The sequence below is a fragment of the Rhodococcus rhodochrous genome (assembly GCF_014854695.1).
In the GTDB taxonomy this organism is placed as follows: domain Bacteria; phylum Actinomycetota; class Actinomycetes; order Mycobacteriales; family Mycobacteriaceae; genus Rhodococcus.
Window position 1 is genome coordinate 1,485,593 of sequence record NZ_CP027557.1, and the last position, 461,373, is coordinate 1,946,965.

Sequence of the window (461,373 nt, forward strand, 5' to 3'; positions counted from 1 at the left end):
CGGGGGGACGGTGAGAACGCTCCGCTCTTCGTGGTGGACGGGAAGCCCGCGTCCGTTCCGCTGCGCGATCTGCCGGCCGTGGCCCGCAAACTCGTGGCGCACTTCGCCGACAACGTGGCTCCGTGTTCGCTCCGACCGGGGGAATCACTGCGCGGCGACGTCACCGAGGTCACCGTGCGCTGCCTGCGCATCGCAATTCATCTCCTCGACTCCGGAGAACTGCCGTCCGACGCGGAGCTCGCCGACCTGCGCAGCAGCGCCGCGCAGTGGGCCCGCGCCGGGTTCCGGCTCGAGTACATGCTCCGGATCTACCACGAAGGCATCCGCCTCGGTTGGGAGCTGGTCACCGATCGGGCCCGGGAGGGCGACGTCTCCTCCGTCGCCGACGCGTCCCGCCTGTGGATGGCCCTGCTCGAGAAGGTCACCGTCGCCGCGACCACCGGTTTCGTCGCCGAACTCGACGCCATCCGCCGCGAACGCGACGTCGCCGCGCAGGAACTGGTCACCGCGCTGCTGAGCGGGCAGGACGCCGCGGCGGTCGCGCAGCGCTCCGGGCTGGTGCTCGCCGACACCTACACCGTGCTCGCGGTCTCGCTCACCCGGCATCCCGACGAACGCAATCCGCACGTGCGGCCGGAGGTCGTCGCGCGGCGCACCCTGCGGCGGGTCGAGACCGAACTCGAAGCGATCTGCGAGGGTCGCCATCTCGCGATGCTCGGTCCCGAGGGCGGCACCGTCCTGCTCCCCGAATCACCCACGACCGAGGCGATCGAAGAGTTCCGGCAGCGCATCGAGACCGTCGCGGGGGTGTCCGTCACGATCGCTCTCGTCCACGCTCCCGTCCGGGAGGTGCCCACCGCCGCGAAGCAGGCCCACGAGCTGCTCGATCTCGTGCGACGGCTCGGCCGTCCGGTCGGGGCCTACGGCATGAAGGATCTGGCCCTCGAATACCAGCTCACCCGGCCCGGACCGGCACGCCGCCACCTCGCGCGCGTACTCGACCCACTCGACGAATCACCCGAACTCGTCGAGACGCTGGAAACGCACATCGCCCACGACCTCAGTCGTCAGCTCACGGCCAAGACCTTGCACGTCCACGCGAACACCGTCGACTACCGGCTCAAGCGGGTCGCGCAACTCACCGGCTTCGACCCCACCCGGCCCTCCGGTCTGCGGCAACTGCAGGCGGCGCTGATCGCTCGACGACTCGAACTGGAGAGCTCCGAACAGGGCTGATATCGCACCGGATTCGGCTTCCCGAGGTCTGTCGGTCTATATCATCGGTCTCGGGCGACCGAGGGGCGTCACCCGGAGTGAACGCGAGGGGGCCGACGCATGGCGGGGGAATCCGAACCGTCCGAGTCGGATCCGCCGAGCCGTCGTGGCGGCGCGCGTGGGGGTGCACGGCCGGACAGGAGTCGGCAGGGCAGGGGTCGTGCGCGCTGGCTCGTCGTTGCCGCGATCCTCGTCCTCGCGGCCGGATCCGTCGCCTTCCTCGTCGTGGAGGGGCAGAGCGGGTGCGACGACTCCGAGCACTACACCGTGGCGGTCACCGCGGACCTCGCACCCGTGATCGAGGAGATCGCGGTATCCGGATGCACCGAATTCGAGGTCGTCGAACAGGAACCGGGCGAGGTGTCGGCGCGACTGGCGACCGACGACGTTCCCGACCTGTGGCTCCCGGCGGGCGGTTGGTGGGCGTCGTGGGCGGGTGAGACCGCTACCGGCCCGGTGCGCACGGTGTCGACCCCTCTCGCCACCACGCCGCTCGTGATCGCGGGCGCGCCGGGCACCGTCGAACCGGCGGCCGACTGGCAGGAGGCCCTGTCCGATCCGGATCTCGTCTTCGGCAACCCACTGCGCTCCGGCCCGGCGGCGGGAGCCATCCGCGCGGTGCTGGCGGAGGCCGCCGACGACCCCGTCGCGATGGGCACCGTCCGTCCCGTCATGGCGCCGCTCGCCGAGCGGGAGGGGGTCCGCGACGAGGAGGTGCCCACCGGATCGACGCTGCTCGAGGAGACCGTCGCGAACGGCGGGACGGTGGTGAGCACCGAACAGCAGGTCGAGGCCTATCGCAGCGTCCACGAACGCGAACTGGGCATCGAGGTACCCGCCACCGGGACGCTGCTCGTGGACTATCCGGTGATCGTGACCGCGCGGGGGGAGAGACACGACGCCGCGGCGGCCGCCGCGACCGCGCTGACCGACGCGCTGCACACCTCCGAAGGGCTCGACAGGCTGGCCCGTCACGGCTTCCGGGGCGGAGGCGGACGGCCCCTGCCCGACGACCGCGGTGTGGGCGCGGTGCCGGTGCTCGAACTCGACGACGAGACCGTCGCCGAGGAAGCGATGAATGTGTGGGCGTTGCAGGCCCTTCCCGTGCGCACCGTGTTCGCGGTGGACGTCTCCGCTTCGATGAACCGCAATCTCGGCGACGAGAGCCGGATCGAACTGGTCCGACGCGCCGCGACCGCCGCCAACGAGGTCCTGCCCGGGAACGTCTCGGCCGGCCTGTGGTTCTTCGGCGGCAGAGTGAGCGACTATGCCACCTTGCCGAACGACCGCGCCGAACCCTCGGGGGACTACATCATGGCGGCCCCGATCCGGCGCTTCGATGCCGTGGTGGACGGCGGGACCCATCGCGACCGGCTCACCGCGCTCGTCGCGCAGATGGCCGGCACGGCCGACGAGACCACCGCGCTCTACGACACGATCCTCGCGGCCTTCCGGTACGTGCAGGACAGCTACGACCCGCGAGCGGCCAACAGTGTCGTCGTGGTGACCGATGGTGCCGACGACGGCTCCGAGATCTCGAAGGACGAACTGCTCGCCGTCCTCTCGAACGAGAACGATCCGTCCAGGCCGGTCCGGATCGTGACGATCGGACTCGGCGAGGACGTCGACACCACGACCCTCGAGCAGATCGCTGCGGCGACCGGAGGGGTGAACTACCGGACGAGCGATCCGCTCGACATCACCGAGCTCGTGCTCACTGCGCTGGCCGATCGGACGGGTGGCTGACGGCCGTCCTGTCGTGGGTGCGGTGCCAGATCAGGCCGAGCGCCGTGATGATCAGGAACAGCACGAAGGTCGACGCGAGCTGGACCCGGGCCGCGCTGTCGGACAGCATCAGCACGATGAAGCCGATGAGCATCGCGAGCGTGAACCAGCTGAGATAGGGGAACAGCCACATGCGCAGGCGAATGGTGCCCTCGCGCTCGAACTTGCGACGCAACCGCAGATGCGAGACGACGATGAACAGCCAGATCGCGATGAGCGCCGATCCGACGGCGTTGAGCAGGATCCCGAGAATGGTGTCGGGCAGCAACCAGTTGAGCCATACGCTGACGAAGCCGAAGAACACCGAGACGAGCACCGCGTTGCGGGGCACTCCGTGGTGGGTGAGCTTGCTGAGCCAGGCCGGGCCGTCGCCGCCGCGCGCCAGCGAGTAGGCCATGCGGGAGGTGCCGTAGACGTTGGCGTTGAACGCCGACAGCAGCGCGATCACCACGACGAGTTCCATGAAGCCGGACGCGTAGGGGAGGCCGGCGATGTCGAGCACCGAGACGAACGGGGACGTCTCGCCGCTCGCCGCGGTCCACGGCAGCACGAGCACCATGATCGAGATCGACCCGAGGTAGAAGATCGAGATACGCCAGACGACGCTGCGCACGGCGGTCGCGATGGACCGTTCCGGGTCCTTCGATTCGGCCGCGGCGATCGTGACGATCTCGATGCCGCCGAACGCGAAGGCCACCGCGAGCAGGCCGGCCGCGATGCCGGCGATGCCGTTGGGCGCGAAACCGTCGCCGTCGCCGAGCAGGTGCGTGGTGCCGACGGGTTCGGTGCCGGGGAGCAGGCCGAACACGAGCAGGATACCGATCACCAGGAACCCGAGGATGACCGCGACCTTCAGGGCCGCGAACCAGAACTCGAATTCACCGAAGTTGGCGACCCGCGCGAGGTTGACCACCGCGAAGAAGGTGACGAACACCAGCGCGACCACCCATTGGGGTACGCCCGGTAGCCACGACTGCACGATCGCGGAGGCGCCGGTGATCTCGACACCGAGCACCATGATCAGCATGAACCAGTACAACCAACCCATGCTGAATCCGGCCCAGCGGCCGATTCCGATGCGTGCGTAGTGGGAGAACGAACCGCTCACCGGCAGCGCGGCACCCATCTCGCCGAGCATGCGCATCACGAAGATGATCATCACGCCGGCGAGCAGGTACGACACGATGATGGCCGGACCGGCGGCGGCGATACCCACTCCGGAACCGAGGAACAGGCCCGCGCCGATGGCGGAGCCGAGTCCCATCATGGTCAGATGACGGACCTTCAGGCCGCTCCCGAGATGTTCGACCTCGGAAGCCGGCCGCTGGGTTTCACTCACAGTTTCTCGGTTCCGAATCTGTCGTGGGGTGCAGAGCTAGTCGTTGGCGTGCAGAGCCGCGTTCAGTTCGACTCCGCTGCCCTTGTTCGGCACGACCTCGACCGCGCCGCTCACCGAGTTGCGTCGCAGCAGGAGGTTGGACGCGCCGCTGAGGGTCGCGGCCTTGACGACGGTGCCGTCCGGGCCGGTGACCTTGGTGCCGGCGGTGACGTACAGGCCGGCCTCGACGATGCAGTCGTCCCCGAGCGAGATGCCCACGCCCGCGTTCGCGCCGAGCAGGCAGCGCTTGCCGACGGAGATGACCTCCTTGCCACCACCGGAGAGGGTGCCCATGATCGAGGCGCCGCCACCGATGTCGGAACCGTCGTCGACGACGACACCCGCGGAGATGCGGCCCTCGACCATCGAGTTGCCGAGCGTGCCGGCGTTGAAGTTGACGAAGCCCTCGTGCATGACGGTGGTGCCGGACGCGAGGTGCGCGCCGAGGCGGACGCGGTCGGCGTCGGCGATGCGGACACCGGCGGGAACGACGTAGTCGACCATGCGGGGGAACTTGTCGACACCGAAGACGGTCACCGGTCCGCGGATGCGCAGACGCGAGCGCACGGTCTCGAAGTTCTCGAGCGAGCACGGGCCGTAGTTGGTCCACACGACGTTCGCGAGCAGACCGAAGATGCCGTCGAGGTTGAGTCCGTGCGGCTGGACGAGACGGTGCGACAGCAGGTGCAGGCGCAGGTAGGCGTCGTGAGTGTCGACGGGCGGCTTCGACAGGTCTGCGATATCGGTGCGCACCACGACCTGCTGGACCTCGCGCGCCTCGTCGTGACCGGCGAGCAGGGCGAGATCGGACGGGATGTCCGTACCCTCGAGTCGCGTGGTTCCGGTCTCGCTCGGCTCGCCGAGGGCGGGTGCCGGGTACCACGTGTCGAGGACGGTCCCGTCCTCCGTGATGTTCGCGATGCCTACTGCTGATGCTCCGTGTGCACTCACGGGTGAGAAGCGTACGCGAGGCGGTCCTGCGCCTGTGTCCCCCCTGAGAAAATCGTGTGCGGGGTCTGAGGGACGGACGCGTTTCGTATCGTGCAGGTATGCCCGTACCGCAGCTGGACCTGCACGCCGACCCCGTCGAACTGACCGCCGCGCTCGTCGACATCCCGAGCGTGTCGCAGGACGAGACGCTCATCGCCGACGCCGTGGAAGTGGCCCTGCGGGAGCAGACCGACGGCTTCGAGATCGTGCGCAACGGCAACTGTGTCCTGGCGCGGACGAACCGCGGGCTCGGCAGCCGCGTGATGCTCGCCGGCCACCTCGACACCGTCCCGATCGCCGACAACGTGCCGTCGCGGCGCGACGGCGACCTGCTGTGGGGCTGCGGCACCTCCGACATGAAGGCCGGCGACGCCGTCTTCCTGCACCTCGCAGCGACCGTCACCGATCCCGCTCACGACCTGACGATCGTGATGTACGACTGCGAGGAGATCGCGGCCGCGTACAACGGGCTCGGCCGGATCGAGACCGAACTGCGCGACTGGCTCGACGCGGACGTCGCGATCCTCGGCGAACCTACCTCGGGTGAGATCGAGGCCGGTTGCCAGGGCACCCTGCGGGTGCGCATCACGACCGACGGCGTGCGGGCACATTCGGCGCGCTCCTGGCTCGGCGACAACGCGATCCACAAGCTCGCTCCCGTGCTCGACCGTCTGGCCCGCTACGAGGCACGGTCGGTCGACATCGACGGCTGTGTGTACCGGGAAGGACTGTCGGCCGTGCGCATCGAGGGCGGTGTCGCCGGGAACGTGGTGCCCGACGCCGCTGCGCTCGACGTGAACTTCCGGTTCGCCCCGGATCGCAGCCCCGACGACGCACTCGCGCACGTCCGCGAGGTCTTCGACGGTCTCGCGATCTCGATGGAACTCACCGACATGTCGCCCGGCGCGCTGCCCGGACTGTCGAACCCGGCCGCGGCCGCGCTCGTCGAGGCCGCCGGCGGGAAGTTCCGGGCCAAGTACGGCTGGACCGACGTCTCGCGGTTCGCCGCGCTGGGGATTCCGGCCGTCAACTACGGGCCGGGCGACCCGAACCTCGCGCACAAGCGCGACGAGCACGTCGAGGTCGGTCGGATCACCGAGGTGACCTCCGTTCTGCGCTCCTACCTCACCCGATAACGTGACCGCCATGTCCGGCGACAACTCCTCCTCCGAACGTGGCTCCCGGCGCGAGGTCGTGCACCAGGGTCCGGTGCAACTGCGTGGTTCTCTCGCCCGCGAGGCGACGACGATGGACCAGCGGCTGCTCGATCGCCGCGGCCCGTCCGACTGGGTGCACACCGATCCGTGGCGTGTACTGCGGATCCAGAGCGAGTTCGTCGAAGGCTTCGGTGCGCTCGCCGAGGTGCCCCGCGCCGTCACCGTCTTCGGATCGGCACGCACCCCGGCCGGTCACGAGGAGTACGAGATCGGCCGCGAGCTCGGCGCCGCACTCGTCCACGCCGGATACGCCGTCGTCACCGGTGGCGGCCCGGGCGCGATGGAGGCGGCCAACCGCGGTGCCAGCGAGGCCGGGGGACTGTCGATCGGACTGGGGATCGAGCTGCCCTTCGAGCAGGGCCTCAACGAGTGGGTCGATCTCGGACTGAACTTCCGGTACTTCTTCGCGCGCAAGACGATGTTCGTGAAGTACTCGCAGGCGTTCGTGTGCCTGCCCGGCGGTTTCGGGACGCTCGACGAGCTGTTCGAGGCACTGACCCTCGTGCAGACCCGCAAGATCACGCAGTTCCCCATCGTGCTGTTCGGTTCGGAGTACTGGAACGGCCTGGTGGGATGGTTGCGCGAGACCCTGGTCCGCGGCGGCAAGATCTCGCCCGCCGATCTCGACCTCCTCTTCGTCACCGACAGCGTCGAGGAGACGGTGGACATCATCCTCGAGGCGCATCGCGGCGAGGACGAGAACGAACTGTACGGAAACGGGAGTGGATGGTGACCGAAGCTCTGTCGGTCTGTGTGTACTGCGCGTCGGGCCCTGTCGACCAGAAGTTCCTCGAACTCGCCGCCGCGGTCGGCACCGAGATCGGCCGACGGGGCTGGCAGCTGGTCTCCGGCGGCGGCAACGTGTCGATGATGGGCGCGGTCGCCGACGCGGCCCGCGCGGCGGGGGCGCACACGATCGGGGTCATTCCCAAGGCGCTCGTGCACCGCGAGGTCGCGGACGTCGACGCCGACGAGCTGATCGTCACCGAGACGATGCGCGAGCGCAAACGCATCATGGAGGACCGCGCCGACGCCTTCCTGACCCTGCCCGGCGGCATCGGAACCCTCGAGGAACTGTTCGAGACGTGGACCGCGGGGTATCTCGGTATGCATGACAAGCCGGTGGTCCTGCTCGATCCCACGGGGCACTTCGACGGCCTGCTCGGCTGGCTCGGATCGATGGTCGACACCGGTTTCGTCGCGCAACGCGCACTCGACGGTCTCGCGGTCACCACCGACCTCGCCGATGCGCTCGACCGGTGCGCTGCGCCGTACGCGGCGGTCTGAGGTGTTCCACTTCGGCGCGCGCTTATCTACTCTTCGGTAAGTTCGGGGGAACGCCATGGGTGTCGCCCGAGCGAGCCCGCCCGTCCCCGACGTCGCCGTGAGGAAATGTGTCGTGACCACTCGATCCGATCGAGACAATGCCCCCGTCGTGTCCCTGCCCGGACTCGTCTCGAAACTGCCCCGGATGGCCCCCGATCTCCCCATCGTGTTGCGCGGAGCAGTCGGGATGACCCGGAAGCCGACCGCCCGCGAGACGATCGGGTCGGTCTTCCAGAAGCTCGCCGAGCGTCACCCGGAGCGGCCCTTCATCCGGTTCGAGGGCGCCACCATCGGGTACGGCGAGGCCAACGCTCGGGTCAACCGGTACGCAGCGGTGCTCGCCGATCGCGGTGTCGGCAAGGGCGACGTCGTCGGCATCCTCATGGGCAACCGGCCCGAGACCCTGCTGGTCGCGCTGGCCGCGGTCAAGCTCGGCGCGGCCGCCGGCATGCTCAACATCAACCAGCGTGGTGAGGTGCTCGAGCACAGCCTGTCGCTGCTCGACAGCGCCGCCCTCGTGATCGGGGAGGAGTGCGAGGAGGCCGTCGACTCCCTCGGCGGCGAACCGCAGGCCCGCACCGTGCTGCGCTTCGACGAACTCGACACCGCCGCCCGCGACGCCGACGCGTCGAATCCCGCCGTCACCGAGGACCTGCGGGCGTCCGAGACGGCCTACTACATCTTCACCTCCGGCACGACAGGACTGCCGAAGGCCAGCCGCATGACGCACTTCCGGTGGCTGAAGTCGATGTCGGGCCTCGGCAGTCTCGGTGTGCGCCTGCGCCGCACCGACGTCCTGTACTCCTGCCTGCCGCTCTACCACAACAACGCTCTGACGGTCGCGTTGTCCTCGGTGCTCGCTGCCGGGGCCACCTTCGGGCTCGGCCGGAAGTTCTCGGCGTCCAACTTCTGGGACGACGCGGAGCGCAACGGCGCCACGGCCTTCATCTACATCGGTGAGATCTGCCGCTACCTGCTCAACCAGCCGCCGCGGGAGGACGACGCCGATCACGGGATCCGCCTGGCCGTCGGCAACGGTCTGCGTGCCGAACTGTGGGACGAGTTCACCGAACGCTTCGGCATCGACCGCGTCGCGGAGTTCTACGGCGCCAGCGAATGCAACATCGCCTTCATCAACGCGCTCGACCAGAAGCGCACCGCCGGCATCTGCCCGCTGCCCTACGCCGTCGTCGACTACGACCCCGATTCCGGGCAGGCGCGCCGCGGTGACGACGGCCGTCTGAAGAAGGTCGGCAAGGGCGAGGTCGGACTGCTCCTCGCGAAGGTCACCTCCCGCGCGCCCTTCGACGGATACACCGATCCCGAGGCCACCGAGAAGAAGCTGCTGCGCGACGCGTTCTCCGACGGCGACGTCTGGTTCGACACCGGCGATCTCGTCCGCGACCAGGGCTGGATGCACGTCGCGTTCGTCGACCGGCTCGGCGACACCTTCCGGTGGAAGGGCGAGAACGTCGCGACCACGCAGGTCGAGGCCGCGGTGTCGTCACACGAGACGGTCGCCGAGGTCGTCGTCTACGGCGTCGAGGTCGACGGGGCCGACGGCCGCGCCGGGATGGCCGCGATCACCCTGAAGGAGGGCGCCGAGCTCGACGGAGCGGCGCTCGCGAAGTCGCTGCACGACGCGTTGCCGGACTACGCGGTCCCGCTCTTCGTCCGCATCGTCGACGAGCTCGAGTACACGACGACCTTCAAGAGCCGGAAGGTCGATCTGCGCAAGCAGGGCTACTCCGAGACCGGTGAGGACGAGGTGTACGTGCTCGCGAGTCGCAGCGAGGGCTACCGGCCGATCTTCGACGGCTTCGTCGACGGCATCGCGCGGGGAGAATTGCCCGCTCGCTGAGCATGTCAGGATGGGATCATGAGCGGCCCCGCGACCGATGTCGACGAGCAGACCCCCGTGACCCGTCCCGGTCCGGCACCGTCCACCCTGTGCGGGCGCCCCGTCGCCACCGACCGGGCGCTCGTGATGGCGATCGTCAACCGCACCCCGGACTCGTTCTACGACCGGGGAGCGACCTTCGAGGACGACGCAGCGCTCGCCGCCGTCGACCGCGCGGTGGCCGAGGGTGCCGACCTCGTCGACATCGGCGGGGTGAAGGCCGGGCCGGGTGAGGTCGTCGACAGCGACGAGGAGATCCGGCGCGTCGTGCCGTTCGTCGCCGCCATCCGCGAGCGGTATCCGGATGTGCTCATCAGCGTCGACACCTGGCGCAGCGAGGTCGCGCGTCGCGCCGTGGGCGAGGGCGCCGATCTGATCAACGACACGTGGGCCGGTGCCGATCCCGAGCTCGTCGCGGTCGCCGCCGAGCTCGGGGCCGGCATCGTCTGCTCCCACACCGGCGGTGCCGTCCCGCGCACCCGGCCGCACCGTGTGCGGTACACCGACATCGTCGGGGAGGTGGTCGCGGAGGTCGTCGCCGCCGCGGACGCCGCCGCCCGCGCCGGCGTTGCGAGCGACTCGATCCTCATCGATCCGACCCACGATTTCGGAAAGAACACCCATCACGGACTCGCTCTGTTGCGGCACGTGGACGTTCTTGTAAAAACCGGGTGGCCTGTGCTTATGGCGCTGAGCAACAAGGACTTCGTGGGGGAGACTCTGGGAGTCGAACTCGCCGACCGGTTGGAGGGCACATTGGCAGCGACAGCTCTGGCCGCAGCGGCCGGCGCACGGATGTTCCGGGTACACGAGGTGGCAGCCACACGTCGGGTGGTCGACATGGTCGCGGCGATCGCGGGCACACGCCCGCCGGCGCGCACGGTGAGGGGGTTGGCATGAGTGCACCTGTACGCACGTGGAACGAGGCCAACAGCTGGGATCGGCCCGCCTGGGCGATCGACGAGCTGATCGCGGCCAAGGCCGGCCGCACGGTGACCGTGGTGTTGCCCGCCCTCAACGAGGAGGAGACCGTCGCGGGAGTGATCGACACGATCCACCCGCTGCTCGGCGGTCTCGTGGACGAATTGGTGGTCCTCGATTCGGGTTCCACCGACGAAACCGCCTCCCGGGCGCGGGCGGCGGGTGCCCGCGTCATGTCCAGGGAGGAGGCGGTACCGGGCATCGAACCGGTCCCGGGCAAGGGCGAGGTGCTGTGGCGGTCGCTCGCCGCGACCTCCGGCGACCTCATCGCCTTCGTCGACTCCGATCTGATCGATCCCGATCCGGCCTTCGTGCCGAAACTGCTCGGGCCCCTGCTGCTCGGCGACGGTGTGCACCTCGTCAAGGGGTACTACCGGCGTCCCCTGCGCACCGGTGGTGGCGAGGACGCCCACGGTGGTGGCCGCGTCACCGAGCTCGTCGCACGGCCGCTGCTCGCAGCACTGCGACCGGAGCTGACCTGTGTGCTGCAACCGCTCGGCGGTGAGTACGCGGGCACGCGGGAACTGCTCGAATCGGTTCCGTTCGCACCGGGTTACGGGGTGGAGATCGGGTTGCTGCTCGACACCTACGACCGGTTCGGTCTCCACGCGATCGCGCAGGTCAACCTCGGGGTCCGCAAGCACCGCAACCGGCCGCTGTCCGAACTCGGGGCGATGAGCCGGCAGATCGTGGGCACGATGCTCTCGCGATGCGGGATCCCCGATTCGGGGGCGCCGCTCACCCAGTTCCTGGTGGAGGGCGACGCCTTCGTCCCGTTCGACACCTCCGTCGATCTCACCGACCGGCCACCGATGGTGACGGTCACCGGCTGAACCGGCCGTCCGGCACCGGCCCCGGCCGGTGTCGGACGCTCGTGCCAAGATCGGAGCATGCTCACGGTTCTGCTGTACGTGCTCGTGATGGCGGGCGTCGCCGCCGTGCTGTTCTTCGTCGCGAGCGCCGTCTTCGGCCGGGGCGAGACGTTGGCGCCGCTGCCTCCGGGCACCACCGTCACGGTGCTGCCGGCCACCGACGTCACCGGCACCGACATCCGCGACCTGCGGTTCCAGCAGACCGTGCGGGGTTACAAGATGAGCGAGGTCGACTGGGCGCTCGATCGTCTCGCCCGCGAGGTCGACGAGCTGCGGGTCCGTCTCGCCGACGCCGAGGCCCGCGCGGCGGGAGAGTCGGTCGACGGTGCCGGGCAGGACGTCGGGGCAGAAGAGCTCGAAGAGGAGGACGTTCCGGAGAGCGCATCGTCCGAGTCGACGGGGGAGTCGCGATGACGGCCGACGAGCAAGGACCCGTGGTCGACACCGACGAGCACGCTGCCGTAACCGATGCCGACGACCGCGTGCGGTGCCCGTGGGCGGTCGACGGTCCCGGTTCGTCGCTCTACCGCGACTATCACGATTACGAGTGGGGCCGGCCACTCCACGGCCGCGACGAGATGTTCGAGCGGCTCTCCCTCGAGGCGTTCCAGTCGGGGTTGTCGTGGCTGACGATCCTGCGCAAGCGGGAGGCCTTCCGCGCGGCATTCCAGGGCTTCGACGTCGAGGCGGTCGCCCGCTTCACGGAGGCCGACGTCGAGAGGTTGCTCGCCGACCCCGGCATCGTGCGCAACCGCCGCAAGATCGAGGCGGTGATCGCCAACGCGCGGGCCGTGCTCGAACTGCCCACCGACCTCGACGAGCTGCTGTGGTCGTTCGCACCGCCGCGACGCGCGCGACGGTCGGTAACGGTCGAGGAGATTCCGGCAGTGACGCCGGAGTCCACGGCGATGGCCCGTGAGCTGAAGCGTCACGGCTTCCGGTTTGTGGGCCCTACCACCGCATATGCGCTGATGCAGGCCACCGGGATGGTCGACGATCACCTCGAATCGTGCTGGGTGTCACTCGACCCGTAGAACCCGGAGGAGTCTCTTACCCAGGAGTCAGCTACGCGCACGTATTCCGGATAGGGAAGAATGAGAAGGTGCGCGTCGCCGCGACCGGCGATGCAACCACACGGTAACCCACGCGCCCGGCGGTCGGGTGCAGATTTGGAGGGAGCAGAGGATGGCGGCCATGAAGCCCCGGACCGGGGACGGTCCCCTCGAAGCAACCAAAGAGGGACGAGGAATCGTCATGAGGGTTCCACTCGAGGGCGGCGGACGTCTGGTCGTCGAGCTCACGCCGGAAGAGGCTGCGGCACTCGGCGACGAACTCAAGAGTGTCACCAGCTGATCGGCCCCTCTCAGGGCACTCCGGGCCCCGCGCTTCTCGGCGCGCGGGGCCCGGTGTCGTCCTGAGAACACGATCGGAGGCGCGATGCTCGCCGACGTGATCGACCTTCTCGCGTGCCCTCACTGCGAGTCCGCGCTCGACCTCGACGACAACGTCGTGATGTGCGATCGCGGGCACAGCTTCGACGTCGCACGCCAGGGCTACGTGTCGCTGCTCGCCGGCGGTTCGACGCCGTTCACCGGCGACACCGCCGACATGATCGCCGCCCGCGCCGACTTCCTCGGTGCCGGGCACTACGACCCCATCCGCCGCGCGGTAGCCGACGCCTGCGTCGACACGGCCGATGCGGTGGACACTGCCGATTCGGTGGACGCACCCGCCGACGCTGCGATCCTCGAGGTCGGGGCCGGTACGGGGCAGTACCTCGCGTCCGTGCTCGACGCCCTGCCGGCAGCGCGCGGCATCGGACTCGACGTCTCCAAGCCCGCGGTGCGCCGCATCGCCCGCAGCCATCCCCGGACCGGAGCGATCCTCGCCGACGCGTGGCAACGACTGCCCGTGAAGTCGGCCTCGCTCACCCATGTGCTGTCGGTGTTCGCGCCGCGCAACGCCGCCGAGAGCCACCGCGTGCTCGCCCCCGGCGGAACGCTCGTCGTCGCGACACCCACCTCGGAGCATCTGCGCGAACTGGTCGCGCTACCCGGCATGGTGAGCGTGGACGACCGGAAGACCGAGCGGCTCTCGTCCGCCCTGTCGGGACGTTTCGAGCGGGCGGGACGGACGGACGTGCGCTTCACGGCCGCATTCCCGCGCGAGGCGCTCGGCCTCGTCGCGGGGATGGGCCCGTCGGCCCACCACGTGACCTCCGACCGGCGTGCGGAGTTGCTGGCCTCTCTGCCCGACCCGTTCGACGTGACGGTGTCGGTCACCGTCACCACGTGGCGACGGGTCGGGACGGCCGACGAACCTAGCGCGCCGTGATCACCTGCTGGTAGACGGAGACGGTCTGACGGGCGATCTGCGCCCACGAGAACTCGCTGACGGCGCGGTCGCGTCCGGCCCGGCCCCACTGTGCGGCCCGGTCGCGGTCGCGCGCGACGTCGTTGACGGCGTCGGCCAGTGCACGCTCGTAGGTCGCGGTGTCGAACGCGTCGTAGTGCACCAGGCGCCCGGTGATCCCGTCCTGCACCACCTCCGGGATGCCTCCCACGTCGGAGGCCACCACGGCGGTCTCGCAGGCCATCGCCTCGAGGTTGACGATCCCCAGCGGCTCGTACACCGAGGGGCAGACGAAAACCGTTGCCGCCGAGAGGAGTTCGCGGACCGATGCGGTGGGCAGCATCTCGCGCACCCAGTGCACCCCGTCGCGGGCCTCCTGCAGGGCGGCCACCGCGCGTTCGGTCTCGGCGGCGATCTCGGGGGTGTCGGGCGCGCCGGCACACAGGACGAGCTGGATATCGGGATCGAGGTGGTGCGCCGCGGCGATCAGGTGCCCGACGCCCTTCTGCCGGGTGATGCGGCCCACGAACACGACGATCGGGCGGTCCGGATCGAGACCGATTCGGGTGACGACGGACTCGTGGCCCGGCTCGGCCGGACCCGGATGCCAGACGGCGGTGTCGATCCCGTTGCGCACCACGTGGACCCGAGCAGGATCGACGAAGGGGTAGGCGTCGAGCACGTCGAGGCGCATCCCGTCGCTGACCGCGATGATCGCGTCGGCGTACCGGACGGCGTTGCGTTCGGACCAGGAGGAGATGCGGTAACCGCCGCCGAGCTGCTCGGCCTTCCACGGCCGTCGCGGCTCGAGGGAGTGCGCGGTGAGGATGTGCGGGACATCGTGGAGTTCGGCGGCGAGATGACCGGCCAGCCCGGTGTACCAGGTGTGCGAGTGCACCACGTCGACTCCGGCCGCGGCGTGCGCCATGCGCAACCCGGCGGACAGGGTCGTCAGGGCGGGATTGGCGTCGCGCAGTGCCGGGTCGGGGGAGTGCACGAACGCGGTGTCGCGCGGTGCACCCGTGCAGTGCACGTCGACCTCGACCAGTCGACGCAGTTGTTCGACGAGTTCGGTGACGTGGACTCCGGCCCCGCCGTACACCTCAGGCGGATATTCCCGCGTCATCATTGCCACCCTCACCGCCTCAAAGTAGCGGGCCGCGCAGGTTCCGGCCACCCGGCCCCGACACTCCGATCGGCGTCGAGATTCCGCTTCGCTGGCGGTGGCCTGGGTCGGGGGATAGGTTGAAGCGTGTGAGGAGCCAGCCCCATGTGCTTGGAATCGTTCTCGCCGGCGGCGAGGGCAAACGTCTGTATCCGCTGACCGCGGACAGAGCCAAGCCGGCAGTGCCGTTCGGGGGCGCGTACCGCCTCATCGATTTCGTGCTCAGCAATCTCGTGAATGCCGGTTACCTGCGCATCTGCGTTCTCACGCAGTACAAGTCGCACTCCCTCGACCGGCACATCTCGCAGACCTGGCGCCTGTCCGGATTCACCGGTGAGTACATCACCCCGGTGCCGGCCCAGCAGCGACTCGGTCCCCGCTGGTACACCGGCAGCGCCGACGCGATCCTGCAGTCGCTCAACCTGGTCTACGACGAGGATCCCGAGTACATCGTGGTCTTCGGCGCCGACCACGTGTACCGGATGGACCCCGAGCAGATGGTGCGCCAGCACATCGAGTCGGGAGCCGGTGTCACCGTCGCCGGTATCCGCGTCCCGCGGAGCGAAGCCTTCGCGTTCGGCTGCATCGACAGCGACGAGAGCGGCAGGATCACCCAGTTCCTCGAGAAGCCCGCACACCCGCCCGGGACGCCCGACGACCCCAACGTCACGTTCGCGTCCATGGGCAACTACGTCTTCACCACGAAGGTCCTCGTCGAGGCGCTGCGGGCCGACTCGGAGAATCCCGACTCCGACCACGACATGGGCGGCGACATCATCCCCGCGCTCGTCGAGCAGGGCGAGGCCCACGTCTACGACTTCAACGACAACGTCGTCCCGGGCGCGACCGAACGCGACCGTGCCTACTGGCGCGACGTCGGTACGCTCGACGCCTTCTACGACGCCCACATGGACCTCGTGTCGGTCCACCCGATCTTCAATCTCTACAACCGGCGCTGGCCCATCCGCGGTGCCGCCGAGAACCTGCCGCCCGCGAAGTTCGTGCAGGGTGGCCTGGCGCAGGAATCGATCGTCGGTGCCGGCAGCATCCTGTCGGCCGCCACGGTTCGCAACTCGGTGCTCAGCTCGAACGTCATGGTCGACGACGGAGCGACCGTCGAGGGCAGCGTGCTCATGCCCGGTGTGCGCATCGGCAAGGGTGCGGTCGTGCGACGAGCGATCCTCGACAAGAACGTCGTCGTCGGCGACGGCGAGATCATCGGCGTCGACCTCGAGCGCGACCGTCAGCGGTTCGCGGTCAGCAACGGTGGTGTCGTCGCCATCGGCAAGGGCATCTGGATCTGAGACTGTGCCTGCCCCGAAGCCGGACGCCGGGGCGCACCGCGCAGATCAGCTGAGGCGCACCGCCGCAGATCAACTGAGGCGCACCGCGCAGAGCAGGCCGTCGCCGAGCGGCAGGACCACCGGGGCGAGGCGCTCGTCGTCGGACACCGCGCGGGTGGCCTCGCGCACCGCGAGCACCGTCGCGTCGCGGGCGGCGGGGTCGGCGACCCGTCCGTCGAGCAGGGCGTTGTGCAGCACGATCACGCCACCGGGCCGGAGCAGACGCACGCCCTCGCGCACGAAGTGCGGATGGTCGGCGGGGGTCGCGTCGACGAAGACCATGTCGTAGCCGGAGTCGGCGAGTCGCGGCAGCACGTCGAGCGCGCGGCCGTTGATGAGGCGGGTGCGCGACGCCACGATGCCGGCCTCGCGGAAGGCGATCTTCGCGGCCCGCTGATGTTCCGGTTCGCTGTCGATCGTGGTGAGCACGCCGTCCTCGCGGAGGCCGTGCAGCAACCACAGCCCGCTCACACCCGCACCGGTCCCGATCTCCACTACCGTCTTCGCGTCGAGCATGCGGGCGAACATCGCGAGGGTGGCTCCGACGGAGGGGGACACCGGGTCGGCGCCCAGATCTTCGGCACGGTCACGCGCCGCGGCGAGCTCGTCGTCCTCGACGACGATGTTCTCGGCGTGGGTCAGGATGCGATCGGCGTTGGTCTGCACCTCACTGAGGCTATCCTCGGCGATTCGTTCGCGCAGGCAGGCGCGCACGGAGTGGTGCCGTCAGTTGTGTGATTTCGGCGGATGAACATGCCCGGACCGGTTTTCTCAGCGACGTTTCAGGTTACTCATACGGCGGCCACATGGCCGCGAGGAAAACTGACACTCGACGAACCGGACGATCGCACCGGTTCACGACTTCGAGGACGCACCGGCCTCGTGGAACGTTCCTGTGAAGGAATATTCCCTGAAGGTCGCGTGTTGTAGGCCCCGAAGCCCATATCACTGCGGTCCCGACGAGGAGGATCCACCGATCCACATGACCCGATCCCACACCGTTCCCGAGAACGACGCCTCGGCGCTCGACGCTGCCTTCGAGGCGGACCTGAGCGGCACCGCGGCGTTCGATGCCACCGGGGACCGCGCGGCGATGCCGTCGTGGGACGAACTCGTTCGTGAGCACGGCGACCGTGTCTACCGACTCGCCTACCGTCTTTCCGGCAACGCTCAGGACGCGGAGGATCTCACGCAGGAGACCTTCATCCGCGTCTTCCGGTCGTTGCAGAACTATCAGCCCGGCACTTTCGAGGGCTGGTTGCATCGCATCACCACGAACCTCTTCCTGGACATGGTGCGCCGCCGGAACCGCATCCGGATGGAAGCGCTCCCGGAGGACTACGATCGGGTACCGGCCGCAGGGCCGAACCCCGAGGAGATCTACCACGACGCGCGTCTCGGCGCCGACCTGCAGTCCGCTCTGGACTCGCTCGGACCCGAGTACCGTGCCGCGGTGGTGCTCTGTGACATCGAAGGTCTGTCCTACGAGGAGATCGGTGCCACACTGGGGGTGAAACTCGGTACGGTACGTAGTCGTATCCACCGAGGCCGCCAGGCACTCCGCGAGTACCTGCGCGAGCATGGAAAGGTCGAAAACGGTCGCGTCGATGCGGGGTAGCCGCCGGGAGGTAGTGATGACGATGGTGCAACCACCTCGCAGGTTCGGCTCCACTGAACATCTCGCCAGCGAGGCAGTTGCCGCTTTCGTCGACGGCGAACTGCGCATGGCGGCCTACATGCGGGCCGCCCAGCACCTGTCGATGTGTCCGGAGTGTGCCGCCGAGGTCGAAGCCCAGCAGCAGGCCCGCCACGCACTGCGGTCCGCTGCCGATCACGTACCGCGTATGCCGAGTTCACTGCTCGGGACGCTCAGCAACATCCCTTCACACCTGTGCGATCCATCCCCGCACCCGCAGGCAGAGGAAGGCTTCGCCGCGCGCCGCTGGTCGATTCTCCGGCGCCGGTGACCGGACGGGCGGTAACAGGTGATCCGATGCCATCGGTGATACTGGGCTGCGTGACGGACCTAGACGGGGGAGACGGGCACGCGTGACGGCCGAATCTGCGCAGCACACCGAACGACGAGCCGGCGACGATCCTCGTCGCGACGACGAGCTGCCCCATGCCTCATCCGGTAAGGACTCGTCGGGAAGAGGCTCGTCCGGCAACGCCTCGTCGGGTGGGTCCGACGGAGCGATCACGCGCCCTGATGACGCTCCCCGCCTCGAACCCCGGCCCGTCTACCGGCCCACCGTCGACCAGGCATCCGCACGGGTCTTCGGACGCCCGCCCGGTGCCGAGGGCTCGTTCGACTCCTCGGTCCATCCACGCGTCGTCGACCCGCGCGTCCAGCAGGCGCCCCCGACCGACGCGATCCTGGCCGAGGCCTACGGACGTCCGTCCGACGCCGACGAGACACTCCAGCGTCCTCCCGCTCAGCCCGCAGCCGAGACCGAGGACGACACCGAACCCGATCCGTGGCGCGACCCCGACTCCGCGGTGCGGCTCGGTCCGCCCCTGGCCGGGGAGGCCGAGGAGAAGGAACTTCCCCCGGCCCCCGGACTCACCCTGCGTGAGGTGTTGTTCGACCGCCGCGTCCAACCCCGCGCACTCGCGACCTTGGCCGCGGTGGCCGTCGTGATCGGCATGGTCGGCGGACTCGTCGTCGCGCTCGCGACCGCCGACAACGGTTCGCTGACCAGTCGCGGAGTGACGCTGAGCCAGTCGGGTCCCGACGAGGAACTGCCGACTGGCGCGGTCGCGCGTGTCGCCGACACCGTGCTGCCTGCGGTCGTCTCCATCCAGACCACCGTCGGTGGCGACGCCGGCACCGGCTCGGGCGTGGTGATCGACGGCGCCGGCTACATCGTCACCAACAACCATGTCATCTCGATGGCCGCCGGAAATCCCGACGCGAAGGTGCAGGTCACCTTCGACGACGGCACGAAGGTGCCCGCCTCGATCGTCGGACGCGACATCAAGACCGACCTGGCCGTGCTCGCCGTCGAGAACGTCGACAACCTGGTCGTCGCCGAACTGGGCCGCTCCGAGGACGTCCAGGTGGGCGAGGACGTCGTCGCGGTCGGTTCGCCGCTCGGCCTGAGCAAGACCGTCACCCGCGGCATCGTCAGTGCGCTGCACCGGCCCATGCGGCTCAGCGGGCAGGGCACCGACACCGACGCGGTGATCGACGCCGTCCAGACCGACGCCTCGATCAACCCCGGCAACTCCGGCGGCCCCCTCATCGACATGGAGGGTCGCGTGATCGGCATCAACTCCGCGATCAAGTCGGAGACCGGCGGTTCGGTGGGTCTGGGCTTCGCGATCCCCATCGACGACGTCACCGAGGTGGCGCAGGAGCTGATCCGCACCGGCGAGATGCGGCACCCGGACATCGGCGTGAACGCACGCTCGGTCGTCAACGACGTCGCGAGCGGCGCGGAGGTCGCCAACGTCCGTCAGGACAGCCCGGCCCAGCGCGCAGGCATTGTCGAGGGCGACGTCATCGTCAAGGTCGGCGACCGCGAGGTCACCAGCGCCGACGAGCTCGTCGTGGCTGTCCAGCAGCAGGAGATCGACGAGCCGATCACCGTCCAGCTCGTGCGCAACGGCCGCCTCGTCGACGTCGAGGTCACCCCCGTCTCCGACTGAACGGTCCCTGTCTCGGACCGAACGTCCCAGCCGCGTGATGTGAGCTTCCGCGTAGGTGCTGCGATCCGGACGAGACCACGTACCCTGGATGCGTGTTCGGCAACATCGGTTGGGGCGAGTTCCTGGTACTCATCGTGGCGGCCCTCGTGGTTCTCGGCCCGGAGCGCCTGCCCGGCGCCGTCTCGTGGGTGGCCAAGTCGCTGCGTCAGGTACGCGACTACGCCACGGGTGCGCGCGACCAGCTCAAGGAGGAACTCGGACCGGAGTTCGACGACCTGCGGCAACCCCTGTCCGAGCTGAACCAGCTGCGCGGCATGACACCGCGGGCCGTGATCACCAAGCATCTGCTCGACGGCGACGACTCGGTCCTCACCGGCAACTTCGACAAGCCGTCCTCGGCGGCCCCGGGAACGCCCACCAACGGCGCGAGCCGGCCGAACCTGTCGAAGCCGCTCGCCCCGGACGAGAAGCCGCCGATCGATCCCGACGCCACCTGACAGCTTTCCTACGATCGAGCCCCCGCCGTGAAGCACGGCGGGGGCTCGATCGATATCGGGGTTCTTACAGGTGACGCGTGGTGTCGATTCCCAGCGACATACCGGCCAGCCCGCGCTTGCGCACCGCCAACTTGTCGCTGACTTCCTTCAGCGCCACCGCGGGCGCCGAGTCGGGCGCCGCGAGGACGATCGGGGTACCGGAGTCGCCGGCCTCGCGCACGGCCGGGTCGAGCGGGATCTGACCGAGTAGCGGCACCGTCGCGCCCACCGCGCGGGTGAGACGCTCGGCGACGGCCTGACCGCCACCGCTGCCGAAGACGTCCATGCGGGTGCCGTCGGGCAGCTCGAGCCACGACATGTTCTCCACCACGCCGGCGATGCGCTGACGCGTCTGCAGCGCGATCGAACCGGCACGCTCGGCGACCTCGGCGGCGGCCTGCTGCGGCGTCGTCACGACGAGGATCTCGGCGTTCGGGATCAGCTGCGCGACGGAGATGGCGACGTCACCCGTGCCGGGCGGCAGGTCGAGGAGCAGGACGTCGAGGTCGCCCCAGAAGACGTCGGCGAGGAACTGCTGCAGCGCGCGGTGCAGCATCGGGCCGCGCCACACCACCGGGGTGTTGCCCTCGGTGAACTGGGCGATGGAGATCATCTTCACGTCGTGCGCGATCGGCGGCATGATCATCCGCTCGACCTGCGTGGGCTTGGCGGACGTGCCGAGCATGCGGGGGATCGAGTGACCGTAGATGTCGGCGTCGAGCACACCCACCGACAGTCCGCGCGCGGCCATCGCTGCGGCGAGGTTGACGGTGACCGACGACTTGCCGACACCACCCTTGCCGGAGGCCACCGCGTAGACACGCGTGAGCGACCCGGGCTGGGCGAACGGGATGACGGGCTCGGTGGAATCGCCGCGCAGCGACTTGCGGAGCTCGGTGCGCTGCTCGTCGCTCATCACGTCGAGGGTCACGCGCACCTCGCCCACACCGGCGACGTCGGCGACGGCCTTGGTGACGCGTTCCGAAATCTCGGTGCGCATGGGGCATCCGGCCGTGGTCAGATAGATCGCCACATCGACGCTGCTGTCGGCGCCGATCTCGACGCTCTTGACCATTCCGAGATCGGTGATGGGCTTGCGGATCTCCGGGTCCTGGACCCGTGCGAGCGCACTGCGGACGTCGGACTCACTGACTGCCATGACGCCCATGGTAGGCGGCATGCCGCTCGCCACCGGATACGGGTCGACGACCACCTCCGGTCATCAGTGGATGCGGGGGAGATCCGCGGGGCTCGGGTCGATGCCGGTGGAGTAGGCCGTCGACCAGGCGAGCACGTTCGCCACGTAGGCCATCGAGTTGTTGTAGCGGTGGATCGCCTTCGTCGAGTGCGCGAGGTTGCGCATGTCGAGGCCACCGTCGCACAGGTACTTCGCGGTGGTCAGCGTCGAGTCGTACAGGTTCTGGGGATCGGAGACCCCGTCGCCGTTGCCGTCGCCCGCGTACTGGTTCCACGTGGTGGGGATGAACTGCATCGGCCCGACCGCGCGGTCGTAGACGGTGTCGCCGTCGAGGGCGCCGCCGTCGGTGTCGTGGATGACGGCCTGGCCGGGCAGGCTGCCGTTGAGCGGCAGTCCGATGACGGGCTCGAGCAGGTTGCCTTTGTCGTCGGCGTGACCACCGTTGGCGTGTCCGGACTCGACGCGGCCGATGCCGGCGAGGAGCGTCCAGTGCATGCCGCAGGCGGGATTCTCCTCGGCGAGGACGCGCTCGGCGTTGCGGTAGGCGGCGTAGTTGATCCCGGGGATGCCGAGCGGGCCCTCCTGGAGGACCTCGGGCTCGGGTTCCGGCGCGGGGGCGGCCTTGAAGGTGCGCACGGGTGCCGGTTCGGGCTCGAGCATGATCGTCTGCACGGCGGCGACCGCTTCGGGAACCACGGCGGCGAGGTCGGCCGAGTCGGTCGACGACGCCGTCGGCTCGGTCTCGTGGTGAGCTGCCTCCATCAGCGCTCGCGGCGACGCACCCGCGGTGGTCGCGGCTGCGGCGACCAGTCCGACCGGAACGAGTCCGGTCATCGCGATGACGGAATTTCGCCGAAGCTTCGAATCCGACGGTTTGGCGTGGCGGCCCAATGGATAACCCTCCCTCGGGTGCCTCGGAACGAGACACCTTCGTTACGTGCCGGGCCGAGGCTACAGCATTCGATGCTTTTCCGTTACTCAAACGTGATGTAACGGGGGTGCAGGCGTACTGCTGTGGCCCATCCGTGCTGGTCCGATGGGTCGGGTGGGGTGAAAGAAAAAGATGACGACACGCGTGTCGCGCGTGTCGTCATCTCGCGTGCGTGCCGGGAGTTACTCGCAGAAGGCGGGCACCAGACAGGGGAGTTCGGGCAACTCCGGCATCGGCGGCGGAGCCGGGATGTTCTGTTCGGGTGCCTGCTGGGCCGGAGTGTCGGCGGGCGCTTGCTGGGCCGGAGTGTCGGTCGGCTGAGGTGTCGACTCCGGGGCGGGCGCGGTGACCGCCGGAGCCGGCGCGGGAGCCGCGACATCCGCGGCGTTCGGAACCGGCCGCGCCGGAATCGGAGCGAGATCGGCGGGAGCCACCTCGGCGGCCTTCGAATACGCACCGGACCAGTGCCGGACGTTCGCCAGATAGTCCGGTGACGGATCGACCGACGCCACCGCCCGCGCCTCACCGTCCGGCTCGCGCAGGTTTCCGCCCTCCGCACACATCCGGGCACCGGCGGCCAGGGTCGCGTCGAAGATGTTCTGCGGATCGGCGGTGCCGTCCGCGTTGCCGTCGGCGGAATACTGCTCCCACACCGCGGGGGCCAGGCGCATCGGCCCGAGCAGTCCCTCCGGGGTGACGACCGGCGTGGTCAGCGTGCCCAGGATGTCGGTGCGTCCTCCGTCGGCGTGTCCGGAGCTCAGGCGCCCGACGGCCGCGAGCAGGTTCCACGGCAGGCCGCACTCGGGGGAGTCGATGGCCAGCTGCATCTCGGCCGCGCGGTAGGCGTAGAAGACGAGTTCGGGGATCGCGAGTGGCCCGTCGCCGAGAACTGCCGCACCTCCTGCCGCGGCCAGGGCGTCGGGCGGAAGCTGGGCGAGCGGGTCGCTCGGGCTGCGCAGCGGTTGCGCCTCGCGCATCTCGCCGGGAAGCACGCCCACCGCCGGGGTGGCGCTCGGCTCGGTCTCGGCGGACGTCGTCTCCGCCACCACTGTCGCCGACGACGCTGTCGCCGCGAGTCCGGCAGCGACGATCACCGGCATCGCCAGCGCGACCTTCCACCGCACGCGATCACCCTCCTCCGGTCGTCCGTCCGACTGCTGTGACGAAGGTTACAGAAGGATGTCGAGTTGTGTGCAACCGGGCGTGCCGGACAACAGGACGGGGGCCCTCAGCGACGAGGCCCGCGGGTGCGCGGAGTGCCGGCGTCGTCCTCGTTCTCGTCGTCGACCAGCAGGGCGCGCAGGTCGTCGAGTTCGCGACGCAGATAGTCGCGGGTCGCGACCTCGCCCACCGCGAGTCGCAGCGCCGCGAGTTCGCGTGCCAGGAACTCGGTGTCGGCCTTGGTCTGCTCGGCGCGGGCGCGGTCCTCCTCGAGCGACACGCGGTCGCGGTTCTCCTGCCGGTTCTGCGCCAGCAGGATCAACGGCGCGGCGTAGGCGGCCTGTGTCGAGAAGGCCAGGTTGAGAAGGATGAAGGGATAGGGATCCCACTGCAGTCCGACCGCGGCGATGTTGAGGGCGATCCACACGATGACGACGATCGTCTGGATGGCGAGATAGCGGCCCGTTCCGAGGAATCGGGCGATCGACTCGCTGACCCGGCCGACCGCCTCGGCGTCGAAGTTGAAGCGGAACCTCGATGCCTGGGGGGTCTCGAGGCGCGAGCGGCCCTGCGTGCTGCGGTCACTCATCCTCGATGTCCTCCTCGCGCCAGTCTTCCGGCAGCAGATGGTCGAGCACGTCGTCGACGCTCACCGCGCCGAGCAGGTGCCCCTCGTCGTCCACCACCGGACCGCAGACCAGGTTGTACGTCGCGAAGTACCGGGTGACGGTGGTCAGGGCGTCGTCGGGGGCCAGGCGCGGCAGGTCGTCGTCGACGACCCCTCCCACCAGGCTCGCAGGCGGTTCCCGGAGCAATCGTTGCAGATGGACACAGCCGAGGTACTTGCCGGTGGGTGTCGCGGTGGGCGGTCGCACGACGAAGACCATCGAGGCCAAGGCCGGACTCAGATCCGGATTGCGGGCGCGGGCGAGCGCTTCGGCCACCGTGGTCGCCGGCGTCAGCACGACCGGCTCCGGGGTCATCAGACCACCGGCGGTGTCGGGGGAGTGCTCGAGCAGGCGGCGCACCGGCTCGGAGTCCTCGGGGTCCATGCGTTGCAGGAACGACTCGGCGTCCGTGGCGGGCAGCTCACCGAGGAGGTCGGCGACGTCGTCGGGATCCATCGCCTCGAGCACCGCGACCGCCCGGTCGAGACCGAGCTGGGTGAGCAGGTCGGTCTGATCGTCGGAGGGCAGCTCCTGCACGATGTCGGCGAGGCGTTCGTCGTCGAGCGCCGCGGCGACCTCGGTGCGTCTCTTGATCGGCAGGTCGCGCAGGGCGTTCGCGACGTCCGGCGGGCGCATGTCCTCGAACTGCAGGAGCAACTGTGCGACACCCTGTCCGGGCATCGACAGTGCCTGCTGGGTGAGTCCGTGCACGTGCGGCCATTCCACGATGTGGATGGGGGAGCGGCGCGCGAGCCGGCCGCGATGGCGACGCACCGCGACCCGGGCGACGACCCAGTCGCGGGTGCGCATGAGCTCGAGCCCCAGATCCACCACGACGGCGTCGACACCCATCAGGTCCGGTAGCTCCGGGTCGTCGACGCGCACACGCGAATCGAGGACCTGACCGAGGGCGAGCACCTCCGAGGGGCGCTGCGTGAACCGGCGCAGACTGACGTTGCCGGTGACGAGGGTGACCGCGCCGGGCTCGATCGCGGTCACGCGCAGCATCGGGACGAAGATCCGCTTGCGGGTGGGCAGTTCGACGACGAGCCCCAGTGCACGAGGAGGCTGACGCCCCACTCGTATGGTCAGCACGACATCGCGGACGCGGCCGATGGACTCGCCGTCGGGGCCGAGAACGACCAGTCCGGCCAGCCGCGCGACGAAGACCTTGCTCACTGCTGCCATGATTGCCAGGCTAGAGCGTGCGCACGCTGTTCCCGGAACTCGGAGGTCTGGTCAGGTCATGTCGTTTTCGTTCAGGCCCCGGAGGTCGGTACTCGCGGTTCCCGGCAGCAGCCGGAAGATGATCGACAAGGCCAAGGGCCTTCCCGCCGACGAGATCTTCCTCGATCTCGAGGACGCCGTGTCGCCACTGGCCAAGGAACAGGCCCGCAGCACCATCGTCGAAGCTCTGAACGAGGACGGCTGGGGCGACCAGATCAAGGTCGTGCGCGTCAACGACTGGACCACGGATGCGACCTATCTGGACGTCGCGACGGTCGTCGGTGGTGCCGGCGTGAATCTCGACGCGATCCTGCTGCCGAAGGTGCCCGACGCGAGCCACGTGAAGGCGCTCGACCTGCTCCTCACCCAGGTCGAGAAGGCTCACGGTCTCGAGGTGGGACGGATCGGCATCGAACCGCAGATCGAGAACGCCATCGGGTTGACGAACATCAACGAGATCGCGACGGCGAGCCCGCGCGTGCAGACGCTCGTGTTCGGTCCCGCCGACTTCATGGCGAGCATCAACATGCGCACGCTCGTCGTCGGTGAACAGCCCGAGGGTTACGACGTCGGCGACGCCTACCACCACATCCTCATGACGATCCTCATGGCCGCGCGTGCCCACGGGCTGCAGGCCATCGACGGTCCCTACCTCCAGATCCGCGACGTCGACGCCTTCCGCCGGTCGGCGCAGCGCACCGCCGCCCTGGGCTTCGACGGCAAGTGGGTGCTGCACCCGAGCCAGATCGACGCGGCGAACGAGGTCTTCAGCCCCCGGCAGGAGGACTACGACAAGGCCGAGATGATCCTCGACGCCTACGAGTGGCACACCTCGGCCGAGGGCGGCGCCCGCGGTGCCGCGATGCTCGGCGACGAGATGATCGACGAGGCGAGCCGGAAGATGGCCCTCGTGATCTCCGCGAAGGGCCGGGCCGCCGGGTTGCAGCGCACCCAGAAGTTCGAGCCGCCGGTCTCCTGACAGGAAAAAGAACATATCGGGCGAACCGTCGCGGCGTGCCGGTCCCCGTCGAGGCAGAATGGAGACCGGCGCCGCGACCGTCGGCGTGTATCGCGAAGGAGCCGAAACGACATGACGAATCCCCTCGGACCCGGTCGCCAGGTACCCGGTCTGCCCACACCTCCCACGGGCTGGCCCGTCGGTTCGTACCCGACCTATGCCGAGGCGCAACGGGCGGTCGACCACCTGGCCGATCAGAACTTCTCCGTCGAGGACGTCACCATCGTCGGTGTCGATCTCATGCAGGTCGAGCGGGTCACCGGTCGGCTCACGTGGCCGAAGGTGATCGGCGGCGGCATCGTCTCGGGCGCATGGCTCGGCGTGTTCTTCGGTCTGCTGCTCGGCATCTTCTCCACCGACTTCCTCGGCCCGCTGCTCGTCGGCCTCGTCGGCGGCATCATCTTCGGCCTCATCTCGGCGAGCATCCCGTACGCCGCGACCCGCGGTCAGCGCGACTTCTCGTCCACCATGCAGCTCGTCGCCGGCCGCTACGACGTGCTGTGCCAGCCGCCCACCGCCGAGAAGGCGCGCGACATCCTCGCCAAGCTCGCCATCTGATCGTCGCGCGGTCGCGCGTTCGCCGAGAACGGCACTCGTCGTGATCGGCCTCGCGCCACTACTGTCGATCCCATGCCCGACCTCGATTCGGTGGCCGATGCCCTCTACGGCCTCGACCCAGGAGACTTCGTGGCGGCCCGCTCCGAATTCGCGGCGCAGGCACGCGAAGCGGGCGACCGCGAGCTGACGGCGGCCATCGGCAGACTGCGCAAACCGACGGTCGCGGCCTGGATGGTCAACCTGCTCGCCCGCGAACGGGCCGACGAACTCGCGGCGCTGCTCGACATCGGATCCGCCCTGCGCACCGCGCAACGACGACTGTCCGGCAGCGAGATGCGGAAACTGTCGGAGCAGCGTCGCCGGGTCGTCGCCGCGCTCGAGCGCGACGCGGGTCGGCTCGCCGCCGACCGCGGCCGCACCGTCTCGGAGAGCGCACTGCGCGAGGTGGGGCGCACCCTCAACGCCGCGCTGTCGGATCCCGGCATCGGGGAGCAGGTCCGGCAGGGCCGACTCGACGCGATCGTCGAGTCCGACGGCTTCGGTGACCTGTCGGCGATGCCGCTCACCGTCGTCCGTGGCGGGTCCGAGGAGAAGGACGAGGACGAGGACGACAGAACGTCAGCGGACAGGACTGCGCGCAAGAGCAAGGGCGAGCGTGGACCCACAGAGCGTGAGAAGGCGGAGCAGGCGGCGCGCGACGCGGAGATCGACGAGGCCGCTGTCGCTCTCGACTCGGCTCACAGCGCGGCCGAGGACGCGCGCGAAGCCGCGTCGGCGGCAGAGCAGGAGCTGGCTCGTCACGAGGAGGAGGTCGCCGAGCTGCGGGCGAAGCTCGAGCACGCAGAGCAGCAACGCACCTTCGCGCGCCGCGCCGCTGCCGAGGCGAAGAAACGGGTGGTCGCCGCCGAACGCGCCGTCTCGGCCGCCGAGGCCCACCTCGCCCGGACGAAGAACTGAGCCGTCAGGAGTGCGCCTTCGCGTGCGCGACGAATTTGCGCTGCCAGGGCGTCTCGACCGCGCGCGGATGGTAATGCCGCCGAACGAAGTCGACCGCCTCCTCCGGGGAGAGCCCGTCGAGGACGGCGAGGCACGCCAGTGCGGTGCCGGTGCGGCCGCGTCCCCGCCCGCACGCGATCTCCACGCGCTGTCTTCCCGCCCGGATCCACGCCTCGTACAGGATGGCGAGAGCGTCCTCCGGGTCGCGCGGCGTGCGGAAGTCGGGCCAGAGGATCCACCGCGACTCCCACTCGAACGGTGCTGCCGGGGGGCGGCCGAGGAGATACACCCCGAAGTCGGGAAACGGCTCGTCGAACACCGGTCTGCGCATCCCGCGTCCCCGCACGAGTCGGCCGGAGGGCAGCTGCAGCACCCCGGTGTCTGCTGGATCCCACTCGCGTCGCACGCTGGAAACCTACCCGCCCGGAGCCGGTGTACCGAACGTCACGGCCGTTCACCCGCGGTGCAAGTTCGCGGTCGATAGTGTCGTTCCATGGGTGAGCGAACGGAACCGGAGATCAGAGTTCTGGAGTCGGAAGCCGAATTGCGGGAGGCGTCCGCGCTGTTCCGCACGGCGATGGTGGGTCTGCCGTCGTGGCCCGAGGTTCCCGACGGGACGGTGAGCCGTTACCTCGAGGCCGGTCGCACGTGGGGTGCCTTCCTCGACGGCATGCTCGTCGGGACCGTCGACGCCACGAGCGGAAATCTCACCCTGCCCGGCGGCGCCCGGGTGCCGCACGCGGCGGTCACCCACATCGGTGTGCTGCCCACCCATACGCGTCGCGGCGTGATCTCCGGACTCGTGCATCGCCAGCTGAGCGACGCGCGCGACCGCGGTGAGATCCTCGCGACGCTGCGTGCCTCCGAAGCGACCATCTACGGCCGGTTCGGCTACGGCGTCGCCTCGACTTCGGTGTCCGTCGACGTCGACGTGCGTGGTGCCGCACTGCGTCCCGACGTGCCCGAGTCCGGAGCGGTGCGTCTGCTGACCTATCCGGATGCGTGGGACGTGCTGGCGCAGATCCATTCCCGTCATCTGCCGCCGCGCCCCGGCATGATCGATCGGTCGGAGTACTGGTGGAACTCGCGCCGATGGCGGGCCGACTCGCTCACCGATCCGATGTACGTGGCGGTGCACGGCGAACCGGGGCAGGAGGACGGCTTCGTCCGGTACCACCCCGTCGACACGCAGGCGTGGTTCACCAGCCGCAACCGCACCGTCGTGGTCGACGACTTCTTCGCCCCGTCACCCGCGGCGTATGCCGGCCTGGTCCGGTTCCTGCTCGACCTCGATCTCGTCGACACCTTGCGGTTCGCGGCACTTCCGCAGGACGACCAGCTGCCGCTCATGCTCGGTGACGCGCGTGCCGTGCACTTCCGCTCGGTCTCGGACGAAACGTGGTTGCGCATCCTCGACCTCGATCGGGCGCTGTCGGCGCGGAGTTATCGAGGGTTCGGCTCGGTGACCGTGGAGGTGACCGATCGGCTGCTGACAGACAACGCCGGTGTCTTCGAGATCTCCGCCGACGGCGTGGCGCGCACCGCGGGACCGGCCGACCTGACGATCGACATCGCCGACCTCGGTGCGCTCCTGCTCGGCAGGCATGGCTGGCACCGGATGGTCGACGCGGGTCGCGCCCGGGTGCACCGACCGGACGCCGTAGACACCGCTGACCTGCTGTTCTCCTGGCCCCAGGCACCCTTCTCTGGGACCGCCTTCTGACCTCGTCGTCGTGCCGATTCCGCTCCGGATGTACGCCCTGCTCGTTTTGCTACGGCTGGCCGGTACGGGCGTTATCGTCGGATCACGAGGTCCCCGATACGAGCGGAGTCGCGCATGAGACGGTCGGGCAAGACACGGCGGACGAGCCGGGCGGTCACAGCTTCTGCGGCCGCGGTGCTCCTGGCGTCGGGACTGGCCGCGTGCGGCAGCGACGAGGAGGGTGTCGTCCTGTCCTTCTACACGGCCGCCGACGGTGCCGAGCAGTACGCGCAGGCCGCGGAGGTGTGCACCGCGGAGGCCGGCGGCCGATATCGCGTGCAGCAGAGGACACTTCCGAAGAACGCCGACGACCAGCGACTGCAGTTGGCGCGGCGGCTGACGGGTAACGACCCGGGCCTCGACCTCATGACCCTCGACGTCGTGTGGACGGCCGAGTTCGCCGAGGCGGGGTGGGCGCTGCCCTTGCCCGACGATGTGGCCGCCGCGGTTTCCGAGGGCACCCTCGAGGGTCCTCTCGAATCGGCGACCTGGCAGGACCGGCTGTATGCCGCGCCGCTCAACACCAACACCCAGTTGCTCTGGTACCGAAAGGATCTCATGCCGGATGGGCAACCTCCGGAGACCTGGGACGAGATGATCGAGATCGCGAGTGGCCTGGCCGAGGAGGGCCGGCCGTCGTGGATCGGGGTGCAGGGCCGGCAGTACGAAGGGTTGATGGTGTGGTTCAACACCCTGCTCTCGAGCGCCGGAGGTTCGGTGGTGGGGGAGGACGGTGTCACGGTCACCCTCACCGACAACGACGCGGCGGTGACCGCGCTCGACATCATGAAGCGCGTCGCGACGGCGCCCGGCGCCGATCCGTCCCTGAACCAGGCCGACGAGGCGGCCGTCCGTCTCGGTATGGAGAGCGGGCGCACGGCGTTCCAGGTCAACTGGCCGTTCGTCCTGCCGGGCATCATCGAGAACGAGGCTGCTCTGCCTTTCGTCGACGAGAACGGCAACGTCACCTCGGAGAACACCGGCAACACGGTCCTGACCGTCGACGGTGAGCAGAATTTCCTTCCCGCGCCGTACCCTTCGGTGATCCCCGGCGAGCCCGCCCAGGTCACCATCGGCGGGTTCAACATCGCCGTCGCCCGCACGAGTACCCACCCGGATCTCGCGTTCGAAGCGATGCAGTGCCTGCGCAACGAGGAGAACCAGCGCAACAACGCCATCGGTGGCGGCGTGCCGCCGACGCTCGCGGCGCTGTACGACGACCCGGAATTCCAGGAGGCCTATCCGGCCTGGCGTGAGGTCCGCGCCGGGCTCGAGAACGCCGCGGTGCGTCCCGCTTCACCGGCCTACCAGAGCATTTCGACGCTGGTGACGGCCACCCTCAACCCGGTCGACCAGATCGATCCGCCCCGCACCGTCGAGGAACTCGCCGAGCAGGTGCGCAAGGCGGTCAATTCGGAAGGACTGATCCCGTGACCGCCGTCGAATCGAAACCGACCGACGAGACCCCGAAGGAACCGTCGGCGAAGACGAAACCAGCGCTGTCCGAGGGGAAGAAGGCCGAGCGACGACTCGGTCTGCTGCTCGTCGCGCCCGCCGCGATCGTGATGCTCGCGGTGACGGCCTATCCGGTGGGATACGCCGTCTGGCTCAGTCTGCAACGCTACGATCTGCGCTTCCCCGACGAGCGCCGGTTCGTCGGGCTGTCGAACTACATCGCGGTGCTCAGCGACGAATTCTGGTGGCAGGCCTTCATCGTCACCTCGCTCGTCACCCTGGTCTCCGTCGCGATCGAGTTCGTACTGGGCCTCGCGATCGCACTCGTCATGCACCGCACGATCGTCGGCAAGGGCATCGTGCGCACGGTGGTGCTGATCCCGTACGGCATCGTCACCGTCGCCGCCGCCTACAGCTGGTACTACGCGTGGACCCCGGGCACGGGCTATCTCGCGAACCTGCTGCCCGACGGCAGCGCCCCGCTCACCGATCAGATCCCGTCCCTGGCGATCATCGTGCTCGCCGAGGTGTGGAAGACCACGCCGTTCATGGCGCTGTTACTCCTCGCCGGCCTCGCGCTCGTCCCCGACGATCTGCTCAAGGCGGCGCAGGTCGACGGTGCCGGGGCTTGGACGCGTCTGGTGCGGATCATCGTTCCGTTGATGAAACCGGCGATCCTCGTCGCCCTGCTCTTCCGCACGCTCGACGCCTTCCGCATCTTCGACAACATCTACGTCCTCACCCGCGGCGCCAACGGCACCGGGTCGGTGTCGATCCTCGGTTACGACAACCTGTTCCGGGCCTTCAACCTCGGCATCGGGTCGGCGATCAGCGTCCTGATCTTCCTGTGCGTCGCGATCATCGCGTTCGTGTTCATCAAGTTGTTCGGTGCATCCGCGCCCGGCTCGGACGAAGGGGGCCGATGATGGCCGAGACCAGGAAACGGACCCTGTCGTGGTCGGCGGTGAACCTGATCGTCCTGCTCTACGCACTCGTCCCGGTGCTGTGGATCGCGAGCCTGTCGTTCAAGCCGCCCGGCACCATCCAGGACGGCCGGTTCATCCCGCAGCAGTGGACGCTGGACAACTACCGCGGCATCTTCCGCACCGACGCGTTCACGAGCGCCCTGATCAACTCCATCGGCATCGGCCTGATCGCCACGGTCATCGCGGTGATCCTCGGGACGATGGCGGCCTACGCGATCGCCCGGCTCGACTTCCCCGGTAAGAAGATCCTGGTGGGTGTGGCGCTGCTCATCGCGATGTTCCCCCAGATCTCGCTCGTCAGCCCGCTGTTCGAGATCATGCGCGGACTCGGACTGTTCGACACGTGGGCGGCGCTGATCCTGCCGTACATCACCTTCTCGCTGCCGCTCGCGATCTACACCTTGTCGGCCTTCTTCAAGGAGATCCCGTGGGAACTCGAGAAGGCCGCGAAGATGGACGGCGCGACTCCGGGCCAGGCGTTCCGGAAGGTCGTGGCCCCGCTCGCCGCTCCCGGCATCATCACGGCGGCGATCCTGGTGTTCATCTTCTGCTGGAACGACCTGCTGTTCGCGATCTCGCTGACCTCCACCGAGCGGTCCATCACCGCACCGGCTGCGATCGCGAACTTCACGGGTGCATCGCAGTTCGAGGAACCGACCGGGTCGATCGCGGCGGCGGCCGTCGTCATCACGATCCCGATCATCGTGTTCGTCCTGATCTTCCAACGTCGAATCGTCGCCGGACTGACCTCCGGCGCAGTGAAGGGATGACTACCGTGGCCGAGATCGTGCTCGACAAGGTGACGAAGGAATATCCGGACGGAGCGAAGGCCGTCAGCGACGTGGATCTCGAGATCGCCGACGGCGAGTTCATCATCCTCGTCGGCCCGTCCGGGTGCGGAAAATCCACGACGCTCAACATGATCGCCGGTCTCGAGGACATCTCCGACGGCGAACTGCGCATCGCCGGGGAACGTGTCAACGAGCGGGCACCGAAGGACCGCGACATCGCGATGGTCTTCCAGTCCTACGCGCTGTATCCGCACATGTCGGTGCGCGACAACATCGCGTTCCCGCTCACCCTCGCGAAGGTGTCCAAGGACGAGATCGCCCGCAAGGTCGACGAGGCGGCCCGGATCCTCGATCTCACACAGCATCTCGACCGCAAGCCCGCCAACCTGTCGGGCGGTCAGCGGCAACGCGTGGCCATGGGTCGTGCGATCGTGCGCAGTCCCAAGGCGTTCCTCATGGACGAGCCGCTGTCGAACCTCGACGCCAAACTGCGCGTGCAGATGCGCACCGAGATCGCGCGCCTGCAGAAGCGTCTCGGCACCACGACGGTGTACGTCACCCACGACCAGACCGAGGCGATGACGTTGGGCGACCGCGTCGTCGTGATGCGTGGCGGGCTCGTGCAGCAGGTCGGGGCGCCGCAGGAGTTGTACGACCATCCGCAGAACCTGTTCGTCGCCGGCTTCATCGGATCACCGTCGATGAACTTCGTTCCGGGGCAGATCGAGAACGGTTCGATCCGCACCTCGTTCGGCGAGTTCCGGTTGCCCGACGAGCGGTGGGAGACCGTGCGCCGCAACAATCCGTCGCGCGAGGTGGTCGTCGGTATCCGTCCGGAGCACTTCGAGGACGCCGACCTGCTCGACCCGACCCAACGGGAGACGGGCGTGACCTTCTCCGCCGAGGTCGACGTGCTCGAGTCGATGGGTTCCGACAAGTTCGCGTACTTCACGGCCGAGGGGCCGGGTGTGCACTCGAAGGACCTCGACGAACTCGCCGCCGACGCCGGCGCCGACATGTCGGCCGAATCGCTGGTCGCGCGGTTGTCGGTGGAATCGCAGGCCACCAAGGGCGGGACCGTGCAGTTGTGGTTCGACCCGGCGAAGATCGCGCTGTTCGATCAGGAGACCGGCGCGAACGTCACCCTCTGACAAACCGACTTCGGTGGATCCGACCCCGGAAAGCGGGGCCGGATCCACCGAAGTCGTCAGCGGGGTGCGCGGCTACGGAGTTCGTCGACGATCTCCTCGCTCCACACGTGCCGCCGCACGAGTCGGTACCGCTCGCTCGCGATCCACAGGTACACCTCGGCGTCGGTGCGTGAGCGCAGCATTCCCGCTTCGCGGGCCATCGCGACGACGGGGACGAACTCCTCCTCGTACCAGCGACGCGCGACCTCCTCGCGGGTGAGGTACTCGCCGAGATCCTGCATGAGCCGGAAACCCCACGCCTCGACGGCCTCGGCCAGTTCGGCGTACCCCCACGGGTCGGACACGCGGATCGCGTCCTGCTCGGCGCCGTGCAGGGGGACGCGGCCGAGGAACATCCGGAAGTGGTCCTTGCGCACGAGATCGGGACGGGCCCTGATGCCCTCCGCGGGCACCTTCGTGGTGATCTCGGTGACGTAGGCGTCGATGGTGCGGTCGCCCTGCGCGTAGGCGATCGACACGCGGTGGTGCCCGTCCTGCACGAAGTGCATCGGGCCCACCCGGTACACGGAGATCGGCGGTATGGCCTCGCCGCGGCGCCGCGCGGCCGCGATGCGTTCCCAGCGTGCACGCAGACGCGCCGAGGTGGGGCGGAAGTGCCGGTCGAAGTCGTCGGCGCGGTCGACGCTGCCGACGATCGAGGCGACCTCGATGATCTGCAACCCGAGTCGCCGCTCACCGAGGCGTCCGAGGGCGGCGACGACGTCGTCGAAGGGCAGCACCGTGTTGACGTCGGCCGGTTCGCGGCGCAGCCATGCGATGAGCCGGGCGTACTCGGCGCGCCGGCGTTGCCGGGCGAAATCGTCGCCGGCATCGGAGACCGGAAAACCGGTGTCGCGAGCCACGCTTCGACGGTACCGGGCGGTGCACAGGTCCGGGTGGGAACCGCATGTGCGGGACGGGGACTACATTGCAGGGGTGACCGACGCAGTTCTCGCCACCGTCCGCAGCCACCTCACCGAGCATCTGACCGCGCCGGGTGATCCGGATCCGGAATCGGCGTCGGTGACCTTCCTCGGTCTCGAACCGATCGAGGTCCTCCGATTCCGCGGCGCCGAACTCCTGCGGTACGCAACCCTGGGATGTTCCCGGCACCCGATGGGCGACCCGACCGACATGGTGGCCGACCCGACGCGCGGGCCGCGGGCCGAACTGGTTCTCAGCCTGCGCGACGACGAGGGCGTCACCGCCGGCGTCCACCGCACCCTCGCGGTGCTCGCGGCGCTGCCCGCCGTGGAGGGCGTGGTCCTCACCGACGACGCCCTGCTCGATCTCGGGGAGCCGCTGTGGCCGGGCGCTCCGTTCACCGCGGTGTTGCTCGAGACGGCCGACGTGCCGTCGCTGGAGTTGCCCGAGCCGTCCGATCCGGTCCATTTCTTCGAGGCCCGTCCGATCACCGGTACCGAGGCGGCCTGGAAGCGGCTGAAGGGAACCGAGGCGCTGCGCGAGGCGTGGGAGGAAGCGGGCATCGACCTGAGCGACCCGCGCCGGGCGCAAGCACGTCTGTGACCGTCCCGGTTCTCACCGACCGTGCGCTCGGACGCGCCACGCTGGCCCGCCAGCACCTGCTGCGGCGGAGCAGCACGGATGCCTTGTCGATGATCGAGCACCTGCTCGGGTTGCAGGCCCAGGCGCCGCTCGCCCCGTATTTCGCGCTGTGGACCCGCATCCGGAGCTTCCGGCCCGACGCGTTGTCGGATCTGCTGGAGTCGCGGGCGGTCGTCCGGATCGCGTTGATGCGCGGCACCGTGTTCGCGGTCTCCGGCGCCGATGCGCACGCGCTGCGCCCGTGGGTGCAGCCGGTGCTCGACCGGGGCGTCGACGCGAACAAGGCCCACCGCATCGGCCTCGAGGGTCTCGACCGGTCGGCGCTCGTGTCGGTCGCTCGGGCTCTGCTGGCGGGCACTCCGATGAGTCAGGCCGAGTTGCGACCGTTGCTCGCCGAACGGTTCCCCGACCGGGATCCGGCCGCGCTGGCACACGCGGTGCGGTGTCTGCTTCCGCTCGTGCAGGTGCCGCCGCGCGGACTGTGGGGACGATCGGGGCAACCTCGCCTGGCGCACCTCGACGAGTATGTGGGCCCGCCGCCCGCGTTCCCCGGCCCAGATCGGTTGATCCTGCGGTACCTGGCCGCCTTCGGTCCCGCAAGTGTCAAGGACGTGCAGACCTGGTGCGGCCTGACCCGGCTCGCCGAGATCGTCGACCGCCTCCGCCCACAACTCGTCGTGTTCCGGGACGAACGCGGAACGGAACTGTTCGACCTGCCCGACGCGCCGCGACCCGACCCCTCGGCCCCTGCTCCCGTACGGATCCTCGCGCCGTTCGACAACGTGCTCCTCTCGCACGCCGATCGCACCCGGTTCGTCTCGGAGGAGCACCGCAAGCGCATCATGGCGGAGAACGGGATCATCGCACCCCTGCTGCTCGTCGGGGGCACTGTCGCGGGCAGTGCGCGCGTGATCACCGACCGGACTACCGCCGCCGTGGAGATGACGCTGTGGCGGACGGTCACGGTGTCCGCTCGGTCGGCGCTCGAGGCCGAGGGCATGCGACTGCTGAACTTCGCGGCACCAGAGGTCGAGACACACGACGTGCGGTTCGTCGACGACCGCTGAGCCGCCTCCGACCCGCCGTCACCCCCGCGGCACGACCACCCCGAGCGATCCGGCACCGAGGCACACGGTGGTGCCGGGAATGGACGAGCGCGCCTGCAACGCCGACCCGTCCCCGGAGACGCGGACGTACACCGTCCCGAGTCCTTCGGTGACGGGCACGGTGACGGATGCGTGGCCGGGGAACCCGAGGCCGATCGTGCCGTCGGCGGAGGCCCGGTAGTTCACCTGCACCGTCCACTCCCAGTCGCCCGCAGGGGAGTCGAGCGGCACGGCCGTGACGGCGTCGGTGGTGACGCGATGACCGCAGTCGGGCTCGGGGCCGGGCGGGACGAAGCGCAGCGGTAGCAGGTCGGCGGGAGTGCGCTGTCCGAGATCGTCGAGGACCCACAGGTCGGTCGCGTGGTCGCGGATGTCGGACCGGCCGGGCAGTGCGGAGAAGACGGACCCCACCAGGTTGTGCGGGTAGGTGACCGGCAGCAGGATCCACACCGACACCGGGTGATCGAGCACGGGCTCGTCGGGCCGGGCCGTGAGCGCGGCCTTCGCCGCCCCGAGGTAGTCGCCCGTCGGGTTGTCCGACCAGCTGCGCGCGAACGTCACGGTCGACCACAGCGAGCCGACGGTGAACACGGCTGCGCAGGTCCAGGCGGTCGCACGAACGACGCGAGGACGGGTCGTCGTGCCCCGCCGCGGGGCGCGCAGGATCAGCGCCGCGGCGATCGCGACGACCACCGCGGAGTCGGCGAAGTAGCGCAGCGTGCGCGCGAGTTCGTAGGTGGTCTCCGGACCGAAGCGGGTGCTGATCATCGCCGCGAGCGAGGCCAGGACGTAGGCGATCACCGCGAGCCACACCGGCCCGGTCCGGTGCCGCCGGCGCACCGTCCACACCGCCGCAACAGCGACGGCGAGCCACGCGGCGACGACGAGCACGAGCGGGGGATCGGCCCAAGGCGGACTCGGATTCCACCGTTCCCACTCCCACGGACCACCGAGCAGCGACGGCAGCAACCCGTAGGAGATGCCGTGATGGGTCAGCCCGGCCACCATCGACCACGGCGGGATCCCGAACCGGGACTCGACCACCGTCGCGTAACAGACCGCCCACACGACGAGCACGGCCACCGACCCGAGCCACAACGGCCGGGCCTGCGCCCATGTGCTGCGGATCGGGCGCGTGAGTCCGTCGACGTGGTGTGCGAGCGCGACCGTCGCGAACGCGGCGAACGGAACGAGGACCGACTTCTCGAAGAACACCAGGGCCACCGCGGTGACGACGAGGGCGCTCACGAGATGACGCCGTCGACCGGTCCTGCTGTACTGCAGCGCATCTCCCGCCACCCAGGCCAGTGCGGCCTGCAGCGGCAACGCGTTGAGCGCGGCCGCCCACCACGCGAAGGCCGGAAGCGTCAGCGGCGTGAGGAGATAGAACAGCAGCGGCCCCCACAGAGCGCGTCGCGGGCCGAGCAGCAGCCAGAGCACCCGCAGCACCGCCAGCGACGCGAGCAACTGACCGATCACGAGCGAGGCCGCCGCCGGCCACCATTCCAGCGGCGCGATCGCCGTGGCGATCCCCGCCACGAGGAAGGCGGCGGGCATCAGGTGACCGTCGTGGTCGTACCGCAGGAAGAGATCGGACAGCAACGGATACGACCCCGCCCGCCCGACGAGGATCAGATCGTCCCAGTAGAACTCGCCGGTCGCGGCCACCACCGTCCGGAGGATCGTCTGCAGCAGGATCAGTGCGAGGGCGACGGCGAGCACGTGGCGTCGCGGCGATCGCACCGCCTGCGCAGCGCGTGTCGGGGCTCGGTCGAGTTCGGTCGTCACAGCCAGTTGTTGCGCCTGAAGGTGACGAACAGTCCCACGGTGATCGCGACGATCGCGGCGAGCACGACGTAATAGCCGTATTCCCAGTGCAGTTCGGGCATGCGATCGAAGTTCATGCCGTAGATCCCGGCGATCATCGTCGGCACGGCGGCGATCGCGACCCACGCGGAGATCTTGCGCATGTCGGTGTTCTGCTGCACGGTGACCTTCGCGATCGCCGCGTCGAGCAGCGTGCCGAGCGTCTCGTCGAAGGCGGCGATGCGGTCGGACACCGTGGTGTGGTGGTCGGCGACGTCGCGGAAGTACCGCCGGACATCCTTCGGGATCGGGTTGCCCGGTGCCCGGATGAGTTGCTGCAGCGGTTCGGCGAGCGGCACGACGGCGCGGCGCAGCTGCACGATCTCGCGCTTGAGCATGTAGATCTGGTCGACCGCGATCCGCGTGTCGGGGGTGAACACGAGCTCCTCGATGTCGTCGACGTCGGGCTGCACGGCCGTGGTGACGGCGAGATAGGAGTCGACCACGTGGTCGGCGATCGCGTGGAGCACGGCCGCCGGACCGCGGGACAGATGATCGGGGTCGCGTTCGAGGCGCTTGCGCACGTGCGAGAGCTCGGAGTGGTCGCCGTGCCGCACGCTCACGATGAAGTCGGGGCCGGTGAACAACATGATCTCGCCGGTCTCGACGATGTCCTTGGTGGTCGTCACCGACTCGTGCTCGATGTAGCTGACGGTGCGCAGCACCAGGAACAGCACGTCGTCGTAGCGCTCGAGCTTCGGCCGCTGGTGGGCGTGGACGGCGTCCTCGACCATCAGCTCGTGGAGTCCGAAGGTGTGCGAGACGTTCGTCATCTGCTCCTCGTCGGGGTGGTGCAGCCCGAGCCACACGAATCCCGTACCGCGCCGACGTACCTCTGCGATCGCCTCGGTGTGGCTGTAGCGGCCGGGCAGGCGGTGCCCGTCGACGTAGACCGCGCAGTCGACCACCGCTTGCTCGGTGGGGACCGGGGGAGTAGTGGGGCCGCGACGGGTGGCACGAGAAGGCTGGTGCGGCATGTTGTCCTTCCTCACGGCATGCCGCTGGGACGCGGCCCGGTCGCAGGCCCGCGGCGCGGCGGTCGCCCGTCGACGGGGACCGAGCGGGGCAGCTCCAGTCATGCTAGCCCGCCGACCTGACAGACTGGTGGCGTGCGTATCGATCTCCACACCCACTCGTCCGCATCGGACGGCACCGACCGTCCCGCGGAACTGGTCCGTGCCGCTGCCCGGGCGGGTCTCGACGTCGTGGCCCTGACCGACCACGACACGACCGCGGGATGGGACGAGGCCGCAGCGGCCCTGCCGACGGGCCTGCGTCTCGTCCGGGGAATGGAGATGTCCTGCACGGGACGCGGGGAGGACGGCGCCCCGGTCGCCGTGCACCTGCTGGCCTATCTCTTCGACCCGCACGACGCGGTCTTCGTCGCCGAACTCGAGCGGCTCCGTGGCGAACGGGTGTCGAGGATCCGGGCGATGGGTGTGCGGATGGCGGACGACGGTCTGCCGATCGACATCGACGCGGTGCTCGCCGAGGCGGGCCCCGCCGCGGGCCGGCCCCATCTGGCGCGGGCGCTCGTCGCCGCCGGTGTGGTGCCCACGGTGGCCGACGCCTTCACCGAGCTGCTGTCGCCGCGCGGCCGTTACTACGTACCGAAGGCCGATACCCCGCTCGCCGACGCCGTGAAGATGGTGACGGCCGCGGGCGGTGTGCCGGTGGTGGCGCACGCCCGGGCACGTGCGCGCGGGCGGCTCCTCGCTCTCGACCACATCGAGGAACTCGCCGAACTCGGACTCGGCGGTGTCGAGGCCGACCATCCCGATCACAACGAGCAGGACGTGCGGACGATGCGCGATCTCGCGCGGTCGCTCGGGGTCGTCGTCACGGGGTCGTCCGACTATCACGGCGACAACAAGACGATCAGGCTCGGCAGCTTCACCACGGCTCCGGCGGCGTACGAGGCGCTGCTCGACCGCGCGACCGGCGTGGAGGTGCTCGAGGGATGAGGCGACGGGGTGCGCGGTATCCGGACGGAGAGTACGGGTCGTCGAACGACGAAAACTACTACGACAGTGAGTACTACACCGAACCGTATTACCCGGACGAGGGGTACTACGCCGATCCGTACGAACCTGCACCGCGCCGCGCGAGTCTGCCGGTCCGCGCCCTCCGCGCTCTCTCCGGCGTGGTGTGCGGGGCGGTGCTGGTCCTGACGCTCGTGGTGTGCGGGGCCCAGTACCTCGCCGGCGACCGCGGTTTCCCCGGTCCGGGCACCACCTCGGTCGCCGCGCACGTCGTCGCCGCGCTCGTGGCCGTGATCGCCCAGGTGACGGCGGATCGGCGCTCGGGTGGTGCGGCACTCCTGTCGAGCCTTGTGGTGATCTTCACTGCATCGATTCTGATGATCACCCAGTGGTGGGGATGACGACCCCGAGTGCCATCTCGGCTACCCGTCGGTAGCCGTCGTGTAACTGCGGAAATTCGTCGCGGTGCGCCCGCGGCGCGGTGTTCACGGCACGTAAACTCACAGGTGAGGCGACAAAACCGTGAGACCTTCGCAATCGATGCCGATTTGATTGTTCGTCTGCAAAGGTGGCAAACTTGCGGCAATCCGAAAGCCGGAATACCCCGGAATCGGACGAAGGATGGCAGACCCACCCAGGGCTAGATCACCCAGGGCTCGATGCCAGGGCCACCCGCCCCGGCTCCATCACGTTCCGGAAGCCGTACAGCGTTGTACAGCGGCAGTCGTGATCGCGCCCGGAAGCTTCAATCCAATGTCCTTGGCGAAGCGCTGCAACTCGATGCATGCACGTGTGTGAAATGCATTGAACTGCGGTGTTTTCGCAGCAACCGAGTCCAGAGGTCGACTCGGAACACGCAGGAGTGTCATCGTGTCAATTGTGTCTGATGCACCTACCCCTCAGAAGCTCGAGTTGACTGACGAGGAGATCTTCTCGAGTCACGTCGACGGCAAGCTGTCGGTCGAGCTGACCGCGCCGCTCGAGAACCAGCGCGATCTGTCCATTGCGTACACCCCCGGTGTCGCCCAGGTCTGCCGAGCTATCGCCGCCGACGAGACCCTCGTCGACCGTTACACCTGGACCAACCGCCTGGTCGTCGTCGTCTCCGACGGCACCGCGGTCCTCGGTCTCGGCAACATCGGCGCACGTGCCTCGCTGCCGGTGATGGAGGGCAAGTCCGCGCTCTTCAAGAAGTTCGCGGGCCTGAATTCCATCCCGCTGGTGCTCGACACCACCGATCCCGACGCGATCGTCGAGACCCTCATCCGGCTGCGTCCGTCCTTCGGCGCCGTCAACCTCGAGGACATCTCGGCTCCGCGCTGCTTCGAGATCGAGAAGCGCGTCATCGAGGCGCTCGACTGCCCCGTCATGCACGACGACCAGCACGGCACCGCCATCGTCGCCCTGGCCGCCCTCAAGGGTGCGGTGAAGGTGCAGGGCCGCGACATCGCCGACCTGCGCATCGTGATCTCCGGGGCCGGCGCTGCCGGCGTGGCGTGCACGAACATCCTGCTCGCCGCCGGTGCGCGCGACGTGGTGGTGCTCGATTCGAAGGGCATCATCTCCTCCGACCGCACCGATCTCGGTGATATCAAGGCCGATCTGGCCTCCCGCACCAACCCCGAGGGCCGCAAGGGCGGCATCGCCGAGGCGCTCGACGGCGCCGACGTCTACCTCGGCGTGTCGTCGGGCACCGTGCCCGAGGAGATCGTCGCGACGATGGCCGACGACGCCATCATCTTCGCGATGTCGAACCCGGATCCGGAGATCCACCCCGACATCGCCCACAAGCACGCCGCGATCGTGGCGACGGGTCGCAGCGACTTCCCGAACCAGATCAACAACGTGCTGGCTTTCCCCGGTGTGTTCAAGGGCGCTCTCGACGCAGGTGCCCGCCGCATCACCGAGGGCATGAAGCTCGCCGCCGCCGAGGCCATCCTCTCGGTCGTCGGTGACGAACTGGCCGCGGACAAGATCGTCCCGAGCCCGCTCGATCCGCGTGTGGCGCCCGCCGTCGCCGAGGCCGTCGCGGCCGCGGCGAAGGCCGAAGGCGTCACCGACTAGGGATTCGCTCCCGGCGAGATCGCACCGAACGCCCCGATCCGAACCGCACAAGGGTTCCGGACCGGGGCGTTCGGCGTCGCGGCTGGCCGGACGGTCGGGCACGTGCGGACCGTGGCGCACCGGTGGGCGACAATGACCGCCGTGGCGAACGAAGCGAGACGGATCCGGCCGGTCGCGGCGACGGTGCTCACCGCATGCGCGGCGGCAGCCGTGCTCCAGGGATGTGCGTCGCCCGTTCTCGACGAGACGGCACCGTCGGCGACGGTCGTCGTCGGGGCGGGGGAGCGGCCCGACGAGGAACTGCTCGCGCAGCTGTACGCGGGAGCGCTGCGCGGCAGCGGGGTCGAAGTACAGGTCCGCTCCGGCGTCGCCGATCCGACCGCAGCGCTCGACGCCGCCGAGCTCACGCTGATCCCCGGCTACACGGGACGGCTGCTCGCGTCCTACGACCCGGGCGCCGACGCGACCGACGCCGAGGACGTCTTCGAAGCGTTGGCGCGCGCACTGCCCGACGAACTGACCATCTCCGACTACGCCTCGGCGCAGGACCGCGCGGTGCTGCTCGCCGACCGCGAAGGACTCACGCAATGGTCGGTGAGCCGCGTGGCCGACCTCGCCGACCGCTGCGCCGACCTGACCTTCGCGGTGACCGAGGACTTCGACACCGCCGGTGGACTCACCGCCCTCGAACGCGCCGACTGCCGCCCGCGCGAGGTGCGACGGATCGAGGATGCACAGTCCGTCGCCGTCGCGTCGGAACCCGACACGGTCGTCGGAACCACCACGACGTCGTCCGCCCTCGCGGAGATCGACGCGGATTCGCCCGTGAGCACCGTGCCCGACGCACCCGACCGCAGCCCGCAGGACGACACGAACGCCGACGACACGCCCGCACCGGTCCTGCCGGCCCAGAACGTCGTCCCGGTCTTCCGCAAGGGCACCCTCGACGAAGCGCAACTCGACGCGTTGCGGACCATCGCGGGTGAACTGACCACGAGCGATCTCACCGAACTGCGTGCGCGGGTCGAGGAGGGCGACGATCCCGAGACCGTGGCCCGCGAATGGATCGACGAACACGCCGGAGCGTGAACGGCACCCCACGAGTACTCAGCCCGCGCGGGTGCCCATCCGGTCGCGGAGGAAGACGCCGAAGTCGGAGATCGCCGCGGCGGCCTCGGGAACGAGCGACGCCTGCAACGGCGCGACGTGCCACAGCTCGGGTTGTTCGACGAGGGTGACGTCGACGCCCGCCGCCCGGAGCTTCTCGGCGTACTGCCGCACCTGTGGGTGGAACATCTCCGCGGTGCCCACCTGGATGAGCGTCGGCGGCAGACCCGTGGGATCGGCGTGGATGGGCGCGTAACCGGGATCGGTGGGATCGCCGTCGGCGAGATACGCCTCGGCCGACGAATACACCCAGCCCTTGTTCAGGACGACGTCGTTCACGTCGGGCAGGTCGCGAGCGGCCGGATCGGTCCATGGCGACAACAATCCGAGCGCCGGCGGGGTGATCCCGTGACGGTCGATGAGCCGGTGCGTGGTCGCCGCGGCGAGGCCACCGCCGGCCGAGTCGCCGGCGATCGCGGTGCCGGGCACCTCGAAGCCGTGCTCGCTGACGAGTTCGAGATAGGCCGCCTCGGCGTCGTTCAGCGCCGCCGGATAGGGATGCTCGGGAGCGAGCCGGTAGTCGAGGACGTACACGGCCGATCCGGACGCGGCGGCGAGATACGCCGCGAGCGAGCGGTGCGTGGCGAGCGACCCGCCGGTGTACGCGCCGCCGTGCAGGTACAGGATCGCCGTGGTCCGCTCGGTGGCGCCCACGGTGATCCGCTCGGCGGGGCGTCCCGCCAGACGGATCGGACGCACCACGGCGTCCTTCGGGAGGAACTGCAGCGGCGCCGCGAGATCGAGCAACCGGCGCTGCGTCGAGAACGACCAGCGCGGCGACAGCAGGGCACGGAAGAGAGGACGCAGGGCGGTACGCGCCACCCGCGGTGACAACTGCGGTGTCGGAGGCATGCCGCAGCCTATCCCTTCGGCACGACCCGGGAGGTCACGGTGGCGACGACACGCTGATAGGCCGGTCCGGCAACGCGGACGAAGGCGTCGAGCAGCTTCGCATCGGCGCCGATGAGCACGCGCGCCTTGTTCTTCCGCACACCGGTGAGGATGGTCTTCGCCGCGTCCTCGGGGGTCGTGCGTGCGAGCTTGCGGTCGAAGAACTCCGCGAAGGTCGCCTGGTCGTCGCCGTCGGGGACGGCGGCGTTGCGCGCGATCGCGGTCTTGATGCCGCCGGGATGCACGCACGTGACCTGCACGGGATGCCGCGCGACGAGCATCTCCTGCCGCACCGCCTCGGTGAAGCCGCGCACGGCGAACTTCGCCGAGTTGTACGCCGCCTGCCCCGGGATGCTCAGCAGGCCGAACAGGCTCGAGACGTTGACCAGGTGGCCGTCGCCCGAGGCGATGAGATACGGCAGGAAAGCCTTGGTGCCGTTGACGACTCCCCAGAAGTCGACGTCCATCACGCGCTCGATGTCCTTGAACTCGGTGCGCTCGAGGTCGCCGTGATAGGCGATGCCCGCGTTGTTGTACACCTGGTGGACCGCGCCGAAATGGGCGGCGACCTGCTCGGCGTACTCGAGGACCTTCTCGCGTTGGGTGACGTCGAGATGATCGGCCTTCACCTCGGCACCGAGTTCCCGTGCGCGACGCGCGGTCTCCTCGAGCCCTGTGGTGTCGACGTCCGAGATCGCCAGGCGGGCACCGTGGGCCGCGAGGGCGAGGACGAGGGCCCGTCCGATCCCGGAACCCGCGCCCGTGACGACGACGACCCGGCCTGCGAAATCACTCATCGAACTGCTGCCTCTCGGGACGTGCGCTCCTGCGCGGGACGGTCGGTGGCGGCGGGGAGATCCGACTCGGCGACGCTGCGGTACGCCTCGAGGTCGAATCTGCGGGTGATACGGCGGAATTCGAAGGTGAATCCCGGCCACAGCGTGGTGTTGTTGCCGTGCTTGTCGAGATACCAGCTCGCGCACCCGCCGTTGTTCCACACGCTCGACTGCAGCGCGCGCTGCAGGTCGCGGTTGTACTCGTCCTGCACGTCCTTACGGACCTCGACCGTGCCGATGCGGTTGCGGTCGATCGTGCGGATCGCGTCGACGACGTACTCGAGTTGCGACTCGATCATGTACACCATCGAGGTGTGGCCGAGTCCGGTGTTCGGGCCGACGAGGAAGAACAGGTTCGGGAAGCCGGCGACCGAGCTGCCCTTGTACCCCTGCATGCCGGTCTCGTCGAAGACCTCGGCGAGCGAGCGGCCGTCCTTGCCGAAGATACCGGCGAAGGTCGGGGAGTCGGTGACGTGGAAGCCGGTCGCGACGACGATCGCGTCGACCTCGCGTTCGGTGCCGTCCTTCGTGACGATGCCGCGCGGGGTGACGCGGGTGATGCCGTCGGTGACGAGGTCGACGTTCGGCCGGTCGAGGGCGGGGTAGTAGTTGTTCGAGATCAGCATGCGCTTGCAACCGATGCCGTAGTTCGGCGTGACCTTCCGGCGCAGTTCCTTGTCGCGGATCTGCCGGCGGACCTGGATGCGCGCGGCGAGTTCGAGCGGCTTCATGAAGGCCTGCGCCTTGGCCAGACCCACGACCTGCGTCTCGCGGGCGGTGTACTGCAGGGCACGCGAGAGACGCTGGAAGCCGGGGATGTAGCGGAAGGCGAACCGCTCGGGGGCGGTGTACTCGCGGTCGAAGCGGGGGAGGATCCACGGTGCCGTGCGCTGGTACACGTCGAGACGGCCGACGGTGCCCGCGATGGCCGGCACGATCTGGATGGCGGAGGCTCCGGTGCCGATGACGGCGACGCGCTTGCCGACGAGGTCGGCGTCGTGGTTCCACCGCGCCGAGTGGAAGATCTCGCCCTCGAACCCGGAGATGCCCTCGATGTCGGGCAGCGACGGCTCGCACAGGGCGCCGACCGCGGAGATCACGACCTTGGCGCTGTACTTGCCGCGCGTGGTGGCCACGTCCCAGCGGTGCGTCGCGGTGTTCCAGCGGGCCGTCTGCACGTCGCATCCGAAGACGGTGCGTCGCCGCACGTCGTACCGGTCGGCGACCGAGCGGATGTACTCCTGGATCTCCGGCTGCGGCGAGAACGAGCGCGTCCAGCCGGGGTTGAGGGCGAACGAGTAGGAGTACAGGTTCGACGGCACGTCGCACGCCGCGCCGGGGTAGGTGTTGTCGCGCCAGGTGCCGCCCACCTCGGAAGCGCGTTCGAGCAGGAGGAAGTCCTTGCCCGCCTGCGACAGTCGGATGGCCGCACCGAGCCCGGCGAACCCGCTGCCGATGATCAGCGTGTCGACCTGACGGATCTCCGCGTCGGCGACGGTATCTGTAACCGGAAGACTCATGTACTTGAGGCTAGAGCGTTCCAGTGACCTGGTCAACACTTGTTGACCATAATTCAATAACGGTGTTTGCATGGTGGACGTGACAGAAGACAATCCCGGACCCCGCCGGACCCGTCTCGGTCCCGCCCAACGCCGGGCCCAGCTGATCGAGCAGGGTCTCGAACTGCTCGCCGACCGGCCCCTCGAACAGATCTCCGTCGACGAGGTCGCCGAACGGGCCCGGGTCTCGAAGGGGCTGCTGTTCCACTACTTCGCCTCGAAGCACGACTACCACGTCGAACTCGTGCGATGCATCGGTCGGGATCTCGTCGAGTACACCGCACCGGACGAGGGCCTCGAACCGATCGAGATGCTGCGCGGCACGCTCGTCGCGTACGTCGACTACGTCACCCGGCGCCGCGACATGTACGTCTCGATCCTGCGCGGCGCCACCAGCGGCGACCCCGACATGCGGGCGGCCTTCGAGGACACCCGCACGGCGCTGGTCGACCGGACCGTCGCGCACCTGCCTGCCATCGGCATCGAGCCCACGCCGGCCGTGCGACTCGCCGTCCGCGGCTGGGTGGCCTTCGTCGAGGACACGACCATCGCGTGGCTACGCGATCCCGAACTCACCCGCGACGAGTTCGTCGAACTGGCCATCGCGGCGCTGTCCGGCGTTGCGCTGGCGGCACATTCGCTCCACTCTCCGGCCGGTGACGATGCTCCGGCCGGTGGGATTCTCAGCGATCGTTTCCGGGAAGGTACTCCTGCAGCTTCGTCTTGACGCCCTGTTTCACGAAGCCCCAACGGTTCTCGTCACCGGCGAGCACGGCCTTGGCGACATCGGTGAACTGCTCCCACGTCGCGTGCGGCGGGATCGGCGGCATGTCCGGATCGGTGTACACGTCGAGCACCGTCGGGCGGTCCGCGGCCAGCGCGCGATCCCAGGCCGAGCCCATCTCGTCCGAGGACTTCACGGTTTCGCCGCCCAACCCGAGACTGCGCGCGAAGGCGGCGTAGTCGACGTCCGGAAGCGACTGGGACTCCGCGAATTTCGGTGCCCCACCCATCGCACGCATCTCCCAGGTGACCTGGTTCAGGTCGTTGTTGTGGATGATCGCGACGACGAGCCTCGGGTCCGCCCACTGCTGCCAGTACCGCTGGATGGTGATCAGCTCGGCCATGCCGTTCATCTGCATCGCCCCGTCGCCGGCGAACGCGACCACCGGACGGCCCGGATTCGCGAACTTCGCGCCGATCCCGTACGGCACCGCCGGACCCATCGTCGCGAGGGTGCCCGACAGCGAACCGCGCATGTCACCACGGAACTGCAGTTGGCGCGCATACCAATTGGCGGCCGAACCCGAGTCCGCCGTGACGATCGCATCGTCCGGCAGTCGCGGTGAGGCCTCGGCGAACATCCGCAGCGGATTGACGAACTCCGTTTCGACCTCCGCCTGCTGTCCCATCGTCTGCCACCAGCGCTGCACGTTCTGCTCGATGCCCTCACGCCACGACCGATCCGCCTTGCGCTGCAGCAGCGGGACGAGCGCGTCGAGCGCGGCGGCGGCATCCGCGACGAGGTTGACCTCGTTCGGATAGCGCATCCCGATCATGTTCGGGTCGATGTCGATCTGCACGCAGCGGGCCTGGCCGTATTCGGGCAGGAACTGGCTGTAGGGGAGGGACGAACCGACGATGAGCAGCGTGTCGCAGCCGGTCATCATCTCATGGGTGGGCCGCGTGCCCAGCAGCCCGATCGAGCCCGTGACCCACGGCAACTCGTCCGACAGCACGTCCTTGCCCAGCAGGGCCTTCGCCACCCCGGCGCCGAGCAGGTCCGCGACCTGCTCGAGTTGCGCCCGCGCATCCCGGGCGCCGCTGCCGACGAGCATCGCCACCTTGTCCCCGGCGTTGAGGATCTCCGCGGCCCGCCGGATCGCGTCGTCGTCCGGTGCGATCCGGGGACGATCGAAGCCGACGCTCGACGGCACCATCTTGAACTCGTGGCCGGGCGGGGAGTACTCGAGTTCCTGCACGTCGCCGTGGATGATGACGGCCGTGGGCGTGCGATACGCGATGGCGGTGCGCATCGCCCGGTCGAGGACGTTCGGCAACTGCTCGGGCACCGTCACCGTCTCCACGAACGCCGACGCCACATCCTTGTACAGCGTGTGCAGGTCCACTTCCTGCTGGTACGACCCGCCCATCGCGGAGCGGTCGGTCTGGCCCACGATCGCCACCACCGGAACGTGGTCGAGTTTCGCGTCGTACAGGCCGTTGAGCAGATGGATCGCGCCCGGGCCGGAGGTTGCCATGCACACCCCGGGCCGGCCCGTGAACTTCGCATAGCCCACGGCCTCGAAGGCGCTCATCTCCTCGTGCCGGGACTGCACGAAGACCGGATCGTTGCCGGTGCGCGTCCAGGCGGCGAGGATCCCGTTGATGCCGTCGCCGGGATATCCGAAGACGTGGTCCACCCCCCACGTGCGCAGGCGGTGCAACAGGTAGTCGGCCACGGTCGGATTCGCCATCGGTAGCTCCTCGCAGGACGCGATCGGGGGTCCTCCGAAGGGTGCCCGTCGTGCCCGGTCCGAAACGCACCGGAAAAGGCGTGAGCCGGGTCGATCGCCCCTCGCGGGGACGAACCGACCCGGCTCACATGAGAACCGTCAAGGACCCGAAGGATCCGAAACGGAGCTTCTAGCGACCGAAGGCCTTCTCGATGATCTCCTGCTGCTCGACAGCGTGGACCTTGCTCGAACCGGACGACGGTGCCGACATCGCGCGACGCGACACGCGCTTGATACCGCTGAGCTTCTCGGGCAGCAGTTCCGGCAGCGCGAGGCCGAGGAACGGCCAGGCACCCTGGTTCGCCGGCTCCTCCTGGACCCAGAAGAACTCGGTGGCGTTCGGGTACTGCTCGAGCGTCTCGGCGATACGGCGGCGCGGCACCGGGTACAGCTGCTCGATGCGCACGATCGCGACGTCGTCACGACCTTCCTTCTGCTTCTTCGCCAGCAGTTCCCAGTAGATCTTGCCGGAGGTCAGCAGCACACGAGTGGCCTTCGACCGATCGGCCGTGCCCTCCTCGTAGGGAACCTCTTCGAGCAGCGAACGGAACTTGCCCTGCGTGAAGTCCTCGACGTTGCTGACCGCGGCCTTGTTGCGCAGCATCGACTTCGGCGTGAACACCACCAGCGGACGGCGGATGCCGTCGAGGTGATGGCGACGCAGCAGGTGGAAGTAGCTCGCCGGGGTCGACGGAACCGCAACCGTCATCGAGCCCTCGGCGCACAGCTGCAGCCAGCGCTCGATACGACCCGAGGTGTGGTCGGGACCCTGGCCCTCGTGGCCGTGCGGCAGCAGCAGCACGACGTCGGAGAGCTGACCCCACTTGGCCTCACCGGACGAGATGAACTCGTCGATGATGGACTGCGCGCCGTTGACGAAGTCGCCGAACTGCGCCTCCCACAGCACGAGCGCGTCGGGGTTGCCCACCGAGTAGCCGTACTCGAAGCCCAGGCCCGCGAACTCGGTCAGCGCCGAGTCGTAGACCATGAAGCGGCCGCCGTTGCCGGCCTGGTTGGCCAGCGAGGCGAGCGGGCTGTACTCGTCGCCCGTCTTGCGGTCGATGATGACCGAGTGGCGCTGCGTGAACGTGCCGCGACGCGAGTCCTGACCGGCCAGGCGCACCAGGGCGCCTTCCTCGGCCAGCGAACCGAACGCGAGCAGCTCGGCGAACGCCCAGTCGATCTTGCCGTTGCGCGACATCTCACGACGCTTCTCGAGCACCGGCTTGACGCGCGGGTGGACGGTGAAGCCCTCGGGCGCCTCGGCGAAGGCGTCGCCGATCCGCTCGAGCACCGACCGGTCGACGGAGGTGTCGAGGCGCTTCGGCGGGGTCTGGTCGAGCTCGACCGACTCCGACGGCTCCGGCGGGTACTTCTCGAGTTCGCGGACCTCGTTGAAGACCCGTTCGAGCTGTCCCTGGTAGTCGCGCAGGGCGTCTTCCGCTTCCTTGAGCGAGATGTCGCCGCGGCCGATCAGGGCCTCGGTGTAGCTCTTGCGGACGCTGCGCTTGGTGTCGATCACGTCGTACATCGCCGGCTGGGTCATCGACGGGTCGTCGCCCTCGTTGTGACCGCGGCGGCGGTAGCAGATCATGTCGATGACGACGTCCTTGTGGAACTTCTCGCGGAAGTCCACGGCGAGCTTCGCGACCCACACGCAGGCCTCGGGGTCGTCGCCGTTGACGTGGAAGATCGGCGCGCCGATCATCTTCGCCACGTCGGTGCAGTACTCGGACGAACGCGAGTGCTCCGGCGCGGTGGTGAAACCGACCTGGTTGTTCACGACGATGTGCACGGTGCCGCCGGTGCGGTAGCCGCGCAGCAGCGCGAGGTTGAGGGTCTCCGCGACGACGCCCTGACCGGCGAACGCAGCGTCGCCGTGCAGGAGCAGCGGCAGGACGGTGAAGCCGTCCTCACCCTTGTCGAGGATGTCCTGCTTGGCGCGGACGAGGCCCTCGAGCACCGGGTTGACCGCCTCGAGGTGCGAGGGGTTCGCGGTGAGCGAGACCTTGATGTCGTTGTCGCCGAACATCTGGATGTAGGTGCCCTCGGCGCCGAGGTGGTACTTCACGTCGCCGGAACCGTGCGCAGCGGCCGGATTCAGGTTGCCCTCGAACTCCGAGAAGATCTGCGAGTACGGCTTGCCGACGATGTTCGCGAGCACGTTCAGGCGACCGCGGTGCGGCATCGCGATGGCGACCTCGTCGAGCGTGTGCTCGGCGGCCTGATCGATGATCGCGTCCATCATCGGGATGACGGATTCGGCGCCCTCGAGCGAGAAGCGCTTCTGACCGACGTACTTGGTCTGCAGGAACGTCTCGAACGCCTCGGCGGCGTTGAGGCGGCTCAGGATGTACTTCTGCTGGGCGACCGTCGGCTTGACGTGGTGCGCCTCGACGCGCTCCTGCAGCCACTGCTGCTGCTCGGGCTCGAGGATGTGGGTGTACTCGACACCGACGTGGCGGCAGTACGCGTCGCGCAGCACCGACAGCACGTCGCGCAGCTTCATCTTCTGGCGGCCGTGGAAGCCACCGACGTTGAACTCGCGATCGAGATCCCACAGCGTCAGGTCGTGGGTCGTGACGTCGAGGTCGGGGTGCGAGCGGAACTTGTCGCGCACGAACTGCAGCGGATCGGTGTCGGCCATGAGGTGGCCGCGGCTGCGGTAGGCGGCGATGAGCTCGAGCACACGGGTGTGCTTGTCGACGAGGCCTTCCGGCACGTCCTTGCGCCAGCGGACCGGCTCGTAGGGGATGTGCAGGGTGTGGAAGATGCCGTCGTAGAAGTCGTCGCTGATGAGCAGCTCGTGGATCTTCTTCAGGAACTCACCCGACTCCGCGCCCTGGATCACGCGGTGGTCGTAGGTGGAGGTGAGCGTCAGCAGCTTGCCGATGCCCATCTCGGCGATCCGCGCGTCGGACGCACCCTGGAACTCGGCCGGGTACTCCATGGCGCCGGCGCCGATGATCGCGCCCTGGCCCTGCATCAGACGCGGGACCGAATGCACGGTGCCGATACCGCCCGGGTTGGTCAGCGAGATCGTGACGCCGGAGAAGTCGTCGCCGGTGAGCTTGCCGTCGCGGGCGCGGCGCACGATGTCCTCGTAGGCCGAGTAGAACTGCGCGAAGTTCATCGTCTCGCAGTTCTTGATGGCCGCCACGACCAGCGAACGCTGGCCGTTCTTGCCGGGCAGGTCGATCGCGAGACCGAGGTTCGTGTGCGCAGGCACGACGAGGTTCGGCTTGCCGTCGACCTCGGCGAAGTGGTTGTTCATGTTCGGGAACGCCTTGACCGCCTGGACGATCGCGTAACCGAGGATGTGGGTGAACGAGACCTTGCCGCCCCGGGTGCGGGCGAGGTGGTTGTTGATGACGATGCGGTTGTCGAACATCAACTTCGCGGGCACCGCGCGAACACTGGTGGCCGTCGGGATCGACAGCGAGGCGTTCATGTTCTTCGCAACGGCAGCAGCGGCGCCGCGCAGAACCTTCTTCTCCTCGGTGGCCTGGCCCGACGGGGCCGCGGCGGGCTTGGGAGCCGGCTTCGCGGGCGCGGCCTGGGCCTTCGGCTGCGCCGCAGGCTTGGTCTCCGCCTTCGGTGCAGGCTTCGCAGGCGCGGCCTTGGTCTCCGCCTTGGTCTCGGTCTTCGGTGCAGGCTTCGTGGGGGCCGAAGCGGAGGAACTCGGCGCAGATGCTGTGCTCGGCGCGGGCTTCTCGGTCGTGGCGGTGTCGGAGCCGTTGGTGCCTCCGGCCACCGCGGCTTCCGGCGAATAGTCGGTGAGGAATTCGTGCCAACTCGCGTCCACGGACGAAGGGTCGTCCTGGAAGCGCTGGTACATCTCGTCAACCAACCACTGGTTCTGTCCGAACTGTGATGTAGAGCTGCTGCTCACGGCAGTTGTTCGCCTCGTTTCTTTCTTCGGTACCCGATCGGAGCGCCTGTGAATATGAGGCTAGCCCGTGGCATGTGACGATCCGAACTGACCGCGCATGTCGGTGGGCTACCTCACAATCTGGTGCGATGGGGTCTCCATCGATGACGGTTCTCGAGAGCCGATTATTCCCTCTAAGGTGCATCGGCGCAGCGCGCACCCCGTTACAAACGTGAGGACGATCTCATGTTCGATCCTTCCGTCGTCGAAGTGAGCAGGACCTCGGGCTCCTCCGGAACGAGACCACCGGTAGCGAGTTGCCACAAAGTGGTGTACAGACCTCCCGCTCGGCGGAGCTCGTCGTGGGGCCCGCACTCGACGATACGGCCGTCGTCGACGACCACCACGAGATCGGCGCGTGCGGCGGTCGCGAGACGGTGCGCCACCACCACGGCCGTCCGTGAGCGGGCCACCCGCGCACCCGCCTCGAGCACCGCCTTCTCGGTGGCGGGATCGAGGGTCGCGGTGGCCTCGTCGAGCAGCAGCAGATCGGGATCCACCAGTTCGGCGCGCGCGAGCGCGATGAGCTGACGCTGGCCCGCCGACAGACCCTGACCGCGTTCACCGACCGCATGGTTCATGCCGCCGGCGAGACCCGCGATCATGTCCAGCGCCCCCACGGCGCGCGCGGCCGATTCGATCTCCTCGCGCGTCGCGTCGGGCCGGCCGTAGGCGATGTTGGTCGCCACCGTGCCCGTGAACAGGTGCGCCTCCTGCGGCACCACACCGAGCCGGCCCCGATAGTCGCGCAGGCGGTAACGGCGCAGATCGGTGTCGTCCACCCGCACCGAACCGGACGTCGGGTCGTAGAACCGGGCGAGCAGTTTGACGACCGTCGACTTCCCGGCGCCGGTGCGGCCCACCAGGGCGACCGTCGACCCGGCCGGGATCGACAGGTCCACATCGCTCAGCGCCTCACGATCGGCCTCGCTGTACCGGAAGCCCACCTGCCGCAGGTCGACGTCACCGCGGAGGTGCCCGGTGATGGCGACCGTGCCCTCCTCGGCAGACTCGAGCGAGCTCTCGGTCCGCAACAGGTCGCCGATCCGGCGCAGACCGACCCGCGCCTGCTGGTAGCCGTCGAAGACCTGCGACAACTGCTGGATGGGCGCGAACAACAGGTTCAGATACAGCACGAACGCGATCAGCACACCGGGGCCGACCGCGCCCGACGCCACCTCCCGGGCGCCGACGAAGACGACCGCCGCGAGCGCCAGATCGGACAGGAAGGTGATGAACGGGAAGTACAGCGAGATCGCCCGCTGCGACCGCAGGCGACTGCGCCGATAGGCCTCCGCGCGCTCGGCGAACCGCCGCGCCGCGGTCTCCTCCCTGCGGTAGGCCTGGGCGGCGCGCAGACCCGTGACGTTCTCCTGGAAATCCGCGTTCACCAGGGAGATGCGTTCGCGGGACTGCGCGTACGCCGTCCCGGAGACCTTCCGGAACCACAGGGTCGCGCCGACCAGCACGGGCAGCACCGCCAGCACCACCAGGGCCAGGGACAGATCGGTGACGATCAGCGCGATCGAGATACCGGTGAGCGTGAGCACCGCCACGACCGCGGTGGACAGGCCGGTCTGGATGAACTGCGACAGCGCATCCACATCGGTCGTCATCCGCGTCATGATCCGGCCCGACAGTTCGCGTTCGTAGTAGTCGAGTCCGAGCCGTTGCAGGTGCGCGTACGAGCGCACGCGCAGCCCGAACAACACCCGTTCGCCCGCCCGCGCGGTGAGCACCGTGAGGATCGCGACCACGAACCAGCCGAGCAGCGCGAGCACCACACCTGCGGCGGTCGCCTGCCACAGCCGGGACGGATCGCCCGGGGTCACTCCGCGGTCGACGGCGTACCGCACCAGCGACGGGAACGCGATGCTCGTCAGCGACTCCACCGCCAGGCACAGCACGACGACCGCCAGCAGTGCACGCACCGGGCGCAGCGTCGTCCGCAACCGGAACTGCGGGTCGGGCAGGCGCAGGGCCTCGGACTGCAGGGCCGGATCGTGTCCGGGCGTCTCGGTGGCCGGGGGAAGCGCGTCGACGGCCGCGCGCAGTTCCGGGGTCGGGGCGACCGCGCCGAGCGCACCGGACACCGGCCCGCCGCGGCCACCACCGCCCGCCGGTCCGCCGCGACCTCCACCGACGGCCGGTGGGTTCCGGACGGTCCCGGACAGTTCGTCGTCGTCCGGTTCGTCGGGCCACAACTCACCGGCGGGGACGGGGCGTTCCGGTGCCGGTGCGGCGTCGTCGTCGGTCGAGAGCAGACGCCGGAAGACGGGACTGCGCTCCTCGAGTTCGTCGACCGTCCCGATGTCGACGATGCGCCCCTCGTCGAGCACGGCGACCCGGTCGGCGAGCGCGAGCGTCGACCGCCGATGGGCGAGCACGAGGGTCGTGCGGCGCCGGCCCGCCCGCAACGCGCCGTAGATCGCGGCCTCCGTCTCGGCGTCGACCGCCGAGGTCGCGTCGTCGAGGATCAGCACCCGCGGATCGACGAGCAGTGCCCGCGCCAGCGCGACCCGCTGCCGCTGCCCGCCGGACAGGGTCAGGCCGCGTTCACCGACGACCGTGTCGTAGCCCTCGGGGAGGGCCTCGACGAAGTCGTCGGCGCGTGCCGCCGCGGCCGCGGCGCGGATCTCGTCGTCCGATGCGTCGGGCCGGCCGAGAGCGATGTTGGACGCGACGGTGTCGGAGAACAGGAACGGCTCGTCGAAGACGAGGCCGACCGCCCCGCGCAGATCGTCGGCGCGGAGCGTGGCGACGTCGATGTCGCGGCCGTCCGCGGTCAGGCACACCGACCCGCGGTGCGGCGCGTAGAAGCGGGGGAGCAGCAGCGACAGCACGGTCTTGCCCGACCCGGCCGGGCCGACGATCGCGACGGTCTCGCCGGGCGCGATCTCCAGGTCGAGGCCGCGCAGTACGTGCCGGTCGTCGTCGAAGCCGAACGTCACGTCCTCCAGGTGCACCCCGAGCGGACCGTCGGGCAGCTCGACGGGATGCGGGGGATCGGCGACATCGGGTTCGGTGTCGATCACCTCGTACACCCGCTCGACGGCGGCGCGGGACAACTGCGCCATGATCACGACCTGGGAGAGGGTGCGGGTCGTCCCCGTCATCGTCGCCACATAGGCGGTGAACGCCACGAAGGTGCCCACGGTGATCCCGCCCTCGAGGGCGAGCCAGCCGCCGAGCGCGATGGTGGCGACGAGCCCGAACTGTGGGATCGCACCCATCGGCGCCGAGAACCACGCGTTGATCCGGGCGGCACGCAGACGCTCCGCGTACAGCCTGCGACCGTGCTCCTCGAGCTGGTCGACGGCGTGCGACTCCTGCCCGAATCCCTTCACCACCCGCACGCCCGTGACCGTCTCCTCGACGTGCTGGGCAAGGTCGGCCGCGCGCTGCTGCGCCGACCAGGTCGCGGCGAACAGCTTCGGGCGCACGACCCGGACGAGACCCGCGATGATCGGGACGATGACCACCGCGACCAGTGTGAGCAGCGGCGAGAGGGTCGTCATGATCACCAGCGCGAGCACGAACTGCAGCAGCGCACCCGCCGACATCGGCACCATCGCGAGCAGGCCCTGCACGAGTTGCAGGTCGGTGATGGACCGCGAGACCACCTGACCCGTGCGGATGCGGTCCTGACCGTGGCCGTCGAGACGTTGGAGCGAGCCGAGCAGGCGCAACCGCAGGTCGTGCTGCACGTCGAGCGACAGGCGTCCGGCGAGCATGCGACGCCCGTACTGGCAGCCGAACCGGATCACCGCACCGGCCGCGATCGCAGCCGCCGCCAGCCCGATCAGGCGCAGGTCGTCGGCGGGCACGTCGCCCTGCCCGGTCGCGCTGTCGACCGCGACCTTCGTCAGCAGTGGGAAGGTGATGTCGATCAGGGCAGCGACGACGGTGACGGCCAGCGCCCCGACGGCTGTTCTGCGGTGTTTCAGGCATTCGGCGACGAGCCGGGAAATCCATCCCGGCGAGCGCGGAATCGGGTCGTGTGCCATCGAACCGACATTAGCGCCGAGTGACGACAGGGCACGTCGGAGCCGCCCGGGAGGGCCGGAGACGCAGGTGATCGAAGGTGTCAGACGACGTCGGCGGTGCGGGCGCGCCACCAGCCGAGGCCGCCCAGCACCACGGTCCAGAGGATCAGAAGCAGCGGAGCCGCCGGCCACGTCATCTCCAGCGTCACGTCCTCGGGCATCGACACCGCCGAGAACAGCACGTACCAGGTGACCTGCGCCGGCAGATACGACGCGATCGCGCCGAGACCGAGACCGTGCAGGACGACCGAGACCATCAGCTCCCCGAACGGCACCCACGCGCAGATCGCGAGCACACTGCCCGTCGTCGACCGTGTGAGCAGACCCAGCCCCGCTCCGATGAGCGACCACATCAGCGCGCAGAACAGACCGATGCCCATCACCTTGGCGACCGAACCGAGGTCGGCACCGTCGAAGCCCCCACCGAACAACATGAGCGTCGCGGCCGCCGCGACTTCCGTGACGATGCAGTACAACAACCCGATCACGGCGACGGTCGCGAACTTCACCCCGACGACCCGGTCGCGTCCCCGCGCGGTGAGGAAGGTCGTCACGATCGTTCGGTGCGCGAACTCGCTGCCCGTCGCCACCGCACCGAAGATCGCGGCGAACAGGAACACCAGCGACAACGAGAGGGAGATACCGACCGCGGCGGCGACGGCCTCGGCGAAACCGTCACCGAAACCGAGTTCGAGTTGCCGCGCGACCGGCAGCGTCAGCGCGCCGCAGAACAGACCCACCAGCAGTGGTGCGATGCCGAGGATCCACCAGTAGCGCAGGCTCAGGACCTTGCGGAACTCGGCGGTGAGAAGCACGGTCATGCGGTGGGACCTCCTTGCCCGGCCGGCGGTCGGTTCGGCTGCCCCCACTGCGGCTGCGGGTACTGCTGTGCGTTCGGGTACTGCTGTGCGTTCGGGTACTGCTGTGCGTTCGGGTAGGGCTGATACTGCCGGCCGTGCCCCGGATACTGCGCGACCGGCGCGGCCGCATACCGACCCGCCGTCATCGCGAGGTAGACCTGCTCGAGATCGACGTGCTCGACACTCGTCCCGAACAGCGTCACCTCCGCGGTCGCGGCGATCTCGGCGATGCGGTCGGGAGTCACGCCGACCACCGCGAGCCGTCCGTCCTGCTGCACCTGCGCGTCGGTGTGCCCGGCCGCGGCGAGCGCGGTCGCGAGGCGGGCCGGGTCGGAGGCCGCGACGAACACCCGCGAGCGGTAGGCGTCGCGCAGGTCGGTCATCGAGGTCTCCGCGACCAGGTGACCGTTCGCGATGATCACGAGGCGGTCGGCCATCTGCTCGATCTCCCGCAGGATGTGGCTCGAGATCAGCACGGTCCCGCCGTTGGCGGCGAACGCGCGGAGGAAGTCGCGCAGCCAGGCCATGCCCTCGGGGTCGAGTCCGTTCGCCGGTTCGTCGAGCACGAGATAACGCGGTTGTCCGAGCAGGGCCGTCGCCAGGGCGAGTCGCTGCCGCATGCCGAGGGAGAACTCGCCGATACGACGTCGCGCGACCGACCCCAGGCCGACGAGATCGAGCATCTGCCTCGCCCGCTCGTCGGGCACGCCGATCGCGGCGCAATAGACCTGCAGGTGTGTCAGCGCCCGGTGCTTCGGGTGGGCGCTGCGCGCGTCGAGCACCGCCCCGACGACCTGTGCAGGCTGCCGCAGCGAGGTGAACGGCACGCCGTCGACGAAGGCGTTCCCGGCGCTCGGCCGGACGAGTCCGAGCATCATGCCGAGCGTGGTGGTCTTGCCCGATCCGTTGGGGCCGAGGAAACCGGTGATCGAGCCCGGTGGCACCGTGAACCACAGATTCGATACGGCCGTGTGGTCACCGAACGTCCTGCTCAGGCCGTGGACGGTGATCCCCGCGCCCGGTGTCCCCGAGGGCACCCGGGGATCGGGTGTGCCGTACGGCGGTTGCGCTGACGGTGCTGTCACGGATTCGGACCCCCGCGTCGTCGAGATGTGGGTGCGGCTCGTGCCGCGGTCGCCGTGAGCTTACGGGTCAGTCGAGGAAGGGCAGGACAGCGTCGAGGAACTCGCGGGGCGCGTCGAGCTGAGGACAGTGCCCGGCGTCAGGGATGATCACCACCCGTCTCCGGCCCCCGGCCTGCACCCGTCGCGCGGCGTGAGCGGGCGTCAACCGGTCGCGTGCGCCCCACACCAGCAGGGCCGGCATGTCGAGGGCGTGCACCATCTCCGGGATCGGCAGTCGACCGAGCTCACCGATCGCGTGCCGGCCCACGGTCAGCAGCGTGTCGACCTGCTCGCGGGTCGCGTAGTTCGCCGCGAACGCCGTGCGCGCCGCCCGGTCGAAGGTGCCGCGTCGGTGCACGGCGGCCCGCGCGTACAGGGCACCCATGGCCTGCTGCATCACCGGGGCGGGCAGCGGACGCAACAGCAGGCGCGACAGTTCGACCGGCATGCTCGCACCCCGCGTCCACCACCGGGGGATCCCGGCGAGACCCGGCATGTCGGCGAGCACCACGCGGCCGACCCGGGACGGGTGGACCGACGCGAACACCAGCGCGGTCACCGCACCGAGCGAGTTCCCCACCAGCGACACCGGTTCGGGAACGTCGTCGACGAGGTCGGCCAGGACGTCGACGTAGTGGTCGAGCACGGGTGTCTTCCAGTGCTGCGCGCTGCGCCCGAAACCGGGCAGGTCGACCGTGAGCACCCGGTGCCGCTCGGCGATCGCCGGCGCGACCTTGCACCACGTACCGCCGTGATCGGAGAAGCCGTGCAGCAGGACGACGGTGCGCGGTCCCGCACCGGACTCCCGTACGAACATCTTCCCGCCGGTCGGCACGGTCAGTCCTTCGGGACCGGAACACCGGCGTCGAGCGCCGGTGTCTCTCCGCTCGCCGGGAGAACGGGACGGGCGGCGGGCCACGTGGCCGGAGGCGGACCGAAGGCGTCGCGGGCGTTCTGGATAGTGCGCTTGCCCAGCGCACGGTTGCCGACGCCACCGATCGCGGCACCGATGCCCGCGGGGACGAGCTTGCCGATCAGCAGCGGACTGCGCTTGGCGAAGTACCGGCGGATGAACTTCTTGACCAGGGAATTGTTCAGCGTCTTCAGCTGGGTGCCTCCCGCGCCGGTGGTCAGGGCCTTGGGCCAGTTCCGCAGCGACGCGCCGGTCGCGGTCGCGACGATCTCCCGGCCGGCGTCACCGAGGGAGACGGCGAGCACCAGCGCGCGGCGCTGCTCGTGGTTGTGGGGTTCGATCCCGTGCACCGACGCGATGGCCAGGGTGAGCAGCGCGGACGCCTCGAAGAAGAAAGCCGTCTCGGCGCCGACCGCGCCGATGGCCGCGAGTGTCCCGATGCCGGGGAAGGCAGCGGTCGCGCCCGCCGCGGACCCGCTGCCGGTGACGGTCAGCAGGAACTGCTTCTCGAGCCGCTCGATGATCTGCGCCGGGGACTCGTCGGGGTGCGAGCGCCGCATGAGATCGACGTACTTGGCCACCGCAGGGCCCTGCAGCCTCGCGCCGTTGTCCAGCATCTTGACGATAAAGGCCTCTGCGACGCCTGCCTTGTTGCTCATCGTGCCCCTGTTCTCCGGTGCTCTTGTCTTCCGGACTGCTCTCACTACGCTGGTGCCATGACCGGGTCCGCAGTCGGTGTGTCGGACGGCGCCAGGCGGCGTCCGACACCCCTGCTGACACCCTACGTACGGTCGTACGAGGGGTATCGGCTCGACGGTTTCCCGCCGGGGACCCATCTGGGTATGCCCTCTCCGGAGGTCACCGTAATCCTCACGATCTCCGAACCCGTCGAACTCTCGCGGGGCGACGGACGGTGCCCGGAACGTTTCGACACGCTCGCCGGAGGGTTGTCGACGCAACCGGTGCCCATCGTCCACCACGGACGGCAGCACGGGATCCAACTCGCGCTCACCCCCGCGGGTGCCCGCGCCCTGCTCGGTGCGCCCGCCGCCGCGCTCGGTCCGTGGGCCGTCGATCTCGAGGACGTCATCGGCGCCGACGGCCGGGAGTTGTTCGACCGGATCTCCGCGGCCGAATCGTGGGACGAGCGGTTCGCCGTCCTCGACCGGATTCTCACCCGCCGCCTGGTCTCCGCACGGTCGACGAGCCCGGACGGGCACCTCGTCCACGCCTGGCACCTGCTCGTGACGGACCCGGCCCGCCCGGTCGGTGCCGTCGCGGACGAACTCGGATGGAGCAGGCGACACCTCGCGAACCGGTGCGCCGCCGAGTTCGGACTGTCCCCGAAGGACGTGGCCCGGGTGGCACGCTTCGACCGGTCGCGACGGATGCTGCGGGCCGACCCCGGCCGCCGCCTCGCCGATGTCGCCGCCGAGTGCGGCTTCTACGACCAGGCGCATCTCGCCCGCGACTGGCGCGATCTGGCGGGCGTCCCGCCGTCGCGGTGGCTCGAGGACGAGGTGTTCCCATTCGTCCAAGACGATCGAGACGTTCCGGGCCGACACTCGGAGGCATGACGAACACAACGAATTCCACGCAGCAGTCGGCCACCGTCGCACCCACCCTCGACACGGTGTGGCCGTGCTTCGCCTACACCGACGCCCGGGGCGCGATCCGTTTCCTCGTGGAGACCCTCGGGTTCGCCGAAGCGGAGGTCTACGGGGAAGGGGACCGCGTCGACCACGCAGCCCTGCTCTGGCCGCACGGCGGAGGGGTCATGCTCGGCTCGACCGGTCGCGGGTCGCCGCTCGACCAGCACGCCGACAAGGGCACCGCCTATCTCGTGCTTCCCGACGACGTCACCGTCGATGCCCTGTACGAGAGGGTGCTCGCCTCGGCGCAGGCGGAGGACCCGGCGGTCCGCGCGACCGTGACCGTCGAACTCCGCGACGAGGACTACGGATCGCACGGGTTCACCTGCCGCGACCCGCACGGCGTGTACTGGACGATCGGCACCTACCGACCCCGTCGGCCGTAGGAACCGTCGCAGGGGATCAGCGGGCGACCGCGCCGTGCCCTTCGGGGACCACCTCGCTCGGACGCGGCGGGGGCGGCGGTGTGCCGTCCCCGAACGGCCGCCCGCCGAGCGCCTCACGGCCGTGCGGATCGAGCCAGTTCGACAGGTCCGGTCCCTTCGGCACGATGCCCGTGGGATTGACGTCGGTGTGCACGAGATAGTAGTGCTGCTTGATCTGCACGAAGTCGATGGTGTCGCCGAAGCCGGGTGTCTGGAACAGATCGCGCGCATAGGCCCACAGCGCCGGGAAGTCCGCCAGCCGGTTCCGGTTGCACTTGAAGTGCCCGTGGTAGACGGGATCGAACCGGACGAGCGTGGTGAACAGGCGCACATCGGCCTCGGTGATGGTCTCGCCCACGAGATAGCGCTGCGCCCCGAGGCGTTCCTCGAGCCAGTCGAGGCGGGCGAAGAGCCGATCGAAGGCCTTGTCGTAGGACTCCTGCGAACCGGCGAAACCGCACCGGTACACGCCGTTGTTGACGTCCTGGTAGACGAGTTCCGCCACCTCGTCGATCTCGTCCCGCAGCTCCTCCGGATACAGATCAGGGGCGCCCTCGCGGTGGAACTGCGTCCACTCGGTGGAGAAGTCGAGGGTGATCTGCGGGTAGTCGTTCGTCACGACCTGCCCGGTGGGCACGTCGACGACGGCCGGGACGGTGATGCCGCGGTCGTATCCCGGGAAGCGCGCGAAGTACGCGTCCTGCAGTCGCGGGATGCCGAGGACGGGGTCGACCCCACCCGGGTCGAGGTCGAACGTCCAGCTGCGCTCGTCGTGCGTCGGGCCGCACAGTCCCAGCGACAGAGCGTCCTCGAGACCGAGCAGCCGCCGCACGATCAGGGTGCGGTTGGCCCACGGACACGCCCGGGCGGCGACGAGCCGGTACCGCCCCGACTCGACGGGATAGCCGTCGCGCCCGTCCGCGGTGATGCGGGTGGGGATGTAGTTGGTGTCCCGGGTGAACTCCGCACCCGGCTCGACGTACTTGTTCTCGGTCACCTACGCATCCTTCCGCGCACACTCGTCACTTCCCGGGTGGAACCCGAACCGTCACGAGGGTTCCCCAGATGTCGTATCCCGACACCGCCGCGACCGTCCGGGCACCGCGGTTGTCGCGGCGCATGCGGGCCAGCGGGACGAGTCCGGCATCGAGCGCGTCGTGGGTCGCCAGCGTCGCGACCGTCGAGGCGAGCCCGAGCCGGCGCGCCGGCGGTGTCGTCAGCACCCGCACGTCGGCCAGCAACGACCCGAGTTCGCTGTAGGCCGCGCCGGCGAGGGGACGGTGATCGTCGTCGAGCAACACGAACACGCGCGACGGTCCCGTCGGCGACAGTTCTGCCTCGGTGACGTCGTCGGGCGGGCAGCACCGCAGTAGCTCGGCGAGGTCCTCGGGGTCGTCGGAGATGAGCGGGTTCTCGACGCGTGTCGCGTCGATCCAGTCGGTGCACAGAGCGAGGATCTCCGTGCGACCCGCGTGGCCTGCGACGACGAGCTCGGCGTTCGGGGCGTCGATCTCGGCCGGGTCGGGTTCGGCCGCGAGGCGGAAGACCGCGGTGCCGGGTCCGACGATCGCGGTGGTGCGTTCCACGGCGAGCAGTCGGACGTCGCGGACCGAGTCGTCGATGCGCGTGACGCACCCGGGTTCGACGAGAGCGCCGTCGGGTAGGCCCAGTGCACGACACCACGCGAGGGCGGCGATGCTCGAGATGTGCGGGTCCACCCCGCTACCGTAGACCGCCGACGAGGGGAGAGGTCCGGTGAGCGACGACAGCGAGGTGGGCACGCGCGAACGCGGGTCCGATGTGGCGGTGGAGATGTCCGACGGTGCCCGATGGGCGGCGTTGGGCGCCCTGTGCCTGGGCTTCTTCATGATCCTGGTGGACAGCACGATCGTCGCCGTCGCCAACCCGGCGATCATGCGGACCTTCGGAGCCGACATCGCTGCAGTCGTGTGGGTCACGAGCGCATATCTGCTCGCCTATGCGGTGCCGCTGCTCGTGACGGGTCGCCTCGGTGACCGCTTCGGTCAGCGCCGGGTCTACCTCTGCGGGCTGGTGCTGTTCACGATCGCATCGTTGTGGTGCGGTTTCTCGTCGACGATCGAGATGCTCATCGTCGCCCGCGTGTTCCAGGGGTTCGGCGCGGCGCTCATGTCGCCGCAGACCATGGCCGTGGTGACGCGGATCTTCCCGCGTGAGCGGCGCGGGACCGCGATGGGCCTGTGGGGCGCCGTGGCCGGGGTCGCGACACTCGTCGGGCCGCTCGCCGGCGGTGTCCTGGTCGACGGACTGGGCTGGGAGTGGATCTTCTTCGTGAACGTGCCCGTCGGGATCGTCGGGTTCGCGCTCGCCGTGCGGTACGTGCCGGTGCTGCCCACGAGCCCGCACCGGTTCGACGTGCTCGGCATGCTGCTCAGCGGTGCCGGCCTGTTCTGTCTCGTGTTCGGGATCCAGGAGGGCAACTCGTTCGAGTGGACCGCCCGCGTGTGGGCGCTGATCGGACTGGGCATCGTGTTGCTCGTCGTGTTCGTCGCCCAGCAGTCGCGCAACCGCGGTGAACCGCTCGTACCGTTGTCGCTGTTCCGGGACCGCAACTTCGGGCTGGCGAACATCGGCATCGCGACGATGGGATTCGCCATCACCGGCGTCATGCTGCCGATCATGTTCTACGCCCAGTCGGTGCGCGGTCTGAGCCCGACCGGCGCCGCGATGCTCATGGTGCCGATGGCGGTGTTCAGCGGTGTGCTCGCGCCGCTCGTGGGCAGGCTCGTCGACCGGGTCCATCCGCGGCTGATCGCCGGCACCGGCTTCTCGCTGCTCACGATCGGGCTGGGTTGGCTCGCGCTGGTGATGACTCCCGACGCGGAGATCTGGCAGTTGTTGCTGCCGATCGCCCTGATCGGAGTAGCGAACGCGGGCATCTGGTCGCCGCTCTCCGCCACCGCGACGAACGGTCTCGCACCGAGCCGGGCCGGGGCGGGTTCCGGTGTGTACAACACGACGCGTCAGGTGGGCGCGGTGATGGGCAGTGCCGCTCTCGGCGCGATCATGGCGGCGCGGTTGAGTGCCAACGGTGTCGGCGGGGGAGGAGGAGGTGTGGCGGAGATGGAGACGTCCGGCGCGGTCCTGCCGGAGCCCCTGCGCGAACCGTTCGCCGCGGCGATGGCCGAATCGTTGTGGCTGCCCGCAGGCATCCTGCTCATCGGGCTCGTGGCCGTACTCGCCTTCGACCGTCCCGCAAGCCAGAAGGAGCAGCGCGCCGCCGAAGAGCGTTCGGCGGCAGCGAGCGCCTGACGGACGTTCCGACGACCACCCTGTGGCACCTTTCCGGTTGTCCGTGACCCGCCGTTTCCTCACATGGCTGTGATCCGCGCCATATAGTGCAGGCACGCACGCCGGGCGGGAGGTGGCATGTCGGTGGCCGTAGTGGAAATTCCTGCAGGGAGTCGGTGGCTCCGGGACGATCGGGTCACTCGCCGCGACAGCGGCATCCTCCAGTACGACTGCCTGGAGCCGTGCCTCGCCGAGCTGCTCGACCGGAGTGCGCTGCGTTTCGCGAACCGCGTCGCGGTCGTCGACCGGTGCGGCCGCACACTCGCCTACCGCGAACTGTGGGCCGCCGCCGCCCGCGTCGCCGGTGGTCTCCTCGATCAGGGAGTCGGCCCCGCCGATCGGGTGGTCATCTGTCAGCCGAACGGGGTCCGCTGGTTGATCGGGTTCCTCGGCGTGGTCCTTGCCGGGGGCGTCCCGGTGCTCCCCGACCCGAGCTGCAGCCCCGAGGAAGCGGCGGAGATCGAGGTCCACAGCGGTGCGGTACTCACCCTGGACTCCGACCTGCCCGACGGCGTCGCCTTCCTCGACGGAGGTGCGTCACCGGACGAACTCGCGGTCCTCTACTACGTGCGCGTCGCCGGTGGTGGGCTGCGCGGCGTCGAACTGACCAACACCAACGTGCTGTCGACGATCGAGGCCGTCGCCCACGCGATGGATCTCGTCGGCGACGGCGTGCGGACCGTGCTGACGGCGCCGCTGTCCACGGCGGTCGGATGCAGCGTCCAGTTGCTGCCCACGCTCGCCTTCGGAGGGACCGTCGTGGTCTCGGGATCCCGCGTGATCCGCGCACCGTGGCGTCATCTCCGCGCCGCCTTCCCCGCCTCGCGCTTCGTGCGGGGATGGGGTGTCGCCGAGACGGGCGGGATCGGTCTGCTGCTGCCCTCGGAACACCGCTCCCGCCATCCCCGCAGTGTCGGCGTGCCGTTCGGAGGGATCGAGGTCGCGCTGCTCGGGCCCGATGCCGAGCACGGCATGGGCGAACTGCTCTGTCGCGGACCGAGCGTGGCCCGCCGCTACTGGCGCGATCCGTGCGCCTCGGACGAGACATTCACGGACGACGGCTGGTTCCGCACAGGCGATCAAGTGCGCATCGACGACGAGGGCTTCGTCGAGCAGATCGCCGTCCGGGTGTCGTGAACCCTGCAACAGGTTCTCGTCGGGTATACAGCCTGTAACCGGATGAACCGGCATTTTCCGTAGTGGAGAGGTGTGTCCATGTCCGACGTAGTCCTGCTCGAACGACGCGATCGCGTTCTCGTCATCACCATCAACCGGCCCGAGGCACGCAACGCCGTCAACGCCGCCGTGAGCCACGCGCTCGCCGAGGCGGTCGACCAGCTCGACAGCGACGACTCCCTGTCGGTCGGTGTGCTCACCGGCGCCGGCGGCAACTTCTGCGCGGGCATGGACCTCAAGGCGTTCGTCGCCGGCGAGAACGTGGTGGTGCCCGGTAAGGGTCTCGGTTTCACGGAGGCGCCGCCGCGCAAGCCGCTCATCTCCGCCGTCGAAGGATTCGCCCTCGCCGGCGGAACCGAACTCGTCCTGGCCACCGATCTCGTCGTCGCCGCGAAGGACGCGAAGTTCGGCATTCCGGAGGTCAAGCGCGGCCTCGTCGCCGGTGGCGGTGGCCTGCTGCGCCTGCCGTCGCGCATCCCCTACCAGAAGGCCCTCGAACTCGCTCTCACCGGGGACGCGTTCACCGCCGAGGAAGGCTACGGATACGGTTTCGTCAATCGCCTCACCGAACCCGGTGGGGCACTCGAGGGTGCATTCGAACTGGCCGAGCGCATCACGGCGAACGGACCGCTCGCCGTGGCGGCGACCAAGGAGATCATCGTCCGCTCGGCCGACTGGTCGAGCGAGGAGGCGTTCGCGAAGCAGATGGAGATCATGGCACCCGTGTTCACCTCGGAGGACGCGCGTGAAGGCGCCACCGCCTTCGCCGAGAAGCGGCCTCCTGTGTGGAAGGGTCGCTGAGCTCCGGTGTGGAAGGGGCGCTGAGCTCCGGTGCGGAAGGGCCGCTGACCGGCCGGACACTCGAGGGCGAAGGAACGACAGATGGCGAGGATCAGGTGACCGACGGATTCGCAGAACTGCACGTGCACATCGAGGGCACGCTCGAACCCGAACTGATCCTCGCCCTCGCCGAGCGGAACCGCATCGAGCTGCCCTATCGCGATCTCGACGATCTGCGCAGCCGCTACCAATTCACCGATCTGCAGTCGTTCCTCGACCTGTACTACGCGAACATGGAGGTTCTGCGCACCGCGCAGGACTTCGCCGACCTCGCCCGCGCCTATTTCGCTCGTGCGGCGCGGGCGGGCGTCACCCGCGCGGAGTTCTTCTTCGATCCGCAGGCCCACACCTCGCGCGGTGTTCCGCTGCCCGAGGTCGTGGCCGGGCTTTCCGACGCGGTCGCCGGTGCACACCGGGAGTTCGGGGTCGATGCGGCGATGATCGCGTCGATCGTGCGCGATCGCCCCGTGCCCGAAGCCCACGAGGTGTTCGGCGAACTGCTGCGCCTCGGCGCGCCGATCATCGCCCTCGGCCTGGACTCGGCGGAGGTCGGCCACCCGCCGTCGCTGTTCGAGGACGTCTTCGCACGGGCGCGGGCCGAAGGGCTGCATATCACGGCGCACGCGGGGGAGGAGGGACCTCCGGAATACGTCTGGCAGGCGCTCGACCTCCTCGGCGCCGAGCGCATCGACCACGGCATCCGCTCGCTCGAGGATCCCGAACTTGTCGCGCGCCTGGTCGACGAGAGTATTCCGCTCACCGTCTGCCCGTTCTCGAATGTCCGCCTCCGCGTGGTGGATACGCTCGCCGACCATCCGCTGCGCCGCATGCTCGAGGCGGGCCTGTCGGTGAGCGTGCACTCGGACGATCCCGCCTATTTCGGTGGTTACGTCGACGACAACCTCGCAGGGCTGAAGGATCAGCTGGGTCTCACCGACGCCGAGCGGGATGTGCTCCGGCGCAATTCGTGGGATGCCGCCTTCCTCTGAGTCCGTCCAGGTGAGTCTGCCCGGGCGTCACTCGCCCAGGACGCGGCGCAGATACGGGTTCGTGAAGGTGCGGTGCGGATCCACACGGTCGCGCACGGCGAGGAAGTCGTCGAACCGAGGGTAGAGCTCGCGCAGATCGTCCGCGGTCAGGGAATGCAGCTTGCCCCAGTGCGGGCGGCCCTGCGCGGCACGCAGGATCGGCTCGACACCGTCGAAGTAGGCCGTGTGGTCGCGCCGATGGTACTGGTGCACGGCCACATAGGCGGTGTCGCGGCCGTGGGCCGTGGACAACCACACGTCGTCGCCCCGCGCGAACCGCACCTCCACCGGAAAACCGACGCGAACGTCCTTACGCTGCAGCCACGCATCGATCTCGCGCAGAACCGCTGGAAGGTGCTCGGCGGGGAGCGCGTACTCCATCTCCCGGAACCGCACCCGGCGGATGGACGCGAACACCCGGTAGCTGCGGTCGACGAAGGTGCGCGGGGACAACGCCCGTGACGCGACCCGGTTCAGCGCCGGGATGGTGGCGGGAATCCGCGTCTCGACCTGCTGGAAGAGCGCGAAGGCACCGTTGGAGAGCAGTTCGTCGTCGAGGAGGGTGCGCACCCGCCCGACCGGCTGCACCGGTGTCTCACCGGGGAGGCGGGTGTTGCGTTTGATGAGCACTCCGTCGGTGTGCGGGAACCAGTAGAACTCGAAATGGTCGACACCGCTGCGTAATTGGTCGAGGGCATCGAGTGTCGTGCGGAGCGAGGAGGGTGCTTCCTCCGCGCGCAGGCGGAATGCGGGGACACAGTCGAGCGTGACGGTGGCGAGCACGCCGAGGGCGCCGACTCCGAGCCGGGCGGCCTCGAACAGGTCGGGTTCGTGCTCGGGGGAGCAGTCGACGATCCGGCCGTCGGCGAGCACGATCGTCGCGCCGCACACGGCTGCCGCCAGTCCGCGGAAGGTCGCACCGGTGCCGTGGGTGCCGGTCGAGATCGCGCCGGCGACGGACTGGACGTCGATGTCGCCGAGATTCGGTACGGCGAGGCCCTGTGCCCACAGCAGGTCGCTCAGATCGCGCAGTCGCGTCCCCGCCCGAACGGTGACACGCGCGCCGGTGGCCGACGGTTCCACCGCGACGAGACCGGACATCCGGTCGAGCGAGATCAGTGTGCCGTCGGTGACGGCCGCGCCGGTGAACGAGTGCCCGGCGCCCACGGCCTTGACGTGTTCGCCCTGTTCGGAGGCGCGGGCGACGACGCGCGCGAGGTCGTCGACATCGCCGGGGGTCTCGAAACGGCGGGGTGTCGCGCTCTCGGTACGCGCCCAGTTGCGCCAGGTGGCCATGCCTCATCTTCGACCTGGACGAGCGTCCAGGTCAACACCTGCTCGCGAATCTTTCCCGACCTCTACCATCAGGTCATGCCGAATCGGTTGCCTGCTGACGAGCGTCGCACCCAACTCGTGGCTGCGGCACTGGAACTGGCGGAAGGCGGGGGAGTGGGAGCTGTCACGGTCCGCGCCGTCGCCGAGAAGGCCGGGGTGTCACTGGGTGTCGTCCACTACTGTTTCGACAGCAAGGAAGACCTCGTCGTCGCCATGGCGAACGCCGTCGTCGGCGAACTCGCCGGAGCCATGCACGCGGCCTTCGACGTGCCCGAGGACACGCAGCAGACCGGCGGCGTCGAGTGTCTCCGCTCGATGCTCCACACCGGTCTTCGCGCCATGTGGTCGGCCATCGAATCCACGCCGGGGTTGCAGACCCTCACCTACGAGATCACCGCCTACTCGCTCCGGCACCGCACCGACGGCAGTCCCGCCAGCGGCGACATCGCCGTGGAGCAGTACCGCCTGATGGACGAGCAGGCTCGGCTGTTCCTCGACACGTGCGCCGAGCGATGCGGTCTCGAATGGTCGCTGCCCACCGGGACGCTCGCACGACTGTCGCTGTCCGCGCTCGACGGAGTCGTGCTCCGGTGGCTCGTCGATCGCGACGGTGAGGCGGCCACGGCCGAACTGGGAGTCGTCGCCGACATCATCGCGACCCGTGCCGTAGAACGTTCCTGACCCGACCCGACCTTTCGAAGGGATCGCCCGTGCTCCGTGCGGCTTCCGCTCACGACGACGCCCTCGACCGGGTGCAGGCGGCGACGGCCGACCTCGACCCGCCGTTCGCCGCCGTCGATCTGCCCACCCTGCGACGCAACGCCGACGACCTGATCCGCCGCGCGAACGGTGTGCCCGTGCGGGTCGCGAGCAAGTCGGTGCGCTGCCGCGCCGTCCTGTCCGAGGTCCTGGGTCCGGAGCTGACCGCCCGCGGTGGCTTTCGCGGCATCATGACGTATTCGCTGCGCGAGGCACTGTGGCTCGTCGAGCGCGGCGCCCGCGACATCCTGATGGGATATCCGACGGTCGACCGGACGGCGCTCGGGCATCTCGCGGCGTCGTCCGAAGCGGCACAGGCGATCACGCTCATGATCGATTCGGCGGAGCACCTTCGCATCATCCGTGGGGCAGCTCGTGAGGCACCGGGGAAGAACGACTTCCGCCCGAGGGTCTGCCTGGACATCGATGCGTCGCTGCGGGTGGGTCCGGTCCACCTCGGGGTGCGGCGTTCGCCGATACGCACCCCCGCGAGCGCGGCCGAGCTGGCCCGTCGCGCCGAGGACGCCGGGTTCGACGTCGTCGGCGTGATGTTCTACGAGGCCCAGATCGCGGGTCTGCCCGACTCGTCGCTACCGGTTCGGCTCGTCAAGGGCCTGTCGGCTCGGGAACTCGCCTCACGCCGACGCGCCGTGGTCGACGCGGTCCGAACGATCGTGGGCGAACTCGAACTGGTCAACGGCGGCGGCACCGGGTCGCTCGAGGTGACCACCGCCGACCGGGTCGTCACCGAGGCCACGGCGGGATCGGGACTGTACGTTCCCACCCTGTTCGACGGTTACCGCGCGTTCACTCCGACACCGTCGATGTTCTTCGCGCTACCCGCCGTGCGGAAACCGGCACCGTCGATCACGACGTTGTTCGGCGGCGGATACATCGCATCCGGCCCGGCCGGGGCCTCGCGGGTCCCGCGTCCGGTCCGGCCCGCGGGGCTGAAACTGCTGGGGACGGAGGGCGCGGGGGAGGTGCAGACCCCGGTCCGCGGTCGCGCGGCCGCGTCGATCCGCATCGGGGGACGGGTGTGGTTCCGTCACGCGAAGGCCGGCGAACTGTGCGAGAGGTTCGACCGGGTGTATCTCGTCGACGAGCACGGACGCACCGAGGTGCCCACCTACCGCGGTGAGGGCGGCTGCTGGTGACCTCTCGCCTCCGGCGAGAATGAGTTCCATGCCGTTGACGTTCTTCCCCGGATCGGTCGGCCGGGTCCACTGGCGGTCCTGGCCGGTCGAGGATGCGCGTGCCGCTGTCGTGTTCGCCCACGGCTTCGGGCAGCACACCGGGCACTACCACCGTTTCGCGTCCGGTCTCGCGGCCCACGGCATCGCACTGTGGGGACTCGACCTCGCCGGCCACGGACTCTCGGAAGGAGAACTCGGCTCACCCGGCGACGTCGGGCGCCACGCCGAGGACTTCGGCGTGCTCGCCGGGATCGCCGCCGAGTCGGGTCTGCCCCTGGTGGCCATGGGACATTCCCTCGGTGCGGCAACCGTCCTGACGGCGCTGGCGTCCGGCGCGTCCAGCGGCACCCGTTTCGCGGGCGTCGTCCTGTGCGGTACGCCGCGCACCGCGGCGCTGCCGGCGACGGCCGAAGCGCTTCGCACGAGCGATCTGCCGGTCCTGCTGGTCCACGGCGTCGACGATCGGCTCGCCCCGATCGATCCGGTGCGCGACTGGGCGGCGGCGGTGCCGCGGGCGCAGCTGCTCGACTATCCCGATGCCGGGCACGACCTGCTCCACGAGCCCGTCCATCGCAGGGTGACCTCGGACGTCGCCGGGTTCGTGGGCGGCCTGGCCGTCTGACACCGCAGTCCCCGGAAGACGACCGGGCCCCTCGCGGTTGCGAGGGGCCCGGTGTGTTCGAAGCGTCAGTTGTAGATCGCTGCGATCTCGGCGCCGTGCTTGTCGTGGATGATGTTCCGCTTGAGCTTGAGCGTCGGGGTCAGCTCACCGCTCTCGATGCTGAAGTCGGTCTCGAGGATGCGGTACTTGCGGATCGACTCGGCCTTCGAGACCTTCTTGTTGGTCTCGGCGACGGCCTCGTCGATCTCGGCGATCAGGTCGGGGTTCTTGATCAGTTCCGCGACCGTCGTGCCCGCCGGCAGGTTGTGGCGCTCGAGCCAGCCCGGCAGTGCCTCCGGATCGAGAGTGATCAGCGCGCCGACGAACGGCTTGGAATCGCCGACCACGATGACCTGGCTGATCAGCGGGTGGGCGCGCAGCGAATCCTCGAGGACGGCCGGCGCGACGTTCTTGCCACCCGCGGTGACGATGAGTTCCTTCTTGCGGCCGGTGATCGAGATGAAGCCGTCCTCGTCGATCGCACCGATGTCGCCGGTGTGGAACCAGCCGTCGCGAATGGCTTCGTCGGTGGCCTTGTCGTTCTGCCAGTAACCGTCGAACACCTGGGGACCCTTGAGCAGCAGTTCGCCGTCCTCGGCGATCTTCGCCGCGCAGCCGTTGAACGGCTTGCCGACGGTGCCGATCTTCTGAGCTGCCGGGGTGTTCATGATGATGCCGCCGGTGGTCTCCGTCAGACCGTAACCCTCGTAGATGGTGACGCCGACACCGCGGAAGAAGTGGCCGAGACGTGCGCCGAGTGCGGCGCCGCCCGAGACGGCACGCGTGACGTTGCCGCCGAGCGCGGCCTTGAGCTTGCCGTAGACCAGCTTGTCGAAGACGAAGTGCTGGATCTTCAGGGCGAGGCCGGGGCCGCCGTTCTCGAGTGCCTTGCTGTACTCGATCGCGACGTCGGAGGCCTTCTCGAAGATCTTGCCCTTGCCGCCGTCGTAGGCCTTCTGCTTGGCCGAGTTGTAGACCTTCTCGAACACGCGGGGCACCGACAGGATGAAGTTCGGCTTGAAGACCGCGAACTGATCGAGCAGCGTCGACAGGTCGGAGGTGTGGCCCACGGTGACCTTGCTGTCGAAGGCCGCGAAGGAGATCAGGCGGGCGAAGACGTGCGCCATCGGGATGAACAGCAGGGTGCGCTGACCCTCGTGCATCGAATCGGGCAGGGCGAGACCGCAGGCGGCGGACTCGGAGGCGAAGTGACGGTGCTTGAGCTGCACGCCCTTCGGCCGGCCCGTGGTGCCGGAGGTGTAGATGAGGGTCGCAGCGGATTCGGCCGTGACCGAGTTGCGCCGTTCCTCGACCTGCTCGTCGGTGACCGCCGCGCCGCGTGCGATGAGTTCGTCGACCGCGCTCTTGCCGCCCGGCGCGGGCTCGATCTGCAGGACCTCACGCACGGTCGGGGCGTTCTCGGCGACCTCGCGGACCGTGTCGACGTGACCGGAGTTCTCGACGATGAGCAGCTTGGTTCCGGAGTCCTCGAGGATCCACTGGGCCTGGTCGGCCGACGACGTTTCGTAGATCGCGACGGTGGCACCGCCCGCGGTCCAGATCGCGTAGTCGAGGAGCACCCACTCGTAGCGGGTCGCCGCCAGCACCGCGACGCGATCGCCGAGTTCGATGCCCGACGCCATCAGGCCCTTCGCCACGGCGCGTACCTCGGATGCGAACTGACGCGCGGTGACGGGAACCCACTTGCCGTCGACCAGCCGCTCGAACGGCACGAACTCCGGCGACTCCTTCTCGTGGCGGAAGACGCTGTCGGCCATCGACGTGTTCTCGGGGATCGAGAACGACTGTGGCACGGCAATCTCACTCACTGTGACCCCTCCATCGTTAGATACTGTCGGTGTGCATTGCATCACATGTCATTGGGAAATGCATTACCCCTCGGACTGATTTGCCCCTTTTTTACAGTCCGATAAGCAGTGATCTACGTAACAATGCTACCCGCCGGTAACGAGGATTACCACTATCCCAGTGTCACGCTTGATGGTGTCGACCGGTTCGCTCCACCGTTATCTACGCCTTCGTGGCTTGTGTCCGTAGTGCGGCCGGTCGACACAAAGCGGACCGGCCGATCTGGCTTGAGAGGAGCGTGGCGTCGCCCCCACTGGGATATGCCGATCGACCGGCCCCTGCCACCCACCCGCTACCTGGGCAGGAGACATACCACCATGATGGTCATCGGAATCGACGCACACAAGCGCACCCACACCGCCGTCGCCGCCGATCAGGCGGGGCGGCACCTATCGACGAAAACCGTTGGCACCACCAGCAAAGACCACCTGGCCCTGCTGCAGTGGGCGACCGAACACGGCGACGACCGCCTCTGGGCGATCGAGGACTGCCGGCACCTGAGCCGCCGACTCGAACGAGATCTGCTCGCTGCCGGTGAACGAGTGGTCCGGGTACCGCCGAAACTGATGGCGAATGCGCGTGATGCTGCCCGCACCTACGGCAAATCCGATCCCATCGATGCTCTCGCAGTCGCCCGCGCAGCACTGCGCGAGCCGGATCTACCCGTAGCCCGCCTCGACGGCGCCGACCGCGAGATTCGATTGCTGGTCGACCACCGGGAGGACCTCGTCGCCGAACGCACCCGCATCATCTCCCGACTGCGGTGGCACCTCCACGAACTCGACCCGGCCTGGCGACCGCCCACGAAACTGGATCGGACCAGCGCTTTCGACAAGATAGGGGCGCACGTTGCGACGTTCTCCGGGTTGGTCGCGGACTTGGCTCTGCGTCTTGTTGAACACCTGCGTCGTCTCACCGTCGAGATCGATGAGCTCGCCGCGGAGATCACTTCCCGAACGACGATGCTGGCGCCGTCGTTATTGGCGATCCCCGGTTGCGCCGCGTTGACCGCAGCGAAGATCATCGGTGAGACCGCCGGTATCGACCGGTTCCGTTCCAAGGACTCCTTCGCCCGGCACAACGGAACTGCACCGCTACCGGTGTGGTCGTCGAATCATGCTCGACATCGACTCTCACGCACGGGAAACCGACAACTCAACGCCGCGATACACCGGATCGCGCTCACTCAGGCGCGTTGCCATGAGGACGCACGCGCTCTCTTGGCTCGCCGGAAGGCAGGCGGGGATGGCGGGATGGAAGCACTCCGCGTCCTCAAACGCCGGTTGTCGGATGTCGTCTTCCGAGCGATGGTCGCGGACCAATCATCACTTATGGACCTTGCCGCTTGACAGAGGAGCTAGGGATAGTCTCGTCGGTTTTTCCGGTACCCGAAGTACCGGTATCGCGGAGGAGGCGGACGGCCTCGTCGTCGCCGAGCTGGTGGAAATCCTTGTAAGCAGCGCCGACGCTGTCGGTGTCCACCGGTGTCCAGGGGCAGATCACCTCATCGGCCACCCGGCCCACTCGGCGCAGTGCTTCCGGGGAAGCCACCGGCACCGCAAGGACGACTCGGTCGGCGCCGGATGCGCGCGCAGCGAGACAGGCCACCGCCGCCGTCGCGCCCGTGGCCACCCCGTCGTCGACGACGACCGCCGTGCGGCCTGCCAGTGGTACGCGGGCGCGACCCGCGCGCAGGAAATCGGCGCGGCGGGCCAGTTCGGCGAGTTCGCGTCTCTCGATGTTGTCGACGGATTCGGGGGCTATCCGCCCGCGCCGGATCACGTCCTCGTTGAGGACCCGGAAGACGCCCTCGCCTGCCGCCTCCCCGGACTCGGTGGTCGGGCCTTCGGCGATCGCGCCCATCGCGAGTTCCGGATGCCACGGCACGCCCAGTTTGCGGACGACGAGGACATCCAGGGGTGCGTCGAGGGCGGCGGCGAGTTCGCGGGCGACGGGGATGCCGCCACGGGGAAGTGCGAGAACCACCGGGTCGGCGTCGCGCAGGTGCCCGGCCGACCGGGCGAGTCGCCGGCCCGCCTCCTCGCGCGTGGCGTACCGCACGCCTCCAGTATGGGACGGTCCGCCCGGGCGGGGCGAGCATTCGCCGCCCGGACGGACCGATGGGGATCTCAGTCGAGCTCGCCCGACAGGTAGGAGTGGTAGGCGGGCAGATCGAGCTGACCGTGGCCGGACAGGCCGATCACGATCACCTCGGGCTCGGTGAGGCCCCGTGCGTACTCCGCGGCCGCGGCGATCGCGTGCGACGACTCCGGCGCCGGCACGATGCCCTCGTTCCGGGCGAAGAGCACCGCCGCGGAGAAGGCATCGGTCTGTGCCACGGACCGTCCCTGCACGTAACCGAGCTCGACCGTGTGGCTGAGCAACGGTGCCATGCCGTGGTACCGCAGCCCGCCGGCGTGGATCGGATCCGGGATGAAGTCCTGGCCGAGGGTATGCATCTTCAGCAACGGCGTCAGGCCCGCGATGTCGCCGTGGTCGTAGCGGTACTCACCGCGGGTGATCGACGGGCACGCCGAGGGCTCGACGGCCACGACGCGCGTCGTCGCCCGCTCGTGGATGACCTCGCGCAGGAACGGGAACGACAGGCCGGCGAGGTTCGAACCGCCACCTGCGCAACCGAAGACCACATCTGCCTGGTCCTCGCCCGCGGCCCGCAACTGCTCCACGGCCTCGAGGCCGATGACGGTCTGGTGCAGCACCACGTGATTGAGCACGCTGCCGAGGGTGTAGCGGGCGGCGGCGTCCTTCACCGCGACCTCCACGGCCTCCGACACCGCGATGCCGAGCGAGCCGGGAGTGTCCGGATGTTCGGCGAGGACGGCGCGACCGGCCTCCGTCAGATCGGACGGGCTGGGATGAACTGTGCCGCCGTAGGTCTCGATGAGGAAACGGCGGTAGGGCTTCGAGTCGTAGGAGGCGCGGACCTGCCACACCTCGAGATCGATACCGAACTTCGCGCACGCGAACGACAGGGCAGAACCCCACTGTCCCGCACCTGTTTCCGTCGTCAGTCGGGTGACGCCGTCGAGCGAGTTGTAGTACGCCTGGGCCACCGCCGAATTCACCTTGTGGCTGCCCACCGGGCTCACGCCCTCGTACTTGACGTAGATGCGGGCCGGGGTGCCGAGTGCCTTCTCGAACGAGCGGGCGCGGAACAGGGGAGTGGAGCGGTAACCGGCGTAGACCTCGCGCACGGCCTCCGGGATCTCGATGTCGGTCTCGGTCGACAGCTCCTGCGCGATCAGCCCCGAGGCGAACAGCGGCGCGAGATCGTCGGCGGTGATCGGCTCGCGGGTGCCCGGGTGCAGGTGCGGCGGCGGGGCCACCTCGAGGTCGCCGACGATGTTGTACCAGTGCGTCGGAATGCCCGAATCGGCGACGGACGGGGATGTCGCGGACACGTGCGAGGAAGGGGGAGCCGTCACTGTGGAATCCTTCGGTCGGGGGCACGGAACCCGCCCAGTGTGACGCGCCCCGGATGGAGGCGGCGGCGTGGGGTGTGCCATTATTCGCGCGCTCGAGCCCAGGTCGTAGCCGGGTCCGGGCGCGAAGAGGTGGGTCCATCCGATAAACTGCTGGTCAAATGAGTGAAATTCAAGACGCCCCCGACCAGGAGACCGCAGCTCTCACGTTTGCCGATCTCGACATCGATGCCCGTGTGCTGCAAGCTCTTTCGGACGTGGGTTACGAGTCCCCGTCGCCGATCCAGGCGGCGACCATCCCACCGCTGCTGGAGGGACGGGACGTCGTCGGTCTCGCTCAGACCGGCACCGGCAAGACCGCCGCCTTCGCAGTGCCGATCCTCTCGCGTATCGACACCTCCGTGAAGCGGCCCCAGGCGCTGGTGCTGGCGCCCACCCGAGAGCTCGCGCTGCAGGTCGCGGAGGCTTTCGGTAAGTATTCCGTCCATATCCCGGGCCTGTCCGTCCTGCCCATCTACGGCGGCCAGGCATACGGTGTACAGCTGTCCGGTCTCCGCCGCGGCGCCCAGGTCATCGTCGGTACCCCCGGACGTGTGATCGATCACCTCGCCAAGGGCACCCTCGACATCTCCGAGCTCGAGTTCCTCGTCCTCGACGAGGCCGACGAGATGCTCACCATGGGCTTCCAGGAGGACGTCGAGCGCATCCTCGCCGACACCCCCGACACCAAGCAGGTCGCGCTGTTCTCCGCGACCATGCCGGGCGCGATCCGCCGGCTGTCGAAGCAGTACCTGAAGGATCCGCAGGAGATCACCGTCAAGTCGAAGACGACGACGTCGGCGAACATCTCCCAGCGCTGGGTTCTCGTCTCCCATCAGCGCAAGCTCGACGCGCTGACCCGAATCCTCGAGGTCGAGACCTTCGAGGCCATGATCATCTTCGTGCGCACGAAGCAGGCCACCGAGGACCTGGCCGAGCGCCTGCGGGCCCGCGGTTTCTCCGCCGCCGCCATCAACGGCGACATCGTGCAGGCCCAGCGCGAGCGCACGATCAACCAGCTCAAGAACGGCACGCTCGACATCCTCGTCGCCACCGACGTCGCCGCGCGTGGTCTCGACGTCGAGCGCATCAGCCACGTCGTCAACTACGACATCCCTCACGACACCGAGTCGTACGTGCACCGCATCGGCCGCACGGGTCGCGCCGGCCGCACCGGCGACGCGCTGCTGTTCGTCGCTCCGCGTGAGCGGCACCTGCTCAAGGCGATCGAGCGGGCCACCCGCCAGCCCCTCGCAGAGATGCAGCTGCCCACCGTCGAGGACGTCAACGCCCAGCGCGTGTCGAAGTTCAACGACTCGATCACCGAGGCGCTCGCCTCCGATCACCTGCAGCTGTTCCGCACGTTCATCGAGGACTACGAGCGCGAGCACGACGTGCCGCTCGCCGACATCGCGGCCGCGCTGGCGGTGCTGTCTCGCGACGGCGAGTCGTTCCTCATGGAGGCCGAACCCGAGCCGGTCGCACCGCCGCGCCGCGAGCGCGAACCGCGCGAGCGTCCGCCGCGTCGTTTCGACGACGGGCCGAAGGTCGGTCGCGACGGCCAGGAGATGACCACCTACCGCATCGCCGTGGGCAAGCGTCACCGCGTGCAGCCCGGTGCGATCGTCGGTGCCATCGCCAACGAGGGCGGTCTGCGCCGCGGCGATTTCGGGCACATCAGCATCCGTGCCGACCACAGCCTCGTCGAGCTGCCGAAGGATCTGTCGCCGCAGACCCTCGATGCGCTGCGCTCCACCCGCATCTCGGGCGTGCTCATCCAGCTGCAGCCCGACTCCGGTGCACCGTCCGGACGTCCCAGCTCGTATCGCGGACGCGACGACCGTCGCGGCGACGATCGGCGCGGGGGAGACCGTCGCGATCAGGGCAAGCGTGATCGCGGGGGCAAGCGCGAGTACGGCGAGAGCCGTGGTGGCCGCTCCGGCGACTTCACGCACCGCAGCGACCGCAGCGACCGGGGTGGTCGCGGCGGCTACCGCGACTGACCTCGATCAGCCCGTCGTTCGGTATATCGAGGCGGCGACCGGATCGGCATCGCGACGATTGTCGCCGCTGACCCGGCCGCCGGTGGCGACCGGTGCGTTGCGCACGGCATCGCACTGGTCGTAGAACAGCGGCAGCAGCAGGTCGCGTTCGCGGACGCTCATGCGTCGAGTACGGGCGCTGCGGCCGACACCTTCGGTCCCGAATCGGCGAACTGCGTGCGGTACAGCTCCGCGTAGCGGCCACCCGCCGCCAGGAGATCGTCGTGGTTGCCGCGTTCGACGATGCGACCGGCCTCGACGACGAGGATCTCGTCGGCGGCGCGGATGGTCGAGAGGCGGTGTGCGATGACCACCGACGTGCGACCCTCGAGCGCCTCGGTCAACGCCTCCTGCACGGCGGCCTCCGAGGTCGAATCGAGGTGCGCGGTGGCCTCGTCCAGGATCACCACCCGCGGATGGGCGAGCAGCAGCCGTGCGATCGTCAGCCGCTGACGCTCACCACCCGAGAGCCGGTAGCCGCGTTCGCCGACGACCGTGTCGAGTCCGTTCGGCAACGACGCGATCAGGGACTCGAGGCGAGCGCGACGCAGGGCGTCCCACAGTTCGTCCTCGCCGGCTCCGGGGCGGGCGAGCAGCAGGTTGTTGCGGACCGTGTCGTGGAACAGGTGACCGTCCTGGGTGACGAGCCCGACCGTCGCGCGGATCGAATCGGCGGTGAGTTCGCGGACGTCCGCTCCGCCGAGCAGCACGGCGCCGGAATCGACATCGTACAGTCGCGGGATCAGTTGGGCGATGGTCGATTTCCCCGCACCGGACGATCCGACCAGCGCGACCATCCGGCCCGGCTCCACGCGGAACGACACGTCGTGCAGCACCTCTTCGCCACCTCGGGAATCGAGGACCGCGACCTCCTCGAGGGAGGCGAGCGAGACCTTGTCGGCGGACGGATACGCGAAGCCGACATCCCGGAGTTCCACCGAGACCGGACCGTCGGGAACCGGCCGGGCGTCGGGCGACTGCTCGATCAGCGGTTTCAGATCGAGGATCTCGAAGACCCGCTCGAAGCTCACCATCGCACTCATGACGTCCATGCGGGCACTGGCCAGCGCGGTCAGCGGCGAGTACAGGCGCGTGAGGAGCATCGCCATCGCGACCACCGAACCGGGATCGAGTTGATCGCGCAGGGCGTAGAAACCGCCGAGGCCGTAGACGAGCGCGAGCGCGAGCGCGGACACCAGTGTCAGGGCCGTGACGAACACGCTCTGCAGCATCGCGGTGCGCACCCCGATGTCGCGGACCCGCGTCGCCCGGACGGCGAACTCCCTCGACTCCTGCGCCGGACGGCCGAACAGCTTGACCAGGGTGGCGCCCGGAGCCGAGAACCGTTCGGTCATCTGCGTGTTCATCACCGAGTTGTGGTTGGCGGCCTCCCGGCTGAGCTGCGCGAGCCGGGCGCCCATGTGCCGGGCGGGGACCACGAAGATCGGGAGCAGCAGCAGTGCGAGAAGTGTGATCTGCCAGGAGATCCCGACCATCACCACGAGGGTGATCGCGAGGGTGACGATATTGCCCACCACGCCGGAGAGGGTGTCGCTGAAGGCGCGCTGTGCACCGATGACGTCGTTGTTCAGGCGCGAGACGAGCGCACCCGTGCGGGTTCTCGTGAAGAAGGCGACGGGCATGCGTTGCACGTGGTCGAAGACCGTGGTGCGCAGGTCGAGGATGAGATCCTCGCCGATGCTCGCCGACAACCAGCGGTTCGCGATCCCGAGGCCGGCTTCGATCAGTGCGATCGCGGCGATGATCACCGCGAGCAGCACCACGACCGAGACCGCGGCGCCGTCGACGATCGCGTCGATCACCCGCCCCGCGAGTACCGGTGTCGCGACGCCGAGCGCCGCGATGGTCACGCTCAGGACGAGATAGAAGGTGATGTTGCGGCGGTGCGGCCGGGCGAACTCGGCGATCCGCCGCAGGCTCGCTCGGGAGAACGGCCTGCGGTCGCTCTCGGCGTGCATCGCGTTGTACATCGCGTTCCACGCGGTGACTTCCATGCTCATGGTGTCGGCCTCCTCGGTCGCAGCCGAGGCTAGGACCTCGAGTGCGCTCGAGGTCAAGCCTAGGCTCGGACCACGACAGGACGAGGCGTCAGCGGGCCACGTCGATCACCACGCGGGTCGGTCCGGTGAGGGAGTACACCGAGAACGGGGTGCCGTGCGCGGCGACACCGATGAACGACTGGGTGACACCTTCGAAGACACCGGACCCGCTGACCTCCACCACGGACCCGCCGGCATCGGCGACCACGGGATCCGGGCCGTCGTACTGCTCGACACCGCTGTCGAACGGATAGGCCGAGCCGTCGATGAGCACCTGCAGCACGGCGTCGCCCGCGACGGGGACCTCGTTGCCGCTGCCCTGCTGGAGCGGCTCGTCGACATAGCCGACCCGCCATCCCGGTGTCCCCTCGCCGCCGAGTTCGTAGACCACGCGGTCGAAGCCCTCGTGACGTCCGGTGCGGATGTCGACGACGGTGAGTTTCGCGCCCTCTCCGGCCGGCGAGACCTTCTCGCGCGCGTCGCGCGGGACGTCGTCGGAGGTGGTGGTCTCGGGAGCCGAGGACGTCGGCGTGTCGACCGAGACGGCGGGGGAGGGTGCGGGTTCGTCGCCGCCGGCGGAGCATCCCGCCAGGACCAGTGCTGTTGCGGTGACGGCCAGGGCGAGACGCGTGTGCTTCATGGGGCTCATGGTACGTCGGAGCGCCGGAGGGGCCCGGCGACGCTCGCGGGGTTGACCGGATCGAGACGTGGGGCGCACACTTCATCCGAGGATGATTTCAACACTCGATGAATTGAGTGGATCATGAACATCGACCACATGTCGGGCGCCGTCGACATCCGCGACCTGCACGTCCGGCGCGGCACGCACCGAGCTCTCGAGGGCGTGAACGTGCGCGTCCCGCGCGGTTCGATCACGGGACTGCTCGGCCCCTCGGGCTGCGGGAAGACCACCCTGATGCGCGCGGTCGTCGGCACGCAGATCGTCGAATCCGGCACGGTCACGGTGCTGGGCCTGCCTGCGGGCAGCGCCGAACTGCGCCGCCGCATCGGATACGTCACCCAGTCGCCGAGCGTCTACCCCGACCTGACCGTCACCGAGAACGTCTCCTATTTCGGCTCCCTCTACGGGCGGAAGGGCTCCGCGGTCGCCGACACCCTCGCGGCGGTCGGGCTCGCCGACCACGCCGACAACCGGACGGCGGCGCTCTCCGGCGGCCAGCTCGGCCGGGTGTCGCTCGCGTGCGCGCTGGTGGGCGATCCCGAACTCCTCGTGCTCGACGAACCCACCGTCGGGCTCGATCCACTGCTGCGCGCCGAGCTGTGGGAGCACTTCCGCGCGCTCGCCGACCGCGGCACCACCCTGCTCGTGTCGAGCCACGTCATGGACGAGGCCGACCACTGCGACGAGCTCGTCCTCCTGCGCGAAGGCCGGCTGGTGGCCCAGCTGACCCCGGTCGAACTGCGCGAACAGACGGGGGAGACGGGCCTCGAGAACGCTTTTCTCCGACTCATCCGGAATCGGACGGGAGCACGACCGTGAGCGCCGTCATCTATGCCACCACGACCACCCGCATCCTGCGTCAGCTGCGGGCCGACCATCGCACCGTCGCGATGATCGTGCTCGTCCCGAGCCTGCTGATGACGCTGCTGTACTTCATGTACCAGAACGCCCCCACCGGTCCGGGCGGAGTCTCGCTGTTCGACCGGATCGCCGTCACGATGCTCGGGATCCTCCCGTTCGTCGTGATGTTCCTGGTCACCTCCATCGCGATGCAACGCGAGCGCAGTTCGGGCACCCTCGAACGACTCCTCACGACACCGTTGACGAAACTCGACCTGCTCGCCGGTTACGGCAGCGCCTTCTCGCTCGCGGCGGCCGTCCAGGCCGGTCTCGCCTGCGTGGTGGCCTTCTGGCTGCTCGACGTCACCAGCGCCGGATCGGTGCTGTGGGTGCTGGTCGTCGCGGTTCTCGTCGCCGTCCTCGGGGTCTCCCTGGGTCTGCTGTGCAGCGCCTTCGCCCGCACGGAGTTCCAGGCCGTGCAGTTCATGCCGGTGATCGTCATCCCGCAGTTCCTGCTGTGCGGTTTGCTTGTCGCCCGGGACGATCTGCCCGACTGGCTGCGCTGGATCAGCAACGCACTGCCGTTGAGCTACGCGGTGGAGGCGCTGCAGGAGATCACCGTGAATCCGGGGGTCACCGGCGTCATGGTGCGGGATCTGATCGTCGTCGCGGTGTTCGCCGCCGCGGCCCTCACGCTCGGTGCGGCGACACTGCGCCGTCGCACCCCGTGACGAGCGAGGCCGCGGCGCGGCGCCCCGGCCGTCGCCCCGGCAATTCGGGCGCGCGCGACGACATCCTCGCGAGCGCCCGGGAACTGTTCGCCGCCAACGGCTTCGACAAGACGACGGTGCGTGCGGTCGCAGCCGGTGCCGGGGTGGACCCGGCGCTCGTGCACCACTACTTCGGCACCAAGCTGCAGCTGTTCACCGCGTCCATCGCGCTGCCGGTCGATCCGCGCGACGTCCTCGCCCCCGTCTACGCGGCCGCACCCGAGGATCTCGGCCGTGCTCTCGTGACCGCCCTTCTGGGTGTGTGGGATTCGCCGCACCGCGACGCGGCCGTGGCGATGTTCCGTGCGCAGATCGCAGGCGGTGACAGCGGTCTGATCCGCTCGTTCCTGCTGGAGGTCGCGCTCGCGCCGTTGTTCGAGCGCATCGATCGTCCGGCCGGCACCGGCAGACTTCGGGCCGAGCTGGTGGCCACCCAGATGACCGGGATCATGCTGGTGCGCTACATCATCGGACTCGAACCGCTCGCGTCGATGCCGTCGGAGCAGCTCGTCCAGATCGTCGCCCCCACCGTGCAGCACTATCTGACCGGCGACCTGCCCGGCATGTGACCGCAGCTTCGCGGCGTGCGCTTCGGTCGGAGACAGAAGCGCGCCGTCGACACGGTGCATCGGTCCGCGCACGACGCAAACGTAGAGCGGAGTGCGTCGTCAGGTCGAGTGCTCCCGCAGGAAGGCGATGTCCTCGGCGAGTCCCTCCGCCGGGGTCTCGAGCACGATCGGTGCGTCGGCCTGCACCGCGATCTCCGCGAGCAACTGCGGGTCGATCTGCCCGTCGGCGAGATTGGCGTGCCGGTCGCGGGCCGAATCGAACTCGTCACGCGAATTGTTCAGGTGCACCAGGTCGATCCGGCCGGTGACCGCCCGCACCCGTTCGACGACACCGACGAGATCCTCCCCGGCCGCCCAGGCGTGGCAGGTGTCGAGGCAGAAGCCGGGACCGTAGTCGCCGATGGCGTCCCACAGCCGCCCGATCGCGTCGATGTAGCGGGCCATCGCGAAGTCGCCGCCCGCGGTGTTCTCGACGAGGATCGGCACCCCGAACCCGCCCTTGTCCTCCTGCCGTTCGAACAGCTTGCGCCAATTCTCGACCCCGGCGGCGACGTCCTCACCTGCGCGCACGTGCCCGCCGTGGACGACCAGCCCGAGCGCGCCGATCCGCGCGGCCGCCTCGGCGTGGTCGGCGACGGCCTTGCGCGACGGCATCCGCACCCTGTTGTTCAGGCTCGCCACGTTGATGACGTACGGCGAGTGCACCACCACGTCGACGTCCGACGAGAGGATCTCCTCGGTGCGCGGATGCTCACCGGGCTTCGTCCACTTCTGCGGGTCCGACAGGAACACCTGCACCAGATCGGCACCGAGATGCTCGCCCTGACCGATGGGATCGTCGTCCTGCCGGACGTGCGCACCTATCCGCATGTGCCACAGGTTAGGGCAGTGTCCCGCCGACCGGGACCGCAATACCCGGACGTGCCCGGAATCTGCTCGACTCCTCGCATGGGCACACTCGAAGGCGGGAAACTCGACGGCAGGGTCGCGCTGATCACCGGCGCAGGTCAGGGGATCGGTCAGGGGGTCGCGTTCGCGCTGGCCCGCGAAGGCGTGGCCATCGCGGTCGCCGGCCGGACCGAGTCGAAGCTGATCGACACCGTCGAGCAGATCCGTGCCTTCGGTGGCACCGCCGAGCCGGTCGTGTGCGACATCGCCGATCCGGAGGCGATCGCCGCTGCGGTGGACCGGACGGTCGGGGCCTTCGGCGGTGTCGACATCCTCGTCAACAATGCGAGCTTCAATCCGCTCGGGCCGCTGCTCGACCTGAAGCCGGCCGTGCTGGAGAAGGCGTACCGCTCGGGTCCGCTCGCGGCGTTGCACGCCATGCAGCTCGTCCACCCGATCATGAAGGAACGCGGCGGCGGGTCGATCGTCAACATGGTCACCTCCGCGGCGGTGCGCTGGGATATGAGCGGCTACGGCGGCTACGCCTCGACCAAGGAGGCGCTGCGCTCGCTCACCCGCACCGCGGCAACGGAATGGGGGACCGACGGCATCCGCGTCAACGCCATCGCCCCGCACGCCTTGTCGCCCGGCCTGAAATGGTGGACGGAAACGAACCCGGAGGAGGCCGCCGAGTTCGTGAAGTCCATCCCGCTCCGCCGTATCGGCGACCCCGAGGAGGACATCGGGCGCGCCGTGGCGTGGATTGTGAGCGACGACGCACGCTATCTCACCGGAGCGACGATCCCGCTGGACGGAGGTCAGGCACGCTGGGCCTGAGCCACCACCGCGGCATACGCCCGTATCCCCGAATCGAAGATCGGGGTCCTCCCCGATGGTGCGGTGCTCCCGGCACCGGGAAGATGGGTGCATGCCACTGCACTCGGCCCCAGCAGCCCGCGCCCAGGACCTGAAGAAGATCTACGGCACCGGAGAAACCGCGGTACACGCCCTCGACGGTGTGACCGCGGATTTCGCCGCCGGTGAGTTCACCGCGATCATGGGTCCCTCCGGATCGGGCAAGTCGACTCTCATGCACTGCCTCGCAGGTCTCGACAGCGCGACCTCCGGAGCGGTCTTCATCGGCGACACCGATCTGACGACCCTGTCCGACAAGGGGATGACCCAGCTGCGGCGCGACCGCATCGGCTTCGTCTTCCAGGCGTTCAACCTCGTCCCCACCCTCACCGCGCTCGAGAACATCACCCTCCCGGTGGACATCGCGGGCCGCAAGGTCGATCAGGAATGGCTCGACACCGTCGTCACCCGTCTCGGACTCACCGACCGTCTCGGGCACCGCCCCGGCGAACTGTCCGGTGGCCAGCAGCAGCGCGTCGCGTGCGCGCGTGCCCTCGCGGGCCGGCCCGAGATCATCTTCGGCGACGAGCCGACCGGCAACCTCGACTCCCGCTCGTCCGGTGAGGTGCTGTCCATCCTGCGGGCGGCCGTCGACGAGTTCGACCAGACCGTCGTGATCGTCACCCACGACCCGCGCGCCGCCGGTTACGCCGACCGCGTGGTGTTCCTCGCCGACGGACGCATCGTCGACGAGATGCGCGGACCGACGGCCGAACGAGTGCTCGACCGGATGAAGCAGTTCGATCCCGCCTCCGCGGCTCCCGTGGCGGAATAGGAGACACCGCGATGAGTGGGAATCCCATCCGCAGGGTTGCCCTGCGCAACCTCGCCGCACACAAGGTGCGGCTCGCCCTGACCGTGCTCTCCGTGGTGCTCGGCACGGCCTTCATCACCGGTTCGTTCGTCTTCACCGACACCCTGCAGCGCACCTTCGACGGCATCTTCGGCGACGTCGCCCAGGGCGTCGACGTCCGCGTCAGCACCGAGCAGTACGGCACCAGCGGTGTCCCGATCGAGGCAGTGGACCAGGTCGCCGCCCTCCCCGGCGTCGAGCGCACGTCCCCGTCGATCGGTGGCGGCATCATCGTCCTCGACTCCGAGGGCGCCGCGATCCAGACCGGAGGCGCACCCGCCGAGGGCTACGCCTACATCCCGCCCGACCGTCTCGTCGGCGAACCGGAGACCTTCGTGGCCGGTGGACCGCCGGCGGAGAGCGGGCAGATCGCGCTCAACGAGAGCGCGGCCGAACGCGGTGATCTCTCGATCGGCGACACCACGACCGTGCTCACCGTCTCGCAGGGCATGGTGCCGGTGACCGTCAGCGGCATCTACGAACTCGAGACCGACACCGGCGGCTACATCGGTGCGTTGTTCACCGAGGAACAGGCCTCGCAGCTGTTCACCGACGGCCGGCACGTCGGCTTCCTCGACGTCGCGGGCGACGGTTCGCTCTCGCCCGAGCAACTGCGCGACGAGATCGCGGCGGCGCTGCCCGACCTGAAGGTGCAGACCGGAGCCGAGGTCACCGAGGAGACCAAGTCGCAGGTCGCCGAGGCCCTGAACTTCCTCAACTACTTCCTGCTCGCGTTCGGCGCGATCGCACTGCTCGTCGGCACGTTCATCATCTACAACACCTTCTCGATGATCGTCGCCCAGCGACTGCGCGAACTCGCCCTGCTCCGCGCGATCGGTGCGAGCCGCAAGCAGGTCGGCCGGTCGGTCACCCTCGAGGCCTTCGTCGTCGGCCTGATCGGCAGCATCATCGGTATCGCCGCGGGCGTCGCGCTCGCCTACGGTCTGCGCGCGGCACTGAACGCCGCGGATCTCGGACTGCCGTCGGGCCCGCTGCAGTTGTCCCCGCGTACCGTGATCGTCGCGCTGCTCGTCGGCGTGGTCGTGACGATGGTCAGCGCCTACGCCCCGGCGCGACGCGCGACCCACGTTCCGCCCGTCGCCGCGATGCGCGAGGAATCCACGGCGACCGTCGAGTCGCTGCGCCTCCGCACGATCATCGGTGTGCTCTGCGCGATCGTCGGTGCGGCGCTCGTCGTGGTGGGCGCACAGCAGGTCGGTGGCGGCGCGGCCGCGACCGTCGGTATCGGCGCCTTCCTGCTGATCCTGTCGGTGCTGTTCGCGGCGCCGGCGTTGTCCCGGCCCGTCGTGAACGCACTCGGTGCCGTCTTCGCCCGGCCCTTCGGAGCGATCGGCCGGCTCGCGCGCACCAACGCGACCCGCAATCCGCGTCGCACCGCCGCGACCGCCTTCGCCCTCACTCTGGGTCTGATGCTCGTCTCCGTCATCGGGGTGTTCGGGTCGTCGGCGAAGGCCAGTGTCGACGCGCTCGTCGACAACGGTGTCGAGGCGGACTTCATGCTCACCGGGCCGCAGATGTTCGGTGTCCCGACCCCCGCCGCCGAAGCGGTCCGCGGGGTGGACGGCATCGAGGAGGTCGTGCCCGCCTACGGCGTGCAGGCCAAGATCGACGAGGACTTCGAGTTCGGCACCGGAGCAGGCGGACCCCTCCAGGACGTCCTCGATCTGGACATGGTCGCGGGTGCCTTCGAGGTGACCGGGAACGAGATCCTCGTCTCGCAGACCTCGGCGGACGACCGAGGCTGGGAGGTGGGCTCCACCGTTCCGCTCACCAGCCGCGACGGCGACACCGTCGACACCACGGTCGCCGGCATCTTCACCGACAACCAGCTGATCGGTCCGTGGGTCGTCTCGCAGGAGCTGTTCGAGCAGTTCACGCCGCCGAACAACCGGTCGGCGCTCGTCGTCCTCATGAACACCGTCGACGGTGCCGATCCGGAGACCGTGCGCGCGTCGATCGAGGAGGCCGTCAAGGACTACGTGATCGTGCAGGTCCTCGACCGAGAGCAGTTCAAGGGGCAGCAGGCGCAGCAGATCGACATGCTCCTCGCGATCCTCTACGGCCTGCTCGCCCTCGCCGTGGTCATCGCCATCCTGGGCATCGTCAACACCCTGGCGCTGTCGGTGGTGGAACGGCGACGGGAGATCGGCATGCTCCGCGCCGTCGGTATGCAACGCGCCCAGGTGCGTCGCACGATCTACCTGGAGTCGCTGCTCATCGCGGTCTTCGGTGCGGTCGTGGGTGTCGTGCTCGGTCTCGCGTTCGGCTGGGCGTTCGTGCGCACCCTCGCCGATCAGGGACTCGACATCATCTCGGTGCCGTGGTCGCAGGTCGTCGGCATGCTCGTCGCGTCCGGCATCATCGGTGTCCTCGCGGCGCTGTGGCCCGGCCAGCGTGCGGCGAAGACGCCGCCGCTCGAAGCGATCAGCGACATGTAGGCAGAAAGTGCCTGTGGATACGAGTTGTCCACAGGCAGTGGAGTTGTCCACAGCAACCGGCCCGCGGAGCGATCCGCGGGCCGGTCGTCGTCGGTGCCCCTTATGCTTCCGCGGCAGGGGGTGGTGGTGTGCGGGTGGACGATCTGGCGGGGTGGGATCCGGATGCGCTCGAGAGCATGGCGACCGAACTCGCTGCGTGTGCCGACGCGGTGGACGCCGTGGCCGGCGACGTGGTGCGGTCGGCATCCTTCGGCGACGCCTGGAGCGGTGCGGCTCACGAGGAAGCGAGGTCCGTATTCTCCTCGTACGGGCGGGATCTCGCGGCGCAGGCCGAGGCGTATCGGCAGGTGTCCGCGTGTGCGCGGTTCGTCGTGCCGCGACTGCGGGCACTGCACGCCGAACTGGGCGAGCTGCAGGTCAGGGCCGCTGCACGGGGTTTCCCGCTCGACGCCGACGAACTGCTCGCCGCGTCGCTGCGATCGTTGCTCGTCCGTGCCGAGGGGCTCGACCGTGAGGCCGCCGCTCGCCTGAGTGCCGAATCCGAGCTGCCGGCAACGATTCTCGGCGAACAGGATCGCCTCCACACCGCGATTCCGCGGTCCGGATCGACGACGCTGCCGGCCCTGCCGGATCCGGCCGCCGAACCCGTGCAGGTCGCGCAGTGGTGGAACGGTCTCGACGACACGGCACGCACCGCGCTCGTCGCCGAACATCCCGAACGGATCGGCGCTCTCGACGGACTGCCCGCCGCGGCTCGCGATCTCGCCAATCGTGCCCTGCTCGACGACGAACGCCGCCGCCTCGAATCCGTGGCGACGCAGTTGCGGGCCGAACTCGACGCGATGTTCCTCGGTGGCACCGTGATCGACCGTCTCGGCGTCACCGGACTGTTCACCGACGCCGATGCGGGCCTCGAACAGACAGTACGGAAGATCGAAGCCCTCGACGCGATCGACGCGACCCTCGCCCACGGCGACCGGCAATTGCTCGCCCTCGACCTGTCCGGGCGCGAAGCGATGGCAGCCGTGGCCGTCGGGGACGTCGACACCGCCGACCACCTGGCCGTCTTCGTCCCCGGTGCCGGCTCGACCGTGCAGGGCAATCTGCAGGGCTACGACACGCAGGTCGCGGCGCTGCGCGATTCTGCTCGGCTCCACCTCACCGGCGACTCCGCTCGCCTCCACCTCACCGACCACACCGGCGGCGATCCCTCCGTCGCGGCGGTCACCTGGCTGAACTACCAGGCGCCCCACTGGGGATGGGGTCTCGCGTTCACCGAGCGCAGTCCGGTCTCCGACCTCGCCGCCCGGATCGCCGCACCTCGCCTGGTCGACTTCCTCGACGGCATCGCGGCCTCGCGCCCCGACGACCCGCGTATCACCACGGTCGGGCATTCCTACGGGGCCGTCGTCTCCGGTCTGGCACTGAGGGAGACCGGTGCGGTCGATGCCGCGGTGTTCGTCGGGGCTCCGGGGATCGGGACCGGCGACGTGACCGACCTGCGGATCCCACCCGGCTCCGCCTATCTCGTCGAAGCCGAATGCGACATCGTCGCCGACGTCGGAACCTTCGGCGGCGACCCGAGCTTCCTCGACGGCCTGACGCATCTTCCCGCCGGTCCCGGCACCACCGCCGCCGGAGCTCCGCTCGCGGGCATCACCGGCCACAGCTCGTATCTCACCCCCGGAACGTCGAGTTCCCACCACATCGCCGGTGTCGTCGCAGGCACCGCAGAACGGAGTATGCCGTGACCTCTGCGTGGAGTTCCCGGCTCGGGGCGAGCGTCGTCCTGCCGGCAGTACTGCTCGCCGCATGCACCACCACGGTGACCCCGGTCGCGATGCCCGAACCGGTCGCCACGACCAGCGCGGGCGCGGTCGAGTTCTACACCGCCGTGCAGCGCGACGTCCTCACCGCACTGTCCGCCGAGTTCCCCGGCGTGCGCTTCGAACCGAAGTACGCGAGCACCACGGCGGGATGCACGCTGCCCGACGGCACCTCGGGGCTCACGGTGCACCTTCCGATCCACGGCTCCGGCCGACCGGTGCCGGTCGACGAACTCGACCGCGCGGCCAGGGTCTTCGAGGACACCGCCGCGCGGGCGGGCTTCCACGGTCGCCATGTGCTGCCTCCGGACACCGGTTTCGCCGTCCGGATGTTCGCGGCCGACGGCTCGTACATCACCTTCGGCAGTTACGTCGCCGCGACCGTCGGACTCACCGTCGGTTGTTACCGGGAGTAGGCCCGGATGTCGGTTAGGCTCGTCCGAGCGACGGCCGCTCGGGCCGTCGTGATTCGTGCTGGCAGCCGTGGAGGGACGAACAGATGCGCCCGATGCTCGGCATCTCCGTCGACGACGGTGAAGTGTGCGCGGTCCTCGTCGATGCCGACGTTCCGAGTCTCGGTCCGTTCGACTCCCAGCGAGGCTTCGGCGCACCCGGGGACACACCGGCCGAGGCCGCCGCCGCTGCCGCCTCTGCCATGGCGGAACGTGCCGCCGCGGCGTCGCTGACCCTGTCCGCGGCCGCGGTGGTGACCGGTCCCGAGAACGACGAGGACGCCGAACCGGTCACCGAGGCGGTGCGAGCCGTGCTCGGTATCGACGTCGACTCGGTCCTGCTCGACGAAGCGCGACTGGCCTTCCTCGCCGGAGCACCCGAACTCGCGGAACTGCCGGTCCTGGCCTTGCACACCCGCACCTACGGCGTCGAATCGGCATCGATGGTCGACGTCCCTTCACGCACGGTGCTGTCCACGGTCAGCCCCGACGGCGACGAGTTCGGCCCCTACACACAGTCCCTGCCCGAGGCGATGGACGAAGCGGTCGCCCGCGCCGGAACCTCGCCCGACGCCGTGGTGTTCCTCGATCTGCGTCCCGGCGACGCCCGTCCGGCACGAGAACTCGCCACCGTCCTCGGTGTTCCCTTCGTGACTCCGCACGGGGTGCCCTGGCATCGCGCGACCGGTGCCGCGCTCGTCGCATCCGCCCGCCGTACCCCGGCGGTCGTCGCCGCGCCCACGAACCGCCGTCGCGGCACCGTCCTGCTGGCCACGCTCGTCGCGCTCGTCGCCCTGCTGGGTGGGGGACTGGCCGTCGCGGTGAGCAGTGGCGTGCAGGCGGAACGCTCCGCGCCGGGGTTGCAGACCGCCGTGGCACCGCCGCCGTCGCCGGTGCCGTCTCCCGACCGCGCACCCGTCGCCGATCCGTGCTCCGAGGCGCGACCGGCATCGTGGCCGGCCCACGCGTCCGATCCCGTCGACCCGGTGCCGACGCCCGAGACTCCTACCGAGATACCCTGCGGCAGCGCACCTCCCACCGCTCCGTGACCGGCCGGTGATCGGGCGCGCCGCTCAGACTCGTAGTGCCCGGCCGGCGCGCGTCAGCGCCTCCGCATCGGACGCGACAACGACCTCGGCGAACCGCTCGCGGTAGTCGCCGAGATCGTCGCCGACCGAACCGACCACCGCGACCACCGGAACGTCGCCGCAGCGCGCGAGGAGCACTGAGACGATCTTGCCTGCCCGCGACTGGCCGTCGAGCCGTCCCTCGCCGACCACCACGAGATCGGCGGTGCGCACGGCGTCGTCGAAGCCCACTGCGTCGAGCACGAAGTCGGCTCCCGACCGCAGTTCGGCACCGAACCGCGACCACATCCCACCGGAGAAACCACCGGCCGCACCCGAGCCGTCGACCTCCCGCGGGTCGCGAGGGAGTGTCAGCGCGGTCTCCTCGAGGCGGCGCGTGAGCAGCGCGACGGCCGCCGCGTCGGCGCCCTTCTGCGGCCCGAAGATCCGTGCCGCATCGGTATAACGGGTCGTCACGTCGGACAGCACGGTCACGCGGGCCTCGCCGAGCCCACCCCGCTCGTCGATCGCGGCGATCGCACCCGCACCACCGTCGGTCGTCGCCGATCCACCGGCCGCGACGACGATGTGCCGTGCTCCGCGCCGGACCGCTTCGGCCATGACCATCCCGGTGCCGTAGGTATCGGCGATGACCGCGTCGCGCGGACCGTCGTGCGGGGTGGTGATGCCACTCGCGGTCGCCAGTTCGACGACCGCCGTGCCGTCCGACGACATCCCCAGCAGCCCGCGGCACGGTGCTCGCCACGGATTCACGGCCTCGACCTCGATCCGGGCGAGACCGAGCGGCCCGGCGAGTGCGTCGAGTGTGCCCTCACCGCCGTCCGCGACGGGCATCCGGATCGCGGTGTGCCCGGCGCTCTCCACACCGGAGGCGATCGCGTCGGCGACCTCGACGGCGGTGTAGGTGCCCTTGAAGCTGTCGGGGGCGATCAGGATGCGGGTCACCGGAGCACCCAGTCGAAGGCCTCGGCCTCGGAGCGGGCGCCCTGCCGGGCACGCGACCGGTTCGGTTCGTCCAGTTCGGCGACGATGTCCTCACCGAGGCGGACCAGAGAGCCGAAGACCTCCGGGTCCAGCCACGACGGACGGGTCGCGAAGAGCAGGTCCTCGCTCGCGGTGTTGCCACTCGCACCCGGTGCGAACGGGCAGCCGCCCAGGCCGGCGAGCGCGCCGTCGACGACGGTCGCTCCGGCGTCGATCGCGGCGAGGCTGTTGGCGACACCGAGGCCCCACGTGTCGTGACCGTGGTAGACGATCCGTCGGTCGGGGGATTCGGCGGCCAGCCGCGCGACCAGCGACGACACCTGGCCGGGCACGGCCTGGCCCAGGGTGTCGGCGACGACGATGTCGGCGGCTCCGTCGGTGCGCGGGTCGCACGCGATCTCCACGACGCGGTCGGGGTCGACCGGCCCGTCGAACGGGCACGTGAACGAAGTGGCCAGGCACAACTGGATGCTGCCGCCGACGGCGTGGGCGCGTTCGATCGCCGCCGGCATCGCGGCGATGCTGTCCTCGGTGTCGCGGCCGATGTTGGCGCGGTTGTGGGCGTCGGAGACCGAGAAGCAGTACTGGAACCGGCGGGCACCGGCCGCGATCGCCTTCTCGACGTGGCGCGGTGTGGCGACCCAGATCCAGCAGCGGTCGAGTTCCTCCTCGGTCAGCGCCGCCACGAGGTCGAGGGTGTTCGCCATCGGCGGCACGAGGTCGGCGCGGGCCAGGGACCCGATCTCGAGTTCGGGCACGCCCGCGGCGAGCAGCGCCCGGACGATCTCCACCTTGCGTTCGGTCGGGAGCAGCTTGCCGGTCAGTTGCAGTCCGTCGCGCAGCGTCACGTCCCGCAGGATCACGTCCGTGCGCGCTCGGTCACTCGTCGGTCCCGCCACAGTTTCCGCCTCCCCGTCGTGTTCCTGCCGACCCCACCGTCTCGAACCGCACCAGTATGCCCCGGTCACCGTGCGGGCACGATCCGTCGACACACCGATGGACTTTCGCGAGGACTGTGACAGATGACACTATCCTCACCGTTCTGATCGTGACTTGCCGGAAGGTGCGGGGAAATGGCTTCGGTCCTGGGAAAAGTACTGCTCTGGATCGCTCTGCTGGGGGGACTGGCCGGAGCGGTGATCGCCGTGTGGGCGCTGCACGTGAACGGGCTGGTGGCCTCGCTCATCGTCGCGTCGGTGACGGGACTCGTCCTGCTGCGGCTGCGCCCGGAGGCGCGTGACGACTCCGACTCCGACATCGCCCTCACCTGACGGGAAACAGGGTGTTCGGACTGTAGGGTGAGAACCGGCGTCCGGGTCGAGGGCGCCTCGCGTGGACGCGCTGCACGAGCGCGGCGTCGACGCCGGAGAGGGGGCCCGCGGCCTCCGCCGGGCGTGGAAGAGGAGCAACGGTCAGTGTCGCTGTGGTCTCGTGCCTTGTCGTCGGACGAACTCGACAGTCGTCGCTGGGTGGATCTGATGCCGTGGATCGACCGCTACGGATCGGCCCGCACCGCCGCTCTCGGGACGCTCGTGTCGTCGTCCCGCTGGTGGGAGAACGAGTCGCCCGCCGAGACCTGCGAGCACACCGAGATCCCCGAGCTGTGCGCCGAACTCGCCCACATCTACGTCACCGACCACCCGGAGCTGCGCTTCGCGGACGGTCTGCTGCGTGAGGACGAAGTGCCCGTGGCCGCACTCGATCTCGGTCCTGCAGCCGCGACCCTCGTCGCGCGCCTTCCACACGCACCCACCACCGCCGAGTTGTTCAGCCGCAGTCCGGCCGATCTGCTCGGGATCCGCGGCGCCGACCGCGACGCGGTGGAGGAGATCGTCTGCGCCGCGCTCGTCGCGACGGTGCTCCGCGAACCGGCCACCCTCGAAGCCGATCCGCGTACCGCGCGGGTGCCTGCCGCGGCCCTGCTCCTCGACGACCTGGCGGCGCTGGCGCGGTGGAGTCGCGTGTGCGGCCGCGACGATGCGCCTCTCCTGCAGGCCGTGATCGACGACGGGGCGCCGGAGGAGATCCAGGACGCCGCGGCCCGGCTGCGGGCACTCACCGCCCGCGACCTGCCGGTTGCGGCGCCGGCCGACCCGATCGCCGAACTCATCGACTACCTGAAGGGCTTGCCCGACGCGGAACGCACGGCCCTGCGGCGCCGCGTCCACGACGACGTCGACGACCCGGCCGCGCCGTCCACCTTCCCGTTCGGCACGGCGGTCGGCGACCTGCTCGCGGCGCTGCGCGTCGACGTGCGGCCGGTGGCGGCCTTCGACCGGATGGTGCGCACCCACCCGGTGCTGGGCCGGACCGTCCCTGGTTTCGACGTGCCCCTGTGGCGGGTGCTGCACCGCCTCGACGACCGTTTCGAGGTCGCGGACGGGTGGGTCGCGGTACCGGATCTGCCCGACGCCGAGAAGCAGACGCGCGGACTGCTCTCGGAGTTCGAATCGCCGAACGGTGTGGTCGAGCCCGCCGCCGTGAAGGCCGTGTGGTCGCTTCCCGACGACGAGTTCGAGGCGTGGACCCGGTACTGCGGCACGACGACCTTCGAAGGCCGTCTGCTGTCCCCGCCGGACGGGCTCGCCGGTCGCGCCGCTCAGGTCCTCGAGGTTCTCGGCGACCCGCTGACCGCCGACACGCTCGTCGCGCGCATGGGGGTCAACGCCGACGTCCACACCCTCGTCTCCGAACTCGCCGACGACGAGCGCTTCACGTCCGACGGTGAACGTTGGGCGCTGGCCGAGTGGGACGTCGACGTGGTCACCGCCATCCGCACCCGCATCGCACGGCTGGTCGATTCCCGCGGCGGAAGTGCCGATCGCGACATGGTGGTCTCCGCGCTCGTCGACCGGTTCGGCATCTCCGAGGATTCCGCCAGGACATTCACGGCCGGAGGAGATTTCGAGGTCGTCGAGGGCCGTGTCCGGCGTCGCCACCGCTCGCACGTCCCGATCGCCGTGCCCGAGCGCACGCGCCGCCTCTACCGGCTGGGCGAGGCCTGGCGACTGCGGATCCCCGCGACCCGCGACCACCTGCGGGGAGCCGAGTTCACGGTTCCGTCCGCCGTCGCCGCGATCGCCGGGTGCGCACCGGGTGGGCACGTGGTGCTCCCGTCGCGGCTGGGCGGCCAGACCCTGCGCTGGACGGGATCGGTGCCGCGTCTGTCCTCGATCCGCCGGTTCCTCGAGGACATCGGGGTGGAGGAGGACAACGAGCTGCTGCTCGAGGTCCGCACCGACGGCCGGTTCGACGTCCTGCCACTGCGCACCGTCGCCGACAACGCTGAACCTCTGCGCAAGGCGCTCTCGCTCATCGGCCACACCGAACCGGAGACCGTCCCCGAGGAACGGATCGCGTCGGCCCTGGCGGCCGCTCTCGGCCTCGACGGGGAGTCGCGCCCGCGCCGGATCCTGTCGGCCTACCGAGCCCGCAGGGAGACGGAAGTAGTGGCACTGCTCGAACAGGCTTGGGTACGCGTCCCGAACTGAGCGGGAAGTGGGTCCGCGTCCCGAACCGACCCGGAGGACGTGATGCATCCGGCCCTCCGACGTAGCACGATTGGGGAATGGCCGACACGTCGAAACCCACCGCCGCAGTCCCCACCGCCCCCGACGCGGTCCTCGAGGCGTTGCGGGGAGCAGTCGCGTCGGTGGAGGCCGCCGTCGTGCGTCTCGAAGGCGACGACGCGGCGCCCGGAACCGTCGACCGCGTGCTCGACCTGGCCGGGGCGGAGCCGGCCGGCGACATCGTCGCGACCCACAATGCTCTGACCAGGGCGGCATCGATCGTCGACCACACGGGCGGTCTGCCCGACCGGGACTGGCAGGCGATCGCCGGCCTCGGGGAGGTCCTCGCCCGGACGGTGACGCGTCTGCGCGGGCACGTCTCGTCGTCGCTCGACGATCTCGGACTCGACGCGGCGGTGGGTGAGCACGTCGAACTGCTGCAGAAGGTCGCGGTGGAGGAGGCACTGGGGGAGACGCTGCAGTTGCTCGTGATCGTCGAGGACTGCCTGTTCCTGTGGCATCGCGTGCACCTGGCGCGCACGCCCGACGAGGAACTGCGCGACGCGCTGGCCTCCGCGCGGCAGGTCCTGGCCGACCATTTCACGCAGGACGCCGAACTGCTGCGCCGCGCCCGTGCCGCGCTCGCCCGCTTCGCGGAGGGCACCCCGATCGAGGTCGTCCGACGCCTGTCGTCGGGACGGACGACGAAGGTGCTCGCGGGTCTGCGTCAGGACTTCGACGACTTCCGGTGGGCGTGCCGCGCCGACGAGGCGGGCTGGCTCGACGCTGAGGACCCGGTGATCGCCGAGGCCCTGGACTCGATGAGCAGCCCGCTCAAGGCGGTCGGGGGAGTCCTCGGCGACGTGTTCGAACGCGGCCGCGCGCGGGTGACGGAGACGTGGAGTCGCTCCGAGGCTTCGGGATCTGCCGCTTCGGGATCTGCGGATTCCGGATCGACCGACTCCGGCTCCGACGATTCCGCAACCGCCGGAGCCGACGACCGGCAGTAGACGCCACCGGACCGCTTCGCGGAGATCTCTCGGTCCTCATACCTAGATCTGCTAGGGTCACCGTTATCCATAGAACTTCTAGGTATGAGGACGACATGTTCATCGAGAAGGATCTGGTGGCCGCGTCCGCCACCCCGCTCGTGCTCGGCATCCTCGCCGAGGGTGAGTCGTACGGGTACGCGATCATCAAGCGCGTCAACGAGCTGTCGCAGGGCCGGATGCAGTGGACCGACGGGATGCTCTATCCCCTCCTGCACCGTCTCGAGCGGGCCGGGCACGTGTCCGCCGCCTGGCGTGTCGCCGACAACGGGCGGCGCCGCAAGCACTACGCCATCACCGACGTGGGCAGGGAGGTCCTCGCCGAACGGGCGGCGCAGTGGACGGTCGTCGCCGAGGCGCTGCACCAGGTGTGGCAGTCGGCCCAGTTGCCTCCCGCGGTCGCACCGGGGTGGTCGTGATGACACTCGACGCGCATCTCGAGGACCGGATCGCCGGCTGGCGCAGCTACGTCGCCGATCATCGGGTCATCTCGTCCTCGGACATCGACGAGATGGAAGATCATCTCCGGGAACAGATCTCGGACCTCGTGTCGGTCGGACTGACGGCCGACGAGGCATTCCTCGTCGCGGTCGGCCGAATGGGTGGTCTCGACGAGGTCTCCCGCGAGTTCGCCCAGGAGCACTCCGACCGGCTGTGGAAGCAACTCGTCCTCACCGGTGGCGGTCGCGGTGAGGAATCCGGAACCCCGCGTCGCCGTAGGGAACTCGCGGTCGTGCTCGCTTGCGCGCTGGGTGCAGGTCTGGCCGTCCGAGCCGGATTCGAGTGGCTCTCCGAAACCGCGCTGGTGCGCAACGCCGCCGTGCTCGTGCTGCCCTTCCTCACGCTGTATTTCGCGTGGAAGCGTCAGATGAGACCGAAGAGCAGTGCGCTCCTTGCTGTTCCGTTCGTCCTCGCGGCGATCGTGCTCAACGTCTTCCCGTTCGAACCGGGCGGCGCCACCGAGATCATCGCGGCGATCCACGCCCCGGTCGCCTTGTGGTTCGTCGTCGGTGCGGCCTATGTCGCAGGGCAGTGGCGATCCCATCGCCGTCGCATGGACTTCGTGCGTTTCACCGGGGAGTTCGCCGTGTACCTGGCGCTGCTCGCGCTCGGCGGCGGCGTACTCATGGGACTGACCGCAGGTGCCTTCAGCGCCCTGGGGATCGATATCGAACCGTTCTTCGAACAGTGGATCGTCCCGTTCGGGCCGGCCGGAGCGATCGTCGTCGCGGCCTGGCTCGTCGAGGCGAAACAGCAGGTCGTGGAGAACATCGCTCCCGTTCTCACCCGGGTCTTCACGCCCGTCACGATCCTCATGCTGGTCGCGCTGTTCGTCGCGGTGATCGCGTCCCACAGTGTCGTCGACGTCGACCGCGGCCTGCTGATCCTCATGGACCTGATCCTCGTGCTCGTCCTCGGACTCCTGCTCTACTCGATCTCCGCCCGCGACCCGCACGCCGCACCGGACGTCTTCGATCTGCTGCAGGTCGTGCTGATCGCCGCGGCGCTCGCCGTCGACCTGCTGATGCTCACCGCGATGGCCACCCGCATCGCCGAGTTCGGCTTCACCGCCAACAAGGTCACCGCCCTCGGTCTGAACCTCGTCCTCCTGGTGAACCTGGTGTGGGCGGCGTGGCTCGGCGCCTCGTTCCTGCGGGGCCGCACCGGTTTCGCGGCGGTCGAGCGGTGGCAGATGCGGTACCTGCCCGTCTACTGCGGGTGGGCGGCACTGGCGGTCGTCGCGATCCCGCCGCTCTTCCGGTTCGTGTGAGCGCTTCCGCCCGGGACGACGGTCGGAGGCCCGGGACTACGGTAGGACCATGGCCAGGACGGACGCGGTGCCCACGTACACGATGAGGCAACTCGCGGCGTTCGTCGCCGTCGCCGAGTGGGGCACCATCACCGCGGCCGCCGACGCGATGCACATGTCCCACTCGGCGCTCTCGTCCGCGATCACCGACCTGGAGAAGGCCCTCGCGGTCAAGCTCCTCGTCCGGCAACGCGCCCGGGGTGTCAAGCTCACACCGACCGGTCACGCGGTGCTCGAGCGGGCGAAGATGCTGCTGCACCACGCGAGCGAACTCGAGAGCGACGCGCGGTCGGAGGCGGGGGACGTCGTCGGTCCGGTGGCGGTGGGGTGTTATCTCTCTCTCGCGCCGACGCTGTTGCCCGCCCTCATCGCCGAGTTCACCCGCTCCCACCCGCGCGCCGACGTCGACTTCCGTGAGGACACCCAGAACCGTCTGCGGATGCTGCTCGACTCGCACGAGCTCGACGTGGCCTTCCTCTACGACCTCGATCTCGAACCGGGACTCGAGACGGTCACCCTCGACGTGCGTGAGCCGATGGTGCTCGTCTCGGCCGATCATCCGCTCGCCGGAGGCTCGCAGGTGCGCCTGCGCGACCTCGCCGACGAGTCGATGGTGCTCCTCGACGCCCCGCCGAGTTCGGGGCACGCCCTGCGGGTGTGCGCGGAGGCCGGCTTCACCCCGTCCATCGCGTATCGGACGCAGACCTTCGAGACGGCGCGGTCGTTCGTGGGGCGCGGGCTGGGGTGGACCCTGCTGGTCCAGCGACCCGCCGTCGACGTCACCTACGAGGGCCGGAAACTCGTTCTGCTGCCCGTCGTCGACCCGACTCCGGAACCCGTGCGCGTCGTGCTCGCGTGGCGCAAGGACGCCCTTCCGAGCCGTGTTGCCCAAACTTTCACGGACTTCGTCGTCGACGTCGCGAGGACCTCTCAGGCACTCTGACGTGGCCGAACGGCCCCATCCACGGAATTTCCGGGGATATTCACCGACTTTGTGCGCTTTGCAAACGATGTGACCGCTCTCATGATTGGTCCCACTGCGTCCGAACGCTCGTTAATCGGATGCCTCGGATCGACCGCCGGAGAGGGCACTGAACATGACCGTCCTTGACTCGACGCCGCAGACGTCGGCAAGAGCCGCACGCAAAGCCGCGCTCGGCAGCTTCGTCGGTACCGCCATCGAGTGGTACGACTTCTTCATCTACGGCACCGCTGCGGCGCTCGTGCTCGGCCCGCAGTTCTTCCCCGGCTCGTCCGAGGTCGCGGGAACTCTGGCTGCCTTCGCCACGCTCGCCGTCGGCTTCATCGCCCGCCCCATCGGTGGCGTCGTGATGGGCCACTTCGGCGACCGCATCGGCCGCAAGTCGATGCTCGTCGTCTCGCTGCTGCTGATGGGCTTCGCGACCGTGGCGATCGGCGTGCTCCCGAACTACGCGGCCATCGGCGTCGCGGCCCCCATCCTGCTCGTCGCCCTGCGGTTCATCCAGGGGCTCGGCGTCGGCGGTGAGTGGGGCGGAGCGGTGCTCGTCGCCACCGAGAACGCTCCCGCCGGCAAGCGCGGCCTCTACGGCGCGGCACCGCAGATCGGTGTGCCGGCCGGTGTATTGCTCGCGAACCTGGTCTACCTGCCGCTGACCGCCTTCCTCAGCGAGGAGACGTTCAACGCGTGGGGTTGGCGCATCCCGTTCATCGCCTCGGCGGTGCTCGTCTTCGTCGCCATGTGGATCCGCCTGGGTCTCGAGGAGAGCGCGGAGTTCAAGGCCGCCAAGGACGCCCCCGCGACCGAAGAGAAGCTGCCGATCCTCGAGGTGCTCACCCAGCACTGGAAGACCGTGCTGCTCGCCGGCGGCACCTTCATCGCCACCAACGGCATCGCCTACGCCTACATGGTCTACGTCCTCAAGTACGGCGAGGCCACGCTCGGGTTCAGCAAGACCACGATGCTCGCGCTGCTGATCGCTTCGTGCCCGTTCTGGATGGCCGGTATGGCCTTCGCGGCCTGGCGCTCGGATCTCGTCGGACGCCGCACCGTCTACATCCGGTCCTCGGCCGGCCTGGTCGTCGCGGCCGCCCTGTTCTTCCCCCTGATGGACACGGCGCTCCTGCCGGTCATGCTCCTCGCCATGGTCGGCCTCGGCTTCACCCTCGGCTGCTGTGCCGGTCCGCAGTCGGCACTGTTCGCCGAACTGTTCCCCGCCAAGATCCGTTACAGCGGTGCGTCGCTCGGCTACCAGATCGGCGCGATCCTCGGCGGCGGTCTCGCACCGATGGTGGCGACCTCCCTGTTCGCCGCGACGGGCACCTCGATGTCCATCACCGGCTACTTCGTGCTGATCGCGCTGATCAGCCTCATGAGCATCCTGCTGCTGCGCGTGCCGTCCGCCGGATACGCGAACATCACCGACTCCCGCCGTTCTCCCGAGGAAGGTGTCTGACCATGTCGACCTACTACCAGCCGCCGAAGTACCCCGCGTCGGAGTTCGAGTCGATGACTCCCGCCGACGAGACGCTGCCCGTCGTCGTGGTCGGTGCCGGACCGGTGGGCATGGCCGTCGCCCTCGGACTCGCCCAGCGCGGTGTGCCCGTCACCATCCTCGAGGCCGCCGATCAGGTGTCCTTCGGCTCGCGCGCCATCTGCATCTCCCGCCACAGCCTCGAAGCCGCCGCGCGCCTCGGCTTCGGCGAGGAGCTCGAGAAGATCGTGCTGCCGTGGGTCGGCGGTCGCAGCTTCTACCGCGACCAGCAGGTCCTGCACTTCCAGATGCCGCAGCGTGACTTCGACGTCCGTCCGCCCATGATCAACGTCTCCCAGTCGGAGTTCGAACAGATCATGGTCGACACCATCGAGCAGAACCCCCTCATCACCCTGCACTGGCAGGCGCCGATCGCCGGGATCCTGCGCGGCGAGGACGAGGTCACCCTCGAGGTCGACACCGCCGCCGGCAAGCGCCACCTGCGCGCACGCTGGGTCGTCGCCGCCGACGGTGGCCGCAGCCGCATGCGCGAACTCGCAGGCCTGCGCCTGCAGGGCACCAGCTACGAGGGTCGCTACGTCATCGCCGACATCCACTGGGAGTCCGATCTCCCCGCGGAGCGCATGGTCTGGTTCGACCCGCCGAGCAACCCCGGCTCGACGATCATCATGCACAAGCAGCCCGGCAACATCTGGCGCATCGACTACCAGCTCGACCCGTCCGAGGACGCCGAGATCGAGACGCAGGAGGAGGCGATCCGCGCCCGCATCACCAAGCACCTCGACTGGCTGCAGAACGACCTGCCGTGGACCCTCGAGTGGAAGGGCTTCTACAGTGCCCGCGCACTCGCCCTCGACGAGTTCACCCACGACCGTCTCCTCTTCGCCGGAGACGCGGCCCATCTGGTGCCGATCTTCGGTGTGCGCGGACTCAACTCGGGCATGGAGGACGCCGAGACCCTCGCGTGGCAGCTCGCCGCGGTCGTGAACGGCAACGCCGAGCCCGCCCTGCTGAAGGCGTACTCGTTCGAACGCCACAACGCGTGGGAGCAGAACGTCGCCAACGCCGGCAAGTCCACGCTCATCATGAGCCCCGGCAGCCACGGCTACCGCACCACGCGCGACGCGATCCTCGCGCTCGCCGTGGGCCGTCCCGAGTTCGGGCACCTGATCAACCCGCGCCAGTCCAGCGCCACGCACGCACGCCTGTCTCCGCTGACCTGGTCTGTCACCCCCGGCACCGAAGGTGTGCTCCCGGGTGATCCCGTCGAGGACCGCCGGATCCGCATCGCCGATCGCGAGACGTCGCTGAACGACGCCCGCGGAACCGGATTCGCCGTGCTCGGAGTCGGTCTCGATGCGGCGGGCTCGGCCGCCCTCGCGAACGCCGCAGCCGGCCTGGCGCAGGCGCTCGCACCCGAGAGTGTCGCGGCCCTGGCCGTCGACAGCGCAGAGGTGGACGGTGTGACACTCCTCGATGCGCCCGATCTCGTCGAGGCGCTCGGCGCGACGGCCGGCGAGGCCTTCGTGATCCGCCCCGACGGTCTGCTGCTGTGCCGTGTGCCGGTCGCCGACCTGGACGGTGTCGCGGCGGCCCTGCGCTCCGGTGCCGCTCCGGCCGGCGCGGAACTCCCGGCCCGCCCTGCCGAGCAGGTCACCGAGGACGATCAGCGGCGTGAGAACGTCTGGCTCGGCCTGTCGACCGCCCTGGATCAGGCCGCCGAGGACGACCGCGAGGGCTTCCTGGCGCGACTCGCGCTGGTGCTCGGCTCGCAGGTCGACCGCCGGCAGTTCGAGGAGGCCATCGCGGCCGCCGCGGACACCTCGCCGCTGCGCGTGGAGGAACTCGCCCCGCAGGTCTGAGCGATGACATCGCTCGAGTGTCCGTCCCCGGTTGCCCCCTGCAACCGGGGGCGGACTGCTGTGTAAGGGATTACCGCAGCGCGTCGAGTGCCTCGTCGATCGGAACGTCGCCGTTGTTGAACTCGATCGTGCGTCCCACCGTCTCCGGTCGCTCGAGCACGGCTGCGGCGACGGCCGCGACGTCGGCGCGCGAGACCTGTCCCTTGTCGCTCGCCCCGTGCCCCTCGATCTCGATGCGGCCGGTGGGCGGGTCGAGGGTCAGCGCGCTCGGACCGAGGATCGTCCAGTCGAGGTCGGTACCCCGCAGATGGGCGTCCGCAGCCGACTTGGCCTCGGCATAGGCGTAGAAACTGTTGTCCTCGGGGACACCGTGGTCGGGGCGGGCCCCGAAGTACGACACCATCACGTACCGGCGGACCCCGGCCTCCTGCGCGGCGGTCATCGAGGCGATCGCCGCGTCGCGGTCCACCGCATAGGTGCGTTCGGGATTCCCTCCGCCTGCGCCTGCGGACCAGACCACCGCGTCGTGGCCGCGCAGCAGCTCGGTGATCTCGGCGATGTCCATCTTCTCGACGTCGGCGACGACGGGCGTGCCACCGGCAGCGCGTACATCGTCGGCGTGATCGGGATTGCGGATGAACGCACTGGTCTCGTGACCGGCATCGGCCAGCAGCCGCTCGAGATGCAACGCGACCTTGCCGTGTCCTCCGAAGAGTGCGATTCGTGCCATGGAGACCTCCTGACGATGAAGTGGTTCCCGTGCAGCATGCCCGGAACCGGTCACCGCGAACCGTGACGTCCGCTGCCGGATGCCCGATCAGGCGATGCGTTCGAATGCACGGTCGACGAGATACTCCGCGATCGCCATCGACGAGGTGGCGCCGGGCGACGGGGCATTGCGCAGGTGCACGACCCGTCCGTGCCCGGTCACGACGAAGTCGTCCTCGAGGCCTCCGTCGGAGTTCATCGCCTGAGCGCGGATGCCACGCGGACCCGGCCGCACGTCGTCGACGGTCAGTCCGGGCATGTACGCGGCCGCATCGGCGACGAACCGCCGAGTACTGGTCGCCGTGCGCAGTTCCCGACCCGCTGCGGGCAGGTTGTTCGCGGCGAACCGCCAGAAACCGGGCCAGGCGACGGCATCGCGCAGATCCCGCCACGATCCGCGCCCGCCGCGATAGGCCTCGCGGCCGGGGGAGAGGAAGGCGTTGGGTCCCACCATCACCTCACCGTCGATCCGCCGGGTGAGATGCACCCCGAGGAACGGATAGCGGGGGTCGGGCACCGGATAGATCAATCCGCGCACCTTTGCCGCCGCGTCGGGTTCGAGCAGCAGATAGTCGCCGAGGAACGGGACGATCCGCGGGTCGCGGGTGTCGCCCGAGGTGTGGGCGAGGCGGTCGGACTGCAGTCCCGCGCACGTGATCACCAGGTCGAAGGCAAGTTGGTCGCCCGGGATGTCGACGACGACCTGCTCGCCCGCCTCACGGATCGCCGTCACGGCGGTACCGGTCCGCACCGTGCCGCCCGCGGCGACGACGTCGTCCGCGAGCGCGCGTGTGACGGCGACGAAGTCGATGATCGCCGTGTGCGGGGAATGAAGGGCTGCGATCCCGACGGCGTGCGGCTCGATCGCGGTAATCTCGTCGGCGCCGAGACGCCTGATGCCGGGGACCCCGTTCGCCGTGGCCCGCGAGAAGATCGCGTCGAGGCGGCCGAGTTCCGACTGGTCGAGGGCGACGACGACCTTGCCGCACTCGTCGTAGGGCAGGCCCTTGTCCGTGGTGAACGTCTGCAACAACTCCACCCCGCGCCTGCACAACCGGGCTTTGAGACTTCCGGGCGTGTAGTAGAGGCCGGCGTGGACGACGCCACTGTTGTGCCCCGTCTGGTGAGCGGCGAGCCGGTCTTCCTTCTCGAACAGCGTGACGTCGGCGTCCGTGAGGGCGAGTTGCCGGGCGGTCGCGGCACCGATGATGCCCCCACCGACCACCGCGACGCGAAGGCTGCGAATACTCAAGGGCCGCTCCCTGTTCTCCGCGGATCGTGACGTCCGTCCGCAGTCCGGCGAGTATATGTCGCGACCCTGTGAGGACAGGGTCGTTCCGGGACGACAGGGTTGTTCCGAGACGGTCGGCGAAATCCCCCGAGTGAGGGATGGCCGGGGTCACGAACACCGGTCGAGACTGGATCCACGGAATGGAGAGGTTCACCGAGAACCCTCGTCGATCGGATATCACCATGAAGAAACATCGATCATCTCGTTCCATCGCAGTGCTCCTCGCCTCTTGTATTGCCGTGGCGGTCGGTGGTGTGGCATCGGCAGTGCCCACACCTGCCCACCTGCATTTCGGTCAGGCCGTGAGCGTCGGTGACGGAACTGCGCGTGCGTATGCGACCGTGGATGCGGACGGCGCCCCGACCGCCGTCGGTATCCGATTCTCGCCGGCGGCCCTCGACGGACTGCCCGATGCCGACGGGATGTACATGCTGCACCTGCCCGTTCAGGCATCCGACACTGTGTTCGACCACGTCATGCTGAACTGGAATCCGCGTGGGCACGACCCGACCGTGCTGTTCGGGAAACCCCATTTCGACGTGCACTTCTACATGACCGACATGGCGGCGATCGAGGCAATCGACCCGGCCGCACCGGATTACGCCGCTCGCGCCGAACGACTCCCGGACCCGAAGTACATGCCCGGCGACTACGTGACTCCGCCGGGGATGCTCGCGTCGCAACTCGCGGTGCCGTTCATGGGTGTGCACTGGCTCGACATCACGGAGGGAATGGTTCCCGGTGTCTACGACTTCACCGAGACGTTCGTCAACGGCTCGTGGGACGGCGACTACACCTTCATGGAACCGATGATCACGCGGGAGTGGCTGCTGACCCGTCCGACGATCCGCGAACAGATCAAGTTGCCGGCCGCCTATCAGCACTCGGCCTGGTATCCCACCGTCTACAGCGTCGGATTCGACGAGCAGGCGCAGGAATACGACATCGCACTCGGTGGGATGGTTCCGCGGCAGGCGTCCTGACCGGGAAATCTACGAAAACTGTTGCAGGGCATCGGGAAAAGTTTACTGCGACACCGATCCGAACGGAGGAAAGTCATGCCCGCAACCGAGGAATCCGTCGTCATCGACAAGCCGGTCGACGAAGTCTTCGCTTTCTTCGCCGACCCGGAGAACGCCCCGGTGTACATGACGAACGTGATGGACTACGAGCTGGTCTCGGGCGAGGGCGGCAAGGAGGGATCGCTCGCGCGTGCCACCGTCAAGGTTGCCGGGCGGCGAATCGAACTCACCGAGGAACTGGCCCGCGTCGAGCCCGGCAGAGCCCAGCACCGCCGCAGTGTGAAGAGCCCAATCCGGTACGAGACCGTCTATCGCTTCGAGCCGGTGGAGACGGGAACCCGCGTCACCTTCCACCAGGACACCGAGGACGTCGGGAGCTTCTTCGGCAAGTTCACCCAGCCGGTCGTGGAGAAGCTGTACGCGCGTGATGTGCGGAACAACCTCGAACACGCGAAACAGCTTCTGGAGGAGGGAGATGCGGTCGAAGGGTGATGCGAAGGATCGACCGGCACTCACAGGGTGCCGGTCCTTCGTGTGTCCGTCAGTGGTCGACGAGCGTCAGCACCCGGTCGGCCGCAGCCGACGCACCGTCGACGGTTCGGAGACGGGCGCCGAGTTCTGCTGCCGCCGTGCGATAACCGTCGTCGGTCAGCAGACTCTCCAGAGCTGCGCGTATCTGCTCGGGCGAAGCGGTCTTCCGGAGACGGATGCCCGCACCCGCCTTCGCGACCTCGCGGCCGATGATCGCCTGATCCGTGACCGCCGACATGGGCATGATCAGTATCGGAAGTCCGTGTGCGAGAGCCCGGAAAGCGGTCGCGTGCCCGCCGTGCCCGACGACCGCCGAGCAGGTCGGCATCAGTTCGTGGTGCGGAACGTATCGGTGGACGGTCGCATTGGGTGGTACGCGCAACCCGGCGGGGTCGATCGCCGGCCCGGTCGTGACGACGAACTCCGCGTCCATCTCCGCCGCGGCGTCGACGATGTTCTGGTAGGTGCGGCGCTGACCCGGGAAGCCGGCGGTGCTCAGACTGACCAGCACGCGCGGCGGTGTTCGTCCGACCGCGGCAGCCGTCGCGTCGTGGATCGCACCGGTCCAGGTCGGCGAGCCGTCCGTGCGCCGGCGCGCGGCCGGGTCGAGTACTGGGTCCGAGCACACGAGTTGCATGTCGGCCTGTTCCCACAGTCGCTTCGGACCCAGACCGCGTAGTCGCGAACCGATCCCGAACGGTCCGTGCCGGAAGGCGCCGTCGAACGCGGCGAAGAAGGAATGGAACAGCACCACGTGCGGCACCCCGGTGCGTGCCGCAGCGTCCTGGGCGTTGAACAGCATGCAATCGACGATCACCAGATCGGTCGGCTCCCTCGTGATCTCGTCCTCCACATCCCGCGCGAGGGCGGGGTCGGTCATCATGGCGTAGGCCATGGTCAGCACTTTCGGGGTGCTCAGTTCTACGTGCGGGGTCCAGGTCGGCGAGTGCCGGTAGCCGCAGAAGACGAAGCCGGCATCCTCCGCGACCTTCCGTTGCGATTCGTGACCGAGAACCCGAACGTGATGTCCGCGGCGGTGCAACTCGCATCCGAGCGCTGCTTCGGGCGGGTAGTTCCCGCCGCCCTCCAGGGTCACGATCAGGATGCGTGCCACGGTTCACCTCTTCCGATGTGCACCGACCGGGACGTTCGTCGGCGCCGGCTTCTCGACGAACCACCCGTCCGGCCCGATCTCCGTACCGACCCGGGGGAGGCAGTGCGTGAAGAACAGTCGTGCGACGAGTTCCTGGCGACTGTTCACACCCGTCTTCGCATAGATGCTCTTCAAGTGGTCCTGTGCGGTGTACGGACTGATGAACAGTCCACGTGCGATCTCGGTGCGTGTCTCGCCCGCGAGAACGCGGGCGAGGACATCGGTCTCCCGTTCGGTGAGACCGTGAAGGGCAGCGGTCAGAGCCACGAGCTGACCGGGCTGCGCCGGTTCGATCGCGACGACGATCCGGGCCGATTCTCCTCGGCCGTCGAGCAACCCGGCCCGCAGGACGAGCCACTGACCGTCCTCCGTACGGGCACGGACGACGCGCGCGGCAGCCCCCTCGTAGCGGAAGCGGACGGCGACGACCACCGCAGGGAGCATGAAGGAACCTTCGGCACCGAGTCGCTCCAGATACTCCACCGCCTGGGGAGTGGCCGATTCGATCTCGTTGTCCGCGCCCACGACCACGACTGCGGGACCGGAACCGCCGGGCGATGCGTCCGCCGCGAGTCGAGGGGATTCGCGGAGCAACGACAACCGCAGTCCGTCGCTGATCTCGCCCACGCATCCCGCGAGTGCCGCCACGTCGTCGGCGTCGAAGCGTCGGCCGGGGCCGCGCATGAGAGTGCCGCCGCCCCAGACGCGCCCGTCACGGCCTCGGAAGACGAGGCGCACCTCGTCGTCCATCCCCTGTGGTTCGAGGATCTCGCTGTAGGGCAGGGAATCGCGGATGTCGCAGTCGATCGCCTCGCGGATCGTCTGGACACCGGTGCGCGTCCGGGCGAGCTTGCGGTAGGTGTTCGCGAAGCGCGACGTGCCGTACTCGATGTGCGCCACCGTCTCCGCGGCACGTCCGGCCGGGGCGTCGGCGTCGAGCATGGTCACGGACGTGAACAATATGCTCGCCGGATCGACGAGAGCGATACATCCGATGTCGTAGCGGATGCGCCGCCGGATCGTGTCGAGGACGGCGTGCCGGAACTCGACCGGGTCGGCGGTTCCGAGTGCGATGTCCCGAACCTCGCTGCGGAGCGCCGACGCCTGCCGTGACGCGGTCATGCTCCCAGTATGTGCTGGTCACAATCGATTCGGCACCCTTCGGCGCGGGACGAACGACGCATATGCGGCGAATGCCGTCCCCGATCGGTGGATCGGGGACGGCATTGTCCGGAACGGGACGAATTCCTCTGCGGCGCTGTGTGAGTGCTCAGCGGTTGCGATCGGAGCTGTAGCCCCAGAGCCAGTCCGTGTACTTGTAGCTCGAGGTGTCGCGGGTGCGGAACAGTTCGTTGCGGGCCTCGCGGCCGGCACCGTCGAGGTGCCACAGGTCGCCCCACATGCGTCCCGTGGTGAGGATGCGGTTGCAGCGCGGTGCGCGTTCGGCGTTGACGTCCCTCAGGATCTTCGGCCAGTTCGCGCTGTCGCCCTGCAGGTCCTCGGCGGCGTAGTCTGCGAAGCACTTCGCATCCTCGAGGGCCATCACGGCCCCGGAGGCGAGGTACTGCAGCGGCGGGTGCGCGGCGTCGCCGAGCAGGATCATGCGGCCGTCGACCCAGTTGTCGATGGGGTCGCGGTCGAACATCGGCCACCAGCGGTCGGTCCACAGGTACTTCAGTGCGGCCTGCACGCTCTCGTGGCAGTGGTCGTAGGCGTGCGCGAGTTCGTCGGGGCTGCCCCAAATTTCCTCACCGCGGAGGAAGGCGGGGGACTGGAAGACCGCCACCTGGTTGAGCATCTCGCCCTGGCGCAGCGGGTACTGGATGAAGTGGCAGCGCGGGCCGATGTAGCCCACGACATCCTCGATCTCCTCCTCGAGCGGAACCTCGTTCATCGGGAAGGTGCCGCGGAAGGCGACGTAACCCGAGCCGACGGGCTTGTCGTCGGACAACTTGGGGCGCAGGTGCGAGTGCAGGCCGTCCATGCCGAGAGCGACGTCGCCGACGTGCTCCTCACCGTTCTCCAGCACGACCCGCACGGTGTCGCCCTCGGTGACCACGTCGGTCACCGTCGAGTTCGTCCGCAGATCCGCACCGGCCTCGCGGGCCGCCTCGACGAGCACCGAGTGCAGATCCGAACGGTGCACCACGAAGTACACGCCGCCGTAGTGCTGCTGGTAGTCGTGTCCGAGATCGACCTTCGTGAGGATCTCCGCGGTCACGGCATCACGGAAGACGAGGTTCTTGGGCAGCACGCCCTTCGCGATGACTTCGTCGTAGACACCGAGCGACTGCAGGATGCGCGAACCGTGCGGGCCGATCTGAAGGCCCGCGCCCACCTCGCCGAACTCGGGAGCACGCTCGAACAACGTGACCTGAGCACCCTTCTGCGCGAGGGCGAGGGCATTGGCGACACCGCCGATGCCGCCACCGGCAATGAGAACTCGTGCGTCCTTCAGATCGGACATGACACTCCTTCGTATCGTGTGAAGCAGAGGGGAAGGTCGGGCGCGGTGCGATCAGTGCGCGGCGATCGCGGTGCGATCAGTGCGCGGCGATCGGGCGGAGCGAATCGTGACGTGCGGGGAACTTCTTCCAGACCACCGTCAGCAGCAGCGACGAGATCAGTGCGCTGACGCCGAAGAGGACGAAGTTGGAGTCGGCGCCGAGGCCGGCGGCAAGCAACCAGCCACCGATCTGCGGGGCCGCCACCGCGCCGATACGGCCGACACCGAGGGCCCAGCCGAGCGCGGTACCGCGCAGGTGGTCGGGATAGTAGGACGCGACCGCAGCGATGATCAGGGCCTGCGTGCCGTGGGTGCCCACACCGGCGAACACGAAGATCAGGTACACCGCGGCGACCGGAGGGTCGAGCAGCAGGGTCAGCAGCGCGACACCGGCGATCAGCGCGGCGATGATGCTGGTCGGGACCGAACCCCACCGCACGCCACCCCAGGCGGTGATGAAGGATCCGGCGACCGCACCGAGGTTCAGGGCCAGCGAGAACGTGAGAGCGTTGCCGAGGTCGGTGCCCTCACCCTGCATGAGCTTGGGCAGCCAGGTCCCGAGGCCGTACCAGGCGAGCAGTGTCACGACGGTGACGGCCGCGAACATGATGCTGATGGTGCGGAAACGGGACCCGAGCAGTTCCTTGAAACCACCCTGGGAGTTGTCCGGATGGGTCTTCGGCACGGCATGCGCGGGCAGCACCTTGATCGCCAGCGGAACGAGGACGAACAGGGGGATCAACGCGAAGGCGAACATCGGACGCCAGCCCCAGTTGGGGATCACCGGGATACCGACGAGAGCGGCGATCGAGCCGCCGATCGGGACGCCCGACATCATCATCGTCGCGACCGCGGCGCGCCACTTGTCCGGCACCAGTTCGGCGGCAAGTGCGTTCGAGGTCGGCACGAGTCCGCCGAGTCCGATGCCGGCGACGAGACGCAGCAGACCGAAGATCACGGGGCCGGGCGCTACCGCGCACAGGGCGGTGAAGACGGAGAGGACGACGACGCACCCGATGACGGCGTTCTTGCGGCCGATCGCGTCGGAGAGTCGGCCTGCGAGGACCGCGCCGATCATCATGCCCACGAACGCGAGGCTTCCCAGTGTGCCGGCGGTGGAGGCGCTGATGCCCCATTCGTCCTGGAGGCTCGATATGACGTTGCCGTAGACGATGAGGTCGTATCCGTCGAAGACGACGAACAGCCAGCAGACGATCACCGCGATGACGTGGGCCCGGGGGAGGGTGATGTTGCCACCGGCCCGCGTCGGTGAAGCCTCGTTGGGGAGATGCATTCCTCAACGGTGGGCGCGCGCCACCCGGCGATGCAATAAAGTTCTGCTATGCAGAACAAGCCGATGGGCACGATCCGCAAGCCGACCTACATGCTCGAGTCGGTCGACAACGCGTTGCTACTGCTCCAGTTGCTCCGCGATGCAGGTGCGATCCGGCTCAAGGATGCGGCCGCGGAACTCGGGACGGCGCCATCCACCGCGCACCGCCTGCTCGCCATGCTCGTCTACCGCGGCTTCGCCGTGCAGGACGAGAAACGGATGTACCACCCGGGCCCGGCGCTCGGTGTCGGGCCGGCGAGTCAGGGGTGGACGCGGGACTTCACCGACCTCTGCCGCCCGCACATGGAAGCCCTCGCCGCGCTCGCCGACGAGACCGTCAACCTCGTGATCCGGGTGGGATCGCAAGCGCGCTTCCTGTGGACGGCAGAGGCGGCATCGATCCTGCGTGTGGGTGATCGCCGAGGTCAGGTGCTCCCCGCCGAGCTCACGGCGGGCGGACGCATCCTCCTGGCCGAGCTTCCTCGCGCGGTACTCGAACAGCTCTATCTACGGCCCGCGGACGAGCCCCACATCAGTCACGGGCCGAGCCCCGCCTACGAGACCGACCGCCGGATGGCGATCGGGGAGTTCGAGGAGTTCGCACACGAACTCGAGGCGGCACGGAAGCTGGGTTTCGCGGTCAATGTCGAGCAGACGGAGGAGGGCGTCGCGGCGCTCGGGGTGGTGATCCGCAACGGTCGGGGCGCGGCTGTCGGTGCCCTCACGGTGGCCGTGCCCATCAACCGCTACCGCCAGCATCTGCGCGGCAAATTGGTCGCGCAGATGCAGGCGGCGGTGCGGGGCATCGAGGTCGACGTCGCCGATATCGCCGGACCGGACGTCCCGAATTCCACTGTGCAGAAATAGATGGATTCCCCGGTTCCGGCGCCCCTAGTTTGGAGACAACGCCGGACAAGGAGATTTCATGACTGCCACCGAGCCTGTCGATCCCGAGCTCCAGAAGCTGTACGACGACTTCGAGACCGAACACCTGAACCCGTTGTGGACCCAGCTCGGCGATCTGATGCCGATGGCCCCGACATCCAAGGCGGTTCCGTTCGTCTGGAAATGGTCGACGCTGTACCCGCTGGCCCAGCGCGCCGGTGATCTCGTGCCGGTCGGCCGCGGTGGTGAGCGTCGCGCGATCGCGCTCGCGAACCCCGGCCTCGGTGGTGTCCCGCACGTCACCCCCACGCTGTGGGCGGCGATCCAGTACCTCGGCCCGAAGGAAACCGCTCCCGAGCACCGGCACTCCCAGAATGCCTTCCGCTTCGTCGTCGAGGGCGAGGGGGTGTGGACCGTGGTCAACGGCGACCCGGTCGCCATGCGCCGCGGTGACTTCCTGCTCACTCCGGGCTGGAACTTCCATGGTCACCACAACGAGACCGATCAGCCGATGGCGTGGATCGACGGCCTCGACATCCCGTTCGTGCACTACACCGACACCGGCTTCTTCGAGTTCGGCTCCGACGGTGTCACCGACGAGGGCACCCCGGACATCTCCCGGTCCGAGCGACTGTGGGTCCACCCCGGTCTGCGCCCGCTCGTGGGCCTCGACCGCAAGACCAGCTCGCCGATCGCGTGCTACCGCTGGGAGCACACCGACCGTGCGCTGAACGAGCAGCTCGCCCTCGAGGACGAGGGTTACGCCGCTACCCCGGAACCCGGCCACGCCGCCGTCCGCTACACCAACCCCACCACCGGCGGCGACGTCATGCCGACGATCCGCGCCGAGTTCCACCGACTGCGCGCCGGCGCGCACACCCGCGCCCGCCGTGACGTCGGATCCGTGGTCTTCCAGGTCTTCGACGGTGAGGGCCGCTTCCATCTCGCAGACAAGAGCCACGACGTCACCAAGGGCGACATGATCGTCGTCCCGTCCTGGGTCGAGTGGTCGCTCGAGACCGACAAGGGTGTCGATCTCTTCGCCTTCTCCGACGCGCCGATCGTCGAGCGTCTGCACTTCAACCGCACCATCATCTCCGAAGGAGCCTGAACCCCATGCGTCTCGCCACCCTCCGCCTCGACGGCGGCACCGCCGCCGTCCGTGTCGACAGCGACTCCAGCGCCACCGTCATCGACGGCTACGCCGATCTGTCCGCGCTGCTCGCCGATTCGAACTGGAAGTCGGTCGCCGAGCAGGCATCCGGAAAGACCGTCGACCTCGGTTCCGCCGACTATGCCCCGGTCGTCCCCGCGCCGGGCAAGATCGTGTGCGTCGGCCTGAACTACGCGACCCACATCAAGGAGATGGGCCGCGACCTGCCGGAGTACCCGACCCTGTTCTCGAAGTTCAAGGAAGCCCTCACCGGCCCCTACGACGATGTGGTCGTTCCCTCCTACGCGGGGTCGCAGCTCGACTGGGAGGCCGAACTCGCCGTGGTCATCGGCAAGCAGGCCTACCAGGTCTCCGAGGCCGACGCCGCCGAGTACATCGCCGGCTACTCCGTGATCAACGACTACACGATGCGCGACTACCAGTACCGCACGCTGCAGTGGGATCAGGGCAAGACCTTCGAGAAGACCAGCGGTTTCGGTCCCTTCCTCGACACCGACTACCAGCTCGGCACCGCCATCGAGACCCGCCTCGAGGGCGAGGTCATGCAGTCGTCGAACACCAACGATCTGGTGTTCACCCCGGCCAAGCTCGTCGACTACATCTCGCACATCGTGACCCTGCAGCCGGGCGATGTCATCATCACCGGCACCACCGGCGGTGTCGGCCACGCCCGCAAGCCCGCTCGCTACATCCAGAACGGTGAAATCTGCGAGGTCACCATCGAGGGCCTCGGCACCGTCCGGAACAAGACGATCATCAAGTAGGAGAAGCCGAACCGTGGGATTCAACGATCTCGACCTGTCCGAGCGGCTCCTCATCGCCCGGCGGGGCACGGCGTACCTGTCGCAGCGGCTCGCCGAGCTCACCGACGACGAACTCGACGGTCCCACCCTGCTCGAAGGGTGGACGCGCCGGCATCTCGTCGCGCACATCGGCTACAACGCCGCAGCATTGTGCCGCCTCATGGACTGGGCGGCGACCGGTGTCGAGACCCCGATGTACTCCTCCACCGAGCAGCGGGCGCAGGAGATCGCCGAGGGCGCGACGCTGAATCCCGCCGCTCTGCGGAACCTGTTCTCGCACACCGTTGCCCGCCTCGACGAGAAGTGGCGGCACCTGCCGGAGGCGGCGTGGCAGTCGCAGGTGCGCACCGCGCAGGGCCGGCTCGTGCCGGCCGAGGAGACCGCCTGGATGCGCACGCGCGAAGTGTGGATCCACGCGGTCGATCTCGACAACGGTGGACGCTTCGGCGACTTCCCGCCCGTCGTCCTCGATTCGCTGCTCGACGACATCGTCGGCATGTGGCGCAAGAAGGAGCTCGGTGCGGGCATCGCGCTCGAGGTCGAGGGACGCGACGCGGTCCGGGTGAACGGCGACGCCGAGACCATCCACACCGTCCGAGGCGATCTCGCCGGTGTCGTCCGCTGGGCGGCCGGTCGCGGCGCCGTCGGCGTCACCGGCGGAGAACTCACGCCGCCGCGCTGGCTCTGAGGTTTCTGCACGTACGAACGACGAAGGCCCTTCCATCCCCGAGGATGGAAGGGCCTTCGCCCTTCTGCGGGAATGGAAGAGCTCTCGTCCGTCTGCCGGACGGACCGATCAGCGCGGATCGAGCTCGCAGCCGATCCCGTCGTTGTCGCGGTCGAGACGCGGAGCGTATCCGGGGTCGTTGCGGTGGACCGGAGCAGCGCCCGCATTCCATGCCTCGGTGCAGTTCTCGAACCCACCGCTCGGTGCGGCCGGAGCCTGACGAGCCGGGGGTGCCGGCGCGACCTGCGGAGCCGCCTGGGGTGCCGGCGGGGCAGGGGGAGCCGGAGGTGCCGGCGGCGGAGCGAACGGATTGAACGATCCGCTCGGAACGAGATCGGCGATGCCCTTCGGGAGCAGGTCCACGAGAGGGAAGGCGGTGGCGGTCGACGGTGCGGCGACCGTCAGAGCCACACACCCCAGCGTCGCAGCGACGATGCGGCGGAACTTCATGCGCGAGGCCTTTCTGTACTTCGTCCGGATCCGATTTGCCGGATCCGATCGAAATGTCGGCCTGGGCGTCGCGGGTGTTACGTCGCCCGGTCGCAAACGACGATCGGCCCGTTCGCGACCGGATGTCGCGAACGGGCCGATGTACTCCGGGCCTGCCGGGGGACGGCCCGGATGCCTGTCGTACGCCGGGATCAGCCGGCGTCAGTCTCCTCGAACGGCACGACCACCTTCGGGTCGATCCGCATGACGGTGTACCCCGCCACCGCTCCGGCACCGAAGCCGGGAGCGAAGATGCGAACCGGTTCGGTGATGACCCCGTCGCGGACCGCGTCGTGGATCGCGAGCGGGATGCTCGCCGACGACGTGTTGCCGACCTTCTCGATGTTGAAGTACAACCGGTCGGCCGAGAGTCCGGCGTTCGCGGCGAGCTCGATGACCATCGTCTTGTTCGCCTGGTGGGGAACGATGAGATCGATGTCGTCGAGCAGCGAACGCTCGGCGTCGTCGGGGGACGGGAGGGCCTTGATCTCGTCGAGCATCTGCGTCAGATAGCGACCGGCGAGCGTCTTCACTTCGGGTCCGTAGACCGTGATGAAGTTGTCGAAGTCCGGATTCGGCCAGATGATCGAGTTGACCTCGCTCGTCGGTCCGCTCGCGTAGCTGTTGAAGAACTCGAGATCGGGTGCCTCGCCCTCGGCGGCCGGCGAGATCACCATTGCCGCGGCGCCGTCACCGAAGATCATGCGGGACGGCCGGACCGTGCCGATCTTGTCCGAGAACTTCTCGACGCACACCACGAGGACGGGACGCTTGACCTGCTGGAGGATGCGGGTCGCCTCGGCCAGGCCGTAGGGCAATCCCGCGCACGCCGCGATCAGGTCGAACGAGGCATGGGTCTGCCCGATGCCCAGTTCGCCCGAGATCCACGTGGCCAGCGACGGGATCAGCCGCCCGCTCGTGCACGTGCAGGTGATGACCGCGCCGATGTCCTGCGGGCCGACACCGGCGTGGGCGACCGCCTGCTTCGCCGCCGTCAGGGCCAGGTCCTCGAAGGTTCCCGAGGTGTACCGGCGCTGCTCGATCCCGGTCTTGGCCGTGATCTCGTCGGCCGACATGGGCGACCAGTTGTAGGCGGTGTTGCGGATCAGGTCCTCGTTGGTGCACACCTGGTCGCCGTGCGCGACCGCAATCGCGTCGATGCGGGGTGCGATCGCGAACTCCGAGCGCACGTCGACGGCCGGGTAGGGCGCAGACGGTGCCACCGGTTCGTGCCGCGTGTACGAGGTGGCCTTGCGGGTCTTGCCCGACATGACCCGGTTGATGAACCGCTGGACCTCGCGATTGCGCGGATGGGAGACCACGACGTAGTCGTCGTCCTTCAGGTCCGCGACCCGGACGAGTTCGGTTTCGCTTCCGTCCCAGGGCTGCTGGTTGTGCAGAACCATCGACCAGCGGCTCAGGGCCTCGAGTTCGGCGACGTCCTCGTGGCAGTCGAGGATCTCGTCGTATCCGAAGACGGGATGGTTCGGATCGTAGTGGCGAACACGCAGGGTGATGTTCTCCGGATCGGAGACCAGCTGCGGCACAGTCGGCTTGACCGTGGGCAGGTCGCCGGCGAAGTGGCGACGCGAACCGAAGACCGCGAAGAGCCGATCGAAGATGCGGTCCTCGGCGGCACTGTCCCACGCGCGGGGGAGAGCGCGGTAGGCCTCCTCGACCGCGCCCAGCCGCTCTTCGGCCTCGGGCCAGGGAGTCAGGCGCGGCATGTAGACGTCGTCGCGGTTGCGGGGCACGTCGCCCCAGCGGGTGACGCGCCGCTCGAACATCATCAGCGGGAAGCGGTCGGCCCAGAAGACGTTGAGGGCCATGTCCCGCATGATCTCGAACTTCGAACCGTACTTGCCCAGTTCGTGCCGGGAGAGGATCTCCGAGACCGTGGGTGCCTTGGTGTCGAAGTCGCGACGGATGACGGCGTCGAGGTGGTCGACGCTGCTCAGCGTGGAGAAGTCGAGTTCGGGAACAAAGTTGGAAGGGAAGACTATTCGGCCGTGCCGATTGAGCTCGAATGGCTGCATGTGCGAGGGGACCGTTCGATTCGAAGTAATGGGTGGGGAGGGCGGATCACATGTCCAGGCCGCCGTTGACGCCCCACACCTGACCGGTGATGTACGAGGAGGCGTCCGCGGCGAGGAAATGCACGACCCGGGCGATCTCCTGCGGGTCGGCGAGTCGCTTCACGGGGATGGTGTCGGTGATGCGCGCGAGAACCTTCTCGGGGATGGACTCGACCATCTCGGTGGCGACGAAGCCCGGGGTGACGGTGTTGACGGTGACGCCGATGCCGTTCGGGTCCAGTTTGTCGTTCTTGGCCAGATGGAAGGCCGCTTCCTTGGCGAGGGTCTTGGTGAGACCGAACAGGCCGGCCTTCGATGCCGCGTAGTTGGCCTGCCCGATGTTGCCGGTCTCGCCGATGACGGAGGAGACGTTGACGATGCGTCCGGTGCCGCGCTCGAGCATGTGCCGCAACGCGGCCTGTGCCAGGTAGAACGCGCCCGAGAGGTTCACGCCGAGGACGGTGTCCCAGTCCTCGTCCTGCATCTTCAGCACCGTGCGGTCGATGGTGATGCCGGCGTTGTTGACCAGGATGTCGAGGCGACCGTGCGTGTCGATGACCTCATCGATGGTGCGGCGGCAGTCGTCGGCGTTCGCGACGTCGCCGCGGTGCACCGAGTAACGGACGTCCTTGCGGCCCTTCTCGTTCAGGTCTGCGAGGAACTGATCCGCCTGAGCCGTGTTGCGTCCGTAGCCTGCGGCGACGGTGGCACCCTGGCTCGCCAGGCTGCGGCTGATCGCCGCACCGATGCCGCGCGTGCCGCCGGTGACGAAGGCGACGCGTCCGCGGAGCTTGTTTCCGCCGGCAGCGATCTGCGAAGTGGGTTCGATGGTGCTGGTCATGCTGATCTCCTCGCTGTGCGAGGGGGCGACGGGCGCGGCTGTTCGCCGACGTCGCACACACGCCCCCTGCGCGTTGATTTCCCTGTGGAGGAGCACGTTTCGAATCCCCCTGATTCGAACGCGTGTCCCCTGATACGGGCCTTCATCGGCTCGTAACTCCCTGCAGCAACAATCATGCACCACCTCGATCATGTTGTCACCAGGAACAATTCGAGCCTCGAATTTCGGCAATTTGTCCGAATAGATCGAGAATTGTTGTAGCGCAGTCGAATTAGATGAAGATTCAGGGTTACTTCATGGTACGAACATGCTGAATGTTCGTACCGGTCTTGGACGTACAGCCTGTACGAATCAGATCGTTCCAGAATGGCACAACGTGCTACCGGGGAGTCAGGTACAACTGTGTGCACATGGCGTGGATGCGAATGGCCTTCGACGTTTATATCGAAAGACGTTGCAGGAAAATCAGTTCGGAGTCGATCGCCTGACAGGGGCGGCCGCTCGGCACCCGTCGCGGAGAGGCGCACTCCGTGCCGCGGAAGCTCGACCGAGGCGAGCCTCCCTGTATTCCCCTTTCGAAAATGCGCCACACCTCGCATCGGTGTGATTCTCGACACTACGGCGGGGGATTGTGTCGAAGCACAGTTCTTTCCGGTGGTGAGAGGATGGCCGCGTGAGCAACACTCGTCTTGTCGAAACACCGGTGGCCGAACTCGAGGTACGTCTCGACGGGGAAGGGCCGGCAGTCGTCCTGCTTCCCTCCCTCGGACGCGATTCCTACGAATTCGATCCGATCGCGAGCGACCTTGCGGCAGCGGGATTCACCGCTCTGCGACCGCAACCCCGAGGAATCGGCAGCAGCCGTGGACCCATGACCGGCCTCGATCTGCACGACCTCGCGGGTGACGTCGCCGCCGTCGTCGAGCATTTCGACGCCGCACCCGCCGTGGTGGCCGGCCACGCATTCGGGCACTACGTGGCCCGGGTGCTCGCAGCCGATCGGCCCGAACTCGTCCGGGGGGTCGCCGTGCTCGCCGCCGGTGCCCGCCGGTTCCCGGCCTCGCTGACCGAGCGTGTCGCCAAGTGTTCCGACCTCTCGCTTCCCGATCATGAACGACTCGTGCACCTGCGCGACGTCTTCTTCGCCGAAGGACACGATCCGGCGGTGTGGCTCGACGGGTGGTGGCCCGAGGCGATCGTGTCGCAACGGGCAGCGATGGCTGCGACCGACAAGGAATCGTGGTGGACGGTGGCGCCGTCACCTCTGCTCGACGTACAAGCAGGAGAGGACGTCTTCCGGCCCGCGGAGACCCGCGGTGAGCTCGTCGACGAGTTCGGGAGCGAACTCGTTTCCACGGCCGTCGTGCCGGGTTGCGGGCACGCCCTCGTCCCGGAGGCTCCTCACGAGGTGGCCCGGATCCTGGTCGAGTGGATCCGTACGCGTCTCGGATGAAGATTTCGTCATCTTCGACTCATCGACCCCTCATCGTCGTGCGCCAGAGTTATCGGCGACCAGGACGAACACCGAGTCGAGGAGAACGATCATGGCGATGAGCCGCACCGCATGGGCCGTGACCGCTGTGGCGGTCGCGATGACCGCCGGCACAGTCGGTTTCGTGTCGGCGAACCGGGGTGGGTCCGCTCCCTCCGAACCGTCGTCGTTCACCGTCGCCCGTGTGGCCGACGAGACGACGACCGGCGGCCCGGACGGAACCGTTCGGGCGGGCGTCGACCCGGCCCGGGATGCGCGGCCGGGAGAACTGCCCACCGACATCCCCTACATCGACGTCACGACGTGCGATGCGTGGTTCGAGGACTGGGACGACACGGTGCCGGACCACGTCGAGGACTTCTACGACGAGTGGGACGACCGCTGCGACGATCTGCACGACGACGACCACGACGACTGGGACGACGACCACGACGACGATTGGGACGACCACGACGACGACTGGGACGACGACCACGACGATTGACCGGCACGACGGCCCCACGACGACGAGACCCCACCGGAAGTGTTCCGGTGGGGTCTCGGTCCGTCTGCGTGGGTTACGCGAGCGTGCGTGCCATGCCGCGCTCGACGGCCGCAATGATCTGCGGCCGCAGCTCGACCGCCGGCACGATCGCGTCGACCGAGCCGACCTGCTGTGCGCGCTGGATGTTGTGGATCGCCTCGAACTCGGCTGCCACCTCACCGAGCTTCTCCGACCGCACCGCGGTGCGCAGAGCGGTGAGCTCGACACCCAGTCGCGCCTTGTCGCCGTCCTCGGCGGCCCGCAGCTGGGCCTCGAGTTCCACGACCCGCGGATCGCTCGCGGTGCGCTTGTTGACGTCACGGGTGAAGACCACCGCGGCCGCCGGAGCGCCACCGAGCACCGAGGCGAACGAACCCTCCACGGCGAGGACTTCCATGTTCTCGTTCAGTGCGCCCGAGAACACCACGAAGGCACCACCGTGGTAGCGGGAGACCACGACGAACACGATCGGACCGTCGAAGTTGACGATGGCCCGGCCGATCTCGGCACCGTACTCGAGCTGAAGGTTGCGCAGCGACTCGGGGGAGCCGTCGAAGCCCGACAGGTTGGCGAGCACCACGAGCGGACGGTTGCCGCTCGCCGCGTTGATCGCCCGCGCCGTCTTCTTCGACGACTTGGGGAACAACGTGCCCGAGGTCCACTGGTCCGGTCCGTCGGCCGGGAACCAGCCCTTGCGCGGGATCGCGCGGGACTCGATGCCGATGACCGTCACCGGGTTTCCGCCCAGGTGCGCGTCGAAGACGACCGAGGTGTCGGCGTCGGCCATGTCGGCCCACCGCTCGAGCACCGCGTGGTCCTGGTCGACCACCGAGCGCATCACCGTGCGGATGTCGAACGGCTTCTTGCGATCCGGGTTGGTCTCGGACGAGAAGATGTCGCCCACGGTGGTGAAGTCGCTGGACGGATGCACGTGCGGGTACACGCACACGTTGCGGTCGACCGGGTCGGTGGACGTGGCCTTGCGCGGGAAGCGCTCGCCCGGCGCGACGTAGGCGTGGGCATAGTGCGCGAACAGCGTCTCGATGGCGGCACTGAGGTTGGGAGCCCAGTACTGCGCCTGACCGTTGGGGCCCATGACGCGGTCGTAGCCACCGATACCGAAGTTGTCCTCGGCGGAGACGCCACCCGAGTAGTCGAGCGACTGCTTGCCGGTGAGCACCATGGCGCTGTCCGGGGTCATCACGAGGATGCCCTTGGTGTGCATGAGCATCGTCGCCTCGGCGTTCCAGTACGGCTGCGCGCCGACGTTGATGCCGGTGACCACGACGTTGATCTCGCCGCCGTTCTGCGTGAACGTGATGATGCGACGCAGACCGCGCGACACCCAGTCCATGTTCTCGGTGCCCGAGTCCATGGAGATCGTCGCGCCGGACGACAGCGCGAACCACTCGACGGGGGCATCGAGGCTCTCCGCCAGGTCGATCGCGGCGACCACGCGGGAGCACTCGGCCTCCGCGACGGTGCCCAGCGCCTTCGTGGGATCACCGAACAGCGCGACGCGCTTCATGCCCTCGGGGTAGCGCGGGGTCGGGGTGTCGACGACACCGACGATCAGACCCGCGGTGTTGCGGCCGTAGGGGCGGTCGACGGGCACGAGGGCGCCCTGCTCGTCGAAGTCGTACTCGACGAAGGTGCCCTCGCTGCCGGTGAGCAGCGGGATCAGCTCGTACGGGTAGACGGTGCCGCGGGCACGGGACCGCTGGACCTTCTGGGTGTACTCGTCGAGCGGCTTCAGCGGCTCCTTCGGCGGCTCGGTGACCCGCACGATGACGCCCGCACCGGAGCGGTACGAGAAGCGCAGGGCGACCTCGCGTGCCGGCTCGTCCTGACGATCACGCCACGACCCGATGACGGTGATCTCCTCGAGACCGGCGCCCACGGTCAGCGGCGCGGCGTTGCGGCCGATGCGGCGCAGATCCTCCATGTCGAGATCGACGGCGGGCCACACGTAGAGCACCACGCGGTTCGCGTCGAGACGTCGCCCGCCGCGGGTGGCCTGGGCGCGGCGCATGCCGTCGAGCGAGCTCGCGAGAGCACGTTCGAAGGCCGGCAGTCCGACGATGCGGCCGGACTCGTCGCGCTGCGGCGTCAGGTCGCGCACCTCGGCGAGGGCGATGAACCGCTCGTCGGACGGATTGTCCTGCGACACCAGGTGATACAGGTAGGTGTCCGGGTTGGCGGGCAGGCGGGTGCCGTCGAAGTTCTTCAGGCGCCAGAGATCCAGACGCTGACCCGTGAGCGGGTGGATGTCGCGGATGTTGGCCTCTTCCGCGTACCCGGTCTCGTAGGGGCGGAAGGTGAACACGTGCTCTTCTGCCGTGTCGGTGTGGCAGACCGTCACCGTCACGCGACGGGCCGCACCGGTCACCGGGCGAGCGGCGAGTTCGGCGCGCAGCGCGTCGGCCTGGGCGTCGGCATCGGCCGGAGCGTCGTCCCACGCGAGGTACAGGTCGATCACGAGGTTCTTCGTGTCGGGAACCGAAGCCGCCGACTCCTCGACGGCGTCGAGCAGCGACGCGAACTCCGCCTGCGGAGCCTCCGCGGACATCAGGTACAGACGCGTGCCGCGCAGATCGAAGTTGCCGGTGACGAACTGGTGCCCGCCGACCGTGCACGAACGCACGTCCTCGAGGGTGCGGATCTTGTACGCCCGTCGGACGATGACCTCGAGCAGCGGGCCCGGAACGGACTCGGGACGCGTGATCTGCTGTGCGAGAAGGTCGATCAGCGGCTCGGGCGTGGCGACGAGCGAATCGATGCGCTGCGCGTAGTCCGTCGCCTGCGGATGCTCGGCGAGGTACGCGAGCGAACCGCGGACCCCGTCGTAGGCCTGCTCGCGGGCCTTGCGGATCACCGGCTCCTCGAAGTAGCGGTACCGCAGGTTGCGGGCGGTGTCGCCGATGACCGGGAAGCGGACCTGGGTCGCGACGATCAGTCGGTCGAGGACCTCGTTGAGCTCGTGGGAGATCCCCACCTCGGTGTCGTCGCGCTCGACCCAGCGGTCGAGCAGCGAGGTGACCACGGGGACGTGGGCCTCGATGCGCTCGAGCGCGAGGAACAACCGGTAGACGGCCTCTTCGAGCTCCGGGGTGCGATCGAGTTCGAGGACGTCGTAGTGCCGCAGGGCGCGGGCGAGGCGCGCGCGGAAGCTGTCGGGCAGACCCCCGACCTCGACGTCGAGCGACTGCAGGTAGCCGTGGAAGAACTCGCGGGGGCTGTGGACCCGGTCGTCGCTGTTCTTCTCCTCCTCGGTCGGACGGTTGCGCGACAGTTCGCACACGTCCGCGAAGGTCGTCAGCAGCGAGAGTTCGGCGCGGACGAGCGCGCACGAATCGACGGAACCGGAGAGACGCTCGTACTCGGCGAGCAGCGCCGCGGTGCGCTTGGCGGACACGTCGTATCCGGTGACCAGAGCGGCGAGCGAGTCGAGGCGGGCGAGAGCGTCGGCCGCGACGTCGTCGCTGACCGAGGGCGCCGGTGCGGCGAACTCGACGCGCTCGACGGTCTCGGTGACGACCTCTTCGACGATCTGGTCGACCCGCAGGAGCGGGGCGCCCGCGTCGACCTGCGCGTTGACGACGCCGAGGATCTCGCGGACCTTGCCGGCGAAGGGAGCGCGGACCGCGGTCTCCATCTTCATCGACTCGAGCACGACGAGCGTCTGACCGGCCTCGACCTCGTCACCGACGGCGACGGGAACCGCGACGACCACGGCCGGGGCGGGCGTGCGCACCACGCCGGCCTCGTCCTGGCTGATCTGGTGGCTGATGCCGTCGACCTCGACGAGGAAGTGGGCGGGACCGGCGATCGACACCACGTTGTGGCGGCGTCCACCGAGGGTCAGGCGCGACTCGTAGTCACCCAGCCGCTCGACGTCGACATCGAACTCGGCGGATCCGGTGTCGACCCGGTAGCGGTGCGGGCCGACCTGGCCGACGACGAGTTCGTAGGCCTGGCCCTGGTAGCTGAGCTCGATCTTGCGTCCGACGGCGTGTCCGGCACGCGGGCGACCGCCGCGGGCCGAGGCGAGGAAGGCGGAGCGCTCGCGGGCCTCGTCGGTGTCGTAGACGTCGACGGCGGTCGCGATCAGAGCGACGTCGGCGACCTTGGACGGACCCGTCTCGGTGCCGGCGCCGGTGCGGTCGAGCCAGCCGGTGTCGGCGGAGGCGTCGACGACCTCGGGGCGGTCGAGCAGATCGAGCAGGAACGACTTGGTCGTCGTGCCGCCGTCGAGGACGACGGTGGTCTCGCGCAGAGCGGTGCGCAGGCGGGCGAGTGCCTCGTCGCGGTCGCGGCCCCACGCGATGATCTTGGCGACCATCGAATCGTAGTCGGGCGGGATGACGTCGCCCTGAGCGATGCCGGTGTCGACACGCAGACCGGACCCGAGCGGGAACTTCAGCAGCTGCACGGTGCCGGGGGCGGGTGCGAAGCCGTTGGCGGCGTCCTCGGCGTTCAGGCGGGCCTCGACGGCGTGGCCGAACTCGGAGGGGCACTCGCCGGGCAGCTTCTCGCCGGAGGCGACGAGGATCTGCAGCTTCACGAGGTCGATGCCGGTCGTGGCCTCGGTGATGGGGTGCTCGACCTGGAGGCGCGTGTTGACCTCGAGGAAGGTGAAGATCTTCAGGTCGGGCTGGTAGAGGTACTCGACGGTGCCGGCACCGGCGTAGCCGGCGGCGCGGACGAGATCGGCCGAGACCGCGCGCAGGTGGTCGGACTGCTCCTTGGTGAGCAGCGGCGAGGCGGACTCCTCGATGACCTTCTGGTTCTTGCGCTGGATCGAGCAGTCGCGCACACCCGGGGCCCACACGTTGCCGTGCTTGTCGGCGATGACCTGGACCTCGACGTGGCGCGCGTCGGTGACGAGACGCTCGATGAACACGACGGGGTCGCCGAAGGAACGCTCGGCCTCACCCTGGGTGCGCTCGAGGGCGAGCTCGAGCTCGTCCTCGGCGTAGACCTTGCGGATGCCGCGGCCACCGCCACCGGAGCGGGCCTTGATGATCAGCGGGTAGCCGATGGCCTGCGCATGACGGCGCGCGTCGGCGCGGGAATCGACCGGTCCACCGGACCACGGTGCGACGGGAACGCCGACCTTCTCGGCGAGGATCTTCGCCTCGACCTTGTCGCCGAGCAGACGCATGGCGTCGGCGGAGGGGCCGATGAAGGTGATCCCGAGGCGGGCGCACAACTCGGCGAAGGCGGGGTCCTCGGCGACGAAGCCCCAGCCGACCCACACGGCGTCGGCCTTCGCCTCGAGAAGCGCGCGCTCGAGTTCTGCATGATCGAGGTAGGGGGTCGCCGCCGTCGTCGACGGACGGAGGGTCACTCCTTCGTCGGCCTGACGGACGAACATCGCCCGTCGTTCGGCGTCGGTGTGCAGAGCGATGGTCCTGATGTCGTAACCGTGCTCGGAGTTGAGCTCCCGGACTGCCCGGATGAGGCGTACGGCCGCCTCACCACGATTGACCACTGCGATCCGCTTGAACATACTCGTTGCCACCGTTCTCCATGGTTTGTGCACGCACCGGGCGCGCGTCTCGAAGCTCCACCCCAATGAGGAGGACGAATCAACCGGTCCTACGTCCCACGTCTCGTGTTGGCGACGCGAGCGGGAACATGTAGCGGTCGGCTCCTCGTGGTTGGCATGGGCATGCGTGTTCGTCGTCGATCCACCGGGCAACATCCGCGGTGTCCGAAGGACCGTTTCGAACAGGTCTCCGCAGCTACGGCCGTCGGTTGTGACGGTCACGTCCCCCTGGGCGAAGGCTCCGTTCGGATAACAGCATGGAGGAAACATGAGGGTTTGTCACGTTTTGCTTCCATGCGGAGCGATCGGCGGCCTTCTCTCGGTCGAGTTTTCTCACTGATATTCGCACGCAGGGGCTTTCGTTCGGGAGCGGGTGTCGGGACGGGGCTCTCCGGTTCCGGTCGTCGCCGGTACTGTGCAGTAACACCGATCGGTAACTTTGCGAGGCGTTCGGAGCCACTCTCGGGAGGCTCCTCGTTTCCGCTGGTACACACCGGTTTTCGCGCGCCCGGAATCGGGCCCGGTCCGGGATCGGGCAAATCGCTCCGAACCCTCCCGGAAATGCTGTGACATCCGTCACGACACGCGAAAATGTGAAGGTCGCAACCGAACCGGAGTGCGGCCGTCGACGTGTCCGATCGTGACCGTCGAGCGTGCGGGATCCGGGTCGTTACCGGGCATTTCTCCGAGCCCGCGCGGAATCTGGAACAGTGGGCAGTACATGCCTGCGGACGAGCCGCGAGGAGGATCCCCGTGTCCGAAGCCGATCGACCCCACCTCCCGGGACGCGACGACGCGTCCGGTCGGGACATCCCGTCGGTGGACCGGCGGACACGCATCGCCGGGCAGGTCCGCCGGTGGTGCGAGACCGGCAGCATCGAGGGCAGGCACGCTCCGCTGTCGGATGCCGCGGCGGTCGCACTGGCCGCCGGCCACCTCGACGAATCGGCACGTGCGGTGCTGGCGAACCGCCGGCGCGTCGGGCGCGGGCTGCCCACCCTCGACGGATTCGGTGAGCTGCGCCGACTGTCCGACGAGCACGCCCGTCTCCGCGCCCGCATCGACGGTCTGCGTCCCGGCGCCGCGCGACTCGCACTCGAGTACCGGGCCAACGAGCTCGGCAAACGCATCCGGGCGGCGCGGCAGACCGTCGTGCACTCCCCGCTGCACTACGCCCAGGGCGTCCGCGCCGTGCGCCGCGACCGGCGCGACGGACTGCACCTCGAGATCGACCAACGCGAGGCGCTGTTCGCCGCGCTGCAACGCACCCCCGCGCCCCTGCCCGTCGCGCCCGTCGAGCAGGCCCGAGGGATGGTGCTCGGTGTCGCCGTCGACCGAGTGGGTCGCTGGTCCGAGCGCACTCCGCTCGCCGACGCGGGTCGTCGCGTCGCCGAGCGGCTCGGACGCGAGGTGCCCTCCGGTGACGACCGCTTCGTCGACCGCTACGACACCCTGCTCTTCCTCGCCGGGTCCCTGTACGACCGCATCGAGGCGTCGGCGGCGTGGCGTTCGGAGTACTTCGAAGTTCAGCGAGCCCAGCTCGACCTCGCCGAGGAACTCACCCAGATCGCGGTGGACACCGTCGCCCTGCGGGACCTGCTCGACGAGTTGCAGTCCGCGATCCGATCGGCACCCGAGGCGCGGTCCGGTCTCGAATCCCGTGTGGCAGCGCTCGAACCGGTATGGGATCAGATCCTTGCGCGCGTCACCGCGCTCGCGCGCATCGGCGACCTGCTCACGCGGGCGGAGGACCGTCTGCATCTCACACACATCGCGCAGCGGACCGCGAGTCTCGATCAGCGGATCGACGATCTGATCGGCAGGTCGGGCGCGCGCGAGTTGTCTGCCGAGAACACCGATTTCGTCGGCGACCAGCTCGGCGCTGCAGCCGAACCGATGGTCGCGCTCCGCAGTGCTCTGTGGACGGACATCGCCGAGCTCACCGCAAAGGAGTAACTCGGAGTTACTGTCATCTGTCACATCGATTCGGCTGCGCTTCGGGTCGTATCCCCGAACTCGTGGAAAGTGACCGTCTTCACTGGTGCATTTGTCCGAACCGGTGGTAGCTTCCTCGCGTCCTATCGGGGGTCGATACACAGGGGGGGCGCGGTGGCGTCGCGGTTCGTGCGTACGGGTTTTGCGCTGGCTGTCGCTGCGGCGCTGGGGGTCTCGGGTTGTTCGGGGGCGACGAGCGTGTCCGTCGTCGACGACCCGCAGCTCGAGGCCGAGTTCGAATCGGTGCTCGTCTCCGGACAGTCCCGCACGCTCGGGGAGGTCGCGGCCGCAGCGGGTGTCGAGTCGTGGGACCGGATGTACTACTTCCGCGTCCCGGTGCTGATGAGCGAACTCAACCGCGTGATGCACACCCCCGGAGTCACCTGGCGGAACATGCCGGGATCCGATGCCGAAGGGCTCATCGTCTTCGTCTCGGAGGGGCAGATCGTGCGCGCGGTCGCCGACCGCGAGCCGCCGCTGTACCTGAGCGGTTTCGCGACCTCCGATTCGTACGTCACGCCCGACGAACTTGCCGGCATGCCCCGTCTCGCGGTCGAGTCGAGGGGCCGCTGATCCGGCAGCTGCCACCCGGCTGCTGCCTCGTATGTCCGCCTTCGGGTAGTTTTGCTCGCGATATCGAGTAATGAATTTCTTTCCCGAAGAGGTGTGGGGTGGCACGGGTAATCGCGACGATCAACCTGAAAGGTGGCGTCGGCAAGACCACGACGACGGCCGCTCTGGGCGAATTCATGGCGGCGGAGTTCGGGCAGCGGGTGCTCATGATCGATCTCGACCCGCAGACCAACCTCACCACGATGATGGTGGGGGAGGAGCGCTGGCGCGAACTGAACGAGCTCGGTCTGACTCTCAAGACGCTCTTCAACAAGGCGATCGCGCCCGACGCCGACGCGTTCGACATCGAGAAGGCCGTCCAGAAGGGCGTCTCGCCCGTGAGTGCGGTGCGCGATCTGGACCTGCTCGCGTCGTCGCTGGATCTCATGGACATCCAGGAGGGCCTCACCCACCAGCAGTACGCCGATCCCGGCTCGCATCGTCCCGTCGAGGTACTGCTCTCCGCTGTCCGGCCCATCGCCGACCGGTACGACTACATCCTCGTCGACTGCCCGCCGAATCTCGGGATCCTCACCCTCAACGGGTTGCGTCTCGCCGACGGTTATCTCATCCCGACGATTCCCGACATCCTGTCCACCTACGGAATTCCGCCGCTGCAGACCAAGATCCAGGAATTCGCGAAGCGGACCGGCCACACGGTGCGGGAGATCGGCCTCGTCATCACGAAGTACCGCAGTGCCTCGAATCTGCACCGCACGATCATCGAACAGCTCCAGCGCGACCCCCGGATCGCGAACGTCGTTCCCGCCTGGGTGCCCGAAGCCAACCAGATCGCGGCGTCCGCCGAGTTCGTGCCCTACGGCACCCTCAAGCGCAAGTACGGCAACACCGGTCAGTACGACGCACTGCGAATCCTCACCGAGACGATCATGATGAATGCGCAGGTGTACTTGTGACGAATCCCGGCCCCGATATCGACATGGCACAGGCGCGTCTGCGGGTGCGCATCGGCGAGGCGAGCTCGGCGTTGCTCCGTCTCGACGAGGCGGCCCCCGGCACGGCCGGCGCGCTCGTCGCTCTCGTCCAGGTGATCGCCGACGAGGCCGCACGCACGCCGCGCTTCGCGAAGGCACTCGCGGGAGCGCTCTCGGTCACCGCAGACCCGAGTGCCCCGACACCCGTTGCCGCTCCCGCTCCTGCTGCGCGCCCCGCCGCAGCCCGGACGTCTGCGCGTCGCAGCCGTCGCGCACCCGGGGCCTTCGACCCGTTCGTGGTGTTCCGCGAGAGCGGGGAGGCGACTCTGCGGGAGCAGCTGTCGACCCTCGGGGTCGAACAACTCAAGGACATCATCGCCGAGCACGCCATGGACTACGACAAACTCGCGATGCGCTGGCGTACCCCCTCCAAGCTGCAGGACCGCATCGTCGAACGGGTCAAGGCGCTCACCACGAAGGGTGATGCTTTCCGGTGATCGGTCACAGACGGTTCTTCTTCTGCTTTTAGCAACGTATGGTCGCACCATGCCTCCGGTCTCGACGAGACTGCGCAGGCGTGGGCACATCGTGCGTCGATCCCGAGTCGCCGCTCGATGTGTGCACCGAGAAGAGGAGTCGATATGGGGGACATCGTTCGACAGGGAGTCGTGGCCTTCGTGGCCGAGGTTCTGGCGCGCGGCGGCCGGGCCGAACCGATTCCCGGACAGCGGGACGTGCGCGTACACGGCGCGGACGGATCCGAACGTGTGGTGCGGGTGTGCTCGACGGCGAGCGGTCCGTGGCTCGCGCGCCGCCGCGACGGGGTTGCCACTGTCGACGGTGCGGGCGTGTCTCACTGGGTCTTCGTCGATCTCGCACCCGCGGCACCGGAGTTCTACGTGGTGGACGCGGACGACATCGAAGGGGGAATCGAGGAGGAGGTCGCCCTCTGGCTCGCCGACCGACCCGGCCGCACCCCGACCGGCAGCCATCCCATCCAGCGCAGCAACGTCGTTCACGGTCACGATCATTGGGATCTGCTCGGTCTCGACACCGTCAAGGATCCCGACCACGACGCGGCACCGGTGCCGGCAGCGCGGGTCCGCGCCGAACGTCCGGCCGTACGTACGGTCGCGGAACCCGAGGTCGTCGACGAGCGGCGCGCAGTGGTGGCGGACATCGGCGGGTATCGCGTGCAGGGGCGCCTCGATCCGGCCTCGGGGACGCTCGAGATCACCCGGGGACCGATGGAGGGGCGCCGATTCCCGGACGCCGCGACAGCCGCACGGGCGCTCGTCACCTTCTTCGACGACCACGAGACCGTCCCCGACGGCGACACCTTCTGGCGGAGCGAGATCCTCAGGTGAGAACGCACTCCCGATAGCGACTTCGACGAGCGCTGAGACAGCAGAGCGCGAGACGGTCGTAGGAGCGCGAAAAATCCCGCGCCGACGACCGTTTCGCGCTCCACAGCGTCAGGCCACGACGTACTTCTCGTTCTCGCGGACCCACAGCACGCCATCGCCCGCTGTGGGTCCTTCCTTCTCGAGTGCGCGCTTGAGGATCTTGTTGGTGGCGGTGGTGGGCAGATCCGCAGCGATCCGTACGTATCTCGGCCACGCCTTGGGGGAGAGGTCCGCCTGCTCCGAGAGGAACTTCTCGAATTCCTCGGGGACGAGCGACGTCTCGTCGCGCAGTACGATCGCGGTCATGACCTGATCGCCCACGTGTTCGTCGGGCACACCGTAGACGGCGACGCGACTCAGCTGCGGCAGCCGTTGGAGGATCCGCTCGATGGGGGCGGCGGCGAGGTTCTCACCGTCCACGCGCATCCAGTCGGCGGTGCGACCGGCGAGGTAGATCCAGCCGTCCGCGTCCTTGTAGGCGAGATCTCCCGACCAGAACATGCCGCCACGAAGACATTCGTTCGTAGCGGCCTCGTCGTTGTAATAGCCGGTGAAGAATCCGGCGCCCTGCGTGTTCACGAGCTGACCGACGGCCTTGTCGGCGTTGATCAAGGCGCCGTTGTCGTCGAACTCCGCGTGGGCACAGGGGGTGAGGGTCTCCGGATCGTAGACGTCCACACCCGGCAGTCCTCGGCCGATCGATCCGGGTGGGGTGCCCTCGTCACGGGTGATGATCACCGCGGCCTCGGTCGACCCGAAACCGTCCCAGACGGTGCAGTCGAAGCGCCGGCCGAACTCCTCGATGTCGCGGTCGGTGGCCTCGTTGCCGAACGCCACCCGAAGAGGGTTGTCGGCGTCGTCGGGCCCTTCGACGGTCGCGAGGATGTACGCGAGGGGCTTGCCGACGTAGTTCATGTAGGTCGCGCCGTAGCGGCGCACGTCGTCGAGGAAGTGCGAGGCGGAGAACGACGCCGGTGCCATCGCCGCGCCGCTGCACAGCGACACGCACCACCCGGCGAGGATCGCGTTGGAGTGGAACAACGGCATCGACAGGTAGACGACGTCGTCGCTCGTGATCGAGAACCGCGGTACGAGGGTGCCGCCCGAGAACAACACCATCATGTGGGCGAGCATCACCGGCTTCGGATCCCCGCTCGTCCCCGAGGTGAAGATCAGCATGAACGGATCGGTCGGGCCGACTTCCCGGTACGGCTCGAGCGGACCGGCTCCGTCGACGAGTGCCCGCCACTCCGGGCTCGCGACGTCGAAGACGATGACGTCGCCGAGATCCAGACCGTCGAGCAGTGGGGCGTGCTCGGCGTCGGTCAGCAGGATCCGGCAGTCCGCCCGCAGGATGTCGCGTGCCAGGCCCTCTCCGCGTCGGGTGTTGTTGATGCCGACGAGCGGGAACCCCGCGAGCCCGGCCCCGGCGATCGCGTGGAGGAAGGCGGGGGTGTTGCCGAGCAGTGCTCCGACGTGCACCGGCCGGTCGTGGTCCATCAGCGACAGCAGTGCCGCCGCCTGCGCGGACGCCTCCTGCAGGTGCTCACGCCAGGTCCACCTGCCGGTGTCGTGGACGATGGCCGCGGTGTCGTTCTCGATCAGGTCGCGGAGTGCCTGCTGGACGGTCTCTGCCATGGCTACCTCGGATGTGCGAAGGGAGGGGATCCGGGAAGGCGGATCCCTCGGGGTTACTGCGCAGCGAGATGTCGGGTCAGGAAGTGGATCTGATGCTCGACGGCCCGGTCGAACCAGTCCTTGCCGGGCCACACGTCGAAGTGGTCGCACGGATAGTGACGCACCTCGGCGCGAGCGCGGAAGGCTGCGCGCGCCGCGGCGTGCGGGGGAGCGCTGCGATCGAAGTCCGCGATCTGGACGAGAACCGGGCACGAGACGGACGACGCGTGTCGCGCGGGACGGTAGGTGCCGAGCGACAACACGACGTCGGCGTCGATCTCGTTGCGCCAGGTCGGGCCGGCCAGGGAGAGATAGTCCTCGTGGTAGCCGTCCAGTGACAGGGCGGCGACCGTGCCGGGTGGCCCCACGATCGGGATGGTGGTCGACGAGCGCCGCGCAATCGATCCCACCCGGCTGCGGAGACCTGTCGCCGTCGAGCGGGCGAGCGCAGAGGGCGCGTGATGCCGTGCGGCGAGAACCCCCGCGGCCGGTCCGTCGACGAGAGGTGTCATGGACACGACGGCCGCGACGTCCCGGTCCTGGGCCGCGACGGACAGGACGTGGCCGCCCGACAACGACACGCCCCACAACACGGTGCGACGGGGATCGGCCCCGTCCAGTCGACGCGAAGTGGCGACGGCCGCGCGGTAGTCGGCGATCTGGCCCGCGACGTCGACGCGCTGTCGGTCGGTGCCTCCGGACTCACCGAATCCTCGGTAGTCGAACGCGAGCACGTGCATGCCCGCAGCGGCAAGCCGCGCGGCGAACGGGGCGAGCCCGGAGTCCTTCGTCCCGCCCAGCCCGTGGGCCATGACCACGACCGGCGCCCCGTCGGCGCTGTCGAGCACGTCGGATCCGGGAGTGAAGTGCCAGGCGTGGACCCTCTCGCCCCCGGAGGGGAAGGTCAGTGAACGCGGGTGCACGAGGCGTCCTCCTTCGATACCCGCCCGGCGCGGGCGATTCCGGCGGGCAGTTCGCGCGTCCGGATGTCGAACTCGTAGGCGAAATAGTCGAGTTGCTGCGTGTGCCGAGGGCGGTCGAGCATGTGCCCGGTGAACTTGCGCTGATCCTCGACGATGACGCGACGCATCTCGTCCTCGGACGGAAGGGCGTAGCGGCCGATCGCATAGGCCGCGATCAGTCGCGCCTGGCATTCGACGAACGGGAACAGAGTGGGCGTGGCCTGAGCGAAACCGGCGAAGGCGAGGTCGGGGATGCCCGGCGCGAAGATCCGCTTGTACAGCGCGATGTGGTTGTCGGGTGCGCTGAGGAACTCCGGATCGAAGAACGGGAAGGTGATGTTGTACCCGGTCGCGTAGATGACGACGTCGAACTCCGCCGACGTTCCGTCCACGAAACGGACCGTGTGGTCGTCGAACCGTTCGATGTCGGGTTTCGCGACGATGTCGCCTGAGCCGAGACGGAGTGGCAGTTCGACCGACTGCGTGGGGTGCGCCTCGAAGAACTTGTGATTCGGGGTGGGCAGCCCGTACCGCTCGGGACGTCCCGACAGCAGCGGCTGGCCCCACTGCGCGACCTTCCGTTGCCACGACATCGGGATGTACGGAACGGTGCGGTAGAACTTGTCGGCCGGCCGGCCGGCGATGTACTTCGGGACGATCCACGCACTCGACCGCGTCGACAGCGTCACCTCGGTCTGCAGCGCCTTCGACGACAACTCCACGGCGATGTCGGCCGCGCTGTTGCCGAGCCCCACAACGAGAATGCGCTTGCCCGCGAAATCCATCGGGGTGCGCGGGTCGATGTAGTGGTGGGAGTGGAGCGACTCGCCGGCGAAGTGCCCGGGGAACTCCGGCACTCGGGGATCCCAGTGGTGACCGTTGGCGACGACGAGGAATTCGAACGCGCGTGTGCTGCCGTCCTCGAGGTCGAGTTCCCATCCGCCTTCGGGCCGCCGTCGTGCGTGCCGGACGCCGTTACGGAACTCGATGTTCCCCCGCAGTCCGAAGGCGTCGGTGTAGCCGTCGAGGTACTCCTTGATCTGCGTGTGGTGCGGGAAGTCGGGATAGGACTCCGGCATCGGGTAGTCCTTGAACGACAGCTGGTGCTTCGACGTGTCGATATGCAGCGAGCGGTACGCGCTGCTGTGGCCGTTGGGATTGCCGAAGGCCCAGTTGCCGCCCACACGGTCGGAGCTCTCGAAGCAGGTGTAGGGCACCCCGTAGTCGCACAGCATCTTTCCCGCGGTCAACCCGCTGATACCGGCGCCGATGACCGCGGTGGTAGGTGCCGACATGGTGTCCCTTCGACGCGGTGGTGCAGGTGATCGGAGCGACGACCTACAGTGACGACGGTCACAATGTAGAACACGTTCTCCTCCGTGTACACGGGACGTTCCGCTCGCCCCGTCGTCGCGTCGTAATTCGGTCCGCGAACCCGGTGCGTAGGTGTGATGGAACGCATACTCTGGGTGCACCTGCAGCATCGCGGGTGGTGATCGTCGCGCGCGTCGATCCCGTCCGCGCCGCACCGTTGCCGCCGCACGGCGGCTCGAGGAGGCCCGATGAACGCGGTTGTCGCTCCCGTCAAGCCCACGCGGCCCTATCCGCCGCGAGCGAAGTCCAAGGGGGCGGTCCTCCATGACCTGATCACCACCACGGACCCGAAGACGCTCGGGCTGATGTACATCTTCACCTCGTTCGCGTTCTTCCTGTTCGGTGGCCTGCTCGCCCTGTTGATGCGCGCGGAGCTCGCGGTGCCAGGCTTGCAGTTCCTGTCGAACGAGCAGTACAACCAGCTGTTCACCAACCACGGCGGCATCATGCTGCTGATGTACGCGACGCCGGTCGTGTTCGGATTCGCCAACTACATCCTGCCGCTGCAGATCGGTGCTCCCGACGTCGCTTTCCCGCGACTGAACGCCTTCAGTTACTGGCTGTTCCTGTTCGGAGCACTGACCGTGGCCTTCGCGTTCATCACTCCCGGCGGCGCCGCCGACTTCGGCTGGACGTCCTACATGCCGCTGGCCGACGAGATCCATTCACCCGGCATCGGCGGCAACCTGTGGTTCCTCGGCCTGATCGTCATGGGTCTGGGTACCATCCTCGGCGGCGTCAACATGATCACCACCGTGGTGTGCATGCGCGCACCGGGCATGACCATGTTCCGGATGCCCATCTTCACGTGGAACATCTTCATCACGATGATCCTCGTGCTCCTCGTCTTCCCTCTGCTTGCCGCCGCCTTCATGGGCGCCTTCGTGGACCGTGTGATCGGCGGCAACATCTACGACCCCGCCACCGGTGGGGTGATCCTTTTCCAGCACCTGTTCTGGTTCTTCGGTCACCCCGAGGTGTACGTCATCGCGCTGCCGTTCTTCGGCATCGTCTCGGAGATCTTCCCCGTCTTCTCCCGCAAGCCGATCTTCGGCTACAGCGGCCTCGTCTACGCAACCATCGCCATTGCCGCGCTGTCCATCGCCGTGTGGGCGCACCACATGTACGCCACCGGTGCGGTGCTGCTGCCGTACTTCGCGTTCATGACCTTCCTGATCGCCGTCCCGACCGGTGTGAAGTTCTTCAACTGGATCGGCACGATGTGGAAGGGCCAGATCACCTTCGAGACACCGATGCTCTTCGCGGTCGGCTTCATCGTGACCTTCCTCTTCGGTGGTCTGACCGGTGTCATCCTCGCGAGCCCGCCGCTGGACTTCCACCTGCACGATTCGTACTTCGTGGTGGCGCACTTCCACTACGTGCTCTTCGGCACCATCGTGTTCGCGACCTACGCCGGCATCTACTTCTGGTTCCCCAAGATGACCGGCAGGTTGATGGACGAGCAGCTCGGCCGCTGGCACTTCTGGCTGACCTTCATCGGCTTCCACACCACCTTCCTGGTGCAGCACTGGCTCGGTAACGAGGGCATGCCGCGTCGTTACGCCGACTACCTGCCCTCGGACGGGTTCACCACCCTGAACACGATCTCCACCATCGGTGCGTTCATCGTCGGTGCCTCGACGCTGCCGTTCGTGTGGAACGTCTTCAAGAGCTACCGCTACGGCCAGGTCGTCACGGTCGACGACCCGTGGGGCTACGGCAACTCGCTCGAATGGGCGACGACCTGCCCGCCGCCGCGGCACAACTTCTACGAGCTGCCGCGGATCCGCTCGGAGCGCCCTGCCTTCGAGCTGCACTATCCCGACATGGTCGAGAAGATGCGCGCCGAAGCGCATGTCGGTCCGGGTAGCGACAAGCACGAGGTGAACGTGCTCGAGGGCGCCGACCGCACGCCGGGCGACACCCCCCGGGAGTGATCGACCGCGATAGCTCCGCGCATCGAACGAACCCCGCCGAAGGACGGAGTCGAGCGAACATGACCGCAGTCGAACCCGGCGGGAGCGTGCCCGCCGAGGTGGATGTCCTGATCGTCGGCGCCGGTATCTCCGGCATCGGCACGGCCTACCACCTGAAGACGAAGAGACCGGGGACGAGCTTCGCGATCGTCGAGGCACGCGACGCGCTCGGCGGCACATGGGACCTGTTCCGATATCCCGGTGTGCGCTCCGACTCCGACCTGCACACCCTCGGGTACGAGTTCAAGCCGTGGCGGAAGAAGCACGCGTACGCCGGAGGCGGCGAGATCCTCGGCTATCTCCACGAGACGGTGGACGAACACGGACTCCGTCCCTACCTGCACCTCGGGCACCGCGTCGTCGGTGCGTCCTTCTCGTCCGATACCGGCAGGTGGACGGTCACGCTCCTGCGCACGAGCGACGACACCACGCTCACGGTGACCTGCTCGTTCTTCTTCTCCGCGACCGGCTACTACGACTACGACGAGGGGTACAGCCCCGAGTTCGAAGGCAGCGACGACTTCCGCGGCACGATCGTCCATCCCCAGCACTGGCCCGACGATCTCGACTGTGCGGGCAAACGCGTCGTCGTCATCGGCAGTGGCGCCACCGCGGTGACGCTCATCCCCGCCCTGGCCGGCGTCGCCGAGCACGTGACGATGCTGCAGCGCTCCCCGTCCTACGTCCTGGGATGGCCGAAGGAGAACAAGGTCGCCAACGCGTTGCGACGCGCACTCCCGACATCAGCGGCCGACCGCGCCGTTCGTTCCCTGAGCATCCGCCTGCTGCACGAGATGTACCGGACGAGCCGGCGCGCGCCGAACCTCTTCCGCCGTCTCCTGCGTCTGCGGATGACGAGCGTGCTGCCCGACGACTATCCCGTCGACGTGCACTTCAACCCGTCCTACGACCCGTGGGATCAGCGTCTGTGCGTCGCGACCGACGGCGACCTCTTCCATGCCATCGCCACCGGCGAGGCATCGGTGGTCACCGATCGGATCGCCCGGTTCACACCCACGGGGATCGCCCTCGAATCGGGGCGCGAGATCGAGGCCGACGTCATCGTCACCGCGACCGGCCTGAAACTGGTGCCGTTCGGGAGGATCGACGTCGACGTCGACGGCGTCCCGGTCGACTGGCACGAATGCGTCACCTACAAGGCGACGATGCTCACCGGCGTGCCGAACTTCGCCTTCGCGTTCGGCTACACCAACTCGTCGTGGACCCTCAAGGTCGACCTCACCGGCCATCATCTGTGCCGGTTGCTCGACCACATGGACGACCAGGGCTACGACGTCGTCACCCCGATCTGCGACGATCCGGCCGTCGGCGGAGGGCCGTTCTGGGATCTCACGTCGAACTATCTCCGGCGCTCGGCCGACGTGTTCCCCACATCCGGGGAGAGCGGCCCGTGGTCGATGGAGCAGAACTACTATCTCGACCGCAGACGGCTGCGCCGCGAACCGGTCGACGATCCCGCCCTGCGTTTCACGCGGGTGGCCGAGCCGGCGGGTTCATCGAGCCCAGCAGGTCGCCGGGAACCCCCACCACGAGTGCCCGGGCAGCGCTCGTCACCGCCGCAACGTCGCTGACGCCGAGAACCGTCAGCGACGCCGTCGCCAGCGCTTCGGGGAGCCCGGCATCGACGTCGCCGTCGTCGGCCCGCATGCCGATGACCGATTCGACGATCCGGAACGGCAGATGGGTGCGAGGATCGCCGTCGCCGACGATCTGCGCCGCCAGGATCCGGTAGCGCTCCATCAGGTGCCGACGTTCCTCCCGGAACCGATCGAACGGTTCGGTGCGAAGTTCCGGAAGGTGGTAGAGCGCACCGAGATTCCATCTGCCCGCGGACAACTGGGCCGTATCGAACCAGGCGAGCGCACACAGGCGCACCTCGGGCGGCAGCGCGGGGTCGAGATTGTCGTCGAAATCGAGGGTCGGTTCGACGGTGTCCTCGAGCAACGCCACGAGGATGTCGTTCTTCGTCGCGAAGTGGTTGTACAGCGATGCCTGCCGGATCCCCACCGCCTCGGCGATCGTGCGTGTCGACGTGGGGGAGAACCCGCGGGTGGTGAACAGCTCCGCAGCGGCGTCGAGGATCTCGGCACGCGCGGTCGGCCCGGGCCGTCGCGGGGCGTGGAGGCGGGGGCGTCCTGGTCCTGCATGGGTCACCCCTCCACTGTGACACGACGAAAGGTGCTGCAGCATCACGGTCTTCGTGCGTGAAGTTTTCGTCACACGTACGAAACACGCGTCACGGACTCGTTACGCCGTGGACATTCCCCGAAGATGCGCAATGGGAAAACTGTCGATCGACAGTTTCCCCGGACCGCCGATCGGAGCACCATGACCGAGACCCTCGCGACCGCCACCACGCACGCTGCTCGCGCCCATGCCCGAGCGCAGGCAGGAACCGTCACCGACGCCATGCCGATCGTCCCGGCATCGTCGTGGCCGGCTCCGCCCAGCGGTCGCGCAGCGTCGATGACCTGGGCCGAGACCGTCCCCGGTGGCCGCTACACCAGCAAAGTCCTCGCCCGCGGCACCCGCCTGCGCCTGCGGGACGTCCACGGCACCGCCTGCGCCAACATCCTGCTGTTCCGCGCCGACGCCCCGCACGAGCGGCTCAACGTCGCCGACACGGTGAAGGTGCCGTGGCAGGCCTATCTCGGTGTCGGGCACCCACTGCTCTCCGATCAGGGCCGCGTCCTCGCCACGATCGTCGCCGACACCTCCGGACGCCACGACGCGCTGTGCGGCACCACTCATGTCGCGGGGAACACTGCGAAATACGGTGAGGGATCGCTTCATTCGAGCTCTCCTGCGGGTCGCGAACTGTTCACGGTCGCCGCCGCCAAGCACGACCTGCAACCGCGCGACCTGCCGCCCTCACTGTCCTTCTTCCACGGTGTCCGCGTCGAGGAGGACGGCAGCCTCGTCAGCACCGGCAACGCCGGTCCCGGTGCCGCCGTCGACCTGCTGATCCACCTGCCGGTGATCGCCCTGATCGCGAACACCGCACACCCGCTCGACCCGAATCCCGAGTTCACCACCGGCAGCCTCGAAGTCCTCGCCTGGCGAGCACCCGGCGAACTGAACTCGCTGCCGAACACCGACCCCGAGTACCAGCGCGCCGTGCTCAACACCGACGACGCCTGGGCCGCCGCCACGTCCGAAACGGAGATCCGCCGATGACCATCACCGCCGACACCGCAGACCTCGCCCTCGTTCCCGGTCGCGTCGTCCTCGACGAGATCGTCGGACTCCGCGGCCCGTGGTCGGCCGTCGTCGCCGCCGGCGACGTCCTCACCATCGTCGACCTGCACGGCAACCAGGCGGTCGACACCCTCGTCTACGACGCAGCCGACCACACCCGCCGCTACAGTGCCGCTGCCACCGTGGCCGCCCAGCAGAACCTCTTCCTCTCCACCGGTTCGGTGTTGCGCGACGCCGACGGTGAGCCGCTGATGACGCTCGTCGCCGACGAGGTGGGCAACCACGACACCGTCGGCGGTGCCTGCTCGCAGGAGTCCAACACCCTCCGCTACGGGCACCACACCAAGCACCAGCACGCCTGCGTCGAGAACTTCCTCATCGAAGGCGCCAAGTGGGGACTGGGCACGCGCGACCTCGTCTCCAACATCAACTTCTTCATGAACGTGCCGGTCGAGGCCGACGGCACCCTCGGCATCGTCGACGGCCTGTCCGCACCCGGCAAGCGACTCGCGATCCGCGCCGAGCGCGACGTGCTCGTCCTCGTCTCCAACTGCCCTCAGATCAACAACCCGTGCAACGGCTTCGACCCCACGCCGGTCCGCATGATCGTCACCCGCGGGGAGTGAGGAAGCCATGACCACCAAGATCACCGTCGAACGCCCCGGGATGCTCACCACCGTCCAGGACTATCCCGGACGCACCGGTTACTGGCAGATCGGTGTGCCGCCCTCGGGCCCCATGGACGACCTGTCGTTCCGCCTCGGCAACGTCGCGCTCGGCAACGACGAGGGCGCCCCTGGCCTCGAGACCGCCATGGCCGGCCCCGCCCTGCGGTTCACGGAGGAGACCGAGGTGTGCGTGACGGGTGCGCCCGTCACCGTGCGCGTCGGCGGGGCCGCCGTCCCGCAGTGGCGCCCGGTCACCGTCCCGGCGGGCGGCCTGCTCGACGTCGGAGCTGTCTCCGGGCCGGGGCTGCGTGTCTACGTCCTCGTTCGCGGTGGTCTCGACGTCCCCGAATTCCTCGGCAGCGCATCGACCTTCACGCTCGGAACGTTCGGCGGTCACGAGGGTCGCACGCTGCGCGAGGGTGACGTCCTCGTCGTCGGGGAGACCGCTCCCGGCACGAGTGCCCCGGTCCCGTCCGAGCACGTGCCCGCACTGAGCACGCGCTGGGAGATCGCGGTCACCGAAGGTCCGCACGGCGCACCCGAATTCTTCACCCGCGCCGACATCGACGCCCTCTACGCCACCGACTACGAGGTGCACTTCAACTCCGACCGCACCGGCGTGCGGCTCATCGGCCCCAAGCCCGAATGGGCGCGCACCGACGGCGGCGAGGCGGGCCTGCACCCGTCGAACATCCACGACAACGCCTACTCCGTCGGCGCACTCGACTTCACCGGCGACACCCCGATCCTGCTCGGCCCCGACGGTCCCAGCCTCGGCGGGTTCGTGTGCCCGGTGACCGTCGTGGCCGCCGACCGTTGGAAGCTCGGCCAGCTCGCTCCCGGCAACACGGTCCGGTTCGTGCCCGTGAAGTCGCAGCACACCGCCTCCCGCCGCGAACTCGGCGTCGCGCGTCGCGCCGGACTGTCGCTGGTCACCTCGGCCGGTGGCGACGGTGACGACGGAGTGCTCACCCGCCGCGACGGCCACACCGCCGTCACCTACCGTCGTAGCGGCGACGACAACGTCCTCGTCGAGTACGGCGACATGACCCTCGACCTGGCGCTGCGGGCCCGCGTGCACGCGCTGCACCAGCGCCTCGACGCCGACCGTCCTGCGGGTCTGCTCGAACTCACCCCGGGAATCCGGTCGCTGCAGGTCAAGGTCGACCCCGACGTCCTGCCCGTGCCGACCCTGCTCGGCCTGCTCGGCGAGGTCGAGGACACCATCGGCGACAGTGACGAACTCGAGGTCCCCAGCCGGCAGGTGCGACTCCCGCTGTCCTGGGACGACCCGGCGACCCGCGAGGCCATCCAGCGCTACATGCACGGCGTGCGCTCCGACGCCCCGTGGTGCCCGTGGAACATCGAGTTCATCCGCCGCATGAACGGCCTCGACACCGTCGCCGATGTCTTCGACACCGTCTTCGCCGCCGACTACATGGTCCTCGGCCTCGGCGACGTCTACCTCGGCGCCCCGGTCGCGACGCCGCTCGACCCGCGGCACCGCCTCGTCACCACCAAGTACAACCCCGCCCGCACCTGGACTCCGGAGAACGCCGTGGGCATCGGCGGCGCCTACCTGTGCATCTACGGTATGGAGGGCCCCGGCGGCTACCAGTTCGTCGGCCGCACCACCCAGGTGTGGAATCACCGGCACCCGCAGCCCGCCGGCCCGTTCGAGGACGGCACCCCGTGGCTGCTGCGCTTCTTCGACCGCATCTCGTGGTACCCCGTCGACCCCGACGAACTGCTCGATCTGCGAGCGGATCTCGCTGCGGGTCGCGGTGGGGGAGTGGAGATCACCGACGGCACCTTCTCCCTCGCCGCGCACCGGAAGTTCCTCGCGGACAACGCTGCTTCGATCAGCGAGTTCCAGGCGACGCAGTCCGTCGCCTTCGGCCAGGAGCGCGCGCGGTGGAAGGCGAACGGCGTATGACGGTCGCCGAACGGATCCGTCCGGTGGGAACCCAGTTCGAGCGAACACTGTTGGCTCGGCCGGGAGCCATCCCGGACACCACCACCCGCGTCACGTGGCTGCAGGGTGAGCGGTTGTACTGCGACCTGCGACGACCGGCGACACTACCGACGGTGACGGCTCCTGCCCTCGCCGAGATGGAGATCGACGACCTCGTCGCTCTCGCGAGCCAGGACGGATTCGCCGGCCGGCTGCTCGACAGCAGCAAACATGTCGAATGGGAACGGGCCGTGTCGTTCCATCCGCTCGGACCGACGCCCGATGCCGGCACCCTGGCGACCCTCGACGCCGACACGCTCGTCGAACACGGTGTGTTCGAGGAGTACACCGAGCACTGGCGCATCACGGATGTCTCGCCCGACATCGAGGAGTATCTCCTCGAGGACGTCGAGACCGGAGCTACCGCAGTGCTCGTGCGGGTCGGAGAGTGCTTCGCGTTCGGGCGTGGTCGCGATCGTGCGATCGGATCCGAACCGCTGGTCGAGCAGATCCTCGGCGCAGCGACGGTGTCGGATGCCCGAGCGTTGCTGGACTGCGAGATCGCGGTGGGCCGCATCGAGGACGACCGGTGGACCATCGCCGCATCGACCCTTCCGTTCCGAGCCGGAGGCAAACTCCAGCCCGTCTTCGGTCACGAGATCCGTACCCGAGACACAGCATTCGATGGAACGCCCGTCACCCGGAGATGGCGTTCGGTCGACTCGACCCCGAGGAGCGACGCATGACGTTCACGAGCATTCCCGTCGTCGATGTGCATGCACTGGTGTCCGGCGATGAAATCGGACGCGACGCCGTCGTCGCCGAACTCGGGCGCGCCGCACGAGAGGTCGGCTTCGCGCAGATCGTCGGACACGGTGTCGATCCCATCCTCGTCGGCGGATTGAAGGACGCGGCCGAACGCTTCTTCGCTCTTCCCGACAAAGCGAAAATGGATGTGTACATCGGCAATTCCACGAACCACCGCGGCTATGTGCCGCCCGGTGAGGAAGTGTTCGCCGGTGCCACGCCGGACCACAAGGAAGCGTTCGACCTGTCGATCGACCTTCCCTCCGATCATCCCGAATATGTCGCCGGCAATCCGCTGCTCGGCCCGAACCAGTGGCCCGACCTGCCGGACTTCGACAAGCCCGCGAATGCATACTACGAAGCCGTCTTCGCTCTGGGTCGTGTGTTGTTGCGCGCCTTCGCCAAAACGCTCGGCGAGCCGGCGGATCGGTTCGACCGCTATGTGACCACGCCGCCTGCTCAACTTCGAATGATCCACTATCCCTACGATCCCGACGCCTCGGACCGTCCCGGCATCGGTGCCCACACCGACTACGAGGTGTTCACTCTTCTGCTCCCAACGGCACCGGGACTCGAGGTCCTCAACGCCGACGGCGACTGGATCGACGTGCCCTACCGCGACGATGCCTTCGTCCTGAATATCGGTGACCTGCTGGAGATCTGGACCAACGGAGTATTTACAGCGACGTCACATCGGGTGCGTAAGGTTGCCGAGGAACGTTACTCGTTCCCCTTGTTCTTCAACGTCGACCACGACACCCGGGTCGAGCCGCTGGAGAGGTTCGTCGACGCCGACGGACCGCGCTACGGCGGAGTCACTGCCGGCGAGCACCTGTTCGCCCAGACGGCCCAGAGCTTCACCTATCTCCGCAAGCGGCTCGCCGCGGGCGAGATCACCCTTCCCGACAATGCACGCCCCCTCTACTCGCTCGGACGCGAAGCCCAACGCAGCGCTCCTGCCGTCTGACCTTCTCCATACGGAGCTGCCATGATCATCACCGGTGTCGCCGTGTGCCTCGTCGTACTTCTCGGGGCCGGCTTCTACTCCACTCGCAAGGTCCGGGGACAGGCCGGGAACTTCCTTCTCGCCGGTCGTTCCCTGGGTGCCCCCGTCCTGGCCGTCCTGCTCATGTCGCAGGTCATCGATTCCAATGCGACCCTCGGTTCCGCCGACCTCGCGGCCGGATTCGGCTTCTGGGCCGGCGCGGCGATGCCCTTGGGTGTCGCGCTGAGCGTGCTACTCGTCGGACTGTTCTTCGCCAAGCGTCTGCGGGCCACCGGCGTCGTGACCCTGCCCGAGTTCTTCGCTCGCAGGTTCGGCCGCGGCACCGAGGTCACCGCATCCGTGCTCACCGTCGGCAGCTTCGGCATCCTCCTCGCCGGCAACCTCGTCGCCCTGGGCTACCTGCTCCAGTACTTCCTCGGACTGAACTACACGGCAGCGGTGCTGGTGATCATCCCGTTCGTGCTGGCCTACACGATGGCCGGCGGCATGTTCGCCAGCGTCTACACCGGCATGGTGCAGTTCGCGGTGATGGGGGTCGGCATCGTCTCGCTGCTCGCGTGGGTCGCGTTCGGCCCCGGCTTCACTCACGGCGACGGACTCGGCATCGGCGATCTCGGCCAGCTCACCGATCCGGCACAGGGGGCCGCGATCAACTGGGCCACCATCGTCGCTCTCGGTCTCGGCAACCTCGTCGCGATCGACCTGATGCAGCGCGTGTTCTCCGCCAAGTCCCCGATCGCTGCGCAGCGCGCCTGCTTCTCTGCGGCGACCGGCATTCTCGTTCTGTGCGTGCCGCTCTCCTTCGTCGCCCTCGCAGCCGTGTCGATCGTCGGCGACAGCGCAGCCGACGCCCCGATCCTCTACGTTCTGCTGGGCGAGTACACGCCGCAGTGGTTGTCGATCCTTGTGCTTTCCGGTCTGGTGACGGCTTCGCTGACCACGATCAGTGGTGTGCTGCTGTCCACCGCGACGGTTCTGGTGCGCAATGTCTTCCGGGTCGGCGGCGAGAACGCCGCGATGTCGTCGGACGTCATGAAGGCCACCCGCCTGCTCATGCTCCCGATGGCCGCCTTCGGTGCCCTTGTCGCCCTGCGGGTCCCGCAGACCGGCATCCTGCTCACCCTCACCTTCGACCTGCTGCTCGCCTCGCTGGTCGTGCCGTTCATCCTCGGACTGTTCTGGTCGCGCGGTGACGGTCGCGCCGTGGCCGCCGCAGCGATCGCCGGCATCACGGTGCGCGCCGGCTTCTTCGTCCTCACCCCGACGATCTACGGCGTCGACAACACCCTGCTGTACATCCCGAACTCTCTGGTCACTTCGAGCGTCGACGGCTGGACGACCTTCCTCGGCTTCCTGGTCTCGCTGGTCGCATACGTGACCGTCGCGCTGGTGCGCCGTCCGGTCCCGACGATCACGGTGCCGGAACCCGTCGTCGTCCCCGCGAAGCAGCCGGTCGCGGTGTAGTTCGCGCGCCGAACCGGGGCTTGCTACCGCAACACGCGGGGCGAGCCCCGGTTCATCGCGTCAGCCTTTGTGCGGGATCTCCACGTCGGAACCTCGATCCGTTTCCGTCGACGGTCGTCCGCACGCCGAACCGGGGCTTGCTACCGCAACACGCGGGGCGAGCCCCGGTTCAGCGCGTCAGCTTCGCAGCGCGACGCGCAGCCTGCCGGAGTCTCTCCGCCACGACGTCGAACCGCTCCAATTCCGCCCAGGTCCAGCGCACCACTTCGTAGCCTGCGTCGCGGATCGCGTCCTGCCGGAGCTTCTCGTCGAACACATCGCGCGGATCGGAATACTTGATCCGCCCGTCGAACTCGCCGACGACGCCGTTCTCCCAGAAGAAGTCGACGCGGTAGCGTCGCCCGTTTCCGCCCACGATCTCGTACTGGAGGATCGGTCGCGGCAGTCCTGCTTCCGCAATGCGTAGACGCGACAGCGATTCGCCCGCACTCTCGCTGCGACCGTCCAGGAACGGCACCACCGTGCGGGCGCGGGCGAGTCCGTGGCGAGTGCGGGCATCGACCAGCTCGCGTGAAACCTGTTCACGCATTCCGGGATGCAGACGAAGCGCGGAATCACCGGCAATGACGGCCTGCTCCTTCGGGAGCGTGCGTGCAAGGTCGACGACGGTCCGTGCGACCGAGGTGACGGACACTCCGTCGACGACCGCCACGTCACCGAGTTCGGTCGGATGCACATGGATCTGAGAAGTGACGCGACCGCGCCGCGTAGCGGGCCGGGAGATGTGGACGAGATCGAGCGGGACATCCCAGAGTTCGAGGCCGTGCAGGGCTGCAGCCGACGTGTGGCTGAGTGCTTCTTCGGGGCCGAGGGTCGCTCCGACATGTCGGGCACGGACACGGTGGACGCCAACCGGCCCGAGGGCGTCGACGTCGCAACGGTGCAGATAGCAGCCGCGCCCGACCCGTACGAGTGCGCCGGTGCGAACGGCAGTGCGGATGTCGGTGTCCGAGAGACCCGCGACGGTGAGCGAGGTGTTGGTGAGGATGTTCGGATCTGTCACGACGACGATCCTGCGCGGGACGACACCCACCGAACCCGCCACGACCTCCCGATCCGGCGCACCTGTGGATCGATCGTGGGGTTGGGGACAAACCGGAGTTCGAAGGGCGTCGACGCGCCGAACCGAGGTTCGCGCGTGCTACAGCGGCGGCGAATCCCGGTTCGGCGCGTTTTTCTACTTCTCGAAGACGATGTCCTCGATGAGCGTGTGCTGCTCCACCGCGGAGGGTGCCTGCATGCCCGGCGCCTGGTCGTCCGAGTGCGACGCCTTGAACGAGTCCGAACGCAGCCATGCGAGGAAGTCGTCCTTGGAATCGAACTCCATGGTGGACACATAGGGCAGGCCGTCGGCTGCGGGACGCATCAGCGTCGTGCGGTTGAGGCCCGGCACTCCGTCGAGCGTCGAACGCATGCTCTCGACGAAGACCTTTTCGAATGCTTCGGTGGTGTCGGCAGGAACGTCGATGCGGTTGGTGATGACGTACACGGTGACCCTTTCTGAGAAGTCGTGGCGGACCCGGGAGCCCTCGGAAATTATAACGACACCCTGTCGAGAACCTGCGGTCCGTGCCCGCTCACGATGCGCGGACCGGTGAAGCCACCCCGACCGACATCTCCCAGAACTGCGCGTAGCGACCGCCGCGACGCACCAGTTCGTCGTGGGTTCCCTGCTCGACGATCCGTCCCCGGTCCAGGAACACGATCCGGTCGGCGTCGCGCACGGTGTGCAACCGATGCGCGACCATCAGCACCGTCCGTCCCGCAGTGAGTCGTTCCAATCCGGCGCGGACGACCGCCTCGTTCTCCGGGTCCAGGGCGGACGTCGTCTCGTCCAGCAGGACGATCGGCGCATCCTTGAGCAGCGCTCGCGCGATCGACACCCGCTGCCGTTCCCCACCGGACAACATCGCGCCGCCTTCACCGACCCGCGACGACCAGCCGTCGGGGAGGCGTTCGATCACCTCGTCCAGTCCCGCGGCGGCGCCGGCGGCGCGCACCTTGTCGTCGGTCGCATCCGGACGTCCGAGTCGCACGTTCTCCTCGAGGGTCCCCTCGAACAGGTAGACGTCCTGGAAGACCACTGCGATCTGCGACATCAGCACGTCGGTCGCGATGTCCCGCACATCCACACCGCCGATGCGCACGGAGCCCGCATCCACGTCGTGGAACCGTGCGAGCAGTTGCAGCAGCGTGCTCTTCCCGGCGCCGGACGGCCCGACCACCGCGAACCGCCGGCCCTGCGGCACCGCCAGCGACAACCCGTCGATCACCGCGCGACCGTCCCGACGGAAGACCACCGAGTCGAACTCGATGTCGTGACCCTGCGGTCGCATCGGACGAGCCGGCTCGGGGAGGGGAGGGGTGCTCAGGAAGGCGTCCAGTCGGGTCAGTTCGCCGCGGGCGGCGCGCAGCTTCCCGCCGATCTCCGACAGTGACAACAGCGGTTCGGCGCAACAGCCTGCGAGGACGACGAGTGCCAGCATGTCCGGCACTGCGAGGTCCCCGCCGATCGCGAGATAGGTGCCCAGCGCCAGAAGGGCGGTGAACGCCGTCTGCACGGTCACCGTCGTAGCGACCATTCCCGGCACGGCTGCGATCGTCGATCGTCGCGATGCGCGCCGGATACCGTCGAGAGAGTCGTCGAGCAGCCGGAAACGTTCGGCGGTTCGTCCGCCTGCACGCAGAACGGGCTGCGCCTGGAGGTATTCGACGACGCGAGCGGTGGCCTCGTGATCGCGTGCGGCCCGTTCGGCATCGGTCGCCGCGGTGGCGCGTGCCGACCACAGCTGCACCGCCGTCACCACGGGGATCGCGGCAGCGGCCGCCAGACCCATCCGCAGGTCGTAGGCGGTTATCACCACCACGATGGTCAGCGGGGTCAGGCACGCCGAGACGAACGGCGCGAGCATGTGGGCGATCACGCTCATCGATTGCAGGACACCGCGACTCGCCGTCGCCGACAGTTCGCCGACCCGGTCGGCGCGATACCAGCCGAGCGGCAACCGTACGAGTTGGTCGCCCAGTCGGTGATAGACGCCGCGCAGCAGGGAGGTACCGACGCGGAAGCCCGACAGGTCGCTGACGTAGCGCAGCACCGCGTAGACGGCGACCGACGCTCCGAATCCGATCAGCCAGGGTCCGATGTCCGAGGGGGTGTCCCCGAACAGGATGCGCAGCACCGGGACGAGGAAGGCGTACGACAACCCCTCGGCGATCGCGCATCCCACCATGAGCGCAAGAGTCCGGCGCAGCGGGCCGGCGTGTTCGCGTCCGAGTGTGCGGAACAGTGTGGTGATCATCGTGCTCTGCTTCCTTGCAGGTCGGAACCGACGGATGGGTACAGGGAGCCATTACGGACGAGAACGTCCTCCGGTGATCCCTGTTCGACGATTGCCCCGTCCTCGAGAACCACGACCGTGTCCGCCCCGGTGATCGTCTCCGAGCGGTGCGTGACGGTCAGGATGGTCCGGTTGCCGCGCAGACGGGCGAGGGCGGCGTGGATCGCACCTTCGGTCCGGGGATCGGCGAAGGCCGTCGCCTCGTCGAGCACCAGCACCGGTGCATCGGTGAGCAGTGCCCGAGCGAGCGACAGGCGTTGTCTCTCCCCGCCGGACAGTTCGACCTCCTCGCCGAGGATCGTGTCGTATCCGTGGGGCAGTTCGACGATCCGTTCGTGGATGTCGGCCGCAACGGCTGCGCGGACCACGTCGTCGCGGTCGGCGTGGGGCACGGCCAGGGCGATGTTGTCGGCGATCGACGCGCGCAGCAGGCGAACGTCCTGGAAGACACACGAGATCGTGCGGTAGAGCGTCCTGCTTCCGACCTCCCGCAGGTCGACGCCACCGAGGGTGATCGTGCCGTGGGTCGGGTCGAAGAAGCGCAGCAACAGTTTCGCCAGGGTGGACTTCCCGCTGCCGGACGGACCCACCAGCGCGGTGACCGTCCCCGGTTCCAGGGTCAGGTCGATGCCCCGGAGGACCTCGTGCGCATCCGGATAGCCGAACCGGACGTCGTGCAGGTCGATCCGGTGCCCGGTCGGCGTAACCGGCCGCTCGGGTTCCGGCACCGGTGGCACGTCCAGCACCTCCCGGATCCGCTCGACGGCGCGCCGGGCGGCCAGGATGTCGTCGAATCCGTGGCCCAACGCCGCGATCGGGGCGGTCAGCCCCACGCCGAGGAGCACGAAGGGCAGCAGATCCGCCGCGGGCATACTGCCGCCCGTGATCAGGATGGAACCGCCGATCAACACGGTTAGGAGCACGAACGGCGGTGAGAGGGCGAGTTGCATTCCCGCTGCCACGCCGGACACGCCGCGGACCCATCGGGTGAAGGTCGAGACGAAATCGTCTGCCGCCGAGACGAATCTGTTCCGGGACCGGCGGGCGTTCCCGAAGACCTTCACGACCGAGATGCCGTTCACGAATTCGACGACCACATCGGCGATGCGTCCCATCGCTTCGTCGAACTCCTCCTGCTCCCGGCGTCGGGTCGCCGTGGACAGCAGAAGAACCAGCGACATGGCCAGGACGATCGGGATCATGGTGATCAGCGTCAGCCGCCAGTCGACGGTGAACAGGTAGACCGCCGACACGGCCGGAACGAGGAAGGCGTTGACCATCTCGCCGGGCGTGTGCGCGATGAACGGGTGCACGGCGGAGACGTCGTCGCCGACGACCTTCGCGAGTTCGCCGGTCCGGCGGCGGGAGAACCAGCCGATCGGGACCCGGCCGAGGTGACGTGCGAGTTCGCGGCGGAACGCCAACTGCACGGAGCCGTCGAGGCCGTGTGCGAGTCCGGATCCGATCGATGTCAGGACGAGCCGGGCGAAGAGTCCGAGTGCGCCGACAGCGACGGCGGTCCACGCGCGGGACTGGTCGACCGGTCCCGGCGCGAGGAGGGTTCGGCCGACCTCGGCGACGGCGAGAAGTGGAACGAGACCCGCGATACCGCCCGCGGCCTGTAGGGCAACGCTCGCGGTGAACCTGCCGACGAACGGCCGTAGCAGCGACGACAGTGTTCGCCGCGATGCCGAGTCCCTTTCGGAGAAGGATGTTTCGGTGGATGTCATGATGTCCGCGCTTTCGTCGGTCTTCGGTTCGGGGCGACGTCGCCGGTAGGCTCGGCGGGCGCGCCGGTCCGGGGGAGAACGGTGAATGCGATCACGGCAGCGACGACGAGAAGCACTGCACCGAAGGCGAATCCGAGTGCGTAGCCACTGTTCATGCTCTCGGGCGTCGCGAGCGTACCGATGCGGTGGTGTGCAGCGGTACCGAGAACGGCGAGTCCGAGCGACGCGCCGATCTGCCGCGACGTGTTGAGAAGTCCGGAGGCCGTGCCCATCTCGTGTGTGGCCACCCCCGAAGTTGCGACCGATACCACCGGACCGAGGCAGAGTCCGAAACCGATGCCGACGACGACGGCCGGTCCCAGAACGTCGGTGACGAACGATCCGTCGGCGCTGATCAGACCGAACCATGCGAACCCGGACGCGCTGACGAGTCCACCGGCCACGAGGAGTGTGCGTGCTGCCACGCGGTAGCCGAGCTTGACGGCGACCACCGATCCGGCGATCACGCCCACGGCCACCGGCAGGGTCATCAACCCCGTGGCGGCCGGGCTGTTGCCGAGCACCTGCTGCAGATACAGCGAGACGAAATAGAACGCCGACCCGATGGTGGCGCCCACCAGCAGGTTGAAGGCGTTCGCCCCGCTCACCGACCGATTGGTGAAGAGGCCGAGCGGGATCAACGGGTCGCGGCGGGTGGTCCGCTCGACGTGGACGAACACCACCAGGAGGGCGATCGCCGCGGCGAGGGTGACCAGCGTGATCGTCGAGGTCCACCCGTGATGGTCGGTGCGTACGAGTGCGAACACCAGGGCTGTCGTTCCTGCGGTGCCGAGAATCGCGCCGAGCACGTCCGGGCGACCGCGCCGCGCGGGTACTCCGTCGGCTCCCACGCCCAGACAGGTCAGTGCGAGTGCTGCAGCCGCCATGGGCACGTTGACGAACATGACCCACCGCCACCCGGCGTATTCGGTGAGGACGCCGCCGAGGACGAGACCGAAGGCGGCACCTCCGGCGTTCATGGCGCTCCATATCCCGAAGGCACGGACCCTGGCGCGACCCTCGGAGAAGGTCGACGACAGCAGTGCCAACGCGGCCGGCGCGAGGGCCGCAGCCCCGACACCCTGCATCGCTCGTGCGGCGACGAGGTGGCCGGGTACCGCAGCGAACCCGCCGAGCAGCGAGGCGAGGCCGAACACGCCCAGTCCTACGAGGAGAGTGCGCTTGTGCCCGTAGAGATCGGCCGCGCGTCCTCCGAGGAGGAGCAGACCGCCGAAGAACAGTGCGTAGGCGTGGATCACCCACGTCGCGCCCACCGGATCGAAGTGCAACCCCTCGGTGATCCGGGGGAGTCCGATGTTCGCAACGGACAGATCCAGCGACACCATGAACTGCACCGTTGCGACGGCTGCAAGGGTGTATCCGGGCCTCGTTGCGTCAGTCATGCCGGTCGGCCCTTTCGGTCGGGGGCAGGACCCAGGCGGCCATGACCGCGGTGATCCCCGGCAGCAGTGGGATCACCAGCAGGGTGACGCCCAGCCACAGCGGGACGATCGGGTCGTAGTGTTCGCCCGCGTATCCGACGTCGAACAGCAGCACGCACGTTCCGACCACGAACAGTGTCGTCACCACCGCGCGGACTGCGACGTCCTTCTTCGCGCTCCACAGCGCGCCGAGCCAACCGGCCAGGCCGAGGACGCCCACGATCACGAGGTACCCGGCGATCGCGTTCCGGTCGAGGTTCACATTGTCGGGTCCCCATTCGGGATATGCGTTCTGTACGTGTTGTTCGATCGATCCGATCATCCACACGTCCAGCAGTGGGAGTGCGATGCAGAGGATCTGCAGGCACGCGCCGATCGTGAGGGCCTGGACAAGGTTGGGCCGGCGTTTCGTCGTACGAATTTCGGTATGGACGGTCATGCCGGACTCCTCTCTTACGGTGTATGACTTACGTCGGCGATGCTAGTCTTACGGCGTAAGAGTGGTCAAGGAGGTTTCGTGGGACCGACGCGCGCACAAGGTCGACATGCCGGGCTGACCCGGCAACAGGTGCTACATGCAGCGGTGCAGATGGTCGACCGGGACGGTGCGGCCGCGCTGTCGATGCGGAAGCTGGCACGTGAGCTGGACGTGGAGGCGATGACGCTGTACCACCACGTGAAGAACAAACAGGGACTCGAGGACGCCATCGTCCAGTACGTGATGGACGAAGCGTTCACCGGAGCCGAAACCGATGCTCCGTGGCGGACGGTTCTCGAGGGTTACGGCCGGGCCTTCCATCGTGGCCTGCTCGCGCACCCGGGGGCGGTGCCGTTCTTCGCGTCCCGTCCGGCGATCACCCCGGGCAATGTCGTGCACCTGGAGAAGATGCTCCGGGTGTTGCGGGACGCCGGATTCGCACCGCAGGATGCGCTTCTCGTGATCCAGACACTGGCCGCCGTCGTCCTCGGTCAGCACAGCGCGCCGCCGGCAGACGACGGCGATCCGGGTATCGATACCGAAGCCCTCGCCGAGTTCCCGCTGTTCGTCGAAGCGATGGGGTCCGGTGCGCCGTCCGTGGAGTCGCGGGTGGAGTTCGCGCTGCAGGCGTTCATCGCAGGGCTGAAGGAACCGAGCGGCGCCGCAATATAGTTCGCGCGCCGAACCGGGGTTCGCTACCGCAACACGCGGGGCGAGCTCCGGTTCGGCGCGTCGGCTTCGTGACGTGGCCACACTCGGCACAGAGTTGTCTGGGATGGGAACCGCGACGTAAGAGGATCGAACGGCTCAGGCGCCGGGGCGACTCGCGACCACAGCGTCCTTGGTTGTGGGATTGCTGATCGTCGGATCCGGGCTCCAGCCGAGGATCGGCGGCACGAAGACGCACTCCAGCGGCCCTGCCGAACTCGGGTCGAGCGCGTCGAGGACGAACCATGCCGCGTTCGGATCGTTGACGATGCCGGCATGCTCGACGAAGTCGTTCGCACAGTGGTCCTGCAGCACGATGTTCGTCGCGTTGGGTGCCTCGTGGTAGCCACTGGTGTACGGGAGGACGATCTCCTCGTAGCGGGTCATGATGTTCGTGTACGTCACCTCGTCGGCATAGATGCCCGCCTCCTGGATCGTGTGGATCCAGTCCGATCCGGCAAGAACCTGCGGGCACGCACCGCATCCGAGGAAGTGGACGAGATTCTCCACGTCCTGCCGCACACCGACGTGCTCGAACAGTTCGAACGACGCCGCGAGCAGGAAGGCGTGGCTGCCCTCGTAGACCGGTCCGAGCGAGACGTAGTCGTCGACCTTCTCGTTGCCGCCGAGGAACTTCACGTACCAGACGGGCATCAGGGTGCCCTGCGAGTGACCGACGAGGTCGACCTTCTCCGCACCGGTCGCGGCAAGGACTTCGTCGACGAACTCGGAGAGTTGCTGTGCGCTGTCCTCCATCGGCAGCAGCCCGCCGACGGAACTCAACGGCCAGGGGAGGTCGGCGTGGTTGCCGTAAGTGAGGGCGAAGACGCAGTAGCCCTCGTTCGCGAGGAGAGGTCCGAGATACGACCAGTTGTTGTGACGGTTGAGCACCGTGCCGTGGACGAGCACGACGGGATCCGGGTGTTCCTCCGACGGGACGCAGTCCCAGTCGTTCGTGCCGACCGCGCTTCCGTTCGGGTCGCCGAACTCGTGGGCGAAGCCGTCCAGGAACGTCTTTCCGACGGGCAGGGGAGGAGCGGGCTCCTCCGCGGCTGCCGTTCCCGCCCCGACCACAGTGAAGGCGACCGCGAGTGCCGCGGCGGCCCATGAACGTATCTGCATTCCCATCCCCCCGAAGTATGTGGATGGGCAAGGAAGTTAACAGAAATTCTCCCCGCTGGGGAGTGCGTTTCCCGCGCGGGGTCGGGACCGCGTCAGCCCTCGGTGTCCTCCGGGGAGCGGGCGGCTTCCACTGCGGCAGTCATGGAGCCGAGGAATTCCCGCACGACGTCCAATTGCGGCTCGGAGAAGGACTCGAGCGCGGCGGAGGCCCGGGCGAAGAGCGGGCCGAAGAAATCCCAACCGAGTTTCTCGGCGGCCGGGGTCACGCGCAGGATCACGCGTCGCCGGTCGTCGCTGTCGCGATCCCGCCTCACGTGGCCGGCCCGTTCGAGCCTGTCGACGAGTGCGGTGACCGATGCCGTGTTGAGCCGCAGGTGCTCGGCGAGCCAGCCGGGTGTCGCGATCTCCCCGGCCCGCTCCCGGTCGAGAAGTCCGATCAGTGCTCGCAGATCGGTGGGGTGCAGCGCGTGTTTCTGTGCGAATTCGGCGCCGAGCAGATCGAGTTGCACCGTGAGCGCGCGCAACCGGTGGATCATGTCGAGTCTGCCGTCGTCCGTCATGTCACCTCCGCCTCTCGACAGACTCTACTCGCCCACCTAGTATCTCGATCATCGAGATATTCGACGGTGGAGGTTCCGATGCTCCGGTCACCACGCAGATCGTTCGACGAGTCCGACGAGGGCCGCGCCTTCCACGCCGCGTACGACGCACTTCTCGCGAAATGGCCGCACGGCACCGTGATCCACGATCTCGACTCCCGTTTCGGCACCACCCGCGTCACCGAGTACGGCCCGCCCGGCGCACCGCCGGTCCTGCTCCTCCCGGGCGCCGGCGCCACGTCGATGGTCTGGTTCGCCAACGCCGCGGCACTGGGGGAGGCTCACCGGCTACTGGCCGTCGACATCATCGGCGACGTCGGACGCAGCGTCACCGGCGGTGATCCCGTCCGCAGCGTCGACGATCTGCTCGAATGGCTCGGCTCCGTCGCCGATGCCCTCGGAGTGACGCGGTGTGCGGTCGTCGGTCACTCGTACGGCGCGATGATCGCGCTCGCGGCAGCCGTTCGCGCATCCCACCGGGTCGACCAGCTCGTGCTGCTCGATCCCAACTCGTGCTTCGCCGGGATGCGGCCCGGATACCTCCTGCGGGCGCTTCCCGTCCTCCTGCGGCCCACGGCCGCCCGCGAACGGGCATTTCTCGGGTGGGAAACCCGAGGGGCACAACTCGATCCCGACTGGATCACCTTGATGGCGCTCGGCGCGGAGCATTTCCCGACCGCGAAGACGATCGTGCCCCGGCGGCCGTCACCCGAAGAGCTTGGGCGGTGCACGGCCGAGACCACGGTGGTGCTCGCGCCGTTCGGGCGCGTCCACGACCCCGACGAGGTGGGCCGCGCAGCGCGGAAGGCGCTCCCGTCCTGCCGGGTCGTCACCCTCACCGCCGGTACCCATCACACCCTGCCGATGTCCCCGAGCGACGAGATCGACACCGTGCTACGGGATGCGCTGGGGACCGGTGCTCCCGCCGATCGGAATTGTGATCCAGATCACCGATGAATGTCGGATTGTTCGTTTCCGCAGGTCACCACGTAGTAACGGACTGTTCGCCGCAGGTTCGGGGTCTCGATGTGAGCCGGAAGTCGTGGAGCCGTAGAAACACACTCGCTACGGTTGAAGGCGACGAAGTGCCCCGAAACGGGCGAATGGAAGTGAGAGATCATGGGCAGTTCTCCGGCCCCTGAGCGAATTGCCGAATACCCCAGACCTTCGCACACGCTGCTCCATCTCACCGACACCCATCTCGTCGGTGGAGACGAACTCCTCTACGGCACCGTCGACGCCGACACCCGCCTCGGGCTGATCCTCGACGACATCCGTGCCTCCCGGGTCCGACCCGACGCCCTGGTGTTCACCGGCGACCTCGCCGATCGCGGCCAGCCCGATGCCTACCGCAAGCTCCGCGGACTCGTCGAACCACTGGCCGCAGCACTCGACGCCGAGATCGTGTGGGCGATGGGCAACCACGACGACCGCGCGACCTTCCGTGAAGAGCTGCTCGACGAAGCGCCCCTCGGCGCACCGATCGACGCCGTCCACGCCGTGGGCGGACTTCGGATCGTCAGCCTCGACACCTCGGTCCCGGGCCACCACCACGGTGAGGTGACCGACGACCAGCTCGCCTGGCTGGCCGACGAACTCGCGACACCCTCGCCTTTCGGTACCGTTCTCGCACTGCATCATCCGCCCGTGCCGAGCGTGTTCGACATGGCCGTCCTCGTCGAACTGCGCGACCAGGCCGGTCTGGCCGAAGTACTGCGCGGCACCGATGTCCGCGCCATCCTCGGCGGTCATCTGCACTACTCGACCTCGGCCACGTTCGCGGGCATCCCGGTGTCCGTCGCCTCGTCGACCTGCTACACGCAGGACCTGAACGTCCCGGTCGGTTCGCAGCGCGGGCACGACGGCGCGCAGGGTTTCAACCTCGTGCACGTCTATCCCGACACGATCGTGCACTCCGTGGTGCCCAGCGGAAGCTACGCCACCGCCGGGCAACCCCACACGGCCGAGGACGCGGCGCGGTGTCTGGCCGAGGCCGGCATCCGCATCCCCGAGAACCCCGACCTCACCGTTCGGATCTAGCCGACGTCCGGTCGGCCCGGGTGGTCGGTCTCCCAGGGCGCCGGAATCGGGTAGTACCGCTCCAGGAACTGCGTGACCTTCGCGGTGCGCAGCTCCAGGTCGACCTCGGGCGCGCTGCCGTCGTTGAGGCAGAACAGGTCGAGATTGCGACGCGCCAGGATCGTGTCCAGATGTCGCAGACCGGACTTCACGGTGGTGTCGACGTACTCCACCTTCGCCGTGGTCTGCTGCACCGCGCGGCCGGTCAGCAGCGTGTAGTAGTGGTAGAAGGAGTTCGTCACCGAGATGTTGTCTGCCGCCCGGAACGGGCTCGCCGCCGTCGCAGCGAACTCGTCCGCGAACTCGCGCTCCATCTCCGCCATGATCGACCTGCGCAACGGGACAGGTGTGTGCTCGAGGTGCCGAGTGATGGTGACCCCGAAGCGGTCCTGCAGAAGCTTGCGGTTCATGCGCGCGGAGTTCTCGAATCCGCTGCGCGACGCGTTGTTTCGGCCGAGACCGATCCGCACGTCGCACTCGATGAACTTGCCGACGCCCCCGCCGGAGAAGAACAGGCTCGGGCTCACCCGGCGACCGAAGAACATGTCGTCGTTCGAGTACAGGAAGTGCTCGGACAATCCCGGGATGTGATGCAACTGCGACTCGACCGCCATCGAGTTGTAGGTGGGCAGTGCCGACGGGTCGGCGAAGAACTCCTCGCTCCGCACGAAGGTCACGCGCGGATCGTCGGCGAGCCACGCCGGTCGCGGTGAGTCGGTGGCGACGAAGATCCGCCGCACCCACGGCGCGTACATGTGGACCGAACGCAGGGCGTACTTGAGTTCGTTGATCTGCCGGTAGCGCGCCGGCGAGTCGTCACCTTCGCCGACGACATAGTTCTGCATCAGCTTCGCGCGCTTGGCCTGGAACGACTTCGACGACCCGTCGACCCACGAGAACACGAGGTCGATCTCGAACGGAATGTCGCCCGGATGGCGGTCGAACATGCCCTCGATCGTGGGCCACAGCTGTCCGTACCGCTCGACCGTCGTCCGGCGCATCTCGTCGCGCAGGGCGACCGTGCGGGTGAGAGCGTTCGGACGAGGCATGATCACCTCGTCGTCGGTGTAGGTCCACAGTTCGATGTCGACCCCGTTCGACGCGCCGTACCGCAGCCCGCTGGTCAGCTCGACCCGCGGGCGGAACAGCCGGAACACCCGGTCCTTCCTGTCGCGCGAGAGCCGACCGTCCGCCACCGGGACGGGACGCCGCTTCGAACCGACGGCCTTCGAGTAGAAGGGCTCGTCGGCACACCCCTCGACGAGAGCGGCGCGCAGCCTCTTCCGATCCTGGCGGTCGACCGCCAGGATCGGGCGGTCGCTGTCGTCGCGCACGAGCAGGTAGTCGATACGCGCCCGGTCGAGCACGCGGCGCAGGAACAGTACGTCCTCGATCCGAGCCTCGTCGGGCGTGGTGGTGGTGATCGGGATGGCGTAGCGATCCTCGAACCACACCACCTCCTCATGCCTCGCGGGGCCGCGGACGGTGGCGCGGCCGATCGGCGGAGCGTCTCCGACCTGCTGAGAAAGGGAGACATAGGGAGCGTTGTGGGGGGCCGGCGTGTGCGTCGGAATCTCCTTTCACGAGTCGGGGCAGGAATGGCCCATTTTAACGCCGATCTGAGCTAAGTTCTCGCGTAGGCGATGTGACGATCCTGTGAACGCCGACCCTGCCGGCTCTCGAAGGCCGAACCGGTGCCGTGTAGCCTGTCCGCAGGACTCGACACGGGGTGCCGGAAACGGCTGAGAGAACACCCGTCGAACCTGATCTCGATTATGCGAGCGAAGGGATGCCGAGCCGGCGCCGGGCCACAGGTCTGTCGCCCTCACGCACCCTTCCCCACACAGGGAAGGCACAGAAGATGTCATTGCAGAACCAGGTCGTCCTCGTCACCGGCGCCGGTCGCGGCCTCGGCCGCAGCATCGCGCAGGCGTTCGCCGACGAAGGAGCCGCCGTCGTCCTCGACTACCGGCGCAGCGGCGAGGGCGCTCACGAACTGGCCGACAAGATCGGACCCGAGCGGGCGGTCGCGCTGAAGGCCGATGTCACCGACCGCGCCGACGTCGAAGCGCTGTTCACCCGGGCCCGCGAGCACTTCGGACGTCCCGTCACCACGGTCGTCAACAACGCCCTGCCCGATTTCTCCTTCAACGGCGACGCTCGGCCCAAGGCAGACGAGATCGGATACGACCGGTTCGGAGCCCAGTTCGACGGTGTCGTCGGCGGCGCGGTCAACATCATCCAGGCGGCTCTGCCGGGCATGCGCGAGGCCGGTGGCGGCAGCATCGTCAACATCGGCACCAACCTGTTCCAGCACCCCGTCGTCCCGTACCACGACTACACCGCGGCCAAGGCCGCGCTGCTGTCGCTGACCCGCACCTTCGCCGCCGACCTCGGCCCCGACGGGATCCGCGTCAACATGGTCTCCGGCGGTCTGCTGCGCACGACCGACGCATCGTCGGCGACCCCCGAAGCGGTGTTCGACCTCATCGCGTCGTCGACGCCGCTGCGGAAGGTCACCACGCCCGAGGACTTCGCGGCGGCGGTGCTGTTCTTCGCCTCCGACTGGTCGCGGGCCGTCACCGGACAGAACCTGGTGGTCGACGGGGGACTGGTGATGAACTGATGGCCGGACCACGCACCCTTCACCTCAACGCCTTCCTCTACGGCGTCGGGCATCATTCGTCGGCGTGGCGGCATCCCGACTCCGCGGCCGGACGCATCGGCGACATCACGTATTTCGAGGAACTCGCCCGCACCGCCGAACGGGGATGCCTCGACGCGGTGTTCTTCGCCGACGGTCACAGCGTCAACCCGAAGTACACGGCAGGCACCACCTGGTTCCTCGAACCGCTGACTGCGCTGTCGGCGATGGCGCGCGCGACCGAGCACATCGGTCTCGTCACCACCGTCTCCGCGAGTTTCTTCACGCCCTTCCATGCCGCACGGATGCTCGCCTCGCTCGATCACATCAGCGGGGGACGGGTGGGCGCGAACATCGTCACCTCGATGTTCGACGAGGAAGCGCGCAACCACGGATTCGACGCCCTGCCTCCGCACGCCGAACGGTATGCGCGGGCCGAGGAATTCATCGAGGTGCTCTGCGCTCTGTGGGATTCGTGGGGTGACGGCGGTGTCCTCGTCGACCGGGCGGGTGGCAGCTTCCTGGACTCCGACGCGATCCGCCCGATCCATCACCGGGGCAGTCATTTCCGCGTCGACGGTCCGCTGACCGTGCCGCGGTGCCCGCAGGGTCGTCCGGTGCTGTTCCAGGCCGGCGCCTCGGAGACCGGACGCAACCTGGCGGCCCGTCACGCCGAGGCCGTCTACTCCGTCGCGTGGGACATGACCGCGGCGCTCGAGTACGTCACCGACCTGCGTGCGCGGATCGCCGCGGCCGGCAGGGATCCCGGGACGGTCGCCATCCTGCCCGGACTCGTCACCTACGTCGGTCGCACCGAAGCGGAGGCGTGGGCGAAGAAGGCCGAACTCGATGCGCTCCTCGACGTCGACGCCGCCATCACCCAGCTCGGCGTGTTCACGGGTCAGGACTACACCGGTCACGACCTCGACGCCCCCGTCGCCGACCTGCCGCCCATCGAGGAGTTCAGCGGTCCGCAGGGTCGCTATGCGACGGTGCAGCGCATCATCGAGACCCGTCGTCCCACCCTGCGCGAGCTGCTCGGCTACCTCGCCGCGGGTGGTGGTCACGCGACCATGATCGGCACCGCCGAATCCGTCGCCGACAGCATCGAGGAATGGTTCACCGCGGGCGCCTGCGACGGCTTCAACCTGATGTGCCCCGCCTATCCGGATTCGCTCGACGACTTCGTCGACCTCGTCGTCCCGGAACTGCAGCGTCGTGGCCTGTTCCGGACCGAGTATCCCGGCTCGACCCTGCGCGACTCGCTCGGTCTGAAGTCGCCGTAGCGGAGAAGAGCGCGAAGCGGTCATCGGAGCGGGTTGTAGCGTGCACCGATGACCGTTTCGCGCTCTCGAGCCGGTCGGTACGATCAGCCTCCCGGCGTCGGCGCGGGTGTGCTTTCCTCCGCTCCGGGAGCCCGTGCCGGGTCGCCCGGCGGCTGGTAACCGGAACCGTAGAAGATCGGCAGGATGCCCTTGACGAGGGTCAGCGCCGAACCTTCACCCGACGGCACCGTCGACAGATTGGTCGCGATGACGATCGTCAGGTCGGTCTCCGGGTCGTGGCCCATGAAGGTCATGAAGCCCGGAAGCTGACCGTCGTGTCCGAGCAACGGGCCGAACTGTGCCATGCCGAGGCCGTAGCCTGCGGTTCCGCCGCCCACCGACTGCACGCTGTCGAGCCGGGTCTGCTGCATCTGCTCGTCGAGCAGACCACCGCCGACCAGCGCCTTCACGTAGGTGGTCATGTCGTCGACGGTGGAGATCGCAGCGCCCGCGGTCCACGTCCACGACGGGTTGTCGTCGGTCACGTCGTTCGGCTTCAACGTCCCCGCGACCGCGGCGGCCTGCTCGTCCTCCGGCAGCGCGAAGGTATCGATGGTGGAGACATTGGTGCCGAACATGTAGCCCTGCGGATGTGGGTCGGGGATCGAGGCATCATCGATCGCGGGGAACGAGGTGTTCCCCAGCCCGAGCGGAACGAAGATGCGCTCGTCGAACGCCTCCGCGACCGGCATGCCCGTCAGTTGCTCGATGACGAGTCCGAGCAGCACCGTATTGGTGTTGCTGTACTCGAACTGCTCTCCGGGCGGGAAGTTCACGGGCTGGGAGAACGCGATCTGCAGCAGCTCCTCCTGCGTCCACGCCTTCTCGGGTTCGCGGTCCAGCGTCGCGTTGAATTCCGGATCGAAAGTGTAGCTGTACAGGCCGCTCCGCATCTCGGCGAGCTGCGCGATGGTGATCGTGTCGCCGTTCGGGACGCCGTCGATGTACTTCGAGATCGGGTCGTCGAGCGACAGGCGACCGTCCTCCACCAGCTGCAGGACGGCGGTCACCGTCATCGTCTTCGTATTGCTCCCGATCCGGAAATGATCGTCGGCGGAGATCGGGTCGTCGGCGTCGATGGTGGAGGTGCCGAACGTGCCGGTCCAGTCACCGCGGTCGGGGGAGCTGATCTGGACCACTGCGCCGGGAATGGCGTTGTCGCGCATCAACTGCTCGACTGTCGATTGCAGCTCGGCCACGTACTCGGGCTGAGCCGCCTCGGTGGAGGCCGGAGACTGCGTGGATTCGGGTTCGGTGGTATCGGAACTGCACGCCGACGCGGTCAGTACGGCCACCGCCACGAGCGAGGCTGCGAGTGTCTTCATCAATCGTCTGCTTTCGGGATCGGTGGTCCCCGAAAGAACAGGGGACTCTGTGATGGTGTCACGAATTCGGACATTTCCCGCTGTCGAGGTGAATTTTTCACCCTCTCCGAACGATTCCGATCGCAGTGTCCCTCGTGTCATCCTGGAGCGGGACCGAATCCGTGTTCGGAGGTCGAATCATGAAGGCACTGGTGTTCCACGGGCCGGGGAAACGATCGTGGGAGGACGTTCCCGACGCGACGATCAAGGACAGTACCGATGCCGTGGTGCGCGTCGACGCGGTCACCATCTGCGGCACCGACCTGCACATCCTCGGAGGTGACGTACCCGAGGTGACCGACGGACGGATCCTCGGTCACGAGGCCGTCGGCACCGTGGTCGAGGTGGGCGACGGAGTGCAGACACTCGCGCCCGGCGACCGCGTACTGGTCTCGTGTGTCACCGCATGCGGCACGTGCCGGTTCTGCCGCGAGAGCCGCTACGGGCAATGCCTCGGGGGCGGCGGCTGGATCCTCGGACATCTGATCGACGGCACCCAGGCCGAACTGGTCCGAGTTCCGTACGCCGACAATTCGACCCACCGAATTCCCGATGGGGTGAGCGACGAACAGATGCTCATGCTCGCCGACATCCTGCCCACCTCCTACGAGGTCGGCGTTCTCAACGGCTGTCTCCGGCCGGCGGACGTCGTCGTCATCATCGGTGCCGGCCCCATCGGGCTCGCTGCCATCCTCGCCGCACGACTGTTCAGTCCGAGCCGCATCGTCGCCGTCGACCTCGCCGACAGCCGCCTCGAGGCAGCGAAGGCATTCGGGGCGAACGTCGTGGTCAACAGCGGTCGCGACGACGTCGCCGAGGTCGTCCGCGACCTCACCGGAGGCCTCGGCGCCGACGTCACGATGGAGGCCGTCGGCTATCCGGAGACGTTCGAGCAGGCGGTCGCACTCGCCCGGCCGTGCGGGCACGTCGCCAACATCGGCGTGCACGGCAAGCCCGCGACACTGCACCTCGAGGACATCTGGATCAAGAACCTGACGATCACCACCGGCCTCGTCGACACCTATTCGACGCCTACCCTCATCGGTCTCGTGAGCAGCGGTCAGCTCGACACGTCACCGATGATCACGCACCGGTTCGCGCTCGACGAGTTCGAACAGGCCTACGACGTGTTCTCCCGCGCCGGCGAAACCGGTGCGTTGAAGGTGCTCCTCACCGCCGGTTCGTGACCGGCCCTGCACTCACTTCTGCGGGTTGACCACATCGAGAAGTTGCTGGATCTGCTCCGGGTCGACCCCCGGAGCGAATCCGGCGAGACGACCGAGCGGCATCGACGCCGCCATCTTCAGGACGCTCTCGTCGATCCCGACGTCGCCACCCATCGAACCGAACGCCTGCAGGACGATCTCGGCGGCCTCGGGGTTCTGGAACAGTTCTCCGAGAGACGATTCCATCGTCAGCGGAATCCGCACCGCGTCGCCCTCCACGTCGACGGTGAGCGTCTGCCGGATGTCGCGACTCGATGCGCCGATCTCGATGCTGTACGTGCCACCTTCGACCACCCAGGAATCGACGCGGGTGTCCCAGTAGGCGAGGTCGTCGCGTCGCACATGCACGGCGACCCGCTGTGATTCGCCGGGTTCCAAGCGAACCTTGGTGAATCCCTTCAACTCTCGCGGTGCTCGCGCGACCGAGGAGTCGGGCACACCGACGTAGACCTGCACGACCTCGGCACCCGCACGCTCAGCGGTGTTGGTGACGGTGACGTGCACCGTGAGATCACCGTCGGATTGCACTGTCGCATCGGCATATTCGAAGGTCGTGTACGACAGGCCGTGACCGAACGGGAACGAGACATCGAGGCGACGCGCGTCGTACGAGCGGTATCCGACGAACAGCCCTTCGCCGTACCGTACGTGGCCGTGCTCGCCCGGAAAGTTCGTGTGTGCCGGGGTGTCCTCGAGACGGATCGGGACGGTCTCCGCGAGTCGTCCACTCGGATTCACCTGCCCGAAGAGAACGTCGGCGACCGCACCGCCACCGGCCTGCCCGAGCAACCACCCTTCGACGATCGCAGGAACACGATGGGCGAAGCCGCTCAACCGCACGACACCACCGTTCGACAACACGACGACGACGTTCGGGTTCGCCACCAGCACCGCGTCGAGCAGTGCGATCTGGCTGTGCGGGAGTTCGAGATCGTCACGGTCGAAGCCCTCGGATTCGAGTTCGGCAGGCACACCCAGGAAGACGACCGCGATATCCGCCTTTCCGGCGAGCGCGACTGCTTCCTCGACGAGTGCGGCCGAGTCCGATCCGTCGAGTGCATATCCGGCAGCGAAGGGCACGTCGCGGCCGGACAGTGAGCGCATCTCGTCGAGCGCGTTGTCGAGGCGCGTCGGTTCGATGCGCGACGAGCCGGCGCCCTGGTAGCGCGGAGTGCGGGCGAGTTCGCCGATCACCGCGACGTTCGCATCGGCGGCGAGGGGGAGCAGGTCGTTCTCGTTGCGGAGCAGGACGATGCTCTGGCCGGCCACCTCGCGGGCGAAGGCGTGGTGGGCGTCGGCGTCGAAGGTCGCATCGGGATCGGCCGCAGCGACGGCCTTCTGCACCAGTTCGATCACTCGTGCAGCCGCCTGGTCGAGCACCGACTCGTCGACCGTGCCCGCCCGGACGGCCGCGACGATTTCGGCATCCGTACGACCGCCCGTCGACGGCATCTCGAGATCCAGACCGGCGGCGAGGGACGCCACGCGGTCGTCGACGGCACCCCAATCACTCACGACCAGACCCTCGAAGCCCCACTCGTCGCGCAGGACGTCGGTGAGCAACCACGGGTTCCGGGAGGAGAACACGCCGTTGATGCGGTTGTACGAGCACATCACCGTCCACGGCTGCGCGTCGCGCACGACCCGCTCGAACGCACGCAGGTAGATCTCCCGCAACGGCCGCGGGTCGATGTCGGCGGAGATCCGCATCCGGTCGGTCTCCTGATTGTTCGCCGCGAAGTGCTTCAGCGACGCACCGACACCCTGCGACTGCAGGCCGCGCACGAGCGCCGCGCCCAGGACGCCGGAGAGCAGCGGATCCTCCGACAGGTACTCGAAGTTCCGCCCGCACAGTGGCGAGCGCTTGATGTTGATGCCGGGCCCGAGCAGTACGGCGACCTGCAGCGCCTTGGCTTCCGCGCCCAGCGCTGCGCCGACCCGTTCGACCAGCTCCGGATCGAAGGAACATCCCAGCGCGACGGCGGGCGGGAAGCAGGTCGCCGGGACGGACGAGTTCAAGCCGAGATGATCGCCCGCCGCGGTCTGCTTGCGCACACCGTGCGGCCCGTCGGTGAGCATGATCGAGGGAATGTCCGCGCGCGGAACGGGTTCGGTGTGCCAGAAGTCGAGGCCGCTCATGAGCGACGCCTTCTCCTCGACGGTCAGTTGCGCCACGATCTCGACGGGTGAGCGGTCGGTCATGCTGCTCCTTCGGACGGGTCGGTCCGCTGCACCATAACCCTCGGGGAGGACGGACGACATCGGTGGCGTCGAAGAAGGCGTCACAGCGGGAGGGCGGTTTCGATCCTGTCGGTAGGAAGGTTGAGAATGTCCGATCGTGGTGGTTCTCGTCGGGGGACGAAGCGATCGGAGGAGTACGTGATCGAAGTGCACGCGTCCGCGGAAGGGGCCGTGATGTTGCCCCGCGACCATCGGTGGGTGGTGGTCGACGTCGAGACCTCGGGGGTGCGTCCCAACGCCCACCGGGTGCTGAGCGTGGCGGCTCTCGTATTGCGCGAGGACGGGTCCGTGGAGCGGGAGTTCTCGACCCTCGTCGACCCCGGCTGCGATCCGGGACCGGTGCACGTCCACAATCTCACACGGGAGCGCCTCGCCGGGTCACCGCGATTCGAGGACATCGCCGGTGAACTGGCCGGAATCCTCGACGGCGCCACGATCGTCGCCCACAACGCCTCGTTCGACTACGGATTCCTCGACGCCGAGTTCCGTCGGGCCGGCACGTCGCTCCCGGCCGAGCATCGCCTGTGCACGCTCGCGTTGTCGCGCCGACTCGAACTCGACGTCCCCAACTACCGGCTTGCCACCCTTGCGCAGCACTGGCAGGTCCAGCAGCTGCAGGAGCACGACGCCTACGACGACGCGCGCGTCCTGTCCGAGATCTTCCTGCGAAGCGCCGCGATGGCCGACAACCTGCAGTTGCCGCTACCCGTCGTCAACTGTCGCAGTCGCAAGTCGGTGTATCCGGCATCCGTCCCGCGGGTCGCGTGCGGGTGGAAGAACCCGGGTCGCCTCGGCGACGACGGCCTCGTCCAGGGTATGAAGGTCGTGATCAGCGGCTCCACCGTCACCCCGCGGGTCGCGCTCGCGAACCTGCTGACCGAGGCCGGACTCGACGTGATGAACAATGCCAGCAAGCAGACCAGCGTCGTGGTGTGCAACGACCCCACGGTGCAGACCGCCAAGGTCCGCAAGGCGATGGCCGAGAGCATCCCTGTGATCAGCGAGCAGCAGCTCGAGGATCTCCTGACGCGGGTGCGGCCGGGTGAACCGAAGGTGGCGACGGTCGTCGACATCATTCCGCCGCCGGAACCGCAGGTCGCGGTGGCGCCCCCGGTCCGGCCGCTGGCCGCGCAGAAGCCCAAGCTGTGGACCGGACGCAAGGTGCTGCTGCTCGGTGGCACGCACCTGCAGGCGGTCATGATGCGCTCGCGTCTCACCCAGCTCGGTGCTCGTCCGGCCCTCAACTTCACGGCCGCTGTCACCGACGTGCTCGTGCTCGACGGGGGAGAGGCCGACAAGCGGATGGCGCGGGTCGCGGCGCGGGAGCTGCCCGTCCTCCTGCCCGACGACGTCGATGCCGCGGTGGAGAAGGGCATCGTGCCCCCACACATGCGTGTGGAGTCGTGGCTGACGGCGCCGGTGCTGTCGCGCGGCGAGGTGATCGACCTGCCGACCGACAGCCACCGCTGGGCGGTGAACGTCGCATGGAAGGCCGAGACGGCCGGCGACGAGTTCGACCTCGACGTCGTGGCCTTCCTGCTCGGCGCCGACGAAAAAGTCGACACCGACGACGATTTCGTCTTCTACAACAACCCGCTCTACGACGACGGCGTCGTCGAACTGACCATCGACGGTTCGAGTGAGCACTGCATCCGGGTCGACTTCGCCGAGCTTCCCGCCGAATGCGAACGCATCGTCATCGCCGCGGCCATCGACGGCAACCGCACCTTCGGCGAACTCGGCGCGGTGTCGGTCGGAGTCGACAGCGACAGCGGCACCGCCGCGACGTTCGTGCTCGACGCCGGCACCACCGAACGCACCATGGTCCTCGCCGAGATCTACCGCCGCGCCGGCAAATGGCGGCTGCGCGCGGTGGGGCAGGGGTACGACGACGACCTCGCGGCCCTCGCACGCCGATACGGGGTGGATGTCGACGACTGACCTCTGCTTCGTTGCGCGGGTTCGGTGTCGGTGCTTGGGGCACCTTCTCAATGCATCCGCTCGCGAAATTGCTATCTGCACCTGCCGTACGTTGGTTGTCAGGATGGTCGTGAGACATCCTGACAACCAACGCGGGGATCGGAGTAACAGATGTCCGACCTCATCACCCTCCCCGTAGGACGAACCCGACAAGGCCACCGCGCGTTCTCCATGGCCTACAAGATCGAGTTCTTGCGCCGATGGGACACCTGCGTCGAACGCGGAGCCAAGACCCGACTGCTGCGCGAGAACAATCTCGCCGAAGGCACCGTCCGCCGCTGGCTGCAGGCCCGCGATGAGGGACACTTGCAGAAGTCGATGGTCGAAGCAGCAGACAAAGCGAGGGACCGATTGGATAGTCGAGACCGCGCGGAGCTTGCCAAACTCCGCCGCGAAAACGAACGCCTCCGCGACAAGGTCGCCCAGAGCGACGCCGCCGTGGAGATCCTGGGAAAAGCATTCGAGCTCTTGCAGGGGATCCACAAGACCTCGACCGACGAGACCACCGAGATCCCGCCGGCATTGATGAGCGCACGCGAGTACGCGCTGTGGCTCGAGCGCAGAACATTGTCCTGACCGACATCGTCACCGAATTGACCGAGGCGGGAACGTCCGTCACCCGGGGGTGCGCGCTCGTGGGAATCGCTCGGTCGAGCTACTACCGGCGGGCCCACCACTACCGGCACTATCAGCCGGTCACCGATCCGATCCCGCAGCGACAGCGGCAGCAACCAGCGGCGCTGTCGCCAGCCGAAAAGGACACCATCATCGCGTTGATCCTCGCCGAGGAGAACGCGGATCAGTCTGTGTGTCAAATCTATTGGCGTTCATTCGACGACGGATTGGTGGACTGCTCGGAGGTCACATTCTATCGGGTGGCCCGGGCCGAGAAGCTCACCGGGGACCGGCGCCGCAGCCGCACCGGAGGACCGTCGACGTCGCGGCGCACACCGGTCGTCGAGGCCCTCGACGTCGGGGACCTGTGGTCGTGGGACATCACCACGCTCAAGGGGCCCCGCACGCAGGACCTGTTTCGGTTGTATCTGGCGATCGATGTGTACTCACGGTTTCCGGTGGCGTGGCGTATCGAGTACCACGAGGACAAGGCAAAAGCGGTGGAAATGTTCACCGAAGCGTTCACCGCGTTCGGGGCGCCGGGCGTGCTGCACGCCGACAACGGGGCATCGATGCGGTCGGGGTTGTTGCTCGATGCCCTCGCCGGGGCGGGGGTCGTGTCGTCGTTCTCTCGTCCACGGGTCAGTGACGACAATCCGTTCTCGGAGTCTCTGTTCAAGACCATCAAGTACGACCTGACCTGTCCGGATCGTTTCGATGATATCGATCATGCTCGGCGGTGGACCGAGGACTTCATGAACCGGTATGCGCTCGAGCACCGGCACGGCGGGCTGGGACGTTATACGCCGGTGTCGGTGTTTCTCGGCAGTGCCGCCGAGGAACACCGACGTCGGCAGGAGCGTCTCGACCGGATCCACGAAAAGTATCCGCAGCGGTTCCGTCGTCGACCGGCAGCGCCGGCGTTACCGCAACCGACGGGAATCAACACACCTGTTCTGTCTCAGACAGGTTGACAACTTCCGCGTAACCGTAGCGAATGACGAACCTGCGAGCGGATGGAAGTCGAATCAGCTGCGCCCCTTGCCTATTCGGCCCCGATCGATTGTCGGCCGACACCAACACAACTGCTCGAACGCGCGAAATGGTCATCGGTGCGCGTTATTGCGCGCTCTGATGATCATTTCCCGCTCCGCTGTCGGGGTCTGTGGCGGCGAGTTGACGGGCCCAGTCGGATTCGGTGTCGAGGAAGGCTTCTCCACCGGCGGCGAAGGCGTCGCGGAGTTGGGTGAGGGCGAGAGTGAACTGCTCGATGCGTTCGACTGCAGATTCCGGTGTGCCGGACGCTTTGCGCTTGTAACCGGCCGCGAGCTGTTGCGCTGACGCGAAGTCCCCGAACCCCTCGACATTGAGGAGCCTACGCGCTGTCTCGTGTGACTCGTCGAATTCATCAAGCATGACCTTGCATATCCTGAGGATCTCGTTCACGACATGCGGCTCGAGTCGGGTAAAGCCGGATGGCATAGTGCTCCTCGTGGGTCAGTTGAGAAAGGGTTCGATCGACGCGATGAGTTCCTCGAACCCGTCACACCACACCTCGATGGGCGGACGAGTTACGGAGTCCGAGTGGTAGAGCCTGTCGAAAATGACGATTCCGAAGTTTGTTTCCAGGACATACGTACAGGCGAGTGACGCCGACGGGTCGACTCGGAGGAGTGCAGCCCGGCCATTGATCGATGTCGGTTCGGAAATGTGCCCGTTCTTCTGAGATTCCTCTTCGAGGGTGACGTTCCCCGCCAGGATGTTGAGCCCGTATCCACGCCTGACGCCGGGGATGTAGTCGTCCTTCTTGTAAAGACACCCCAGAAATGTGTACGTCCCCATCGGCATGTCCGCGAGCTCCTTCTTCCCCGCGTCGTACCCGGCCGCGTTCATGACGTCGTCGGGGATGTCGTAGCAGGGGTCGAAGGTGACCGGTGGTCGGCCGGAGTCGTCGGTGATGCGCGGGGTGCGGGTGGTCGACGTGGATGCTTCGTCGCTCATCACGTCGTCTGCAGCGCTCGGGCTGCACGCCGTCGCCACGACCGCGAGTGCTGCGAGCGCGACCGTTCCCCACCTACCCATGCGACCCCCCGATCGATTCGTCGGCAGACGCTAACACAACGGATCGGTCGGGCACTCCGGCGCGCGAAGTGGTCACAAGAGCGCGTTGTTGCGCATTCCGATGAGCGCTTCCCGCTCCGCGCGCAGACAAAGTAACGGTGCCCTGCTTCACAAGATCAGTTTGATTGTGACTGCAATCGCATCTACTGTCTGCATCGTTCCGAATAGTAGAACGACGTTCCGAACTGCGAGGCCGCTATGACCCACTCCGCCGCTGTCACCACCGACGAGAACCGTCGATCCGTCTTGGGGCGCGCATTCGACATTCTCGAGTGCTTCACCGACGCCGAGCCGGAGCAGACGATCGGGTCGCTGTGCGCGGCCACCGGCCTCCCGCCGGCGACCGTCCACCGCATGCTGGCCAGCCTCGTGGAGTGGGGAGCCGTCGAGCGTGCGGCACGCGGGAAGTACCGCCTGGGTATGCGCCTGTGGCGTCTCGGGTGGGGTGTCCCCGGTGCGCGGACCCTCAAGGACGTCGCACGTCCGCACCTGGTCGACCTGCACACCAGCACGCGAGAGGCCGTGGCCCTGGCCTCCCGCGACGGGGGCAGCATCGTGCTGGCCGATGTCATTGCCGGCAGCTCCACTCGCACGGGTCGGATCCTTCCCCGGCGCCTGGACCTCGTGAACTCGGCGCCCGGATCGGTCTTCATGGCCTACATGTCCCCGGACGAGGTGTCGGAGCTGACCGCCCACACCCAGCACGACCACAACGACGCCTTCCGCCTGCGGCAGGAACTGTGCGAGATCCGGCGCACCGGCGCAGCCGTCGTCCAGAGCGCCGACGGTATGTACTGGATCGCGTCGCCGGTCTTCGCGAAGCCCCGGGAGGTGCGGTCGGTCGTGTGCATCGCGGTGCATCGTCCTCGGTTCAACATCGGTGCGCTGGTCCATGCCGTGGTCGACACGGCGCGCGCCGTCAGTGACGGTCTGCCTCCTTCTCTCCGTTCGGTGGGCTGAGGTGTCCGTTCTCGACAAGGCCGTGCAGCTCGTCGACACCCTCGGTCGCGCTCCCGGGCCGATGCGTCTCGGGGCGCTCGCCGAGGAGATCTCCATCCCCAAGTCGTCGGCGCACCGGCTCCTCGTCGAACTCGCACGCCACGGACTGGTCCGTAGATGCGGCGACGGCGAGTACACGATGGGGTACCGGCTGGTCGAGTGGGGGAGACTCGCCGACCGGTCCGTCGGAATCCGCGACATCGCCGCACCCGTGATGGCGACCTTGCGCGACCAGGTCCGCGAGAGCGTGCACCTCTACGTCCGCGACGGTGACTCGCGTGTCTGCGTCCATGCCGTGGAGGGCCCGCACGCGCTGCGCCCGGTGGTAGTCCTGGGCAGGGCGTTGCCATTGGGCTACGGGGCGGCGGGGAAGTTGCTCCTCGCCTATGCCGACGACGCGACCGTCCGCAGAGTGACTCAACAGTTCCCGGTGCACCGCAACAGAACTCTGCCCACGTCCGATGATCTCGCGACGATCCGGGCAGGAGGGTGGTCCGTGTCCGTCGACGAGATGGAAGACGGACTCACCTCTCTCGCCGCGCCGATCTCCGCACCGGGTGGGGGAGTACCAGCGGCGCTGGCCATCGCCGGCGCCACCACCAGGATCGCGCCGGAGAGATACGACGAGGTGCGCGGCCTCGTCGTCGATGCCTGCCGCGAGATCGCCTTGTGCAGTTCCTGAATGGTGTCGCCGGCACAGGTTTCGGCAATCTCTCGAAATGTGCCGCATATCGGAACGATCCGATGGAAGGGCTTCGGCAGGGATGTGACGCTCCTTACCAAGAGCCGCGCACCTCTTCTTGCGGCACACAAGCTGAGACGAAAGGGGCAGTCATGCCAGCCCACCTCTCGGAGGCCGAAACCAGCCGGTACATCGACACTCCCCACGGGAAGATCCACCTGCATCAGGCCGGTGCGGGACATCCGATCGTGATGCTGCACGGCAGCGGCCCGGGGGCCACCGGATGGAGCAACTTCAACCCCAACATGGCGCAGCTCGCCGAGGACTTCCAGGTCATCGCGCCGGACATGCCGGGCTGGGGCAAATCCGATTCCGTCACCTACGAGGATCGCGACCACGTCACCTCCGCGATCCACCTGCTCGACGCCCTCGGAATCGAGAAGGCCGCTTTCGTCGGCAACTCGATGGGCGGCGCCACCTCGCTGAAGGTTGCTGCGCGCCATCCCGATCGCGTGTCGCACGTCGTCTCGATGGGCGCAGGTGCCCCGGGCCCGCGCATCTTCAGCCCCGGCAACGGACCCTCGGAAGGTCTCAAGGTTCTGCACCGCGGCTACCTCGATCCGTCGCCGGAGACGATGCGCGCGCTGGTCGACATCATGACCTTCGACAAGGAGTTCGCGACCGAGGAGCTGGTTCTGCAGCGCTCGGAGAACGCCCGCGCACGTCAGGACCACCTCGACAACTTCGCTGCCGGCCTGGGTCGCCCCCGCCGCGGTGAGGCGTCGATGGACGAGATCGCGTCGATCAAGGCTCCCACGCTGGTCATCCACGGTCGCGACGACCGAGTGGTGCACTTCGAAGCCGGCCTCCGCCTGGTGTCGATGATCTCCGACTCGCGTCTGCTGCTCCTCAACCGGTGCGGCCACTGGGCGCAGCTCGAGCACGCCGACGAATTCAACCGCGTTGTGCGCGATTTCATCCTCAACACCGCCCCGAACGCCTGAGACCGGAGAGACAACGATGAGCGAACTGGTGCAGCGGGTCGAGGAACTCGCCGACTTCTTCGAATCCCAGGCCGAGGAATCCGACAAGATCGGTCACCTCACCGAACCCACCCACAAGACTCTCCGTGAGGTCGGCATCGTCCGCGCCTTGCAGCCCAAGGACTTCGGCGGATCGGAACTCCACCCGCGCGAGTTCTTCGAGGCCGTGCTGGCGGTGGGAAGCCGCTACGCGTCGGCCGGATGGGTCTCGTCGGTCGTGGGCGTCCACTCCTTCGAACTGGCGCAGGGAACGCGTCAGGTCCAGGAGGAGATCTGGGGCGAGGATCCCGACACCTGGGTGGCCTCGCCGTACGCTCCCATCGGGCGGGCACGTCGCACCGAGGGCGGTTGGATCTTCTCGGGCCGCTGGCCGTTCTCGTCGGGCACCGACCTGTGCGACTGGGTCGTCCTCGGCGGCATGCTCACCGACGACGACGGCAATGTCCGTCCGGACGGTCTGCGTCACTTCATCATTCCCCGCAAGGACTACACGATCCTCCACGACTCGTGGGACGTCGTCGGCCTCAAGGGCACGGGTAGCAAGGACGTCGTGATCGACGGCGCCTTCGTGCCCGACCACCGGCTCATCGACCCCGAGGATCTCGGATCCGGAGCAGCCGCAAGCCAGGCAGGCCGCGGCGACGTGGCGCTGTACCGGATGCCGTTCCACTCGATGTTCAGCGGGGCCATCACCGCCGGCACCCTCGCTGCCGCCGAAGGCGCTCTCGCACACTGGATCAATTACACGCGGACCCGCGTGTCGGCGCGCGGCGTCACCGCTGCGACCGACCCGCGTCAGCTGCACGCACTCGGCGAAGCGGCATCGGACCTGCAGGCCAGCCGCATGCAGTTCCTCGCCGACATCGACCGCCTGTACGAGGTGGCGCAGTCGGGCAAGCCGATCGACATCGCTCTGCGGGCCGAGGTGCGACGCAATCAGGCACGCGTGTCCCGACGCGCGGGTGCCGCCGTGGACAAGCTCGTCTCCCACGCGGGCGGCTCCGCGATGCGCATGGACAACCCGATCCAGCGGTTCTGGCGCGACATGCACATCGCCCTCGGGCACGGCGCGAACGTCGCCGAGCCGATCTACGAGGCCGCGGGCACCGTCACCTTCGGTGGCGAACCCCCCAAGAACGTCCGGATGTGACGAAGCGGGGGACGGTGCGCACCGTCCCCCGCCTCGAGAAAAGTTCAGATCTGTGAGCTCGCGTTCCGACCGCGAGCAGCCGAGATATCCGCTGCGGCACGACGAACGAGCATCTCGGTCCGGTCCCACCGGACACCCGCGGTCGGTCCGGACACCGACACGGCCGCTTCGATCGTCCCGTGAACGATGATCGGGGCAGCGACGCAGACGAGTTCGCGCGAGAGCTCTTGACGGTTGTAGGCGACGCCCGATTCCCTGATCCGTTTCAGCTCGGACATGAAACGACGAGGGTCGGTGATCGAATGCGGCGTGAAACGAGGCAGACCGGCGTCGAGCGCGGTACGGACGCCCTCGGAATCGCCGAAAGCGAGAAGTGCCTTGCCGAGTGCCGTGCAGGATGCGGGATGGCGTTGGCCCGGCATCGTGAGAACCACAGGGTTGTTCGGGCCCTGGACCTTCTCGACATGCAGGATCTCGGGACCGTCGAGGACAGCGAGATGAGCCGTGAGACCGGTAGCCGTGTGGAGGTGACTGAGGAAATGACTTGCCGTGTCGCGCAGACCGTTCGGACGACACATGCTGTAACGTGCGCCGAGTTCGAAGCAGGACAGTCCGAGCCGGTATTTCGTACCGTTGCGGGCGACGAAACCGGACTGTTCGAGCTCGGCGAGCAGACGGAAGGCCGTCGACTTCGGCACATCGGCGCGACGCGCGAGTTCGCTCAGACTCATGTCGGCGCGTGCCTTGCGGAACGCGTCGAGCAACTGCAGGGCCTTCGCCACCGACGTCATCTGGCGGCCGGCCCGCTCCTCGCGGGCCCCGTTCGGGGTGTCGTCGAGAACGGTCAACGGTTCCTCCACTCAGCGATGGACACGATCGAATCGCTTGCCATGCGGTCCACGTTAAGGGGCGGCCCACCCGGATTTCGTGGTTGCAATCACCCAATGGAATTTCGGTTCCCCCGCCGCCCCGGCCCTGGCAGATTCAGCAGCATTCGTTGCGGTGCTGCCGGTGCCGACCGGGCCTGATGTCGACGAACGGACGAGCAGTCCCGCCCCCTCGACGCCCGTTCCCCACCTGTACAGCGACTTCTTCCCAAGGAGCCCCATGAACATCACGAACTTCCCGCGCCCGCTCAAGGTGCTGGCCCTCGGTGCACTGGCCTCGCTCGCGCTGACTGCGTGCGGCGGATCCAGCGACGCCGACACCGCCGGCGACGGCACCGTGCGCGTCGCCGTGTTCCCGAGCTTCAACGCCCTCGGACCGCGCACCGCCGACCTCGAAGGAGTCTTCGACAAGCACGGCCTCGACGTCGAGCTCGTCACCGTCGCGACGCCCGGCGAGGCCACCCCTCAGCTGCTCGGCGGGAAGATCGACTTCGCCCTCATGGACATGGTCAGCCCGATCATCGCCAAGACCGAAGGCGTCGACCTCGTGATGGTCGCTCCGGGAGCCGTGGGAGCCGCCGCGAAGGACGACGGATTGACCAGCGGCCGCTTCTGGGTCCGGGCGGACAGCCCGATCCAGAGCGTCGCCGACCTCGAGAACGCCACCTTCGGCATCCCGCAGACCAAGGGCCAGCTGTGGCTCGACGTGCGTGAGGCCATCGACAATGCCGGTGGCGACTCCTCGAAGACCGAGTTCGTCGAGGTGCCCAACACCCTCGCCGCGCTCCGCTCCGGCAGCGTCGACGTCGTCACCACCGCGGAGCCCTCGGGCACCGCCACCCTCAACGATCCGGATCTGCGCGTCCTCGACCACTTCGTCAACGCCGGCGGCGACCTGTCGTACGCCTACGTCACCACCCCGCGCTACGCCGCCGAGAACGCCGAGAACGTCGAGAAGTTCCGCGACGCGGTCGTCGAGGCCAACACCATGCTCGCCGAGCAGGACGGTCTCGCCGCCGAGGTCGCCGCGACCTACATCGAGGTCGATCCCGCGATCCTGTCGCAGGCCATCTACCCGAAGTTCCCGACGACCCCGATCACCGAGGACAACATCGACTCCACTCTCGACCGGATGGTCCGTTACGGCCTGGTCCAGGAGGCGGACGCTCCCGCTCCCGGCGACATGATCGTGGGTGGCTGACATGAGCCCCACCGCCACCGCGAATGCGCCCGGGGCAACTCGGGAGGTGACCCCACCACGCCCCGCCGGTTCGATCGGACGTGCCGCAGCGCGCAAGCGCAAGACGATGTCCGCGCGGCTCACCTCCGCTGCCGGCAAGCTCGTCGCCCTCGCGATCGTCGTCGTCGCCTGGCACGTGTTCGTCACCGGACCGGGCAAGGCCTCGGGCATCCCGACACCGCTCCAGCTGATCGAGACCGGCGCAGACCTCGTCGTCACCGGCCAGTACTGGGACGCCGTCGGCAACACCCTGCTGACCGCCCTGATCGGCTTCGGGCTCTCCGTGCTGATCGGCGTTCCGCTCGGTTTGGTCAACGGCACCTACCGCAAGGTCGAGCAGAGCACCTCGTTCGTCGTCGACTTCGGACGCACGATCCCGGGTGTCGCGATCCTGCCGCTGGTGCTGCTGTTGTTCGGCGGCACTCGCACCATGGCCGTCGTCCTGGTGATGTTCAGCGCCGTCTGGCCGATCCTCGTCCAGTCGACCTACGCGGCGCAGCAGCTGTCGTCGCAGATGAAGCAGGTGGCTCGGGCTTTCCGCCTGTCGCCGACGAGCCGGATCCGGGACATCTACCTCCCGTCGTCGATGCCGTTCCTCATGACGGGCCTGCGTATCGCCGCGACCATCAGCCTTCTGATCACGATCTCCGCGGAGTTCCTCGGTGGTGCGGACGGCATCGGCCAGCGTCTCTATCAAGCGCTGACCGTCGACGACACCCAGCGGATGTTCGTCTACGTGTTCACCGCCGGTGTACTCGGTATCTGCCTGAACCGTCTTCTCGTTCTCGCGCAGAGCCGCGTGCTGTGGTGGCACCCGTCCGAAAGGGTGAACAAGCCGTGACCGTCGTACGCCGCCTCGCATGGGAGCTGTGGCTCCCCGCCCTGCTCATCGCACTGTGGGCGATCTTCAGCGCCACCAGCACCGACCCCTACTTCCCACCGCTGTCGGAGATCCTCGACAAGTTCGCCGACGTGTGGTTCTTCGAGGGCATCCGCACCGAGATCTGGCCGAGCCTGCAGCGACTGTTCGTGGGCTTCGCACTCGCCTGCGTCGCCGGTGTCGGCCTCGGCCTGGCGCTCGGCGTCATGACCCGCGTCGACAACGCGGTGCGCCCCATCGTCGAATTCCTCCGCGCCACACCGGGCGTCGCGATCCTTCCCGTGATGATCCTGCTGCTCGGCCTTGGCGACTCGATGAAGATCGCCATCATCGCCCTCGTCGCGACCTGGCCGATTCTGCTCAACACCATCGACGGTGTCCGCTCCGTCGAACCCGTCCTGCACCAGGTCACCGCCAGCTACCGCATCACGCTCGCGGACCGGATCCGCTTCGTGATCCTGCCCGCCGCGTCGCCGCAGATCTTCGCGGGCGCACGCACCGCACTGGCGATCTCCATCGTCGCGATGGTCGTCGCCGAGATGGTCGGTACCCCCGGCGGCATCGGCTACTACATCCTCGACGCACAACGTGGATTCAAGATCACCTCGATGTGGGCGGGAATCATCGCGCTGGGGATCCTCGGCTACCTGCTCAACAAGCTCTTCGCGCTCGTCGAACGTCGCGTGCTGGCCTGGCATGCGGGCATGACCGCGCACAACCGTGGAGGCAAATGATGACCACTACCGAAGCGACCAAGCCCGAGACCCGCACGGGTACGGTGCTCGAAGTACGCGGTCTCGGACACAGCTACGGCGGACCGCAGATCTTCGAAGGACTCGACTTCACCGTCGGCAAGGGTGAATTCGTGTGCATCGTCGGCCCGTCCGGCGTGGGCAAGAGCACGCTCCTGCAGTGCCTGACGGGACTCCTGCGACCAAGCCAGGGTGACATCCTCTTCGAGGGCAAGCCGGTCACCGAACCCCCGGAGGGCCTCGCGATCGTCTTCCAGGACTACAGCCGGTCGCTGATGCCGTGGCTGTCGGTCATCGACAACGTCGCACTGCCGCTGCGCTCGGCCGGCGTCAAGAAGGCCGAACGCCTCGCACAAGCCCGTCAGGCGCTCGTCGAGGTCGGCCTGAGCGACGTCGCCCAGGCGTATCCGTGGCAGCTGTCCGGCGGCATGCAGCAGCGCGTCGCCATCGCGCGTGCCCTCGCATCGAACCCGCGGGCGATCATCATGGACGAGCCGTTCGCCTCCGTCGACGCACAGACCCGTGCCGACCTCGAAGATCTCGTGCTGCGCGTCCGCGACCATCTCGGACTGACGGTCATGTTGGTCACCCACGACATCGACGAGGCCGTCTACCTCGCCGACACCGTGCTCGCACTGTCCGGCCGTCCCGCGCGTGTCACCGCGATGCTCCCGATCGACCTGCCGCAGCCCCGCGACCAGCTGTCGACGAAGGCACTGCCGGAATTCGCCGACCTGCGCGCCGAGGTCTACACCCTCATCCGCAACCCGGCGACCGCGTAGGGGAGAGGTCATGCAGATCCACGGCACGATCGACCCCGCGCGCTTCCGCCAGACCCTCGGGCACTATCCGACGGGCGTCGCGGTCATCACCGCGATCGACGCCGACGGGCAGCCCGTGGGCATGGTGGTCGGTTCGTTCACCTCGGTGTCGCTGGACCCACCGATCGTGGCGTACCTGCCCACACGCGAGTCGCGCACCTACGCGCGGCTCCGCACGAGCAGCCACTTCTGCGTCAACGTCCTTGCCGCCGACCAGCGCGAACTCTGCGGACGGTTCGCCGCCCGCGGCGACGACAAGTTCGCGGGGGTCGAGTGGACGCCGGCGCCGTCGGGAGCCCCCATCCTCGACGGAGCCGTCACCTGGATCGACTGCGAGGTCGCCGACGAACTCGAAGGTGGCGATCACTTCATCGTCATGGGTCGCGTGCAGGACCTCGACGTGGCCCGCCCGACCCTGCCGCTGCTGTTCTTCCAGGGCGGATACGGCAGATTCTCCCTCCCGACCTCCGTCGCACCCGCCGACCCGGAGCTCATCCGGGGCGTGCGCATGGCAGAGGCGGCCCGCGACGGACTCGAGGCGCTCGCCGCCGGCGTCGGCGCGGACTGCGGTGTGCTCGCCCGCGTCGGCGACGAAGCGGTCTTCGTGATGACCGAGAACCACTCCGGTGATCCCGACGCTGTGGAGATCGGACAGCGGATCCCCCTGATCCCGCCGCTCGGCACCGTCTTCCACAGCCAGGCCTCCGACGACGAAGTGCAGCAGTGGCTCGGCCGGGCCGGAAGGAACGACGACACAGCAGCTTTCGTCTCGAATCTCGAGAAGGTTCGTGAACGCGGCTACTCGATGTCGCTCATGCCCGAGACGGAACTCGCTCGCGTGTCGGTGATGAACGACTACTCGGGGTGTGATGTCCTACCCGAGCACGACCGTCGGATGAAGCAGATGATCTCCGGCACGGCGTCGCTGTACGAACCCGACATCGAACCCGACGGCACGTACGACCTGCACTCGGTCGTCGTCCCCGTCCCCGACCCCGAGGGACGCACCCGCATCGCACTGCGACTGTCCCGGCTTCCGCGCGCCGCGTCCGGTGACCAGGTGCTGCGTTGGATCGACGATCTGCGATCCGTCGCCGCCGACACCGCCGAAGCTCTCGCCGCGCGCACCCCATCGACCAAGGAGAAATGATGAACGCTCGAGTCAGGGCACTGGGATATGCGGTCGTCCGCGCGAAGGACCTCGACGAGTGGGTCGCCTTCGGTTCCGAACTCCTCGGCCTGCAGGTCGCCCACCGCGACGACGACCGGATGCTGATGCGGATGGACGAGTACGCCTACCGCCTCGACGTGCGCCGCTCCGACGAACCGGGCGTCACCGCGCTCGGCTGGGACGTCGGTGGACCGGAAGCGCTCGAGGAGCTGTCCAAGCGCCTTGTCGACGCCGGCTATCACGTCGAGTCGGTGGATTCCTCGGTGATCGAGGAGCGGCAGGTCATGGATCTCGTCCGCTTCCGCGACCCCGAGGACGTCATCGACCACGAGTTGTTCTGGGGTCTGCGCAATGCCATCGACAAGTTCGTCTCGCCCACGGGCGCGAAGTTCGTCGCGAGCGACCTCGGTTTCGGGCACGCCTTCCAGGCGCTGCACGGCGATGCGAAGGTCTACGACCGTCTGTTCCGGGACATCCTCGGTTTCCGGCTCAGTGACCACATCGACATGCCGGGCTCGGTGGGTACCTTCCTCCACTGCAACCCGCGCCATCACTCGTTCGCGTTCGCCCATGCGCCGCACCGGAATCAGGGCATCGGGCACCTGATGTTCGAGATCGACGACCTCGATCTGCTGGGTCGCCAGTGGGACAAGGTGGAGGACAGCGACATCCCGATCCTCTCCACCCTCGGCAAGCACACGAACGACAAGATGATTTCGTTCTACGTCCGCAGCCCTTCGGGTTTCGGCATCGAGTACGGCGTCGGCGGCATTCTCATCGACGACGAGAACTGGCTCCCCACCCGATACGGCTCCGCCCACTACTGGGGCCACCGCCGCCCACAGGGGTAGTACGCGGCTCTGTGCAGTCATAGGAGCGCGGAATGGTCATCGGTGCGCGTTAGTGCGCGCGCGGGTGACCATTTCGCGCTTCGCTGTCAGGGTCGGTGGCGGCGCAGGGGGCATCTTCTCACTGCATCCGCTCGCGAAATTGCCGATTGCACGCGCCGCACGGAAGTTGTCAACCTGTCTGAGACAGAACAGGTGTGTTGATTCCCGTCGGTTGCGGTAACGCCGGCGCTGCCGGTCGACGACGGAACCGCTGCGGATACTTTTCGTGGATCCGGTCGAGACGCTCCTGCCGACGTCGGTGTTCCTCGGCGGCACTGCCGAGAAACACCGACACCGGCGTATAACGTCCCAGCCCGCCGTGCCGGTGCTCGAGCGCATACCGGTTCATGAAGTCCTCGGTCCACCGCCGAGCATGATCGATATCATCGAAACGATCCGGACAGGTCAGGTCGTACTTGATGGTCTTGAACAGAGACTCCGAGAACGGATTGTCGTCACTGACCCGTGGACGAGAGAACGACGACACGACCCCCGCCCCGGCGAGGGCATCGAGCAACAACCCCGACCGCATCGATGCCCCGTTGTCGGCGTGCAGCACGCCCGGCGCCCCGAACGCGGTGAACGCTTCGGTGAACATTTCCACCGCTTTTGCCTTGTCCTCGTGGTACTCGATACGCCACGCCACCGGAAACCGTGAGTACACATCGATCGCCAGATACAACCGAAACAGGTCCTGCGTGCGGGGCCCCTTGAGCGTGGTGATGTCCCACGACCACAGGTCCCCGACGTCGAGGGCCTCGACGACCGGTGTGCGCCGCGACGTCGACGGTCCTCCGGTGCGGCTGCGGCGCCGGTCCCCGGTGAGCTTCTCGGCCCGGGCCACCCGATAGAATGTGACCTCCGAGCAGTCCACCAATCCGTCGTCGAATGAACGCCAATAGATTTGACACACAGACTGATCCGCGTTCTCCTCGGCGAGGATCAACGCGATGATGGTGTCCTTTTCGGCTGGCGACAGCGCCGCTGGTTGCTGCCGCTGTCGCTGCGGGATCGGATCGGTGACCGGCTGATAGTGCCGGTAGTGGTGGGCCCGCCGGTAGTAGCTCGACCGAGCGATTCCCACGAGCGCGCACCCCCGGGTGACGGACGTTCCCGCCTCGGTCAATTCGGTGACGATGTCGGTCAGGACAATGTTCTGCGCTCGAGCCACAGCGCGTACTCGCGTGCGCTCATCAATGCCGGCGGGATCTCGGTGGTCTCGTCGGTCGAGGTCTTGTGGATCCCCTGCAAGAGCTCGAATGCTTTTCCCAGGATCTCCACGGCGGCGTCGCTCTGGGCGACCTTGTCGCGGAGGCGTTCGTTTTCGCGGCGGAGTTTGGCAAGCTCCGCGCGGTCTCGACTATCCAATCGGTCCCTCGCTTTGTCTGCTGCTTCGACCATCGACTTCTGCAAGTGTCCCTCATCGCGGGCCTGCAGCCAGCGGCGGACGGTGCCTTCGGCGAGATTGTTCTCGCGCAGCAGTCGGGTCTTGGCTCCGCGTTCGACGCAGGTGTCCCATCGGCGCAAGAACTCGATCTTGTAGGCCATGGAGAACGCGCGGTGGCCTTGTCGGGTTCGTCCTACGGGGAGGGTGATGAGGTCGGACATCTGTTACTCCGATCCCCGCGTTGGTTGTCAGGATGTCTCACGACCATCCTGACAACCAACGCGCAACCGTAGCGAATGGCGAACCGGTGAGCGGATGGAAGTCGCATCGGCTGTTCCCCTTACCCAGTCGACCCCCGATCGATTGTCGGCCGGACGCCAACGCTACTGCTCGAGCGCGCGAAGTGGTCAAAGGTGCGCGTTATTGCGCTGGTGACCGTTTCGCGCTTCGCTGCCGGGGTCGGTGATGGCACTGGGCATCTTCTCACTGCATCCGCTCGCGAAATTGCCATTCGCACCTGTCGTAACTGTAGCGAATGACGAACCGGCGAGCGGATGGAAGTCGTATCAGTTGTTCCCCTTGCCTGTTCGACCCCGATCGGTTGTCGGCCGGATGCCAACACAACTGCTCGAGCGCGTGAAGTGGTCAGGAGTGCGCGTTATTGCGCGCTCTGATGACCATTTCCCGCTTCGCTGTCAGGGTCGGTGGCGGCGAGTTGGCGTGCCCAGTCGGATTCGGTGTCGAGGAAGGCTTCTCCGCCGCTGGCGAAGGCGTCGCGGAGGTGGGTGAGAGCGTCGATGAACTGCTCGACGCGTTCTCTGGCCGACTCCGGTGTGCCTGCGGCTTTGCGTCGATAACCTGCGGCCAACTGTTGAGCGGAGTCGAAGTCGCCGAAACCATCAACGAACAAGAGGCCTTCGGCGGAGAGTCTCGACTTGTCGAATTCGGTGAGCATCACGTTACATATGCGCACGATTTCGTCGAGGACGTCAGTTTCCAGTCTCACGAACTCGGACACGGCACCTCCGTAGTCAGAAGTCTAGATATCGAGCAGAGGCTCGATCGAAGAAACGAGACCATCCATGCCGAAGCACCATTCGGTCTCTGGCACGGGGCCTGGATGGTCCTTGTTGTAAGTTCTGATGAGACTCACGATTCCGAAGTTCGACTGTAGGACGTACGTGCACGTGCCGTTGGAGGCCGGGTCCATTTCGAGTAACGCACGGCGTCCGTTGATAGTGGTTTCGGTCGCTACGGCGCCTTTCTTTGCGAGTTCTTCGTCGAGGGTCACATTCCCGGACAGGATGCTGAGGCTATAGCCTCGCCGGACTCCGGGAACGAGGTCATCCTTCCTGTATGTACAACCGAGGAAGGTGTGGGTGCCCATCGGGTAATCCGCGACTTCCTTCTTCGCTGCGTCATACCCCGCCGCGTTCATGACGTCGTCAGGGATGTCGTAGCAAGGGTCGAAGGTGACTGGCGGTCGACCGGAGTCGTCGGTGATGCGCGGGGTGCGCGTCGTCGACGTCGGGGTCTCGTCTCCTGCGGCGTCGTCCGCAACGCTCGGACTGCACGCCGTCGCCACTGCCGCGACTGTTGCGAGCGCGACCATTCCCCACCTGCCCATGCGACCCCCCGATCGATTGTCGGGCAGACGCTAACACAGAGTGCGCCGGTGGTGAGGAGACGTCGCCGACGGCGCCACCATCTACACGAATGCCCCCGACTCTTGCGGAGTCGGGGGCATTCGCTGGGATCATTTGCTCGCTACGAAGCGATGGCGTAGTTGAAGCCGCCAGAGCGATCGCGACTTTCCTCCCGCGCAACCAGAGTCCGGTTGGGCGGGGCGCCGGTGCTTCCCGAGAAGAGCGGGTAGGACACCGAGTAGATCGCCGCGTATACGTAGTGCGAGTGATCGTTGGCAATCGAGGACCAGACATACGAATCGGACTCGATGCCGACCTCGATCGCCCCGCAGTAGACCTTCCCGTCGAAGTCGGGCAGGCTGACGATCTTCTCGACCATGCCGTAGCGGTCGTAGTAGGTGACTTCGTTGTTGTGCTGGTTAGCGCTGCAGAACACGTACTCGACCGCGCTGCCGGAAATCGTCGCTGCCTGAGCTGCAGGTGCAGTGAGCACGACAGTACCCGTGGCGAGAGTTGCCGCAGCAGCGAGCGTTCCGATGAACTTCTTCATTGAATCCAATCCTTGTGTGAATGCTGCCGATCGAGCGCACCCCGCCCAGGATGTGGGCTGCAGTCCGTATGCGGACGGGGCGGGAGGGCGGTGACGTGGCGGCTTATGGCCGCGGGTCATCGACTCCTCCACGAGATCGCGCTTCCGAACACAGAGGGCTGCGCACTGAAATCCGTCCTCGTCGACTCGGGGGCAGGCCGGGGATGAGGCGGCCGCGAGCCGGCGGGCAGGTTCAATGCAATGGCCGTTCTGTATGGAATGACCGTATGGGTGTCGTGCCTGCTGCCACCCGCGTTACACACAGCCCCCGACCGAGAGCGCGAAACGGTCATCGGAGCGCGCAACAACGCGCACCGACGACCAATTCGCGCGCTGCTGCCGAGTCAGTCCTGCTCCGACCCGCGCCAGAACTCGGGCAGCTCCGAGTTCAGTCGATCCTTCGCCTGCATGGGCAGCGAGTGCGTCGTGTCGGGGAAGACCAGCACCTCGGCATCGGCGAGTTGCCGTGCCCGAGCTGCTGCTTTCTCACCTCCGACGAGCGAATCACGCTCCGCGATAGCGACATAGGTGGGTATGGCCAAAGCCCTCAGCTCGTCGTCGCTCAACGGTGACGGGGTCGGCAGGGCGGCGGAGAAGTGCTGCGAACCCTCCGAGATCATCGCCGCCATGGCGTCGTCGGAATCGTAGTCGTCGACACCTCCGACCTTCGCGAGTGCCGTATCCCGCCAACTGGTCGGGAGGCCCGGCAGTGTCGACACAGACGCCCAGAACAACATTCGGGCAGGGGGATAGCCGAAGGTGAACACCGGCTCGAGCAATGTCAGAGACCGGACCTTCTCGGGGAACTGCTTCGCGTAGGACGCCGCGCTTGCCCCGCCGAAGGAATGTCCGACGACATGCGCAGTCTCCACGCCGAGCCCTGAGAGCACGTCGTCGATCCACAGCGCCTGGTCGTCGGTAGAGGTCAACGGTGCGGCCTGGACAGACAGTCCTGCGTCGCCGAGGGCATCGAACGCGAGAACTCGGTGCTCGGGAAGGAAGCCAGGAAGGTTCTCGCCCCACATCGGCACACCCGACGCGCGGCCCGGGACGAGAACGACGGGCACGGAGTCGGCCGTCCGAGGCGACGTCCATTCGTAGACGCGGACCGTGCCGAACCGGGTGGGGACGTCGTGAACCTCGGAAGGTGTCGGCAGCGTGGACATCGCTCGCTCATAGGCGGCGACGTAACTGTCCCGACCGTCGGCGCTGCGGAAGTGGCCGACGCCCGGCGCGCCGAAGAAGAACTGGTAGGCGGCGACCAGGCCAACGACTGCGAGTACCGCGACCACTACGAGACCGGCGCGCCGAAGAACTCTCCTCGATCGAATGTGCTGGGTCATCGGGACCCCCGATTGTCGACGTTGCAATATGTTCATATTGTATCGTGTGATCATGCCGAGAGTCGTCGACCATGCCCAACGCCGTCGGGAGATCGTGTACGCGCTGTGGGCGGTCATCCACGAGCGAGGGATCGACGGCGTGACCTTCCAGGCGGTGGCCGCCGCCGGGGGAGTGTCGATCGGTCGGATCCAGCACTACTTCGATTCCAAGGAACACCTCATCCGCACCGGCGCCGAATACATGGTCGCCGAAGCCGAAAAACGCTACGAACGAGCAGAATCCGATCCGCGGGCGGCCCTCGTCGCCCTTCTCGCTCAACCAGTCCCGACGGACGAGGCCGGACGTCTCGGCGTGTCCGTCTGGTACGCCTATCTCGCCAAGTCCGCGAGCGACCCCTGGATCCGCGCGTTCCTGGAAGAGTCGACACAAGGCACAGCAAAGGAAACCCGACGACTCCTCGAAGAACTGGGCATGCCACCCGAGAAAGCACTCAAAGAAGCCACGCGCCTCGTCGCACTCAGCAACGGCCTCGCACAGTCCGCCCTGCTCGGCGTCACGGAACCGGCCGACGGCATCTCTCTCATCACTGACGAGGTCGACCGCACGACCACCTGACCTTGTGATTGCCGAGCGACGGAACGGGCTACCCATTCGGGTAACCACCGGAAACATCGCAGTCGGGAGGCACGTTCATGAGTGACGACAGTTTCGGCGCACGCGACACCCTGAAGGTCGACGACACCGACTATCGGATCTATCGCATCGACAAGGTCCCGGGCTCGGAGCGGCTGCCCTACAGCCTCAAGGTCCTGCTGGAGAACCTGCTGCGCACCGAGGACGGGCGACTCGTCACCCGGGAGCAGATCGAGGCCGTTGCGGGATGGGATCCGAAGTCGACTCACAACCCGGAGATCCAGTTCTCCCCGGCACGCGTCCTCATGCAGGACTTCACCGGCGTGCCGTGCGTCGTGGACCTCGTCGCGATGCGCGACGCCATGACCCAGCAGGGCGGCGACCCGAAGCGTATCAACCCCCTGATCCCCACCGAGCTGGTCATCGACCACTCGGTGATCGCCGACGTCTTCGGCACCGAGGACGCCTTTCGGATCAACACCGACCTCGAGTTCCAGCGCAACCGCGAACGTTACGAGCTGCTGCGCTGGGCACAGGGAGCATTCGACGATTTCAAGGTCGTTCCGCCCGGCACCGGCATCTGCCATCAGGTGAACCTCGAGTACCTGGCCCGTGTCGTCTTCACACGGGAGGACGAGGAGGGCGGGCTCGTCGCATATCCCGACTCGCTCGTCGGCACCGACTCGCACACCCCCATGATCAACGGTCTCGGCGTCGTCGGCTGGGGCGTCGGCGGCATCGAAGCCGAAGCGGCGATGCTGGGCCAGCCGGCGTCGATGCTGATCCCGCAGGTCGTCGGTTTCAAGCTCACCGGTGAACTGCAGGAGGGCACCACGGCGACCGACCTCGTGCTCACCGTCGCCGAGATGCTCCGCAAGACAGGCGTGGTCGGCAAGTTCGTCGAGTTCTTCGGCCCCGGTGTCGCCAACGTGCCGCTCGCCAACCGCGCGACCATCGGCAACATGAGCCCGGAGTACGGCTCGACGATCTCGATCTTCCCGATCGACGACGCCACCCTCGACTACCTGCGCCTCACCGGTCGCGACGACGAGCAGATCCGCCTCGTCGAGGCGTATGCGAAGGAGCAGGGCCTGTGGCACGACCCGGATCGTGAACCCGACTACAGCGAGGTCGTCGAACTGGATCTGTCGAAGGTCCGGCCGTCCGTCGCCGGCCCGAAGCGACCGCAGGACCGTATCCCCGTCGCCCTCACACCGAAGGCCGTGACGTCGCTGCTCAACGGTGAGGAGGTGCCCGACGTCGTCTCCCGTGTCCAGGATTCGGGTGTCGACGAGGGCGTGCTCGAATCGTTCCCGGCCAGCGACCCGGTGTCGGTGCGCAGCGAGGACTCCCGCGACGAGCCGCGCGACCCGGTGCCCGACGAAGCCGACACCTCGGCTCCGCCGTCGAAGAAGGTTCCGGTGCGCGTCGGGGACGGCGACGAGTTCGAACTCGACAACGGGCATGTGGTGATCGCGGCGATCACGTCGTGCACGAACACGTCGAACCCGTCGGTGATGATCGGTGCGGCGCTGCTCGCCAAGAAGGCCGTCGAGAAGGGGCTGCGGAGCAAGCCGTGGGTGAAGACGTCGCTGGCTCCGGGGTCGCGGATCGTCACCGACTACTACGAACGTTCGGGTCTGACGCCGTACCTCGACAAGCTCGGGTTCAATCTCGTCGGTTACGGCTGCACGACCTGCATCGGCAACTCGGGTCCGCTTCCCGACGAGATCGCGGCCGCGATCGACGAGCACGACATCAACGTCTCGGCCGTCCTGTCGGGCAACCGCAACTTCGAGGGACGCATCCATCCGCAGACGAAGATGAACTTCCTCGCGTCGCCGCCGCTGGTGATCGCCTATGCGCTGGCCGGGTCGATGCTCGTCGACCTCTTCAACGACCCGCTCGGCACCGACTCCGAGGGCAACGACGTCTACCTGCGCGACATCTGGCCCACCACGCAGGAGATTCAGGAGGTCATCGACGACGCGGTGCGCGCGGAGATGTTCGAGACCGGCTACCAGGACGTCTACACGGGCGACGAGACGTGGCGGAATCTCGACGTGCCCGACAGCGAGGTGTTCGAGTGGAAGGACGAGTCGACGTACGTGCGGCGACCTCCCTACTTCGAGGACATGTCGTCGGAGCCCGAACCGCTGAGCGACATCGAGGGTGCGCGGGTACTCGCGCTGCTCGGTGACTCGGTGACCACCGACCACATCTCACCGGCCGGTGCGATCCGACGCGACAGCCCCGCGGGTCGCTACCTGCAGGAGCACGGCGTCGAGCAGGCGGATTTCAACTCCTACGGGTCGCGACGTGGCAACCACGAGGTGATGATCCGCGGCACCTTCGCGAACATCCGGCTGCGCAACCAGTTGGTGCCGGACGTCGAGGGCGGCGTCACCCGCTACCTGCCGAGCGACGAGCAGATGAGCATCTACGACGCCGCGCAGAAGTATGCGGAGGACGGCACGCCGCTGGTCGTGCTCGCGGGCGCGGAGTACGGGTCGGGCTCGTCGCGTGACTGGGCTGCCAAGGGCACACTGCTGCTGGGGGTGCGGGCGGTGATCGCGCAGTCGTACGAGCGCATCCACCGCTCCAACCTCATCGGTATGGGCGTGCTGCCGCTGCAGTTCCCGGAGGGCGAGTCGGCGCAGAGCCTCGGCCTGACGGGGGAGGAAGAATTCACCATCACCGGTCTGGCGGACAGCGACGAGATCCCCGAGACCGTGCACGTGAAGGCGGGGGACACGGAGTTCGACGCGACAGTGCGCATCGACACCCCGGCCGAGGCCGAGTACTTCCAGCACGGCGGAATCCTGAAGTACGTGCTGCGTAAGCAGCTCGCGCAGTAGACGACGACAGACGGGGGCTCGCGGCTACTGCGCCGCGAGTCCTCGTTCTGCTGCGGCGGTGCGCACCGCGTCGATCACGAGTCGCAGCGGGGGCCGTTCCGACGCGATTCCGCGATGGGCGATGGAGATCGTGCGGAAGAGCGGTTCGGTCAACGCCACCACCTCGACTCCGGGCGGGCTCAACGTCAGCCCGAGATCCGAGACGAGCGTGACGCCCAGCCCCGCAGCGACCATCGACAGCGCTGTCGCCTGCTCGCCGACCTCGTGATTGATCCTGGGCTCGAACCCCGCGCGCTGACACGCGAGGCTTACCGCGCGACCGAAGTGCGACTTCGGGCCGGCGAGCACCCACGGATGTTCGGCGAGGTCGGCGAGCGCGATGGTGCCCGCCGGCACCGTCCCGGGCGGCACCGCGGCGTGTAATCGCTCGACCGCGATCACCACCTTGGTCAGCTCCGGATCCCACAACATCGGGTAGCCGGAGTATTCGATGACGAACGAGAAGTCCAGCGAACCGTCGCGCACGGCGCCGGCGGTCTCCTCGGGGGCGAGCTCTCTCGTGCGGACCTCGATGCCGGGGTGCTCGTCGGCCAACAACGCCAGCGCACTGGGGATCAGAGTGGATGCGACGGAGGCCCACACACCGGCGGTCAGGCGCGCGCTGACCCCGTCGCGGGTCTGTTCGAGCGCGGTCGTCGCCCGCTCCACCGACTGCAGGATCTCCTCGGCATGTTCGGCGAGCAGCACGCCCGCCTCCGTCAATTGGACCCGACGTCCCCGGCGCTCGAAAAGCTTTGCGCCCACGTCCCGTTCGAGCTGGGTGAGCTGTTGCGAGACCGCCGAGGTGGTGTAGTGCAGGGCGAGCGCGGCGGCCGTGACGGTACCTCGGCGATGCAGTTCTCGAAGCATCCGTAATCGGCGCAGGGACAACTCCATGCCGTCAGCGTAGGGCGCGTCCGGGGACCTGCAACCGCTGTGAGCTCGCGTTGTGTAGAAATCGTGAACTCTCACCTTCGAGTTTCGTAACTGGACGCCCCGCGCTGGCCCCGGGCACGCTGGCGTCACCGGCCGAATCGACGTAACGACGGCTCTGACGAACGGGGGACCGCATATGACCACCATGGCAGCACGCGTCGACGCGGTGGATACCCGCAGGGACGAACCCTTCATGCGTCTCACCTGGACCGACCCGGTGACAGGTGCGCACGGTTATCTCGTCGTCCACACCCTGGTGGGCGATCTGGCGACCGGCGGCACCCGCATGCGGGCCGGGTGCACGATGTCGGAGGTCGAGGACCTGGCGCGCGGCATGGCCGCGAAGACCGCGGTGTTCGACCTGCCGGTGGGCGGCGCGAAGGGCGGGGTCGACTTCGACCCGAAGGATCCCCGTGCCGTCGATGTGCTGCAGCGCTTCTGCCAGGCGATGCGTCCCTGGTTGAACGCGCACTGGGTCACCGCCGAGGACCTGGGCGTTCCCCAGCACCTCCTCGACGAGGTCTTCGAGCGGCTCGGTCTGCACCAGTCCTTCCACGCCGCGATCAGTCGCGCGGCGGACCCGGCGATCACCCTCGACCGGGTACGCACCTCCCTGAACGCGCCGGTCGACGGCGGCTTCCTGCTGGGCGACGTGATCGGTGGTTACGGCGTCGCGCAGGCCTGCATCGCCACCGCGAACGCATACCGCTGGGCGCCGGCCGAGACCACCGTCGCGATCCAGGGAATCGGCACGATGGGAGGCGGCGCCGCCTGGTACCTGCATGAGGCGGGCATGCGCGTCACCGCGGTCGCCGATGCCGCCGGAACGCTGTATTGCGCTGACGGACTGGACATCCCGAAACTGCTCGACCTCCGCGACGAGTACGGGGAGATCGACCGGTCCCGCGTCCCGTCGCATGTCGAGCAATTGCCGCGCGACGCGGTGATCGGCATTCCCGCCGACGTCTTCGTCCCCGCCGCCATCTCTTACGCCATCACGGCGGAGAACGTCGGCCGGGTCGCCGGACGGGTCGTGATCGAGGCCGCGAACTCCGCGACGACGCCGGACGCCGAAGCCGTGCTCACCGGCCGCGGCATCCCGGTGATCCCGGATTTCGTCGCCAACGCCGGTGCGGTCGCGTGGGCGTGGTGGGTGCTCCTCGGGTGGGTGGGGACCGATCCTGAGGATTCGTTCCAGCGCCTGCGCAGCGAGATGCTGACCAAGATCACGTTGCTGGTCGAGCGGTGGGCGCTCGATCGGGTGCCGCCGCGGCAGACGGCACGCGAACTCGGCGCGACCAACCACGCGCCGACGGCCTCGCGCACGATCATCATCCCCTGACATTCCACCCTCACCCAGTTTCTGCAGGTCAGCGCCTCGAAGGTAAGGATCGGCGGAAACACCGGCGGGCGTCGTCCGGGTCCGGAAACGCGCATGTCGATCAAGACTTCTAAGGTGGACATACCCGTCCCCGTGGACGGGCGGAAGGACGTCCGCAAGGGTGAGTGGAGTGCGCGTGGAGTCAGGCGAGAGCGAACCCGAATTGAGGGATCGCGTGCAGCGCCTGCTTGCCTTCCTGGCCGAGCTCGTCAAGGCCCGCAGCGCGCCCGTCCGAGTCGTCGACAAACACCGTGCCGTGATGTCCCTCGAAGAGGGAAACATCAGGGCCGGCCTGCGGGCCCACGCCGCATCGGGCGACATCGTCCTGCGCGCGCGTCGCGCTCAGCTCGAAGAGCCCCCGCGCCCGCCCGCCGAACTCGAGAAGTACGTGCACGGGGACATCGCGGATTCCGCCGTCGAGCCCGAAGTCGACCCGCAGGCCCTCGGTATCGAGGGGCTCGACGCCTGGCTGACGGAATGGCGGACGTGGGCGGTCGTCGACCGCGAGCGACAGGCCGCCTCGCATCTGTATTCCTTCCTGCAGCGAGCCATGCTCGACCTCGAGGATCAGCCCGAATCGCTGGAGCTCGTCGTCGCGTCGGGTCTGCTGCACCTCTCCGAGGGTGTGGCGGGCGCGCGGGTCCACACGCACCTGATCACCCAAGCCGCGCTCATCGAGCGACAGGGCGACTCCGGCGACCTGGTGGTGCGGTTGAGTCCCAGCGCCGGACCGTCGCTCGAAGACGTCCAGCTCCTCACCGGTCTGGAGGTCTTCGATCCGACGAGTGTCCGTGAGCTGCACGACGCCCTCGTCACCCAGGTCGCGTCGCCTCTCGACCCCGCGGCTCGCGCGTTCCTGAAGAGTTGGGCCGAGCGTGCGCTCACGGTGCCGGTCGACGTCGTCGATCGTGCGGACGAAGCGTCGTCATCGGACGCGTTCGTGACGCCGTCGCCGGTGCTCGTGCTGCGCAAGCGTGGCGCGCATGCGCTCATCGAGTACTACAGCCGCATGACCGAGGCGGCCGCCGACGAGTCGAATCCGGTGCCGCTCGGGCTGGCGCAGCTCGTCGAAGCGATCGAACCGGCCGACCGCGTCGCGTGGCTCGACCGCATCGGCACGCCCTCGACCGAGTTCACTGGCGAGCAGTTGCTGCCGCTGCCCGCGAACGAGGAACAGCGCGACATCATCGACCGGCTCGCCGGCGACAGCGGTGTCGTGGTCGAGGGACCTCCGGGCACGGGCAAGACCCACACCATCGCCAACATCGTCGCGGCGCTACTCGCGCGCGGGCAGCGGGTGCTGGTCACCAGTGAGAAGGCGCAGGCGCTGCGTGTGCTCCGGGAGAAGCTCCCGTCCGAACTGCAGGAACTGTGCGTGGCCGTCACCGACCCGGTGCACGGCGGCACCGTGGAACTCACCCGCAGTGTCAGCGAAATCGCCATCCGCAAGGCGCAATTCAACGTTCGGCGCGCGCAGGAGCGCATCGACGAGCTCACCACGCAACGCAACGACGCCCTGGAGCGTCGCGCGACGCTGATGGAACAGATCCGGCAGGCGCGCGCGGAGGAGACCGGGGTCCACGCCGATGTCGCCGCCGGTTACGAGGGGACGGCCGCGTCGATCGTCCGGCGGGTCCGAGCGTACGAGGCCAAGTACGCATGGTTGCCCGCGCCTCTGCTCACCGACACCTCGCCGCTGACGGTCGACGAACTCGTCACCCTCCACTCTCTGCATCAGCGGTCGAGCGTCGAGCGCGCGCGCCGTCGCCAGCAGCGCTTCCCCGAACTGTCGCTGCCCACCCAGAGGGAACTGCAGTACGCGTGCGCCGCCGTCTCGCAGGCGTCGAGCGGCACCACCAACGGTGAGACGCAGGGACTGTTGCGGATTCTCGAGGGCGCGTCGCTCGAAGCACTCGGCCGCATCCGCGATCTGTGTGAGCAGCTGCAGGGCGCCCTCGAGGACGCGGACCGGCTCGACGCGCGAATCCAGCGCGTCGCCGACGACGTGCTGTCGGGCCGGGCCCAGCACTTGTGGGGGAAGACCGCCGAGCTCGCCCGGCTCGTGCAGGCCGCACAGGAGGCCGACCGGATCGTCGGCGCCGGCTCCGTGGACATCTCGGTGACGGGACGACAGGCCTTCGAGGCGTACGACGCGCTCGCGCGCAAGCTCGAGGCGGGCGACACGTGGCGCAGCGGTTTCACCCGGTTCCGGCGCAGCGACGAGCAATCCGCCGTCGAGGCACTCGGGGAGATCGCGACCGTCGACGGTGTCGCCGCCACCACCGCCCAGACAGCGCGCGTCGTCGCCGAACACCTGCGTGCGCTCGAGGCGATCCGGGTCGCGCGGGTCGTCCTCCGCGACCTCGGTATCGACATCGAACTCGACGAGTCGCGCAGCCGCGCCGTCGGCACCCTCGCGTTCCTCGACCGGGACCGCGCCATCGTCGACAATCTCGTGGCACGGGTGCACGACGTCGAATCGGCACTGCGCGAAGTGCATCCGGGGGCGCCGCGGATCACCAGCATCGAACAGGCGCGGTCCACCGCCGAATCGGCACGGACCATCGCCGCCGCAGGCACCGCCGAAGCGAGCAAGAACTGGCTCGAATCCATCGGCATGTACGTGCGGGGTCAGATCTCCGGGGGAGCGTCGCCCGAAGGACGCGCGCTGGCACGGGCCTTCCAGGAGGCCGACTTCGACGCCATCAATGCGGCCCTGGACGCGTGGGATCGAGCGGCCGGAGAGCAGCGCGAGGAGCTGGAACTCGTCTCCCTGCACGCGCGCCTGACCACCGCGGCACCGGCGCTTGCTCAGGCGCTCGCGGAGAATCCGTTGAGCCTGGCCTGGCCGGCTCGCCTCGCCGACATCGACGAGGCGTGGGCGTGGCGACGTGCGGACGAGTGGGTGCGTCGTTTCCACGAGCGCAGCGACGACGGGCAGTTCGAACGCGACCTCGACGCACTCGAGACGGACATCGCGCGCCTCACGACGGAGCTCGTCGAGGAGAAGGCGTGGAGCGCATGTCTCGACCGCACCACGGCCGAGCAGGTGCAGGCACTCCATTCGTACCGCGATCACATCGCGAGCATCGGTAAGGGCACCGGCCGCTATGCGGAGCGTTATCGGGCGGCGGCACGCGAGGCCATGCAGGTCGCGCAGGGTGCAGTGCCCGCCTGGGTGATGCCGTTGCAGCAGGTCCTGGCTTCGATTCCGCCCGAACAGAATTCGTTCGACGTCGTCATCGTCGACGAAGCGAGCCAGACCGACATCAGCAGCCTGTTTCTGCTGTGGCTGGCGCCGCGCGTGATCGTCGTCGGCGACGACAAGCAGTGTGCACCGAGCGCGGTGTCGCTGGGTGCACTCGACGGGGTGTTCAGCCGTCTCGACTCGTATCTGCCCGACATCCCGAACTACCTGCGCGACAGCTTCACTCCGCGATCGAGCCTGTTCTCGTTGCTGCGGTCGAGGTTCGGCAGCATCGTCCGTTTGCGCGAGCACTTCCGGTCGATGCCGGAGATCATCGCGTGGTCGAGCGACCAGTTCTACGCCGACGACCCGCTCGTGCCCATGCGGCAGTACGGCTCCGATCGTCTGCAGCCGCTGCGCACCACGCTGGTCGAGGACGGCGCCGTCACCGGGCAGAACTCGACGTTGACGAACTACGCCGAGGCACATGCCCTCGTCGACACGCTCGTGAAGTGCGTCGAGGACCCCGCCTACGACGGCAAGACCTTCGGTGTCGTGGTGCTGCAGGGGCAGTTGCAGGTCGACATCATCCAGAACGAACTGCTCGAGCGACTCACCCCGGAGCAGTGGGAGGAACGCAGGCTCCGCGTCGGCACGCCCCCGGATTTCCAGGGCGACGAGCGGAACGTGGTGTTCCTGTCGATGGTCGTGGCGCCCGAACAGAACATCGCGGCGTTGACGCGGACCGAATACCAGCGACGGTTCAATGTGGCGGCGTCGCGTGCCCAGGATCAGCTGTGGTTGTTCCACTCGAGGACCATCGACACGCTGCGTCGCACCGACCTGCGGTACTCGCTGCTCACCCACATGCGGACGACGTCCCCGCGGCCGGCCGAGTCGATGCCCGACGGCGTGACGCGCGACGAGCGGCACAACGCGTTCGACAGTCTCTTCCAGCAGGACGTCTTCCTCGACATCGCCGCCCGCGGCTATCACGTGAACCCGCGGGTCGAGGTGAACGGTCACTTCATCGATCTCGTCGTGACGGGGGCGGCAGGCAAGCTTGCAGTCGCCTGCGACGACGAGCAGTGGCACACCGGCCCCGACCGACAGAACGCCGATCTGGAGCGGGAGCGTGAACTGCACCGCAGCGGCTGGAAATTCTGGCGGGTCCGGGAATCGGAGTACTACCTCGACCCGGTCGCAGCCCTGTCGGGACTCTGGGAGGAGCTGGAGCGCCGCGGAATCACGCCCGGTCGCGTGGATATGCGACCGATCGCAGCGACGGACGTTTACTGAAACAACTCGGTAGCATCGGTTATCGACCGGGAACGTTACAGTGCGTCTTTTCACGCCCTTTCTTCAGCGAAGTGCACGGATTCCTGATATTTATTGATGCGCAACGAGTCTCGTTGCACATAATTCCCCTGTGACAGGAGTCCCTCATGGAAGAACTTCAGGCCCTCATCGACCTGGCGAAGCTGCTCGGCCCGTTCATGGAGCTCATCGGCAGCATCAGCAGCCTCAGCGGCCAGTAATATTCGGGCAGCGAAGAATCCCCGAAGGTGTTGCCTTCGGGGATCTTTCGTGTGTGTCTAGGGAGGTGCCGCTCTCACCGCTCACGTGCACATATGCGACACCTCTCCGCGGCAGGGGCCGCGTCGACGAACTATCTGTACCCGTGAATCGACATACTCCGGTTCGCATTCCTGTGTCGATTCACAAGCAATATCGACGTTCTATCACGGGGTGGGGAAATAAATGTGGAGGAAACTCGATCCGTCGGGTTAAAAATGAGGGTGAATTCGCGTCGTCACCCATCCGACAGTGCGTCGAAGACAGCCGCCACCCGCGATTCGTCTTCGATTCCGAGGATGTCCGCCCAGAAGAACGCCGCCTCGGCGGTGTAGGTGTGGCCGTGGCCGCCCGGTACTTCGGCGGCGAACACCATGTCCAGGGTGACCTGCCAGAAGGTGACGAAGGGAATCCACGACATCCCTTGGTCGATGTCGGCGCCGCGTTCGTCGCGCAGCCAATCGGGGCGGTGCCGAACGAGTTGGGAGGACCACCAGACGATCGGATCGCTGGGGTGCTGCCAGTACACGATGCGGGGAGATTCCCAGTCGCGCAGGCCGTCGAGATCGGTGAGGTCGTCGGGGGTCGCCGCGAATCGTACGTTCTGTCCGCCGTAGATGACCGGAAGAATTTCGCGGCTGCCGGGATCACGCGAATCGGTGATGCGCCGCCACTGCTCCGTGAAATTCGGCGTGCCCACCCACAGTGCGCCATCGGTTCGGGTGATCATGTCCTGCACGCCGGCGAACGCCGATTGGCCTCCGTACGAACCCAGCGACTCGCCGAAGACGAGCAGCTTCGGCCGGGTAGTCGGATCGAGAACACTCCACCTCGCGTACACCGCTTCGAACAGCGCACGACCTGCATTGCGCGGCGAGACCCGGTCGGCGAGAAAGGCCAAGGGGCTGGCCAGGAACGAATACTGCATGGCCGCGATGGCTGAATTGCCGTCGGAAAGGTATTCCAGTGCGGCGGCGACGTCCTGGTTGACCCAGCCGCGGCCGGTCGTCGTGGCCACTGCCAGGTACTCCCGGCCGAAGGCGCCGGTGCGATCGAGTTCGGCGACGACATGCGAGGCGAGTACCTCCATCTCGTCGAACTCGGTGTAGCGGTCGAGGCTGTCCAGGGAGCGGTAACCGGCGTAGACCCGGATCGGCATCATTGCGGGTTCACCGGTCACCGCGGTGATCTCCTCCGGAGACGGACCACCTGCGACGAACGTGCGCCCTTCACGTCCCAGCGAATCCCACCGTTCGAGCGACGCGTCGGAGCCGGATCGCTCCGGCGCCTGCGGCTGCTCGACTCCGTCGGCGGTGCCTTCGTCGACGGCCATCGCCGAGCCGTTGGCGATACGCGCGATCTGGACCGACAGCAGACCCTCGACCGCCCAGAACACGAGGAGCCCCACCAACACGACACTCACGATGCGCGCCAGAGGTGCCGGCAACACGCGGACGACGAGCCCGGTGACCCACTGCGCCACGCGCCGCAGACCACGACCGATCACGAGCAGAAGCAGCGCCACGACCACGGCGACAAGCAGCACACCCGGATAGTCCCAGCTACTGCCGGGTTCCATCCCGACGAGCTCACGGCTGATGTCCTGCCACCACGAACCGAGGACGAGGAAGGTCGGCACCACCACGACGGCGGCCAGCGCGAGCAGATACCAGCCGACCTTCTTCACGGTCGCCGACCAGTTCGTCTCGACGCCGCACTTGCGGACGATCCACGCGAGAAGCACCCCGATGCCGTAACCCGTGATAACGCTGATGCCGGTCGCGACGCCCTGCAGGTACCAGGGGCGTGGAAGCAGGGACAGCGACAGCGACCAGCAGTAGAACAGCAGCGCGACGGCCAGACCGACCGGATGGAACCGTCCCAACCATCGCAAGGTTCTTTCCCTCAACCGAGCCGGGAACGACGGTTCGGGCTCAGGAAGCGCGGGTGGTGTATCGAGGGTCGTGGTCATCGGCGGTCGCTTTCGTCGGAACCCAAGGTGCGCAGGATGGCAGGGCGAGGTGACGGAATGCGAAGCCGTGATGGAGAAGGTAGCAGACGAGCAGGATGCGTGCCGTGTTCGTCTACTCGTCCGCGGTGTTCAATTGTTCGACGGCATCGGCGATGCGCTGGGTGTCGGCGAACGTCCATCCCTCGGGGGACGTCACCGCGGCCCAGCCGTAGGGGATGAGGTCCTCGTAGTTGTGCCCGTGACCGACGGGCGGCGAGGTGCCGACCATGATGTCGGCCGCGACCTGAGCGAAGGTGACGATCGGATACCACCGCATCGACGGTGAGCGATCCGAGCCCGGAGGTTCGGCGAGCCAGTCGGGTCGCTCGAACAGCAGTCCCGGTCCCCACCACACCACCGGATCGGACGCGTGCTGCAGATACAGGATCCGCGGGTCGCTCCACGGTCCGCGCTGGTCTTCGAGCGTCTGAACGTCGGAGGCGAACCGCACCGCGACGCCGTCCTCGTAGACGGGAAGGACCTCGGGGCTGCCGGGATCTCGATGGTCGACGATGCTGCGCCACAGCTGGTTCGAGTTCGGAGGTCCGACGAACAGCGCGCCGTCGATCTTGTTGCGCATGTCGTCGAGGCCGTCGAAGGCCGCCTCGGCGGATTGCGATCCCAGGCTTTCGCCGTAGACCACCAGCTCGGGTCGCTGATCCTCCGGCAGTTCCGACCAGCGTTCGTGGACCCCGTTGATCAGTGCGTTACCGGCGGCCTTGGCAGCGGAACCGTCGACGAGGAAAGAAATCCAGCTCGGCAGGAACGAGTACTGGATCGCGGCGATCGCCGAGTTGCCGTTGTAGATCATCTCGATCGAGTCGGCGGCGAACGGATTCACCCACCCGGTCCCGGTGGTACCGGCGACCACGAGGATCTCGCGTTCCCATGCCTTCGTACGGTCGAGTTCGTCGAGGATCAGCTGCACCTGTTCGTCGGTGGTGCCGTCGGCTTCGAGCCCCGCATACACCCGTATGGGTTCGAGCGCGGGAGTGCGGTTCAGCTCGGTCAGCTGCTCGGCGGTCATCCCGCCTGCGACGAACGTGCGTCCCTGACGACCGAGGCTCTCCCACGACGACGGAGATGCCGGGCTGCCCGACCGCTCGGGAATCCGAGGCTGCTCCACGCCGGGGTCGGTGCTGTTGTTGTCGTCGGCGAACACGATGCGTGCCGCCATAGAACTGCTCGCGAGCAGCACCTGGTCGACGAAGACGACCACCGCGAGCACGAGGATGACCGGCGCGAGGACGCCGGCCGCGGCGACCGGAACGCGCAGGCGGGTCGCGAGGAACTCTGCGAAGCGTCGTCCGACCCACCGCAATCCGCGTGCGATGTAGAGGAGGGCGGCGAAGATCGCGACGCTCACCAACCCGGTGCGCAGATACGCGAAGCCCGTCGTGGCCTCGATGCCCATGAGGGCGCCGACCTCGTTCTGCCATCCCGCCGCAGCGAACAGACTCCCCAGAAGCGTTCCCACCGCGACGAGAGCGACCACCACCTCGGCGATACGTCGGACCGTGTGGCGCCGGCGCCACCACGTGAGGCGTGGAGCGATCCATCGCCGCGCGGGGAAGGCGACGAGCACACCGATGCCGTACCCGACGATGCCCGTCACGCCACTGATGAGTCCCTGGAAATACCACTCGCGGGGGATGAGGGAGGGACTCAGGCTCCACGCGAAGAAGAACAGGGCGACGACGAGACCGACGAAGTCGAGGCCGAAGACGGAGAGGTGGCGTCGACCCGTATTGCCTTCGCGCGGAGTTGTCTCGTCTGTATCGACTTGCGTGCTCACGGGAGTGACCCTAACCCCGTCGGTTATCCACCGCGGGCCGAGCGAAGCCGGCGCCTAGTCGCATTGAGCTCCGGTTCGTGCACTGCTCGGCGCGGCGTATCCGGATCCTGACGCCGCCGCCAGCGCCATAGTGAAGGCATCCCGGCTCGGCGATGAGGATCCGTTCGACGGCTGGGACCTGCGGAAGGTGGACGACACTTTCTAGGCAGTCGATACGGGAGTCCGCAAGCAAGTCATTCTAGCCGCTAATGGTTCAATAGGGAACAATCGACCGATGCGTCTTGATATCGCCGGCGCGTGGTCTCTGATTGGGTGGCCAGGAGGATTTGTGAGTGACGGCTCGTGGAGCGGCGACGATTTCGGTGCTCGTCTCCGTCGCGAGGCAATGGCATGGTTGACCATCCGCACAAACGACGGCCTCGATCCGATCAGTCGCCAGGACCTCCTCGACTTCACGATCGACGGGAAGATGTTTCGGCTCATGGACCCGACGCGAGGGATTCGGAAGCCGAAGGAGCTTTCGTCCGCCCTATCCATCAGTACGACGTACCGCGCGCCGGGTGCGAGGCGTCCGTACGAGGATCAGGTCGGCTCGGACGGACTCCTGCGCTACAAGTGGTCGACGACCGACCCGAAAAACATGGACAATCGTGGTTTGCGCGCGGCCATGAACGAGGGCGTGCCGCTGATCTGGTTCTACGGCGTCGGTCCGAGTTTGTTCCAGCCCATCTATCCGGTATTCATCGTGGCGGAAGAACCCGACGAACACCAGTTCGTCGTCGCCACGGAAGTGGCTCGTGATCTCCATCGTCCCGATTCCCAAGCAGAGGAGCAGCTTCGGCGTTATGTCGTGGCTGAGACGAAACGTCGGCTCCATCAGCCGGTCTTTCGTGCAACTGTGATGCGCGCATATGAAGCGCGATGTGCGGTCTGCGCTCTCGGTCATAGTGAGCTGCTGGATGCTGCGCATATCGTGCCCGACTCGCACGAAGCAGGTATTTCGTCGGTAACCAACGGGCTTGCTCTGTGCAAGATTCACCACGCCGCATACGACGTGAACATTCTCGGTATAACGCCGGATTTGGTCGTCGAGATCCGGAAGGATCTTCTCGCCGAGATCGACGGCCCGATGCTCGAACACGGCCTCAAGGAACGGCACGGACAAAAGCTCATGGTGGTTCCGCCGGCTCGCAATGAGCGTCCCGATCGAGAACTCCTGGCGATCAGTTACGAACGTTTCCGCAGTGTTGGGTGAAGATGAGGAGCCGGGGCGATAGACGCGCTGCGCAACCCAGTTCGCTCGAGTGACATTCGATGAGTAAAGGGTGTGCAAGGGCTGGACCCTCGCACACCCTCATCTCATTGGTTGTTCGCTGACGGATCAGATCGGTCGAGGCTCGTGACGCCGAAGAATTCGGTCACGCGGTCCAGCGTGTGCTCGTCGCGGAGCCTGCAAGCCGAATTCTGATTCGCGCACAAAGCGGCCTCGCGCAGTGCAGACTGGGTAAGTCCCGCGGAGTGGTGGAAATCCGCTGAGGGCATCCGGCCCGGTCCGCGATTACGACCTCGTCAAGCAACTCCGCACTTGGAAGCGACGGGTGTGTCCAGGGTCAACGAGCCTGCCTACAGCCATTCGTCCACGCCACCATGGCCCGAACACGTGCCGCGTCGATTCTGGCTGAACGAATACGTGCCATCAGCACAGCGGGCCGATGCTCCAGCGGGAGCTGTGGGCGCCTGGACAGGGCCGGGAATGCAGTTGCCGTTCACATTGACGTAGCTGTTCGCTCCGCAACCGCCGCTGTAACCGCTGTCGGGAGCGGGAGCGGGAGCGGGAGCGGGAGCGGGAGCGGGAGCGGGAGGCGGTGCCGGTGCCGGTTCGATCTCGACCGGTGGAGGAGGCGCGACGAACGCAGCCGCCGGCGGAGGTGTGTACTGCTCTGTGGTCGGCGCGGGCTCGGTAGTCGTGGGCGTCGGCGTCGGGGCAATGCCGCCACACGAAATCAATTCACGCTTGAGCGCTTGGTGTTCCGTGATCGTAGTCCACAGCTGGTAAGCGGCCTTCACCTCGACCTGCCGTGCTGCATACGTGCAGCGGTATCCCTCGTTCGGTGGCAGCCATGCAGAGGCGTCTCTGTCGCTCTTCTCCGTGCTGACGCTCTGTGCGACTGCCTGAAGGTTGCGAGGATCGTTGGCCAGGTCCCGGAGGGTCTCGGCACCGAGTTCGTACGCACCCTTCTGCCATGCATCGCTCAGCGAGACGACGTGGTCGATGACGACATCGTCGAAGACGACCGAATCACCTGTGTAGACGTCTTCGAGCGTTCCGGTACGGACTGTGCACGCAGACTGCGGATCGAGTGATACGGCCGTCAGGTCGCGGCGGAGGATGTCGTTACGCGTGTCGCAGCCATTGTGGCCACCGTCCACTGCCACGTCGTCGGACCATTCTTCGCCGAAACGAGTGAGGTCGAACTGGGCGGCAGGTGCTTCATCGCGGACGCGGATCGTTGCGAGAGTCTTCAGCGCTTGCGTTGCGCGATCGCTGTCGACCAACTCAAAACTGGCCGGTGCCGGTAACGGCTCCGGTGGCGGCGTCGTCGTAGTCGATGTGGAGGAGGAGACCGGTGCGGCAATAGCGGAAGTCTGCTCGGCAGCGGGCGTTTCCGGCTCACGTTCGGGCTCCGGGGCAGTAGCGCCAGCGAGTATGAAGCCGGGGATGAGGGCCCACGCCGCCCATTTGTAGCGCGCAGGCCGGGTGCGGTCTTCGCGCAGGTACATGACGCCTGCAGCGATCGCAAGGAGTCCGAAGACTGCCATGCCCCACGCTCCTGTGAAACCGGCCAATGCAAATATCGCGCCGAGCACGATCGCGATTACAGCGATGAGCTTTCCCAGGCGAGTGCGTGCTCCCCGATCACGTTGGGACGTTCGGGAGGGATTCGTCGACATGGCTACACCTGCTCGACGCGGAAGCAGGTATGGATGACCGCGGCAAGAATGGTATGCGCGGGGGTGGAGTAGAGCATGTGTATACCAATTCATAGGGGCCGGCAATGGACGCCGAACCGGTGCACTTGCTTGTTTCGGCGGCAGCGTGAAATCCGTTACGCCATGTCCGAAAAGACGGAATTCGCGCTACTCGGAGCTCATTCGAACCGCTGTAAGACTGCTTACGCGACGCGAGCGATGCGGCACCGACACTTTACTGCACGTCCGTACTCGTCGTCCGGTAGCCATCCGTACTCATCGCAGTTGTCGCACTTCTCCGGGACGCTGCGTGGGACGGTCAATTCTTGCCACATCCGCACCCACGCTTGTGCGTACTTCATGGGGTTCTCCGGACGATGAACTGCTCTGGCTGCTGCGACCAGCTTCGCGGTGCCGTGGGTTTCGATCAGATTCTCGATTGCAGCTGCCGCCTCAGGCTTGAGGTACGCGAATGTCGCCATCAATCCCGCTTGCTTGCAGGCTGTTGCCAGACCTGCCACGGCCGGAGTGAGCGGAGCATTGGACGCCGGTGGGGTGCGGTTGGTTTTCGTTCTTGGTTCATCAGTACTGATAAGAGCGCCTGGCATACCGTTGTCCGTGCGACCGCGCGTCGGCTTTTCAGGCTCCGGGCCGGTGCGCGGCTCCTCGTAGATCGTCTGGATGGTGATCCACTGTCCGCGCTCGTTCTGGATCTTCTCTCGGATCAAGTAGCCGAGCTCCGCCAGCTCCCGCAGGGTAGAGCGGATGGCGTCGCGCCCCTCCTTCGGTGATTGACCGGCTATCGAGTCGGATCGAGTACGCCAGTCGTCCGGCTTCGACAAGAGCCAGATGAGCACGCCACGGGCGCGGAAGGACAAGCGTTCGTCGTTGATGACGGCATTGCTGAGGATGGTGAAGTTGCTGGCCAGGCGCGGTCCACGACGCACGCCGCCAGCCAGGGTATTCTGGCCCACGTTCGACTCCCTATAAGTCGGACATCCGGCCCGTCGGGAGTTGCCGCTCCTGGCGGGCCTTCTTCGCTTGTGACGCCACGCGGATCGGTGACGATCTTGAGATCTTGGCACTCCTCTGGTTGTGCGCGCAAGGAAAAACTTCGAAGTCGCTTCAGCGCAACGGTTTACATGACCACGCGGGCCGCGACATCTCTGCGGCGGTCGTCATCGGGCCTTTCTGCCGGAGTTAGGGAGCCGATCAGATCCAGCTGCACGCTTCTCGATGCCGGCCGAGCGCCGCAGCGTCCGGGCGATGAGCGGAGCTTTTCGGTACGCGAAGCCGCTTGCCGGCCAGTGCGGCGTACTCGCTGCCCGCGAGTCGGGGAGCCACTTCGATGGTGAGGTCGCTGCGCACCGTCCACAGTTGCAGGTCGAACAAGGTGTGGAGGTCGGCACGGAGGAGAAGGCCATTGGGCACATGGTTGCTGTGCTCACCGAAGTAGCGGTCGATATGGGCCGCTTCCAGGACCGCTTCGACGTCGCATCCCGTGACTGCGCAACGACGTTCATACGCTGCCAGCAGTGCGCGACGGAACTGGGGCTGACCGTATCGCACAGCAATGGCTCGTTGAGCGCGTTTACGGACATCGTCGCCCTTCTCATAGGTGGGAAGGCTGGCGGGCAACTCTATATCGACGACGGGGAAGTGGGCGAAAGCAAGATCGGCTTCCGGGCCGAACAGAGAGCGCAAGCGACTCTCGACAGACGGGTCGGACACTTGGTTGGCTCCGGCCTGCGCCGCGAGATTCCTCCCGAGCAACTTCTGCAACTGAGCCCAGGTGGGCGATGAAACCACGTCCTCACTGATTGTGTCGAACTCGAATCGGTGGGTGTAACCGCCGGTCCGAACGTCGCTCCAATGTGCGGGCGGCGCGCTGGGAGTGATTTCGTAGAGGCCGGAAGTTGCTCGTGCATACGCGACGAACCCGTTGCCCTGGCTCGTTATCCAGAAGTAGATGTCGTCACCGGGCGCAATCTTCTTGAAGTACGACGGGCTACGCACATCCCAGAAACCGTCGTCCCGCGCGTAATCCCAGTGTTGTGGCGTCTTCTCGTTGATCTTGACGATCCAGCTGGTCATTGCCCATGCGCCTTCTCAGGTTCGCATCGGGTGGGGGCATGTCCTGCTGCGGAAGTCCGTCGGGCCGTGCTCGGTGTTCGATACTCGTCGTGAGGTGTCAGTCGGTGATCAGTGCACGGAGCGCGTCGCGCGTTTCGGCGTCGGTCGAGTAGATGACGGTGCCGATCATTCCGCGGGTGAGCAGCACCTTGTAGACGTTGCGGACCAACCGGTCGAAGCGCACGTCGGAAATTCGCGTGCGATTCTTGAAGTCGGGATCGCGGTTGGCCTCTCGGACCGTGGTGAATCGTCCGTTACGCCAGACTAGATCAGGTCCGAGGATGACTCCGTTCCAGTCGTATTCGAAACCTTGGGCGGTGTAGACGCAACCGACCTGGCCGAAGCCGCCGTCCTCGGTAGCCCACAACGCTGCTGGGGGAGCGTCGCCGACCCGGCGGTCGCTCTTGCTGTTCCACGGACGCGCCCAGCTGCCGATCCGAACGTCGGGAACCAGATTTCCGGCCTTGTCCGGATTACTCCACGGCCAGCAGTAGCCTGCCGTCATCCGCGCCGAGTATCCGCGCTCCCGCTGCTGGGAGAGGAAATGTTCCATCTCCTCGGGGCTGTCCGCAACACGAACGGTGAACTGCGGGTCGCCCTTCCACTCGAACGGCCCTCCGTCCTCCAGATCGAGCAGCCGCTTCACCCACAGCAGATACTCTTCGCTACCCCCGCAGCGGAACTGTTCTCCCAGGTGGATGTGCTGCGTCTCGAGCCCGAGTGAGGCTGCATAACGTTCGATCTGGGCGAAAGACCCCATCTCTCCGGGGCGTACCACCTGGTGCTCGTCGAGAAGGAAGACAGGGACGCGCGCGGCCGCAATGAGTTCGTCGACCTGCGGTCGGTCTGTGCGGAGCTCGGCTCGGGTGTAGCGGTCTACGGAAGTTTCGCGAATGCGGTGGGCCTCGTCGAGGATGAGGACGTCCAATCCATTGCGATCTGCCGTCATGAATTGGTTGAAGTACTTGAACATCTTCTGCACGCGCGGCGCGCGGTGCCCCGCAACTTTCCGGAGGGTTTGCGTGAACGATCGAGACCCGGTCGCATGTAGGACGGTTCGTCCACGCCGGGCGAGCTCGCCGAGCAGTGACAACGCCACCACGCTCTTGCCGCTGCCGGGACCGCCGGTGACGATGATGACGCGCTTGCGATCGGCGGCGCGTGACTGTTCGACCTCGTGGAGTACGAGGTCGACGGCGAGCTGTTGGTTTCCGAGCAGATGGAACTGGGGGCGGTCGCGTACTTCTGCGGCGGCAACCTCGAGGAGTTGCCGGGAGGGGGCGATCGCCGACTTCATCAGAGCGTCGCCGGCGGAATAGCCGGGCGCAGGGGCGAGACGGCTCCGAAGGAACGCGATCATGTCTCCGCGCTCGGCAGCGGTGAACATGCGTCCCGTGACGCTCATCGGATAGGAACGCAAATCGGCGACGGCGCTCTGATCGGTGGCGTTGTGGAGGTAGGCGATACCGGCAAGAGCGTCGGGTTGATCGGACACCGTGCGGGCGAAGTCCACGAGATAGTCGCAGTACCCCTTCACCTGTGCGGCCGGGTGCAGCTTCGGTCCTCCGGGCATCCCGGCTACCTCGACAAGTTCGGGGTTGTCCTCGTACCGCCGCGCTGCCGACCATTGCTTCAACTCGACGACCACATACGAAGCTGCACCGGTCTGCGGATGCGTCCCCGCCAGGACGACGTCGGCACGCTGGGACGTCAGAGGAAGGTGATATTCGAGCAGCATCTCGACGTCGTCCAACCCGGCGTCGACGAGGTCGCGAGCGAGTACGGGCAGGCTCCGTGCCCAGGACTTCTGCTCGGATTCTCCGGCGCGTCGTCCCGTGCGAAACAGCATCTGTTCCAACAACTGCTCCGCGAGCGATTCGGGACGATCGAGGTCGACGATCCGGCGGGCGGTAGTACGAAGCAGCGTCACAGTCAGGTCCCCAAGGCAGCACGAATCCACTCGTGCGGGTGGGGGCATGTCCGTAGCTGCTCATCGCAGCGGAAGTCCGTCGGGCCGCAGACAGAACTATATCGGTGAGGGTTGCCGCAACTCGTTCAGGGCGAGTGCGGCTGGTACGTACCGGACGATCTCCACAGCAACGAGCCGGCAGGCAAGGCCGCGTAGACGCCGTGAGCGGCCGACGCCGTCCGCTTGTGCAGAACCGGGATCCGGGTGAGGCTGGAAACGTCGGCCAAGAATTGTCGTTCCAGGGCTCGCGTCACATGGTCCTGCACTGGGATGCTGGCCGACTTGTCGAGGTTGCATCGCGCGTCGGTTGCTACCAGGTTGGCAACACCGTCGATGGGGATTATCGACCACGGCACCACGTGATCGATGTGGACTTCGGATTGCAGACGACCGTCGCAGTAGAAGCAGCGACCCGACTGCAGGTCACGGAGCGGGTCGACGAGAGCACGCAGCGCGGTGCGGTCGGTGCCGAAGAGAAAGCCGTCGACGTCCTCGGCATCGAGTTCGGCGCGGTTGAGATCGATGACATCGTGCGCCCATACGGAGCGGACGAAGGTTCTGAGCAGCACGGATGTGCGGCGAAGCCCCTCGGGCACACCTGGGCGCAGCACGATGACGGCGATCCGGTCGACGTCACTCACGGTCATCTTCTTGTGAAAGCCCCCCGCGTCGTACAGGAACTCGTCGCGGGCAGCGCTGTGGGGGACGGTCTGAAGATGCGTGAGAGGTTGTTGCGCGATCGTCAGCCGCACGGAGCGAACGAGTCGTCGATAGACCGGATGGGCGGACTCCCGAGCTGTCTCCGCGGTGCGAAGCCCATCGGATATCAGGATGTCTCGGACCTCTGCGACGCGATCCGGGATCGAACGTCCGCGCCGGACCTGAACGAGTCGTCCGTGGCGGTGGAACGACCGAACCTGATTCCAGTAATAGCCGATGATCCGGTGCGCGATCTCGTCGATCGGAACGGTGAGACTCCCGTCGGGAGCAGCGGTGTTCTCGACACAGATATCCACGAGCGCCATGACGGTCGCGAGTTTGTACGTGGAATTGCGGCGACCGGCTTCGAGGAGCTGCACGACGCGGCCGGCGACGTCGAGAGGATCAAGTGCCGCGTAGCTCATCCCGGCACAATATCCGCCGCTCGAGCCGTGAGGCTTTCGCGCTACGAATTCTGAACCGGAGGTCGTGCGGTGAGAGCGCTCGGTCGATGCGGTTCTTCTGTCAATCCGAATCGTTCATCGAAGATGTCCTGCGACGTGAGAGCGATCTATTGCTCGGCTCAAGCATGGGCGAGCAGCATCGTGACGTTTGGCCACTGTTTGTGGGGCGGATCCGAATGGAGACAGGGACGACGAGCGGCCCGCAATGATCGAACTCGAACCCGAATTCGATATGTAGACGATAGGGGAGTGCAGTGGGCTTCCTCGCGCGCTGAACCGGGGTTTGCCCGCACTACACGCAGGGCGAGCCTCGGTTCAGCGCGCGAGAGTTGCACGGGCGCCGGCGGCCCGGAGGCAGGCGTCGGGCCTTCTGGACTACGACCCCTTCCACCACGACGTGTACATGCGGCCGTCGTTGCCGCAGATGACCGCGTCGAGATTCTTAGGACCACGCGCGATCGCGGTTACCTTACGACCGGCCGGGAAAACTCCGCCGATGTTGCGCCAGCGGTCGCCGATGCCCGACCAATCACCACCCTGGTACCACCACGACGTGTAGACACGACCATCATTTCCGCAGATGAAGAGGTCGATGCTGTCGCGGGACTTGGCAACCGCACTCACCGGCGCACCCCTCGGGAAGACACCGCCGATGTTCCGCCACGTGTTGTTGAGGCCCGACCAGTCGCCGCCTTGGTACCACCAGGAGGTGTAGACGCGGCCGTCGTTTCCCGTGATGAACGCGTCGAGGTTGCCGGCGCTGCGCGACGTGACTGCGACAGGGGCGCCCGGAGGGAAGAAGCCACCGATGGAACGCCAGCGGTCGCCGATGCCGGACCAGTCGCCGCCCTGGTACCACCAGGAGGTGTATACGCGACCGTCGTTGCCGGTGATGAACAGGTCGATGCTGTTCGACGACTTGGTGATTGCGGTGACCGGTGCGCCCTTCGGGAACACGCCGCCGATGTTGCGCCAGTTGTTGTTGATGCCGGACCAGTCGCCGCCCTGGTACCACCAGGAGGTGTAGACGCGGCCGTCGTTGCCGGTGACGAACAGATCGAGATTGCCGGGGCTGCGCGAGGTGACCGAGATGGGAGCGCCCGGAGGGAAAAACCCACCGATGGAGCGCCAGCGGTCGCCGAGGCCCGACCAGTCGCTGCCGTAGTACCACCAGGACGTGTAGACGCGTCCGTCGTTGCCGGTGACGAACAGGTCGATGCTGTTCGACGACTTGGCGATCGCGGTGACGGGCGCGCCCTTGGGGAAGACGCCACCGATGTTGCGCCATCGATCGCCGATACCCGACCAGTCGTTGCCCTGGTACCACCACGACGTATAGACGCGACCGTCGTTGCCCGTGATGAACGCGTCGAGATTGCCGGCACCACGTGATGTGACGGACAGCGGTGCTCCTGGCGGGAAGACGCCTCCGATGTTGCGCCATCGGTCACCGATGCCCGACCAATCCGGATACAGCGTGTGCACCGCGGTGATGTCGCCGCGCGACAGGCCGTTCCGTTGCCCCATCACCACGCCGGGCGGCAGTGGGACTCGCGGCACGATAGTGGGTTGCCCATTGGTGCTGAACGCTGTCGCCGAATAGTGCATGACGGATCCGAAGTCGTAGGCACCGATGTCGTCGCCATCCGTGATGTGCTGGTCGAAATTGTGCGCACTCGCGGGATCGATGTTCGAGAAACGGATCTCGACCAGATTGTTGCGGTCCTCCCGGCTCTGCTCGTGCCACAAACCCAACGCGTGGGCCATCTCGTGGACGACGGTGCCGACAGGAGCATTGGCAGCGATCTCGATGTCCTGACGACCACCGCGCATACCGACCGGTGACCGGCTCGCTGTGCTCGGACGGAATCGCACGTAGTTCGCGTGCCCCGCACGTGCGATGAACCGTATTCGGGTGTTGGCGGTCCAGTGCGCCACGGCGTCCGTGATGCGCTGGGCGTTGGGGAATGCGGGGTCGACCTCGAACGGGACGGTCGCGTTCGGCCAGCGCAGGTGAGCTCCCGTGATGCCGATCCCCTCGGGACCGGCCTGGGCTGCGACCTCCTCGACCGTACCCAGCACGATGTCGCCTTCGAACACGGCCAGGCCGTCCACATCGGCGTATTGAACTTCCCGATCACCGTCGGCGGTATGGACGACGGCCGTGCCGGCGACCGGCCCCGATCGGTATTCGCCGGTGTCGCCGTAGTCCTCGGCGTGGGTGAGTGGTGCTTCGTCGATGGACATGGGATGTGTTCCTTTCGTGGGGTGCGAACCGTCCCGGTCGGGAGTCGATTCGTTCGGTACGGGATCCGATGGCCTTCTCCCGCAGAGGTTGTGATGGCAGAGTCGTCAGGTGACCACGTCGACCGGCGCTGTGAGCGGACCGGCGTCACCGGTCACAGGCACCGGTATCGACCGGGTCGACAGCAGGTCGCCGATCGCGACCATCCCGTCACCGACGATGTCGACGTGGCAACGCAACGACAGTGCGGTTGCAGCAGGCACTTCCGGTGCATCGAGTACGAAGGGGATACGTCCGCCGGGCCGTACTGGAATGCCTTCCATCGCGATACTCGCCAGCACCGGCGCAGTCCCGTCCGTGTACGACACGTCCCTGACCTCCACCACGACCCGCGCCGTCGTGTTGGGTGCATCGGTCGGAATCGTCACGACTCCGCGGACATGCCTCACGCGTCCTCACATCGGCTGAGTCGTCACCAATGGATGGCTGCCACCGAATCCAGTGGTTCGGTGATCGCCTCCGCCGCGACCTGCAGATCCGCATCACGCAACGTCTGCGGGAACCGCAGCAGTGCGCGCTGTTCGATCTCGGTCAACGGCACCTGGAAGACCCGGAACTCGTCGAGGTCGAGCACCTCGAGTTGGTCGAGGTTCTGGCTCAGCAGGAAGCCTCTGGCCTTGAGCTCGCCGTTCTCCACGAACACGAGCACCTTCCAGAACTCGCGGGGGATCTTCACCCGTCTGAACTCGCGGTCGTCGTCCGCGAACACCGGGCCGCCGAACGCCGATACCTTCAGATCGTCGACGTCCACATCAGCGAAGACCGCGTCTTCGAGCCTGCCCCAGATCCCGTCGCGGGCGCTCTGGTTGAAGTCGTCCATCTGCGGGGTGATGTTGGTGTAGAAGAACGAGTCGGTGTTCGCCTTCTTCGCCTCGCTCGTGCTGCCCCACAGCAGGTCGGCCCGTCGTGCGAGGTGCCCGCGATCGAGTCGGTTCGATCGATACAGCTCGTTGCCGACCTGGGCGTCCGCTGCCAGCCGTGGATCCTTCACGAAGTCGATGTTCTTGCGGCTGAGTTTCTTCATGGATCCGCCGTCGATGTTCCACGCCACCCAGGCCGCGAACCGGCGCGACTTCCGCATCGTCAGCGAGAAGTGCGTGTAGTGCAGCACCTCGGACCCGTCGTTCGCCTTCGCGATGTCGGGCTTCACCTCGGCCGTCACGTCGGGAAGTGGGACGGGCGTCGACAGGAAGTTCGGGTCGTAACCGACGGCCGCGACCGCCTCTTCCGACGCGGGCGGGGTGAGGGTCACACCCAGCTTCTCGAAGACGGACTGCGGGAGGCACGCCAACGCGTGCTCGTCGGAGCTACCGTTGGCCTCCCCGGCGAAGTGCAGCCCGGCCAGGACGGTGGTCGCCGCGCCGGTTCCGGACCGGAACATCCACGCCGCTCCCGAGTCGCCACCGCTGCTGATCTCACCGTCGGCTGCCGGGTGCTTCGGGTCGGGTCCGATCTCGAACCCACCGATGGACTTCGTGCCGACCCCTCGATACGTGATCTTGGCGATCACATCGACACGACGCACCAGACCGTGGGTGATGCCGGTGGTGCGACCGCTCTTGATCACCTTGTCGCCGAGCTCGGGTTCCCCGATAGCGTCCGGGACGACGCCGAGCCCACGGATCTCCGGATCGAACTGCCGATCCTCGATCGTCGCCACGGCACAGTCCCCGGCCGGCCCCAGATGCGACCGCGCGAGTCGTCCCACCCGATTAGCGTTGATGCGGTTGTCGTCGTGCGGGCCGGGCTGGACGATCGTGTCGCCCACCCGACCCGTCGCGTTGTGAAGCACGTGCCAGTTGCTGAGCATGTACGGGGTGTGGTTGTCGACGTCGTAGACGACGCATCCGATCGTCCCGGCACTGACACTCGTGTGCCCGACGCTCACACCCGGGACGATCGGATCCAGTCGCGTCTTCCGGGGCGGCGTCGCTGCTTCCGGGACGCGATGGAATGCGGGTTCGTACGACCTCTCGATCACATCGGTCGGAACCTCCACACCGTTCACGGTGATGCTCTCGGGAAGTGGGGAGGTACCCAATGCTTCGAGAGCCTCGGGCTCCGATACCTTCTCGTTCACCGTGAACTGCACTGCGAGTTCGCCGGTCGGTTGGCCGTCCACATGCTTGTATCCGACGCCGACGGACGAGACGTTCGGATCGTCGAGGTAGTCGGCGCCCTTGGTGCGGATGAACTTCCGCAGAGCGATGGCGAGGTCGTCCTTTCGTGGGCGGGGCGTGCGTCCGTTTCCGCGATTCTTTGCAGGCATCCTGAATCCCCTTTCAACACGGCGCTGAAATGGAGGGTGGCGCCGTCGGCACGCCACAATCGTCGCGGTGATTCCTGGGGACTACACGAGTAGGGCGCTACCCGAAATGACTGGGCGACGCCACCCGCACACGGGAGCACGGTGATTCCGTACTCGGACGATTGCCCGAGTACGACAGCAGGATCCGACCTCGCGACCTCTACTCGATTCGGCAACCCCTCGGCCACCCGAATCCGCGTAGTAGGGCACTCGTGCGGTCGGCGCTGTCCGCTTCCATCCTCGACACGAGTCCGAGTGACACTCTCGGTCGAATTCGGAAGGAAGAACAATGACCCTTACATTCAACGGTGCCGTCGTCGTGACCGATGCTGCGGAAGAGACCTCGCCACTGGATCTCGTCGCCGCCGAGACGGTACTCGAGCAATCACCCCCATCCACCGGATCCGATTCGGGAGTGATCGATCGGACCTTGTCCGGCGTAGAGGTGCTCACCGACTATGCGGGAACCCCACAACCCCTGGGCACCACACTGGAAGAGCTGCTGCGCCGGCAATTGCCGGACGCCGCGGAAGCGACCTTCGGTCCGGCAGAGCAAGGCCAGCCGTCTCCCGAGTCCGTGATCGGGACGGACGACCGGGTCCGGATCGTCGACACTGCGGTGTACCCCTGGCGGGTCCACGCGTCACTGCTGATCCAGATGGCGGACGGGTCTTTCGCTTCCGGCACGGGATTCTTCATCGGTCCGCGTACCGTCATCACGGCCGGCCATTGCGTCTTCGTTCAGGGCACCGGCCCCAGTCGCGGGTGGGTACGGTCGGTGACGGTGATGCCGGGACGGAACGGCACGTCTCTGCCTTACGGTTCGGTTGTCGTTGGTGCAGCAGTGATCCGAGGAGTTGTCCAGTCTGCTGGTGTCCCGGTCCCGTTCGCCCGCGTGATGGTGGAGATGGGACCGGGGCCGATGCCCGACATCGCCATCCTTTCCGGCGCCGACGGGCAATTCGCCGTCGACACACCTTATCGAGGGCCGTATGCACTGATGATCTACGCGGATGAGTACCGACCGGCGCATCTCACTGCGGACGTGTCGAACCCTGAGGACTCGGTGGAAGTGGCGGTGGAACTTCGCCCCGACTCGCTCTGAGATCCGGATGGCCCCCGCATATGCATCGTGCGATGGAAGTGCACTCTCCCTGTTCCGAATGAGGGCGACGACATTCGCGTAGCGCACTACTCGTGCCTGTCGCACCCTGCCGCGTGACGATCGTTGCACCAGCTTCGAACCGATGCGGCAAGGACGAATCGACATGCCGAAGAACATCATCTATTGCGCTGACGGAACCTGGAACTCGGGGAAGCGGACGAACACGAACGTGCACCGTTTCCACGAAGCGCTCGCGTCGACCCCCACCCAGGTCAAGATCTACGACCCCGGAGTGGGTACGGAAGGGAACCTGCTCTCGCGCTTGCGGGGCGGCGCCTTCGGGCGGGGCCTCATCGAGAACGTACGGGAAGGTTACGGACGTATCGCCGACGTCTTCGAGGAAGGCGACCGTCTCTTCCTCATCGGCTTCAGCCGCGGCGCGTACACCGCGCGGAGCCTCGGCGGAATGATCGCCTACTGCGGTCTGCCGTCCCGCCGACCCACCGGTCGCCTCGTCGAGCAGGCTTTCCGCGCCTACCGCAACCGGACACCCGAAGACAAGAAGTGGGTCGGACCTTCCGGCGGAACCCGCATGGTCGACGGGCACATCGAGATGATCGGCGTGTGGGACACGGTCGGAACACTCGGAATCCCGGGCGCACTCTTCGGCCGGCTCGACCAGAAGGACTACGGCTTCCTGGACACCCGGCTCCATCGGGACGTCAAGGCCGGCTACCACGCGCTGTCACTCGACGAGCGGCGTCGACAGTTCCCGCCGACCCTCTGGGAAGGTCCAGCGGCGGACGGGCAGACCATCGAACAGGTCTGGTTTGCGGGAGTGCACTGCGACGTCGGAGGTGGCTTCCCGACGACCTCGCTGGCCGACATCAGCCTGGCATGGATGTTGTCGAACGCAGAGAGGCACGGTGTCGAGATCGATCCGGTTGTCGCGTCGACCTATCCCGCGCTCCTGCTGGACTGCACTGCGGCACTCGGTCCGGTCAACGAGTCGTGGAATCCACTGTGGGGCTTTCCTCGTCGCCGAACGGTCGGGAGCGACGCGCGCGTGGCCGACTCGGTGGTCTTCCGGGTGACCATGAACTCCCGATACTCACCTCCGCTGACCATGGACAACAATCCGCGGCGACTGTCGGCGTCGTACCGGCTCGCCTCGGTGGTTCGCATCTAACCGGTCTCCGCCGGCATCGATATCGACGACGGGAAACTCGGTGTTCACACGAGTCTGGCGCGATCGAACCCGCGAGGCGCGAGTAGTGGTGTACTCGAATTCGAGATGGCCCATCGCCCCGATTCGGGTGGAGTCAGCCCCGCTGAGTGGGGTCTGACCCACCAAGATCGTCGAAGGAGTGAACCGCATGCGTCCGACCGGCATCACCACGAATATCAACGTCCCGGACATCGGGGAGGCGCGGAGTTTCTACGCGGACTATCTGGGGCTGAGCGTCGAAGAGATGAACCTCGGGTGGGTCGCGCGGTTCACCACTCCCGATGGTCGTGCCGTCGTCCAGTTGGTCAGCGGCGACGAGTCAGCTCCCGTGGACTCGGCGATCTCCGTCCACGTCGGCGACGAGGTGGAGGCGGCCTACGAGGAAGCGCAGCGTCGGGGGTTCGAGATCGTGTATCCGCTGACGACGGAGCCGTGGGGAGTGCGGCGGTTCTTCGTGCGCGCACCGGACGGCACGGTCGTCAATATCGTCAGCCACTCCGACGACCCGCGGTAAGGGGACGAGGACGCCGTTCCGATCCGGTGTTCTCGACGGCGTATATATCGGTCGAGAACACCAGATCGTCCGGCTCGTCGCGCCGTCGCGTGCGGAGGCGAGGAAGTACCCAGTCCTGTAGTACGTCGGCATACATCTGGCGCATCGTCTGGTGCGGACACTGATTTGTGTGGGTTCGACCCCGGAAAGCGGGGGCAGATCCACATTAATCAGCTCAGGCCGAGGTCGATGGCGGCGAGCCCTGCCTGCGTGCGGTTGTGGACGTCGAGCTTGGTGTACACGTGCTCGACGTGGTTGCGGGTCGTCTTGTGCGCGATGCCCAGCTCGTCGGCGATCTGCCGGTTCGAATAGCCCAGAGCGACGAGTCTGAGGATCTCCACCTCGCGACCCGTCAGTCCCGCAGGCCAGGGCGCGCGTCGCTTCGTCGGGTGCCCGGCCGCGAGCAGTACGGCCTCGACCGCTTCGGTGTCGAGTCGACCGGCCTGCGCATCGTGGCACATCCGGGCCGCCGCGGCCTCCGCCGTCAATGCTTTGCGGTGCGGTCTAGCTTCTCGTAGCCGCTGGTAGGACTCCGCGGCGGCGAGGATCCGCGCCGTCACGCCCAGGTCGGCAGCTCGGAGTCCGCCGGGATATCCGGAGCCGTCGAGCCGCTCGCGGTGCGTCACTGCGACGGCGACGACGGGTTCCAACCCTCCGACGCGGCTGAGGATCCGTCCGGTCAGATACGGATACAAGCGGACCCGCTCCCATTCCGCGGTGGTGAGCGGACCGACCTTCTCCCAGATCTGATTGGGCACACCCATCCGTCCCAGTCCGTGCACGAGACCCGCGCGGTAGAGGAGTTCGACCTCGGCGACCGGAAGTCCGCGATGCCGGCCCGCGGCCGCCGCCAGATCCGCCACGCGTCTCGAATGCCCCAACAGGTAAGGACATTTCAGGTCGACGAAATCCGCCATTGCGCGCAGCATCTCGTCCAGTTCGGGTCTGCTCAGGATGTAGTCACGATCGGACGCCTGGGCGAGCGCCGCCGACCATGCGTCATGTTCGAGGACACCCGCCGTGATGGCGTCGACGTCGTCGACGAACACCTGCACCACACGAGGACCGAACTGGGTTCCGCTTCGCGCACGAGCGACAGCGACCGCCTGCGCTGGCCCACCGAGACGCACATAGACCTCGGCGACGTCGGCCAGCTGCACGATCTGCATCTCGACGGGAATCTCATCACCGCGAACGCCCGTGGGTAGCCCCGCGCCGTCCCAGCGCTCGAAGGTGAAGGTCAGCATCCCGCTCACCCGAGGGTCCAGCCCGACGCGATCGGAGAGAACACTCGCGGACCCGCAGTGGGACCGGATGAGCTCGGACACCTGCCGGCGCGCCGTGAACAAGAAGGACGTGGCGTGGAGGAAGCGCTCCGCGTACGGCAGTCCCCGCCCACTGTGGCCCATCAGCATGCGGAAGAAGGGGAGTCCCGTCATGTCCACCGCGTACGTGTCCGCGCGGAACGCGATGTCGTCGCCGAACATCCGTGCCAGTTCATGGGAGTCCGCGTGGCACCCGATCCAGGCCACCAGGTTGGCGTAGAAGACGACGTCCCGCTGGTCGCCGCTCAGCCCCATCCGGTCGGCGATGCGCGTGGCGATCACTGCGGAACGCAGCATGTGCTCCATCGGCTGACCGAGACCCAGATCGATAGCGAGGGACAACGCGGCGACCAGTTCCGCCCGTCGCGGACCGTCACCCGTGGACGTCATGGAATCAGTGTCCTCGCACGATGCCCGGTCCGAAAGATGAGGCAGCGGCCTCATGACGTGCGGACGCGGCGAGCACAGGATCGAAGTACCCGCAATCGAGGAGGACGACATGACCATCACCCCGCACGAAGCCGCCCAGCAGTCCTGCGAACTGCCCCGGGTTTCCGGAGAGCGTTTCGCCGGCTACGCCGTGATCGGCGCGCCGTTTGCAAGCGGCCACTATCTCGCGCTGCGCAGATTCCCGATCAACAGCATCGGCGACGGCTTCACGTCCGTGTGGCACCGCAACCCGGTCGGCACGTGGACTGTCTACAGCGACGTGCCCGCCGAGCTGAGCTGCCCGCGCTATCTCGGTCGCGCGCTGAGCCGTACCGAGCAGACCGACGTGCGCGCCGAGTGGACCGGACCGGCCGACCTGCACGTGACGGTCGGTGGCGAACTGGAGTGGGATCTCCGGATGACGACGTCGCCGGCGACCACCCTCATGAACGCGGCGGGCAGTCTGATGCCCGACGCCCTCTGGCGCAGCCCGACGGTGCTGGCTGCGATGGGTCGCGTCGCCGGACCGGTGCTCGGCGCCGGCCGGATGCGGCTCGGTGGGCACCTGCCGAACGGGCAGTGGTTCCGGGCCAACCCGCGGCAGCTGTGGGCCGCGCACACCGAGCGCGCTGTCGTCGGTGGAGTGGATCTCGGGCCGGAAGGTCCACTGACCCAGCAGGACCGCTTGGGTGACTTCCGGCTCCCGCAGCGCGGGCTGTTCGCGACGGTGCAGGTCTGGCTCGAACCGTTCGACGCTCGGCGTCACTTCCCGGCACGTCCCGACACGGTGTATGCGGACGGCGAGTGATCGGTGGGTGTTCCCGGGGGTAACAGTCTCTGGGACGGGAGTGTCACAAGGTTTCGTTCGAAAGTCGAGGCAACTCTTGCGCAAATGACACACAATGGATTTCGGTAACGAGTCGTCAAGTGGGAAAGGCAATTCAAGGTCAAATCACCCGCCCGCTCCGGTCTGCTGACACTTGCGGGAGGCCTGGCGTTTTCGGGATGTGCGATGATCGAAGCAGTCTTGGGAATCCATGCGAGAGACTACGAGCCCGTCGAGGTTCGATCCGGACCGCCCACGCGAACGGACGACGACGCGGGGGGCGGCGTAGAACTCGGAAGACTGCTTGCCGTAGCGACTTTGACTCCTGCGCAGGCCGCGCTGCTCGTCACGGATGCGGTCGATCAACTCGAACTCGCGCACACCCGGGGCCGCTATCCGATCCGCCTCCGAGGCGACGCAGTGATGGTGTCCGAGGGCGGTCAGCTCACCATCGATTGTGTCAAGAACGCACGATCCTGGGGCGAGGTGCGCGACGCGACGGTGGGTCTTCTTCGCCGAATCGTGACGAACTGCCGCAGCGAAGCGCTCGAAGAGAGGATGGACGCGGCGATCGCCGAGTCGTCGGATCTCGTCGGTCTGGCGAGACGCGTTCGTTATGCTGCTGCAACCGAATTCGACGAAACGGAGGTCGAAAGGAAACGATCGCAGATCGCCGCGCTCGTCTCGGTGGTGAAGGGAACTGTTCGTCCGGTGGACGGTACGGCGGAGTGGACGAACGTGCCGCGCCTGACGGAAGAGAGGACCTTCGTCCCGAATCGTCGTCGCCCGCCGGCGGGAAAGGTGTGGCATCGCAAGAAGCGACGGCTGCCGCGACGCCGGACCGTCATGGCGCTGCTCGCGATCATCGCGCTCGTCGGGCTGGTGTGGGTGGCCCCCGCGGCGTGGTCGGAACTGAATCGGGGCTGGCACACACTTCTCGACCCGGTGGAGTCGTCGATGGACGACCGGATCGATCCGGTGTCTCCACCGCCACCGGTGCCCGACGTCGCACCGGGAGCGCCCGTGCCGGGGCCCGTCGGCACCGGTCTTCCCGGAAGCGCCGGACCGATCACGCGGGTCGCCGCGAGCTTCGCGAACGGTCCGTGCGAGCCGGGAGAATCGTGCACCGTCCGCGTCGACGTCGGGCTCGACCCCGCGGCGAATATCGGTGCGGTCACATGGAATCTGACCGTCTACGACCGATGTACGGGCGTGACACTGCCGGGCGGGGAGGTCACTGTGCCGGTGCCACCGGGAGGCCCGGAGGCCTACGGCATCGGCAGCGTCGACCTGCCGCCCGGGTCGGCACTCGCCGTCGCCGCGGTCACCACCGTCCCTGCAGCGGCCGCGTCCGAGCCGTTGTACGTTCCCGCCGAGAATGCCGCCTGCGTGCCCGGGGGCTCTCGTGACGGCGGATAGGCGCCCATCCGATCCCTGGCTCGTCACGGCGGCCGTCGCACTGGTTGCTCTCGGCATGCTCAACATGATCTCGACGGGCATGTCGTCGCTCGCAGTGCGTCACGCCCTGCTCGCTGCCGTCGGACTCGGTGCGATGTGGGTGACCTCGCGCATGCGGATCGCCGCTCTGGGCCGTTTCGGGTGGGCGCTGTTCACCGCCTCGGTGGTTCTGCTCGCGGCGGTGCCGCTGGTGGGCATCGCGACCAAGGGCGCTCAACGCTGGCTGGATCTCGGCGTGTTCACCCTGCAGCCTTCCGAGATCGCCAAGCTCGCGCTGGTCATGGTGCCCGCCGCGATACTGGCCGGCGGATACACGCTCGGCAGGCTCGTCGGCGTCCTGATCGTGTCGGCGGTGCCGATCGCCCTGGTGGCGCTGCAACCCGACCTCTCGACCGCCGTGGTCCTCGTGGCGACCGTGCTGCTCATGCTGATCCTGGCGAGAGTCCCGTTGCGGTCGTTGTTCCCGCTGTTCGCGCTCGGGCTCGCCTCGTTGCCGATGGCCGTGTTGTTCCTGCGTCCGTATCAGCTCGAGCGGATCCATGTCTTCCTGTCGAACGACGCCGACCCGCAGGGATCGGGCTGGGCTGCGTGGCAGGCGGACATCGCGATCGGCAGCGCGGGGTGGTGGGGGCTCGGGCGCGAACCGGACTACGACCTGCGGGCCCAGTACCTCCCCGAGTCCGAACACGATCTGGCCTTCGCGAGCCTGGTGTACGGGTGGGGCCTGGTCGCCGGCATCGCCGTGGTGGCGGCCGTCGTGATCATCGTGTGGCGTTCCGTGGTCGCCGCGCGCGTCGCACGCACCCGGGAAGCGGCACTCGTCGCAGCGGGCATCGGCGGTGTGTTCGGGCTGCACACCGTGGTGTCGGTGGCCCAGAGCCTGTCGCTGCTGCCGCACACCGGCATGCCGATCCCGATCTTCAGTTACGGAGGCACCGCCTCGATCATCGGATTCGTCTCGATCGGATTGGTGCTCGCGGTGCGCCGCGACGGCGTGACCCGGCCGCTGTGGGTGACCGAACCCAAGAAGCGCCGCCTGCCGCGAGGCGTGTCGGTGGGTGCGCTGACGCTGACGGCCTCGCTCGCCGCGATGTCGGTGTTCGCGTGGCAGATGCAGACCGCGCACGGCACCGAGTTCCGCGCGACGAGCGACACGCAGATGCTGCGCTGTATCCGCCTGCCCGCCGAACGCGGCCACATCCTCGACCGAGCCGGCCTTCCCGTCGCGACCAACGTCGCCGAGTACACCGTCGCGGTGGTCGCCCGGATGTTCGCCGAGGGCGTCCCGTCGGCGCGTTACGAACTCGCCGCCCTGCTCGGCATGCCCCCGGAGAAGCTCGACGAGGAACTGCGGAGCAGTACCGGCGGGGACCTGCAGGTCGTGCTCGGACGCGTCGGGCCCGACCAGGCCCGGGCGATCGTGGACGCTCGGCTGCCCTGGGTGCTCGTCTACCCGACGGGGCGCAGGCAGTACCCGCACGGAGAGGTGCTGGCGTCGCTCCTCGGGTACGTCGGCATCGCGGACGAGCAGGACATGGAGCTGTGGCCGACCCTCGCGCTCGGATCACGGGTCGGCAAGGCGGGGCTCGAGCGGCAGTACGACGCGTTGCTGCGCGGCGTCGACGGCAGGCAGTGCGTCTACGTCGACCCGTCCGGGCGCCCGGTGGGCACGGGGGAGCGGGTGGATCCGATCCGCGGCCACGACCTGCGATTGCACCTCGATCTCGGCATGCAGCAGGCCGCGACCGACGCGCTCGCGCAGACGGTGCGCGCCAGCGGCGGCGACCTCGGTGCGGCGGTCGTGATGGATGCCCGCACCGGTGCGGTACTGGCGTTGGCCAGCGTTCCCGGCTACAACAACAACGTCTACGGACCCCCGGCCGACCTCGCCGCGATCGCGGCGCAGACCGCGGCATCGGGTCCGGGCCGCATGCTCAATCACGCGGTGCAGACGGCGGTACCACCCGGCTCGACGTTCAAGATCGTGACAGCGTCGACGAACGCCGCGTTCGACGTGCTGTCCCCGGACGCCTTCCTGGCGGGTGGGGCGGCGTACACCTACGGCGGTCACACCTTCGCCAACTGGCAGCCGATGGGCCCGAACAACTTGCTCGGGGCGATCCAGTGGTCCGACAACGTCTACTTCTACCAACTCGCCGATCTTCTCGGTCCCCACCGCATCGCGCAGACCGCCGCCGAACTCGGCGCCGGTGCTCTCTCGGGGATCGACCTGCCCGCCGAATCCGCGGGTTTCGTCGGCACCCCGGAGAACGTGGAGAGTATCGGCGGTGCCTGGTATCCGGGCTCGACCCTGCTCATGGGTATCGGTCAGGGCACCGTCACGGCCACGCCGATCCAGGTCGCGCGGTGGACGGCGGGTATCGCGTCGGGTCAGATGGTGACCCCGAAGCTCGCAGCTGCCTACGGACCCGGTGACGCAGTTCCGATTCCCACCGAGGAGCCGCGCCGGTTGTCGTTCGCGGACAAGCTCGAACCGGTACGGGCGGGCATGCGGGCGTCGGCTTCGGCCGGCACCGCCGGTCAGCTCGCGAGCTTGCCGGTGACGGCCGCCGCCAAGACCGGCACGGCAGAGGATCCGTCGGCACCGGGCAAGGGACTCAACGCGTGGTTCTCCGCGGTGGTGCCCGCCGAGTCGCCGGAGGTCGTGGTGACGGCGCTGGTACGTGGCGGTGGTTTCGGATCGGCCACCTCGGGACCGGTCGTCAAGGGTCTGCTCGAGCGTTACCTCGCGCAGCTCCGGACGCCGAATCCCTGACAGGTCAGGCGGCGTAGGCGGCGATCACGTCGGCGTGCTCGATGCACGAGGTCGCGCCCTCGGCGACGCAGGTGAGCGGCCGCTCGGCCGTCTTCACCGGCAGGCCGAAGGCCTCCTCGAGCAGCTGCGGCACGCCGCGCAGCATCGATCCTCCGCCGATCGCCAGGATGCCTTCGGACATCACGTCGCTGATCGCGCGCGGCGGCAGGTCGTCGAGGCAGCTCGACAGCGTCTGCACGATGCTCGTCGTGGTGGGCCGAACCGCATCCATGATCTCCTCGGTCTCGAGCGTCACCAGACGCGCGCGGCCGGTCGCGGCGTCGCGACCCTCGACCACGAGCGACCGTTCGTCGGCGGTCTCGGGCGCACCCACTTTGGCACGCTCGGCAGTGAGTTCACCGACGAGGATCTGGTGTTCTGCGCGGAGATACCGGAGGATCGCGCTCGTCAGGTCGTCCCCGGCGATGCGGCAACTGCGGTGCGACAGGACACCGCCGTAGCAGAGAGCTGTGACTTCCGAAGTGCCACCGCCGATGTCGACGACGAGATGGGTCCGGGGCTCGAGCGGGTCGATCCCGCAGCCGATGGCACCGGCGACCGGCTCGGGAATCAACCCGACCTTCCGCAGGCCGGCCTCGTGCCCCACCTCAAGCAGCGCCCGACGCTCGAGCGGCGTGGCCCCGGCGGGAGCTGCGATGACGCCCACGGGCCGGATGCCGTAGCGGCGGCGCGGCGCGAGCTGGGCGAGCACGGCCGTGACGAATGTCCGTGCCGTTTCGAGATCGACGATCACCCCGTCGCGTATGGGGTGGACGGGAGTGATCCCACCGGGTGTGCGGTCGACGAGGTCGCTCGCCTCCTTGCCGATCGCGAGTGCTCGGCGCGGTTCCTTCGTCCGAACCATCATCAGCGACGGTTCGTTGAGGACTATGCCTTCGTCGGGAGTTCCGACGACGGTGTTGGCTGTTCCGAGATCGATACCGAATCCACGCACGTCGGCCTCCGAGAGGATCCCAGCGAAATTTTCCGGATGGTGTCCAGCGGCATCGTGATGATGTCGTGTACCGCTCAGGTTACCGCCGCCGAATTCCCTTACGCGCGTTGTTCACCGGAATGATATGCCGCACCGTGGGGTCGGGTGCCCCGCTCGTCTCGGATGACCGGATCAGGCGGGATCGAGCTGCAGCACAACCTCGACGCGCCCGCGTTCGTCGCGTGTCGCAACGGCGTGGCCGGTGCGTTCCTCCTCGTCGAGCTCGATGCTCATGGGAGCACCGACGCCGAGAAAGTTGCGCCACCAGGACTTCTCGTCGGGCATCGCGACGCCGATCGTCACAGAGTCGCCCGAACGTCGGTAACTGATCGGTAACGTGATCGTCCTGCCGGATTTTCGACCCGTGTACGTGATCGGTGCGACATAGTTACGGATCCGGTTACCGATGACGGGTAGGCCGGCGGCTGCCATGACCATGGAATTGAAGGGACCTGCGAGACGGAAGAGCGAACCGGCAATTGTCATGTCTACCTCCCGCAGACACGGTACGGGAAGACGTAACCGTCCGACATCGATTCGGACTCGGACCTACGCTGGTGCGGTGACGATTCTCGTAACGGGGGCGACCGGAAACGTCGGCAGACTCGTGGTGGACGAACTGGTGCGGGCAGGCGCCTCGGATGTTCGCGCACTGACCGTGGATCCCGCTCGGGCAGCACTGCCCGCGGGCGTGGAGGCGGTGAAAGGGTATGTGGGCAGACCGCAATCCCTCGACGGCGTCTTCGACGGCATCGACACCGTCTATCTTGCTCCGGTTCCGGCCGTAGCGCGCGATGTTGCGGTACTCGCCCGGGATGCGGGTGCGCAACGGTTCGTCACACTCACCGGAGGGCCCGGGACGGAGTGGCACGGCATCGAGGCCGACGTCGAAGCGTCGGGTCTGCCGTGCACGCATCTCGAACCGGGGGAGTTCATGGCGAACGCGACCATCTTCGCCGGGCAGATCCGCACGACCGGCCGGGTCCTCGGCGCCTATCCCACCGCGGCGAACGCTCCGATCGCTCTCGAGGACATCGCCGCGGTCGCAGCCCGCGCACTGCTCGACGACTCGCATGCCGGCCGGACGTACGACCTGACCGGACCGGAGTCGCTGACCCACCCGCAGATCGTCCACGAGATCGGACGTGCCCTCGGCCGCGACGTGCCGTTCGTCGAAGTGCCACGCGAGGAGGCCGAAGCGGTGCTCGCCGACGCGATGGGGGAGTACGCCGGTTGGTATCTCGACGGTCGCGCCGAACTCGTCGACAACCCGCAACTGCCGACGACGGCGGTCGCGGACGTGCTCGGCCGGCCTGCGACGACTTTCGCGCAGTGGGCCGACGCGCACGTCGACGAGTTCCGCCGAGGTCTACTCCTCTGAGCGCTTCTCCTCTTCGGAAGCAGCGCCGGGAGGAACCGGTATCACCGCGGTCGTCAGGGTGATGCGCATCCGGTCGTCACCGGTATCAATGCGATACGGGGCGAGGATGTCGGCGAACCTGCTCTGGATCTCCGCGAGATCGTCGGTGGTGACGTAGAGCGGGGTGGTACCGAAGCCCATATAGTCCCGCAGGCTCCGATCGTCGTCCTCGATGAACTTGTCGAAGCTCTCGCCGAGCGCACCCAGGAAGGTGACGAAGGCATTGCGCAGTTCGGCGTCGCTCATCGCGGCGAGGTCGTCGTGGCCGACGTGTGCCATGCGGTCGCCGAGCGCGAGGGTGCGTTCGACGGTTCCACGCACGCGACGTTCGTCGACGACGGTGACGATCTCGGCGTCGATCAATGCTGCGACGTGTCGGTAGAGCGTGGCCTGGGTGACGTCGGGAAGTGCCGACCGGAGGTCGCTCGTAGTCAGCTGCCGTCCTCCGAGTTGCTGCACGATCCGCAGTCGAACCGGGTGCAGCACGACTTCCGCGAGCGGGGACGTCTTCGCCATCGGTACCTACCCATCATTGTTATCACCGTGATAATGTTCTCAGTGCTGTAGCCAGTTTACCGTCGACGGAAGGTCCGACGTCATGGCCGAAACGACATACGACAACGTAACCCTCCACCTGTCCTTCTCTCGGTGGGAAGCCTTTCTGGTCCGCCGCGCCGCGATGGAGATGCCGATCTCGGCGATCACCCGTGTGGAGGTCCTCCCGGGATGGACGTCCGAGATCCTCGGCATCAGATCGGGCATGGTGATCTCCGGCCTCTTGAAAGTGGGCACCTTCCGGCACCCGCGCGGCATCAAGCGCCTGGTCGCCATGAAGCGAGGTCATCCGGTGCTGCGCGTCGCGCTGGGTGGCCCCGGCGTCGAGTTCGACGAACTTCTCCTGAGTTCTCCTGAGGCGTACACCCTCGCGGACGCCCTGCGCTCGGCCGGGGTCCGATGAGCGGCGGCCTCAGTCGGTGAGTTCCGCGAACAGTGCCCGCGCCGCCTCCACGGTGGCGTTCTCGTCGCCGGCGATAACGGCGGTGACCAGGGTGGTGTGTTCGGGTTCGAAACCGAGACCGGTGACGCGGACGTGCCGGTCGATGGTCCGCCGGATCGACGGGAGCAGCGAGTCGTAGAACTCGAGGTACACCGCGTTGTGGCTGGCCTCGACGATGCCGCGGTGCAGGGCGACGTCGGCGGCCACCGCGGCGTCGGTGTCGGATCCGGCGAACAACCGGTTGCGTTCGGCGAGTAACTGCTCGAGCCGGGCCACGTCGTCGGGGGTGCGTCGGCGCGCGGCCAGGACGGCGGCGGTGACGTCGAGTGCCTGCCGCAGTTCGAGGACGTCGCGTTCGTGGGCGGTGGCGAAGTACTTGCCGAGGGTGCCGGTGACGTCGGAGGTCGCGATGACATAGGTGCCCGAGCCCTGCCGGCGTTCGAGCATGCCGGTATGGACGAGTGCCTGCACGGCCTCGCGGACGGTGTTGCGTCCGGTGCCGGTGAACTCGCACAGCTGCGGTTCGGTGGGGATCTTCTCGCCCACCTTCCAGCGTCCGCTGCAGATCTCACTGCGCAACTGCTCGGTGACCTGCTCGATCAGGTTCGTCCGCTGAACAGGTTTTCCCAAAGTCATCCCATCATCCTATGATTTCCGGTGTGAGTCTTCTGCGTGGTCGGCTGTTGGTGTTCTGTGCGATCGCGATGTCGGCCCTCGTGCTGAGACTCGCGGTCACTTCGTTCAGCCCGCTCGCCGCGCAGATCAGTGAGGAGATCGGCTTCTCGTCCACGGTCGTCGGCGTGTTCGGCATGATCCCGACCGCGATGTTCGCGGCTTTCGGCCTCGCCACCCCGGCGCTCGGCCGACGATGGGGGCTCGAACGCACCGCGCTGATCGCAATGCTTATGGCCGGTGTGGGTATGGCGACCCGCGCGCTCATGACCGACACGTGGTCGCTGCTGCTCCTGTCGGGGCTCGCGCTCGGTGGGATGGGCATCGGCAACGTCGTCATCCCTCCTCTGGTCAAGCGCTACTTCTCCGACACGCTGGCACTCGTCAGTTCGGTATACATCGTCGGCGTGCAGTTGAGCACCATCGTGCCCGCCTTCGTCGCGGTTCCCCTCGCCGACGCCTTCGGCTGGCGCGTCTCGCTCGGAGTGTGGGCGCTCATCGGGTTCGCCGCGGCCGTTCCGTGGGTGTGGGTGCTGCTGCGTCATCGGAACGCCGATGCCGGGGACGTGGCTCTCGTCGACCGGAACGTCGACGGCAGGGTGTGGCGGTCGCCGGTGGGCTGGGGAATGGCCGGCATGTTCGGCATGACATCCCTCGTCACCTACTCGATGTTCACGTGGATCCCGGACATCCTCGCCGACGCCGGTGCCAGCGCTGCCTTCGGCGGTGCGATGGTGGGCTTGTTCGCCCTGCTCGGCCTGGTCTCCGCGTTCGGCGCTCCGTCGCTGTGCGCGCGGATGACGAATCCGTTCCCGGTGGTCGTGGCGTGTGCGTCGTGCTTCCTCATCGCGTTCGCCGGTCTGTGGATCGCGCCGATGAGTGCCCCGATCCTGTGGATCGTGCTGCTCGGACTCGGGCCGAGCACGTTCCCGATGGCCCTGACTCTCATCAACCTGCGCTCCCGCAGCCACGCCGGATCCGCGGCCCTGTCGGGCTTCACGCAAGGCGTCGGTTACACCGTCGCGTGTCTGGGCCCGCTGCTGTTCGGTGTCTTCCACGACCTCACCTCGGGCTGGACGGCCTCGTTCGCCTTCATGACGGTCGCCGTCGCGGTACTGGTGACCGGCGCCTATCAGGCCTGCAAGCCGCGGGTGGTCGAGGACAGCTGGAACGCCCGCCCGATTTCGGTGGGTTAGACCCCGCTCGGCGGGGCCGGATCCACCGAAATCGTCGTTCGGTCCTGAGCCTTCCGGGAACGTCCCATTGAGCGGGCGCATCCTTGGATCGTCTCGCCCGGGTCGACAGAGTCGAAGTGATGGGCATCACGCAACCGCTGTGACCCATCGACTCCGTCCCTGCGACCCCAGGAGTACTGAATGGAGCAGCCTGCGTCGACCCCGACCGAGGAAACGAACACAGCGCGCGACGTACAGAGCCCGCCGTCAGGTGACATCGCGCAACTGCGGAAGGTCACCCTGTCGAGCCTGCTCGGCACCACCATCGAGTACTACGACTTCCTGCTCTACAGCACGATGGCCGCCCTCGTCTTCGGCGACCTGTTCTTCCCGTCGTCGAACTCGGCGGTCTCGACGATCGCCGCCTTCGGGACACTCGCGGCCGGATACGTCGCGCGACCGCTGGGCGGCCTGGTGTTCGGGCACTTCGGCGATCGGCTCGGACGCAAGTCGATGCTCGTCATCACGATGGTGATGATGGGTATCGCCAGCTTCGCGATCGGCATCCTTCCCACCTACGAACAGATCGGCATGCTGGCGCCCGTCCTTCTCGTGACGCTGCGTGTCGTGCAGGGTGTCGCCGTCGGTGGCGAGTGGGGTGGCGCGGCACTGATGGTCGCCGAGCACTCCGACGACCGTCGTCGCGGACTGTGGACCGGCCTCATGCAGCTCGGTTCGCCGATCGGATTCCTGTTGTCGACGTCGGCTGTGATGCTCGCGACCCTGCTGCCGGACGAGTCGTTCGAATCGTGGGGATGGCGACTGCCGTTCATCGCCAGCGCAGCGCTTCTGGCGATCGGCCTCTACGTGCGCATGAGTGTCGTTGAGAGTCCTGTCTTCGAGCAGGCCGCGGCGAGAGCGGAGGACGCCGCGGAGGCGAAACCACCGGTGCTGCAGTTGCTCCGGCGTCCGCGCCCGCTCATCCTTGCGTGTGCGGTGGGTATCGGCCCGTTCGCGATGACGGCTCTGATCACGTCGCACATCATCGCCTACACGACATCGGTGGGATACAGCTCGTCGACCGTCATGCGGATTCTGGTGCTGATGTCGGTCGTCTCGATCTTCGCGATCCCCGGCTTCTCGGCGTTGTCCGACCGCGTGGGACGTCGCGCGGTGAGCCTCACGGGTGCGGCCGTCGCGGTGCTGTACGCCTTCCCGCTGTACATGATGATCAACACGGGTTCGATCGCGCTGCTCACGGTCGCGTTGCTGTTCGGGCAGGTCGTGCAGTCGGCGATGTACGCGCCGCTCGCACCGATGCTGTCGGAGATGTTCGGCACCGACGTGCGGTACACCGGGGTGTCGTTCGGCTACCAGTTCGCCAGCTTGATCGGCGCCGGCTTCACGCCGATGATCGCGGCGAGCCTGCTGGTCGCGTCGGACGGATCGAGCCTGCCGCTGAGCCTCATCCTCGTCGGTACCGCGTGTGTGACGATCTTCGCCGCGTGGATCGCGTCGGAGACCCGGGGCAAGAACCTCGCCGCTGCCCGGACCGAACAGATCTGACGTCGATTTCGGTGGGTTCGTCCCCGCTGAGCGGGGACGAACCCACCGGAGTCCTGTGACTGCTCTACTGGAGGGAGACACCGAAAGCAGAGGAGGACCTCGATGAACGACACGAAGCCGAACACCGTCTCCGCGGAGTGGCTGTACGAGCAGTTGGGGGACGAGGACCTCGTCATCGTCGACGCCACCGTGCACCTGAGTACGCCGCCGGACGGGTCCGTGCACATCGAACCCGGTTTGGCGACCTACCTGGAGGAACACATTCCCGGCGCGGTCTACGCCGACCTGTTCACGGACTTCTCCGATCACGAAGCGCCGCAACCGTTCACCGCGGCGCCGTCGGACCGGTTCGCCACCGCCGCCGGCGCGGTCGGTATCGGTGAAGGACGTCGCGTGGTGCTGTACGACCAGAAGAACGGCATCTGGGCCGCGCGACTGTGGTGGCAGTTGCGGCTCGAAGGTTTCGACGACGCCGCCGTGCTCGACGGTGGGCTGCCCGCCTGGAAGGCCGCCGGGTATCCCGTCTCGGACGAGCAGGTGGTCCCGCACGGCGCGACGTTCACCTCGCAGCACCGGCCCGAGCTCGTGCGGTCGACGGAGGAGATCGCGGCGTCGCTCGACGACCCGAACACGCTGATCATCAACGCCTTGGATCCCGCGACCTACCGCGGGGAGAGCCCGTCCTACCCGCGGCGTGGACACATCCCCGGCAGCATCAACATCCCCTTCGGTGATCTCGTCGACCCGTCGACCGGACGCTTGAAGCCGGCGGCGGAACTGCGCGAGATCTTCGACAAGGCGGGTGCCCTGAACCCGGACGTCAAGCCGGTGACCTACTGTGGCGGCGGCATCGCGGCCTCCGGACTCGCGCACGCGCTCGCAGCTGCAGGACGGTCGGATGTTGCGGTGTACGACGGTTCGCTCAACGCGTGGACCGCCGACGCATCCCTGCCGCTCGTGGAGGGCCCCGACCCCCGCTGACGTTTGAATCTTCGGTGTTCTCGACGTCGTATAGCGCCGTCGAGAACACCGAAGTTGATTTCACCGTTGCATCAGTTAGAGCAAACATGATCTAATCGCTGCCACAAGCGAAAGGCGGCGATGATGATCGCATTTCTGAACTCGACGGCGTTCACCGCGCTCGGTACGCCCACCACCTGGGCCGAGGTGTTCGGCTTCGTCAGCGGCGCGTGGTGCGTGTACCTGGTGGGGCGGCAGTCGATCCTCAACTGGCCGATCGGGATCGCCAACAATCTCGTGTGGATCCTGCTCTTCGCGACCGCCGGGCTCTACGCCGATTCCGGACTGCAGGTCGTGTACATCGCGCTCGCCGTGTGGGGGTGGAGTAACTGGGCGCGGGGCAGGGACGGGGATGCCCTGCCGGTGACGGGCACGAGCACGACCGAATGGAGCGTGCTCGCGGTCGTCGGTGTCGCTGCGGTGATCGGGCTGACGGCACTGCTGGAGGTCGCGACGAACTCGACCGTCGCATTCTGGGACGCAACCACCACCGTGCTGTCATTGCTGGCGACGTGGGGACAGGCGAAGAAACGGTGGGAATCGTGGCTGCTGTGGATCGCCGCCGACCTGATCTACATCCCGCTCTACCTGCACAAGGGGCTGACGCTCACGGCGCTGTTGTACGCGGGCTTCCTGCTGCTGTGCATTCGGGGCCTGCTCGCCTGGCGACGCTCCATGGCGGCCGAGCGGCAACTGGTGGAGGTGCGCTGATGTATCGGCACGCGCTCGTCATCGGGAAGTTCTACCCACCTCACGTCGGTCATCATCACCTCGTCCGGCGTGCCGCGGAAGTAGCCGAACGCGTCACCGTCGTCGTGATGTCCTCTGCGGCAGAGACGATTCCGTTGGTCGACCGCGTGTCGTGGATGCGCGAATCGCACGCCGCCGACACGGCGGTCACCGTGACGGGGATCCCGTGCGACGCACCGATGGATCTGGAATCGGACACCGTATGGACCGCGCAGGTCGCCTGTATGAAAGCAGCCGCGCGCACCGTCACCGATGTTCCGGTCGATGCGGTGGTCTCCAGCGAGAAGTACGGCGACGAACTCGCTCGACACTTCTCGGCCACGCACGTGTGCGTCGACCCGCTGCGTGTCGCGCATCCCGCCTCCGGCACGGCCTGCCGCAGCGATCTCACCGGGCGCTGGGACGATCTCGACGCACCCGCCCGAGCCGGCCTCACGACCCGCATCGTCGTCCTCGGCGCCGAATCCACGGGCACCACCACCGTGAGCCGAGAACTGGTGCGACGATTCCGAAATCGCGGTGATGTGTGGGAACGAACCGGCTGGGTGCCGGAATACGGCCGGCAGGCCACCTACGACAAGCTCGGCACCGGAACCATCGACGACATCGTGTGGACCGGCGACGATTTCGAGAACATCGCCGTCGAACAGACGCGACTCGAGGAACGGGCAGCACGGGAGGGGTCTCCGCTGCTCGTCTGCGACACCGATGCCTTCGCGACCACCGTGTGGGAGCGACGCTATCTCGGCAGCAGTGAGCGGGCGTGGCGCGGTGTCCGCGACCGGCGAGCGCTGTACCTGCTCACCGACTACAGCGGTGTTCCGTTCGTGCAGGACGGCATCCGGGACGGCGAGCACATCCGCGCGCGGATGACGGAGTGGTTCGTCGACGCGCTCACTGCCACGGGACGCTCGTGGGTGTTGCTCACCGGCAGTCTCGAGGAACGGGTGGACCTGGCGGAACGGGTGGCGGACGAGGCGTTGCGGTTGGGCTCGCAGTTCGGCGCGCCGCTGTAGAGGTGGATTTCGTCTTCCCCTTCTCACGTTATACCGGATCCTCGGCCCTCATGAGGATCGAAAATTGGGTTCATACTCGCCCACACAGCATTGAAGTCGCAGGTGGGGAGCTGGAATGGGTTACGTACAGAATTTTCGGGAGATCGACCGCACGGCGGTGTCGATCGTGGGTGGCAAGGGAGCGAGTCTGGGGGAGTTGTGGCGCATCGCCGACGTCGACGTGCCCGAGGGGTTCTGCGTGACGACGGACGCTTATCGGACGGTGCTCTCCGAGCTACCGCATGTCGACGACCTGCTCGAGCGACTCGCGAATGCCGAACCCGACGACATCGCAGCGCTGAGCGCGTGGATTCGTGCGGAGATCGAGGGGTGCACGATCCCTGGCGACATCGCGGAGGAGATCGCCGCGTGGGTCCGCGACCTCGGGGAGGACGTGCCTGTCGCGGTGCGCTCGAGCGCGACCGCCGAGGATCTGCCGACGGCGTCGTTCGCGGGGCAACAGGACAGTTACCTGGACATCCGGGGCGTCGAGGACGTTCTTCGGCATGTGAGCAGGTGCTGGGCCTCGTTGTTCACCGAGCGCGCCGTCGCCTATCGGGTGAACAACGGCTTCGACCACCGGAAGGTGCATATGGCCGTGGTCGTGCAGCGGATGGTGTTCCCGCAGGCCTCGGGTGTTCTGTTCACCGCCGATCCTGTCACCTCGGACCGCACGGTGTCCCGGGTGGATGCGGTCGCCGGGTTGGGTGACGACCTGGTGTCGGGTCTGGTGAACGCCGACGCGTACGCGGTGCGTGCCGGCGAGGTCGTGGACCGGACGCAGCGCCAGAAGGTACCGGTGTTGACCGACACGCACCTCGTCGAACTCGTGCAGCTGGGCAGACGCATCGAAGCGCACTTCGGGCGTCCCCAGGACATCGAATGGTGCTTGGCCGACGACGTCTTCCACATCGTGCAGAGCCGCCCGATCACCACGCTGTTCCCCGTTCCGGAGGCCGGCGACGACGACAACCACGTGTACCTGTCCGTCGGTCACCAGCAGATGATGACCGATCCGCTGAAGCCACTGGGAATCTCCATGTGGCAGTTGACCAGTCGTGCGCCCATGCGACACGCGGGTGGACGGCTCTTCGTCGACGTCACGCCCATGCTGGCCTCACCCACCCAGGGACCGGGCATCGTCGGGATGATCGGCAGCTCCGACCCGCTCTTCGGCGACGCGCTGCGAACCGTGCTCGATCGAGGATTCGTCCCGACGCGCCCGGACGACCCTGCTGCCGCGCGGGTCGGTCTGCCACCTGCCCCGGACGCGATCGACCCGGCCGTCGTGCCAGAACTCGTCGCCCGCAACGAGGCCGCGATCGTCGAATCGGCACGTCTCATCGAGAACGAAACCGGTTCGGCGCTACTCGATATCATCCGCGCCGACATCCGCGAGCTGCAGGATTCGTTGTTCGGTAAAGAGGTCGGAGAGGTGCTCGCTGCCGGTATGCAGGCGGCCGAGCGGCTCAACGAGTTGGGGCAGGAATGGTTGGGGAAGAAGAACGTCGCGGACGTCGTCTCCCGCTCGGTGCCCTACAACGTCACGTCGGAGATGGGGTTGGCGTTGCTCGACGTCGCCGATGCCGCGCGCCCGTACCCGGACGTCGTGGCGTTCCTGCGGCAGGTCGACGAGGAGGGCTTCGACGACGCACGCTTCCTCGACGCACTCGGCGCGCGTGAGGGCGGACCGCAGGTACGAGCGGCATTCGAGGACTTCCTCGGCAAGTACGGCAGGCGGTGTGTCGGGGAAATCGACATCACCCGGCCCAGGTGGGGTGAGCGCCCCACGATGCTGGTGCCGATGGTCGTGAGCAATCTCGACAACTTCGAACCCGGTGCCGCGGCACAGCGTTTCGACGAGGGTCGCCGCCGAGCGGAGGAGAAGAAGCGCGAACTCCTCGAACGCGTCCGGGGTCTGCCCGACGGGGAGCAGAAGGCGCGGGAGATCGAGAGGCTCGTCGACCGGGTCCGCGCTTTCGCGGGATATCGCGAGTATCCGAAGTACGGCATGGTCGGCCGCTACTTCGTCTACAAGCAGGCGCTGCTGCGTGAGGCGGAGCGTCTCGTCCGAGCCGGGGTGATCGACGAGAAGGAGGACATCTTCTTCCTGAGGTTCGACGAACTCGAGGACGTGGTGCGCGCACCACGTCCGGTCGGTGACCTCGTCACCGAGCGGAAGCGGGAGTTCGCATCGTTCGCCACTCTCACACCCCCTCGGGTATTGCTGTCGACAGGCGAGACACTCACCGGTGCGTACAGCCGTGACGGCCTGCCCGACGGTGCCCTGCCCGGTATCGCGGTGTCCACCGGTGTCGTGGAGGGCCGCGCCCGCGTGGTCACCGACATGGACCGGGCCGATCTCGAACCCGGCGACATCCTGGTCACCGCGTTCACCGACCCCAGCTGGACCCCGGCGTTCGTCACCGTCAGCGCGCTGGTGACGGAGGTCGGTGGTGTGATGACCCACGGCGCCGTCATCGCGCGCGAGTACGGGTTGCCGGCCGTCGTGGGTGTCGAGGGCGCGACCCGCATCATCCGCGACGGGCAGCGTATCCGCGTACACGGCACGGAAGGGTACGTCGAGATCCTGACCTGAGCCGCGGCGGCGGGACGTGTGAGGATTGTCGTCGTCGCGGAGCGGAGGAGGGCGTCGGGTGAAGAGCGTCGAGGCGGTCGAGAGCAGGACGTTGCCGGTCTACGAGGCCGGCGAGATCGACGTGCCCTTCGTCATCGCGGGCATGGACGAGCTCGTCTCCCGCGAGACCCGCTTCGAAGCGCATTCGCATCCGACGCACGAACTGCTGTGGAACGACCGGGGTGCCTCCACCGCAACCATCGGTTCGCGCACATGGACGATCACCCCGACCATGGGCCTGTGGATTCCGGCGGGCGTGCTGCACTGGGGTGTCCTGCCCGCCGGAACCTGGTACCGCACCGCGCATTTCGGGATCGAATCGGCCCCGTCGTTGTCCGACGGACCGGTGGCGGTGGAGATGACATCCCTGCTGCGACTGCTGCTCGACCGGCTGACGGACGATCGTCTCGGCGACGACTCGCGCTCGCTGACCGAACGCATGGTGATCGACGTGCTCGCACCGGCCGAGAACGAACTGATGGTGCAGGTGCCCTCGTCGCCGGTCGTGCGGCCGATCGTCGAGGCGATCGCCGAGGACCCGAGCGATCCGCGGACGCTCTCGGACTGGGCGGCCGAACTCGGGGTGAGTACCCGCACCATCACTCGCACGTTCCGGTCGGAGACCGGTCTGAGTCTCGGACGCTGGGTCGCGGCGGTGCGTGCCCAGCGAGCGGTGATGTTGCTCGGTCACGGCACCGACGTCGACGACGTCGCTGAACAGGTGGGCTACCGATCGGCGAGTGCGTTCGGTGCGGCCTTCCGCCGGATCACCGGTACGACGCCCGGGATGTTCCGCGTAGGCTGATGTCCCGATCGCTACAGGAGCTGTCCCGATCGAGCGATTGCGCCGGACCTGGTTTCGACATTAGGTTTAGGCAAACCTCGCCTAACTGCTCGCGGCAGATAGGGCCGAGTCCCCATCCAGTACGAGAGTGAGTTCTGCCTCCATGCGTTCGAAGCGCCTCCTGACGATCGCCGCCGCATCCGTCGCGGTCGCCCTCGGTCTCACCGCCTGTGGATCCTCCGACTCCTCGGACACCGCCGAGTCCGGCTCCGGTTCGGGCGAGTACCCGATCACCATCGAGCACGCGCTCGGCACCGTCACCCTCGACGAGAAGCCCGAACGCGTCGCCACGGTCAACTGGGCCAACCACGAGGTGCCGCTCGCGCTCGGCGTCGTGCCGGTGGGAATGGCAGCCGCCAACTTCGGTGACGACGACGGCAACGGCATGCTGCCGTGGGTCGAGGAACGTCTCGAGGAACTCGGCGCCGAGACCCCCGTGCTGTTCGACGAAACCGACGGCATCGACTTCGAGGCCGTGTCCGACACGAACCCCGACGTCATCCTCGCCGCCTACTCCGGTCTGACGCAGGAGGACTACGAGACCCTCAGCGAGATCGCTCCCGTCGTCGCGTACCCCGAAGCTCCCTGGGCCACCTCGTGGCGCGACATGATCGAACTGAACAGCGCCGGGCTGGGTATGGCCGAGGAGGGCAAGGAGCTCGTCGCGAGCCTCGAGCAGGAGATCTCCGACGCGGCCGCCGCCCACCCCGAACTCGAGGGCAAGGCGACGATGTTCCTCACCCACGTCGACACCGCCGACCTGAGCCAGGTCAGCTTCTACACCGCCAACGACACCCGCGCCGCCTTCTTCGAGGACCTCGGACTGGCCACCCCGAAGAGCGTCGCGGACGCCTCCACCGACGACGCCTTCTCCAAGAAGGTCAGCGCCGAGCAGGTCGACGTCTTCGACGACGTACAGATCATCGTCACCTACGGCGACCAGGAACTCGTCGACGCGCTCGAGGCCGACCCGCTGCTGTCGCAGATGCCCGCCGTCCGCAACGGCTCGATCGTCTTCCTCGACGGCTCCGGCCCGCTCGGTACCGCAGCGAACCCGACGCCGCTGGCGATCTCCTGGGTCCTCTCCGACTACGTCCAGCTGCTCTCCGACGCAGCTGCCAAGACGAACGCGGAGTGACCGCACTCCACGACGAGTCGATGCCGAGCGCCCCCGAGAAGGGGCGCTCGGCCATCGGCAATTCCGTCTGGCTTCTCGTTCTGCTCGGTGTGCTCGTCCTGCTGGTGATCGCATCGATCACGATCGGTTCGCGCAACGTCGACTGGGCCGACATCGTCGCGGCCCTCGGCGGCGCCACCGACAACATCGGTCAGGGCGCGATCGCCAAACGCATCCCGCGCACGGTGCTCGCGCTGCTGGTCGGCGCGGCGCTCGGTCTCGCCGGTGCCGTGATGCAGGGGGTGACCCGTAATCCCTTGGCGGACCCGGGCATTCTCGGCGTCAATATGGGCGCCTCGCTCGCCGTCGTGATCGGCATGGCGTGGTTCGGGCTGTGGACGCAGACCTCGATGATCTGGATCGCGATCATCGGTGCCGCCGCTGCTGCGGTGTTCGTCTACACGATCGGGTCGCTCGGGCGCGGGGGAGCGACACCCCTCAAACTCGCCCTCGCCGGTGCGGCCACCTCGGCGGCGCTCGCGTCGTTCGTCACCGCCGTGATCCTGCCGCGCGGCGACATCGCCGGCAGCGTGCGGTCGTGGCAGATCGGCGGCGTGGGCGGCGCGAACTACGACGCCATCTCCCAGGCGCTGCCGTTCTTCGTCGTCGGCTTCGCCATCTGCCTGCTGTCGGCGCGCAGCCTCAATTCGCTCGCGCTCGGCGACGATATGGCTGCCGGGCTCGGAGAGCGCGTCGCTCTCGCCCGCGGCATCTCGTCGCTCGGTGCGGTGCTGCTGTGCGGGGCGGCGACCGCCATCGCCGGTCCCATCGCGTTCGTCGGCCTCGTCGTGCCGCACCTGTGCCGGTTGCTCATCGGCATCGACAACCGGTGGCTGCTGCCCTTCTCCGCTCTCGTGGGAGCAGGACTGCTGACCGCCGCCGATGTCGTGGGCCGCATCGTGGCGCGACCCGCCGAGATCGACGTCGGCATCATCACCGCGCTCATCGGGGCGCCCTTCTTCGTGTACATCGTCCGACGGCAGAAATTGCGCGAACTGTGACCGCCACACTCGAGACCATCGACACCGGCATCGACGACCTCGCCGCGAGCCGGATACGACGGGGACGCCGACGCCGTCTCGTCATCGCCGTGCTTGCGACCCTCGTGGTCGCGGCCTTCGTGGCGAGCCTGATGTTCGGCCGGACCTTCTACCCGCCCGCGGACGTGCTGCGCGTCGTCCTCGGACAGGACGTGGCCGGCGCGAACTTCACGGTCGGCCGCCTCCGGCTTCCTCGCGCGGTCCTCGCGGTGGTCGCCGGCATCTGCTTCGGGCTCGGCGGCATCACCTTCCAGACGATGCTGCGCAACCCGCTCGCAAGCCCCGACATCATCGGCATCAGCTCCGGCGCGAGTGCCGCGGCGGCATTCGCCATCATCGTGCTCGGACTCGGTGGCACCGGGGTGTCGGTCTTCGCGATCGTCGCCGGTCTCGCCGTGGCTCTCCTGATCTACGGACTGTCCTATCGCGGCGGGGTGGCGGGCACGCGCCTGATCCTCATCGGCATCGGTATCGCTGCCATGCTCGACAGCGTCACGTCCTATCTCCTGAGCACCGCGGCGACGTGGGACCTGCAGGAGACGATGCGCTGGCTCACCGGCAGCCTCAACGGTGCGACCTGGGGGGCGACGGTGCCCGTGATCGTCGCCCTCCTGGTGCTGGGACCGGTGCTGCTCGTGCAGACCCGCAACCTGTCGATGGTCCAGCTCGGCGACGATGCCGCGCAGGCACTCGGCGTGCGGGTCGAACGCACACGCGTGTTCGCGATCGTCTCGGCGGTCGGGCTCATCGCGTTCGCCACCGCCGCGGCCGGACCCATCGCATTCGTCGCCTTCCTGTCCGGCCCGATCGCCGCGCGGATCGTGGGGCGGGGCACGTCGCTGTTCGTCCCGGCGGCACTCGTCGGGGCGCTGCTCGTGCTGGTCGCGGATTTCGTCGGCCAGTACGCCTTCGGCACGCGCTACCCGGTGGGCGTGGTGACGGGTGCGCTCGGCGCGCCCTATCTCGTCTACCTCATCATTCGCTCCAACCGCGCGGGAGGCTCGCTGTGACCGCAACGCACACCCTGATCGCCGAGAATCTCGAACTCGGCTACGGCAACCGCACCGTCGTCGAGAACCTCGACCTGCAGGTGCCGCCGGGGCGGATCACGTGCATCGTCGGCGCCAACGCGTGCGGGAAATCGACGCTGCTGCGGTCGATGTCGCGATTGTTGTCGCCGCGCGGCGGGCACGTCCTGCTCGACGGCAAGGACGTCCACCGCCTGCCCGCCAAGAAGCTCGCCCGCACCCTCGGTCTGTTGCCGCAGTCGCCGATCGCACCCGAGGGCATCGTCGTCGCCGACCTCGTGGGTCGCGGCCGGCATCCGCACCAGCGGGTGCTCTCGCGCTGGAGCCGCGAGGACGACGCGGCCGTGGCCGATGCGCTCGCCGCCACCCACACCACCGAACTCGCCGAGCGCTCCGTGGACGAACTGTCGGGCGGTCAGCGGCAGCGCGTGTGGATCGCGATGGTGCTGGCGCAACAGACCGACCTTCTTTTGCTCGACGAACCCACCACCTTCCTCGACGTCAGCCACCAGGTGGAGGTCCTCGACCTGCTCACCGACCTCAACCGCGACCGCGGCACGACGATCGTGATGGTGCTGCACGACCTCAACCTCGCCGCGCGGTACGCCGATCACCTCGTCGCGATGGCCGACGGCAGCATCTACGCGTCGGGGGACCCCTCGGACGTGCTCACCGGGAAGACGGTGAAGGCCGTCTTCGGTCTGGACAGCCGCGTCATCTCCGATCCGGTCTCCGGCAAGCCGCTCGTCCTGCCCGTGGGCCGGCACCACATCATGTGACCGTCCATCCGCTACAGGAATGGTCATCCGCTACGGAAATTCGGAAGTTGTCAACCTGTCTGAGACAGAACAGGTGTGTTGATTCCCGTCGGTTGCGGTAACGCCGGCGCTGCCGGTCGACGACGGAACCGCTGCGGATACTTTTCGTGGATCCGGTCGAGACGCTCCTGCCGACGTCGGTGTTCCTCGGCGGCACTGCCGAGAAACACCGACACCGGCGTATAACGTCCCAGCCCGCCGTGCCGGTGCTCGAGCGCATACCGGTTCATGAAGTCCTCGGTCCACCGCCGAGCATGATCGATATCATCGAAACGATCCGGACAGGTCAGGTCGTACTTGATGGTCTTGAACAGAGACTCCGAGAACGGATTGTCGTCACTGACCCGTGGACGAGAGAACGACGACACGACCCCCGCCCCGGCGAGGGCATCGAGCAACAACCCCGACCGCATCGATGCCCCGTTGTCGGCGTGCAGCACGCCCGGCGCCCCGAACGCGGTGAACGCTTCGGTGAACATTTCCACCGCTTTTGCCTTGTCCTCGTGGTACTCGATACGCCACGCCACCGGAAACCGTGAGTACACATCGATCGCCAGATACAACCGAAACAGGTCCTGCGTGCGGGGCCCCTTGAGCGTGGTGATGTCCCACGACCACAGGTCCCCGACGTCGAGGGCCTCGACGACCGGTGTGCGCCGCGACGTCGACGGTCCTCCGGTGCGGCTGCGGCGCCGGTCCCCGGTGAGCTTCTCGGCCCGGGCCACCCGATAGAATGTGACCTCCGAGCAGTCCACCAATCCGTCGTCGAATGAACGCCAATAGATTTGACACACAGACTGATCCGCGTTCTCCTCGGCGAGGATCAACGCGATGATGGTGTCCTTTTCGGCTGGCGACAGCGCCGCTGGTTGCTGCCGCTGTCGCTGCGGGATCGGATCGGTGACCGGCTGATAGTGCCGGTAGTGGTGGGCCCGCCGGTAGTAGCTCGACCGAGCGATTCCCACGAGCGCGCACCCCCGGGTGACGGACGTTCCCGCCTCGGTCAATTCGGTGACGATGTCGGTCAGGACAATGTTCTGCGCTCGAGCCACAGCGCGTACTCGCGTGCGCTCATCAATGCCGGCGGGATCTCGGTGGTCTCGTCGGTCGAGGTCTTGTGGATCCCCTGCAAGAGCTCGAATGCTTTTCCCAGGATCTCCACGGCGGCGTCGCTCTGGGCGACCTTGTCGCGGAGGCGTTCGTTTTCGCGGCGGAGTTTGGCAAGCTCCGCGCGGTCTCGACTATCCAATCGGTCCCTCGCTTTGTCTGCTGCTTCGACCATCGACTTCTGCAAGTGTCCCTCATCGCGGGCCTGCAGCCAGCGGCGGACGGTGCCTTCGGCGAGATTGTTCTCGCGCAGCAGTCGGGTCTTGGCTCCGCGTTCGACGCAGGTGTCCCATCGGCGCAAGAACTCGATCTTGTAGGCCATGGAGAACGCGCGGTGGCCTTGTCGGGTTCGTCCTACGGGGAGGGTGATGAGGTCGGACATCTGTTACTCCGATCCCCGCGTTGGTTGTCAGGATGTCTCACGACCATCCTGACAACCAACGAATTTCTGCAGCGGATAGCAGAAGTCGTAGCGAATGCGCGGGAGAGGCCGGAGGGTTCGTCCTGTTCTCCGCGCGAACTCTGCTCTCCCTGTCTCGTGTCCCTACAATCCGGGAATGGGGAACAGGTCGGTCACCAGTTACGACGTCGCCCGCCGCGCGGGGGTGTCGCAATCGACGGTCTCGCGCGCCCTGCGCGACGACCCGCGCGTCGTGGAGAAGACCCGCCTGCGCATCCGGGCTCTCGCGAAGGAGATGGGGTATGTCCCGCACGTCACGGCCCGGAGCCTGATCACCCGGAAGTCGTCGACCATCGGGATCGTCAGCGGCGACCTGCACAATCCGTCGTACCCGACGCTGGTCAACACTCTGCAGGATTGCTTCGCCCGCAACGACTACCGGGTCCTGCTCATGAGCGACCGCACCGAGGGATCTCTGGATAAGGACATCCTCGCGTTGCGCGGGGGACTGGTGGACGGGGTCGTGTTCATCTCCTCGCGACTGGATTCACCGATGGTGTCGGAGATCATCGACTGGAAGATTCCCCTCGTCATCCTCAATCGCGACGTCGACGGCCGGTACGCGCACCGGGTGGATCGGGTCACCTCCGACAACATCGGTGGTGGCAGGCTTGTCGCCGACCATCTGATCGACACGGGGCACACCCGAATCGCTCTGATCTCCGGTCCGCTGGACAACCCCAGCATCCGATTGCGTGAGAAGGGCTTCCGCGACCGGCTCGAGGAGCGTGGTGTGCCGATCGACGAGGGACGCGTCCATCGTGGTGCCGTGGACGCCGCCACGGGTCTCGCCGGTGGGTTGACGTTGCTGGCCGGACCGGCTCGTCCCACGGCGGTGTTCTGTGCGACCGACTACATCGCCTACGGCACGCTCGACGCCGCCAAGCGGCTCGATCTCGATGTGCCCGGTGAGGTCTCGGTGGTGGGATACAACGACCTGCAGCAGTCGAGCTGGTCGATCTTCGATCTGACGACCGTGCGCCAACCGCTCGAGGACATGGCTGTGGCCGCCGCGGAGCTGCTGCTGGCGCGGATCGACGGGGACGAGGGACGGCCGGTGCATCGGAACTTCGACGTCGAGTGGGTGCCGCGGGGGAGTGCGGCACCCTGCGCGGTGCCGTTTGCGCAGTCCGTCGCCGATCGTTAACGCGGGCAACAATCCCGTTACCCCTCGACACACATCCGGCAACAACTCCTGAATACATTCGAAGTCACAGCGAGTCAGGCAGTGCCGCCGGATCGCTTCCTCGAATCTCCCCGCCTCTCAGGAGTGAGTGACATGGAAATCGGCGTCTTCATCCCCATCGGCAACAACGGCTGGCTCATCTCCAAGAGCGCCCCGCAGTACATGCCCTCGTTCGAACTCAACAAGACGATCGTGCAGAAGGCCGAGAAGCACGGCCTCGACTTCGCACTCTCGATGATCAAGCTCAAGGGCTTCGGTGGCGAGACCGAGTTCTGGGACCACAACCTCGAATCGTTCACGCTCATGGCCGGTCTCGCGGCGGTGACCGAGAAGATCAAGCTGTTCGCCTCCACTCCGATCCTCACCCTGCCGCCGGCGATGGTCGCCCGGATGGCGTCGACGATCGACTCGATCGCTCCCGGTCGGTTCGGTGTGAACATCGTGACCGGTTGGGCGCCCAACGAATACACGCAGATGGGTCTGTGGCCCGGTGACGAGTACTTCGGCTACCGCTACGCGCAGGCCACCGAGTACGTGACGGTGATGAAGCAGCTGTGGGCCGACGGTGTCAGCAACTTCAAGGGCGAGCACTACACGATGGACGAGTGCGTCCTGTCACCGAGCCCGACCGGAGGCGGGGTGCCGATCGTCGCGGCGGGGCAGTCCAAGAGCGGCATGAAGTTCGCATCCGAGATGGCCGACTTCAACTTCATCATGGGCACCGGGATCAACACCCCGACCGCCATCTCGGACTCCGTGGCGACCCTCGTCGACGCGGCTGGTGAGACCGGCCGGGACGTCGGTGCGCTGACCCTGTTCATGATCATCGCCGACGAGACGGACGAAGCGGCACAGGCGAAGTGGCAGGACTACCACGACAACGCCGACCTCGCCGCACTCGGCTACATGGCGGATCAGTCCGCCGCCGACGCCACCGCCGACGATTCCTCCACGGCGAAGACCATCTCGCTTCCCGAGGGCGCGGTGAACTTCAACATGGGTACTCTCGTCGGCTCCTACGAGACCGTCGCGAAGATGCTCGACGAGGTCGCGGAGCTCGAGGGTATCAAGGGCATCATGCTCACCTTCGACGACTTCGTCGAGGGCATCGAGAACTTCGGCACCCGTATCCAACCTCTGATGAAGAGCCGCAACACCATCCAGGCCGCCGCAGCCTGACACGAACGGCGGGTGGGAGCGCGAGCGTCGAGCCGCGCTCCCACCCGTCCTCCCATTTCCAGGAGGTTCCTCTTGACTTCGCGCACCCTCGACGTTGCCATCGTTCAGGCCGGCGAACTGACCGAGGACCTCCTCGGCAACCTTGCCGGGATCGCCGCCCTCGTGCGCGCGGCAGCTGCACCCGACGGCGACGGCACCACGCCCGACCTGGTGGTCCTGCCCGAACTGATCACCACTCCCTACTTCTGCACCAGTCACGAGGTCGACCGCACGTCCTGGGCCGAGACGATCCCCGGTGACGCCACCGACCTGTTCGGTGCGCTCGCGCGAGAACTGGGTTGCGCCATCGCCTTCGGTCTCTTCGAACGTACAGCCCACGACGTCACCCACAACTCCGTCGTGATGATCGACGCCACCGGCGAGATCCTGAGCTGGCGTTCCCCAGACGGCGGAACACTCCCCGCCTACCGGAAGCTGTCGCTGCCGGCGAGCAAGGTCGGCGACGTGGACATCGACGAGAAGTACCATTTCGCGCCCGGGCAGGCGCCCGCGACCGTCGACGCCTTCGGCACCCGGCTCGGGTGCGTCATCTGCTACGACCGCACGTTCCCCGAGAACTGGGCGGTCGCCCGTGCCCTCGGCGCCGAGGTGATGCTCGCGATCGTCTCGTCGCTCGGCACCCGCGAGGACCTCTTCCTCGCCGAACTGCAGACGCGCGCTCTCGAATCGCAGATGTGGATCGTCGCGGCCAACCGCGCCGGCCCGGAAACCCTCAACGGTGTGACGGTCGACTACTTCGGACTGTCGTGCGTGATCGCCCCCAACGGTGCGATCGTCGCCCAGGCTCCGGCCCATCGTGCCGGGGAGACGCTGCGCTTCACCCTCGACCTCGACGCCGTCCCCGCGCAACGCACCGCCTTTCCGCTGACCCGGGACCGGCGCCCGGACGTCCTGCGTCTGCTCGCCGATCTCACCGCGGGCACCGTGAGGCCCGCTCCGCTGCCGCGGCCGACCCCGGCGACCACGGAGGTGCTCCGGTGACCACCACCGACTACCCCGACCTCACCGCCGCGTCCGCCACGACCGTCGACGACCTGCTCCCGCAGGCCCGCGCCGACATGGAGCCGCTTCTCGAGGCGGGGCGACACACGCCCCTGGCCCCGGTGCCGGACGGCTGGGCCTGCGAGCCGGCGCATTCCGCGGCGTTGCTGGCGGCGAGCCCGGTCCTCGCGTCGCCGATCGAAGCGCCGGCCTACTCCGCTAGCACCGAGGCACCCGTGCACGAACTCGGCGTCCTCGACCTGCTCGCCGCCTATCGGTCCGCCGCGACCACACCCACCGACGTCCTCGACGCGCTGCGGGCCCGGTGGAGCGACCCGGGATTGTCCGGAGGGGCAATCCTCGCCGTGATCGAGGGCGCCGACGACGCGGCTGCGGACTCGGACCGACGATGGAGCGACGCCACCGCCCGCCCGCTCGAAGGCATCTTCTTCGCCGTCAAGGACATCATCGACGTGGCCGGAGCGCCCGTCACCGCCGGCTCGCGCACCACCGGCGACCGCATCGCTGTCACCGACGCGACCGTCGTCGCACGCCTTCGCGCGGCCGGTGCCATCCCGGTCCTCATGACCGCCACCACCGAGTTCGCCTGCGGTGCGCCGCACAACGCACGCTACGGTGCCGTGACCAACCCGTGGGACCGGACCCGATGGACCGGTGGCTCGTCGACCGGATCGGCCGGCGCCCTCGCCGTGCGACTGGTCCCGCTCGCTCTCGGCACCGACACCGGTGGCTCCATCCGCGTGCCCAGCGCCCTGTGCAACCTCACCGGCATCAAGCCCACCTACGGTCTCGTACCGCGCACCGGCGTCGCGTCGCTGTCGTGGACCCTCGACCACATCGGTCCCATGGCGCGCTCCGCCGCCGACCTGCGGATCGTCCTGGAAGTGCTTGCAGGGCCCGACGGGTACGACCCTGCCGCCGTCCCGGACGAGACGGTCCGGCAGGTACGGGACGGGCTCGCCGCCACCGGCACCACCGGGCCGGTCTCACTGGCCGGCGTACGTCTCGGCGTACCTACTGCCTGGTTCACCGAATTGTGCGACGCCGGCGTACTCGCCGCCTGGGAGACCGTCGTGGGCACCTTCCGGACCCTCGGCGCGGAGATCGTGCCGGTCGACATCCCGGACACCCACCGTCTTCACGACGACGTCACAATCGTCATGACCTGTGAGCTCGCCTCCAACCAGGAGGGCGCCCTCGAGAAGTTCGCGCTGTACGACATCGGCACGCAGGTGCGGATCGCGCGCGGACTCGTGCCCTCGGCGGTGGACTATCTGCGGTCGGTGCGCCGGCGCACGCTCGCCCAGCAGGAAGCGATCCGTGCCTTCGACACCGCGGGTATCGATGTGCTCGTCACGCCGGGGATCGGCGCCACGGCGGCGCGGTTGTCGGACGTGACGATGGAGATCGACGGGGCGCGGTACCCGATGCAGTCGATCGTCGGCCGCAACACCGGCCTGTTCGACTACCTCGGCCTGCCCGCCGTCATGGCGCCAGCCGGCTTCTCCGACGGAATGCCGGTCGGCGTGCAATTGGTGGGACGGCCGTGGGCGGACGACACGTGCCTGCGCCTGGCGCAGGTCCTCCAATCCGTCACCGACGTCCACAACCGCCGGTCCGATGGATAGCCGTGCTGATGGATAGTGTAGCCCCGCAGCGTCATCCGCATCCGTGGCGGGTGTTCTCGGCGACGAGCATCGGGGTCGTCGCGGTGTTCCTCAGCCTGAGCGGGTTGACCGTCGCACTGCCCACCGTCGCACGCGAACTCGATGCCTCCGGCGCCCAGTCGACGTGGATCCTGCTCGGCTACATGCTCGTCACGACCGCCCTGATCCTGGTGTTCGGCCGGCTCGCCGACATCATCGGACGACGACCGCTCTACCTCGCGGGACTGATCACCTTCACCGTCGCGACGGGACTGTGCATGCTGGCGCCGTCGGCCGGATGGCTCGTCGCGGCCCGGGTGCTCCAGGGAGCCGGGGCCGCCGCCATCGTCACGAACAACACGGCGCTGCTCACCGACACCTTCCCGCCGCGGACCCTCGGCCGGGCGCTGGGGTGGAACGCGACGGTCGCGGCCGTCGCGCAGGTGGTCGGACCGGTGATCGGCGGTGCCGCCACCGCAGTCTTCGGGTGGCGCGGGCTGTTCGTCGTGGTGCTGCCCGTGGGGCTGCTTGCGATCGCCGCGTCGATCGCGGTGATTCCGCGCAGTCCCTCCAGGGCGGTGACCCGGGAACCCTTCGATGTCTCCGGCGCGGTACTGTCCACCGCCCTGCTGGCCGCGGTCGTCCTGGCTCTCACGCCGGGGGTCGGGTCGACGTCCTGGCTGCCCTGGGCGTGCGGCACGGCGAGCCTCGTCCTCGCCGTAGCGTTCGTCGCGGTGCAGATCAGACGGACCCATCCGCTCGTCGACCTGTCGTTGTTCCGCAACCGGGGTATCGCACTCGTTCTCGCCGCGGTGCTCGTGAATGCGATCGCCACCTACGCCGTGACGCTGCTCGTGTCGCTGTACGGGCAGGCGGTGAGCGGAATCTCCGCGGTCGCTGCTGGGGCGCTGGTGATGCCGGTCGCGATCGGCACCGTCGTCGCCGCGGCAGCAGCGGGATCTCTGATGCTGCGTTTCAGTCCTCGCACGCTCACCGCTGCCGGCATGGGACTCAACGCCGTCGGTCTGCTCGGAGTGGCACTGTTGTTGTCGCCGGACGGCGGTTCACTCGGGGCGACCGCCCCCTTCCTGTTCGTGCTCGGTTGCGGCACCGGACTGTTCATGACACCGAGCACCAGCGCGTTGATGCTCACGGCCCCTGCGGACCGTCGCGGCATCGCCAACGGGCTGCGCTCGACCCTGCAGAACGTCGGCTACCTGCTCAGCACCGCGCTGGCGCTCGTCTTCGCCACTGCCGGACTCAGCGCCGCTGCCCGCCAGGCTGCCTATGGCGGGACCCTCGGCACGCTCGGCAGTGCGGAGGTGGCGCGGTTCGTCGACAACGTGCGAGCGGTCGGCATCGCTCTCGCCGTCGTCGCCCTGCTCGGCGTCGGCGTGTGTCTCGCCTTTCCGCGCCGCAATCCGGCCGCGACCGTCCACACCCTCGAATCCGTCACCCCACTGAAGGAGTCCGCATGACCATCGTCGATCGTGCAGAACAGGCCGCCGACTACGCCCGCGCCGGTTTCGGGCAGGAGCTCCAGCCCGGAACCCGTCCCGCACTGGTCGTCGTCGATCCCGCCCGTGCCTACATCGATCCCGACTGCCCTTTGTATGCAGGGGTGGAGGAGAACGTCGAGGCGATGCGCACCCTGCTCACCTCCGCGCGCGAGGCCGGAATCCCGGTGGTGATCACCGAGGTTCGTCTGCGCGCCGACGGTGCCGACGCCGGGGTGTTCTTCAAGAAGTCGGGCACCCTCGTCGCGTTCTGCGAAGGCAGTCCGTACGGGGAGTTGATCGAGGGTCTCGAACCGACGTGCGCCGAAATGCTGGTGACGAAGAAGTATCCGAGCGCGTTCTTCGGCACCACTCTCAATTCGCACCTCACGTCGCTCGGCGTCGACACCGTGCTCATCGCCGGGTTGTCCACCAGCGGTTGCGTCCGCGCGACGGCACTGGATGCGATGCAGCACGGCTTCGTTCCGATCGTCGTGGAAGATGCTGTGGGAGATCGTGATCCGGTGATCCATTCGTCGAATCTGTTCGACATGCAGCAGAAGATGGCGGAGGTGTGGCCGCTCGGCCGGGCACGGGAGTACCTGGAGGCGATTTCCGCACGCAATTAACACGAATGAACCAAGGATGTCGCCGCACGCAACACGCTGCGGATACATTCGAAGTCATCGCCTCCCAACCGGTTCCGCAACGACGCGGCCGCTTCTTCTTCGGCACGCTCCTCATCCCCCAGGAGAATCCATGCGTCATTCCCTTCCCGGCCGCGCCGCGATCGCCGCGCTCGCCTTCTCGGCTGTCTTCGGTCTCACCTCATGCAGCAGCGGCGGCTCGGGTGGCGGCGACGTGTCCGACGCCGACGTCACCGCCGGAATCGAGTACGCCCGCGCTCAGCTCGCCCTGTACGAGGCGGACCCGGAGTTCACGCTCGAAGCCGAGCCGTTCCCGATGAAGGACATCGCCGGCAAGACGATCTTCGCGATCCCCACCAACAGCGAGAATCCGTACAACGTCGCCGTCGACGAGGAATCGAAGAAGGTCGCGGAACGCTACGGAGCCACCTGGATCGAGTACACGAACCAGGGTCAGCCCGCCCAGTGGGCGACCGGTGTCGAACAGGCCGTGAACCAGAAGGTCGACCTCATCATCCTGTCGCAGGGTGTCGACGCGTCCCTCATCAAGCCGGCGCTCGAGAAAGCCGATGCTGCCGGAATTCCCGTTCTGCTCACCCACACCATCCTGCGCGGCGAACCGGTACCCGCCGACCTCGAAGGACTGATCGACGCCACCACCGACGCCCCGCTGTCCGAGGCCAACCGGCTCACCGTCGACTGGATGATCGACCGCACCGAAGGCGAGGGCAACGCGCTGATCATCACCTCCAACGAGGTTCCCCCGGCCAAGGCCGAGGTGGCCGCGATGGAGGACGAGATCGCGCAATACTGCCCGCAGTGCACCTACAAGATCGTCAACGTCCCGGTCACGGAGTGGGCCACCAAAATCCAGTCCGAGGTGCAGTCCGCACTCTCTGCCGACCCGAACATCAACTTCATTCTGCCCATCTACGACTCGATGTCGCTCTACGCCCAGTCGGGCATCAAGGCCGCGGGTAAGACCGGCCAGGTCGAGATCTCTTCGGTGAACGGCACCCCCGCAGTCCTCAAGATCCAGCAGGACGACGGCATCGTCACCATGAACGTCGGTGAATCCATCCCGTGGCTCGCGTGGGCGACGATGGACCAGGCCGGTCGCCTCCTGCTCGGCTACGACCCCGTCCCCAACGGCGCACAGGAAACCCCGCTCAAGCTCATCACTGCCGAGAACATCGACGAGACCGGCACCCCGCCGCAGCCCGACAAGGGCTACGGCACGGCCTACGTCACCGGTTACGAAGCACTGTGGGGGCCCAGTGAGCAGTCCTGATCCCATCATCAACATCGTCGGTCTGTCCAAGACCTTCGGTGAGCACACGGTGCTGAAGAAGGTCGGCCTGACGATCCACGCCGGTGAGGTGCACGGCCTGCTCGGGGAGAACGGTTCCGGCAAGTCCACGCTCATCAAGGTCCTGGCCGGCTTCCACGCCCCCGACCCCGGCGCTGCGCTGCAGGTGCGCGGCAGGGACGTGACACTGCCGGTCCCGGCCGGCGGATTCCGCGACCTCGGCATCAGCTTCGTCCACCAGGACCTCGCCCTCGTGCCCGACCTGTCGGTGGTCGAGAACCTCCGCGTCGGACCGGTCGTGGCCGGATCGAGGCCCTGGATCTCGTGGCGGCGCGAGAAGCTCACCGCCCGAGCACTGTTCGAGCGCTTCGGACTCCACATCGATCCCGAGGCGCCGGTGTCGAGCCTGAACGAGACCGAACGCGCCCTCCTCGCGATCCTGCGGGCGACCGAGGAACTGGGGGAGCGCCGCACCCTGCTCGTGCTCGACGAACCCACGGTCTTCCTGCCCCGCGAGGGCACCGACCTGCTGTTCGCCGTCGTCCGTGAGATCGTCGCCGACAAGAAGGCCGCCGTCCTGTTCGTCTCCCACGATCTCGACGAGGTGCTCGACCACACCGACCGCGTCACCGTGCTGCGCGACGGGGTGTCGCAGGGCACGCACCGTACCCGCGACCTCACCGCGACCTCGCTCATCGACCTCATCGTCGGACGCAGTCTCGACTCCGCCGACCCGCGTGTCGCCGGGCCCGTCCGCGACTTCGAGGACGTTCCGGCCCTCGCCCGGATCGAGGACCTCGAGACCACCACCGTCGACGGCGTCGGGTTCGACGTGCGGCCCGGGGAGGTCGTCGGACTCACCGGCATCGCCGGTTCGGGATACGACGACGTGCTGCCCGCCCTGTACGGGGCGCGGCAGGCTCGTGGCGGGCGGCTGACGGTCGACGACGACAGCGTGGACCTGCCCGCGATGACACCGATCGACGCGCTCGCCCGCAAGGTCGTCTACGTGCCGCCGGACCGCAAGGTCGAGGGCAGCGCACCCGAGCTGACCGTCGCCGAGAACGTCACCCTGCCCGTGCTCGGTACAGGATTCGTCAAACCGCGGGCGCTGAAGGACATCGCGACCGCGCTCGCCGAGCACTGTGACGTCCGGCCACGGGACCCGCAGGCCGTCTACGGGTCGCTGTCCGGCGGCAACCAGCAGAAGGCTCTGCTCGGCAAGTGGCTCCAGACCGACCCGGTACTGGTGCTCCTCGCCGAACCCACCCAGGGTGTGGACATCGGTGCCCGCGCCCGCATCTTCGAGATGTTGCGGGAGACCGCGCGTGGGGGAGCGGGCATCGTCGTCGCCAGCTCCGACTACGAGCAGTTGTCGGTCCTGTGCGACCGCGTCCTCGTCTTCTCCCACGGGCACGTCGTCGCCGAACTCACCGGCGACAACCTCTCCAAGCATCACATCTCGGACAGTGTTCTCGGTCTGACCCGACAGGAAGTGATCGCCTGATGTCCGTCACCATCGACAAGAGCACCACCGCGAAAACCGCATCCACCGAATCGGATCCCGCGCGCCCCCGTCGCTCTCTCGGTCCGCTGTTCGAGAAGTACGCGCTCGTCCTGGCACTGATCGCCGTCATCGTCGTGTTCAGTGCCCTGCGACCCGAGACCTACCCGACCGCCAACAACCTGCAGAACATCCTCGGATCCCAGGCCGTCCTGCTCGTCCTGGCCCTGGGGCTCATCGTCCCGCTCACCGCCGGTGAGTTCGACCTGTCGGCCGTGTCGACGATGTCGCTGGCAGCCATGACGATCGCGGTACTGAACGTGCAACACGGCTGGTCGCTGCTGTCGGCCATCGCCGTCGCCGTGCTCGCGTGCCTCGTCGTCGGCCTGATCAACGCACTGCTGGTCGTGCGATTGCAGATCGATTCGTTCATCGCGACCCTCGGCAGCGGAACGGTTGTCCTCGGTGTGGTGCAGTGGATCTCCGACTCGACCTCGGTCACCGGCGTCGACTCTGCGCTCGTCGACGCCACCATCGGCACCCGTATCTTCGGGGTGTCGCTGCAGTTCTACTACGCCCTCGCCCTGGTGCTGATCATGGCGGTGATCTTCCAGTACACCCCGATCGGACGCCGCCTGCTCTTCGTCGGGCGCGGCGCCCAGGTGGCCCGGCTCAGCGGCCTGCACGTCGACCGCATCCGCGGGGGTGCGCTCGTCACCTCCGCGCTCGTCGCGGCTCTGGCCGGCATCGTCTACGCCGGCATGCTCGGTGGCGCCGACCCGTCCTCGGGCCAGTCGTTCATGCTGCCGGCCTTCGCGGCGGCCTTCCTCGGTGCCACAGCGATCGTCCCCGGCCGCTTCAACGCGTTCGGCACGCTGGTCGCGGTGTACTTCCTCGTCGCCGGGGTGGTCGGCCTGCAGATGCTCGGTGTCGCCAGCTTCGTCCAGCAGTTGTTCTACGGTGGCGCACTGGTGGTCGCGGTCGCGCTGTCCGGCGCGGTGCGGCGCCGCACGGCGTCACGCTCCACGCGATGACGAACGGCGGAATCGGGCTGCATCGACGGATCCACCCTGGTGCGACGCAGCCCGATCCGCCTCCCGACGGCGCAATGTGCACGCCATATTTCGGCATCGTTCCCGACATACCCGTCGGGTCGAATATCCGGTGACGGGCGGAAAGTCTCGCCCGAAAGGAGATCCACATGAAGGTCACTGTCGTTGCCGGTAACCCGAAACCCGGCTCCCGTACGCTCGACGCCGCCACCGTGCTGGCCACCGCGCTCACCGGGGAGGCCCCCGATCACGTGGTCGACGTCGTCACTCTCGGTCCGGGCCTGCTCGGCTGGGGCGACGACGCGGTGAAGGAGGCGGTCGAGACCGTCGCCTCCTCCGACCTCGTGGTCTTCGCCAGCCCGACCTTCAAGGCCACCTACACCGGCATCCTGAAGTTGTTCCTCGACCAGTTCGCGACCGGCGACGGTCTGCGCGACGTCACGGCGGTGCCGCTCATGCTCGGCGCCGGCCCGGCCCATGCGATGGCGCCCGACCTGCTGCTCAAGCCCGTGCTCGTCGAACTCGGCGCCACCTGCCCCGCCGCGGGGCTGTACCTGATCGATTCCACCTACACCACCGACACCCGGATCGCCGAGTACGCCGAGCGCTGGGCGCCGGTGCTGCGATCCACCATCCGGACGGAGGCACGATGACCACCCTCGCCCTCGACGGCGCCACCCTGCGCCGCGCGTTCGCCCACGTCCCCTCGGGTGTCGTCGCGATCTGCGCCGACACCGGCAGTGAGCGGATCGGCATGGCCGCAAGCACTTTCGTTCCCGTCTCCCTCGACCCGCCGCTGGTGGCGTTCTGCGTGCAGAACAGTTCGACCACCTGGCCGAAGCTCGAAGCGCAGCCGCGCCTGGGCATCAGCGTCCTGTCGTCCGAACACGACATCGCGGCCCGGGTGCTCGCAGCTAAGAACGGCGACCGGTTCGGGGGCATCGAGACCGAGACCCGTGACAGCGGAGCGTTGTTCATCGACGGCTGCGGTGTGCGGATGGACGTGTCGATCGAACAGCAGGTGCCGGCCGGCGATCACGCGATCGTCGTGCTGCGCGTGCACGAACTGTTCTGCGACGAAGCCGATCACGCGACGGAACCGATCGTCTTCCACCGCAGCTCGTTCCGGCGTCTGGTGGCGTCGTGAGCCGCATCGAGGCGGCGCTCGAGGCGTTGCGGGCGGGCAAGCCGGTCCTCGTCTCGGACGCCGCGGACCGGGAGAACGAGGGCGACGTCATCCTCTCCGCGCAGCACGCGACCCCGGAATGGATCGCGTGGACCGTCCGACACACCTCGGGTCTGCTGTGCGCCCCGATGACCGGTGCCCGCGCCGACGCCCTGGACCTGCCGGCAATGGTCGCCGACAACCAGGATCCGAAGCAGACCGCCTACACCGTCACGGTCGACGCCGCGCGAGGCGTCACCACCGGCATCAGTGCCGCGGATCGTGCTACGACCCTGCGTGTGCTCGCCGATCCGACGGCCACCTCGCGCGATCTGATCCGCCCCGGCCACATTCTGCCGTTGCGGGCCCGCCCCGGTGGAGTGCTCGAGCGTCCCGGTCACACCGAAGCCGCCGTCGACCTGTGTGCACTCGCGGGTCTGCCGCAGGTCGGTGTGATCGCCGAGCTCGTCTCCGACGACGGATCGATGATGCGCATGCCGGAGATCGAAGCGCTGGGAGCGCAGTACGACCTGCCCGTGCTCACGATCGAGGAGTTGATCCGCTACCGCGCGGCGCATCCGTTTCCGTCACCGGTGGTGCCGTCCGGACGGGTCGTGAGGGCCGACGAGGCATCGATGCCGACCCGCTTCGGAACCTTCCGTGCCGTCGGCTATCTCGACCGCCACACCGGCGCCGATCACATGGCGCTCATCGCCGGACCGTTGGGTGACGCCCCGCTGGTCCGGGTGCATTCGGAGTGCCTGACGGGTGAGTCGTTCGCATCGCAACGCTGCGAGTGCGGTCCCCAGCTGGATACCGCGCTGGAACGGATCGCCCAGGAAGGCGGCGTCCTCGTCTACCTGCGTGGCCACGAGGGCCGGGGGATCGGCCTGCTCAAGAAGCTCGCGGCCTACCGACTGCAGGACGGCGGCTTCGACACAGTCGCGGCCAACCTCGAACTCGACGAACCGGCCGACGGACGCGAATACGGCGGCGCCGCGGCGATACTCCACGATCTCGGCATCGGCTCGGTGCGACTGCTCACCAACAACCCCGCCAAGATCGCCGGACTCGAGGACAACGGCATCGTCGTCGCAGGGCGGGAACCGCTGCACGTCGGCGTCGCACCGGCGAACGTGCGGTATCTCGAAACGAAGCGGCGACGGATGGGGCACATGCTGCCCGCGGCGCAGAACTGAATCGGATCCTCGCTGCACGAACCGAGGTTCGCCCCTGCTGCAGCAGGGGCAAACCTCGTTTCGGCGAGCGAACCCGGACACTGTCGGAATTCTCGAACGCACACTTACCGCGCGTCCTACGGTTGTCGGCATGGGCACGCCCGGCATCGACCAGTGGGTCCTCCACGTCGACCTCGATCAGTTCATCGCTGCGGTCGAGGTGCTGCGCAATCCGGAACTGGCGGGCCGTCCGGTGGTGGTGGGCGGTCGCGGCGACCCCACCGAGCGCGGCGTGGTCTCCACCGCGTCCTACGAGGCGCGGGCGCACGGGGTGGGGTCGGGGATGCCGCTGCGGGTCGCCGCACGCAAGATCCCCGACGCGGTCTTCCTCCCTGTCGACGCCGATACCTACAACGAGGTGTCGCAGGTCGTGATGGACACCCTTCGCGGCTTCGGCACGGTCGTCGACGTGCTCGGCTGGGACGAGGCGTTCATGGGCGTGCAGACCCACGATCCGGAGGCGTTCGCGCGCGAGGTGCAGGCCGCCGTGCTCGACGCAACCGGGCTGCACTGTTCCGTCGGGGTCGGCGACAACGTCCTGCGCGCGAAGATCGCGACGGGATTCGGGAAGCCTCGCGGGATCTTCCGGTTGACGCGCGACAACTGGTTCGCGGTGATGGGGGAGCGCTCACCCGATTCGTTGTGGGGCATCGGCGCGCGCACGGTGAAGAAACTCGACGACATGGGTATCCGCACGGTCCGCGAGCTGGCGCGTGCCCCGGTCGACGAGATGGCAGCGCGGTTCGGACCCAAGATCGGTCCGTGGCTCGTCGGCCTCGGCGCCGGTGCGGGCTCGACGGAGGTGTCGGCGGAACCGTGGGTGGCGCGGTCGCGCAGCCGGGAGACGACCTTCCAACACAACGTCGGCGACTGGAACGCGATCACCGAGTGCGTGCGCGACCTCGCGGCGCGGGCCGTCGACGACGTCCGAGGTGAGAGGCGTGAGGGAGTGCGGGTCGCGCTGAAGATCCGCTACGCGCCGTTCGTCACCCACACCGCGAGCGTCGCTCTTCCGTCGCCCACCACGGATCTCACGACCGTCACGGACGCGGCCGTCGGACTGCTCGACCGCTTCGATCACGAACGCGAGGTCCGGCTCGTCGGAGTGCGGGTGGAGATGACGCCACCGGAGAACGTGCGGTCGCCCTAACGGCTGGCAGACTGGGCCCGGTGCGATCGGTGACCAGGACACGGGGACCTCTACGACCACCGGAGGCCGCCGCAGCGGCGGTCTTCGGGACGTTGACGGCTGTGCTGTCGGTCGTCGCGGGACTGATACCCGTCGGTGTCGCCCAAGTGCTGGTCGCGCTGCCCGTCGCCTTCCTCGCGGCCACCGGCCGCCTGCGCGCGATCGTCGCCGCGACCGTTGCCGCCGGGGTGGTCGCGCTCGTGGCCGGCGGGCCGTTCGCCGTCGCCGCGGTCGTCGTCCTCTCCGGTATCGGAACACTCGTCGGGTTCGCGCACCGCCGGTGGGGTCACGCCGCGGTGTTCGCGGTGCTGGCCGGATCCGTCCCGGCCGGGTTGCTGCTCGCGGCCGCCGCCTGCGGTCTGCTGCTGCTGTTCGACCGGACCCGGGTGCTGCTGCTCGAGGCCCTCGAAGCGTCGATGCGCGGCACGATCCGGGCGTTCGAGGCGGCCGGTGCAGGCCGGCAGTTCGTCGACACCTGGGACCGGACCCTCGAGATCATGGTGCGGCTGTGGTGGGTGTGGATCGGTGGCGCAGTGCTCATCGGGACCGTGGGCACCGCACTGCTGTGCTTCGGGATCTTCCGCGTGGTGGCCCTCCGCAGTACGTGGGCGACCCGGTCGGTCGACTGGCCCGAGCAGGACCCCACCGCCGACCCGGCTCCACTGCCCGTCGCCCTGCGCCTGGTCGGCTACCGGTATCCGGGAACCGACCGCGACGCCCTGTCGGACATCGACCTCACGATCGAACCGGGAGAGTTCGTCGCGATCGTCGGTGGCAACGGCTCGGGTAAGTCGACACTCGTGCGGCTGCTCGCGGGACTCGAGCCGACCGTCGGCCTTGTCGACCGGCCCGGACCCGTCGGACCGGGACGCCCCGGTGGAACCGCGATGATCCTGCAGCATCCCGAGAGCCAGGTCCTCGGTCGCACGGTCGCCGAAGACCTGCGGTGGGGGATCGACGACGTCGACGTCGAGGATCTGCTCGCCCGCGTCGGCCTCGCCGGGATGGAGGACCGCGCGACGGAGGATCTGTCCGGCGGGCAACTGCAGCGACTGGCACTGGCAGGCGCACTGGCCCGACGACCCGCACTGCTCATCGCCGACGAGATCACCGCGATGGTCGACGCGGACAGTCGCGCGGACCTGATCCGCCTGCTCGCGGACGTCGCGCACGACGGTACCGCGGTCGTGCTCGTCACCCACCTCGACGACGAGGCCCGCGCCGCCGATCGCGTCGTGCACATCGCCGACGGCCGGATCGTCCCGCGGGTCGCGTCGCCCCCACTGCCGCCACCGGTCCCGGCGACCGCCCCGTCCGTCCCGCAGCCTGTCCTCGAACTACGCGATATCACGCACGTCTACGCGTCCGGCACACCCTGGGCTCATACCGCCCTCCGCGAGGTGTCGCTGACGATCTGCCGAGGCGAAGGCGTGCTCGTCGTCGGGGAGAACGGTTCGGGCAAGTCGACGCTTGCGTGGATCGTCGCCGGACTGATGCGCCCCACGCACGGAACGGCCGTCCTGCACGACACCCCGACCGCCGACCTGCACGGGGAAGTGGGCATGGTCTTCCAGCAGGCCCGGCTCCAGCTGCAACGACCGACCGTCGCGCAGGAGATCTCCGACGTGGCCGGGCTTCCGCACACCGACCGCGGTTACGTCGCCGCCGTCCTGCACCGGGTGGGTCTGCGTCCCGAACTCATCGACCGGCCGATCGACCGGCTCAGCGGAGGAGAGATGCGGCGGGTCGCGATCGCCGCCCAACTCGCCCGCACTCCGCGGGTGCTCGTGCTCGACGAACCGCTGGCCGGGCTGGACCTGCAGGGCCGCCGCGAGGTCGTGTCGATCCTCGCCCACCTGCGCGCGGTCGAGCACGTCACGATCATCGTCATCTCCCACGACCTGCACGGCATGGAAGAGGTGTGTTCGCGCACCGTGGTGCTCGAGGACGGACGCATCGTGGAGCAGACGGGAGCGGTGATCGCATGAGTCGCACACGTACGCGGCAGCGCCGCCCCGTCATCCTGCTGCGACCCGTGCCGCGGCAGACCCCCCTGCACCGAGTGTGGGCCGGAACGAAGGTGCTGTCGGCAGCGGCGCTGTCGGTGGCGGTGAGTTTCGCGCCGAGCTGGACCGGACTCGGCATCCTGCTCGCCGTGCTGGTCGTGGGCGTGCTCGTCGCGCGGATCCCCCGCGGGGTGGTCCCGACGATTCCGTGGTGGGTGTTCGCGGTCCTCGCCGTCGGCCTGGTCCTCAACGCCGCGGGCGGCGGACTCGCCGCCTACGTCCGGACGATCCTGCTCGGCGTGGGCCTGCTGCTCCTCGCGTCGCTGGTCGGGTGGACGACGCGACTGTCCGATCTCGTCGATGCCCTGCCGGTCCTGTTCGCCCCGCTGCGGTTGTTGCGGCTGCCCGTCGACGAATGGGTGACGGTGTGCGCGCTGGCGTTGCGGATGCTGCCGACCGTGCGTGCCGAGATGCGCGTGCTGTTCGCTGCCCGCAAGGTCCGCGGCCGACCCGGCTTCCGCAATCCGGCGGGATGGTGGCACGAGGTGATCGACGCCGTCGGCGCGGTGGTGTCGGTGTCGATGCGGCAGGTCCGAGATCTCGGCGACGCACTGTCGGTGCGGGGACCACGATCGGCGACCCGCCCGCCACTGCGACTGCGGATCGGGGACGTCGTCACCGTCCTGGTCGTGGTGGGCGCGTGCACGGCGATCACCGTGTGGGGCTGAGCCGTCAGTTGCGGTTGTCCGAAGCGGTGTCCTTCGACCGCGAGCGGATCCGCTTGACGAGCCCGTAACCGATCACCGCGACGACGACGGCGATCACGACGTACTGCAGCGCCGAGGCATACGGTTCCACGGCGCTCCAGTTCTCGCCGAGCTGATAGCCGGCCAGCACGAAGATCGAGTTCCAGATCAGACTGCCGGTGGTGGTGAAGACGAGGAACTGCCAGATCGGCATCTGCGTGACCCCGGCGGGGATGGAGATGAGACTCCGGAAGACGGGCACCATCCGGCCGAGGAAGACGGCTTTGCGTCCGTGCCGCTCGAACCACGCGGTCGAACGATCGAGGTCCTCGACGTCGACGAGCGGCAACTTCCGCACGACCTTACGGATCCGGTCCTCACCCACCCAGCGGCCGACCGAATACAGGCCGAGAGCGCCGACCACCGAACCGAGGGTCGTCCAGAACAGCGCACCGAACAGGGTAAAACTGCCCAGGCTCGCGGCGAATCCGGCGAGCGGCAGGATGACCTCGCTGGGCAACGGAGGGAAGAAGTTCTCGAGTGCGATGGCGATGCCGGCACCGACACCGCCGAGGCGGTCCATCAGGTCGAGCGCCCATCCCGCGAGACCGTCGGTGGGGGCTGACTGTGAATCCGCGACACTCATCCACCCGACCCTACCGAGGGGGCGTCGAGGTTTCCGCTCGTACGGATCGAAACGGTTCCGGTACGTGTGACCGGGGAGAAGGATGGCGGGGTACTCCGCTCTCCACCGGAGGGCCGATCCGGAAGGTGAACTCCAGTGACGATCGTTGTCGTCGCGGGCAACCCGAAGCCCGCATCCCGCACCCTCGACGCCGGAGCCCGCCTCGCCACGGCGCTTACCGGACGAGAGCCCGATCACGTTGTGGACGTGATCACACTCGGAGCGGGACTGCTCGGCTGGGGCGACGAGAAGGTCGCCGCCGCGGTCGAGACCGTCGCGGCCGCCGATCTCGTGGTATTCGCGAGCCCCACCTTCAAGGCCACCTACACGGGCGTCCTCAAGTTGTTCCTCGACCAGTTCGCCACCGGTGACGGGTTGCGCGACGTCGTCGCCGTGCCGCTCATGCTCGGTGCCGGGCCCGCTCACGCACTCGCGCCCGACCTGCTGCTCAAGCCCGTCCTGGTGGAACTGGGCGCCACGAGCCCGGCGCCCGGCCTGTATCTTCACGATTCGACCTACACAACCGATACCCGTATTGCGGACTACGCCGAACGCTGGTCGCCGGCGCTGTCCGCCGCACTCCGAAACGAGGCCGCCTCATGACCACTCTCGACGGACCGTCTCTGCGTCAGGCATTCGCGCACGTCCCCTCGGGCGTCGTCGCGATCTGCGCGGAGGTGGACGGAGAGCGGATCGGGATGGCGGCGAGCACCTTCGTGCCGGTGTCGCTCGACCCGCCGCTCGTCTCCTTCTGCGTGCAGAACACCTCGACCACGTGGCCGCGACTGTCGTCGCTCCCGCACCTGGGCATCAGCGTGCTCAGCGAGGAGCACGACGGTGCCGCGCGGGTGCTCGCCGCGAAGAACGGCGACCGCTTCGCCGGTATCGACATCGAGAGCCGCGAGGGCGGTGCCCTGTTCGTGTCCGGCACGAGCGTGCGCATGGACGTGACGGTGGAGCAGGAGGTCCCGGCGGGCGATCACGCCATCGTCGTGCTGCGCATCAACGAACTGCTCACCGACGCCGACGTCGAACCCATCGTGTTCCACCGCAGTTCGTTCCGCCGCCTGCTCGCCTCCTGACTCGCAGAGGACCGATTTCGGTGGTTCCACCCCCGCTCAGCGGGGCCGGAACCACCGAAATCGTGTTCACTCCTCGCGTTCGAACGTCACGAGTATTCCCTCGACGCCGCCGGGACCGACCCGTCCCTTGATGTCGGCCGAGGTGATGGCCTTCAGACGCCACCCCTGGCGGGCGTGGTCGTTGAGGATCTTCTCGAGTTTGTCGCCGGACATCTTGCCACCGAACATGCCTTCGCGGATCTCGACCACCTTGTACGAGTACATGGCTCCACAGTACGACCGAGCGGCGAAACTGCTCCGCTATGAGGCGGGGACCTGCGAGAACAGTCCGGCCGGCCGCGACAGTCCGTAGTGGTCGCGGAGTGTGGTGCCCTCGTACTCGGTGCGGAACACTCCACGACGCTGCAGGATCGGCACGACCTCGTCGACGAAGACCTCGAACGAGCCGGGCAGGTAGGGCGGCATGATGTTGAAACCGTCCGCGGCGCCTACCTCGAACCATGCGACGATGCGATCGGCGACGTGTTCCGGTGTGCCGACGACCGTGCCGTGACCGCGGGCCCCGGCCAGCCGGTGCAGCAACTCGCGCAGCGTCAGACCCGGCTCGCGCTCGACGAGGTCGAAGATGATGCGTGATCGGCTCTGCGCTCCCTGCACGTCCTCGGGGCGGGGCAGAGCGTGCAGTGGCACCGGTCCGTCCAGCGGGAAGCCCGACAGGTCGACGTCGTCGAACCGCGCCGACAGGTGCGCCAGTCCGACCTCGGGGATCGACAGGTCGGCGAGATCCTGTTCGATGCGCCGCGCCTCGGCCTCGGTGGACGCCACGATCGGGGAGAGGCCGGGCAGGATCTTCACAGCCTCGGGATCGCGTCCGAACTCGGCGGCCTGCCGCTTGACGTCGCGGTAGAACACGCGCGCATCGTCGAGGTCGACCTGCGCAGTGAAGATCGCCTCGGCGTAACGCGCGGCGAACGCGCGACCGTCGGCGGACGATCCGGCCTGGACGAGCACGGGTCGGCCTTGTGGGGAGCGTGCCGCGTCGAGCGGTCCGCGCACCCGGAAGTGCGTGCCCGCGTGGTCGATCCGGTGCACCCTGCTCGCATCGGCGTAGACGCCGGCGTCGCGGTCGAGCACGACCGCGTCGTCCTCCCAGCTGTCCCACAATGCCGTTGCGACGTCGAGGAATTCGGCGGCGCGGGTGTAGCGGTCGGAGTGGCCGGGTCGTCCGTCGACACCGAAGTTGTACGCGGCGGCGGACGACCAGGACGTCACGATGTTCCAGCCCGCACGTCCACGGCTGATGTGGTCGAGCGAAGCGAACTGGCGCGCAAGGTTGTACGGCTCGGTATAGGTCGTCGAGACCGTGCCGATGAGCCCGATCCGCTCGGTCACCAGTGCCAACGCGGACAGCAGGGTGAGCGGTTCGAAGCTGCTCTGGGCCACACGGTCGTAGTGACGACCCACGGCCGGGACGTCCGCGAAGAAGATCGAGTCGAACTTCCCGCGTTCGGCCGTCTGCGCGATCTCGCGGAAGTAGTGCACGTCGTCGACCCGTTCCGGTGCGGTACCGGGCAGACGCCAGGACGCCTCGTGGTGGCCGGCGCCGGTGATGAACACGTTGAGATGGAGCTGAGAGGGCAAGGCGGACACCTTCCGAAGTCCCGACAGAGATCCTTGCCAGTGCAGTCCATTTCCGACGCGGAGCGAACCGTTGTGATCACGGTGATTCCTGCTGCGTCCTCCGCGGCGGCCGATTGCGATCACCTCGATCACAAGGGTGGTTCGTCCGTGCGGGCACTCCCTACTGTCGGCGGCCATGACGAGCAATCACATGCTTCGACGCCGGACCGGGGTGAGCTGATCGTGGCGACCATCCTCGACAGGACGCGCAGGACCACACCGGACGCGGCGGACACGCCTGCGATGACCGGACCATCGGGACTGATCGATCCCACCGCGATCAGCCGGAAGACCCGCAGTTCGTCCCGCATTCCGCGTTCGGTCCAGCGGCTGCTCGGGCCGGTCCTGCTCGTCGTGGCGTGGCAACTCGCCGCGTCCAGCGGCCTGTTCGGCGAGAACGTCCTTCCCCGACCGCTGTCGGTGCTCACCGCGGCGTGGCGACTGATCGCCGGCGGGGAACTGCAGGAACACATGACGGTCAGCCTGTTGCGGGTCGGCAACGGCCTGCTCATCGGCATCGCGCTTGGTCTGGTCCTCGCGCTGGTCTCCGGATTGTCGCGGGTGGGTGAGAACTTCGTCGACGCCAATATGGAAATCCTGCGTGCCGTACCGAATTTCGCGCTCGTTCCGCTTCTCATCGTGTGGTTCGGTATCAGCGAGACCCCGAAGGTCCTGCTCATCACCCTCGCCGTGGCAGTCTCGATCTACATCAACACGTTCTCCGCGATCCGGAGCGTGGACGCCGGACTCGTCGAGGCGGCACGATCGTTCGGTGTCCAGCGCCGCGAACTGATCCGGCGGGTCATCCTGCCGGGTGCGCTGCCCGGATTCCTCATCGGCCTGCGTCTCGCCCTCACCGGTGCGTGGCTCTCGCTGATCTTCGCCGAGACCATCAACGCCAAACGCGGTCTGGGACGGATGATGAGCGACGCGCGCGAATACTTCCAGCTCGACGTGGTTTTCGTCCTGATCGCCGTCTACGCCCTCCTCGGTCTGCTCTCGATCTTCATCGTGCGGGCGTTGGAAACACGCCTGCTCACGTGGAGGAGGTCGTTCGATGGCAACTGATGTGACCGAACGCACCGCGCTCGATTCCGTCGTCGTCGCCCGCGGTGTGCGGCGCGTGTTCGGCGAGCAGGTAGTGCTCGACGGCCTCGACCTCGACATCGCCCCCGGAGAATTCGTCGCGCTGCTCGGTCGGAGCGGCTCCGGGAAGTCCACCTTCCTGCGGGCGCTGGGAGCCCTGGACCCCGACGTCGAAGGGCATCTCCGGGTGCCGGCGAAACAGGCCATCGTCTTCCAGGACCCCCGGCTGCTGCCGTGGCAGAAGGTGCTGACGAACGTCAACATCGGACGACCGGATAACGCGCGGACCCGTGCCGAGGCGCTCGATGCGCTCGCAGAGGTCGAGCTCGAGAACAAGGCGAAGGCGTGGCCGCGGACGCTGTCCGGGGGAGAGGCACAGCGGGTCGCGCTCGCCCGGGCACTCGTCCGCGAACCCGAACTGTTGCTGCTCGACGAACCCTTCGGAGCTCTCGACGCACTCACCCGGATCCGCATGCACGGCCTGCTCGAGAAGTTGGTGGCCAAGCACCGGCCGGCCGTGCTCCTCGTGACCCACGACGTCGACGAGGCGATCCTGCTCGCGGATCGCGTCATCGTCCTCACCGACGGGGTGATCTCCCTGTCGTCACAGGTCGAGGTGCCGCGTCCGAGAGGTCGCGACTCCAGCGAGTTCGTCGCTCTGCGGCGCCGCCTGCTCACCGAACTCGGTGTCGGCGACCAGCCCGACTCGCGTTGAGTGCGGCCGGTATTCCCACTTGTGTCCGGACAGCAGGTCAGGACGCCTCCCGAGAAGGATCGACTGTGTTTCGTAGTGTTCGCTCGCGATGGCTTGTGGTGCCGTCGCTCGCAGTGTTGTTCGCGGCATCCGCGTGCGGCCTGGGTGGTGGTGATGGGCAGGAGGCCCTCGCCGAGGCCACGATCGCCCACACCGGCGAGGGCATCCCCGAGGGGGTGAAACTCGTCGTCGCCGAGCAGAACGCGTCCCGCTCCCAGCCCCTCTACCTCTCGGGGGCAGGGGAAGATCTCCCGTACGACCTCGAATTCGCCGACTTCAGTGGTGGACCGGCCGTCATCGAGGCGTTGCGCTCCGGTGCTGCCGACATCGGGTCGCTGGGAGAGGCGCCCATTCCGATCGCGGTGTCCAACGGGATCACCGACATCGTGGCGATCGCGCTGGAAGCGAACCCCGGCAGCAGCGGTGGTTACTTCCTGGTGGCGCAGCCGGGCAGTGGCATCGAGACGGTCGCCGACCTGAAAGGCAAGAAAGTCGCCTACCCACCCGGAACGGGACGTCACATGATCGTCGCAGGCCTGCTGGCGAAGGCCGGACTCGACCCGAAGACCGACATCGACGCGGTCGAACTGGCGGGCGCGGAGGTCGCGCCGACCTTCTCCTCAGGAGCCGTGGACGCCGCGATCCTCACGGGCGTGCAGTACTACAAGGTGGGTTCGCCACCCATCCTCGGCGACGGCACCGGGATCAACACCGGGATCAACACCCTGATCGTGCGGAAGCAGACCCTGGAGGATCCCGCGAAGGCCGCAGCGATCGGCGACTACGTCGGACGCTCGGTCGCAGCGAACAACTGGATCGGCCGGCATCCCGACGAGTGGGTGGCGGCTTATCACGTGGGTACCCAGGGGATGACGCCCGAAGAGGGCCGTGAACTGCTCGACCACACAGGCACCGGACGGTTCTATCCGATCGACGAGAAGTCGATCGCCCTGTTCCAAAGCGTCTCGGACGGGCTCTACGAGACGGGCACCATGTCCGTTCCCGTCGATATCTCGCCGTACGTGGACGGCCGCTACAACGACATCGTCGTCGCGCAGAACGAGGCGGACGACAGCGTTCCGGATCCGCTCCCCTGATCCGATCCATCACTGCAATTCCACCGATCGAAGGAGTAGCCGACATGACCCAGGCCGCAACCCGACTCGACGTCATCCCTCAGTCCGGCCATGCCGGAGCCGAGATCCGTGGCGTCGACCTGACCCGCGAACTCGCCGAAGACGAGATCGGCACCATCCGCGACGCACTGCTGAAGTGGAAGGTCGTGTTCTTCCGCGACCAGTTCCTCGACCACGACCAGCATCTGCGGTTCTCGTCGTACTTCGGTAAGCCGACGCCCGCGCACCCGCTGTTCGACTCGACTCCGGACCCGGACTACCCGACGATCTACCCGATCTTCCGCGACCGGTTCAAGGCGCGCATCGCGAACAGCAGCGGTTACGACAAAGTACGCTGGCACGCCGATGTCACTGCGGCGGTCAACCCGCCGTTCGCGTCGATCCTGCGTGCCGAGACCCTCCCGCCCTACGGCGGCGACACCCAGTGGTCGAACGCGGTGGCGGCGTACAACGGTCTGTCGGCGCCTGTCCAGCGACTCGCCGACGAGCTGCGCGCGGTGCACCGCTTCACCCCGGGTGACGGTGCGAAGCCGACCGAGGACTACCTGCGCCGCGTCGAACGTCGCCCCCTGGTGAGCGAACATCCGGTAGTGCGGCTGCACCCGGAGACGGGGGAGAAGGCACTGTACGTCAATCCGGGCTTCACGCAGTACATCTCGGGGGTCTCGCCGCACGAGAGCCGGCGTCTGCTCGGGTTGTTCTTCGAGGAACTCGGCCGTCCCGAGTACACGGTCCGCTTCAAGTGGGAGCCGGGATCGATCGCATTCTGGGACAACCGATCCGCCGTGCATCTCGCGCCGAGCGATCTCGTCACCGAACACGACCGGCGCCTGTACCGCATCACCCTCGAAGGCGACGTGCCGGTCGGACCGGACGGACGCGAATCCGTCGCGCTCGAGGGCGAACCGTTCGAGGCAGTCTGAACCGCGTGACCGCACGGACGGAGCCCGGACCCGGGCTCCGTCCGTTCTTCCTGTCGCTGTTCGTCCCGTCGGCGATCTTCGGTCTGGGCACCGGTGCCGGTGCTCCGATGATGGCGCTGCTCGCCCGCGAACTCGGTGCGTCCGTGCCGGTCGCGGGACTGATCGTCGCGCTGGTCGCGTTCGGGGCGGTCCTCGGCGACCTACCGTCGGGCACGGTGGTCGCGCGCTTCGGGGAACGTCGCGCGATCGTCCTCGGATCGGCGCTCGGTGCGACCGGCGTTCTCGTCTCGTTGTCGGCGCCCACCCCGGCGGTGCTCGCAGTGGGCGCGACGCTCACCGGTTTCGCGAACGCGGTGTGGGGGCTCGCGCGGCAGAGCTATCTCGCCGGTGCCCTTCCACTGCACATGCGAGCCCGCGGTATCTCCGCGAACGCAGCCATGAGCCGGGCGGGTGTGTTCGTCGGTCCGTTCGTCGGGGCCGTCGCGGTGCACCTGACCGGCGTGAGCGGAGGGCTGGTCGTCCAGGTGATCGCAATCGTCGTCTCCGGGGCGCTCGTCGCGAATGCCGCTGTGCCGGAACCGGACAGGTCGGAGCAGCGCAGCGGTGGCGTGATCGCGGTGGCGGCCTCGCACCGGACGGTCCTCGGAACTCTGGGTGTCGGTGCGATGCTCGTCGGCGCGTCGCGCGCCTCACGCGACGCGGTGCTTCCGTTGTGGGCCGATCATATCGGGGTGGCGCCGGCGACCGTCTCGTTGATCTTCGGTGTCGCTGCGGCAGTGGACGTGGCACTGGCCTACCCGTCCGGAGTCCTGATGGACCGGTACGGCCGCCGGGTGACGGCCGTACCGGCGCTGCTGCTGTTCGGCACGGCCTTCCTGATCCTGCCGCTGTCGCAGCAGTTGTGGTGGCTCGTGGTCGTCGCGGTGGTGCTCGGGACGGCGAACGGCATGAGCAACGGCATCGTCATGACGCTCGGCGCCGACGTCTCACCACCGCATGCGCGTGCCGAGTTCCTTGCGGCATGGCGACTCACCCACGACACCGGATCGTTCGCGGGACCTCTCGTCGTGGGAGCAGTGGCCATGGTGTCGCTCGCCGGTGGTGCCACCGCGATCGGGGCGCTGGCCCTCGTCGGCGCCGGAGCGATGTACCGGTACATCCCGCGGTACGTGCCGGTGCCCGTCGCGGTGCCGCAGGATCAGCGCGCGAAGCCGTAGAAGCGGGAGACCCGCACGCGCAGCAGCAACCTGCGATCGGCGACCATCGCGGCCCGGAAGTCGTTCCAGTCCGGATGCTCGCCCTGCACCGCCCGATACAACTCGACGAGCTGTTCGACGGTGTCGTCGTGGGGATCGGCCGCCACCGGCGACAGTTCGGCCTCGCCCTCCGCGACGGCATAGGACCACTTGTCGTCGGAGTCGACGAACAGGCTCACACGCGGGTCGCGGCGCATGTTCCGGGTCTTCGCCCGGTCGTCGGTGATGGAGACGGAGAACGTGCGGGTCGCGGACTCGTACCGGTAGGTGATATTCGACAGTTGGGGTCGTCCGTCGCGCTTGATCGTCGCGAGCGCGACGACTCCGGTGGGCGGGAACAGGGCTTCGAGTGAGCTCTCGTCGGCCGGCATGGCGCCCAGACTACGGCCGACCGTGCAGAATCGGGGCGGGTATGGGAGCCGAGTACGAAGGGCAGACATGCTGAACTACGCGCGTTACTGCGGAGAGATCGTCGAACAGACGGAACTGCTGGTGGACTCACTGGCCGGACAGGACATGACCACACCGGTGCCGTCGTGCCCGGGATGGAACGTCGGTCAGCTCGCCCGGCACATCGGCTACGGCCATCGTTGGGCGACCGAGGCGGTCCGCGGTGAAGGGGCGATGCCGCGCACCGACCGGGCGATGCGGGAGTTGTCGGACTACGTCGACGAGGATCCGGACGAGCTTATTCCGTGGTTACGGGAAGGAGCGCGCGAATTCGAGGCCGCGCTGCGGGAGGTCGGTCCGAACATGCGGGTGTGGACACCGATCCCGGGCGGCAAGAAGACCCCGGAGTTCTTCGCCAGGCGCTTCGCCCACGAGACCATGGTGCATCGCGCCGACGCCGCGCTCGCATTGGGAGCGGATTTCGAGCCGGCTCACGATCTCGCCGTGGACTGCGTGGACGAATGGCTCGACCTGGCGGTGGTCACCTGGCCACGACTCGATGTCGAACGGCACCGCGCGTTGCACGGACCCGATCGGACGCTGCACTTCCACGCGACGGACACGTCGGCGGAGTGGGTGGTGGACCTGACCGGCGAGGACTTCGCGTGGCGGCATGCCCACGAGAAGAGTGCCGTGGCGGTACGCGGACCGCTGACGGAACTGCTGTTGGTGCTCTATCGTCGGCGCGCTGTGGACACAGCCGACGTGGAGGTCTTCGGCGACACCGGGTTCCTGGCGTCCTGGCTCGACGTCAGTCCCTTCGGCTAGCCCGAAGGCAGAACGCACAGCGGGTGGCCGCACCGCGACGTTGAGGCGCGGCCACCCGCCTGCGAGTCAGACCGACAGGCGCGAGGCCGAGTACGCGTGGCGGATCGCGTCGAGTGCGCTGGTGCAGGGAATATGAGCTTCCTGCAGCGAATGGATCACCTCGGCGATCGGTCCGGACTGCTCGAAGGCGCTACCGGCGGCCACGGCCCAGGCGACTTCGCCGGGCTCGAATGTCCGGGTGGGCTTCCATCCTCGCTGAGGAGCGAGTTCGCGCAGAGTGCTCCAGTGCGCGACCTCGTCCGCATCCGGACGTCCGATGAAAAGTAGGCGGTCGTGTCCCACGATGAACCCCTTCGTTCTTCGTCGTGCTTCGACAGGTAGGTCGTCTTCTCTGTGTGCTTCGTTACATTTACCTGATCGCGAAGCGTCGCAGGTTTATGACGTTCCACTATGTGGTACATCCGCCTGAATCCGAGGGGCTCGCCCGGGAAGTCGGTCATCCACCGCCGTAGCGAGCCGCGAACGCGCCCGGCGTCATGCCCACGACCCTCGCGAAATCCCGGACGAAATGCGGCTGGTCGGCGTAACCGAGGACCGCGGCGACCTCCGACAACGATCCGGGCTTCTCGCACAGGCGACCGGCGGCCTCCTGCAGTCGCCGTCGCTGGATCAGCCACTTCGGGGTCAGCCCGATCCGTCGCTGGACGAGACGTTGCAGCGCGCGCTCACTGAGGCCGAACTCCGCCCGCACCTGCTCGACCCGCAGGACGTCGGAGTTCTCCTCGACGAACGCCACCACCCGGTTGACGAGTCGCCCCTCCTCGTCGATCGGCAGATAGGCGCGCAGCACGTCGTCGAACGCCTCCGTCGCGGCGCGGTGCGACTCGCGAGAGTCCGGGTCGTGCGCCATCGCCTCGCGCACCCGCGTGATCAGACGCGACCCGGCATGTCCGAGGACGTCGGCGAGGTCGACCGCCCGGTCGGTGAACGCCGCGAGCGAGGTGCCGGTGATCAGGGCACCGGTCGCCGGGCTGAGCATGGACCCGACCGCCCAGCCCTCGCCGGTGAGGGTGACCGTGGACAGTCCGTGCTCGACACCGTAGAAGCGTGCATAGTCGTGTGCGACCACCAGTTGACAGACCGGATAGCGCAGCACCCGTTGGGGTGCCTCCCGGCCGGCCGGCACCGACCAGACGGGAATCCAGTATCGCTGCATCAGATCCGTGAGGTCGGGCGCGGCGGGATAGCGGTGGATGGTGTGCGAGGCGTCGTGCGGATCCTTCAGGTGGGCACGTTCGGTGTCGTCGCGACCGCCGACACGGTCGGTGTCGTCGCGACCGCCGAGAGGGTCGCCGCCGTCGGGTTTCATCAATACCTCACGCTCGCCGGTCGTCAGTATCGAGTCATGAATACAACAGCACTGCGACACGCAGAGGCCGACAAGCCGCTCACCGACGTGATCTCGTCGCTCCGCGACACCGACTGGGACGTGCAGTCGCCGTGTGAGGGGTGGACGGCACGCGACGTCCTGGCCCACATCATCGACACGCAGCGGGACTTCTTCGCCGGACGCGGCGTCGAGGTGGGCGAGCGGCCCGATACCGACCGTCCTGCCGAGGCGTGGAGGACGCACACGGCACGCATCGCCGAGATCCTCGCCGACGACACACTCGTCTCGACGACCTACGACGGATACTTCGGGCCGACCACGGTGGGCGCGACCTTCGAGCAGTTCTACATCTGGGACATGCTCGTGCACCGCTGGGACATCGCGCGCAGCGCCGGGATCGGTGCGACCTTCTCGGCCGCCGAACTCGACCGGATGGAGGCCGGCGCCGACAGTTTCGGCGACGCGCTCTACATGGACGGTGTCTGTGCTCCGGCCGTGCCGGCTCCCGAGGACGCGGACCGTACGACCCGGATCCTCGCGAAGATGGGGCGCCGCACGGCCGCGTCGATCGGTTAGGCCGCGTTATCGTCGGTCGTATGAGCGAAACGATCCGCGTCGCGGACTACGTGCGCGAGGCGATCGCGGCCGGGCGGCCGGTCGTGGCGCTCGAATCGACGATCTTCACGCACGGACTCACCCGGCCACGCAACATCGAGGTCGCGCTCGACGCCGAGCAACGTCTGCGCGATTCCGGGGTGCTGCCCGCGACCATCGGGGTCGTCGACGGGACACCCACGGTGGGTCTGTCGGAACAGCAGATCCGCATGCTCGGCGCGGAGGACGTCCCGGTCGTCAAGCTCGGTGTCCGCGACCTGCCGGTCGCAGCGGCCAAGCAGTTGCACGGCGGGACGACGGTGTCGGCGACGGCGCTGCTCGCGCATCGCGCCGGGATCGACGTGTTCGCCACGGGCGGGCTCGGCGGCGTGCACCGGGGAGCTTCGTCGACCTTCGACGAGAGCGCGGATCTCGTTGCGCTGGCGACACTTCCGATCGTGGTGGTGTGCGGCGGCGTCAAGTCCGTCCTCGACATCCCGGCGACGCTCGAACGGCTCGAGACGCTCGGGGTGATCGTGGTCGGCTACCGGACCACCCGCTTTCCCGGCTTCTACGTGCGCGACAGCGGCTGCGATGTCGACGAGGTGGAGTCGGCGCAGCAGGCCGCGGAGGTGGCCCGGGCTCGGGACGGGCTCGGTCTGCGGTCGGCGGTGCTCGTCGGGAACCCGGTGGCGGCCGAGGCGCAGATCGATCCGGAACTGCACGACCGCGTGCTCACCGAGGCCGAACGCGCAGCCGCCGAGGCCGGGACGCGCGGGAAGGCGATCACCCCGTTCCTGCTCGACCACATGCACCGGGCCACCGAGGGACGCTCGCTCGAGACGAATGTCGCGGTCTATCGCGGGAACGTCGCGGTCGCTGCGGAGATCGCGCACGCGCTGGCGTCCTGATTCCTCACTGCAGGAGGAAGGCGGCGGTGGACGACGGCAGGGGAGTGCTGCGTCGGCGGTAGATCTCGGCGGGCCGGCCCGTGCCCTCCCTCCGCAGTTCGCCGGTGGGTTCGAGACCGTGCAGGAGATGCCTGCGGAATGTGTCCTTGGGATAGCTGCGGGCATAGACGGTTTCGTACAGAAGTCGCAGGTCGAGCACGGTGAACTGCTCGCCGAGGAAGTTGCCGGGGTCGACCTCGGCGGAGTACCGGCGTCGCAGGTCGGCGACGGCCAGGTCGACGATCTCGGCATGGTCGAAGGCGAGATCGCTGGTCTCGGTGGTCGGCACGAGATGCGCCTCGGCGGGGATCTCGGCGACCGGCACCGCGGCGCCGTGGGCCATCGACAGCACCCACCCGCGGTCGTCGCGCTCGGGATCGTCGAGCATGGCCAGCTGGTAGAAGTCCACGCCCGTGAGCCCGGCCTTGTCGCGCAGGGCGCGTTCGGCGGCCTCGGCGAGTCGCTCACCGGGGTGCAGGAAGGTGCCCGGCAGGGCGAAGTTGCCGTCGGGACGTTCGACGACCAGCACCTTCAGTGCCTCGTCGACGGTGAGGACCGCGACGTCCACGGCCACCGAGGGGCGCGGGTAATCGGTGAGCGACCTGCCGGTCGAGTCGGTCGGTGTGCCCATGGTGGACATTCAATCATTGATGCGCTAACTTTAGCGCAAACTTGAGCGAATAGAGGGGGTCATGGAAACGACCGCAGCACAGAACGACCGGGCCGCCGGAGTCCTGCTCGCCACCGCAGCAGGAGACGCACTCGGGGCGGGATACGAATTCACCTATCCGACGGACGCCACGCCCATCGACATGATCGGCGGCGGACTCGGGCCGTTCGCGCCCGGTGAGTGGACCGACGACACCTCCATGGCCCTCGCCATCGCCGAGGTCTCGGCGACCGGCGTCGACATCGGTGAGGGCGCCGGACTCGACGCGGTCGCGGCGCAGTTCCTCCGCTGGTACGCCACGAACCCCAAGGACATCGGCAACCAGACGCGTGCCGTCCTGCGCGAGGCGGGTCCCACCGCCGCCACCATGACGGCGCGCGCCCGCAGCCTCCCGGGACGTACCGGCGGCAACGGATCGCTCATGCGCACCGCACCCGTCGGGCTCGCCTACCTCGACGACGCCGAGCGGTGCCTGGCCGCGGCACATGCGATCAGCAGCCTCACCCACGCGGACGAGCAGGCCTCCGAGGCATGCCGGCTGTGGTCGTTCGCAATCCGTCACGCCGTCCTCCACGGCACCTTCGACGGCGTGCGGGTCGCCTTGGCCCACCTGCCGCGACCCGCCGCACAGCGGTGGACGGCGCTGCTCGACGAGGCCGAGACCGCGCCGAGTCCGCGCGTGTTCGACAACAACGGCTGGGTCGTCTATGCCCTGCAGGCCGCGTGGTGGGCGATCACGCACGCCCGCACCGACGGCCCCGGACACCTGCCGGAGGCACTCGAACTCGCCGTGCGCGCCGGCAACGACACCGACACGGTCGCAGCCATCGCGGGCGGACTGCTCGGCGCCCGGTGGGGTGCGTCCGCGGTGCCCGAGCGGTGGCGTCGCATGCTGCACGGATGGCCCGGTTACCGTGCGGACGACCTCGAGCGGCTCGGGCTGCTCACCGCGCGGAAGGGCTCCGGGGAAGGTGGGGTGACACGGCCTTCCTCCGGGAAGGCGGGGTGACACGGCCTTCCTCCGGGAAGGCGGGGTGACACGGCCTTCCTCCGGGAAGGCGGGGCGGCACTGCGGGTCGTCGAGGGGTGAGACTTCCCGGAATCCGCCGGATGCCTCCGCTCGCGGCTGTGATGCGGTAGACACGACCCGTCGGCCGGATACTCGAGGAGGGATCGCACGTGGCTTCCATCGCACTTCCACGCATCATGCGCGTCGGCGGGGGTGCCGTCGACGAGATCGGGGAGGTCGTCGCCGGACTCGGACTCGCCCGACCGCTGGTGGTGACCGACAAGTTCCTGGTCGGCACGGGCGCGGTGGATCGGATGGTCGCGCAGCTCGAGGCCGCCGGACTGCAGCCCGCTGTCTTCGCCGAGACCGTGCCCGACCCCACCACCGCCTCGCTCGAGGCGGGTGTCGCTGCGGTCGCCGAGCACGACGCCGACTGCGTGATCGGGTTCGGTGGGGGAAGCCCGATGGACACGGCCAAGGCACTCGGCCTGCTCGCCCGGCAGGGCGGCCACATGCGCGACTACAAGGCGCCGCGCGACAACATCGGTCCGGCGCTACCGGTGATCGCCGTGCCCACCACGGCGGGAAGCGGCTCGGAGGCAACCCAGTTCACGGTCATCAGCGACAGCGAGACCGACGAGAAGATGCTGTGCCCGGGTCTGGCCTTCCTGCCGGTCGCCGCGATCGTCGACTACCGGCTCACCCTGACGATGCCCCCGCGCCTGACTGCGGACACCGGCGTGGACGCGCTCACCCACGCCATCGAGGCCTATGTCAGCAGGAAGGCGAACCCGTTCTCCGACAGCCTCGCGCTGGTCGCGATCGGCACCATCGGACAGGTGCTGCGACGCGTCTACGCGGACGGGCAGGATGCCGAGGCGCGCGAGCGGATGATGCTGGCCGCCACGCAGGCGGGCATCGCGTTCTCCAACTCCAGCGTCGCGCTCGTGCACGGCATGAGCCGGCCGATCGGCGCGCACTTCCATGTTGCGCACGGCCTGTCGAACGCCATGCTGTTCCCGGCGGTCACCGAATTCTCCGTGGATGCCGCCGAGTCCCGTTATGCCGACTGCGCCCGCGCCCTCGGCGCGACTTCGGCGGATGCCTCGGATGCGACCGCCGCCGCCGACCTGGTCGTCGCGCTGAAGGAACTGTGCCGCGACGTGGAAGTGCCGACACCGAAGTCCTACGGCATCGACAAGCAGACCTGGGACGAGAGGGTCCCGGTCATGGCCGAGCAGGCGCTGGCGTCGGGATCCCCGAACAACAACCCGAGGATCCCGACGGCCGACGAGATCCGCGAACTCTACGGGCGGATCTACGCCTGAGAACGGCTCATTCGGGAGCCTGATCGTCGGGTTCGACCTTCTCCGTCTTCACCCGGTCCGCGACGTTGCCGGGTACACCCTCCTGCTCGCGTTCGTTCTCGACCTTCTGTTCGAGCTTGTCGACGAGGTTCTTGATCTTCTGGCCGGTGAGGTCGTCGTTGTCCTCGGGGCGGCCCGAGCCGTGCTTGGGGGCGTTGTCCATCGACGTCCGTCCTTCGTTCGTAGGGTGCAGGGGAGCGGTACCCGAGCGCCTGAACGGTCAAACGGGCAACGGTTCTGCTCACGCCGATCACCACCCTGTACGGGCGGGCCGATCCGGACGATCATCGGGGCGGCCTGTCCGACGACGAAGGGGGACGAGGATGACCGTCACCGAGGAATTCCTGAAGAACAACGAGACCTACGCGGCCGGCTTCTCCGGCCCGCTGCCGCTCCCGCCCAGCAAGCACATCGCGATCGTGGCGTGCATGGACGCCCGGCTCGACGTGTACCGGGCGCTCGGCATCGAAGAGGGCCAGGCCCATGTGATCCGCAACGCCGGCGGAGCCGTGACCGACGACGTGATTCGCTCGCTCACGATCAGCCAGCGACTCCTCGGCACCACCGAGATCGTGCTGGTCCACCACACCGACTGCGGCATGCTGACCTTCACCGACGACGAGTTCACGCGCGCGGTGCAGGACGACACAGGTATCCGCCCGGCCTGGGCGCCGGAGTCCTTCCGCGACCCGCACGAGGACGTGCGCCAGTCGCTGCGCCGCATCGAGACGAGCCCGTTCGTCACGAAGACCACCTCGCTGCGCGGGTTCGTCTTCGACGTGGCCACCGGCAAGCTCGAGGAGACCGTGCCCGCCGCCTAGCTCATCGGGTCTGCTCGGCCGCGGCGGCGATGTCGGCGAGGTCCTGTTCGAGGGCCTTGCGGGTCGCGCGTTTCGCCAGCGGGGCGAACAAGGTCATCGCGAGCTGCGCGAAGGCCCCGAGCGGTCCGCTCTCCCCGGAGAACTCCACGGTCAGATCCGTGCCGCCCGCCGAGGGGGTCAGGTCGAAGACGGTCCGGTAACGGGCGCCGCGGGATTCGGCGACGACGACGGTGCGCCGCTCCGGATCCACCTCGGCGACCTGCATCTCCTCGGTCGCCGACTGCCCGAACATCACCCGGGTCTCCCGCCATCGCGTCCCCACCTCGTAGCCGGTGCCGTCCAGTCGTTCCACGGCCTTCACCCCGCGCAGGGTGACAGGTGCCTCGTCCAGTGCAGTGAGCACCCGCCACACCGCGGACGGTGGTGCGGCGATGTGGCGGGAGACCTCGATGCGTTGTTCCACTTCTCTCCTCGTGATCGTTCGGGTCAGAGCGGGAGCTCGGTCTCCTGCAACCCGGGCGGAAGGCTACGGCGCCGGAACCATTCGACACCGAAGGCCGCCCGCAGGTGTTCCTCGGGCATGTTCAGCATCGGCCCGAAGTCGCCGATCTGCGACTCGTAGCCCACCATCGCCGCGCGTTTGGCGCCCAGCGTCGTCGACACGTCCACGGCGGTGGTCAGTTCCGATTCCGGTAGGCCGAAGGTCTCGAGGTCCGGTGGGCGCACGTCGTCGGGGGTGTCCGGCAGCGCCGAGAGCAGCCGCATCAGATGGTCCCGGTTCGTGGATGCCTCGTAGACGGCGTCGTGTCCGGTGATCCGTTCGGCATGGACCCCGGCACGGTGGACCTGGACGTGATCGGGATGGCCGTAGCCGCCGTGCGCGTCGTAGATCGTGACGACATCGGCGCGTTCCTGCTCGATCACGGCGGCCAGCCTGGCTCCCACCTCGCTCGGATCGGCGTTGGCGAACGAACTCGGGTCGTGGTTGCCGGCGGTGCCGGCCATCCCCGAATCGCCGTATCCGAAGGGCACCACCCGCGCCGCACCCAGCGCCCGGGCCGATTCCTCGAGTTCCTTCGTGCGGCGGGCGGCGAGGGATTCGCCGGGCGCGAGCAGCCCATCGGGATACTCGCCGCGGGCACCGTCGGTGGCGACGACGAGCACGACGCGATGCCCGGCGTCGGCGGCCCGGCGCATCACGCCACCGGTGAGGAACACCTCGTCGTCGGGGTGTGCGTGGAAGCACAGCAGAACGCTCATGGCGTTCATGCTGACACGCTGCCCGTCCGTTGCAGTGGTCAGTCCGACTCGCCGTATCGGGCCGCGAGGTTCTCGGGCATCGGTTCGTGCCGCAGATACTGGCGGGCGAAATCGGCGGTGCCTTGCGTGATCGCCCGCAATTCGACCGGATAGCGGCCGAGTTCGAGTTCGGGAACCTCCGCGCGCAGCAGGGCGACACCCGGCTCGGGGGATTCGGTGCCGAGCACCCGTCCGCGCCGGGCCGACAGATCGCCGAGGACCGCGCCGAGATACTCCTCGGGCACGATCACCCGCACGGCGGCGACCGGTTCGAGTACGCGAACGGTGCTGTGCGCGGCCGCATCCCGCAGGGCCAGCCCGGCTGCCGCCTGGAATGCAGCATCGGACGAATCCACCGAGTGGGCCTTGCCGTCGACCAGGGTGACCTGCACGTCGACGAGCGGATATCCCGTCGTCACGCCCTTCTCGGCCTGCGCGTACACGCCCTTCTCCACGGACGGGATGAACTGGCGCGGAACCGCACCGCCCACCACCTTCTCGGCGAAGACGACCCCGCTGCCCACCGGAAGTGGTTCGACCTCGACGTCGACGACCGCGTACTGGCCGTGCCCGCCGGACTGTTTGACGAGTCTGCCGTGGCCTTTCGCGGGGCCGGCGAAGGTCTCCTTCAGCGGCACCCGATGCTCGACCGTGTCGACCTGGACACCGTGCCGGGTGCGCAACCGTTCGAGGACCAGTGCGGCGTGCGCCTCACCCGTGCACCACAGCGCGAGCTGATGGGTCTCGGGATTCTGCTCGACGCGCAGCGCGGGATCTTCGGAGGCGAGGCGCGACAGGGCCTGGGACAGCTTGTCGTCGTCGGTGCGGGTGTGTGCCTCGATCGCGACGGGGAGCAGGGGAGTCGGGGTCGGCCACCGGTCGAGCGGGACCGGATGGTCGGGGTCGTACAGGACGTCGCCGGGTTGTGCCGTCGCGAGCTTCCCGACGGAGGCGATGTCTCCCGCCACGGCCTCGCCGACCGGGCGCTGTTGCTTGCCGAACGGGCTCGTCAGGGCGGGAATGCGTTCGCGGCTGTCGCGGTCGCCGTCGGCCAGCGCGACGATCGTGTCGGGTCGCAGCGTGCCGGAGTAGACGCGCACCAGGCTGATCCGCCCGACATAGGAGTCGCCGGCCACGCGCACGACCTGCGCGGCGAGCGGACCGTCCGGATCGCACGGCGGTGCACCACGACCGCGCTGCGTCGGTGCCGGGAAACCGGTGGTGATCAACTCGAGCAATTCGACGGCGCCGATCCCCGTCTCGTCGGCGGGGACGGCCGGGTGCAGGGTGCACGCCAGGATCTCGCGGGTGAGTCCTTCCTGCAGGGAGGCCGTGTCGAGTTGCTCGCCGGCGATGAACCGCTCCATGAGTGTGTCGTCCTGGCCGGAGATGGCCTCCACGAGACTCTCGCGCGCCTCGGTGGACACCGGGCACGGACCGGGTTCGCCGTAGCTGCGGCCCGTCAGCAGACCCATCGACCCGATCGGGCGGTCGCCGTCGTAGACGGGATAGAACATGGCCCGGAGGGTGTCCGGTCCCAGACCGAAGGCGTCGTGGCAGTCGGTGAGCATGTCGTCGAAGCTGTGCCGGGCGACGTCGAGTTTGTTCACCACGATCGCGCGGGGGATCGCCTCGTCGTCGCATTCGCGCCAGAGCGCGCGGGTCGCGGCGCTGATGGGATCGGTGGCGGAGACGACGAAGATCGCCGCGTCGGCGGCGTGGAGACCGGCGCGGACCTCGGCGTCGAAGTCGGGATGTCCCGGTGTGTCGATCAGGTTGATCTTGATGTCGTTCCATTCGAGGGGCACGACGGACAGCTGCACCGACCGGCGGTGGCGCTGCTCGATCTCCTCGTAGTCGGACACCGTGGTGCCCTCGGCCACGCGCCCGGCGCGCCCGACGGCGCCCGCTGCGACGGCGAGGGACTCGGTGAGGGTGGTTTTCCCGGAGCCGCTGCACCCCACCAGGGCAACGTTGCGGATCCGGTCGGGACTGTCGGCGGTCGGTGCCTGCCGGCTGCGTGCTGCGGAGCGATCGGGCATCGAGCTACTCCCTCGTGTGACCTGCAGCACAGTCTAGGGCATTCCGATCGTCCCTCCGGGGAGGTTCGCAACACGCGCTCGAGGCTCGCAACGCCACCGGTGACCGATGATGTTGCGAGCCTCGAGGTGCTGATGCGTACCCCGGCCTGCTCAGTACACGTCGCGCACGTACCGCTTCTCGCGCTTGAGGGTGGTGACGTACTCGGCGGCCTGCTCGTCGCTCATGCCGCCGTGCTCGGCGACGATCTCGTGCAGCGTACGGTCGACGTCCTTCGCCATCCGCGACGCGTCGCCGCAGATGTAGAAGTGTCCGCCCTCCTCGAGCCACGCGAACAGTTCCGCACCGTGCTCCTTCATGCGGGTCTGCACGTAGATCTTCTCGGCCTGATCGCGGGAGAACGCCAGGTCCAGGCGCGTGAGCACGCCCGAGTCGGCGAATTCGGTCAACTCGTTCTCGTAGATGTAGTCGCAGCCGCGCTTCTGGTCGCCGAAGAACAGCCAGTTCTTCCCCGTCGCACCCCGTGCGCGACGTTCCTGCAGGAAGCCGCGGAAGGGTGCGATGCCGGTGCCCGGACCGATCATGATCATCGGCGCCGTGTCGTCGGCGGGGACGCGGAAGGCCTTGTTCTTCGACACGAAGATGCCGACCTTGCTCTCACCGACACGATCGGCGAGGAAGGTCGAGCACACGCCGCGACGCTCGCGGCCGTCGGTGCCGTAGCGCACCGCCGCGACCGTCAGATGCACCGAACCGTCGCACGCGTTCGGGCTCGACGAGATCGAGTACGCCCGGTGCTGCAGCGGACGCAGCAGCGCCAGGAACTGCTCGGCCGACAGCTCGGGTGCGGGATCGAGCAGCAGCACATCGAGAATGTCGCGGCCCCACAACCATTCGTCGAGCGCGGCCTTGTCGCCGTGCCGCAGCACGTAGGTGAGTTCCTCGTTGCCCGTGTGCTTCTCGATCTCCTCGAGGAGATCGACGGACGGAGCGGTGATCTCGTAGTTGTAGGTGAGCAGATGCTCGAGCGTGTCGTCGTGACCCTCGGGGACGGTCGCGCCGTCGAGACCGAGCCGACCGAGGATCGCGCGTACGAGTTCGGTGTCGTTGACAGGCACCACGTTCAGCGCGTCGCCCGCTTCGTATTCGAGACCGGAATCGGCGAGCGCGAACTCGTAGTGCCGGATCTCCTTGGCCGAGTCCTCCCCGGACAGCAGCACATTCGACGTCAGCACCGCAGGATAGGGATTCTTGCGGGTCCACTGCGACTTCGCCGGGGCGGGTGCCGCCGGTGCCGCGGGGGCGGGAGCGCCGTCGCCCACGATGCCCTCGACGGCCGCGACGAGCGGCAGCGTCTCCGCGATCCACGTCGCGGCGAGCTCCTCGAACTCGACGTCGCAGTCCACCCGCGGCATGATGCGCTGCGCACCGAGCTGCTCGAGTCGCATGTCGATGAGCTTGCCCGCCTGGCAGAACCCGTCGTAACCGGTGTCGCCGAGAGCGAGCACCGCGAAGTTCATGCCGTCGAGACGCGGGGCGCTCTCGGCCGACAGTGCCTCCCAGAACAGCTCGGCGTTGTCGGGCATCTCGCCCTCGCCGTAGGTGGACGTGACGATCAGGACCTGGGCCAGACCGGCGAACCGGTCGAGGTCCATGTCGTCGAGAGCGCACACGACGGGCGCGAAGCCCTGGGCGCGGGCCGCGACCGCGGCGTCCTCGGCGACGGCTTCGGCATTGCCGGTCTGCGAGCCGTAGAGCACATGCAGAGCGGGTGCCGAGCCGGCGGTCCCGGCATCGTCGGCGGGACCACCGGAGAACAGGCGGGTCTGCATCCCGGCGACGAAGCCGGAGAGCCACGACCGCTGATCGGCGGTGAACGGGGCGTCGAGGGGAATGAACGGGCCGGTGGTGGTCACGCGGAGACTCCCATCGTGGAGGTGAGGACGTTCGGGACGGCGTTGCGTGCGAACAGTTCCTCGTAACCGGGCAGGCGACCTGCGGCGTCGAGATTCTTGCGGCTCTGCAAGAGGATCCAGCCGTAGGTACCGGGCGCATCGACCGAGCGGACGTTGCGCAGGGCCAGGGCCTGCTTGTAGTCGTTCAGGCGCTTGTCGGCGACCAGCGCTGCGAGTTGCTCGTCGGTGTGGTCGGCGATCGCCGCGAGGGCGTAGCGCTCGAGCTTCGCGACGAGGAAGAAGTCCTCGGTGAGCAGCAGATTGCGTGCGGCCTTCTGCACCGCCGGGTCGGCGACGTCGGTGGCGCCGGGCACCTTCTGCAGCGCCATCTCCTGCGCGGCGGCAAGCACCGTGTAGTTGTTGAGCAGCGCGTACATGGCCTCGGTGTCGGTCGCGTCCGGGGTGACACCACCGGCGACGGGAACACCCGAGCGGTAGTTCTCCTTGAACTTGCGCACCTGGTGCGCGACCAGCGCCGTGGCGACCTCGGCAGCGAGGTCCTTGCGCGACGCTGCGGCGAGGATCTCGTCGAGGTCCTGGTACTGCAGCAGCGCGCGCGGCATGCCGTACGCGAACCGGTGCTGCTCGACCTGCCAGTTGTCGATCAGGAAGCGGGCCTTCACCGAGCCGGTCGCCTCGACGTGCAGGTGCAGCAGCTGCAGCACCGCGGCGTTGTGGATCGCGGCCTGCGGGTCGTCGCCGGTGATCGACCCGAGGACGATCGAGTCGGCGCTGGCCTTGCGGGGGAGCAGGCCCTCGGGGTCGTACTGGTAGACGAACCCGCCCGACATGCCGTTGCCGAAGCCCTTGCCGAACTCGCCGATGTTGAGCACCGCGCCGTTGGTCATGTACTCGCAGGCGAACTCGCCGACACCCTCGACGACGGCGGTGGCACCGGAGTTGCGCACCGCGAAGCGGTCGCCGGCCTCGCCCTCGACGAACAGGCGACCACCGGTCGCACCGAAGAGCGCGAAGTTGCCGATGAGCACGTTGCCACCGCGATCGTCGCTGCCGCCACCCGGTGAACGCAGCACGATCTGCCCACCGCACTGGCCCTTGCCGACGCCGTCGTTGGCGGTACCGGTGTGCTCGATGTGCATGCCGTCGTTGCAGAACGCCCCGAAGGACAGGCCCGCCGAACCGGAAGTGGTGATGGTGACGGTGCCGTCGCGCAACCAGCGGCGTCCGCGCTCGTCGTCGAGCACGGCCGGCAGGACGCCGAGATCCTCGTGGTTGAGCATGCGCTCGATGTCGATCGCGAGCTGCGCACCGACGCTCTTGTTGTTGTTCGTCAGCTGCACGCCGTCGCCGAGCGCGACGGTGAGCTCCATCCCATCGACGAGGGCCTCGCGCAGCCGGGCCACCCACGCCTCGTCGAGCGAGTAGTCCTTCTCCATGTAGACCGGGTTGTCGATGTGCACCTCGGGCAGCACCGCGAGCATCGCCCGCAGGTCCAGCCGGCCCACGCTCGACGGGTGGTCGAGCAGGTGCAGCAGGTCGGCGCGGCCGCGCGCGTCGCGTAGCGACCGCAGACCCAGGCGGGCGAGCAGCTCGCGGGTCTCGTGCGCGACGTTGAGCAGGTACTGGGCCATCGCCCGCGGATCACCGTTGAACACTTCGGGATTCGTGGTCAGACCTGCCGGGCACTTGACGTTGCAGTTCTTCGCCATGACGCAACCGAGCATCATCAGCGCCGTGGTGCCGAACTCGAAGCTGTCGGCGCCGAGCAACGCGGAGGCGATGACGTCCGACGCCGTCTGGTGCGCACCCGAGCACCGCAGCACGACCTTGTCGCGCAGACCGTTGGCCGTGAGGGCCTGATGGACCTCGGCCACACCGATCTCCGCGGACCGGCCCGCGTACTTCAGCGAGGTCACCGAGGCGGCGCCCGTGCCGCCGGTGTTGCCGGCGACGTTGATGACGTCGGCGCCCGCCTTGGCGACACCCACAGCGATCGTGCCGATGCCCTCCGAGGAGACGAGCTTGACGATCACCCGCACCCGCGCCGCCTTGGCGTCGTGGATGAGCTGGGCGAGGTCCTCGATCGAGTAGGTGTCGTGGTGCGGCGGCGGCGAGACCAGCTCGACGCCCGGGGTCGCACCACGTGCCGCGGCGATCTCCACCGTGACCTTCTTGGCGGGCAGCTGGCCGCCCTCGCCGGGCTTGGCGCCCTGCGCGATCTTGATCTCGATCTCCTCGAGCATCGGATCGGCGAGGTAACCGGCCCATACACCGAAGCGTCCGGACGCGAACTGCTTGATGCGCGAACCGCGGATGGTGCCGTAGCGGGAGATGTGCTCGCCGCCCTCACCGCAGTTCGACATGCCGCCGACCATGTTGGTGCCGTGGGCGACGGCTTCGTGGGCGTTGGAGTTGAGCGCGCCGTGGCTCATCGCGCCCGACGCGAGCGTCGGGGTGATCTCGTGCGCCGGCTGCACCCGGTCGAGTCGCACGCTCAGCGGGGCCTGACGGACCTGCTCGAGATAGCGCGCGGCATCACCGATCGCGTGCACGGTCAGGGTGTCGCCGTAGCAGCGGTGCGAGACGATGCCGTCGCCGAAGCGGGCGACGAGCGAGGCCGCGAGCGCATCGGGGCGACGGTGGTCGTCGGCGAGCGGACCGGTCAGACGCAGGACGAACTCGCTCTCGCCGACCCGCGCGGCGGAGATTCCGCGCACGAGCATCGAGTTGTTGCCGAACCGTGCGAAGCGGCCCATCTCCTTGGTGAAATCCTCGGCGGTGACGGCGAAAGTGACGTCGGCGGGCAAGGCCAGCACGTCGCGCAGCGCCGCGGGACGTTGCGCGCGCTCGTCGGCCATCGTGCGAGCGAACGCGCGGTAGCCCGGGGTGATCTCGAAGGCATCGATCTCGGCGGGTGTCAGGGCACGGAAACCGCCGTAGCGGTACGACGCGTCGTCGAGACCGTGCGCGTCGGAGAGGCGGTGCAGCGGCAGCAGACGCAGTGCGTCGGTCAGGTCCGGCTCGGCCTCCTTCTCGACGGGCAGCGTGGACGGTTCCTCGGTCATGTCCACGAAGCCGCGTACGGCGGTCGTGCCGAACGAGTGACCGGCGCCCTCGGCGCGCTCCTTGAACAGACCCAGCAGTGGGACGTCCTTCTCGGTCTCGACTGTGAGGGCGCGACGGTGCCAGTCGGCGACGGCCTGCGCGAGGGTGGTGAAACCGACACCGCCGACCGGGGACTTGACGTTCGGGAACCAGCGCGCGAGCACCTCGTCGCTCGTGTCGAGATAGCTCGGCTCGAAGAACTCACCGCCGATGTACGACTCGACGGTGCACAGGCCGACGCGTCCCATCGTCTTCATGAGCGACTTCTCGGCGGCCTTGCGGAACTTCAGGAACGCGGCGTCGGCGTCGTCGCCGAACTTCTCCTCGGCGCGCATCTGCACCGTGAGCGGATACACCGCAGCGGCACCGAAGCCGAGGGTCGCGGCGATGTGATGCGACGAGAACAACTGTCCGGACTCGACGATGACGGACACGCGCAGACGCAGTCCCTCGTCGATCAGGCGCTGGTTGACCGCGGCGACGGTGAGCACCATCGGCAGTCCGGCGCGGTCGGTGGAGACGTGCCGGTCGGTGAGCACGGCGATGCCACCGGATTCGCGAGCGAAATCGGCAATGGCCTCGGCTGTACCGTCGATCGCGGCGGCGAGCGCGGCCGCGTTCGCCTTCGCGTCGTCGAAGACGGGGGAGTACAGCATCTCGAATCGCCGCACCGGGGTGTCGGACTGCTCGCGGATACGCAGCATGTCGAGGTGCGTGAGGATCGGGGTGGGCACCACGATCTGGGTCGCGGACGAGGCGGGAGCACCGCTACCGGGACGGGCACCGAGCGCGACGCGCAGGGTCATGCCGTCCGCCTCGCGGATCGAGTCCAGCGACGGGTTGGTGACCTGGGCGAAGCGCTGCGAGAAGTACTTGGCCACACCGCCTTCCTGATCCGACAGCGCGTTGATGGCGTTGCCGTAACCCATCGCGGAGATGCGTTCCTGACCCGAGGCGAGCATCGGGTCGAGCATGAACCGGAAGGACTCCTGGTTGATGCTGTAGGACACGTAGCGCTGGTAGCGGCCGAGATCGCCGTTGTAGCGCAGCGGGGAACCGGCCTTCTCGGCGGGAACCTCGGGCAGGGCGTCGAGATCGCGGCGGGCCTCGTCGACGAGCGACGCGTAATCCTGCCGGGCAGCAAGAAGTTCGAGTGCCTCGACGGTTCCGTAGGAGCGGCGCGTGCGGTGATCGAAGTACAGCATGCCGCCGGCCTCGATGCGGCCGCGACGCAGCACGGTCTCGGGCGCGAAATCGAACTGACCGGCCTCGGAGGTGACGGCGAGGTACTCCTCGGTCTCCACGGTGCGCAGCGGGCGCAGGCCGAGGCGGTCGAGGCGCGCGCCGACGACGGTGCCGTTGCCGAAGATCAGCGCCGCGGGGCCGTCGTTCTTCTCCTCGTACAGCGAGAAGAACTCGAGCATCGCGCGGACCTGCGGCGACAGCTCGGTGTCGTTCTCCCAGGCCGGCGGCATCATCTGCACGACGGCGGTGACGAGGTCGAGGTCGTTGTGGGCGATGCGCGAGGCCAGGGTCTGATCGAAGCGGCAGCTGTCGGACTGTCCCGGCGGGCGGATGATGTCGCGGCCCATCGCGCGGGCGAGGGCGCCCTCGAACAGCCGGTTCTTGCGATCGGTGTTCAGTTCGCCGTTGTGCGCCATGAGGCGGAACGGCTGCGCCATCGTCGGATGCGGATCGGTGTTCGTCGAGAACCGGGTGTGGAAGAACAGGGTGTGCACCGCGTGCCGCGGATCGGTGAGATCGCGGAAGTACGGGATGACCTCGTGAGAGTTCAAGCGGTTCTTGAGAACCTGCGTGCGCGCACTGAGCGAGAGCGGGTACAGCCCGCCCAGTTCCGGCTCGGTGTAGGCGCGGGCCTCGACCTCGAGGAGCACGTCGTGCAGCAGCCGGTCGAACTCGTCGACGGTCTCGCACGCGTCGGGCCGGGTGAAGATCCACTGCCGGATCGGCAGCTGGTATTTCGTTGCGGCAGGACGTAACACGCTGTCGTCGACGGGAACGTCGCGCACCGTGAGCACGGTGACCCCGGCTCCGGCGAGTGCCGACGAGACGAGTTCCTCGGCATCGGCATGCGCCGCGGGATCGGTGGGGAGGAAGAAGTTTCCGACACCGAAGTTCCCTTCCTGCAGGGGCGTTCCGGTGATCTCGGAGAAGAAGGCGACCGACAGGTCCACGTTGATGCCGGCTCCGTCGCCGACACCCTCTGCGGACATGCCACCGCGGTGCGGCACGACGCACAGGGCTTCGTGGCCGCGGGTGAGCACGTCGTGGGTCTGCACCCCGTCCTTGCGGGTGATGAAACCGACACCACAACTGCTCTTGTCCAGCGTGCTGTCGTACAGGCCGGTGTCACTGGCGTGCGTCACGGACGTCCTCCTCGGTGCATCGAAATCGGCGTCGACCGGCAGTGACGATGCGAAGAAGAGGGAACGCGTGGGAAGGCGCAGCTCCTGAGGTGCATAGACGTGTGCCGGAGACGATGTGTGTGAATGCAGACGTCTTTGTCCGAATGCGCCGTGCGTTGCGACGGTGGAGCGCGCGAGCAGCAATGGCCAGTGTAGCGCACGTGTTAACTCCGATGACGGCGGGATACATCACAACCCGCCGGGAGTAAACGCTGTATTGCGGGAGGGGTCTTCGCTACGCTCGCGCCCAACGGCGTCGACAGGCCGGCCTACGAGCAGGGGAGAGCGATATGACCGACATTCTCGACCGCACGAAGATCTACATCGACGGGCAGTGGGTGGACTCCGACGGCAGCGGCCGCATCGAGGTCGTGAATCCGGCGACCGAAGAGGTCGTCGCGGTGGTCGCCGAGGGTGTCGCCTCCGATGTCGATCGAGCCGTCGCCGCGGCGAAGGCCGCCTTCCCGGCCTGGGCCGCGCTCAGTGGCGCGTCACGTGCCGCCTACCTGGAGAAGGTCTCCTCGCTGGCGAACGAGCGCGCCGACGAGCTCACGAGGGTCGTCTCCCAGGACATGGGGATGCCCGCCCACTTCGCGCGTGCCATCCAGGTCGGTATGCCGCTGAAGAACATCGCCGGCTATGCGTCGCTGGCCGGAACGTACGACTTCGACGACCAGGAGATCGGCAACGCCCTGGTCGTGCGCGAACCCATCGGGGTCGTCGGGGCGATCACCCCGTGGAACTACCCGCTGCACCAGGTGGTGCTGAAGGTGTTCGCCGCGCTCGCCGCCGGATGCACCGTGGTGCTCAAGCCCACCGAGGTCGCGCCGCTGGTGACCTATGCGCTCGTCGACATCGTCGACGAGGCCGGCCTGCCGCCGGGCGTGTTCAACCTCGTCAGCGGTTACGGGCCGGTCGTCGGCGAGGCCATCGCCGCGCACCCCGACATCGACATGGTGTCGTTCACGGGCTCGACGCGTGCCGGCAAGCGCGTCTCGGTCGTTGCCGCGGAGACGGTGAAGAAGGTCGCGCTCGAACTCGGCGGCAAGTCGGCCAACATCATCCTCGACGACGCCGACCTCACCGCGGCCGTCACCGAGGGTGTCGGCAAGTGCTTCCTCAACTCCGGCCAGACCTGCACCGCACTGACCCGCATGCTCGTCCCCGCCGACCGTCTGCAGGAGGCCACCGCCATCGCCGAGCAGGTCGCGCGGGCCTACACGGTCGGGCTGCCCGACGATCCGTCGTCGAAGCTCGGCCCGCTCGTCAGCGGAACGCAGCAGGCACGCGTGAAGGCGTACATCGACAAGGGCGTCGAGGAGGGTGCCGAACTGGTGCTCGACGGACGCGAAACCGAGTTCACCACCGGCTACTTCGTCGGCCCGACCGTGTTCACGAACGTCGCGCCGGAGATGACGATCGCCCGCGAGGAGATCTTCGGGCCGGTGCTGTCGATCATCGGATACCAGGACGAGGACGACGCGGTGCGCATCGCCAACGACAGCGAGTACGGCCTGTCCGGCGGGGTCTGGTCGGCCGACCCGGCGCGAGCGGAGGCGGTGGCCCGCCGGATGCGCACCGGTCAGGTCTACATCAACGGCGGCGCTTTCAACACCGACGCACCCTTCGGTGGTTACAAGCAGTCGGGTATCGGACGCGAGGCCGGCGTTTTCGGGCTCGAGGAGTTCCTGGAGATCAAGACGATCCTGCGCTGACGGTGCCGCATCGTTTCGTCGGACCGGTCAGTAGTAGACCGCGCCGGGCACGCCACCGCCCACAGCGATCGCGTCGCCGGTGATGCCGATGCTGCGCGGGCTCGCGAGGAACGCGACGACGTCGGCGACCTCGCTCGCGTCGATGAGGCGGTTCACGGAGTTCTTCGCGATCTGCTGTTCGAGTTCGGCTACCGGCGTGCCGGTCTCGGCCGACTCCTCGGCCAGGCGTGCCGCCAGCCGCTCGGTGCGGGTCCGGCCGGGGTGCACCACGGTGACGTTGATGCCGTGAGGGCCGAGTTCGTCGGCGAGGTTCTTCGTCACAGCCGCAACGCTGACGTTCCGGACCGTCTGGGCGATGGAGTTCGCGCTGCGCGCACCGAGGCCGCTGATGTTGATGATCCGGCCCCAGCCCTGTTCGATCAGATAGGGAGCGACGGCGCGTGCGGTGCGCAGGCAGCCGAGGACCTTGATCTCGACCTCGTTGCGCACGACGTCGTCGGTGGTCGCGGCGAAGTCCGTCGGCTTGTTGGCGCTCCAGGGAGTGGCGGCGGAGTTGACGAGGATGTCGACCCCGCCGAGTTCGGCGACGGCCCGCGCGACCAGCGCGTCGACCGAGGCCTGGTCGCCGGTGTCGGTGGGCACGGGAACGATTCGTCGCCCGGTCTCCTCCGAGAGGGTCTTCGCTGCGATGTCGAGATCGGCCGCGGTACGGGCCGCGATCACCACGTCGGCGCCTTCGGTGGCCAGTGCCCGCGCGATGGCGTAGCCGATGCCGCGGCTACCGCCGGTGACGATGGCCCTCTTCGCGGTGAGTCCGAGATCCATGCTGCTCCTGTCCGTTCTTCGGGGATGTCCCGACGGTATGCCGACAGGGGAGCGGGCGGCCACGTTTGCGACCGGCGTGATGCGAATCGGTGGACGGCTCCGGGTACGGCGACGGCCCCCGCACCGTGTGGTGCGGGGGCCGTCGGTTGTAGGTCTCAGGCCTTGCGGGTGCGGCCGAGGCGCAGCAGCGTCATCGCGAGCGTGCTGCCGTCGGTGCCGAGTTCGGCGAAGCGTCCCAGGACGGCCATTTCCTCGGCCTGTGCTTCGCGGCTCGCGTCGGTGCCCTTCGCGGATGCTCCGGCGCGCTGAACGAGCTCCGAACGCCGCTTGATCACCGCGAGCAGCTGAGCGTCGAGCTCCTTGATCTGCTCGAACAGCTCCCCGAGCTCTGCCTCGGCCGACGAAGCTTCGCCGACGGACGCGATGCCAGGCGAATCAAGCTGGACAGTCATGCAGACTCCTCCGGTCTCGTCTGAATCGTCACAGATTGTGTCGTGCTCACGCCTATAGGTGTTACCGACACGTAGGGAAAAATTCTCGCGAGACTCTCCCATGCGCGTCCTGTCCCTTCAGAAACGGCCGTGACCTGGTTCAACACTCTGATGACCGAGGGGTATGTTAATTGTCACACCGACCGGTGCCAACTCGTGTGCCCGTCGGTGACATCGCGCCCGAAGGGTCCGCATCGGGTCCGCCGCTCGAGGTAGCGTTCCGGCCGACCGGCAGGGCCGAGGACGTCGGGGCTCCTCGGTACACCGGGAGGGGAGACCGATGCGACGACCTGTTGTCCCGTGGGGTGGGCGCGGCACGGAGGCTGCGACTTCCGACACCGAACCGACGTCCGATACCGAACCGCCGAGCGAATGGCAGCACGGCACGCGCAATCTGCACGTGTACGCAGCGGCCGGCGCGGCGGTGCTCGTGGCGGTCTTCGCAGCGGCCCGCGGAGCGGGGGCGTGGAGCACCGATTCGGTGGGTGCCGACCGCTTCTATTCGATCCTGGCGCTGCTGATGCTGCTGACGGCGGCCTTCGGAGCCACCTTCTGGTGGCCTACCGGATCCGGGGGTCGGCGACCGCCGTCGTCACCACCGAGCCGCACACCGCGGGTCCGGTACGTCGAGACGGCCGGTCGCGGCGGTACCGAGATCGGGGGCCGCCGTCCCGTCTTCGGTCTGCTGCTCGCGATGGTGCTGTGCGGGACGTTCCTCTCGCTCGGCGCCGCCGTGGAAATCGTGGTCGGGAACGAGGGGCTACCCCTCGTGGCGCTGGTGCTGGCGTTCGTCGCCGGGGTGTGCCTGGCCTTCCTCGTGGAGGTGGCACTCGGGCGCATCCGGGCCGGTTCGCTCGTTCTCGGACCGGACGGGATCAGGTTGCGCGGCTGGTTCGTGGAGTCCTACCTGCCGTGGGTCTCGGTGCGGGGTCTCCGTGCGATCGACCGGGGGTTCCCGGAGATCTGGATCGAGGGGCACGGGTCGGCGGCGTGGGCGCGTCGACGCACGAGTCGGGTGTTCCTCTTCGAGCGCCTGCCGCCCGAACCCCGGATCGAGGTGGACTCACGGCATCTGGCCGTCGATCCCGTGCAGTTGTACCTCTTCCTCGAGTTCTATGTGGAGCATCCTCGCCACCGCCGTGAACTGGGCACACCGGCGGCTGCGGAACGTCTCGTGGAGGGTCCTCCGTTCACCCTCGACGACGAGTGAAAATGGCGTAGTCAGTATTGTAGAATGGCGTTTCCGTCCCCGTTCCTGCAACGTGTGTTCGGGCCATCGCGATCGCGGCACTCGGTGCCGTAGCATCGAGTCAGACGCTTCGGGAGGACGCCTTCCCGAAGATCCGTGCGCTCGGCGGTGCCGGCGCGTGGACCCCAGGTGTTCGACCAGATTGGACGAGAAATGACCGCTCCGGAACGCATCGTCATCGTCGACGGCGCACGCACCCCCGTCGGCAGCTTCGGCGGCGCACTCAAGGACGTACCCGCGCACGAACTCGGCGCCACCGCCGTACGCGAGGCGCTGCAGCGCTCGGGTGTCGCAGGTGAGGACATCGACGAGGTCGTCATGGGCTGCATCGGTCAGGTCGGTGCCGACGCCTACAACGCCCGTCGTGTCACCCTCGCCGCCGGACTTCCCGTCTCCACCCCGGCCCTGACCGTCAACCGCCTGTGCGGCTCGGGTCTGCAGGCCGTGTGGTCCGCGGCCCAGGAGATCCGGTGGGGTGCCGCGGAGATCACCGTCGCAGGTGGCGACGAGAGCATGTCGCGCATGCCGTTCTACGACTTCGGTGCCCGCAACGGCTACAAGCTCGGCAACCGCGAGCTCGTCGACGGCACCGTCGGCATGCTCACCGACCCGTTCAGCGGACAGCACATGGGTGTCACGGCCGAGAACGTCGCCCGCGAGTACGGCGTCAGCCGCGAGCAGCAGGACGAGTTCGCCCTCGAATCGCAGCGCCGCGCCGCCACCGACGCCGCGAAGGCCGCCTTCGCCGAGGAGATCACCCCGGTCGAGATCGGTGGCCGCAAGCCTGTCACCGTCACCGAGGACGAGCACCCCAAGCCCGACACCACCCTCGAGGTGCTCGGCAAGCTGCGTTCGGCGTTCATCAAGGACGGCACCGTCACCGCCGGTAACGCCTCCGGCATCAACGACGGCGCTGCTGCGCTCGTCCTGGCCCGCGAGTCGGTCGCCCGCGAACGCGGCCTCGGTGCCTCCGTCGTACTCGAGTCGGTGGTCACCGCGGCGATGGAGCCCGAGCTGATGGGCTACGCCCCGACCCTCGCGCTGGTGAAGCTGTTCGAGCAGAACGGCCTGACGCCGGCCGACATCGACACCGTCGAGCTCAACGAGGCATTCGCCTCGCAGGCCCTCGCGGTGGCGCGCGACGCCAAGCTCGACCCGGAGAAGACCAACCCCTACGGCGGTGCGATCGCCCTGGGCCACCCGGTCGGCGCGACCGGCGCGATCCTGACGCTGCGCGTCGCCAAGGACCTGATCCGCCGCGATCTCGAACTCGGTGTCGTCACCATGTGCATCGGTGGCGGACAGGCACTCGCCGCGCTGCTGCGCCGCGTGTCCTGATCCGGGCACTCCCTGAAGGACCCGACTGTGGCGGGCGCGATCCCTATCGCGTCCGCCGCAGTCGTCTCCGAAGCCCGGTCATGTCTCCGGCTCGGTCACGTCGACAGCTCGGTGAGTGGTCGGAGTCGCCGCACGCGGCCGTCCCAGTGCACGCGGGTCGTCACGGCCGCACCGTCGGCGAGTCGCCGGACCTCGTAGACGTCGAGTTCGGGCACCTCGGGCACACAACCCCACAGTGCGTGCCCGGTCATGACGAAGTCGATGTCCTGCCGCACGAGCAGGCCCATGAGTTCACCGATCGTCGGGTCGTCGATCTTGGCGAATGCGTCGTCGAGCAGTACGAGCCGCAGTGCGGTGCCGGTGTCGGGCAGGCCGGAGAGATAACCGTCCGCCGCCGCGAACAGTGCCACGTACGACACGAACCGGGTCTCACCCTGGGATATCTTGGCGCGCGCGGAGATCCGCCTCTCCCGGTCCGGTTCGGGGCCGAGGATGGTCACCTCGACCTCGTGCCAGCGCCGGTAGTCCAGTGCCTGCGACAGGTGCTGCGCGTAGCCGGCGGACGGATCGGCGGCGTGAGCGGATTCCACCCGGCGCCGCAGCATCCCGACCAGGTCGGACGCATCCTCGGGTGACCGTTCGGTGGCGGTGAGCAGCTGCGTCATCCGCGCCGCGTCGGTGTCCTCGCCACCGGGGCGCCACTCGATCCTCACGCCGATCCCGTGCGTCGTGCGGCTGTCGGCGAGACTGTCGTTCATCGCGGCGATCACCTGTCGTGCCCGCTCGATCCGCCGGCGCAGTTCGTCGGCCACACCGCCGAGCACGAATCCCGTGAATACGTCGTGCTCGCGTTGCGACAGTGCCCGCCGACCGTCCTCGACCTGCCGGGTCAGGGTGGCCGAGACGCCCGTGGGCGTGGTGTCGTCGCCCGCCCCGGCGATCCGGACGCGATGAGCGCCGTGCGTCACCGTGTGCTCGATGTCGAACTGGGCCGTGAGGTCGCGGTCGAACTGTTGCAGCGCGACGAGCATCGCGTTGTCGTCGACTCCCGTGCGCGGCGGCAACGCGGCAAGCAGGGTGCGGGCCACCGAGAGCACGTGATCCGGATCCTCGAGGTGAACGGGAGGCAGAACCGTCCGGGCAGAGGCGGAGTCCGACTCCGGATCCTCCTCGAGTGCGGCGCGCAGTTCGGGCAGCTGCAGGTGAGCGGCGAGCAGTTCGGCGGCCGCGGCGAGTTCGCGACGGTCGCGGTCGAGCCGTTCGCGTGCGGCAGCACATCGCTGCAGCACCTCGGCGACGGCACGGCCCAGGTGGTCGCGATGGGCGACCGTGCGCCGGAACTGTTCGTCGGCGCGTGCCCGTTCGGTCTCCGAATCGCGCAGTTCCTGCGCCAGGTCGGCGGAGTCGACGTCGACGGCCGCCGTTTGCGCCGCGACCACGGCGGCCTTCGCGTGCCATTCGTAGCGGCACGATTCGGCGATCTCCTCCGCGTCGACCCGTTCGACAGTGGCCTGCGCACACCGCTCGGTGGCATCCGTGAACCTGGTGTGGGCGGCCAGGACGTCACCGAGATCGCGTGCCAGCTCGGTGCACAGCGTGTCGGCAGACGCACATCCGGCGACCAGCGCCTCCAGTTCTGGAACGTCGCAGGGCACGCCGAAGTGCTCGCACGCCGTGCGGTGGGCGTCGAGCTCGGCGGTCCAGCGAGCACGCAGCGTCGTCGCCCGCTCGCGCAGTTCCACCGCGGTGTTCGCCGCGGACCGCACATGCGCGTACGCGTGCTGACGTCGTTCGAGCGCGGCGCGCAGGGCGTGCGAGGTCGGCGCGGTCGACAGGTGCGCGTCGATCTCCGCCCGCCGGTGCGCCGCGTCGGGATAGTCGACGCGCAGCTGTTCCACCGCCAGGTCGATCCGGGTGAGTTCGGCGCGGATCTCGTCGAGACGCACCCGCCGTGCCGCGGTCGCGGCCTCCCGGGCAGGCCTGCCGATGCAGTGCGGGGTCTCGGCGGTGTGGCGCCCACGCAGAACGCCGTTGTGCCAGCGGCCGTCCCGCGAGACCGAAGCCACGGCGGTGGCGTCCTCGAATCCGATCGTGTTGAGGACCGCCTCGATCGCCGGGCGCGGCACGTCGGCCTCGGGGTCCGGGCGCAGGACGGTCGACAGGGACTGCGCCGGTGGTTCGCCGCGCGGCGAGACGAGGACCTGGCCGCCCAGCGCACGCAAGCGACCCTCGCCGTCGACCGTGGCGGTGAGGAAACCCGCGGAGAGCAACGCAGCCTCGATCCCGGCACGGTCGTCGTCCCCGAGCGTGTCGACGAACTCGACCGCCCGCCACAGGGGGACACCGTCGGTGCGCACGTGCCAGGGTGCCTGTTCGGGTCCCTCGCCGATCGCGTCGAGTGCCGCCTGTTCCCGGACGAGATCCTCGCGCGTGGTCTGCGCCTCACGTTCCCGGCGCTCGCGCTCGGCCGGCGCGCCGGCGAGGTCGCTCAGAGCGGACCGAGCGGCAGCGGCGGGCAGCGAATCAAGCTCGGCGAGCGTCGAATCGAGGTCGACGCCCTCGGAGTCCGTCTCGGTGGGGCCGACGGGGGAGGAGTCGATCAGTGCGTCGAGTCGCGTGGACAATCCGCGCATCAGGACGACCCGATCCCGCTCGAGTTCCGGCAGCAGAGCCGTCGTGCGGTCGGCGGTGATCCACTCGCGCCATCGGTGCTGCAGACCCGCGGCGGCCGCACCGACACCGGCATCCGTCTCGGCGGCATCGACGGCACGCTGCTCGGCATCGCGGGCCGCGCGGTCGGCCGCCGCCTCGGCTTCCCGGACCGCGTGCGCGGCAGCGTCGAGACGACGCGCCTCGAGCAGTCTCCGGCCCGCCTGATCTCGACGGCGACGGATCGCCTCGACGGCACGCAGGACCGCATCACGGACCTCGTCGACGTGTCCGGCGTCGAGGAGGACCGTCGCGACGACCGGCCGCACCACCTGCTCGGTGGTGTCGTCGATGCCGGTGCGCACGGATTCGAGCACAGCGGGTGGACGGTCGACGGAGAAGTGCAGCGTGGTCGGCACGGTGTCGTGCGGAAGACCCACCGACAGCAGGTCGCGGCCTGCCGTCGCAAGCCGTCGCGCGGCATGCGTGACCGAACAGGACAGTTCGTCGAGGGCGCGGGCCGCATGGTTGGCGTCGCGCCGTTCGTGCAGGCGGCTGCGATCGGCGGCAGCGGCCGCGTGCTCGGCGGCGCGGCGGAGCGCATCGACGGAGAGCCGGCGCTGCGCGAGATCGTCCGCGGACCGGAACATCTGGTGGGTCTCGAGTCCGCGGATCGCGCGGTCGAGTTCGGCGACCTGGTCGCGGCGCTCCTTCAGGCGGGTGTCCGCCGCGGCGGCCTGCGTGTCGAGGTCGGCCGCCTCGGCTTCCGCGGAGGTGAGTGCGCGTCGCGTCTCGATGACCCGCTGCGCGAGGTCGCGGGCGGTCTCGGCGTCGGCGCGCAGCAGATCCGCCGCGTATTTCCGGTACACCTCATGGAAACGCAGAACATGTGCGTGCGCCGCTTCGAGACGGACCTGCTCCTGGCGGGTGTCACCGAGCAGGTCGAGACGGCCTCCCGCTTCGGCGAGCATGTTCTCGGTCAGCGGTGGAAGCGCGTCCGACAGGATCTGTGGGAGGCGGCCCTCGTCGATGCGGTGGCCGACATCGGGTGAGCGCAGGGTGTGCAGCAGTTGCAGCAGGCCGTCGTAGCGTTCGCGTCCGGTCTCCCCGTGCAGCCCGAACACCAGCCTCCGCACGGCCTCGCGATGCCGCTCCGGATCACGGGTGAGATTGTCGGTACCGACGAGCTCGGCGAGTCGCTCCCGCGAGAGCGGGATACGGGCGTCGTCGACGAGGTGCAGGTCGGTGCCGACACGGAGGGGTGTCGTGAAGAAGTGCACGTCGCTGCGACGGGCGTCGGCGCGGTGCCGGATCTGTGCTCCGACGGTGAGATGTCCGCTGGGGCGCGCCAGTTCGAGCCACAGATATCCGACACGGTCGGTGGTGTCCGACGCCCCGGTGCGCATGAGTTCGTCCAGATCGACCTTCGCGGCGCCCGTCGCGTCCATGCGCCTGCGGTCGGCGTCGAGCAGGAAGGGCAGCAACATCTCGAGGGCGCGGGACTTCCCCGATCCGTTGGTGCCGCGCAGGATCATCCGCCCACCGGACAGGACGAACTCGACGTCCAGGTAGTGCCAGACGTTCACGATGCCGGCGCGGTGGAGACGCCAGCGATCCGGGAAACGGGGTGGAGGAATCTCGTCGAGGGCGGAGGGATCGGACGAGTGGGTCATCGACACTTGCTTTCGGCGGGGACGGGGCGGTAGCGGGCGGCGGGTGCGGTCAGTTCGAGTCCGTTCTCGTGCGGGCGCGCCAGCCCGAGCCGGACGAGCAGTGCGACCACGTCCCGGCGCAGGAGTGCGAGGTCGCGGACGTAGATGCTCTTCCAGGTGCGGGAACGTGCGGCGGCGAGGTCGGCGAGAACCGAGTCGAGCGTGTGGACGTCGACGTGCAGCGTGGTCGCCGCCGAGGCACCGAACCGCTCGGTGAGTTCGGTCAGGAGCAGCAGGCAGGCGTGTTTCAGGGTGCCGGACCCCGGGAACGCCTCGTCGGTGAGCATGCCGGCCGGGTCGTACGCGAGCGCACCCTCGGCACGCACCTCGAGTACGAGACCGAAGTCGTCCTCCAGCATCCGGGTGAGCTCGTGCCGGTCGCGGGCGAGGATTGCCGCCGCCTCGTCGTCCAGTTCGTCACGCGCGACGAACGGATCCTCGACGAGCCTGCGGTACAGGCGGCGGGCGGCGGGTTCGTGCTCGTGACGTGCGAGTGCCGCTGCGGGACCGGGCATCCCGTGCAGGGGAGTGTCGAGCAGATGGGGGAGCAGGTCGCGGTGGACGTCGAGATGCGGCCCGTCGCCGGTCGCCTCGTCCCCGCGAGCGGACTCGGTGATCACGCCCCATTCCTCGAGGACGCGCAGGGCCGCGGCGAAGTTCCGCTCCTCGGACACCGGGTCGCCGAACACGATCCCGTTCTCGCGCGCGTCGGCGCGTACCTGCTCGAGCAGGTCGTCGACGGACACCCTCTCGCCGGTCCCGGGTTCGATCAGTGCCGCGCACACCAGCGCGAGACACGCATAGGTGATCGCGCCGAACTCGGAACCGTCGGCGTGGCGGAGAGCGCGGTGCGGTGACGTGGGACCGAGCGGTGCCTTGATCAGGCGGGCGAAGGTCGGTTCGACGACGAGCCGGTATCCGAGGCGGTCGGCGAACATCGACTTCAGGGCCGGGGCGTGACGCCGAACGAGGCCGAAGGCCTCCCGATCGGTCGCGGCGGTGACGATCGGCTGTTGCAGCAGCGCCCGTGCGGCGTCCCGCCGACCGGAGACGTCCCCGGACACCGCGCTCGCGTACGAGGTGCTCACGGCGCCACCGCACTGTGGTCGAGCGATGTCGTGACCGACATGCGCAGCGAGAAGCCGTGCACGGTGAGATCGCCGTCGGGGGAGCGCACCACGGTGTCGGCGCCGGGCTCCGCCGTCAGCGACAACCCGAGATCGGGATCGTCCACATGCATCGGACCGTCGGTGGTGCGGTGGCCCGCGAGCGCAGCGGCGAGGACGTCGAGCAGGATGTCGCGCGCCTCCGTCGACAGGTCCGCTCCGTGCAGGTCGCCCGCCGCACCCAGTTCGGCGACGGCGTCGGAGCGGCGGCGCGACTCGCGCCGGGCGAGTTCGTCGGCCCGGACCCGGCCGGGCAGCGAATCGGGGAGTCGGCCGACGGCCCCGCGAGACGTGTGGTCGCCGCGTTCGCGCAACGACACGGGCACGACGACGGGATCGGCCCGCCACCACGACGTGCCCGCACCCACTCGCGGGTCGGTATCGTCGGGGCCGAGCAGCAGGTGCCGGCTCGGGAAGGCACCGAAGGTCGCGGCGAACAACCGGTGGGCCTGTTCGTCGGACGATTCGGTGAACCACCGGGCCAGGCGCAGGAGATCTGCGCGGTGCGAGAAGCCCGACGTGCTCGTGGTGATCCGCCGAGTGCGCACGAGCAGCCGGTTCAGCGCCGCCGCCGCTGCCTCGCGCATGCGGCGCGGGCCGGCGTCCTCGGCGTACCACTGCGCCAGTTCGTTCCAGTCGGTGCGACTGCGACCGGGCGACCGGCCGGGCACTGTGTTGGTAGGCACTGTGTTGGTAGGCACTGTGTTGGTAGGCACGGTGTTCGGCAGGCCGGACTCGCGCAACGCGGCGATCAGGGAGTCCAGACGCGGCCTGATCCGGTCGAGCCTGCCGGCGACGAGAGGGGCGAGACGCTCGACGTCCGAACCGATGACGTCGACGTAGTCGAGGAGCAGGTTCTTGGTCTCGGCGTAGTCGTCGACCACCCCGGCGCGTTCGTGCTCGGAGGAGTGTCCGAGACGGCCGGAGTGCTCGAGACGCCTCAGGATCTCGGCGAGGTGCGCATAGAAGTCGGCGACGCTGTCGGTGAACGACCGGTGGTGCGAGAACAGGGCGGTGACGTGGGCGGCCAGTTCGTCCCGGTCGAGCACGCTCCCGTCGTCCACCAGCAGCTCCTCGATTCGGGCGAGTCCGTCCGCGACACACCGGAGCGACTCGCGTGCCACGCCGCGCACGTCGTCGGAGGTGGAGAGGAGCCTGCCGGTCTCGCGGTGCACCCGCAGCCCGGCGGGTGTCGGCCGGTACCGGGCGAGGCTCTCGGTCGAGGCGGTCTCGGGGGCGCTCCGCCGGTGGGAACCGCCGCCGGTGCCACCGCCGCCGGTTCCGCCGCTCGTGAGCGCGAGATTGCCCCACCGGACCAGGCTGCGGCACCGGGCGGCGACGACCGTGATGTCGAGCGCCACGCCGCGCCGCGCACACGAGACCGCGATATCGTCGGTGGACAGATCGGCGAGCAGGAGGTCGGTGAAGCAGTCCATCACCGCGAGGTACTCGTCCGCTTCGTCGGCGACGAGATGACGGAACAGGTCGCGACCGATGTGTTCGCCCATCCGACCTCTTCTCCCGAGTGCTGACGCCGTACGGACAGACAGGCTAGCCCGGTGAACGCCGAGCGGGGTGGGCGAGTTCACCGGGTGCGCGCACGGGCTGTGAAGAGACAGACCGGGAATCGGCAGGACACCGCGCGGATTCGTGCCGTGCCTCACTCGCGTTTATAGTTGCCCTGTGCAACACAATCGGCAGGCCCGGCGGCCGTCCGCGGACGGCGTTGCCCGCGTATACGAGGAGTTCGTGCTTCTCGTGCGCTTCCTGACGTCCGGAGCACGAGCGCAGGACAACGGACTCTCGCTGGTCCAGCATTCGCTTCTCGGCTTCATCTCCCGAAATCCGGGCTGCCGCGCCACCGACATATCCGAGGTCTTCGGTGTCCACCGCTCGACCGTGTCGCGCCAACTGCGTCACGCCGTCGATGCGGGCTGGGTCGAGGCGGGGACCGGTCCGGCACGTGCCGGACATCCTCTCCGGCTCACCGACCACGGAGCGACAGTTCTCGAAGGTGCGGTCGTGCGTCGTCTCGATGACGTCCGCGCCGGCCTCGAGGGCTGGGACGAGGACGAACTCGAACGCTTCGTGGATCTCCTGCGTCGCTTCCGTGCAGGAATCGATTCCGACGACCGGACTCCCGACCAGAACGATGGAGATTGCAGTGCGTGAGTACTCGACCCCGGCCCCGTTCACCATCGGTGACGACGAATCGGTCGTCCACACGGTGTTCACCCATGCGGAGAAGACTCCGCACCGCGTGATGTACTCCCGGCCGCAGGGTGACGACTGGGTCGCGGTCACCGCGCAGCAGTTCGCCGACCAGGTGAAGGCCGTCGCCAAGGGCCTGATCGCCAACGGTGTGCAGCCCGGTGATCGTGTCGCGCTGCTCTCGGCCACCCGCTACGAGTGGTCGCTGTTCGACTACGCGATCTGGACGGCCGGCGCGGTGTCGGTACCGATCTACGACTCCTCGTCCACCGAGCAGATCCGCTGGATCCTCCAGGACTCCGAGGCCGTCCTCGCCGTCGTCGAGACCGCGCGGCACGAGAAGCTCTTCGTCGACATGCCCGACACCCTCCGTCGCATCCTGCAGATCGAGGACGGCGCGGTGAACACGCTCGCGGCCGACGGCGCCGACGTCGACGACGCCGAGATCACCACGCGCCTGGCCGGAATCCGTTCCAGCGGCCTGGCCTCCCTCGTCTACACCTCGGGAACCACCGGGCGGCCCAAGGGCTGCATGCTCACCCACCGCAACTTCCTCGCCGAGGTCCGGTCGATCCTCACCTCGGACGTCGGTATCGTCGCCAAGCCCGGCAACCGCGGCCTGACCTTCCTGCCCCTCGCGCACGTGCTGGCGCGCGCGGTGTCGCTCGCGCTCTTCGAATCCGGCACGGCGCAGGCCCACTGGGCGGACTTCTCGACCGTCTCCGCGCAGTTCGCCCGGTACTCGCCGAACATCATCCTCGGTGTGCCGCGCGTCTTCGAGAAGGTGCGCGACGCGGCAGCGGGCAAGGCGGCGGCCGGTGGACCGGTCAAGGCGGCGATCTTCGATTTCGCGGAGCGCACCGCCATCGCCTACAGCGAGTCGCTCGACCAGGGCGGCCCCACCCTGACGCTGAAGGCCAAGCGCGCCGTCGCCGACAAGCTGGTCTACTCCAAGCTGCGCGAGGCCATGGGCAACGAGTGCTGGTACGCGATCTCCGGCGGCGGTGCCCTGAGCCCCCGCCTCGGTCACTTCTTCCGCGGCGTCGGCGTGCCGATCTACGAGGGCTACGGCCTCACCGAGACCACGGCCGCACACAGCGTGAACACGCCCGGCGCGCAGAAGATCGGCACCGTCGGACGTCCCATGGGCGGGAACTCGGCGCGCATCGCGGACGACGGCGAGATCGAGCTGCGCGGCATGGTCGTCTTCGACGGCTACTGGCGCAACGACGAGGCCACCGAGGGAGCGTTCCACGACGGCTGGTTCCGCACCGGCGACCTCGGCTCGCTCGACGAGGACGGCTACCTGTCCATCACCGGGCGCAAGAAGGACCTCATCATCACCGCCGGCGGCAAGAACGTCTCGCCCGGGCCGATCGAGGACCGCATGCGGTCGCACACCCTCGTCTCCCAGGCCGTCGTCGTCGGCGACGGACGCAGCTTCGTCACAGCCCTGGTGACCGTCGATTCGGACGTCTTCGAGAACTGGAAGACCGAGAACGGAAAGCCGACCGGTGCGACGATCGCGGACCTGCGCCACGATCCCGCGCTACGCGACGCGGTGCAGACCATCGTCGACGACGCCAACACCCTCGTCTCGCACACCGAGGCGATCAAGAAGTTCGTCATCCTCGACCGCGATCTCACCGAGGAGTCCGGTGAGCTCACCCCGACGCTGAAGATCAAGCGCAACGTCGTCACCGAGCGTTTCGCCCACGAGATCGACGCCCTGTACGCGAAGTGATGCCCTAGGGGTGCGTACTCGAGCCGCGGCCGCCGATCCGACATCCGGATCGGCGGCCGCAGCCTTCGTGTGATGTCACTCCACCGGTGAGGTGTCTCCGGAGACCGCACGGGCCAGTCTCGCGAATCCGTCGTGGTCGACGAGATCCTCGACGAGCACGACCTTGCCGCGGGCATCGGCGAGCGGAACCCGCCAGTTCGGATACTCGTCGACGGTGCCCGGCTGGTTCTGGCTGCGTCGCTCACCGGTCGCATCCGCCAACGAAACACCCAGCAGCGCAGACGGACTCGCCGCGATCAGCCGGTGCAGTGCCTCGACCTGGCGATCGACGTCGGTCTCGCCTTCGTCGAGCAGACCCCGTTCGACCGCGAGCGCCAGAACGGAGTCGCGTTCGGCGGCCGCATCGGTCAGTTCGGCGTCGAGGTCGCCCTCGAGCAGACCGAGCTCCGACCGCAGCCGGATGTGGTCGCCCGCCAGATATCCCGCCGTGGGCGCGAGGTCGTGTGTGGTCACCGAGGTCAGGCACAGGGGGCGGTAGGTCTCCGGCCCGCGCGGGGAGTCCTCGTCGCGTTCGAACCACAGGATCGACGTCCCGGCGATGCCGCGCTCGGCAAGATACTCCTGCACCCACTCCTCGAAGACCCCGAGGTCCTCACCCACGACCACGGCGCCGGCGCGATGCGCCTCGAGCGCCAGGATGCCGACGAGTGCCTCGTGGTCGCTGCGGACGTACGCGCCGTCGGCAGGCGACATCCCCTCCGGCACCCACCAGGTGCGGAACAGTCCCAGGATGTGATCGGCCCGGACACCGCCCGCGTGCCGCAACGCCGAGCGCACCACATCGCGGAAGGGGATGTATCCCAGCTCCGCAAGACGATCCGGCCGCCACGGCGGCTGATTCCAGTTCTGACCGTTGCGGTTGAAGTCGTCGGCGGGGGCGCCCACCGTGACGCCCGACGCCAGCGCGTCGCCCAGTGTCCAGGCGTCGGCGCCGTGCGGGCCGACACCCACCGCGAGGTCGTGCACGATGCCGATATCGGAACCGGCTGCGAGCGAAGCGGTTTGGGCGTTCGCGAGCTGCTCGTCGCACAACCACTGCAGCCACCGGTGGAAGTCGATCCGCGAGGCCAGTCGCTCGCGCAACCGGGCGACCTTCGGGTCGTCGGGGCTCGGGGCGCGCGACGCCCACCGGTCGGCGCGGTCGCCGAACTTCTCGTACAGCGCGCACCACAGCGCGAAGTCGTCGAGCGCCTGCCCACCCTCGGCGCAGAACGCCTCGTACCGTGCGCGTCGAGCGGGGCCGAGTGGCACCCGGTACACGCGCTCGAGGACGTCGAGTTTCGCGCGGAAGGTCGCATCCCGGTCGAGACGCCGTGCCTTCCGGTTCGCCTTCGCCGCGCGCTGCGCGTGCTCGTCGAGTTCCTTGCGGTGTTTCGCGGGGAGGTAGGCCAACTCCGGGATGTCCTCGATACGCAGGTACAGCGGGTCGACGAAACGCCGCGACGACGGCAGGTAGGGCGACGGTTCGTGCGGCGGCACGGGCTCGGCCGCGTGCACGGGGTTGATCAGGACGAAGTCGCCGCCGTAACCGGCCGTGATCGCCGCCAGATCGGCCAGGTCGGCGAAATCACCGATGCCCCACGACCGGCGGCTGCGCACCGAATAGATCTGGGCCGCAAGACCCCAGCGCTTCTTCTCGAGCAGCCGGTCGGCGGTGGACAACCGGCGCGGGGTCACGACCAGGACCGCGGTGGTCTCGATGTCGTTGCTGCGGGCGTGCACGACATGCCAGCCGAGGGGCAGTCGAGGAACGGCGAAGGTCGCGCGGCCCACGAGCCGGCCGTCGACGGTCCGCGGGTCCACCCACACGTCGAGCTGCTCGACGTCGACCTCCGCCCCGTCCTCGGCAACGACCCACACCGACACCGGGTCGCCGTGCGGCACGTGCACCGGGAACGTCCGGTCGTCGCCCTCGACGACCACGAGCGCGGGCGGGAGCATGCAGCGCCACGGGCGGTCGTCGAAGTCGGCGATCGATGCCACGACCTCGTCGTCCGTCCCGGCCGGGACGTCGAGCGCGGCGAGTACGCGCCGCAACGTCTCGTCGGAGACATCGTGGTCGCGTCCACCCCATCCCGTGTAGGTGGTGGTGATGCCGTGCTTTCCGGCCAGTTCGCGCAGCTTCGCCGAGGACGTCACGGTCCTGAATCATGCCAGCAAAACGACTCGGGGGCAGCGCGCGGAACATATGGTCGACAGCGTGACCGCTCTCGACATCGCGCACGGCGACATCACCACCATCGCGGTGGATGCGATCGTCAACGCCGCGAACTCCTCCCTGCTCGGGGGCGGAGGAGTGGACGGTGCGATCCACCGGGCGGGCGGCCCGGAGATCCTCGCGGCCTGCCGCGAACTCCGCGCGACCTCGCTACCCGACGGACTCGAACCGGGCCGTGCGGTGGCGACTCCCGCGGGGCGTCTCCCGGCGCGATGGGTGATCCACACCGTGGGCCCGGTGTGGTCGGCGCACGAGGACCGATCCGGGATCCTGCGTTCGGCGTACCGCAACAGTCTGCTCGTCGCGCAGGACCTCGGCGCCCGCACGGTGTCGTCCCCGCTCGTCTCGGCCGGCGTCTACGGCTGGCCGCTCGACGACGCCGCCCTGCAGGCCGTCACCACCATCCGGGAGACGCAGACGGATGTGGAGACCGTCGTACTCGTCGGCTTCGACAACGCCGCTGTCGACGCGCTCCGTCGCGCCGTGTCCCGAGCGGGATCAGCTCAGGAGTAATCACCGAAGCCGTCGAAGAGGGTCGGTTCGTCGGGGTTGTCGAACAGTGCGGGCTGCTCGGGCGACGCCTCACGGCCGGCGCTCGATCTCGATGCGCGCGATCCGGCCGAGTCGGTGCCCTCGCCCTGTTCGAGGAACTGCAGGGCCTCCGCGAGCGAGCGGCTCGTCGCCTCCCATTCGAGTGCCCGAGCCCGTGCCTCCCGAGCACCGTCGGTGTTGAGCGCTGCCTCGCGGGTCTGCGACTCGCCGTCCCACCACACCTGCAGTTCGGTGCTGATGGTGAGGAACCGCCGCAACTGTTCGGGATTGCGATCGCCGATCGCCGCGACGGTGCTCGCGGCGACATCGGTCGCGCCGTCGAGATGGAAGTCGCGCACCGCGAGCAGGGCCACCGGCAGATCGTCCTCGGCGTCGGGTAACTGCGAGACGTCGCCCCAGGGCGGATCGGTCGCACCGCCCGTCGCCCCGTCGAATCCCTGATCGCGCAGCAGCGAGCCACCGATGTGGGTGGCGAACGAACTGTCGACGGTGTCGAGGAACTGAGTGATGGTCTCGAGCGATCCGAGCAGGTGCGCCGGGGCGAACGGCGCGGCCGGAACACGGTCGACGATCGCGAGGCGGTCGTCGACCAGCACGAACTTCAGGTGCGGCCACCGGCGGTTGAGGTCGACGCAGATCTCGGCGGCCCGCGTGCGTCCGGTGATGGAATGGACGATCGGTGCGAACAGGTCGACGGTGCCGCCTCCGGGGCCGACACCGACGAACACCAGCACTCCGGCGATCCGCAGGACGAGATCGCCGTCCTCGTCCCAGGCGGGCAGATCGTCGATCCGCTCGTGCAGGGTGGATTCGATCAGTTCGCGCACATGGTCGTCGCCGGTGGGGACGACCGCGAGCGGCACCTGCGGGGCCTGCGTGCGACCGGCCTGCGGCGTCTCGGGCACGAGGAACGAGGTGAGCTCGGTGACCGAGCGCTCCGTTCCGAACGTCTCGGCCCGCAGGAAGAGGGGGTGGGGAACACCCCACACCGAACGAAGTGCACGCACGGCGATGACGGCGAGCTGATCGGCCCAGCTGCCAGGACGATCGATCCAGAACGCCGGGGATCCGCCGTCCTCCGGATCGTCCGGTCCGCGGGAGGGCGCCTGCAGCCCGAGTTCGAGGAGCATCTGCTCGTCGACCGGGGTGAGGTGCCGGTCGGGGGCGAGGTGTGCGTTGGACGGGACCTCGCAGCGGACGAGCCGGTCTCCCCACGCGTAGAACTGCACGCACGGCCCGGCAGGGCCACCGGCCTCGTCGGTGAAGGGTTCGAGGACCAGGCCGTCGCCGTCGCACATGGCCGCGACATGGTCGGCCAGGCGCGTGCGGAACTCGCGCCAGGCCGCGTCGACGTCCTGGTCGAACCGGGTCTGCGCGTCGGCCATGATCGGACCCCCTTCTCTGTGCGGTCGAGCCGAGAGAAAGACTAGTCGCCGGCACCGACAGGCATTCCTCCGCTGGGTCGCACGAGCGACGGCTTGCCCAAGCGCACGGTTCTCGGCCTGCGACGGCCCGCCGAGGTGTTCCGATCCCGGTGAACGAAACCGTGTCGATCCGTCCGGAGGTGCCCGACCATCGACGCATGATCGACGCCATCATCCGTCTCGTCCGGACCCTGCCGGCCCGCATCCCCGCAGGACGGTCGGCCGATCCGTCCGTGTGGCCCGTCGTCGTACCGGCCGGAACACCCGAATGCACCACGGATGCCGTGGCGGACTATGCGATCCGGGTCTCGATATGACCCTGCTGGGCGGGGCGGGCTCGAGGGCAATGGCGTCGGGAGGCGGGTCTCACCGCAGTTCACGCACGAAGCGGCCGATTTCGGCGAGCGCGCGGCCGCTCTCCGGGACGATCCCCGCCGCGGCCTGGAAGACGTGCACCTGTTTCTCCCACACCTGGAGTTCGGTGGAGACGCCGGCGAGTTGCAGCCGCCGGGCCATCAGCTCGGCGTCGACGTAGGTCATCTCCTCGGATCCGGTCTGGATGAGTGCGGGAGGCATCTCGGACAGGTCGAGATCGACGGGGGAGGCGACCGGCTCGGCGCCTTCGCCACCGAGGCGCTCGGCGCGATCGACGAGGGTCGACAGGACGCCGACGGCGCGTCGTGGGAAGACGGCGCACCGGTGCGAATTGGGATGGTCGAGCTTGCCCCGCGGGTCGAGATCGGTGAGGGGTGACAGGGCGACGGTGCCGGCCGGACGGCCGATGCCGAGGCGTACGGCTTCGTGGGCGACGGCGAAGGTGAGGAAGCCACCCGCGGAGTCCCCGGCGATCACGACACGCTCGACCGGGTAGCCGTGTGCCACGAGCCAGCGCAATCCGTCGAGCCCGTCCTCGACCGCGCTCCGGATCGGATGGCGGGGCAGCATGCGGTAACCGACCGCCAGAACCGGCGCGCCGGTTGCGGCGGAGATGCGGGAGACCAGATGGCGGTGCGTGGTGAGCCCGCAGCACAGGAATGCGCCACCGTGCAGGTACAGGACGGCGGTGCTGTCGATATTGGCCCGGACGGCGGTGCCGTCCGTACCGACCTGTGCGGCCGGGGGTGCGGCACCCGGAGCCCACAGCAGTTCCGCCGGGCACGTCGGGAGATCGACCCGCCGGCGGTGTGTGCCGGGTACCGGCACGAGTGGGAACGCGAGGCGGTCGATCACCGACGCCGGCCAGGGGAGGGTCGGCGCGTACGACCACGCCTCGATGAACGGCCGCACGGTACGACGCACGGAGAAGGACAGGGCACGGGACTGAGTGCTCACCCCCGCGAACTCGCGCGTCGTGGCGCGGTGCGCGGGCAGAGGGAGCAACTCGGCGTGGGCGACGCTCACGACCGGCACCTCCTCGGTCTGCCCGGAGTCGTGGTCGGACCCGGTCGGGGTGGCTGCACGGACTTCGGATTTACGAGGATACGCCCGTTCATCCAGGTCGCGAGGGTTCGCGGAGCAATCGTTGTGGTCCTGGTCTCAGGGTGATGATTCCGGGTGAAGGTGGGTTCTCGGCGATGTACCTTCTGTCAGGTACCGGCAGTGCAAAAAGTTTTCCGGACCTTCTACACATTCCGTACTTTTCGGGCCACACTGACTGTATGTTTCGACTGCGGCGCGCGGCCCGGCGTCGCTCCTGGGGGACGAACGAAGGCGAGATGTTGCGTAAATTCGACGTTGCAAGCATGAGTGCCGACGAGATCACCGCGGAGAACCTGCCCCGGATGGTGGCGGACGCCGCGGCATGCGAGCCCGACCGGATCGCCGTGGCGCACGGCGTGGACACCACCACCTACGCCCGGCTGCACGACGAGGTCGTCAAGCTCGATGCGGCCATGGGGATCCTGCTCGGAAAGGCCTCGCTCGTGCCCATCGCGCTCGCGACCGTCTTCCCGGCGCTCGCCGACTCGGCGCGCGGCGACCTGCGCGACGTACTCGACGCACTCGTGATCGATCTCGTCGACTGTGTGGCCCCCGAACCTCTCTCCGCAGCCGGCTGACAACCGACCCGGCATCCACCATCATCGAATCGGTAGGTCGACGAACGAAGTGAACGGTACTGCACGGCGGTACCGACCGGGGTGGGAGGCCACGTGGAGGACGACACGCTCACCGTCGCCTGCAAATACGGCGAGGTCCGCGGATATCGCGACGGCGGGGTCTACGTCTGGAAGGGCATCCCGTACGCGGCCCCGACCGGTTCCCGGCGGTTCCGGTCGCCGTTACCACCGGAACCGTGGGACGGCGTCCTCGACGGCGCACGATTCGGACCGATCGCTCCGCAGAGTCGGCAGAGTCCGATCGGGATCGAACCCGAGATGACGTTGAGCGAGGACTGTCTCTCGCTCAACATCTGGGCGCCGCCGCCCGACGGCCGCCGCCGCCCCGTCATGGTCTGGATCCACGGGGGCGCCTACATCATCGGATACTCGGGTCAGAAGATCTACGACGGCCGAATCCTGTGCGAGAGCGGCGATGTCGTGGTCGTCACGATCAACTACCGGCTCGGTGCGCTCGGATTCCTCGATCTGTCGTCGTTCTCCACACCCGATGCCACCTTCGAATCCAACGTCGGTCTCCGGGACCAGATCGCCGCCCTCGAGTGGGTGCGCGACTGCATCGCCGACTTCGGGGGCGATCCGGACTGCGTCACGCTCTTCGGGGAATCGTCCGGTGCGGGGTCGGTCACCACACTCATGACGGTCCCGAAGGCCGAAGGCTTCTTCCATCGCGCGATCGCCCAGTCGCCGCCCGCCACCTCGGTGTACGGCAGCGAACGTGCCGCGACGGTCGCGCAGCGCTTCCTCGAGATCCTCGACCTACCGCCGTCCCGAGCCGCCGAACTGCTCACGATGTCGACCGACACACTGGTCGAGGCGTCGGAAGTGCTCGTCGCCGAGACCCCCACGAAGGTGCCGGGAACGCTCGCCATGACCCCGGTCGTCGATCGCGACCTGGTGCCGAAGTATCCGGTCGCTGCCTTCCAGAAGGGGCTGTCGCACCGGATCCCGCTGATCATCGGCTCGAACAAGGACGAGCCGTCGATCTTCCGCTTCATGAAGTCGCCGTTGATGCCCGTGAACGATACGGCCGTGCAAGCGATGTTCAAGGCGCTGGCCGACGACCGGACGGATCTGCCTCCCGAGCGTCTCGCCGAGATCGTCGCGGCGTATCCCGACCTGCCCAAACCCGCCGGAGCGATGGCACTCTCGCGCGATGCCGGTTTCCGGATGCCGGTGCTGTGGGTCGCCGAAGCGCACAGCGCGCATTCGCCGACCTGGGTGTACCGCTTCGACCACGCCACCCCGATGCTCAAGGCTGCGCGGATCGGTGCCGGGCACGCAACCGAATTACCTTACGTATTCGGTAATTTCGGCACCCTCGGTCGGGATCCGACCTTCTGGCTCGGCGGCCGCAGGTCCGCCGGGGAGGTCTCCGGGCGTGTGCAGCGGCGCTGGCTCGCGTTCGCGCACCACGGCGTGCCGGCGGCGCTGGACGGCTCGAAGCACTGGCCGCAGTACGAGGTGGAGGAACGTTCGACCCTGCTCATCGACTCCACGGACAGGGTCGAGTCGGATCCGGACGGCGAGATGCGCCGGGTCTGGGGCAGTCAGGTCATGGCCTTCACCTGAGCGCACCCCGAAGCGCCGAGCACATCTGCAAGTACCGGCGGTACACCCTTCGATGACACATTCCGTGCGTTGATCCGGTTGAACACGTGTGCAACGCTTGAAACGTGCGTTCAACCGTCGCCGGTGAAGACCTCACCACCCGTGCACGGATCCGCGACGCCGCGATCCGGTGCATCGCCGCGTACGGCGTCGGCGTGCCACTACGCACCATCGCCGCAGAGTGCGGCGTCAGCGCTTCGCTGATCGTGCATCACTTCGGATCCCGCGCCGGATTGAAGGAACACTGCGACCGGTACGTGCTCGACGGGATCCGGCAGGCGAAGAGTGCCGTCCTCGACCCGCAGGCCGGGCCGGCCGCGCTGAACGACCAGATGGAGCACATCGAGAACTACGCGACCACGGTCGCCTATCTCTTCCGCACCCTCCGGGCCGGCGGTGCACCCGCCGCCGACTTCCTCGACCGACTCGTCGCCGACACCGAGGCATATCTCGAAGAGGCGGTGGCTGCCGGAACCGTGCGGCCCAGCCGGTTCCCCTCCGAACGAGCACGCGCCCTCATCTCGTTCAGCGTCGGCGCCGTGCTCATGGACCTTCCGGGTCCGGACGAGTATCTCGATCTCGAGACATTTCCTGCCAGGCTGCGTTCCTACACCGAGCGCCTCATGCTGCCGATGCTCGAGCTCTACACCGAGCCGTTGCTGACGGACTCGACGCTCCTCGAGGCATTTCTGGCAGCACGGAAGGCACCCCCCGACTCCTGACGGAGGAAAGATGGACACCCAGATCATCGAAATCCGCGACGTCGTCAAGACATTCGGAACCACGAGAGCCCTCGACGGCTTCTCGATGACCGTCGAACGCGGTACCGTCGCCGGATTCCTCGGACCGAACGGCGCCGGCAAGTCCACAGCGATCCGCGTGCTGCTCGGAATGCTGCGTGCCGATTCCAGCACCGTCCGCGTCCTCGGACTCGACCCGTGGACCGACGCCGTCGCGATCCACCGCCGGCTCGCGTACGTGCCCGGCGACACGAACCTGTGGCCCACCCTCACCGGTGGCGAGATCATCGACGTCCTCACCCGCATCCGCGGGGGCGAGGTCCGCACGCGTCGTCGCGCCGAACTCCTCGAGCGGTTCGAACTCGATCCGACGAAGAAGGCCCGCACCTATTCGAAGGGCAACCGGCAGAAGGTCGCACTCGTCGCCGCACTCGCATCGGACGCCGAGCTCTACCTGCTCGACGAACCCACCTCGGGTCTCGACCCGCTCATGGAGGCGGTGTTCACCGACGAGGTGCGAGGGCTCCGCGACCGCGGCGCGACCGTCCTGTTGTCCAGCCACATCCTCGCCGAGGTCGAGAAGCTCTGCGACACGGTGACGATCATCCGGGCCGGGCGCGACGTCGAGACCGGCACCCTCGCGCAGTTGCGGCACCTGACGCGCTCGTCCGTGCGGGCCACCACGAGTGCCCCTGCCGAGCGACTGGGCGGGCTCTCCGGGGTCCACGACCTCTACGCCGACGACGGCCGGCTCGCGTTCGACGTCGACAACACCGCCCTCGCCCCGGTCCTGCAGGAACTCGCCGGACTCGGCGTCGAGAACCTCACCATCACGCCCCCGTCGCTCGAAGAGCTGTTCATGCGGCACTACGGCGACACCTTCGACACCGGTGACGGGAACGGCGCCGGTGCGGTGGAGGAGGTGTCCTCACGATGACCACGACGACACCGACAGCTGTACCGACCCCGAGCGGTACCTCCGCGACGTCCGCGGCACCGTTCACCGGGCTCGGCACCCTGCTGCGGCTCTACCTGCGGCTGGACCGCGTGCGCATCACCGTCTGGACCCTCGCGCTCGCCTTCACGGTGTGGTCGACCGTCCTCAGCCTGGCCGCGGTCTATCCCGACGAGGCCTCCCGTCAGGCCCGTGCTGCCCTGCTGGAGAATCCGGCTGCCGTACTCATGACGGGCCCGGCCTACGGGATCGACAACTACACGCTCGGGGCGATGACCGCGAACGAACTGAGCCTGACCGTCTTCGTCGCGACCGCGATCATGAGCATCCTGCTCGTCGTGCGGCACACCCGGGCGCAGGAGGAATCCGGCCGGCTCGAACTTCTGCGGGCGCTGCCCGTCGGGGCCTATGCTCCGCCGGCGGCCGCCCTGATGCTGGTCTCGGTCGCGAACCTCATCGTGGGCACCGGTATCACCGTCGCGCTCATCGCAGGCGGGCTCGATGTCGTCGGCTCGGTCGCCTTCGGTGTGGCCTCCGCCGTCACCGGGGTGCTCTTCGGTGCGGTCGCGGCAGTGACCGCCCAGTTCGGCGAACACTCCCGCTCGGCCACGGGTACCGCGCTCGCAGTGCTCGCTGCGGCCTTCTTCGTCCGCGGCGCCGGCGACATCATCGAGTCGACCGGCTCGTGGCTGTCGTGGCTCTCGCCGATCGCCTGGGCCCAGCAGACCCGGCTCTACGTCGACGAGCGGTGGTGGCCGCTGTTGTTGTCCGTCGCCACGACGGTCGTGCTGCTCACCGTCGCCGTCGCACTGTCGCGGCGCCGCGACCTCGGAGCCGGACTGCGGGCACCGAAACCCGGACCCGCCGAGGCAAATTCCGCGTTGCTCGGTCCGGTCGGTCTGATCCGCCGCCTGCTGCGCGGAGCCTTCGTGGGCTGGCTGACGGGACTGGTCCTGTTCGGCGTCGCGATGGGCGCTCTCGCCAGCTCCGTCGAGGACCTCATTGACGAGATGCCGCAGGTGCTGGACATGGTCGGCGTGGACCCCGACGCCCTCACCGCCTCATTCTCCGGGATGATGCTGATGTTCCTCGCTCTCGGCGCCACCGCCTTCGGTGTGTCCGGCGTGATGCGGATGCGCAGCGAGGAGGACGGTGGACGTTCCGGTCTCGTGATCGTCACCGGAACGGCGCGCAGCGCATGGCTGTTCGCGGCACTCGGCGTGATCGTCGTCCAGTTGGTCGTGGCGCTGCTCGTCTCCGGTGCTGCGACCGGACTGGGGGTCGCGCTCGCGGTGGGCGACTGGGGGTGGATGCCGCGGATGATCGCGGCGTCCCTGGCCTACGCGCCGGCTGCGATCCTCGTGGTCGCCGTGGCGTTCGCGCTGCTGGGCTGCGTGCCGCGTGCCACCGGGCTCGTGTGGGTGCTCGTGGTGTGGATGGTGTTCGTCGCGTGGCTCGGCGAGATGCTGAACCTCCCCGACGAACTCGTCGCACTGTCGCCGTTCTCGCATGTCCCGCTGGTGCCCGCAGAGGGGGTGACGGTGATGCCGCTGATCGTCCCGGCGGTTGCGGCGGTGCTGCTCGTCGCAGCGGCGATCGTCGGTTTCCGCCGCCGCGACGTGCAGGTGTGACGGATCAGTTGCGGTATTCGGGATGTTCGGAGACGAACTTCTCGACGTACGAGCAGGACGTACCGATCTTCAGTCCCTGCTTCCTGGTCTCGTCGAGGGCGTGCTTCACCACGATCCCGGCGAGGCCCTTGCCGCGGAACTGCGGGTCGGTGACGGTGTGGTCGAAGTCCCGCAGGTCGCCGTGCTGCGTGTAGTCGGCGTAGGCCGCGAGGTCGTCGCCGAGATAGAGCGCGAAACGGGCCTTGTCGGCGTCGTGCTCGATCCGGGGTTCGGTGCCGTCGATGTTCTGCGTCATGATCTCACCGTACTCGGGGCGTGACCGGGAGGAGTGTCGACGACGATCGCGTCGTCGTCGGTCAACGCCACGTGTTCGACGTCGTGCTCGCGCAGGTAGCGCAGGGTCTGCCGTATCCCGTCGTCGGCCAGCATCGAGTCACCGGCGTGCGGCACGATCGCGTGTTCGACCCAGCCGAGTCCGTCCCACACCACCGGGACACCGCAGGTCGCGGCGACCTCGTCGGGGTCGTCGGAGAACTCGATGCCGCGCAGCGACGGTGTGGCGACACAGGCCCCGGCGCTGTAGCCCCCGTACACGAGACGGTTGTCGCTCACCAGATCCGTGAGCACGGTATCGCCTCCGCTGCGGGCCAATTGCGCTCGCAGGACGAAAGTGTTGCCGCCGCGCACCCACACGGACGTGAAGTCCGACAGGCGCCGCCGGAGCGAGTCGGGATCGTCGAGGTGATCACGTAGATCCACCTCCTCCGGTTCGAAGCCGAGCGACCGCAGCGGGCCCATCTCGCTCGTGACCGCCGCCGTGCGGGCCGAGGCGGGCCACGCGTCGGCGGCGTTCGCGATCACCGCGATCCGGCCCGGCGTCGTCAACCGGACGAAGGCGTCCGGATCGGTGCCGAACCGGTAGGAGGACAGGAACAGCCGCACGACGTCAGATCGTGAACGCGAGGTTGTCGACGATGCGGCGTCCGACCTCGGTGTCGCCGCCGAGGGAGATCTCCTCGATCCGGTCCTCGGCGCGCACGCGTCCACCGGCGAGCCGAACGAACAACCCGGAGTCCATCGCGATCGTGGTCGTGACCGGTTCGGACAGGGCCGGCACCTCGGTGGCCCGTCCGTGCACCTCGATGTGGATGGTGCGCGCGAGGGGACCGGTGAGTTCGAGCGTGATGCGCGCTCCCTCGGGGGCCTTGCCGCGCTTGCCGACGATGAACGGAACCGCACCGAAGACCTCCGCGGATCCGAGTTCGGCACGCGGGCCGCCCTCGCTGCCCGTCCTGCCGAGCGCGTCGCAGATGTCGAGTTCGTGGAGCCAGCAGTCGAACACGCGGATCCGCATGAAGCGCCCGTACGGTGCCGGCCCGACGGGAGTGTTCGACTGTTTCCCGAAGTCCTCCTGGGTCATCGCGCCGAGTTGCTCCGTGCGCAGGGCGACGATCTCGCGGTACCGCTCGAGCACGTCCGCGCCGGGGACGGGACGCAACGACTCCACCCACAACTCGTTGAAGGCCGCGATGTCGTTGCGCACGTGGTCGAACGAGCGCACGTCGCGTTCGACGCGCGGAGCCTCGATGCCCGCGAGCATCGACTCGGTGCCGATGAGATGCGCAGTGATGTCCTTGACGGTCCATCCCGGCAGGCAGGTGGCGGTCGTCCACTCGTCCTCGGTCAGTCCCGCCAGCAGGTCGTCGAGCACGGCGAACTGCTCGAGCAGCAGCGGCCGGATCGTGTCGATCGGGAACTCGGCAGCGGAGGTGTCGGGGGTGGTGTCGGGCTGTGATGTCACTGGTGCTCCTCGGCGGTGAGACGTTCGAGACCGGCGCGGATGATCGCCGCGGTGGTCTCGGGGTCGTGGGGGCGACGGCGGACCAGACCGATACCCATCCGGACACGATCGCCGTTCCAGCGGGGCAGGAGGTGCAGATGGGTGTGGAAGACGGTCTGGAAGGCTGCTCGTCCGTCGTTCAGGACGAGATTGGTTCCGTCGGTGGCGAGTTCGGAACGGGCCATCGCCCGGGCGATCCGTTGTCCGGCACGGAAGACTGCCGCACCCGACGCCGGATCGAGCTCCTCGAGGCGTGCGGTGTGCACGCGGGGGATCACGAGGGTGTGCCCGCGCGCGATCGGTCGGATGTCGAGGAAGGCCACGACCTCGTCGTCCTCGTACACCCGTGTCGCCGGACCGCTGCCGTCGGCTATGGCGCAGAACACACAGGAACTCACCGGGTCACCTTAACGCGGTGTGTCGGCCCCGATCTCCAGTGTGTCGACGAGGGCGGGGAGACCGACGGCAGCAGTGGTGCGCCAGGCATGGTCGACCTGATCGCTCAGATCGGTCTCGCGTGGATCGATCTGCACCACCGGTACGCCGTGACTGCGTGCGAGCGACGGCAGGCCGGCCGCCGGGTAGACGACACCCGAGGTGCCGACGACGAGCAGCAGGTCGGCATCACGCAGGGACTCGGTCGCGGTCTCCCACGGTTCCTGCGGCAACATCTCGCCGAACCACACGACGCCCGGCCGCCCGTCGCCTCCGCATGCGGGGCACGACGGCGGATCGAGACGAGCGACGGGATCCTCCGGCGGATCGGGAAGGTCGACGGCGCGCTCGCACCTGCTGCAGCGTGGGGCGAACAGGCTTCCGTGCAGATGGGTGACCTCGGAGCTTCCGGCCCGCTCGTGGAGGTCGTCGACGTTCTGCGTCACGATCTGCACGTGGGCCGCCCGTGCCCAGTTGGCGAGCGCCAGGTGTCCGGCATTGGGCTGCACCCGGCGGACGAGCGCGACCCGCCACTGGTACCAGGCCCAGACCGTAGCCGGATCGTCCGCCCACGCCTCCGGTGTGGCGAGCGCGGTGGCGTCGAAGTTCTCCCACAACCCGGTCTGCGCGTCGCGGAAGGTGGGGACACCGCTCTCGGCGGACATCCCGGCACCGGTGAGGACGGCGACGCGGCGGGCCGAGCGGGCGAGGTCGAGGACGGGAGCCGGCACGTTCATGTGGCCAGGTTAGGTGCTCGGGTCAGGAGGGATCCGGGATCGGGTGCTCCCTGCCGCATCGCGGGCACGGCTCCTCCTCGGAGGTGAGCATCGCTCCGCAGTCGGGGCAGAGGAGATGGAGCCAGCAGACCGGGTCGCCGCCGAGGTCGTCGTCGTGGTCCTTCTCGCGGTCGTGACTCATGAGAGCCCCTTACGCCGCCTGCCGGACGAGCGCAAAGATGTCGTTCGGCGACGCGGTATCTGAATCGATTCCGAAGTGTTCTGAATCGGTACACACCGTCGATCGGTACACGCGGAACGAATCTGTTTGCACACCGCCTTCTTTCGCTTCGGAGGCCGTTTCCCGGCCCGTTCCCGGGACCGTTTCCGATCGTCCTCCACGCTCTTGCTCACCGGAGGAAAATGGCATTTGTGAGGTGAGCTGCCTCACAAACTTGCGCCATCTTGCTGTTCGGACTCGATTCAGATGATTTCACCAGGTTGCGAGGTCACGGGAGGGCACGGTAGGTCTGCTTAAGCCTTTCAGTGCATGACGGGCCGTCACATGGCCTTCGATAACGCATCTTTCGCCGCCGATCGCGGCACGACGCGCACTTTCATCGACGCAGGAGTCAAGAATTGAGTACCGAAGGATCGAACACGGGGAGCGGAGCGCACCGCCGTCCGACCGTCGGCGTGGTTCGTGAGACGAACGACGGGGAACGGCGGGTCGCGCTCGTACCGAAGATCGTGCCCTCCTTGATCGGCAAGGGGCTCGACGTCGTCGTCGAGTCCGGTGCCGGCCAGGGCGCGCTCATTCCGGATGCGGCTTACAAGGAAGCCGGCGCGACCGTCGGCGACGCCTGGTCCGCCGACATCGTCGTCAAGGTCGCTCCGCCGAGCGACGCCGAGATCGCACGCCTGAAGTCCGGTCAGCGCCTGATCGGCTTCCTCGCCCCGCGCAACGCCGACAACCAGATCGGCTCCCTGACGCAGGCCGGTGTCGAGGCGTACGCCGTCGAGGCCATTCCTCGTATCTCCCGCGCGCAGGTCATGGATGCCCTGTCGTCGCAGGCGAACGTCGCCGGTTACAAGGCCGTGCTGGTCGCGGCGAGCGAATCCACGCGCTTCTTCCCGATGCTCACCACCGCCGCAGGCACCGTGAAGCCGGCGACCGTGCTGGTGCTCGGTGTGGGCGTCGCGGGTCTGCAGGCGCTCGCCACGGCGAAGCGTCTCGGTGGCCGCACCACCGGATACGACGTGCGTCCCGAGGTCGCCGACCAGGTCCGGTCGGTCGGTGCCCAGTGGCTCGACCTCGGCATCGACGCCGCCGGTGAGGGTGGCTACGCACGCGAGCTCACCGAGGCCGAGCGGGCCCAGCAGCAGCAGGCGCTCGAAGACGCCATCAAGGGCTTCGACGTCGTCATCACCACCGCGCTCGTGCCGGGCCGCCCGGCGCCGCGCCTGGTGACCGCCGCCGCGGTCGAAGGGATGAAGCCGGGTTCGGTGATCGTCGACCTCGCCGGCGAGACCGGTGGCAACTGCGAACTCACCGAGCCGGGGCAGACCGTCGTCAAGCACGACGTCACCATCTGCTCGCCGCTCAACCTGCCCGCGACGATGCCGGAGCATGCCTCCGAGCTCTACTCGAAGAACGTGTACGCGCTGATCGAGCTGCTGCTCGACGAGTCCGGTGCCCTGGCCCCGGACTTCTCGGACGAGATCCTCGCGGCTGCCTGCGTGACGCGTTCGAAGGAGAACTCCTAGATGTACAACGAACTACTCGCGAACATCGCGATTCTGGTCCTGGCCGGATTCGTCGGTTTCGCCGTCATCTCCAAGGTGCCGAACACGCTGCACACGCCGCTGATGTCGGGCACCAACGCGATCCACGGCATCGTCGTGCTCGGCGCACTCGTCGTGCTCGGTCATCTCCCCGGTGATGCCCACTGGGGCATCAAGATCATCCTGTTCGTCGCTCTGGTCTTCGGCACCCTGAACGTCGTCGGTGGCTTCGTCGTCACCGACCGCATGCTCGGGATGTTCAAGCAGCGCAAGGACTCCCCGGCTGCACAGAAGAAGGGGGCTGACGCCTGATGGGCTACCTCGTCTCGGTCCTGTACATCATCGCCTTCGCGATGTTCATCTACGGTCTGTCGGGTCTGACGGGCCCGAAGACCGCAGTGCGCGGCAACTACATCGCCGCCGTCGGTATGTTCATCGCGGTCGTCGCGGTGCTCATCGACATTCGTGACACGGAGAACTGGGGTCTGATCATCGGCGGTCTGGCCGTCGGCATCATCCTCGGCGTCCCGCCGGCACTGAAGACCAAGATGACGGCGATGCCGCAGCTGGTCGCGCTGTTCAACGGCGTCGGTGGTGGCACCGTCGCACTCATCGCGTGGGCCGAATATCTCGAGTCCACCAGCTTCACGACGCTCGACGACGACCCGACCGTGGTCATGATCGTCGGTTCGCTGTTCGCCGCGATCATCGGTTCGATCTCGTTCTGGGGTTCGCTCGTCGCCTTCGCGAAGCTGCAGGAACTGCTGAACAAGAATCTCGAGCGCAAGCTCGTCGCGTCGGCGAAGCTGTTCCAGCTCGCCAACATCGTGCTCGTCCTCGCGTCGATCGCCATCGCCGTCTACATCGGCATCAGCGCCGACGGTGAGCCGCTGGCCTCGTGGTGGATCCTAGCGCTGCTCGTCGCCGCCGGCCTGATGGGTCTGTTCGTCGTGCTGCCGATCGGTGGCGCCGACATGCCCGTCGTCATCTCGCTGCTCAACGCCCTGACGGGTCTGTCGGCAGCAGCTGCCGGTCTCGCACTGAACAATCAGGCCATGATCGTCGCGGGCATGATCGTCGGTGCTTCGGGCACCATCTTGACCAACCTCATGGCCAAGGCCATGAACCGGTCGATCCCCGCGATCGTCTTCGGCGCCTTCGGTGGCGGCGAGGCGGCCGCCGGTGTGGCCTCGGCGTCGGGTGGCACGGTCAAGGCCACCTCGGCCTCGGACGCCGCCATCCAGATGGCATACGCCAACCAGGTCATCGTCGTTCCCGGCTACGGTCTGGCCGTCGCCCAGGCGCAGCACGCCGTCAAGGAGATGGCGGCGCTGCTCGAGGACCGCGGTGTCGAGGTCAAGTACGCGATCCACCCGGTCGCCGGTCGTATGCCCGGCCACATGAACGTCCTGCTCGCCGAGGCCGACGTCGAATACGACGCGATGAAGGAGATGGACGACATCAACGGCGAGTTCGGCCGCACCGATGTCACCATCGTCATCGGCGCGAACGACGTCACCAACCCGGCTGCCCGCCTGGACTCGACGAGCCCGATCTACGGCATGCCGATCCTCAACGTCGACCAGTCGAAGTCGGTCATCGTGCTCAAGCGCTCGATGAGCTCCGGTTACGCCGGTATCGACAACCCGCTGTTCACCGCCGACAACACGTCGATGCTGTTCGGTGACGCGAAGAAGATGGTCTCGGAGGTCACCGAGGAACTGAAGGCCCTGTAGGCCTTCCGGACCTGTCGCTGCTCCCTTACGGCGCCCACGCGGATCACCGCGTGGGCGCCGTCGGCGTCAGGGCGGCCACGCTCACCTAGTTGTCGGCAACGAGCATGGGCACGGGATCGCCGAGGAAAGCGCCGATCGTCGCGAGTGCCCGTCCCGCCTGCTCCCCGTCGACGAGCCGATGATCGAACGACAGCGACAACGTGACCACTTTGCGGATCGCAAGAGCACCGTCCACCACCCACGGGCGATCGGAGATCGCACCGACGGCGAGGATCGCCGACTCGCCGGGATTGAGGATCGGTGTTCCCCCGTCCACCCCGAACACCCCGACGTTCGTCACCGAGACCGTCGAACCCGTCAGCTCGGACGGCGTGGAGCGACCCGTCCGCGCGCGGTCGGCGACCTCGGCGATCGACCGGGCCAGGTGCGGCAACGACAGGCGCTGGGCCTCCCGGACCACCGGGACCTTCAGGCCGTCGGAGGTCGCGGTGGCGATCCCGAGATGCACGTCGTGATGGAGCACGATCTCACCTGCGTCGTCGTCCCAGTGCGCGTTGAGCGACGGTTCGGCCGCGATCGCGTGCAACAGCGCGCGGGAGACGATGCTCAGCGCCGTCGGACGGACGCCTTCGAAGGCCGGCGACGCGCGCAGGGTCGACACCAGATCGACGGTGGCAGTCGCGTCGCACGTGAGGAAGACACTCGCGTGCGGGGCGGTGAAGGCGCTGCGGGAGACGGCCTCGGCGGTCCTCTTGCGCACCCCTCCTACGGGTATCCGCGTGGTCCTCTCGGGGGAGGGCGCACGGGCGGGTGGGCGTGATTGTCCGGCGGTGGGTTCCTCGCCGTGCCCGGCGGTGGTTTCCTCGCCGTGCCCGGCGGTGGGTTCTTCGCCGTGCCCGGCGGTGCGCCGCACGTCGTCGCGTGTGATCACCCCACCTCGGCCGGTGCCCGTCACCGTGTCAAGATCCACCTCGAGGAGGGCTGCGAGTTTGCGTGCGCCGGGCTTCGCGTCGGGTCGTGCAGGTGGGGTGTCGCCGTCGCTGTCCCGCCCGGTGTCCGCCGAGGTACGGCGGGTCGCGCGCCTGCTCTGCGGGGCGTCGCCGGGGCCGTAACCGACGAGCACCGACGGTCGGGACGGGACGCCGCTGTCACCGGTCGGTTCGGCGGGTCCGTCCTCGGTGACGATCCGCAGCAGAGGTGCCCCGACCGGCACCGTCTGCCCTGGTTCGACCAGCAGTTCCTCGACCGTGCCGGCATAGGGCGACGGCAGTTCCACCGTGGCCTTGGCGGTTTCGACCTCCCCGATGACCTGGTTGAGTTCGACGCGATCGCCGACCGCGACGGCCCACTGCACCCAGTCCGCTTCGGTGAGTCCCTCACCGAGATCCGGGAGACGGAATTCCTGTACTGCACGTGTGGGATTCGTCATCGCTGCGCCTCACGCTGCGAGTGCGCGGTCGACCGCATCGAGGATGCGATCCGGGTCGGGACGGTGATGGGATTCGAGTTTGGCCGGAGGATAGGGGATGTCGAATCCGCCGACCCGCAGGACCGGTGCCTCGAGCTGGTAGAAGCACCGCTCGGTCGTGCGGGCGGCGATCTCGGCGCCGATGCCGCAGAAGACCGGCGCCTCCTGCACGACGACGAGTCGGCCGGTCCGTCGCACCGAGGCCTCGATCGTGTCGAAGTCGATGGGGGACAGCGACCTCAGATCGACGACCTCGAGCGAATGCCCTTCCGTCTCGGCGATCTCGGCTGCGCGCAACGCCGTGCCGACCAGCGCACCGAAGGTCACGACCGTCGCGTCGGAACCGGACCGGACGACCCGCGCGGATGTGAGCGGGAGGTCGGGGGCGGTGTCCGTGTCGACCTCACCGCGTTCCCAGTAGCGGTGCTTCGGCTCGAGGTAGATCACCGGATCGTCGAGTGCGACGGCCTGCTGGATCATCCAGTACGCGTCGGACGGAGTGCTCGGGCTCACGACCCGCAGACCCGCGGTGTGGGTGAAGTACACCTCCGGTGATTCCGAATGGTGTTCGACCGCACCGATGCCGCCGCCGTAGGGGATCCGGACGGTCAACGGGGCCACCACGGCACCGGCGGTGCGGTAGTGGATCTTCGCGACCTGCGAGACGATCTGGTCGAAGGCCGGGTAGACGAAGCCGTCGAACTGGATCTCGCACACGGGCCGATAGCCGCGCAGCGCCATTCCGAAGGCCGTTCCCACGATCCCGGATTCGGCGAGGGGAGTGTCGATCACGCGACCCTCACCGAAATCCTTCTGCAGGGTGTCGGTGATACGGAAGACGCCGCCGAGGGTGCCGACGTCCTCACCCATGATGACGACCTTGGGGTCGCGTTCGAGTGCGCGGCGGAGTCCGGCGTTGAGGGCACTGCCGAGGGTCATCGTCGTGGTGGTCATCGTCGCGCCTCCTCCGTGGGGCCGAAACTCGCCAGGTACTCGGCGTAGTCCGCACGTTCCTGTTCGACGAGCGGATGCTCGGTGGCGTAGACGTGGTCGAACAGGGCAGCGGGTTCGGGGTCGGGCATCCCGAGTGTGCCGCGCCGGAGCCGCATCGCCGTGTCGTCGGCGGCCGTCCGGACCTCGTCGAAGAAGTCGTCGTCGGCGTGCCCTTCGCGTTCGAGCAATCGTCGCAACCGATCGATGGGATCGCGTGCCTTCCACTCCTCGAGATCGGCGGGTGTTCGGTAGCGGGTGGGGTCGTCGGAGGTCGTGTGCGGACCCATACGGTAGGTGAGGGCCTCGATGAAGAACGGGCCGGCACCCTCGCGGGCATGCCGGACGGCACGCCGAGTCACCGCCAGGACCGCGAGGACGTCGTTGCCGTCGACCTGCACGGCCGGCATCCCGAATCCGGCAGCGCGCCCTGCGAGGGGGACAGGGCTCTGCACGTGGGTGGGCGCGCTGATCGCCCAGTGGTTGTTCTGGCAGATGAACACCACGCCGACGCCCCAGCTGACGGAGAAGACCATCGCCTCCGAGATGTCGCCCTGGCTCGTGGCGCCGTCTCCGAAGTACACGACGGTGGCGATCTCGGCTCCGTCGAGCTTCGCGCCCATCGCGTAACCGGTGGCGTGCAGGCCCTGGGCTCCGACGACGATCGCGGGGTTGGTGGTGGCGACCGTCTTCGGATCCCATCCGGACAGTCCGCACCCACGCCACAGGCGTGTCATGTCGGCGGGATCGACACCGCGGCACAACGCGACGGCGTGCTCGCGGTAGCTGGTGAAGACGTAGTCGTCGGGCGCGAGTGCCCGGGCGGAGCCGACCTGCGCGGCCTCCTGGCCCTGGAGCGGCGCCCAGAGGCCGAGTTCACCCTGCCGTTGAAGAGCCGTCGCCTCAGCGTCGACGCGTCGCGCGACGACCATGTCGCGGTAGAGCCCGCGCAGTTCGTCGGGGCCGACATCGGCGACGAGTGGGCCGTACTCGGTGTCGAGGACGCGTCGCCCGTCGGGTTGGATCAATTGGACCGGATAGGCGGTCGGTACAACCATCGGATCACCTCGTCGGTGCGGATCCGGCGTGCCCTCGTGAGGCCCGACCGGATGATGTGTGCCGTACATCACATCATCCGGGCAAATCGCGCGTGCGCAATCGATCAGCCTGCAACCGTGCAGAAAGCACGGTTTCGGGGTGTTCGGAGCTGGCAGACTGCGAAGAATGACCAGTCTGGATGCCACCGATGCGCGTCTGCTGCTCGAACTCACGCGCACACCGCGGGCCACAGGAGTCGAGCTGGCGCAGCGTCTCGGGTTGTCCCGCAACACCGTCCAGGCGCGCCTTGCCCGATGGGAAGCAGAGGGTGTGCTCGCCTCGTTCGACCGGCGGGTGGATCCCGTCAGCCTGGGGTATCCGCTCGCCGCCTACGTGGCCACCCGCGTCGATCAGCACCGTCTCGACGAGGTCGTCGACGAACTCGCACAGATCCCCGAGGTCACCGAGGTCTACGGGTTGACGGGGCAGATCGACCTGTCGGTGAAGGTGGTCGCCCGCGACGCCGACGACCTCTATCGGCTCGCGGGCCGGATCCTGAAGATCCGCGGTGTCGAACGCACGGACATGTCGCTGGTCATGCAGGACCTCGTCCCGCAGCGCACGGCTCCGCTGCTGGCCCGGGCGGCCGGGCGCAGCGGAGACGAGGCCTAGAGCACTAGCGGCCCGCGTTCGGGGTGGCCAACTGGGCGGCGGCCTTGCGGATCTGATCGGGGATCGGGACGGGGCGGCGCGTCTGCGGATCGACGTAGACGTGGACGAACCGGCCGGTCGCCGCGGGGATCAGGGTGTCGTCGGCTTCCCGGAAGATTGCGAGCGAATAGGTGATCGACTGTGTGCCCAGGCGTTCGACCGCCAGCCCGACCTGCAGGCGGTCGGGGAAGGACAGTTCGGCGAGATAGCGGCAGGAGGTCTCGGCCACGACCCCGATCGCGTCGAGTTCGCGGATGTCGACACCGGTGGTGGAGATGAGCCACCCGTTGACCGCCGAGTCGAAGTACGAGTAGTACGTGACGTTGTTGACGTGGCCGTAATGGTCGTTGTCGGCCCAACGCGTCTGCATGGGCCACAACACCGGGAACTGCTCCGGCTCAGGCGGGGCGGCTGGGCTCGTCGGTTGGCGGTTGCTCACGTCTCGACGATAGTGCTCTCCGCACGTCAAATCAGACCAACCCCCACGCCAATTCCGAACCGAGACGCAAAACCCTCGAATCGGACGTGCACAGGGCGTGTCCGCCTGCCGGGGTCGTCCCGGCACGCACGGCGTGTCGCCCCAAAGCCGGAACGGCGTGTGCCGTTCGTGTCAGGATCGGGTCATGTCCGATACCCCCGTTCTTCTCTCCACCGTCGAACTCGCCGAGATGATCGAGCAGGGCAGATCGCCGGTGATACTCGACGTCCGCTGGGCACTCGGCGACAGGCACGGACGGGACCGATTCCACGAGGGGCACATCAGCGGCGCGGTCTACGTCGACCTGGACGAGGATCTCGCGGCTCCGCCCGCACCCGAACTCGGTCGTCATCCGCTGCCCGACATCGACCGTTTCCAGGCCACCGCACGCCGGTGGGGGATCGACGACGGTGCTCTCGTCGTCGCATACGACGACAGCGGCGATCTCGCCGCGGCCCGCGCGTGGTGGCTGTTGCGCTGGGCCGGGCACACCGAGGTGCGGCTGCTCGACGGCGGACTGCAGGCGTGGATCGCCGGCGGGCACCCTCTCGCCGCAGGACCGGGTGGTGAGAAGAAGCCCGGCAACGTGACGTTGAGCCCCGGCCACATGCCCACGATCGGTCCCGACGAGGCCGCGACCTACGCGACCCACGGAGTTCTGCTCGATGCGCGCGCCCACGCGCGGTACCGCGGCGACGAGGAGCCGGTGGACCGCCGGGCGGGCCACATCCCCGGGGCGGTCAGCGCGCCGACCACCGAGAACCTCCGTCAGGACGGGTCGTTCCTGCCCGCGGATCAGATCGCGTACCGTTTCTCGAAGCTGGGCGTGAAGCGCACCGACGTCGCCGTGTACTGCGGATCGGGAATCAACGCCGCACACGAGATCGCTGCGCTGGAGATCGCGGGCATCGGCGCCGCCCTGTATCCGGGCTCGTGGTCGCAGTGGTCGGCGGACCCGAAGCGGGAGGTTGCTACCGGCAGCTGAGCGGCGATCCGCCGGAGCCGGCCGTGAATGGGACACCCCGAAGTATCTCGGAGAAATGCCCGGTAAATTCACGCAAATGAAACATTTCGCCCGAGGCCGTACGGCGATCACGGTAGGTGCCGCAGTCCTGGCGACCCTGCTCGCCGCACCGACCGGATCGGCCGCGCCGGTGCCGGCCGATCCGGGACCGTCCCACTGCGTATCCGCCGCTCCCCAGGCCGAGATCGTCGCGCTGACCGATCCTGCGGGAATCGACACCTTCGACGACGCCCGCACCCGGATCGCCGCGCTGCGCGACCTCCTCACCCGCAGCGACGACTATCGCGGCACGTTCGTCCTCGCCTTCGACGAGATCCTCGAACTCACCGGCCCGACCCTCGACTCCGGGATCTACGACGATCCGGAATGGGCGTCCGCGCTTGCCGTCGAAGTGGTGCGTCTCTACCTGGCGAATCTGCACGAGTACGTGACCGGCGGGTCGCCGGCGGCGCACTGGGCGGACGCGCTCGCGCTCACCGAACAGTGCGACCGCAGCCCCGGTCGCGTGTTGCTCGGCGCGATCGTCGCGCACCTGGTGATCGACTTTCCGGAAGCGCTCGTGACCATCGGATCGACGCCTGGGCACACGCGCGATTTCTACACCTTCGGTGAAGCACTCGTCGATGCTGCGCCCATGATCGTCGAGGAGTTCGAGGTGGTCTACGGCGTCGACCTCGGCCCGTTCTTCACCGGCTGGTTCGTCGGCGACCTGGTGGGCGACACCGAGACCACCACGTTCATGTTCCAGTCGGCACGAACGGCCGCGTGGATCAACAACTTCGGTCTGCAGAATCCCGCCACGCACGACATCACCCGCGTCGAGATGAACGTCGCGGTCGAGGCCGCCACCGTGGTGCTCGACGGTCTCGAGCAGGGCAGGATCGTCTGACGGCTGGGTCGTCCTCGGTTCCCTCCGTTCAGGAACGGGAGTACTCCGACGCGCGACGCACCTGCTCGCGCGTCGGGGTCACTCCCGTATAGAGCTCGAACTGCAACGCGGCCTGCAGCGCGATGACCTCGTCGCCTGTGATCACCGGGATGTCGTGCTCGCGGGCGAATCGGACGAGCGGGGTGTCCGGCGGAACGGCCACGACGTCGAAGACCGTCGACGCTGCGGCCACGAAGTCGTGGGGGAGCGGCAGGTCGTCCGATTCGGCGCCGCCCGCCATCCCGATCGGAGTGGCGTTGACGATCAGCCCGGGTGCGACGTCGCTCGTGTCGGCGCGCCATTCGTAGCCGTACTTGCGTGCGAGCGGTCGTCCGGTGTCCCCGTTGCGCGCGACGATCGTCCCGTCGGTGAATCCGTTGTGGCGCAGCGCCGCTGTCACCGCCTTCGCCATGCCGCCGCTGCCCACCACCGTGACCGGCAGGGCGGAGTCGACGCCGTGCTCGACAAGCAGGTCGCTCACCGCCTGATAGTCGGTGTTGTAGGCGTGCAGGACGCCGTCGTCGTTGACGATCGTGTTCACGGACTCGATGGCCCGCGCCGAATCGTGCAGCACGTCGACGAGGGGCAGCACGGCTTCCTTGAACGGCATCGACACTCCCGCGCCGCGGATGCCCAGGCCGCGTATCCCCGCCACGGCGTCCTCGATGTTCGCGGGCGCGAACGCCTTGTAGACGAAGTCGAGACCGAGTTCCTCGTAGAGATGGTTGTGGAACCGGGTGCCGATGTTGCTGGGGCGGCCGGACATCGAGATGCACAGCCGGGTGTCCTTGGAGATGCGCTCGAGCATTTCCTCACCGTAGTCCCGACACACACGGAAACATCGATGTTCTCGGACGAGCATGCTGTTCTCGCAATGAAGAATGAGATACTGTCCGATGCATGGGAGACGATCTGGGTGCAGGTGGACTGAGATTCGAACGGGAAGGCGCGATCGGCTGGTGCATCATCGACCGGCCCGCAGCACGCAACGCGTTCACCCCGGCGATGTACTACGGGCTCAAACGTGCGGTGCGACTGGTCAATTCCGACCCCGACCTCGCAGCCCTCGTCATCACCGGTGTCGACGACGTCTTCGCGCCCGGCGGTGATCTCGGCGGTCGCGCCGAACCCGGCGACGATCTGCCCGAGGGCCTCTCGGGAGTGGACGTCGTCCCGTTCCTCACCATCCGCGACAGTCGCGCCCCCGTCATCTCCGCCGTCAACGGCATCTGCCAGGCCGGGGGACTGCTGGTCGCGATGATGTCCGACATCGCGGTCGCCAGCGAACGCGCGACCTTCCGTGTCCCCGAACTCCTCCGGGGCATCCCCGACGCGACCTTCGCCGCCGCGCTGCCCGCGCACGTCGGTCTCGCCGCCGCCCGCGACCTGCTGTTGTCGGCGCGGGTCTTCGACGCCCACGAGGCGCAGCGCCTGGGTGTCATCTCCCGCGTCGTCCCGCACGAACACCTGCGCGAGGCCGCACTCGAGGCCGCCCGGCAAGTTCTGCGCACCGCACCCATCGCGCGCGCCCAGGTCAAGCGCATGCTCAACGAGCGCTACGGACAGTTCGACTACCAGACGATGTTCGGGGCACTCGAGACCTCACCCGAACCCCGCGAAGGGATGCGGGCGTTCATGGAGAAGCGCGAACCCGACTGGATCCCGCGCAACCTCCCCGCCTGAGCGGTGTCACGGGCACGACTCCGCCGCGCCGGTGTCACTGGCACGACTCCGTCGCGCCGATGTCACGGGCACGACTCCGCCGCGCCCACCAAGGCGCGGTGGTCGTCGACCGTGATCGGCAACGCATAGCGCACCGCGACGGTCAGGTACCGGCCGGCGAACCAGCAGCGGTAACCGGGAGCCGGTGGCAGCCACTGCGCCGGTGTGCCGTCGCGCTTGTCGAGGTTGGCCTGCCCGTCGACGGCGACGAGGTTGTAGGTGATGTCGTTCGCGAACCGGCGCCGACGTTCGGCGGGCCATGCGGCGGCACCGAGATCCCAGGCCGCGGCGAGCGGATAGATGTGATCGATGTGCACGGCGTTCGCCTCGGCACGCCGGAACTCCACGCGCGCCCCGGTATACGGATCGTTCAGGACCCCACTCGTCACGACACAGTCGTCGCTACCGGCGCGGAAGGTGGGAGAGGCGAGGTCGCGCGCGAGGACGTTGTTGCGGGTGTCGCAACCGTCGTGCCCGCCGGCACCGGGGTGGTCGTCGGACCAGGCCGGACCGAACACGCATCGCTCGCCCGGGTCGCAGCCCCGCTGATAGCCGGGCACCTTCCGGCGCTCCTCGACCACCGTCACCTGCTCGAGCAGGACGTGCACCTCGGCTCGGGTGGGGCTGCCCGGTACCGTCCCGGACCCCGGCGCGGTGCGGTCCCACAACCAGGACACCGCCACCGCGACCACCACTGCCGCCACCCACCACGTCGCGTTCCCCCCACGCACGCGGCGATCCTGGCATGCCCTGCCGACAGGATCCTCGGGACAGAGCGATACGGAGCGGAGTGATTCAGGGGAATGTGACGACGATCTTCCCGCCGGCGTGCCCGGACTCGACGAGTTCCAGCGCAGCCCCGGCCTCGGCGAGCGGGAAGCTCCGCGCGATGCGCGGCATGAGGACACCACGCTCGACGAGCGCCACGACCTGCTCGAACACCTCCCGGGTCCGGCACCGCGTGATTCCCGAACCGCCCAGATTCTCCGCGCGTACAGGGTCGGCGACACTCACGACCCGTTCCGGCGCCCGCGTCAGCGCGACCGCCCGCTCGAGTACGTCGCCACCGACGAGGTCGACGACCGCGGTCACCGCCCCGCACCGTTCCGCGGTGGCCGCGACTCGCGCGTCGAACCCGTCGCCGGACTCGATCCACAGTCCGCCGCACGATTCGACGAGATCCCGTTTCCCCGCGCTCGCCACGCCGAGCACGGCGGCACCTGCGGCGTGCGCGAGCTGCGTCGTCGCCGACCCGACGCCACCACCGGCACCCAGGACGAGGACGGTGTCCGCGTCGACGATCTCGAGGTGCTCGACGATGTCGAAGGCCGTGCCGGCCGCGACCGGGAGGGTCGCCGCCACCTCGAACGGCACCGACTCGGGCACGAGCGCGGCAGCCCGCGCGTCGACCAGGGTGTACTCGGCGTAGCCGCCGTAGCCCTCCGCGGTGGCCCCGAAGACGGCGTCGCCCGGCCGGAAGCCGGTGTCCGGACCGGAGGCTTCCACCACACCCGCGACCTCCCGGCCGAGGACCGCCGGGAAGTGCACCGTGACGCTGCCTGTGCGCCGTCCGGACCGCACCTTCCAGTCGGCGGGATTCACGCCCGCTGCCCGGACCGCCACGAGGAGCTGCCCCGGACCGGGCGATGGGACGGGGGTGTCGAACAGCTGCTGTGTCTCCGGACCGCCGTACTCCACGAAGCCGTATGCGCGTGCCATGGGACCCAGCCTGCCATCGGGGTCGGGTGCGGCTGGCACGATAGTGGGCATGTTGCACGGGCTGTGGTCACCGGGATCCGGCCTGATGCTGTGGTGGGACCCCACCGCAGAGCCCGATCCCGACGCGCTGCCGTCTGCGCTGCGCCGGTGGATCGACCGTCCGTTCCGCCATCGCGTCACCCTCACCTTCCCCACGGACACCGAGCCGAGCACGCTGCCCGCCGTCGCGGTCGCACCGGCGGACGCAGCCGAGCTCCTGTTGGACATGCCGCGGCGTCCCGGGGGCGTCGGCGGCGACCTGCGCTATCTCGCGCACGTCGCCCGCGGCATCGAGAGGTGGGCGCAGGCCGGCCGGGTCGCACCGGAGCTCGTGCGTGTCGAGAAGCAGTGGTGGGCGCGGTGGCGACTGCTCGGCGGCGAGAAGACGCGGGCCTGGTCCGCCGAACTGGCGGCCGCGATGTCTCCCGCGCAGCGACAACTCGGACGGCCCGTCGATCTCCTCGACGATCTGTGCCGCGAACTGACCGATCCCATCGTGCGCACCCTCCACGGCTCGTCCACCTCGTTGCACCCTCTCGTCGCGGCGTTGGCCGAGGGCAGTCCCCATCCCCGTGGCACCCAGCGCATGGCCGATGCGCTCGAGGAATGGCGCTCCAGCCTCGCCGGGTACGAACCCGACCTCGTGCTGCGCCTCGTCGAGCCGGACGACGCCGACGACGGGGTCGGAGCCGACTCCATCTGGCGGCTCGAGGTGTGCCTGCGTCCGGAGGGACAGTCCCCGACGCCGTTGCCCGTCGAGGACACCGACCCGCACCTGCTCCAGATCGGCGTGCGCAAGCTCGGGATTGCGCTCCAGGCCTATCCCCGCCTGCAGGACGTGCCCCGCGATCCCGACAGTCTCGACCTTCTGCTGCCCACCCCGGTCGTCGTCGATCTCGTCGAGCACGGCGCCCGAGAGCTCGACGCCGCGGGCATCGCGGTGCTGCTGCCGCGCGCCTGGACCCGGGTCGATCCGTCCCTGCGTCTGCAGGTCGACTCGCCCGTCGCCCCCGTGAGCGCCGACGACAGCGTCGTCGGGATGAGCGCGATCGTCTCGTACGAATGGCAGCTCGCCGTCGGCGACATGTTGCTCACCCAGTCGGAGATGGAAGAGCTCGTCGCGGCCAACAGCGACCTGGTCAAGCTGCGCGGCAAGTGGGTCCGGGCCGACGCCGAGGCGCTGGCCCGCGCCGCCCGGTACGTCACGGCGCATTCCGCCGAGGACGCGACCCTCGGGTCGTTGTTCGCCCAGTTCACCGGCGACGATGCGCCGCCGGCGGAGGTCACCGAGATCTCCGCGTCCGGCTGGGTCGAGATGCTGCTCGACGGGCAGGCCCACCCCGAGTCCGTCCCCGTGCCGACGGGATTGAACGCCGAACTGCGTCCCTACCAGCAGCGCGGCCTCGACTGGCTCGCCTTCATGAGCAGGCTCGGTCTCGGCGCCGTGCTCGCCGACGACATGGGCCTGGGCAAGACCATCCAGGTCCTCGCGTTGCTCGCCCACGAACGCGAGTCGGGCCTGCGGAACGCTCCGACCCTGCTCGTCTGCCCGATGTCGGTGGTGGGCAACTGGCAGCGTGAGGCCGAACGGTTCGTGCCCGACCTGCGGGTGCACGTCCACCACGGTGCCCAGCGGCTGAGCGGACCGGCACTCGCCGCCGCTGCCGCCGACCACGATCTCGTGGTGACGACCTACGCCATCGCTGCCCGCGACGTCGCGCAGCTCGCGACGTCGACCTGGCAACGCGTGGTCCTCGACGAGGCCCAGCACGTGAAGAACACCGCGACCGCGCAGTCTCGCGCCACGCGCGCCGTGCCCGCGGCGCACCGGATCGCGCTCACCGGCACACCGGTGGAGAACCGGCTCGAGGAACTGCGCGCGATCCTGGACTTCGCGAATCCGTCCCTGCTCGGCAGCGCGGCGTCCTTCCGTGCCCGGTTCGCGGTGCCGATCGAGCGCGACCACGACGCCGTCGCCGCGGCGCGGTTGCGGGCGCTGTCCGCACCGTTCGTGATGCGCCGCGTCAAGACCGACCCCGACGTGATCTCCGATCTGCCCGAGAAGTTCGAGCAGACCGTGCGCGCCAACCTCACGGCCGAGCAGGCCGCCCTGTACCGGGCCGTCGTGGACGACATGATGCGCCGGATCCGCGACAAGGAGGGCATGGCCCGCAAGGGTGCGGTGCTCGCGGCGCTGACCCGGCTCAAGCAGGTGTGCAACCACCCCGCACACTATCTGGGCGACGGCTCGCCCGTCCTGCGTCGCGGACGGCACCGCTCGGGCAAACTCGGCCTGGTCGAGGACATCGTCGAGTCGGTGCTGGCCGACGGCGAGAAGGTGTTGCTGTTCACGCAGTTCCGCGAGTTCGGTGAGCTCGTCGTCCCCTATCTCGAGGAGCGGTTCGCGACGACGGTGCCCTTCCTGCACGGGGGAGTGTCCAAGGGTCGGCGCGACGCGATGGTCGACGGCTTCCAGGGTGAGGGCGGACCGCCGATCATGGTGCTCTCGCTCAAGGCGGGTGGCACCGGACTGAACCTCACCGCAGCCAACCACGTCGTGCATCTCGACCGGTGGTGGAATCCGGCGGTGGAGAACCAGGCCACCGACCGCGCGTTCCGGATCGGGCAGCGCCGCGACGTCCAGGTCCGCAAGCTCGTCTGTGTGGGAACGGTGGAGGAGCGTATCGACGAGATGCTCACCGGCAAGCAGGAACTGGCCGAGATCGTGGTCGGGGCGGGGGAGAACTGGATCACCGAGCTGTCCACCGATCAGCTGCACTCCCTGCTCACCCTCGGCGACGACGCGGTGGGGGACTAGATGGCACGGGGCAACGTACGCCGCTACGGCACGGCCCGCCGGATCGACGGCGGCATCGAGGCGCGCACCAAGCGGGGCGCGATCGGTCGCAGCTGGTGGTCGAAGGAACTGATCTCGGCGATGGAGGAGGTCGCCGAGAAGGGGCGACTGACGCGGGGCCGTGCGTATGCGCGCGCCGGCCAGGTGATCTCCATGCGGCTCGAACCCGGCGCGGCCGTCGGCGACGTGCAGGGCAGTCAGCTCACTCCCTTCACCTCGGCGGTGCGGGTGCGCACGCTCGACGAGGAGGCGGTGGGCGAACTCGTCTCGCTCGTCCGCTCGTCGCCGGGCATGCTGGCGCGACTCGCGGCAGGCATCCTTCCCGAGGAACTCGGATCGGCCCTCCTCCCGCGACGCGCAGGTGAACTCGATTTCGACTGCACCTGCCCCGACGACGGGTGGCCCTGCAAGCACGCCGCGGCCGTCGCCTACCTGCTCGCAGAACACGTCGACGACCAACCGCTCGCGGTTCTGACCCTGCGCGGGGTGGACCTCGCGACGCTGATCGGCGGTGTCGACGATGCGGACGCCGACGACGACGCGGCCGCGGCGCAGGACTTCTACGGCGACGACACCGAGTTGCCCGAGCTGCCCACGGAACGGTTCCGTCCCGCGCTCGAGGACCTCGATCCGATGCTGTTGCGCCGCGCGTTGCGGGCCGGCGGAACCGACGAAGCCGTGGTCATCCGGGGGATCACCGACCTCGAGGATCTCTACCGCCGCATGCGCTGACCTCGGTCGGTCGTCGGTGGTTGTGCCGTCCGTCCCCGGGGTATGCCGCCCGTGAAGGTGACGGCTCCGGTCGCGCCACCGACAGCACATGCCACGAGTGGAGGATTCATGCGGACACCGGAAGCATCGTCGACAGCGCGGGAGAACGCCGAACGTGCGGTCGAGGCGGTCCAGGACGAGGCCGACACCTATCGGAACGGGGAGGATCGGCCCCTCGGCGGATATGCGGTGCTCATGTCCGTGTACCTCACCACCGTCGGCACGCTCGGCGCCGTCGCGGCCGAGCGCGGGCGGCCGATGCCGAGGCCCGATGCCGGCGATCTCGTGGTGACCGCGCTCGCAAGCCACAAGATCTCCCGGATCGTGAGCAAGGCGGCGGTGACCAGCCCCGTCCGCGCACCGTTCACGAAGTTCGACGGCCCCGGTGGTCCGGCCGAGGTGATGGAGCAGCCCCGCAAGTCGTCGCGGGTCCGTCACGCCGTCGGGGAACTGCTGGCGTGCCCCTTCTGCCTCGACCTGTGGACCGTGACGGCGCTGGTCTTCGGCCGTGTCTACGCTCCGAATCTCACGCGTCTGGTGGCGGGGTCGTTCGCGGCGTTGACCGGAGCCGACTTCCTGCACCTGGCGTACGCGAAGGCGCAGCAGATCGCCGAGGGCTGATCGACCTCTCGTCAGGGGTGCCGGCCGATCCGGTTCGGTGTGACGGTAGACATACGTGGACTTCCAACTATAGGATGGGCGAAGACTTCGGGCCTTCGCCCGTTCGCGCCGAAAATCGCACATCCCACGTCATCGCACACCAGTAAAGGACGGGATCGGACATGAGCGTTCGAGAATTGACCCACTTCGTCGGCGGACAGCACGTCGCCGGCACCTCCGGCCGCTTCGCCGACGTCTTCGCCCCCAACACCGGAGAGGTCCAGGCCCGCGTGCCGCTCGCGGCCGACTCCGAGGTCGACGCCGTCATCGCCAACGCCGCCGAGGCGCAGAAGGTGTGGGCGTCCTGGAATCCTCAGAAGCGCGTGCGCGTGCTCATGAAGTTCGTGTACCTGGTGCAGGAGAACATGGACGAGCTCGCCCACCTGCTGTCGAGCGAGCACGGCAAGACCGTCCCCGACGCGAAGGGCGACATCCAGCGCGGCCTCGAGGTGATCGAGGTCGCCATCGGCGCCCCGCATCTCCTCAAGGGTGAGTACACCGAGTCCGCAGGCGGCGGAATCGACGTGTACTCGATGCGTCAGCCCCTCGGTGTCGTCGCCGGGATCACCCCGTTCAACTTCCCGGCCATGATCCCGCTGTGGAAGGCCGGCCCGGCGCTCGCTGCCGGAAACGCGTTCGTGCTCAAGCCTTCCGAGCGCGACCCCTCCGTGCCGCTCCGTCTGGCCGAGCTGTTCCTCGAGGCCGGCCTGCCCGCCGGTGTGTTCAACGTCGTCAACGGCGACAAGAGCGCCGTCGACTACCTGCTCAACGACCCGCGCATCAAGGCGATCGGCTTCGTCGGTTCGACCCCCATCGCGCAGTACATCTACGAGACGGCCGCGAAGAACGGCAAGCGCGCACAGTGCTTCGGTGGTGCGAAGAACCACGCGATCGTCATGCCCGACGCCGACCTCGACCAGGTCGCGGACGCACTCGTCGGCGCCGCCTACGGCTCGGCCGGTGAGCGCTGCATGGCGCTGTCCGTGGCTGTCCCCGTGGGCGAGGAGACCGCGGATCGCCTCGTCGCCAAGCTCACCGAGCGCATCGCCGAACTGCGTATCGGCACCAGCTTCGACGAGAAGGCCGACTTCGGTCCGCTCGTGACCGCCGCCGCCCGCGACCGCGTGCACGGCTACATCGCCCAGGGCGTCGAGGAAGGCGCCGAGCTGGTCGTCGACGGCCGCGACTTCGTCCTCGAAGGTCACGAGAACGGCTTCTTCTCCGGCGCAACCCTGTTCGACAAGGTCACCCCCGAGATGTCCATCTACAAGGAGGAGATCTTCGGCCCCGTGCTCACCGTGGTGCGTGCGCGTGACTACGAGGACGCCCTGCGCCTGCCCACAGAGCACGAGTACGGCAACGGCGTCGCGATCTTCACCCGCGACGGCGACACCGCCCGCGACTTCGCGGCCCGCGTCGAGGTCGGCATGGTCGGCATCAACGTCCCGATCCCCGTTCCGATCGCGTACTACACCTTCGGTGGCTGGAAGGCCTCCGGCTTCGGCGACCTCAACCAGCACGGCCCCGACGCCTTCCGCTTCTACACCAAGACCAAGACGGTCACGCAGCGCTGGCCGTCCGGTGTCAAGGAAGGCGACATCGAGGGTGCGCACGTGGCCGACACCGACCACTTCGTCATCCCGACGATGAACTAGGCGGTCCATCGATGTTCGTTCTCACCGACGACGACCGGGCGATCCGCGACACCGCCCGCGACTTCGCCACCGAGTATCTGGTCCCGAACGCGGTCGAATGGGACCAGAGCAAGCACTTCCCCGTGGACGTGCTGCGCAAGGCCGCCGAACTGGGCATGGGCGGGATCTACGTCCGCGAGGACGTGGGCGGATCGGGGCTGCGACGCCTCGACTCCGTCCGCATCTTCGAGGAGCTCGCGAAGGGCTGCCCGTCCATCGCCGCCTACATCTCCATCCACAACATGGTCACGTGGATGATCGACAAGTTCGGCAACGACGACCAGCGCAAGCAGTGGATCCCGAAGCTCTGCACGATGGAGCACCTCGCGAGCTACTGCCTCACCGAGCCGGGCGCCGGATCCGACGCAGCGGCCCTGAGCACCAAGGCCGTTCGTGACGGCGACGAGTACGTGCTCACCGGAGTCAAGCAGTTCATCTCCGGCGCCGGCACGTCCGACGTCTACGTGGTCATGGCCCGCACCGGCGACACCGGCGCCCGCGGCATCTCGGCGTTCATCGTCCCGAAGGACACCCCCGGGCTGTCCTTCGGCGCCAACGAGAAGAAGATGGGCTGGAACGCGCAGCCCACGCGCCAGGTCATCCTCGACGGCGCCCGCGTGCCCGCCGAGAACCTCCTCGGCGCCGAGGGCGGCGGCTTCCGGATCGCCATGCACGGCCTCAACGGCGGCCGCATCAACATCGCCGCGTGCTCGGTGGGCGGCGGCCAGACCGCCCTCGACCGGGCGGTCGCCTACCTCGCCGAGCGCAAGGCATTCGGCGAACGGTTGCTCGACTCGCAGGCGCTGCAGTTCCGCCTCGCCGACATGCGGATCGAACTCGAGGCCGCACGCACGATGCTGTGGCGTGCCGCCGACGCGCTCGACCGCGGCGCCGACGACGTCGTGGAGCTGTGCGCGATGGCCAAGCGCTTCGCGACCGACACCGGTTTCGAGGTCGCGAACGAGGCGCTGCAGTTGCACGGCGGATACGGTTACCTTGCCGAGTACGGGATCGAGAAGATCGTGCGCGACCTGCGCGTGCATCAGATCCTGGAAGGAACCAACGAGATCATGCGGGTGGTCGTCGCGCGGAGCGTGGTGGCTGCAGCGCAGAACGGAGCGGCATGACCGGGCAGGAACCCGAGATCCTCATCGACGTGAAGGACGGCATCGGCCGTATCACGCTCAACCGGCCCAAGGCCATCAACGCGCTCAACCACGCTATGGTCCTCGAGATGTCGAAGGCCCTGAGCGCGTGGGAGAACGACGATTCGGTGCGTGCGGTGCTGGTGCGCGGTGCCGGTGAGCGCGGCCTGTGCGCCGGCGGCGACATCGTCTCGATCTACCACGACGCCAAGGACGGCGGCACGGGGTCGCAGGACTTCTGGCGCGACGAGTACATCCTCAACGCCGCCATCGGTCGCTACCCGAAGCCGTACATCGCGATCATGGACGGCATCGTCATGGGCGGCGGCGTCGGGATCTCGGCGCACGGCAACGTCCGGATCGTCACCGACCGCTCGAGCATCGCGATGCCCGAGACCGGAATCGGATTCGTTCCCGACGTCGGCGGCACCTACCTGCTCTCGCGCACCCCCGGCGAGATCGGCACGCACATCGCGCTGACCACCGGACGGATGAAGGCCGGCGACGCCGTCGCTCTGGGCTTCGCCGACCATTACCTGCCGTCCGAGTCGCTCGACAAGTTCGTCGCCGCACTCGAATCCGGCTCGCTCGAGGACGCGCTCGCCGAGTACTCGCAGCCCGCACCGGAATCGGCGCTGCTCGCGCAGCGCGAGTGGATCGACGCGGCCTACTCCGCCGACACCGTCGAGGAGATCGTCGAACGCCTTCGGGCTTCCGATGTTCCGGAGGCGCGCGAGACCGCCGACCAGGTAATCGCGAAATCGCCTGTCGCGCTGAAGGTGACCCTCCGCTCGCTGCGTCACGCCCGGCAGCTCGGCAGCCTCGAAGAGGTGCTGAACGAGGAGTTCCGGGTCTCGACCGCCTCGCTGAAGTCGCACGATCTCGTCGAGGGCATCCGCGCACAGGTCGTCGACAAGGACCGCAACCCGCAGTGGTCGCCGGCGACCCTCGCCGATGTCACCGAGGCCGACGTCGACGCCTACTTCCAGCCGCTCGGCGATCTCGAACTCGGGCTCGCCGCTCCCAAGGAGAACGACCGATGAGTGAACTTCCCACCGTCGCCTTCCTCGGCCTCGGACACATGGGCGGGCCGATGGCCGCGAACCTCGTCCGCGCCGGGTACACCGTCAACGGTTACGACCCTGTTCCCGCTGCGCAGGAAGAGGCCACGAAGAACGGCATCACCGTCGCCGAGGCCGCGACCGACGCGGTGCGCGGCGCCCAGGTCGTGATCACCATGCTGCCCAACGGCAAGCTCGTCCTCGACCTGTACGACGAGATCCTGCCCGTAGCCGAGGCGAACACGTTGTTCGTCGACAGCTCGACCATCGACGTCGCCGATGCCCGCGCGGCGGCGGAGAAGGCGCAGAAGGCCGGTCACCGTGCCGTCGACGCCCCGGTCTCCGGAGGTGTCGCCGGTGCCGCCGCAGGCACCCTCGCGTTCATGGTCGGCGGCAGCGAGGACGACTTCGTGACCGTGAAGCCTCTGCTCGAGGCCATGGGACGCAAGATCGTCCACTGCGGCGGGTCGGGCAACGGCCAGGCCGCGAAGATCTGCAACAACATGATCCTGGGCATCTCGATGATCGCCATCAGCGAGGCGTTCGTCCTCGGTGAGAAGCTGGGCCTCGACAACCAGGCACTGTTCGACGTCGCGTCCAACGCGTCCGGTCAGTGCTGGGCGCTGACGAGCAACTGCCCGGTGCCGGGTCCCGTCCCGACCACCCCCGCGAACAACGACTACACGCCGGGCTTCGCGGCCGCGCTCATGGACAAGGATCTCGGACTGGCCGCGAACGCGGTGCGGGCCAACGGTGTCGAGGCCGAACTCGGGCTGCGTGCAGCCGAGCTCTACCATCGTTTCAACACTGAGGGTGGTGGAGGACTCGACTTCTCCGCCATCATCACCGACATCCGAGACCGCTCGACCGCGAAGGACAGCCAGTGACCGATTTCGAGACCATCCTGCTCGACCGCAAGGGTCGCGTCGGCATCGTCACCCTCAACCGGCCGAAGGCGCTCAACGCCCTCAACAGCCAGTTGATGCGTGAGGTCGTCGCCGCCGTCGAGGAACTCGACGCGGACGACGAGATCGGTGCGATCCTGCTCACCGGCTCGGAGAAGGCATTCGCCGCCGGCGCCGACATCAAGGAGATGGCTCCGAAGACCTTCGCCGAGGTCTACGCGGAAGACCTGTTCTCGCAGTGGGATCGGCTCTCGTCCGTCCGAAAACCGATCGTCGCTGCGGTGTCGGGCTACGCGCTCGGCGGCGGTTGCGAACTGGCGATGCTGTGCGACTTCATCATCGCGTCCGACACCGCCAAGTTCGGTCAGCCCGAGATCAAGCTCGGCGTCATCCCGGGCATCGGCGGATCGCAGCGTCTCACCCGCGCCGTGGGCAAGGCCAAGGCCATGGACATGTGCCTGACCGGCCGCAACATGGACGCCGAGGAGGCCGAGCGCGCCGGACTCGTCTCGCGCATCGTTCCCGCCGCGGACCTGTTCGACGTGGCGCTCGAGACGGCGACGACCATCGCGTCGATGTCGCTGCCGGTCGCGATCATGGCGAAGGAGGCCGTCAACCGGTCCTTCGAGACGACGCTGGCCGAGGGCGTGAAGTTCGAGCGCCGCGTGTTCCATTCGACGTTCGCCACCGCCGACCAGAAGGAAGGCATGGCGGCCTTCGTCGAGAAGCGCGCGCCGGAGTTCAAGCACGCCTGACCCGCACCACCCGTATACGACGGAGGGCCGCCCCGAACGGGGCGGCCCTCCTCGTTTCTCGGCCGTCTCTCGCGCCTCACCACTTGGAAGGCGCACCGCCGGTGTCGAAGTCGCCGGCGTCGTGCCGCATCGTCGCGATGATGCGCAGCAGTGTGTCGATGTGCTCCTCGGGAATGCCGGGTCGGGCGAAGACCTCCGTGTTGAGTTTCTCGGTCGCCTGGATCGCCAATGCCCGTCCCTCCTCGGTGAGTTCGATGAGGGTGGCCCGTCGATCGCTCGGATGCGGGGTACGCCGGACCAGTCCGGCCTTCTCGAGGCGGTCGACTGCGTTGGTGACGCTGGTGGGGTGCACCTGCAGGCGCGCGCTGGCCTTCGCCATCGGCAACGCTCCCGACCTGGTGAAATGCAGCAGCGTGAGGAGTTCGTAGCGCGCGAAGGTCAGGCCGAAGGGCTTGAGCACCTCCTCGACCCGCGCCATCATGATCTGCTGCGCTCGCATCACCGAGGTGACCGCGGCCATGCCGTCGGCGACTTCGCCCCAGCCGTGGGCGGTCCACTGGCGGTGGGCTTCGGCGATGGGGTCGAGGGGGAGTGGTGCGGGCATGCCTCCATCATCCCACGGACGAACGCGCAGGTAGTCAGGGCACACCGGTTTCCGGTGCCTTTCCTGCCGGGTTCAGCGGTACGCGTAGTCGCGGAAACGTTCGTCGACCTCGCCCACACTCAGCCCGAACTCCTCGAGCGTGTACCGGTGCGCGGGTTTCCTTGCCCCGCTGCGGCTTTCTTCGTGCAGGTCGGCCATCGCACGTTCGGCCTCCGCGGTGAACGGCAGACCGAACCGGTCGTACAGGCCGCCGACGGTGCCGAGCGGATCGGCGACGAAATCTCGGTAGTCCACATCGACGAAACGGGCGGGATCGTGCCGGCGGCGCACCTCGGTGAAATGATCGAAACCTCGTGCCCAGAGGTCGAGCTGGCTGCGCCCGATCGTCTCGCCGACGAACGCGTCGGACCATCCCTCGGTGGCCTGCGCCGCGAGGCTGCACACCGACGGGATCACGGTGCGCGGATCGCGATGGGTGACGACGACGAGCGCGTCCGGATACACCGTGAGCAGTTCGTCCAGTGCGAACAGATGACTGGGATTCTTGAGCACCCACCGCTTGTCGGCGTCCGGCAGTCCGATGAGCTGCAGGTTCCTCCGATGCCGGGCATACGCCGCGGTCCAGTCCTGCTCCGCGAGCCACTGCGAATAGGTGGGCAGGTGGGCGAGGCACTCGTAGGAGATCGAGCGGAACGACTGGCGCAGCAACTGCCAGCATTCCTCGACCTCGGCGGCCGACATGTAGTGCACACCCATGAATTCGGGATGCTCGACGTGGTGCTGCGCGAATCCGGCCTCGATACCGGCGAAGACCGGGTTCTCCGCCCAGGTCTCGCGAGGAGGTCGCGGTTGCGGCATCTCGGTCAGCCACATCTCGAGCCCCTGATGGGCGGGATCCGCGGCGAGCAGGCGATGCAGTGCCGTCGTGCCGGTGCGGGGCAGACCGGTGACGAAGATCGGCCGGGTGATCGGGACGTCGGCGTGCTCGGGACGGGCGGCCCAGGCCGATTCCGACAGCAACCGCGCCACGAGGGCACCGCGCAGGAAGACCCGCGACATCTTGCTGCCGAGCGGGGTGAGCTTCTCGTCCCGCGCATACGATTCGAGCAGGACCTCGAGCCCGTCCCGGTAGTCGTCGTCGCCGAAATCGGTCAGGCCCGTCAAGCGGGTCGCGGAGGCGTGCAGATCCTCGACGGTGCCGACGGTGGTGCGTTCGCTCATGTGCTGTCCCGTTCAGTGGTGGTATTCGCCGCAGTTGACGTCGAGGCATTGGCCGGTGATCGCCGACGCCATCGGCGAGGCCAGGAAGATCACCGCATCCGCGATCTCCTCGGTGGTGGGGAGACGCTTCAGATCGGAGGCGGCGGCGGTGTGCTCGTAGATCTGTTCGACGGTGGTGCCGTACTTTCCGGCCTGGTGTTCGAAGTAGCCCTGCAGGATCGGACCCCAGATGTAGCCCGGCGCAACGGAGTTCACGCGGACTCCCTGCGGTCCGAGTTCGGTCGCCAGGGACTGCGACATCGCCAGCAACGCCGACTTCGCGAGCTTGTAACTGCCATAACGTTCCTGGGAGTGCCGCAGCACCATCGAGTTGATGTTGACCACCGCGCCGGCCGACTCGGCGAGGGCGGGGGTGAACAACTGCGTGAGCCGCAGCGCGCCGAGGACGGTAAGTTCCATGCTGTCCCGGATCTGCTGGAAGTCGGTGCGCGCCAGCGGTTTCATCGACGGAACGGAGAAGGCGTTGTTGACGAGCACGTCGACACACCCGAACTCCGAGACCGCCGTCTCGGCGAGTGCGGCGGCGGACCCGTCGTCGGTGATGTCGGTGGGCACGACCAGTGCTCGACGGCCTGTGCCCTCGATTTCCACCGCAACCTTCTCGAGTCGCTCCCGGGTCCGGGCGGCGAGCACCACGTCGGCGCCGTGTTCGGCGCACCGCAGCGCGAGCGTGCGACCCAGTCCCGGGCCGACACCGGAGATCACGACGACGCGGTCGCGGAGCAGTCCCGTTGCCGCGCTCATCCGAGCATCCGATCGGCGACGCCACGCTGGCGTTCCGCGATGCGCTGCGCCCAGGCCTCGGGGGTGATGCGGTTCGAACGGTGGAAGGGCAGGACCTCGGGGAGCCGGTCGAACGGCACCACCTCGGCGGTCGGACCGTCGGCTGCGGTGAGTCCGCGATCGAGGCGCTGCCAGCGGAACTGCAGGATCCCGCGGCTGCGGCCGAGGGTCTCGACCCAGTTGGTCAGCCCCGGATTGCGGGCCGAGACGACGATCCTGACCATCCCGTCAGGATCGACCTGCGCCTGACTGTTGTTCAAGGAGGTCTGGTGGTGGATGTAATCCAGGGAGATGTACCAGAGACTGCCGATCTGGAAGCCCAGATAGGGCGCGTCGCTCGCCGGGAGGGTCAGGACCATCGCCTCGTCGTCGCCGAGTTCGTAGTGCCCGACGGACGAGTACTGGGTGTCCAGACCGCCGGGGGTGCGGCGCGGTTCGGTGACCGTGTTCACCGGCAGCTTCAGATAGAACCACTCGGGGAACTGCAGCCAGGTCTTCACCCGCGAGACCAGCGCGCGACCGGCACGTTCGTAACGGGTGACCACGTCCTGGTGGGTGGGCTCGGGTGCGGGGGCGCCGAGGCTGTCGAGCCGGTGGATGCTCAGCGTGCCGCGGCGCTGCGTCCAGTCGCTGTAGACCTCGCGGACCACGAGCTGCGAAGAGCCGGGCGCGAGCGGGAAGTAGTTCCGTTCCGGGTCGCGTGGGCCGGGTCCGAACCGCACCTCGAAGGTGCCGTCGTCGGCGATGGTCAACGCGCGGTCGTCGAAGGCCGTGACGTTGCCGGGTACCTCGGCGTCGGTGTAGTTGCCGGCCAGCACCTGGAAGCTGAGATCGCAGGTCGTGCCTCGGCGCCCGGTGACGACATATTCGGCGTCGTCGCGGATCGACGCGCCCCAGTACAGGGTGTCGGGATTGTCGAGGCCCATCTTCGCGTAGGGGCCGGTGCCGGTGACGAAGACCGGGTGGGATCGGCTGTACGCGAAGGTGGCGTGGACGCACGCCGAGATCCCGCCCGCCAGATATCCGTATCCCTCGACGAGGTCCTGTTCGGTGCGGATGTGCGGGGCGGTGGCGACGAGTTTCTCGGCCTCGGCTATCGACGCGGTGAGCGGATCGGTGAGCACTGCGATCTCCTGTGGTCCAAATATGTACCGCTGCGGTAGTCTTCCGTTGCGCCGAGAGTAGAACGTGTTCCAGGGAGGGTCAATGGCTCGTCGCGAGACCGAGACGCTCGGGGAGTCGACTGCCGGGGCGGGAGCCGCCCGCCGGTCGCCACCCACGGAACGCGTCGTGCAGGTCCTCGACCACCTCGTCGCGCGACCCGGTGTCCGGTTCGGACTGTCGGAACTGGCGCGCGAACTCGACCTGAGCAAGCCCACCTGCCTGGGCATCCTCACCGTGCTCGCCGACGCCGGCTATCTGGTCCGCGATCCCGTCGACAAGACCTACGGGCTCGGCCCGGCGCTGATCGTCGCGGGACGCGCCGCCCAGCGCGGCTTCGCGTCCGGGCCGGTCGCGCACCGGCATCTCGCCGCGCTCGCCGAGGAGTTCGGCGTGATGTGCTCCGCGTCGGCGGTCGTCGGCGACCGGATCGCGGTGCTCGACGTCGTCGGTGGACACGGCGCGGCCGCGGCGGCGCGCGTGGGGGAGGTGTACCCCTTCGCGCCCCCGGTAGGGCTGATGTACGTGCTGTGGGACACCGACGAACGCATCGAACAGTGGCTGCGGCGCGAACCGACCCTGCCCGTGACCGTCGACCTCGACGACCTGTGGCGGATCGTCACCGAATGTCGCCGGACGGGTTATCTGGCCGAGCCCCTCACGCCCGGCGGCCGTCGCCTGTACGCGCTCATGGCGGGGGTGGTCTCGCACGACCTCGCGCCCGAGATGCGGGAGATGCTGGCGGAACTCGTGGCCGGCCCCGGCGAGCGCGTGCTGGTGCCCGGTGCCTTCGCCGCGGGGGAGAAGCGGGCGGTCAACCTCGTGGCCGCCCCGGCCTACGATCCCGAGGGCCACCAGTCACTCGTGCTCACGCTGCACCTCGAGCGGGAGGTGGACGCCGCCGGGATCGAGCGGTGCGGTGCCGCGCTCGTGGCGGTCGCGGATGCGATCACCGCCGATCTCGGCGGACGTCGACCGGCGCGCTGACGGACGGTTGCGGGGACCGCCCGTTGACCTGGAATTGAAACTCGTTCTACTGTTGCGGAGTAATCTTCGACCGCGTCGGTACACATATGTACCGCGCCGGGTGAGAGGGGCACGAGTGACCACGGTGCCACCGCAACGACCACCGATCTACGAACTGCCGCTGCTCGGTGCGCTCGAGGCCGAGTCCGTGCACATCTTCCGCGAGGTCGCCGCGACCTTCTCCCGTCCCGTCCTGCTGTTCTCGGGCGGCAAGGACTCCGCGGTGATGCTCCATCTCGCGGCCGAGGCGTTCTGGCCCGCGCCGCTGCCGTTCCCCGTGCTGCACATCGACACCGGACACAACTTCGACGAGGTGATCGACTTCCGCGACCGCACCGTCGAACGGCTGGGGCTGCGGTCGATCGTCGCTTCGGTGCAGGACGACATCGACGCCGGGCGCGCCGTCGAGGACGACGGACCGCACGCGACCCGCAACCGGCTGCAGACCGGAACCCTCCTGCGCGCGTTGAGGGAAGGCGGATTCGACGCCGTCTTCGGGGGCGCCCGCCGCGACGAGGAGAAGGCCCGCGCGAAGGAACGCATCTTCAGTCTGCGCGACGAGTTCGGGCAGTGGGACCCGAAGGCGCAACGACCCGAACTGTGGCAGCTGTACAACGGGCGGCACCGCCGCGGCGAACACATGCGGGTCTTCCCGCTGTCCAACTGGACCGAACTCGACATCTGGCGCTACATCCGCGACGAAGGCGTCGACCTGCCGTCCCTGTACTACGCCCACCGGCGGCCGGTGATCGAACGCGACGGAATGCTGCTCGCACACACCCGTTTTCTCACCATCCTCCCCGGAGAAACCCCGCGCGAGAGCCTCGTCCGGTTCCGCACCGTCGGTGACGCGACGTGCACCGGCTGCGTCGAATCCGCTGCCACCACCGCGGACGAGGTGGTCACCGAGGTCTCCGCCAGCCGGGTCACCGAACGCGGCGCCACGCGGGCGGACGACCGGATCTCCGACGCCGGGATGGAAGACCGCAAGAGGGAAGGATATTTCTGATGTCCCGCCTGCTGCGCATCGCCACCGCCGGCAGCGTCGACGACGGCAAGTCCACGCTCATCGGTCGATTGCTGTTCGACTCGAAGGCCGTCTTCGAGGACCAACTCGAGGCGGTGACCCGCACGAGCCTCGACCGCGGTGCCGACCGCGCCGATCTCGCGCTGCTCACCGACGGCCTGCGCGCCGAACGCGAACAGGGCATCACGATCGACGTCGCCTATCGCTATTTCGCCACGGCGCACAGAACATTCGTCATCGCCGACACTCCCGGTCACGAGCAGTACACGCGCAACATGGTCACCGGGGCGTCCACCGCCGACCTGGCGCTCGTCCTCGTCGACGCCCGCAACGGCATCGTCGAGCAGACCCGCCGGCACGCCTTCCTCGCGTCGCTGCTCGGGGTGCGGCACGTGGTGCTGTGCATCAACAAGATGGATCTGGTGGACTGGTCGCAGAGCCGGTTCGACGAGATCTGCGACGAATTCCGGAATTTCGCGGCCAAGCTCGACATGCCCGACCTCGCCTTCGTTCCCGTCTCCGCGCTGCACGGCGACAACGTCGTCTCCCGCACCGCGAACATGCCGTGGTACGAGGGCACTTCGCTGCTGCACCATCTCGAACAGGTCCACATCGCGTCGGACACCAACCTCATCGACGCGCGACTGCCCGTGCAGTACGTCATCCGCCCGGGCGAGGGCGAGCACCGCGACTTCCGCGGTTACGCGGGAACGGTCGCCGCCGGCGGATTCGCGCCGGGCGACGACGTGGTCGTTCTCCCTTCCGGTTTCGGAACGCGGGTGCGGACGCTGTGGGGGCCGGGCGGAACGGAACTCGAGCACGCCTTCGCCGGTGCGGCGGTGTGCGTCGAACTCGAGGACGACCTCGATGTCGGACGCGGCGACATGCTGTGCCGCCCCAACAACCGTCCGCTCGTCGGCCGCGAGATCGACGCCATGGTGTGCTGGTTCGACGAACGCTCCGCCCTCGACCCGGACGCCTGTTACGCCCTGCTGCACACCACGCGCTCGACCACCGCGCGGGTCGCGCGGCTGGACTACCGTCTCGACGTCAACAGCCTGCACCGCGACGAGGCCGCGACGACGCTCGGTCTCAACGAGATCGGCCGCGTGCAACTGCGGACGCAACAGCCGCTGCTGTTCGATCCCTACCGGCGCAACCGCACCACCGGAAGCTTCGTGCTCGTCGACGAACGCACCGGCAACACCGTCGCGGCCGGAATGATCACCGGTCCGACACTCGCCGACGCGGCGGTGGTCTGGCACTCGGCGGCAGTCTCGCGGGCCGAACGGGGCAGGGCCGGGGCGACGGTGTGGCTCACCGGGCTGTCCGCCTCCGGCAAGTCCACCCTCGCCGTCGAACTCGAACGGCGACTGCTCGCCGAGGGCATCCCCGCCTACCGCCTCGACGGCGACAACCTCCGGCACGGCCTCAACGCCGACCTCGGGTTCGGTCCGGAGGACCGCGCGGAGAACGTCCGCCGCGTCGGTGCGGTCGCCCAGATGATGGCCGACGCCGGACTCGTCGCGATCTGCGCGCTCATCAGTCCCTACCGTCAGGACCGCGACCGCATCCGCCGGCAGCACGAGGAGGCCGGAATCCGCTTCGTCGAGGTCTTCGTCGACACCCCGCTCGCCGACTGCGAGGCCCGCGACCCGAAGGGCATGTACGCGCGGGCACGTGCCGGTGAGATCACCGGTTTCACCGGCGTCGACGATCCCTACGAACCACCGTCCGATCCCGAGCTGGTCGTGCGCCCCCACGACGGCACGCCTGCCGTGCAGGCGGGCCTCGTCGTGGAATTGTTGAGGCCATGACGCACGACAACAGCGACGACGCTCGACCCGCGGCCGAGGGCGACGACGCCCGACTCGCGGCCGAGACGGCTTCCGGCGCAGGTGAACTGCTGCTCACGGTCCGCGCCATCGAATCGGATGCCCTCACCGGGCGCGAGCTGGGCCGGCGCGGCGACCACGCCGCCAACACCTACATCCTCGAACGGCTGGCGACCGCGCGGCCCGGCGACGCGGTGCTCTCGGAGGAATCCGCGGACGATCCGGCCCGGGTCGGCGCCGACCGCGTCTGGATCATCGACCCGCTCGACGGGTCGAAGGAGTACGGAATGCCCGACCACGTCGACTGGGCGGTCCACATCGCGCTCTGGGAGGCAGGACGAGGGCTCACCGCCGCCGCGGTCGCGCAACCGGCGATCGGCGTCGTCCACAGCACCGCAGATCCGGTTCCGGCGCCGCGGCCGGCCCGCCGTCGCCCCCGCATCGTCATCAGCGGGAGCAGGCCGCCCGCCTTCGTCTTCGATCTGGCCCGCGATCTCGGCGCCGACCTGATCCGGATGGGTTCGGCCGGTGCCAAGGCCATGGCGGTGGTCCGCGGGGAGGCCGACGCCTACATCCACGCCGGCGGTCAGTGGGAGTGGGATTCGGCGGCGCCGGTCGCGGTCGCGCGCGCCGCGGGTCTGCACTGCGCCCGGATCGACGGCAGCGAACTCGAATACAACCGGCCGCACCCGTATCTGCCCGACCTCGTGATCTGCCGCGCAGACTGGGCACCGGAGGTGATGTCCGCGCTGGCCGCGCACGCCACCGGGCCGACCGACAGCCCCCGCGCCGCGATGGCACGCGCATACATCCGATCCCTGGTCAGCCACGACGCGTCCCATGTCCGGCTCGCCGAGGACGCCTGGCGGGTCGAGAACGGGGAACGCACCGGTGACAGCGGCATCGAGATCCGCGACCGGCTCGAGAACGGCCCGGAATACCGGCCCATCCGCCGCGTCCGCAACCTGCAGTTCCGCGAATGGCACCACAGTGTCGTCGCGCGGTTCGTCCTGGACATCGCGGCAGGTCCGGGCGCCGAGACGTCGGTTGCGGTGACCGAGCACTTCGACATCCCTGCGGGGGAGATCCGGTCGATCGTCGCGATCATCGAGCCCGTGCAGGGTAATAGTTGAATTCGTTGTTGTAGCTTTCGAACGAAAGTCACCATGATCGAGAGGCATCACCATGGCCGAAGCACGTGACATCGGGGACGGCATCCACGTCGTTCCCGTCCCGGTGGCGGACCTGCCCGTCGGCGACACCCAGGTCTACGTGATGGAATCCCCGCGCGGCGTCGTCCTCGTCGACGTCGGCTGGAACGACGACCGGTCGTGGGCGGCGCTGCAGGACGGTCTGTCCACGGCGGGCCTGTCGGTCACCGACGTCGAGGGCGTGGTGGTCACGCACTTCCATCCCGACCATGTCGGGCTCACCGGGCGTATCCGGGAGGCCTCCGGCTGCTGGGTCGCGATGAACGAGGCCGACTTCGCCCACCTCGAGGTCATGCTCTCCGACGACGACCGCCGTCCCCAGGAAGCCGACCTGCTGCGCCGCGCCGGGGCACCCGAGGACGCGATCGAGGAATCGCTCGCCACCCTCGTACCGGCGGTCGGCCGTCCCGACGCGCTGCCCGACCGCAAACTCGGTGCCGACGAGACGATCCCGCTGACGGGACGAGCCCTGCGCACCGTGCTGACCCCCGGCCACACCGCCGGCCACGCGTGTTTCCTGCTCGAGGAACACGGCGTGCTGTTCAGCGGCGACCACGTCCTCGCGACCACTACCCCGCACGTCGGCGAGTTCGATTTCCCTCTGCCGCAACGCGACGCGCTGGGGGAGTACCTCGACTCGCTGCGCGCGGTCGCCGACCTGCCCGTGCGACGCGCACTGCCCGCGCACCGGCAGCAGATCGACGACCTGCCGCACCGCGTCGGCGAACTGATCGCCCATCACGACCAGCGCCTCGACGGTCTCTACGACGCGTTCGGCGACGAGGAACTCACGCTGTGGGAGGCCACCGCCCGCATGCGCTGGTACCGGCCGTGGGACGAGACCCCCTTGCACGGCAAGCGGATGGCGCTCGCAGAGGGCTCGGCGCACGTCCGGCAACTCATCGAGCGGGGACGGGTCCGTCGCGTGCCCGGTACGGAACCCGCCCGCTTCGCGCGCGTGCAGACCCGATGAGCCCCGACGAGCTGGTCACCGAGTTCTGCCGGCGCTGGGCCGATCCCGACCCTGCCGAACTCGCGGCCTTCTTCGCCGACGACGCCGTCTTCCACAACATCCCGATGGAACCGATCCGCGGCCGCGCGGCCATCGAGGAGTACATCGCGGGCTTCGTGACGTCCTTCGGGGCCATCGACTACCGCATCCACCACCAGGCGGTCTCCGGCAACGTCGTGCTCAACGAACGCACCGATGTGTTCACGATGAACGGCCGGACGATCGAACTGCCCGTCACGGGCGTCTTCGAGATCGTCGACGGGAAGATCGCGGCCTGCCGCGACTACTTCGATCCCACACCCTTCACCACCGGAGCCTGACCGGCCCCTGGGACACCGAAGGCCCCTGGAGCACCTGAAGGCCCCTGGAACGCCGAAGGCCCCGCTTCGTGAGAAGCGGGGCCTTCGTGGTGCCCTCGGCAGGATTCGAACCTGCGACTTCTTGCTCCGGAGGCAAGCGCTCTATCCCCTGAGCTACGAGGGCATCCGGACCACCGGATGACCGGAGGTGCGGGAGTTAGCCTAGCGCATCGAGCGCTCAACTCCACATCGCCAGGTCAGAGCCGGTTTTCGGCCCGGAGTCGCGGTTTCACCCGCGCGGAGGCTCAATTGAGGGGCAGCGGTTCGGCGCCGCGCTCGGCGAGCAGCGACCTCATCAGATCCGATTCGCCCTGCTGCGTCGCGACCATCGTGCCCGCCAGATTGCGCACCGCCGAGGTGCTCGCGTACTGCTCGCCGTACTCCATCATCGGCAGACCACCCTCGTGGTGGCGCAACATCAGCTGGAGGAAGAGCACGTCCAGTTCGGGTCCGCGCGCGGCCCGGAGATTCGCGAGATCCTCGGAGGTCGCCATCCCCGGCATCAGGTGCGAGCTGTCCGAATTCTCGGACTCGGTGGTCGCGCCGTGAGCACCGTGGCTGTGACCCGTCTCCGTCTCGGTCATCCATTCCATGTACTCGCCCGTCGGCAGCGCCGGCTGTCCCCACAGCGACAACCAGCCCTGCATCTGACCGATCTGGTTCTGCTGGGTGGTGAGGATGTCGTACGCGATGTTGCGGATCCGATCGTCCTCCGAATTGGAGACCGCCACGGCGGCCATCTCGACGCCCTGGTCGTGGTGCACGATCATGTCCTGCGCGAATCCGACGTCCACCGAGCCGGCCTCCGGCGCCGCCTGCGCGGAGTCCTCGAAGGGGATCCGGGACAGGAACCCCGCGAGGAAACCGACGGCGACCGCGGCGACGGTGAGCAGCACCAACAGCAGCCGGTTGTGCCCACCGCGCTCGGGGGTGGAGATGTCCGAGGTGGTCTCGCTCATCGTCAGCTCCCGGCCGGTGCCTGCTGCATGTCGCCGGCGGTCTCCGCGTTCATCGGCACCGCGTCGGGGCCGGGCTCGGAGGCGTCGAAGGCCGGCGGGTTCGCCGGATCGAACGAACCGGGGATCGTCGAGCAGCTCGCCCCCACCTCGGGGTAGGTGTACTGGTTCAGGCGCAGCGCGCTGATGAACTGGTCGATGCGTTCGTCGTCGACGCTGTCGACCTTGAGCTGGTGACCCCACGACTGCAGCGCGATCGGGGCGTCGAGGCCCGGGTAGGGCGACATCAGCGTGTAGGTGCGGCCGTCGACCTTCTGACGCAGCGTGTCGACCGCGGCGTCGTCGAGCAGATCGGGGTTGTAGGCCACCCACACGGCGCCGTGCTCGAGGGAGTGGACCATGTTCTCGGTCCGGACCGGCTGCTCGTAGACCGTGCCGGTGCAGGTCGCCCAGACGGAGTCGTGGGGGCCACCGAAGGGCGGCGACTGGTCGTACGCGACGCGCTGGCCCGGCGCGACGTGCACACCGGCCGGATACTCGATCTTCAGCACGCCCTCGATGTCGTCCGACGGGTCCTGGTTGGACTCCGACGGCGTCCACGCCGACATCTCCTGCTGGTTCTGGTACTTCGGGATCAGGCTCACAGCGATCACGGCGACCAGCACGACGACGAGGCCCACGCCGCCGATTGTCAACCACGGGATCTGACGCTGCGCGGGGACCCCGCGAGCGCCGCCGCTCTTCTTCTTGGCGGCCTGAATGGCCTTCGACGACTTGGCTCCGGTCTTCTTGTTACCGGAGCCGCCACTAACCGAACCGCTGGGCATCGCTGTGTGCTCTTTCGACGGGTGGACAGGCGGACGCGCGCCCATCGGGCGCACAAACACCCACAACTCTACGGGCGTGCTCTCGCGCGGTGCCCGGAGCTGCCGGTAGGGGGAGCGTCGGCGCCGCGATCGACCAGCCAATAGGATGGACACCTGTGACTCCCTCCGACCTTGCTCAGCTGCTCCGCGGAACCGCCGCCGGTGTCCTCACCGACCGTGGTCTCGACGCGTCCGTTCTTCCCGAGACCCTCACCGTCGAGCGCCCGCGCAATCCGGAGCACGGCGACTACGCGACCAACGTCGCGATGCAGGTCGCGAAGAAGGTCGGCGTCAATCCCCGCGAACTCGCCACCTGGCTCGCCGAGGCCCTGACCGCCGCCGACGGCATCGACTCCGCCGATGTCGCGGGACCCGGCTTCCTCAACATCCGGCTCGCCGCCGACGCCCAGGGAGCGATCGTGGCGAAGGTGCTCGCCGAGGGCGCCGCCTACGGCAACGGCAGCGACCTTGCGAACACGAGGATCAACCTCGAGTTCGTCTCAGCCAACCCCACCGGCCCGATCCACCTCGGTGGTACCCGCTGGGCCGCGGTCGGCGACGCGCTCGGCCGCATCCTCACCGCTCAGGGCGGCGAGGTCACCCGCGAGTACTACTTCAACGACCACGGCGCGCAGATCGACCGCTTCACCCGGTCGCTCATCGCCTCCGCGCTCGGACAGCCCGCCCCCGAGGACGGCTACGCCGGCGCGTACATCGTCGACATCGCCTCCTCCGTGCTCGAGCAGCGCCCCGATGCCCTCGAACTCCCCGAGGCCGAGCGGCACGAGACCTTCCGCTCCATCGGCGTGGACCTGATGTTCGCGCACATCAAGAGCACCCTCCACGAGTTCGGTGTCGACTTCGACGTGTACTTCCACGAGAACTCCCTCTTCGAGAGCGGAGCGGTCGACAAGGCCGTCGAGACCCTCAAGGCGTCGGGCAATCTGTACTTCGACGACGGCGCCTGGTGGCTCAAGAGCACCGACTACGGCGACGACAAGGACCGCGTCGTCATCAAGTCCGACGGCAACGCCGCCTACATCGCCGGCGACATCGCCTACTTCCAGGACAAGCGCTCGCGCGGCTTCGACCTGTGCATCTACATGCTCGGGGCCGACCACCACGGCTACATCGCGCGCCTCAAGGCCGCCGCGGCGGCCTTCGGCGACGACCCCGACACCGTCGAGGTGATGATCGGCCAGATGGTCAACCTCGTCCGCGGTGGCGAGGCCGTGAAGATGAGCAAGCGGGCCGGCACCGTCATCACCCTCGACGACCTCGTCGAGGCGATCGGCGTCGACGCCGCGCGCTACTCGCTCGTGCGGTCCTCGGTGGACCAGAGCATCGACATCGACCTCGAACTGTGGGCCAGCACCACGAACGAGAACCCGGTCTACTACGTGCAGTACGCCCACGCGCGGCTGTCGTCGATCGCGCGCAACGCCGCCGATCTCGGCCTGACCACCGAGGGCGCCGACTTCGCGCTGCTCACCCACGAGCGCGAGGGCGACCTGATCCGCACCCTCGGCGAGTACCCCCGGGTGCTCGCGAAGGCGGCCGAACTGCGCGAACCGCACCGCGTCGCCCGGTACCTCGAGGAACTCGCGGGCACCTACCACCGCTTCTACGACGCCTGCCGGATCCTCCCGCAGGGCGACGAGGAGGCCGGCCCGCTGCACACCGCGCGACTCGCGTTGTGTGCGGCTGCACGTCAGGTCCTCGCCAACGGCCTCGGCCTGCTCGGCGTCAGCGCCCCGGAGCGGATGTGAACGCGCATCCGGCGGGACCGCGCCACGCCCAGATCCCGCACGCCCCGAACCTGCCCGAACGACCCACCGACGCCGCGGCGCTCAACGCGCTCGCTCCGCACGTGTGGCCGCGCAACGCGTCGCGCGGCGAGGACGGCGTCATGAGCATCGCCGGCATCCCGGTGACCGAGCTCGCCGAGAAGTACGGCACCCCGCTGTTCGTCGTCGACGAGGACGACTTCCGCTCCCGCTGCCGGGAGATCGCGGAGGCCTTCGGTCCGTCGGCGAAGGTGCACTACGCGTCGAAGGCGTTCCTGTGCAGCGAGATCGCGCGGTGGGTCCATCAGGAAGGGCTCTCGCTCGACGTCTCGTCCGGTGGTGAGCTCGCCGTGGCCCTGCACGCCGGCTTCCCCGCCGGGAAGATCGCGATGCACGGCAACAACAAGTCCGTCCGCGAACTGCAGGCCGCCGTGACCGCCGGGGTCGGGCACATCGTGCTCGACTCGCTCGCCGAGATCGACCGGCTCGACGCGGTCGCCGATGAGGCCGGTGTCGTCCAGGACGTGCTCATCCGCGTGACCGTGGGCGTCGAGGCCCACACCCACGAGTTCATCTCCACCGCGCACGAGGACCAGAAGTTCGGGCTCTCGCTCGCCGGCGGCAACGCCATGCAGGCCGTGCGCCGCGTCTTCGCGGCCGACAACCTGCGCCTCGTCGGTCTGCACAGCCACATCGGTTCGCAGATCTTCGACGTCGACGGCTTCGAACTGGCCGCCCACCGCGTCATCGGCCTGCTGCGCGACATCGTCGCCGAGTTCGGTGTCGACAAGACCTCGCAGATGAACATCGTCGATCTCGGCGGTGGCCTCGGCATCTCGTACGTGCCGAGCGACGACCCGCCGCCGGTCGCCGATCTCGCGGCGAAGCTCAACGACATCGTCCGCACCGAGTCCGCGCTCGCGGGGCTGCCGGCCCCGACCCTCGCGGTCGAACCCGGCCGCGCCATCGCCGGACCGGGCACGGTGACGCTCTACGAGGTGGGAACCCTCAAGGACGTCGAGGTCGGTTCCGGGCACGTCCGCCGCTACATCAGTGTCGACGGCGGCATGAGCGACAACATCCGCACGTCGCTGTACCAGGCGGAGTACGAGTCGCGCCTCGTCTCCCGCGTGAGCGACGCCGAGCCGGTGGTCTCGCGTGTCGTCGGCAAGCACTGCGAGAGCGGCGACATCGTCATCCGCGACGCCTGGATGCCCGCCGACGTCGCAGCCGGTGATTTACTGGCGGTCGCGGCGACGGGTGCATACTGCTACTCGATGTCGAGCAGGTACAACCTGCTGCCTCGCCCCGCCGTCGTGGCGGTCAAGGACGGTGTCTCGCGCGTTCTGCTGCGCCGCGAGACCCTCGAAGATCTGCTCAACTTGGAGGTTTCGGAGTGACCAGTGCAACGGCGACCGATGCTTCGGGCCGGCGTCCGGTGGGTGTGGCGGTTCTCGGGCACGGCACCGTCGGTGCCGAGGTCGCGCGGATCATCCGCGAGGACGCCGCCGATCTCGAGGCGCGCATCGGTGCCCCCCTCGAGCTGCGGGGGGTCGCCGTGCGCGACGCCTCCCGCGACCGGGGTCTTCCCGCGGAGCTGGTCACGACGAACGCCGAGGCGCTGATCCGCCGCGACGACGTCGACATCGTCGTCGAACTCATCGGTGGCATCGAACTGCCCCGCAAGCTCGTGCGCACGGCGCTCGACGCCGGCAAGTCCGTCGTCACCGCCAACAAGGCACTGCTCGCCGCCTACACCGGCGAACTGGCCGAGGTGGCCGAGGCCCGCAACGTCGACCTCTACTTCGAGGCGTCCGTGGCCGGTGCGATCCCGGTGATCCGTCCGCTGACCCAGTCGCTCGCGGGCGACAAGGTCAACCGGGTCGTCGGCATCGTCAACGGCACCACGAACTACATCCTCTCGGCCATGGACGAGACGGGCGCCGACTACGGCGAGACGCTCGCCGAGGCGGGCCGCCTCGGATACGCCGAGGCCGATCCCACCGCCGACGTCGAAGGCTTCGACGCGGCCTCGAAGGCGGCGATCCTCGCGTCGATCGCCTTCCACACCCGCGTGACGGCAGCCGACGTCTACCGCGAGGGCATCTCGTCGATCACCGCCGCCGACCTCACCTCGGCGCGCGCGCTCAACTGCACGATCAAGCTGCTCGCGTTGTGCGAGCGCGTCCCGTCCGCCGACGGCAAGGACCGCGTGTCCGCCCGGGTCTACCCGGCGCTCGTGCCCCGCGAGCATCCGCTGGCCTCGGTCAACGGCGCGTTCAACGCCGTCGTCGTCGAAGCGGAGTCCTCGGGCCGGCTCATGTTCTACGGCCAGGGTGCCGGTGGCGCCCCCACCGCCTCCGCCGTGATGGGCGACCTCGTGATGGCCGCCCGCAACCGGGTGCAGGGAGGTCGTGGTCCGCGTGAGTCGAAGTACGCGCAGTTGGAGATCGCGCCCATGAGCGACATCCTCACCCGCTACTACGTCAATCTGAAGGTCGCCGACCGCGCCGGCGTGCTCTCCGCGGTGGCCGCCGAGTTCGCCACGCGGGGCGTGAGCATCGCAGCGGTCCGTCAGGAAGGCGCCGGCGACGCTGCCCGTCTGGTGGTACTCACCCATCAGGCCACCGACCGTGCGCTGGCGGATACCGTCGCAGCGCTCGACAAACTCGAATCCGTGATCGCTGTGACCAGCGTCCTGAGACTGGAGGGATCCGCCGAATGAGCGCGGCCGAGAAGAACACCACCCCCGTGCACACGCCGTGGCCGGGCCTGATCGAGGCGTACCGTTCGCGCCTGCCGATCGGTGACGACTGGAAGACGGTCACGCTGCGCGAGGGTGGCACGCCGCTGCTCCCGGCTCCGCGTCTGTCGGAGATCACCGGCTGCGAGGTCCACGTCAAGGTCGAGGGTCTCAACCCCACCGGCTCGTTCAAGGACCGCGGTATGACCATGGCGGTCACCGAGGCCCTCGCGACCGGCAAGCAGGCCGTGCTGTGCGCCTCCACCGGCAACACCTCCGCGTCGGCCGCCGCCTACGCCGCCCGCGCCGGTATCGGCTGCGCGGTGCTCGTGCCGCAGGGCAAGATCGCGATGGGCAAGCTCGCCCAGGCCGTCATGCACGGCGCGAAGATCGTCCAGGTCGAGGGCAACTTCGACGACTGCCTCGAGCTCGCCCGCAAGACCACCGCGGAGTTCTCCACCATCGGTCTGGTCAACTCGGTGAACCCGGTGCGCATCGAGGGCCAGAAGACCGCGGCCTTCGAGATCGTCGACGCGCTCGGCGATGCTCCGGACGTGCACATCCTGCCCGTCGGCAACGCCGGCAACATCACGGCCTACTGGAAGGGCTACAGCGAGTACGCGGCCGACGGCCTCAGCACTCGCCGCCCGCGCATGCTCGGCGTCCAGGCGGCCGGTGCGGCACCGCTCGTCCTCGGCCATCCCGTGAAGGATCCCGAGACCATCGCGACCGCCATCCGCATCGGTGCCCCCGCATCGTGGAACGGCGCAGTGGCCGCCAAGGAGGAGTCGAACGGCGCGTTCCGCGCGGCGACCGACGAGGAGATCCTCGAGGCGTACCGGCTGCTCGCGAAGTCCGAGTCGATCTTCGTCGAGCCGGCTTCGGCCGCATCCATCGCCGGTCTGCTCGCCGCGAGCAAGGAAGGCTGGCTCGAGCGCGGCCTCAAGGTCGTGTGCACCGTGACCGGCAACGGTCTCAAGGACCCCGATACTGCCCTGCGCGACGTGCCCGTGGTCGAGCCCATCCCGGTCGACCCGGTCGCGGTCGCCTCCGCGCTCGAGTTGGCCTGAGTTGACCGCCACGCCTTCCTCCGTTGGGAATCAGGACATGACGCAGACGTTGCCCGTGGGGCTTTCGGTGACGGCACGGGTTCCCGCCTCGAGCGCGAATCTCGGCCCCGGCTTCGACTGCCTGGGTCTCGCCCTCGGTCTGTACGACGAGATCACCGTCACGACAACGGCTTCCGGGCTCGACGTGAAGGTGGAGGGGGAAGGCGCCCAGGAGGTTCCGTGGGGACCCTCGCACCTCGTGGTCCGTGCCGTCGAGCGCGGGCTCGAGGCCGCCGGTGTGTGGGCGGACGGACTGGACGTCGTGTGCCACAACGTCATCCCGCACTCGCGTGGCCTGGGATCCTCCGCCTCGGCGGCGGTGGGAGGGCTGGCGGCGGCCAACGGGCTCGTCCGCAAGATCGCTCCCGAGCGCGTCCTCGACGACGAGCAGCTCGTGCAGCTCGCCTCCGAGTTCGAGGGCCATCCCGACAACGCCTCCGCGAGCGTTCTCGGTGGGGCAGTGGTGTCGTGGACCGAGGCCGAAGTCGACTCCGAGCAACGGACCTACCGCGCGGTGAACCTGCGTGTGCACCCGGACATCAAGGCATACGCCTTCGTCCCGTCGGTCCGTTCGTCCACGGCCCACACCCGGGGCCTGCTGCCCGAACTCGTCCCGCACCGGGACGCGGCGTTCAACGTCAGCCGGGCGGCTCTCGCGGTGGTCGCGCTCACCGAGCGACCCGAGCTGCTGATGCCGGCGACGCAGGATCTGCTCCACCAGGCCCAGCGGGCTCCCGCACTGCCGCTCACCACCAAATGGGTGGCCGCACTGCGCGAGGCGGGCATCCCCGCCATTGTCTCGGGTGCCGGGCCGACGGTGCTCGCGCTCACGACCTCCGCGCTGCCCGACGAACTGCGGGCCGCCGCCGAGGCCGACGAACTGACGGTGCTCGACCTCGAGATCGCCGAGGGCGTCCAGGTCGACTGAGACCGACACGCGGTGCCGGGTGGGGGGTCGACGGGTGGTGCAACACACACGTCCCATCCGGCACGGCGATTCTTGCTCTACGTACAGATCGTCGCTATTCTGTGGGGTGTCCGCACGTCGTGCGTATCAGTCGCCGGATTCTCCAGGGCAATCACTCCAGCTCCATCGGGGCGTCGAGCCTGGATCGATCCTCACCTGCTCCCGGATCCGGGAGGGGGACAGACCGCACCTACCGGATTTCGGTGTGGTGGCGGACGTGCCGACCGTTCGTTTTCCCTGAACTCGTACGGCAAATCCCAGCTCAGTGGACGAACTGATCTGCGGGACGAACCCTCTGCTGCGCATGGAGCGAGCGAGGGAAGGAAGGATCTCCGTGACAGATACGGACCTGATCACTACACCTGCTCTCGACATTCCCGAGGCCGGTAGCCGGACGACCACGCGCGGTCGCCGCGGAGCAGGCCTTTCGGGCATGGTGCTTGCCGAGTTGCGGACTCTTGCCGCCGAGCTCGGGATCAAGGGCACCTCCGGGATGCGCAAGGGTGATCTCATCGCTGCGATCAAGGAGAAGCAGGGAGGCGGCGCCGCCGCACCTGCCGAGCAGCCTGCAGCCAAGACGGCTGCCTCCGAGAAGACGGAAGCAGCAGCGAAGACCGAGACGGCCGACAAGCCCGAGGGAGCGCCCTCGCGTGGCACCCGCGGTCGCCGTGGCCGTGCCGCCGCCGACGAGACCGCCGCGCCCGAGCAGAAGGCCGACGCCGAGCCGGCCCAGCAGAAGGCCGACGTGAAGTCCGGCGACGAGGGCTCGCAGGAGAAGCCGCAGGGCGGCCAGACCCCCAGCGGCGACAACGAATCCGACGGTAACCGCCGCGGCCGTGGCCGTCGCGGACGCCGCGGTGGCGACAACGCCGACCAGCACCAGCAGGCCGAGGGCGCCGACGCGTCCGAGGACGGTCGCCAGGATCGCGACTCGCAGCGCGAGAAGAGCCAGGATCGCGACTCGCAGCGCGAGCGTGGCCAGGACCGCAACTCCGGCGACGGCTCCTCGCGCCGCGACCGCAACCAGAGCGACCGTAACCAGGGTGATCGCAACCAGGACGCCGGCGATCGCGACGGCGGTAATCAGGGTCCGCGCCAGGGCCAGGACAACCGTGGGGGAGACGACGAGGAAGGCGGCCGCGGCCGCCGGGGTCGGCGCTTCCGTGAGCGTCGTCGTGGACGCGACCGCGGCGAGAGCGGTTCGGACTCGCGCGAGCCCGAGATCCGCGAGGACGACGTCCTGCAGCCGGTCGCCGGCATCCTCGACGTCCTCGACAACTACGCGTTCGTCCGCACCTCCGGCTACCTCGCCGGCCCGAACGACGTGTACGTCTCGATGAACATGGTGCGCAAGAACGGCCTGCGCCGCGGCGACGCCATCACCGGCGCCGTGCGGGTCCCCCGCGAGGGTGAGCAGGGCAACCAGCGTCAGAAGTTCAACCCGCTGGTCCGCCTCGACACCGTCAACGGCCGCGAGGTCGACTCGGCCAAGCGCCGCCCCGAGTTCAACAAGCTCACGCCGCTGTACCCCAACCAGCGACTGCGCCTCGAGACCCAGCCGAACATCCTCACCACACGCGTGATCGACCTGGTCATGCCGATCGGCAAGGGTCAGCGTGCACTCATCGTGTCGCCGCCGAAGGCCGGTAAGACCACCGTCCTCCAGGACATCGCCAACGCGATCGCCGTCAACAACCCCGAGTGCTACCTGATGGTCGTGCTCGTCGACGAGCGTCCCGAAGAGGTCACCGACATGCAGCGTTCGGTGAAGGGCGAGGTCATCGCCTCGACCTTCGACCGGCCGCCGTCGGATCACACCTCGGTCGCCGAGCTCGCCATCGAGCGTGCGAAGCGTCTCGTGGAGATGGGCCAGGACGTCGTGGTGCTCCTCGACTCCATCACCCGTCTCGGCCGCGCGTACAACAACTCGTCGCCGGCATCCGGACGCATCCTCTCCGGTGGTGTCGACTCGACCGCGCTGTACCCGCCGAAGCGTTTCCTCGGTGCTGCCCGCAACATCGAGAACGGCGGATCGCTCACGATCATCGCCACCGCGATGGTCGAGACCGGTTCCACCGGCGACACGGTGATCTTCGAGGAGTTCAAGGGCACGGGTAACGCCGAGCTCAAGCTCGACCGGAAGATCGCCGAGCGGCGCGTGTTCCCGGCGGTCGACGTCAACCCGTCCGGTACACGCAAGGACGAACTGCTCATGAGCCCCGACGAGTTCGCCGTGGTGCACAAGCTCCGCCGCGTGCTCTCGGGCCTCGATTCGCACCAGGCGATCGACCTGCTCATCGACCGGCTCAAGAAGTCCAAGACGAACATCGAGTTCCTCATGAATGTGGCGAAGACCGCACCGGGGGCACTCGACGACTGACGTCGGCGCCCCGGGGAATTTCTTCCCGGGGCCCTACGTTTGGCATAATCGACAGGCTCAGTCCGGCTCCGGTTCACGTCTTCGATCCGCGAAGGCGACCCGGCGGCCATGAAAGGGACACCATGAAGGCAGGAATCCACCCCAACTACGTGACGACGACCGTCGTCTGCGGTTGCGGTAACACGTTCGAGACGCGCAGCACCAAGGAGTCGGGACGTATCAACGTCGAAGTCTGCTCCAACTGCCACCCGTTCTACACCGGCAAGCAGAAGATCCTCGACACCGGTGGACGCGTCGCGCGCTTCGAGGCTCGCTACGGCAAGCGTGCGCCGAAGAAGGCCGCTTCCGACAGCTAGCTGTCACGCCGACGCCCGGTACTGCCCTCGTGCAGGCCGGGCGTCGGCTTTTTCATTGCAAGACCGAAACCAGAGCGGAGCACACTCATGGCGGGGCAGACCAAGCCGTCGGCCATCGACGACATCCTGGCCGAACACGCGGGTCTGGAGCAGCAGTTGTCCGACCCGTCGCTGCACGACGATCCTGCGGCAGCGCGTCGGGTGGGCAAGCGGTTCGCAGAGCTCGCCCCCGTGATGTCGACCTACAACGCTCTGAAGCAGGCACGCGAGGATCTCGAGGCGGCGCGCGAACTCGCCGCCGACGACTCGTCGTTCGCGTCCGAGGTCGACGACCTCGAAGGGCAGGTCGCCGAGCTCGACCGCTCGCTCACCGACCTGCTCGCTCCGCGCGACCCGCACGACGGCGACGACGTGGTCCTCGAGGTGAAGTCCGGTGAGGGCGGGGAGGAATCCGCCCTGTTCGCCGGCGATCTCACCCGGATGTACACGCGCTACGCCGAACGTGCCGGTTGGCGCGTCGAGGTTCTCGGTGCCACCTACTCCGATCTCGGCGGTTACAAGGACGTCACGCTGTCGATCAAGTCGCGGACCGACGTGCGCGACGGCGTGTGGTCCCGTCTGAAGTTCGAGGGCGGCGTGCACCGCGTTCAGCGTGTGCCCGTCACCGAGTCGCAGGGACGCGTGCACACCTCCGCGGCCGGCGTCTTCGTCTACCCGGAGCCCGACGAGGTCGAGCAGGTGCAGATCGACGAGAGCGACCTGCGCATCGACGTCTACCGGTCGTCCGGCAAGGGCGGTCAGGGCGTCAACACCACCGACTCGGCCGTGCGCATCACGCACCTTCCCACCGGCATCGTGGTGACCTGCCAGAACGAACGTTCCCAGCTGCAGAACAAGGCCCGCGCGATGCAGGTCCTCGCGGCGCGCCTGCAGGCGGCGGCCGAAGAGGCGGCCGAGGCCGAGGCATCGGCGGGTCGCGCCAGCCAGGTCCGTACCGTCGACCGGTCGGAGCGCATCCGCACCTACAACTTCCCCGAGAACCGGATCACCGATCACCGCATCGGCTTCAAGTCCCACAATCTCGACGCGGTGCTCGACGGCGAACTCGACGCGCTGCTCGACGCCCTGGGCGCTGCAGACAGAGAAGCCCGGCTCGCGGCGGAGTAACCGCGAACCGGGCCCTGACAGGGGAGCGGGGCTCTACTCCACTGTCACTCCACCGTCGGGTCGGTGTCCTCGTCCTCGTCGGGTGCCGGCGCCGGCGGAACGTTCGTGAGATCGACGCCCGGCAGCAGGAAGCAACCCTGGCCGTCGGCGTTCTGATGGGCGCCCCAGACTGCGCTGACCACGAGTCCGTCACCGGTCTGGAGGGCGATCGCGGGCTCGTCGCCCTCGGCCGCTTGCGGAAGAACGCCGCCACCGAGCTGCAGCGTCCTCAGGTTCACCCAGTTGATCTGGCCTCCGCCGCTGCCTTCCTGCTCGATCTCGTACTCGATCCCCGCAGGCGCCGCGTCCTCCTCGGCGAGGGCGGTCTCCGTGTCGACCACGCCGATACCCGCCGGGCATCCGATCGGGATCGGCTGGAAGTCGATGGGCTCGGCACTCGCAAGAGCAGGGGCCGCGAATGCGGTCGCACCCGCAGCGGCAAGAACGGTGATTCCACGCACAGTCCGCGTCTTCATGGAGCAATCCCTTTCTGTCGATGAAACCGACCGGAAGGTATCGGTCCTCGTTCGGGTGCCCACCCCGCCGTGCCGTCAATCACGTTGTCGGAAACATCCTCGATGTCCGGTTCGGGTGTTCTGCGTGCAATGCGAGGGCTACCTCGGCGTAGTGCAGGTACGAGGTCGTGGCACGCTGTAAGGCGTGAGCCGTCAACCTCTGCGCCTGGCCATCATCGAAGCGGCATCGGTCCTCGAGGAAGCCGGAGTCCCGAGTCCTCGGGTCGACGCCGAACTTCTCGCAGCGCACCTGCTCGGCATCGAGCGCGGGCGACTCGGTCTGGTCCCGCTCGTCGATGCCACGACCATCGACGCCTACCGCTCGATGGTCGAACAGCGGGCGAAGCGGATTCCTCTGCAGTACATCACCGGCACCTCGCCGATGGGGGAGATCGACCTGGCAGTGGGGCCGGGGGTGTTCGTCCCGCGGCCCGAGACGGAACTGCTGCTCGGGTGGGCGCTGGCCTTCCTCGAACGCCACGGCAGCCGCAACCCGGTCGTCCTCGACCTGTGCACCGGATCCGGCGCGCTGGCCCTGGCGATTGCGCATGCGCGTCCCGACGCCGAGGTCCACGCCGTCGAACTCGAGGCGAAGGCCCTCGCCTGGGCGCGTCGGAACGCCGAGACGCGCGCGGAGGAAGGGGACACCCCGATCCGGCTGTACCAGGGCGATGTCACCGACCGCATGCTGCTCACCAACCTCGAAGGCAGCGTCGATCTGGTGGTCGCCAACCCGCCCTACATCCCGGAAGGGGCCGACCTCGAACCCGAGGTGATCGAACACGATCCGCACTCGGCGCTCTTCGGGGGAGCGGACGGACTGTCCGTCATCCGGCCGATGGTCTCCAACATTGCGCGGTGGTTGCGGATCGGGGGAGCGGCAGCGGTCGAGCACGACGACACGCACAGCCTGCTGGTCGCCGAACTGTTCGAGCAGCGTCGGGTGTTCGGCGACGTCGTGCGGCACCCCGACCTCGCCGGGAAGGCCCGCTTCGTGACCGCGCACCGTGTTCCCACGGCGGTGGAAGCCGACCGCATGAAGTCGGTACGGTCTGCGGCGGACGGCTGACGGGCAGGACCCGTCCGGTGCCGAGTGCGGCCGAAGTGGAAGGATGAGCGCGTGAGCACCGTGTACGACTGCAACAACGAAGCTTCGCGCGCCGCCGGACTCAACGCGGCGCGTGGCGCACTCAAGGCCGGACGACTCGTCGTCGTACCCACCGACACGGTGTACGGCATCGCTGCCGACGCCTTCGACTCCGACGCGGTGACGGCGCTCCTGCGCGCGAAGGGCCGCGGCCGCGACATGCCGGTGCCGGTCCTCGTCGGCTCCTGGACGACCATCGACGGTCTCGTCGCCTCTGTGCGTCCCGAGGCACGGGAGTTGATCCGCGCGTTCTGGCCGGGCGGGCTCAGCCTCGTGGTGCACCAGGCGCCGTCCCTGGCCTGGGACCTCGGCGACACCCGCGGCACCGTCATGCTCCGCATGCCGCTGCACCCCGTCATCCTGGAACTGCTGCGCGAGGTCGGTCCGCTCGCGGTCTCCAGCGCCAATGTCTCCGGCCGGCCCCCTGCCACGAACGTCACCGAGGCGCGCGAGCAACTCGGAGCATCGGCGAGTGTCTATCTCGACGGTGGCCCGGCGGAGCACGGAGTCGCATCGACGATCGTCGACCTCACGGGCGACCGCCCGCGCATCCTGCGCGAAGGCGCGGTGACGGCCGAAGCACTCGCGGAGGTGCTCGGCGACGATCCCGAGCGCCTTCGGTCCGGCGGGGAGTAGCGGCGGAGGAACGGAGCACGTGACTGCAGCCGACACCACCGCCGTACTGCTCGCCCAGGCCGGGCGTGGCGCCGGCGTTCCCATCCGGGAGCTTCTCCTCGTCCTGCTCACCGCCGCGGTGGTGACCTTCCTCGCGACCGGTGTGGTGCGGATCCTCGCGCTGAAGTTCGGAGCGGTCGCCGTTCCTCGCGACCGCGACGTGCACGTGACCCCGACCCCCCGGATGGGTGGGGTCGGCATGTACATCGGCCTCGTCGCGGGAATTGTCTTCGCTCAGCAATTGCCTGCTCTGACAAGGGGTTTCGAATACACCCCGGATATGGGGGCGGCGCTCGTCGCGGCCTCGATCATCGTCGTCGTCGGCATCGTCGACGACCGGTGGGGACTCGATGCGCTCACCAAGTTCGTCGGCCAGGTCACCGCGGCCGGCGTGCTCGTGGTCATGGGCGTGAGCTGGATCGTCATCTACGACCCGTTCAGTGCCTCGACACTCGTGCTCGACCAGCTCCAGGGCGGTCTCATCACCGTCGCCGTCGCCGCGGTGACGATCAACGCGATGAACTTCGTCGACGGGCTCGACGGACTGGCGGCCGGACTGGGGCTCATCGCCGCACTCGCGATCTGCGCGTTCTCCGTGGGTCTGCTGCTCGATCAGGGCGGCGACGTCTCCGCCTACCCCCCGGCCCTCATGGCCGCGGCCCTCGCCGGCGCCTGCCTCGGCTTCCTGCCGCACAACTTCCAGCCCGCCAGGATCTTCATGGGCGACTCCGGGTCGATGCTCATCGGTCTCATGCTCGCCGCGATCTCCACGAGCGCCTCGGGCCTCATCCCGCTCAGCGCCTACGGTTCGCGCGACCTGCTCGGTCTGCTCTCACCGCTGATCCTGGTCGGTGCCGTGATGTTCATCCCGATCCTCGACCTGCTCCTCGCGATCGTGCGGCGCACCCGGGCCGGCGTCAGCCCGTTCAGCCCCGACAAGATGCACCTCCACCACCGCCTGCTGCAGATCGGGCACTCGCACCGTCGCGTGGTGCTGCTGCTCTACCTGTGGGTCGGCATCCTGGCCTTCGGAGCCGTCGGTTCCTCGCTGCTCGACCGGCGGGCGGTGGTATTGATCCTCGCGGGTGGTCTCGTGTTCGCCCTCGTGGTGACCGCCGTGCCGTCGCTGCGGCGGCACGACGAGTCGGGGGAGACGCCGCCGGAGCACTCCCGAGAGGTCGGTTAGGCTCGGATATCGTGACGAACCCGGATCATCTCGAACCCGACCACGGTCTGCCCTCGCTGCCCGACCCGATCGCGCCGATGCGTGCGGCCGTGCGGTACGGCGCCCTCGGTCTTCTCGCGCTCGCCGTCGTGGCCTCGGTGATCTCGGTGCTCGTCGCCGGGATGCCCGGCCTGTGGGGTGCACTCATCGGAGCGGCCGTCGGCGGAGGGTTCATCCTCTTCACTGCACTCGGCGTTCTCCTGACGTCGAAGATGCCGGCGATGACCGCCGGAGCCGTACTTCTCGGCACCTGGCTGCTGAAGCTGATCCTCGCCATCGTCGTGATGGGTTCGCTCGACTCGCTCGACTTCTACAACCGCAACGCGCTCGTCCTCACCATCGTGTTCGCCCTGGTCATCGTTCTGGGAGCCGAGACCTACGGGGTGCTCTCGCAGCGCGCCCTGTACGTCGATCCCCAGACGTCCTCCGGATCCGACAACGACGATCGGTAGTAGTACCGCTTGTCCATAACCCCCCACGTAGGAACCCACCTACGCACTGTCGTAGAGCAGTTGGTAGGGTGAGTTCTACGAAAGTGACGCTGCCCGCATCGGGTTCGAAGAGGGTGCGCAGTTGTGACTTCGTAGGCGGTCGTGTTCAAATGGCCGCCGAGTCGACGAGAGTCGCCGACACCGGCAGGAAGCGGGACCGTTCACGCGGTTCGGACCACTGGCGAATACGCGAGCCGACCTGGTCGACTTCTGGATCGTCAATGTCCGATCGAACCGCAGACGGCATGCCTGCGGCCGACTACGGGAGAGAGCGCTGAGCGTCACCACCTTGGCAGCCGGAGAATTCCACGCGCCGTCACTAGCTGATTTTTTCCCACCGGCAGTCCTGTTCGAAGGCACCCCCTTCGAGATGGACCGGCTGATGCTCATCCGCGTCGCCGTCGCCCTGATCGTCGCGCTGTTCTTCTTCTTCGCGCTGCGGAGTCCGAAGATCGTGCCGCGGGGCGTGCAGAACGTCGCCGAGATCATGCTCGACTTCGTCCGGATCCATATCGCCGAGGACATCCTCGGTAAGGAACAGGGACGCCGGTTCCTCCCGGTGATCGTCACCATCTTCTTCCTGGTGGTCGGTCTGAACCTGACATCGGTCATCCCGTTCCTCAACATCTCGTCCAACGCACGAATCGGTATGCCGATCGTGCTCGCGGCACTCGCCTACATCGTCTTCAACTATGTGGGCATCAAGAAGTACGGATTCTTCCGCTACGTCAAGAGCAGCATCGTCATCCCGAACCTGCCGCCCGCTCTCCACGTGCTGGTGATCCCGATCGAGTTCGTCTCGACGTTCATTCTGCGGCCGTTCACGCTGACCATTCGTCTCATGGCCAACATGCTGGCCGGTCACATCATGCTCGTGCTGTTCTTCAGTGCCACGCAGTTCTTCTTCTTCGATTCCGACGGCTTCATGAAGGTGTTCGGCATCGGTTCTCTCATCGGCGGAATCGCGTTCACCTTCTTCGAGCTCCTGGTGATCGTCCTGCAGGCCTACATCTTCGCGCTGCTCACCGCGGTGTACATCGACCTGGCCCTGCACGCCGAAGAGCACTAGCTCGACGAACGGCACGACCCACATCTACACAAAGACTGACTCGGTTGCCGACTCCCGGGGCCGAGCCACAAGAAAGGGAATGGAACACCAATGAGCGTTGCGCTTCAGGCAGCAGACGTCCTCGCCCAGGAGACCACGATCTCGGGTGCAGGCGCCATCGGCTACGGCCTCGCCGCCATCGGCCCCGGCATCGGCATCGGCATCGTCGTCGGCAAGGCGATCGAGGGCATGGCTCGTCAGCCCGAGATGGCCGGCCAGCTGCGCACCACGATGTTCCTCGGTATCGCATTCACCGAGGCCCTCGCGCTGATCGGCATCGTCGCCGGCTTCATCTTCTGATCCGACGATCACAATGGCTGACAGCATCCTGATCCTCGCGGCAGAGGAAGGGGAGACTCCCAATCCTCTTCTCCCCGCGACATACGACATCGTCTGGTCGCTGGTCGCCCTGATCCTCGTCGGATTCGTCTTCTGGAAGTTCGTGCTTCCGATGTTCCAGAAGGTGCTCGACGAGCGTTCGGAGCTGATCGAAGGCGGCATCAAGAAGGCAGAGGAAGCTCAGGCGGAGGCTGCGGCCGCGCTCGAGCAGTACCGTAGCCAGCTCGCCGAGGCCCGCACCGAGGCGGCGCAGATCCGTGAAGAGGCCCGTGCACAGGGCCAGCAGATCATCGCCGACATGAAGGCGCAGGCCCAGGAGGAGAGCGACCGTATCGTCGCCGCCGGTCACAACCAGCTGCAGGCCCAGCGCCAGCAGATCGTGGCCGAGCTGCGTAGCGATCTCGGACGCAGCTCCGTGGATCTCGCCGAGAAGATCCTCGGCGAAGCGCTCGCGGACGACGTGAAGCGTGCCGGCTCGATCGATCGGTTCCTCGACGAACTCGACTCCCTCAGCGCTGACTCTGCATCCGGAAAGTGAGCACCATGTACGCAGCAAGCCGTGAGGCACTCGCTCATACGCGTTCCGCGTTGCAGTCCGCCCTGGGCTCGGGTGCCGCGACTGCCGCTGCGGCTCAGGCCGGTTCCGAACTCTTCTCGGTGGTCGAGGCGCTCGACAGCCAGCGGGCCCTCCGGACCGCGCTGGCCGACGCCTCGGCCCCGGCTGCCGTTCGCGAGCGGCTGGCCGAGCAGGTCTTCGGCGGCAAGGTTTCGGCCCAGACCCTCGCGACCGTCAAGGCCGCAGCGGGGCAGGACTGGTCGGCACAGTCCGACCTGACCGGCTCGCTCGTCCAGCTCGGCCGTGAGGCACTGCTGAAGGCGGCGGCGGACCAGGACCAGCTCGACACTGTCGAGGACGAACTGTTCCGCCTCGGTCGCATCGTGGCCGGCGACCCCGAACTCGAGCAGACGCTCTCGGATCGCAGCACCCCGGCTTCGGCCAAGCGTGATCTGCTGACGCGCCTGCTGTACGGCAAGGTCACCGCGGTCACCGAGGCGCTGGCGGTCCACGCGGTCGGTCGGCTGAGCACGTCGCCGGCCGAGACGTTCGACGAGTTGTCGGCGCTCGCCGCGGCCCAGCGGGACCGTGCCGTCGCGCACGTCCGCAGCGCGGCACCGCTCGATGCGAAGCAGGAGGAGCGGCTCACCGCGACCCTGACCCGCATCTACGGGAAGCCTGTGACGGTGCACGTCGAGGTCGATCCCGAGCTTCTCAGTGGATTGGTCGTCCGGGTGGGCGACGAGGTCATCGACGGTAGTGCCGCGGGTCGACTCGCTGCAGTGCGCAAGAGCCTCACGTAGTCCACTACCGAACACACACATAGATCTTTTCGAAGACCAGATACCGAGAGCAGGAAGAACATGGCGGAGCTGACGATCTCCTCCGACGAGATCCGTAGCGCGATTGACAATTACACCGCGAGCTACTCCCCGGAGGCCTCCCGCGAGGAGGTCGGCGTGGTCGTCGACACCAGTGACGGCATCGCGCACATCAGCGGTCTGCCGTCGGCGATGGCGAACGAGCTGCTGGAGTTCCCCGGTGGCGTCCTCGGTGTGGCCCTCAACCTCGAGGCCACCGAGATCGGTGCCGTTATCCTGGGCGACTTCCAGACCATCGAGGAAGGCCAGGAAGTCAAGCGGACCGGCGACGTTCTGTCGGTGCCGGTGAGCGACAACTTCCTCGGCCGCGTCGTGAACCCGCTCGGTCAGCCGATCGACGGCCTCGGCGACATCGAAGCCGATGAGACCCGCGCCCTCGAGTTGCAGGCCGCGACCGTGCTGGAGCGCCAGCCGGTCGAGGAGCCGCTGCAGACGGGCATCAAGGCCATCGACGCGATGACCCCGATCGGCCGCGGCCAGCGTCAGCTCGTGATCGGCGACCGCAAGACGGGTAAGACCGCGGTCTGCATCGACGCGATCCTGAACCAGAAGGCGAACTGGGAGACCGGCGACCCGAAGCAGCAGGTCCGCTGCATCTACGTCGCGATCGGCCAGAAGGGCTCGACCATCGCGGGTGTCAAGCAGGCACTCGAGGAGAACGGCGCGATGGAGTACACCACCATCGTCGCGGCTCCGGCCTCCGACTCCGCCGGCTTCAAGTGGCTCGCCCCCTACACCGGTTCGGCCCTCGGCCAGCACTGGATGTACCAGGGCAAGCACGTCCTGATCGTGTTCGACGACCTGACCAAGCAGGCCGAGGCCTACCGCGCCATCTCGCTGCTGCTGCGTCGTCCGCCGGGCCGCGAGGCATACCCCGGCGACGTCTTCTACCTGCACTCGCGTCTGCTGGAGCGCTCCGCCAAGCTCTCCGACGAGCTCGGTGGCGGCTCGCTGACGGCCCTGCCGATCATCGAGACCAAGGCGAACGACGTGTCGGCCTACATCCCGACCAACGTCATCTCCATCACCGACGGCCAGGTCTTCCTCGAGTCCGACCTGTTCAACAAGGGTGTCCGCCCCGCCATCAACGTCGGTATCTCGGTTTCCCGAGTCGGTGGCGCCGCCCAGACCAAGGGCATGAAGAAGGTCTCCGGTTCGCTGCGTCTCGAGCTTGCGCAGTTCCGTGAGCTCGAAGGCTTCGCCGCCTTCGCCTCCGACCTCGACGCCGCATCGAAGGCTCAGCTCGAGCGCGGTCAGCGTCTCGTCGAGCTCCTCAAGCAGGACCAGTACGCGCCCATCGCGGTCGAGGACCAGATCGTGTCGATCTACCTCGCCGGCGAAGGTGTCTTCGACTCGGTTCCGGTCGAGGACGTGCGTCGCTTCGAGGCCGAGCTCCTCGAGGATCTGCACCGCAACGCCGCAGGCGTCTACGAGCAGATCGCCGGTGGCAAGGCCCTGTCCGACGAGTCGATCGAGGCTCTCACCGCCGCGACCGCCAAGTTCAAGGAGGGCTTCATCGCCTCCGACGGCAGCCGTGTCGTGAACGAGGCAGAGGCCGAGGCCCTCGGTGCCGACGAGGTCCAGCAGGAGCAGGTCTCCGTCAAGCGCACCACCGTTCGCAAGTGAGCGGGGAGTCCATGACCCAGCGTCCAGTGAAGGGAGTGTGATCGACGAATGGCGAACTTGCGCGAACTGCGCTCGCGGATCAAGTCGGTCAACTCGACCAAGAAGATCACCAAGGCGCAGGAACTGATCGCGACGTCGCGTATCACGAAGGCCCAGGCCCGAGTGGCAGCGTCGAAGCCGTACGCCGAGGAGATCACCAAGGTGCTCTCCGAGCTGGCGAGTGCGTCGGCCTCGTTGGATCACCCCCTGCTCAACGAGCGCGAGAACCCCAAGCGTGCCGCAGTGCTGGTCGTGACCAGCGACCGCGGTATGGCCGGCGGTTACAACTCCAACGTCCTCAAGGAAGCCGAGGAGCTGCGTCAGCTGCTCCTCAGCGAGGGCAAGGAGCCTGTGCTGTACGTGATGGGCGGCAAGGGCCTCGGCTACTACACGTTCCGTGAGCGTGAAGTGGCCGCTGCCTGGACGGGCTTCTCGCAGGACCCCCGTTACACGGACGCCGCGAAGGCGAGCCGTCACCTGGTCGAGCTGTTCATGGCGGGTTCGGGCACCGAGGTGCCCGCCCCGAACGGCGAGGGCACCATCGAGGGCGTCGACGAACTGCACATCGTCTACACCCGCTTCGTGTCGATGCTGACCCAGACCCCCCAGGTTCGCAGGATGGCTCCGCTCGAGGTGAGCATCACCGAGGACGAGATCGACCTCGGCGAGGACATGCTCACCGACGGACGCCGCGCTACGGACACCGAGGGACCGCAGGCCGTGTACAACTTCGAGCCGGAGGCCGGAGTTCTGCTCGAGGCTCTCCTGCCGAAGTACATCAGCACGCGCATCTACGCGTCGCTGCTGGACGCGGCGGCCTCCGAGTCGGCAGCCCGTCGTACCGCCATGAAGGCCGCGACGGACAACGCGACGGAACTGGTGAACACCCTCAGCCGTCAGGCGAACCAGGCCCGCCAGGCCCAGATCACCCAGGAAATCAGCGAGATCGTCGGCGGTGCCGGTGCGCTCGCCTCGAGTGCAGGAAGTGACTGAACCACAATGACCGCAGCAGTAACCGACAACAACGCCGGTGCGGCGTCGGCCCTTGCCGGGCGCGTCGTCCGCGTCATCGGCGCCGTCGTCGACGTGGAATTCCCGCGTGGCGCCGTGCCCGAGCTGTTCAACGCCCTGCACGCAGAGGTCACTCTGCCGTCCGTGGCGAAGACCCTGACCCTCGAGGTCGCGCAGCACCTGGGTGACAACCTGGTCCGCACGATCTCGATGCAGCCCACCGACGGCCTGGTGCGTGGCGCCCCCGTCAGCGACACCGGCAAGCCGATCTCGGTTCCCGTCGGCGACGTCGTCAAGGGCCACGTGTTCAACGCGCTGGGCGACTGCCTCGACGCGCCGGGCACCGGCCGCGACGGCGAGCAGTGGGGCATCCACCGCAAGCCCCCGGCCTTCGACCAGCTCGAGGGCAAAACCGAGATCCTCGAGACCGGCATCAAGGTCATCGACCTGCTGACCCCGTACGTGAAGGGCGGCAAGATCGGTCTGTTCGGTGGTGCCGGTGTCGGCAAGACCGTTCTGATCCAGGAGATGATCACCCGTATCGCGCGTGAGTTCTCCGGTACGTCGGTGTTCGCCGGCGTCGGTGAGCGCACCCGTGAGGGCACCGACCTCCACCTCGAGATGGAAGAGATGGGCGTCCTCCAGGACACCGCCCTCGTCTTCGGCCAGATGGACGAGCCGCCGGGCACGCGTATGCGCGTCGCTCTGTCGGCCCTGACGATGGCGGAGTACTTCCGCGACGTCCAGGGACAGGACGTGCTCCTGTTCATCGACAACATCTTCCGCTTCACGCAGGCCGGCTCGGAGGTTTCGACCCTCCTCGGCCGTATGCCGTCGGCCGTGGGTTACCAGCCCACGCTGGCAGACGAGATGGGTGAGCTCCAGGAGCGCATCACCTCGACGCGTGGCCGTTCGATCACCTCGCTGCAGGCGATCTACGTGCCCGCCGACGACTACACCGACCCCGCGCCGGCCACGACGTTCGCTCACCTCGATGCGACCACCGAGCTCTCGCGTCCGATCTCGCAGATGGGTATCTACCCCGCTGTGGACCCGCTGACGTCGACCTCGCGAATCCTCGAGCCGGGCATCGTCGGTGCCGACCACTTCCGGGTGGCCAACGAGGTCAAGCGCATCCTGCAGAAGTACAAGGAACTGCAGGACATCATCGCCATCCTCGGTATGGACGAGCTCTCCGAAGAGGACAAGGTCACGGTCGCCCGTGCCCGTCGTCTCCAGAAGTTCCTCGGCCAGAACTTCATCGTCGCCGAGAAGTTCACGGGTCAGCCGGGTTCGGTCGTGCCGCTCGCCGACACCATCGAGGCCTTCGACCGCGTGTGCAAGGGCGAGTTCGACCACCTGCCCGAGCAGGCGTTCAACAGCTGCGGTGGACTCGACGACGTCGAGGCTGCAGCCAAGAAGATCGCCGGAAAGTAGGCCACCGTGGCTGAGATGAGCGTGGACATCGTTGCCGTCGAGGAGCGTGTGTGGTCCGGATCGGCGACTCTCGTCACCGCCCAGACCACCGAGGGCGAGATCGGCATCATGCCCGGTCACGAGCCCGTGCTCGGCCAGCTCGTCGAGGGTGGCGTCGTGTCCGTCAGGACCGCGGACGGTGAGCGGATCGTCATGGCCGTCCATGGCGGATTCCTCTCGGTGACCGCGACGACGGTGACGGTGCTCGCCGAAGCCGCCGACCGCGTGGAGGACATCGACGTCGAGGCAGCCAAGTCGACTCTGAACGATGCAGATCGTGACGAGTCGGAGATCGCAGCGGCCCGCGGCCGCCTGCGGGCTGTCGAACGAGCTTGATCGTCGAAACAACGAGAAGCCGCGACGGAGCCGACGAGCAGTGTCACTTGGATTTCTGATTCTCAATATCCTTGTGGTGCTGCTCGCGGTCTCCGTCGCGGCTTTGTTGTACCGTCTCTTCACCTTGCGCGGCGGGGGTACCGCCGCCATCCTGCGAGTGATGCCTCAGAACGAGGGTTCCGGCTGGAGGCACGGAATCGTTCGGTACGGCGACAACACACTCGCTTTCTTCAAGCTTTCGAGCCTTCGGCCCGGACCCGACGTACGCCTGACCCGTCAGGGCATCGATGTGCGTTCGCGGCGCAAGCCGGAAGGCAGTGAATTCGACATCATGACCGAGGACATCGTGATCCTCGATGTGATCGACCGCGACAACTCGTACGAGATCGCGCTCGACAGCGGCGCTTTGATGGCCTTCATGTCCTGGGTCGAATCCAGGCCGGACGGCCGGTCGCAGCGCCGCCGCCCCGTCTAGAGGGACTTCCTCACGCGCCCGCTCCCGGCTTCCACAGCACGTCGCCGTCCGGGTTCGCGATCCGGCACAGGATGAAGAGCAGATCCGAGAGCCGGTTCAGGTACTTCGCCGGCAGGACGTTCGTATCGTCCGGAGCCGCGTCCACCGCCGCCCACGCCGACCGTTCCGCACGCCGTGCGACCGTCCTGGCGGTGTGCAGCAGAGCAGCCCCCGGCGTACCGCCCGGAAGAATGAACGAGTTGAGCGGTTCCAGCTCCTCGTTGAACTCGTCGCACCAGCCCTCGAGCCGGTCGATGTACTGCTGGGTGATCCGCAGCGGCGGGTACTTCGGGTTCTCGACCACGGGCGTCGACAGATCAGCGCCGGCATCGAAGAGATCGTTCTGGATCTGACGGAGTACCAGGACGAGCCGTTCCGAGAGTGCTCCCAGTGCGAGCGCCACACCGATTGCGGCGTTGGTCTCGTCGCAGTCGGCGTAGGCGACCAGACGAGGGTCGTTCTTCGAGACGCGCGAGAAGTCGCTGAGTCCCGTCGTTCCGTCGTCTCCGGTGCGCGTATAGATCCGTGTCAGGTGGACTGCCATGAGCGTCACGGTACCGGCTCTGCTCTTCCCACGGACACGCCCGTTACGCTGTGTCGTTGTGAGTGAACGCTTTCTTGTCACAGGTGGGAACCGCCTTTCCGGCGACGTCGTCGTCGGGGGTGCCAAGAACAGCGTCCTCAAGTTGATGGCCGCGGCACTGCTCGCCGAGGGCACCACCACGATCACCAACTGCCCCGACATCCTCGACGTGCCCTTGATGGCCGATGTCCTGCGTGGACTCGGATGCGAGGTCGAACTCGAAGGCGACGCCGTACGCATCACGACGCCTGCCGAACCCGAGTACCGCGCCGACTTCGCGGCCGTGCGGCAGTTCCGGGCGTCGGTCTGCGTACTCGGCCCGCTGGTTGCACGCTGCCGCAAGGCGATCGTGGCGCTACCCGGAGGCGACGCCATCGGCTCCCGTCCGCTCGACATGCACCAGGCAGGTCTGCGACTGCTCGGCGCCCATTCGTCGATCGAGCACGGATGCGTCGTCGCGGAAGCGGACGATCTGCACGGTGCCACCATCCGTCTGGCGTTCCCTTCGGTGGGAGCGACGGAGAACATCCTCATGGCCGCGGTCCTCGCCAAGGGTGACACGACCATCGACAACGCAGCCCGCGAACCCGAGATCGTCGACCTGTGCAACATGCTCGTCCGCATGGGGGCACGGATCACCGGTGCGGGCAGTACGACGCTGCGGGTCTCGGGAGTCTCGTCCCTCCGTCCCACCGAGCACCGGTGCATCGGCGACCGGATCGTTGCGGCGACGTGGGGGATCGCAGCAGTGATGACGCGGGGCGATATCGCCGTCCGCGGCGTCAATCCGAAGCACCTCGCGTTGGTGCTGGACAAGTTGCGCAGTGCCGGCGCCGAGGTCCTGCCGTTGGCCGACGGATTCCACGTCGTGCAGAAGGACCGGCCCCGTGCCGTCAACTTCGCGACGCTGCCGTATCCGGGATTCCCTACCGACCTGCAGCCCATGGCCATCGGTCTCGCGGCCATCGCCGACGGGACGTCGATGATCACCGAGAACGTCTTCGAAGCACGGTTCCGGTTCGTCGAGGAGATGGTGCGTCTCGGTGCGGACGCCCGCACCGACGGCCATCACGCGGTTGTGCGGGGAGTCGAGCAGTTGTCGAGTGCTCCCGTGTGGGCATCGGACATCCGTGCGGGCGCAGGTCTGGTGCTCGCCGGCCTGTGTGCGGACGGGGTCACGGAAGTGCACGACGTCTACCACATCGACCGTGGTTATCCGCGGTTCGTCGAGATCCTCCAGGAGCTCGGCGGAACCATCGAGCGGGTGGGTGTCGAGGAAGGCCGACTCCTGTCGCACTAGGGAGAAATCCCTGGTCGGGACCTGTGTCCGGCGTCACCGGTGGCGATTTCGGTTCGGTCGGCGCCTTTCGGGGACATCCACCTGGGCTTTCCTCGAGGGCTACCCCTCTGACCAGGCGATTTGGCAGGCTGTTGATCCTCGCGTAACTTATTCCAGGTCAGAGCGACACGGACACCGACCCGGGCCGAGAGGAACGGGACAACGAGGTTGGACGAAGGCGCCTGAACTTGGTTACGAGCCCCCGATTCTTCTGGTAAGGTCGGTGGCCCCGGAGGTCGAAGAGACCTCCTGATGAACAGTCACCCCGGAGTGAGCGAACCGGAAGGTTCGGGATCGATGGTGTGTGCGTGTTCTTTGAGAACTCAACAGTGTGCCGATGAATGTCAGTGCCAAATAATATTTGGTGCGGCCATCGAATTTGTTCGGTGGTTGTTGCTGGACATCGCATTCTTCCGTCTGCGGTGATCCAGTGTTTGAGCTAGTTTGAGTTTGTATGCTAGTGATTTGACTCTTGTGTCTTTGACTGATTACCTCGCTTCGGTGGGGAATCTTGAGTCTTCAACGGAGAGTTTGATCCTGGCTCAGGACGAACGCTGGCGGCGTGCTTAACACATGCAAGTCGAACGATGAAGCCCAGCTTGCTGGGTGGATTAGTGGCGAACGGGTGAGTAACACGTGGGTGATCTGCCCTGCACTCTGGGATAAGCCTGGGAAACTGGGTCTAATACCGGATATGACCTCGGGATGCATGTCCTGGGGTGGAAAGTTTTTCGGTGCAGGATGAGCCCGCGGCCTATCAGCTTGTTGGTGGGGTAATGGCCTACCAAGGCGACGACGGGTAGCCGGCCTGAGAGGGCGACCGGCCACACTGGGACTGAGACACGGCCCAGACTCCTACGGGAGGCAGCAGTGGGGAATATTGCACAATGGGCGCAAGCCTGATGCAGCGACGCCGCGTGAGGGATGACGGCCTTCGGGTTGTAAACCTCTTTCACCCATGACGAAGCGCAAGTGACGGTAGTGGGAGAAGAAGCACCGGCCAACTACGTGCCAGCAGCCGCGGTAATACGTAGGGTGCGAGCGTTGTCCGGAATTACTGGGCGTAAAGAGCTCGTAGGCGGTTTGTCGCGTCGTCTGTGAAATCCCGCAGCTCAACTGCGGGCTTGCAGGCGATACGGGCAGACTCGAGTACTGCAGGGGAGACTGGAATTCCTGGTGTAGCGGTGAAATGCGCAGATATCAGGAGGAACACCGGTGGCGAAGGCGGGTCTCTGGGCAGTAACTGACGCTGAGGAGCGAAAGCGTGGGTAGCGAACAGGATTAGATACCCTGGTAGTCCACGCCGTAAACGGTGGGCGCTAGGTGTGGGTTTCCTTCCACGGGATCCGTGCCGTAGCCAACGCATTAAGCGCCCCGCCTGGGGAGTACGGCCGCAAGGCTAAAACTCAAAGGAATTGACGGGGGCCCGCACAAGCGGCGGAGCATGTGGATTAATTCGATGCAACGCGAAGAACCTTACCTGGGTTTGACATGTACCGGACGACTGCAGAGATGTGGTTTCCCTTGTGGCCGGTAGACAGGTGGTGCATGGCTGTCGTCAGCTCGTGTCGTGAGATGTTGGGTTAAGTCCCGCAACGAGCGCAACCCTTGTCCTGTGTTGCCAGCACGTGATGGTGGGGACTCGCAGGAGACTGCCGGGGTCAACTCGGAGGAAGGTGGGGACGACGTCAAGTCATCATGCCCCTTATGTCCAGGGCTTCACACATGCTACAATGGTCGGTACAGAGGGCTGCGATACCGTGAGGTGGAGCGAATCCCTTAAAGCCGGTCTCAGTTCGGATCGGGGTCTGCAACTCGACCCCGTGAAGTCGGAGTCGCTAGTAATCGCAGATCAGCAACGCTGCGGTGAATACGTTCCCGGGCCTTGTACACACCGCCCGTCACGTCATGAAAGTCGGTAACACCCGAAGCCGGTGGCCTAACCCCTTGTGGGAGGGAGCCGTCGAAGGTGGGATCGGCGATTGGGACGAAGTCGTAACAAGGTAGCCGTACCGGAAGGTGCGGCTGGATCACCTCCTTTCTAAGGAGCAACTCCTGTCTCGGACCAGCACAGTGGTGTTGGGGGAGCAGGCAGAGGCCGATTGTCCCCGATCGTGGGACACGGTTGCTCATGGGTGGAACGCTGACAATCGCTCTCCAGCACGGATTCTTCACAGGAAGAATTCGGGGAGCTATATCGGTGCACTGTTGGGTCCTGAGAGAACACGCGATGTGTTTGATCAGCGACGATGATCCGCGAAACAAGAAAATCAGTTTTCTTGCGGTAGGGGTTGTTGTGTGTTGTTTGAGAACTGCACAGTGGACGCGAGCATCTTTGTTGTAAGTGTTTATGAGCGTACGGTGGATGCCTTGGCACCAGGAGCCGATGAAGGACGTGGGAGGCTGCGATATGCCTCGGGGAGCTGTCAACCGAGCTGTGATCCGAGGATTTCCGAATGGGGAAACCCAGCACGAGTGATGTCGTGTTACCCGCATCTGAATATATAGGGTGTGTGGAGGGAACGTGGGGAAGTGAAACATCTCAGTACCCACAGGAAGAGAAAACAACATGTGATTCCGTGAGTAGTGGCGAGCGAAAGCGGATGAGGCTAAACCGAGTACATGTGATACCTGGCAGGGGTTGTGTATTCGGGGTTGTGGGGTTCGTTGTGTCGGCGCTGCCATGCCGGCCGACAGTGAGAAATCGTCGTGTTAGTCGAAGTGGTCTGGAACGGCCTGTCGTAGAGGGTGAGAATCCCGTAGACGAAAACACGGCGACTGTCGATGCGAATACCCGAGTAGCACCGGGCCCGTGAAATCCGGTGTGAATCTGTCGGGACCACCCGATAAGCCTGAATACTCCCTGGTGACCGATAGCGGACTAGTACCGTGAGGGAAAGGTGAAAAGTACCCCGGGAGGGGAGTGAAATAGTACCTGAAACCGTGCGCTTACAATCCGTCAGAGCCTTCGAGTGACTTGTCACTGGGGGTGATGGCGTGCCTTTTGAAGAATGAGCCTGCGAGTTAGTGGCATGTCGCGAGGTTAACCCGTGTGGGGTAGTCGTAGCGAAAGCGAGTCCGAATAGGGCGTGTGTAGTGGCATGTTCTAGACCCGAAGCGGAGTGATCTACCCATGGCCAGGGTGAAGCGATGGTAAGACGTCGTGGAGGCCCGAACCCACTTAGGTTGAAAACTGAGGGGATGAGTTGTGGGTAGGGGTGAAAGGCCAATCAAACTCCGTGATAGCTGGTTCTCCCCGAAATGCATTTAGGTGCAGCGTCGCGTGTTTCTCACCGGAGGTAGAGCTACTGGATGGTCTAGGGGGCCCACAAGCTTACCGAAATCAGCCAAACTCCGAATGCCGGTGAGTGAGAGCGCGGCAGTGAGACTGCGGGGGATAAGCTTCGTAGTCGAGAGGGAAACAGCCCAGATCGCCGGCTAAGGCCCCTAAGCGTGTACTAAGTGGAAAAGGATGTGGGATCGCTGAGACAACCAGGAGGTTGGCTTAGAAGCAGCCACCCTTGAAAGAGTGCGTAATAGCTCACTGGTCAAGTGGTTCTGCGCCGACAATGTAGCGGGGCTCAAGTACACCGCCGAAGCCGCGGCACTCACACAACACCCCGGAAGGGTTACGACTTTTCCGGCAGTGGTGTGGGTGGGTAGGGGAGCGTCGTGCAGCCGTAGAAGCGCCGGAGTGATCCAGGTGTGGAGGCTGCGCGAGTGAGAATGCAGGCATGAGTAGCGAAAGACGAGTGAGAAACTCGTCCGCCGGATGACCAAGGGTTCCTGGGCCAGGTTAATCCGCCCAGGGTGAGTCGGGACCTAAGGCGAGGCCGACAGGCGTAGTCGATGGACAACGGGTTGATATTCCCGTACCCGTGTATCCGCGCCCAATGGCGAATCAGTTGTGCTAACCGTCCAAAAGTCTCCACTGTTCCTTCGGGAACTGTGGGGATGGCTGCACGGGACCCTGATTGTAGTAGTCAAGCGATGGGGTGACGCAGGAAGGTAGCTGGGCCAGGTGATGGAATACCTGGTGTAAGCCGGTAGGGCGTGACATAGGCAAATCCGTGTCACATACAGCCTGAGAGGTGATGCGTACCCGTTGAGGGGAATTCAGTGATCCTATGCTGCCGAGAAAAGCCTCTAGTGAGTTGGTACACGGCCCGTACCCCAAACCGACACAGGTGGTCAGGTAGAGAATACCGAGGCGATCGAGAGAACTGTGGTTAAGGAACTCGGCAAAATGCCCCCGTAACTTCGGGAGAAGGGGGACCACGCTCGGTGACCGGACTTGCTCCGTGAGCTGGGGGTGGTCGCAGAGACCAGAGAGAAGCGACTGTTTACTAAAAACACAGGTCCGTGCGAAGTCGTAAGACGATGTATACGGACTGACGCCTGCCCGGTGCTGGAAGGTTAAGAGGACCGGTTAGCCATTTCGGTGGCGAAGCTGAGAATTTAAGCCCCAGTAAACGGCGGTGGTAACTATAACCATCCTAAGGTAGCGAAATTCCTTGTCGGGTAAGTTCCGACCTGCACGAATGGCGTAACGACTTCTCTGCTGTCTCGACCACAGACTCGGCGAAATTGCATTACGAGTAAAGATGCTCGTTACGCGCGGCAGGACGAAAAGACCCCGGGACCTTCACTATAGCTTGGTATTGGTGTTCGGTTCGGTTTGTGTAGGATAGGTGGGAGACTGTGAAGCTCATACGCCAGTATGGGTGGAGTCGTTGTTGAAATACCACTCTGATCGTATTGGACCTCTAACCTCGGACCATGATCTGGTTCAGGGACAGTGCCTGGTGGGTAGTTTAACTGGGGCGGTTGCCTCCCAAAATGTAACGGAGGCGCCCAAAGGTTCCCTCAGCCTGGTTGGCAATCAGGTGTCGAGTGCAAGTGCACAAGGGAGCTTGACTGTGAGACTGACAGGTCGAGCAGGGACGAAAGTCGGGACTAGTGATCCGGCACCGGCATGTGGAAGCGGTGTCGCTCAACGGATAAAAGGTACCCCGGGGATAACAGGCTGATCTTCCCCAAGAGTCCATATCGACGGGATGGTTTGGCACCTCGATGTCGGCTCGTCGCATCCTGGGGCTGGAGTAGGTCCCAAGGGTTGGGCTGTTCGCCCATTAAAGCGGCACGCGAGCTGGGTTTAGAACGTCGTGAGACAGTTCGGTCTCTATCCGCCGCGCGCGTTAGAAACTTGAGGAAGGCTGTCCCTAGTACGAGAGGACCGGGACGGACGAACCTCTGGTGTGCCAGTTGTCCCGCCAGGGGCATGGCTGGTTGGCTACGTTCGGAAGGGATAACCGCTGAAAGCATCTAAGCGGGAAGCCTGTTCCAAGATGAGGTTTCTCACCCCCTCGAGGGGGTAAGGCCCCCGGCAGACCACCGGGTTGATAGGCCGGAACTGGAAGCCCAGCAATGGGTGGAGGTGACCGGTACTAATAGGCCGAGGACTTACCACGAAGATGTTACGCGTCCACTGTGCGGTATCTGAAACAACACACACATCAGATATCGGGAATCCCCCTGCGGGAGAACCGAATCCGATGCGTGGAATATTGTTTCATAGAGTTACGGCGGCCATAGCGACAGGGAAACGCCCGGTCCCATTCCGAACCCGGAAGCTAAGCCTGTCTGCGCCGATGGTACTGCACTCGACAGGGTGTGGGAGAGTAGGACACCGCCGAACACCCGTTCCGAAAGGGGACCCACATTGTGGGTCCCCTTTCGTGTTCTCCGGGTCCTCTTCAGACGTGTCGGAGGATCCCACCCCACGGAAAGTCCTTACGCTCCAAAAGGATTTCGGGTACGGTGTGCCCGCTCCGATCGCCGGCACCCAACGGATCACGACCTCGTAACAAACACGCTCTGTTCCAGGCTATGCCCACTTATGTCGGTAACGTCCGCTCATGCACGATCGCACGGTTCGTGTGGGTTCGGCGTGTGAGCGCCTGTCGGGGGCGTTCTCGTCGACGACGAGGAGGGGCGAGACGATGACGAATCGATCGACTACGGGTACCGCCGGCAGGTTCACGGCGGTGATCGCGGGACTGGGACTCATCGGCGCGGCCGTCACAGGATGCACGAGCGTCGACACCGACACCGAGGGCTCGACCCTCGAACGACTCCAGCAGGAAGGCACCGTCACCGTCGGGTTCGCCGGCGAGGCACCCTACAGCTTCATGCAGGACGGCGAACTCACCGGGGCCACCGTCGCTCTGCACCGCGAGATCTTCAAGAACCTCGGCATCGACAACGTCGAAGGTGTGGCCACCGACTTCGGTGCGCTCATCCCCGGCCTGCAGGCCGGACGATTCGACGTCGTCAGCGCCGGCATGTCGATCCTCCCGCAGCGTTGCGAACAGGCACTGTTCAGCGAGCCGGAGTTCAACTACACCACCGCACTCATGGTCCCGCAGGGCAATCCGGAACAACTCGCCGACATGCAGTCGATCGCCGAGAGTGGCGTCCGGATGGCGGTCATGACCGGCGCGATCGAAGCGGACTACGCCTCTGCGCTCGGTATCGACGCGATGCAGGTGGCGTCTCCCCAGGACGGGATGGATGCGGTCGTCAACGGACGCGCCGACGTCTTCGCGCTGACGGGTATCTCCCTGAACTGGATGAAGCAGAACAACGAGGGTGCGCCCGTCGACGTCACCGAGTCGTTCGTCGCGGAGATCGACGGGGTGCCTCAGGTGGGCGCCGGCGGAACGGTCTTCCGCAAGGAGGACACCGAACTGCGCGACGCCTACAACGAGGAACTCGCGAAGATCACGTCCGATCCGCAGAAGTACCTGTCGATCGTCGGCGAGTTCGGGTTCACGGAGGCGGAGATGCCCGATCCGGGGCTGACGACCGAGATGCTCTGCGAGGGCGTTTCCTGATCCCGGCTGCGTCGTAATGGATTTCGGTTCCAAGATCGAACTGCTGTGGAACTCCCTTCCGCAACTGTTCGACGGTCTGCTCGTCACCGTCGAACTGACCGTGGGGAGTGCGGTCTTCGCGTTCCTGCTCGCCGTGGCCCTCGGGCTGGCGGCAGGCGCGAAGAACCTCGCCCTGCGCGGCAGTGCGCGGGTGTTCATCGAGTTCTTCCGCGGCACTTCGCTTCTCGTTCAGCTGTTCTGGTTCTTCTACGTCCTGCCGTTGTTCGGGTTCCGGCTCGAATCGATCGTGTGCGGGATCCTCGCCCTGTCGCTCAACTACGGCGCCTACGGAGCGGAGGTGGTGCGCGGTGCGATCGCCTCGGTGCCGAAGCCGCAACTCGAGGCGGCGACAGCGCTGAATTTCGGCTACTGGCAACGCATGCGACGGGTGATCTTCCCGCAGGCCTGGGCCGAGATGATCCCGCCGCTGACCAATCTGCTCATCCAGCTGCTCAAGGGAACGGCACTGGCGAGTTACATCCTCCTGCAGGACCTCACATTCCAGATCGAGCAGCTCCGTAGAGGCAGTGGCGACACCATCTTCGCGTTCGGTGTGGGGTTGGTGCTGTACTTCGTGCTCGGCTATCTGCTGACGCTGCTGATGAATGCGCTCGAGGTGCGCGCCAAGAGTCGACTCGGGACCGGTCCCACTCTGCGTGAGATCTTCGGGCTCGCCCCTGTCTTCGATCAGCCGGTAGGGGCACGCTCATGACCGTCGATTGGAGTTGGGAACGCGCGGCCGACGCGCTTCCGGTACTGCTCGAAGGGTTCCGGATCACCTTGCTGGCCACGGTCCTCGGATTCGTGGTCGCCGCGGTGCTCGGGCTGGTGGTGGCCGTCGCCCGTCGCTCGCTGCCGAAGGTCCTCGCGACGGCGTTGTCCGCCGTCGTCCAGTTCATCCGGCTCACCCCGCTCGTGGTGCAGCTGCTGTTCGTCTACTACCTGCTCCCGCAGTTCAGTGCGTTGCAGATCGGCATCGCGGTACTGGGGATCCACTACTCGACCTACATGGCCGAGGTGTACCGGGCGGGCATCGACGCGGTTCCGAAGGGACAATGGGAGGCGTGCCGCGCCCTGTCGTTGTCGCCGATGCGCACGTGGCGTGCGGTGATCCTGCCGCAGGCCGTGCGCCGCGTCGTGCCTGCGCTGGGAAACTATGCGGTGTCGCTGTTCAAGGACACCCCGTTCCTGTTCACGATCTCCGTCGTGGAGATGGTGACCGCGGCCCAGCAGTTCGGTGCGCGCAACTTCCAGTACCTCGAGCCGCTCACGCTGGCCGGCCTGATCTTCCTCCTCGCCAGCTACCCGACGTCGTTGCTCGTCCGCCGATTGGAGCGTCGCCTTGCCTATTGAGATGCACAAGGAAGCCGGTGCCGACGGCGACTCGCTGTCCGCCGCCACGTCCGACGGGTCGATGATCCGATTCGACTCCGTGGTCAAGAAATTCGGCGATCACGTGGTCCTCGACCATCTCGACTTCACCGTCGCTCCGGGGGAACGGGTCACGTTGATCGGTCCGAGCGGTTCGGGCAAGACGACCATCCTGCGCCTGCTCATGACCCTCGAGAAGATCGACGACGGTGTGGTGTGGGTCAAGGGCGAACCGCTCAGCCACGAACGCAAGGGGTCGCGCCTCGTCCCGGCCTCCGAGCGCTACCTGAGGACGATGCGCCGCAACATCGGCATGGTCTTCCAGCAGTTCAACCTGTTCCCCAACATGAACGTGATGGAGAACCTCACCGAGGCTCCGGTGCACGTCCTCGGCCGCAGCAAGGCCGACGCACGCGACCGTGCGCGGGAATTGCTCGCGATGGTCGGTCTGTCCGACAAGGAGACCGCCCATCCCACACAACTGTCGGGTGGTCAGCAGCAGCGGGTCGCGATCGCCCGTGCCCTCGCGATGGATCCGGAGATCCTGCTGCTCGACGAGGTCACCTCGGCCCTCGATCCCGAACTCGTCGCCGACGTGCTGGACGTGCTGCGGACGATCGCCGAGACGACCGACATCACGATGCTGATCGTGACGCACGAGATGCACTTCGCCCGCGACGTCTCCGATCGTGTGCTGATGTTCGACCAGGGTCGCATCGTGGAGGAGGGTCCGCCCGAGCGCATCTTCACCAGTCCCCGGGAGGAACGCACCCGCAAGTTCCTCGACGCGGTGCTGGCGGGGGAGTGAGGCCGGCCGTCAGTCCGCGAGCGGGGTCGCCAGCCGGGTCGGTTCGGAGCGGCCACGCAGGGTGATCTCCTCGCCCAGCTCCCACCGGGCGCGTTCGTCCTCCGGGGCGAGCTGCACGGTGCGGGCCGACGCCGCGACGTAACCCGGAACGGTCTTCGCGAGATCGGACAGTCTCGCGGCTTCGTTGACCGGATCGCCGATCACGGTGTACTCGAAGCGTTCCTGAGCGCCGATGTTCCCGGCGACCGCGCGACCTGCCGTGACCCCGATACCTGCGCGACACTCCGGCACTTCGTCGGCGAGGCGTCGTGCCATCCTTCTCGCCGCGCCGAGAGCGGAGCCGGCGGCGTTGTCGAGGGCGACCGGCGCCCCGAAGATCGCGAGCGCCGCGTCGCCCTCGAACTTGTTGACGAATCCTTCGGCCGCGTGGACCTCTTCGACGACGACTGCGAAGAATCGGTTGAGCAGCGCCACCACTTCGGTGGGCGGGCGACTCGCGGCCAACGCGGTGGAGCCGACGATGTCGACGAACAACACCGCGACGTCCCGTTCTTCGCCGCCGAGGACACCGGGATTGGCCAGCGCCGCGGCCGCGACCTCCCGTCCGACATGTCTGCCGAACACGTCGCGCAGCTTCTCGCGTTCGCGCAATCCTTCGGCCATCCGGTTGAATCCCGTCTGCAACTGCCCCAATTCGGTTCCGTCGTAAACGACGACCGCGGTGTCGAAGTCACCCGACGCGATTCGCTGCATCCCGGCGCGCACCGATTCGATCGGCGCGATCGTCGACCGGATGGTGAGGAACATCAGCAGCGAGCCGGTGAGCAGACCGAGTCCGCCGATGGCGAGGATCGTGATCGCCAGTCGCGTGGGCGTGACGGGACGGATGAAGCTGAAGACCGCGATGAACAGCAGGCCGACGACGGGCACCGCGCTACCCAGGGCCCAGGCGAGCATCACCCGTCCGGTGGTGCCGGCCAGTCGCGGACGGCGAGGCGTTCCGACCTCGAGCGCGCGCGCCGCGATGGGGCGCAACGCGAAATCGGTGAACATGTACGCGAATCCGCACACCGTGACGCCGGCCAGGGTGATGGTCAGCGCGACCTTCGGGATCGTCTGTGGGTCGATGACCCCGAAACCGACGGTGAACAGGATCAACCCGATGAACCACAGTGCTCCTTGCTGGAGGGTGGTGCGCCAGGGCATCCGCAACGCGATCCGCTGTTCCTGCGGGGTGGGTGGGCGGTTCTCCAGCGCCCACCGCAGCCTGCGGAGCGTCGCCCGGGTACCGAGTACCGAACCGACCACGACGGCCGAGACCACGTAGACCGGAGCGAGGATCGCGGTCACGATGAGGAAATCGGAGCTCAGCACGGACGGGCCCGGGATCACGACGTTGATGAGAGCAGCCACGATCAGGGCACCGACGAGATGCGTACCGATGAGCGAGAACGTCAACAGGGTCTGGATCCGGATGCGTTGCCGTCGGATCGGTTCGGCAGGCTCTCCCAGGATCGCCGATCCGAGCGGGGCCGTGCGGTGACTGCGTGCGGGCATGGTCGTTCGAGACTAGTCGAGTCGATCCTCTAGGGTGGCTGTGTGCGTCTTGTGATTGCCCGTTGCCGTGTGGACTACATCGGACGCCTGACGGCTCATCTGCCGACGGCCCGACGTCTCCTCCTCGTCAAATCCGACGGTTCGGTGAGTGTCCACGCCGACGACCGTGCCTACAAGCCTCTGAACTGGATGAGCCCACCCTGTTGGCTCGAGGAGGAGTCCGTCGAGGACGCCGAGGCCCTGTGGGTGGTCACCAACAAGGCGGGTGAGCAGCTCCGGATCACTCTCGAGGAGATCGACCACGATTCGAGCCACGAGCTCGGTGTCGACCCCGGCCTGATCAAGGACGGTGTCGAGGCGCACCTGCAGGAACTTCTCGCCGAGCACGTCGAGACCCTCGGGACGGGCTTCACCCTCATCCGGCGCGAATACCCCACGGCGATCGGCCCGGTGGACCTGTTGTGCCGCGATGCCGACGGAGCGACCGTCGCCGTCGAGGTGAAGCGCCGCGGCGAGATCGACGGCGTGGAACAGCTCACCCGTTATCTCGAACTGCTCAACCGGGATCCGCTGCTCGCACCCGTCAGTGGCGTGTTCGCGGCCCAGCAGATCAAGCCGCAGGCACGGACGCTGGCCACGGACCGCGGCATCCGCTGCCTCGTGCTCGACTACGAGGCGCTGCGGGGTACCGAGAGCACCGAGTTCAGATTGTTCTGATCGTGCCGCGCCGCAACAGATCCCGCACCGGTCGCAAGCGCGGCGGGGCGGCCGACGAATCCCCGACCTATTTCGGGGCGACGGTGCGCACCGAGAACGGTCCCGCGGGGGCCGAAGGGGAACGCTTCACCGTGCGCACCGTGCCGGGTTCGCGTGCCACCAAGCCGTACCGGTGCCCGGGATGCGATCACGAGATCGCGCCGGGAACACCCCATGTCGTCGCCTGGCCGACCGATGCGCTCGGCGGTGCGGAGGACCGGCGGCACTGGCACAGCGGATGCTGGGCGGGACGCGGGACCCGCCGCCCCACGCGACGCTGGTCCTAGCGTCCGGTCGCCGTTCGGCCGTCGGCTCAGGGAAGGTCGGCGAACGCCTTCTTGACGTCGCGGTACCACCCCATCGCTTTGATCGGGTGCCGCCAGCGTCCTTTCATCTGTTCGTGTGCCGGCTGATGGGTCGCGTCGCCACCTCGAGCGGCATCGCGCAGATGACAATCCTGTGCCTTGATGATCTCGTCGGCGGTCTCTCCGCTGAACTCCAGGTCGCAGGGGCCACCCAGCTGTCGGCAGGTCATGGTCTTCACGGCGTCTCCTCTGTCGGTGAGGGTCGGTTGCACCCGAGATACTGCGTCGAACTATCGGCACGGTGTGTGCCGATAGCGAGAATCATGCTCCTGATTGCGGCGATCGTCAACGGCACGGAGCGTGTCGATAGAATTGCGCGTATGACCGATTCGCCCACTGGCCCGCGACGCCGCGGCGCTGCGCGCACCCGAGAGCTGCTGCATGCGGCGCTCGAACTCGCGGCCGAGGTCGGTTACGCGGGGCTGAGTATCGAAGCGGTCGCACGACGGGCCGGAGTCGGGAAGCACACGATCTACCGGCGCTGGCCGTCCATCGCAGCGCTCCTGCTCGACGCGCTCGGCCTCGTGTGGGTCAACGATCTGGATTACCGCACGGACGGGGACATCAGGTCGGACCTGCACGAGCAGTTCGTGCGCTCGTGTCACGCCCTGTCCACGCCGCCGATCGGACCCGTCTACCGAGCCGTCATCGCCGAGGCCCAAGCGGACCCACAACTCCGGGCCACGTTGTACGAACGGTTCCTGTCCACGGTCGAACAGCGCACCTACGATCGGATCCTGCGAGCCCAGCGCAACGGTGAACTCGTCCCCGGGGCGGAGCTGGAGTATCCCGCGGAAGTGCTGTGTGGAACCCTCTACTACCGCTGGTTGTTGACACCCCGGCCTGTCGACGAGCAAGCGATCGACGGCCTGATCGACATGTTCATGGCCGCCTACGGGAACCGGGTATAGACGGCCGCGGCCGATCGGGACCGGCGCGTCCGTTCGGCGCCTCAGCCGGCGGTGCCCGGCGCAGACGCTCGCGGCGCGGTATCGCGGTCGGCGATCGCCTGGCGCACCTCGTGGACGGCCGTGCGGATGGTGTCGCCGTAGGGATCGTCGGGGAGCGCGGACATGTGGTCCTGCCCGCGGTCGAGATGTTCCGCGGCCGCCCGGAACGACCCGAGGCGGCGGAAGTCGTCGGCCAGGTTCAGGTACAGGCTGGGATAGAAGCCAGCGACCCGGAGGGTGTCGTGGTGTCGTTGTGCGCGCCCGTCGGTGAGGGCATCGGCAGCGTCGAGGGCGCGGACATTCCAGACCAGGGACTCGGCGGGATCGTCGTACAGATCGGCGAGGTAGTGCGCGAGCGTGCAGCGATGGAACGCGTCGCCCGCCGCACCGATCCGCTCCCAGAGGGACAGCAGGTCGCGCCGGGCCGACTCGGTGTCGCCGTCGCGGCCGCGAAGGACCGCTGCGCTGATCGCATCCATCGTGGGATCGGGTCTCGAGGGGGAGGTGGACATGGTGGGGCTCCTGTCGAGGGATTCGGCAGATCGGGGACGCTGCGTCAGGGGGCACTGCGCGGCATGACGAGCGTGGTGAGATCCCCGTCTTCGGCCGACCGGACGGTGACCGGCAGATCGGTATCGCGCACGTCGAGCATCAGGTCGTCGCCGAGCGCATGACTCCAAGCGGGATACACGGTGACCAGGTCGAACCAGATCGTCAGCTCCGGTCCGGTGGCCGTACCGTCGAGCGGTGCCTCGTCCCCGTCGGGGAACACCAGGACCGGCCCGTCGGGGGAGGTCCGTAGGCCGACCGTCTCCGGTGCTCGCTGTTCGAGCACCGTCACCACGCGGCGTTTGCCGAGGGTGACCCGCTGCGTCACCGCGGGGAGAGATTTCAGGAGGAGGTGGTGGTCGGGGAACGGCTCGGGGAACAGACGGCAATGGAGGACGTCGCCACTGGAGGTGCGGAAGGTGACCGCCCGCTCGTCCGCTTCGACGGTCACCGACGGACTGCGTCGGAGCCGGGAGGTCGCGACCCGCAGGTCGTCGCCGGAGAGTGTGCCGGCCCAGGACGGGCAGGTCGGATCGGTGGGCACGAGTGTCCGGGTGGCGAGCCGGTACCGGTCGGTGGCGGTCAACCTCACGCAGCCGGACTCGGTTTCCATGTGCACGCCGTTCAGCACCGGGATGTCGGGGTCGTGACCGGTGGAGGCCGAGACCTGATCGACGGCACCGGCGAGGACGGGCCCGGGCACCGTGCAGACCGCGCGACGTGATTCGGCCCGCAGGGACGCGCCGAGTGTCTCGGCGGCCCGTCGGAGCCTCTCGGCCTCCGTGGTCATCCCGGCGACGTGCTCATCGAGCAACCTCGCTGCCTCGTCCGCGTCGGCGGCGAAGAACTCGCCGATGGTGGGCAGCGGCATCCCGATCTCCCGCAACTGCCGCAGCCGGCAGGCGCGGGAGACCTGGGATCGGCTGTAGAACCGGTATCCCGTCGACGGATCGACCTGCGCGGGGCGCAGCAGGCCGGCGTCGTCGTAGAACCGCAATGCGCTCGCGGTCAGTCCGACGAGTTCGGCGAACACGCCGATCGACATCATCTCCGGGTCGGTCACCGGCCCATCATGGAGCCTCGACCGACTCGAAGGTCAAGCCCGAGGGCGGCGACCGTCAGTTGCGGACCTTGCTGGCCACGGCGGGGGAGCGGCCCTGCACCCCGGAACCGACCGAGGGTGAGCGATGCGGTGCCGAGGCGTTCGGCGTGCGCGGCGTGGACTGCGAGCCCTGCCCGCCGGTGTTCGGCTGCGCAGCCGAGTTCGAGCCGGATGCGGAACCGGGGGCATCGCTCGTCGGGATCCGCACCGTCCGGTCGGCCTGCGGCAAGGGCGTGGTCTTGTCGGTCTGCGGCAGCGGCGCGGTCTTGTCCGCCTTCGCGTCGGCCTCGGTGGGTGCCGGCTCCGTCGGGCTCTCGTCGTCCGCGCCCTTCTCGTCGCCGCCCTGCTTGTCGCGCGCCGTGCCGAGGACGGTCGTGCGGGGCTCGTCGAGCGAGATCTCCCGGTCGAGCAGTTCGCCTTCGCGGTTGATCGCCGCGAGGAGGGTGGGGACGTCGTCGAGCTGCTCGCGGACGGCGTCGAGCTGGCCGAGGATGCGTCCGCGCAGCACGCGGAGTTCCTCCGTGAGGTCGCGCGCGTTGGCGACCTTCCGTTCGGACTGTTCGGTGGCGCGGCTGAGCCGTCGTTCGGCTTCCTGCGTGGCCTCCTCGACACGGCGTTCGGCCTCGGCCTTGCTCGTCCGTTCGAGTTCGTCGAGGGCTCCGAGCAGCTTCGTGCGACGCTCGGCCATCGTGATCTCGAAGTCCTGCTGCACCTGCTCGCGCTTGGCCTCGGCCTCGGCGTCGAGTCGCTCGGCCTCCGCGCGGGCCGCGGCCACGATCCGCTCGGCCTCGGCACGGGCCGCGGTCATCGTCCGCTCGTGCTCGGCCGCGAAGGCGATGCGGGTGTCCTCGAGTTCGGCGAGCTTCTTCTCGTAGTCGCCCCGGAGGCGGATGCCCTCCTGCTCCGCCAGCGAGATCATCTCGGCGGCGTCGGCCTCGGCGCGGGCACGAAGCTCGGAGGCCTCGTCGGAGGCGAGACGCAGCATCCGCGAGATGCGGTCGCTCATACCCTCGGCGGTGGTGGGCGGCACCGACAGACGGTCGACGTCCTTGCGGAGTTCGTCGATCTCGTTGCGGGCGTTCTCGAGCTGACGGGCCAGATCGCGGGCCTGCGCGGCGGCGGCGTCGCGGTCGGTGGCGGTCACGCGCAGCTCGGCCTCGAACCGGGCGAAGTAGTTGGTCACCTCGTCGCGGTCGAATCCCTTCCGCACGATGGAGAACGGCAGGTGGCTGGGTGCGCGATCACGATCGAAGACCATGGAGACAATCTACCCGGTCCCTGCGGGTACGACCCGGGTGCGCTCCCGCCCCATCCGTCTTCGGGAGCGCACCGGAACGGCCGTCAGTGAGCGGGATGTGCTGCGGGTTCGACGAGCTCGACGAGGACGCCGCCCGCGTCCTTCGGATGCAGGAAGTTGATGCGCGAATCGGCGGTGCCGCGACGGGGTGCGTCGTACAGCAGCCGGACGCCGCGCTCGCGCAACGCCGTGGAGACGGCATCGATGTCGGAGACGCGGTAGGCGAGCTGCTGCAGGCCCGGGCCGTTGCGGTCGATGAACTTCGCGATCGTGGAGTTCTCGTTCAGCGGGGCGAGCAGCTGGATCATGGTGGACCCTTCGGGGGTCCCCGGAACCGCCAGCATCGCCTCGCGCACGCCCTGCTCCTCGTTGACTTCCTCGTGGGTGGACACGAGGCCGAGGTTCTCGGCGTACCAGGTGAGAGCGGCATCGAGGTCGGGCACCGCGATACCGACGTGATCGATGGCGGTGACGAGTCCGGAAGCGAGAACGGACGCCGCCGGAGTGGATGTGGGAGAGGTCTCGGTCATGCTCTAGACGGTAGCGGTACCGTTGAGTGCACTCCTATCGGGATTCAGGTGAATATCCGATTGGAGTTTTCCGATCACATGCCGATCTTTCGGAGGAATGTCCCGTGAGCAGTTCTGTCATCGTCGCCGGAGCCCGGACGCCCATGGGGCGCCTGCAGGGTTCGCTCAAGGATTTCTCCGGATCGGATCTCGGTGGCGTGGCGATCAAGGGCGCACTCGAACGCGCCGGTGTGGCTCCTGAGCAGGTCGAATACGTCATCATGGGCCAGGTGCTCACCGCCGGCGCCGGCCAGATCCCGGCCCGTCAGGCGGCCGTCGCCGCTGGCATCCCGATGGACGTCCCGGCACTGACGATCAACAAGGTGTGTCTGTCGGGCATCAACGCGATCGCGATGGCCGACCAGCTGATCCGCGCCGGCGAGTTCGACGTCGTCGTCGCCGGCGGCCAGGAGTCGATGAGCCAGGCCCCGCATATGCTCGAAAAGTCCCGCGCCGGCTTCAAGTACGGCGACGTGACCCTGCGCGACCACATGGCCTACGACGGCCTGCACGACATCTTCACCGACCAGGCGATGGGCAACCTCACCGAGTCGGCCAATTCCGGCGAGCGCTTCGTCTCCCGCGCCGAGCAGGACGCCTTCGCCGCCGCCTCGCACCAGAGGGCTGCCCGCGCCTGGAAGGACGGCCTGTTCGAGGACGAGGTCGTGCCGGTGTCGATCAAGCAGCGCAAGGGCGACCCGATCGTCTTCGCCGCCGACGAGGGCATCCGCCCGGAGACCACCGCCGAGTCGCTCGGCTCGCTGCGTCCGGCCTTCTCGAAGGACGGCACCGTCACCGCCGGTTCGGCCTCGCAGATCTCCGACGGTGCCGCCGCGGTCGTCGTGATGAGCAAGGCCAAGGCCACCGAGCTCGGCCTGAGCTGGATCGCCGAGATCGGCCGCCACGGTGTCGTCGCGGGACCGGACTCGACCCTGCAGTCGCAGCCGGCACGGGCGATCGCCAAGGCCTGCGAGCGTGAGGGCCTCGACCCGACCGAGCTCGACCTCGTCGAGATCAACGAGGCGTTCGCCGCCGTCGGCATCGTCTCTGCCCGCGAGCTGGGCATCGATCCCGCGAAGGTGAACGTCAACGGCGGTGCGATCGCGCTCGGCCATCCGCTCGGCATGTCGGGTGCGCGCATCGTGCTGCACCTGGCGCTCGAGCTGAAGCGCCGCGGCGGCGGCGTGGGCGCTGCCGCCCTGTGCGGTGGGGGCGGCCAGGGCGACGCGCTCATCGTGCGGGTCCCCAAGAACTGACCCTTTTCTCCGCAGCACGCTCACGGCCCCGGCGCAAGCATGCCGGGGCCGTGATGTCTCTCACTGAACTACGGCTTGTCGTAGGCGTTTCGGCACAATGGCCGCATGACCAACATCCTCGACGTGTCCACGCCCGCGAAACGGTTCCGGCTGATCGCGATCTGGGAAGCGGTGACCTGGCTCGCCCTCCTGATCGCCATGTTCTTCAAGTGGGTGCTCGGCTACGAAGAGGCCATCGCGATCCCGGGCATGGTGCACGGCGTGGCCGGCTTCATCCCGTTCGTGCTCATCGCGCTCCTCACGGCGCTGTCGCTGAAGTGGGATCTCAAGACGACCTTCCTCGCCCTCGTCTCGAGCGTGCCCCCGTTCGGCACGATCGTCTTCGAGCGCTGGGCCGTGCGCACCGGCCGCCTCGGAGAGCTGTCCGCTCCCGCCACCCGCGAGGACGCCACCACGACCGTCTGACCTCACGGCGACGTCCCCCGGTCCGCGCAGCACGATTCGGACTACTCGTGACAAACTGGTGGACGTGACTCGACCCGGTTCCCGTCCAGCACGTTCTGCCGCCGTCGCCGCGGCGATGTCCGGCGCGGTGGATCTCTCACCGCTCAAGGAGAGGGCCTCCGCGCCGCCACCTCCGCCTCCGTCCGGTGGCGACGGTGCCGCACCCGGTGCCATCGCCCCGATCGTGGACGTCACCGAAGCGACGTTCGAGACCGAGGTGCTGCAGCGATCGATGCAGGTGCCCGTGATCGTCGACCTGTGGGCGACCTGGTGCGAGCCCTGCAAGCAGCTCTCACCCGTCCTCGAGAAGCTTGCGAACGAAGCCAACGGTGCGTGGGTCCTCGCGAAGGTCGACGTCGACGCGAACCCGCGGATCGCGCAGGCCTTCGGTGTCCAATCGGTGCCCACGGTCGTCGCGATCGCGGCCGGCCAGCCGCTCGCCGACTTCCAGGGCGTGCAGCCCGAGCCCGCACTGCGTCAGTGGCTCGACGCCATCCAGAACGCCGTTGCAGGCAAGCTGTCGGGCCCCCCCGGCGCCGAGCCGGAGGAACAGCCCGCCGACCCGCGTTTCGAGGCCGCCGAGCAGGCACTCGAGAACGGCGACTTCGAGGGCGCCGAGGCGGCCTACCAGCTCGTCCTGAACTCCGAGCCGAACAACACCGAGGCGCAGGCCGCGCTACGACAGGTGCGTTTCCTGGCCCGTGCGAGCACGGTTCCCGAGGATGCGATCGAGCGCGCCGATGCCGCCCCGAACGACCTCGAAGCCCAGTTCACGGCGGCCGACGCCGAACTGTTCGCGCAGCAGCCGGAGGCGGCCTTCGGTCGTCTCATCGAGTTCGTGCGTCGCAGCGCCGGGGACGAACGCACCGCGGCACGTACCCGGCTCCTCGAACTGTTCGAACTGTTCGATGCGGCGGATCCGGTCGTGGTGTCGTCGCGCCGCAAGCTCGCGATGGCCCTCTACTGATCCGTACCGATCCGCCCAACCGGCCGCTCACCACTCGTGGTGGGCGGCCGGTGCCGTCTCAGCGGTACCGCCCGCTGCAGGCCGCCTCGCCGCCGAGGACGCCGGTGCGGAAGGCATCCACCCGGGCGAATCCGCTCGGCACCGTGTTGCCGTTGACGTCGCTCGCGGCCAGTCCGTCGGTGAGCAGGCCCGAGACCGCTTCGTCGAGGTCGCCGGGGGACAGCCACACGAGCACCTGGCTCGGGTCGACGTTCGAGGCAAGGGTGCTGTCCGGGCTCAGCGCGGCACTGATCACGCCCGACAAGCAGGCCGCCCGCAGCGCTGTGCGCGGCTCGGTGAGCGACTGGCCGGCCTCCTTCTGCACCGCGAGGGCATAGCGGGAGGCGACGAGCACGTAGGCGTTGTAGTCGCCGCGGACACCGGGATCGAAGCCGCTTCCCGGCGGGGCGGCCGTACCGCGCTCGCTCAGTGCCTCCATGTCGACGCCCACGGTGTTCGTCGCGGGGCAGTACGACACCGGTGAGGTGGCCCGGGCATCCGAGCATCCGAGGTCGGCGCCCGACAGATCGAGTTGCGGCAGGGCGTCGAGGTCGAAGACCTGGTGGAACGACTCGAAGATCGCCTCGACCGACTCGTCGGTGACCGGCAGTTCGCCGTCGTCGGCGGAGTTGTAGTACTGCGGCAGGTCGGCGCGACGCGACTCGATCTCGGCGGCGTCGATGCGCGCACACGAGCCGGCCCCGTCGGTGAATCCGATCTGCACGGCCGTCACCCGTTCGAAGGCCGAGCCGTGGATCGAGTCGGGGTCGTTCGGATCGGCGTCGCGGAAGAGCACCATCGACGCGAGCACGTTGTTCAACCCGTCGGAAGTGTCGAGCTGGAAGTGCGTCGACCGGCCCTGCGCGACGTGCCGCATGAATGCCCCGGCGAAACAGTCGGCCTGCTGCTCGAACACGATGCCGGGATCGTCCTCGGCGACCAGCCCCGCCGAATGCTGGACGGCGTGCCCGTACTCGTGGGCGAGGACCGTCACCGCGGCCATCGGCCCGAAGCTGTCGATGAGCTGCGGCATGAGGTAGGTGCGGTCCCACCCGATCTCGTCGCCGCCGCTGCAGTAGGCCGCGTTGATGAAGTCGTAGGTGGGTTTACCGCAGAAACGCGGTCCCCGTCGCTCGGACGGATCCCACGACACGATCGTCTCGACCGGGCGGAAGGTGCCCCGGGCGACCGACGCGAACTCCTGACGCCAGTACTCCTCGATGTCGGCGATCGCGTTGCCGGCCAGGACGTCGACGGGACCGCCGTCGGTGTTCTCGATCTCGATGTCCGCATCGGGCACCCCGCTGCGCGGACCCGACGCCCCGGAGGTGACGGGCAGCCCCGCCACGGTGAAGGGGTTGTCGTAGATCGACACCGCCGTTCCTTCGATCCGCTGGGCGCATCCCGCCAGCAGGACGACGGTCAGTGCGGGCACCACCAGTCGCGCGAACCGGTGCGTCCGTCGCATGTCGTTGTGCTCCTGTCGTCGAGCAGTGTCACCTCCGCAACGACAGCCAGATGGCGCCGTGCGCAGGCAAGGTCACCCGAGCCGAGGCGGGACGCCCGTGCCACGAATGTTCGTCCGCCTCCACGGCGCCGAAGTTGCCCGCTCCGTTGCCCTGGTAGGCGGTCGCGTCCGTGTTGAGGACTTCCTCCCACGTGCCCGGTTCGGGCAATCCGACACGATAGTCGCCGTAGGTCGTGCCCGAAAAGTTGTGCAGGCACGCGAGCACCGAGCCGTCGCTGCCGTAGCGCAGGAACGACAGGACGTTGTTGTGCGCGTCGTTGGCGTCGATCCACGAGTATCCGCCGGGCGTGGTGTCGAGCGTGTAGAGCGCCGGATGCGAGCGGTAGATGCCGTTGAGATCGCACACCAGCCGGTGGATACCGGCGTGGAGCGGCTCGTCGAGCTGCCACCAGTCGAGCCCGCGTTCCTCGGACCACTCGGCGACCTGCCCGAACTCCTGGCCCATGAACAGCAACTGCTTGCCGGGATGCGCCCACATGTAGGCGAGCATCGACCGCAGACCCGCGGCGCGTGTGGCGTCGTCGCCCGGCAGCCGCGTCCACAGCGTGCCCTTGCCGTGGACCACCTCGTCGTGGCTGATGGGAAGCACGAAGTTCTCGCTCCACGCGTACACGAGCGAGAAGGTGATCTCGTGGTGGTGATAGGTGCGGTGCACAGGATCGCGGCCGAGATAGCCGAGGGTGTCGTGCATCCAGCCCATGTTCCACTTCATGCTGAACCCGAGCCCGCCGACGTTCGTCGAGCGGGTCACGCCCGGCCAGGAGGTCGATTCCTCCGCGACGGTCACGATCCCCGGATAATGCTTGTGGACGGTGGCGTTGAGTTCCTGCAGGAACGCGACGGCCTCGAGGTTCTCGCGCCCGCCGTAGATGTTCGGCGTCCAGCCGCCCTCGGGGCGCGAGTAGTCGAGATACAGCATCGAGGCCACGGCGTCGACGCGCAGACCGTCGATGTGGAACTCCTCGATCCAGTACAGGGCGTTGGCGACGAGGAAGTTCCGTACCTCGGGTCGGCCGTAGTCGAAAACATAAGTGCCCCAGTCCAGCTGCTCACCGCGACGCGGATCGGGATGTTCGTACTGGGGGCTGCCGTCGAAGCGCGCGAGCGCCCACTCGTCCTTCGGGAAGTGGGCGGGCACCCAGTCCATGATCACGCCGATCCCGGCGGCGTGGAGACGGTCGACGAACGCGCGGAACTCGTCGGGAGTGCCGAACCGGGAGGTGGGAGCGTAGTAGGAGGTGACCTGGTAGCCCCACGACCCGCCGAAGGGATGCTCGGCGACCGGCAGCAGTTCGACGTGCGTGAATCCGGTCTCGAGGATGTACTCGGCCAGCTGATCGGCGAGTTCGACGTAGTTCAGGCCCGGGCGCCACGAACCGAGGTGCACCTCGTAGACCGCCATCGGTTCCTGCCAGGGCTGCGCCTTCTCGCGGGTCGCAACCCAGTCGTCGTCGTTCCAGGTGTAACGACTCTCGGTGACCTTCGACGCGGTCGCGGGGGGCACCTCGGTGGCGAACGCCATCGGATCGGCTTTGTCGCGGACGGATCCGTCGCGGCCGTGCACCCGGTACTTGTACAGCGCGCCCGGTTCGACACCGGGAACGAAGACCTCCCAGACACCGCTCGAGCCGAGCACCCGCATCGGGGTGGTGCGCCCACCCCAGCCGTCGAAGTCGCCGGTGACGGTGACCCCGCGTGCGCCCGGTGCCCACACGGCGAAGGACGTGCCCGTCACCGGGCCGTCCGGGGTCTCGTAGGTCCGCGGGTGGGCCCCGAGCACCTCCCACAGCCGTTCGTGCCGGCCCTCGCTCAGCAGGTGACGGTCGAGTTCGCCCAGCGTCGGCATGAAGCGGTAGCCGTCCGCGACGACCTCGACGTGATCGAACGGGTAGGTCACCACGAGCCGGTAGTCGGCGAGATCGAAGACCGGGATCAGGGCGCTGAAGACGTCCTCGCCCACGGGTTCGAGCGGATGGTCGCGACCACCGATCCGCGCGGCGACCTTCTCTGCCCCGGGGCGCAGCGCCCGGATGACCGTCCCCTCCGGATGCGGATGGGCCCCGAGCACCGCGTGCGGATCGTGGTGCTCACCGGCGGCGAGCAGGTCGAGGTCCTCCGGTCGCGGGCTGTGGCGCCGGCGCGGAACATCGGCGCCCGGCGTCTGGGGCGGCACGGTCACGACTGCCTCCTGTAGGCGAGCGTTGTGCGGGTGGGAATGCCGATCGGGGGCAGGACCAGGATGTGCGCCACCGCCCGCCACGGCTCGAGGCGCACGTAGTTGGCCTGTCCCCACGAGTACTGTTCCCCACTCACCTCGTCGTAAACGGGGAAGTGGTCGTGCCAGTCGTGTCCGATCGCCGGCATGTCGAGCCAGACCGTGCCCTGCTCGGCCCCGTAGGGGTTGAGGTTGATCACCGTGAGCACGCAGTCCCCGGTGGACGGATCGAACTTCGAGTAGGCGATCAGCGCGTCGTTGTCGACGTGGTGGAAGGTGATGTTGCGCAGTTGCTGCAATGCCGGGTGGGCGCGCCGGATGCGGTTGAGGGTGGTCAGCCACGGTTCGAGCGACTCGCCGCGCCGGCGTGCCTCGTCGTATCGGCGTGGCCGCAACTGGTACTTCTCCGAGTCGAGGTACTCCTCGCTGCCCGGTCGCACCGCGAGGTGCTCGAACAGTTCGTACCCCGAGTACACACCCCACGAGGGAGCCAGGGTGGCGGCGAGCGCCGCGCGCAGCGCGAACATGCCCGGCCCGCCGTGCTGCAGCGTCTCGTGCAGGATATCGGGGGTGTTGACGAACAGGTTCGGCCTGGCCTCGTCGGCCTTCGCGGCGATCTCGGTACCGAACTCGGTGAGCTCCCATTTCGCGACCCGCCACGTGAAATACGTGTACGACTGCGTGAATCCGCGTCGTGCGAGCCCGTACATGCGGGCGGGGCGGGTGAAGGCCTCCGACAGGAACAGCACGTCGGGATCGGTGCGCTTGATCTCGGCGATGAGCTGCTCCCAGAAGTTCGGGGGCTTGGTGTGCGGATTGTCGACGCGGAAGATGTCGACGCCCAACCGGATCCAGTGCCGGACCACACGCAGGACCTCGGCGTAGATGCCCTCGGGGTCGTCGTCGAAGTTGATCGGATAGATGTCCTGGTACTTCTTCGGCGGGTTCTCCGCGTACGCGATCGTGCCGTCGGGCAGCACGGTGAACCATTCCGGATGCTCCCGGGCCCACGGGTGGTCGGGGGCGCACTGCAGGGCGAGATCGAGTGCGACCTCGAGCTCGAGTTCCTTCGCTCGGGCGATGAAATCGCGGAAGTCCTGCTCGGTGCCGAGTTCGGGGTGGACGGCGTCGTGACCGCCCTCGTCGGAGCCGATCGCCCAGGGCGACCCGACGTCGTTCGGGCCGGCGACGAGAGTGTTGTTCGGTCCCTTGCGGTTGACCTTGCCGATCGGATGGATCGGGGGGAGGTAGACGACGTCGAATCCCATCGCCGCGATGCGTGGGAGATCGCCGGCGGCCGTGGCGAAGGTGCCGTGCCGCGGGGTTCCGTCCTCGTGCCAGCCTCCGGTGGACCGGGGGAAGAACTCGTACCAGGAGCCGAACAGTGCGCGGCGACGATCGACGAACGCCGTGAACGCCTTTCCGCGGGTGACCAGCTCGCGGAGGGGATGGGCGCGGAGGATCTCGGTGACGTCGGGGGAGAAGGCCGGGGCGATACGCTCGGCCAGCGATCGATCGGACCGCAGGGACGCAGCGACCGCGAGCAGAGCGGGGCGGTTGCCGCGCGGTGCGCCCTTGGCGGCCTTCTCGAAGATCCGTGCGCCGACCTCGAGATCGTTCGCGAGTTCGGTGGCGTCCTGCCCGGCGTCCGTCTTCGCGGTGACCGCGTGCCGCCAGGTCGCCACCGGGTCGCTCCATGCCTCGACCCGGTAGGTCCACGCCCCGACGCTCGTGGGGGAGAAGGTGGCGTGGAAGGTGTCGGGTTCGGTGCCCGGAACCATCGGGATCCGCACCAGCCTGCCGGCGGATTCGGGGTCGTCGGCCGGTCCTCGGACGGCGAGTGTCGCGGCGATCGCGTCGTGGCCCTCGCGCCACACGACGGCGGAGACCGGCACCACCTCCCCGACGACCGCCTTCGTCGGATAACGCCCTCCGTCGATGGAGGGTTGTACGTCGTCGATGGCGAGCCGACCTGTCACGCTAGCTCCGTTCCGTGCGGGTCCGAGTGGACGAGCAGGGCCGATGGGGGCAACGACCGTGTCTCGAACCACCGTAATGGAGGTCGCGCCGCGGGGCTGTGCATGCGGCGGGACCCGCGAAGGATCCCCTCTGCAGCACCGAAATTATCTGTAACTCAGCGTTCACTTCAATTGATCGGACGGCAACATCCCGCTCCCTACTGTTTGTTCTGCAAGACAACAACAGCCTCCCCGGAGGCACGACGAAGGGAAGAACACATGGGTCTGGTTGCCGGTCTGATCGGAGTCGTCGGAGACCTGCTGCACCTGCTCCTCGGCGGACTCTGAGTCCACCGGCCGACGGGGGGTCGGCCACAGGAGAGAAGGCCCCGCGGTGTGCACGCCGCGGGGCCTCTCCGTGTGCCGGGCGATCCCGTCCGCGACCGGCGTGGATGCGGGCACGTGAGATCGGCCGCCCGGCCGTCACGAAGCGTCCGCGGTCGGTAGTGTTCACCCCGTGAAAGCACTGCGCCGGTTCACCGTACGAGCCCACCTTCCCGAGCGGCTGGCTGCGCTGGGAGCCCTGACGGCCAACCTCAGATGGTCGTGGCACCCGCAGACCCAGGACCTGTTCGAATCGGTCGACCCGGACCTGTGGCGCCGGTGCAGCAACGACCCCGTCCGGCTGCTCGGCGAGGTGCCGCCCGCCCGACTCGACGCGCTCGCCGAGGACGGCGACTTCCTCGCCCGGCTCGACGCCGCCGCCGCCGACCTCGAGCACTACCTCACCCGACCCCGCTGGTTCCAGGAACAACAGGAGCGCGGCACGACACTGCCCGCCGGCATCGCCTACTTCTCCATGGAGTTCGGTGTCACCGAGGTTCTGCCGAACTACTCCGGCGGTCTCGGCATCCTCGCCGGCGACCACCTGAAGGCCGCCTCCGATCTCGGCCTGCCGCTCATCGGCGTCGGCCTGCTCTACCGCTCCGGCTACTTCCGGCAGTCGCTCAGCGCCGACGGTTGGCAGATGGAGCACTACCCCTCCTACGACCCGCAGGGCCTGCCGCTGCGACTGCTCACCGAGTCCGACGGCACCGCAGCGCTCGTGCAGGTCGCCGTGCCGGGCGGACGCACACTCGATGCGCGGATCTGGATCGCCCAGGTCGGGCGCGTCCCACTGCTGCTGCTCGACTCCGACATCCCGTCCAACGACGAGGAGCTGTGCGGGGTCACCGACCGCCTCTACGGCGGCGACCAGGACCACCGGATCAAGCAGGAGATCCTCGCCGGCGTCGGCGGTGTCCGCGCCGTGCGCGCCTACACGCGCATCCACGGCCTGCCCGACCCCGACGTCTTCCACATGAACGAGGGACACGCCGGCTTCCTCGGCGCCGAACGCATCCGCGAACTCGTCACCGGCGCCGGCCTCGACTTCGACGAGGCGCTCGCCGCCGTGCGGGCCGGCACGGTCTTCACCACCCACACCCCCGTGCCCGCGGGCATCGACCGCTTCCCGATCGATCTCGTGCGTCACTACTTCTCGGGCACCAACGGCGAGAACGAGTCGGCACTGCTGCCCGGCCTCACCGTCGACCGCATCCTCGCGCTCGGACGCGAGAGCAACCCGAACGTGTTCAACATGGCCCATCTCGGTCTGCGCCTCGGCCAGCGCTGCAACGGCGTGTCGAAGCTGCACGGCGAGGTCAGCCGCGGCATGTTCGAAGGACTGTGGCCCGGATTCGACGCCGCCGAGGTGCCGATCGGCTCGGTCACCAACGGTGTGCACGCCCCCACCTGGGCCGCGCGCGAATGGATCGCGCTCGCCAACCGCCTCGCCGGACCCGACCGGGTCGAGGAGGCCCGCGGCTGGGAACTGCTCCAGACCATCGACCGCAAGGAGCTGTGGTCGACCCGCAACACGCTGCGCGCCCAGCTCGTCGCCGAGGTGCGTCGCAGACTGCGCGAGTCGTGGCTCGAACGCGGCGCCACCGAGGCCGAACTGGGCTGGATCGAGTCGGTCTTCGATCCGAACGTGCTCACCGTCGGGTTCGCGCGGCGCGTGCCCACCTACAAGCGCCTCACCCTGATGCTGCGCGACCCCGAGCGGCTGCGCGCGCTGCTGCTGGACGACGAACGACCCGTGCAGCTCGTCGTCGCCGGCAAGAGCCACCCCGCCGACGACGGAGGTAAAGCACTCATCCAGCAGGTCGTGCGGTTCGCCGACGAGTACGACGTACGGCACCGCATCGTCTTCCTGCCCAACTACGACATGTCGATGGCCCGCTATCTGTACTGGGGTTGCGATGTGTGGCTGAACAACCCGCTGCGCCCGCTCGAGGCGTGCGGCACGTCGGGCATGAAGTCGGCCCTCAACGGCGGTCTCAACCTGTCCATCCGCGACGGATGGTGGGACGAGATGTTCGACGGCGAGAACGGCTGGGCCATCCCCACCGCCGACGGCGTCGACGACATCCGCCGCGACGACCTCGAGGCCGCCGCGCTGTACGAGTTGCTCGAACGCTCGGTGCTGCCGCGCTTCTACGACCGCGACCCCGACGGTGTGCCGGCCCGCTGGATCGAGATGGTGCGCCACACGCTCGAGAATCTCGGCCCGAAGGTGCTCGCCTCGCGCATGGTGCGCGACTACGCCGTCGACTACTACATCCCCGCTGCCGCCGCGGCCGCGAAGGTGACCGCCGACGACTACGCGGGTGCACGGGCGCTGGCCGATTACCGGCACCGCATCGAGGCGGCGTGGCCGGGAGTGCGTGTCGCGCAGGTCGATTCGACGCCGATTCCGGACGTGCCGCAGATCGGCCTGCCGCTGGGGCTGACCGCGCACGTCCAGCTCGGCGACCTGACCCCGGAAGATGTCGAGGTGCAGGCCGTGGTCGGGCGGGTGAGCTCCGACGACACGATCGGCGACCCCGTCACCGTGCCGATGGAACACATCGGCACCGACCCGTTGGGGGAGGAGTTCACCGCGACGGTGCCGCTGCCGCTCGCCGGCGCCGTCGGTTACACGGTGCGGGTGCTGCCCAAGCACGGCCTGCTCGCCTCACCCGCGGAACTCGGGATGGTCGCGCTCCCGTAGGAGACCGGACCCGCCGGGTACTCAGCCGCGCAGACGCGTGAGTGCCCGGCGGACCACCGCCGGATCGGCCGTCTCCCAGAACGGCGGCAGCGACGCACGCAGATAACCGCCGTACCGCGCGGTCGCCAGACGCGAGTCGAGCACCGCCACCACACCCCGGTCGTCGGTGCTGCGCAGCAGACGCCCGACACCCTGCGCCAACAGCAGGGCGGCGTGGTTGGCGGCGACCGCCATGAACCCGTTGCCGCCGCGTGCCTCCACAGCGCGCTGCCGGGCGACCAGCAGCGGATCATCGGGGCGGGGGAACGGAATCCGGTCGATGATCACCAGCGACAGCGACGGGCCCGGAACGTCGACGCCCTGCCACAGCGACAGGGTGCCGAACAGGCTCGTCGCCTCGTCGGCCGCGAACTTCTCGACCAGCGCGCCGGTCGCGTCGTCACCCTGGCACAGGATCGGCGTGTCGAGACGCTCGCGCAGCGCCTCGGTGGCGGCCTTCGCGGCGCGCATCGAGGAGAACAACCCGAGCGTGCGCCCCTCGGCGGCGGTGACGAGTTCGGCGATCTCGTCGAGGTGCGAGGGCGGCAGACCGTCGCGACCGGGTGGCGTCAGATGCTTCGCGATGTAGAGGATGCCCGCCTTCGCGTGATCGAAGGGTGACCCGACATCGATCCCGTTCCACGCGAGATCGCCCTTGTCGGAAGGCGGTTCGGCACCCGAAGCGGAGGTGGTGTCGCTGCGGGCGGGTGACTGCGGTGGCAGACCCCAGTTGACCGCGAGGCCGTCGAACGACCCGCCGACCGTGAGGGTCGCGGAGGTGAGGACGACCGTGGATTCACCGAACAACCGGCTGCGCAACAATCCGCCGACCGACAGCGGCGCGACCCGCACGGTGCGGCGCACGTTGCCGCGGAACTCGTCGGCGGCGAGCCACACGACGTCGGGGCGCTGCGACGGATCGCGCTGTTCGAAGGTCGTGAGCACCCGGACCGCACAGTCGTGCACCTCGTCGATCTCCGCCAGCGCCTGACTGCGGGCCGCGGCGACTTCGGGATCGGTGCCGGGCTTGGCCGGTCCGATCGCCGTGTGCACGGCCCAGGCGGCGTCGCGGATCGAGGCCAACGCGGCCGCGGCGCCCTCGGGCAGTTCGTCCCAGCGACCCGCCGGCAGTTCTTCGAGGAACGACTCCCAGTTCTCGGCGGCACCGTCGAGCCGGTCGATCTCCTCGTCCTCGACGAGCTTGACGCAGCGCCGCGCGGCCGCCGACACCGTGCCCGGCGACAACTCGGCCGTGGCGACGTTCGTGATCCGATCGACGAGTTCGTGCGCCTCGTCGACGACCACGACATCGTGCTCGGGCAGGATCGAGATGCCGGTGATCGCATCGATCGCGAGCAGTGCATGGTTGGTGACGACCACGTCGACCTGCGCGGCCTCGGCGCGCGCGATCTCGGCGAAGCAATCTTCCCCCACCGGGCACCGCGACTTGCCGAGGCACTCGCGCGCGGTGACGGAGAGCTGACGCCACGCCTGATCGGAGACACCGGGGGACAGGTCGTCGCGGTCGCCGGTCTCGGTGGTGGACGACCACTCCGTCACCCGCCGCACCTCGCGGCCGATGCGCGAGAGGGCGAAGGCGTCGAACAGTTCGGCGTCGGGCGTCTCCTCGGCGAGTCCGGTATGAATCTTGTTCAGGCACAGGTAGTTTCCGCGACCCTTGAGGATCGCGAAGCGCGGGCGCCGGCCGAGCGAACCGGTGAGGGCGTCGGCGAGTCGCGGCAGGTCGCGCTCGACGAGCTGCCGCTGCAACGCGATGGTCGCGGTGGAGACCACCACGGTGCGGCCCGTCTTCACCGCGTACCGGATGCTCGGCACGAGATAGGCCAAAGACTTGCCGGTACCCGTGCCGGCTTGCACGGCGAGGTGTTCGCCGGTGTCGATGCTGTGCGCGACGGCCGAGGCCATCGTCAGCTGGTTGCGCCGCTCCTTACCGCCCAGCGCGTGCACCGCGGTTCGCAGCAATTCTGGGACTTCGGGGAGATCCGGCACCGGCACAGGGTATCGGTCCCCACCGTCACCTTCGGTCTGCGACCCCACTACCTGTGACTTCGGTGATATCGGTGTCGCCGGGAAGGTCAATGACCAGCTCGACACCGGCCTCACGCATCCGCTCGAGGGCGGGGCGGATCGTCGTCTCCGACACCCCCGCGGTGTAGGGCAGCAGCACCCGAGCGCCGAAACCCTCCTCTACCGCGTCGAGCGCGGTGGCCCGCACGCAGTGGTCGGTGGCGATCCCGACGATGTCGACATCCGTCACGCCGCGGTCGCGCAACCACGACACCAGCGGCGTGCCCTCGTCGTCGATTCCCTCGAAGCCCGAATAGGCCGCGTCGTCGGCCCCCTTCGAGAAGACGGCCTCGAACCGGTCCGTGCTCAGCTCCGGATGGAAGTCCGCACCCGGCGTCCCGGCCCGGCAGTGCGGCGGCCACGAGTCGACGAAATCGGGTTCGGGAGAGAAATGGTCCCCGGGATCGACGTGATGGTCGCGGGTCGCGACGATGTGTACGTAGTCGTCACCGCGCGCCTGCAGGAACCGTGTGATGTCGGACGCCACCCGCGAGCCGCCCTCCACGGCGAGCGAACCGCCCTCGCAGAAGTCGTTCTGGACGTCGACCACCAGCAATGCGCGCGTGGCACTCACCCCTCACGGACGAAGCGGGTGGGGATGGCGGGATCCCCGGCCGAGAGCGTCAGGCCCTCCCACGGCAGACGCACCATGCCCTGCCGGAGATACTCCCGGCTCTCTTCCAGGGTAGGCAGATCGCCGACCGCCTCGCCACCACGGACCAGCGGGATCATCAGTTCGTGGACCTGCGAACCCTCGCCCGGCGGAACCTGCTCGGCGCGGGCCGGGTACACGACCTCCTCGACGAGCGTGCCCGTCCTCCGCGCGTACCGGACGGCCCGCTTGGCGCCCCCGCGGGACTCCTTCGCCGCACTGCGCTTCTCGACCGCGATGCCGTCCACCTCCACGAGTTTGAAGACCATCCCCGCCGTCGGAGCCCCCGACCCGGTGACCAGCGACGTGCCGACACCGTAGGCGTCGACCGGCTCGGCCCGCAGACCCGCGATCCCGTACTCGTCGAGATCACCGGACATCACGATCTTCGTGCGGGTCGCGCCGAGTCCGTCGAGCTGTTCGCGCACCTGGCGTGCGAGCACACCGAGATCGCCCGAATCGATCCGCACGCCACCGAGTTCGGGGCCGGCCACTGCGATCGCCGTGTTCACGCCGTCGGTGATGTCGTAGGTGTCCACCAGTAGGGTCGTGCCCACGCCGAGGCTCTCGACCTGGCTGCGGAAGGCGGACGCCTCGTCGCGGCCGGCCGTCGTGGTGTGCAGCAGGGTGAACGCGTGCGCGGCGGTACCCGCCGCGGGGATGCCGTACCGTTGCGCGGCCTGCAGATTGGACGTCGAGTCGAAGCCCGCGAGATAGGCGGCGCGCGCCGCGGCGACCGCCGCTTCCTCGTGGGTGCGCCGCGAACCCATCTCGATGAGCGCGCGGCCGTCGGCCACACTCACCATGCGCGCCGCGGCCGAGGCGATCGCACTGTCGTGGTTGAAGATGGACAGGGTCAGCGTCTCGAGCAGCACGCACTCGGCGAAGGTGCCGCTCACCGACAGGATCGGCGAACCCGGGAAGAAGAAGTCGCCCTCGCGGTAGCCGTCGATGTCGCCGGAGAACCGGAAGTCGCGCAGCCACTCGACGGTGCGCGGAGTGAGGAAACCGGCTGCGAGTCCGAGTTCGGCCTCGTCGAACCGGAACGATGCGAGTGCCTCGATCAACCGTGCGGTGCCCGCGACGACGCCGTACCGCCGGCCCGGGGGAAGACGCCGGGCGAAGACCTCGAAGACGCACGGGCGGTCGCCCGTGCCGTCCGCCAGGGCAGCCTCGAGCATGGTCAACTCGTACATGTCCGTGAACAGTGCGGTGCCGGGACGACCGGCAGGGTGAATGGCTTCGGGCACCCGATCACTGTAGAGCCACGGCCTCCGAGGCGGGTTTTTCGCGGTGCTCCGAAGTCGTACCCTGGGAACATGGCGCCGTGTAGTACGACCACTCCGCTCGACGTCCGCTCGACGGCCGGCCAGGCCGTTCCGGTCATGGCAGGACAGGCCGTTCCCGCCGAAGCCGAAATCGTCGAGGAGATCGAAGCGGTCGACAGGCCATGGGTGACCGTGGTCTGGGACGACCCCGTCAACCTCATGCACTACGTGACGTTCATCTTCCAGAAGCTGTTCGGGTACAGCAAGGCCAAGGCCACCGAGCTCATGCTCAAGGTCCACAACGAGGGCAAGGCCGTCGTGTCGAGCGGTTCGCGTGACAAGATGGAACACGACGTGCAGCGTCTGCACGCCGCCGGACTGTGGGCGACGATGCAGCGCGACGAATGATCCCCACAGGAGGGCCCGACCGACGTGCGGCAGTGGACCAGGAAGAACTCGCTCAGCGGCCCCAAGCTCCGGTCGGAGATGGACGCCCACGAAGCGTCGGTGCTGCGGTCGCTCGTGTCCTCCGTGCTGGGCATGCTCGAGGAACGCGCCGGACAGGCCCCGCAGGACGACCTCGCGGCGCTGACGGGTCTGCGCACCGGTAACGCCACCCCGCCCGAGATCCCGGCGCTGCGCCGCCTCCTGCCCGATTTCCACCGCCCGGACGCCGATGCCGTCGCCGATGTCGACGACGACGCCGCCGACCTCAACGGTGCGATGCGCAGCCTGCACGAACCGAGCATCATCGACGCCAAGCTCGCCGCCGGCGCGGTCATCCTGCGCACCGTGCCCGAAGGCGGCGGCAAGGTGGTGCTCAATCCCGAACAGGCCGAAGCCTGGCTGTACGGACTCAACGACGTGCGACTCGCGCTCGGCACCACCCTCAGCATCGACGCCGACACCCCCGACGTCCTCGACGACGACGATCCGCGTGCCCCGCATCTCGACGTCTACCACTGGCTGACGTGGATGCAGGACTCCCTCGTCCAGGCGCTGCAGCCGTGATCGTGCCGGGACCGACCGATTCGCTGCTCGACGTGACGGGTCTGAGTGTCGGCCACTGGCAGCGCCTCGACCCCGAGGTCACCGTCGGCACCCCCGACATTCCCGGTACGGGCGCCGCCACGGGATGCACCGTCGTGCTCGCCGACCCGTCCGCCGTCGCCTCGGTGGACGTGCGCGGCGGGGGACCGGGCACCCGGGAGACCGACCTGCTCGATCCGAGCCACTCCGTGCAGCGCGTCGACGCGGTACTCCTCACCGGTGGCAGTGCGTACGGGCTGGCCGCCGCCGACGGCGTGATGCGTTATCTCGAGATGAACGGCAAGGGGATTCCGATGGGCGCGCCCGGCGCGGTCGTCCCGATCGTCCCCGGTGCCGTTATCTTCGACCTGCCGGTGGGGCAGTGGTCCGCGCGCCCGACCGCCGGTTCCGGCTGCACCGCCGCCGCCACCGCCAGTTCCACGCACTTCGACCGCGGCAGCGCCGGCGCCGGCACCGGTGCCCGCGCCGGGGCGCTCAAGGGCGGCATCGGATCGGCGAGCGTGCGGATCACGGACGGTCCCGCAGCCGGGGTGACCGTGGCGGCGCTGATGGTCGCCAACCCTGTCGGTTCGGTGTTCGACCCCGTGACCGGCCTGCCCTGGGGCGTCGACGCCGCGCGAGCCGAGGAACTCGGACTGTCGTCGCCGTCGGCGTCGGATCTCGCCGCGGCCCGCGCGCTCGGCGACAAGGGCACCGTCCTCAACACCACGATCGGTGTGGTCGCCACCGACGCACCGCTGTCGAAGGCGGCGTGCCGTCGCGTCGCGGTCACCGGACACGACGGTATCGGCCGCGCGATCCGTCCCGCGCACTCCCCGCTCGACGGCGACACGATCTTCGCCCTCTCGACCGGCACCGCCGACGTCTCCGACGCACTCCGCGACGCCCCGTCGATCCCGGCCTTCGCCCCCGAACTGCCGATCCTCGCCGCGGTGTGCGAAGCCGCGGCGGTGGTGGTCGAACGCGCGATCGTCGACGCGATCCTGTCCGCGACCTCCGTGGCCGACATCCCCGCCTATCGCGACGTGCTGCCCTCGGTCTTCGGCCGCTGACCGGTACGTGACGGCAGAATGGTGCCATGACCATTCCCAGCGGTACCGGCGCCGACACCCGAATCCGGCCGATCTGGCAACGTGCCGGACTGTGGATCGGTGGGTTCGTCGCGATGCTCTACGGCATCGAGACCGTCGATGCGGTGCTCCCCGCCGATCTCGACGCGGCCGGTGTCGAACCCCGCACCGCCGACGGGCTGTGGGGCGTGCTGTTCGCGCCGATCCTGCACGCCGACTGGGCCCACCTCACCGCCAACACCGTGCCCGCGCTCGTCCTCGGCTTCCTGGTGCTGCTCTCCGGCATCGGGCGCGGCCTGGCCGCCACCGCGATCATCTGGGTCGTCGCAGGAGTGGGGACGTGGCTGATCGCGGGCTCGGGCGAGACCCACATCGGAGCGTCGAGCCTGATCTTCGGGTGGCTCACCTATCTGATCGTGCGCGGCGTGTTCACCCGCAAGGCCGGGCAGATCCTGCTGGGAGTCGTGGTGCTGTTCCTCTACGGCGGCATGCTGTGGGGCGTGCTGCCGAGCGAACCGTGGATCTCCTGGGAAGGGCACTTCTTCGGTGCCGTCGGCGGCGTCCTCGCGGCGTGGGCGCTGTCCGCGGACGCGCGTCGCGCCCGCCGCACCACCACCTCCGTCGTGCCGCGCTGACCACCCGCGCCGACAACCCACCGATCGGCCACGCGAAGTGGCCGAACGATCCGCGCGTCACACCTTCCCGGCCATTGTGAGTCTGCGCCGCAATACGCGCGTTGGCTTCATCGAGGGACCTTCGGCATGGCAGCATGGCTGATATGCGCATGACCGTTCTGGGGTGCTCGGGCAGTGTGGCCGGGCCGGATTCCGCAGCCTCCGGCTACCTGCTGACGGCACCGGACACCCCGCCCCTGGTCATCGACTTCGGTCCCGGCGTCCTCGGCGCGCTCCAGCGCCACGCCGACCCCGGTGAAGTGTCGATCCTGCTGTCCCATCTGCACGCCGATCACTGCCTCGACCTGCCCGGTCTGCTGGTCTGGCGCCGTTACTCGCCGTCCCCGCCGCAGGGCCGCGTCCTCACCTACGGTCCCGCCGGCACCGCCCACCGCATCGGCGTGGCGTCCGCGGAGATCCCCGGCGAGGTCGACGACGTCAGCGACACCCTCGACGTCCGGATGCTCGGCGACGGCGAGCAGATCCGGTTCGGGAGCCTGACCATCTGCCCCGGTCGCGTCCATCACCCGCCGGAGGCCTACGGCTTCCGCATCACCAGTGACTCCGGCCGCACCCTCGTCTACACCGGCGACACCGGCATGTGCGATTCGGTCGTCGAACTCGCCCGCGGCGCCGACGTGCTGCTCGCCGAGGCATCGTGGACCCACGCGCCGGGGGAACGCCCCGAGGGCGTGCACCTCTCGGGCACCGAAGCCGGACGCGTCGCAGCCCTCGCCGGTGTCGGCGAACTCCTCCTGACCCACATCCCGCCGTGGACCTCCCGCGAGGACGTCATCGCCGAGGCCAAGGCCGAGTACTCCGGACCGGTCCACGCCGTCACCGCCGGAGACGTGTACCGCATCTGAAAGGCCCGTCCCCGGATCGCCTAGGCTCGGACGAGTGACGACACGAGAAGACGGCAGAGCGGACGACGAACTCCGGAACATTCGCATCACCCGGGGTTTCACCAACCACCCGGCGGGCTCGGTGCTCGTCGAATTCGGACAGACCCGCGTGATGTGCACCGCCAGCGTCGAGGAAGGCGTCCCCCGGTGGCGCCGGGGCTCCGGTCTCGGCTGGCTCACCGCCGAGTACGCAATGCTCCCCGCCGCCACCCACACCCGCAGCGGACGCGAATCGGTCAAAGGCAAGCTCGGCGGCCGCACCCAGGAGATCAGCCGGCTCGTCGGCCGGTCGCTGCGCGCGTGCATCGACCTCGCCGCGCTCGGTGAGAACACCATCGCGATCGACTGCGACGTGCTGCAGGCCGACGGAGGCACCCGCACCGCGGCGATCACCGGCGCCTACGTCGCGCTGTGCGACGCGGTGACCTACCTGCGTGCCGCGGGCAGCCTCGCCGACCCGCAACCCATCTCGTGCCAGATCGCCGCCGTCAGCGTCGGCGTGGTCGACGGCCGCGTCCGCCTCGACCTGCCCTACGAGGAGGACGTGCGCGCCGAGGTCGACATGAACGTCGTCGCCACCGAGACGGGCACCCTCGTCGAGGTCCAGGGCACCGGCGAAGGCGCGACCTTCCCGCGCTCCACGCTCGACGCGATGCTCGATTCCTCGCTCGCCGGCATCGAGGAACTGTGCCGGATCCAGCGCGAGGTGCTCGCCGAGCCGTACCCGGGCACCCTGCCCGAGCCGGTCGAGGCGGGGGTCGTCAAGAAGAAGTTCGGAGTCTGACGTGCGGGTGCTGGTCGCAAGTCGCAACGCGAAGAAACTGCGCGAACTGCAGCGCGTGCTCGACCGCGCCGGGATCGAGGGCATCGAACTCGTAGGCCTCGACACCGTCCCGCCCTACCCGGAGGCACCCGAGACGGGGGAGACCTTCGAGGCGAACGCCGGAGCCAAGGCCCGCGACGGCGCCGTCGCCACGGGGATGCCCTGCGTCGCCGACGACTCCGGTCTCGAGGTCGACGCCCTGCGCGGCATGCCCGGCGTGCTCTCGGCGCGCTGGAGCGGACGCCACGGCGACGACGAGGCGAACACCGCACTGTTGCTCGGCCAAATGCAGGACGTGCCGGACGAGCGGCGCGGCGCGGCATTCGTATCGGCCTGCGCGCTCGTGGTGCCGTCGGACCACGGATTCGTCACGACCGTCGTGCGCGGCGAATGGCGCGGCAGCATCGTGCGCGAGCCGCGCGGCGAGAACGGCTTCGGCTACGACCCGGTCTTCCTCCCCGAAGGTGAGGAACGCACCGCGGCGGAACTGTCCGCGGAGGAGAAGGACGCACAGTCGCATCGAGGACGGGCACTCGCCCAGCTCGTGCCCGCCCTCGCTGCGCTCGCCGCGAGCCGCTAGCGCGCGCCGGCCTGCGTTCCCGGTTCGGCGGGTACGGTCGGCTCGTCGCCGCGGGAGAGTTCACCGCCCACGACGGGCCAGCCCGCAGCGACCAGCTGTTCACGGACGCGCTCGACGTCCTGCGGGTCCGGTTCCTCGTGGATCACCCCTGCCACGATCTTCCGCAGGGTGTCGTGGTCGACCTGCCGCTCCGGGTGCTCGGACGCGGTCGCCGCTGCCGTCTCGATCGCCTCGAGGAGTTCCTCGTCGGTGAGACGACGCTTGAGCACGGCGAGCAACGCGAAGTGATCCTTCGCCGGGATCCCTTCGGGATATCCCGCACGCAACCAGTCCAGTACCACCCGTGGATTCCAACGCGCCATCGTCGCCTCCTCACTCACCGTCCCGCACGGACCCTTCGAACCGAAGGGTCCGGCGGAAACCCCCTGTCAGGGTCACAGGGTTCCCGCCACGATAGCGAGGAACACCTGATTCGCCCCGTCAGGGCAGTGAATGTCCCCTTTCAGGGCAGTGACATGTCCTGCAGATACGCCGTGACCATGGCAGTGAGTTCGTCGGCCACGACGTCCCGTTCCATCGGGGGACGGTCGAGAACGTAGGAGACGGCCACGTTCTCGACCGTGCGCACGAGAATCCACGCGATCGCCTCCACCGGACGGTCGCCGCGTCCGCGGAGATGGAAACGCAGCCACATGGTGAGCAGGTCGTCGATCCGCCGTTCGAAGGCGGCGAGCCGGCTGTCGGGGGAGCGCGGTAGTTCCTCGATGAGCACCCGCAGCAGGCGCGGATTCTCGGCGAGCGCATCGAGCAACTCACCCATCGTGTCGCGCACCGACACAGGGGTGGGTGGGCCTTCCAGTGCGTCCGCGAACACGCGCGAAATGCGAGCATGCATCGCATCCGTCCAACGGTCCACCACCTCGGCGACGATGGCGTCCTTGTCCGGGAAGTACTGGTACACCGAGCCCGGACTGATCCCCGCCACGCGCGCGATGCGGTTCGTCGAAGCTCCCTCGTAGCCGTTGTCCAGCAGAACCGTGCGTCCCGCGGCGATGATCCGCTCGACCATCGCGCGGGAGCGTTCCTGTTGCGGCGCGCGACGCCGACGCCGGTCGCTCGGGCTCATCGCCGCACCGGAAATGCGAATTGAACGCGAGTAACAGCTCGTGTGAACATCGCCTCATGGTGACACAGGAGTTGCTACGGGACGAGAGCACGTGCCCGTACCCCACGCGGTACGAGGGCAATCGGCCCCGCAACGAGCGCATCGGGAGACCGCTGAAGAAGTTCGCCCGGATCCACGAGGTGGATCAGCGCTTGCTCGACCGCATCGGCCGCAGGATGTTCGCACGCGACGAGGTGGGGGCCGCGCTCGTCCACGGTATGCGCCGCGACCGGGACGACCCGCAACGCGTCACCATGAAGCAGTTCCACCGGGCACTGGAACACGGCATCGAGTCCGTACCCGACGCTCCCGCCGCGCTGCGCGAGTTCTTCGCCGTCGTCGACACCGTCCCCGACTGGGTGGACTGGAACCTGCTCGAGCAGGGCGCACGGGCCTTTCGCCGTATGGGCCGCACCCGTAACGACGTGCTGCTCCAGCTGTCGCTCATCGGCGGCTACCGCTTCGGCGGACCTCCGGACCTCCTCGTGGAGACCGGCGGACTCACCGGATCCACCGCCATGCGCCGCCTCGGCGAGACCCAGAAGTGGGGCACCGCCGTCGGTGAACCCGGTGGCATGCGCCGGAACGGGGACGGCTTCAAGCTCACCGTGCACGTGCGCGCCATGCACGCACTCGTCAACGATCGGTTCGAGAACAACGGCCGATGGGACATCGAGCACTGGGGACTGCCGATCAATCAGACCGACCAGGCCGCGACCCTCGGACTGTTCAACGGCACCCTCCTCCTGGGCGTCCGCGCACTCGGTTACACCGTGAGCCGCGACGAATCCCGCGCCGTGATGCACCTGTGGAAGTACGTCGGCTGGCTCATGGGCGTGGACGAGGAGTGGCTGTTCGACTCCGAACGCGAGCAGCACCGCTTCAACTACCACGTGGTGCTCGTGCAGGACGATGTCACGCCGGCGGGCGCCGACCTGTCCCGTGCACTCGTCGACGGCCAGCGCACGCTCGACTACGGGCGTTTCTCCCGGCTCCGGGGTGCCTACGAGCGACTGCGGTTGCTCAGCATGCTGCGCTTCTTCCTCGGGGAGCAGGGACTCCACGATCTGGGGCTTCCGGTCACTCCGCCCTGGGCGGTCGTCCCGGTCCTTGCGACGAACATCGTCAAGTCCCAGGTGCTGAAGAGATGCGTTCCCGGACGTCGGCTGCTCGAGCACCTCGGCGACCGTGCGGCACGCCGCGAACTGGAACTGAAGTTCGGTTCTGCGAAGCCGGACGTGGGCGCCCTGCAGGTATGACCAAAGCGGCCGTGGGAGGAGCATCGTGCTCCTCCCACGGCCGCTTCGAATCGGGGAACTCGCGACGCGCGCCTACCGCGCAGATCAGCTCGCGTCGTGGGACGAGAGTTCGTCCCCGGCCCTGTCGTCCTCAGCCCTGTCCGTTTCGTCGAGGACCCATCGCATCTCGACGATCGTGCCCTTCGGGCCGGCCGAGACCCGGACGTCGCTGGCCAGATTGCGGATCAGCGTCAGCCCGTGACCGCGTGAACGTCGGGCGTCGCTGTCGACGGCGTCGTGCCAGGAGCCGTGGTCGACGACCCGCACGACCACCTCACCCTCGTCGGGTAGATACGTCGCCTCGTAGTCGAGCGTGCCGTGCGCATCGTCCGGCGCATAGGCGTGCTCGACGGCATTCGCGAGCGCTTCGTAGCTCGCGAGCAGTATGTCCTGTCTCTGGTCCTCGCTGAGGGGGAGCTTCGCCAGCCACCGCCTCGTGACGACCCGCAGGCCTGCAATCTCGGTCGGGTCGGCTCGCACACCCGACGAACGGATCTCGTCGGGAAAGAGCAAAGCTGACTCCTCGGGCGCAGACGACATGGCTCCTCGGTTCGACGGGTACGGCGGTCTACTCGGAGACGCCTTCCGGCGAGGCACCGAGGCCGACGAGCGCGTCGTCGAGCTTCGGATGGATCGCCAGGACCTCTCCGAGGCCGAGGAGTTCGAGCGGGCGTGCCGTGGCACTGCCGTGTGCCACGACGGCGAAACCGGTGCTGTCGGCGGCTCGCTTGGACAACTCGACCAACAGAGCGATACCCATCGAAGCGAGGAAATCAACCCCGCTGAGATCGACGATCAGTCCGGAGATGTCGGAGTCGAGGAGCGCGAGGGCTTCCTGCTCGAGGAGCGGGGCACTCGTCATGTCGACTTCGCCGTTGACGGACAGCACGGCCACGGAGCCGTTACGGGTCGTGGAAAGAGTCATATGCGGATGCGCGGTCATGGGATCGTTCACCTTGCCATCATGCAAGATCGTGCCGATAGATGCACACAACGGTCCATCGGCCGCGGCCGCGACCCGCCGTGACCACCCTGTGACCATGCTGTCGTCGAGTCTGTAATGTTCCCTTTCGAGCAGGGAGGGAGGGGCGCCGAGTGGACATGCACCGAGCGCAGAGCGAGTCGGTCGAACCACCGTCGTTGCTCCTCATCGAGGACGATCCGGGCGACGCGCTCATCGTGGAGGAACTCGTCGTCGACAGTGCCCCCGAGATGACCGTCGTGTGGGTGCAGACACTCGCGCAGGCCCGCGACGAACTCGCCACATCGGCTCCCGACTGCGTACTTCTCGACCTCCACCTGCCCGATGCGAGCGGCCTCGAAGCCGTCGCCCGCATCCAGGAGATCACCGATTCCGTCCCCATCGTCGTCCTCACCGGCCTCGCGGAGGAACAGACCGGCCTCGCCGCGCTGTCCGTGGGCGCCCAGGACTATCTCGTCAAGGGACGCGTCGAACCCGATCTGTTCGGCCGCGCCGTCCGCTACGCCATCCAGCGAAAGCAGACCGAGATCGCGGCGGCGGAACTCCAGGCGAGTCAGCTTCACGCGCAGGAGAACGCCCGACTCGAACGCGGCCTGCTCCCGTCCCCGCTCCTGCGCGACGGGCAGGACTTCGACGTCGTCGCCCGTTACCGACCCGGCCGGTCGTCGGCTCTTCTCGGCGGCGACTTCTACGACGTCGTGCAGACCGGCGACGGAACCGTCCACGTCCTCATCGGCGACGTCTCTGGTCACGGTCCCGACGAGGCAGCCCTCGGCGTGGGCCTACGCATCGCGTGGCGCACGCTCGTGCTCAGCGGGGTCGACGGTCCCCGCCGCTTGCACCAACTCGAGGAACTGCTCGTCGCCGAGCGCACGGAGAGCCGCTTCTTCGCGTCGATGACGAACCTCACGATGTGTGCCGACCGCAGCACCGTCGAGGTCATGCGCGCCGGTCATCCCGGGCTGCTGCTCCGCCACGGCGGAACCATCGACTGGGTCGAAGCGCCCGGTGGTCCCGCCCTCGGCCTGCTGCCGGGAGGGGCCACCTGGCCCGTTCACGAGTTGGATCTGCCCGAGGACGGCGCGATCGTGCTGTTCACCGACGGATTGTTCGAGGGCCATCGGGGCGACGGCCCGGAACGACTCGGTGAGGAAGGACTCCTCGAGCTCGCGCGCGAACGCGCCCATCTGCCGGCCGCCGACTTCACCGACTCGCTCATCGACGGTGCCGAGAAACTCGCGGACAGTCGGGGAGGACTGTCCGACGACGTGGCAGTCGTCCACGTGCAATGGAACAGGAAGTGATCACCACCGCATGACGAACAGCGACGCAACGGCGGAGACGGGGGACGTGCGTCGCCCTCCGTCTCGCAGGATGACGGTCCAGGCATGGTTCCTGCTCGTACTCGGCGTGATGGGTGTGCTGGTCGTCGTCGGCACCGTGGTCGGCAGCCACTTCCTCCGTGAGACGACCGAGTACTCCAACTACGTGCGCGACCGGATCCAGCCCGCTCGCGTCGAGGCATACCGGTTGCAATCGGCACTGATCAACCAGGAGACGGGCGCGCGGGGCTACATCCTCGCCGCCGATCCCGATTTCCTCATGCCCTACGAGGAGGGGCGACGTGAGGAGGAAGCCGCGGCCGCCGAGCTGCGAGCCCTCGTCGGCGACGAGGAGAAGCTGATGGCGGACCTCGAAGCGATCGAAGCGCATGCGGCGGAGTGGCGACGCGTGTACGCCGAGCCGCTCATCTCCACCGTCGTGCCGGGGGAACCGCAGTTCGTCGACCCCGCGGTCGTCGCAGCCGGCCGGGACGCATTCGACCGGATCCGGACGGCGTTGGACGTCCAGAACGCCGACCTCACACAGGCCCGAGAGGACGGCATCGCAACTCTCGAGGACACCCGCACCACGCGCGATCGCATCCTCGCCGGCATGGTGGTGGTGTTCCTCCTCACCGGTGTCGGTCTGGCCGTCCTGCTCCAGACGATCGTGGTACGCCCGATCCAACGTCTGCGGCAGGCGTCGCGCAGCGTCGTCGCGGGGCAGAACTTCGAGCGCGAAATCGTGCCGCAGGGCCCCGCCGACATCTATGCGTTGGGCCGCGACGTCGAGGACATGCGCGAGCGGATCGTGCGCGAACTGCAGGTCGCGCACGAGCGTGAGGAGCAACTCGAGAACCAGACGACGGAACTGCGGCGCTCGAACTCCGAACTCGAACAGTTCGCCTACGTCGCCTCCCACGACCTGCAGGAGCCGCTGCGTAAGGTCGCGTCCTTCTGCCAACTCCTCGAGAAGCGCTACGGCGACAAGCTCGACGAACGCGGCACCCAGTACATCGCCTTCGCGGTCGACGGCGCGAAGCGTATGCAGGTGCTCATCAACGATCTGCTGACCTTCTCCCGCGTCGGACGCGTCAGCGACGCGCACGTCCGCACCGAACTGGACGTGACCCTCGACGCGGCCTTGACGAACATCTCGCAGGCGGTCGACGAATCCGGGGCGACGATCACGCGGCCCGAGTCCCTGCCGACGATCGTGGGCGATCCCACACTGATGATCATGTTGTGGCAGAACCTGATCGGCAACGCGATCAAGTTCCGCCATGAGGACCGTCCCGTGGAGATCCGGGTCGACTGCGAGGAGATCGTCGACGGGGACGACGAGTTCTGGCGATTCTCCGTGCAGGACAACGGCATCGGTATCGCGGAGGAGTTCGCCGACAAGGTCTTCGTGATCTTTCAGAGGCTGCACGGCCGGGACGTCTACACCGGCACCGGCATCGGCCTGGCGATCTGCCGGAAGATCGTCGAATACCACGGTGGAGAGATCTGGCTCGACCCGCAGTATCGGGAAGGCAGTCGATTCTGCTTTACGATTCCCAAGGCAGGCGACGACATGTCTGCAACCGAAGTCGCTCTGAAAGGGGCATCTGCATGAGCGTTTCCGGGCGGCCGATCGACGTCCTCCTAGTCGAGGACGACCCCGGCGACGAATTGATGACGCGCGAAGCGTTCGAGGACAACAAGATCGGAAACACCCTTCACGTGGTCCGCGACGGCGAGGAGGCACTCGACTTCCTCTACCGGCGCGGGGAGTACGAGAACGCCCCTCGGCCCGACCTGATCCTCCTCGATCTGAACCTGCCCAAGTACGACGGGCGGCAGGTCCTCGAGCAGGTCAAGTCCGACACCGACCTCACCGACATCCCCGTCGTCGTCCTTACCACCTCGGCAGCGGAGGAGGACATCCTCCGCAGCTACAAGCTGCACGCCAACGCGTACGTGACGAAGCCGGTCGACCTCGACCAGTTCATCCGCGCGGTGCGCCAGATCGACGAGTTCTTCGTCCAGGTGGTGCGCCTGCCGCGACGCTGAGCGCGCACACGGGCACAACGAAATCGGGCGGATCCTTCGAAAGGATCCGCCCGATTCGTGTTCGTGGAGGTTGCCGGCTCAGACGCCGAAGTCGGCCTTCACCTGCTGAGTGCGCTTGTGCTCGACGAAGAAGGACAGGAACGGGATGGTACCCGCCAGGAGCGTCCACACCGTCCGGGCGATCGGCCAGCGCACCTTGATCGACAGGTCGAAGGTGAGGACCAGGTACACCGCGTACACCCAGCCGTGCACGATCGCGATCCAGGCCGGCACGTTCTCGACACCGATGATGTACTTGGCGACCATCTCACCGGTGAGGATCAGCAGCCAGATACCGGTCGCGTAGGCGAGCACGCGGTAACGCAGCAGGGCGGACCGGATCTTCTTCCGGTCGGCCTCACTGACGACGCGCGGCGTGGTGGCTTGGCCGGACGCCTGCTCGGGGGTCGTGCTCACTGAGCGCTCCTATCGGACCTGCGCGCGAGTTGCGCGAGGTACTCGTTGTACTCGTTGATCTGTCGTGCGTCGGGATCCGCGGTTTCCTGCTCGCGTGCCTCGGCGAGCGTGCGCGGACGGGTGGGGAGAAGATCCTCGGGGATCTCGGTGGGCCCGTCCGGCTCGGACGGACGTCGTCCGCCGGTGCTCTCGGCTTCCTGCTCCTCCGCTTCGAGGCGCACGAAGCGTCGATAGGCGTAGACGCAGAAGAATGCGAAGGCAGGCCACTGGAGCGCGTAGCCGAGATTCTGGTAGGTGCCGCCCACCGCTTCGAAGGCGGTCCACTGCCAGTAACCGAGGCCGAGGCATCCGGCCGCGGCCACCAGGACCAGGATGATCAGGGCCAACCGGCGGGGAGGGCGATGCTCGGACACGCCCTCGACGGTACCCGAACGGTGCACCGACCTGCCAAGACCGGTCGGTGCACCGTGGGTGAGGTCACGTGGTGCGCGAGGGGGGACTCGAACCCCCACGTCCTATGGACACTGCGTCCTAAGCGCAGCGCGTCTGCCGTTCCGCCACTCGCGCGTCACGGACACAATACGTCACGAGGACGGCTCTTCCCTACGGAAGGTGAAGCGGCGTCGCCCGGCCCAGGTCGATGTCTGGGTGTGGAAGTTGGGGCACAGAAACCGGACGTTGTCGGGTCTCGAATCGTTGGGATTTCCGTCGATGTGGTCGACGTGGAAGACCAACGGCTGGCCGTACCAATGTGGCTCCGTGCCGCAACCCTCGCGTTCGTGTGGGCGACCGGACTCGATGAGAGCCCGACGCAGCAGATGAGGTTTGGTTCGTGGCGAGCCTGCCGGTGTCTCGACCAGGATCGTGGTCCAGTGCCGCTTCACCACAGGCCCACCCTGTACGGGAGGGCGGCCGGTGAAGTGGGACGTATCGATACCGAGTGCCCTGATCCTGCGGGTCAGATGCGTGTGATGTCCTCCGTTGGGTTTGAGACCGAAGTACCGCATGACGTCGGCGAAGTTGACGCAGCTGCGAACTGCCTCTTCAAGCATCTCCTTCGTGTACTTGACCGGTCGTGTCACCGTGTCCCCGCTTCCGCCTCGATGCTCGACTCGGCTGGAGCCGCGTCGAGGGCTCGGATGGGTCGGTTGTGCCGGATCCTCCTGCCCCAGGTGGGTGTCTGGCTGTGGCAGTTGGGGCACAGGAAGCGGAGGTTCTCCGGACGGGAATCGTTCGGATTGCCGTCGATGTGGTCGACGTGCAGTGCGAGCGGCGATTTCCGCCATTCCGGACCGGTGCCGCAGTTCTCGCACCTGTGCGACCGCCCGGATTCGATGAGCGCTCGTCTGAGGCGGGCAGCTTCTCTACGGTTGGAGCCGGCCGGTGAGACCGTGAGCACCTCGACCAGTGCAGGCGGTTCCGGGGCGGTATCCCCTTCTGGTGGGCCATACCCCGGAAGTGGGACGTGTCGATTCCATAGAGCTTGATTCGTCGGCTGATGTTGGCATGGTTGCCGCCGTCTTCCCGTAATCCGAATTGCCTCAACACGCCCGCGACGCTGGTCGCCTTCGCGACCGCCTCTTCGAGGACCTCCCGCGTGTACTTCACCCTTCTCCCCACCGTGCCCCCTGTCGAATATTTGTTCGATTGTCCCGAAGCTATCGCGGGGGTCCGACACGTTGTCGATCTTGCGATGCACGATCCGCGACGCCCGTCAACAGGTAACGATTCGATAACGAAAAACGTGAGGGATTCCTCGGGTTCATGGACGTCCACGCATCGGCGCAGCCAGGAGTGATTCGGGTTACCGACCAGTTACTTTCGAGCGAGCGTGTGAGCGAAATCACTGGTGGGAGGGGTGCCGGGCAAACTGCGTGAAACAAAACATGAGGAACCCCTCATGATTTTGTGCGAACCTTGGCGTGCCCGAACAGCGGACCACTAGTCCAGCAGCACACCGGCGCGCAGCGCTGACACACGAAGCCTCGACGCCGGGGTGTTCAGGAGAGGAACCACACGCGTGACGATCGACGAGACCACACCAGGCGACAACGGACGGAACTCGAAGGCATCACGACGCACCACCGATCGGTCCACGGCAGCCGCTCCGGCCCGTGCTCTGGTCGACAAGCTCCTCGCGGGTGAGCCCTACGCGCTCGCATTCGGTGGCCAGGGTGCCCCCTGGCTCACCTCGCTCGAGGAACTCAGCCGCGACAACGGACTCGAACCGGTCCTCACCGACCTGGTCAACCGCGCCACCGCGCACCTCGCCCCGGTCGCGAGCGACCTCGTCGTGGTCCGCCCGACGGGCTTCGACCCCGTCGCGTGGATCCTCGAGGCCGAACTCGCCGACGAGGACGACGCGCCCGCCGGCCCCTCCGAAGCAGCTCTCACCTCTGCCGCTGTGTCGCTTCCCGGCGTCTTCCTCACCCAGGTCGCCGCGCTGCGCGCGCTCGCGAACCAGGGCCTCGACGTCGACTCCGTCGCGCCGAGCTCGGTCATCGGCCACTCGCAGGGCGTCCTCGCCGTCGAGTCCGTCGCCGCCGCCGGCCGCAAGGATGCCGAGATCCTCGCCATCGCCCAGCTCATCGGTGCCGCCGCGACTCTCGTCGGTCGCCGCCGCGGCCTGATCTCCGGCGCCGGCAAGTACCCGATGCTCGCCGTCGCCAACGTCGACCCCGAGCGCCTGCGCGCGATCGTCGCCGAGGTCTTCGAGGGCCAGGACCCCGAGCGCAGCGCCGTCGTCGCGATCCGCAACGCACGCCGTCGCGTCGTGCTGTCGGGCCCGCCCGCCGCTCTCAAGCGCGTGCAGCAGCGCTGCGAGCAGATCTCCGCCGCAGAGACCCGCGAGCGTGAGGCCAAGAAGCGCGGTGGCGCCGTGTTCTCCCCGACCTTCGAGCCCGTCGCGGCCGAGGTCGGCTTCCATCACCCCGCCTTCGCGGACGCCGTGGAGCAGGTCGCCGACTGGGCCGCCCGTTGCGAGCTCGACGCCGAACTCGCGCGCAGCCTCGCACAAGCCATCCTCGTCGCCCCGATCGACTGGGTCGAGCAGGTCGACTCCGCCGTCGCATCCGGCGCCTCGTGGATCCTCGACCTCGGTCCGGGTGAGCTCCTCACCCGCATGACCAGCTCGGGCCTGCGTGGTCAGGGCGTCGGCATCATCGCCGCCGCGACCCGCGGCGGTCAGCGCAACCTCCTCACCCCGGGCGCCGAGCCCGAGGTTCCGCGTGCCTGGTCGGAGTTCGCTCCGAAGCCGGTCGCGCTGCCCGACGGCCGCATCGCCGTCGAGACGGCCTTCACCCGCCTGACGGGCCGCTCGCCGATCCTGCTCGCGGGCATGACCCCCACGACCGTCGATCCGAAGATCGTCGCCGCCGCCGCGAACGCCGGCCACTGGGCCGAGCTCGCCGGTGGTGGCCAGGTCACCGAGCAGATCTTCGCCGACCACGTCGCCGAGCTCACCGAGCTGCTCGAGCCGGGTCGCGCCGTCCAGTTCAACTCGATGTTCCTGGACCCCTACCTGTGGAAGCTGCACGTCGGCGGCAAGCGTCTCGTGCCCAAGGCCCGCGCGGCCGGTGCGCCCTTCGACGGTGTCGTCGTCACCGCCGGTATCCCGGAGCTCGACGAGGCCGTGCAGATCATCTCCGACCTGCGTGAGGCCGGCATCGAGCACGTCGCCTTCAAGCCGGGCACGGTCGCGCAGATCCGTTCGGTGATCCGTATCGCCAACGAGGTTCCGGACTACCCGGTCATCGCCCACATCGAGGGCGGCCGCGCCGGTGGTCACCACTCGTGGGAGGACCTCGACGACCTGCTCCTCGACACCTACGCCGAGCTGCGCACGCGCCCGAACCTGGTGCTGTGCGTCGGCGGTGGCATCGGCACGCCGGAGAAGGCCGCCGAGTACCTGACCGGTCGCTGGTCGACCGTCTACGGCTTCCCGGCCATGCCGCTCGACGGCATCCTCGTCGGCACCGCCGCGATGGCGACTCTCGAGGCCACCACGGCTCCCGAGGTCAAGCAGCTGCTCGTCGATACCCCCGGCACCCCCGATTGGGTCGCCGCCGGCACCGCGACCGGCGGTATGGCCTCCGGCCGCAGCCAGCTCGGCGCCGACATCCACGAGATCGACAACGCCGCATCGCGCACGGGTCGCCTCCTCGACGAGGTCGCCGGTGACGCCGACGCCGTGGCCGCACGCCGCGACGAGATCATCGAGGCCCTGAACGGAACGGCCAAGCCGTACTTCGGTGACCTCGACACCATGACCTACCTGCAGTGGCTCGAGCGCTACCTCGAGCTGGCCGTCGGCGCGGACAACGGTGCCGAGTTCGACTGCGGCACCGATCTGGCGGACGTCCTCGCCGAGGCGCACACCAGCCCGTGGCTGGACGTGTCGTGGCGTGAGCGTTTCCGCGACATGCTGCAGCGCGCCGAGGCCCGCCTGCACCCCGTCTGCCGGGGCCCGATCCCGACGCTGTTCGACGACGACGCGGTGCTCGAGCGCCCGTACGCCGCGATCAAGTCTCTGCTCGCGCAGTACCCCGACGCGGGCGACGTCGTGCTGCACCCCGCCGACGTGCCGTTCTTCGTGTCGCTGTGCCGCACGCCCGGCAAGCCCGTGAACTTCGTTCCGGTCGTCGACCAGGACGTGCGTCGCTGGTGGCGTTCGGATTCGCTGTGGCAGGCTCACGATCCGCGGTACTCCGCCGACCAGGTCTGCGTCATCCCCGGCACCGTCGCCGTCGCCGGCATCACCCGCGTCGACGAGCCGGTCGGTGAACTCCTCGACCGCTTCGAGAAGGCCACGGCCGACGAGCTCGTCGCCGAGGGAGCGGAGCCCGTCGAGCTTCCCGCGCGTCGCCACCGCGACATCGCGCCGGGTCTGCTCGACGCCGTGCTGTCCTCGCCCGACGTCTCGTGGGCGGGTCGCCAGACCCGCAACCCGATCCACCGTCTCGGTGATCTGGACGAGTGGACCGTCGAGTCGGAGACCGCTGCCTCGCACGCCCCGACGGGTGCGACCCTGACGATCCTCGACGACGAGCACGTCGGCCTGCGGGTTCCGCTGGTGCGCGACAAGGCCGTCGAGATCCGCCTGACCGTGCCCGCCTCGGTCGTCTCCGGTGGCGCGCCCGTCGTCACCGAGGCCGACGCCGATGCGTCGATGTCGGCTCTGCTCGGTGTCGCCGCCGGTCAGGAACTGCCCGAGGTCAAGAAGGGCGCTGCCCGTATCACCCTCGGCTGGCTCCCGGAGAAGATCGCCGACCACGCCGGTGTCACCGGTTCGGGTCTGCCCGCGACCCTGACGCCGAGCGGCAACGGTGTGCCCGATGTGCTCGTCGGTGCCTGCTGGCCGGCCGTCTTCGCCGCGCTCGGCGCCGCCCGCACCGAGACCGATCTCTCGGTCATCGAGGGCATGCTCGACCTGGTTCACCTGGACCACGCGATCGACGTCAAGAACGGTCTGCCCACCGATCCGGCCTTCCTGGGCGTCAAGGCCGAGGTCACCGGTGTCTCCGACACCGACCTGGGTCGCGTCGTCGAGGTCGACGTGGTCATCACCGCCGACAGCGGTGACGGCTCGGGCGACCGGGTGGTCGCCACCCTGGCCGAGCGGTTCGCGATCCGCGGCCGCACCGGCACCGCTGATCTCGCCGATCCGGTCCGCGCTGGTGGCGCTCTCACCGAGGCCGTCGCCGACACCCCGCGTCGTCGCCGCCGCGACGCCGTGATCGTCGCGCCGACCGACATGAGCGCCTTCGCGAAGGTCTCCGGCGACCACAACCCGATCCACACCTCCGACAATGCCGCGCTGCTCGCCGGTCTCGGAAGCCCGATCGTCCACGGCATGTGGCTGTCGGCCGCGGCCCAGCAGGTCGTCACCGCGATCGAGCAGGACGCGAAGCTGCCGGTCCGTCGTCTCACGGCGTGGACCGCCCGCTTCCTGGGCATGGTCCGTCCGGGCGCGAAGATCGACGTGCGCGTCGACCGCATCGCCACCGACGGTGGAGCCGAGGTCGTCGAGGTCGGCTGCCGCGTCGACGGTGATCTGGTGATGGTCGCGACCGGCCGTATCGCCGCGCCGAAGACCGTCTACGCCTTCCCGGGCCAGGGCATCCAGCGTCCCGGCATGGGCCTCGACGCCCGTGCCCGCTCGAAGGCCGCCCGCGAGATCTGGGAGCGCGCCGACAAGCACACCCGCGAGGCGCTCGGCTTCTCGATCCTGGCCGTGGTCCGCGACAACCCGACGGTTCTCAAGGCTCGCGGTGTCACCCACAAGCACCCCGACGGCGTGCTGCACCTGACCCAGTTCACGCAGGTCGCGATGGCGACCCTCGGTGTCGCGCAGATCGCCGAGCTCAAGGAGGCGGGCGCGTTCGTCGACGACGCCTTCCTGGCCGGTCACTCGGTGGGTGAGTACAACGCGCTCGCCGCGGTCGCCGGTGTGCTGCCGCTCGAGGCCGTCCTCGAGGTGGTCTTCCAGCGCGGCTCCGCGATGCACGCCCTCGTGCCGCGCGACGAGCACGGCCGCTCGAACTACCGCATGGCCGCGATCCGGCCGTCGCAGTTCGGTGTGGACGATGCGGACCTGCAGGCCTTCGTCGCCGGTGTCGCCGAGGAGACCGGGGAGTTCCTGGAGATCGTCAACCTCAACCTGCGCGGATCGCAGTACGCGATCGCCGGTACGGTCGCCGGCCTCGAAGCCCTCGAGTCCGTGATCGAGCGTAAGGTCGCCGAGTTCGGTGGCAAGCGCGCGTTCATCCTGGTCCCGGGCATCGACGTGCCGTTCCACTCGACCGTGCTGCGCGGCGGTGTCGACGACTTCCGCGAGCGTCTGCTCGCCCTGCTGCCGCAGGAGATCGACCCGAACATCCTCATCGGCCGGTACATCCCGAACCTCGTGCCCAAGCCGTTCAACCTGGGCCGCGAGTTCATCCAGGAGATCGCCGACCTGGTGCCGTCGCAGCCGCTCGCCGACGTCCTCGCGGACTTCGACAGCTGGTCGGCCAGGCCGGTCGAGCTCACCCGCGTGGTGCTCGCCGAGTTGCTGGCCTGGCAGTTCGCGTCGCCGGTGCGCTGGATCGAGACGCAGGACCTGCTGTTCGCCGACGAGGCCGACGGTGGTCTCGGTGTCGAGCGGTTCGTCGAGGTCGGCCTCGGTGGCGCTCCCACCGTCGCGAACCTCGCGTCGCAGACGCTGAAGCTGCCCGGTCGTTTCGGTCAGCCCGTCGAGGTGCTCAACATCGAGCGCGAGGCGTCGATCGTGTACTCGACCGACACCGATCCCGCTCCGGTCGAGGACGACGAGCCGGCCGCACCGGCCGCCGACGCCGCGCCTGCCGCTGCTGCGGCCCCGGCACCCGCCGCGGCTCCCGCTGCGCCGGCCGGTGGCCCGACCCCGGACGACATCGCGTTCAAGGCCGCCGACGCCACCAAGGTGCTCATCGCCCTGTGGACGAAGCTGCGCCCGGATCAGATCGGTCCCGCCGACACGATCGAGGCGCTGTGCGACGGCGTGTCCTCGCGCCGCAACCAGCTGCTCGTCGACCTCGGTTCCGAGCTTTCGCTCGGTGCGATCGACGGTGCCGCCGACGCCGACATGGGTGCCCTCGCCGGCACGGTCGACCGTCTCGCCCGCACCTACCGCCCCTTCGGCCCGGTGCTGTCGGACTCGATCAACGATCATCTGCGCAAGGTGTTCGGTCCGTCGGGCAAGCGTCCCGCCTACGTCGCCGACCGCGTCACCAAGGTGTGGGGTCTGGGCGAGGGCTGGGCGTCGCACGTCACCGCCGAAGCTGCTCTCGGCAGCCGCGACGGTTCGTCCGTCCGCGGCGGCGACCTGGGCGGCCTGAGCGATGGTGCCCTCGCGGATGCTGCTTCGGTCGACAAGCTGATCGACGCCGCCGTGCAGTCGGTGGCCTCGCGTCGCGGAATCGCCGTGTCGATGCCGTCCGCCGGTGGCGGCGGGGGAGCGACGGTCGACGCCGCTGCCCTCGGCGAGTTCGCCGAGCAGATCACCGGTCGCGACGGGGTTCTCGCCAGTGCCGCCCGTCTCGTGCTCGAGCAGCTCGGCCACACCGAGCAGGTCTCGGGCCTGGCCGACAAGGCCGACGACGAACTCGTCGACCTGGTCTCCGCCGAGCTCGGCTCCGACTGGCCGCGTCTGGTCGCTCCGGCATTCGACGAGCGCAAGGCCGTCCTGATCGACGATCGCTGGGCCACCGCCCGCGAGGACCTGGCGCGCGTCTGGCTCGGGGAGCAGCTCGAGGTCGAGCGCTTCACCGGTGCAGGGCGGACCGTGGCTGCGCACGCCGAGTTCTGGGGCCGCAAGGCCACCGAGGCCGGTCGTACGGAGCTCGCGCAGACCTACGCCGCGATCGCCGAGACCGCCGTCGTCACCGAGGGTGCCGAGTACGCGGACGAGGTCGCCGTGGTCACCGGCGCCAGCAAGGGCGGTATCGGCGCAGCCGTCGCCGCGAAGCTGCTCGCCGGCGGCGCGACGGTCGTCGTCACCACGTCCTCGTTGAACGACAGCCGCCTGGGCTTCTACAAGGAGCTGTACGCACGCAACGCTCGCGCCGGTGCGGCGCTGTGGGTGGTTCCCGCGAACATGGCGTCCTACAGCGACGTCGACGCCCTGATCGAGTGGATCGGCACCGAGACCGTCGAGGTCGCCGGTGGCGCGAAGAAGCTGATCAAGGACGCGCTCACCCCCACGCTGCTCTTCCCGTTCGCCGCGCCGCGCGTGGCGGGTTCGCTCGCCGACGCCGGTGCGCGCGCCGAGATGGAGATGCGGGTGCTGTTGTGGTCGGTCGAGCGACTGATCGCCGGACTGTCGAAGATCGGGTACGACCGCGACGTCGACACCCACCTGCACGTGGTGCTGCCCGGTTCGCCGAACCGAGGCAAGTTCGGTGGCGACGGTGCCTACGGTGAGGCCAAGGCCGCACTCGACGCGATCATCAACCGGTGGAGCGCCGAGCGCACCTGGGCCGAGCGCGTCACCCTCGCCCACGCCCTCATCGGCTGGGTGCGCGGCACGGGCCTGATGGGCGGCAACGACCCGCTGGTCGAGGCTGTCGAGGCCGCCGGTGTCCGTACCTGGTCGACCGACGAGATGGCCGGCGAGCTGCTGAAGCTGGTCGGACCGGAGGCCACGCGTCTCGCCGCCGAGGCTCCGCTCGTCGCGGACCTGACCGGTGGACTGTCCGAGGTGGACGTCGACCTGCCGGCGCTCGCGAAGCAGGCGCAGGAGGCGGCCGACGCCGTCGAGGAGGACGAGGACGACACCGCGACCATCGCGGCGTTGCCCGAACCTCCGCGTGCCGAGGAGCTGCCGACCCCCGAGTGGGGCACGGTCACCGCCGACCTCGCCGACACGGTCGTCATCGTCGGTGCCGGTGAGCTCGGCCCCTACGGCTCCGCTCGCACCCGCTTCGAGATGGAGGTCGACGAGGAACTGTCGGCCGCCGGTGTGCTCGAGCTGGCGTGGGTCACGGGCCTGATCGGCTGGGAGAACGATCCCAAGCCGGGCTTCTACGACACCGAGACCGGTGAGCTGGTGCCCGAGGCGGAGATCGCCGACCGTTACCACGACGCGGTGGTCGAGCGCTGCGGCATCCGCCGCTACGGCGACGACGGTGCGATGATCGACAACACGGCTCCGCTGCTGACCTCGGTCTTCCTCGACAAGGACCTGTCCTTCGTCGTCGGTTCCGAGGCCGAAGCCCGCGCGTTCGTCGACTCCGATCCGGAGAACACGGTTGCGTCGGTCGACGCCGAGTCGGGCGACTGGACGGTCACCCGCAAGGCCGGCACCGAGATCCGCGTGCCGCGCAAGGCGAAGCTGACCCGCACGGTCGGCGGCCAGATCCCGACCGGCTTCGACGTCACCAAGTGGGGCATCCCCGCCGACATGGCGGACTCGGTGGACCGGGTGGGTCTGTGGAACATCGTCACCACGGTCGACGCCTTCCTCACCGGTGGCTTCACCCCGTCCGAGCTGCTCCGCTGGGTGCACCCGTCGATGGTCGCCAACACGCAGGGCACCGGCATGGGTGGCATGTCCTCGATGCGGTCGCTGTACATCGACACGCTGCTCGGCGAGTCGCGGGCGAACGACATCCTGCAGGAGGCCCTGCCGAACGTCATCGCCGCGCACGTCGTCCAGTCGTACGTCGGTGGCTACGGCGCGATGGTGCACCCGGTCGCGGCGTGCGCCACGGCTGCGGTCTCCGTCGAGGAGGGCGTGGACAAGATCAAGCTCGGCAAGGCCGACCTGGTCGTCGCCGGTGGCTTCGACGATCTCGGTATCGAGGGCATCGTCGGCTTCGGTGATATGTCCGCGACCGCCAAGTCGGAGGACATGCAGGCCAAGGGCATCAGCGATCGTCGCTTCTCCCGCGCCAACGACCGTCGTCGCGGTGGATTCGTCGAGTCGGCCGGTGGCGGCACCGTCCTGCTCGCCCGCGGCGATGTCGCGCTCGAGATGGGCCTGCCGGTGCTCGGTGTGGTCGCCTGGGCCGGATCGTTCGCCGACGGTGTGCACACCTCGATCCCGGCGCCCGGCATCGGTGCGCTCGGTGCGGGTCGCGGTGGACGCGAGTCGGGTCTGGCGAAGGAACTGCGCAAGCTCGGTCTCACGGCCGACGACATCGCGGTGATCTCCAAGCACGACACCTCGACCGCCGCGAACGACCCGAACGAGGCCGAGCTGCACGAGCGTCTGGCGGGTGCGCTGGGCCGCAGCGAGGGCAACCCGATGTTCGTGGTCTCGCAGAAGTCGCTGACCGGTCACGCCAAGGGCGGCGCCGCCGCCTTCCAGCTGATCGGCCTGTGCCAGGTCCTCGCGCAGGGTGTGGTTCCGCCGAACCGCAGCCTCGACTGTGTCGACGAGAAGATGGCGGAGTTCGAGCACCTCGTGTGGCCGCGCACGCCGATCCGGTTCGGCGAGCAGCTCCCGCTCAAGGCGGGTCTGCTCACGAGCCTCGGCTTCGGGCACGTGTCGGGTCTGATCGCGGTGGTCCATCCGCAGGCGTTCGTCGAGGCGATCCCGGCCGAGCGCCGGGAGGCCTACCTGGCGAAGGCTGCCGAGCGCACCGTCGCCGGCAAGCGTCGCCTGGTGGACGCGATGACCGGTGGAGCGTCGCTCTACCAGCGGCCTGCGGATCGTCGTCTCGGTGACGATCACGTGCCGGCTTCGGCCACGCGTCAGCTAGAGGCGGACATGCTGCTCTCGCCGGAGGCCCGCCTCGGTGAGGACGACGTGTACCGCTCCGGTCTGCCCGGCTGCAAGTAGGCACGGGTCTCGGGATGGGAGTTGCGGGTGTCGGGTTCGACCTCGTGTCGGTGCCGGAGTTCGCGGAACAGCTGAGTCGGACGGGAACGACGATGCTGGCGAACTTCACACCGGGTGAGCGTCGCGACGCGAACACCCGCAGCTCCGATCCCGCCCGTCACTTCGCCGCCCGGTGGGCGGCGAAGGAGGCGGTGATCAAGGCGTGGTCGGCGTCGCTGTTCGGCAGCCCACCGGTGCTACCGGAGACGATCCATCAGCAGATCGAAGTGGTCTCGGACGCGTGGGGTCGCCCGAGCATCCGGCTGCACCGGCAGGTCGCCGAGAAGCTGACCGGCGTCCGGATCCATGTGTCGTTGACCCACGACGGTGACATGGCCGGCGCGTTCGTCGTCCTCGACGAGGTCGACGGCCGACGTACGTAGATGTGGGGAATCAGGCCGAGGGAGCGCGAGCTTCCTCGGCCTGATCCGTTTCGGTGTCCCGCCGGTCGGCCTGTTCGCGTACGGATCCCTCGCGTTCCTCACGGCGTTGGCGTCGCTTGGCCTGAGCGCGTGAGTCCTGTTCGGCGATCTGCAGATAGGCGACCATGATGCGCTTGAGTTCGACGACGGCGTCGGCATGGGTCTGGTCATCCTGCACCGAGAAGTTGAGCATCGAGTACACGATGTGGACGAGCACCTCGGCCATGAGCTTGCGGCGCGGTCGCGGGGTGTCCGGGGTGAGCGGTGCCAGCATCCGCGCGACCTGCTCGGCGAACTCGCGTTCGTGGATGGCGCCGGTGGCCCGGGTGGACGGGGTGGACTGCATCGCGAGCCACACCTCGCGGCGGGACGGATCGGTGGTCCACAGTCCGGCGAGGTGGTCGACGAAGCTGTTGAGGAAGCGCAACCAGTCGACGGACGGGATCTTGCCATTGAACTGGGCGAGCTCGCTCTGGACGCCGACGAGGTCCTGCCGGTTGAGCTCGCACACGATCACGTACTTGTTGGCGAAGAACTGGTAGAGGGTGCCGATGGGGACGTCTGCGCGGGATGCGACCTCCTCACAGGTGAACGACTCGAAGCCGACTTCGGTGAGCAGTTCACGCGAGGCGGCCAACAGGGCGTCGAACTTGCGGCGGCTCCGCTCCTGGGTGGGCCGCCGACGCGGCACGAGCTCCTGGGGCTCGGCCTGAACCTCGAGCGCCGGATCGATCCGGCGCGGGGCGCGGCGGCCGTTCGTTGCTGACTCCACGCGCCCAGGCTAGCCGGACGTCCGTGCTTTCCCGAATACTTGATGTGAGTCAGAGTGTCACAAACCGGGCAGCCACAGGTCACCGCGCGGTTCGATGCCGGAACAGTGCGGTGGCGGCGACCAGGCCGATCGCGGTGAACGCCGCGCACCACCCGACCGCGACGATCGCGGACGACCCGATCCCGGTGCCGGTGAGCAGCCCCCGGACGGTCTCGATCACCGGGGTGACCGGCTGATGCTCGGCGAAACCGCGCAGCCATCCGGGCATCGTCTCGGGCGGGACGAACGCGCTGCTCACGTAGGGGAGGAAGAGCAGGAAGAAGGTGAACCCGCTCGCGGCCTCCTCGTTGCCTGCGAGCATCCCCAGTGCGGCCGAGACGGCGGAGATCGCGAGGACGAACAACGCGATGACGCCCACGGCGGCCACCCATTCGACGAGACCGGCGTCGGGCCGGAATCCCATGAGCGCGGCCACCACGAACACCACGACGGTACTGGCGAGATTGCGGACCAGGCTCGCGACGACGTGCCCGGTGAGCACGGCCGAACGGGCGATGGGCATGGACCTGAACCGGTCGACGATGCCGCGGTGCATGTCGGAGGCGACCGCGACGGCCGTCTGCGCTGCCCCGAAGGACGCCGACAGCAGCACGATGCCGGGCACGACGTAGTTCAGATAGTCGGTGCCGGTGTCGATCGCGCCGCCGAAGACGTAGACGAACAGCACGAGCAGCAGGACCGGCAGCGCGAGTCCCATGAGCAGCGCGTCGGGGCTGCGGAGCATCCGTCGCAGGTTCCTGCCGGTCACGGCGGCGTGGTCGCGCGCGGCGAAGCGGAGCGGGGTGGGGTGTGCGAGGAGTGTCACCGGACGACCTTCGTTTCGTCGCTGGAGCCGGTGAGGGTGAGGAAGACGTCGTCGAGGGTGGGGGAGTGCAGCCCGAACTTCTCGACGGGCACCGCTTCGGCGGCGAGGCGCTCGAGCAGGGCGGCGACGTGGGGCAGGTCGCCGCCGGTGTGGACCTGCAGTGTCAGTGCGGCCCGGTCGATCTCGCCGTCGAGCACCGACGCCGCGTGGGCGAGGTCGACGTCGGTGGCGAAACGCAGCTCGAGATATCCCCCGCGCACCAGCGACTTGAGTTCGTCGGGTGTGCCCTCGGCGACGATCCGGCCGCCGTCGAGGACGGCGATGCGGTCGGCGAGCCGGTCGGCCTCCTCGAGGTACTGGGTTGTCAGGAAGATCGTGACGCCGTCGTCGGCGAGTTCGCGGATCGCCTCCCACATCACCAGGCGGCTGCGCGGGTCGAGGCCGGTCGTGGGTTCGTCGAGGAACAGTACCTGCGGGGATGCGACGAGGCTCATGGCGATGTCGAGGCGTCGCATCGTGCCACCCGAGTACGTGCCGGCGCGACGGTCGGCGACGTGCCCGAGATCGAAGCGTTCGATCAGGTCGCGGACGCGGCCGGGAATCGCGGCCGACGGCAGGTGCGCGAGGCGCGCAGCGAGACGGAGGTTCTCCGTGCCGGTGAGGAGGTCGTCGATCGCGGCGTACTGGCCGGTGAGCGCGATGTTCTCGCGCGCGGCGTGGGCGCGGGCAGGAAGGGGCAGGCCGACCACCGTGACGGTGCCTGCGTCGGGGCGCAGCAGGGTGGTCAGGACGCGGACGGTGGTGGACTTGCCGGCGCCGTTCGCGCCGAGTAGTGCGAAGACGGATCCGGGCTCGACCCGGAGGTCGACACCGTCGAGAACGGTGGTCGGGCCGAACGACTTGCGTAGGCCCCGGACGTCGATGGCAGGAACGGGACGAGTCATGACATCTCCCTAACTGTGTATGCCATATACCAATGTGTATAGCGTACACAGTTTTAGGATGGCGGCAAGACCCGAATTCTGGAGGAGCATGAGCAGTCCCGAGCCCGGCGATCCGCTGCCGCAGAGTGTGCAGCTGGCATGGGGTTTGAGCGACAGTGGCACCCGCGGTCCGCGACGGGGGCTCACCCTCGAGCAGGTCCTCGACGCGGCGATCGAGGTGGCGGGCGCCGAAGGGCTCGACGCGCTCTCGATGAGCCGGGTCGCCAAGCATCTGGGTTTCACCACCATGTCGCTGTACCGCTACGTGAGCAACAAGGACCAGCTCGTCGAACTCGCGTGGGACCGCGCGATCGGACCGCCTCCCGAACTACCGGCCGTAGGCGAGTGGCGGGAACGGCTCGACGCGTGGGCGATGGCCGAGTACCGGAGTCTGCGCGCGCACAAGTGGTTGACGCAGTACCCGATCCGCACGGCGCCGTACTATCCCAACAACCTGCTCTGGCTCGACGCCGGACTCGACGCGCTGTCCGCCACGCCGCTCGACGAACCTGCGAAAGTGCAAGTGGTGACCATGATCTCGCTCTACGCCATCGGTCGCGCACGCTTCTCGTGGGAGCTCGGAAGCGATGCCGCGGACGACCCGACCGACGCCCCGGCGATGCTGCGGCGCATCCTCGACCCGGGGAAGTACCCCTCGGTGCTGGCGGCGGTCGAGGGCGGTGCGTTCGACCCCGACGAGAGTGACGCCGACGACGAGGCAGTATGGCACGAACAGGACTTCCGTTTCGGTCTCGAACGACTGCTGGACGGAATCGACGTACTCATCCGACGTGCGGAGGACGGATCATGACAGCGACAGACACCGACGCGACACAGCGCATCCGGGAACGGATCCGGGAGGCGATGCCCGCCGCGCGCGACGACCTCGCGCAGCTCGTCGCGTTCCGCTCCGTCGCGGATCCGCGCCAGTTCCCGGTGGAGGAATGCGTCGGTGCGGCGAACTGGGTGCGGGATGCCTTCGCCGAGGCGGGAATCGAGAACGTCGAGACGGTCGAGACCGCCGACGGCTCGCTCGCGGTGCTGGGCCACACACCCGCGCCCGAGGGCGCCCCGACGGTTCTGCTCTACAGCCACTACGACGTTCAGCCGCCCGGCGACGAATCGCTCTGGCACAGCGAACCGTTCACGCTCACCGAGCGGGACGGCCGCTGGTACGGCCGCGGCGCCGCGGATTGCAAGGGCAACGTCGTCATGCACCTGCTCGCGCTGCGGGCCCTGCGCGCGGACGGCCCGCTGCCCGTCGGTGTCCGCATCGTCATCGAGGGCTCGGAGGAGATGGGCGGCGCCGGCCTCGACCACCTCGTCGCCGAACGACCTGAACTGTTCGACGCCGATCTCATCGTCATCGGCGACAGCGGCAACGCCGAGGTCGGCCGTCCCACCCTCACCACGACGCTGCGCGGCATCGCGAACGTCGACGTCCACATCGAGACGCTGAGGGGCGAAATCCACTCCGGGATGTACGGGGGAGCGGCACCCGACGCGCTCGCCGCGCTGATCCATCTGCTCGGCACCTTGCGCGACGAGCACGGCAACACCGTCGTCGACGGACTGGACTGCACCGCGACCTGGGACGGCGTGCCCTATCCCGAAGACCGTTTCCGCACCGACGCGGGCGTGCTCGACGGTGTCTCGCTGCCCACCTCCGGCACCGTCGCCGACGCGGTGTGGGCGCGACCGGCACTGACCGTCCTCGGGATCGACGCCCCGCCCGTGGTCGGATCGGCCGCGGCGGTCGTGCCGCGTGCGTCCGCGCGCCTGAACCTGCGCGTGCCGCCCGGCATCGACGCCCGTACCGCCCAGGACGCGCTCGTCGCCCATCTCGAGGCCCACGTGCCGTGGGGAGCGCATCTGCGCATCGACCGCGACGTCCTCGGCGAACCCTTCCGGGTGGCCACGGACGGTCCCGGTTACGCCGCGCTGCGCACCGCGCTCGAGACCGCCTACGGCCGGGAGGTCGGGACCGCCGGGCAGGGCGGCTCGATCCCGCTGTGCACCGCGCTGCAACGCGCCGTGCCGCGGGCCGAGATCGCCCTGATCGGCGTCGAGGAACCGCGCTGCGTCATCCACGCGCCGAACGAGAGCGTCGATCCCACCGAGATCGAGAATCTCGCCGTGGCCGAGGCGTTGCTGCTGACCTCGCTGGCGCCGCGGTAACGCCGCCGGCCGGGCTGCCGGGCGTCAGACGGACAGGTCGCGGCGCAGCTTCGCCACGTGCCCGGTCGCGCGGACGTTGTACTGCGCGACCTCGATCTTCCCGTCCTCGTCGACGAGGAAGGTCGAGCGGATGACGCCGGTGACGGTCTTGCCGTACATCTTCTTCTCGCCGAAGGCGCCCCACGCCTGGAGGGTGGTCTTCTCGGGATCCGACAGCAGCGGGAACGTCAGCTCTTCGGCGTCGCGGAACTTCGCGAGCTTGGCCGGCTTGTCGGGCGAGACGCCGATCACCTCGAGGCCCGCTTCGTTCAGTTCGGCGAGACTGTCGCGGAAGTCGCACGCCTGCTTCGTGCATCCCGGGGTGCTCGCGGCGGGGTAGAAGTACACGATGACCTTGCGTCCGCGATAGTCCGACAGCGACACCTCGTTGCCGTCGGCATCGGGAAGAGTGAAATCGGGTGCGGGATCACCGGGGGCGAGTCTGCTGTTCTCGGTCATGAAGGCGACAGTAGTGGACCGTGCAGCCATTCCCGGTGCGCGTCCATTACCGTGGTCGCAGCACACTGCAGCGACCTTCTGGAGGACACGTGGCTAGGGACACCGAGGACATCGAGCGGGAGATCGAGAAAGCCCGCAATCAGCTCGCGAGCACACTCGACGAACTGAGCGTCCGCGCCAACCCGAAGAATCTGGTGGCGAGCACGAAGCAGACCCTCATCGCGAAGGTGAACCAGCCGCAGGTGAAGAAGTACGCAGCGATCGCGGCCGGCACGGTGGTCGGATTGCTGGTGCTGCGCAGGATCCTGCGCTGACCCATCCGCTCCACCGCGTGACAGGAGGGCACCCACGTCGACTCGGCGTGGGTGTTCCTCGTTCCGGGGACGGAGCCGCCGCGAGAGCGTCGTCGGCCGTGAACGACGAAGGCCGGACACCGTTTCCGGTGTCCGGCCTTCGTGTTGTGCGCCATCAGGGACTCGAACCCCGAACCCGCTGATTAAGAGTCAGCTGCTCTGCCAATTGAGCTAATGGCGCGTGGCGATGTGTCTCCCGGTCGCCGTCCGGGCGACGTGGAGGACGGTGTCACCGCCAGAACGAAGGCCGGACACTGGGTGTCCGGCCTTCGTGTTGTGCGCCATCAGGGACTCGAACCCCGAACCCGCTGATTAAGAGTCAGCTGCTCTGCCAATTGAGCTAATGGCGCTTGACGATCTGTTCCCGGGATGCCGTCCCAGCAACGAAGAGAACATTACACACCGTCGCGCGACGCGCCAAATCGCCTGGTCAGGATGTTTTCTGTAAGGTCGTCGATGTAACGGATCGGACGGTCGGAGCGATTGTCATTCGAACGTTACCGACGTACGGGGGAGTCGCGTCGGGTCGGCCGCAAGAGGGGCTGGCATCATCGTGTCCGGTGTTGTGACGTGCGTTTTCGGTGCCTTGGGGGAGGCGGGATCGGAGTATGGAAGTGGCGGAATCGAGTGCGGGGAACCCCCGGGGTCGTCGGGTACGGGGAATCCTCGGAGTGGTCGTCGTCGGCGTTGTTGCGTTCGTCACGGGATGCGCCGGCGGTTCGGGAACGGGCGCCGAGGAGGTGCCCATCGATTCCAATCCCGTGGCCGCGCTGATCAAGCCGACGGTGTCGTCGAGTGTCGCCGACGGCTCGGTCGGCTTCTCGCCGATCGATCCGGTGACGGTCTCGGTGGTCAACGGCAAGCTCGACTCGGTGACCCTGCTCAATCCCGCAGGCGAGCCGGTGCAGGGCGAACTCGCCGCGGACGGACTCACCTGGGTGAACACCGAACCGCTCGGCTACAACCGCTCCTACACGCTCGAGACCGTCGCGTACGGGCTCGGTGGCGCGACCACCTCGACGGCGTCGTTCACCACGTCGTCCCCGGCCAACCTCACCCAGCCCTACGTGCTGCCCGGTGAGGGTTCGATCGTGGGCATCGGTCAGCCGATCGCCGTGCAGTTCGACGAGAACATCCCGGATCGGCTCGCGGCCGAGGCGGCCATCACCGTCACCACGAACCCGCCCGTCGAAGGCGCCTTCTACTGGGTCAACAACCGCGAGGTGCGGTGGCGCCCGGAGAACTACTGGGTGCCCGGCACCGCCATCACCGTCGACGTGAACGTCTACGGCAAGGATCTCGGCGACGGCCTCTTCGGTCAGTCCGACGTCCACTCGTCCTTCACCATCGGCGACGCGGTGGTCATCACAGCGGACGATGCGACCAAGCAGGTCACCGTCACCCGCAACGGCGTCGACGTCATCACGATGCCGACCTCCTTCGGCAAGGACTCCACGCCCACGCCCAACGGCGTCTACATCATCGGCGACCGGTTCGAGTCCATGATCATGGACTCGTCCACCTACGGCGTGCCTTCCGACTCGGCGCAGGGTTACCGCACGCCGGTCGAGTGGGCGACGCGGATGTCCTACAGCGGCATCTTCTTCCACTCCGCGCCGTGGTCGCTCGGCGACCAGGGTGTGCGCAACGTCAGCCACGGCTGCCTGAACCTCAGCCCCGCCAACGCCAAGTGGATCTTCGACAACACCAAGCGCGGCGACATCGTCGTGGTACGCAACACCGTGGGCGGTACTCTCCCCGGAACGGACGGACTCGGTGACTGGAACATCCCGTGGTCGACGTGGAAGGCCGGCAACGCTGCGGCGTGACGGGTGAAGGGGGATCGATGACCGTTCGGGGGAGATGGTTGCGCGCTGCCTGCTGCGGTGCCGTACTGCTCGCAGCCCTGACACCGACGGGGGCCGCGGCCTCGCCGGTCGCGTCGTCGACCGCACCCGCACCGGGTTCGGTGGTCTCGCAACAGCCGCTGCCCGACGAACTGTCGGTGCCCGGTGCCGCGACGGCCACCAAGCTCGAATACTCCACCGAGTGGCGGTCGGGTGAGCCGACCGTCGCCACGGGCGCGTTGTTCCTGCCCGAGGGCGACGCCCCCGAGGGTGGCTGGCCCGTCATCGCATGGGCACACGGCACGACCGGCGTGGGCGACGACTGCGCACTCACGACCCGCACGCCGCGTTCCGATCTCGAGCGGACCTATCTGCAGCACTGGCTCGATTCCGGGTACGCGGTGGTCTCCGCCGACTTCCCGGGTCTGGGCTCCGAGGGGCTCCACCGCTATCTCGACGGCCCCAGCGCCGCGAACAGCATCGTCGACATCGTCCGGGCCGCCCGCGACGGCGGGGCGCCGCTGTCGGAGAGCTGGATCGTGATGGGGCAGTCGCAGGGAGGGCACGCGGCGCTGCACACCGCCGCGATCGCGACCTCCCGCGCTCCCGAACTCGACTTCCGCGGAACGGTCGCCACGGGCGCCCCGGCGAACCTCGAGCGGGCCTTCACGATCGGTGTCCCGGGCTTCCCCGATCCGGGCCTGTGGGGCCTGGTCAGCTTCAGCGGGTACATCTTCGCCGGGCTGCGCGACGCCTACCCCGAGGCCGACGTCGAGGGCTACCTGACCTCGATCGGCCGTGAGGTCGTCGATCGGGCCGAAGAGCTCTGCTACGACGATCTCGAGGAATCGGTGCGCGACATCCCGGTCGGGGAGCTGCTCGTGCGCCCGCTGGCCGAGGGCCCGATGCCGGCGCTGCTGGCCGACTATCTCGCCGCGCCGGCGGACGGCTACGACCGGCCGGTCTTCCTCGCGCACGGCATCCACGACGTGATGGTCCCGTTGCCGCTGTCCGCGGCGCTCGCCGCCGAGATGAAGGCCGCAGGGGCGGACGTCGACTACCGCGTCTACATGGCCGGGCACTACACGACGGTGGAGCGCTCCCGGGCCGACGTCGACGCCTTCGTGACGCGCTCGTTCGAATAGGCCGGCCTCGCGCACCGAACCGGGCCTTGCGCGCGCTGCAGCGGCGGCGAACCCCGGTTCGGCGCGCGAGGAGCCGCTGTGCGTGAGGAACCGCCGTGCGTGAGGATTCTCCGGGAACGAGAAAACCCCCGATCGGAAATCCGATCGGGGGTTTTCTTCGGGGTGAGTGACGGGACTCGAACCCGCGACAGCCAGGATCACAACCTGGTGCTCTACCAACTGAACTACACTCACCATCGCATTCGCCGGCAACCTCTCGGTCGCTTGCGCCTGCGGTACAGATACTAGCCTGACGAAGACGAAAAAGACGAATCGGCTGGTCAGGCCGGTCCCAGGTCCTTCACGACGGCCGCGAGATCGGCGGGAGTGGGGCCGGGAGGCGCCACGAAGGCCGTGCGCCGGTAGTAGCGCAGTTCGCGGATCGACTCCTTGATGTCCGCGAGCGCCCGGTGCGACAGCCCCTTCTCCGGCTGACCGAAGTAGATGCGCGGATACCAGCGCCGGCACAGCTCCTTGATCGAGCTGACGTCCACCATGCGGTAGTGCAGGTAGTTGTCGAGCTCGGGCATGTCGCGGGTGATGAACGCGCGGTCGGTCGCGATGGAGTTGCCGGCCAGCGGCGCCGTGCCCGCCTCGGTGACGTGCTCGCGGATGTACGCGAGGACCTGTTTCTCTGCTTCGGCGAGGCTCACCGTCGAGCGGCGCACCTCTTCGGTGAGGCCGGACCGCTCGTGCATCTGCTGCACGACCTCCGGCATGTCGGCGAGGGCGTCGTCATCGGCGTGGATCACGATGTCCACGCCCTCGCCGAGCACGTTGAGATCACTGTCGGTGACCAGAGCCGCGATCTCGATCAGTTTGTCGCTGCCGAGACGCAGCCCCGTCATCTCACAGTCGATCCATACGAGTTTGTCCTGCACGACAGACAGACTATCCATCGACGCCGCACCCACGAGGCGCGGCGTCGACGGTCCGGGACGAAATGTGCACCGTCACGCCTTCACGGCGACGGTGCGCGGCGCGGCCGGGCGGGCGGGACGACGTGCCGCCGGAGTGTACTGCCGCTCGAGGGTTCGGCCCTCCGGGGTCACGTCCGGGACGGTGAACCGCCCCTCGGCGGTCACTTCCGGGGCGGTGAAGTCGTGGCTCAGGAAGGACTCGGGGGAGTCGTCGACGATCTCCATCCACGGTGCCGGCAACGGCGGAGCGACGGTGCCGGTCAGCGTCGAGGCATAGCTGTTGTTGCGGTAGCCCATGATGTCGCGCTTCTTGTCCTGCTTCCACTGCTTGAACACCTCGCCCTGGCGTTCGACGTGGAACTCGGGGTAGTCGGTGCGGTCGACGAGATCGCGAATGTAGGCGGCCTGGAAGTCGATGTCCTCCACCGGCGACGACAGCTTCTCCTCGCGAGCCCGCCACTGATCGATGTCCTGCTCGCGGGCGTCGAAGTCGGGCAGGGCGACGCGGCCGAGCATGAAGTCGCGTGCGTACCAGGCCTGCGCGTCGAACATGTTGAACGTGAAGTACTGGTCCTGCGCGCCGAGGTACATCAGCTTCGGGTTGCGCTGGAAGAAGATGCCCTTGTAGATGTCGCGCGGGTAGAGCCGGTTGCCGGTGCGCAGTGCGAGTTCGTCGGGCAGGAACGGGTAGTGGTGCTTGTACCCCGTGCACAGCACGATGGCGTCGACCTCGCGGGTGCTGCCGTCACGGAAGTGGGCGACCTTGCCGTCGACGTGGGTGAGCAACGGCACCTCGGAGAACTGCTCGGGCCAGTCGTGACCCATCGGTGCGCTGCGGTAGCTGAAGGTGACCTGTTCGGCGCCGTACTTGATGCACTGCGTTCCGATGTCCTCGGCCGAGTAGCTGCTGCCGACGAGCAGCAGTCGCTTGCCGGCGAACTCGCGGGCGTCGCGGAAGTCGTGGGCGTGCAGCACGCGTCCCGGGAACCGGTCGAGGCCGTCGAAGTGGGGAACGTGCGGGGTGGAGAAGTGTCCGGTGGCGACGACGACGTAGTCGAACTCGTCGGATTCCAGCGCGCCCCGGTCGTGGTTCATCACCGTCACGGTGAACTTCTGTGTCTCGTCGGACCACTCGACCCACCGCACAGCGGTGTTGAACCGGATGTACTTGCGCACGTCGCTCTTCTCGACGCGACCCATGATGTAGTCGAGCAGGACGGCCCGCGGCGGGTACGACGGGATGGGACGTCCGAAATGCTCCTCGAAGGAGTAGTCGGCGAATTCGAGGCATTCCTTCGGGCCGTTGGACCACAGGTAGCGGTACATGCTCCCGTGGACGGGCTCACCGTTCTCGTCGAGTCCCGTACGCCAGGTGTAGTTCCACATTCCTCCCCAGTCGGGCTGCTTCTCGTAGCAGACGATGTCGGGGATCTGCTCCAGACCGGCCTTTCGGGCTGCTTCGAAAGCGCGCAGCTGCGCGAGTCCACTGGGACCTGCTCCGAGAATGGCGATCTTGGGCGTCAATGTGTTTCTCCTGTGTTCGTCGAATATGTCGCGTAGTTCGTTGCTAGCACACGTCGTTGTTTTTGCGAACGATCCTCGCGTCGTCGACGACGAGGATTCTCTCGGAGAAATCGCAGGTCAGCACGGTTCGGGAAGCGGCAAACCTCGTCGCCGCTGTTGTGAGCGGAATCACTGTAATGCGACAATTCTGGCGCCCGATAGAAATGGTCCTTCCGTGGGTTCGACGGCCCGGTACCGTCGCGGTGGGCGAGGTCGAGGCCGGAGGGGGCGAGCATGACCGACAAGCCGGAGAACACTGCCGCGACCATCGCGGCCGGGTACGAGGTGATCGGCGAGGCGCTGGAACTGGGCGCCGTCGTGCTCGACGGCGTCGCCGATCCCGAGGCGCCGGTGCGTATCCCGCTCGCCACACTCGATCGTCACGTGCTGGTCGCCGGTGCGACCGGCACGGGCAAGACCAAGACGCTGCAGGTCATGGCGGAACAGCTGTCGGCGGCGGGGGTTCCGGTGGTGATGGCCGACATGAAGTCCGACCTGTCGGGTCTGTCGGCCGCCGGTGAGCCGGACGATGCGGTGATCACCCGTGCGGCCGACACCGGCGACGAGGACTGGACGCCCACAGGACATCCCGTGGCCTTCTACTCGCTCGGCACCGACGGGGTCGGTATCCCCGTCCGCGTCACCGTCACCTCGTTGGGGCCGCTCCTGCTCTCGAAGGTCCTGGGGCTCAACGCTACTCAGGAATCCACCCTCGGGCTGATCTTCCACTGGGCCGACCGCAACGGCCTGCCGCTGCTCGATCTCGCCGACCTGCGGCAGGTGATCCGGCACCTGGCGAGCGACGAAGGGCGCGGCGCCGTGTCGCCGGCGACCGCGGGCGTCATCCTCCGTGCGGTCGTCGACCTCGAGAACGCGGGCGGTGACGGATTCTTCGGCGAACCCGAACTGGAGGTCGAGGACCTGCTGCGGGTGATCGACGGTCAGGGCACGATCAACCTGTTCGAGTTCGGCGACGAGGCCACCCGCCCCGCCCTGTTCTTGACGTTCCTGATGTGGTTGCTCGCCGACCTGTTCCAGTCGCTTCCGGAGGTCGGCGACGTCGACACGCCGCGGCTCGTGTTCTTCTTCGACGAGGCGCATCTGCTCTTCACCGATGCGTCGAAGGCGTTCCTGCAGCAGATCGAACAGACCGTGAAACTCATCCGGTCCAAGGGCGTCGGCGTGGTCTTCTGCACGCGGTCGCCCACCGACATCCCGCGGAGTGTGCTGTCGCAGGTCGGAGCGCGGATCCAGCACGCGCTGCGCGCCTTCACGCCCGAGGACGAGGCCGCGCTCGCGGAGGTCGTGCGCACCTTCCCGAAGACCGACGCCTACGACCTCGCCGACGCTCTGACCGGCCTGGGGACCGGTGAGGCGATCGTGACGGTCCTGTCCGAGCTGGGTGCGCCCACGCCCGTGGCCTGGACGCGCCTGCGACCGCCGCATTCGCTGATGGGCACGGTGGGGGAGAGCGCGATGCGTGCGTCGGCGCAGGCGAACCCCCTCTACGGGAAGTACGGCCGCACCATCGATCGTGAATCGGCCTACGAGAAGCTCACCGCGTCGGTGGTCGAGGCGACCGACGTCGAACCCGTCCCGGACGTGCCGCGGCAGGCGCCGGACGACGCCGGGGTGTCGGTCGTGGAGCAGGTGCTCGGCAGTGCGGCGGTGCGCAGTTTCATCCGGTCGGCGGCGTCCGCGGCCGGTCGGGAGATCGGCCGGAGCCTCTTCGGCACGGGACGCCGCCGACGGCGGTGAAGGACTGCTTCAGCAGGCGGTGGCCCGTCAGTTGCCGCCGAGCTTCTTGTAGAAGGCGCCGGCGATCGGGGCCGAGATCGACCGCGGCGAGAACTGACCGGCGGCCGACATGGCCTTGCTGATCACGCCGGGCACGATGCGCATCCGGTTCGCGGCGAGCGCGTCGAGCGAGACCTTCGCGGTGTGCTCGCTCGAGATCCACAGGAAGTCCGGAACCAGCTTGTCGACGATCGACGCCTCGGCCGGGTCGGGTTCCTCGGTGCGGACCGGGCCGGGGGCGAGCAGCGTGACGTGCACGCCGGTGCCCTTGAGTTCGCCGCGCAGCGACTCGGAGAAGGTGTTGACGAACGCCTTCGTCGCGGCGTAGGTGGCGTTGTTCGGGATCGGCATGTTGCCGGCGGCCGAACCCACCATGAGGATGGCGCCGGAGTTCCGCTCGACCATCTGCGGCAGCACCGCGAGGGTGAGGTCGTGCACGGCGACGGCGTTGAGCTCGACCTGTGCCCGCTCGTAGGCCGCGTCGAGTTCGGCGACCGCACCGAAGGTGGCGATACCGGCGTTGTTGCACAGGATGCTGATGCGCCGACGTCCGAGTTCGTCGACGAGCGGTGTCCGTGCGTCGCGGTCGGACAGATCGCACGCGCGCACCTCGACGGTCACGCCGTGCTTCTCGCGCAGGATCTCGGCGAGGGCCTCCATCACCTCTCCGCGACGGGCGACCAGGATCAGTGAGTGGCCGCGGGCGGCGAGTTCGGTTGCGAGGGCCTCGCCGATGCCGGAGGACGCTCCGGTGACGACGGCACGGGCATCGGGATGGGGATTCGGCAGAGTCACAGTGGGTCAGCGTAGCGGCAGGCACAGGAGCGGCGACCGGGCCCGCCTTCCGGTCGTGCGGCCGAGTCGTTCGGTGCCACGCGACGGAGTCGTTCGGTGCCACGCGACGGAGTCGTTCGGTGCCACGGTAGCTCCGGAAGCCTAGGCTCCGGGGCATGAATGCGTTCACGGACACGGCGAGCGGGGCCGGGGAGGCCGCGACACGTCGTCAGGTCGTCTCGTGGGGTCTGTGGGACTGGGGTTCCGCGGCGTTCAACGCCGTGATCCTGACGTTCGTGTTCTCCGTCTATCTCACCGACGCGGTCGGCGACGACCTGCCGGGCGGGATCTCGGCGAGCACCTGGCTCGGATGGTCGCTCGGTATCGCCGGGTTCGTCATCGCTGTGACCGCGCCGGTGTCGGGTCAGCGGTACGACGCCGCCGGGCGGCGGAAGTGGTCGCTGGGCATCCTCACCGCGGTCACCGTCGCGGCGATGGCGGCGATGTACTTCGTGCGCGACGACTACCACTATCTGTGGCTCGGTCTGGTCCTGCTCGGTGTGGCGTCCGTGATGGCCGAGCTCGCGCAGGTGCCCTACAACTCGATGTTGCGTCAGGTGTCGACGCCGGACGACATCGGACGGGTGTCGGGTTTCGGTTGGGCGATGGGCTATTTCGGTGGCATCGTGCTCCTGCTGCTGTGCTACACCGGGTTCATCGCCGGCGACGGCGACACCCGCGGCTTCCTCGGGGTGCCCACCGAGGACGGCACCAACATCCGGCTCGTCGCGCTGTTCGCGGCCGTGTGGTTCGCGGTGTTCGCCGTGCCCGTGCTCCTCGCCGTCCCGGAGAAACCGGTCGCGCGTGGCGACGTCGCCCGCCGCGCCGGTTTGGTCGAGTCCTATCGCGTGCTGTGGCGCGACCTGACGGAGTTGTGGCGGGCGGATCGTCGCACCATCTGGTATCTCGGGGCGTCGGCGTTGTTCCGGGACGGCCTCGCCGGTGTCTTCACCTTCGGCGCGGTCCTCGCCGTCACGGTCTACGGGATCGGAGCGGGCGACGTGCTGATCTTCGGTGTCGCCGCGAACGTCGTGTCCGCGGTGGGCGCACTGGTGGCCGGACGCGTCGACGACCGGGTCGGACCCAAGGCGGTCATCGTGGGTTCACTTGTCGCCATGATCGCGACCGGCATCGTCCTGCTCGTGGTCTCGGGTCCGACGATGTTCTGGATCTTCGGTCTGGTGCTGTGCCTGTTCGTCGGCCCCGCCCAGTCGTCGGCGCGCACCTTCCTGGCGCGACTCACTCCACCGGGCCGGGAAGGGCAGATGTTCGGTCTCTACGCGACGACGGGACGCGCGGTGTCGTTCCTGGCACCGACGCTGTTCGGGTTCTTCGCGTGGTGGTTCGGCACCGACCGGGCAGGCATCGTGGGATTGCTGATCGTGCTCGGCGCGGGCTTGGTGGCGTTGCTCGCCGTGCGGGCTCCCGAGACGTCCGAGACGGTGTGAACCCGCTCAGTCGGTGATCGTGGCCAGCACCTGGTCGGCGGCGTTGCGGTGCCCGGCCGCGTTCGGATGCAGCGGGATCGATCCGGCGGTCGGCTGCAGACCGGCCATCCACCGGGTCTCCGGATCGGCGCACGCGTCGTGGTGGCGGCTCGACTCACGCAGGTCGACGTAGTCCGCCTCCGCGGCCTCGGCCTGTTCACGCATGACGGTGTTCAACCGGTCGATCTTCGCCTGCAGATAGGTCGCGTCCTCGGGCCACATCCGCTGTTCGGGGAAGCATCCGCCGTCGCGGATCCCGGTGGGGTAGCCGACGAGCACGATGCGTGCCTCCGGGGAGCGCCGGCGGATCTCGTCGATCACCGTGGTGTAGACGGGCGCGAAGGCGTCGATGGCGGCGTCGACACGGTCGGTGCCGTCCGGTGCGTTCGTGATCGCGCACGACGTGCCCTCGGGCGGTGCCGAGAGATTGACGCACCCCAACGCCAGTTGGACGAGACCGATGTCGTTGCCGCCGATACCGACGGTGACGAGTTCGGTGTCGGGGCGCAGCGCGTCGTACTGCGGTGGCACCGTCGCGCCACGGAAGGTGGTCTGCGGCATCGCGAAGTCGAGGGAGGTGGCGGCACCGCACGACGCGTCGACGAAGTCCTCGATACCGAGATCGGTCGCGACGAGGGTGGGGTAGTTGCTCGCCGACCGCCCGCACGGATCACCTTCGGTCTGCGGCGGGATGCCGGGCCCGGAGGTGAACGAGTCTCCCAGGGCGACGTACGACGCGTAGTCCGCAGCCGGGGCCGTGTCCTCCGTGTCGGCGCAGGCGACCGTGCCCACGGTCGTGAACGCGATTGCGGCGCAGGCGATGACACCCGACCGTCGGAGGAGTCTCGGCATCGTCACAGTGGACCTCGCAATCCGGTGGGTAGATGTTTCCGAGGCTACAGGTGTGCCGGTGACCGGGACGGGCGCCGAACGCGGTCGCTCGGGTCAGGCCTTGAAGTAGACGATCTGGTGCGAGGTCGCGAGGAGAACGCCGTCGCGTCCCCACAGTTGTGCGCTCTGGTCGAAGAAGCCCTGTTCGAAACGATTCGCGCGTGCGGTCGCGAGTACGGGGTTGTCGGATTGCGCGGCAACGGTCTCCGGGTCCGCGTGGAAGTAGACGGTCATCGAGACCGTGCCGGCCGGCAGCACCCGACCCAGACGAAGGAAGGCGCGGGGGTAGAAGATGTCGCACATCGCGGTGAGCGAGGCGAAGTCGAGAGGGCGCGGCGGGACGTCGCGGACCCACAGCGTCGACGTGGAGTCGGCGACCTCCGTGCTGCCCTCCTCGGGAACGACTCCCGCGGTGTACCGCATCTCGTAGTTGCGTGCCCACGCGATGAAGTCGGGCAGCGGTGTCGGCTCGAGCGAGTCGGGTGCAGGGGCGGCCGGCGCCTGCAGTTCGGTCGACGACCAGGTGGGGCGACGGAGACCGAAGACGGCCGTCGCGGTGGTGGCGACCTCGCCGTCCTGCGACAGTTCGATCGACCAGTGCTGGGTGGTCCGGTTCGTGCGCACCGGTCGCACCGCGATGTCGAACGGTCCGTCGGCGATGGGACCGGCGTAGTTGATCGTCAGGGACAGCGGCATGCCGAGGACGTCCGGGTGTCGTTCGACCGCTCGGAGGAGAGTCGCGGCGGTGATGCCACCGAACGGACCGACCATGTTCGCGTAGGCGGGGTGCGTGTGCCCTTCGGTGCGATCGTCCCGGACCTCGAACAGGTCGACGGCAGCGTCGAAGACATGAGTGGTCACCGAGACGTCGGTCATGGCAGGGTCTCCTCGAAAATGGTGTCGCCCAGCGTCGGATCTGTACGACTACATACATAGAATATGGGTGACAACCACCACTGCCGGAGGAACGGGTGAGCGCTGCAGAACGGCGGGACGGACCGCGCGCTGCGATGATCGCCAGCGCGATCGCGCTGATGAGCGAACGAGGTGTCGCGGCCACATCGTTCCGGGACGTGCTCGAGCACAGCGGGGCGCCGCGCGGCTCCATCTACCACCACTTTCCCGGCGGCAAGGCCCAACTCGTCGAAGAGGCCACAGACCAGGCCGCAACCCGGATCGAGCGGTCGCTGACGGCGAAGGTCGACGGTCTCGGCGTGGTGGAGACGGTGCGCGCCGTCGTCGACCTGTGGCGCGAGGGTCTCGTGGCCACCGACTACGTCGCGGGATGCCCGGTGGTGGCCGCAGGTCTCGGGACCGAACCGCGGGCGCGCGCACGAGCAGCGGAGGCCTTCGACACCTTCGTCGACGTCGTCACGCGGTCCCTGGTGGCCGACGGCGTCGGCGCGGAGCGTGCGCGGTCGTTGGCGAACCTGGTCATCGCAGCTCTGGAGGGCGCACTGGTGGTGGCCCAGGCGCAGCGCAGTCCGGCTCCGCTCGATGCGGTCGTCGCCGAACTCGAGGTGCTGCTCGCCCCGGTCGTGGGCTGACGGAAGCCGCGGTGGGCGGGCTCTCAGCCGTTCCGCCGCCGCGTGATCGCGTTCGCGATCTCGTCCGGGGCCTCCTCCGGAATCCAGTGCGAGACGTCGGGCAGGACCACGAAGTCGTACTCGGCGTCTACGAACTCGCCGCACCGTTCGGCGCCGGCGCGGCCGATCGCGATGTCGGCGGTGCTCCAGATGTAGGTCGTCGGGACGCGGACCGGGGGAGTCGAATCGAGATCCCGCGTCATGGCGCGATACCAGTTCAGGGCGGCGGTGAGAGCGCCCGGCGCGGACATGGCGGCGACGTAGTGGTCGACCGAGTCGTGGTCGACGGCGGAGGTGAACATCGCCCGCAGGCGCCGCGCGTCGTCGGCGAGGAGGAGGTCCTCCGCCTTGCCCTCCTCGCGGAAGAGCCCGATGTAGGAGGAGCGTTCGCGCTGGTCGGCGTCCTCCCGCAACGCCCAGCCGTAGGCAGCGAGGTGGGGGACCGAGACCGCGGTCAACGCCGAGACGCGGTCGGGATTGTGGGCGGCGAAGTACCACGCCACAGCGGCGCCCCAGTCGTGCCCGACGAGGTGGACGCGATCGAGCTCGAACTCGTCGAGCAGGCCGAGGACGTCGCCGGCGAGTGCCGGCACCCCGTAGTGCTCGACGCCGGTCGGCCGGGCACCGGGGGAGTATCCGCGCTGGTCGGGGGCGATCACGCGGAAACCGCGCTCGACGAGCAGGCGCGCCACCGGCGTCCAGCTGCGTGATGTCTCGGGGAAGCCGTGCAGGAGCACGACGGGTGTGCCGTCCCTCGGACCCGCCACACGCACGTCGAAGGTCAGGTCGTCGTAGGTGGCGGGTTCGGTCGATGCCATGGGAACCACGTTACGGAAGGGGAGGGTCTGCGACAGGATTTCCTGTCCACCTCGACGAACCGGCGTCACCCCGACCCGTCACCGGTCGCCGGACGTCCGTCGCGGCCGCCACGCCGCCGCGCCCAGCAGGATCAGACGCATCTGTTTCTCCGCGCGCGTGACCACCTCCGATTCCTGCGCGCTGCCGGGACGTTCGACGGCGAGCAGGTCGAGGACGAAATCGAGCATCGCGGTCACCAGCAGGTCGGCGGCCATCTCGAGATCGTCGAAATCCCAGTCTTCGAGTCCCGGGGAGCGGCCCAGGTCGGCGGCGAGCTCGCTGGTCAGCAGGCGCAGTTCGACGGAGATCGCGGCGGCGACCTCGGGAACGCCGCCGTGGCGTTCGCGTGCCAGGAACCGGAAGGCCGCTTTGTGTGCCCGTACCTGCTGGACCAGCACGTCGAGGGATTGCCGCGCACCTGCCGGGCCGGGTGTGCGACGCGCGTCGCGCAGCAGGCGCCGCAGCACCCGCATCGTGTCCGCGGCAAGGGCGACACCGAGCTCGTCCATGGACGAGAAGTGCCGGTAGAACGCCGTGGGCACGATGCCCGCGTGACGGGCCACCTCCCTCAGGCTCAGCCCGCCGAGTCCCCGGTCGGCGGACAGGTCGAGGGCGGCGTCGAGAAGCGCCTGACGTGTGCGTTCCTTGCGTTCGGCGCGTGTGGTCGGCGGAGGTACGGAAGCGGTGGACACCCCCCGAGTCTAGGCACGACGTTCCGCGCGGTGTCCGTACATCTGTGTCGGCAGTCACATCGGGGTTGACAGGCAGGTGTGTCCGGCTGTCACACTGATTTCAGTGCACATTCGTTCACTGAGCACGCAGAGGTCTACCGAAAGGCGGACAGACATGATCGTGCGCGACCGTCCGACACCCGTCCCGCGCCCAGGTTCGTTGCGAAAGCTGCTGGTAGAGGCGCTTGGAATGCTGTCCTATCCGCATCACCCGGACCGCTACCTGGAACTCGCCGACCCGCTTCTCGTCACGTCGGCGAATTATGCCCGGATTACAGATGTGGACCGAAGTGCCACCGATTCGCTCACGGTCACGGTGCGCCCCGCGCAGCCGTGCCGACCCCTTCCCGGGCAGTACGTGACCGTGTCGGTCCGCATCGACGGCGTGCGGCACACGCGCTGCTACTCGCCGACGCTCGTCGACGCGGGGTCGAAGCGCCGGCCCGATCTGCGGTTCACTATCGGCAGGCATCCCGAGGGCACCGTCTCGCGCCACCTCCACGACCGTGCGCAGGTCGGAGACGTCGTCGAACTCGGTTCTCCCGTAGGCGAGTTCGTGCTGCCGAGTCCGCGTCCCCGACGCCTGCTGTTCGTCGCCGCGGGCTCCGGGCTGACGCCGGTGCTGTCGATGCTGTCCGGTCTCGTCGCCGAGGGGTACGACGGGTCCGCCGTGCTGCTCTACTACACCCGCACCCCCGGACACGTTCCGCGCCGCGCCGAACTCGAGGCGCTCGCGGACCGGCCCAACATCGAGATCGTCCACGCCCACACCCGCTCCGACGACGGGATGCTGCAGGGGCGGTTCGACCGCAGTCACCTCGCGGCCGTCGCACCCTGGTACGCCGACACGCCCACCTTCGTGTGCGGTCCGGCGGAGATGGTCACGAGCATTCGCGAGGTCTACGCGGAGCGGGGCGCCGAGACCATGGTGAACACCGAGGAATTCGTCCTCGCGCCTCCGGTCGTGTCGACGGACGATGCCGGCGGTGAGATCTCATTCGCCGAATCCGGAGTCGTTGCCGAGAACACCGGGTCGACGCTGCTCGAGCAGGCCGAAGCGGCCGGGCTCACGCCCGAACACGGATGCCGCATGGGCATCTGCCACAGCTGCACCGCCGTCCGGCTGTCGGGGTGCACGCGCGACGTGCGTACCGGCGACGTCGATTCGGAACCCGGCCGCCGCATCCGGATCTGTGTCAATGCCCCGGTCGGCGACGTCGCCGTCGAACTCTGAACCGACCGGTGGACACCACCGAAACCATTGGAGGACATCATGTTCGGATTGTCCCTACCCACTGTCCCCTTCCTACCCTTCCTGTCCGGCCGCAGTTCTGCGGTCGAGAACGAACCGCTCGTCCTCGACCACGACAGTGTCGAGGAGATCGGCCGCGAACTCGACGCGCTGCGGGAGCAGACGCTCGCATCACTCGGTGACGAGGACCGCGAGTACCTCTACCGGATCATCAGGGCGCAGCGCGGATTCGAGATCGCCGGTCGCGGTCTGCTCTTCGTCGGATTCCTCCCGCCCGCATGGGTCGCCGGTGTCGCGGCGCTGAGCGTGTCGAAGATCCTCGACAACATGGAGATCGGGCACAACGTCATGCACGGTCAGTACGACTGGATGCGGGAACCGTCGCTGAATTCCCGTGTCTTCGAATGGGACACGGTGTGCCCGTCGGACCAGTGGCGACACTCGCACAACTACGTGCACCACACCTACACCAACATCCTGGGCCAGGACCGCGACATCGGATACGGGATCCTGCGCATGGACCCGGCCCAGAAGTGGCATCCCTACTATCTCGGCAACCCGGTCTACGCGACCGCCCTCATGTTCCTGTTCGAGTGGGGCGTGATGATGCACGACGCGGAGGTCGACCGGATCGTCGCCGGCAAGCGGTCGTGGCGCGACGTGATCCCGATCGCGAAGGGATGGTGGCGCAAGGCCCGCCGTCAGGTGATCAAGGACTACATCGCGTTCCCACTGCTGAGCGGCCCGATGTTCGTCCCGACCCTGCTGGGCAACGTCACCGCCAACGTGGTGCGCAACGTGTGGGCGTACTCGATCATCTTCTGCGGCCACTTCCCGTCCGGCGTGCAGTCCTTCACCGAGGAGGAGACCGCCGACGAGACCCGTGGTGAGTGGTACGTCCGGCAGATGCTGGGCAGCGCGAACATCACCGGTTCCCCGCTGTTCCACATCATGTCCGGCAACCTGTCGCACCAGATCGAGCACCACCTGTTCCCCGACCTGCCGGCGCACCGCTATCCGGAGCTCGCCCCGAAGGTCAGGGAACTGTGCGACAAGCACGGACTTCCGTACAACACCGGTGGCCTCACCGCCCAGGTGACGTCGGTGTGGAAGAAGATCTTCACGCTTGCTCTCCCGCCCGGCTGGTTCGCGCCCGAACCCGAGTCGCAGGTGATCATCCAACGTCGTCGCTCCACCGATCGCCGGCTCGACGATGCGGGTACCCTCGCGGACGACACGATCGAGGGGGTCGACCATGGTGGGAAGATTCGAGCGTAACAAGGACACGATCCAGGAGGTCACCGAGTCGGCGGCCACCCACGTCGGCGCAATCGCGGGGATCATCACCGGAGCGGTCCGCGATGTCACCCGTGAGATCGGTGAACTGATCACCGACGCGATCGAGATGCGGGAGGCTGCTCGCGCGGCGCGCGACGACGAGGAACGCGGAGAAGGGCCGGCGACGTCGGATCGTCGCTCGGCCCCTCCCACGGAATAGCGGATCGGAACAGCGGATCGAGTTCCTACCGCGCGGGGACGCTCGAGGTGGTGCGGGTGACGAACCCGGCCACCTCGTCGCGCATCTCGCCGCTGCGCGGCACCGCACCCGACATCCAGAAGGCGCCGTGCACGAGCCCGTCGAACCGGCGGATCGTCACGTCCACGCCGGCCTCGCGTAGCCGTCGTCCGTAGAGCTCACCTTCGTCGCGGAGCACCTCGTTCTCGGTGGTGATCACCAGGGTCGGTGGCAGGCCGTCGACACCGGCCGCGCGTGCGGGAAGCGCATACGGAGTATCTGCGTCCTCGGGTGAGGTGAAGTACCGGTCGAGGAACCAGTCCATGTCGGCTGCCGTGACGATGTACCCCTCGGCGAACTCGTGGCGCGAGGGCAGGTCGGCAGCGCGGTCCAGCGCCGGGTAGATCAATACCTGTCCGCGCAGCGCCGGTGCGCCTTCGTCACGGACCCGCAACGCGACTCCTGCTGCGAGGTTGCCACCGGCGCTGTCGCCCATCACCACCAGGTTGTGCGGGTCGCCGCCGTGCGCGGCGATGTGCGCGGTGACCCACTGCAACGCAGCCCACGCGTCGTCGGCCGCTGCGGGGAACGGATGTTCCGGCGCCAGGCGGTATCCCGCGGTCACGACGGTGGCCCCGGTCGCGCGGGCGACCGCCCGCGCCGGTTCGTCCACGACGGTGAGGTCACCCGCGACGAACCCGCCGCCGTGGAAGTAGAGCACCACCGGACGCGGCCCGGTGTCGGCCCCGGGGGTGTAGATCCGGAGGGGGAGACGGGTGCCGTCGCTCTCGTAGTGGGTCTCGTCCACACGCTCGACGTCCTGCGGTGGGAGTTGGAGGTCGGTGAAGGTCGCGATCGTCGCGCGGACCTGATCGACCGTCATCTGCGAGAACGACGTGAATCCCTGCTGCCGAAGTCCTGCGATGAGGCCGGCGGCGTGGTCGTCGAGTGCCATGGGTGGTTTCCTTCCGGGAGGTGGGGGAATTCGGTGCTCTACGAGGCGGCCGGGACGGTGGCTCGTGCGGGGGCGAGGTCGAAGCCGACGTAACCGCCTTCGACAACCTCGGCGCAGACCTGCCGGTAGGTCGGGGCACCACCGAGGTAGACCATGCAGGCACGCGGTTTGCCGGGGATGTTCGCGCCCATGTACCACGAGTCGGTCTGCGGCAGCAGCGTCTGCTCGGCGATCTCGGTGGTGGTGCGCACCCAGTCGGCTTCGGCGTCGGGGGTGGGTTCGATGACGTCGAGATCGTGTGCGCGCAGGTACGCGATCGCGTCGGTCGCGAAATCGACGTGGTCCTCGATCGCCAGCGGCATGTTGTAGAGCACCGAGGGCGACTGCGGTCCGGTGATCGTGAACAGGTTGGGGAACTCGTTGCTCATGATGCCGAGATAGGTGCGCGGCCCGTGTGCCCACCTGTCGGCCAGGCGCACACCGTTGCGGCCGCGGATGTCCATGGCCATGAGCGGTCCGGTCATCGCGTCGAAGCCGGTCGCGAGCACGATGGTGTCGACCTCGTAGGTGTGATCGCCGACGCGCACACCGGTTTCGGTGATCTCGCTGATCGGGGTGCTCTTCACGTCGACGAGGTGCACATTGTCGCGGTTGTAGGCCTCGTAGTAGTTCGTCTCGAGCGGGGGACGTTTCGTGGCGTAGGCGTAGCCTCGGGGTGCGAGCGTGTCTGCCGTGGCAGGGTCCTGCACCCGCTCGCGGATCCGTTCGCGGATGTACTCGGCGGCGGTGTCGTTGGCCTTCCTGTCGAAGAGGATGTCCTGGAAGCTGTCGATGAACAGGCGGAACCCGCCCGCGTTCCAGCGTTCGTCGAACACCCGCCGACGCTCCTCGGCATCGACGGCGAGCGCCGACGGCTGCACCTGGTCGAACGGAACACCCAGGAAGTGGTTGCGTGCGGCCTCTCGCAGTTCGGGGTAGACCTTCTTGGCGTCGTCGAGCACCTGCGGGTCGAGCGGGCCGTTCCCGAGTGGGGTGGCGAACTGCGGTGTGCGCTGGAAGACCACCAGTTCCGCGGCCTGTTGCGCGATCAGAGGGATTGCCTGGATCCCACTGGCGCCGGTGCCGATGATCGCGACGCGCCTGCCGGTGAAGTCGACGGGTTCGTGCGGCCAGTTACCGGTCAGCAGCACCTGTCCGCGGAAGTTGTCGATGCCTCCGAACTCGGGCTTCTTGGGGACCGAGAGGTTGCCGGCGCCGGAGATGAACCACCGGGCCGTCACGGTCTCGCCGGTGTCGGTACGGACCGTCCACCACGAATTGTCGTCGTCCCAATGCACACCGATCACCCGCGTGCCGAACGTGATCGTCTTCCGAAGATCGAAGCGATCGGCCACATGGTTCAGGTAGCGGAGGATCTCCGGTTGCCCGGCGAACTTCTCGCTCCACTGCCATTCCTGCTGCAGGTCCTCGTCGAACGAGTACGAGTAGTGGATCGACTCGATGTCGCAGCGGGCGCCGGGATAGCGGTTCCAGTACCAGGTGCCACCCACATCGTCGCCGGCCTCGAAGACCCGCACGGACATGTTCATCCGGTCGCGCAATCTGTGCAGCGCGTACAGGCCGGCGAAACCGGCTCCTACGACGACGACGTCGGTGTCGGGGGTGATGGAGGAAGTGGTCATCTGTCCTGGCTCCTCGGTATCGGGGATGTGGCTCCGGCGGGTGAACCGAAGGTCTGCATCGACGATGACGTGGATCACACTCATGGACTCGGGGTGAATTACCCCATTCGATACCTGTGTTGGCCGTCACACGACCACCCGGGTATGTTGGGCCCACTATCTCTGAGAAGCGTGACGATGGAATCTGCCCTGTCGGAATCTGCACCACCCCGCACCGCGGGGCCCACCCGTTCGGTGACGACCTTCGTCGGTCGCCGTCGCGAGATCGACGAGGCCCGGTCGTGTCTCCAGCGGACCCGGCTGCTGACGATCCTCGGTCCGGGCGGAGTGGGGAAGACCCGGGTGGCCGAGGAACTGGCGGTGCGTACCTCGCGGGCGTTCCGTGATTCGTTCCGCTGGATCGATCTGGCGGTGGTGCGGGATCCGGAGTCCGTTCCCTCGGCTGCGGCGGCCGCTCTGGGCGTGACCGACCAGTCCACCAGACCCGTGATGGACAAGATCATCGATCGTCTCCGCGACCAGCACATGCTGATCGTGGTCGACAACTGCGAACACCTGATCGCGACCGTGGCCGACTTCGTCGCTGCCGTCCTCGGTGATGCACCGGAGGTGCGGATCCTCGCAACGAGTCGTGAGCCGCTCGCGGTGGCAGGGGAGACGGAGTATGTGCTTCCACCTCTGACGACACCGGAGGGATCGACGGGGAACCGGGCGGCCGATCTCGAGCGGTTCGAAGCGGTGGGTCTGCTTGCGGAACGGGCTC

General features: G+C 68.1%; 405 protein-coding genes, 5 tRNA genes, 3 rRNA genes, 1 pseudogene and 1 riboswitch (2 of these 415 only partly in view). Of the genes and pseudogenes, 247 read left to right on the top strand and 167 right to left on the bottom strand.

From position 1 onward, the window contains the following. Positions 1-1,236, top strand: partial view of a PucR family transcriptional regulator gene (locus C6Y44_RS06980; RefSeq protein ID WP_120281865.1) — the 3' portion only. The gene continues 18 nt to the left of window position 1, outside the view; 1,236 of the gene's 1,254 nt are visible here — the last part of the coding sequence; the start codon falls outside the window, past its left edge; its stop codon occupies positions 1,234-1,236. A gap of 99 nt (positions 1,237-1,335) precedes the next feature. After that, entirely contained in the window at positions 1,336-3,021 is a 1,686-nt protein-coding gene (locus C6Y44_RS06985) for a substrate-binding domain-containing protein (RefSeq protein WP_159418902.1), read from the top strand. Here the strand turns inward: C6Y44_RS06985 and C6Y44_RS06990 are convergent. Together C6Y44_RS06990 and dapD are read right to left on the bottom strand one after the other, a co-directional pair. Next, positions 2,990-4,327 carry an amino acid permease gene (locus C6Y44_RS06990; RefSeq protein ID WP_225623812.1) on the bottom strand — a complete coding sequence of 446 codons (1,338 nt, stop codon included), beginning with the start codon at positions 4,325-4,327 and terminating at the stop codon, positions 2,990-2,992. The genes C6Y44_RS06985 and C6Y44_RS06990 overlap by 32 nt on opposite strands. Before the next feature lie 108 nt (positions 4,328-4,435). Next, the gene (gene dapD, locus C6Y44_RS06995; RefSeq protein WP_060651706.1) at positions 4,436-5,389 is read right to left on the bottom strand and encodes a 2,3,4,5-tetrahydropyridine-2,6-dicarboxylate N-succinyltransferase; all 954 of its coding nucleotides are present in this window, start codon (positions 5,387-5,389) and stop codon (positions 4,436-4,438) included. 98 nt (positions 5,390-5,487) lie between these two features. On the opposite strand from dapD, the gene dapE reads away from it, so the two are divergent. The 10 genes from dapE (at position 5,488) to C6Y44_RS07045 (ending at position 14,058) form a co-directional block, all read left to right on the top strand. Further along, the gene (gene dapE, locus C6Y44_RS07000; protein ID WP_120281868.1) at positions 5,488-6,564 is read left to right on the top strand and encodes a succinyl-diaminopimelate desuccinylase; all 1,077 of its coding nucleotides are present in this window, start codon (positions 5,488-5,490) and stop codon (positions 6,562-6,564) included. A gap of 10 nt (positions 6,565-6,574) precedes the next feature. Continuing rightward, on the top strand, positions 6,575-7,378 hold the full coding sequence (locus tag C6Y44_RS07005) for an LOG family protein (RefSeq protein WP_006550564.1): 804 nt from the start codon (positions 6,575-6,577) through the stop codon (positions 7,376-7,378). Then, a complete protein-coding gene (locus C6Y44_RS07010; protein ID WP_120281869.1) occupies positions 7,372-7,932 on the top strand; it encodes an LOG family protein in 561 nt (186 codons plus the stop codon). Before C6Y44_RS07005 ends, C6Y44_RS07010 begins: the two co-directional genes overlap by 7 nt. 148 nt (positions 7,933-8,080) lie before the next feature. Beyond that, the gene (locus tag C6Y44_RS07015) at positions 8,081-9,832 is read left to right on the top strand and encodes a long-chain-acyl-CoA synthetase (RefSeq protein WP_159419299.1); all 1,752 of its coding nucleotides are present in this window, start codon (positions 8,081-8,083) and stop codon (positions 9,830-9,832) included. An 18-nt stretch (positions 9,833-9,850) separates the two neighbouring features. Continuing rightward, positions 9,851-10,771 carry a dihydropteroate synthase gene (gene folP / locus C6Y44_RS07020; protein ID WP_159418900.1) on the top strand — a complete coding sequence of 307 codons (921 nt, stop codon included), beginning with the start codon at positions 9,851-9,853 and terminating at the stop codon, positions 10,769-10,771. Next, complete coding sequence (locus C6Y44_RS07025; RefSeq protein WP_159418899.1) at positions 10,768-11,685, top strand: glucosyl-3-phosphoglycerate synthase; 918 nt, start codon at positions 10,768-10,770, stop codon at positions 11,683-11,685. Before folP ends, C6Y44_RS07025 begins: the two co-directional genes overlap by 4 nt. A gap of 57 nt (positions 11,686-11,742) precedes the next feature. After that, positions 11,743-12,138, top strand: coding sequence for a DivIVA domain-containing protein (locus C6Y44_RS07030; RefSeq protein ID WP_159418898.1), 396 nt, complete (start codon positions 11,743-11,745; stop codon positions 12,136-12,138). Beyond that, entirely contained in the window at positions 12,135-12,758 is a 624-nt protein-coding gene (locus C6Y44_RS07035; RefSeq protein ID WP_174247068.1) for a DNA-3-methyladenine glycosylase I, read from the top strand. Before C6Y44_RS07030 ends, C6Y44_RS07035 begins: the two co-directional genes overlap by 4 nt. Before the next feature lie 151 nt (positions 12,759-12,909). Beyond that, positions 12,910-13,077 carry a DUF3117 domain-containing protein gene (locus C6Y44_RS07040; RefSeq protein ID WP_006554284.1) on the top strand — a complete coding sequence of 56 codons (168 nt, stop codon included), beginning with the start codon at positions 12,910-12,912 and terminating at the stop codon, positions 13,075-13,077. Positions 13,078-13,161: 84 nt separating this feature from the next. Continuing rightward, positions 13,162-14,058, top strand: a complete 897-nt coding sequence (locus C6Y44_RS07045) for a putative RNA methyltransferase (RefSeq protein WP_159418897.1) — start codon at positions 13,162-13,164, stop codon at positions 14,056-14,058. On the opposite strand, the gene glgA is transcribed toward C6Y44_RS07045, so the two are convergent. Beyond that, positions 14,045-15,217, bottom strand: coding sequence for a glycogen synthase (glgA, locus tag C6Y44_RS07050; protein ID WP_120284064.1), 1,173 nt, complete (start codon positions 15,215-15,217; stop codon positions 14,045-14,047). The genes C6Y44_RS07045 and glgA overlap by 14 nt on opposite strands. A 113-nt stretch (positions 15,218-15,330) precedes the next feature. Between glgA and glgC the strand changes: the two genes are divergently transcribed. Continuing rightward, on the top strand, positions 15,331-16,545 hold the full coding sequence (gene glgC / locus C6Y44_RS07055) for a glucose-1-phosphate adenylyltransferase (protein ID WP_037190186.1): 1,215 nt from the start codon (positions 15,331-15,333) through the stop codon (positions 16,543-16,545). A gap of 69 nt (positions 16,546-16,614) precedes the next feature. Here glgC and C6Y44_RS07060 read toward each other — a convergent pair whose 3' ends face one another. Beyond that, the gene (locus C6Y44_RS07060; RefSeq protein WP_159418896.1) at positions 16,615-17,250 is read right to left on the bottom strand and encodes an O-methyltransferase; all 636 of its coding nucleotides are present in this window, start codon (positions 17,248-17,250) and stop codon (positions 16,615-16,617) included. Positions 17,251-17,566: 316 nt separating this feature from the next. On the opposite strand from C6Y44_RS07060, the gene sigE reads away from it, so the two are divergent. The 4 genes from sigE to tatB all read left to right on the top strand — a co-directional run bounded on the left by sigE (position 17,567) and on the right by tatB (position 20,732). Beyond that, positions 17,567-18,202 (top strand): RNA polymerase sigma factor SigE, encoded by a 636-nt coding sequence (sigE, locus tag C6Y44_RS07065; RefSeq protein WP_120281875.1) that lies wholly within the window; start codon positions 17,567-17,569, stop codon positions 18,200-18,202. 16 nt (positions 18,203-18,218) lie between these two features. After that, positions 18,219-18,551, top strand: coding sequence for an anti-sigma factor family protein (locus C6Y44_RS07070; RefSeq protein WP_060651698.1), 333 nt, complete (start codon positions 18,219-18,221; stop codon positions 18,549-18,551). A gap of 82 nt (positions 18,552-18,633) precedes the next feature. Continuing rightward, a complete protein-coding gene (locus C6Y44_RS07075; RefSeq protein WP_120281877.1) occupies positions 18,634-20,235 on the top strand; it encodes a S1C family serine protease in 1,602 nt (533 codons plus the stop codon). A 92-nt stretch (positions 20,236-20,327) separates the two neighbouring features. Beyond that, positions 20,328-20,732 (top strand): Sec-independent protein translocase protein TatB, encoded by a 405-nt coding sequence (tatB, locus tag C6Y44_RS07080; RefSeq protein ID WP_120281878.1) that lies wholly within the window; start codon positions 20,328-20,330, stop codon positions 20,730-20,732. A 64-nt stretch (positions 20,733-20,796) separates the two neighbouring features. Here the strand turns inward: tatB and C6Y44_RS07085 are convergent, their stop codons facing one another. The 5 genes from C6Y44_RS07085 to C6Y44_RS07105 all read right to left on the bottom strand — a co-directional run bounded on the left by C6Y44_RS07085 (position 20,797) and on the right by C6Y44_RS07105 (position 25,917). Further along, positions 20,797-21,930: an Mrp/NBP35 family ATP-binding protein gene (locus C6Y44_RS07085; protein WP_120284066.1), complete on the bottom strand. Its 1,134-nt coding sequence runs from the start codon at positions 21,928-21,930 to the stop codon at positions 20,797-20,799. Positions 21,931-21,993: 63 nt separating this feature from the next. Continuing rightward, positions 21,994-22,860 (bottom strand): lytic transglycosylase domain-containing protein, encoded by an 867-nt coding sequence (locus C6Y44_RS07090; protein WP_174247067.1) that lies wholly within the window; start codon positions 22,858-22,860, stop codon positions 21,994-21,996. 222 nt (positions 22,861-23,082) lie between these two features. Further along, complete coding sequence (locus C6Y44_RS07095; protein WP_159418894.1) at positions 23,083-24,024, bottom strand: lysozyme family protein; 942 nt, start codon at positions 24,022-24,024, stop codon at positions 23,083-23,085. Positions 24,025-24,128: 104 nt separating this feature from the next. After that, positions 24,129-24,650 (bottom strand): DUF1003 domain-containing protein, encoded by a 522-nt coding sequence (locus C6Y44_RS07100; RefSeq protein WP_120281881.1) that lies wholly within the window; start codon positions 24,648-24,650, stop codon positions 24,129-24,131. Continuing rightward, entirely contained in the window at positions 24,643-25,917 is a 1,275-nt protein-coding gene (locus tag C6Y44_RS07105) for a magnesium transporter MgtE N-terminal domain-containing protein (protein WP_006554297.1), read from the bottom strand. The genes C6Y44_RS07100 and C6Y44_RS07105 overlap by 8 nt, the downstream gene beginning before the upstream one ends. A 58-nt stretch (positions 25,918-25,975) precedes the next feature. Here C6Y44_RS07105 and C6Y44_RS07110 point away from each other — a divergent pair, with 58 nt between their 5' ends. From C6Y44_RS07110 to C6Y44_RS07120, 3 genes are all read left to right on the top strand, one after another. Continuing rightward, positions 25,976-26,935 (top strand): HpcH/HpaI aldolase/citrate lyase family protein, encoded by a 960-nt coding sequence (locus C6Y44_RS07110; RefSeq protein ID WP_159418893.1) that lies wholly within the window; start codon positions 25,976-25,978, stop codon positions 26,933-26,935. 111 nt (positions 26,936-27,046) lie between these two features. Continuing rightward, on the top strand, positions 27,047-27,532 hold the full coding sequence (locus C6Y44_RS07115; protein ID WP_006554299.1) for a general stress protein: 486 nt from the start codon (positions 27,047-27,049) through the stop codon (positions 27,530-27,532). A gap of 72 nt (positions 27,533-27,604) precedes the next feature. Further along, a complete protein-coding gene (locus C6Y44_RS07120) occupies positions 27,605-28,489 on the top strand; it encodes a hypothetical protein (protein ID WP_159418892.1) in 885 nt (294 codons plus the stop codon). Positions 28,490-28,493: 4 nt separating this feature from the next. Here C6Y44_RS07120 and C6Y44_RS07125 read toward each other — a convergent pair whose 3' ends face one another. Next, positions 28,494-28,934 carry a protein-tyrosine phosphatase family protein gene (locus C6Y44_RS07125; protein WP_159418891.1) on the bottom strand — a complete coding sequence of 147 codons (441 nt, stop codon included), beginning with the start codon at positions 28,932-28,934 and terminating at the stop codon, positions 28,494-28,496. Positions 28,935-29,021: 87 nt separating this feature from the next. Here C6Y44_RS07125 and C6Y44_RS07130 point away from each other — a divergent pair, with 87 nt between their 5' ends. The 5 genes from C6Y44_RS07130 to C6Y44_RS07150 all read left to right on the top strand — a co-directional run bounded on the left by C6Y44_RS07130 (position 29,022) and on the right by C6Y44_RS07150 (position 34,673). Next, entirely contained in the window at positions 29,022-30,251 is a 1,230-nt protein-coding gene (locus C6Y44_RS07130; protein ID WP_159418890.1) for a GNAT family N-acetyltransferase, read from the top strand. Positions 30,252-30,365: 114 nt separating this feature from the next. Then, positions 30,366-31,724, top strand: a complete 1,359-nt coding sequence (locus tag C6Y44_RS07135) for an ABC transporter substrate-binding protein (RefSeq protein ID WP_174247066.1) — start codon at positions 30,366-30,368, stop codon at positions 31,722-31,724. 65 nt (positions 31,725-31,789) lie between these two features. Next, complete coding sequence (locus C6Y44_RS07140) at positions 31,790-32,671, top strand: carbohydrate ABC transporter permease (protein WP_120284068.1); 882 nt, start codon at positions 31,790-31,792, stop codon at positions 32,669-32,671. Then, a complete protein-coding gene (locus C6Y44_RS07145; RefSeq protein WP_006554305.1) occupies positions 32,671-33,501 on the top strand; it encodes a carbohydrate ABC transporter permease in 831 nt (276 codons plus the stop codon). The genes C6Y44_RS07140 and C6Y44_RS07145 overlap by 1 nt, the downstream gene beginning before the upstream one ends. A gap of 5 nt (positions 33,502-33,506) precedes the next feature. Further along, a complete protein-coding gene (locus C6Y44_RS07150; RefSeq protein ID WP_159418889.1) occupies positions 33,507-34,673 on the top strand; it encodes an ABC transporter ATP-binding protein in 1,167 nt (388 codons plus the stop codon). 56 nt (positions 34,674-34,729) lie between these two features. On the opposite strand, the gene C6Y44_RS07155 is transcribed toward C6Y44_RS07150, so the two are convergent. Next, positions 34,730-35,575 (bottom strand): chromosome partitioning protein ParB, encoded by an 846-nt coding sequence (locus C6Y44_RS07155; RefSeq protein ID WP_159418888.1) that lies wholly within the window; start codon positions 35,573-35,575, stop codon positions 34,730-34,732. Positions 35,576-35,648: 73 nt separating this feature from the next. On the opposite strand from C6Y44_RS07155, the gene C6Y44_RS07160 reads away from it, so the two are divergent. Next, positions 35,649-36,239: a suppressor of fused domain protein gene (locus C6Y44_RS07160; protein WP_159418887.1), complete on the top strand. Its 591-nt coding sequence runs from the start codon at positions 35,649-35,651 to the stop codon at positions 36,237-36,239. Continuing rightward, positions 36,236-37,345, top strand: coding sequence for a winged helix DNA-binding domain-containing protein (locus tag C6Y44_RS07165; protein WP_159418886.1), 1,110 nt, complete (start codon positions 36,236-36,238; stop codon positions 37,343-37,345). Before C6Y44_RS07160 ends, C6Y44_RS07165 begins: the two co-directional genes overlap by 4 nt. Positions 37,346-37,363: 18 nt before the next feature. Here the strand turns inward: C6Y44_RS07165 and C6Y44_RS07170 are convergent, their stop codons facing one another. Together C6Y44_RS07170 and C6Y44_RS07175 are read right to left on the bottom strand one after the other, a co-directional pair. After that, positions 37,364-39,172, bottom strand: coding sequence for a hypothetical protein (locus C6Y44_RS07170; protein ID WP_159418885.1), 1,809 nt, complete (start codon positions 39,170-39,172; stop codon positions 37,364-37,366). Next, positions 39,169-40,227, bottom strand: coding sequence for a magnesium and cobalt transport protein CorA (locus tag C6Y44_RS07175; RefSeq protein WP_192378733.1), 1,059 nt, complete (start codon positions 40,225-40,227; stop codon positions 39,169-39,171). Before C6Y44_RS07175 ends, C6Y44_RS07170 begins: the two co-directional genes overlap by 4 nt. A gap of 132 nt (positions 40,228-40,359) precedes the next feature. Between C6Y44_RS07175 and C6Y44_RS07180 the strand changes: the two genes are divergently transcribed. From C6Y44_RS07180 to C6Y44_RS07195, 4 genes are all read left to right on the top strand, one after another. Next, the gene (locus tag C6Y44_RS07180; RefSeq protein ID WP_159418884.1) at positions 40,360-41,214 is read left to right on the top strand and encodes a PHP domain-containing protein; all 855 of its coding nucleotides are present in this window, start codon (positions 40,360-40,362) and stop codon (positions 41,212-41,214) included. After that, entirely contained in the window at positions 41,211-41,633 is a 423-nt protein-coding gene (locus tag C6Y44_RS07185; protein WP_159418883.1) for a hypothetical protein, read from the top strand. Before C6Y44_RS07180 ends, C6Y44_RS07185 begins: the two co-directional genes overlap by 4 nt. A gap of 469 nt (positions 41,634-42,102) precedes the next feature. Continuing rightward, positions 42,103-43,296, top strand: a complete 1,194-nt coding sequence (locus tag C6Y44_RS07190; RefSeq protein ID WP_106200373.1) for an NAD(P)-dependent malic enzyme — start codon at positions 42,103-42,105, stop codon at positions 43,294-43,296. A 132-nt stretch (positions 43,297-43,428) separates the two neighbouring features. After that, complete coding sequence (locus C6Y44_RS07195; protein ID WP_159418882.1) at positions 43,429-44,385, top strand: glycine betaine ABC transporter substrate-binding protein; 957 nt, start codon at positions 43,429-43,431, stop codon at positions 44,383-44,385. Positions 44,386-44,403: 18 nt separating this feature from the next. On the opposite strand, the gene C6Y44_RS07200 is transcribed toward C6Y44_RS07195, so the two are convergent. Genes C6Y44_RS07200 through C6Y44_RS07210 form a run of 3 tightly spaced genes read right to left on the bottom strand, consistent with a single transcriptional unit; the run spans position 44,404 to position 47,710 of the window. Next, positions 44,404-45,315 (bottom strand): alpha/beta hydrolase, encoded by a 912-nt coding sequence (locus C6Y44_RS07200; protein WP_159418881.1) that lies wholly within the window; start codon positions 45,313-45,315, stop codon positions 44,404-44,406. A gap of 8 nt (positions 45,316-45,323) precedes the next feature. Continuing rightward, positions 45,324-46,151, bottom strand: coding sequence for an SDR family NAD(P)-dependent oxidoreductase (locus tag C6Y44_RS07205; RefSeq protein ID WP_106200370.1), 828 nt, complete (start codon positions 46,149-46,151; stop codon positions 45,324-45,326). Continuing rightward, a complete protein-coding gene (locus C6Y44_RS07210; RefSeq protein ID WP_159418880.1) occupies positions 46,148-47,710 on the bottom strand; it encodes a flavin-containing monooxygenase in 1,563 nt (520 codons plus the stop codon). The genes C6Y44_RS07205 and C6Y44_RS07210 overlap by 4 nt, the downstream gene beginning before the upstream one ends. A 70-nt stretch (positions 47,711-47,780) precedes the next feature. On the opposite strand from C6Y44_RS07210, the gene C6Y44_RS07215 reads away from it, so the two are divergent. After that, positions 47,781-48,476 carry a TetR/AcrR family transcriptional regulator gene (locus C6Y44_RS07215; protein ID WP_159418879.1) on the top strand — a complete coding sequence of 232 codons (696 nt, stop codon included), beginning with the start codon at positions 47,781-47,783 and terminating at the stop codon, positions 48,474-48,476. On the opposite strand, the gene C6Y44_RS07220 is transcribed toward C6Y44_RS07215, so the two are convergent. The 7 genes from C6Y44_RS07220 to C6Y44_RS07250 form a co-directional block, all read right to left on the bottom strand. Next, on the bottom strand, positions 48,433-50,226 hold the full coding sequence (locus tag C6Y44_RS07220) for a thiamine pyrophosphate-requiring protein (protein ID WP_159418878.1): 1,794 nt from the start codon (positions 50,224-50,226) through the stop codon (positions 48,433-48,435). The genes C6Y44_RS07215 and C6Y44_RS07220 overlap by 44 nt on opposite strands. 169 nt (positions 50,227-50,395) lie before the next feature. After that, entirely contained in the window at positions 50,396-54,157 is a 3,762-nt protein-coding gene (locus tag C6Y44_RS07225) for a multifunctional oxoglutarate decarboxylase/oxoglutarate dehydrogenase thiamine pyrophosphate-binding subunit/dihydrolipoyllysine-residue succinyltransferase subunit (protein ID WP_159418877.1), read from the bottom strand. A gap of 203 nt (positions 54,158-54,360) precedes the next feature. Next, positions 54,361-58,203 carry an ABC transporter ATP-binding protein gene (locus C6Y44_RS07230; RefSeq protein WP_159418876.1) on the bottom strand — a complete coding sequence of 1,281 codons (3,843 nt, stop codon included), beginning with the start codon at positions 58,201-58,203 and terminating at the stop codon, positions 54,361-54,363. Between the two features lie 80 nt (positions 58,204-58,283). Beyond that, entirely contained in the window at positions 58,284-59,063 is a 780-nt protein-coding gene (locus C6Y44_RS07235) for an ABC transporter permease (protein ID WP_159418875.1), read from the bottom strand. Further along, on the bottom strand, positions 59,060-60,187 hold the full coding sequence (locus C6Y44_RS07240) for an ATP-binding cassette domain-containing protein (RefSeq protein WP_404817788.1): 1,128 nt from the start codon (positions 60,185-60,187) through the stop codon (positions 59,060-59,062). Before C6Y44_RS07240 ends, C6Y44_RS07235 begins: the two co-directional genes overlap by 4 nt. A gap of 67 nt (positions 60,188-60,254) precedes the next feature. Next, on the bottom strand, positions 60,255-61,043 hold the full coding sequence (locus C6Y44_RS07245; protein WP_159419294.1) for an alpha/beta fold hydrolase: 789 nt from the start codon (positions 61,041-61,043) through the stop codon (positions 60,255-60,257). Positions 61,044-61,063: 20 nt separating this feature from the next. After that, positions 61,064-61,798 carry a hypothetical protein gene (locus C6Y44_RS07250; RefSeq protein ID WP_159418874.1) on the bottom strand — a complete coding sequence of 245 codons (735 nt, stop codon included), beginning with the start codon at positions 61,796-61,798 and terminating at the stop codon, positions 61,064-61,066. Between the two features lie 57 nt (positions 61,799-61,855). On the opposite strand from C6Y44_RS07250, the gene C6Y44_RS07255 reads away from it, so the two are divergent. Continuing rightward, complete coding sequence (locus tag C6Y44_RS07255; RefSeq protein WP_174247064.1) at positions 61,856-62,716, top strand: AraC family transcriptional regulator; 861 nt, start codon at positions 61,856-61,858, stop codon at positions 62,714-62,716. Continuing rightward, positions 62,713-63,177 carry a VOC family protein gene (locus C6Y44_RS07260; protein WP_159418873.1) on the top strand — a complete coding sequence of 155 codons (465 nt, stop codon included), beginning with the start codon at positions 62,713-62,715 and terminating at the stop codon, positions 63,175-63,177. The genes C6Y44_RS07255 and C6Y44_RS07260 overlap by 4 nt, the downstream gene beginning before the upstream one ends. A gap of 16 nt (positions 63,178-63,193) precedes the next feature. Here C6Y44_RS07260 and C6Y44_RS07265 read toward each other — a convergent pair whose 3' ends face one another. Together C6Y44_RS07265 and C6Y44_RS07270 are read right to left on the bottom strand one after the other, a co-directional pair. Further along, on the bottom strand, positions 63,194-64,213 hold the full coding sequence (locus C6Y44_RS07265) for a glutathione S-transferase family protein (protein ID WP_159418872.1): 1,020 nt from the start codon (positions 64,211-64,213) through the stop codon (positions 63,194-63,196). A 25-nt stretch (positions 64,214-64,238) separates the two neighbouring features. Then, entirely contained in the window at positions 64,239-64,934 is a 696-nt protein-coding gene (locus tag C6Y44_RS07270) for a GNAT family N-acetyltransferase (RefSeq protein WP_159419292.1), read from the bottom strand. Positions 64,935-65,028: 94 nt separating this feature from the next. On the opposite strand from C6Y44_RS07270, the gene C6Y44_RS07275 reads away from it, so the two are divergent. The 4 genes from C6Y44_RS07275 to C6Y44_RS07290 all read left to right on the top strand — a co-directional run bounded on the left by C6Y44_RS07275 (position 65,029) and on the right by C6Y44_RS07290 (position 69,551). Then, a complete protein-coding gene (locus tag C6Y44_RS07275; protein WP_159419291.1) occupies positions 65,029-66,507 on the top strand; it encodes a DHA2 family efflux MFS transporter permease subunit in 1,479 nt (492 codons plus the stop codon). A 132-nt stretch (positions 66,508-66,639) separates the two neighbouring features. Beyond that, positions 66,640-67,683 (top strand): class I adenylate-forming enzyme family protein, encoded by a 1,044-nt coding sequence (locus C6Y44_RS07280; RefSeq protein ID WP_159419290.1) that lies wholly within the window; start codon positions 66,640-66,642, stop codon positions 67,681-67,683. A gap of 78 nt (positions 67,684-67,761) precedes the next feature. Further along, on the top strand, positions 67,762-68,523 hold the full coding sequence (locus tag C6Y44_RS07285) for a crotonase/enoyl-CoA hydratase family protein (RefSeq protein ID WP_060651666.1): 762 nt from the start codon (positions 67,762-67,764) through the stop codon (positions 68,521-68,523). A 95-nt stretch (positions 68,524-68,618) separates the two neighbouring features. Further along, the gene (locus C6Y44_RS07290) at positions 68,619-69,551 is read left to right on the top strand and encodes an adenosine deaminase (RefSeq protein ID WP_120284082.1); all 933 of its coding nucleotides are present in this window, start codon (positions 68,619-68,621) and stop codon (positions 69,549-69,551) included. Positions 69,552-69,578: 27 nt separating this feature from the next. Here the strand turns inward: C6Y44_RS07290 and C6Y44_RS07295 are convergent, their stop codons facing one another. After that, entirely contained in the window at positions 69,579-70,886 is a 1,308-nt protein-coding gene (locus tag C6Y44_RS07295; protein ID WP_159418871.1) for a D-arabinono-1,4-lactone oxidase, read from the bottom strand. Positions 70,887-70,961: 75 nt separating this feature from the next. Here C6Y44_RS07295 and C6Y44_RS07300 point away from each other — a divergent pair, with 75 nt between their 5' ends. From C6Y44_RS07300 to C6Y44_RS07310, 3 genes are read left to right on the top strand one after another with little or no spacing between them, the layout of a single operon-like run. Next, a complete protein-coding gene (locus tag C6Y44_RS07300) occupies positions 70,962-71,606 on the top strand; it encodes a TetR/AcrR family transcriptional regulator (RefSeq protein ID WP_174247063.1) in 645 nt (214 codons plus the stop codon). Positions 71,607-71,635: 29 nt separating this feature from the next. Next, positions 71,636-72,841, top strand: a complete 1,206-nt coding sequence (locus tag C6Y44_RS07305; protein WP_159418870.1) for an amino acid deaminase/aldolase — start codon at positions 71,636-71,638, stop codon at positions 72,839-72,841. Positions 72,842-72,869: 28 nt separating this feature from the next. Further along, the gene (locus C6Y44_RS07310; RefSeq protein ID WP_120281908.1) at positions 72,870-73,502 is read left to right on the top strand and encodes an alpha/beta hydrolase; all 633 of its coding nucleotides are present in this window, start codon (positions 72,870-72,872) and stop codon (positions 73,500-73,502) included. Between the two features lie 65 nt (positions 73,503-73,567). Here the strand turns inward: C6Y44_RS07310 and C6Y44_RS07315 are convergent, their stop codons facing one another. Next, positions 73,568-75,370, bottom strand: a complete 1,803-nt coding sequence (locus C6Y44_RS07315) for an AMP-dependent synthetase/ligase (protein ID WP_120281909.1) — start codon at positions 75,368-75,370, stop codon at positions 73,568-73,570. Between the two features lie 357 nt (positions 75,371-75,727). Here C6Y44_RS07315 and C6Y44_RS07320 point away from each other — a divergent pair, with 357 nt between their 5' ends. After that, positions 75,728-76,759 (top strand): IS110 family RNA-guided transposase, encoded by a 1,032-nt coding sequence (locus tag C6Y44_RS07320; protein WP_159418869.1) that lies wholly within the window; start codon positions 75,728-75,730, stop codon positions 76,757-76,759. Here the strand turns inward: C6Y44_RS07320 and C6Y44_RS07325 are convergent. Then, entirely contained in the window at positions 76,740-77,471 is a 732-nt protein-coding gene (locus tag C6Y44_RS07325) for a phosphoribosyltransferase (RefSeq protein WP_159418868.1), read from the bottom strand. The two genes, C6Y44_RS07320 and C6Y44_RS07325, sit on opposite strands and share 20 nt — an antisense overlap. A gap of 68 nt (positions 77,472-77,539) precedes the next feature. Further along, positions 77,540-78,856, bottom strand: coding sequence for a TrpB-like pyridoxal phosphate-dependent enzyme (locus C6Y44_RS07330; protein ID WP_159418867.1), 1,317 nt, complete (start codon positions 78,854-78,856; stop codon positions 77,540-77,542). 158 nt (positions 78,857-79,014) lie between these two features. Here C6Y44_RS07330 and C6Y44_RS07335 point away from each other — a divergent pair, with 158 nt between their 5' ends. Beyond that, the gene (locus C6Y44_RS07335) at positions 79,015-80,895 is read left to right on the top strand and encodes a DEAD/DEAH box helicase (RefSeq protein WP_159418866.1); all 1,881 of its coding nucleotides are present in this window, start codon (positions 79,015-79,017) and stop codon (positions 80,893-80,895) included. Positions 80,896-80,901: 6 nt separating this feature from the next. Here the strand turns inward: C6Y44_RS07335 and C6Y44_RS07340 are convergent, their stop codons facing one another. The 3 genes from C6Y44_RS07340 to C6Y44_RS07350 all read right to left on the bottom strand — a co-directional run bounded on the left by C6Y44_RS07340 (position 80,902) and on the right by C6Y44_RS07350 (position 83,634). Further along, entirely contained in the window at positions 80,902-81,057 is a 156-nt protein-coding gene (locus C6Y44_RS07340) for a hypothetical protein (protein WP_159418865.1), read from the bottom strand. Continuing rightward, positions 81,054-82,955 carry an ABC transporter ATP-binding protein gene (locus C6Y44_RS07345; RefSeq protein ID WP_159418864.1) on the bottom strand — a complete coding sequence of 634 codons (1,902 nt, stop codon included), beginning with the start codon at positions 82,953-82,955 and terminating at the stop codon, positions 81,054-81,056. Before C6Y44_RS07345 ends, C6Y44_RS07340 begins: the two co-directional genes overlap by 4 nt. Before the next feature lie 88 nt (positions 82,956-83,043). Continuing rightward, positions 83,044-83,634, bottom strand: a complete 591-nt coding sequence (locus tag C6Y44_RS07350; RefSeq protein ID WP_159418863.1) for an AMIN-like domain-containing (lipo)protein — start codon at positions 83,632-83,634, stop codon at positions 83,044-83,046. A gap of 123 nt (positions 83,635-83,757) precedes the next feature. On the opposite strand from C6Y44_RS07350, the gene C6Y44_RS07355 reads away from it, so the two are divergent. The 3 genes from C6Y44_RS07355 to C6Y44_RS07365 are packed head-to-tail and all read left to right on the top strand — an operon-like array spanning position 83,758 to position 85,855. After that, positions 83,758-84,495: an ABC transporter ATP-binding protein gene (locus C6Y44_RS07355; protein WP_159418862.1), complete on the top strand. Its 738-nt coding sequence runs from the start codon at positions 83,758-83,760 to the stop codon at positions 84,493-84,495. After that, positions 84,492-85,247 (top strand): ABC transporter permease, encoded by a 756-nt coding sequence (locus C6Y44_RS07360; RefSeq protein ID WP_159418861.1) that lies wholly within the window; start codon positions 84,492-84,494, stop codon positions 85,245-85,247. The genes C6Y44_RS07355 and C6Y44_RS07360 overlap by 4 nt, the downstream gene beginning before the upstream one ends. Next, positions 85,244-85,855: a TetR/AcrR family transcriptional regulator gene (locus tag C6Y44_RS07365; protein WP_159418860.1), complete on the top strand. Its 612-nt coding sequence runs from the start codon at positions 85,244-85,246 to the stop codon at positions 85,853-85,855. Before C6Y44_RS07360 ends, C6Y44_RS07365 begins: the two co-directional genes overlap by 4 nt. 99 nt (positions 85,856-85,954) lie before the next feature. Here C6Y44_RS07365 and C6Y44_RS07370 read toward each other — a convergent pair whose 3' ends face one another. After that, a complete protein-coding gene (locus C6Y44_RS07370; protein WP_120281916.1) occupies positions 85,955-86,725 on the bottom strand; it encodes a deoxyribonuclease IV in 771 nt (256 codons plus the stop codon). A 78-nt stretch (positions 86,726-86,803) separates the two neighbouring features. Between C6Y44_RS07370 and C6Y44_RS07375 the strand changes: the two genes are divergently transcribed. From C6Y44_RS07375 to C6Y44_RS07400, 6 genes are all read left to right on the top strand, one after another. Continuing rightward, on the top strand, positions 86,804-87,580 hold the full coding sequence (locus C6Y44_RS07375) for an SDR family NAD(P)-dependent oxidoreductase (protein WP_159418859.1): 777 nt from the start codon (positions 86,804-86,806) through the stop codon (positions 87,578-87,580). Positions 87,581-87,671: 91 nt separating this feature from the next. Next, on the top strand, positions 87,672-88,433 hold the full coding sequence (locus C6Y44_RS07380) for an ABC transporter ATP-binding protein (RefSeq protein ID WP_120281918.1): 762 nt from the start codon (positions 87,672-87,674) through the stop codon (positions 88,431-88,433). Between the two features lie 11 nt (positions 88,434-88,444). Next, entirely contained in the window at positions 88,445-90,970 is a 2,526-nt protein-coding gene (locus tag C6Y44_RS07385) for an ABC transporter permease (protein WP_159418858.1), read from the top strand. 134 nt (positions 90,971-91,104) lie between these two features. After that, positions 91,105-92,721 (top strand): alpha/beta hydrolase, encoded by a 1,617-nt coding sequence (locus tag C6Y44_RS07390; RefSeq protein WP_225623744.1) that lies wholly within the window; start codon positions 91,105-91,107, stop codon positions 92,719-92,721. Further along, complete coding sequence (locus C6Y44_RS07395; protein ID WP_159418857.1) at positions 92,718-93,212, top strand: LppA family lipoprotein; 495 nt, start codon at positions 92,718-92,720, stop codon at positions 93,210-93,212. Before C6Y44_RS07390 ends, C6Y44_RS07395 begins: the two co-directional genes overlap by 4 nt. A gap of 83 nt (positions 93,213-93,295) precedes the next feature. Then, entirely contained in the window at positions 93,296-94,297 is a 1,002-nt protein-coding gene (locus C6Y44_RS07400) for a hypothetical protein (protein ID WP_159418856.1), read from the top strand. A gap of 24 nt (positions 94,298-94,321) precedes the next feature. Here C6Y44_RS07400 and C6Y44_RS07405 read toward each other — a convergent pair whose 3' ends face one another. Then, positions 94,322-95,281: a glycerate kinase family protein gene (locus C6Y44_RS07405; protein WP_159418855.1), complete on the bottom strand. Its 960-nt coding sequence runs from the start codon at positions 95,279-95,281 to the stop codon at positions 94,322-94,324. After that, positions 95,278-96,183 carry a beta/alpha barrel domain-containing protein gene (locus C6Y44_RS07410; protein ID WP_159418854.1) on the bottom strand — a complete coding sequence of 302 codons (906 nt, stop codon included), beginning with the start codon at positions 96,181-96,183 and terminating at the stop codon, positions 95,278-95,280. Before C6Y44_RS07410 ends, C6Y44_RS07405 begins: the two co-directional genes overlap by 4 nt. A 210-nt stretch (positions 96,184-96,393) precedes the next feature. On the opposite strand from C6Y44_RS07410, the gene C6Y44_RS07415 reads away from it, so the two are divergent. From C6Y44_RS07415 to C6Y44_RS07450, 8 genes are all read left to right on the top strand, one after another. After that, positions 96,394-96,591, top strand: a complete 198-nt coding sequence (locus C6Y44_RS07415) for a hypothetical protein (protein WP_059382923.1) — start codon at positions 96,394-96,396, stop codon at positions 96,589-96,591. Between the two features lie 144 nt (positions 96,592-96,735). Next, entirely contained in the window at positions 96,736-98,811 is a 2,076-nt protein-coding gene (locus C6Y44_RS07420) for a hypothetical protein (protein WP_159418853.1), read from the top strand. A 77-nt stretch (positions 98,812-98,888) separates the two neighbouring features. After that, positions 98,889-99,839, top strand: coding sequence for a hypothetical protein (locus C6Y44_RS07425; RefSeq protein ID WP_192378734.1), 951 nt, complete (start codon positions 98,889-98,891; stop codon positions 99,837-99,839). A gap of 95 nt (positions 99,840-99,934) precedes the next feature. Then, positions 99,935-100,297: a PadR family transcriptional regulator gene (locus C6Y44_RS07430; RefSeq protein WP_159418851.1), complete on the top strand. Its 363-nt coding sequence runs from the start codon at positions 99,935-99,937 to the stop codon at positions 100,295-100,297. After that, on the top strand, positions 100,297-101,649 hold the full coding sequence (locus C6Y44_RS07435; RefSeq protein WP_159418850.1) for a permease prefix domain 1-containing protein: 1,353 nt from the start codon (positions 100,297-100,299) through the stop codon (positions 101,647-101,649). The genes C6Y44_RS07430 and C6Y44_RS07435 overlap by 1 nt, the downstream gene beginning before the upstream one ends. A gap of 49 nt (positions 101,650-101,698) precedes the next feature. Further along, the gene (locus C6Y44_RS07440; protein ID WP_159418849.1) at positions 101,699-102,631 is read left to right on the top strand and encodes a LysR family transcriptional regulator; all 933 of its coding nucleotides are present in this window, start codon (positions 101,699-101,701) and stop codon (positions 102,629-102,631) included. Between the two features lie 154 nt (positions 102,632-102,785). Beyond that, positions 102,786-104,123 (top strand): MFS transporter, encoded by a 1,338-nt coding sequence (locus tag C6Y44_RS07445; RefSeq protein WP_159418848.1) that lies wholly within the window; start codon positions 102,786-102,788, stop codon positions 104,121-104,123. A gap of 2 nt (positions 104,124-104,125) precedes the next feature. Next, positions 104,126-106,024, top strand: coding sequence for an FAD-dependent monooxygenase (locus tag C6Y44_RS07450; protein ID WP_159418847.1), 1,899 nt, complete (start codon positions 104,126-104,128; stop codon positions 106,022-106,024). A 70-nt stretch (positions 106,025-106,094) separates the two neighbouring features. Here the strand turns inward: C6Y44_RS07450 and C6Y44_RS07455 are convergent, their stop codons facing one another. Both C6Y44_RS07455 and lhgO read right to left on the bottom strand, forming a co-directional pair. Beyond that, on the bottom strand, positions 106,095-106,754 hold the full coding sequence (locus tag C6Y44_RS07455; protein ID WP_106200354.1) for an SDR family oxidoreductase: 660 nt from the start codon (positions 106,752-106,754) through the stop codon (positions 106,095-106,097). An 87-nt stretch (positions 106,755-106,841) separates the two neighbouring features. After that, a complete protein-coding gene (gene lhgO, locus C6Y44_RS07460; RefSeq protein ID WP_159419287.1) occupies positions 106,842-108,038 on the bottom strand; it encodes an L-2-hydroxyglutarate oxidase in 1,197 nt (398 codons plus the stop codon). A 227-nt stretch (positions 108,039-108,265) separates the two neighbouring features. Between lhgO and C6Y44_RS07465 the strand changes: the two genes are divergently transcribed. Together C6Y44_RS07465 and C6Y44_RS07470 are read left to right on the top strand one after the other, a co-directional pair. Further along, positions 108,266-109,066, top strand: coding sequence for a DUF5602 domain-containing protein (locus C6Y44_RS07465; RefSeq protein ID WP_159419286.1), 801 nt, complete (start codon positions 108,266-108,268; stop codon positions 109,064-109,066). Positions 109,067-109,141: 75 nt separating this feature from the next. Beyond that, complete coding sequence (locus C6Y44_RS07470; protein WP_159418846.1) at positions 109,142-109,597, top strand: SRPBCC family protein; 456 nt, start codon at positions 109,142-109,144, stop codon at positions 109,595-109,597. A 49-nt stretch (positions 109,598-109,646) separates the two neighbouring features. On the opposite strand, the gene C6Y44_RS07475 is transcribed toward C6Y44_RS07470, so the two are convergent. From C6Y44_RS07475 to C6Y44_RS07490, 4 genes are all read right to left on the bottom strand, one after another. Next, positions 109,647-110,750, bottom strand: a complete 1,104-nt coding sequence (locus C6Y44_RS07475; protein ID WP_159418845.1) for a glycosyltransferase — start codon at positions 110,748-110,750, stop codon at positions 109,647-109,649. Between the two features lie 3 nt (positions 110,751-110,753). After that, positions 110,754-111,911, bottom strand: a complete 1,158-nt coding sequence (locus C6Y44_RS07480; protein WP_159418844.1) for a helix-turn-helix transcriptional regulator — start codon at positions 111,909-111,911, stop codon at positions 110,754-110,756. Positions 111,912-112,059: 148 nt separating this feature from the next. Then, a complete protein-coding gene (locus C6Y44_RS07485) occupies positions 112,060-113,256 on the bottom strand; it encodes an FAD-dependent monooxygenase (protein WP_120281932.1) in 1,197 nt (398 codons plus the stop codon). A 76-nt stretch (positions 113,257-113,332) separates the two neighbouring features. Continuing rightward, on the bottom strand, positions 113,333-114,589 hold the full coding sequence (locus C6Y44_RS07490; protein WP_225623745.1) for an MFS transporter: 1,257 nt from the start codon (positions 114,587-114,589) through the stop codon (positions 113,333-113,335). A gap of 48 nt (positions 114,590-114,637) precedes the next feature. Here C6Y44_RS07490 and C6Y44_RS07495 point away from each other — a divergent pair, with 48 nt between their 5' ends. Genes C6Y44_RS07495 through C6Y44_RS07510 form a run of 4 tightly spaced genes read left to right on the top strand, consistent with a single transcriptional unit; the run spans position 114,638 to position 118,178 of the window. Continuing rightward, positions 114,638-115,495, top strand: a complete 858-nt coding sequence (locus C6Y44_RS07495) for an IclR family transcriptional regulator (protein WP_159418843.1) — start codon at positions 114,638-114,640, stop codon at positions 115,493-115,495. A 58-nt stretch (positions 115,496-115,553) separates the two neighbouring features. Then, positions 115,554-116,624, top strand: coding sequence for a cupin domain-containing protein (locus tag C6Y44_RS07500; protein ID WP_120281934.1), 1,071 nt, complete (start codon positions 115,554-115,556; stop codon positions 116,622-116,624). A gap of 5 nt (positions 116,625-116,629) precedes the next feature. Continuing rightward, positions 116,630-117,451: a fumarylacetoacetate hydrolase family protein gene (locus tag C6Y44_RS07505; RefSeq protein ID WP_159418842.1), complete on the top strand. Its 822-nt coding sequence runs from the start codon at positions 116,630-116,632 to the stop codon at positions 117,449-117,451. Positions 117,452-117,464: 13 nt separating this feature from the next. Then, positions 117,465-118,178, top strand: a complete 714-nt coding sequence (locus tag C6Y44_RS07510) for a maleylpyruvate isomerase family mycothiol-dependent enzyme (RefSeq protein WP_159418841.1) — start codon at positions 117,465-117,467, stop codon at positions 118,176-118,178. 108 nt (positions 118,179-118,286) lie between these two features. Here the strand turns inward: C6Y44_RS07510 and C6Y44_RS07515 are convergent, their stop codons facing one another. The 3 genes from C6Y44_RS07515 to C6Y44_RS07525 form a co-directional block, all read right to left on the bottom strand. Next, positions 118,287-118,667, bottom strand: coding sequence for an excalibur calcium-binding domain-containing protein (locus tag C6Y44_RS07515; RefSeq protein ID WP_159418840.1), 381 nt, complete (start codon positions 118,665-118,667; stop codon positions 118,287-118,289). Positions 118,668-118,858: 191 nt separating this feature from the next. Then, positions 118,859-120,742, bottom strand: coding sequence for a ketoacyl-ACP synthase III (locus tag C6Y44_RS07520; RefSeq protein ID WP_159418839.1), 1,884 nt, complete (start codon positions 120,740-120,742; stop codon positions 118,859-118,861). Between the two features lie 46 nt (positions 120,743-120,788). Then, on the bottom strand, positions 120,789-121,622 hold the full coding sequence (locus C6Y44_RS07525; protein WP_120281939.1) for a 3-oxoacyl-ACP reductase family protein: 834 nt from the start codon (positions 121,620-121,622) through the stop codon (positions 120,789-120,791). Positions 121,623-122,295: 673 nt separating this feature from the next. Here C6Y44_RS07525 and C6Y44_RS07530 point away from each other — a divergent pair. Further along, the gene (locus C6Y44_RS07530) at positions 122,296-123,075 is read left to right on the top strand and encodes an alpha/beta fold hydrolase (RefSeq protein ID WP_159418838.1); all 780 of its coding nucleotides are present in this window, start codon (positions 122,296-122,298) and stop codon (positions 123,073-123,075) included. 97 nt (positions 123,076-123,172) lie between these two features. Beyond that, complete coding sequence (locus tag C6Y44_RS07535) at positions 123,173-123,598, top strand: hypothetical protein (RefSeq protein ID WP_174247062.1); 426 nt, start codon at positions 123,173-123,175, stop codon at positions 123,596-123,598. A 73-nt stretch (positions 123,599-123,671) separates the two neighbouring features. Here C6Y44_RS07535 and C6Y44_RS07540 read toward each other — a convergent pair whose 3' ends face one another. Further along, the gene (locus tag C6Y44_RS07540) at positions 123,672-129,149 is read right to left on the bottom strand and encodes an ATP-binding protein (RefSeq protein WP_159419284.1); all 5,478 of its coding nucleotides are present in this window, start codon (positions 129,147-129,149) and stop codon (positions 123,672-123,674) included. Positions 129,150-129,941: 792 nt separating this feature from the next. On the opposite strand from C6Y44_RS07540, the gene C6Y44_RS07545 reads away from it, so the two are divergent. From C6Y44_RS07545 to C6Y44_RS07565, 5 genes are all read left to right on the top strand, one after another. After that, entirely contained in the window at positions 129,942-131,144 is a 1,203-nt protein-coding gene (locus tag C6Y44_RS07545; protein WP_159418836.1) for a hypothetical protein, read from the top strand. Positions 131,145-131,312: 168 nt separating this feature from the next. Continuing rightward, a complete protein-coding gene (locus C6Y44_RS07550; protein ID WP_225623746.1) occupies positions 131,313-131,756 on the top strand; it encodes a hypothetical protein in 444 nt (147 codons plus the stop codon). A 98-nt stretch (positions 131,757-131,854) separates the two neighbouring features. Beyond that, complete coding sequence (locus tag C6Y44_RS07555) at positions 131,855-132,712, top strand: ParA family protein (RefSeq protein WP_159418835.1); 858 nt, start codon at positions 131,855-131,857, stop codon at positions 132,710-132,712. Continuing rightward, positions 132,709-133,227 (top strand): hypothetical protein, encoded by a 519-nt coding sequence (locus tag C6Y44_RS07560; RefSeq protein ID WP_159418834.1) that lies wholly within the window; start codon positions 132,709-132,711, stop codon positions 133,225-133,227. The genes C6Y44_RS07555 and C6Y44_RS07560 overlap by 4 nt, the downstream gene beginning before the upstream one ends. Before the next feature lie 144 nt (positions 133,228-133,371). Continuing rightward, positions 133,372-134,097: a hypothetical protein gene (locus tag C6Y44_RS07565; protein ID WP_159418833.1), complete on the top strand. Its 726-nt coding sequence runs from the start codon at positions 133,372-133,374 to the stop codon at positions 134,095-134,097. Positions 134,098-134,205: 108 nt separating this feature from the next. Here C6Y44_RS07565 and fadD1 read toward each other — a convergent pair whose 3' ends face one another. From fadD1 to C6Y44_RS07580, 3 genes are read right to left on the bottom strand one after another with little or no spacing between them, the layout of a single operon-like run. Beyond that, on the bottom strand, positions 134,206-135,774 hold the full coding sequence (gene fadD1 / locus C6Y44_RS07570) for a fatty-acid--CoA ligase FadD1 (protein WP_159418832.1): 1,569 nt from the start codon (positions 135,772-135,774) through the stop codon (positions 134,206-134,208). Between the two features lie 53 nt (positions 135,775-135,827). Then, a complete protein-coding gene (locus C6Y44_RS07575) occupies positions 135,828-136,736 on the bottom strand; it encodes an alpha/beta hydrolase (protein ID WP_159418831.1) in 909 nt (302 codons plus the stop codon). Further along, positions 136,718-138,070 carry a flavin-containing monooxygenase gene (locus C6Y44_RS07580; RefSeq protein WP_159418830.1) on the bottom strand — a complete coding sequence of 451 codons (1,353 nt, stop codon included), beginning with the start codon at positions 138,068-138,070 and terminating at the stop codon, positions 136,718-136,720. The genes C6Y44_RS07575 and C6Y44_RS07580 overlap by 19 nt, the downstream gene beginning before the upstream one ends. 267 nt (positions 138,071-138,337) lie before the next feature. On the opposite strand from C6Y44_RS07580, the gene ctaD reads away from it, so the two are divergent. Next, positions 138,338-140,086 (top strand): aa3-type cytochrome oxidase subunit I, encoded by a 1,749-nt coding sequence (gene ctaD / locus C6Y44_RS07585; protein ID WP_159418829.1) that lies wholly within the window; start codon positions 138,338-138,340, stop codon positions 140,084-140,086. Positions 140,087-140,145: 59 nt separating this feature from the next. Further along, positions 140,146-141,717 carry a flavin-containing monooxygenase gene (locus C6Y44_RS07590; RefSeq protein WP_159418828.1) on the top strand — a complete coding sequence of 524 codons (1,572 nt, stop codon included), beginning with the start codon at positions 140,146-140,148 and terminating at the stop codon, positions 141,715-141,717. Here C6Y44_RS07590 and C6Y44_RS07595 read toward each other — a convergent pair. After that, positions 141,614-142,300: a TetR/AcrR family transcriptional regulator gene (locus tag C6Y44_RS07595; RefSeq protein ID WP_080968286.1), complete on the bottom strand. Its 687-nt coding sequence runs from the start codon at positions 142,298-142,300 to the stop codon at positions 141,614-141,616. The genes C6Y44_RS07590 and C6Y44_RS07595 overlap by 104 nt on opposite strands. A gap of 174 nt (positions 142,301-142,474) precedes the next feature. Between C6Y44_RS07595 and C6Y44_RS07600 the strand changes: the two genes are divergently transcribed. The 6 genes from C6Y44_RS07600 to C6Y44_RS07625 are packed head-to-tail and all read left to right on the top strand — an operon-like array spanning position 142,475 to position 149,243. After that, entirely contained in the window at positions 142,475-143,323 is an 849-nt protein-coding gene (locus C6Y44_RS07600; protein WP_059382894.1) for an urea amidolyase associated protein UAAP1, read from the top strand. After that, positions 143,320-143,970 carry an urea amidolyase associated protein UAAP2 gene (locus tag C6Y44_RS07605; protein ID WP_159418827.1) on the top strand — a complete coding sequence of 217 codons (651 nt, stop codon included), beginning with the start codon at positions 143,320-143,322 and terminating at the stop codon, positions 143,968-143,970. The genes C6Y44_RS07600 and C6Y44_RS07605 overlap by 4 nt, the downstream gene beginning before the upstream one ends. Before the next feature lie 7 nt (positions 143,971-143,977). Next, a complete protein-coding gene (locus tag C6Y44_RS07610) occupies positions 143,978-145,948 on the top strand; it encodes a 5-oxoprolinase/urea amidolyase family protein (protein ID WP_159418826.1) in 1,971 nt (656 codons plus the stop codon). Further along, on the top strand, positions 145,945-146,712 hold the full coding sequence (locus tag C6Y44_RS07615; protein ID WP_159418825.1) for a hypothetical protein: 768 nt from the start codon (positions 145,945-145,947) through the stop codon (positions 146,710-146,712). Before C6Y44_RS07610 ends, C6Y44_RS07615 begins: the two co-directional genes overlap by 4 nt. Further along, positions 146,709-147,740, top strand: a complete 1,032-nt coding sequence (locus C6Y44_RS07620) for an isopenicillin N synthase family dioxygenase (RefSeq protein ID WP_159418824.1) — start codon at positions 146,709-146,711, stop codon at positions 147,738-147,740. Before C6Y44_RS07615 ends, C6Y44_RS07620 begins: the two co-directional genes overlap by 4 nt. A 21-nt stretch (positions 147,741-147,761) precedes the next feature. After that, positions 147,762-149,243, top strand: coding sequence for a sodium:solute symporter family protein (locus C6Y44_RS07625; protein ID WP_159418823.1), 1,482 nt, complete (start codon positions 147,762-147,764; stop codon positions 149,241-149,243). Positions 149,244-149,412: 169 nt separating this feature from the next. Here C6Y44_RS07625 and C6Y44_RS07630 read toward each other — a convergent pair whose 3' ends face one another. The 6 genes from C6Y44_RS07630 to C6Y44_RS07655 all read right to left on the bottom strand — a co-directional run bounded on the left by C6Y44_RS07630 (position 149,413) and on the right by C6Y44_RS07655 (position 156,294). Next, positions 149,413-150,306 carry a type IV toxin-antitoxin system AbiEi family antitoxin domain-containing protein gene (locus C6Y44_RS07630; protein WP_059383048.1) on the bottom strand — a complete coding sequence of 298 codons (894 nt, stop codon included), beginning with the start codon at positions 150,304-150,306 and terminating at the stop codon, positions 149,413-149,415. A 174-nt stretch (positions 150,307-150,480) separates the two neighbouring features. Beyond that, complete coding sequence (locus C6Y44_RS07635; protein WP_059382891.1) at positions 150,481-150,792, bottom strand: antibiotic biosynthesis monooxygenase family protein; 312 nt, start codon at positions 150,790-150,792, stop codon at positions 150,481-150,483. A gap of 88 nt (positions 150,793-150,880) precedes the next feature. Then, entirely contained in the window at positions 150,881-152,605 is a 1,725-nt protein-coding gene (locus tag C6Y44_RS07640) for an ABC transporter ATP-binding protein (protein ID WP_159418822.1), read from the bottom strand. After that, complete coding sequence (locus C6Y44_RS07645; RefSeq protein WP_159418821.1) at positions 152,602-154,374, bottom strand: ABC transporter ATP-binding protein; 1,773 nt, start codon at positions 154,372-154,374, stop codon at positions 152,602-152,604. Before C6Y44_RS07645 ends, C6Y44_RS07640 begins: the two co-directional genes overlap by 4 nt. Next, on the bottom strand, positions 154,371-155,816 hold the full coding sequence (locus C6Y44_RS07650; RefSeq protein WP_159418820.1) for an MFS transporter: 1,446 nt from the start codon (positions 155,814-155,816) through the stop codon (positions 154,371-154,373). Before C6Y44_RS07650 ends, C6Y44_RS07645 begins: the two co-directional genes overlap by 4 nt. Further along, positions 155,809-156,294: a hypothetical protein gene (locus C6Y44_RS07655; protein WP_159418819.1), complete on the bottom strand. Its 486-nt coding sequence runs from the start codon at positions 156,292-156,294 to the stop codon at positions 155,809-155,811. Before C6Y44_RS07655 ends, C6Y44_RS07650 begins: the two co-directional genes overlap by 8 nt. Before the next feature lie 78 nt (positions 156,295-156,372). Here C6Y44_RS07655 and C6Y44_RS07660 point away from each other — a divergent pair, with 78 nt between their 5' ends. Further along, positions 156,373-157,005: a TetR/AcrR family transcriptional regulator C-terminal domain-containing protein gene (locus C6Y44_RS07660; RefSeq protein WP_145708807.1), complete on the top strand. Its 633-nt coding sequence runs from the start codon at positions 156,373-156,375 to the stop codon at positions 157,003-157,005. 135 nt (positions 157,006-157,140) lie between these two features. Here C6Y44_RS07660 and C6Y44_RS07665 read toward each other — a convergent pair whose 3' ends face one another. Continuing rightward, positions 157,141-158,169 (bottom strand): esterase/lipase family protein, encoded by a 1,029-nt coding sequence (locus tag C6Y44_RS07665; protein ID WP_085470365.1) that lies wholly within the window; start codon positions 158,167-158,169, stop codon positions 157,141-157,143. An 86-nt stretch (positions 158,170-158,255) separates the two neighbouring features. Further along, entirely contained in the window at positions 158,256-158,723 is a 468-nt protein-coding gene (locus C6Y44_RS07670) for a MarR family winged helix-turn-helix transcriptional regulator (RefSeq protein ID WP_145708808.1), read from the bottom strand. Positions 158,724-158,801: 78 nt separating this feature from the next. On the opposite strand from C6Y44_RS07670, the gene C6Y44_RS07675 reads away from it, so the two are divergent. Together C6Y44_RS07675 and C6Y44_RS07680 are read left to right on the top strand one after the other, a co-directional pair. Then, positions 158,802-159,719: an alpha/beta fold hydrolase gene (locus C6Y44_RS07675; protein ID WP_192378735.1), complete on the top strand. Its 918-nt coding sequence runs from the start codon at positions 158,802-158,804 to the stop codon at positions 159,717-159,719. 162 nt (positions 159,720-159,881) lie between these two features. Then, complete coding sequence (locus tag C6Y44_RS07680; RefSeq protein ID WP_145708809.1) at positions 159,882-160,802, top strand: phosphodiesterase; 921 nt, start codon at positions 159,882-159,884, stop codon at positions 160,800-160,802. Here the strand turns inward: C6Y44_RS07680 and C6Y44_RS07685 are convergent. Further along, on the bottom strand, positions 160,799-162,295 hold the full coding sequence (locus tag C6Y44_RS07685) for a stealth family protein (protein WP_159418817.1): 1,497 nt from the start codon (positions 162,293-162,295) through the stop codon (positions 160,799-160,801). The genes C6Y44_RS07680 and C6Y44_RS07685 overlap by 4 nt on opposite strands. A 261-nt stretch (positions 162,296-162,556) precedes the next feature. Further along, a riboswitch (TPP riboswitch) is annotated at positions 162,557-162,648 on the top strand. Between the two features lie 54 nt (positions 162,649-162,702). On the opposite strand from C6Y44_RS07685, the gene C6Y44_RS07690 reads away from it, so the two are divergent. Together C6Y44_RS07690 and C6Y44_RS07695 are read left to right on the top strand one after the other, a co-directional pair. Beyond that, complete coding sequence (locus tag C6Y44_RS07690; protein WP_059382882.1) at positions 162,703-163,467, top strand: 3-oxoacyl-ACP reductase; 765 nt, start codon at positions 162,703-162,705, stop codon at positions 163,465-163,467. Continuing rightward, complete coding sequence (locus C6Y44_RS07695) at positions 163,467-164,771, top strand: LLM class flavin-dependent oxidoreductase (protein WP_159418816.1); 1,305 nt, start codon at positions 163,467-163,469, stop codon at positions 164,769-164,771. The genes C6Y44_RS07690 and C6Y44_RS07695 overlap by 1 nt, the downstream gene beginning before the upstream one ends. Positions 164,772-164,854: 83 nt before the next feature. On the opposite strand, the gene C6Y44_RS07700 is transcribed toward C6Y44_RS07695, so the two are convergent. After that, positions 164,855-166,135, bottom strand: coding sequence for a serine hydrolase domain-containing protein (locus tag C6Y44_RS07700; protein WP_159418815.1), 1,281 nt, complete (start codon positions 166,133-166,135; stop codon positions 164,855-164,857). Between the two features lie 179 nt (positions 166,136-166,314). Here C6Y44_RS07700 and C6Y44_RS07705 point away from each other — a divergent pair, with 179 nt between their 5' ends. Continuing rightward, entirely contained in the window at positions 166,315-167,361 is a 1,047-nt protein-coding gene (locus C6Y44_RS07705; RefSeq protein WP_159418814.1) for a zinc-dependent alcohol dehydrogenase family protein, read from the top strand. A gap of 12 nt (positions 167,362-167,373) precedes the next feature. Here the strand turns inward: C6Y44_RS07705 and C6Y44_RS07710 are convergent, their stop codons facing one another. Further along, positions 167,374-169,602, bottom strand: coding sequence for a glycoside hydrolase family 3 C-terminal domain-containing protein (locus tag C6Y44_RS07710; RefSeq protein WP_159418813.1), 2,229 nt, complete (start codon positions 169,600-169,602; stop codon positions 167,374-167,376). Positions 169,603-169,728: 126 nt separating this feature from the next. Between C6Y44_RS07710 and C6Y44_RS07715 the strand changes: the two genes are divergently transcribed. From C6Y44_RS07715 to C6Y44_RS07725, 3 genes are all read left to right on the top strand, one after another. Next, positions 169,729-171,582 (top strand): TerD family protein, encoded by a 1,854-nt coding sequence (locus tag C6Y44_RS07715; RefSeq protein ID WP_159418812.1) that lies wholly within the window; start codon positions 169,729-169,731, stop codon positions 171,580-171,582. A 150-nt stretch (positions 171,583-171,732) separates the two neighbouring features. Beyond that, complete coding sequence (locus C6Y44_RS07720) at positions 171,733-172,197, top strand: hypothetical protein (protein WP_159418770.1); 465 nt, start codon at positions 171,733-171,735, stop codon at positions 172,195-172,197. After that, entirely contained in the window at positions 172,170-173,210 is a 1,041-nt protein-coding gene (locus C6Y44_RS07725; protein ID WP_216850658.1) for a DDE-type integrase/transposase/recombinase, read from the top strand. Before C6Y44_RS07720 ends, C6Y44_RS07725 begins: the two co-directional genes overlap by 28 nt. Before the next feature lie 145 nt (positions 173,211-173,355). On the opposite strand, the gene C6Y44_RS07730 is transcribed toward C6Y44_RS07725, so the two are convergent. After that, the gene (locus C6Y44_RS07730; protein ID WP_230792945.1) at positions 173,356-173,652 is read right to left on the bottom strand and encodes a hypothetical protein; all 297 of its coding nucleotides are present in this window, start codon (positions 173,650-173,652) and stop codon (positions 173,356-173,358) included. Between the two features lie 81 nt (positions 173,653-173,733). Then, positions 173,734-174,318, bottom strand: coding sequence for a DUF3558 domain-containing protein (locus tag C6Y44_RS07735; protein WP_159418811.1), 585 nt, complete (start codon positions 174,316-174,318; stop codon positions 173,734-173,736). Positions 174,319-174,555: 237 nt separating this feature from the next. Between C6Y44_RS07735 and C6Y44_RS07740 the strand changes: the two genes are divergently transcribed. The 4 genes from C6Y44_RS07740 (at position 174,556) to C6Y44_RS07755 (ending at position 178,231) form a co-directional block, all read left to right on the top strand. Continuing rightward, positions 174,556-175,317, top strand: a complete 762-nt coding sequence (locus C6Y44_RS07740; RefSeq protein WP_159418810.1) for an IclR family transcriptional regulator — start codon at positions 174,556-174,558, stop codon at positions 175,315-175,317. Position 175,318: 1 nt separating this feature from the next. Beyond that, the gene (locus C6Y44_RS07745) at positions 175,319-176,038 is read left to right on the top strand and encodes an IclR family transcriptional regulator (RefSeq protein WP_159418809.1); all 720 of its coding nucleotides are present in this window, start codon (positions 175,319-175,321) and stop codon (positions 176,036-176,038) included. Positions 176,039-176,190: 152 nt separating this feature from the next. After that, positions 176,191-177,042 carry an alpha/beta fold hydrolase gene (locus tag C6Y44_RS07750; protein ID WP_016694251.1) on the top strand — a complete coding sequence of 284 codons (852 nt, stop codon included), beginning with the start codon at positions 176,191-176,193 and terminating at the stop codon, positions 177,040-177,042. Positions 177,043-177,058: 16 nt separating this feature from the next. Next, positions 177,059-178,231, top strand: coding sequence for an acyl-CoA dehydrogenase family protein (locus C6Y44_RS07755; protein ID WP_159418808.1), 1,173 nt, complete (start codon positions 177,059-177,061; stop codon positions 178,229-178,231). 44 nt (positions 178,232-178,275) lie between these two features. On the opposite strand, the gene C6Y44_RS07760 is transcribed toward C6Y44_RS07755, so the two are convergent. Continuing rightward, complete coding sequence (locus C6Y44_RS07760) at positions 178,276-179,079, bottom strand: IclR family transcriptional regulator (protein WP_159418807.1); 804 nt, start codon at positions 179,077-179,079, stop codon at positions 178,276-178,278. Between the two features lie 259 nt (positions 179,080-179,338). On the opposite strand from C6Y44_RS07760, the gene C6Y44_RS07765 reads away from it, so the two are divergent. From C6Y44_RS07765 to C6Y44_RS07790, 6 genes are read left to right on the top strand one after another with little or no spacing between them, the layout of a single operon-like run. Continuing rightward, a complete protein-coding gene (locus tag C6Y44_RS07765; protein ID WP_159418806.1) occupies positions 179,339-180,319 on the top strand; it encodes an ABC transporter substrate-binding protein in 981 nt (326 codons plus the stop codon). Between the two features lies 1 nt (position 180,320). Further along, the gene (locus C6Y44_RS07770; protein WP_225623747.1) at positions 180,321-181,199 is read left to right on the top strand and encodes an ABC transporter permease; all 879 of its coding nucleotides are present in this window, start codon (positions 180,321-180,323) and stop codon (positions 181,197-181,199) included. Further along, positions 181,196-181,972, top strand: a complete 777-nt coding sequence (locus C6Y44_RS07775) for an ABC transporter permease (protein WP_064059889.1) — start codon at positions 181,196-181,198, stop codon at positions 181,970-181,972. Before C6Y44_RS07770 ends, C6Y44_RS07775 begins: the two co-directional genes overlap by 4 nt. Continuing rightward, complete coding sequence (locus C6Y44_RS07780) at positions 181,972-182,772, top strand: ABC transporter ATP-binding protein (RefSeq protein ID WP_159419283.1); 801 nt, start codon at positions 181,972-181,974, stop codon at positions 182,770-182,772. The genes C6Y44_RS07775 and C6Y44_RS07780 overlap by 1 nt, the downstream gene beginning before the upstream one ends. Before the next feature lie 10 nt (positions 182,773-182,782). Continuing rightward, entirely contained in the window at positions 182,783-183,961 is a 1,179-nt protein-coding gene (locus C6Y44_RS07785) for a flavin reductase (protein WP_159418805.1), read from the top strand. After that, the gene (locus C6Y44_RS07790; RefSeq protein ID WP_225623748.1) at positions 183,958-184,833 is read left to right on the top strand and encodes a VOC family protein; all 876 of its coding nucleotides are present in this window, start codon (positions 183,958-183,960) and stop codon (positions 184,831-184,833) included. The genes C6Y44_RS07785 and C6Y44_RS07790 overlap by 4 nt, the downstream gene beginning before the upstream one ends. A gap of 169 nt (positions 184,834-185,002) precedes the next feature. On the opposite strand, the gene C6Y44_RS07795 is transcribed toward C6Y44_RS07790, so the two are convergent. From C6Y44_RS07795 to C6Y44_RS07820, 6 genes are all read right to left on the bottom strand, one after another. Next, positions 185,003-186,043 carry a DDE-type integrase/transposase/recombinase gene (locus tag C6Y44_RS07795; RefSeq protein ID WP_216850658.1) on the bottom strand — a complete coding sequence of 347 codons (1,041 nt, stop codon included), beginning with the start codon at positions 186,041-186,043 and terminating at the stop codon, positions 185,003-185,005. Continuing rightward, positions 186,016-186,480: a hypothetical protein gene (locus C6Y44_RS07800; RefSeq protein ID WP_159418770.1), complete on the bottom strand. Its 465-nt coding sequence runs from the start codon at positions 186,478-186,480 to the stop codon at positions 186,016-186,018. The genes C6Y44_RS07795 and C6Y44_RS07800 overlap by 28 nt, the downstream gene beginning before the upstream one ends. Positions 186,481-186,917: 437 nt before the next feature. Next, positions 186,918-187,277, bottom strand: coding sequence for a hypothetical protein (locus tag C6Y44_RS07805; RefSeq protein WP_159418804.1), 360 nt, complete (start codon positions 187,275-187,277; stop codon positions 186,918-186,920). A 21-nt stretch (positions 187,278-187,298) separates the two neighbouring features. Further along, the gene (locus C6Y44_RS07810) at positions 187,299-187,886 is read right to left on the bottom strand and encodes a DUF3558 domain-containing protein (RefSeq protein ID WP_159418803.1); all 588 of its coding nucleotides are present in this window, start codon (positions 187,884-187,886) and stop codon (positions 187,299-187,301) included. A 140-nt stretch (positions 187,887-188,026) separates the two neighbouring features. Continuing rightward, positions 188,027-188,455, bottom strand: a complete 429-nt coding sequence (locus C6Y44_RS07815; protein WP_159418802.1) for a hypothetical protein — start codon at positions 188,453-188,455, stop codon at positions 188,027-188,029. 383 nt (positions 188,456-188,838) lie between these two features. Beyond that, positions 188,839-189,837: an alpha/beta fold hydrolase gene (locus tag C6Y44_RS07820; RefSeq protein WP_159418801.1), complete on the bottom strand. Its 999-nt coding sequence runs from the start codon at positions 189,835-189,837 to the stop codon at positions 188,839-188,841. 52 nt (positions 189,838-189,889) lie between these two features. On the opposite strand from C6Y44_RS07820, the gene C6Y44_RS07825 reads away from it, so the two are divergent. Beyond that, on the top strand, positions 189,890-190,453 hold the full coding sequence (locus C6Y44_RS07825) for a TetR/AcrR family transcriptional regulator (protein WP_225623749.1): 564 nt from the start codon (positions 189,890-189,892) through the stop codon (positions 190,451-190,453). 77 nt (positions 190,454-190,530) lie between these two features. Continuing rightward, positions 190,531-193,329, top strand: coding sequence for an aconitate hydratase (gene acnA, locus C6Y44_RS07830; RefSeq protein ID WP_159418800.1), 2,799 nt, complete (start codon positions 190,531-190,533; stop codon positions 193,327-193,329). Positions 193,330-193,353: 24 nt separating this feature from the next. Here the strand turns inward: acnA and C6Y44_RS07835 are convergent, their stop codons facing one another. Further along, positions 193,354-194,265, bottom strand: coding sequence for a LysR family transcriptional regulator (locus C6Y44_RS07835; protein WP_037215803.1), 912 nt, complete (start codon positions 194,263-194,265; stop codon positions 193,354-193,356). Positions 194,266-194,440: 175 nt separating this feature from the next. Here C6Y44_RS07835 and C6Y44_RS07840 point away from each other — a divergent pair, with 175 nt between their 5' ends. Further along, positions 194,441-195,646, top strand: coding sequence for a glutamate dehydrogenase (locus C6Y44_RS07840; protein ID WP_159418799.1), 1,206 nt, complete (start codon positions 194,441-194,443; stop codon positions 195,644-195,646). A gap of 169 nt (positions 195,647-195,815) precedes the next feature. Beyond that, positions 195,816-200,171, top strand: a complete 4,356-nt coding sequence (locus C6Y44_RS07845; RefSeq protein WP_404817789.1) for an AAA domain-containing protein — start codon at positions 195,816-195,818, stop codon at positions 200,169-200,171. A 514-nt stretch (positions 200,172-200,685) separates the two neighbouring features. Here C6Y44_RS07845 and C6Y44_RS07850 read toward each other — a convergent pair. Both C6Y44_RS07850 and C6Y44_RS07855 read right to left on the bottom strand, forming a co-directional pair. Beyond that, positions 200,686-202,419, bottom strand: coding sequence for an alpha/beta hydrolase (locus tag C6Y44_RS07850; RefSeq protein WP_159418798.1), 1,734 nt, complete (start codon positions 202,417-202,419; stop codon positions 200,686-200,688). Positions 202,420-202,531: 112 nt separating this feature from the next. Continuing rightward, on the bottom strand, positions 202,532-204,253 hold the full coding sequence (locus tag C6Y44_RS07855) for an alpha/beta hydrolase (protein ID WP_225623751.1): 1,722 nt from the start codon (positions 204,251-204,253) through the stop codon (positions 202,532-202,534). Between the two features lie 328 nt (positions 204,254-204,581). On the opposite strand from C6Y44_RS07855, the gene C6Y44_RS07860 reads away from it, so the two are divergent. Further along, positions 204,582-205,508 carry an HNH endonuclease gene (locus tag C6Y44_RS07860; RefSeq protein WP_225623752.1) on the top strand — a complete coding sequence of 309 codons (927 nt, stop codon included), beginning with the start codon at positions 204,582-204,584 and terminating at the stop codon, positions 205,506-205,508. A 368-nt stretch (positions 205,509-205,876) separates the two neighbouring features. On the opposite strand, the gene C6Y44_RS07865 is transcribed toward C6Y44_RS07860, so the two are convergent. The 5 genes from C6Y44_RS07865 to C6Y44_RS28385 all read right to left on the bottom strand — a co-directional run bounded on the left by C6Y44_RS07865 (position 205,877) and on the right by C6Y44_RS28385 (position 211,966). Further along, a complete protein-coding gene (locus tag C6Y44_RS07865; protein WP_225623753.1) occupies positions 205,877-207,073 on the bottom strand; it encodes a DUF3761 domain-containing protein in 1,197 nt (398 codons plus the stop codon). A 353-nt stretch (positions 207,074-207,426) separates the two neighbouring features. Then, positions 207,427-208,197 carry a helix-turn-helix domain-containing protein gene (locus C6Y44_RS07870; RefSeq protein ID WP_159418797.1) on the bottom strand — a complete coding sequence of 257 codons (771 nt, stop codon included), beginning with the start codon at positions 208,195-208,197 and terminating at the stop codon, positions 207,427-207,429. A 238-nt stretch (positions 208,198-208,435) separates the two neighbouring features. Beyond that, positions 208,436-209,317, bottom strand: a complete 882-nt coding sequence (locus C6Y44_RS07875; RefSeq protein ID WP_159418796.1) for an HNH endonuclease — start codon at positions 209,315-209,317, stop codon at positions 208,436-208,438. 97 nt (positions 209,318-209,414) lie between these two features. Beyond that, positions 209,415-211,286 carry a DUF2075 domain-containing protein gene (locus C6Y44_RS07880; protein ID WP_159418795.1) on the bottom strand — a complete coding sequence of 624 codons (1,872 nt, stop codon included), beginning with the start codon at positions 211,284-211,286 and terminating at the stop codon, positions 209,415-209,417. A 125-nt stretch (positions 211,287-211,411) separates the two neighbouring features. Beyond that, the gene (locus tag C6Y44_RS28385) at positions 211,412-211,966 is read right to left on the bottom strand and encodes an HNH endonuclease domain-containing protein (RefSeq protein WP_318653674.1); all 555 of its coding nucleotides are present in this window, start codon (positions 211,964-211,966) and stop codon (positions 211,412-211,414) included. Positions 211,967-211,978: 12 nt separating this feature from the next. On the opposite strand from C6Y44_RS28385, the gene C6Y44_RS28390 reads away from it, so the two are divergent. Next, positions 211,979-212,503, top strand: a complete 525-nt coding sequence (locus tag C6Y44_RS28390; protein WP_318653675.1) for a hypothetical protein — start codon at positions 211,979-211,981, stop codon at positions 212,501-212,503. A 360-nt stretch (positions 212,504-212,863) separates the two neighbouring features. On the opposite strand, the gene C6Y44_RS07890 is transcribed toward C6Y44_RS28390, so the two are convergent. The 3 genes from C6Y44_RS07890 to C6Y44_RS07900 form a co-directional block, all read right to left on the bottom strand. Next, the gene (locus tag C6Y44_RS07890; RefSeq protein WP_159418793.1) at positions 212,864-214,735 is read right to left on the bottom strand and encodes a M12 family metallopeptidase; all 1,872 of its coding nucleotides are present in this window, start codon (positions 214,733-214,735) and stop codon (positions 212,864-212,866) included. Between the two features lie 105 nt (positions 214,736-214,840). Further along, a complete protein-coding gene (locus C6Y44_RS07895) occupies positions 214,841-215,161 on the bottom strand; it encodes a hypothetical protein (protein ID WP_159418792.1) in 321 nt (106 codons plus the stop codon). A gap of 44 nt (positions 215,162-215,205) precedes the next feature. Next, positions 215,206-217,062: a DNA/RNA non-specific endonuclease gene (locus tag C6Y44_RS07900; RefSeq protein WP_159418791.1), complete on the bottom strand. Its 1,857-nt coding sequence runs from the start codon at positions 217,060-217,062 to the stop codon at positions 215,206-215,208. Positions 217,063-217,420: 358 nt separating this feature from the next. On the opposite strand from C6Y44_RS07900, the gene C6Y44_RS07905 reads away from it, so the two are divergent. The 3 genes from C6Y44_RS07905 to C6Y44_RS07915 all read left to right on the top strand — a co-directional run bounded on the left by C6Y44_RS07905 (position 217,421) and on the right by C6Y44_RS07915 (position 219,948). Next, positions 217,421-218,206, top strand: coding sequence for a trypsin-like serine peptidase (locus C6Y44_RS07905; RefSeq protein WP_192378736.1), 786 nt, complete (start codon positions 217,421-217,423; stop codon positions 218,204-218,206). Between the two features lie 163 nt (positions 218,207-218,369). After that, the gene (locus tag C6Y44_RS07910) at positions 218,370-219,395 is read left to right on the top strand and encodes a DUF2235 domain-containing protein (protein ID WP_225623754.1); all 1,026 of its coding nucleotides are present in this window, start codon (positions 218,370-218,372) and stop codon (positions 219,393-219,395) included. Between the two features lie 187 nt (positions 219,396-219,582). Beyond that, positions 219,583-219,948, top strand: a complete 366-nt coding sequence (locus tag C6Y44_RS07915) for a VOC family protein (RefSeq protein ID WP_159418789.1) — start codon at positions 219,583-219,585, stop codon at positions 219,946-219,948. Between the two features lie 209 nt (positions 219,949-220,157). Here C6Y44_RS07915 and C6Y44_RS07920 read toward each other — a convergent pair whose 3' ends face one another. Next, on the bottom strand, positions 220,158-221,702 hold the full coding sequence (locus tag C6Y44_RS07920; RefSeq protein WP_159418788.1) for an HD domain-containing phosphohydrolase: 1,545 nt from the start codon (positions 221,700-221,702) through the stop codon (positions 220,158-220,160). A gap of 109 nt (positions 221,703-221,811) precedes the next feature. Here C6Y44_RS07920 and C6Y44_RS07925 point away from each other — a divergent pair, with 109 nt between their 5' ends. The 3 genes from C6Y44_RS07925 to C6Y44_RS07935 all read left to right on the top strand — a co-directional run bounded on the left by C6Y44_RS07925 (position 221,812) and on the right by C6Y44_RS07935 (position 226,801). Then, complete coding sequence (locus C6Y44_RS07925; RefSeq protein ID WP_225623755.1) at positions 221,812-222,549, top strand: hypothetical protein; 738 nt, start codon at positions 221,812-221,814, stop codon at positions 222,547-222,549. A 336-nt stretch (positions 222,550-222,885) separates the two neighbouring features. After that, the gene (locus tag C6Y44_RS07930) at positions 222,886-223,986 is read left to right on the top strand and encodes a hypothetical protein (RefSeq protein ID WP_159418786.1); all 1,101 of its coding nucleotides are present in this window, start codon (positions 222,886-222,888) and stop codon (positions 223,984-223,986) included. Then, complete coding sequence (locus C6Y44_RS07935; RefSeq protein WP_159418785.1) at positions 223,973-226,801, top strand: FtsW/RodA/SpoVE family cell cycle protein; 2,829 nt, start codon at positions 223,973-223,975, stop codon at positions 226,799-226,801. Before C6Y44_RS07930 ends, C6Y44_RS07935 begins: the two co-directional genes overlap by 14 nt. A gap of 4 nt (positions 226,802-226,805) precedes the next feature. On the opposite strand, the gene mreB is transcribed toward C6Y44_RS07935, so the two are convergent. Continuing rightward, entirely contained in the window at positions 226,806-227,795 is a 990-nt protein-coding gene (gene mreB, locus C6Y44_RS07940) for a rod shape-determining protein (RefSeq protein ID WP_159418784.1), read from the bottom strand. A 171-nt stretch (positions 227,796-227,966) separates the two neighbouring features. Further along, positions 227,967-228,320: a hypothetical protein gene (locus tag C6Y44_RS07945; protein ID WP_159418783.1), complete on the bottom strand. Its 354-nt coding sequence runs from the start codon at positions 228,318-228,320 to the stop codon at positions 227,967-227,969. Positions 228,321-228,396: 76 nt separating this feature from the next. On the opposite strand from C6Y44_RS07945, the gene C6Y44_RS07950 reads away from it, so the two are divergent. Further along, positions 228,397-229,215: an NmrA family NAD(P)-binding protein gene (locus C6Y44_RS07950; protein ID WP_159418782.1), complete on the top strand. Its 819-nt coding sequence runs from the start codon at positions 228,397-228,399 to the stop codon at positions 229,213-229,215. On the opposite strand, the gene C6Y44_RS07955 is transcribed toward C6Y44_RS07950, so the two are convergent. Next, positions 229,204-229,770 (bottom strand): helix-turn-helix domain-containing protein, encoded by a 567-nt coding sequence (locus tag C6Y44_RS07955; RefSeq protein WP_159418781.1) that lies wholly within the window; start codon positions 229,768-229,770, stop codon positions 229,204-229,206. The two genes, C6Y44_RS07950 and C6Y44_RS07955, sit on opposite strands and share 12 nt — an antisense overlap. Positions 229,771-229,852: 82 nt before the next feature. Here C6Y44_RS07955 and C6Y44_RS07960 point away from each other — a divergent pair, with 82 nt between their 5' ends. Next, positions 229,853-230,212, top strand: coding sequence for a hypothetical protein (locus C6Y44_RS07960; RefSeq protein WP_159418780.1), 360 nt, complete (start codon positions 229,853-229,855; stop codon positions 230,210-230,212). 9 nt (positions 230,213-230,221) lie between these two features. Here the strand turns inward: C6Y44_RS07960 and C6Y44_RS07965 are convergent, their stop codons facing one another. Beyond that, positions 230,222-230,887: a FadR/GntR family transcriptional regulator gene (locus C6Y44_RS07965; RefSeq protein WP_120282032.1), complete on the bottom strand. Its 666-nt coding sequence runs from the start codon at positions 230,885-230,887 to the stop codon at positions 230,222-230,224. 11 nt (positions 230,888-230,898) lie between these two features. Between C6Y44_RS07965 and C6Y44_RS07970 the strand changes: the two genes are divergently transcribed. From C6Y44_RS07970 to C6Y44_RS08020, 11 genes are all read left to right on the top strand, one after another. Continuing rightward, positions 230,899-232,119, top strand: a complete 1,221-nt coding sequence (locus tag C6Y44_RS07970; RefSeq protein WP_159418779.1) for an MFS transporter — start codon at positions 230,899-230,901, stop codon at positions 232,117-232,119. Between the two features lie 180 nt (positions 232,120-232,299). Beyond that, positions 232,300-233,664 carry an MFS transporter gene (locus tag C6Y44_RS07975; protein WP_159418778.1) on the top strand — a complete coding sequence of 455 codons (1,365 nt, stop codon included), beginning with the start codon at positions 232,300-232,302 and terminating at the stop codon, positions 233,662-233,664. A gap of 102 nt (positions 233,665-233,766) precedes the next feature. Further along, positions 233,767-234,645 (top strand): sulfurtransferase, encoded by an 879-nt coding sequence (locus C6Y44_RS07980; protein WP_159418777.1) that lies wholly within the window; start codon positions 233,767-233,769, stop codon positions 234,643-234,645. A gap of 120 nt (positions 234,646-234,765) precedes the next feature. Next, positions 234,766-235,395: a nicotinamide riboside transporter PnuC gene (gene pnuC / locus C6Y44_RS07985; RefSeq protein ID WP_159418776.1), complete on the top strand. Its 630-nt coding sequence runs from the start codon at positions 234,766-234,768 to the stop codon at positions 235,393-235,395. Beyond that, a complete protein-coding gene (locus C6Y44_RS07990; RefSeq protein WP_159418775.1) occupies positions 235,395-236,450 on the top strand; it encodes an AAA family ATPase in 1,056 nt (351 codons plus the stop codon). Before pnuC ends, C6Y44_RS07990 begins: the two co-directional genes overlap by 1 nt. 115 nt (positions 236,451-236,565) lie before the next feature. Next, complete coding sequence (locus C6Y44_RS07995; protein ID WP_159418774.1) at positions 236,566-239,088, top strand: phosphoenolpyruvate synthase; 2,523 nt, start codon at positions 236,566-236,568, stop codon at positions 239,086-239,088. A gap of 58 nt (positions 239,089-239,146) precedes the next feature. After that, positions 239,147-239,932 (top strand): AraC family transcriptional regulator, encoded by a 786-nt coding sequence (locus tag C6Y44_RS08000; protein WP_159418773.1) that lies wholly within the window; start codon positions 239,147-239,149, stop codon positions 239,930-239,932. Positions 239,933-240,074: 142 nt separating this feature from the next. After that, entirely contained in the window at positions 240,075-241,109 is a 1,035-nt protein-coding gene (locus C6Y44_RS08005; RefSeq protein ID WP_159419275.1) for an iron-siderophore ABC transporter substrate-binding protein, read from the top strand. A gap of 20 nt (positions 241,110-241,129) precedes the next feature. Next, positions 241,130-242,149 (top strand): FecCD family ABC transporter permease, encoded by a 1,020-nt coding sequence (locus tag C6Y44_RS08010; RefSeq protein ID WP_174247160.1) that lies wholly within the window; start codon positions 241,130-241,132, stop codon positions 242,147-242,149. Then, entirely contained in the window at positions 242,146-243,198 is a 1,053-nt protein-coding gene (locus C6Y44_RS08015; RefSeq protein ID WP_372462307.1) for a FecCD family ABC transporter permease, read from the top strand. The genes C6Y44_RS08010 and C6Y44_RS08015 overlap by 4 nt, the downstream gene beginning before the upstream one ends. Then, positions 243,195-243,995: an ABC transporter ATP-binding protein gene (locus C6Y44_RS08020; RefSeq protein WP_145691918.1), complete on the top strand. Its 801-nt coding sequence runs from the start codon at positions 243,195-243,197 to the stop codon at positions 243,993-243,995. The genes C6Y44_RS08015 and C6Y44_RS08020 overlap by 4 nt, the downstream gene beginning before the upstream one ends. 50 nt (positions 243,996-244,045) lie before the next feature. On the opposite strand, the gene C6Y44_RS08025 is transcribed toward C6Y44_RS08020, so the two are convergent. Both C6Y44_RS08025 and C6Y44_RS08030 read right to left on the bottom strand, forming a co-directional pair. After that, positions 244,046-245,086: a DDE-type integrase/transposase/recombinase gene (locus tag C6Y44_RS08025; RefSeq protein ID WP_216850658.1), complete on the bottom strand. Its 1,041-nt coding sequence runs from the start codon at positions 245,084-245,086 to the stop codon at positions 244,046-244,048. Further along, on the bottom strand, positions 245,059-245,523 hold the full coding sequence (locus tag C6Y44_RS08030) for a hypothetical protein (protein ID WP_159418770.1): 465 nt from the start codon (positions 245,521-245,523) through the stop codon (positions 245,059-245,061). Before C6Y44_RS08030 ends, C6Y44_RS08025 begins: the two co-directional genes overlap by 28 nt. Before the next feature lie 175 nt (positions 245,524-245,698). On the opposite strand from C6Y44_RS08030, the gene C6Y44_RS08035 reads away from it, so the two are divergent. The 15 genes from C6Y44_RS08035 (at position 245,699) to C6Y44_RS08105 (ending at position 263,008) form a co-directional block, all read left to right on the top strand. Continuing rightward, positions 245,699-246,748, top strand: a complete 1,050-nt coding sequence (locus C6Y44_RS08035) for a LacI family DNA-binding transcriptional regulator (RefSeq protein ID WP_159418769.1) — start codon at positions 245,699-245,701, stop codon at positions 246,746-246,748. A gap of 132 nt (positions 246,749-246,880) precedes the next feature. Then, positions 246,881-247,966, top strand: coding sequence for a pyrimidine utilization protein A (gene rutA, locus C6Y44_RS08040; RefSeq protein ID WP_159418768.1), 1,086 nt, complete (start codon positions 246,881-246,883; stop codon positions 247,964-247,966). A gap of 72 nt (positions 247,967-248,038) precedes the next feature. Beyond that, positions 248,039-249,007: a carbon-nitrogen hydrolase family protein gene (locus C6Y44_RS08045; RefSeq protein ID WP_159418767.1), complete on the top strand. Its 969-nt coding sequence runs from the start codon at positions 248,039-248,041 to the stop codon at positions 249,005-249,007. Continuing rightward, a complete protein-coding gene (locus C6Y44_RS08050; RefSeq protein WP_159418766.1) occupies positions 249,004-250,656 on the top strand; it encodes an amidase in 1,653 nt (550 codons plus the stop codon). The genes C6Y44_RS08045 and C6Y44_RS08050 overlap by 4 nt, the downstream gene beginning before the upstream one ends. Before the next feature lie 8 nt (positions 250,657-250,664). Continuing rightward, the gene (locus C6Y44_RS08055) at positions 250,665-252,152 is read left to right on the top strand and encodes an MFS transporter (RefSeq protein WP_159418765.1); all 1,488 of its coding nucleotides are present in this window, start codon (positions 250,665-250,667) and stop codon (positions 252,150-252,152) included. Further along, positions 252,149-252,799, top strand: a complete 651-nt coding sequence (locus C6Y44_RS08060; protein WP_159418764.1) for an isochorismatase family protein — start codon at positions 252,149-252,151, stop codon at positions 252,797-252,799. Before C6Y44_RS08055 ends, C6Y44_RS08060 begins: the two co-directional genes overlap by 4 nt. 130 nt (positions 252,800-252,929) lie before the next feature. Further along, the gene (locus tag C6Y44_RS08065; RefSeq protein WP_159418763.1) at positions 252,930-254,108 is read left to right on the top strand and encodes a sugar ABC transporter substrate-binding protein; all 1,179 of its coding nucleotides are present in this window, start codon (positions 252,930-252,932) and stop codon (positions 254,106-254,108) included. Beyond that, positions 254,095-255,633, top strand: a complete 1,539-nt coding sequence (locus tag C6Y44_RS08070; RefSeq protein WP_159418762.1) for a sugar ABC transporter ATP-binding protein — start codon at positions 254,095-254,097, stop codon at positions 255,631-255,633. Before C6Y44_RS08065 ends, C6Y44_RS08070 begins: the two co-directional genes overlap by 14 nt. Beyond that, the gene (locus C6Y44_RS08075) at positions 255,633-256,664 is read left to right on the top strand and encodes an ABC transporter permease (protein ID WP_159418761.1); all 1,032 of its coding nucleotides are present in this window, start codon (positions 255,633-255,635) and stop codon (positions 256,662-256,664) included. Before C6Y44_RS08070 ends, C6Y44_RS08075 begins: the two co-directional genes overlap by 1 nt. Positions 256,665-256,831: 167 nt before the next feature. Beyond that, positions 256,832-257,335, top strand: coding sequence for an NADPH-dependent FMN reductase (locus C6Y44_RS08080; protein WP_016692083.1), 504 nt, complete (start codon positions 256,832-256,834; stop codon positions 257,333-257,335). Next, a complete protein-coding gene (locus tag C6Y44_RS08085) occupies positions 257,332-257,829 on the top strand; it encodes a flavin reductase family protein (RefSeq protein ID WP_159418760.1) in 498 nt (165 codons plus the stop codon). Before C6Y44_RS08080 ends, C6Y44_RS08085 begins: the two co-directional genes overlap by 4 nt. Beyond that, a complete protein-coding gene (locus C6Y44_RS08090; RefSeq protein WP_033098024.1) occupies positions 257,826-259,046 on the top strand; it encodes a bifunctional 3,4-dihydroxy-2-butanone-4-phosphate synthase/GTP cyclohydrolase II in 1,221 nt (406 codons plus the stop codon). The genes C6Y44_RS08085 and C6Y44_RS08090 overlap by 4 nt, the downstream gene beginning before the upstream one ends. A 130-nt stretch (positions 259,047-259,176) precedes the next feature. Beyond that, positions 259,177-260,235 (top strand): DNA polymerase IV, encoded by a 1,059-nt coding sequence (locus tag C6Y44_RS08095; RefSeq protein ID WP_159418759.1) that lies wholly within the window; start codon positions 259,177-259,179, stop codon positions 260,233-260,235. A 29-nt stretch (positions 260,236-260,264) separates the two neighbouring features. After that, the gene (locus C6Y44_RS08100) at positions 260,265-262,262 is read left to right on the top strand and encodes an ABC transporter ATP-binding protein (protein ID WP_183070678.1); all 1,998 of its coding nucleotides are present in this window, start codon (positions 260,265-260,267) and stop codon (positions 262,260-262,262) included. Next, positions 262,259-263,008, top strand: coding sequence for an energy-coupling factor transporter transmembrane component T family protein (locus tag C6Y44_RS08105; protein WP_159418758.1), 750 nt, complete (start codon positions 262,259-262,261; stop codon positions 263,006-263,008). Before C6Y44_RS08100 ends, C6Y44_RS08105 begins: the two co-directional genes overlap by 4 nt. 4 nt (positions 263,009-263,012) lie before the next feature. On the opposite strand, the gene C6Y44_RS08110 is transcribed toward C6Y44_RS08105, so the two are convergent. Beyond that, positions 263,013-263,672, bottom strand: a complete 660-nt coding sequence (locus tag C6Y44_RS08110) for a DedA family protein (protein WP_159418757.1) — start codon at positions 263,670-263,672, stop codon at positions 263,013-263,015. Between the two features lie 135 nt (positions 263,673-263,807). Between C6Y44_RS08110 and C6Y44_RS08115 the strand changes: the two genes are divergently transcribed. Together C6Y44_RS08115 and C6Y44_RS08120 are read left to right on the top strand one after the other, a co-directional pair. Further along, on the top strand, positions 263,808-264,314 hold the full coding sequence (locus C6Y44_RS08115; RefSeq protein WP_159418756.1) for an NADPH-dependent FMN reductase: 507 nt from the start codon (positions 263,808-263,810) through the stop codon (positions 264,312-264,314). After that, positions 264,311-264,793: a flavin reductase family protein gene (locus C6Y44_RS08120; protein WP_016692074.1), complete on the top strand. Its 483-nt coding sequence runs from the start codon at positions 264,311-264,313 to the stop codon at positions 264,791-264,793. The genes C6Y44_RS08115 and C6Y44_RS08120 overlap by 4 nt, the downstream gene beginning before the upstream one ends. Before the next feature lie 66 nt (positions 264,794-264,859). On the opposite strand, the gene C6Y44_RS08125 is transcribed toward C6Y44_RS08120, so the two are convergent. Then, positions 264,860-265,057, bottom strand: a complete 198-nt coding sequence (locus tag C6Y44_RS08125; RefSeq protein ID WP_016692073.1) for a DUF4177 domain-containing protein — start codon at positions 265,055-265,057, stop codon at positions 264,860-264,862. 36 nt (positions 265,058-265,093) lie between these two features. Further along, a complete protein-coding gene (locus C6Y44_RS08130) occupies positions 265,094-266,443 on the bottom strand; it encodes an LLM class flavin-dependent oxidoreductase (RefSeq protein ID WP_174247061.1) in 1,350 nt (449 codons plus the stop codon). A 273-nt stretch (positions 266,444-266,716) separates the two neighbouring features. Here C6Y44_RS08130 and C6Y44_RS08135 point away from each other — a divergent pair, with 273 nt between their 5' ends. The 5 genes from C6Y44_RS08135 (at position 266,717) to C6Y44_RS08155 (ending at position 271,589) form a co-directional block, all read left to right on the top strand. Further along, on the top strand, positions 266,717-267,541 hold the full coding sequence (locus C6Y44_RS08135; protein WP_225623756.1) for an ABC transporter permease: 825 nt from the start codon (positions 266,717-266,719) through the stop codon (positions 267,539-267,541). Continuing rightward, positions 267,531-268,274: an ABC transporter ATP-binding protein gene (locus tag C6Y44_RS08140; protein WP_216850656.1), complete on the top strand. Its 744-nt coding sequence runs from the start codon at positions 267,531-267,533 to the stop codon at positions 268,272-268,274. The genes C6Y44_RS08135 and C6Y44_RS08140 overlap by 11 nt, the downstream gene beginning before the upstream one ends. A 65-nt stretch (positions 268,275-268,339) precedes the next feature. Further along, positions 268,340-269,410 carry a PhnD/SsuA/transferrin family substrate-binding protein gene (locus tag C6Y44_RS08145; protein WP_225623757.1) on the top strand — a complete coding sequence of 357 codons (1,071 nt, stop codon included), beginning with the start codon at positions 268,340-268,342 and terminating at the stop codon, positions 269,408-269,410. 44 nt (positions 269,411-269,454) lie between these two features. Next, positions 269,455-270,372: a TauD/TfdA dioxygenase family protein gene (locus C6Y44_RS08150; protein ID WP_192378737.1), complete on the top strand. Its 918-nt coding sequence runs from the start codon at positions 269,455-269,457 to the stop codon at positions 270,370-270,372. A gap of 5 nt (positions 270,373-270,377) precedes the next feature. Further along, a complete protein-coding gene (locus tag C6Y44_RS08155; RefSeq protein ID WP_159418752.1) occupies positions 270,378-271,589 on the top strand; it encodes an MFS transporter in 1,212 nt (403 codons plus the stop codon). On the opposite strand, the gene C6Y44_RS08160 is transcribed toward C6Y44_RS08155, so the two are convergent. Further along, positions 271,571-271,999 (bottom strand): PPOX class F420-dependent oxidoreductase, encoded by a 429-nt coding sequence (locus tag C6Y44_RS08160; RefSeq protein WP_159418751.1) that lies wholly within the window; start codon positions 271,997-271,999, stop codon positions 271,571-271,573. The genes C6Y44_RS08155 and C6Y44_RS08160 overlap by 19 nt on opposite strands. A 67-nt stretch (positions 272,000-272,066) precedes the next feature. Between C6Y44_RS08160 and C6Y44_RS08165 the strand changes: the two genes are divergently transcribed. Next, positions 272,067-272,846 carry a maleylpyruvate isomerase family mycothiol-dependent enzyme gene (locus C6Y44_RS08165; protein WP_159418750.1) on the top strand — a complete coding sequence of 260 codons (780 nt, stop codon included), beginning with the start codon at positions 272,067-272,069 and terminating at the stop codon, positions 272,844-272,846. A gap of 66 nt (positions 272,847-272,912) precedes the next feature. On the opposite strand, the gene C6Y44_RS08170 is transcribed toward C6Y44_RS08165, so the two are convergent. Continuing rightward, a complete protein-coding gene (locus tag C6Y44_RS08170) occupies positions 272,913-273,188 on the bottom strand; it encodes a hypothetical protein (protein ID WP_006552872.1) in 276 nt (91 codons plus the stop codon). Between the two features lie 154 nt (positions 273,189-273,342). Next, positions 273,343-274,215: a helix-turn-helix domain-containing protein gene (locus C6Y44_RS08175; RefSeq protein ID WP_192378738.1), complete on the bottom strand. Its 873-nt coding sequence runs from the start codon at positions 274,213-274,215 to the stop codon at positions 273,343-273,345. 36 nt (positions 274,216-274,251) lie between these two features. Between C6Y44_RS08175 and C6Y44_RS08180 the strand changes: the two genes are divergently transcribed. After that, entirely contained in the window at positions 274,252-274,812 is a 561-nt protein-coding gene (locus C6Y44_RS08180; RefSeq protein ID WP_159418748.1) for a maleylpyruvate isomerase family mycothiol-dependent enzyme, read from the top strand. Positions 274,813-274,832: 20 nt separating this feature from the next. Continuing rightward, entirely contained in the window at positions 274,833-275,741 is a 909-nt protein-coding gene (locus C6Y44_RS08185; protein WP_159418747.1) for a pseudouridine-5'-phosphate glycosidase, read from the top strand. Between the two features lie 4 nt (positions 275,742-275,745). On the opposite strand, the gene C6Y44_RS08190 is transcribed toward C6Y44_RS08185, so the two are convergent. Continuing rightward, a complete protein-coding gene (locus tag C6Y44_RS08190) occupies positions 275,746-276,411 on the bottom strand; it encodes an NUDIX hydrolase (RefSeq protein WP_159418746.1) in 666 nt (221 codons plus the stop codon). Between the two features lie 61 nt (positions 276,412-276,472). On the opposite strand from C6Y44_RS08190, the gene C6Y44_RS08195 reads away from it, so the two are divergent. Both C6Y44_RS08195 and C6Y44_RS08200 read left to right on the top strand, forming a co-directional pair. Further along, positions 276,473-277,459, top strand: a complete 987-nt coding sequence (locus C6Y44_RS08195; RefSeq protein WP_159418745.1) for an ADP-ribosylglycohydrolase family protein — start codon at positions 276,473-276,475, stop codon at positions 277,457-277,459. 197 nt (positions 277,460-277,656) lie between these two features. Then, the gene (locus C6Y44_RS08200; protein ID WP_159419271.1) at positions 277,657-278,787 is read left to right on the top strand and encodes an iron-containing alcohol dehydrogenase; all 1,131 of its coding nucleotides are present in this window, start codon (positions 277,657-277,659) and stop codon (positions 278,785-278,787) included. A 7-nt stretch (positions 278,788-278,794) separates the two neighbouring features. Here the strand turns inward: C6Y44_RS08200 and C6Y44_RS08205 are convergent, their stop codons facing one another. Further along, positions 278,795-278,989: a hypothetical protein gene (locus C6Y44_RS08205; RefSeq protein WP_159418744.1), complete on the bottom strand. Its 195-nt coding sequence runs from the start codon at positions 278,987-278,989 to the stop codon at positions 278,795-278,797. 160 nt (positions 278,990-279,149) lie between these two features. Between C6Y44_RS08205 and C6Y44_RS08210 the strand changes: the two genes are divergently transcribed. Then, positions 279,150-279,647 carry a beta-class carbonic anhydrase gene (locus C6Y44_RS08210; protein WP_159418743.1) on the top strand — a complete coding sequence of 166 codons (498 nt, stop codon included), beginning with the start codon at positions 279,150-279,152 and terminating at the stop codon, positions 279,645-279,647. Position 279,648: 1 nt separating this feature from the next. Here the strand turns inward: C6Y44_RS08210 and C6Y44_RS08215 are convergent, their stop codons facing one another. The 5 genes from C6Y44_RS08215 to C6Y44_RS08235 form a co-directional block, all read right to left on the bottom strand. Next, the gene (locus C6Y44_RS08215) at positions 279,649-280,110 is read right to left on the bottom strand and encodes an SRPBCC family protein (protein WP_159418742.1); all 462 of its coding nucleotides are present in this window, start codon (positions 280,108-280,110) and stop codon (positions 279,649-279,651) included. A 23-nt stretch (positions 280,111-280,133) separates the two neighbouring features. Then, on the bottom strand, positions 280,134-280,907 hold the full coding sequence (locus tag C6Y44_RS08220; protein WP_174247060.1) for a PIG-L deacetylase family protein: 774 nt from the start codon (positions 280,905-280,907) through the stop codon (positions 280,134-280,136). Positions 280,908-280,945: 38 nt separating this feature from the next. Beyond that, on the bottom strand, positions 280,946-282,988 hold the full coding sequence (locus C6Y44_RS08225; RefSeq protein WP_159418740.1) for an elongation factor G-like protein EF-G2: 2,043 nt from the start codon (positions 282,986-282,988) through the stop codon (positions 280,946-280,948). Positions 282,989-283,138: 150 nt separating this feature from the next. Further along, positions 283,139-284,902: a sulfite reductase subunit alpha gene (locus tag C6Y44_RS08230; protein ID WP_159418739.1), complete on the bottom strand. Its 1,764-nt coding sequence runs from the start codon at positions 284,900-284,902 to the stop codon at positions 283,139-283,141. Next, complete coding sequence (locus tag C6Y44_RS08235; RefSeq protein ID WP_192378739.1) at positions 284,899-290,394, bottom strand: glutamate synthase-related protein; 5,496 nt, start codon at positions 290,392-290,394, stop codon at positions 284,899-284,901. The genes C6Y44_RS08230 and C6Y44_RS08235 overlap by 4 nt, the downstream gene beginning before the upstream one ends. A gap of 329 nt (positions 290,395-290,723) precedes the next feature. Between C6Y44_RS08235 and C6Y44_RS08240 the strand changes: the two genes are divergently transcribed. After that, positions 290,724-292,148, top strand: a complete 1,425-nt coding sequence (locus tag C6Y44_RS08240; protein ID WP_159418737.1) for an aldehyde dehydrogenase family protein — start codon at positions 290,724-290,726, stop codon at positions 292,146-292,148. Positions 292,149-292,175: 27 nt separating this feature from the next. Here the strand turns inward: C6Y44_RS08240 and C6Y44_RS08245 are convergent, their stop codons facing one another. Continuing rightward, positions 292,176-292,973, bottom strand: a complete 798-nt coding sequence (locus C6Y44_RS08245; RefSeq protein ID WP_060654350.1) for an SDR family NAD(P)-dependent oxidoreductase — start codon at positions 292,971-292,973, stop codon at positions 292,176-292,178. 155 nt (positions 292,974-293,128) lie between these two features. Continuing rightward, the gene (locus C6Y44_RS08250) at positions 293,129-293,425 is read right to left on the bottom strand and encodes a chorismate mutase (RefSeq protein ID WP_085469565.1); all 297 of its coding nucleotides are present in this window, start codon (positions 293,423-293,425) and stop codon (positions 293,129-293,131) included. Positions 293,426-293,744: 319 nt separating this feature from the next. Here C6Y44_RS08250 and C6Y44_RS08255 point away from each other — a divergent pair, with 319 nt between their 5' ends. Both C6Y44_RS08255 and C6Y44_RS08260 read left to right on the top strand, forming a co-directional pair. Beyond that, on the top strand, positions 293,745-294,674 hold the full coding sequence (locus tag C6Y44_RS08255; RefSeq protein WP_159418736.1) for a hypothetical protein: 930 nt from the start codon (positions 293,745-293,747) through the stop codon (positions 294,672-294,674). A 192-nt stretch (positions 294,675-294,866) separates the two neighbouring features. Continuing rightward, entirely contained in the window at positions 294,867-296,051 is a 1,185-nt protein-coding gene (locus C6Y44_RS08260) for a thiolase family protein (RefSeq protein WP_120282060.1), read from the top strand. 95 nt (positions 296,052-296,146) lie between these two features. Here C6Y44_RS08260 and C6Y44_RS08265 read toward each other — a convergent pair whose 3' ends face one another. Genes C6Y44_RS08265 through C6Y44_RS08275 form a run of 3 tightly spaced genes read right to left on the bottom strand, consistent with a single transcriptional unit; the run spans position 296,147 to position 303,086 of the window. Continuing rightward, positions 296,147-300,373, bottom strand: coding sequence for a TIGR02680 family protein (locus C6Y44_RS08265; RefSeq protein WP_192378740.1), 4,227 nt, complete (start codon positions 300,371-300,373; stop codon positions 296,147-296,149). Next, a complete protein-coding gene (locus C6Y44_RS08270; protein ID WP_159418734.1) occupies positions 300,370-301,500 on the bottom strand; it encodes a TIGR02678 family protein in 1,131 nt (376 codons plus the stop codon). Before C6Y44_RS08270 ends, C6Y44_RS08265 begins: the two co-directional genes overlap by 4 nt. Next, positions 301,497-303,086, bottom strand: a complete 1,590-nt coding sequence (locus C6Y44_RS08275; RefSeq protein ID WP_159418733.1) for a DUF2397 domain-containing protein — start codon at positions 303,084-303,086, stop codon at positions 301,497-301,499. The genes C6Y44_RS08270 and C6Y44_RS08275 overlap by 4 nt, the downstream gene beginning before the upstream one ends. Positions 303,087-303,261: 175 nt before the next feature. Here C6Y44_RS08275 and C6Y44_RS08280 point away from each other — a divergent pair, with 175 nt between their 5' ends. Both C6Y44_RS08280 and C6Y44_RS08285 read left to right on the top strand, forming a co-directional pair. Further along, positions 303,262-303,750, top strand: coding sequence for a MarR family winged helix-turn-helix transcriptional regulator (locus C6Y44_RS08280; protein WP_120282064.1), 489 nt, complete (start codon positions 303,262-303,264; stop codon positions 303,748-303,750). Then, positions 303,743-305,533, top strand: coding sequence for an AMP-dependent synthetase/ligase (locus C6Y44_RS08285; protein ID WP_159418732.1), 1,791 nt, complete (start codon positions 303,743-303,745; stop codon positions 305,531-305,533). The genes C6Y44_RS08280 and C6Y44_RS08285 overlap by 8 nt, the downstream gene beginning before the upstream one ends. 75 nt (positions 305,534-305,608) lie before the next feature. Here the strand turns inward: C6Y44_RS08285 and malQ are convergent, their stop codons facing one another. Continuing rightward, positions 305,609-307,732: a 4-alpha-glucanotransferase gene (gene malQ / locus C6Y44_RS08290; RefSeq protein ID WP_159418731.1), complete on the bottom strand. Its 2,124-nt coding sequence runs from the start codon at positions 307,730-307,732 to the stop codon at positions 305,609-305,611. Between the two features lie 61 nt (positions 307,733-307,793). Here malQ and C6Y44_RS08295 point away from each other — a divergent pair, with 61 nt between their 5' ends. Then, entirely contained in the window at positions 307,794-308,324 is a 531-nt protein-coding gene (locus tag C6Y44_RS08295) for an O-acetyl-ADP-ribose deacetylase (protein ID WP_159418730.1), read from the top strand. On the opposite strand, the gene C6Y44_RS08300 is transcribed toward C6Y44_RS08295, so the two are convergent. Further along, positions 308,315-309,748 (bottom strand): T3SS (YopN, CesT) and YbjN peptide-binding chaperone 1, encoded by a 1,434-nt coding sequence (locus tag C6Y44_RS08300; RefSeq protein WP_159418729.1) that lies wholly within the window; start codon positions 309,746-309,748, stop codon positions 308,315-308,317. The two genes, C6Y44_RS08295 and C6Y44_RS08300, sit on opposite strands and share 10 nt — an antisense overlap. A 149-nt stretch (positions 309,749-309,897) precedes the next feature. On the opposite strand from C6Y44_RS08300, the gene C6Y44_RS08305 reads away from it, so the two are divergent. Next, a complete protein-coding gene (locus C6Y44_RS08305; protein ID WP_202400096.1) occupies positions 309,898-310,104 on the top strand; it encodes a hypothetical protein in 207 nt (68 codons plus the stop codon). A gap of 49 nt (positions 310,105-310,153) precedes the next feature. On the opposite strand, the gene C6Y44_RS08310 is transcribed toward C6Y44_RS08305, so the two are convergent. After that, positions 310,154-311,188, bottom strand: coding sequence for an alpha/beta hydrolase (locus C6Y44_RS08310; RefSeq protein WP_225623758.1), 1,035 nt, complete (start codon positions 311,186-311,188; stop codon positions 310,154-310,156). 341 nt (positions 311,189-311,529) lie between these two features. Between C6Y44_RS08310 and C6Y44_RS08315 the strand changes: the two genes are divergently transcribed. From C6Y44_RS08315 to C6Y44_RS08335, 5 genes are all read left to right on the top strand, one after another. Then, on the top strand, positions 311,530-311,844 hold the full coding sequence (locus C6Y44_RS08315; RefSeq protein ID WP_225623759.1) for a non-ribosomal peptide synthetase: 315 nt from the start codon (positions 311,530-311,532) through the stop codon (positions 311,842-311,844). 93 nt (positions 311,845-311,937) lie between these two features. Further along, complete coding sequence (locus C6Y44_RS08320; protein WP_059383663.1) at positions 311,938-313,476, top strand: carboxylesterase/lipase family protein; 1,539 nt, start codon at positions 311,938-311,940, stop codon at positions 313,474-313,476. A gap of 104 nt (positions 313,477-313,580) precedes the next feature. Next, entirely contained in the window at positions 313,581-314,237 is a 657-nt protein-coding gene (locus C6Y44_RS08325) for a TetR/AcrR family transcriptional regulator (protein ID WP_059383664.1), read from the top strand. A gap of 10 nt (positions 314,238-314,247) precedes the next feature. After that, positions 314,248-315,192 (top strand): ABC transporter ATP-binding protein, encoded by a 945-nt coding sequence (locus C6Y44_RS08330; RefSeq protein ID WP_192378741.1) that lies wholly within the window; start codon positions 314,248-314,250, stop codon positions 315,190-315,192. Next, positions 315,189-316,841 carry an ABC transporter permease gene (locus C6Y44_RS08335; protein ID WP_059383666.1) on the top strand — a complete coding sequence of 551 codons (1,653 nt, stop codon included), beginning with the start codon at positions 315,189-315,191 and terminating at the stop codon, positions 316,839-316,841. Before C6Y44_RS08330 ends, C6Y44_RS08335 begins: the two co-directional genes overlap by 4 nt. Before the next feature lie 4 nt (positions 316,842-316,845). Here C6Y44_RS08335 and C6Y44_RS08340 read toward each other — a convergent pair whose 3' ends face one another. Genes C6Y44_RS08340 through C6Y44_RS08365 form a run of 6 tightly spaced genes read right to left on the bottom strand, consistent with a single transcriptional unit; the run spans position 316,846 to position 320,034 of the window. Further along, complete coding sequence (locus tag C6Y44_RS08340; protein WP_059383667.1) at positions 316,846-317,136, bottom strand: GNAT family N-acetyltransferase; 291 nt, start codon at positions 317,134-317,136, stop codon at positions 316,846-316,848. Then, complete coding sequence (locus C6Y44_RS08345) at positions 317,133-317,783, bottom strand: Type 1 glutamine amidotransferase-like domain-containing protein (RefSeq protein WP_059383668.1); 651 nt, start codon at positions 317,781-317,783, stop codon at positions 317,133-317,135. The genes C6Y44_RS08340 and C6Y44_RS08345 overlap by 4 nt, the downstream gene beginning before the upstream one ends. 4 nt (positions 317,784-317,787) lie before the next feature. Continuing rightward, the gene (locus C6Y44_RS08350) at positions 317,788-318,642 is read right to left on the bottom strand and encodes a maleylpyruvate isomerase family mycothiol-dependent enzyme (protein WP_145707235.1); all 855 of its coding nucleotides are present in this window, start codon (positions 318,640-318,642) and stop codon (positions 317,788-317,790) included. Further along, the gene (locus C6Y44_RS08355) at positions 318,639-319,079 is read right to left on the bottom strand and encodes an HIT family protein (RefSeq protein WP_059383670.1); all 441 of its coding nucleotides are present in this window, start codon (positions 319,077-319,079) and stop codon (positions 318,639-318,641) included. Before C6Y44_RS08355 ends, C6Y44_RS08350 begins: the two co-directional genes overlap by 4 nt. Before the next feature lie 9 nt (positions 319,080-319,088). Continuing rightward, entirely contained in the window at positions 319,089-319,853 is a 765-nt protein-coding gene (locus C6Y44_RS08360; protein WP_159418727.1) for an SIR2 family NAD-dependent protein deacylase, read from the bottom strand. Between the two features lie 22 nt (positions 319,854-319,875). Further along, positions 319,876-320,034: a hypothetical protein gene (locus C6Y44_RS08365; protein WP_167388354.1), complete on the bottom strand. Its 159-nt coding sequence runs from the start codon at positions 320,032-320,034 to the stop codon at positions 319,876-319,878. A gap of 437 nt (positions 320,035-320,471) precedes the next feature. On the opposite strand from C6Y44_RS08365, the gene C6Y44_RS08370 reads away from it, so the two are divergent. From C6Y44_RS08370 to C6Y44_RS08380, 3 genes are read left to right on the top strand one after another with little or no spacing between them, the layout of a single operon-like run. After that, the gene (locus C6Y44_RS08370) at positions 320,472-321,599 is read left to right on the top strand and encodes a Re/Si-specific NAD(P)(+) transhydrogenase subunit alpha (RefSeq protein WP_059383672.1); all 1,128 of its coding nucleotides are present in this window, start codon (positions 320,472-320,474) and stop codon (positions 321,597-321,599) included. Then, positions 321,600-321,929, top strand: a complete 330-nt coding sequence (locus tag C6Y44_RS08375) for an NAD(P) transhydrogenase subunit alpha (protein WP_006552916.1) — start codon at positions 321,600-321,602, stop codon at positions 321,927-321,929. After that, complete coding sequence (locus C6Y44_RS08380; protein WP_120282080.1) at positions 321,929-323,353, top strand: NAD(P)(+) transhydrogenase (Re/Si-specific) subunit beta; 1,425 nt, start codon at positions 321,929-321,931, stop codon at positions 323,351-323,353. The genes C6Y44_RS08375 and C6Y44_RS08380 overlap by 1 nt, the downstream gene beginning before the upstream one ends. Positions 323,354-323,438: 85 nt before the next feature. Here C6Y44_RS08380 and C6Y44_RS08385 read toward each other — a convergent pair whose 3' ends face one another. Genes C6Y44_RS08385 through pdhA form a run of 3 tightly spaced genes read right to left on the bottom strand, consistent with a single transcriptional unit; the run spans position 323,439 to position 326,869 of the window. Next, positions 323,439-324,782 (bottom strand): dihydrolipoamide acetyltransferase family protein, encoded by a 1,344-nt coding sequence (locus C6Y44_RS08385; protein ID WP_159418726.1) that lies wholly within the window; start codon positions 324,780-324,782, stop codon positions 323,439-323,441. 9 nt (positions 324,783-324,791) lie between these two features. Further along, positions 324,792-325,775, bottom strand: a complete 984-nt coding sequence (locus tag C6Y44_RS08390) for an alpha-ketoacid dehydrogenase subunit beta (RefSeq protein WP_159418725.1) — start codon at positions 325,773-325,775, stop codon at positions 324,792-324,794. Next, a complete protein-coding gene (gene pdhA, locus C6Y44_RS08395) occupies positions 325,772-326,869 on the bottom strand; it encodes a pyruvate dehydrogenase (acetyl-transferring) E1 component subunit alpha (protein ID WP_159418724.1) in 1,098 nt (365 codons plus the stop codon). Before pdhA ends, C6Y44_RS08390 begins: the two co-directional genes overlap by 4 nt. A 166-nt stretch (positions 326,870-327,035) precedes the next feature. On the opposite strand from pdhA, the gene C6Y44_RS08400 reads away from it, so the two are divergent. Then, positions 327,036-327,521: an Lrp/AsnC family transcriptional regulator gene (locus tag C6Y44_RS08400; RefSeq protein WP_159418723.1), complete on the top strand. Its 486-nt coding sequence runs from the start codon at positions 327,036-327,038 to the stop codon at positions 327,519-327,521. Between the two features lie 4 nt (positions 327,522-327,525). On the opposite strand, the gene C6Y44_RS08405 is transcribed toward C6Y44_RS08400, so the two are convergent. Beyond that, entirely contained in the window at positions 327,526-327,999 is a 474-nt protein-coding gene (locus C6Y44_RS08405) for an acyl-CoA thioesterase (RefSeq protein ID WP_024103679.1), read from the bottom strand. A 184-nt stretch (positions 328,000-328,183) separates the two neighbouring features. Here C6Y44_RS08405 and C6Y44_RS08410 point away from each other — a divergent pair, with 184 nt between their 5' ends. Both C6Y44_RS08410 and C6Y44_RS08415 read left to right on the top strand, forming a co-directional pair. Continuing rightward, the gene (locus C6Y44_RS08410; protein WP_120282084.1) at positions 328,184-329,023 is read left to right on the top strand and encodes a sulfurtransferase; all 840 of its coding nucleotides are present in this window, start codon (positions 328,184-328,186) and stop codon (positions 329,021-329,023) included. A gap of 76 nt (positions 329,024-329,099) precedes the next feature. Further along, positions 329,100-329,951: a DUF5995 family protein gene (locus C6Y44_RS08415; protein WP_159418722.1), complete on the top strand. Its 852-nt coding sequence runs from the start codon at positions 329,100-329,102 to the stop codon at positions 329,949-329,951. Between the two features lie 28 nt (positions 329,952-329,979). Here C6Y44_RS08415 and C6Y44_RS08420 read toward each other — a convergent pair whose 3' ends face one another. Next, positions 329,980-330,798, bottom strand: a complete 819-nt coding sequence (locus C6Y44_RS08420; RefSeq protein ID WP_120282086.1) for a shikimate 5-dehydrogenase — start codon at positions 330,796-330,798, stop codon at positions 329,980-329,982. Positions 330,799-330,890: 92 nt separating this feature from the next. Here C6Y44_RS08420 and C6Y44_RS08425 point away from each other — a divergent pair, with 92 nt between their 5' ends. Next, on the top strand, positions 330,891-331,673 hold the full coding sequence (locus tag C6Y44_RS08425) for an enoyl-CoA hydratase/isomerase family protein (RefSeq protein WP_120282087.1): 783 nt from the start codon (positions 330,891-330,893) through the stop codon (positions 331,671-331,673). Between the two features lie 62 nt (positions 331,674-331,735). Here C6Y44_RS08425 and C6Y44_RS08430 read toward each other — a convergent pair whose 3' ends face one another. After that, on the bottom strand, positions 331,736-332,407 hold the full coding sequence (locus C6Y44_RS08430) for an HNH endonuclease family protein (RefSeq protein WP_120284131.1): 672 nt from the start codon (positions 332,405-332,407) through the stop codon (positions 331,736-331,738). 100 nt (positions 332,408-332,507) lie between these two features. Then, on the bottom strand, positions 332,508-333,431 hold the full coding sequence (locus C6Y44_RS08435) for an NADP-dependent oxidoreductase (protein ID WP_159418721.1): 924 nt from the start codon (positions 333,429-333,431) through the stop codon (positions 332,508-332,510). Positions 333,432-333,480: 49 nt separating this feature from the next. Between C6Y44_RS08435 and C6Y44_RS08440 the strand changes: the two genes are divergently transcribed. The 8 genes from C6Y44_RS08440 to C6Y44_RS08475 all read left to right on the top strand — a co-directional run bounded on the left by C6Y44_RS08440 (position 333,481) and on the right by C6Y44_RS08475 (position 343,318). Next, positions 333,481-336,288, top strand: a complete 2,808-nt coding sequence (locus C6Y44_RS08440; protein WP_174247059.1) for a DEAD/DEAH box helicase — start codon at positions 333,481-333,483, stop codon at positions 336,286-336,288. Further along, positions 336,289-337,059 carry an SWIM zinc finger family protein gene (locus C6Y44_RS08445; protein WP_120282089.1) on the top strand — a complete coding sequence of 257 codons (771 nt, stop codon included), beginning with the start codon at positions 336,289-336,291 and terminating at the stop codon, positions 337,057-337,059. A gap of 108 nt (positions 337,060-337,167) precedes the next feature. Further along, on the top strand, positions 337,168-337,719 hold the full coding sequence (locus C6Y44_RS08450; RefSeq protein ID WP_120282090.1) for a DUF1360 domain-containing protein: 552 nt from the start codon (positions 337,168-337,170) through the stop codon (positions 337,717-337,719). A gap of 161 nt (positions 337,720-337,880) precedes the next feature. Continuing rightward, positions 337,881-339,413, top strand: a complete 1,533-nt coding sequence (locus C6Y44_RS08455) for a CoA-acylating methylmalonate-semialdehyde dehydrogenase (RefSeq protein WP_120282091.1) — start codon at positions 337,881-337,883, stop codon at positions 339,411-339,413. A gap of 11 nt (positions 339,414-339,424) precedes the next feature. Then, the gene (locus tag C6Y44_RS08460; RefSeq protein WP_159418720.1) at positions 339,425-340,579 is read left to right on the top strand and encodes an isobutyryl-CoA dehydrogenase; all 1,155 of its coding nucleotides are present in this window, start codon (positions 339,425-339,427) and stop codon (positions 340,577-340,579) included. After that, positions 340,576-341,640 (top strand): enoyl-CoA hydratase/isomerase family protein, encoded by a 1,065-nt coding sequence (locus C6Y44_RS08465; protein ID WP_159418719.1) that lies wholly within the window; start codon positions 340,576-340,578, stop codon positions 341,638-341,640. Before C6Y44_RS08460 ends, C6Y44_RS08465 begins: the two co-directional genes overlap by 4 nt. Continuing rightward, positions 341,637-342,545 carry a 3-hydroxyisobutyrate dehydrogenase gene (gene mmsB / locus C6Y44_RS08470; RefSeq protein ID WP_159418718.1) on the top strand — a complete coding sequence of 303 codons (909 nt, stop codon included), beginning with the start codon at positions 341,637-341,639 and terminating at the stop codon, positions 342,543-342,545. The genes C6Y44_RS08465 and mmsB overlap by 4 nt, the downstream gene beginning before the upstream one ends. Beyond that, positions 342,542-343,318, top strand: a complete 777-nt coding sequence (locus C6Y44_RS08475; protein WP_060654796.1) for an enoyl-CoA hydratase — start codon at positions 342,542-342,544, stop codon at positions 343,316-343,318. The genes mmsB and C6Y44_RS08475 overlap by 4 nt, the downstream gene beginning before the upstream one ends. A 76-nt stretch (positions 343,319-343,394) precedes the next feature. On the opposite strand, the gene C6Y44_RS08480 is transcribed toward C6Y44_RS08475, so the two are convergent. The 4 genes from C6Y44_RS08480 to C6Y44_RS08495 all read right to left on the bottom strand — a co-directional run bounded on the left by C6Y44_RS08480 (position 343,395) and on the right by C6Y44_RS08495 (position 347,110). Next, entirely contained in the window at positions 343,395-343,922 is a 528-nt protein-coding gene (locus tag C6Y44_RS08480; protein ID WP_159418717.1) for a MarR family winged helix-turn-helix transcriptional regulator, read from the bottom strand. Between the two features lie 72 nt (positions 343,923-343,994). Next, positions 343,995-345,143, bottom strand: coding sequence for a sulfotransferase family protein (locus tag C6Y44_RS08485; RefSeq protein ID WP_159418716.1), 1,149 nt, complete (start codon positions 345,141-345,143; stop codon positions 343,995-343,997). 12 nt (positions 345,144-345,155) lie between these two features. Further along, a complete protein-coding gene (locus tag C6Y44_RS08490; protein ID WP_159418715.1) occupies positions 345,156-345,947 on the bottom strand; it encodes an SDR family oxidoreductase in 792 nt (263 codons plus the stop codon). Continuing rightward, complete coding sequence (locus C6Y44_RS08495; protein ID WP_159418714.1) at positions 345,944-347,110, bottom strand: hypothetical protein; 1,167 nt, start codon at positions 347,108-347,110, stop codon at positions 345,944-345,946. Before C6Y44_RS08495 ends, C6Y44_RS08490 begins: the two co-directional genes overlap by 4 nt. A gap of 82 nt (positions 347,111-347,192) precedes the next feature. On the opposite strand from C6Y44_RS08495, the gene C6Y44_RS08500 reads away from it, so the two are divergent. The 6 genes from C6Y44_RS08500 to C6Y44_RS08525 all read left to right on the top strand — a co-directional run bounded on the left by C6Y44_RS08500 (position 347,193) and on the right by C6Y44_RS08525 (position 353,578). Beyond that, a complete protein-coding gene (locus C6Y44_RS08500; RefSeq protein ID WP_159418713.1) occupies positions 347,193-348,134 on the top strand; it encodes a helix-turn-helix domain-containing protein in 942 nt (313 codons plus the stop codon). A gap of 115 nt (positions 348,135-348,249) precedes the next feature. After that, a complete protein-coding gene (gene cysD / locus C6Y44_RS08505) occupies positions 348,250-349,182 on the top strand; it encodes a sulfate adenylyltransferase subunit CysD (protein WP_159418712.1) in 933 nt (310 codons plus the stop codon). Then, positions 349,182-351,017: an adenylyl-sulfate kinase gene (cysC, locus tag C6Y44_RS08510; RefSeq protein ID WP_159418711.1), complete on the top strand. Its 1,836-nt coding sequence runs from the start codon at positions 349,182-349,184 to the stop codon at positions 351,015-351,017. Before cysD ends, cysC begins: the two co-directional genes overlap by 1 nt. Further along, a complete protein-coding gene (locus C6Y44_RS08515) occupies positions 351,014-352,168 on the top strand; it encodes a 3'(2'),5'-bisphosphate nucleotidase CysQ (protein WP_159418710.1) in 1,155 nt (384 codons plus the stop codon). Before cysC ends, C6Y44_RS08515 begins: the two co-directional genes overlap by 4 nt. Positions 352,169-352,220: 52 nt before the next feature. Further along, a complete protein-coding gene (locus tag C6Y44_RS08520; protein ID WP_159418709.1) occupies positions 352,221-353,219 on the top strand; it encodes an MBL fold metallo-hydrolase in 999 nt (332 codons plus the stop codon). After that, a complete protein-coding gene (locus C6Y44_RS08525; protein ID WP_159418708.1) occupies positions 353,216-353,578 on the top strand; it encodes a nuclear transport factor 2 family protein in 363 nt (120 codons plus the stop codon). Before C6Y44_RS08520 ends, C6Y44_RS08525 begins: the two co-directional genes overlap by 4 nt. An 87-nt stretch (positions 353,579-353,665) precedes the next feature. Here the strand turns inward: C6Y44_RS08525 and C6Y44_RS08530 are convergent. The 3 genes from C6Y44_RS08530 to C6Y44_RS08540 all read right to left on the bottom strand — a co-directional run bounded on the left by C6Y44_RS08530 (position 353,666) and on the right by C6Y44_RS08540 (position 355,400). Further along, positions 353,666-353,741, bottom strand: a tRNA-Arg gene (locus C6Y44_RS08530). Positions 353,742-353,862: 121 nt separating this feature from the next. Next, positions 353,863-354,576 (bottom strand): DUF305 domain-containing protein, encoded by a 714-nt coding sequence (locus tag C6Y44_RS08535; RefSeq protein ID WP_159418707.1) that lies wholly within the window; start codon positions 354,574-354,576, stop codon positions 353,863-353,865. A gap of 2 nt (positions 354,577-354,578) precedes the next feature. After that, a complete protein-coding gene (locus C6Y44_RS08540) occupies positions 354,579-355,400 on the bottom strand; it encodes a DUF3105 domain-containing protein (RefSeq protein WP_159418706.1) in 822 nt (273 codons plus the stop codon). A gap of 155 nt (positions 355,401-355,555) precedes the next feature. Here C6Y44_RS08540 and argS point away from each other — a divergent pair, with 155 nt between their 5' ends. The 8 genes from argS (at position 355,556) to prfA (ending at position 365,948) form a co-directional block, all read left to right on the top strand. Further along, on the top strand, positions 355,556-357,208 hold the full coding sequence (gene argS, locus C6Y44_RS08545) for an arginine--tRNA ligase (RefSeq protein ID WP_159418705.1): 1,653 nt from the start codon (positions 355,556-355,558) through the stop codon (positions 357,206-357,208). Continuing rightward, positions 357,205-358,626, top strand: a complete 1,422-nt coding sequence (lysA, locus tag C6Y44_RS08550) for a diaminopimelate decarboxylase (protein ID WP_192378742.1) — start codon at positions 357,205-357,207, stop codon at positions 358,624-358,626. The genes argS and lysA overlap by 4 nt, the downstream gene beginning before the upstream one ends. A 38-nt stretch (positions 358,627-358,664) precedes the next feature. Further along, positions 358,665-359,951, top strand: coding sequence for a homoserine dehydrogenase (locus C6Y44_RS08555; protein WP_120282107.1), 1,287 nt, complete (start codon positions 358,665-358,667; stop codon positions 359,949-359,951). Continuing rightward, entirely contained in the window at positions 359,948-361,039 is a 1,092-nt protein-coding gene (thrC, locus tag C6Y44_RS08560; RefSeq protein ID WP_016693795.1) for a threonine synthase, read from the top strand. The genes C6Y44_RS08555 and thrC overlap by 4 nt, the downstream gene beginning before the upstream one ends. A 37-nt stretch (positions 361,040-361,076) precedes the next feature. Then, positions 361,077-362,006: a homoserine kinase gene (gene thrB / locus C6Y44_RS08565; RefSeq protein WP_064851647.1), complete on the top strand. Its 930-nt coding sequence runs from the start codon at positions 361,077-361,079 to the stop codon at positions 362,004-362,006. Between the two features lie 373 nt (positions 362,007-362,379). Beyond that, complete coding sequence (rho, locus tag C6Y44_RS08570; protein ID WP_159418703.1) at positions 362,380-364,425, top strand: transcription termination factor Rho; 2,046 nt, start codon at positions 362,380-362,382, stop codon at positions 364,423-364,425. Positions 364,426-364,547: 122 nt separating this feature from the next. Continuing rightward, on the top strand, positions 364,548-364,781 hold the full coding sequence (gene rpmE, locus C6Y44_RS08575; RefSeq protein WP_006552583.1) for a 50S ribosomal protein L31: 234 nt from the start codon (positions 364,548-364,550) through the stop codon (positions 364,779-364,781). Between the two features lie 87 nt (positions 364,782-364,868). Next, positions 364,869-365,948, top strand: coding sequence for a peptide chain release factor 1 (gene prfA, locus C6Y44_RS08580; protein ID WP_120282109.1), 1,080 nt, complete (start codon positions 364,869-364,871; stop codon positions 365,946-365,948). Positions 365,949-365,992: 44 nt separating this feature from the next. On the opposite strand, the gene C6Y44_RS08585 is transcribed toward prfA, so the two are convergent. Beyond that, positions 365,993-366,463, bottom strand: a complete 471-nt coding sequence (locus C6Y44_RS08585) for a hypothetical protein (protein WP_159418702.1) — start codon at positions 366,461-366,463, stop codon at positions 365,993-365,995. 184 nt (positions 366,464-366,647) lie between these two features. Here C6Y44_RS08585 and prmC point away from each other — a divergent pair, with 184 nt between their 5' ends. The 13 genes from prmC (at position 366,648) to C6Y44_RS08650 (ending at position 377,887) form a co-directional block, all read left to right on the top strand. Next, positions 366,648-367,571, top strand: a complete 924-nt coding sequence (gene prmC, locus C6Y44_RS08590) for a peptide chain release factor N(5)-glutamine methyltransferase (protein ID WP_120282111.1) — start codon at positions 366,648-366,650, stop codon at positions 367,569-367,571. A 51-nt stretch (positions 367,572-367,622) separates the two neighbouring features. Then, complete coding sequence (locus tag C6Y44_RS08595; RefSeq protein WP_024103704.1) at positions 367,623-368,285, top strand: L-threonylcarbamoyladenylate synthase; 663 nt, start codon at positions 367,623-367,625, stop codon at positions 368,283-368,285. A gap of 19 nt (positions 368,286-368,304) precedes the next feature. After that, positions 368,305-369,510 carry an MraY family glycosyltransferase gene (locus C6Y44_RS08600; RefSeq protein ID WP_120282112.1) on the top strand — a complete coding sequence of 402 codons (1,206 nt, stop codon included), beginning with the start codon at positions 368,305-368,307 and terminating at the stop codon, positions 369,508-369,510. 11 nt (positions 369,511-369,521) lie between these two features. Then, the gene (locus C6Y44_RS08605; RefSeq protein WP_159418701.1) at positions 369,522-370,001 is read left to right on the top strand and encodes a hypothetical protein; all 480 of its coding nucleotides are present in this window, start codon (positions 369,522-369,524) and stop codon (positions 369,999-370,001) included. Positions 370,002-370,410: 409 nt separating this feature from the next. Then, the gene (atpB, locus tag C6Y44_RS08610; RefSeq protein WP_006552590.1) at positions 370,411-371,109 is read left to right on the top strand and encodes a F0F1 ATP synthase subunit A; all 699 of its coding nucleotides are present in this window, start codon (positions 370,411-370,413) and stop codon (positions 371,107-371,109) included. 90 nt (positions 371,110-371,199) lie between these two features. Continuing rightward, positions 371,200-371,448, top strand: a complete 249-nt coding sequence (locus C6Y44_RS08615; RefSeq protein WP_006552591.1) for an ATP synthase F0 subunit C — start codon at positions 371,200-371,202, stop codon at positions 371,446-371,448. Between the two features lie 13 nt (positions 371,449-371,461). After that, positions 371,462-372,025, top strand: coding sequence for a F0F1 ATP synthase subunit B (locus tag C6Y44_RS08620; protein ID WP_006552592.1), 564 nt, complete (start codon positions 371,462-371,464; stop codon positions 372,023-372,025). Between the two features lie 5 nt (positions 372,026-372,030). Beyond that, a complete protein-coding gene (locus tag C6Y44_RS08625; protein WP_059383730.1) occupies positions 372,031-372,846 on the top strand; it encodes a F0F1 ATP synthase subunit delta in 816 nt (271 codons plus the stop codon). A 60-nt stretch (positions 372,847-372,906) separates the two neighbouring features. Beyond that, positions 372,907-374,550 (top strand): F0F1 ATP synthase subunit alpha, encoded by a 1,644-nt coding sequence (gene atpA, locus C6Y44_RS08630; RefSeq protein ID WP_120282113.1) that lies wholly within the window; start codon positions 372,907-372,909, stop codon positions 374,548-374,550. A 48-nt stretch (positions 374,551-374,598) separates the two neighbouring features. Further along, positions 374,599-375,582 carry a F0F1 ATP synthase subunit gamma gene (locus tag C6Y44_RS08635; protein WP_059383709.1) on the top strand — a complete coding sequence of 328 codons (984 nt, stop codon included), beginning with the start codon at positions 374,599-374,601 and terminating at the stop codon, positions 375,580-375,582. A 6-nt stretch (positions 375,583-375,588) separates the two neighbouring features. Further along, positions 375,589-377,037, top strand: coding sequence for a F0F1 ATP synthase subunit beta (gene atpD / locus C6Y44_RS08640; protein ID WP_016692470.1), 1,449 nt, complete (start codon positions 375,589-375,591; stop codon positions 377,035-377,037). A gap of 6 nt (positions 377,038-377,043) precedes the next feature. Next, a complete protein-coding gene (locus C6Y44_RS08645; RefSeq protein ID WP_006552597.1) occupies positions 377,044-377,412 on the top strand; it encodes a F0F1 ATP synthase subunit epsilon in 369 nt (122 codons plus the stop codon). Between the two features lie 40 nt (positions 377,413-377,452). Continuing rightward, positions 377,453-377,887: a DUF2550 domain-containing protein gene (locus C6Y44_RS08650; RefSeq protein WP_174247058.1), complete on the top strand. Its 435-nt coding sequence runs from the start codon at positions 377,453-377,455 to the stop codon at positions 377,885-377,887. A 10-nt stretch (positions 377,888-377,897) separates the two neighbouring features. On the opposite strand, the gene C6Y44_RS08655 is transcribed toward C6Y44_RS08650, so the two are convergent. Further along, on the bottom strand, positions 377,898-378,470 hold the full coding sequence (locus tag C6Y44_RS08655; protein ID WP_159418700.1) for a cob(I)yrinic acid a,c-diamide adenosyltransferase: 573 nt from the start codon (positions 378,468-378,470) through the stop codon (positions 377,898-377,900). 58 nt (positions 378,471-378,528) lie between these two features. Here C6Y44_RS08655 and murA point away from each other — a divergent pair, with 58 nt between their 5' ends. The 8 genes from murA (at position 378,529) to ehuA (ending at position 388,962) form a co-directional block, all read left to right on the top strand. Next, on the top strand, positions 378,529-379,809 hold the full coding sequence (gene murA, locus C6Y44_RS08660; RefSeq protein ID WP_159418699.1) for a UDP-N-acetylglucosamine 1-carboxyvinyltransferase: 1,281 nt from the start codon (positions 378,529-378,531) through the stop codon (positions 379,807-379,809). Between the two features lie 558 nt (positions 379,810-380,367). Then, positions 380,368-381,889: ribosomal RNA gene (locus C6Y44_RS08665) — 16S ribosomal RNA — on the top strand. A 297-nt stretch (positions 381,890-382,186) separates the two neighbouring features. Next, positions 382,187-385,319, top strand: a 23S ribosomal RNA gene (locus C6Y44_RS08670). Positions 385,320-385,429: 110 nt separating this feature from the next. Then, positions 385,430-385,546 (top strand): 5S ribosomal RNA (gene rrf, locus C6Y44_RS08675). Together the 16S, 23S and 5S rRNA genes form the textbook arrangement of a ribosomal RNA operon. A gap of 304 nt (positions 385,547-385,850) precedes the next feature. After that, complete coding sequence (gene ehuB / locus C6Y44_RS08680; protein WP_120282114.1) at positions 385,851-386,744, top strand: ectoine/hydroxyectoine ABC transporter substrate-binding protein EhuB; 894 nt, start codon at positions 385,851-385,853, stop codon at positions 386,742-386,744. A gap of 16 nt (positions 386,745-386,760) precedes the next feature. After that, positions 386,761-387,495, top strand: a complete 735-nt coding sequence (ehuC, locus tag C6Y44_RS08685; RefSeq protein WP_159418698.1) for an ectoine/hydroxyectoine ABC transporter permease subunit EhuC — start codon at positions 386,761-386,763, stop codon at positions 387,493-387,495. Then, a complete protein-coding gene (gene ehuD / locus C6Y44_RS08690; RefSeq protein ID WP_120282116.1) occupies positions 387,492-388,136 on the top strand; it encodes an ectoine/hydroxyectoine ABC transporter permease subunit EhuD in 645 nt (214 codons plus the stop codon). The genes ehuC and ehuD overlap by 4 nt, the downstream gene beginning before the upstream one ends. 61 nt (positions 388,137-388,197) lie before the next feature. Further along, entirely contained in the window at positions 388,198-388,962 is a 765-nt protein-coding gene (gene ehuA / locus C6Y44_RS08695) for an ectoine/hydroxyectoine ABC transporter ATP-binding protein EhuA (RefSeq protein ID WP_174247159.1), read from the top strand. Between the two features lie 9 nt (positions 388,963-388,971). Here the strand turns inward: ehuA and C6Y44_RS08700 are convergent, their stop codons facing one another. Beyond that, positions 388,972-390,519, bottom strand: a complete 1,548-nt coding sequence (locus C6Y44_RS08700) for an adenylate/guanylate cyclase domain-containing protein (RefSeq protein ID WP_159418696.1) — start codon at positions 390,517-390,519, stop codon at positions 388,972-388,974. A gap of 42 nt (positions 390,520-390,561) precedes the next feature. On the opposite strand from C6Y44_RS08700, the gene nucS reads away from it, so the two are divergent. Together nucS and C6Y44_RS08710 are read left to right on the top strand one after the other, a co-directional pair. Beyond that, a complete protein-coding gene (gene nucS, locus C6Y44_RS08705; protein WP_006554723.1) occupies positions 390,562-391,236 on the top strand; it encodes an endonuclease NucS in 675 nt (224 codons plus the stop codon). 2 nt (positions 391,237-391,238) lie between these two features. Continuing rightward, on the top strand, positions 391,239-391,562 hold the full coding sequence (locus C6Y44_RS08710) for an ATP/GTP-binding protein (RefSeq protein WP_159418695.1): 324 nt from the start codon (positions 391,239-391,241) through the stop codon (positions 391,560-391,562). Between the two features lie 26 nt (positions 391,563-391,588). Here C6Y44_RS08710 and C6Y44_RS08715 read toward each other — a convergent pair whose 3' ends face one another. Further along, the gene (locus C6Y44_RS08715) at positions 391,589-391,810 is read right to left on the bottom strand and encodes a hypothetical protein (protein ID WP_225623815.1); all 222 of its coding nucleotides are present in this window, start codon (positions 391,808-391,810) and stop codon (positions 391,589-391,591) included. Between the two features lie 150 nt (positions 391,811-391,960). Here C6Y44_RS08715 and C6Y44_RS08720 point away from each other — a divergent pair, with 150 nt between their 5' ends. Beyond that, the gene (locus C6Y44_RS08720; RefSeq protein WP_159418693.1) at positions 391,961-392,551 is read left to right on the top strand and encodes a TetR/AcrR family transcriptional regulator; all 591 of its coding nucleotides are present in this window, start codon (positions 391,961-391,963) and stop codon (positions 392,549-392,551) included. Positions 392,552-392,592: 41 nt separating this feature from the next. Here the strand turns inward: C6Y44_RS08720 and C6Y44_RS08725 are convergent, their stop codons facing one another. From C6Y44_RS08725 to mce, 4 genes are all read right to left on the bottom strand, one after another. Next, a complete protein-coding gene (locus C6Y44_RS08725) occupies positions 392,593-393,102 on the bottom strand; it encodes a hypothetical protein (protein ID WP_159418692.1) in 510 nt (169 codons plus the stop codon). Positions 393,103-393,146: 44 nt separating this feature from the next. Beyond that, complete coding sequence (locus C6Y44_RS08730; protein ID WP_159418691.1) at positions 393,147-394,202, bottom strand: DNA polymerase III subunit beta family protein; 1,056 nt, start codon at positions 394,200-394,202, stop codon at positions 393,147-393,149. A gap of 55 nt (positions 394,203-394,257) precedes the next feature. Next, positions 394,258-395,499 (bottom strand): coiled-coil domain-containing protein, encoded by a 1,242-nt coding sequence (locus C6Y44_RS08735; protein WP_159418690.1) that lies wholly within the window; start codon positions 395,497-395,499, stop codon positions 394,258-394,260. An 83-nt stretch (positions 395,500-395,582) separates the two neighbouring features. Beyond that, a complete protein-coding gene (mce, locus tag C6Y44_RS08740) occupies positions 395,583-396,068 on the bottom strand; it encodes a methylmalonyl-CoA epimerase (protein ID WP_016694038.1) in 486 nt (161 codons plus the stop codon). A 104-nt stretch (positions 396,069-396,172) separates the two neighbouring features. Here mce and C6Y44_RS08745 point away from each other — a divergent pair, with 104 nt between their 5' ends. The 3 genes from C6Y44_RS08745 to C6Y44_RS08755 all read left to right on the top strand — a co-directional run bounded on the left by C6Y44_RS08745 (position 396,173) and on the right by C6Y44_RS08755 (position 398,834). Further along, complete coding sequence (locus C6Y44_RS08745; protein WP_120282123.1) at positions 396,173-397,363, top strand: acetyl-CoA C-acetyltransferase; 1,191 nt, start codon at positions 396,173-396,175, stop codon at positions 397,361-397,363. 105 nt (positions 397,364-397,468) lie between these two features. After that, entirely contained in the window at positions 397,469-397,828 is a 360-nt protein-coding gene (locus tag C6Y44_RS08750; RefSeq protein WP_120282124.1) for a DUF3817 domain-containing protein, read from the top strand. A gap of 115 nt (positions 397,829-397,943) precedes the next feature. Next, a complete protein-coding gene (locus C6Y44_RS08755) occupies positions 397,944-398,834 on the top strand; it encodes a tetratricopeptide repeat protein (RefSeq protein ID WP_159419268.1) in 891 nt (296 codons plus the stop codon). Between the two features lie 58 nt (positions 398,835-398,892). On the opposite strand, the gene C6Y44_RS08760 is transcribed toward C6Y44_RS08755, so the two are convergent. From C6Y44_RS08760 to C6Y44_RS08770, 3 genes are read right to left on the bottom strand one after another with little or no spacing between them, the layout of a single operon-like run. Further along, entirely contained in the window at positions 398,893-400,341 is a 1,449-nt protein-coding gene (locus C6Y44_RS08760; RefSeq protein WP_159418689.1) for a neutral zinc metallopeptidase, read from the bottom strand. A gap of 28 nt (positions 400,342-400,369) precedes the next feature. Continuing rightward, entirely contained in the window at positions 400,370-402,580 is a 2,211-nt protein-coding gene (gene glgB / locus C6Y44_RS08765) for a 1,4-alpha-glucan branching protein GlgB (protein ID WP_120282126.1), read from the bottom strand. Continuing rightward, entirely contained in the window at positions 402,577-404,595 is a 2,019-nt protein-coding gene (locus C6Y44_RS08770) for a maltotransferase domain-containing protein (protein WP_159418688.1), read from the bottom strand. The genes glgB and C6Y44_RS08770 overlap by 4 nt, the downstream gene beginning before the upstream one ends. Positions 404,596-405,091: 496 nt before the next feature. On the opposite strand from C6Y44_RS08770, the gene glgP reads away from it, so the two are divergent. Beyond that, positions 405,092-407,668 (top strand): alpha-glucan family phosphorylase, encoded by a 2,577-nt coding sequence (gene glgP / locus C6Y44_RS08775; protein ID WP_192378744.1) that lies wholly within the window; start codon positions 405,092-405,094, stop codon positions 407,666-407,668. A gap of 21 nt (positions 407,669-407,689) precedes the next feature. On the opposite strand, the gene C6Y44_RS08780 is transcribed toward glgP, so the two are convergent. The 3 genes from C6Y44_RS08780 to C6Y44_RS08790 are packed head-to-tail and all read right to left on the bottom strand — an operon-like array spanning position 407,690 to position 411,697. Next, positions 407,690-409,717, bottom strand: a complete 2,028-nt coding sequence (locus C6Y44_RS08780; protein ID WP_174247057.1) for an ATP-dependent DNA helicase — start codon at positions 409,715-409,717, stop codon at positions 407,690-407,692. A 25-nt stretch (positions 409,718-409,742) separates the two neighbouring features. Further along, the gene (locus C6Y44_RS08785; RefSeq protein ID WP_159418685.1) at positions 409,743-410,369 is read right to left on the bottom strand and encodes a nicotinamidase; all 627 of its coding nucleotides are present in this window, start codon (positions 410,367-410,369) and stop codon (positions 409,743-409,745) included. Continuing rightward, positions 410,366-411,697 carry a nicotinate phosphoribosyltransferase gene (locus C6Y44_RS08790; protein ID WP_159418684.1) on the bottom strand — a complete coding sequence of 444 codons (1,332 nt, stop codon included), beginning with the start codon at positions 411,695-411,697 and terminating at the stop codon, positions 410,366-410,368. Before C6Y44_RS08790 ends, C6Y44_RS08785 begins: the two co-directional genes overlap by 4 nt. Before the next feature lie 69 nt (positions 411,698-411,766). Here C6Y44_RS08790 and clpS point away from each other — a divergent pair, with 69 nt between their 5' ends. The 7 genes from clpS (at position 411,767) to rdgB (ending at position 416,817) form a co-directional block, all read left to right on the top strand. Next, positions 411,767-412,123, top strand: coding sequence for an ATP-dependent Clp protease adapter ClpS (gene clpS, locus C6Y44_RS08795; RefSeq protein WP_159418683.1), 357 nt, complete (start codon positions 411,767-411,769; stop codon positions 412,121-412,123). 24 nt (positions 412,124-412,147) lie between these two features. Next, positions 412,148-412,726 (top strand): oxidative stress transcriptional regulator AosR, encoded by a 579-nt coding sequence (gene aosR / locus C6Y44_RS08800; RefSeq protein ID WP_159418682.1) that lies wholly within the window; start codon positions 412,148-412,150, stop codon positions 412,724-412,726. Then, positions 412,723-413,817, top strand: a complete 1,095-nt coding sequence (locus C6Y44_RS08805) for a P1 family peptidase (RefSeq protein ID WP_159418681.1) — start codon at positions 412,723-412,725, stop codon at positions 413,815-413,817. Before aosR ends, C6Y44_RS08805 begins: the two co-directional genes overlap by 4 nt. A gap of 26 nt (positions 413,818-413,843) precedes the next feature. Next, positions 413,844-414,470 (top strand): rhomboid family intramembrane serine protease, encoded by a 627-nt coding sequence (locus C6Y44_RS08810; RefSeq protein WP_159418680.1) that lies wholly within the window; start codon positions 413,844-413,846, stop codon positions 414,468-414,470. Positions 414,471-414,613: 143 nt separating this feature from the next. Next, on the top strand, positions 414,614-415,375 hold the full coding sequence (locus C6Y44_RS08815; protein ID WP_088897424.1) for a cyclic nucleotide-degrading phosphodiesterase: 762 nt from the start codon (positions 414,614-414,616) through the stop codon (positions 415,373-415,375). Positions 415,376-415,409: 34 nt separating this feature from the next. Continuing rightward, positions 415,410-416,198 (top strand): ribonuclease PH, encoded by a 789-nt coding sequence (gene rph / locus C6Y44_RS08820; protein WP_159418679.1) that lies wholly within the window; start codon positions 415,410-415,412, stop codon positions 416,196-416,198. A gap of 7 nt (positions 416,199-416,205) precedes the next feature. Then, positions 416,206-416,817 (top strand): RdgB/HAM1 family non-canonical purine NTP pyrophosphatase, encoded by a 612-nt coding sequence (gene rdgB, locus C6Y44_RS08825; protein ID WP_159419267.1) that lies wholly within the window; start codon positions 416,206-416,208, stop codon positions 416,815-416,817. Here rdgB and C6Y44_RS08830 read toward each other — a convergent pair. Next, positions 416,814-417,179, bottom strand: a complete 366-nt coding sequence (locus C6Y44_RS08830; protein WP_225623760.1) for a DUF3349 domain-containing protein — start codon at positions 417,177-417,179, stop codon at positions 416,814-416,816. The genes rdgB and C6Y44_RS08830 overlap by 4 nt on opposite strands. A gap of 140 nt (positions 417,180-417,319) precedes the next feature. After that, positions 417,320-417,943 (bottom strand): TetR/AcrR family transcriptional regulator, encoded by a 624-nt coding sequence (locus C6Y44_RS08835; RefSeq protein WP_225623761.1) that lies wholly within the window; start codon positions 417,941-417,943, stop codon positions 417,320-417,322. Positions 417,944-417,999: 56 nt separating this feature from the next. Here C6Y44_RS08835 and C6Y44_RS08840 point away from each other — a divergent pair, with 56 nt between their 5' ends. Next, complete coding sequence (locus C6Y44_RS08840; RefSeq protein WP_159418678.1) at positions 418,000-419,241, top strand: oxygenase MpaB family protein; 1,242 nt, start codon at positions 418,000-418,002, stop codon at positions 419,239-419,241. 84 nt (positions 419,242-419,325) lie between these two features. Here C6Y44_RS08840 and C6Y44_RS08845 read toward each other — a convergent pair whose 3' ends face one another. Together C6Y44_RS08845 and C6Y44_RS08850 are read right to left on the bottom strand one after the other, a co-directional pair. Beyond that, the gene (locus C6Y44_RS08845; RefSeq protein WP_120282139.1) at positions 419,326-419,793 is read right to left on the bottom strand and encodes an ATP-binding protein; all 468 of its coding nucleotides are present in this window, start codon (positions 419,791-419,793) and stop codon (positions 419,326-419,328) included. A 55-nt stretch (positions 419,794-419,848) separates the two neighbouring features. Continuing rightward, a complete protein-coding gene (locus tag C6Y44_RS08850) occupies positions 419,849-420,223 on the bottom strand; it encodes an STAS domain-containing protein (protein WP_174247056.1) in 375 nt (124 codons plus the stop codon). Between the two features lie 158 nt (positions 420,224-420,381). Between C6Y44_RS08850 and C6Y44_RS08855 the strand changes: the two genes are divergently transcribed. From C6Y44_RS08855 to C6Y44_RS08865, 3 genes are all read left to right on the top strand, one after another. Then, positions 420,382-421,566, top strand: a complete 1,185-nt coding sequence (locus tag C6Y44_RS08855; protein ID WP_225623817.1) for a PP2C family protein-serine/threonine phosphatase — start codon at positions 420,382-420,384, stop codon at positions 421,564-421,566. 70 nt (positions 421,567-421,636) lie between these two features. Further along, complete coding sequence (locus C6Y44_RS08860; RefSeq protein WP_120282142.1) at positions 421,637-423,202, top strand: sensor histidine kinase; 1,566 nt, start codon at positions 421,637-421,639, stop codon at positions 423,200-423,202. Continuing rightward, positions 423,199-423,639 carry a response regulator gene (locus tag C6Y44_RS08865; RefSeq protein ID WP_016693400.1) on the top strand — a complete coding sequence of 147 codons (441 nt, stop codon included), beginning with the start codon at positions 423,199-423,201 and terminating at the stop codon, positions 423,637-423,639. Before C6Y44_RS08860 ends, C6Y44_RS08865 begins: the two co-directional genes overlap by 4 nt. 78 nt (positions 423,640-423,717) lie before the next feature. Here C6Y44_RS08865 and C6Y44_RS08870 read toward each other — a convergent pair whose 3' ends face one another. The 5 genes and pseudogenes from C6Y44_RS08870 to C6Y44_RS08890 form a co-directional block, all read right to left on the bottom strand. Further along, positions 423,718-424,095 (bottom strand): DUF3817 domain-containing protein, encoded by a 378-nt coding sequence (locus C6Y44_RS08870; protein ID WP_006554752.1) that lies wholly within the window; start codon positions 424,093-424,095, stop codon positions 423,718-423,720. After that, on the bottom strand, positions 424,092-424,508 hold the full coding sequence (locus C6Y44_RS08875) for a transcriptional regulator (RefSeq protein WP_120284141.1): 417 nt from the start codon (positions 424,506-424,508) through the stop codon (positions 424,092-424,094). The genes C6Y44_RS08870 and C6Y44_RS08875 overlap by 4 nt, the downstream gene beginning before the upstream one ends. Before the next feature lie 69 nt (positions 424,509-424,577). Next, positions 424,578-424,662 (bottom strand) — tRNA-Leu (locus tag C6Y44_RS08880). Positions 424,663-424,679: 17 nt separating this feature from the next. Next, a complete protein-coding gene (locus C6Y44_RS08885; protein ID WP_192378745.1) occupies positions 424,680-425,177 on the bottom strand; it encodes an HNH endonuclease in 498 nt (165 codons plus the stop codon). After that, a pseudogene (locus tag C6Y44_RS08890) lies at positions 425,174-425,703 on the bottom strand (HNH endonuclease signature motif containing protein). The gene C6Y44_RS08885 and the pseudogene C6Y44_RS08890 overlap by 4 nt, the downstream one beginning before the upstream one ends. A 412-nt stretch (positions 425,704-426,115) precedes the next feature. On the opposite strand from C6Y44_RS08890, the gene C6Y44_RS08895 reads away from it, so the two are divergent. Together C6Y44_RS08895 and acpS are read left to right on the top strand one after the other, a co-directional pair. Beyond that, complete coding sequence (locus C6Y44_RS08895) at positions 426,116-435,397, top strand: type I polyketide synthase (RefSeq protein ID WP_192378746.1); 9,282 nt, start codon at positions 426,116-426,118, stop codon at positions 435,395-435,397. Positions 435,398-435,411: 14 nt separating this feature from the next. Next, positions 435,412-435,819 (top strand): holo-ACP synthase AcpS, encoded by a 408-nt coding sequence (gene acpS, locus C6Y44_RS08900; RefSeq protein WP_019288997.1) that lies wholly within the window; start codon positions 435,412-435,414, stop codon positions 435,817-435,819. Positions 435,820-435,829: 10 nt separating this feature from the next. Here acpS and C6Y44_RS08905 read toward each other — a convergent pair whose 3' ends face one another. The 3 genes from C6Y44_RS08905 to C6Y44_RS08915 all read right to left on the bottom strand — a co-directional run bounded on the left by C6Y44_RS08905 (position 435,830) and on the right by C6Y44_RS08915 (position 438,439). Then, positions 435,830-436,630 (bottom strand): TetR family transcriptional regulator, encoded by an 801-nt coding sequence (locus C6Y44_RS08905; RefSeq protein ID WP_120282144.1) that lies wholly within the window; start codon positions 436,628-436,630, stop codon positions 435,830-435,832. Between the two features lie 79 nt (positions 436,631-436,709). Further along, positions 436,710-437,495, bottom strand: coding sequence for an ABC transporter permease (locus tag C6Y44_RS08910; RefSeq protein WP_225623762.1), 786 nt, complete (start codon positions 437,493-437,495; stop codon positions 436,710-436,712). Next, positions 437,492-438,439: an ATP-binding cassette domain-containing protein gene (locus C6Y44_RS08915; RefSeq protein WP_159418676.1), complete on the bottom strand. Its 948-nt coding sequence runs from the start codon at positions 438,437-438,439 to the stop codon at positions 437,492-437,494. The genes C6Y44_RS08910 and C6Y44_RS08915 overlap by 4 nt, the downstream gene beginning before the upstream one ends. 88 nt (positions 438,440-438,527) lie before the next feature. Between C6Y44_RS08915 and C6Y44_RS08920 the strand changes: the two genes are divergently transcribed. Together C6Y44_RS08920 and C6Y44_RS08925 are read left to right on the top strand one after the other, a co-directional pair. Next, entirely contained in the window at positions 438,528-439,289 is a 762-nt protein-coding gene (locus C6Y44_RS08920) for a TetR/AcrR family transcriptional regulator (RefSeq protein ID WP_120282146.1), read from the top strand. Continuing rightward, a complete protein-coding gene (locus C6Y44_RS08925; RefSeq protein WP_159418675.1) occupies positions 439,286-440,656 on the top strand; it encodes a dipeptidase in 1,371 nt (456 codons plus the stop codon). The genes C6Y44_RS08920 and C6Y44_RS08925 overlap by 4 nt, the downstream gene beginning before the upstream one ends. 24 nt (positions 440,657-440,680) lie before the next feature. Here C6Y44_RS08925 and bcp read toward each other — a convergent pair whose 3' ends face one another. Next, positions 440,681-441,154, bottom strand: coding sequence for a thioredoxin-dependent thiol peroxidase (gene bcp / locus C6Y44_RS08930; RefSeq protein ID WP_159418674.1), 474 nt, complete (start codon positions 441,152-441,154; stop codon positions 440,681-440,683). An 89-nt stretch (positions 441,155-441,243) separates the two neighbouring features. Here bcp and C6Y44_RS08935 point away from each other — a divergent pair, with 89 nt between their 5' ends. Then, on the top strand, positions 441,244-441,468 hold the full coding sequence (locus C6Y44_RS08935; RefSeq protein ID WP_060651180.1) for a DUF3618 domain-containing protein: 225 nt from the start codon (positions 441,244-441,246) through the stop codon (positions 441,466-441,468). A gap of 147 nt (positions 441,469-441,615) precedes the next feature. Here the strand turns inward: C6Y44_RS08935 and C6Y44_RS08940 are convergent. Beyond that, positions 441,616-441,688, bottom strand: a tRNA-Lys gene (locus tag C6Y44_RS08940). 96 nt (positions 441,689-441,784) lie between these two features. Next, a tRNA-Lys gene (locus C6Y44_RS08945) sits at positions 441,785-441,857 on the bottom strand. 264 nt (positions 441,858-442,121) lie between these two features. Here C6Y44_RS08945 and C6Y44_RS08950 point away from each other — a divergent pair. Both C6Y44_RS08950 and C6Y44_RS08955 read left to right on the top strand, forming a co-directional pair. Then, on the top strand, positions 442,122-443,336 hold the full coding sequence (locus C6Y44_RS08950) for a L,D-transpeptidase (protein ID WP_419150185.1): 1,215 nt from the start codon (positions 442,122-442,124) through the stop codon (positions 443,334-443,336). Between the two features lie 17 nt (positions 443,337-443,353). Further along, entirely contained in the window at positions 443,354-444,499 is a 1,146-nt protein-coding gene (locus C6Y44_RS08955; RefSeq protein WP_192378748.1) for a lipase family protein, read from the top strand. A 161-nt stretch (positions 444,500-444,660) separates the two neighbouring features. Here C6Y44_RS08955 and C6Y44_RS08960 read toward each other — a convergent pair. From C6Y44_RS08960 to C6Y44_RS08970, 3 genes are all read right to left on the bottom strand, one after another. Beyond that, a tRNA-His gene (locus tag C6Y44_RS08960) sits at positions 444,661-444,733 on the bottom strand. An 86-nt stretch (positions 444,734-444,819) separates the two neighbouring features. After that, entirely contained in the window at positions 444,820-445,419 is a 600-nt protein-coding gene (gene orn / locus C6Y44_RS08965; RefSeq protein WP_024100533.1) for an oligoribonuclease, read from the bottom strand. A gap of 72 nt (positions 445,420-445,491) precedes the next feature. After that, positions 445,492-446,982 carry a flavin-containing monooxygenase gene (locus C6Y44_RS08970; RefSeq protein WP_159418672.1) on the bottom strand — a complete coding sequence of 497 codons (1,491 nt, stop codon included), beginning with the start codon at positions 446,980-446,982 and terminating at the stop codon, positions 445,492-445,494. A gap of 273 nt (positions 446,983-447,255) precedes the next feature. Between C6Y44_RS08970 and C6Y44_RS08975 the strand changes: the two genes are divergently transcribed. Then, a complete protein-coding gene (locus C6Y44_RS08975) occupies positions 447,256-448,779 on the top strand; it encodes a helicase HerA-like domain-containing protein (protein WP_192378749.1) in 1,524 nt (507 codons plus the stop codon). Between the two features lie 27 nt (positions 448,780-448,806). On the opposite strand, the gene cmrA is transcribed toward C6Y44_RS08975, so the two are convergent. Further along, positions 448,807-449,613, bottom strand: coding sequence for a mycolate reductase (gene cmrA / locus C6Y44_RS08980; RefSeq protein WP_159418670.1), 807 nt, complete (start codon positions 449,611-449,613; stop codon positions 448,807-448,809). A gap of 155 nt (positions 449,614-449,768) precedes the next feature. On the opposite strand from cmrA, the gene C6Y44_RS08985 reads away from it, so the two are divergent. Next, complete coding sequence (locus C6Y44_RS08985; protein ID WP_120282152.1) at positions 449,769-451,100, top strand: MFS transporter; 1,332 nt, start codon at positions 449,769-449,771, stop codon at positions 451,098-451,100. 6 nt (positions 451,101-451,106) lie between these two features. Here C6Y44_RS08985 and C6Y44_RS08990 read toward each other — a convergent pair whose 3' ends face one another. Together C6Y44_RS08990 and C6Y44_RS08995 are read right to left on the bottom strand one after the other, a co-directional pair. Further along, on the bottom strand, positions 451,107-451,997 hold the full coding sequence (locus C6Y44_RS08990; protein ID WP_159418669.1) for an SGNH/GDSL hydrolase family protein: 891 nt from the start codon (positions 451,995-451,997) through the stop codon (positions 451,107-451,109). A gap of 87 nt (positions 451,998-452,084) precedes the next feature. Next, positions 452,085-452,906, bottom strand: a complete 822-nt coding sequence (locus C6Y44_RS08995; RefSeq protein ID WP_159418668.1) for an acyl-CoA thioesterase — start codon at positions 452,904-452,906, stop codon at positions 452,085-452,087. 134 nt (positions 452,907-453,040) lie between these two features. On the opposite strand from C6Y44_RS08995, the gene C6Y44_RS09000 reads away from it, so the two are divergent. Beyond that, the gene (locus C6Y44_RS09000; RefSeq protein ID WP_088897405.1) at positions 453,041-453,577 is read left to right on the top strand and encodes a TetR/AcrR family transcriptional regulator; all 537 of its coding nucleotides are present in this window, start codon (positions 453,041-453,043) and stop codon (positions 453,575-453,577) included. A 23-nt stretch (positions 453,578-453,600) separates the two neighbouring features. Here C6Y44_RS09000 and C6Y44_RS09005 read toward each other — a convergent pair whose 3' ends face one another. Together C6Y44_RS09005 and C6Y44_RS09010 are read right to left on the bottom strand one after the other, a co-directional pair. Next, positions 453,601-454,434, bottom strand: a complete 834-nt coding sequence (locus C6Y44_RS09005; RefSeq protein WP_088897404.1) for an alpha/beta fold hydrolase — start codon at positions 454,432-454,434, stop codon at positions 453,601-453,603. Positions 454,435-454,512: 78 nt separating this feature from the next. Further along, positions 454,513-455,166: a TetR family transcriptional regulator gene (locus C6Y44_RS09010; protein WP_159418667.1), complete on the bottom strand. Its 654-nt coding sequence runs from the start codon at positions 455,164-455,166 to the stop codon at positions 454,513-454,515. Between the two features lie 154 nt (positions 455,167-455,320). On the opposite strand from C6Y44_RS09010, the gene C6Y44_RS09015 reads away from it, so the two are divergent. The 3 genes from C6Y44_RS09015 to C6Y44_RS09025 are packed head-to-tail and all read left to right on the top strand — an operon-like array spanning position 455,321 to position 457,955. Next, on the top strand, positions 455,321-456,439 hold the full coding sequence (locus tag C6Y44_RS09015; RefSeq protein ID WP_159418666.1) for a ferredoxin reductase: 1,119 nt from the start codon (positions 455,321-455,323) through the stop codon (positions 456,437-456,439). Positions 456,440-456,478: 39 nt separating this feature from the next. Next, positions 456,479-457,735 carry a fatty acid desaturase family protein gene (locus C6Y44_RS09020; RefSeq protein WP_159418665.1) on the top strand — a complete coding sequence of 419 codons (1,257 nt, stop codon included), beginning with the start codon at positions 456,479-456,481 and terminating at the stop codon, positions 457,733-457,735. After that, positions 457,713-457,955: a hypothetical protein gene (locus C6Y44_RS09025; RefSeq protein ID WP_120282158.1), complete on the top strand. Its 243-nt coding sequence runs from the start codon at positions 457,713-457,715 to the stop codon at positions 457,953-457,955. Before C6Y44_RS09020 ends, C6Y44_RS09025 begins: the two co-directional genes overlap by 23 nt. A gap of 25 nt (positions 457,956-457,980) precedes the next feature. On the opposite strand, the gene C6Y44_RS09030 is transcribed toward C6Y44_RS09025, so the two are convergent. Both C6Y44_RS09030 and C6Y44_RS09035 read right to left on the bottom strand, forming a co-directional pair. Then, positions 457,981-458,928, bottom strand: a complete 948-nt coding sequence (locus tag C6Y44_RS09030) for an alpha/beta hydrolase (RefSeq protein WP_159418664.1) — start codon at positions 458,926-458,928, stop codon at positions 457,981-457,983. A gap of 38 nt (positions 458,929-458,966) precedes the next feature. After that, entirely contained in the window at positions 458,967-460,610 is a 1,644-nt protein-coding gene (locus C6Y44_RS09035) for a flavin-containing monooxygenase (protein WP_159418663.1), read from the bottom strand. 177 nt (positions 460,611-460,787) lie between these two features. Here C6Y44_RS09035 and C6Y44_RS09040 point away from each other — a divergent pair, with 177 nt between their 5' ends. Beyond that, a protein-coding gene (locus tag C6Y44_RS09040; protein ID WP_225623765.1) for an ATP-binding protein crosses the window boundary here: on the top strand, positions 460,788-461,373 show its start. 1,799 nt of this gene lie beyond the right edge of the window; the window shows 586 of its 2,385 coding nt (coding positions 1-586); it begins with the start codon at positions 460,788-460,790; its stop codon lies off the right edge, out of view.

What these genes read in the sequence shown, in the direction of transcription:
- C6Y44_RS08265 (WP_192378740.1), bottom strand. Translation starts at nt 300,373, where the DNA reads ATGACCCACTCGTCCGATCCCTCCGCCCTCGACGAGATTCCTCCACCC.
- pnuC (WP_159418776.1), top strand. Translation starts at nt 234,766, where the DNA reads ATGATGATCGCATTTCTGAACTCGACGGCGTTCACCGCGCTCGGTACG.
- ehuA (WP_174247159.1), top strand. Translation starts at nt 388,198, where the DNA reads ATGATCCGATTCGACTCCGTGGTCAAGAAATTCGGCGATCACGTGGTC.
- C6Y44_RS07765 (WP_159418806.1), top strand. Translation starts at nt 179,339, where the DNA reads ATGAACATCACGAACTTCCCGCGCCCGCTCAAGGTGCTGGCCCTCGGT.
- C6Y44_RS08860 (WP_120282142.1), top strand. Translation starts at nt 421,637, where the DNA reads ATGACGGTCCAGGCATGGTTCCTGCTCGTACTCGGCGTGATGGGTGTG.
- C6Y44_RS07450 (WP_159418847.1), top strand. Translation starts at nt 104,126, where the DNA reads ATGTCGACCTACTACCAGCCGCCGAAGTACCCCGCGTCGGAGTTCGAG.
- C6Y44_RS07865 (WP_225623753.1), bottom strand. Translation starts at nt 207,073, where the DNA reads ATGGCAGTCTTCGGACTCCTTGCGATCGCTGCAGGCGTCATGTACCTG.
- C6Y44_RS08500 (WP_159418713.1), top strand. Translation starts at nt 347,193, where the DNA reads ATGGCTCGTCGCGAGACCGAGACGCTCGGGGAGTCGACTGCCGGGGCG.
- thrC (WP_016693795.1), top strand. Translation starts at nt 359,948, where the DNA reads ATGAGCGCGGCCGAGAAGAACACCACCCCCGTGCACACGCCGTGGCCG.
- C6Y44_RS07350 (WP_159418863.1), bottom strand. Translation starts at nt 83,634, where the DNA reads ATGAAGCACACGCGTCTCGCCCTGGCCGTCACCGCAACAGCACTGGTC.
- C6Y44_RS08340 (WP_059383667.1), bottom strand. Translation starts at nt 317,136, where the DNA reads ATGACGCAGAACATCGACGGCACCGAACCCCGGATCGAGCACGACGCC.
- C6Y44_RS07175 (WP_192378733.1), bottom strand. Translation starts at nt 40,227, where the DNA reads ATGCCGCACCAGCCTTCTCGTGCCACCCGTCGCGGCCCCACTACTCCC.
- C6Y44_RS07470 (WP_159418846.1), top strand. Translation starts at nt 109,142, where the DNA reads ATGCCCGCAACCGAGGAATCCGTCGTCATCGACAAGCCGGTCGACGAA.
- C6Y44_RS08125 (WP_016692073.1), bottom strand. Translation starts at nt 265,057, where the DNA reads ATGTACTCGTACAAGGTGGTCGAGATCCGCGAAGGCATGTTCGGTGGC.
- C6Y44_RS07540 (WP_159419284.1), bottom strand. Translation starts at nt 129,149, where the DNA reads ATGTTCAAGCGGATCGCAGTGGTCAATCGTGGTGAGGCGGCCGTACGC.
- C6Y44_RS08365 (WP_167388354.1), bottom strand. Translation starts at nt 320,034, where the DNA reads ATGAGTCACGACCGCGAGAAGGACCACGACGACGACCTCGGCGGCGAC.
- C6Y44_RS07910 (WP_225623754.1), top strand. Translation starts at nt 218,370, where the DNA reads ATGCCGAAGAACATCATCTATTGCGCTGACGGAACCTGGAACTCGGGG.
- C6Y44_RS08095 (WP_159418759.1), top strand. Translation starts at nt 259,177, where the DNA reads ATGGGCACGCCCGGCATCGACCAGTGGGTCCTCCACGTCGACCTCGAT.
- C6Y44_RS07670 (WP_145708808.1), bottom strand. Translation starts at nt 158,723, where the DNA reads ATGACGGACGACGGCAGACTCGACATGATCCACCGGTTGCGCGCGCTC.
- C6Y44_RS07965 (WP_120282032.1), bottom strand. Translation starts at nt 230,887, where the DNA reads ATGACTTTGGGAAAACCTGTTCAGCGGACGAACCTGATCGAGCAGGTC.
- C6Y44_RS08190 (WP_159418746.1), bottom strand. Translation starts at nt 276,411, where the DNA reads ATGGGCACACCGACCGACTCGACCGGCAGGTCGCTCACCGATTACCCG.
- C6Y44_RS07605 (WP_159418827.1), top strand. Translation starts at nt 143,320, where the DNA reads ATGACCATCACCGCCGACACCGCAGACCTCGCCCTCGTTCCCGGTCGC.
- C6Y44_RS09015 (WP_159418666.1), top strand. Translation starts at nt 455,321, where the DNA reads ATGATCGTGCGCGACCGTCCGACACCCGTCCCGCGCCCAGGTTCGTTG.
- C6Y44_RS09020 (WP_159418665.1), top strand. Translation starts at nt 456,479, where the DNA reads ATGTTCGGATTGTCCCTACCCACTGTCCCCTTCCTACCCTTCCTGTCC.
- C6Y44_RS08720 (WP_159418693.1), top strand. Translation starts at nt 391,961, where the DNA reads ATGACCGATTCGCCCACTGGCCCGCGACGCCGCGGCGCTGCGCGCACC.
- C6Y44_RS07580 (WP_159418830.1), bottom strand. Translation starts at nt 138,070, where the DNA reads ATGTCGGCACCTACCACCGCGGTCATCGGCGCCGGTATCAGCGGGTTG.
- bcp (WP_159418674.1), bottom strand. Translation starts at nt 441,154, where the DNA reads ATGACCGAGAACAGCAGACTCGCCCCCGGTGATCCCGCACCCGATTTC.
- C6Y44_RS07205 (WP_106200370.1), bottom strand. Translation starts at nt 46,151, where the DNA reads ATGAGTGATTTCGCAGGCCGGGTCGTCGTCGTCACGGGCGCGGGTTCC.
- C6Y44_RS08185 (WP_159418747.1), top strand. Translation starts at nt 274,833, where the DNA reads ATGAGCGAAACGATCCGCGTCGCGGACTACGTGCGCGAGGCGATCGCG.
- C6Y44_RS08715 (WP_225623815.1), bottom strand. Translation starts at nt 391,810, where the DNA reads ATGACCTGCCGACAGCTGGGTGGCCCCTGCGACCTGGAGTTCAGCGGA.
- C6Y44_RS07260 (WP_159418873.1), top strand. Translation starts at nt 62,713, where the DNA reads ATGACGAACACAACGAATTCCACGCAGCAGTCGGCCACCGTCGCACCC.
- mmsB (WP_159418718.1), top strand. Translation starts at nt 341,637, where the DNA reads ATGAGTGAACTTCCCACCGTCGCCTTCCTCGGCCTCGGACACATGGGC.
- C6Y44_RS07255 (WP_174247064.1), top strand. Translation starts at nt 61,856, where the DNA reads ATGACCGGGTCCGCAGTCGGTGTGTCGGACGGCGCCAGGCGGCGTCCG.
- C6Y44_RS08755 (WP_159419268.1), top strand. Translation starts at nt 397,944, where the DNA reads ATGTCCGGCGCGGTGGATCTCTCACCGCTCAAGGAGAGGGCCTCCGCG.
- C6Y44_RS07185 (WP_159418883.1), top strand. Translation starts at nt 41,211, where the DNA reads ATGAGGCGACGGGGTGCGCGGTATCCGGACGGAGAGTACGGGTCGTCG.
- C6Y44_RS08855 (WP_225623817.1), top strand. Translation starts at nt 420,382, where the DNA reads ATGCACCGAGCGCAGAGCGAGTCGGTCGAACCACCGTCGTTGCTCCTC.
- C6Y44_RS09025 (WP_120282158.1), top strand. Translation starts at nt 457,713, where the DNA reads ATGGTGGGAAGATTCGAGCGTAACAAGGACACGATCCAGGAGGTCACC.
- C6Y44_RS07615 (WP_159418825.1), top strand. Translation starts at nt 145,945, where the DNA reads ATGACGGTCGCCGAACGGATCCGTCCGGTGGGAACCCAGTTCGAGCGA.
- C6Y44_RS07085 (WP_120284066.1), bottom strand. Translation starts at nt 21,930, where the DNA reads ATGGCAGTCAGTGAGTCCGACGTCCGCAGTGCGCTCGCACGGGTCCAG.
- C6Y44_RS08835 (WP_225623761.1), bottom strand. Translation starts at nt 417,943, where the DNA reads ATGAGCCCGAGCGACCGGCGTCGGCGTCGCGCGCCGCAACAGGAACGC.
- C6Y44_RS08865 (WP_016693400.1), top strand. Translation starts at nt 423,199, where the DNA reads ATGAGCGTTTCCGGGCGGCCGATCGACGTCCTCCTAGTCGAGGACGAC.
- C6Y44_RS07435 (WP_159418850.1), top strand. Translation starts at nt 100,297, where the DNA reads ATGACACTCGACGCGCATCTCGAGGACCGGATCGCCGGCTGGCGCAGC.
- C6Y44_RS07400 (WP_159418856.1), top strand. Translation starts at nt 93,296, where the DNA reads ATGCGCCCGATGCTCGGCATCTCCGTCGACGACGGTGAAGTGTGCGCG.
- C6Y44_RS07915 (WP_159418789.1), top strand. Translation starts at nt 219,583, where the DNA reads ATGCGTCCGACCGGCATCACCACGAATATCAACGTCCCGGACATCGGG.
- C6Y44_RS08010 (WP_174247160.1), top strand. Translation starts at nt 241,130, where the DNA reads ATGCCGAGCGCCCCCGAGAAGGGGCGCTCGGCCATCGGCAATTCCGTC.
- C6Y44_RS08535 (WP_159418707.1), bottom strand. Translation starts at nt 354,576, where the DNA reads ATGAGCGAGACCACCTCGGACATCTCCACCCCCGAGCGCGGTGGGCAC.
- C6Y44_RS08815 (WP_088897424.1), top strand. Translation starts at nt 414,614, where the DNA reads ATGCGCATGACCGTTCTGGGGTGCTCGGGCAGTGTGGCCGGGCCGGAT.
- C6Y44_RS07900 (WP_159418791.1), bottom strand. Translation starts at nt 217,062, where the DNA reads ATGCCTGCAAAGAATCGCGGAAACGGACGCACGCCCCGCCCACGAAAG.
- C6Y44_RS08165 (WP_159418750.1), top strand. Translation starts at nt 272,067, where the DNA reads ATGCTGAACTACGCGCGTTACTGCGGAGAGATCGTCGAACAGACGGAA.
- C6Y44_RS08030 (WP_159418770.1), bottom strand. Translation starts at nt 245,523, where the DNA reads ATGTCCGACCTCATCACCCTCCCCGTAGGACGAACCCGACAAGGCCAC.
- C6Y44_RS08445 (WP_120282089.1), top strand. Translation starts at nt 336,289, where the DNA reads ATGGCACGGGGCAACGTACGCCGCTACGGCACGGCCCGCCGGATCGAC.
- C6Y44_RS08065 (WP_159418763.1), top strand. Translation starts at nt 252,930, where the DNA reads ATGCGTCATTCCCTTCCCGGCCGCGCCGCGATCGCCGCGCTCGCCTTC.
- C6Y44_RS08635 (WP_059383709.1), top strand. Translation starts at nt 374,599, where the DNA reads ATGGCGAACTTGCGCGAACTGCGCTCGCGGATCAAGTCGGTCAACTCG.
- C6Y44_RS08450 (WP_120282090.1), top strand. Translation starts at nt 337,168, where the DNA reads ATGCGGACACCGGAAGCATCGTCGACAGCGCGGGAGAACGCCGAACGT.
- C6Y44_RS08420 (WP_120282086.1), bottom strand. Translation starts at nt 330,798, where the DNA reads ATGCTCGAGCGCATCTCCAAGGACACCCGGCTGTGCATCTCGATGTCC.
- C6Y44_RS07990 (WP_159418775.1), top strand. Translation starts at nt 235,395, where the DNA reads ATGTATCGGCACGCGCTCGTCATCGGGAAGTTCTACCCACCTCACGTC.
- C6Y44_RS08490 (WP_159418715.1), bottom strand. Translation starts at nt 345,947, where the DNA reads ATGAGCGCGGCAACGGGACTGCTCCGCGACCGCGTCGTCGTGATCTCC.
- C6Y44_RS07370 (WP_120281916.1), bottom strand. Translation starts at nt 86,725, where the DNA reads ATGCGGATAGGTGCGCACGTCCGGCAGGACGACGATCCCATCGGTCAG.
- C6Y44_RS07980 (WP_159418777.1), top strand. Translation starts at nt 233,767, where the DNA reads ATGAACGACACGAAGCCGAACACCGTCTCCGCGGAGTGGCTGTACGAG.
- C6Y44_RS07820 (WP_159418801.1), bottom strand. Translation starts at nt 189,837, where the DNA reads ATGACCCAGCACATTCGATCGAGGAGAGTTCTTCGGCGCGCCGGTCTC.
- C6Y44_RS07680 (WP_145708809.1), top strand. Translation starts at nt 159,882, where the DNA reads ATGGGCAGTTCTCCGGCCCCTGAGCGAATTGCCGAATACCCCAGACCT.
- C6Y44_RS07675 (WP_192378735.1), top strand. Translation starts at nt 158,802, where the DNA reads ATGCTCCGGTCACCACGCAGATCGTTCGACGAGTCCGACGAGGGCCGC.
- C6Y44_RS07285 (WP_060651666.1), top strand. Translation starts at nt 67,762, where the DNA reads ATGTCCGACGTAGTCCTGCTCGAACGACGCGATCGCGTTCTCGTCATC.
- C6Y44_RS07995 (WP_159418774.1), top strand. Translation starts at nt 236,566, where the DNA reads ATGGGTTACGTACAGAATTTTCGGGAGATCGACCGCACGGCGGTGTCG.
- C6Y44_RS08920 (WP_120282146.1), top strand. Translation starts at nt 438,528, where the DNA reads ATGAGCAGTCCCGAGCCCGGCGATCCGCTGCCGCAGAGTGTGCAGCTG.
- C6Y44_RS07230 (WP_159418876.1), bottom strand. Translation starts at nt 58,203, where the DNA reads ATGGCACACGACCCGATTCCGCGCTCGCCGGGATGGATTTCCCGGCTC.
- C6Y44_RS07640 (WP_159418822.1), bottom strand. Translation starts at nt 152,605, where the DNA reads ATGATCACCACACTGTTCCGCACACTCGGACGCGAACACGCCGGCCCG.
- C6Y44_RS07705 (WP_159418814.1), top strand. Translation starts at nt 166,315, where the DNA reads ATGAAGGCACTGGTGTTCCACGGGCCGGGGAAACGATCGTGGGAGGAC.
- C6Y44_RS07700 (WP_159418815.1), bottom strand. Translation starts at nt 166,135, where the DNA reads ATGAAGACACTCGCAGCCTCGCTCGTGGCGGTGGCCGTACTGACCGCG.
- C6Y44_RS07835 (WP_037215803.1), bottom strand. Translation starts at nt 194,265, where the DNA reads ATGGAGTTGTCCCTGCGCCGATTACGGATGCTTCGAGAACTGCATCGC.
- C6Y44_RS08275 (WP_159418733.1), bottom strand. Translation starts at nt 303,086, where the DNA reads ATGGGCGAACACATCGGTCGCGACCTGTTCCGTCATCTCGTCGCCGAC.
- C6Y44_RS08075 (WP_159418761.1), top strand. Translation starts at nt 255,633, where the DNA reads ATGTCCGTCACCATCGACAAGAGCACCACCGCGAAAACCGCATCCACC.
- C6Y44_RS07485 (WP_120281932.1), bottom strand. Translation starts at nt 113,256, where the DNA reads ATGTCCGATCTGAAGGACGCACGAGTTCTCATTGCCGGTGGCGGCATC.
- C6Y44_RS07815 (WP_159418802.1), bottom strand. Translation starts at nt 188,455, where the DNA reads ATGAAGAAGTTCATCGGAACGCTCGCTGCTGCGGCAACTCTCGCCACG.
- C6Y44_RS07840 (WP_159418799.1), top strand. Translation starts at nt 194,441, where the DNA reads ATGACCACCATGGCAGCACGCGTCGACGCGGTGGATACCCGCAGGGAC.
- C6Y44_RS07465 (WP_159419286.1), top strand. Translation starts at nt 108,266, where the DNA reads ATGAAGAAACATCGATCATCTCGTTCCATCGCAGTGCTCCTCGCCTCT.
- C6Y44_RS07480 (WP_159418844.1), bottom strand. Translation starts at nt 111,911, where the DNA reads ATGACCGCGTCACGGCAGGCGTCGGCGCTCCGCAGCGAGGTTCGGGAC.
- C6Y44_RS07300 (WP_174247063.1), top strand. Translation starts at nt 70,962, where the DNA reads ATGCCGAATCGGTTGCCTGCTGACGAGCGTCGCACCCAACTCGTGGCT.
- atpD (WP_016692470.1), top strand. Translation starts at nt 375,589, where the DNA reads ATGACCGCAGCAGTAACCGACAACAACGCCGGTGCGGCGTCGGCCCTT.
- folP (WP_159418900.1), top strand. Translation starts at nt 9,851, where the DNA reads ATGAGCGGCCCCGCGACCGATGTCGACGAGCAGACCCCCGTGACCCGT.
- C6Y44_RS09000 (WP_088897405.1), top strand. Translation starts at nt 453,041, where the DNA reads ATGATCGCCAGCGCGATCGCGCTGATGAGCGAACGAGGTGTCGCGGCC.
- C6Y44_RS07500 (WP_120281934.1), top strand. Translation starts at nt 115,554, where the DNA reads ATGACTGCCACCGAGCCTGTCGATCCCGAGCTCCAGAAGCTGTACGAC.
- C6Y44_RS08620 (WP_006552592.1), top strand. Translation starts at nt 371,462, where the DNA reads ATGGCTGACAGCATCCTGATCCTCGCGGCAGAGGAAGGGGAGACTCCC.
- C6Y44_RS08810 (WP_159418680.1), top strand. Translation starts at nt 413,844, where the DNA reads ATGACCATTCCCAGCGGTACCGGCGCCGACACCCGAATCCGGCCGATC.
- C6Y44_RS07110 (WP_159418893.1), top strand. Translation starts at nt 25,976, where the DNA reads ATGTCGTTTTCGTTCAGGCCCCGGAGGTCGGTACTCGCGGTTCCCGGC.
- C6Y44_RS07850 (WP_159418798.1), bottom strand. Translation starts at nt 202,419, where the DNA reads ATGACCACGACCCTCGATACACCACCCGCGCTTCCTGAGCCCGAACCG.
- C6Y44_RS07780 (WP_159419283.1), top strand. Translation starts at nt 181,972, where the DNA reads ATGACCACTACCGAAGCGACCAAGCCCGAGACCCGCACGGGTACGGTG.
- C6Y44_RS08375 (WP_006552916.1), top strand. Translation starts at nt 321,600, where the DNA reads ATGTACAACGAACTACTCGCGAACATCGCGATTCTGGTCCTGGCCGGA.
- C6Y44_RS07210 (WP_159418880.1), bottom strand. Translation starts at nt 47,710, where the DNA reads ATGAGTCTTCCGGTTACAGATACCGTCGCCGACGCGGAGATCCGTCAG.
- C6Y44_RS07960 (WP_159418780.1), top strand. Translation starts at nt 229,853, where the DNA reads ATGGCCGAAACGACATACGACAACGTAACCCTCCACCTGTCCTTCTCT.
- C6Y44_RS08455 (WP_120282091.1), top strand. Translation starts at nt 337,881, where the DNA reads ATGAGCGTTCGAGAATTGACCCACTTCGTCGGCGGACAGCACGTCGCC.
- prfA (WP_120282109.1), top strand. Translation starts at nt 364,869, where the DNA reads ATGGCGGGGCAGACCAAGCCGTCGGCCATCGACGACATCCTGGCCGAA.
- C6Y44_RS07770 (WP_225623747.1), top strand. Translation starts at nt 180,321, where the DNA reads ATGAGCCCCACCGCCACCGCGAATGCGCCCGGGGCAACTCGGGAGGTG.
- C6Y44_RS07785 (WP_159418805.1), top strand. Translation starts at nt 182,783, where the DNA reads ATGCAGATCCACGGCACGATCGACCCCGCGCGCTTCCGCCAGACCCTC.
- C6Y44_RS07490 (WP_225623745.1), bottom strand. Translation starts at nt 114,589, where the DNA reads ATGCATCTCCCCAACGAGGCTTCACCGACGCGGGCCGGTGGCAACATC.
- C6Y44_RS08830 (WP_225623760.1), bottom strand. Translation starts at nt 417,179, where the DNA reads ATGGCGCGTTGGAATCCACGGGTGGTACTGGACTGGTTGCGTGCGGGA.
- C6Y44_RS07645 (WP_159418821.1), bottom strand. Translation starts at nt 154,374, where the DNA reads ATGACATCCACCGAAACATCCTTCTCCGAAAGGGACTCGGCATCGCGG.
- C6Y44_RS08390 (WP_159418725.1), bottom strand. Translation starts at nt 325,775, where the DNA reads ATGACCACCACGACGATGACCCTCGGCAGTGCCCTCAACGCCGGACTC.
- ehuC (WP_159418698.1), top strand. Translation starts at nt 386,761, where the DNA reads ATGGATTTCGGTTCCAAGATCGAACTGCTGTGGAACTCCCTTCCGCAA.
- C6Y44_RS08180 (WP_159418748.1), top strand. Translation starts at nt 274,252, where the DNA reads ATGAATACAACAGCACTGCGACACGCAGAGGCCGACAAGCCGCTCACC.
- C6Y44_RS08260 (WP_120282060.1), top strand. Translation starts at nt 294,867, where the DNA reads ATGACCGCTCCGGAACGCATCGTCATCGTCGACGGCGCACGCACCCCC.
- C6Y44_RS07525 (WP_120281939.1), bottom strand. Translation starts at nt 121,622, where the DNA reads ATGACCAGCACCATCGAACCCACTTCGCAGATCGCTGCCGGCGGAAAC.
- C6Y44_RS07375 (WP_159418859.1), top strand. Translation starts at nt 86,804, where the DNA reads ATGGGCACACTCGAAGGCGGGAAACTCGACGGCAGGGTCGCGCTGATC.
- C6Y44_RS07620 (WP_159418824.1), top strand. Translation starts at nt 146,709, where the DNA reads ATGACGTTCACGAGCATTCCCGTCGTCGATGTGCATGCACTGGTGTCC.
- C6Y44_RS08415 (WP_159418722.1), top strand. Translation starts at nt 329,100, where the DNA reads ATGAAACATTTCGCCCGAGGCCGTACGGCGATCACGGTAGGTGCCGCA.
- C6Y44_RS07430 (WP_159418851.1), top strand. Translation starts at nt 99,935, where the DNA reads ATGTTCATCGAGAAGGATCTGGTGGCCGCGTCCGCCACCCCGCTCGTG.
- C6Y44_RS07100 (WP_120281881.1), bottom strand. Translation starts at nt 24,650, where the DNA reads ATGAGTGACCGCAGCACGCAGGGCCGCTCGCGCCTCGAGACCCCCCAG.
- C6Y44_RS08725 (WP_159418692.1), bottom strand. Translation starts at nt 393,102, where the DNA reads ATGTCCACCTCCCCCTCGAGACCCGATCCCACGATGGATGCGATCAGC.
- acnA (WP_159418800.1), top strand. Translation starts at nt 190,531, where the DNA reads ATGAGTGACGACAGTTTCGGCGCACGCGACACCCTGAAGGTCGACGAC.
- C6Y44_RS08210 (WP_159418743.1), top strand. Translation starts at nt 279,150, where the DNA reads ATGACCGTCACCGAGGAATTCCTGAAGAACAACGAGACCTACGCGGCC.
- C6Y44_RS06985 (WP_159418902.1), top strand. Translation starts at nt 1,336, where the DNA reads ATGGCGGGGGAATCCGAACCGTCCGAGTCGGATCCGCCGAGCCGTCGT.
- C6Y44_RS08360 (WP_159418727.1), bottom strand. Translation starts at nt 319,853, where the DNA reads ATGAACGTGCCGGCTCCCGTCCTCGACCTCGCCCGCTCGGCCCGCCGC.
- rutA (WP_159418768.1), top strand. Translation starts at nt 246,881, where the DNA reads ATGGAAATCGGCGTCTTCATCCCCATCGGCAACAACGGCTGGCTCATC.
- C6Y44_RS08915 (WP_159418676.1), bottom strand. Translation starts at nt 438,439, where the DNA reads ATGACTCGTCCCGTTCCTGCCATCGACGTCCGGGGCCTACGCAAGTCG.
- C6Y44_RS07130 (WP_159418890.1), top strand. Translation starts at nt 29,022, where the DNA reads ATGGGTGAGCGAACGGAACCGGAGATCAGAGTTCTGGAGTCGGAAGCC.
- C6Y44_RS08255 (WP_159418736.1), top strand. Translation starts at nt 293,745, where the DNA reads ATGCGACGACCTGTTGTCCCGTGGGGTGGGCGCGGCACGGAGGCTGCG.
- thrB (WP_064851647.1), top strand. Translation starts at nt 361,077, where the DNA reads ATGACGCAGACGTTGCCCGTGGGGCTTTCGGTGACGGCACGGGTTCCC.
- C6Y44_RS07385 (WP_159418858.1), top strand. Translation starts at nt 88,445, where the DNA reads ATGAGTGGGAATCCCATCCGCAGGGTTGCCCTGCGCAACCTCGCCGCA.
- C6Y44_RS07565 (WP_159418833.1), top strand. Translation starts at nt 133,372, where the DNA reads ATGGGGGACATCGTTCGACAGGGAGTCGTGGCCTTCGTGGCCGAGGTT.
- C6Y44_RS08520 (WP_159418709.1), top strand. Translation starts at nt 352,221, where the DNA reads ATGGCCGAAGCACGTGACATCGGGGACGGCATCCACGTCGTTCCCGTC.
- C6Y44_RS08585 (WP_159418702.1), bottom strand. Translation starts at nt 366,463, where the DNA reads ATGAAGACGCGGACTGTGCGTGGAATCACCGTTCTTGCCGCTGCGGGT.
- C6Y44_RS07800 (WP_159418770.1), bottom strand. Translation starts at nt 186,480, where the DNA reads ATGTCCGACCTCATCACCCTCCCCGTAGGACGAACCCGACAAGGCCAC.
- C6Y44_RS08410 (WP_120282084.1), top strand. Translation starts at nt 328,184, where the DNA reads ATGTCCGATACCCCCGTTCTTCTCTCCACCGTCGAACTCGCCGAGATG.
- C6Y44_RS08615 (WP_006552591.1), top strand. Translation starts at nt 371,200, where the DNA reads ATGAGCGTTGCGCTTCAGGCAGCAGACGTCCTCGCCCAGGAGACCACG.
- C6Y44_RS07495 (WP_159418843.1), top strand. Translation starts at nt 114,638, where the DNA reads ATGCAGAACAAGCCGATGGGCACGATCCGCAAGCCGACCTACATGCTC.
- sigE (WP_120281875.1), top strand. Translation starts at nt 17,567, where the DNA reads ATGACCCGATCCCACACCGTTCCCGAGAACGACGCCTCGGCGCTCGAC.
- C6Y44_RS08135 (WP_225623756.1), top strand. Translation starts at nt 266,717, where the DNA reads ATGACCGGACCATCGGGACTGATCGATCCCACCGCGATCAGCCGGAAG.
- C6Y44_RS08060 (WP_159418764.1), top strand. Translation starts at nt 252,149, where the DNA reads ATGACCATCGTCGATCGTGCAGAACAGGCCGCCGACTACGCCCGCGCC.
- C6Y44_RS07730 (WP_230792945.1), bottom strand. Translation starts at nt 173,652, where the DNA reads ATGCTTGATGAATTCGACGAGTCACACGAGACAGCGCGTAGGCTCCTC.
- C6Y44_RS07520 (WP_159418839.1), bottom strand. Translation starts at nt 120,742, where the DNA reads ATGCAGCCATTCGAGCTCAATCGGCACGGCCGAATAGTCTTCCCTTCC.
- C6Y44_RS07115 (WP_006554299.1), top strand. Translation starts at nt 27,047, where the DNA reads ATGACGAATCCCCTCGGACCCGGTCGCCAGGTACCCGGTCTGCCCACA.
- C6Y44_RS07455 (WP_106200354.1), bottom strand. Translation starts at nt 106,754, where the DNA reads ATGGCACGAATCGCACTCTTCGGAGGACACGGCAAGGTCGCGTTGCAT.
- C6Y44_RS07755 (WP_159418808.1), top strand. Translation starts at nt 177,059, where the DNA reads ATGAGCGAACTGGTGCAGCGGGTCGAGGAACTCGCCGACTTCTTCGAA.
- C6Y44_RS07690 (WP_059382882.1), top strand. Translation starts at nt 162,703, where the DNA reads ATGTCATTGCAGAACCAGGTCGTCCTCGTCACCGGCGCCGGTCGCGGC.
- C6Y44_RS07320 (WP_159418869.1), top strand. Translation starts at nt 75,728, where the DNA reads ATGATGGTCATCGGAATCGACGCACACAAGCGCACCCACACCGCCGTC.
- C6Y44_RS08380 (WP_120282080.1), top strand. Translation starts at nt 321,929, where the DNA reads ATGGGCTACCTCGTCTCGGTCCTGTACATCATCGCCTTCGCGATGTTC.
- C6Y44_RS08005 (WP_159419275.1), top strand. Translation starts at nt 240,075, where the DNA reads ATGCGTTCGAAGCGCCTCCTGACGATCGCCGCCGCATCCGTCGCGGTC.
- C6Y44_RS09005 (WP_088897404.1), bottom strand. Translation starts at nt 454,434, where the DNA reads ATGGCATCGACCGAACCCGCCACCTACGACGACCTGACCTTCGACGTG.
- C6Y44_RS07790 (WP_225623748.1), top strand. Translation starts at nt 183,958, where the DNA reads ATGATGAACGCTCGAGTCAGGGCACTGGGATATGCGGTCGTCCGCGCG.
- C6Y44_RS07810 (WP_159418803.1), bottom strand. Translation starts at nt 187,886, where the DNA reads ATGGGCAGGTGGGGAATGGTCGCGCTCGCAACAGTCGCGGCAGTGGCG.
- C6Y44_RS07655 (WP_159418819.1), bottom strand. Translation starts at nt 156,294, where the DNA reads ATGACCGTCCATACCGAAATTCGTACGACGAAACGCCGGCCCAACCTT.
- C6Y44_RS08335 (WP_059383666.1), top strand. Translation starts at nt 315,189, where the DNA reads ATGACCACGACGACACCGACAGCTGTACCGACCCCGAGCGGTACCTCC.
- C6Y44_RS09035 (WP_159418663.1), bottom strand. Translation starts at nt 460,610, where the DNA reads ATGACCACTTCCTCCATCACCCCCGACACCGACGTCGTCGTCGTAGGA.
- C6Y44_RS08735 (WP_159418690.1), bottom strand. Translation starts at nt 395,499, where the DNA reads ATGGTCTTCGATCGTGATCGCGCACCCAGCCACCTGCCGTTCTCCATC.
- C6Y44_RS07665 (WP_085470365.1), bottom strand. Translation starts at nt 158,169, where the DNA reads ATGGGAATGCAGATACGTTCATGGGCCGCCGCGGCACTCGCGGTCGCC.
- C6Y44_RS07245 (WP_159419294.1), bottom strand. Translation starts at nt 61,043, where the DNA reads ATGTTCGTACGGGAGTCCGGTGCGGGACCGCGCACCGTCGTCCTGCTG.
- C6Y44_RS07425 (WP_192378734.1), top strand. Translation starts at nt 98,889, where the DNA reads ATGGCCGACACGTCGAAACCCACCGCCGCAGTCCCCACCGCCCCCGAC.
- C6Y44_RS07310 (WP_120281908.1), top strand. Translation starts at nt 72,870, where the DNA reads ATGCCGTTGACGTTCTTCCCCGGATCGGTCGGCCGGGTCCACTGGCGG.
- C6Y44_RS08240 (WP_159418737.1), top strand. Translation starts at nt 290,724, where the DNA reads ATGACCGACATTCTCGACCGCACGAAGATCTACATCGACGGGCAGTGG.
- ctaD (WP_159418829.1), top strand. Translation starts at nt 138,338, where the DNA reads ATGAACGCGGTTGTCGCTCCCGTCAAGCCCACGCGGCCCTATCCGCCG.
- C6Y44_RS07890 (WP_159418793.1), bottom strand. Translation starts at nt 214,735, where the DNA reads ATGTCCATCGACGAAGCACCACTCACCCACGCCGAGGACTACGGCGAC.
- C6Y44_RS08220 (WP_174247060.1), bottom strand. Translation starts at nt 280,907, where the DNA reads ATGAGCGTTCTGCTGTGCTTCCACGCACACCCCGACGACGAGGTGTTC.
- C6Y44_RS08160 (WP_159418751.1), bottom strand. Translation starts at nt 271,999, where the DNA reads ATGCCGGCCGACGAGAGCTCACTCGAAGCCCTGTTCCCGCCCACCGGA.
- C6Y44_RS08485 (WP_159418716.1), bottom strand. Translation starts at nt 345,143, where the DNA reads ATGAGCGAACGCACCACCGTCGGCACCGTCGAGGATCTGCACGCCTCC.
- C6Y44_RS08515 (WP_159418710.1), top strand. Translation starts at nt 351,014, where the DNA reads ATGACGCACGACAACAGCGACGACGCTCGACCCGCGGCCGAGGGCGAC.
- C6Y44_RS08245 (WP_060654350.1), bottom strand. Translation starts at nt 292,973, where the DNA reads ATGGATCTCGGACTCACCGCGAAGAGGGCCATCGTCACCGGCGGTAGC.
- pdhA (WP_159418724.1), bottom strand. Translation starts at nt 326,869, where the DNA reads ATGGTTGTACCGACCGCCTATCCGGTCCAATTGATCCAACCCGACGGG.
- C6Y44_RS08480 (WP_159418717.1), bottom strand. Translation starts at nt 343,922, where the DNA reads ATGCCCGCACCACTCCCCCTCGACCCCATCGCCGAAGCCCACCGCCAG.
- C6Y44_RS07955 (WP_159418781.1), bottom strand. Translation starts at nt 229,770, where the DNA reads ATGGCGAAGACGTCCCCGCTCGCGGAAGTCGTGCTGCACCCGGTTCGA.
- C6Y44_RS07505 (WP_159418842.1), top strand. Translation starts at nt 116,630, where the DNA reads ATGCGTCTCGCCACCCTCCGCCTCGACGGCGGCACCGCCGCCGTCCGT.
- C6Y44_RS08225 (WP_159418740.1), bottom strand. Translation starts at nt 282,988, where the DNA reads ATGCCCGATCGCTCCGCAGCACGCAGCCGGCAGGCACCGACCGCCGAC.
- C6Y44_RS07120 (WP_159418892.1), top strand. Translation starts at nt 27,605, where the DNA reads ATGCCCGACCTCGATTCGGTGGCCGATGCCCTCTACGGCCTCGACCCA.
- C6Y44_RS07035 (WP_174247068.1), top strand. Translation starts at nt 12,135, where the DNA reads ATGACGGCCGACGAGCAAGGACCCGTGGTCGACACCGACGAGCACGCT.
- C6Y44_RS08760 (WP_159418689.1), bottom strand. Translation starts at nt 400,341, where the DNA reads ATGCGACGGACGCACCGGTTCGCGCGACTGGTGGTGCCCGCACTGACC.
- atpA (WP_120282113.1), top strand. Translation starts at nt 372,907, where the DNA reads ATGGCGGAGCTGACGATCTCCTCCGACGAGATCCGTAGCGCGATTGAC.
- C6Y44_RS07135 (WP_174247066.1), top strand. Translation starts at nt 30,366, where the DNA reads ATGAGACGGTCGGGCAAGACACGGCGGACGAGCCGGGCGGTCACAGCT.
- C6Y44_RS08840 (WP_159418678.1), top strand. Translation starts at nt 418,000, where the DNA reads ATGGTGACACAGGAGTTGCTACGGGACGAGAGCACGTGCCCGTACCCC.
- C6Y44_RS08055 (WP_159418765.1), top strand. Translation starts at nt 250,665, where the DNA reads ATGGATAGTGTAGCCCCGCAGCGTCATCCGCATCCGTGGCGGGTGTTC.
- C6Y44_RS07380 (WP_120281918.1), top strand. Translation starts at nt 87,672, where the DNA reads ATGCCACTGCACTCGGCCCCAGCAGCCCGCGCCCAGGACCTGAAGAAG.
- C6Y44_RS07925 (WP_225623755.1), top strand. Translation starts at nt 221,812, where the DNA reads ATGACCATCACCCCGCACGAAGCCGCCCAGCAGTCCTGCGAACTGCCC.
- C6Y44_RS07710 (WP_159418813.1), bottom strand. Translation starts at nt 169,602, where the DNA reads ATGACCGACCGCTCACCCGTCGAGATCGTGGCGCAACTGACCGTCGAG.
- C6Y44_RS07735 (WP_159418811.1), bottom strand. Translation starts at nt 174,318, where the DNA reads ATGGGTAGGTGGGGAACGGTCGCGCTCGCAGCACTCGCGGTCGTGGCG.
- C6Y44_RS07340 (WP_159418865.1), bottom strand. Translation starts at nt 81,057, where the DNA reads ATGAGCGTCCGCGAACGCGACCTGCTGCTGCCGCTGTTCTACGACCAG.
- C6Y44_RS08750 (WP_120282124.1), top strand. Translation starts at nt 397,469, where the DNA reads ATGACCAACATCCTCGACGTGTCCACGCCCGCGAAACGGTTCCGGCTG.
- C6Y44_RS08700 (WP_159418696.1), bottom strand. Translation starts at nt 390,519, where the DNA reads ATGCCCGCACGCAGTCACCGCACGGCCCCGCTCGGATCGGCGATCCTG.
- C6Y44_RS08985 (WP_120282152.1), top strand. Translation starts at nt 449,769, where the DNA reads ATGAATGCGTTCACGGACACGGCGAGCGGGGCCGGGGAGGCCGCGACA.
- mce (WP_016694038.1), bottom strand. Translation starts at nt 396,068, where the DNA reads ATGACCGAGACCTCTCCCACATCCACTCCGGCGGCGTCCGTTCTCGCT.
- C6Y44_RS07740 (WP_159418810.1), top strand. Translation starts at nt 174,556, where the DNA reads ATGACCCACTCCGCCGCTGTCACCACCGACGAGAACCGTCGATCCGTC.
- C6Y44_RS07040 (WP_006554284.1), top strand. Translation starts at nt 12,910, where the DNA reads ATGGCGGCCATGAAGCCCCGGACCGGGGACGGTCCCCTCGAAGCAACC.
- C6Y44_RS07590 (WP_159418828.1), top strand. Translation starts at nt 140,146, where the DNA reads ATGACCGCAGTCGAACCCGGCGGGAGCGTGCCCGCCGAGGTGGATGTC.
- C6Y44_RS07650 (WP_159418820.1), bottom strand. Translation starts at nt 155,816, where the DNA reads ATGACTGACGCAACGAGGCCCGGATACACCCTTGCAGCCGTCGCAACG.
- C6Y44_RS07970 (WP_159418779.1), top strand. Translation starts at nt 230,899, where the DNA reads ATGATTTCCGGTGTGAGTCTTCTGCGTGGTCGGCTGTTGGTGTTCTGT.
- C6Y44_RS07005 (WP_006550564.1), top strand. Translation starts at nt 6,575, where the DNA reads ATGTCCGGCGACAACTCCTCCTCCGAACGTGGCTCCCGGCGCGAGGTC.
- C6Y44_RS08120 (WP_016692074.1), top strand. Translation starts at nt 264,311, where the DNA reads ATGACCACTCTCGACGGACCGTCTCTGCGTCAGGCATTCGCGCACGTC.
- C6Y44_RS08850 (WP_174247056.1), bottom strand. Translation starts at nt 420,223, where the DNA reads ATGACCGCGCATCCGCATATGACTCTTTCCACGACCCGTAACGGCTCC.
- C6Y44_RS07750 (WP_016694251.1), top strand. Translation starts at nt 176,191, where the DNA reads ATGCCAGCCCACCTCTCGGAGGCCGAAACCAGCCGGTACATCGACACT.
- C6Y44_RS08975 (WP_192378749.1), top strand. Translation starts at nt 447,256, where the DNA reads ATGACCGACAAGCCGGAGAACACTGCCGCGACCATCGCGGCCGGGTAC.
- C6Y44_RS07045 (WP_159418897.1), top strand. Translation starts at nt 13,162, where the DNA reads ATGCTCGCCGACGTGATCGACCTTCTCGCGTGCCCTCACTGCGAGTCC.
- C6Y44_RS08035 (WP_159418769.1), top strand. Translation starts at nt 245,699, where the DNA reads ATGGGGAACAGGTCGGTCACCAGTTACGACGTCGCCCGCCGCGCGGGG.
- fadD1 (WP_159418832.1), bottom strand. Translation starts at nt 135,774, where the DNA reads ATGGCAGAGACCGTCCAGCAGGCACTCCGCGACCTGATCGAGAACGAC.
- C6Y44_RS07145 (WP_006554305.1), top strand. Translation starts at nt 32,671, where the DNA reads ATGGCCGAGACCAGGAAACGGACCCTGTCGTGGTCGGCGGTGAACCTG.
- C6Y44_RS07070 (WP_060651698.1), top strand. Translation starts at nt 18,219, where the DNA reads ATGACGATGGTGCAACCACCTCGCAGGTTCGGCTCCACTGAACATCTC.
- C6Y44_RS07235 (WP_159418875.1), bottom strand. Translation starts at nt 59,063, where the DNA reads ATGACCGTGCTTCTCACCGCCGAGTTCCGCAAGGTCCTGAGCCTGCGC.
- C6Y44_RS07715 (WP_159418812.1), top strand. Translation starts at nt 169,729, where the DNA reads ATGTCCGATCGTGGTGGTTCTCGTCGGGGGACGAAGCGATCGGAGGAG.
- C6Y44_RS08460 (WP_159418720.1), top strand. Translation starts at nt 339,425, where the DNA reads ATGTTCGTTCTCACCGACGACGACCGGGCGATCCGCGACACCGCCCGC.
- C6Y44_RS08435 (WP_159418721.1), bottom strand. Translation starts at nt 333,431, where the DNA reads ATGGCACGCGCATACGGCTTCGTGGAGTACGGCGGTCCGGAGACACAG.
- C6Y44_RS07440 (WP_159418849.1), top strand. Translation starts at nt 101,699, where the DNA reads ATGGCCAGGACGGACGCGGTGCCCACGTACACGATGAGGCAACTCGCG.
- C6Y44_RS07875 (WP_159418796.1), bottom strand. Translation starts at nt 209,317, where the DNA reads ATGACCAGCTGGATCGTCAAGATCAACGAGAAGACGCCACAACACTGG.
- C6Y44_RS07025 (WP_159418899.1), top strand. Translation starts at nt 10,768, where the DNA reads ATGAGTGCACCTGTACGCACGTGGAACGAGGCCAACAGCTGGGATCGG.
- C6Y44_RS08175 (WP_192378738.1), bottom strand. Translation starts at nt 274,215, where the DNA reads ATGAAACCCGACGGCGGCGACCCTCTCGGCGGTCGCGACGACACCGAC.
- C6Y44_RS07105 (WP_006554297.1), bottom strand. Translation starts at nt 25,917, where the DNA reads ATGGCAGCAGTGAGCAAGGTCTTCGTCGCGCGGCTGGCCGGACTGGTC.
- C6Y44_RS07415 (WP_059382923.1), top strand. Translation starts at nt 96,394, where the DNA reads ATGGCTTCGGTCCTGGGAAAAGTACTGCTCTGGATCGCTCTGCTGGGG.
- ehuD (WP_120282116.1), top strand. Translation starts at nt 387,492, where the DNA reads ATGACCGTCGATTGGAGTTGGGAACGCGCGGCCGACGCGCTTCCGGTA.
- C6Y44_RS07625 (WP_159418823.1), top strand. Translation starts at nt 147,762, where the DNA reads ATGATCATCACCGGTGTCGCCGTGTGCCTCGTCGTACTTCTCGGGGCC.
- C6Y44_RS07610 (WP_159418826.1), top strand. Translation starts at nt 143,978, where the DNA reads ATGACCACCAAGATCACCGTCGAACGCCCCGGGATGCTCACCACCGTC.
- C6Y44_RS07200 (WP_159418881.1), bottom strand. Translation starts at nt 45,315, where the DNA reads ATGCCTCCGACACCGCAGTTGTCACCGCGGGTGGCGCGTACCGCCCTG.
- clpS (WP_159418683.1), top strand. Translation starts at nt 411,767, where the DNA reads ATGGCGCCGTGTAGTACGACCACTCCGCTCGACGTCCGCTCGACGGCC.
- C6Y44_RS07215 (WP_159418879.1), top strand. Translation starts at nt 47,781, where the DNA reads ATGGTGGACGTGACAGAAGACAATCCCGGACCCCGCCGGACCCGTCTC.
- C6Y44_RS08995 (WP_159418668.1), bottom strand. Translation starts at nt 452,906, where the DNA reads ATGACCGACGTCTCGGTGACCACTCATGTCTTCGACGCTGCCGTCGAC.
- C6Y44_RS08315 (WP_225623759.1), top strand. Translation starts at nt 311,530, where the DNA reads ATGAGTGCCGACGAGATCACCGCGGAGAACCTGCCCCGGATGGTGGCG.
- rpmE (WP_006552583.1), top strand. Translation starts at nt 364,548, where the DNA reads ATGAAGGCAGGAATCCACCCCAACTACGTGACGACGACCGTCGTCTGC.
- C6Y44_RS08300 (WP_159418729.1), bottom strand. Translation starts at nt 309,748, where the DNA reads ATGGCCGACGCGCAGACCCGGTTCGACCAGGACGTCGACGCGGCCTGG.
- C6Y44_RS08385 (WP_159418726.1), bottom strand. Translation starts at nt 324,782, where the DNA reads ATGACGAATCCCACACGTGCAGTACAGGAATTCCGTCTCCCGGATCTC.
- C6Y44_RS07720 (WP_159418770.1), top strand. Translation starts at nt 171,733, where the DNA reads ATGTCCGACCTCATCACCCTCCCCGTAGGACGAACCCGACAAGGCCAC.
- C6Y44_RS08955 (WP_192378748.1), top strand. Translation starts at nt 443,354, where the DNA reads ATGACCGTTCGGGGGAGATGGTTGCGCGCTGCCTGCTGCGGTGCCGTA.
- C6Y44_RS08425 (WP_120282087.1), top strand. Translation starts at nt 330,891, where the DNA reads ATGGGAGACGATCTGGGTGCAGGTGGACTGAGATTCGAACGGGAAGGC.
- C6Y44_RS07695 (WP_159418816.1), top strand. Translation starts at nt 163,467, where the DNA reads ATGGCCGGACCACGCACCCTTCACCTCAACGCCTTCCTCTACGGCGTC.
- C6Y44_RS07195 (WP_159418882.1), top strand. Translation starts at nt 43,429, where the DNA reads ATGACCGCCGTGGCGAACGAAGCGAGACGGATCCGGCCGGTCGCGGCG.
- C6Y44_RS07600 (WP_059382894.1), top strand. Translation starts at nt 142,475, where the DNA reads ATGACCGAGACCCTCGCGACCGCCACCACGCACGCTGCTCGCGCCCAT.
- C6Y44_RS08250 (WP_085469565.1), bottom strand. Translation starts at nt 293,425, where the DNA reads ATGACTGTCCAGCTTGATTCGCCTGGCATCGCGTCCGTCGGCGAAGCT.
- C6Y44_RS08150 (WP_192378737.1), top strand. Translation starts at nt 269,455, where the DNA reads ATGACCCAGGCCGCAACCCGACTCGACGTCATCCCTCAGTCCGGCCAT.
- C6Y44_RS08525 (WP_159418708.1), top strand. Translation starts at nt 353,216, where the DNA reads ATGAGCCCCGACGAGCTGGTCACCGAGTTCTGCCGGCGCTGGGCCGAT.
- C6Y44_RS07920 (WP_159418788.1), bottom strand. Translation starts at nt 221,702, where the DNA reads ATGACGTCCACGGGTGACGGTCCGCGACGGGCGGAACTGGTCGCCGCG.
- ehuB (WP_120282114.1), top strand. Translation starts at nt 385,851, where the DNA reads ATGACGAATCGATCGACTACGGGTACCGCCGGCAGGTTCACGGCGGTG.
- C6Y44_RS08440 (WP_174247059.1), top strand. Translation starts at nt 333,481, where the DNA reads ATGTTGCACGGGCTGTGGTCACCGGGATCCGGCCTGATGCTGTGGTGG.
- C6Y44_RS06990 (WP_225623812.1), bottom strand. Translation starts at nt 4,327, where the DNA reads ATGATGGGACTCGGCTCCGCCATCGGCGCGGGCCTGTTCCTCGGTTCC.
- C6Y44_RS07345 (WP_159418864.1), bottom strand. Translation starts at nt 82,955, where the DNA reads ATGAGCATGGAAGTCACCGCGTGGAACGCGATGTACAACGCGATGCAC.
- C6Y44_RS08655 (WP_159418700.1), bottom strand. Translation starts at nt 378,470, where the DNA reads ATGGCAGTCCACCTGACACGGATCTATACGCGCACCGGAGACGACGGA.
- C6Y44_RS07030 (WP_159418898.1), top strand. Translation starts at nt 11,743, where the DNA reads ATGCTCACGGTTCTGCTGTACGTGCTCGTGATGGCGGGCGTCGCCGCC.
- C6Y44_RS09030 (WP_159418664.1), bottom strand. Translation starts at nt 458,928, where the DNA reads ATGGCACTCGACGACCACGCCGCCGGCCTCATCGCAGGACTTCGGCAG.
- dapE (WP_120281868.1), top strand. Translation starts at nt 5,488, where the DNA reads ATGCCCGTACCGCAGCTGGACCTGCACGCCGACCCCGTCGAACTGACC.
- C6Y44_RS07010 (WP_120281869.1), top strand. Translation starts at nt 7,372, where the DNA reads ATGGTGACCGAAGCTCTGTCGGTCTGTGTGTACTGCGCGTCGGGCCCT.
- C6Y44_RS07445 (WP_159418848.1), top strand. Translation starts at nt 102,786, where the DNA reads ATGACCGTCCTTGACTCGACGCCGCAGACGTCGGCAAGAGCCGCACGC.
- C6Y44_RS07275 (WP_159419291.1), top strand. Translation starts at nt 65,029, where the DNA reads ATGTCCGACGGTGCCCGATGGGCGGCGTTGGGCGCCCTGTGCCTGGGC.
- C6Y44_RS08110 (WP_159418757.1), bottom strand. Translation starts at nt 263,672, where the DNA reads ATGAGTGTCGCGGATTCACAGTCAGCCCCCACCGACGGTCTCGCGGGA.
- C6Y44_RS07250 (WP_159418874.1), bottom strand. Translation starts at nt 61,798, where the DNA reads ATGAGCAACAAGGCAGGCGTCGCAGAGGCCTTTATCGTCAAGATGCTG.
- cysC (WP_159418711.1), top strand. Translation starts at nt 349,182, where the DNA reads ATGTCCCGCCTGCTGCGCATCGCCACCGCCGGCAGCGTCGACGACGGC.
- C6Y44_RS08465 (WP_159418719.1), top strand. Translation starts at nt 340,576, where the DNA reads ATGACCGGGCAGGAACCCGAGATCCTCATCGACGTGAAGGACGGCATC.
- C6Y44_RS07335 (WP_159418866.1), top strand. Translation starts at nt 79,015, where the DNA reads ATGAGTGAAATTCAAGACGCCCCCGACCAGGAGACCGCAGCTCTCACG.
- C6Y44_RS08140 (WP_216850656.1), top strand. Translation starts at nt 267,531, where the DNA reads ATGGCAACTGATGTGACCGAACGCACCGCGCTCGATTCCGTCGTCGTC.
- C6Y44_RS08925 (WP_159418675.1), top strand. Translation starts at nt 439,286, where the DNA reads ATGACAGCGACAGACACCGACGCGACACAGCGCATCCGGGAACGGATC.
- C6Y44_RS07535 (WP_174247062.1), top strand. Translation starts at nt 123,173, where the DNA reads ATGAGCCGCACCGCATGGGCCGTGACCGCTGTGGCGGTCGCGATGACC.
- atpB (WP_006552590.1), top strand. Translation starts at nt 370,411, where the DNA reads ATGGACCGGCTGATGCTCATCCGCGTCGCCGTCGCCCTGATCGTCGCG.
- C6Y44_RS08080 (WP_016692083.1), top strand. Translation starts at nt 256,832, where the DNA reads ATGAAGGTCACTGTCGTTGCCGGTAACCCGAAACCCGGCTCCCGTACG.
- C6Y44_RS08540 (WP_159418706.1), bottom strand. Translation starts at nt 355,400, where the DNA reads ATGCCCAGCGGTTCGGTTAGTGGCGGCTCCGGTAACAAGAAGACCGGA.
- C6Y44_RS07295 (WP_159418871.1), bottom strand. Translation starts at nt 70,886, where the DNA reads ATGGCCACCTGGCGCAACTGGGCGCGTACCGAGAGCGCGACACCCCGC.
- C6Y44_RS07515 (WP_159418840.1), bottom strand. Translation starts at nt 118,667, where the DNA reads ATGAAGTTCCGCCGCATCGTCGCTGCGACGCTGGGGTGTGTGGCTCTG.
- C6Y44_RS08085 (WP_159418760.1), top strand. Translation starts at nt 257,332, where the DNA reads ATGACCACCCTCGCCCTCGACGGCGCCACCCTGCGCCGCGCGTTCGCC.
- C6Y44_RS08195 (WP_159418745.1), top strand. Translation starts at nt 276,473, where the DNA reads ATGGAAACGACCGCAGCACAGAACGACCGGGCCGCCGGAGTCCTGCTC.
- C6Y44_RS08200 (WP_159419271.1), top strand. Translation starts at nt 277,657, where the DNA reads ATGCGCGTCGGCGGGGGTGCCGTCGACGAGATCGGGGAGGTCGTCGCC.
- C6Y44_RS08105 (WP_159418758.1), top strand. Translation starts at nt 262,259, where the DNA reads ATGAGTCGCACACGTACGCGGCAGCGCCGCCCCGTCATCCTGCTGCGA.
- C6Y44_RS07220 (WP_159418878.1), bottom strand. Translation starts at nt 50,226, where the DNA reads ATGGCGAATCCGACCGTGGCCGACTACCTGTTGCACCGCCTGCGCACG.
- C6Y44_RS08400 (WP_159418723.1), top strand. Translation starts at nt 327,036, where the DNA reads ATGACCAGTCTGGATGCCACCGATGCGCGTCTGCTGCTCGAACTCACG.
- C6Y44_RS07825 (WP_225623749.1), top strand. Translation starts at nt 189,890, where the DNA reads ATGCCGAGAGTCGTCGACCATGCCCAACGCCGTCGGGAGATCGTGTAC.
- C6Y44_RS07975 (WP_159418778.1), top strand. Translation starts at nt 232,300, where the DNA reads ATGGAGCAGCCTGCGTCGACCCCGACCGAGGAAACGAACACAGCGCGC.
- acpS (WP_019288997.1), top strand. Translation starts at nt 435,412, where the DNA reads ATGGGAGTTGCGGGTGTCGGGTTCGACCTCGTGTCGGTGCCGGAGTTC.
- C6Y44_RS07355 (WP_159418862.1), top strand. Translation starts at nt 83,758, where the DNA reads ATGAACATCGACCACATGTCGGGCGCCGTCGACATCCGCGACCTGCAC.
- C6Y44_RS08205 (WP_159418744.1), bottom strand. Translation starts at nt 278,989, where the DNA reads ATGGACAACGCCCCCAAGCACGGCTCGGGCCGCCCCGAGGACAACGAC.
- C6Y44_RS08625 (WP_059383730.1), top strand. Translation starts at nt 372,031, where the DNA reads ATGTACGCAGCAAGCCGTGAGGCACTCGCTCATACGCGTTCCGCGTTG.
- C6Y44_RS08330 (WP_192378741.1), top strand. Translation starts at nt 314,248, where the DNA reads ATGGACACCCAGATCATCGAAATCCGCGACGTCGTCAAGACATTCGGA.
- C6Y44_RS07945 (WP_159418783.1), bottom strand. Translation starts at nt 228,320, where the DNA reads ATGACAATTGCCGGTTCGCTCTTCCGTCTCGCAGGTCCCTTCAATTCC.